This is a genomic window from Xanthomonas campestris pv. campestris str. ATCC 33913 (genome assembly GCF_000007145.1).
Taxonomy (GTDB): domain Bacteria; phylum Pseudomonadota; class Gammaproteobacteria; order Xanthomonadales; family Xanthomonadaceae; genus Xanthomonas; species Xanthomonas campestris.
In genome coordinates this window covers 2937397-3398769 of sequence record NC_003902.1, presented here as the reverse complement: position 1 = coordinate 3398769, position 461373 = coordinate 2937397, and the positions used below count along the sequence as shown (strand labels likewise).

The window sequence follows — 461373 nt, the reverse complement described above, 5'->3', positions numbered from 1 at the left end:
GGTATACGGCTTCTTTATCGCCACGCTGCTGCTGTTCTATGTGCTGTTCGACACCGGTGTGCCCGGGCGCGGAATGGCGTTCTTCCTGTGGACGGGGGTGTTCAACCTGTTCGCCGTGGCAGTGTTCTGGAGCTTCATGGCCGATGTCTTCAGCAATGCGGAGGCGCGCAGCTATTACGGCTATATCGGTGCGGCCGGCACCATCGGCGCGTTCCTGGGGCCGATCCTCACCCGCACCCTGGTGGAGCGGATCGGCATTGCGCACTTGATGCTGGTGTCGGCCGGCTTTCTGGGGATGTGCGTGGTATGCCTCTTGCGCCTGCGCCTGTGGGCGGTCGCACGCGAGCAGGAGCGCCAGGTGACCTCCGGCGAAGTGCCGATGGGCGGCGACGTGTTGGGCGGGCTGAAGCTGATCGTGCGCGAGCCGCTGCTGCGCTGGCTCGCGGTCATGGTGGTGTTTGGTGTGGGCGTTGGCACGCTGCTGTACAACGAGCAGGCCGCGCTGGTGCGGCGCCTGTATACCGATGCGGCAGCGAGCACCGCCTACTACGCCAACATCGATCTGGCGGTCAATGCGCTCACGCTGGTCCTGCAGTTGCTGGTCACGCGGGCCTTGTTGTCGCGCTTCGGCATTGCACCCGCGCTGCTGATTCCCGGCGCGGCGATCATCTTCGGATTCGCCGTGTTGTCTGCTTCACCGTTGCCCATGATGCTGGCGATCGTGCAGGTGATGACCCGCTCCAGCGAGTTTGCCCTGGCCAAGCCGGCGCGCGAGACGCTGTACACGCGCGTCGATCGCGAATGGCGCTACAAGGCCGGGGCCACGATCGACACCGTGGTCTACCGCGGCGGCGATCTGAGCGTTGTGTGGATCCACAAGGTGGTGTCGGCGTTCGGTTCCAGTGTGGTCTTCGGTGTGGGCGTGTTGATCGCATGCGGCATGACGGTGGGCGCCCTGGGCGTGCTGCATGAGGCACGCAAGCTCCCCGCCGAACGCGATGCGGCGGCAAGGCGCATCCGCGAGTAAGCCGCACGCCAGTCATCGCCGCTATGCTGGCGCCTACCTTGATCGAGCCAGTCCCTATGTCCATCGTTGCCATCGTTGCCGGCCTGTGTGTTGCGCTGCTGCACGTCTACATCCTGGTCCTGGAGATGGTGCTGTGGACGCGCCCACTGGGCCTGAAGACGTTCCGCAACACGCCGGAGAAGGCACAGGCCACCCGCGTGCTCGCGGCCAACCAAGGGCTCTACAACGGCTTCCTTGCCGCCGGCCTGTTCTGGGGCGCGCTGCAGGCCCGCACCGACGTGCTGGGCTTCTTCCTGGGCTGCGTGGTGGTGGCGGGCTGCTACGGCGCCTACAGCGTCAATCGCCGCATCTTCTTCGTGCAGGCGTTGCCGGCGCTGATTGCATTGGCACTGCTGTGGTTGCCGGGTTGAAGTCGCTATTGCTTTGGTAGCGGTGAGCGGCCGACGCGCTGCAACCGGCGTGCAGGGCACGTTAGGCGGGAGTTTGGCAGCGCATCGTCGGTTTGCTGGGCGCGTTCCAGCGTGTCTTCCGTTGGCGCTCGGGTAGGGCGCTGTGCTGCTGCCTGGCGACGCCAGCGCTAGAAGTGGAAAGAGATCACCTCCCGTTGCGCCGAACGAGATTGTGCAGGGTGCCAAGTGACCTCCGCAGCGATGCACAGCCAGGCCAATCAGCGCGGTAGCGCAGGTGCAATGACGATTGCTCTCTTGCGCGCGGCAAGCACTCGTTCGCCAGGCTCCAGAGACAACAGTGGCGAAGCACAATCCGCTCGCAGAGACGCTGTGCAACAAGCCTGCATCTCTCTGAGACAAAACGCGGCCGGACCCATCGGCGCAATCGCTCCACGCGATGCCTACAGCGTTTTGCACATTCGCCAGTGCGCATTTGCCACCTCAGAACAGCAACGGCCAGCCTGAGCCCGCCGTTGCAAAGACGCTGCGCGACGAGTCGCTCATCCCCTTCTCATCAACGCTGCCGGATCAGTCGGCGTGACCATCCACTCGCTGACAACGGCACGTTCGCCTGCGCTCACGGGTCAAGCGCCAGAAACAACAACGGCGAGCCTGAGCTCGCCGTTGTGCTTGTTCCTCGTTGCTGCCCTTACGCGGCTTCGCGCGGCTGCTGTGCCTGCGGCTTGTCGTAGAAGCTGGCCGCGCGCAGTTCGTGCGGATCGAAATCGTCCACGGTGATCGTGTCCATCATGATCTCGCGCAGCTCTTCCAGCAGCTTGCGCTCGTCCAGGGTGAGCACGCCCTCGGCCACGGCTTCGTCCAGCTGCGCCGGGAAATCCAACGCCTCGATACCCTTGGTCTTGAGCGCCTTCAGGAACTTGCGTTCCACCGGCTCGGCCATCACGGCCTTGGTCAGGTAGCTGGCGATACGGCCGCCCGGATTGTTGGCGCATGGTGTGAGGAAGACGCCCTGTGCCAAGCGATCGCGTGCTTCGTTAGGTGCCATCAGGATCGATGCCACACGATGGCCCAGGCGGTCGCCCGGTGCTTCGGCACGGCGGCCCAGCGGGAAGATCAGCACCCACATCAGCCAGCCCACCGGGCGGATCGGGAAGTTACGCAGTGCCGCCGACAGCGCGGTTTCGATCTTGTGCACGCTGTCGTGGAAGGCCCAGGCCAGCAGCGGCTGATCGGTCGCCGGTGCGCCTTCGTCGTGATACCGCTTGAGCATCGCGCTGGTCATGTAGATATGGCTCAGCACATCGCCCAGGCGACCGGACAGCGACTCCTTGAACTTCAACTTGCCGCCCAGCATCAGCATCGACACGTCGGCCATCAGGGCCAGGTTGGCCGAATAACGATCCAGCTTGCGGAAGAACCGACGCGTGTACGCATCGCCCGGCGCCGCACCGATGCGCGCACCGGTCAGGCCGAACCAGAACGAGCGCACGGCGTTGGAGATACCGAAGCGGATATGGCCGAACAGGCTCTGGTCGAACTCTTCCAGGCCGCGACGCGTATCCGGATCCTGCGCCGCCTTCATTTCCTTCATCACCCACGGATGGCACAGGATCGCGCCCTGGCCGAAGATCAGCAGGCTGCGGGTCATGATGTTGGCGCCTTCCACGGTCACACCGATCGGTGCGGCCTGCCAGGCGCGGCCGGCGAAGTTGCGCGGCCCCAGGATGATGCCCTTGCCGCCGATCACATCCATCATGTCGCTGACCACTTCGCGGCCCATGGTGGTGCAGTGGTACTTGGCAATCGCCGACGGCACCGACGGTACATCGCCACGATCAACCGCTGCGGCAGTGGCCTGCGCCAGTGCGCTGATCGCATACGCCTTGCCGCCGATACGCGCCAGCGCTTCTTCCACGCCCTCGAAACGGCCAACCGACAGGCCGAACTGCTTGCGGATGCGTGCGTACGCACCGGTCACCACCGCCGCGTACTTGCCGCCGCCACTGGCGGTGGAGGGCAGAGTGATCGAGCGGCCCACGGCGAGGCACTCGTTGAGCATGTTCCAGCCCTTGCCGACCATCTCCACGCCGCCGATCAACTGGCTCAGCGGAATGAACACTTCTTCGCCATGGATCGGGCCATTCTGGAATGGCGAATTCAACGGGAAGTGGCGACGGCCGATCTCCACCCCGGGGGTGTCGCGCGGCAGCAGCGCCAGGGTGATGCCGATGTCCTTCTTGTCACCGATCAGGCCGTCCGGATCATAGGCGCGGAACGCCAGACCGATCAGCGACGCCACCGGCGCCAGGGTGATGTAACGCTTGTCGAAGGTGAGCTTGACGCCGAGCACGTTGGCGCCGTTCCACTCGCCCTTGCAGACGATGCCGTAATCCGGAATCGACGTGGCATCGGAGCCTGCGAACGGGCCCGTCAGGCCGAAGCACGGCACCTCGGCACCCACCGCCAGACGCGGCAGGTAATAATCCTTCTGTTCCGGCGTGCCGTAATGCAGCAGCAGCTCACCCGGCCCGAGCGAGTTCGGCACACCGACGGTGGAACTGACCACGCTGGAGATCGACGACAGCTTCTGGATCACCTTGTGGTGCGCCAGCGCACTGAAACCCAAGCCGCCGTATTGCTTCGGAATGATCATGCCGAAGAACTTGTGCTTCTTGATGTAATCCCACAGCTCCGGCGGCAGGTCAGCGTGGACATGGGTGATTTCCCAGTCGTTGACCATCTTGCACAGCTCTTCCACCGGGCCATCCAGGAACGCCTGCTCTTCGGCGGTCAACTGCGGCTTGGGATAGTTGAGCAACTTCTGCCAGTCCGGATCACCGGTGAACAGCTCGCCCTCGAAACCGACCGAGCCGGTTTCCAGCGCAATGCGCTCGGTCTGCGAGAGCGGCGGCAGCACCTTGCGGAAGAACGCCATCAACGGCGTGGTCAGCAGTGGCTTGCGCAGGAACGGCAACAACACCGGCGCTGCAATCAGCACGACCAGCGCGGCTGCAACGATGGTGGCGGTGAGGTTGGCCCCCAACAGCCAGCACGCCACCAGCACGCAGGCGCTCAGCGCGACCCACGTGGCAAGGCGCATGCGGTGATAGGCAGCGATGCCCGCCGCCAGGATGACGAGGAGGAACGGTGCAACGATGCTCATGGTCTTGCTCCAGTGACATGCTCGGTAATGTTGGACGCGGTGCTGATGCCAACCGAGGGAAGTGCGTCCAGATAATGCAACACGGTGGCGGTAAACGTGGTGTTGTCGTCGCCGGCCAGCATGTGCGTGGCGTGCGGCAGTTGCACGTGCTGCGCATGCGGGGCGATCGACAGGAATTCAGTGATGGTTTGCGGCGTGACCAGATCGCTGCGTCCGCCGCTGATCAGCAGCATCGGGCACCGTACCTGTGCGGCAGCCTCCATCAGTGCCTGTTGCTGCGCCTGGCTATCCTGGCCCGCCAGTTCGCTGACCAGGCGCGGATCCCAATGCCAATGCCATTGCCCGTCGCTGCGCTGGCGCAGCAGCAACTGCAGTTGCGCCGCACTCTTGCGCGGGCGCTGCGGCAGATATGCGGCAATTGCATCGGCGGCCGCATCCAGCGACGCAAACCCCTGCGGATGCGCGGTCATGAAGCGCAGGATGCGCTCCACGCCGGTGGTATCCCAGCGTGGCGTGATGTCCACCAGCACAATCGCGCGAAACAAGCCCGGCCAACGCGCTTCGGCCAGCAGGCCGAACAGCCCGCCCATCGACGCAGCTACCAGCACCGGTGGCTCGGGCAACTCACCCGCCAGCACGATCAGGTCATCGGTAAATTGCGCCGCCGAATAGGGCAGGGACGCAGGATTGATACTGGAGTCGCCATGCCCACGCGCATCGAACGACAGCGCCTGATAGCCGGCCTCCGCCAGTGCCGTGGCCGTCGCTTCCCAGGCATGACGTGTCTGCCCGAACCCATGCGCCAGTAACACGGTGGGCGCATTGCCAGCGCCACGCCGCGAAACCGCCAACGACGCATCTCCCACACTGATGCGAGCAAGGGATGCAGTCTCGGCAAGGCTAGAGGGATGGCTGACCATACCTAATGGTATGGATCCCGCCCGGGGGATGTCAATACTCCCTGGTATGGACGGTTAAGCCGTTGAATTGCCGTGCTTTGCGTTATCGGCGGATGATGCATACTGCAACCGACCCGAGCGTATGGTTAAATCGTCACGATGAACGACATCACCGAATCCAGCCCTGCCACTCCCCGCGCCAGTTCCGGCCGCGGCAACCGCCTCAGCGCCGACGATTGGGCGCAGGCTGCGCTGGATCTGATTGCCGAACAAGGCGTGGGCGCCGTTGCGGTCGAACCGCTGGCGCGCCGTCTGGGCGTCACCAAGGGCAGCTTCTACTGGCACTTCCCCTCGCGCGACGCACTCTTGCAGGCTGCACTCGAGCGCTGGGAAATCTTCGAACAGAAAGAAGTGTTCGGCAGCCTGGAGGACGTGCCCGACCCAAGCGCTCGCCTGCGCGCGCTGTTCCAGCTGGTTGCGCACGAGGTCAAGCCGCATGTGATCTACAGCGAGTTGCTCAAGGCACTGGATCATCCCGCAGTACGCCCGGTCATCGACCGTGTCTCGCAGCGCCGCCTCGACTACCTGATCGCCTCGTTCCGCCAGGCCGGCCTCAGCCGCACCGATGCCCAACACCGCGCCCGCCTGGCCTACGCCGCTTACGTCGGCTTTCTACAACTCTCGCTGCAACTGCAGCAACCCAAGCAGGCCCGCGAAGATTTCGAAGCCTACGTCGAGCATGTGATTCAGACGTTGATTCCGGGGTGATTCAACGCATCTGGTGGCATCGATCAACGATACGAGCAGATAGAACTACGGCCCCAAATGGGGCCGTAGTTTTTCTTACCGAAGCTTCGAACTATCAGAAGCGCTGACGGTACTGCATGTACATGTAGCGGCCCGGGACGTCGTACTGCGGATCGAAGCGGTTTGCCGAAGTGCTGTAAGCGACGGGCGGACCCTTGTCGAAGGCATTGTTCAGACCAACCGAAACCGTGGCATTCCAGGGAGTGCTGTAACGAACCTGGATGTCGTGGTACGTCGTGGCACCGATGTGATTGCGCGGCTCAGCGCCATCAGCCGTGACGCGGTCAGGATCGGAGCAATATGCTTGCGCCAGTGCCGTCGACAACGGGCAAGCTTCTGCCATGCCGGACTTATAGCGCAGGCCCCAGTTGATGCCGAAGTCGCCAAGCGACCAGTCGACATACAGATTGGAGCGGATGCGCCAGTAAGGGTCCTGATTCAAATAGCGGCCCTGGAACTGCTCAAGCTCGGAATCCGCAGTTGCCTTGGTTTCCCAGCTGGACAGATAGGTCGAATCCCAGCTGATCGTGAACTGGCCGATCGCCGTTTCCGGCAGGCGGTAGTTCACGGCAAGATCCCAGCCTTCCACCTTGTAGGAAGCCAGATTCAGCAGCGGCATGTTGATGTTCGTAACGGTGTAAGCGCCATCCGCATAATTCGGATCACGCGTTACAAGCGCGCAGTACTCGGCCTGCTCACCTGCGCTGCCGCCGTAGCACTTGTCCAGGATGAACTGCGATTCCGGACGCGTGATGGCGTTTTCGATCTCGATCTGCCACCAATCCAGGCTGACATTCAGGCCCTGCGCAAAGCTCGGGCTGAAGACCATGCCCAGCGTACGGCTGGTCGACGTTTCTGGCTGCAACTGGTCGTTGGACGTCCAGGTGAAGGGCTCGAGTGTCTGCTTGGCGCCGTTGCCAGCACCGGGCTGCACAAAGTTCGCAGGAACGCCTGCTGCCGCACAATTCTGCGCCACGACCGGGTTGCTCAGCTGGCCGGACTGGCTCGAGCATGGATCGGCATAGGTTTCGAACGAATCGGAGTTGCCTGCGAACAGATTGTTGATGCTCGGAGCGCGGAAACCTTCGCTGTAGTTACCGCGGATCATCAAGTCCTGGATAGGCTTCCAACGGAAGCCGAACTTGTTGTTCACGGTATCGCCGAAGTTGCTGTAATCGGAATAGCGGGTCGCCAGGCTGAAGTCGAGCAACTGAGCGCCGGGCAGATCGGCCAGCACCGGAACCGACAGTTCGAGATAGAACTCGTCCAGGCTGTAGGAGCCCGCGGTAGGACGTGCGCCGTTACCTGTGCTCAAGCCCGCTGCGATGAATGCGTCGGGGTCGAACTGGCCGCTTTCCTTGCGGTATTCATAGCCTGCTGCAAAACCCAGGGGACCGGCCGGCAGAGTGAAGAGCTCGCCGCTGATGTTGGCGGTGTAACCCTTGGACTCGACCATGGACGAGTCATGCGCGGTGAAGCTCGTGTAGTCCAGTGCGTCCTGAGTGATCGAGCCACGCGGTCCAAGCGGATTGACGGGCACGCAGCCCGGAATCACGTCGCCGCCCGGGCCCGAAACGCAGACCGGAACACCATTGCGCAGTTCTGAAGGGCCATAAGCGTTGTTGAGGTTGGCGAGGTTGAACAGACCATAGGTCAGAACATTCTCGTCGGACTTGTCGTAGCGATAGCCCACGTCCCAATCGAAGCTGCGATCAGCAAATTCAAAGAAGCCTTCCAGGCCACCGTAGAAATGCCAGTTCTTGACGTTCTGATTGAACGAGCGGCCACCGGTTTCGATGAAGCGACGGTTGACGCTGGTCAGGTTCTGATCAAACGGGTTGTAGAGGCTATCTGCGCTGAGAGTCAGGCCAGTAACCGGCATTGCGGCCAGCAGCTGCTCGGACTTGCGCTCGTTGTACATCGCCTCGGTGCGGAACGTCACGTTGTCCGTGAAGTTGAAGCTACCCTGGGTGAACAGCGAGGTGCGCTCCTGCGGAGTCAGCAGGTAGTTGTCCGGTGCGGTGTTATAGCCGTGCACGTTAGCAACGTACGGCGTTTCAACACCATTGATGAGGATACGACGCGAACCATTGCGGACATACGAGCCGGGAAAACCCGTTCCGCTCTGGCCGCTGAAGAACGGGGGGCCGCCGGCGGAAATCTCGCGATCGCCAGCCATCACCGAATCTTCCTTCACGTAGGAAGCGCCAACCATCAAAGTCGCACGATCGGTGGTTGTGCCCAACGTAAAGTCGTACGCCTGACGCTGACCATCACCGTCGCTGTACTGGCCAACGTTGACGCCAGCTTCGGCGCCGTCGAAGTTCTTGCGGGTGATGATATTCACCACGCCGGCGATCGCATCCGAGCCGTAGATCGTCGAGGCGCCATCCTTCAGGATGTCGATGCGCTCGACCATGGCGGTCGGGATGGTGTTGAGGTCGACGCTGCCGTCCAGGCCGGTGGTCCAGCGACGTCCATTGACGAGCACCAGGGTGCGTGCGCTGCCAAGGTTACGAAGCGCGATGCCCGAGCTGCCGTCGCCACCATTGTTGAACGTACGGTTCAGAGCCGCGCCATTGGCCGCTACACGCTGCAAAACATCCGCGACAGAGGTGACACCCTGCTTGTCAATGTCCTGACGGGTCAGCGTCAGCACGGGCTGCGACGTTTCAATGTCTGCGCTCTTGATGCGCGAGCCGGTGACTTCGATCTTGTCGAGGTTGGTGGTACCGGCTTCCTGAGCGATGGCGGTACCAGTACCGCCGACGCCCACGACAAGCGCGAGGACAACTGCATCGCGCAGCTTGTTGGACTTGCAATTCATTAGCTCTCTCTCCAAGTGATCTTGGGTACTGCCAAGGGTTTGTTGGCCCGGCGGGGGATCCGAAGAAGCGGATCCAAAACGTCAGGGTGAACCGATGGTATATGCGTTGCGTCAGGAATTAAAGTCCCGTTAATGAAAAAGAAGAAAGACGTGAAATCGGGCGACGAACGGTCGGCCACAACGTAAAACGCCACCGGCTGGTGACCGGTGGCGTTGCTAAATTCTTTTTCTGAATCAGAGGCTTACAGGTCTTGCTCGTACCTGACGTACGGGATGGTCCCGTCGCTGTTGCTCTCGTTGTTCGGGGCAAACGGGTTCTTGCCGCGGGAAATGACGTTCTCCGCGCCGACCGTGAGCTGGCCGCTCCAGGGGGTGCGCCAGGTCAGGCCCAGGCCCAGGCCTTCCCACTTTTCCGGCTGGCCGGGGACGTCGACCACGCGCCCGATGACATTGGCGCTGAAGGCGCCGTAGCCGCCGCCGACGCTCAGGGTCTTGCTGTCCCATTGGTCGGCAATGGCCGGCGAGACGTCGGCCAGCGGCACCAGGCGGGCGCGGGCGTAGGTGCCACCAATGGACACGAAGCCTTCGCGGCCGATGTTCTTCTGGCCGAAGACGGTGAGATCGTTCTGCTCGACGCGGGTCAGTGGGGCCTTACCGGCACCGATCAGCCAGGAGGGCAGAGTGTCGCGGCCGGTCCCCGCGGTTACGCCAGCGCGTGCGCCGTTGCGGTTGAAGCCCAGCGTGGCGGACACGCGGCGCGAGGCGGCCGCGCTGTCTTCTTCGTCATCGCCGATACCTGCGAGCAGGCAATGGCTGGCAAGGCCGCTGATATTGGTGCCGCGGCTGCTGTTGCACAGCAGGCCGAGCGAATCGCCGGAGGTCAGGCCGAACGCAGCATCGAGCGAATTACGCCCGAAATGCCAGCGTGCGCCGGCCTTCTGCTCGCCGGTCGGTTCCAGGTAGAGGAAGGCTTCGACCTTGCCGCTGCCTTTGTTCCATACCGGCAAGATGGTGCTTTCACGGATCTGGGCTGCCGACTGCGCGTGCACGCCGCTGGCTGCCGCAAGGGCAACCAAGAGAGCGAGCGGAAGGCGCAGAAGATGTCGCATACCAGAGTTCAGACCCAGAGGCAGGTGTTAAGTTCCCGATAGCGGGCAGTGAGGATGCTAGGGTGTTTATGAATATTTAACAAGTCCTCGCTCTCCCCAGAACGTCGCTTGCCAGATGCTCTCTACTGCAACCGTTCCGGCGCATCCTGCGATGGCTGCGCCTCGCTGAAAAGTACGTCCAGCTCGGTCAACGGGAAGTGATACTCACGCCCGCAGAACTCGCACCGCACCTCGACTTCCCCAGTCGGCTCCGCCGCCGCGCGCGCTTCGTCTTCGCCCAGCGACTGCAGCATTGCGGCGACGCGCTCGCGTGAGCAGGAACAGCCGAAGCTTAGCGCCTTGTTGCCCACCAGTTCGGGCGCTTCTTCATGGAATAGACGATGCAGCAGGTCTTCGCCGGCGACCGAAAGCAGTTCCGGGGCGCCCAGGGTGTCGAACAGGGCGCCGACGCGGGTCCAGCCGTCGGTGTCGCCTTCGTCGCCGGGCAGCTTTTGCAGCAACAGGCCCGCAGCCTGGTCAGGCCCGGCGGCCAGCAGCAGGCGGGTGGGCAGCTGCTCGGACTGCAGGAAGTAGGTTTCGAACGCTTCGGCCAGATCCGGCGCCTGCATGCCCACCAGGCTCTGGTAGCGCTGCGGTTCGCGCGGGTCCAGGCCGGGGTTCTCGATGGTGATGGCCAGCAGGGCGTCGTCGCCGAGCTCGCGCAGATCGGTGGGCGCATCGGCACCGTCGGCGATCTGGACGATGCCGCGCAAGGTGCCGGCAGCGGTGCATTCGGCAAACAGCGTGCGTAGGCGGTCATTGCCGCGCAACTGCACCGACAGCCTGCCGTCTACCTTGGTGTGGCCGGTGAACAGCGCGGACGCGACTGCGGCTTCGCCAAGCAACTGGCGTGCAAATGGCGGGTAGTGGGCAGCGCCCTGGATGTCGCGCCAGGCCTGGGTCAGACGCACATGCACGCCACGCACGCCGGCGGCAGGCAACAGGAAACGGGAAAGCTGATCGTGATCGGTCATGGGAGCGTCGGACGTAAGGGACGCCAGTGCCGGATAATGCGGCAGGCATCGGGATGAAGGTCGTAGCGAACAATGGGGACGGACGGATTGGATGACAAGCAGGCCAGGCCACCGCGTCGGGCGCGGCGCTCGCTGCGCTGGGTGCTGGCGGCACCGTTGCTGTTCGCCGCAGCGAGCGTGCTGCAGGTGTTGGCGCTGCGCATCATCGACCCGCCCATCAGCACGGTGATGGTGGGCCGCTACCTGGAGGCCTGGGGCGAGGGCGAGGCGGGGTTCTCGCTGCACCATCAGTGGCGCGACCTCGACGAGATCGCGCCCAGCCTGCCGATTTCGGTGGTGGCCGCCGAAGACCAGCAGTTTCCGTCTCACCATGGGTTCGATCTACAGGCGATCGAGAAGGCACGCGATTACAACGCGCGCGGTGGCCGCGTGCGCGGCGCCAGCACCATCAGTCAGCAGGTCGCCAAGAACGTGTTCCTGTGGCAAGGCCGCAGTTGGGTGCGCAAGGGGCTGGAGGCCTGGTACACGCTGCTGATCGAGCTGTTCTGGCCCAAGCAGCGCATCCTGGAGATGTACGTGAACGTGGCCGAATTCGGCGACGGAATTTATGGCGCGCAAGCAGCTGCGCGGCAATTCTGGGGCAAGGATGCGTCGCGGCTGACGCCGACCGAATCGGCGCGTCTTGCAGCGGTACTGCCATCGCCGCGCCGCTATGACGCGCGCCGCCCCGGCGCCTATGTGCAGCGCCGCACTGCGTGGATCCAGCGCCAGGCCCGCCAGTTGGGTGGCCCCGGCTATCTGCAGGCGCCATGAGCGCGACCGCGATGCTGCCGGCCGATCAGAACGCTCCGCTCACTGCGGAACGCCTGACCGTGGTGATTGCCGCCTTCAACGAGGCGACCAGCATCCCGTTGCTGCACCCGCGCCTGCAGGGTGTCCTGGCTGGCCTGAGCGGCGTGCAGACGCACGTGCTGTATGTCGACGATGGCAGCACCGACGACACCTGGCAGGTGCTGCAGGCGCTCACCGATGCCGATGCGCAGGTCAGTGCAGTGCGGTTGTCGCGTAATTTCGGCAAGGAAGTGGCGATCTCGGCCGGTCTGGACCATGTGCTGCCGGGCGCGGTGGTGCTGCTGGACGCCGATGGCCAGGATCCGCCGGAGCTCATTCCCGAGTTCGTCGCGTTGTGGCGCGCCGGGTACGACAACATCTTTGGCACGCGGGTGTTTCGCGAAGGCGAGAGCTGGTTGAAGCGTGCGGCCGCGCATGCGTTCTACCGGGTGATCCGGCAATTGTCGCGAACGCCGATTCCTGCCGACACCGGTGATTTCCGGCTGCTCTCGCCTCGGGTGGTGCAGGCGCTGCAGCAATTGCGCGAACGCCATCGTTTCATGAAAGGCCTGTTTGGCTGGGTGGGATTTCGCCAGGTGGCGCTCCCGTACCGGCGCGCACCGCGCCTGTCGGGGCGCAGCAAGTTCACGGTGTGGCGGCTGTGGAATTTCGCGCTGGACGGCATCACCAGCTTCTCCACCGTGCCGCTGCGCGCGGCCACCTACCTGGGCATGCTGACGGCACTGGTGGCGTTCGGGTTCGGTGGATGGGTGATCGTCAAGGCGGCGCTGATGGGCGACCCGGTGCCCGGCTGGCCGACCATGATGTCGATCATCCTGTTCCTGGGCGGCATCCAGCTGATTGCGCTGGGCATGATCGGCGAGTACCTGGGGCGCCTGTACGACGAGGCCAAGCAACGGCCGCTGTATCTGATCGACACGTATCGCGGCGCGGCGGGAGTATTCTCGGGCGACCAGTCCAATCGCGGAGCAGGCCATGCAAACGGTACGGCAGCTGTTGGGGATGAAGCAGGTTGAGGTGTTTTCCGTCGCGGCCGACGCCGCGGTGATCGAGGCCATCCGTTTGATGGCCGACAAGAGCATCGGTGCGGTGTTGGTGATGGAGGGCGAGCGCCTGGTCGGCATCGTGTCCGAGCGGGATTACGCGCGCAAGGTGGTGTTGCGGGACCGTTCCTCGTCCAGCACCAGTGTGGCCGAGATCATGAGCCACGCGGTGGTGACGGTGTCGCCCGCAGACTCGGTCGAGCACTGCATGCAGCTGATGACCGATGGCCGTTTCCGGCATCTACCGGTGGTGGATAACGGCCGCGTGCAGGGCGTGATTTCCATCGGCGATCTGGTCAAGGCGGTGATCGAAGCGCAGCAACACGATATCGACCAGTTGCAGCGCTACATCGCCAGCTGAGGCGAGGCGTTACTGCGCGTACTTGCCGCCGCAATCGCTGTCCTTGCCGGGCCCGGGTTCGAAGGTCGCCAGCAGGGCAGCGGGCGGGGCGATGCTGCCCAGTGCAACCGCGATGGCGCCACGCACGCCCAGCGCCTTGAAATCCGGGCGGAACGACGGGTCCTTGAAGGTCCCGCCGATCCGCAGCGGCGAGCGCAGACTGAGGATGCTGCGATCTTTCGGGCGCGGGCGCAGCAGCAGATCCAGCTGCTCGTCCTTCAAACTGATACTTCCTTCGCCGATGATGATGGTGTCGGTGCTGTCGAAGGCCAGCGCGCGCGATTGCATCACGCCATCGCGCACACCGAAGTCGCCGAAGATGCAGCGCACCGGAATCTGCCGGTCGCGGGTGACAAGGTATTTCAGCGATTCGGCAATATCCAGGCCGGCCAGTTCCATGATCAGGTTGCCCACGTGACCGCGGCCCATGCCCACACCGATCGAGCCGTCGGCGGTACCGAGCATGGCGGCGATCGAGTTGCCACGTCCTTTCAGATCCAGATCGCCACCGATTGCGCCAGACGCCTGCTTGGCCAGGGTGGCATCGGGAAACAGCTTGTCCAGGCGGATACCGCGAATCGCGGCCTGCAGCTGGGTGGAAATCACCGGGTTGCGTGCGTCCATGCGGATGGTGGAGCGGATATCGCCGCCCGCCACGCCGAAATTGAGTGGATCCAGCTGCAGCAATCCATCCTTCAAGCGCAGCGATGCATCCATGTCGTCCAGCGGCCATGACGGTGTATTGATGCGCTGCGCGCGCCAGCGCACCTGCGCATCCATCGCCCGCAATTTGGACAGGTCATAGGGCGTGTCGGGCAGTACGCGGGTGTCGGCGGCCAATTGCGCTGCCCGCTTCTTTTGCTCGGCGTTAGCCGATTCGTTGGCGCCGGTCTTGGGCGGTGCACCGACAAACCCGGCGAGGTCGTCGAAATCCAGGCGTTTGGAGGCCAGATCGGCGCGCAGGAAGGGGCGCTTGTTGCGCAGATCCACTTCGGCGGTGCCTGAGAGATCGCTATCGCCGGCCTTGCCGGTGAAATCTTCGTAGCGCCAGATATCGCCGTTGCGGCGCAGGTGGCCATCCAGCGTGTACGGCGGGGTGGAGGGAATCGCCACGCCGGTTAGCGGATACAGGTCCTCCATGTCCTGGCCGCTCAATGCCATCTGCAGGTCGAACACCTGGAACTGAAACGGATTGGTCAGCGTGCCGCGCACGTGGGTGCGGGTGGCCCCGGCACTGCCGCGCAGGTCGATCCGGAACGGGTGCTCGGTCTGGCTCAGCTCCAGCGGCGAGGCGGTATTGCCTTTGAGCGTGAAGGGATACGCCTTCCAGCGACCCTTGCCGTCGATGCCGATCGGCGCGGCGCGCTGATCGCTGCGCGGTGGTGCCAGGCTGTTGATGGCGACGTCCACGTCAGACTTGTTGGCCGCATCGATGTACTGCAGCCGGCCGTCCTGCACCAGCAACCGGCCCAATCGCGGCAGGGTGCCATCGCCACCGCTGGTCTCGAACACCCAGTTGCCGGGGTGGGTATCGTCGCCGGCTTCCAGTACCACCTTGGTGTGCTCCAGCCGGATCTCCGGCAGGCGCACCTTGCCGCGCAGCAATGGCCAGAATTCGACATCGATTTCGGCTGAGCGCATCTGCGCCATGGGGCCGCGTTTGGACCATGCAGCATTGCCCAGGCTCAGCTGCTCACCGCGCACGGTGACGATGCGGCCCAGATCCACATCCAGATGGCCCAGGTGGAATTCGCGCCCCGTCTTGGCGCTGACTGCGCGCTCCACCGGGCCGCGCAACCAGTTCCAGTCGAACACCAGCACCAGGATCACGATCAGTGCCAGCACGATGCCGGTGCCGATCAACCAGCGGCGTCGGCGTGGTTGGCGGGAAGGGCGGGCGGCGATGGAAGCTGTCGGGGTAGTCACCCGACCCATGGTTGGCGAAGCCTCGTGCACGGCGCGCGAACGCGCCATCGGTCACACGATTTGCGCGGTCACCGCCACAAAGTGGCAAGCGCTGCCGGCGAGCACGAACAGATGCCAGATGGCGTGGAAATAGCGCTGCGTGTCGCGTTGGTAGAAGTAGGTGCCCAACGTATAGAAGAGCCCGCCGGCGAGCAGCCAGCATAGAGACCAGGTGTCGACCGCCGCCAGCAGCGGCTTGATCGCCACGATGATCAGCCAGCCCATTGCCAGGTAAAGGATGGTCGACAACAGCCGGAAGCGGCCGGTGAAAAACAGCTTGAAGATCACGCCCGCTGCGGCAATGGTCCAGATCGCAGCGAACAGGCTCCAGCCCCATGGCCCACGCAGGTTGATCAGCATAAACGGCGTGTAGGTGCCTGCAATGAGCAGATAGATCGCGCAGTGATCGAGCACCTGCAGGCGGGCCTTGGCACCCACGTGCGGGATGGCATGGAACAGCGTGGATGCGACATACAGCAGGATCAGCGTGGCACTGAAAACGATGGTGGTGGCCAGCTGCCAGCCATCGCCGTAGATCGCGGCCAGGGTGATCAGGACCGAGCCACCGGCCAGTGCGGCGATCGCGCCCAGGCCGTGGGTCACCGCACTGGCGATTTCATCGCGCAGGTCGGTGGAGGGGGGGGCATCTGCATTCATGCCCAAAAGGTACCGTAACCGCGCGCAAATCGCATCGCCAGCGGTGGCGCTGGCTTGTGGCGATTCAAGTGGCGGTCAATCGACCGCCGTGGCGTAGGCGTGTTCGCGCGTTGCGGAAAAGCGCACGTCCGGCGCGCGTTCCTGGGCCAGTTGCAGGTTGACCCGGGTGGGTGCGAGATACACCAGTTGCCCGGCCGCATCGATGCCCAGATTGCCGGCGTTCTTCTCGCGGAATTCTTCCAACTTCTTGGGGTTGTCGCAGTGCACCCAGCGTGCGGTGGTGACGCTCACCGGTTCGAAGATCGCATCCACGCCGTACTCGTCCTTGAGCCGGTAGGCCACCACGTCGAACTGCAGCACACCGACCGCGCCGAGGATCAAGTCGTTGCTCATCAGCGGGCGGAAGAACTGCGTGGCGCCTTCTTCGGACAATTGTGCCAGGCCCTTCTGCAACTGCTTGAGCTTGAGCGGGTCGCGCAGGCGTGCGCGGCGGAACAATTCCGGCGCGAAGTTGGGAATGCCGGTGAACGACAGCGATTCGCCTTCGGTGAAGGTATCGCCGATGGAGATGGTGCCGTGGTTGTGGATGCCGATCACATCGCCCGGCCACGCTTCGGCGGCGATCTCGCGATCGGAGGCCATGAAGGTCAGCGCGTTGGCCAGCTTCACGTCCTTGCCGCTGCGCACGTGCAATGCCTTCATGCCGGCGGTGAACTTGCCCGAGCACACGCGCATGAACGCCACGCGGTCGCGGTGCTGCGGGTCCATGTTGGCCTGGATCTTGAACACGAAGCCGCTCAACTTGGGCTCGACCGCTTCGACCCGGCGGCCGGTGGTATCGCGTGCCTGCGGCGGCGGTGCGTGCTCGACGAAGAAATCCAGCAACGGCTGCACGCCGAAGTTGTTGACGCCCGAGCCGAAGAACACCGGCGTCTGCTGCCCGGCGCGGTAGGCATCCAGGTCGAACGGATTGCTGGCGCCTTGCACCAGTTCCAGCTCCTCGCGCAGTTCGTCCAGCATCTGCGTGCCAATCTTTTCGGCAAGACCCGGTGCATCGAGCGAGGGAAAAATGGTGGAGTCCTGACGGGTGAAGTTGCGGCCCTGCTCGTACAGGTGCACCTCGCCGGTGATCAGATGCACCACACCCTTCAGGCGCTGGCCCATGCCGATCGGCCAGGTGACCGGGGCGCACTGGATGCCCAGCACCGTTTCCACTTCGTCCAGCAGGTCGATCGGGTTCTTGCCTTCGCGATCGAGCTTGTTGATGAAGGTCATGATGGGGGTGTCGCGCAGGCGGCAGACTTCCATCAACTTGATGGTGCGTTCTTCCACGCCCTTGGCCACGTCGATCACCATCAGCGCCGAGTCCACCGCGGTCAGCACGCGATAGGTGTCCTCGCCGAAGTCGGCGTGGCCGGGGGTGTCGAGCAGGTTGACGATCTTGTCCTCGTACGGGAACTGCATCACCGAGGAGGTCACCGAGATGCCGCGCTCTTTTTCCAGCGCCATCCAGTCCGAGGTGGCGTGGCGGGCAGCCTTGCGTCCCTTCACCGAGCCGGCCATCTGGATCGCGCCGCCGAACAGCAGCAGCTTTTCGGTCAGCGTGGTCTTGCCGGCGTCTGGATGGGAAATAATGGCGAAGGTGCGGCGGCGCGCGGCTTCGTTGGAGACTTCGGACATGAGGGGGCGCGCCCGGTCGGACGCCTGTGGAAACTGAGGAAGCCGGTGATTATAGCGGCTTCGGTGCGCCGGCCAGCGGTAGCCCAGGGCGCCTGGCTGGCGCTGGCGGCACGCGTCAGGGCGCGGGCGAGGGGAAGTGCAGCTCGCCTTGTGGGCCGCTCATCCGGAATGGCAGCGAGATCAGCCGCAGGCCGACATTGCGTTGCACCGCGAAATGCAGGTGCGGCGCGGTGCTGAAGCCGGTGCTGCCGGCGCTGCCGAGCCGCTCGCCGCTGCGCACGCGCTGGCCGGGGTGCACCAGCACGCCCGCCGGAGCCAGATGGGCGTAGATGGCCATGCTGCCGTCGGCGTGCAGCAGGCGCACCAGGTTGCCGCCGCCGGCGTCCGGCCCATGCGGGCCGGCCTCCTCGGCGCCTTGCTGGATTTCCATGACCACGCCGTCGCGGGCAGCCAGCACCGGGGTATTGGCGGGTAGGGCGAAGTCGATGGCATACCAGTTGGGATCGTCGCTGTGGCTGTACTGGCCGCCATAGCCCTGGTCCACCTGGATCGGCACGTCGCGGAACGGCAGCTGGTAGCGCGCTTCCTGCAGTTGCGCCTGCGGGTCGCCGGGCACCACCTCCAGCCGCAGGCCGAGCCCGTCCAGTGTCCTGCGCTGGCTGACCGGATACACGCGGGCCAGCAGGCGCCGTTCGCGCGCGCCCAGCGACTGCACCAACGGAAGCTGCGGCACGGCGCGGTAGTCGGCGCTGGGCGGTGCGCTCAGGCGCACTTCGGCCGGTCCGTCCAGCGGATTGACGGCCCAGGCCAGATACACCGGTGCCTGCCATTCGAGCTGCAGGGCCGGGCCCGGCGCGGCGGCGGTTTCGGCGCGTTGCGACGCACTTGCAGGTGGCGTTGCGCCCACTGCCGCTGCGCCGGGCCAATGCCAGCGCTGCTGCGCGGCGACCGGTGCCGCGGGGATGCACAACAGCAGGATGACGGCGGAAACGGCGGCACGAAGCATGGGCGAGCGACTGCAGTCGAGGTCGGGCGAGAGGGGCGCAAGTATGCGGTCCATCACGGCCAGGTGGTATCGGATGAAAATATATCTTTCCATCCGCATGAAGAGATTGACATCGCAAAAAGGCGGTGGCATCGTAGCCTCACCATCGAGACCGGCGGAGGGACAGGCCCTTTGATGCCGGGGCAGCCAGCGGAGCGCGCAAGCGCCCGCGTTTGGTGCCAAATCCTGCGGGGACCTCCGCGTCCGCCGAAAGATGGTTCGAATCGTGCCCTCTGCACGTCGAACGCGAGCTCCCGCGAAGCTCGATGGCCGATCCACCCCGGATATCGCCATGAGCCTCGTGACCACAGCATCGCCACTCACCACCGCTGACACCTACACGCCCGCCGCTGATAGCGACGCCCCGCCTGCCGTGCGCGGCGAGCTCGTCATCAATCTACCGATGCGCCACGCCGGCCAACGCGAGCTGCGCCTGCGCTACGAACTGGTTGGCGCGGAGCAGGCGCCGGTGGTGTTCGTGGCGGGCGGCATTTCAGCCCATCGCCATCTCGCTGCCAGCGCGGTATTTCCCGAGAAAGGTTGGGTAGAGGGGCTGGTCGGTGCCGGCCGCGCGCTGGATCCCGCGTCGCGCCGACTGTTGGCCTTCGATTTCCTCGGGGCCGACGGCAGCCTGGATGCGCCGATCGACACCGCCGACCAAGCCGATGCAATCGCCGCACTGCTGGATGCGCTGGGCATCGCGCGCCTGCACGGTTTTGTCGGTTATTCCTACGGCGCGCTGGTCGGCCTGCAATTCGCCAGCCGACATGCGGCGCGTCTGCACACGCTGGTTGCGGTGAGTGGTGCGCATCGCGCCCATCCGTATGCCGCCGCATGGCGTGCCCTGCAGCGGCGCGCGGTGGCGCTTGGCCAGTTGCAATGCGCCGAGCACCACGGGCTCGCCCTGGCACGCCAGTTCGCGATGCTGAGCTACCGCACCCCGGAAGAATTCAGCGAGCGCTTCGATGCGCCGCCGGAATTGATCAATGGCCGCGTGCGCGTGGCCGCCGAAGACTATCTGGATGCCGCTGGCGCCCAATACGTGGCGCGCACGCCGGTGAACGCCTATCTGCGCCTGTCCGAGTCCATCGACCTGCACCGCATCGACCCGGCCGCGGTCGCCGTGCCCACGGTGGTGGTTGCGGTGGAAGGCGACCGCCTGGTGCCGCTGGCCGATCTGGTCAGCCTGGTCGAAGGGCTGGGCCCGCGCGGCAGTTTACGCGTGCTGCGCTCGCCCTTCGGCCACGACGCCTTCCTCAAAGAAATCGATCGCATCGACGCGATCCTCACCACTGCCCTTCGCACGACCGGAGAAACCGCATGAGCTTTCGTGACCCTGCCGACGCGCCCTGTAGCGCTGCCACCGCCGCCGTCCGTGCCGGAATCGACCGGGACACCGCCTACGGCGCGGTGACGCCGCCGATCGTGCTGTCGTCGAACTTCTCCTTCGACGGCTTCGGCAACAAGCGCCAATACGACTACACCCGCAGCGGCAACCCCACCCGCGACCTGCTCGGCGAAGCTTTGGCCGAACTGGAAGGCGGCGCCGGCGGCGTGATCACCTCTACCGGCATGGGCGCGATCAACCTGGTGCTCAATGCCTTGCTGCAGCCCGGCGACACCCTGGTGGTGCCGCACGATGCCTACGGCGGCAGCTGGCGGTTGTTCAACGCGCTGGCCAAGAAGGGCCATTTCGCCCTGATCACCGCCGACCTCACCGACCCGCGCTCGCTGGCCGATGCATTGGCGCAGTCGCCCAAGCTGGTGCTGATCGAAACCCCGTCCAACCCGTTGCTGCGCATCACTGATCTGCGCTTTGTCATCGAGGCCGCGCACAAGGTGGGCGCGCTGACCGTGGTGGACAACACCTTCCTGTCTCCGGCGCTGCAAAAGCCGCTGGAATTTGGCGCCGATCTGGTGCTGCATTCGACCACCAAGTACGTCAACGGCCACAGCGATGTGGTGGGTGGCGCAGTGATCGCGCGCGATGCGGAGCTGCACCAGCAGCTGGTGTGGTGGGCCAACGCGCTGGGCCTGACCGGTTCGCCGTTTGACGCGTTTTTGACCTTGCGCGGGCTGCGCACGCTCGATGCCCGCCTGCGGGTGCACCAGGAAAACGCCGATGCGATCGCGGTGCTGCTGGACGAACACGCGGCAGTGAACCAGGTGTATTTCCCCGGGCTGGCATCGCATCCTGGCCATGCGCTGGCGGCGCGCCAGCAGAAGGGCTTCGGCGCGATGATCAGCTTCGAGCTCAATGGCGGTGAGGCGGCGGTGCGTGCGTTCGTCGACGGGCTGCGTTATTTCACCCTGGCCGAATCGCTGGGCGGCGTGGAGAGCCTGATCGCGCATCCGGCCTCGATGACGCACGCGGCGATGACCGCCGAAGCGCGCGCTGCGGCCGGTATTTCCGATGGCTTGTTGCGGCTGTCGGTGGGCATTGAATCCGCTGAGGATCTGCTGATCGATCTGCGCGCCGGCCTGGCGCGTGCGGAAGCCGCGGTGAGCGCGGTCGCGCGCAAACAGGTCGACGCGTGAGCACCGTGCTGCCTGTCTCGCGCCGTGCGCCGGTGGCTGCCGTGACGCCCACACCGCGGCTCGCCCTGTTGGGCACCGGCACGGTCGGGCGTGCCTTCGTGACGCGCTATACCGCCTTGCAGCAGCGTCAGTTGCGCCTGCCGCGCTTTGACTGGCTGGCCAACTCGCGCATTGCGCACGATTGTGGTGCCGGCGCGGAGCAGGCGCTGCAGCTGGCCAACGCAGCGCCGCGTGGCCGTGCGGAGCTGCAGCCGTGGGCAGAAACCACTGCGCTGCGCGCCGGCGATGTGCTGGTGGATGCCACCGCCAGCGACGTGGTGGCGGATTGGCACGTGGAATGGCTGACCCGCGGCGTGCATGTGGTGACCGCCAACAAGCTGGGCCAGGGCACGGCACTGTCGCGTGCGCAGGACCTGTATGCCGCGCGTCACGCCAGCGGCGCGTATTACGGCGACAGTGCCACCGTGGGTGCTGGGCTGCCCTTGCTCAGCAGCGTGCGTGCACTGGTGGCCGGCGGCGACCAGATTCATTCGATCGAAGGGGTGTTGTCGGGGTCGTTGGCATGGCTGTTTCATCGCTACGATGGCAGTACGCCGTTCTCGGCGTGCGTCCGCGAAGCGATGGCGGCCGGGTACACCGAGCCCGATCCGCGCATCGATCTCTCCGGTGAGGACGTGCGCCGCAAGTTGCTGATCCTGGCGCGTGCGGCCGGGCAACCGCTGGAAGCCGAGCAGGTGCATGTCGAATCGCTGGTGCCTGCCGCGCTGGCGTCCGTGGCGCCGGAGGCGGTGGACGCGCACCTGGAAACGCTCGATGCGCTGGTGCAGACGCGTTGGCAGCAGGCCCGCGCCGCCGGCCGCTGCTTGCGGTTCGTCGGCCGCGTGGACGGGCATGGGGCAAGCGTGGGCTTACGCGAATTGGCCCTGGACCACCCGCTGGCGGGCGGCGCGGGCACCGATAACCGTGTCGCCATCAGCAGCGATCGCTACCGCGACCAGCCGCTGTTGATTCAAGGGCCGGGCGCCGGTGCCGAAGTGACCGCGGCGGCGTTGCTGGACGATGTGTTGCGGATCGTTGCTGGCTGAGGTTGCGGTGCTTCGCACCCGACGCCTTGTTGGTGCTGTCGCGTGCGAAGGATGCTGCGGTTCGGCCCATGCGGTGTCGCCGCTGCGCTAACGGCTCCTGCGGTGCGTGCAAGCTGGGGCAGCGCGTGGGTGACCGCAGGCAGCCCCCGTGGAATGCTTCCGACAGAGCTAGATTTGCGCGCGAAACCACGTGTTCCCAATCGGTGTTAGGGGCGTGGCGATCGCGCCTGGAGCTGGCTGGCGGCGCGCATGTCAGAACCTGCGCGCTGCAACTCGCTAGCGGGAAATCGCCTTCAACAATTCGGCATTGAAACGCACCGGATCCTGCACCTGTGGCGAATGTCCCAGGTCGGCGAATTCGACCAACGTGGCATTAGGAATGGCCTCGGCGGCGCGTTTGCCCAGCTTGGTGTAATCGCCCACGCGCGCCTTCACCTCTGGCGGTGCGGTGTCTTTGCCGATGGCAGTGCGATCCTTAAGCCCGATAAACAGTGTGGTTGGCACGGCGAGCCTGGGCAGCTCGTAAACCACCGGCTGATTGAACACCATGTCGTAGGTCAGCGCCTGATTCCACGCCACGGCCTGTTTGCCGTTGCCCAGTGACATACCGGCCTGCATGCGCGCCCAGCGCTCGAATTCCGGCTTCCATTGGCCAGCGTAGTACACGTCCATCTGGTACTTCTTGATGCGCTCGAAGCTGATCTTCAGTTCGTTGTCGTACCAAGCATCCACGCTGCGCCACGGAATGCCTTCGGCCTTCCAGTCTTCCAGCCCGATCGGGTCGACCAGCGCGAGGTGCTCGGTCGCTTGCGGGTACATCAGTGCATAGCGGATCGCGAGCATGCCGCCCATCGAGTGCCCAACCACCACGGCGCGCTGGAGACCGAGCTTCTGCAGCAGGGCATGCGTGTTGTCGGCGAGCTGTGCGAACGAGAACTGATACGCGGCCGGTTTGCTGGATTTGCAAAAGCCCACCTGGTCCGGCGCGATCACGCGGTAGCCGGCCTTGCTCAGTGCGGCGATGGTTTGCTCCCAGGTGGCGGCGCAGAAGTTCTTGCCGTGCAGCAGCACGGCGGTGCGCCCGTTGGCTTTGCCCGTCGGCGCAACATCCAGGTACGCCATCTCCAGCGCCTGCTGTTGCGACGTAAACGCGTAGGTTTTCACTGGATAGGGGTAATCAAAGCCTTCCAGGCGGGGGCCGTAACTGGCCTCCTGGGCCATCAGCGGGCCACAGGCCAGCGCCAAGGCGAGAGAGCAGGCAAGGTGTCGCATCGCGATCTCCAGGTGAGCAATGCCGCAAGGCTACACAGCGCGCTGTGGTGAGCGCGTACAGCACGTGGCGGCCGCTACTGAGCGCCACTCAACGCTTGCGCTGTACAAAGGCGTCGCGCCTGTACTTGGATCGAACTGTCGAGCAACGGTTTGGTTGGCAGCTAGCGTCGCGCTGACGATCGCGCTTTGACGCGCGCTTGTCAGAACAGGCGAGTGGAGAAATAAAAGAAGCATCGCAGACGTGTGCGAGGGCAATAGGGTGCCACGCGCACCACGCGGGCGATTGCGATCAACGTATCCACGGCGCGCCGCGGTGCCGTACGGCCGCTGCTTGGAACAAGCGCAGCGTCCGCGCGCATTACGGTCACGTTGTCCAACCGGCCCACCGCTGCGTCCAGCAAAGGATGGCCGGTCTTGTGTCACGCACGCACCAAGAGCAGCTATCAAAGCGACTGCGCAGCCGCCAGGCGGGCGCGGCCGGTGCTCGGAATCGGCATGTACCCACCTACATTCCGGTTCCTCCGCGCCGTCCGCACCCACCTGACGACTGCTCGCTACGTTTTGTTAGCCGCTCTAAGCCACGCACCGACTCAGCATTCGATGACATTCACCGCCAGCCCGCCACGGCTGGTTTCCTTGTACTTGTCCTGCATGTCACGGCCGGTGTCGCGCATGGTCTTGATGACCTTGTCCAGTGACACCTTGTGCTTGCCGTCGCCACGCATGGCCATGCGGCTGGCGTTGATGGCTTTCACTGCCCCCATCGCGTTGCGTTCGATGCAGGGGATCTGCACCAGCCCGCCGATCGGGTCGCAGGTCAGGCCGAGGTTGTGCTCCATGCCGATTTCCGCTGCATTCTCGATCTGCCCGGGGTTGCCGCCGAGCGCGGCGACCAGGCCGCCGGCGGCCATCGAGCAGGCCACACCCACTTCGCCCTGGCAGCCCACTTCGGCACCGGAAATCGAGGCGTTTTCCTTGTACAGGATGCCGATTGCCGCTGCGGTGAGCAGGAAGTCGAAAATGCGTTGTTCCGAAGCGCCCGGGCAAAAACGATCGAAGTAATGCAGCACCGAGGGAATGATGCCGGCTGCACCGTTGGTGGGCGCGGTGACCACGCGGCCGCCTGCGGCATTTTCTTCGTTGACGGCGAGTGCGTAGAGGTTGACCCAATCCAGCGTGGTCAACGGGTCGCGCATCGCCGCTTCGGGCTTGGAGGAGAGCTCGCGGTACAGCGCGGGCGCACGGCGCGAGACGTTCAGGCCGCCGGGCAGGGTGCCTTCTTCGCGAATGCCACGTGCCACGCACGACTGCATGGCGTTCCACAGCTCCCGCAGGCCGGCGCGGATCTCGTCTTCGCTACGCCAGCTCTTTTCGTTCTCGAACATCAGTTGCGCAATGCTCAGGCCGCTGCGCGCGCACTGCGCCAGCAGCTCGTCGCCGCTGAGGAACGGGTAGGGCAACGGAGTCTCGTCGGCCACGATGCGGTCGTCGGCGGCGTCGTCCTGGTTGACCACGAAACCGCCGCCCACCGAATAGTAATCGCGCGTGGCAATCACCGCTTCGGTTGCATCGTAGGCGGTGAAGCGCATGCCGTTGGTGTGGTACGGCAGCTTCTGCCGCTTGTTCATCGGCAGGTCGCGCTTTTCGTCGAAGCTGATTTCATGCTGGCCCATCAGGTTGATGCGCTTGCTGCTGCGGATGCGCTCGAGCGTGGCGGGGATGACATCCGGGTCGATCAGGTTCGGGCGATGCCCTTCCAGCCCGAGCAGCACCGCCTTGTCGGTGCCATGGCCGCGCCCGGTCAATGCCAGCGAGCCGAAAACTTCGGCGCGCAGACGTGTCACCTCCTGCAAGCGGCCGGTATCGAGCAACCAGCGGTGGACGAAGCGCTCGGCGGCGCGCATCGGCCCCACGGTATGCGAGGAACTCGGACCGATACCGATCTTGAACAGGTCGAACGTACTGACAGCCATGCGTGCCGGGGAGGTGAGCAAGAAGCCCGCTATTCTAAGCGCTTGGCGATCGCAGCACGGCTGCAGCGCAGCATGAGACCCCCCGCATGGCCCTGACCCTTTACCAGCGCGACGACTGCCACCTCTGCGACCAGGCCGTGGAAGCGCTGGCCCAGGCGCGCGCAGGCGCGTTCTTCAGCGTGTTCATCGACGACGATGCGGCGCTAGAGTCCGCTTATGGTCTGCGTGTGCCGGTGTTGCGCGACCCGATGGGGCGTGAGCTGGACTGGCCATTCGATGCGCCACGTCTGCGCGCCTGGCTGGACGCTGCACCCCATGCATGAGACATAAAAAAACGGCGGACCCGACGAGGTAGTCCGCCGTTCAGTGGCCGCGTCCTGGTGCGGCCGGTGGCGCGTCACTTCGCCTTGAACACCACCTTGGTGCTGATTGCCGTTTCGTTGGGAATGGTCTTGGTATCGGTCCAGTCGCCGCCGCCCACGCCGAAGTCCAGGCGCTTGACGGTGGCCTTGCCGGCCAGCACCGGCTGCGCGCCGGGCGTCCAGGTGAAGGTCAGCGTGACCGGCTTGCTGACACCGCGCAGCTCCAGGGTGCCGTCGGCGGCGTACTGGTTACCGCCCAGCGCGCGGAATTTCTCGGCGTGGTAGCGCGCGGTGGCGAACTTGGCCACGTTGAAGAAGTCCGGCCCCTGCAGGGTGGAATCGCGGTCGCCGTTGCCGCTCTTGGCACCGGCCAGCGGGATGCGCACATCGAGCTTGGCGCCGGCCAGGTTGGCGGGATCGAAGCTCAGCGTGGTGTCGAAGCCCGGGAAGGTGCCGGTGAACACTTCGCCGTCGTACTTACTGGCGAACACCAGCGAGGAGCCGGGCGCCTGGACATAGTCGGCGGCCAGCACCGGGGCGGCGGCGAAGGTGGCGACCAGCGCGGACGCTACCAGCAGGGGGGAGGCAAACAGCCTGGAAGACATGCGACATCCTTTACGGTTTGGGGGAGAGCCAGCCACGCGGCAGCATGCGCGTCAGCGTGGCATCGCGTTGGAAGAGATGGTGGTAGAGCGCGGCGCCGGCGTGCGCCAGGACCACGGCAATCAACAGCCAGAAGCCCCATTCGTGCACGGTGTGGGACACCGCGCGCAGCTGCTCGTCCGGTGCGCTGAGCTTGGGCACGTTGAACAGGCCGAACCAGCGGAACGGGCGCAGCCCGCTGGTGGAGTCGTACAGCCACCCGGACAGCGGCATCGCAAAGATCATCGCGTACAGCAGCCAGTGGGTGAACCCGGCGATGCGTTCCTGCCAGCTTGGCGTGCCCGGCACCGGTGGCGGGGCGCCGGCATACAGCCGCCAGCCCAGGCGGGCGATGACCAGGGCCAGCACGGTCAGGCCCACGGATTTGTGCGCGGTGTAGACCCAGAAATACTTGGGCGTCTTGGGCAGCTCGCCCATGGTCAGGCCCACGATGCCCAGCACCAGGATCAGCAGCGCGATCAACCAGTGCAGGGTCTGGCTGACGCCGCCCCAGCGCTCGACATTCTTCAGGCTCATCGGCCGCTCTCCGTATCGGTGGTCGCTGGTGCGGGTTGCTCCGGCGCGGCGGGCTCGGTGGTCTTGCCGGCATCGTCGTCGCTGTCGGCGCGCCCTTCGCGGACGGCCTCGGCTTCGATGCGCAGCTCGACGGTGTCGCCGATCATCGACTTCCAGGCATCCACGCCGAACGCGGCGCGGCTGAGCGTGGCCGTGGCCGAGAAGCCGGCGGTGCGGCGGAATGGCGGTAACGGATGCCGCTTGAGCGCGTTGAGGGTGACGTCCAGCGTGACCGGCCGGGTGACCCCGTGCAGGGTGAGGTTGCCGGTGACCTTGGCGTGGGTCGCATCGCTGGCCTCGACCTTGGTGGAGACGAAATGCGCGTCAGGAAAGCGCTCGGCGTCGAGTAGGTTGCGTGCCAGGGTGGCCTCGTTCCATTTCGCATCGCCCAGGTCCGCGCGGCGCAGCGGCACGGTGACCTCGAGCGTTGCCGCCGCCCAGTCGTCCGGATCGAACACCAGGGTGCCGCTGCTGCCGGACACGGTGCCCAACGCCTTGGAAAACCCGGCATGTTCCACCGCGAACAGCACCCGGGTGTGGACCGGATCCAGCGCGTAGCGCACCGGCGCGGCGGTGGCGGCGAGGCTGGTCAGGACCAGGGCAGGGAAGGCCAGCAGGCGGGCGAGAGGCGTCATGGGCGGATTCTAGACACATCCCGGCAGCGCGCGCTTGGCTTGCGTTCGCAACGATCCGTTGCGAGCATGCGGACTGGACGTGGAAAGGATGCCCACATGCGTTTGCTGTTGTTCGTCGTGCTTGCTGTCCTGGCAGGGGTTCCTGCGTTGGCAGAGGTGCCGGCCATTCCGAGGTTCCGCATCGTGGGCCCGGCCGATGGGCTGCCGTCGACCATGATCACCGCCATTGCGCAGGATCGCGCCGGTTATTTGTGGATGACTACCGGCGACGGGTTGATCCGCTACGACGGCGCCGGGTTCAAGGTGTGGCGCAACGACCCAGCCGACCCACGCTCGCTCAGAAGCAATCTGCTGCAGGCGATCTACATCGACGCGCAGGATCGCATCTGGCTGGCGCTGGGCGGAGCCGGTGTGGCGATGTTGAGCGCCGATCGCGCCACCTTGACCGCTTACCTGCCTGAGAAGGTGCCGGAGTTGTCGTTCGGTGACGTCTACGCGATTGCAGGGCGCGGCGACGAAATCTGGTTCGGCATGTCCACCGGCAACGTGCTGCGCCTGGATGCAAAGGGGACGTTCACCTCGCTCGATCTGGCCAAGATGGACGACCCGCTGGCGCCCAGCGCGGTGTACGCGCTGGCGCTGGATGATCGCGACCGGATGTGGATCGGCACGCTCGGCGGCCTGGCGTATCACGATGGTCTGGCCGCGCACCGCGTACACCCGGATGGCGACGACAGCGGCATCAATGCGCTGCAGTGGGTGGGGCAACGGTTGTGGGCCGCCACCGACACCGGATTGCGTTACATGGATCCCTCCGGCGTCTGGCACACACCGTCGTGGGCGCCGATGTTTGCGGCGGGCAACCGAGTGTGGACCGTTGCAGACGCAGGCGATGGCGAGTTCTGGCTAGGGACCGAGCAAGGTCTCTGGCATACACGGCCCGGGCAGCCACCGGTCCCCGTCAACAATGGTGATTCCCCGTTGGTGTCCAACCGGCACGTCACTACCATCTGGCGCAGCCGGCATGGCGGCATCTGGGTGCCGCTGCATGGGCGTGGTCTGGCCTATCTGCGTGAAGACTGGCGTCGTACTGCGGCCTTCAAACAGGTCAACGATCAGGGCAAGGGGCTGTCCTGCAGTCTTGCGCCGGCTGCGCGATCCGGCGGGCTATGGCAGTTCGATGGCAACGGACGTCTGCTGCGCTACGACACATCATCCGGCGCCCTGATTCAGACCGGCATCCAGGCTGCGGATCTGGGCACGATGCAGATCACCACCGCGCTGGAAGACAGCCGCGGCAAGCTCTGGTTGGCCAGCGGTGAATATGGATTGTCGCGCCTGGACCTGCGCACCGGCGCGCTGGAGCACTTTAGCGACGAAGGCCCGGCCGAAGCGGCACTGTGGATCGGTGAACCGGGCGACGGCACGGTGTGGGCCGCTTACGAGCAAGTCATCCAGCAGCGCGATCTGGCCACCGGACGCCTGTTGGAGACGATCGATCAACAGCATCCGCATGGGCTGACGGAAGTGGTGTCGCCGCAGATCCGCAAGGGGCCGGATGGGCGGATGTGGTTGAGCGCCTTCGGCGGCATGTATGCGTGGCAGGCCGCAACGCGGCGCTTCGTCTCGGTGCCAGGGCTGAAGACGGACGAGACGCTTCAGGCCTTCGTGGTCGAAGATGCAACGCACCTGTGGCTGTATCGCGCAGGCAGTCTTGAGCGTTGGTCCAGTGATGGCGCAGTCTGGAAACGGGAGCGCCGCATCCGTTCTGCCGAGGGTTTTCCGGCGATGGACGCCTACGGACTGGAGCGCGACGGCGTCGGCCGGCTCTGGATGTCCGGGCCTCGCGGCCTGTGGCGCATCGATCCGCGCACGCCGCAGGCACGCATCCGCAGTTTCGGCGTGCGCGACGGATTGACCAGTCTGGAGTTCAGCCACCGCTGTCTGATGATGGCCCGCAACGGTGTGCTCGTCGGCGGAACGGCCGATGGCTACACGGTGCTGATCGACACGCAGGCGCCGGACGTGCCCTCGTTCACCCCGGCAATGCGCCTGGAAACGGTCAGCGTGCAGCTTGCCGATCGGCGCCGCATGCTGCCGATCAGGGGTGGTTTTTCGCTCTCGCCAGATGATCGCCAATTGCGCATCAACATGCGGCTACTGTCGTTCGTGGACCCTATGGCCAACCGGTATCGCACCCGCCTCAGTGGCTTCGACACCGGCTGGGTGGATCACGATGCCAGCGGGATGCGCGAATTCTCGTCCTTGCCACCTGGCGACTACGTGCTGGAAATGCAGGGGATCGACCCGCTGGGTAACGCCTCCAAGGTGCAGACGCTTGAATTCATCGTCAATCCCCCCTGGTGGCGCAGCCGTTTCGGCATCGCCGTGATGGTCTTGGTCGGCATGATGTTGGGTGTCTTGCTCGCCGCCGCTTATCGCCGGCGCGTGCGTATGCGTGCGCAATGGCAACTGGCGCAGCACAAGCGTGAGCTCGCCGAACAGGCCTCGCAGGCCAAGACGCGTTTTCTGGCGACGCTTGGGCATGAAGTGCGCACCCCCATGACCGGTGTGCTGGGCATGAGCGAGTTGTTGTTGCAAACGCCGTTGGATGGGCGTCAGCAAGGCTATGCCAGTGCGATCCAGTCGGCGGGCAAGCACTTGCTGCGGCTGGTCAACGATGCGCTGGATCTGGCGCGTATCGAGGCGGGCAAACTGGCGTTGGACGATCGCGATTTCGATCTGCGTCAGTTGATCCGGCAGGTGGTCGACCTGGTGCGGCCCAGTGCCGAACAGAAGCAGCTTGCGTTCGAGTGCCACCTGGATGAGAGCCTGCCGCGCGCGCTGCATGGCGATGCGAACCGGGTCCAGCAGATCCTGCTCAACCTGTTGTTCAACGCGGTCAAGTTCACCGAGCGCGGGCAGGTGCGTCTGCGCGTGTTGCCCCTGCAGGCGGGCGGCGGCGGTATCCGCGTGGAGGTCAGCGACACCGGGCCGGGCATGAGTGAAGAGCAGCGTGGGCGGCTGTTCCAGCGCTTCGAACAGGCCGAAGGAGGGCGCACGACCACGCGGCATGGCGGCAGCGGGCTGGGCTTGGCGATCTGTCGCGAGTTGGCAGCGGCGATGGGCGGGTCGGTGGGCGTCAGTAGCGCGTTGGGCCAGGGCGCTTGTTTCGTGGTGGAGCTGCCGCTGCGCTGGGTGAGCACGCCGGCGCCTTCGACCACCGCGGTGGCACGTGCGGTTCCGCCGGTGCACCAGGCGCCGCTGCAGTTGTTGCTGGTCGAAGACGACGTGACCGTGGCGCAGGTGATCGTTGGCCTGCTGCAGGGGCGCGGGCATCACGTCACGCACGTGTTGCATGGCCTGGCGGCGCTGGCCGAGGTGAGCGCGCGCAGCTTCGACGCGGGCCTGTGCGACCTGGACCTGCCGGGGCTCGATGGCGCGGCGCTGGTGGCGCAGCTGCGCGCACGCGGCGTGTGCTTCCCGATCGTGGCGGTGACCGCGCGCGCCGATGCCGATGCCGAGCCCCAGGCGTTGGCCGCCGGATGCAATGGGTTCTTGCGCAAACCGCTCACCGGCGACCTGCTGGCACAGGCCTTGGCCCAGGTCCTGGCCGACGATGCGATGGACAAGGCGCCGCCGGAGACGCCGGTCTGAGTCCTGAACGCCAGCGTGCGGGTACAGTGCGACTGGCGGATGGCATTGGGGAATGCAGGGACGATGGGGATCACAGTGCAGATGCGGAAACATGCCAGCTGGGTGCTGGCGGCGGTGCTGCTGCTGATGGGCGCCAGTGCGCTGGCGGCAGAGCAGATCGAAACACCACGCATGCGCCGGTTCGGTCCGGGCGATGGCTTGCCCTCGCGCATGGTGCTGGCTTTGGCACAGGACCGGCAGGGGTATGTCTGGGCCGCGACCAGCGATGGGCTGGCGCGCTATGACGGCATCGGCTTGCAGGTGTGGCAGCACGACCCACTGAGCGCGCGCTCGATCCCCGGCAACGAAGTGGAAACGCTGTTGGTCGATGACCGCGACAGGGTTTGGCTGGGCATCAATGGCTCGCCGCTGGCCATGTTCGATGCCGAGCGCGAGGGCTTTGTCAGCTTTCCCGCCGTCAGCAACGCCTGCGCCGGTCAGGTATGGGCGCTGGCACAGGCGCAGGGCGCACTCTGGATCGGAACCAGCAACGGTGGCCTGTGCCGGCGCGAAGAAGATGGCCGGCTCACGGTGTTCCGTGCCACGCCCGATGCGCCGGACGGGCTGCCCAGCGACACCATCATGAGCATGCTGACCGACGCACGCGGCCGGTTGTGGATCGGCACCGGCAGCGGGCTGGTGATGCGCGATGGCGAGCGTTTCGTGCGCATTGCACCCGAGCGCCTGAGTGCCACGGTCTTCAAGCTCAGCAAGGATCCGGATGGCACGTTGTGGGTGGGCAGCAGCAAGGGCCAGTACCGGGTCACGCCCGCTGGCGTGCTGGAGCCTGCGCCGTGGAAGGGCGCGGAGAACGTGCGCGCCGGGACCGTGGTGCACGACGTCCACGGGGGCTACTGGGTCGCTGCCGCCGATGGGTTCTTTCGCGTGGCCCCCGGAGAGACCGCGTTGCGGGTCATGGACGGTGACCGTGGCAGCGGGTTTCTCACCGCAGAAAGTGGCGTGCTTGATCTGCTGCAGGATCGCCAGGGCGGGCTGTGGCTGGGGCTGATTTCACAGGGCCTGGCGTATCTGCCGCCGGACTGGCAACGCTTTTCCACCATCTTGCAGACCCAGGGCAAACCGCTGGAAAGCCTGTACCTGGTCAATGCCGCTGCCGATGGCGACAGCTTTCTGGTGACAACCGGCGACGGGGTGTATCGGCTTGGTGCGCAGGGTGACGTGGTGCCGGTGGTGCACAGCGCGGCGCTGGGCGGGGACACCGTGCAATCGGTCTTGCCCAACGCCGACGGTAGCCTGTGGATTGCGCTGCGGGATGACGTCACCCACTACGTCCCTGCGACTGGCAAAAAGCGCCGGCTTGGGCTGCAAGTTGACCAGGACAAGAGCCAGCGACCGGAGTTGATGGCGCGCGGGATCGATGGCGAGTTCTGGCTGTCGATTGTGGGAGGTGGCGTGCAACGGCGTGCCGCAGACGGGCGCCTGCTGGCGGAGTTCCGCTTCGGGACCGATCTCAGCGAACCCGGCGGCATGGTGCAGCAGCTCACCATCCGGCCAGACGGCTCGGCCTGGGTAGCGGCTGGCGATGACCCGTGGGTCTGGCAGGGCGAGCGCTTCCGCCGGGTGATCGACGATGCCGAGCACGAGGTCTATGCACTGGCATTCGTGTCGCCACGCGAGTTCTGGACCGGGCGCCCCGGGGCGCTGGAGCGATATGGCTGGGATGGCCACAAGGCCACGCTGCTTGAGCGCGTGGGCCATGCGCAGGGGATGCCGGCCACCGAGATCCGTGGCCTGGCGCTAGGGGGCACTGACACGGTGTGGGCCACCACCTCGCGTGGCTTGTTCGCCTACCGACGCGGCCAACCGCAGGTGCGCATGTTCGGTCAACGCGACGGCCTGCCGGACAGCGAATTTTCGATGCGTCCGCCAGTGACCGGCCCCAGCGGGCAGGTGTTGGCGCTGACCACCAGCGGCATCGTGTTGTTCGATCCCACGCGGCCGTTCGCCCCGGTGCCGCAGGCGCAGTTGGTGATCCAGTCGGTACAGGTACGCCGCAACGATGCCGAACGCCCGCAGCAGGTGCCACACAAGCGGCCGATCGTGCTGCAGGCCCGTGACCGCGACCTGCGCATCAGCGCACGGCTGCTGTCGTTCGTGGATCCGGGACTTGCCCGTTATCGCTATCGCGTGGACGGCTACGACGAGCGTTGGGTGGAGCAGGGCGCAACCGGCGAGCGTGTCATCTCGCGGTTGCCGCCGGGCGACTACCAGGTGCAGGTACAGGCACGCGCAGGCACCGGCGACTGGGTCGCTGCGCCAGCGCTGACGCTGCAGGTGCAGCCACCGTGGTGGATGAGTCCGGCGGCGCAGATGGTCGCAGTGGCGGTGTGCCTGTTGTTGTTCGGCCTGGGTGTGTGGGCGTGGCGGCGGCGGGTGCGGCGTCAGCAGGAATGGGTGCTGGCGCGGCAGCGTCAGCAGCTTGCCGAGCAGGCATCGATTGCCAAGTCGAACTTCCTGGCAACGCTGGGGCATGAAGTGCGCACGCCCATGACCGGCGTGCTGGGCATGAGCGAGTTGCTGCTGGCCACGCCGCTGGACGCAAAACAGCGCGGCCATGTCGATGCGATCCGCAAGGCGGGTGCGCATCTGCTGCGGCTGGTCAACGACGCGCTCGATCTGGCGCGCATCGAGGCCGGCAAGCTGGAACTGGTGCAACAGCCGTTCGAACCGTCGCAGCTGACCCAGGAACTGGCCGATTTCATGCATCCCATCGTTGAGGCACGCGGCCTGCGCTTTCACTATCGAAATCAGCTGCCCGCCGCGCTGGTGGTGGTGGGCGATGCCACGCGCGTGCGCCAGATCCTGATCAACCTGCTGGGTAATGCGATCAAGTTCGCCGAGCGCGGCGAGGTGGGGCTCACCGTCAGCCAGCATGGCGACTGCCTGCGTTTCAAGGTGCGCGATTCCGGGCCGGGCATCGGGCCGGAGCAACAAAAACGCCTATTCCAGCGCTTCGAACAGGGCGAGGGCGCGCGCACCAATGCGCGCTATGGGGGCAGCGGATTGGGGCTGGCCATTTCGCAGGAACTCACCGTGGCGATGAAGGGCAAGATTCGCGTGCGCAGCCGGCTCGGGGTCGGCACCCAGTTCACCGTGGATCTGCCGTTGCCGATCGACCGCTCGCCCTTGCGTCCGGTCGCCGGCGAGGCGCGTATACCAGCCGGCGCACCGCTGCGCATCCTGCTGGTGGAAGACGACCCCACTGTTGCCGAGGTGATCAGCGGCCTGTTGGCCGGGCGCGGCCATCGGGTGGTGCATGCCGCACACGGTTTGGCGGCCTTGTCCGAAGCGGTCGACGGCGAGTTCGATGTGGCGCTGCTGGACCTGGATCTGCCCGGGCTGGATGGCTTTGCGCTGGCGGCGCAACTGCGTCGGCTCGGGCACGCATTCCCACTGCTGGCGGTGACCGCACGCGCCGATGGCGACGCACAAACCCAGGCACAGGCCGCCGGATTCGATGGGTTCCTGCGCAAGCCGGTCACTGCCGACATGCTGGTCGAGGCGATCGCCGCCGTGCAGGCTGTGGCACGCGAGCGTGACCGGGCAACGCCGCTGCTTGGGTGACTTGGCGACGTCGGTCAATGGCGATCTTCTACTGGCGAGCGGATGCGAAACCCGGCGCAGCGCTGTTCAACGCCGCGCCAAGCGGGCGTGCAGCGCTTCGATTCGCCCAGCAATGCATGGCGCCGATCGCGCCTGGCAGTAGTTGATCCTGAGTAGTGGTAGAGCTGCGACCCGCCCCGGCCTGATGTGATGCGCCCCGCGTCGGTAACTACATGCGCGCTGCTCGGCCGTGGGCTGCCACACGCTGCCGGCCTGATCCGGGCAAGCCGGTTGACGCTAACGCAACGCTATGCGTTTGCAACTACAGATGCCTCGCTGCTGGTGCTGCTCTGCAGATACTCCAAGCATGCAGCCGATGGCTCACCGAAGCAGTGCAGCGCGCAACCCGTCGCGGATTGCCAGCGTGAACGCTTGAGGTTGCTCGCGCTTGCCGGCGCAGCGCGTGGCAAGCACTATGCGGCGACTTGTCGTGAAACGTGTCCAGTGCGCCTTTTTCCGTCTGTTCTCCATTGGGTTGTCGCCTTGTTGCTGCTGGGCCTGTGCGTGACCGTGTCACCGGCACTGGCCACGCGTGCGCCGGTGATGCCGGTGCCCAATCAGGTCACGGTTGCAGACGGGTTGCCATCGGACGTCATTGGTGAACTGGCCGAAGACAAGCAGGGCTACCTATGGCTGGCCAGCGACGACGGGCTGGCCCGCTTCGATGGGCGTAATTACCGCATCTGGCGGATGGAAGAGGGGCTGACCGGTAACGCGATCTGGACCATCTGCGTCGATCAGGACAACCGGGTCTGGATGGGCTTTGAAAATGGCGGTGCCGGGTTTCTCGAAGCCAAGACACGCACTTTCAAGCCCCTGGAGAATGCGCAGTTCCCCGAATTGCGCCAGATCACGGTGTGGTCGCTGGCGCAGACCCCGAACGGCGACATCTGGCTCGGCACTGCAGCGAACGGGCTGTATCGCCGCCGCCCCGATGGCAGCATGCAGCAGTTCTTGAACGTGCCCGGCGACTCGGCCAGCCTGCCCGCCGACGCGGTGAACGCACTCCGCGTGGCGCCCAACGGGACGCTGTGGATTGCAACGCCGGGCGGGCTGGTGCGCTGGGACGGCAAGCAGTTCACGCGTGTGGCGCTGCCGGGAAGCAGTCAGACGGTGGGCCGGCTGCGTCTGGAGCGCGATGGCAATACGTTGTGGGTGACCGATGGAGCAGGCGAGCTGTTTCGCCTGGATGCCGAGGGGCGTTTCAGTCCCCATCCGTGGCAAAACATGCCCGCGAACCAGCGTGTCTACAACGTCTTGTTGCGCGATCGTCGTGGGCGCTATTGGCTCGATACCAACGCCGGCATGGCGCTGTCTGAGACCGGCACCGACGTGGTCCGCGTGCCGATCTACAGTTTCACTGCCCACAGTTTGGTAAATCGCAACTGGATCGACTCCTACGAAGATCGGGAAGGCGGGCTGTGGTTTGCCGCGCTGGAAGGTGGCCTGTGGCACCTGCTGCCGCATTGGGACACTTTTGCGGTGTTGGCGCATCGCCCCAAGGAGCCTCACTCGCTGGCCAATACGTCCGTTCTGGCGACTGTCGCCTCGGCCTCGGGCGGGGTGTGGCTGGTCGGCAGCAAAGGTGTGCTGGAACGGCTCGACCCTGCCACCGGCCGTTTGCAGACGCATCTGGAGCACATCGACCCGCTGCATCCGCCCGACTCGGTCTTCGAGGACACACGTGGGGTGGTCTGGATTGGCGTCGAAGGCACGCTGGTGCGCTACGACCCGCGGACCCGGCAGGTCAAACGGTTGCCCATCCGTGCAGATGTGGCACCTGATGCCGAGGGGGCCGCCGATCGCCCCCTGTGGATGGCAGAGGATGGGCAGGGGCAGCTGTGGGTGTCGGTGCTCGAATACGGCCTGCAGCTGCGCGATGCACAGGGCAGCCTGGTGCGGACCATCGTCAACGGCACGCATGGGCTGGAGCCGCTGACCATCTTGGACATCGGCACCGGCCCGGACGGCCAGGTCTGGCTGTCCAATAACGCCGGTCTGCGGCGCTGGGACCCGCGTGCGGATCGGTTTGTGCCGGTTCCCGGTGCGCCGTCCCAGGCCACCTATGTGTTTCGGTTCGCCGAAGGCGGCGTGGTCTGGCTGGGAGTGGTCGGCGAAATACGCCGGTATCTGTGGGACGGCACCCAGCTCAAGCTGCTGGACACCATTGGCAAGGACCAGGAATTCCCGATGGTGGCGCCCAACGGGTTGGTGGTCCATGCCGGTGGGGTGGCCTGGGTGTCGAGCCAGCGTGGGCTGATCCGGATCGACCCCGGCAGCAAATTGGTGCGCGTGTACGGTGTGCACGACGGGCTGCCTAATCCGCTGATGATCAACCGGACACTGGTGCAGGCCACTGGCGGGCAGATTGTCGGTGCGGCGCCGGATGGGGTGGTGGTGTTCGATCCCACCGCGATGCATCCCAATACCCGCAGGCCACCACTGCTCATCGAGCGCGTTGGCGTACGGCGTGGCGAGCGTGGTCTCGACATCACCGGGCAGGAGCCGCTCACCATTCTTGACGACGACCGCGACCTGCACATCGTTGCGCGCATGCCCACCTTTACGCATCCGGATTCGTCCAGTTACCGCTTCCGCCTCAGTGGCTACGACCCGGACTGGATCGATGTCGGCCCCAGCGGCGAGCGCCTGTTCTCGCGCCTGCCACCGGGCGACTACACGCTGGAAGTGCAGGGCCGCACTGCCGACGGCATCTGGTCGGCCAGCCAGACGCTGACCTTCCAGGTGCTGCCGCCGTGGTGGCGTAGTCCGTGGGGACTGGTGCTGCTCACCCTGCTGGCGTTGTGTGTCGTGGTGGCGGTGGTGCTGCTGTATCGGCGCCGCCTGCGCCGCCTCAACGCCTGGCAGCTGGCCGTGCACAAGCAGGAGCTGGCCGAGCAGGCGTCGCTGGCCAAGACACGCTTCCTGGCTACGCTCGGCCATGAGGTCCGCACGCCGATGACCGGTGTGCTGGGCATGAGCGAGCTGTTGCTGAAGACCCAGCTGGACCACAAGCAGCGCAGCTATACCGAATCGATCCGGCGCGCCGGCTCGCATCTGCTGCGGCTGGTCAACGATGCGCTGGATCTGGCGCGCATCGAGTCCGGTCGTCTGGAGCTGGATCTGCAGCCGTTCTCGGTGCGCCAGCTGGTGGCCGAAGTGGAAGCGCTGATGGCGCCGCTGGCGCAGGAGCGCGGGCTGCGTTTCAGCCTGGAAGTCGGCTTGCTTGGCGACATCACCGCCAGCGGTGACCCTACCCGTATTCGCCAGATCCTGCTCAACCTGCTCAGCAACGCGATCAAGTTCACCGAGCGCGGCGTGGTCGGGCTCAAGCTCAGCACGCTTGGTTCCTACCAGGGGCTGCGCTTCGAGGTGGCCGATACCGGGCCGGGCATCAATGCCGACCAGAAGGCGCGCCTGTTCCAGCGCTTCGAGCAGGGCGATGGCGCCAAGACCACCTCGCGCTACGGCGGCAGCGGCCTGGGCCTGGCCATCTGCCAGGAGTTGGCGATGGCGATGGGCGGGCATATCGAAGTGATCAGCCGCCTGGGCGCAGGTACGCGCTTTGTCGTCGACCTGCCGCTGCGCTGGGTTGCCTCCAATGCCGTGCTGGCCGGCGAGGTGGCACGCGACAGCGCAAACGTGGCGCCCTTGCGCATCCTGCTGGTGGAAGACGAACCCACCATCGCCGAGGTCATCGTGGGCCTGCTGCGCGCGCAAGGGCACTCGGTGGTGCACGCACCGCACGGGTTGGCCGCACTCACCGAGGCCGCGGATAACGCATTCGACCTGGCACTGCTGGATCTGGATCTGCCCGGGCTGGACGGGTTCGCACTGGCGCGGCAGTTGCGCGTCTTTGGCTATGACATGCCGCTGATCGCGGTGACCGCGCGCTCCGACGAAGCCGCCGAACCCACCGCGCAGCAGGCAGGCTTCGACAGTTTCCTGCGCAAGCCACTTACCGGCGACATGCTGGCCGATACGATTGCCGAGGCGTTACGGCGAGTGCGTCCGCGCGAGGAGTTGTAGCGCGGGCTTGGTGGGCAATGCAGAGATTGCCGTCGGCTCCGCAGGGCATGCCGTGCATGAGAAAAGCGGCAGCGACGTTCGCTTGTCCAAGTGCTGAAGCAGCATGCCTCCTGCATCCGTTGCCGGGGCGTCTCGGTTGGGAAGCATGCCTTCTGTGCATTAGGTGGTGAGGCGCTAGTGCACGTGTCCGCGATGCCGCGCGCATCAGAACGCGGCAGCGTGACTGATAGCCGGCGTCGTGATGACGGTATGGCAAACGCGCCGAAATTGTGGGCGCCCACTGCAGTCACATAACTGCCGTAACGCAGCACCGCACGCGCATGCCGCGACAGCAATCAACCGCCATCAGCGCGCCGCCACCCGCATCACCCAAGCCCGCTCACTCGGCAACTTCTTCCACTTGCTTGGGATGCGGCAGCGTTTCGGCCAGCTGCCAGAAGATCAGCGTCGACGACAAGGTGATCGCGCCGACGCACAGGAAGGTGGCGTGCAACGCCGCAGTAGCGCCGTGGCTGTCGCCAAGATGCGTGTTGAACGCCGCCAGCAAGCTGCCTGCCGCCGCCGCGCCAAACCCGGTGGCCAGCATCATCACCATCGACAACAGGCTGTTGCCGGGGCTGGCTTGGTCGCGATCCAGGTCGCGCAAGGTCACCGTGTTCATGACGGTAAATTGCAGCGAGTTCACTGCGCCGAAGCAGGCCAGCTGCAGCACCCGTAGCCATAGCGGCTGGCCCGCACTGATCAGCGCGAAGCTGGCCATCGCCAGGCCCACCAGCACGGTGTTGAGCATCAGGATGCGGCGGTAGCCGAAGCGGCCGACCAGCTTCACCGCAGCGCGCTTGGCGGCCATGCCGGCCAGTGCCACCGGCACCATCATCAGCCCGGCATTCATCGGGCTCATGCCCAGGCCCACCTGCAGCAGCAGCGGGATCAGGAACGGCATCGAGCCGCTGCCCACGCGCGCGAACAGATTGCCCAGAATGCCGATGCGGTAACTGGCCACCTTGAACAACGCCAAGGGGAACAGCGCCGCCGGTGCACTGGCCGCATGCAGCCAATAGCCGGCCAGTGCGGCCAGCCCGCCGATCGCCAGCAACATCACGAACGCATGCCGCAGGCCGAGCTCGGCAATGCCGTCCAACGCCAGCGAGAGCGCCACCATGCCGAACGCCAGCATCAGATAGCCGACCAGATCGAAGCGCTTGCGTGCGTCGCCGTAATGGTCCGGCATGATCTTCAGTGCGGCGATGAATCCGATCACGCCGATCGGCAGATTGATCAGAAACACCCAATGCCAGGAGGCGATCTCCACCAGCCAGCCGCCCAGCGTCGGCCCGATCAGCGGCCCGATCAGCGCCGGGATCGCGATGAAGCTCATCGCCCGCAGGAAGTCGGCGCGCGCCACGGTCTTGAGCACCGCCAGCCGGCCGACCGGCAGCAACATCGCACCGCCAATGCCTTGCACCACGCGTGCGGCCACCAGCTGCGGCAACTGCTGCGCGGCGGCGCACAGCAACGAGCCCAGCGTGAACACGATGATCGCGGCGAGGAAGGTCCGGCGCGTGCCGAAACGGTCGGCGATCCATCCCGAGGCCGGGATGAACATCGCCACCGCCAACGCATAGCTGAAGACCACCGACTGCATCTGCAGCGGGCTCTCGCGCAAGCTGCGCGCCATCGACGGCAGCGCCGTATTGACGATGGTCGCATCCAGCATCTGCATGAAGATGGCCAGCGACACCAGCCACAACAGCGGCTTGATGGTGGCATAGGCGCGCATGACGGGAACGGGCTGAGACATGGGGGCTCCGTCGAGAGGACGGGGCATTATCTCCGCCGCGCTGTGCAGGAACTCAGAAGGGTGTGCGCATTTGCGGGGCTTTATCGAGCGATGGGTTGGTTGTGCTCTCGACTGCGCCGCACCGGGGCCGGTGTTCGGTGTCTATCTCCCTGTCTGGTGGGCCCAGCGGTTGCGCAAGGCTGCATTGATCGTCGACTTGATTTGCCGCCGATCGCGCAGTGCCGTGCGGTAGCAAACTTTTTGGCGTCTGCGTCGTTGCCTTATGCGCTCAACGGTTGCGCAGGGCTTCATTGATCGGCGTCTTGGTTGTGCCGTCCATCGCGGCGGGCAGTCCAGGTGTTCGGCGTCTGCGCCTCAAGCTTGCGTGCTCAATGGTTATGCGGAGCGTGAGCAATCGATGAGTGGGTGGTGCTGTCGATCGCGTGGTGCCGCGCCGACGTTCGGCGTTTGCCAGTGTCTTGGTGTTCCCAACGGTCGTGCGGGGCTGCATCGATTGATGGCTTGGTTGTGCTGTTGAACGCTGCACCGAGGCCAAGCGTTCGGCGTTTACGCCGGTGCTCTTTGCGCCCAGCCGTGTCCACGATGGATCTGTTGCAAGCCGCGCACGCCTTTCTGCAGGCGCGACCGCACACTGGGATCACCCGTTTCGATCAAGGCTTGACCCCGGTACCCGCAGTGGCATTGTCGGGGCCCGATACCAACCAGTTGGCACGCCTGGCGGCCCTGGTAGCACACGCGTGCGGCTGGCGCTGGATTGCGGCTGGGATGGCAAACGCAGGGCGGCACGTTCGCCGCCAGCTTGGCGCATGTCAGAAGGCTTGCTTGAGCACCACGTCCACGAGGTCGATGGGTTAGCGCGTGCCTTGTCAGTCGCTGTCGCATCGCGCGGACAGCATCCCATCGCACGACATCGGTCGTCACCATGAGCCAGACCGACATCGTGCACGATCGACAGCAGTGGCTGTCGATCGCTTGCTACTTCACCGCTTGCTCAGCGTCTGCACCGCTTCCACCAGCACGCCAACGTGATCCGGATTCATGTCCGGCGACATGCCGTGGCCGAGGTTGAAGACGTGGCCTTCGCGCGAGCCGCCGTTGCCGTACGCGTAGCTGTCCAGGGTCTTGCCGACTTCGCTGCGGATTGCGTCGGGCGAGCCGTACAGCGTGGCCGGGTCCAGGTTGCCTTGCAGGGCGACACGGCCGCCGGCGCGTTCAGCGGCGTCGGCCAGCGAGATCGTCCAGTCCACGCCCACCGCTTCGGCACCGCTGGCGGCCAGCTCGGACACATAGGCGCCATTGCCCTTGCCGAACAGCACCAGCGGGGTGCGCTCTTCGCCGCTGCCGCGCTCCAGTTCCTGGGCGATGCGGGTGAGGTAGGGCAACGAGAATTCGCGGTACATCGCCGGCGACAACACGCCGCCCCAGGTATCGAACACCTGCAGCGCCTGCGCACCGGCCGCGCGCTGTGCGGACAGGTAGGCGATCACCGCATCGGTGACGGTGCTGAGCAGGTGGTGCAGCAGCTGCGGCGCGTTGAAGGCCATGGCCTTGATGCGCGCATATTCCTTGCTGCCGCCGCCTTCGATCATGTAGCAGGCCAGCGTCCACGGGCTGCCGGAGAAGCCGATCAGCGGTACCGCGCCATCCAGCTCGCGGCGGATCAAGCGCACCGCGTCCATCACGTAGCGCAGCTCGGTTTCCATGTCCGGCACGCCGAGGCGATGGATGGCGTCGGCGTCGCGCACCGGGTGGCGGAACTTGGGGCCTTCGCCTTCGACGAAATACAGCTCCAGCCCCATCGCATCGGGGATGGTCAGGATGTCGGAGAACAGGATCGCCGCATCCAGCGGAAAGCGTTCCAGCGGTTGCAGGGTGACTTCGCAGGCGATGTCCGGGTTCTTGGCCATGCCCAGGAAACTGCCGGCGCGCGCGCGGGTGGCGCGGTATTCCGGCAAATAGCGGCCTGCCTGGCGCATCAGCCAGACGGGGGTGCGGTCCACGGGCTGGCGGCGCAGGGCACGCAACAGACGGTCGTTCTTGAGCATGGAGGTGATTCCTCAGCGCGGCGCGTCGGCGCCGCCGGTGATGACATGGAAGCCGCGTTTGAGTTGGGTGTCGCGGGCCTTTTCGAAGGCCCGGTCCGCCTCGTCCTGCAGCAGGTATTGGTCGCGTCGCAGTTGCGTGCGCCCGCCAATCTGGCCGCTCTCGCGCAGCAGTTCCCAGCCACCGAACAGATCCGGTTGCAGGGTCAGCTGGACGTAGCGAAGCGGCTCGTTGCCGCCCGGATCGTGTTGCAGGAGGATGCGCATGGGCCAATTGTAGCCGGGCGCTGCTGAAGGCTGCGTTGGCTGGGTGCGGGGCGATTGCCGTGATCGCGAAGGCCTTGCGTGTGGGGGCGGCGGGCGGCTGGCAGGGGCGGCTGGCGGATGAGCGGCGGGTTGTCAGCTACAAGGGCAGAGGACGGCGCCGCGTAATGGCAGTGCCTTTGCGAGCGCGTGCAGTGAACGCGCAGCGTCTTGTTGAGTTGCCTGGCGGGCCGGGCAGGGCATGACCCATCAGATCGATGGTGCTCTGTAGGAAGCGCTTGCGCGCGAGGGGCGTTACCGGGAAGGCCCCATCGCGCGCAAGCCTCCTACAAAGACGGGATATCGGCGCTGCGATTGGTTGGCGGTGTGGACCAGGACTGTGGGAGGACCGCCAAGCCAGAGATGTGGCATGACCGATCAGGTCGAGGGTGGCCCGCAGGAGGCTTGCGCGCGAGGGCGTTATCGGGGAAGGCCCCCATCGCGCGCAAGCGCGCTCCTACGAGTTCCGGGTATCGGCGATGCGATTGCGTGGTGATGCCTGCAGATGTGTGGTGGTCTGCGTTGCAGTCGGCGAGCAGATTAGGTGCCTGGGCAACGTGGTCGATCAGGGCGATGGCTGCGCGTAGGAGCGCGCTTGCGCGCGATGGGCGTTACCGGGAACGGGAAGGCGTCGCGTGCGATGGGCGTCACCGGGAAGGCGTCTCGCGCGCAAGCGCGCTCCTACGAGGGCGGGCATGTCGACGCGGCCGCTTGCGGGCGTAACGCGGCACCCAGCATTCCGCGCCGGCCACACGTGACCACCGCAGCGGGCGCTCCACGCCAGCCGCACCGGGCCCGCGCCCGACCTCACCTGACCAGCGCCAAACCTCAGTCGGCTAGCGCAAACGTCAGCCGGCGAGCACAAACCTCAGTCGGCCAGAATCTCCAGCACCGCAGCTTCGTCCACGTCGGGGACGACTTCGGCCTTGCCGATCCCGCGCCACAGCACCAGGCGCAGGCGGCCGGCGATGTTTTTCTTGTCCAGCCGCATGCGGCCGAGCAGGGCTTCCGGTGCCAGGCCGGTCGGGATCTGGGTGGGCAGGCCGAATTCATGCAGCAGGGTGCGCAGTGCCTCGGTGTCCTGGGCGTCGGCCATGCCCAGTGCGGCCGAGAGCCGCGCTGCCAGCACCATGCCCACTGCCACCGCTTCGCCATGGTTGAGGTTGTCGTTACCCGGCGCGCCGTAGCCCTGTTCTGTCTCGATGGCGTGGCCGAAGGTGTGGCCCAGGTTGAGCAGGGCGCGCTCGCCTTTTTCCAGCGGGTCGCGCGCCACGATGTCGGCCTTGTGCTCGCAACTGCGTGCAATCGCCTGCGCCAGCGCGGCCGGGTCGCCGTCCAGCAGCGCGCGGCGTTCGGCATGCAGCCACTGGAAGAACAACGGGTCGCCGATGGCGCCGTACTTGATTACCTCCGCCAGGCCAGCGCGCAGCTCGCGCGTGGGCAGGGTGCGCAAGGTGTCGGTATCGGCAATCACCGCGCGTGGCGGGTGGAATGCCCCCACCAGGTTCTTGCCCTGCGGGATGTCCACCGCGGTCTTGCCACCGACCGAGGAATCCACCATCGCCAGCAGGCTGGTGGGCAGTTGCACGCAATCCACCCCGCGCATCCAGCAGGCGGCAGCAAAGCCGGCCAGATCGCCGACCACGCCACCGCCGAGCGCGAACACGCAGGCATCGCGGGTGGCGCCCAGTTCGGCCAGTGCGGTGATCGCCAGGGAGAAGTTGTCCAGGGTTTTGGAGGCTTCGCCGGCGGCGATGACCAGTTCGCCAAGCTGCAGGTCCGGCCGCGCCTGCAACAGTGCAGCGCGCACGCCGGCGGCATAGTGCGGCGCCACCTGGGTGTCGCTGAGCAGCAGCACGTGGCGGCCGCGTACGTGGCGGGCCAGGCGCGCGCCGTCGGCCAGCAGGCCCGGCGCAATGGAGATGGTGTACGGCTGCGCGCCGTCGACTTCGACGCTGCGCAAGGAGGGGGGAAGAGTCATGCAGGGGTACTCGACATGCGCCATTGCGCGGCCAGGCGCAGCACCAGCTGCGCGGTGGCCTCGGCGGGGGAAAGGTGATCGGTTTCCAGGGTGAGGTCGGCCACTTCCTGGTACAGCGGGGTGCGCAGCGCGGCCATGCCGTGCAGCACCTGTTCGCGGTCCGGGCGCTGCAGCAGCGGGCGATTGCGGTCGCGCGCCAGCCGGGTGAGCTGGGCCGGCACGCTCACATGCAGGTACACCACGAAGCCGCGCTCGCGGATGCGCTGGCGATTGCCCGCATCCAGGATCGCGCCGCCGCCGGTGGAGACCAGTTTGTTGCTCTGCGCGAGCAGGCCGTGCAGGGCCTCGGCTTCGTGCTGGCGAAAGCGCGCTTCGCCGTGCTGTTCGAAGATCGCGGGGATGCTGCTGCCGACCTGCTCGACGATGGCCTGGTCCACATCCACGAAATCCAGCCCGAAGCGCTCGGCCAGGCGGCGGCCGATGCAGCTTTTACCGGCGCCCATCGGGCCGATCATCACGAGATTGGGAGCGGGGTTCATGCGCCCGGATCGTAACATTGGCATTGCGGCCCAGGGCCGCGTGCGCCATGCGTGATCCTCCCGGCGGCGTGGGCTGTCGCTGCAGATCCTGCGCTGCCGGCCTTGGCCGCAGCCGCCACTGCGACACCAGGGCCATAGGCGCAGCGGCGGCGATGCGCCCACAATAGGCGTCTGTTTCGCTTCCCTTGCCTGCCATGACCGATCTGTACGCAGAAGCCCTCGCCACCTTCGCCACGCTGTATGCCGAGGCGCAGAACAGTGCCGAAATCGAGGCCAGCGCCATGACCGTGGCCACCGCCAACCTGGACGGCCGGCCAAGCGCGCGCACGGTGTTGCTGAAGGCGTTCGATGCACGCGGGTTCGTCTTCTACACGCATCTGGACAGCGCCAAGGGCCGCGACCTGCAGACCCACCCGCAGGCGGCGCTGCTGTTCCTGTGGCGCAGCCTGCGCGAGGCCGGCATCCAGGTGCGGATCGAAGGCGGCGTGCAACTGGTGAGCGCCGACGAATCGGACGCCTATTTTGCCTCGCGGCCGCGCATGAGCCAGATCGGTGCCTGGGCGTCGCTGCAATCGCAGACGCTGGGCTCGCGCGAGGAGTTCGAGGCGGCCATTGCCAAGGTCGAAGCCACCTTCGACGGCCGCGACGTGCCGCGCCCGGATGGCTGGGGCGGATTCCGCGTGGTGCCGCAGGCATTCGAGTTCTGGTACGGCGCCAAATTCCGCCTGCACGAGCGCTGGCGCTACGAGGCGGACGCGGCCAGCCACTGGAGCAAGCGGATGCTGTATCCGTAAGGCCACGGCCCTGCCGGGCCGCAGCGCCGGCCGTGCTTGATGGCAGCGAAGTGGCCCTGAATGCCCCCTGCCTGACGGCCGTTCTGCTGTTCACCAAGTCTCTGTAGTATGTCCGCCCATTGCTTGACCGTTGCGGCCTCACCGCCGCCGCACTCCGCCGCCGAATGACCAAAGGACAGGACATCCCATGACGCAGTACACCACTGTTGAACTGCACGGCCTGCTGGCCGAGCGCTACCGCGACCAGCCGATCGAGGTCGAACTGATCGACGGGCTGGAGCCGGCCATCAACCTCACCCTGGCCGATCACGGCGACATGCAGATCCAGGTGGCCGCGTCCGGTTCGCAGGTGTTCGTGTCCACGCTGCTGGCCAACGCCGACCAGGTCAGCGACCGCGCCGCGTTCAACGACGCGTGCCTGCGGCTTAACCCGCTCAATCCGCTCTCCAATCTCGGTCTGGTGCAGGTCGACGGCAAGGACGCCTACGTGGTGTTCGGCGAATTGTCGGCCTCCTCGACGCTCGACCAGATCGACGAGGAAATCCAGACCCTGGCGGCCAATACGCTGGATGCCGCCGAATCCCTCAAGCCGTTCTTTTCCTAAAGGCGTGTTGTCATGAGTATCTTTTCCAAGCTGATCACGCTGCTGCGTGGCACCGCACACGAAACCGGCCAGAAGGCCGTGGACGCCAACGCCCTGCGCATCCTGGACCAGGAAATGCGCGATGCCGGCGCCCAGCTCACGCGTTCGCGCGAAGAGCTCACCAAGCTGATGGCGCAGAGCAAGCTGGCGCAGCAGAAGATCGACGCGCGCGCCGGCAAGATGGCCGAGTACACGCGCTATATCGAAGGCGCGCTGGCCAAGAACGATGAAGCGCTGGCGCACGATGTGGCGGTCAAGCTGGCGGCGCTGGAAAGCGAGGACGCCGGCGACAAGGCCTCCAAGACCGCGCTGGATCAGTCGGTGGTGACGCTCAAGGCCACCATCCAGAAAACCGAAAACCAGCTGCGCGGCATGCGCCAGCAGATCGACACCGTCAAGGCCACCGATGCGGTGCAGAAAGCGCAGGCCGCGATTGCCGCGCGGCATTCCGGTGCGAGCAGCAAGATGGGGTCGGCACTGGAATCGCTGGAGCGCATCAAGGCGCGCCAGGCCGAAACCTCCGCACGCATCGAATCGGCTGAGGAGCTCGAATCGTCCACCGGCGATGGCGATCTGAATCGGCGTCTGGCCGCGGCCGGCCTGATGGAAGGCGAGTCCAACGCCGCTGCGGTGCTGGCGCGCTTCAAGAAGCCGGCCGCTCAGCTCGGGCACGACACCGCCAGCGGCACCGCGCCGTTGATCGGCCAGGTCCGCGACGTGCAGCAGGTTCCGCGCAGCGACAGCTGACCGCACCCCACGGCACAGGACGCGCCATGATCATCGTCGGACGGCTGTACCGGGTCTTGCGGCGCCACGTGCGCCGCGTGAGCTGGGGCATGGTGGCGCTGGCCCTGCTGGCGCACATGGGGTTGAGCTGGGTGCTGTTCGTCCTGGCCGGTGAGCACAAGCTCGTCGGCCTGGACGCGTTTCCGTATTACTACATGACCACTGCCACCACCATCGGCTACGGCGATCTGTCGCCGGGCTCGGTGGCCGGGCGCTATATCGCCGCGTTCGTGCTGATGCCGGGCGCGGTGGCGCTGTTCGCCACGGTGCTGGCCAAGACCAGCGCGGTGCTCATCACCTTCTGGAGGCGCCACCACATGGGCAAGATGGCCTACGCGCAGTTGAGCGGGCACACCATCCTGATCGGCTGGCAAGGCGCGGCCTCGGCACGCTTGCTGGAGTTGTTGTTGTCCGACACCGCCACCGACGACGAAGGCGTGGTGCTGGTGGCCGAGGGCGTGGCCGAAAACCCGATGCCCGACCACATGCGTTTCGTGGCTGCCGAGTCGTACACCCACACCGATGTCTACCTGCGTGCGGGCATCGCCGGTGCGGCGCGGGTGATCGTCAATCCGCCGTCCGACGACCAGACCCTGGCTGCGGTCTTCGCACTGATGGCGCATGCGCCGCGCGCGCACATCGTGGCGCATTTCGATTCGGCCAGCGCCGCGCGGCTGGTGGCCTGCCATTACCCGGCGATCGAATGCACGCGCCCGATGACTGCCGAGATCCTGGCCCGCGCCGCGCAGGACCCGGGCAGTGCCGCGATCACCGCCGAGCTGTTGTCGGTGGACGACGGCCCCACGCAGTTCAGCCTGGCCGTGCCGGCACAGCTGGAGGCGCTGGATTACAGCCTGCTGGCGGCTGATTTCAGCCAGCGCGGTGCCTTGTTGCTGGGCCTGCGCGCGCCCGATGGCGCGTTGCGGTTGAACCCGCCCGCACAGACCGCTGTACCGGCCGGTGCCATGCTGTATTACCTGGCCGAGCAGCGCGTGCCTGCGCAATCCATCGCGTGGCAGGCCCTGCGCGCTGCGGCCGTTTCCGCTTCCCCATCGCCACGAGGTGCATGACGATGAGTTTTTTCAGCAAGTTGTTCGGCCAATCCCAGCCGCCACCGCTGCCGACCACCGGCACTGGCGCGATCGGCCATGCGCTGCCGTTGGGGCTGCGCGTGGGTGGCCAGCTCGAGATCGACACCACGCTGTACCGCATGGCGCCCGAGGCGATGACCGCCGAATTGCCGGGCGGGCATCAGGGCATCCCGTGCTATGGCCACGTCAATCTGGGCGATGGCTATGCGCTGCACCGGTTCTATCTGGACGATGACGCGTTTCTGCAGGTCACCACCGTGGGTGGCGATCTGGAGGCGATGAAGGCCTTCGTGTATTGCGAGACGGTGAATCCGCCGAGCAAGCAGGCCTTCCAGGAATTCGTGATGCAGCATCCGCACCTGGGTGCGGCGCAGATCGAGTACGCCGGCAAGCGCTGGGACCGTGCCACCCAATCCACCGACGATGCCGCGCGCATTCCGCCGATTGCCTACGACGAGGTGCTGTACCGCTATCAGCCGCCGCGCCGCGATGGCGATCTGACCCACTACGCGATGCTCTACAGCCGGCCGGTGCCGGAGTTGCAGCGCGAAGAATTCCTGCTGGTCACCGGCGAGGATTCCGGCCCCAACGAATTCTGCGTCACCTACGCGGTCGGCATCGACGTCACCGTCGCCGATCTGGACATCACCTGAGCGCTCACCCGTCTTCCACCACCCTGGTCCTGTCATGAACCCGATCAATCTGCAGAGTTTCCTCGCGTTTCTTTCCTACTTCGGCACCGGCCTGGGCGTGTTGATCGTCGCGGTGGTGCTGGTGACCCTGGTCACCCCGCACAAGGATTTCACCCTGCTGCGCCAGGGCAACGTGGCGGCCGCCACCGCGCTGGCCGGCAACCTGATCGGCGTGGCGCTGCCGCTGCATTCGGCCATCACCCATTCGGTGAGCCTGGTGGATGCCTTGATCTGGGGCGTGGTGGCCTGCGGTATCCAGGTGGTGGCGTATCTGCTGGCCAACCTGGTGGCCGGGCGCATCTCGCGGCAAATCACCGACAACGTCGCCGCCGCCGGTATTTTTTCGGCCGGCGTGTCGATCGCGGTTGGCCTGATCAACGCCGCGGCGATCACGCCGTAACGGAGCGCAGGCATGAAGCGATCACGCAATCTCAAGCTCACCCTGATGGCCGCGCTGCCGGCCGCCTTCGTCACCGGTTGCGGCTCGGAGCCGGAAACCGGCGTGGTGTTGCAGTCGGCCTCGGACTGCTACCAGATCAAGCAGGAACAGGGCGACATCCAGCAGTGTCTGAAGGCGTATGACGAGGCCGTGGCCAAGCACCAGCAGGCCGCGCCGCGCTTCACTTCGCGCTACGAGTGCGATGCGCAATTTGGCAGCTGCACCGAAGTGCCTGGCCAGACCCAGGGGCAGCAGAGCTGGATCCCGCCGATGGGCGGCTTTCTGCTCGGCTACGCGCTGGGCAACATGAGCGGCGGCGGGTATCGCTATGGCGGCGCGATGCCGCTATACCGCGATTACCGCAGCGGCGGCTACTACAAGCCCAACGGCGATGTGGCCAGCAACCGCATCGGCACCGTGCGCGGCCGCGCCGGCAGCGTGGACATGCCAACCCGCGCCATCACCGTGTCGCGCTCGGGTTTTGGCTCCAGCGCCGCGGCGCGCAGCTCGTTCGGCAGTGGCGGGCGCAGCTCCGGGTTTGGCGGCTGACATGCAACGTATTGCCATCGCCGAGCGCCCGGATTGGCGCACCCAGGCCGAATCGCTCGGCTTCCAGTTCCACACCATCGACGGCGAACCGTATTGGGACGAAAGCGCGTACTACGCGTTTTCGTTGCGGCAGATCGAAGACGACATCGAGACGCCGACGCAGGAGCTGCACGACATGGCGATGCAGTTGGTCGACGAGGTGGTCGGCTCCGAAGCGTTGATGACGCAGCTGGCACTGCCGCCGTTCTACTGGGACTGGATCGCCACCTCCTGGAAGAACCGCGACCCGCATCTGTACGGCCGCATGGATCTGGCCTATGCCGGCAATGGCCCGGCCAAGTTGTACGAGCTCAATTACGACACACCGACCTCGTTGTACGAGGCGGCGTATTTCCAGTGGCTGTGGCTGGAACAGCAGATTGCCAGCGGCGCGCTGCCCAAGGGCACCGACCAGTACAACCTGATCCAGGACCTGCTGTGCGAAACCCTGGGTGCGCTGGCAGTGGATGGAGCGGTTGGCCCGCAGATGCATTTTTCTGCAGTGCGTGATTCGCTGGAAGACCGCGCCACCGTGCGCTACCTGCGCGATTGCGCGCACCAGGTGGGCATCAGCACCGAGGAAGTGGCGATCGAAGACATCGGCCTCAGCGCAGATGGCTGGTTCACCGATGAGCAGGACCGGGTGATCCACACGCTGTTCAAGCTGTACCCGCTGGAATTCATGATGGAAGAGCGATTCGGCCCGGCGTTGATCGCCAACCGCGTGCGTCTGATCGAACCGGCATGGAAGGCAGTGCTGAGCAACAAGGGCATCCTGCCGCTGTTGTGGGAGCGCCATCAGGGCCACCCCAATCTGCTCGCCGCGCGCTTTGCACAGGCCGGCGAGGCGCCTACTGCCGGGTGGGTGCGCAAGCCGTTGCTGTCGCGCGAGGGCGCCAACATCGCGCTGGTTACCGCGCAGGGCGAGATGGCGCACACCGATGGGCCGTACCTGGATGGCCTGGCCATTCTGCAGGCGCATCATCCGCTGCCGGTGTTCGACGGCCGGCATGCGCTGGTCGGCAGCTGGGTAGTGGCCGATCGCCCGGCGGGCCTGGGCATGCGCGATGACGACGGCCCGATCACCCGCGATACCTCGCGGTTCGTGCCGCACGTGATCGTGGATTGAGACGCTGCTATGCGTGCACCGCCACTGCGAGGTGGCGGTGTGCGCTGCATGCGCGGGTCCGGTTTCGAGCAGCTACATCAGTGGCATGCGTACTGACGCGCGGCGACGGCCGGCTCTCTGCTGAGTTGCTGCGCGCCAATCGCTTGGGCTCAATCTCGGCGTGCACTCCACGCGTTTGGAACCGGCAGTAGATGGTTGCTGTCGCCATGCGCATCCATCGCAGCGCGTGGCCCTGCATTCAGCACATCGCATCAAAACGCCTTGCACACACCGGCAACTGCACGCAAGCCGTGCCGCCCGCACTGCGTTGATCGGGTTTTCCACATCCCCTGTGGATGAAGACTGCACAAGGCTGTGGACAAGTGGGCACAGGCCCCGGCCCGTCACGCTGTCAAGATGGGTGGCGAAAAAAGACCACTCGGTTGCAGGTGTGTGTCCAGCGCTGTGATCGGCGCGAACCCGGCAGACTCGGCAAAGTGATCGTGCGGCTGTGGACTGGTTTCGGCGCGGGCGCGTATCTGAGACGCGGCGATGTCGCCGCCCACGACCACTGACGCGCCATCCACGCCGTCCAATTGCACCGGGCCAGCAGCCAGCCCACGCGCGCGCAGCACGCTGCGGAGTGGCTCTTGGGCCACGCGCTGGCAGCAACGCGACGCAGTGACGTTCGCCACCGCCACGCTCACACCCGGTGCGCCACCCAGAAACTGCTCAGCGCCAGCACCCACGCCAGCGCAAAGACGCTGGCATAGGCCAAGGGGGTGGCCGAGCCCAATAGCGCGGCAAACAAGGCGCCGGCCACCGCAAGGACGCCCGCCACCGCAATCGCCTCGCTGAGCTGCAAGGCCGAGCTGTTGGCACCTTGCTTGGCGGTCGGTGACAGCGACAAGGTCAGCACCGACAGGCTCGGATACAACAGGCCCATGCCCAACCCGGTCACGGCCCAGCCGGCGATGGCGGCCGGCACCGGCACGGCCGGCCAGATCGCACCCGCACTGATCACGATGCCCGCCGACATCAGCACCGCGCCGGTCTTGAGCAGCCGTGGCCGCGACCAGCCAGCGGTGCTGTGGCCCTGGTACCACGAACCGCTGAACCAGCCCAAGGCGCCCACGCTCAGCGCAATGCCGGCCAGCAGCGGCGACAGGCCGCGTTCGCGCGACAACAGCAGCGGCAGAAACGCTTCGAAGCCGAAGAACGCCGCCGCCGCGATCCCGCGCAACGCGATCACGCTGGGCAGGCCGCGTGCCAGCCGCAAGGTGCCGGCCGGCAGCAGCTGCCAGGCGCACACGCCGGTGACCGCCAATGCCGGCGCCATCGCCAGCACGGCGGGGCAGGCCGTGCAACTGGCCACCGACATACACGCCCAGCACACCCAGTGCCGCGCCAATCGCCCAGCCCAGCGCGTCCTTGCCGGGCAGCGCGGCCTGCGTGCTCCAGTCGCGTCCACGCAGCGCCGGCAGCAGCATCAGGCCGGCCGGGATCGCCAGCAGCGGCACCGACAGGAATACCCAGCGCCAGCCGGCGTGCTGCACGATCAGGCCACTGATGCCGGGCCCGATCAACGACGGCACCACCCAGCCGGCAGAGAACGCGGCAAACACGCGCGGGCGCAGGGCCTCCGGATACAGGCGGCCCACAATGACGTACAGCGCTACCGAGTAGGCGCCTGCACCCAGGCCCTGCAGCAGCCGTCCAGCGATCAGCAGCGGCATGTTCGGTGCCAGCCCGGCGATGACCAGGCCCAGTACGAAGCACAGCAACCCGGCGCCCAATGCGCCCGCCGGCCCGCGCCGGTCGCTCCAGCGCCCGGCCGCGGTCATGCCCACCACGCTGGTCGCCAAGGTGCCGCCGAAGGCCAGTGCGTACAGCGGCAGGCCATTCAATTCGCGCGCCACCGTGGGCATGGCCGCGGCCACTGCCAGCGATTCAAACGCGTTGAGCGCCACCAACGCCACCATGCCCAGCGTGGTGGCGCGGTACGGCGCGGCGAGAATGGAGGTGGCGCGCGCATCGGTGGGCGATGCAGTGGGCAGAGTGGTGTGGGTCGTCATTGAACATCCAAGAAAGCAAAGCGTGAAACGGCAGCGCGGGCAGGGCTTGCATCCCGCCATGGCCGCGCAGCATCCTGCCTCAACCAAGGTTGAGGTCAAGGCAATGCAGCGTGAGTTGTCCGTGGGGGATGTGGCCAAGCGCAGTGGCGTGGCGGTATCGGCGTTGCATTTCTACGAGCGCAAGGGGTTGATCCGTAGCCTGCGCACTGCCGGCAATCAGCGCCGGTATGCGCGTGATGTGCTGCGGCGGATCGCGGTGATCCGCGTGGCGCAGCGGCTCGGCGTCCCGTTGCAGCAGGTGCTGGATGCGTTCTCGGTGCTGCCGGACCAGCGCACACCCACGCGCGCGGAATGGGCGCGCATGTCGGCACGTTGGCGTGGCCAGCTGGACGCACGCATTGCCGAGCTGCAGGCGCTGCGCGACCAGCTCACCGACTGTATCGGCTGCGGCTGCCTGTCGCTGCGGCGCTGCCGCCTGAGCAACCCCGGCGACACTCTGGCCGAGAGCGGTGACGGCGCAGTGCGCCTGTCGGGCACTGTCGGCGGCTGAGCGCGCACCGGGACCAATGGCAGTGCCTGGATGAGGTGGGCCGCCGTAGGATGGTTGTCCCCCCTCGTCGCAGGACTTCGCATGTTCCCCACCGTGCGCCGCTCGCTGGCTGTTGCGCTTGCACTCGCGTGTCTTTCGTTCACTGCACTGGCGGCCCCGCCAGCGGCCGCTCCTGCAGCGGCCAGCCCGTTCGACCCGCTGGCGCTGTTCGCGCCCTTGCAGCTGCCCGATGCGCCCAACGCGTATCGCGGCGGCAGCGGTAAGCCGGGGCCGCTGTTCTGGCAGAACCGGGCCGACTACGACCTCAGCGCGTAGATCGACCCGGCCACCCACACCCTCACCGGGGAAGCGGCGATCCGCTACACCAACCACAGCCCGGACACGCTCGACGTGCTGTGGCTGCAGCTGGACCAGAACCGCTACCGTGCCGACGCGCGTGCTGCCGCCAGCCGGCCATCGCGCCGCTCCCAGACCACCGAGGGCATGCAGATCGCCAGCGTCGAGGTGGACAGCGGCGGGCGCCGACAGGCGGTACCGTTCTTGGTGGACGACACGCGCCTGCGCGTGGACCTGCCGCAGCCACTGGCCGGGCAGGGCAAGGCGCTCACCGTGCATATCCGCTACCGCTACCGCATTCCCGGCACCTGGGGTGGGCGCACGGCGGTGAGCAACAGCAAGCAGGGCGAGATCTACGAGATTGCGCAGTGGTACCCGCGCATGGCCGTGTACGACGACCTGCGTGGCTGGGACACGCAGCCGTATCTGGGCTCGGAGTTCTATCTGGAATACGGCAGCTTCGACTACGCGGTGACGGTGCCCGACGGATTTCTGGTGGCCGGCTCCGGCGCGCTGACCAATCCCGATGAGGTGCTCAGCCGTACCGAACAGCAACGCCTGGCCCAGGCACGCGGCAGCGATCGTACCGTGCTGATTCGCACGCCCGCCGAGGTAGCCGCGCGTGCTGCGGCGCCGGCAAGCACGCGCACGCGTACCTGGCGGTTCCACATGGACACCACCCGCGATGTGGCCTTCGCCGCGTCGCCGGCCTTCGTGTGGGATGCCGCGCGTATCAATCTGCCCGATGGCAAGCAGTCGCTGGCGATGTCGGTGTATCCGGTGGAAGGCGTGGGCGAGGCGAAATGGAACCGCTCCACCGAGTACGTCAAAGGTGCGATCGAGCATTTTTCGCAGTGGTACCCATACCCGTGGCCGGCCGCGATCAACCTGGGTGGCTACGGCGCGGGTATGGAGTATCCGGGCATCGTGTTCGACGGGTTCGACGATGGCGGCAAGGACCTGTTCTGGATCACCGCACACGAGATCGGCCACACCTGGTTCCCGATGATTGTCGGTTCCAACGAGCGCCGGCATGCCTTCATGGACGAAGGGTTCAACACCTTCATCGACGTCTACGCATCGGATGCCTTCAACAAGGGCGAATACGCCCCCAAGCGCGACTCGGAATATGCGCCCAAGGGCGGCAACCCGGTGGACGAAATCTTGCCGTTGCTGGCCGACGCCAACGCACCGACCTTGATGGACACCGCCGATGCCACCAGCGAGACCTACCGCCACCCCTTGACCTACTTCAAGGGTGCGCTGGGCCTGGTGTTGTTGCGCGAACAAATCCTGGGGCCTGCGCGCTTTGATCCGGCCTTTCGCAAATACATCGCCACCTGGGCGTTCAAGCATCCGACACCCTCGGATTTCTTTCGTTTGATGGAAAGCGAAAGCGGCGAGGACCTGAGCTGGTGGTGGCGGGGCTGGTACTTCAACAACTGGCAGCTGGACATGGGCATCAGCGAGGCGCACTACGTGGACCAGGACCCGGCGAAGGGCGTGCAGGTCACCCTGCGCAGCCGGCAGCGGCTGGTGATGCCGGTCACGCTGCGCGCGGACCTGGCAGACGGCAGCCATCTGGACCGGCGGGTACCGGTGGAAGCCTGGCTGCAGCAGACCGCACCCAAGCTCACGCTGGCGACTACGCAGAAAGTACTGCGCGTGCGCCTGGACCCAGACCATGCACTGCCGGATGCGGCACGTGCCGACAACACGCTGGAGCTTGCCCGCTAGGCGCCAGCACCGCCGCCGTCGCGCGCATTGCTGCGCGCTTTTTCCTGACGGCACGCACTGTTGAGCAAGGCCACAACGGCGCAATCGATTGCAGCGATTGCGCCGTTGTCGTGCGCGCCTTGCAGCAACGCCACCGTTTGCACGCAGCACTGCGCACGCGGGTTGCGGCCCGCACCGTCGCATCGTTCTTCGATAAGCGATCCACATCCGGCCGCGTTGGCAGGGCGCTTGCGCAAGTGTCGGCATGGTCACGCCTGCAACGGTTATGCGGCCTGTTTTCAGCGCGTTTTGGCGGTGTGTTTTCGAGGCGTGCTTGGTAACGCTTACAGCCACGCCGTTGTTGAAGCTGCGCTGCGGGCTCAAGCGCAGCGTTGTTTGCAGGCCCGGTCGGGTTGTTAAAGATTTGCTGCAACGCACGGTGACAAGCGCTGTTGCCGGTGATTAGGCTGCGCCGCGTGTTAGCGCTATCACGCCAGCGGCTGTTGCAGAGCAGGGCCACTGGCGCAGTCATCAGCTGGAACGGATCAGAGAGGAAGTCGCCGTCGTACGCGACGGGCAGGACACGACTGGCTCGGGGGATCCGTCGTTGAGTTGCACCGCAGGGGATCACAGAACTTGCTGCAGGCAGTTCGCCGGACATCCGCAGGGATGCCGGCAAAGACAGTGGCGGTGTCGCATGTCGCGCGCACGGCCGTGGGCAGTTGCACACCACCCGAGGACACATCGATGCGTCGTACGTTGAAGAGCTTCAAGTCGAAGGCCATGTTCACCTTCGTTGGCGGTTTGCTGGTCATCAATCCCGCCTTTGCGCAGGACACGACGCCGCAAGCACCGCCGCCACAGTCCAGCAGCGACGCTGCTACCACGCTCGACACCGTCAACGTCACCGGCATCCGCAGCAGCCTGGACCAGTCGATGGGCATCAAGCGCGACGCCGCCGGCGTGGTGGATGCGATCAGCGCTGAAGACATCGGCAAATTCCCGGATACCAATCTGGCCGAGTCGCTGCAACGCATCACCGGTATCTCGATCGAACGCCGCGATGGCGAGGGCGCGCAGGTCACCGCGCGTGGCTTCGGCCCGCAGTTCAATACGGTCACGCTCAACGGGCGCTTGATCCCGGGTGCGGACGCCTTCGGCGCACCGGGCCAAACGCCAATCGGCGGCGTAGACGTGGGCACGCGCGCGTTCAACTTCGCGCAGCTGGCCTCTGAAGCGATCACCGGCATCGAGGTCTACAAGACCAGCCGCGCCACGGCGCCCAGCGGCGGCATCGGCGCCACCATCAATATCCAGACCGACAAGCCGTTCAACCATTCCGGCGTGGTGGCCAATGCCGGCGCCAAGATGGTGTCTGACCGCTCGCAGCCATTCGGCGATTCGCTCACCCCCGAAGTGTCGGGCATCTTCAGCTACACCAACCCCGACAAGACCTTCGGTATCGGCCTGAGCGCCAGCTACCAGAAGCGCCATGGCGGCTCGGTGCAGGCCACCGAAAACACCTGGAATATCCAGCGCTGGACCGGCACCGATCCCGCGCTGCGTCCGGATGCGGTGGTGACCAACGCACCGGCGATCGGCCAGCTGTACGGCATGCCCAATGACCTCCGCTACGCGTTCGCCGACTTCCAGCGCGAGCGCATGAATGGCCAGGCGGTGATGCAGTTTGCGCCCACCGATAGCCTGACCTTGACCCTGGACTACACCTATTCGTCCAATGAAATCCGCGAGGAGCGTGGCGAGCAGGGCATCTGGCTGCAGCGCGCCAACAGCTTCACCGACCTGACCTTCGATACCGGCCAGGCCGTGGCCACGCCGGTGTATCTGCGCGATGTGCCCAGTGGTGCCAAGGACTTCGGCATGGAGCAGCAGCGCAACGAGCAGAAGTACACGCTCGGCTCGCTCGGCTTCAACGCGGACTGGCAGGTGAGCGACCGCTTCCAGCTGAGTTTCGATGCGCACAACTCCAAGACCAAGAGCCTGCCCAACGACCCGGTCACCGGCGGCAGCGCCACCTATTTCAGCCTTGCCGGCACCAACAACTGCGCCAGCGGCCCGCTGTGCGGCGGGCAGTGGGGCCAGGAGTTGTGGTTCAACAATTCGCTGCCGATCGGCGCACGCACCTGGTACCCCACCGCGGCCGATTCGCTGGCCGGCACCAATGGCGTGGTCAACCCGGACTTCACCGCGGGCAACCTGGGCTCGCAGGTGTTGCGCATCTACTACCAATCGCAGGTGAACGAGATCAAGGAAGGGCGTGTGGACGGCACGTTCGACTTCGACGACGGCCGCTTCCAGTTCGGCGTGAGCTCGGCCAATACCAAGATGAACCGGCTCACCAGCGACACCAACTCCACGCTCGGTGACTGGAGCGTGGCCAATGCCGGCAATGAGCCGGGCATGGTGGCGTTGCTGCAGCCGGTCAGCATCACCGGCATGTTCAAGGACTTCAATGCCAATGGCGCGGCGCCCAGCGCCTGGCGTGGCGATGCCGACCAACTCGCGTTGTGGGGTGGCAGCCAGTACGGCGCCACCACGCGCTACAACCCGCAATACAGCGCCGATAACCAGGTGGAAGAGAAGACCCGCGCGGCGTACGTGCAGCTGGAATTGCAGGGCGATATCGCCGGCATGACCACCAATACGCGGCTGGGCCTGCGCTACGAGCGCACCGATGTGGAATCGGTGTCGCAGGTGGCCACGCCAACCGGTTTGCTGTGGCAGTCCAACAACGACTTCCAGCTGGTCCGTTCGGCAGAGCTGCAGCCCTTCAGTGAAAAGACCAGCTACAACTACATCCTGCCCAATCTCGATTTCAGCATCGACATCACCGACCAGCTGAAGGGGCGTGCCTCGTTCGGCCAGACCATTGCGCGCGCACCCTACAACAACCTGATTGCCGGGCCCACGCCCAACACGCCCAACGGTTCGATCCTGATCAACCCCTCCAACCGTGCCGGTGGCGACTCGCAGAACCCGCAGCTCGATCCGCTGGAATCGGACAACCTCGACCTGGCGCTGGAGTGGTACTTCGCCGACGCCAGCTATGTGTCGGCCACGTTCTGGAACAAGCGCGTCAGCAACTTCATCGGCAACACGGTGTCGCGCGAATCGCTGTACGGGCTCACCGACCCTACCTCCGGGCCGGATGCGCAGGCGGCGTTGGCCTTCCTGCAAAGCGGTGCCTGCGCAGCCCAGGTGGGTGCGTCCGGCAATGACGTTGCCGCGGCGTGTTCGGCCAACGACACCTCGCTGTTCGCGGCCATGGCGTTGTTGCGCAACGCCGCAGCCACCGGCGGCCTGGGTGCCTACAACGGGAGCTCCGCGCAGAGCCTGGCGCTGGAGAACGCTTACGACATCACCGGCAACAGTAGCGACCCGCTGTATCAGTTCGATGTCTCGCGGCCGATCAACCAGAACAAGGCCAATATTCATGGCTGGGAACTGGGAGGGCAGTACTTCTTCGGCAGCAGCGGCTTCGGCATCTACGCCAACTACACCATCGTGGAAGGCGATGTCGGCTTCGACAACACCGTGATCGACCGCGACCAGTTCGCCTTGCTGGGCTTGAGCGACACCGCCAATGCCATGCTGATGTACGAAAAGTACGGCTTCAGCGCGCGTCTGGCATGGAACTGGCGCGACGAGTATCTGATCGCCGCCAACCAGGACAATTCCAACCGCAACCCGTACTACGTCGAGGCGTACCAGCAGTGGGACCTCAGTGTCAGCTACGCCTTCAGCAAGCAGCTGTCGATCGGCTTTGAAGCCATCAACCTGACGGGCGAGGACGTGCGCTGGCACGGGCGATCGGACAAGCAGATCATCCGCCTGATCGACCAGCAACCGCGCTATACGCTGGGCGTGCGCTACGCGTTCTAACCGCGGATGGGGCGCAGTTGCCGGTCTACGGCAGCTGCGCACTGCGCTTGCCGCACCGCTTGAGGCCGGTGCGTCAATGCGCCTCGCCTGGCGAGCGTGCTGCGCGTGCCGCACGCGGATGCGGTGCGTGCACGTCTGCAGCTGCATGGTGCTGTGCGGCTTGCCGGCGGCGCGCTTTTTCGCAATGCTCGCCTGCAGCAGACGCTTGATGCAGCGGCCGCTCCACCGCCGCCTTACAGCGGAGAGGGCCGGGCAGGCCACTTACCCGCCGGAGTTTCGATGACGCGATACGCAGTGCTCAACAATGTGGCGCATCACGATGTGCGCGTCATCCTGCAGTTCGGGGCGCAGTTTGGCGATGCGGTTGGCCTGGTGCCGGCCTTCGTCACCGAATTTGCCGAGTTGCAGCGCGAATACCCTCTGTTCTTTCGCAAGGATCCCGCCAGCGGCGCATACCAGGCTGTGGCGGTGCTGGGCTTTGCGCACGACGAGAACCTCTTCCTGCAGGACCAGCGCTGGAATGCCAGCTACCTGCCGGGAATCATTGCCAAAGGGCCATTTTTGATCGGCTTCCAGGAGCAGCGCATCGATGGCGCGCTGGTACAGGAGCCGGTGATCCATGTCGACCTGGAGCATCCGCGCCTGAGCCGCACGGACGGCGAGCCGGTGTTCTTGCCGCAGGGCGGTCATAGCCCGTATCTGCAGCACATCATCGATGTGTTGCGCGGCATCCGTGATGGCATGGATGCCGGGCAGCCGATGTGCGCGGCGTTCGATGCGCTCGGGTTGATCCAGCCGGTGCGGCTGGACATCACGCTGGACGCCAACCACGGCGCGCATCTGGACGGGCTGTATGCCATCGACCGCGAACGCCTGGCATCCCTCGACGCGCATGCACTGCATCAGCTGCATCAGGCCGGTTACCTGGAAGGTGCCTTCCTGATGCTGGCCTCGCAGCACAATCTGCGCCGCTTGATGGCTGAAAAACAGCGTCGTCTGCAGCAGGCCACTGCCACACCTGCCGCCGCGCACGCGTGAGCCCACGCAGATGACCACGCCGTTCGACGCCATGGCACCAATTGCCGAGCGCAGCGATTGCACGGCCGATGCGCTGCCGCTGGCCGCGCTCTGTGCCGCAGCGCAGCCGGTGGTGTTGCGCGGGGTGGCACGCGACTGGCAGCTGGTGCAGGCCGGCCAGCGTGGCGATGCCGAGGCAATGGCTGTGTTGCGCAGGTTCGACCGTGCGCAGCCGCTGCAATATTCGTATGGCGGCCCGGAGATTGCCGGGCGCCCGTTCTACACCGATGACGTCACCGACCTCAACTTCGAAGTGCGCCGTGGCAGCTTGGGCAGTGTGCTGGAGGCGATTGAAGCGCATCGCAACGATGCGCAGCCGCCCACCTATTACCTGGCCTCGCTGCCGGTCGATGACTACCTGCCCGGGCTGCGTGCGGGCAACGACCTGGACATGCGCGCCAGCGGCAGCAACGTGCAGCCGAGCATCTGGATCGGCAACCGCGTGGTCGCCTCGTGCCATTACGACGTGCCGAATAATCTCGCCTGCTGCGCGGTGGGGCAGCGGCGCTTCACGCTGTTTCCGCCAGAGCAGATTGCCAACCTGTATCCCGGGCCGTTGGAGCCGACGCCGGGCGGGCAGGTGGTGAGCATGGTGGACCTGGCCGCGCCCGATCTGCAGCGCTATCCGCGCTTTGCGCAGGCGTTGCCGCATGCGCGTACCGCCGTGTTGCAGCCGGGCAATGCGGTGTTCATTCCCAGCATGTGGTGGCACCACGTGATGGCGCTGCAGCCCTTCAACGTGCTGGTCAATTACTGGTGGGGCAGCATGCCCGCGCACGTGCCCGCACCGATGCCGGCGCTGTATCACGCGCTGTGGTCCATCCGCGACCGGCCCGCCGCGGAAAAAGCCGCCTGGCGCGCAGTGTTCGATTACTACGTATTCGGTCCAGCCGAGCAGGCTGGCGCACATCTGCCCGAGGCCGCGCGGCAGGTGCTGGGCACCATCGACCCGGCGCTCGCGCGGCAACTGCGCGCACTGCTGATCGCCCGGCTCAATCGCTGATCAGGTTCACTTTTCACCCTTCTTCGAGGAACGCGCAGTGACGCAGGCACGCATTCGCAAGGTTGTCATTGCCGGCGGTGGCACCGCCGGGTGGGTTGCCGCCGCCGCGCTGGCGCATCAGTTTCGCGGGCTGCTGGAGATCGTGCTGGTGGAATCCGAGCAGATCGGCACGATTGGCGTGGGCGAATCCACCGTGCCGCCGATCCGCGCGTTTCATCGCTTCCTGCAGATCGACGAGCAGGAATTCCTGCGTGCGGTAGCCGGCACCTTCAAGCTGGCCATCTCTTTTGAGGACTGGCAAGGCCAGGGTGATCGCTACATCCACCCGTTTGGCAGCACCGGGCAGGGCACGCTGGTGTGCGCCTTCCACCACTTCTGGCTGGAGGCGCAGCGGCGTGGCATGCACAGCGGCTTCGACGAGTACTGCCTGGAAGCGCAGGCCGCGCGTGCGGACCGCTTCGCGGTGCTGCAGCAGCCCGCGGTGAACTATGCCTACCATCTGGATGCCGGCCTGTATGCGCGCTTTCTGCGCACCCACGCGCAGCGCTATGGCGCCACCCGCATCGAGGGCAAGATCCAGCAGGTGCGCCAGCATGCCGATAGCGGCTTCGTCGAGGCGCTGGTGCTGGAAGACGGGCAAGTGGTCGAGGGCGACCTGTTCATCGATTGCACCGGTTTTCGCGGGCTGCTGATCGAGCAGACCCTGCACACCGGCTATGAAGACTGGAGCCATTGGCTGCCCTGCGACCGTGCAGTTGCGGTGCAGACCGAATCGGTGGAGCCGCCGGTGCCGTATACACGCGCGATTGCGCATGCGGCCGGCTGGCGCTGGCAGATTCCGCTGCAGCATCGCGTGGGCAACGGGCTGGTCTACGCACGGGCGCACCTCTCCGACGATGAAGCCAGCGCCATGCTGTTGGCAGCGGTGCAAGGCACGCCACGGCGCGACCCGATGCTGGTGCCGTTCGTCACCGGCCGCCGGCTGCAGACCTGGAACAAGAACGTGGTGGCGCTGGGCCTGGCGAGCGGTTTCGTGGAGCCACTGGAATCCACCAGCATCCATCTGGCGATCGTGGCGGTGATGCGCCTGATCACGCTGTTCCCCGCCGATGGCATCGCGCAACCGCAGGTGGACCTGTTCAACCGCATCAGCCGCGCCGAAGCCGAGCACGTGCGCGATTTCGTGATCCTGCATTACCACGCCACCCAGCGCGAGGAGGCGCTGTGGCGGCAATGCCGCGCGATGGAATTGCCGGAATCGCTGCAGCTGCGCCTGCGTGCATGGCGCGAGGGCGCCCATGCTTGGCAGGATGGCGACGAACTGTTCCGTGTCGATTCCTGGACGCATGTGCTGCTCGGCCAGCGCGTTGCGCCCGCGCAGCATCATCCGTTGACGCGCGCCTTGCCCGACCAGCATCTGCAGCAGTTGCTGGATGGCATCCGCCAGCCACTGCAGCACGTGGTGACACAGCTGCCGACCCAGCAGGCGTTTATCGACAGCTACTGCAAGGTGGATCAAAGCACCTGGGGCTGACGGACAGCAGGGTCGTTACGCTGTAAAGCCGTCACGCAGCGGAGCGGCCAGCCAGCGCCGCTGTCGCTGTTTCGGTTATTCGCTGAGGCAGCGTTGCAGGTCATCGCGTTCAGCGGCCAACCGCGCACCGATGGTGGCGCAGGTCTGGGCGTGGGCAGCGGCTGTCTGGCATGCGGCGTGGACGCTATCCAGGCGTGCGTCCATGACGCGGTCCTGCTCTTACACACACGCACTTGCCTCGGCATCCGGGTACAGGTGCGGCGGTACTTCAATCCATCCACGGCCATACCAGGGCGAGAAGCGGACAGACCGCCTCACCTGCGCCTGCGCCACGGTTGCCTGCAAGCGCGGGAAGGTGGTCAGCATCGATGCCGCCAGCAGGGCGGGCTCGGTGAGCCTGGGGACTTCGGTGAAGCCGGGGGCAGCAGCTGTAGGTGCACCCGCAGTTCCGTTGCGCTGGTGTCGGTACCGATAGGCCCCTCGCGCACCACGATGCCGGTCACGGCGTAATCGCCGCCGTGCGTGAATAACTGCGGTGCCGCGACATGCAGCGACGCACCGGGACGGGACGTGCCGGCACGACGCCCGCCGCACGCAGCTGATCAAGCGACTGCAACGGAACGCGCGCCTGCACAGCAAGGTCGCAGTCGCGTCTACTCGGGATGCTCAACGCAGGCGTTGCACAAACTCGCTCAGTGGCGCTGACCGATAGAAGGCCATGCACTGCGCAAAGATCCGGTTGTACGGCCCCAGCCGCTGCTCGTCCTTCATTGGCACCTCGGCGCGGTGGAAGTCGGCCGTCTGTTTTGCGACGAACTCGTGCAAGCGCGCAGTGGCCCCGGCCCGTGCGTTGTCGAGCGCGTAAGTGGTGGTCAGGAACGAGCGGTCGCGCAACTGGTCTTCGGCATATTTGCCTGCGCGTTGGTAATTGGCATCCAGGCACAGCTGCAGGGCATAGGCCTTGACGTCCTCGCTGTTGGCGGGCTTGGCTGCGGCCATGGCCGGCGCAGCGGTTGCGCCCAAGACCAGCACCAGCGTGGCAACGGCAGAGAAAGGGGAAGAGTGGCGCATACGCGTCCTTGGCTGAGCGGGGCCAACAGTGTGCATGATCGGCACACACACGTGGAGTGTGCAGGCCGTTGCACGCACGTGGCAGGCCATGCCGAAACACAAGACCACGTTAGCGCGCCGCGATGGTGCCGCCCGTGCGCGGCAGCCTCGTCTACGTGCTCGTGGCATCGGCTGGACGTGGGTTTAATCGGCCCGGATCAACACTACGCCTACGGTATTTCTGCCGTGTTCCACACAGTTGAGGAGTACACCAATGGCTGATCAAAACACCAGCAACCGTGGTTTCGCATCGATGGACGAAGACAAGCAACGCGAGATTGCGAGCAAGGGCGGCAAGGCCGCACACGCCAGCGGCAATGCACACGAGTTCGACTCCGAAGAAGCCAGGGAAGCCGGCCGCAAGGGCGGTGAGTCGGTGAGCCAGGACCGCGAGCACATGGCCGACATCGGCCGCAAGGGTGGCGAGAACAGCGGCGGCGGCAACCGCTGAGTCGGCACTGCTGGCAGCGGCACGGGTGCGCCTACCCCGTGCCGCCGATGGGTTAGGACGCGCTGTCTCGGCAGCGCAACCATGCGGAAAAGAAAGCGGGATGGTGTGGGGTGATGGCTGCTTCGCCAGCCGCCACAGGCCGCATGTACCTCTCAGTGACGAATCGCACCGCGCTTCAGCGCTGCACGATGACCGGTACCGCGTAACGCAGCATGCCAGGGCGATAGGTGCGCGTGCCTAGTGTGCGTAATGCCATGATTTCGCTGCACAGCGCAGTGCGTACTTCGCGCGCGGTCATGCCACTGATCTCCAGCGTGCTGATCAAGGCGGCAAAACCGTCCCAGAAGGCGCTTTCGTTTGCACGATGCAGCTCGCTCAAACGCCAGAGCTCGGCAAGCGCGTGCGCCAGGTCTCGACATCCTGTTGTGTCCGTCATGCCGGCTCTCGCCACGCAATGGAGCGCTGAGCCTAGCACCGCCGCGGATCGGCGCCGATACCGAAGGGTGCCTGCAGGCGTGCCATCACGCATTCAGATGCGAAGTGTGTGCACTGTGCTGCATGAGGTCGCTGCCCGCTGCCCGCTGCCCGCTTCACCGATGCGAAGAGACCGTCTTCTTTCGTCGCCGTTTACACGGCTCTACGCACTGCGCCAACACGGCCCACGCGATGGTGAAACCGGCTCATCACTGGAGTCGCCCATGGTCGACAACGACCTGCATCCCCAGCAGCACCGCGATGTCATCGTGATCGGTGGATCGGCTGGCGCCGGCGAGGCGTTGCGGCGCTTGTTGGGTGCGCTGCCAGCGCAGACGCCTGCCGCCATCCTGGTGGTGCTGCACATGTCGGCGCATGGTCACGGCATCATGCGCACGGTCAGTGCCGGTGCCAACGGCATTACCGTGGTCGAGGCCGCCGATGGCATGCGCATCGAACCGCACACGCTCTATGTCGCGGTGGCCGACCGTCACCTGATGGTGGCCGACGGGCGAATCGTGCTGGGCACCGGCCCGCGCGAAAACATGTCGCGGCCTTCGATCGATGCCTTGTTCCGCTCGGCAGCGGTGGCCTTCGGGCCCAGAACGGTGGGGGTGCTGCTATCGGGGATGCTCAACGATGGCACCGCAGGTCTTGACGCGATTCACGCCTGCGGCGGCACGGTACTGGTGCAGGATCCTGGCGAGGCGGTGGCCAGCGACATGCCGCTGAGTGCGCTGCAGCGCGTGCCTGCCGATGCCGTTCGCAGCAGCGCCGAGTTGGGCGGCCTGATTGCGGAACTGGCGCAGACAGCGGCAGGGCCGGCGCGGGTGATCACCGATGCCTTGCGTCTGGAAGTGGCGATCGCACGCGGTGCATTGACCACGACCGACGACACCGCGCGGATCGCCACGCCGGTTGCGATGAGTTGCCCGGCATGTGGCGGCGTGCTGTCGCAAATATCGGAGAGTTCTGTGCTGCGGTTCCGCTGCCAGGTCGGGCATGCCTACACAGGCGAGAGTCTGCTGTCGGCCACCGAAGGGTCGGTGGACGAGGCCCTGCGCATTGCCCTGCGCATCATCGACGAGCGGGCCACCTTGGTGGCGCGGATGGCCGATTCCAACACCCGTGCGCAACCGAATACCGCAGCGATGTACCGCCATCGCGCGGACGAATACCGCGGTTATGCGGACACCTTGCGCAAGGCGTTGCTGCGCAAATCGCCGCTCGCTGCGGCGGTGGAACCCTCAGAGTGAGCCCGCATTAGCGGTAACAGCTGGCTTCGCGTTGCACGACATGCCTAACAACCACTTATGCATCGCCTGGCAAGACACCGAGCCACGCAAAGGTGCACGCTTCAGATAAACGCGTACGCGACCACAAGGGTCGCGCACGCAGCACTGCTACACAGTCGCTTGACTCTCCATCAGGCCTTACGGGCCCAGGAAGCTGGAGATGGTGGAATACACATCCGAGAACCGCGAGTAATAATCCGGATCGCTCTGCGCGGTGCAGTACGAATACCCACCATACAGGCCGCCCCGCAGCTGGTAGGCGCCACCACTGGCGACGGTGAACAAGGCCGAGCCCGACGAGCCGCCCTCGGTTACACCATCGTTCCAGACCACGCGGTACAGCGGGGTCTTGCCGTCGATGGAGGTGTTCAGCCCGGTGACCGAGCCCAGCGAGTACTTCTTCACGTCGCCAGAGGGGTGATGGATGCCGATGATCGATGTGCCGGTGGCCCCGATGGCTGCGCTATTCCACGCCGCGTAGAACGCGCCGCTGGGCGGTGCGGTCTTGAGCTCCAGCAATGCGGTGTCACGCGTGGTGTTGGCATGGCGCAGGAACGCACCGCCGGTCAACGTGGTGGCCTGCGCACTGGCGGTATTGCCGTTGCAGCTGGCCGCATCGTAGAACCAATAGGTCTGCAGCGAATTGGCCACCGTCTGCGTGCTGATGCAGTGTGCGGCGGTCCAGAACAGATTGCGCTTGGGCGTGTTGGTGTTGTTGAGCAAGGTGCCCGTGCACAGGAACGAGCCCTGGCTGGTGGTGAACACCATGCGCGCCACGGCCTTGGACGCACTGGTGAAACCGGCGGTGGGGTTGGCGCGGCAAACGACGTCGTTCTGGCAGGAATCGCTCTCGCCAATGGCAATGGTCATCATGTCGCGCGGGCTGGCGGTGGGGCTGATGTCCAGGTGCGACAACTGCGGCACCGACAGGCTGAAGTTCTGCGGGTATTGCCCAGCCGGCAGCGACAGCTCGACCAGCAAGGTGTCGCCGTTGACCGTCGGCGACCAGCCGATGTCACTGCCACTGGTGCTGAAGCTGGTACCGGATTGCTCGAACACGCGGCCATCGTTGCCGGCAAAACGCAGCGTCACCTTGGACGGATCGCCCGGCGTTGCGCCGGCCCCCCCGCAGCACCAGCGAGGCGCGCAATGCAGCAGCCTGCGCGGAGCTGAGCGTCAGCGTTGCCACGCGGCCGCCATCGCTGGTCATCTGCCAATCCAGCTTGGACAGGTTGACCAGAGGTTGCGTCACCGCGCGCGAGAAACCGATCTGCAACGGCAGCCCGTGCTTGACCTGCGCAATGCGACGCTCGCGCACGCGTGCCAGTTCGCTGCTGCCGGGTGCCGCCAATTGCGCAACACGGGTTGGCAGCACGCCACCACGCAAACTGGCCGACTGCAGCTGTGCGGCACCCAACTTGGCGGCTTGCGGCGCCGTGGTCACCGGCGCGGCGTCCATTTCGGTCGGCGGCGCTGCCAGCGCCGTGCCGGAAAGTGCGGAGAACAACGCGAGATACAACGCATTCTTGCGATTCATGGATAGTCCTTCTCGTCAGGGAACGCTGGGCAACGGCGGGGGCCGTGGTCCGCGTGCGCCATCGATGGCGCGTCACGAGACTAGCGAAAGTTCAACGCTGAATATGTGCTTAAAATCTCTTTCATGAAGTGGCTTTCACGAAAATGTGCGATCTGGCGCGTTGTATCGATGGTTGCCGCTTCAAACGGCAGTCCTTACCGGTGCTCGGTTGAATGCTTGAGCGCAGCGCGGCACGCGAACGTATGCAATTGCGCGACGCAACATTGAGTGTCGCCATGCTGCGCGACGGCGTAGCGGCATCTGCAGGCGGTGGCGTGCGCAGCACTGAGCAGCACGCATGACATCATCTGTACGCATTGCGTGCGGCATCCGCATGGAGACGCATGGCGCAGTCCATGCGCTGCATTCAACGTCGAAGATGGCGCGGTAGCTTCGACGTGCGCTCACCGCACGTACGCATGCACGCGCACACGCGCAGGCACGCACGCAGCATTGGAATTTACAACGCGTCAGTAGCGCGGAATTCGGTCGAGCGCCCGCTGAACTTGAGGAAGGCCAGCACGGCCAGGCCGACCACCATCCAGGCGCTGCCGCCCAGCTGCGCATGCAGGTCGGCATTGATCAGCACATAGGCCAGGATCACGATGCCGATCACTGGCACCACTCCGTGCAGCACCTTGCGGCCATGCGCGCGAAAGTGCCAAAGCACCGCCACATGCAGCAGCACGAAGGCGGTAAGCGCACCCACATTGCATAGCGAGGACAGCAACGCGATCTGCCCGACGAACACTTCCCCCAGCACCATGCTCAGGGCCGCCACCAGCAGGATCGCCCGCTGCGGCACGCCAGTGCGCGGATGGATATAGCGGAGGAACGCGGGCAATTGGCGGTCGCGTGCCATTGCGAACAGTAGCCGCGAGGTGGCCGCCTGTGCCACCAACGAATTGGCAATCGCCGCACTGATGGCCACCGTCAGCGCAATCACAATCTGCATCCACGGCCCGGCAATCAGCCGCCCGATCTCGAAGAACGCATCGTTGGACGCTTGCGCGCTGGGGTAGCGCTGCAAGTGCGGCTGCAGCAACGCTGCCAGCCAGGTCTGCAGCACGAACAGGCCGGCCACCAGCACCAACGCCAACAGCGTCGCGCGTCCGACCACCCGGTTGCCGCCGCGGGCTTCCTCCGACAGCGTGGAGATCGCATCGAAGCCCAGGAACGACACCACCGCCACCGACAGTGCACTGAAAATCAACTGCGGCGAAAATGCCTGCGGGTTGTAGAACGGGCGCAGGGTCCACTGCGCACCGTTGACGCCGCGCTGGATGGCCAGTGTCGCCAGCACCACGAACAGCGCCAGCACGATGAGCTGCGCATACAGGAAGAAGCGGTTGGCACGCGCAGTGGTCTCGATGCCGCGCAGATTGACCACCGTGTTGAGCACCACGAAGAAGGCGATCCACGCGGGCTGCGGCACCTGGGGCAGCACGTTGTGCATGGCGTTGGCGCCGACCACGTAGATCAGGGTGGGTACCAGTAGATAGTCCAGCAGGATGGCCCAGCCGGCCAGAAATCCCATGCCGCCGCTCAAGCCGCGCCCCACATACGCATACACCGAACCGGCCACCGGAAACGCCTGCGACATCTGCTGGTAGCTCAGTGCGGTGAACAGCATTGCCACGAAGCCCACCAGATAGGTCAGCGGCACCATTCCCGCGCTGATGTCGAATACCCCGCCGAAGATCGAGAACGGCGCGGTCGGCACCATGAACACCAGGCCATAGATCAGCAGGTCCTTCAGGCTGAGCTGCCGCTTGAGTTCCTGGGCGTAGCCGAAGCGTTCCAGCGTGGCCGCGTCGCTGCGGCCTGGGGTGTCGGTCATGCAGATATCCGCTGAGGGGAGGGCCGGGCGGTGCCTGGCGGCGCTGGCGCGCGGCCAGTGCCGTGGGGCGGGTGTTGCCCGGCATTGTGAACATAAAGCGCCCGGCGAGCCCATCCATTGGTAAAAATGCTAGGTTTTCCATGCTGGATGTCATCCAGTGGCAGTCGCCGGCACCGAAGGACATGCACCATGTTTGACACATTGGCCAGCCTGGGCCGCGATCTCCAGGCCCGCGAGACGCTCAATGCCTGCCTGGACCGGGTGTTTCGCGATGTCTGCGCGCAGGGATTCCAGTCGCTGGTGTACGACTACGCGCCGGTGCCGCTGAGCATGGAGGGCGCGTTGATCACCCCGTCGGTGTTCCTGCAGCGCAATGCGCCCGACGACATGCACAACGTCTGGTGCGAACACGGCTATTACCAGAACGACCCGGTGCAGCAGCGCGCCACCCGCCGCACCACGCCGTTCGTGTGGTCGTACCGCACCGAAGGCCGCACCGAAGGCCGCACCGAGGGCGTGGAATACGTGGGCGACCAGCATCGGCAAGTCACCCGCTACCTGTGCGACAGCGATATGGGCACCGGTGTCACCGTGCCACTGCACCTGCCCGGCGGCGCGTTTGCGACCTTCAGCGCGGCAGTCAATGCCACCCAGGCCGAGGCCCCACGCCTGGCCGAAGCCCAGCTGCCGCCGTTCCTGCTGCTGGCGCATGCCTTTCAGGCACGCGCGCAGGAACTGCTCGATCCGCAGGAGCGCCGCTGCCACCACATCGCCTTGACCCGCCGCGAGCGCGAATGCCTGCAGTACTCGGCCAAGGGCATGACTGCCAAGAGCATTGCCGCCACGCTCAACCGCTCCACGGCCACCGTGAACCTGCATCTGAATTCGGCGGCCCGCAAACTGGGCGCACGCAATCGCGTGGAAGCGGTGGTACGCGGCATGCATTACCGGCTGCTGGAGTTGTAGGAAGGCTCAGTTGGTCGGGTTTGTCGGCCGCGTCGTTGGCGCGGGCGTGGTTGCTCATGTTCGGGGAGCGCTGGCAGACCGGTGTTCGCATGCCGGCCTCATGGCACCTCGCACGCACGACGGTGTCGCAATTCGCGCGTTTCGCAATTGCCAACCGGTGTCATCGCACTTAACGTGGACGCTGACGGCACGCGGTCTCCATCGTCAGATTGAACGAGTCGTGGTGTCCACGATTGGCGCAGGCAATCAGCGCAACTGGCCAAGCACGCATCAAGCTGTTTAGCCCAGGCACCAAGGGCGCGGGCATTCGCAGCGCGACGGCGTCCGAGGATCTGTTATGCCTCAAGATGCATGGCTAACCTGGCAAATTTGCCAGTTATCCCGACCCGCTGCGCTGGGTAGGCTCGCCGCTCTCATTGCCGTAAGTGGGCGCAGGTCATGCAGTGCACCGAGGGTTTCGTCGAATTTCGCGGCTATCGCACCTGGTACCGCATCACCGGCGACCTGCACAGCGATGCGTGCCCGCTGATCGTGCTGCATGGCGGCCCGGGCTGCACGCACGACTACGTCGACAGCTTTACCGATCTGGCCGGCAGCGGCCGCGCGGTCATTCACTACGACCAATTGGGCAACGGCCATTCCACCCATCTGCCCAATGCCGACCCCAGCTTCTGGACGGTGGGCCTGTTCCTGGATGAGCTGCAGGCGCTGATCAGCCATCTCGGACTGGCACAGTACGCGCTGCTGGGCCAGTCGTGGGGCGGCATGCTGGCCGCCGAACACGCGGTGCGCCGCCCTGCCGGACTGCGCGCACTGGTCATCGCCAACTCGCCCGCGTCGATGGGCTTGTGGCGGGCCGCCGCGCTGCGCCTGCGCGCGCGCCTGCCCGAGCCCGTACAGGCCGCCCTGGACGAACATGAAGCCGCCGGCACCCTGGATTCGCCCGCCTACCGCGCCGCCACGCAGGCGTTCTACGCACAGCACGTGTGCCGCGTGCTGCCGTGGCCTGCGGAGGTGGCGCTCACCTTTGCCGCGATCGATGCCGATCCCACCGTCTACCACGCGATGAACGGCCCCACCGAATTCCACGTGGTGGGCAGCCTGCGCAACTGGAGCATCATCGAACGCCTGCACCGCATCACCGCGCCGACGCTGGTGCTGTCCGGCAAATACGATGAAGCCACGCCGGAAACCGTGGAGCCTTACGCACGGTTGATTCCCGATGCGCGCTGGCATGTCTTCCCCAACTCCAGCCACATGCCGCATGTGGAAGAGCGCGAGGCCTGCATGCGCCTGGTCGGCAACTTCCTCGACGACCACAGCCCGTGGCCAGGCGGGCAACTGACGCGTCCCTCGGCGCTGGCCAATCGCGCCGTCTGAGCAGGGTGTAACCCGGCAGGGCTGCGGCTTGCTGGCCTTGGTAGATATGCCGAAGACCGCGCGGTTCCGCAGACGAGCGCGCTTGGACACTTAGAGCTGGCTAACAAAGTAGCGAGCAGTCGCCAGGTGGGTGCGTGCGGCGCGGAGGAACCGGCGTGTGTGGGGGTACATGCCGATTTCGAGCACCGGCCGCGGCCGCCTGGCGGCTGCGCAGTCTTTTTGATGGCCGCTCTTAGAACCTGTTCACGATCTTCTGAGTAATAGTGCCAAGAAGGCCAAATGGATGAACTGCAGGCTGGTGTTGAGTTTGCGCTCGCAGTTCTTCCATAGCCTTCGGTTCTTCTCCAGCCAAGCAAAACTACGCTCGACGATCCATCGCTTGGGCATGACCTTGAAGGTGTGCAGTTCGCTGCGCTTGGCAATCTGCACCGTGAGCTGCTCGCCTAAAATCTCTCGCACGCCGTCGGCAAACCGTACGCCGGTGTAACCGCTGTCGCACAGTAAGCTTTGTACATGCGTCAAATTTGACTGGCAGCGCTCCAACGCCTGCAGCGCACCTTTGCGGTCGGTCACCTCCGCCGTCGTCACCGCGATTGCATGGGGCAATCCCTGAGTATCAACAGCGATATGCCGCTTGATGCCCGACACCTTCTTGCCCGCGTCATATCCCTTTTGCCCTGCTGTGTCCGTGTTCTTTACGCTCTGCGCGTCCACGATCAAGAACCTGGTGCAGGCGTTGCGCTCCTGTCTGGCGCGGGCCACGCCAACCTGATTTTTTAAGTGCCTGCTCCAGCAGGCTCACTCCCTCATCGTTGCACTCGCTCCACTTGGCAAAGTACGAGTGCACGGTCCGCCACTTTGGAAAGTCGCTGGGTAGCGCTCGCCATTGGCAACCGGTTCGCAGCACGTACAACACTGCGCACCACACCTCATACACATCCACACGGCGTGGCTTGGTGCGCTTACGCGCTTGTTCCAGGATCGGCAGCACGTGTTCGAACTGCTCCCGGCTCATGTCACTCGGATAGGTCTTTTGGCGCATCCGCATAGTCTGCACTGATCAGGAAAGATCGTGAACAGGTTCTTAGTTAGACGTCATCGGGTGCCGAGCCGCACCAGCATCGCGCGGGCGTGGCAGCGTGTTCATGGCCACGCACAGGAGACGGGAGTGATGCGCAGCTCTGCCTTGGCTCCTACATGCACGTTGCGGCGTTGAGCCATGCGCGCCTTCGAGCCGTCTTGATCGCCGTCGCCTGTCCGGCCAGCCAAGCCCGCACCGTCGTGCCGAGCATGCGTACAGCATCGTGCTGCGGCCTTGTCTGGTAGTGCTGCGCACTACGTTGCGCTTCATCCCCATAACTGTACGCAGCATTCGCCGCCGCGCTCGATAGCACCATCCGATGCGCGCGAACGCGCCACTCGCGCACGCTCGGCAGTGCTCGCCTTCGCCTGGCCGACTCAGCCGATCATCGCGTGCGCAGCATTGACCCATGCGCCATCCGTAAGACTCTGGGCGATCGCGCTGCTGCTGCAGGCGCGCATCTGCAACCTGTATCGATGATCGGTTTGGAAGAGCTTGCAAACACGACGCGATGGATCTCCTAGCGGTGATGCACGCGCGCGCGTGATTGATGCGGCAGCCGCGCATTAGGCCTGAAATTCCAACCAAACTGAGCTGCTGATCATCGGCGCGCTGTGGCTGCGTGGTGATCAAGCGCGGCCGTGACGCGTCGCGTTGAGTGTCGTTCGCTTCGCTGCAACGCGGCGCGGCGCGCTGCATAGCGCAGTAGCGCATGCACAACGGCATGCCATCGCAGCATGCAGCAATCACACGCACAAGACATGTTGCAGCGCAGTGGCACGGTGTCCTGTCTCCGCTGTCCATTGCTGTCTCTTTTGCGTGTCTCTCTGCGCGAATGCCGCGGTCTGTCAAATTTCCACAACTGGATAATTGTTTTCTGTTTCAAGACGCGCGAAGAATGCACGCCCCCACGCACCGCGTTGCCGTCGTCATGCACTCGCTGACGCCCTGCAGCGTTTTCGAATTCCATTGGGAGAGGCTGCATGACTAGCAAAACGCTTCAGGGCGCACTCGCGCTTGCACTGTCCGCTTGCGCTGCGGGCGCGATCGCAGGTCCGGTCGGCTACGGTGCCGCCACCACCGGCGGCGGCAATAAGGTTCCGGTGAATGTGGCCACGTTCGAGGCGATGCAGTCGGCCATCGACAGCTACTCCGGCAGCGGCGGCCTGGTGCTGAACTACACCGGCAAGTTCGACTTCGGCACCATCAAGGATGTCTGCGCGCAGTGGAAGCTGCCCGCCAAGACCGTGCAGATCAAGAACAAGAGCGATGTCACCATCAAGGGTGCCAACGGCTCGGCTGCCAACTTCGGTATTCGCGTGGTGGGCAATGCGCACAACGTGATCATCCAGAACATGACCATCGGTCTGTTGCAGGGCGGCGAAGATGCCGATTCGATTTCGCTGGAAGGCAACTCCAGTGGCGAGCCGTCCAAGATCTGGGTCGACCACAACACGGTATTCGCCTCGCTCACCAAGTGCTCCGGCGCCGGTGATGCCTCCTTCGATGGCGGCATCGACATGAAGAAGGGCGTGCATCACGTCACCGTGTCCTACAACTACGTCTACAACTACCAGAAGGTGGCGTTGAACGGTTACAGCGACAGTGACACCAAGAACTCGGCCGCGCGTACCACCTACCACCACAACCGCTTCGAGAATGTGGAATCGCGCGTGCCGCTGCAGCGCCGTGGCTTGAGCCACATCTACAACAACTACTTCAACAACGTCACCACCTCCGGCATCAATGTACGCATGGGCGGCATTGCCAAGATCGAGTCCAATTACTTCGAGAACATCAAGAACCCGGTGACCTCGCGCGACAGCAGCGAGATCGGCTACTGGGACCTGATCAACAACTACGTCGGCAGCGGCATCACCTGGGGCACGCCCGATGGCAGCAAGCCCTACGCCAATGCCACCAACTGGATCAGCACCAAGGTGTTCCCCGAATCGCTGGGCTACATCTACACGGTCACGCCGGCTGCGCAGGTCAAGGCCAAGGTGATCGCCACCGCAGGGGCGGGCAAGAACCTGGCCGAGTGATGGCGTGGCGCTACCCTGTATGACTGAAACCCCGGCCTTGGTCGGGGTTTCTTTTTCAAGCGGTTCGCCAAGCGAAGTGCCCGTTGCACCCACCGGCATCGCTGGGCCTACGAGGCGCTAACCGAGGGCGATGCGGCGTGGGCGAGGGGGGCGAGGACGACGCGGTGCTCACCGCATGGCGTGCGGCCTGTTCCGTCGCCGCCTGCCAGGTGCGTGGTTCAGCATGTCATGCGTGCCCGTGGCGATGTCCGCACGGCTGCAGCAAGGAGCGCACGGGCAGCGCACGGCCTGCACGTGCGTGGCCGCCGTTGCACCGCGCACGCCGCTACAGGGCTCGCGGCCGGAGGCGGTGGCGGTGCCGCCGTCAAGAGGCGCGGCGGAGCCCGCGACGCGGTATCGTGTCGCGTTCCCGTCATCGTCGATCCTGTCCATGCCGCTTCCGACCGATCCTGTTGCTGAGACTGCTTCGTCCGCTGCGCCTGCGCTGCGTCATGCGCTCAAACCCCGGCAATTGATGATGATGGGCCTGGGCACGGCGATCGGCGCAGGCCTGTTTCTCGGCTCGGGGGTCGGCATCCACGCGGCCGGCCCGGCCGTGCTCGTGTCCTATCTGATCGCCGGCGCGCTGGTGATCATCGTGATGAACGCGCTCGGTGAAATGGCCGCGGCCAAGCCGGCCAGCGGCGCGTTTTCGGTCTACGCGGCCGATGCCATGGGGCCGACCGCCGGCGCAACCGTCGGCTGGTTATGGTGGCTGCAGATCGTGGTGGTGATCGCCGCCGAAGCAGTGGGCGCGGCAAGCCTGCTGGCCACGGTGTGGCCGGCCTTGCCGGTGCCGATGCTGGCGTCGGTGTTCATGGCCACCTTCACCGTGATCAACCTGCTGGGCGTGCGCAATTTCGGTGAGTTCGAATTCTGGTTCGCCATCCTCAAGGTGGTGGCGATCCTGATCTTCCTGATGATTGGCGGTGCGCTGCTGGCCGGGTTGCTGCCGGGCGTGGCGTCGCCGGGGCTCTCCAATTTCACCCAGCACGGCGGGTTCGCGCCCAAGGGCCTGGCCGGCATCGGCACCGCACTGCTGGTGGTGGTGTTCGCCTTCGGCGGTACCGAGATCGTGGCGGTGGCGGCAGCGGAAACCGCCGACCCCGGGCGCAGCCTGGCGCGCACCATCCGCACGGTGGCCTGGCGCATCCTGGTGTTCTATATCGGCTCGATCAGCGTCATCGTCGCGGTGGTGCCCTGGACCAGTGATGCACTGAGTTCGCCGTTTGCCGCTGTGCTGGAAGTCGCGCGCATTCCTGGTGCGGCAACCGGCATCACGCTGGTGGCGGTGGTGGCGCTGTTGTCGGCGCTCAATGCCAATCTCTATGGTGCCTCGCGCATGATCTTCTCGCTGGCCCAGCGCGGTGAAGCGCCCCGTTGGCTGGGCAACACCAGCCGCCAGCAGGTGCCGCTGGTGGCGGTGATCGCCAGCGTGTTGTTCGGCTTTGCCGCCGCGGTGCTGGAGTTGCTGTATCCCGGCAAGGTGCTGCCGATGCTGCTGAATATCGTCGGTGCCACCTGTTTGCTGGTGTGGACGATCTCGTTGCTGTCGCAGTTGATCCTGCGTGCACGCGCCGACCGCGCCGGCATCGCCTTGCCGTTCCGCATGCGTGGCTACCCGGTACTGACGCTACTGGCGTTGGCGATCCTGGCGGTGATCTTCGTGCTGCTGGCATTGTCGGCCGACACCCGCGCGCAGTTCCTGTCGATGGTGGGGCTCACCGCCGGCATCGCGCTGGTGAGCGAGCTGGCGCGGCGGATGCGCAAGCGCTAGACCGTATTGGCTGACAGGCGGCGCCTGCGTGCGCCGCTAGCAGCAGCGTGGCGAACGGCGCTCACGTGGCCGTGTGTGTTGGTTGGCAGTCAATGGCAGACGCGTGATACCTGCGCGATAGCGCGATGCCGCGCGTTCGCAGGCGCCCGGTACGGCGCTGCAACGCAGCCGGATGCCTTGATTCAACGCAATTGCGACGCGACACGTTGACGCAGTGCGACGCCGTGTCGCATCGGGAACGGGCGCACGCGTCCCTATCATGATCCTGTCGCACGAAGGATCTGCTCGCACACCACAGGGATTCCTCGGCGATCGATCCGCAGCCTGCGCGCTTGCGGTCATCCCCACTTTCCTGGAGCTTTCTCCATGGACGCCCTGCTGTTGTCACGGATCCAGTTCGGGTTCGTCATCGCGTTCCACGTGTTGTTTCCCGCGTTCACCATCGGCTTGTCCAGCCTGTTGGCATTTCTGGAATGGCGCTGGTTGCGCACCCGCCTGCCGGTCTGGCGCGAGCTGTATTTTTTCTGGCAGAAGATCTTCGCCGTGTCCTTCGGCATGGGCGTGGTCAGCGGCATCGTGATGGCGTTCCAGTTCGGTGCCAACTGGCCGGAACTGAGCCGCATTGCCGGCAGCGTGATCGGTCCGTTGCTCAGCTATGAAGTGCTCACCGCGTTCTTTCTGGAAGCCAGCTTCCTGGGCGTGATGATGTTCGGCTGGGGCCGGATTTCCGAGCGCCTGCATTTCTTCGCCACCTGCATGGTGGCGCTGGGCACGCTGTTTTCCACGTTCTGGATCCTGTCGTCCAACAGCTGGCTGCAGACGCCGGCCGGCTACGAGGTGGTCAACGGCATCGTGCATCCGGTGGACTGGCTGAAGATCATCTTCAACCCGTCGTTCCCGTACCGGTTGGCGCACATGGCGCTGGGTTCGTTCATCACCACCTGCTTCGTGGTGGGCGCGGTGGGTGCGTGGTATCTGCATCGTGGCGTGCACCGCGAGGCAGGCCTGCGCATGCTCAAGCTGGCGGTGGCGTTTGCGGCGATCACCGTGCCCCTGCAGATCTTTGTTGGCGACATGCATGGCTTGAACACGCTCGAGCACCAGCCGATGAAGATCGCCGCGGTGGAAGCGCACTGGCACGACGAAGCGCCGGGGGAGGGCTTCCCGCTGGTGGTGTTCGCGGTGCCCAACGCGGCGAAAGAGCGCAACGATTACGAGATCGCCATTCCGCGGCTGGGCAGTTTGATCCTCACCCATCGCCTGGACGGCCGCATCGCGCCGCTGACCACGGTGCCGGCCGCCGATCGCCCGCCCGTGCTGCCGGTGTTTTTTGCGTTCCGCATCATGGTGGGGCTGGGCAGCCTGATGCTGGTGGTGGCCTGGGTGTCGGCGTTTGCCTGGTGGCGCGGCAAGCTGGTGCAGTGGCGTTGGTTGCTGGCCACCTGGCGCTGGATGCTGCCGAGCGGCTTCATCGCGCTGGTGTCGGGCTGGTTCGTGACCGAGATGGGGCGGCAGCCGTACGTGGTGTATGGGTTGCTGCGCACCGCCGATGCGGTGGGCCCGCAGTCGACGTTGATGACCGCCATCTCGCTGGCGGTGTATGTGGCCGGCTACGCCTTCGTGTTCGGCTGGGGCATCTGGTACCTGGTCAAGATCGGCAAGCTCGGGCCCACCCCGCACGATGCGCCGCAACTGGATCACGGCGAACACACGCCCGCACGGCCGCTGTCGGCCGCCGACGAACCGATCGATGGAGCTGCCTGATGGACATGACGACCTTCCTGCCGGTGGCGTGGTTTGCGGTGATCGGTTTCGGCGTGTTGATGTACGTGGTGCTGGATGGCTTCGTGCTCGGCATCGGCATCCTGGCGCCGTTTCGCAAGGACGAAGCGCAGCTGGACCTGATGATGAACACTGCCGCGCCGATCTGGGACGGCAACGAAACCTGGCTGGTGCTGGGCGGGGCAGGGCTGCTCGCCGCGTTTCCCAAGGCGTATGCGGTGATTCTGTCGGCGCTGTATCTGCCGGTGCTGCTGATGGTGATGGCGCTGGTGTTTCGCGGGGTGGCGTTCGAATTCCGCTTCAAGGCGCATCGCTCGCGGCGGCTGTGGAGCAATGCGTTCGCCGCCGGTTCGATCCTGGCCACTTTTGCGCAGGGCGTGATCCTGGGTGCGTTGGTACAGGGCTTGCCGATCGAGAACGACCGGTACGTCGGCGGCATCTGGGGCTGGTTCAGCCCGTTCGCGATGCTCACCGGCGCGGCATTGGTGGCCGGCTATGCACTGCTCGGCAGCACCTGGCTGATCCTCAAGACCGACGGCCACGTGCAGCAACTGGCGCGCCAGCTATCTCGGCCACTCGCGTTGACGGTGCTGGTGTTCATCGGCCTGGTCAGTGCGTGGCTGCCCTCGCTGCAATCGCACGTGATGGAGCGCTGGTTCGAAGGCGCGCACTACCTGTGGCTGATGCCGATTCCGGTGCTGGTGGCGGTGGTGGGCCTGGCGTTGTGGCGCGCCACCGACGCCGGCCAGCCGGACACGCCGCCGTTCCTGCTGGCGATGGCCTTGTTCGTGCTCGGCTTCCTGGGGCTGGTGCTGGGCATGTGGCCCTACCTGGTGCCGCCGGTCTACACGATCTGGCAGGCCGCCGCGCCACCGTCTTCGCAGCTGTTCGCGCTGGTCGGCCTGGTGCTGCTGCTCCCGCTGATCCTGGGCTACACGGTGTGGTCGTACCGCGTGTTCCGCGGCAAGATCACCGCCGAGACTGGCTATCACCACTGAAGGCTGCGGGCGTGCGCAGCGTAGCGCGCCGTGTGCGCGTAGCGCGCTGCGAGCACGAACAGCGACGGCGCGGCTGCGAGCCTGCAAGGGCAGGGCGGTTGCGTGCAGCGCCGAGTCGCCACAACGGCCTTGCCGCTGTGGTGATCAGCGGGCCGCAGCGCGAACTGTTGTGCTACGACCGCAGATCCAGCGAGGGCAGCAAGGCCACGCAGAAGTGCCGGCCTCGCCGCTGCGCCATCATTCGCCAGGTTTAGGTCTTCCCAGCCAGCTAGCGCAGGCGCTGCTTGAACATCCATTCCCACATCGCCGGATCGGCGTAGGTGGCGTCCCAGGCGTTGTGGTTGCCGTTGGGGTATTCGCTGTAACGCACATTGGCGCCCACGCCCTTGGCGGCGCGGTACAACGCGCGGTCGTCGTGCGGCGGGACCGCCTCGTCCTTGGCGCCATGGAACATCCAGATCGGCACGTGCTTCAGGCGCGTGACCGCGGCGGTATACGGGTCGGCTTCCTGTGCCACCAGGCTCACGTACAAGGTGCGGCGCTCATCGCGCGGCGCCTTGAGCGCGCCGCAGATCGGCACGATGGCGGCAAAGCGCTGCGGCTGCATCAGGCCGATTTCCCAGGCGCCATAGCCGCCCATCGAAATGCCGGTGAGATAGGTGTGCTGCGGGTCGGCGGAAAACTCGGCACTGGTGGCATCCAGCGCGGCAATCGCCATGCGCGCATTGATCCCCAGCCATTCCTCGTCGTCCGGCACCTGCGGCAACACCACCAGCGCGGGAAAGTCGGCGGTGTGTTCGCTGAGGTAGGGGCCAACGCCCACCTCGGCCTGGTTACGGCCATTGTCGCCACGCTCGCCCGAGCCATGCAGGAACAGAACGATCGGCCGCGGCTGCGGCGACGTGCCCACCGGCACGAACACCTGGTACTGGTAGTGCCGGCCTTCAATCTCCAGCGAGCGCGTCACGAAGTGACCGCGGCGGGTGTCCTGGTGCCGGTCAACCAAGCTGGAACATCCGGGCAGCAGCAGCGCGAGCACCACCAGCAAAAGACAACAACGCATCACGCAGCACTCCCTGGCAAAGACAGGCCTGCAGTATCGCCGCCAACGCGTGTCGCGGCATGTCGCGTTGCGGCGAGGGCCCGGCGCGCGTCATTGGCTCAGCGCAGCAGGATCAAGGTGGCCAGGCCGAGGAAGCTCAAAAAGCCCATCACATCGGTCAGCGTGGTCAGGATCACGCCGCCCGCCAGCGCGGGGTCGAAGCCCAGCCGCTTCAGCGTCACCGGCACCAGCACGCCACCAAACGCGGCGGTGAGCATGTTCAAGGTCAATGCGGTGCCGATCACCAGCGACAGCATCGGTTGGCGGAACCACACCAGCACAATCACGCCCAGCCCGATGCCCAGCACCATGCCGTTGATAAGCGCCACGGTCAGTTCCTTCTTGAGCAAGGTCATCACGTTGGACGAGCCGATCTGCCCCAGCGCCAGGCCGCGCACCATCAGTGCCAGCACCTGGGTGCCGGCATTGCCGCCCATGCCGGCCACGATCGGCATCAACGCCGCCAGCGCGACCAGTTTTTCGATGGTGCCTTCGAACTGGCTGACCACGCTGGAGGCCAGGAACGCGGTGCACAGGTTGATGCCCAGCCAGATCAGGCGGCGGCGGAACGCGCGCCGCGCTGGGCTGAACATGTCCTCGTCCTCGTCCAGGCCGGCGGCGCTCAACGCCTGGTGCTCGGCCTGCTCGCGGATGATATCGACCACGTCATCGATGGTGATGCGGCCGAGCAGGATGTTGTTGTCGTCCACCACTGGGGCGGAGATCCAGTCATGGTCGGAGAAGCGGCGCGCCACTTCGTCCGACCCATCGCCGACATCGATCGCCGGCTGCTCGTCGTCGATCAGCCGATTGACCGGCGTGCTGTCTTCATGGGTGACCAGCGCCGCCAATGGCACCCGGCCCAGATACTGGTGGCGCCGGCTCACCACGTACAGGTGATCGGTGTGGTCGGGCAGCTCGCCGCGCAGGCGCAGGTAGCGCAGCACCACGTCCACGTTGACGTCGGCGCGCACCGTCACCACGTCCGGGTTCATCAGGCGCCCGGCGGTGTCTTCCGGATACGAAAGCACCTGTTCCAACCGCTCGCGGTTCTCGCGGTCCATCGACTTGAGCACTTCGTCGATGACGGTATCGGGCAGGTCCTCGACCAGGTTGGCCAGGTCGTCGATGTCCAGATCTTCGACCGCGGCGACGATTTCGTCCGGGTCCATGTCGGCGAGCAGGCTTTCGCGTACTTCATCGCCGACGTGCAGCAGCACCTCGCCATCGTCTTCCGGGTCGACCAGCCCCCACACCACCTCGCGCTTGCCCGGCGGCAGTGATTCCAGCAGGTTGCCGATCTCCGCCGGCGCCAACGTGTTGACCAACCGACGCACCGGCCCGAGACGCCCGCTGTCCAGCGCGTCGGACAGCAGGCGTAGCTGGCGCGCGGTCTTGTCGTGGCGGACGGCTTCGGCCATGCGCGGCTCCCTGGTGGAGTGAACGCGTCTCTTCAGAGGCCGCGGTGCTGGATCAGCAGGGCATTATCGCTTGCGCACGGTGACGAAACATACAGTGCAGGTGCAGCGGTGCCCGCGCGCTGCGGGCGCGGGTGTGGCGCAACTCAGTGCAGCAGGCCTTGCGCCACGCTTGCCAGCCATTTTTCGATGCTCTTGCGGTCGCGCGCGCGCAGCAGTTTTTCGCCGTGCACGCGCAACTGGCCCAGATGCAGGTCGCGCACCGCGCGGCGTACTTCCAGCAAGGTGGCCGGATGCAGGCTGAACTCGGTGAGGCCCAACGCCAGCAGCATCGCCACGAAGCGCGGGTCGCCGGCGATTTCGCCACACACGGCCACCGGCTTGTTGTGCGCCCGCCCGGTGGCGATGACCTGCGCAATCAATCGCAGCACCGCCGGATGCAACGGCGAATACAGCTCGCCTAGCGCTTCGTTGTTGCGGTCCACCGCCAGCAGGTATTGCACCAGGTCGTTGGTGCCGATCGACAAAAAGTCGATGTCGTCGATGAAGCAGTCCAGCGCCAATGCCGCCGCCGGCACCTCGATCATCGCGCCGAGCGGAATGTGCTCGGCGATCTCGTGGCCTTCGTCGCGCAGCTGCGCGGTGAGCTTTTTCAGCTGTTTGCGCACCAACAGGATTTCCTCGCGCCCGCTGACCATCGGCACCAGGATGCGCACCGGGCCGTAGCCGGACGCGCGCAGGATCGCGCGCAGCTGTGCCTGGGCCACCGCCGGCCGGGCAAGCGACAGGCGCACCCCGCGCAGGCCCAGCGCCGGGTTGTCCTCATCGCTCAGGGTGAGCCCGGTGCGGTCGGCCTTGTCCGCGCCCAGATCCAGCGTACGGATGGTCACCGGCCGGCCGCTCATGCCCAGCACGGTGTCGCGGTAAGTGTGGAACTGCTCGTCTTCGTCCGGCAGCTCGTTGCGCTGCAGGAACAGGAATTCGGTGCGGTACAGCCCCAGCCCGCTCGCGCCCAGCGCATGCGCCTTGGCCACGTCTTCCAGCGACTCGGCATTGGCCAGCAGGGTGATGTCGACGTTGTCGCGCGTGCGGGTCGGCTTGGAGCGCAACCGGCCCAGTTCGCGTTGTTCCTTGGCCAGCGTGCGCAGGCGCTCGCGGTAGTCGCGCAGATGCTCGGGCGTGGGGTCGACGATGACCTGGCCGGAGCCGGCATCGACGATCAGCACGTCGCCATCGTTGACCCGCTGCACCGCGTCGGCCACGCCGACCACCAAGGGCAGGTGCAGGCTGCGCGCCAGGATCGCGCTATGCGAGAGCGCACTGCCGGCAGTGGTGACGATGCCGACCACGCCTTGCGCCTGCAGCTGCGCCAGCTCCGACGGTGCCACGTTGTCGCACACCAGGATCTCGCCGGCCACGCCCTTGAGGTCCGGCGCGCGCTTGTGCAAAAACGCATGGATGCGCCCGATCACATGGTCCAGATCGTCCATGCGGCTGCGCAGGTAGGCATCTTCCATGCCGTCGAACACCGCCGCCAGACGATCGCGTTGCACGCGCAGCGCGTAGTCGGCGCTGTAGCGGTGCGTGCGAATCAGATCGTCTAGCCCCTGCAGCAGTTCCGGGTCGTCCAGTAACAGCGCGTGCAGTTCGAGGAATTCGCCCACTTCGCGGGCCAGCGCGCCATGCAGGCGGTCGCGCAGTTGCTGCATCTCGGTGCGTGCGGCGGCAATGGCCGCGTGCAGACGCTGCAGCTGCGTTTCGACCTGGTTGGCCGGCACGCGTTGCTCGGCCACCTCCAGTGTGTGGCTCTGGCGGACGCGGGCGCGCCCCAATGCGTTACCGCGCGAGGCGGCATGTCCGCGCAAGCGCAGACTCATGCGCGGCCTTGGCGCAGCCGCGCCGTGTCGGTCAGCACGGCACCGACGCAGCGCATGCTCAGCTGTCCTCGTCGAATCGGCGCTCGAACAGGTCCACCAACGCCTGCAGCGCCTCGGCCTCGTCTTCGCCATCCAGGCGCACCATTACGCTGGTGCCCTGGCCGGCAGCCAGTAGCATTACGCCCATGATGCTCTTGGCATTCACTTCGCGGCCCTTGGCCGCCAGCGTGGCGTTGGCGCGGAAGGACGACAGCGTCTGCACCAGCTTGGCGGTTGCCCGCGCATGCAGTCCCAGTCGATTGGAAACTATGAGTTCGCGTTCAAGCATCGTCGATGATCGCTCCGTTGCGGGTACCGGCCGCCGCGGTGGCGGGCAGCTCCTGCAAACCTTGTTCGGGGTAGTTCATCACCCGCAGCAGCATGGGCAGGCTGAGCGCAGACACACGGCGAACCGGGGTGCCCAGCTTGGCCAGCCGACTGGCGAGATTGCTGGGGCTGGCGCCGTACAGGTCGGTCATGACCAACACGCCGTCGCCGCTGTCGACCCGACGCATCGCTGCCGAGGCCTGGGGCAATAACGCGTCCAGGTCTGCATCGAGCGGAACCTCGAAGGATTCGGTCTTCAACGGCAAATGCCGCAACAGCCCCGTCGCCACGTCCAAGAACGCTGCGCCGATGCCGGGATGAGTAATGAGGAGAATGCCACAGGCCATGCCGAAACGTTAACAGGTCAGCATGACCACGCGATAGCGTTTGCCGGGCACCGATGTGTTGCGAAATGAATGGGCGTTTAGCCTGCTGCAGTTGGGCGTGGATTGCAGGCGATGCGCGCTCCGCTGACAGCGTGACGATGTGACGTCCGTTGCGTCTGCACCGGTATTGCGGCAAGCGAGCGCTGCAGTGGGTTGATCAGCGGCGATGCTCGTAGCCTGCGCTACTTGGCGATGCCTTTGCCGTGTTTCCAATTCGCCATGCGTGCCGACCCCTATCGCTTGGGTCAGCGCGGTCGACCGCGTGGAGATGGAGCAATGCAATAAATGCGTCGGGCGCACGCTCTGCTCCGCGACGCCCAATCACATCAAGCGCGCACAGTAGCCGCATCAGGCAAACGCAAGGCTCCCTCCAGCTGACCAGCCGCGGCGCAGACCGCAGCACAACGCTTCAACGATTCCCGATTCCCGATTCCCGATTCCCGAATCCCGATTCCCCAATCCCGAGATTCAATCCTGCTCGCGATGAAACGTCGCCACTTCCGGCCAGCCCTGTTCGCGCGCATGCCGGGCCATGCGTTCGGCCAGATACACCGAGCGGTGCTTGCCGCCGGTGCAGCCGAACGCGATGGTGACGTAGCTGCGGGTGTCGTTGCGCAGGCGCGGCAGCCAGGTATCGAGCAGGTCCACGATCTGCGCCGAATAGCGGATCACGTCCGGCTCCTTGTCCAGGTAATCGCGCACGCCGGCATCGCGGCCGGTGAGTGGGCGCAGCTCCGGGTCCCAGTGCGGGTTGGGCAGCACACGCGCATCGAACACGAAGTCGGCCTCGGCCGGCACGCCGCGCTTGTAGGCGAAGGATTCGAACAGCAGCGACAAGCGGTCGCTGTTGCCCAGCGCGAACTCGGTGACAACGCGTCGGCGCAGTTGGTGCACGTTGAGCGCGCTGGTATCGATGATGGCATCGGCCTGCGCACGCAGCGGCGCGGTCAATTCGCGCTCGCGGGTGATCGCTTCCGGCAACGCCAGGCCGAGCTGGCTGAGCGGATGGCGGCGGCGGGTATCGGCGTAACGCTTGAGCAGGGCTTCGTCGCTGGCTTCGAAAAACAGCAGGCGTGCCTCGATGCCGTATTCCTGCGCGGCCTGCCGCCACTGCGCCAGCTGGGTCAGGTCGCTGCGGCTGCGCACATCGATGCCCACTGCCAGGCGCTGGTCGCCGAGCGGGTTGCCCCGCAGCCGGCTGCGCACAAAGTCCGGCAGCAACTCGACCGGCAGATTGTCCGAACAGTAATAGTCGAGGTCTTCGAAGGTCTTCAGCGCCACCGACTTGCCGGAGCCGGACAACCCGCTGACGATCATCAAGGTGGACGCGGCAATGCTCATGGGGTGCGTCGCTCCAGCAGGTTGCTGTGGCGGGCGATGAACATCGCCGCCGGGTCGATGCCCTTGGTGCGCAGGATGTGCAGGCGGGTGGCCGCCTCGGTCAGCACGGCCAGGTTGCGGCCGGGCATCACCGGCAGGGTGATCAGCGGCACGTCCAGATCCAGCACGTGGCGGCTGCCGGAATCACCGGTCAGGCGCTCATAGCCGGAAGGCGTGGGCTCGGTCATCGGCCGGGTCAGGTGCACGATCAGGCGCAGGTACTTGTTCTTCTTCACCGCGGTGTCGCCGAACATGTCGCGCACGTTCAACACGCCCAGGCCGCGCACTTCCAGCAGATCCTGCAACAGCTCGGGGCAGGTGCCGTCGAGTACGTCCGGCGCGATCTGGGTGAATTCCGGTGCGTCGTCGGCCACCAGGCGGTGCCCGCGGCTGAGCAGTTCCAGCGCCAGTTCGCTCTTGCCCGAGCCGGCTTCGCCGGTGATCAATACGCCGATCGAATAGATCTCCATGAACACGCCATGCAGCGTGACCCGCGGCGCCAGCGTGCGCGCAAGGTGGTAGGACAGATGATTGAGCAGCTCATGGCCGCGCTTGGGCGAGATCCACAGCGGCGTATTGGATTCATCCGCCGCCGCGCGCAGATCTTCCGGGCAGGACTGGTTCTTGCTGATCGCCAGTGCCAGCGGCTGCACCTGGATGATCTTTTCGATCGTCTCCCAGCGTTGCCGCGCATCCAGCGAATCCAGCCAGGCCAGCTCCTCGGTACCGAGGATCTGCACCTTGTTCGGATAGATCACATTGAGATAGCCGGCCAGCGAGGGCCGGCGCGCATTATTGCTGCCGGCCTGGATCTCGCGGTGTTCCCCCTTTTGCCCCGCAACCCAGCGCAGTGCCAGCTTGTCGCGCTGCTGGTCGAACAGTTCACGTGCGGTGATGCTGGTATTCATGCGGCGCTCGCGTGTGGAGGCGGTACCTCAGTCAGCAGCGCCATCAGCGCTTGCGCATCGGGCGCGGCGCGCAGCTGCTGGCGAAAATGGCTGTCAGAAAAGCGCTCGGCCAGTTCCGACAACAGCATCAGGTGCTGATGCGTGTAGTGCGCCGGCACCGCCATCGCAAACACCAGGTCCACGGCTTCTTCGGCGCCGAACTCCACCGGCGTCTGCAGCCGCAGCAAGGCGCCACGTGGTTCGGTGAGGTTGGGGCAGCGCCCGTGCGGAATGGCAATGCCGTGGCCGATGGCGGTGCTGCCAAGGGCTTCGCGCTCGCACAGGTTGGCAAACAGTTCGTCGGTACCGGCCTGGCGGCAGGACAGCAGCTCGGCGGCGGTATGCAGGACGGTGTCGCGATCGGCGGCCGGCGACACCATGGTGCGCACGGCCGCCATCAGATCGGTTAAAGGCATGAGGGCATCAAGCGAGAAGCGTCATGCGGGATTGTCGCGCACCTCGCGGGCGTGGTGGTTACATTTCTTCTCTTTGTGCTTGAGCACCAGGCGGTCGAGCTTGTCGACCAACAGGTCGATGGCGGCGTACATGGTGGAACCGCTGGCATCGGCGTGCAGAGTGCGGCCGGGGAGGTTGACGGTGGCAACCACATGGTGGTCTGGCTTGCGGACGGCCAGCTGGGTTCGGACTTCACAGTGCTGGTCGAAGTGGCGCTGCAGGCGCTGCAGCTTGCTTGCCACGTAGTCCCGCAGGGCGGGGGTCACTTCAAGCTGGTGGCCATACGTCTCGATACGCATCGGATACCTCCATTGGTCGGTGGGCCAATGAACCTTTCCGGTGGTCCGGCGAACCCGGCACAGGCCGGCGTTGCGGTGGTTGCAACGTCAGGCGATGCGCACGCGTTCGTGGGAGGCGGAAATGTTCATGGCCTCACGATACTTCGCAACGGTTCGGCGCGCTACTGGTACGCCGGAAGTTTTCAACAGATCTGCCAACTTGGCGTCCGACAAGGGTTTGCGCGGGTTTTCCGCATCGATCAGGCGCCGGATCATCGCCTGGATCGCCGTGCTGGAGGCCTCGCCGCCGCTGTCGGTGTCGATGCCGGAGGCAAAGAACGAGCGCAGCGGGATGGTGCCGCGCGGCGTGCGTACGTACTTGCGGGCGATGGCACGCGAAATCGTCGATTCGTGCAGGCCCAACTCACCGGCGATCTCGCGCAGGGTCAGCGGGCGCAGCGCCTGCGCACCGAACTCCAGGAACCCGGCCTGGTGCTGCAGCAGGCAGCGCACCACCCGCAGCAGGGTTTCGCCGCGCGCCTCCAGGCTCTTGAGCAGCCAGCGCGCTTCCTGCAGTTGGCCACGCAGGTAGCCGGCGTCGGATTCGCCGCAGCTGCGGATCAGTTGCTCGTAGCCGCGGTGGATGGTCACCTTGGGTTGCGCGCGGCCGGCCAGGGCGGCGCGCCAGACGCCGCGCTGGCGCCAGATCACACAGTCCGGCACCACATAGGTGTCCTGCGACAGCGCGCTGATCTGCTTGCCCGGGCGCGGGTCCAGCGAGCGCACCAGCTGCACGGCCTGCTCGACATCGGCGGCAGAGCGCTTGAGTTCGTGGGCCAGGCCGGCAATGCCGCTGCGCGGCAGCCGCTCCAGCGGCCCGGCCACGATCTGCAGCGCCAGCTCGCGCGCAGGCGTCGCCGCATCGAGCACCTGCAGCTGCAGCGCCAGACATTCGCCCAGCGAGCGTGCGCCGATGCCCACCGGGTCGAAGCGCTGGATCTGGTGCAGCACGGTGAGCACTTCGGCCTCGTCCACGTTGCCGAGGTTGAGCGTCTCCAGAATCGCGCTGAGCGGCTCGCGCAGGTAGCCGTCTTCGTCCAGGGCATCGATCAGGATCGCGCCGATCTGGCGGTCCCTTGGCGACAGCGGTGACAGGTGCAACTGCCACAACAGGTGGTCGGCCAGGGTTTCGGACTCGGCCACGCGTTCGGCGGCGTCGCCGTTGTCGTCATCGTCGAAGCTGCCGCCACTGCCAGTGCCGGTCCATTGCAGCTCGTCCTGCGACCAGTCGTCGTCGCGCTCGGCAGGCGCCGGCTCGTCGCGTTGGCGTTCTTCGTTGGAGGCGGAGGGCGACGGTTCGACCGGCGCCTCGCTGGCCGCGTGCGCGGCTTCGTCGGCCCACTCCAGCAGTGGATTGGTCTCCACCGCTTCGGCGATTTCCACTTCCAGCTCGGTGGTGGACATCTGCAATAGTTTGATCGCCTGACGCAATTGCGGCGTCATGACCAACTGCTGTCCTAACGATGTCTGGAGCCGGGCTTTCATGCGGACACTAGCTGGATGACCTATGGCGCGGCGGCGCGCTCAAAGGCGGAAGGTGTCCCCCAGATAGACGCGCCGCACGTCGGGATTGTTGAGCAAAGCGTCCGGTGCCCCCTGCGCCAGCACGCCCCCCTCGGCGAGGATATACGCGCGGTCGCAGATTCCCAAGGTCTCGCGCACGTTGTGATCGGTGATCAACACGCCGATGCCGCGTTCCTTGAGGTGGATGACGATGCGCTGGATCTCGCCGACCGAAATCGGGTCCACGCCGGCGAACGGTTCATCGAGCAGCATCATGCGCGGTTTGGCGGCCAGCGCGCGGGCGATCTCGCAACGGCGCCGCTCGCCGCCGGACAGGCTGGCGCCCAGCTGGTCGGCCACGTGGGTGATCTGCAGCTCTTCCAGCAGCGAGGCCAGTTCTTTCTCCTGGCCTGGCCCGTCGAGGTCGTCGCGCAGTTCCAGCACCAGGCGGATGTTGTCGGCCACGCTGAGCTTGCGGAACACCGACGGCTCCTGCGGCAGGTAGCCCACACCGAGCTTGGCGCGCGCGTACATCGGCTCGGCGGTGAGGTCGCGGCCGTCCAGTTCGATACGCCCGGCATCGGCCTCGACCAGCCCGACGATCATATAGAAGCACGTGGTCTTGCCGGCACCGTTGGGGCCCAGCAGGCCGACCACTTCGCCGGCCTCCAGGGTCAGGCCGAACTCCTTGACCACTTCGCGCTGCTTGTATTTCTTGCGCAGACCGGTGGCGACCAGCATTACTTCTTCCCCTGCGGCTTGGCCGGTGCGGGCGCCGCGGCGGGCGCGGCAGTCTTGGGCTGGATGATGGTGCGCACGCGGCTGCCGTCGCCTCCGCTCTGCATGTTGCCGGTCTTGGTGTTGTAGACCATGCGCTGACCAGCGTTGGTGCCCTTGGGCGAATCCACCTTGTAATTGCCGGTGAGGATGATGATTTCGTCGGCGACCTTGTATTCGATGTTGTCGGCCTGGCCGTTCATCATCGCGCCGTCGTCCATCTCCTGCTTCAGCGTGGCCTGCTTGCCGTTGAGCACTACGCGGTCGGTCTGGCCGTTCTTCTGGAAGATGTCGGCGGTGTCGGCGTGGATTTCCAGCGTGCCCTGGGTGATCACCACCTTGCCGCTGAAACGGCACTTGCCGCTGTCATCGAGCATGTTGCAATCGTTGCTGTTGGAGTCGATCGTCATCGGCTGATTGCGATCGCTGGTCTTGGCCATCGCCAATGCGGGCAGCAGCAGTGCGGCAAACGCCAGTTTAGCGGGCAGCATTCGGTTCATAGCGGGTCTTGACCTGGGAAAGGAGCTTGTACTGGCGTGTCTTGAGATCGGCCTCGAAGCCGACCCCGCTTTGCATGATACCCGGCCGGCGCATGGTGACCGGCGCGGCGGTCTTGGCCAGGTTCTGCTGCGGAAACACGTCCAGGCTCTCGGTGCGGAAAGTGGTGGGCGGGGTGTTGCCGGTGGTGGGGCTGTCGCCGGACACATCACCGCGCAGGCGCATTTCATCGCCCTTGGGGCTGATCCAGCCGGTCTTGGAGCGCAGCGTCCACGGATTGTTGGCGTTGTCGGGCAGCAGGAACACCGGCGTGGTGATCTCCGAGGTCTGGTCGGCGCGGTTGCGGTGCATTTCCGGCGCGCGCAGCGTCATCGACTCCTTGCCGCTCTCCTTGTCCAGGGCAATCAACTCGAAGTCGCGCAGCACGTAGTCGGCCTTGGAATCGTCCACCGCCGCGGCAACCGGACGCGCGCGCTGCTGCCAGGCTGACCAGCCGCTGATGATCGCCGCCGCCAGCAGCACCGCGCCGAGCGTGGTGCGCCAGTTCCAGGTCATGCCGAGAACCTCGCGATGATGCTGTCGACCTGGCCCTGAGCGGCCAGCACCACGTCGCAGACTTCGCGCGCGGCGCCTTCGCCGCCACGTGCGCGGGTGTGCCACTGCACGCGTTCGGCAATCCACGGGTGCGCGTTGGCGGGCGCGACCGGCAAGCCGACCGCCAGCAACGCCGGCAGGTCGGGCAGGTCATCGCCCATGAACAACACCTGGTCCAGCGAGAGCCCGTGCTCCTGGCATAGCGCCAGCACTGCCAGGCGCTTGTTCTTGACCCCGATCTGCACATGCAGGCCCAGATCCTGGCCACGTTTTTCCGCCGACAAGCTGGCGCGTGCAGTGATCAGCGCCACGTGGATGCCGGCATGCTCCAGCTGCTTCAGGCCCTGGCCGTCGAGCACATTGAAGGCCTTGCTCTCGTTGCCGGCGTGGTCGTAGTACAGGCGGCCGTCGGTCAGGGTGCCGTCGACGTCGAAACACGCCAGGCGCACGCGGGCGGCACGGTCGATGAGGTCGGCAGGAAGGTCTTGCAGGGGGGAATAGGGCATCGGCACGAATCGGTGAGAACGGGGTCCGGCGGTTGAAAACTGAACCTGTTAAACCACCTTGGCGCGCAACAGGTCGTGAATGTTCAATGCGCCGACCGCGCGCTGCTGCGCATCGACCACGATCAGGCCATTGATCTTGTAGTCCTCCATCAGCCGCGCGGCCTCGGCGGCCAGCTGGTCGGCACCGATGGTCTTGGGGTTGCGGGTCATCACCTCGGCAATGCCGGCGCTGCGCACGTCGATGTCGCTGTCCAGCGCGCGGCGCAGATCGCCGTCGGTGAACAGGCCGATCAGCCGCTCTTGCGCGTCCACCACGGCGGTCATGCCCAGGCGCTTGCGGCTCATCTCCATCAGCGCCTCGCTCAGGCTGGCGTCCTCGCGCACGCGCGGCAGCTCGTCGCCGCCGTGCATCACATCGGTGATGTGCAGCAGCAGGCGGCGCCCCAGGCTACCGGCCGGATGCGAGCGGGCGAAGTCGTCGGCGGTGAAGCCGCGCGCGTCCAGCAGGGCCACCGCCAACGCATCGCCCATCGCCAATGAGGCGGTGGTGCTGGAGGTCGGCGCCAGGTGCAGGGGGCAGGCTTCGGCAGACACGCTGACATCCAGGTGCACGTCGGCGGCCTGCGCCAGGGTGGAGGCGGGGCGGCCGGTCATCGCGATGATCGGGTTGCCCTGGCGCTTGAGCACCGGCAGCAGCATGCGGACTTCGTCCGATTCGCCCGAATACGACAACGCCAGCACGATGTCGGCCTCGGTGATCATGCCCAGGTCGCCATGCCCGGCCTCGCCCGGGTGCACGAAGAACGCCGGGGTGCCGGTGGAGGCCAGGGTGGCGGCGATCTTGCGCGCGATATGCCCGGATTTGCCCATGCCGGTGGCGACCACCCGCCCGCGCGAGGCCAGCACCAGCCGGCAGGCGGCGGCAAACGGCGCACCGATGCGTGCGCCCAGCGCGGCCAGGGCCGCCTGCTCGATCTCGAGCACGCGCTGCCCGCTGGCGACCAGGCTGGCGTCGCTGACGGTGGCGGAGGGCAGGTGCGAGACGGCCATGCAGGGCTCGGGTGAAGAGTAGAATGTGCGCTCATTTTATGAGGAAACGCCCTTTGGACGCCGAAACCATCCGTAAACTCATCGAATCCGGCTTGCCTGAAGCCCGCGTCGACGTGCAGGGCGAGGATGGCGTGCATTTCGAGGCGACCGTGGTCAGCCCGGCCTTTGTGGGGAAAGCGCCGCTGGCCCGCCACCGCATGGTCTACGCCACCCTGGGCGAGCTGATGGGCGGGGCGATCCACGCGCTGCAGCTCAAGACGCTGACCCCCGACGAGGCCTGAGCCTTTGGTAGCACCTGGCTGACGGGCGCTCCTGCGCGTTGACCGCCAGCCTCCAGCGTGCGCCTGGCCGCCTCCTCATTCCCCTGACTTCATTTCGGATTCCCTGAGTTCCCATGGCAAAAATCGTAGTGACCGGCGGCCAAGCGCTGCACGGTGAGGTCCATATTTCCGGCGCCAAGAACGCGGTGCTGCCGATCCTGTGCGCGACCCTGCTGGCCGATGCGCCGGTGGAGATCAGCAACGTGCCGCACCTGCACGATGTGATCACCACGGTGAAGCTGCTCAGCGAGCTGGGCGCCGAGGTCACCATCGATGAAGGCACGCTGGCCAAGGGGCGCTCGATCCTGGTCGACCCGCGCTCGGTCACCCACCAGATCGCGCCGTACGAGCTGGTCAAGACCATGCGCGCCTCGATCCTGGTGCTGGGCCCGCTGCTGGCGCGCTACGGCACCGCCGAAGTGTCGCTACCCGGCGGTTGCGCGATCGGCTCGCGTCCGGTGGACCAGCACATCAAGGGCCTGCAGGCGCTGGGTGCGGACATCAGCGTGGAAAACGGCTACATCAAGGCCACCAGCAACGGCCGGCTCAAGGGCGGGCGTTACGTGTTCGACATGGTCAGCGTCACCGGCACCGAGAACGTGCTGATGGCCGCCGTGCTGGCCGAAGGCACCACCGTGCTGGAAAACGCGGCGATGGAGCCGGAAGTCACCGACCTGGCCGACTGCCTGATCGCGCTGGGTGCACAGATCGAAGGCGCCGGCACGCCGCGCATCACGGTGCAGGGCGTCGAGCGCCTGGGCGGCGGCCACCATGCGGTGCTGCCGGACCGCATCGAGACCGGTACCTTTTTGGTGGCCGCAGCGATGACCGGCGGCAGCGTCACCGTGCGTCGCGCGCGCCCGGACACCCTGGACGCGGTGCTGGACAAGCTCACCGAAGCCGGCGCGACGATCACCACCACCGCCGACAGCGTCACCCTGGACATGCACGGCAAGCGCCCGCGCGCGGTCAACCTGACCACTGCGCCGTACCCGGCGTTTCCCACCGACATGCAGGCGCAATTCATGGCGCTCAACTGCGTGGCCGACGGCGTAGGCGTGATCAACGAGACGATCTTCGAAAACCGCTTCATGCACGTCAACGAGCTGCTGCGCCTGGGTGCGGATATCCAGGTGGAAGGGCATACCGCGATCGTGCGCGGCGCCGAACGCCTCAGCGGCGCGCCGGTGATGGCCACCGACCTGCGTGCGTCAGCCTCGCTGATCCTGGCCGGCCTGGTCGCCGACGGCGACACCACCATCGATCGCATCTACCACCTGGACCGTGGCTACGAAAACATCGAGGAGAAGCTGGGGGCGCTGGGCGCGACCATCCGGCGCATCGCATGATCCTGCGCGGCCAATTCACCACCCGCCGCAAGGTGCTGCTGGGGGTGATCGTGCTGATCCTGGCGTGGCTGGTCTACGCCTGGTCGGTCGGCATGGCCATCACGCAGGGCGTCGAGTTCAAGGACATGGACTGGAACGGCGACGGCACGGCCAGCCGCGAGGAAATCGCGCAATCGTTCTACGCGGTGGCGGTCAAGAAGACCGTCGAAGGCAAGCGCCACTGCGACCTGTTTTATTGGCGCTCAACCGAAGCGCAGATTCGCGTGGATTGCCGCACGGTGTTCAATACCGGCGATGACAAGGCTGCGGCCAAGCCGTGAGGTGAGTGCGTGAGGACGTTGAGAGCCTTACGCGTCTTGCATGTGCCTCGATCTGCGAGGTGGGTCGTGCCAGGTGCGAGCCGCGGCGAGACACATGCAGACACAAAAAAGCCCGGCACGCTGCCGGGCTTTTTGATGGTCGATGCGCAGCGCAATGAACCCGCAGATGCACCATCTTCATTCGTAGGAGCGCGCTCGCGCGCGATGGGGCTTTATCGATAACGCCTCATCGCGCGCAAGCGCGCTCCTACGTCCGGCCGCACACCCGAGATCAGGCGACGGCCTGGCGAGTCGTCAGCGCAGCGCCTTGATGGTCAGATCCAGCGCGTCCTGGCCTTTTTCCTTCTGCAGCAAGCGCGCAGGTACCGGCAGGTCCTTGACCACCCATGCGATCAATTCCTTGTCGCCGTCCACACGCGACACCTTGGTGGCCTGTTCCTGCTTGCCGTTGACGGTGATGGTTTCCTTGCCCACCACCTTGTAACTCATCGGCTTGATGCGGCCTTCGTCCACCATGCGGTAGTTCAGCGGCTTGCCAGCGGCCAGGTCGCGGGTGATGGCCAGATTGATCAACAGCGCATCCATATCGCCCGGCTGCAGCTTGACCGGGCCGCGGCGGTCCGGCTTGATGTCGCCGCTCCAGGTGGCCTGGCTGGTCTTCCAGTCGTAGTTGGCGGTGACGTTGCGCCGCTTGACCATCATCGAAGAGGTGTCATTGCTGCTGACCGGGCGCAGCTGGCCATTGGCCTCTTCGAACACCGTGCTCTGGGTCAGGTTGGCCAGCTGGTTCTGGATGGTGAGCGTGTAGCGCCACTGGTTGGCGCCGGCCGCGGCCAGGGTCATGGTGCCGTTGGCCTGCATGCCCATGTAATTGGCCGAGTAATCGGCCTGGAACGGCTGCACGGCCAGCGCGGGCAGGCTGGCAACCGCCAGGGCCGCTGCGGCAATCAACGAACTGGTACGGGTGAACGTCTTCATGGGTCAGGCTCCTTGGTATTCGACCAGGCGCAGATCGACCTGATCCTCACCTTTGTCACGTTGCAGGATGCGGACCGGCGTAGGTACGCCGTTGGCAATCCAGAGGATGGTTTCGTTGTCGCCGCTGTTGACGCGGTATACGCGCAACGCGTCGTAGCTGAGGTCGCCCACCTGCACCACTTCGGTGGCATCGGCGGCGCGGTAATCGTATTGGCGCACCCGGCCGACATCGACGTAGCGGTAGCTCAGGCTGCGGCCGGGTTGTGCGTCGCGCATCAGCGACAGATTGAGCGACAGCGCGCTCTGGTCGCCGCGCTGCAGCGGAATCGGCTGCTGACGCTCTTTCTTCAGGTCGCCGTCCCACTGCGCAGTGCCGGCCTGCCAGTTGTAGACGCCGGTGACCTTCTTGCCGAAGAACATCGCCTTGCGCACGGTGCTCTGGGTCAGCGGCACGTAGGTGTCGCCATCGACACGGAACACGGTGCTCTGCTCCAGGTTCAGTCCCAGGATGCTGGCAAAGCCCTTGCGCCCGCGCACGGCCATGTCGATACGCCATTGGTTGCCGTCGCCGTGACTGACCTGCATGGTGGCGTCGCCGGCTTCCTTGCCGCGGTAGAACGCCTGGTAGGTCGCCACGAATGGCTCCAGCGCGGGCGGCGTCCAGCTACTGGCCGGCAAGGCCGGAGCGGCTGGTTGCGCGGGCACGGGCGCGGCGGCCGGGGCCTGTTGCGCACGGCCGATACCGGCCTGGCAAAGCAGGGCCGTGGTGAACAACGCGACAGCGAAGGGCAGGACTTTCATGCGCGGGAGCGAGGCACGGGGCCGCAAGGATGTCCGAGAGGGAATGAGGGGCGCGTGTCCGCGCTAAACGAGCGCGATGCCAGCGGACTCTAGTCGCAGTGGTGTAAACAGGCACTGACCGTCGATATGCACGCGCCCGTCGGGCGTGGTGACCCGGCCGCTGGCCAGTAACCGCAGCGTGGCCAGCAGCAGCGGGTGTTCGCGGTCCAGCACCCGCGCCGCCAGTGACTCGGCGGTGTCGTCCGGCAACACCGGCACATGGGCCTGGGCGATCACCGGGCCGGCATCCAGTTCCGGCACCACCAGATGCACGCTGGCACCGTGCTCGGCATCGCCGGCCTCCAGCGCCCGCGCATGCGTGTGCAAGCCGCGGTATTTGGGCAGCAGCGAGGGATGGATGTTGAGCATGCGGCCGGTGAAGCGGCGCACCAGAGGCTCGCCCAGGATGCGCATGTAGCCGGCGCAGATCACCCAATCCGGCTGCACTGCGGCGATGGCGTCGCCCAATGCACTGTCGAACGCCGCGCGGTCGGCGAACGCGCGTGGGCTGGCGCTCCAGCGTCGCGACGCATCCACTTTCTGCAAGGCCGGCGCCTGTTCCCGGTCGGAAAACACACCGGCCACCTCGGCCGCCAACTGCCCGGCGGCAATCGCATCGAGGATGGCCTGCAGATTACTGCCGCGCCCGGAGGCCAGGACTGCAAGGCGCAGGCTCATACAATCACGCCCATCGTTATATCGGAGACGCAGCTCAAGCGGCTGCCGCGTTGGTGACAAACAACGCCTTGACCTGCGGCCGCAGCAGAACCACCAGCGTAAACACGCCGACCACGGTGCCGAACGGCATGAACGAGCAGGAAATGCCGGCGACGATCAGGCAAAGCAGATGCCGTCTGCGCTGGGCGATGCAGCGACCCGCATACGCCATGAAGCCGGCCAATGTCAGGCCGCAGGCGATGAAGCCTGCCGCGAACACCACGAAGAACCAGCCGAACCAGCGGGGATCCATCTCTGGCGCGTCGGCATTGGTCGTGGTCATCGGCAGGTGGCCGGTGACGATCGCCAGCCCCATGAACAGGTGGATCAACGGGAATAACGAAAACAGCCCGGTGATGCCGGCCAGCACGTAATGGAAGATCGACAGCAACTTCAGCTGCTGCAGATCCTCGGCGGTGGCAGTTGTAGAGACGTAAACGGGCGCGGCTTCCATGCGGGTGCTCCTTGGGTCAACCAATCCGGACGCGTTCGTCGCCCTGTGCCGTCACCACCTGGCCAATGCGCCAATGCGCCAGCGACTGCGCGTCCAGCGCCTGTTCCAGCGCGGCGGCCTGCGCTGGTGCGGCGACCAGCACGAAGCCGATGCCGCAATTGAAGGTGCGCCACATTTCGGCATCGGCCACCGCGCCTTCGCGCTGCAGCCAGGCGAACACCGGCGGCAAGATCCATGCCGTGGCATCGATGTCCAGGCCCAGGCCGTCCGGGATCACCCGGATGATGTTCTCGGTCAGCCCGCCACCGGTGACATGCGCCATGGCGTGGATCGCCTCGCCGTGCGACTTGAGCAGCGCCAGGATCGGCTTGACGTACAGCGCGGTCGGCGCCATCAGCGCATCGATCAGCGCCACGCCGTCGTCCAGCACCAGATCGGCCGGCGAGCCGGCACGCTCGTAGATCTTGCGGATCAGCGAATACCCATTGGAATGCGGTCCGGAGGAGGCGATGCCGATCAGCACGTCACCCTCGCGCACCTGCGCGCCGTCCAGCAGCTGCGATTTTTCCACCGCGCCAACGGTGAAGCCGGCCAGGTCGTATTCGCCCGGCGGGTACATGTCGGGCATCTCCGCGGTTTCGCCACCAATCAGCGCGCAGCCGGAGAGCTCGCAGCCGCGCGCGATGCCGCCGACCACCGCCGCGGCGGTGTCGATATCCAGCTTGCCGGTGGCGAAGTAGTCCAGAAAGAACAGTGGTTCGGCGCCTTGCACCAGCACGTCGTTGACGCACATGCCGACCAGGTCGATGCCGATGGTGTCGTGGCGGCCGAGCTGCTGGGCGAGTTTGAGCTTGGTGCCCACCCCGTCGGTGCCGGAGACCAGCACCGGCTCCTTGTACTTGCCGGACAGGTCGAACAAGGCACCGAAGCCGCCCAGGCCGCCCATCACCTCCGGTCGAAAGCTGCGCTTGACCAGGGGTTTGATGCGTTCGACCAACGCATTGCCGGCATCGATGTCGACGCCCGCGTCACGGTAGGTCATGGGCGAGGGATTGGAAGGCGTTGGGCTGGTCACGGGTGGGGTGGCTCGGCGGTAAAGGCGGCGATTTTAACAGCCACGTTGGCGCTAGCGTCCCATTCGGGCAACAATTCACCCGGATACGCTTACGTCATGGAACCGTCGATGCGCCGCAGTCTCGCTTTCTTTCTCGCCCTCGTGGTCGCCATGCCCGTGTTGCCGGCCTACGCCCAGGCCGATCTGCGCACCGAAGGCGACGTCGCCAAGGCGCAGGGCGCCTACGATGCCGAAGTGCCGGTCAACAGCCAGAGCGAGTCCGATCGCCCCGGCGCGTTGGCGCGTGCTCTGGGGGCGGTGCTGGGCAAGGTGTCCGGCGACCGCAGTGTCATGAGCCGCCCCGGCGTGCCGCAGGCGCTGCGCAATGCGCCCAACTACGTCGATCACTACGACTACCGCCAGGATCAGGGCACCTCGCGCAGTGGCGCACCGACTTTCCGCACCGTGCTGGTGGCGCGTTTCCGGCAATCCGACGTCGACGGCCTGATTGCCGCGCTGGGCCTGCCGGTGTGGCCGCAGCCGCGCCCGAAACCCGTGCTGTGGCTGGCCATCGACGACGGCAGCGGCCCGCGCATGGTCGGCGTGGCGCAGGCCAACGCCGCGCGCAGCGTGCTCGACCGTGCGATCGAGCGCGGTTACCGGCTCGGTCTGCCCGGTGGCGCGGCCGCCGAACAGGCCCTGGCTGGCGCCATCTGGCGCAAGGACACCGCCGCCGTTGCGCGCGCGTCGGCCAAGTACAGCCCGCCGATGCAATTGATCGGCAAGCTCTACCGCACCGATAGCGGCTGGACCGCCGATTGGGTGTTCGTGGACAACGGCAACGTGCTCTCCAGCTGGACCAGCAGCGACGGCGATGCCCGCCGCGCGATGGCCGCCGGTGCCGACGGCGCCGCCGATGCATTGGTCAAGCGCTACGCCAAGCGGGTGGACTCGGGCGTGCCCGGGGTCTACCGCGTGGTGATCACCGGCATCAGCAGCGCCGACGACTATCTGCGCGTTTCCGCCGCGCTGCAGGGCGTGTCGGTGGTGCGTAGCATCCGCCCGGTGAGCGCAAATGGCGATCGCATGGAGCTAGACCTGGAACTGCTCACGGGCATTTCCGGGCTCAACCGTATGCTCGGCGACAACAGCCCGCTGATCTCGGTTTCCGTGCCGACCGAAGGCCCCATCATTCTCGAAAACGAGCACGCCGAGTACCGCCTCAAATGATCCTGACCCCCGAGGCGGAAATCGCCCAGTTCCTGCGCCGCCTCAAATGGGCGGCGGTGATCGTCGGCGTGCTGTGGGTGGTATCGCTGCTGTCGCCGATCCTCACCCCGTTCGTGCTGGCGCTGCTGCTGGCCTGGCTGGGCGACCCGCTGGTAGACCGCATCGAACGTGCCGGGCGCTCGCGCAACATGGCGGTCACCCTGGTCTTCATTCTCATGGTGCTGCTGGTGGTGCTGGCGCTGATGATCCTGGTGCCGATGATGGAGCGCCAGATCATGACCCTGATCGATGCGCTGCCGCAGATGCGCGACTGGGCGATCGGCACCGCCATTCCCTGGCTGCAGCGCCGCACCGGCGTGGAGTTGATGGGCTGGCTGGACCCGGAACGCCTGATCGAGTGGATCCGCAGCCACTGGGAGCAGGCGGGCGGCGTTGCCAAGACCTTCTTCGGCTATGTCTCACGCTCGGGCTTTGCAATGGTCACCTGGGTGATCAACCTGGCCTTGTTGCCCATCCTGGCGTTCTATTTCCTGCGCGACTGGGACCGCATGGTGGAGCGCGTGGCGGCGGTGATTCCGCGTGCCTACATCGGCACCGTGAGCCGGCTCGCGCTGGAGTCCAACGACGTGCTGGGCGGTTTCATTCGCGGCCAGTTCCTGGTGATGCTGGCGCTGGGCGCCATCTATGCCACCGGCCTGTCCATCATCGGGCTCAACTTGGGCTTGCTGATCGGCATCATCGCCGGCTTCATCAGCTTCATTCCGTACCTGGGCGCCACCACCGGCATCGTGCTCGCGTTGCTGGCAGCGATCGTGCAAGCGCAGGGGTTCGACCTGAAATTGCTGATCGGCGTGGGCGTGGTGTTCACCGTCGGCCAGTTGCTGGAAAGTTACGTGCTGACCCCGCGCATTGTCGGCGACAAGATCGGCCTGCACCCGGTGGCGGTGATCTTTGCGGTGATGGCCGGCGGCCAGCTGTTCGGCTTCCTCGGCATGCTGCTGGCGCTGCCGGTGGCGGCGGTGGCCAACGTGCTGTTGCGCTATGCGCATGAGCGCTACACCCAAAGCGATCTGTATGCCGGCGAGCGTGCCGGCATCGTGTTGCAATCCGGGCCCGAGCGCAGCGTGATCATCGACGCCAGCAAGGACGCGGATCGGTCGTGAGCGTGCCGCAATTGCCGTTGGCGTTGCGTGCGCCTTCCGACCAGCGACTGGACAGCTATATCGCCGCACCGGACGGTTTGATCGCGCAACTGCAGGCCTTCGCCGCCGGCCAGCTGAGCGACTGGCTGTATCTGGCCGGCCCAAGCGGCACCGGCAAGACCCATCTGGCCTTGTCGGTCTGCGCGGCGGCCGAGCAGGCCGGGCGCAGCTCGGCCTACCTGCCGTTGCAGGCGGCGGCTGGCCGCTTGCGCGATGCGCTCGAAGCGTTGGAAGGGCGCAGCCTGGTGGCGCTGGACGGCGTGGACAGCATTGCCGGCCAGTGCGAGGACGAAGTGGCGCTGTTCGATTTCCACAACCGTGCGCGCGCTGCCGGGATCACCTTGTTGTACACCGCCCGCCAGATGCCTGACGGCCTGGCGCTGGTATTGCCCGACCTGCGCTCACGCCTGTCGCAATGCGTCCGCATCAGTTTGCCGGTGCTGGACGACGTTGCACGCGCGGCGGTCTTACGCGACCGCGCGCAGCGGCGCGGGCTCGCGCTGGACGAGGCTGCGATCGATTGGCTGCTGACCCACAGCGAGCGTGAGCTGGCCGGGTTGGTGGCCTTGCTGGACCGGTTGGACCGTGAATCCCTGGCTGCGCAGCGGCGGGTGACGGTGCCGTTCCTGCGCCGCGTGCTCGGCGACCGCACGTCCTGACGACGGCGCTGCCGCGCTCAGTCGCGGCGCTGAGTCAGTTGTGCATCCAGCTCGGCCAGCCGCTGTGGTGTGCCTACATCGGTCCAGCGACCACGGTGGTGCACGCCATCGATCCGGCCAGCCGCCATTTGCGCGCGCAGGATCGGCGCCAACGGGAAGCGCGGCGGGGCCTCACCGGTGCTGGGAAGCGGCCCGATCACACGTTCCCACGCGTGCAGTAAGGCCGGGCGATACAGACCGATGCCGGCATAGGTGAGCGTCGGCATCGCCGTGCTGCTGATCTTGCCCTCGTGAGTCAACGCAAAATCCGCGCGTGCCGCATAGGCTGGCGCGTCGACCAGCACCAGCGTTGCCAGGCTGTCGGCTGCGATGTCGAGCGTGGCGAAGTCGATGTCGCTCCAGATGTCGCCATTGACCAGCAGGAAGGGCGCATCGCCCAGCAACGGCAGCGCGTGCAGCATGCCGCCGCCGGTTTCCAGCGGGGTGCTGCCTTCGTAGGAATAGGTCAGACGCAGCCCGAAGGCGCTGCCATCGCCCAGCACCTGCGGAAACTGCGCAGCCAGCCACGACGTATTGATGACCACCTCGTCCACGCCCAGTGCAGCCAACTTGCGCAGATGCCAGACGATCAACGGCGTGCCGCCCACCGACAACAGCGGCTTGGGCGTGTGTTCGGTCAACGGACGCATGCGCTCACCGAATCCGGCAGCAAAGATCAACGCCTTCATGCGGCGGTTCCATTGGCGTTGCCGTGTGCCATGCGTGCGGCCAGTGCGGGTTTGATCTGCTGGTCGAGCAAGTCGATCAAGGGTGCCAATTCGGCATGGCGCGGCAACACTTCGTCCAGGTAGGTGATGAAGCGCGGCACGTTGTCCAGGTACCAGTGCTTGCCATCGCGGTAACTCAATCGCGAAAAAATGCCGAGGTTTTTCAGATGCCGCTGCACGCCCATCCAGTCCGCATCGCGCAGGAACTGCGGCCACGCCGGCACCGGCAAGCCGGCCACCTGCGCACGTGCGTGGTATTGCGCCAGCCACGCGTCCACACGCGCTAGTGGCCAGCTCACCGAGGTGTCCTTGAACAGGCTGATCGGGTCGTAGGCGATCGGGCCGACCACGCAGTCCTGGAAGTCCAGCACCGCCGGGCCGTCAGCGACCGGCATCAGGTTGCGCGGCATGAAGTCGCGATGGGTGAACACGCGAGCTTGCGCCAGCGCGTTATCCATCAGACGGCGTTGCACCAGCTGCAATTGCTCTGCGTGCGCGCAGTCGAGCTGCAAGCCCAGGTGGCGGCCAAGAAACCATTCCTCGAACAGGCCGGCATCGCGTTGCAGCAGCGCTTCGCCAAACACGCCGCTGCCGTCGGGCGGCGGGATGTGCTGCAGCAACAGCAGTTGGCTGATCGCCGCCTCAAGCAGAGCATCAGCCGTGGAATCGGTGAGCGCCTGTGCCAGCGTCGGCACCCCCAGGTCTTCGAGCAACAGCAAGCCTGCGTCCAGGTCGCGCGCCAGCACCTGCGGCACGCGCACGCCGTGCTGCTCGAGCAGGTCGCGCATGCGCAGCCACGGCGCCACATTTTCCAGATCCGGCGGCGAATCCATCACGATGCGATCCGGCCCGGCGCCCTGGCTGCGCCAGTAACTGCGAAAACCGGCATCCACCGACGCACGCTGCAGCGTGGCCTGTGGATCGCCCAGCGCCTGCCGCGCCCACTGCAGGCGCTGGCTGTCACGCGAGGTATCGGAAGAAAGCGATGAAGTCATGGCAAAGCGCACAGTAAAACGGCGCGCAACGCACGCCGCAGAAGGAGGGATGTCTTAGCGCTTGCTGCCGCTGAACAGGCGCAGCAGGGCCAGGATGGCGATGGCGCCCAGCAACGCGCCCAGGAAGCCTGCCGGTTCGCCGGCGTGGTACCAGCCCATGTAGCGGCCGAACCAACTGGCCAGCAAGGCACCGGCGATGCCCAGCACGATGGTGAGCAGGCAGCCCAGCCGTTGCGTGCCCGGAGTAATGAAACGTGCCAGCAGACCGACCACGAAGCCGACCAGGATGATGTACAGCCAACTGTCGCTACCAAACAGGTTGTTCATTGCAGCACCAGCGGGAAGAAGAGCGGCAGACTAGCATTGCGCGTCACCGACGCCATGTGCAGATCGACGCGGGGTGGTTGCACGGAGCGCTTGCAGCCGTGCGGTCAAGACAGCCGGCCGGCCCGCAGTGCGCCAGGCCGGCCGATCGTCGCAGTGCGCTGCCTCAGCAGCAGCCATGTCCACCATGTCGGGTGCCGCTGTCCGCTGCCACCGGCGAGCCGCTGGTCTCGCCACGCAGGCAGGCGGCGTGGTGCTCGGTGATCACCTTGGAAACGCAGGCGGTGACGCGCTTGCCCATCGGGATGTGCAGGAATTCGTTCGGGCCATGCGCATTGGAATGCGGGCCGAGCACGCCGGTGATCATGAACTGCGCACCGGGGAATTTCTCGCCCAGCATGCCCATGAACGGGATCGAGCCGCCTTCGCCCATGTACATCGCCGGCTTGTCGAAGAAGGCGCGGCTGGCGTCGTCGATGGCTTTCTCCAGCCACGGCGCCATGCCCGGCGCGCTCCAGCCGGAGGAGGCCTTTTCCAGTTCCAGCGTGACCTGCGCGCCGTTCGGTGGGTCGCGCAGCAAGGCCTGCTTGAGCAGCTCGCCGCAGGCCTTGCCGTCAGCAGTGGGCGGCAGGCGCAGCGACAGCTTCACCGCGGTCTGCGGACGCAGCACGTTGCCGGCCGAGGCCAGCGGCGGCATGCCATCCACACCCGTGACCGACAAGGCCGGGCGCCAGGTCCGGTTCAACACCAGCTCGGTGAGGTCCTCGTGCATCGGCACCAGCCCGTCCACCATCGGAAACTTGTCGAAGATGGCCGTGTCCAGCGTTGCCGCCGCACTGCGGGCCTGTGCCAGTCGCTCGGCGGGCACGTCCACGTGCAGGCCATCGAGCAGGATGCGTCCGCTGGTTTCGTCCTCGATCCGCGACAGCAGCTGGCGCAGCAGGCGGAAGCTGGACGGCACCACGCCGGACGCGTCGCCCGAGTGCACGCCTTCCTCCAGCACCTTCACGGTCAGGTTGCCGCCGGTCAGGCCACGCAACGAAGTCGTGCACCACAGCTGCTCGTAGTTGCCGCAACCCGAATCCAGGCACACCACCAGCGACGGCTTGCCAATGCGCTCGGCCAGGTGGTCCACATAGGCGGGCAGGTCGTAGCTACCGGATTCCTCGCAGGCTTCGATCAGCACCACGCAGCGCGCATGCGGCAGGCCTTGTGCACGCAGCGCCATCACCGCAGCCAGCGAGCCGAAGATCGCGTAGCCATCGTCCGCGCCGCCGCGCCCATACAGTTTGTCGTCGCGCAGCACCGGCTCCCAGGGGCCGAGATCGGCATCCCAGCCGGTCATTTCCGGCTGCTTGTCCAGGTGGCCGTACAGCAGCACGGTGTCCTCGCCCGACTCCGACCCGGTGGCCGGGATCTCGATGAAGATCAACGGCGTGCGGCCTTCCAGGCGCACCACCTCGACCTGCATGCCGTCGATGGCCTGGGCGCGTGCCCAGGTTTCCATCAGGGTGACGGCCTGTTCCATATAGCCATGCGCGACCCAGTCGGCATCGAACATCGGCGACTTGTTGGGGATGCGGATGTAATCGACCAGTTGCGGGACGATCTCGCGATCCCACGTGTCGCTGGCGAATTGGTCGATCTTGGCGCTATCCATACGGGCTCCGAATGCGTGACGTAATGGCACATTCTACGCCGCAGCCAGGGGGTAGGGATTTCCCTACAAGGCACCGCGCAGTTCACCGGCTGTGTGAAAAGTTCGTTGGCGATAGGATTGCTGCATGTGGCGCGGGACACTGGCTCCGCCGGCAGGAATGCTGGCTAGGACCATCACCCAAGCCACAAGGAGCGTTGCAATGAAGTCATTTACCGTAGTCCTGAAGTCCCTGCTACTGGCGTTGTTGTTGTCCTCGAATGCGTATGCACTCGACAAGGTCGATATCAACACCGCGTCTGCTGAGGAATTGGACAAGGTGCTGATGAATGTCGGGCGATCAAAAGCCGAGGCAATCGTCGAGCACCGTCAGGCAAACGGTCCCTTCAAAAGTGCCGAGGAACTGGCACTGGTCAAGGGCATCGGACTCAAGACGGTCGAACGGAATCGAGACCTGATCGAAGTGGGCGCCACGATGGCTCCCGCCAAGAAGGCTGCCAAGGGGGCGGCGGTGAAACCGGTGGGACGGCGTTAAGGGGAAGGGATCCGAGATACGGTTCGACGCGAGGATGCGTGGCCGCAACCTAACTGGACAGGATGTCTGGGGGATGGCTGGAAGCCGACAAGGACGTGAAATCGCCCGGTGTTGCACTTGGATGTGCAGCCGGGCGTTTTTCGTTTGGGTGCTTCATAGCAGCCAGCTGCGCAGCCCGGGTTAGGTGGCTGTAGTGCCGGATCCGGTATGGGCGTGACGCTGATCTCTGGCTTGACGGTGGGCTGCGTGGTGTACGCGCGCGACCTTGCATACGTGTTCCGCACTGCCATGTGTTCTGCGGTACGCATCAGTACGCCGGAGACTGATGCTGATGTCTCGGCATCTTGATGATGGCACTTTCGGTATGGACGTACGCGATGGCAATTGCGCGCGTGCGCTCGTCTGGACATGGGCAAGTAGGCAGGCAAACACACTCATGCAGGCACACATGCACGCTTGCGGCACAATGCGCCGATGCAGCTGACAGACCTGAGCAGCCGGGTGATCCCGGCCACCGAGTACCGCCGTGAGCGGTGGCGCAACCAGTTGGGCTGGACCCGCGAGATCCTGCGGCTGGGAGAGCCCGACGATGCCTGGGCGCTGCGCCTGTCGATTGCCGAGATCGAGCAGGACGCGGCGTTCTCCGCGTTTCCCGGGATCGACCGCGAGCTGGTGTTGCTGCGTGGCAATGGCATGCAGCTGCAGTTTGGCGACGGGCGGCAGCACAGCTTGCTGCCGCCGTATCAGCGGCTGCGGTTCGCGGGCGAGGAGGCGGTCACCGCGGTGCTGGGCGACGGGCCGACGCAGGACTTCAACCTGATGTGGCGGCGCGCTGTGTTGCAGACCGAGCTGCTGCACCGCCCGCTGGTGGGCACGATGCTGTTCTTTGCCGACCCCGGCAGTGCCTGGGCGATCCATCTGCTTGCCGGGCAGGCAAGTTTTGGCCGCGATAGCGGGTTGCCGCCGTTGCTGGCCGGTGACACCGCGTGGTTGTCGGCGCGAACGCGCAGCCGCTTCGTGCTGGATGGCGGCGGCGAACTGCTGGCGATCCGGGTGAGTCCGGCTGGCTGAGGTGGTGGACTTTCAGATGCAGGTGCAGGTGCAGGTGCAGCTTCACGGGGCCGTTGCATGTGCAGATCCATGCAAGCCGCTGCACTGCGGCTAACAAGTGAAGCGCAACATATCCGTTCACAGCAGTGGAGTTTCGCTTGCAATAACGACCATCAGTACACGTCGCGACGATACCGCCCGCTGCTGAGTAGTGCGTGTTTGAGGTCGGTTCCCAGAATGCTGTCGAGGGTGGCATCGACCTCCGGGGCCATGCCGCGCAGGCTGCCGCAGACGTACACGCAGGCGCCTTGCGCCACCCATGCGCGCACGTCCGCCGCCGCGGCGGCCAAGGCGTGTTGAACGTAGCGATGCGGCTGGCTACTGTCGCGGGAATAGACGCGGTCCAGTCGTTCGATCCAGCCGTCGCGCTGCCAGTGTTCGAGTTCATCGCCATAGAGCGTGTCGTAGGCTGCGTTGCGTTCGCCGAACAACAGCCAGTTGCGGCGCGCACCGGCGGCGATGCGCGCGCGCAGGTGTGCACGCAAGCCGGCGATCCCGGTGCCATTGCCGATCAGCAGCATCGGTTGCGCGGCGGCGGGCGGGTGGAAGCCGGGATTGGTCCGCACGCGTAGCGCGATGCGCGCGCCGATTGGAGCCGCCCGGCAAAGCCAGCCGCTTCCCAGGCCGGGCGTGCCATCGGCATGCAGGTGTTGACGGATCAGCAGTTCGGCATGGCCTTCGTCGGGGAGCGAGGCCAGCGAGTAGTCGCGGTGTGGCAGCGCTGCCAGCGTGTGTACCCATGCATCCAGCGAAGTGATGTCGGGGCTGTCGTCAGGCAGGGTCGCGCCGCTGAGCCAGGCGTGCAACGAACGCCCCTGCACCTGTTGGGTGCCGTCCAGCAGATGCCGCTGCAGCCAGGTCTCCACCACTTGTGGCGAATGCTGCGGGCGGATTTCGGCAATGTCGCCCGCGCTCCACTGCGGCAAATGACCGCCGCACGGGATCAGGCGCAAGCGATACACCGCGGCGCCCGCGCTGCCCGGATTGATATGCACGCGCTGCTGCAGCTGCCAGTCGGCATAACTGGGCACACTCCAATCCGCTTGCGTCGCCAGTGCCGGTGCCAGTTCAGCCAGCCTTTGCTGCCACTGCTGCAGGGACTGCGGCTCGGCGTTGTCGACCTCGATGCGTGCGAACAAGGGGGTTGCACCTTGCGCCTGCAAGCGTGCATCCAGGCGCCGCCCAAATGCGCAGAACTGCGCGTAACGGCGGTCGCCCAGCGCCACGACCGCGTAACGCAGCGCGGCCAGATCGGTATCGCTGCCGGCGAGCCAGGTGCGCTCGGCTGCTTGTACGTGATCGGGTGCATCGCCTTCGCCGGTGGTGCTGACGATGCAGAGCAGGCGCGGCACGCGCGATAGTTGATTGGCATCCAACGCGTCCAGCGGCAATGCATGCGCACCGACGCCGGCCTGCTGCAGGGCAGTGGCGCTGCGTTCGGCCAATTCACGCGCGAACCCGGTCTGGCTCGCCCAGGCGATCAGCAGGTTGCTGTCATCGCCGCGCGCAGCCGCAACGCGTGGACGCCCGCGCAGCCACAGGCCGAAACAGACGATGGCGTAAGCCGCCAGGCTGAGGCCCGCCCATTGCCAACGGTGTGGGGCGGGGGCGCTCCACCACGGGCCCGCATGCAGGCTGCCCAACCAGGCGGCCAGTACCGCCAAGGCCAGCAGGATGACGCCGTTGCCAAGCCACACGCGTGGGGAGGCGAGGCTCATGCGGCAGCCAGATGCGTTTCAAACGCCGGGCTCATGGATTCCTGCAAATCCGCGCCGCGGCGCTGCAAAAAGCGCACCGCAAGCCCTGCGTTCGTCGCATAAGCCAGGCCCGCGTCAACACCGAGCACGGTCATTGCGGTTGCCCAGGCATCGGCATGCATCGCATCGTGCGCCAGCACGGTGACCGCGGCCGCTGCCTGCGCAACCGGCGCGCCCAGGCGTGGGTCGAAGGTATGCGCGTAACGTACGCCGCCGGCCTCGAAGCGGTGCCAGCGGTCGCCGGAGGTGGCCACGGCCAGTCCATCCAGTGCCAGCACGCGCGCGGGCAGTGCGGTGCCTGCGTCTTCGTCGGGCGCTGATTCCACCAGGACACGCCATGCGCTGCCATCGGGTTTGCGGCCGTATCCAAACAGCTCGCCGCCGACATCGATCAACGCGCTGGCGATGCCCGCCTGCGCCAACGCGCGCTGCACGCAGTCCACACCGAAGCCCTTGGCGATGCCCGACAAATCCAATGCAAGCGCGCCGGGTTGCAGTGCTCTGTCTGCGTCCAGTTGCAGGCGCTGCCAGCCACAGCGCTGCCGGGCCAGGGCGATCTGCTCGGCACTGGGCACCTTGCGCGGCCCACCGGCGGCACCGAAGCCCCACAGGTCTACCATCGGGCCGACGGTTGGATCGAACGCGCCATCGCTGGCACGCGCAATCTCCAGCGCCGTGGTCAGCACACGGTGGAACGCGTCCGGCAACCGCTGCCAGGTGCCGGCGGCGGCACGGTTGAAGCGGGTGATGTCCGAGTCTGCGTCCCAGGTGCTCATCTGCGCGACCACGCGATCGAGCGCACCCTGGATCACCGCATGCAACGGATGCAGATCGCGGCCGCGCGGCGCCACCATTTTCACGCTCCAGGTGGTGCCCATGCTGCGGCCGCCCAGCGTGGCAACGGTGTCATCTGCGGAAGAAACTGGGTGCATGTGTTGACCGGTCGAGCAGGCGCTGCCTTGAGGCAGCCATGGTGACGCGCGAACGTGCCGTTTGCATCACGCGGCGTGTCTTTGAAGCAGCAGAGGATGCGTCGGTTGGTGCAGCGTGCGCTGCGCACGTGGCAGACGGTACACGCCGATAGCATGTGCCGTCTCAACAGCGTCACTGCATTGGTTATCGGATCAATGCAGTGACGTGCATGCGGCGATTACTGCGGCAACACTTCCAACGTGGCGACATAGCCGAGACGGCGCTGCTTGGCCTGCGGCAGCGAAGTTTTGGTGTCTTCGGCGGTGGTTTCCAGCCAGTACATGCCCGGCTCCGGCCAGGTCACGCTGAAGCCGCCCTTGGCGTCGGTCTTGAGCTTGATCTCGTTCTGCGCATCGCGGTAGCGGGTACCGCCACGCACGATTTCGATCTCCAGGCCGGCCGCCGGTTTGCCATCCAGTTGCAGAGTGAACTGCGCGGCTTCACCAGCGACCAGGTCGTTGGGGTGAGTGACCGGAATCAGCTCGATGCCCTTGCCGCTGGGCTTGAACACGGTGGTGGTGGGCGCGCCGCGGGTCACGAAGGTTTCCACGCGATTGAGCGACTGGGAGACCTGCAGTTCCTGCGCGTTCTTCGGCACTTCGGTGGCGAAGCTGGTTTCGTTACCGCGCCAGCGCTTGGGCTTGCCGTCTTCCTTCCAGCTGGCGAACAGGCCGGCATTGGTGATGCTGAGCTTGTAGGTGCCGGGCTGGGTGAGCTGCAGGTCGAACACGCTGCGGTACTTGCCGGTGGCCGGATTCTCCGGCTTGAGCGCGCTGCCATCGGGCGCGGTGATGGTCAGGTTGTCCAGCCGCAGCGGCACGTGGTTGAAATAGAACAGGTCGTTGGACACCGCGGCATCGACGGTGATCCACGGCGCTTCGCCAGCGAGGACGGTCTGCGAAGGCAGCAACCAGGCCTTGTGCGCGAGGGCGGTGACCGGCAGTGCGGCGAGCAGGGCGATCAGGACGAGAGGACGTTTCATGGCAACTCCTTGCAGAAGATGAGGGCGGTGGTCGCGTATCTGGTCAGCGCACAGCTGCGCCGCGTGGATGCGTGGAAGATCGAATAACGCCGTGCGTGCGGGGGACTCGCATCGCACTCGGCGCGTGCGAGCGACCGCGCGCAGCGCACGATCAGGGCTTGCCGACCAGGCTGACCGTGCCCAGCTCGCTGCTGCCGCTGGCCTTGGCCGTCTGTGCAGCGGTGGCCGGCCAGGTGAAAGGCACTTTGACCAGCTCGCGGCCGCCCACTTCACGCGCGGCCTCCACCACCAGCGTGTATTGGCCGGCCGGCAGCGACTTCAGCGCACCCTTGGTATCGGTGAACGACAACGCGTGCGCGCCGGCGGGTCGGGTCGGGCCGGTAACGCCGTCGACCGGCACCTCCAGGGTGCGCCCGCTCTTGCGCCACCACTGGCGCAAGTCTGGCAGCCATTTGGTGCCATGGCCTTCGGCGGTGTCCTTGGACTGGTACCAGACTGCCAGGTTGGCAGCGGCCTTCTGGTCGGCGCCTTCGACCCAGATCGCCACGTACGGGCGGTGGTATTCGGCGACATTGAGCTTGGGGATCTCGACGTTGATATCGAGCGTGGCCGCATACGCCGGCATGGCGAGCAGGCCGCTCAGTGCGATGGTCAAGGTGGCGCGCATGGTCGTCTCCGGAGGCGATAGGGTCAGTGGATCAGCAACAGGGCAAGCAACAGCGGAATCAGCAAGCCTAGGCCAACCAGCGGCCAGGTCATGCGCCGCTGGCGCGCGTGCAGGTGCAGTAAAAACAGGCCGGTGATGCAAAACACCAGGCAGGCGATGGCGAACACGTCGATAAACCAGCCCCAGGCTGGCCCGGCGTTGCGGCCCTTGTGCAGATCGTTGAGGTAGGCGATCGCGCCGCGCCCGGTGCGCTCGTATTCCACCGCGCCGGTGCTGCGGTCCAGGCTCAGCCAGGCATCGCCACCGGGGCGCGGCAGTGCGAGATAGATTTCCTCCGGCGACCATTCGCCCTCGCGCGTGCCGACGCTGATGTCCAGTTCGCGGCCCAGCCACTGTGCGACGCGCGGCGGCAGTGGCGCATTGCCTTCCTGGCGCGTGCCCAGGGTCTGCAGCAGCGCAGTAGGCAGCGTGAGCGTGCGGTGCTCGGTCGAAGGAGTGGCTTCGATGCGCGCGGCGTGATTCAAGGTGAGGCCGGTGACGGTAAACAGCAGCATGCCGATCAGGCACACCGCCGAACTGATCCAGTGCCATTGATGCAGCATGCGCAGCCAGAAGCCGCGCCGTTGTTGCGCGGCGCCGAGCTGATCGGTGGAGGAGGCGGGCGCCATGTGGGTCAGGCCGCCGCCGTGGAGGTGGCGGGCGGCGCAGGCGACTGCCGCGCACGCACTTCGCTCAGCAATGCGCGCAGGCGGGGTTGTGGAGCGGCGGCCAGCAGCGGGGTGAGTTGGCGCAGGAACCCGGCATGCCCGCCAGCGATGGCGCGGCGCATCCAGACTTCGGCCTGATCGATGTCGCCGTCGTCGGCCAGCACCGTCGCAAAACCGGCTTGCCCGCGGAAATCGCCGGCCTCGGCGGAGCGGCGGTACCAGGCGCGGGCGGCGTGCGGATCTGCAGCGCCGGCCAGGCCTTGCTCCAGATAGCGCGCCACGAAATTCATCGACTTGGCGTGCCCGTGTTCGGCAGCGCGGCGATACAGCGCCAACGCCTGGGTGTGGTCCTGCGCGACGCCGCGGCCGGAGGCGTACAGGTGGGCCAGGTTGTACATGCCCCAGTCCAGGCCATGCGCGGCGGCGCGGCGAAACCACAGCGCCGCCAGCTCCAGATTGCAGGGCGTGCCGAAGCCCAGTTCGTGGCAGCGCCCGAGCTGGTTCATCGCTTCCGGGTGCCCTGCATTGGCGGCCACTTCGTACCACAGCATCGCCTGGATCGGATCGGCCGCGACGCCGCGGCCTTCTGCGTAGAGTTGTGCGAGCAGAAGCTGTGCGGCCACATCCTGGCGATCGGCCGCCTTGCGTAGCAACGCCACCGCCTGCGCGGGCTGCGTGCGCAGTGCGGCGATCACCTGCGCGGTGTCCAGCACCGGCTCAGACATCGGCCCATTGCCGCAGCAGGTTGTGATACACGCCGGTGAGCTGGATCAGCGACGGATGCCCGGGCGTGTCCTGGGTCAAACGACGGATCGACACGTCCAATTCGAACAGCAGGCGGCGCTGTGCATCGTTGCGCAGCATGCTTTGTATCCAGAAGAACGAGGCGACACGCGTGCCACGCGTCACCGGCATCACTTTATGCAGGCTGGTGCCGGGGTAGATCACCAGATGGCCGGCCGGCAATTTCACCGACTGCGTGCCGTAGGTGTCTTCGATCACCAGCTCGCCGCCGTCGTAGCTGTCCGGGTCGCTGAGGAACAGCGTGGCGGAGACGTCGGTGCGCACCGGATCGGCGCCGCCACGGCTGCGGTCGTAACGCACCGCATTGTCGACGTGGTAGCCGAACGACTGCCCGCCGCTGTAGCGATTGAACAGCGGTGGATAGATCCGGCGCGGCAACGCGGCGGAAAAAAACGTACTGCTGCGCGACAGCGCGTCGAGCACCAGCGCACTGGCCTCGCGCGCGATCGGGCTGTCTTCGGGCAACTGCGCGTTGTCCTTGGCCTGCGCGGACTGATGGCCGGCGGTGATGCGGCCATCGGCCCAGTCGGCCGCGTCCAAACGCTCACTCAGCTGGCTCAGCTGGGCGGGCGTCAGGACGTCGGGAATGGGCAACAACATGCAGTGGTCTCCACGCCGTCCGCGGACTGCGGACGGCGCGTTGATGAATCAGAAGCTGAAGGTCGCGTTCAATACCGCCGAGCGGCCATCACCCGGCAACGCCCAGCCGCTGCCGGCGGTGACGGTGCCCGCGGCGTTGACGGTGAGGTTGTTGCGGATGCTGGTGTAGTACTCCTTGTCGAACAGGTTGTTGACGTTCAACTGCAGGCTGAGCCAGTCGTTGACGCGCAGGCCGACCATCGCGCGGTGCACCCAGTACGCGTCGGTCTTGCGGTAGACCGCGGTCGAGGTGTTGTTCGGATAGAAGCTGCCCTGGTAATTGACGCCGTACCCGAACGTCCACTCGTTGAGCTGATACGTGGTCCAGAGATTGCCGGCGTTGCGCGGGGTCTGCACCAGTTCGCGTCCGGCAATCGGGTCGCCGGTGAGGCTGGCAGTGCGGTTGGAAACGCTCTGCAGCACTTCGCTGTCCAGGAAAGTGTAGTTGGCGAAGACCGACCAACGCTCGGTCAGGTAGCCGGCCGCGCCCAGCGCAATGCCATCCACGCGCGCCTTGCCGTCGAGCACCTGCTCGGGAATCAGCGGGTCGCCGCTGTTGACCTTGTAGTTCTCGCGCTCGTTGCGGAACACCGCCGCCGTCAGTGCCAGACGCTCGTTCAACACGTCCCACTTACCGCCGAGTTCGATATTGACCGCGCTTTCCGGCTCCACATTGCAGTTGGCGCCGACGGTGGCAGTGGCGATCGGCGTGCACGAGCCATTGACCGACGCCTTGGACGGGGTCTTGCTGTTGGCGTAGGACAGATACAGGCTGGCGTTGTCGACCGGCTTGAATACCAGGCCGGCGCGGTAGGAGAACAGATCCTCTTCGCTGCCTGCCGGGAACCCCGGAGTCACGCCGGTCACGCCGCCGGTGGCATTGACGGTGTAGGTGGTGCTGTCGCCTTCGTTGTGTTCGTAACGGCCGCCCAGGTTGAGCATCCATTGCTCGTTGAACTGCAGCGTGTCGAACAGGTACACCGCCTGATTGGTCAGGCTGCCCTTGCTGCGTCCGGTGCGGAAATAGTTCTGCGGGCCGGTCCAGATGTTGTACGGGTTGTCGAAGGTCTGCAGCGGGTAGGTGATGCCGGTGGTGGAGCCGTCGGCATTGCGGAAGATGCTGCCGCTATCGAGTTCGAAATCTTCCTTGCTGAAGGCCACGCCGGCGACCACGCGGTGCTCGATGGCGCCGGTGTGCAGGGTGGCGGTCAGGTCGGTCTGGCTGTGGGCGATGAAGTTTTCGGTCTCGCGCACCAGCCCGCGCGGGCCGCTGTTCGGGTTCCAGGTGGACGGCGGCTGGCCGACGCAGGCGCGGCCGGTGTAGGCGTTGGTGTTGTTGGGCAGGCACCAGGTGCCTTCCGGCGCGGTGGCCGTGGTGGTCTGGTCCACGCGCTGCACACGCGCCAGGCTGCGCAGTTTGACGTTGTCGTCGAAGTCCATTTCCAGCACGCCGGTCAGCATGTCCACGTCGATCTCCTGACGCGACACATTGCGATAGCCGTAATAGGTTTCGCGGTCCACGCCCGGCAGCGGGCCATCGTTGAACGGGCTGAGCGCGAACGGCACGCCGTACTGCGGCAGGTTGTTGTCGTGCTGGTGCAGGTAGCTCAGCGTGAAGCGCGTGTCCGAGCCCAGCCCGAACGCCACCGACGGCGCAAAGCCCCAGCGATGACGGAATTCCTCATCGCGGCCCGGCACGTCCTGGGTATGACCCATGGTGTTCAAGCGCACCGCGGTGCCGTTTTCGAAGTCGTAGTTGCTGTCGACGGTGAGGCGGCCGTAGCGGTCGCTGCCGCCGCCGATCAGCACGTTGGTGAAGTCGCCTTGGCCGGCGGTCTTGGTCACCAGGTTGATGTTGCCACCGACCGAGCCTGCGCCGGACATTGCCGAGTTGGCGCCGTTGATCAGCTCCACCGCTTCCAGGTTGAAGGTGTCGCTGCGGCTGTACTGCGCGCTGTCGCGCACGCCGTCGGTGGTGATGTCGCTGCTGGCGGTAAAGCCGCGCAGGTTGATGCTGTCGCCATACCCGCCGCCGCCTTCGCCTGCACCAAAGGTGATGCCGGGCAGGGTGCTGAGCACATCACGCAGCGACAGCAGGTTCTGCTGGTCCATGGTCTGCTTGGTGACCACGGTGATGGTCTGCGGGGTGTCGCGCAGCGCCTCGGTGTACTTGGGCGAGGACGGCTTCTGCGCACGCTCCTGCTGCACCCGGATCGCATCCAGATCCACTGCGCCCGGAGGTGCCGGCGCGTCGCCAGGCTGGGCGAAGGCAGGAGCGGACAGCGTCAGCAACACGGCCGAAGTGAGCGGGGAAATCCTGGGAGTCATGGGACGTCTCGAAAAGGGAAGCGATGCTTCGGCCTGGCGATGGCTCGGCGGATGCGGGAAGGGAATGCGCGCCTGTCAGCCCGATGCCGCCTGCTGCCAGGCCCGGCGTCCGTGCACGCGGCAGCGCTGCGCCGAACGGCACAGGGCGGACGAACACCAGGAAGAAAACGGCATGGACAGGGGCAGGCGCATGGGATCGCAGGAAGGCCAGTTGTTAAGAAGGCCTGAAGGGTTGCGATCTTAAATGCAAATCATTCTTCTTTGCAATCTTTGCCGATGGATGGCATACGGCTGAAAGATTGAGGCCTTGCGGTGCGCTGCCAGTGGCGGCTGGGCACTGCGCTCAGCGGTCGTCGCGGGTCCAGATACCGCCGTGTTCCTGCTTCACCGGGAACTTGGACACTGCGGAATAGGCCGGGGCGCACAGAGGACGCCCATCGCGGATATCGAAGCGCGCGCTGTGCAGCAGGCACTCGATGGTGCCGGCGGACGCGTCGAAGGTGCCGGGCGAGAGTTCGTAATCTTCGTGGCTGCAGCGGTCTTCCAGCGCGTACAGCGCGCCGTCGAGGTTGAACACCACGATCGGCGCATCGGTCACTTCATCCCACACGGTCTTCAGCTCGCCCGGCAGCAATTCGCCGCTGGCGCAGACAAAGGTCCAGTTGTCGCTCACAACGCGGCCTCGCCGAGCGGCTTCTCCAGCACTTCGAAGCGCAGGTCCTGGCGCAACGGCACGCCGAAGCGCTCGTCGCCATAGGGGAAAGGCTTGGACACGCCGGTACGGCGATACCCGCGGCGTTCGTAGAAGGCGATGAGTTCGTTGCGCACGTCGATCACGGTCATGCGCATCAGCGGCAGGGCCCACTCGGTGGCGGCGATGCGTTCGGCTTCGGCGAGCACTGTCTTGCCGATACCGCCGCCCTGCAGGGTGGGGCTGACCGAGAACATGCCGAAGTAACCGGCGCCGTCCTCGTCGGCAACATGCGCGCAGGCCACCAGGGCGCCGTCCTGTTCCACCAGCAGCACCAGGCTGCGGTCGCGCAGGATGTCCTGCCGCAACACCGCCGGGTCGATGCGCGCACCGTCCAGGATGTCGGCTTCGGTGGTCCAGCCGACGCGGCTGCTGTCGCCGCGATAGGCGGAGGTGACGAGCGCGACGATGGCATCGATATCGTCGACGGTGGCGGTGCGGAAGGTGGTGGTCTGCATGTGGAACAGTTTATCGGGAATCGGGAATCGGGAATCGGGAATCGGGAGTCGGGAGTCGGGAATCGGGAATCGGGAATCGGGAGTCGGGAATCGGGAATCGGGAATCGGGAAAAGCGTTGCGCCGCTCAATGAGCTACTCCCCCTCTGTCGACCAGCGACAGCATGTGGGAGACCCGCTTGTTCGATTCTCCATTCCCGATTCCCGCAGTCAATCAGCCCAAAAGCTGACGCACCTTCACCAACGCGGCAACAAAACGCTCGATCTCGTCATGCGTGTTGTAGAACGCCAGCGAGGCGCGGCAGGTGGCGGCCACGCCGTAGTACTGCAGCAGCGGGTGTGCGCAGTGCTGGCCGGAGCGGACGGCCACGCCTTCCAGGTCGAGCAGGGTGGCCAGATCGTGCGCATGTGCGCCTTCGATCAGGAACGACACCACCGCCGCCTTGTCCGGCGTGGTGCCGAAGATGCGCAGGCCGTCGATGCGCTGCAGCTCTTCGGTGAAGTGCGCGAGCAGCTCGGTCTCGCGCGCTTCCACGTGCGCCAGGCCGACTGCGTCCAGATAGTCAACCGCCGCGCCCAAGCCGATGAAGCCAGCGATATTCGGCGTGCCGGCTTCGAACTTGTGCGGGCCGTCGTTGAATACGGTGCCTTCGAAGCTCACTTCCTTGATCATCTCGCCGCCGCCCAAAAACGGCGGCATGGCCTGCAGATGTTCGCGGCGCGCCCACAATGCTCCGGTGCCGGTGGGGCCGCACATCTTGTGGCCGGTGATGGCGTAGAAATCGCAGCCGATGCCGGCCACGTCGACGCGGCGGTGCGGTGCGGCTTGCGAGCCGTCCACTACGGTGACGATGCCGCGCTTGCGTGCCTCACGGCAGATCTCGCGCACCGGGTTCACTGTGCCCAGCACGTTGGACACGTGGGTGATCGCCAGCAGCTTGACCTCGGGGGTCATCGCCTTACGCAGTGCATCCAGATCCAGCGCGCCCTCAGGCGTGATCTCGGCCACGCGGATGGTGGCGCCGGTGCGCTGGGCCACCAACTGCCACGGCACGATATTGGCGTGGTGCTCCATGCGCGATACCAGGATCACATCGCTCGGCCCCAGGCGCGGCAGCGCCCAGGAATAGGCCACCAGATTGATCGCGAAGGTGGTGCCGCTGCACAGCACCAGCTCGTCGGCGCGCACGTTGAGAAAACGCGCCAGCTTGCTGCGTGCGCCCTCGAACGCGTCGGTGGCTTCGGTGCCCAGTGCATGCACCGCGCGGCTGACATTGGCGTTCTGCCGGCGATAGAACTCGTCGGTGGCAGCGATCACCTGCAGCGGCTTCTGCCCGGTGTTGGCGTTGTCGAAATAGATCAGCGGCTTGCCGTGCACCTGCCGCATCAGCAGCGGGAAATCGGAGCGTACGCGCTCCCAGTCCGGTGCCGGAGTGGCGGCGACGGAGGCGTTCATGCCACGCCCGCCGAATTCAGGGCGCGGTCCAGCTGCACGGCCAGCAGATCGCGCAATGGCGACGGCAGTGCGCGCAACGGCTCATGGCAGAACGCGGCGCTGAGCAAGCGCTGCGCCTGCTGCTGCGGCAACCCGCGCGAGCGCAGGTAGAACAGCGCGTTGTCGTCGAGCTGACCCACGGTGGCACCGTGCGCGGCCTGCACTTCGTCCGCGTCGATCACCAGCACCGGCTGGGTGTCGATTTCGGCGTTGTCCGAGAGCAACAGGTTCTTGTTCGACAAACGTGCATCGGTGCCATCGGCGCCCTGGCGGATATGGATGCCGCCGTGGAACACCACGCGGCTGCGGTCGGCGCCGACGCCGCGCCAGACCAGCTCGCAGGCGGTGTCGCGGGCGATGTGCTCGATGCCCAGGCGGGTATCCACATGCCGGCGGCCATTGCCCAGCAGCACGCCATTGGCGGTGAGCCGTGCATTGTCGCCTTCCAGCCGCGCATTGAGTTCGTGCCGGGACAGGCCTGCGCCCAGCTCCAGGTCCACACGCTGGTACTGCGCATTGCGCGCCAGCACCGCATCGGTCCGCGCGAACGCGGTGGCGCGTGCGCTATCGGCCTGCACGCGTGCGTGCGAAAGCACGGCGTCCTGGGCCAGATGGACATGCATCACGCTGTTGTCCAGATGCGCTGCATCGCCTACGTGCAGGTGGTGCTCGACCACGCCGAGCGCGGCGTCGGCACGCAATTCGATCAGATGGCGGTGGTGCCAGGCCAGGTCGTGCTCGCCGCCCACGCTAACGAACACCAGCTGCAGCGGCAGCGCCACCTTGACGCCTGCGTCCACGCGCACCAGCGCGCCTTCATCGGCCAGCGCGGCATTCAGACGCGCGAAAATTTCATCGCTGCGCTCGAAGCGGCGGCCAAGCAGCTGCTGCGCCGATTCATCGCCAACTAGTGCGGACGACAGCGTCTGCACCTGCACGCCTGCCGGAAGTTCGGACAGATCGCTCAGCGCATCCGACGCACGGCCATTGACGAACACCAGGCGCGGGGTGGGGATCTCATCCAGCACCGCGGCATCGATCAGCGCCGGCACCAACGGTGCAGGCTGGAAGCTGCGGCGTTCCAGCTGGCGCAGCGAGGTGTATTTCCAGGCTTCGGCACGCGGGCCGGGCAGGCCGGTCTGCAAGGCCGCGTCGAGTTCGGCGCGCCGTGCAGCATTGCCGCTAAACCCGCTGGCAAGGGATTCCAACAAGGCACTCATCAGGCGGCGGCCTCCGGCACCACACGGTCCTTCAGGAAGTGGTAGCCGTGTTTTTCCAACTCCAGCGCCAGCTCCGGGCCGCCACTCTGCACGATGCGCCCATCGGACAGCACATGCACCACGTCCGGCTTGATGTAGTCGAGCAGGCGCTGGTAATGGGTGATCACCAGGAACGAACGCTCGGTCGAGCGCAGCGCATTGACGCCGTCGGCCACGCTCTTGAGTGCATCGATATCCAGGCCGGAGTCGGTTTCGTCCAGGATCGCCAACTTCGGCTCGAGTACGGCCAGCTGGAAGATCTCGTTGCGCTTCTTTTCGCCGCCGGAGAACCCTTCGTTGACGCCACGGTGCAGCAGCTCGTCCTTCAGATGCAGCACCGCCAGCTTCTGCCGCACCAGCTTGAGGAACTGCATGGAATCCAGCTCTTCTTCGCCACGCGCCTTGCGCTGCGCATTGAGCGCGGCACGCAGGAAGTAGGTGTTGTTTACGCCGGGGATTTCCACCGGGTACTGGAAGGCCAGGAACAGGCCGGCCGCAGCGCGTTCTTCCGGCTGCAGGTCGAGCAGGTCGGCGCCTTCGAACTGCACGCTGCCGGCAGTGACTGCGTAGCCATCGCGACCGGCGAGCACATTGCCCAGGGTCGATTTGCCGGCGCCGTTGGGCCCCATGATGGCGTGCACCTGGCCGGGCTGGATGTCCAGCGACAGGCCCTTGAGGATGTCTTTGCCGGCGATGCTGGCGTGGAGATTTTGAATGTTGAGCATGCTGATGGTCCGTCAGAATTCGTATGTAGCCCCTCTCCTGCCGGGAGAGGGGTTGGGGTGAGGGTTCGTGCGAAGCATCGTGCCGTTTGGGTGCACTTGGCTTCGCCCGTACCCTCATCCGGCGCTGCGCGCCACCTTCTCCCGAGGGGAGAAGGGGAAAGGTGTCAGCCGACGCTGCCTTCTAAGGAAACTTCGAGCAGCTTCTTGGCTTCCACCGCAAATTCCATCGGCAGTTCGCGGAACACCTGCTTGCAGAACCCATCCACGATCAACGACACCGCGTCTTCCTGGCTGATGCCGCGTGCGCGGCAGTAGAACAGCTGGTCGTCGCTGATCTTGGAGGTGGTGGCTTCGTGCTCGACTGTGGCGCCGGGATTCTTCACCTCGATATAGGGAAAGGTGTGGGCGCCGCACTGCTTGCCGATCAACAGCGAATCGCACTGGGTGTAGTTGCGCGCGCCATCGGCGTTGCGATCCACCTTGACCAGGCCACGGTAGGTGTTCTGGCCGCGGCCGGCGCTGATGCCCTTGCTGACGATCTTGCTCTTGGTGCGCTTGCCGATGTGGATCATCTTGGTGCCGGTATCGGCCTGCTGACGATGGTGGGTGAGGGCCACCGAGTGGAACTCGCCCACCGAATCGTCGCCCAGCAGCACGCACGACGGGTACTTCCAGGTGATCGCCGAGCCAGTTTCGACCTGGGTCCAGGTCACCTTGCTGCGGTCGCCACGGCATTCGGCACGCTTGGTGACGAAGTTGTAGATGCCGCCGCGGCCTTCCTCATCGCCCGGGTACCAGTTCTGCACGGTCGAATACTTGATCTCCGCATCTTCCAGCGTCACCAGTTCCACCACGGCCGCATGCAGCTGGTTTTCGTCGCGCATTGGCGCGGTGCAGCCTTCCAGGTACGACACGTAGGCCTTGTCTTCGCACACGATCAAGGTGCGCTCGAACTGGCCGGTGTGGCCGGCGTTGATGCGGAAGTAGGTGCTCAGTTCCATCGGGCAACGCACGCCCTTGGGAATGAACACGAAGCTGCCATCGGAAAATACGGCCGAGTTCAGCGCGGCAAAATAGTTGTCGCCCACCGGCACCACGCTGCCGAGGTACTGTTTGACGATCTCCGGATGCTCTTTGATCGCCTCGGACATCGAGCAGAAGATCACGCCCTTTTCGGCCAGTTCCTTGCGGAAGGTGGTGCCGACCGAGACCGAATCGAACACTGCATCCACCGCAACGCCGGCCAGCCGCGCGCGCTCGTGCAACGGCACGCCGAGCTTGTCGTAGGTGTCGAGCAGTTCCTTGGGCACATCATCCAGCGACGCGTACTTCGGACCCTTGGGCGCGGAGTAATAGCTCAACGCCTGGAAATCGATCGGCGCGATCTTCAACTTGGCCCACTCCGGCATCGGCATTTTCAGCCAGTGGCGGTAGGCCTCCAGGCGCCAGTCGGTCATCCATTGCGGCTCTTCTTTCTTGGCCGACAGTGCACGGATGATGTCTTCGTCCAGACCGGGCGGGAGCGAATCGGATTCGATCTCGGTGATGAAACCGGCGTCGTAACGTCGGCCCAACCGTTCGAGGATCTGCGCATTCTGCGGGGGGGCAAGTTCGGTGGCCATCGGCTGCCTACTGGGTCAGGTGGTCGCGACGCGCGCGGCGATGGAACGCCGACGGTTGTCGCCAGGGAGGGAGAGGGGGTGCAGCATCTGCGCCAGGGTCACGCGACGCAGGGCATCGCCCACTACATCGTTGATCAGGCGCCAGTTGGAGCGCACACCGCATTGGTGGGCGATCCCGCATTGACTGTGGTCCTGGCTGCATTCGGTGATGGCCAGCGGCCCTTCCATGGCTTCGACGATCTCCACCAGGGTGATCGCGCTGGCCGCACGTGCAAGCCGGTAGCCGCCGTGCACGCCGCGCAATCCTTCCACCAGGCCAGCCTGCGACAACGGCTTGAGGATCTTGCTGACGGTGGGCGCTTCCAGGCCGGCCTGTTCGGCCAGTTCGCTCGCGCTGAGCACCTGGTCGCTCCGTGCAGCCAGCACCGTCAAGACAACGGTGGCGTAATCGGTCAATTTGGTGACGCGCAACATGCGAGGACGGTGAATCCCTAAAGCGGACCGAAATTGTACTCTTTTGCTCCGCTCAGTCCAACCGCGCGGTTCAGCCGCCGGAAAGGCCAGCCCGTTGCGGTGGCCGGTGCGCTTGTGCTTGGCGCGTGGGCGCGCTGCGGTCACAATGAGCGGCCCCATCACCGGACCCTTTCATGTCGCGCAAAGTTGCCGCCCGCAAGTCACGTATCCATGGCAATGGCGTGTTCGCCGTCGCTGCGCTCAGCAAGGGCGAACGCATCATCCAGTACAAGGGGCGCCTGCGGACGCATGCCGAAGTGGATGCCGACGACACCGGCGATGTGGAAAGCGGGCACACCTTTCTGTTTACGCTGAGCGATGACTACGTGCTCGACGCCAACTACGAAGGCAACATCGCGCGCTGGATCAACCACAGCTGCAATCCCAATTGCGAAGCGGTGATCGAAGAGGCTGAAGGCGACGACCGCAGCAAGGACAAGGTCTTCATCGAAGCCAAGCGCGCAATCAAGCCGGGCCAGGAGTTGACCTATAACTACGGCATCACCCTGGGCGAGCGGCACACGCCGCGCTTGAAGAAGATCTGGGAATGCCGCTGCGGCTCGAAGAATTGCACCGGCACCATGTTGCAGCCCAAGCGCTGAGCAACGGCGCGCGGCGGTCGGCATGACGCGGCGCGCACATCGGTTCACGGATGCGCAACACGCGCATTCCTAGGGTGCAGGCTCCTTTGCAGATTGAGGAGTTCCTCATGACCCATTCGCTCTCCGGCAAGACCGTTGCCGTGCTCGCGACCAGTGGCTTCGAACAATCCGAGCTGCAGGAGCCCAAGCGCTTGCTGGAATCCTGGGGCGCCACCGTCGAGGTGATCGCGCCCGGCGACGATGCACAGATCCGTGGCTGGAACCACACCGACTGGGGCGACAGCGTGCCGGTGGACACGCCCCTCGCGCAGGCCAAACCCGACCGCTACGACGCGCTCGTGCTGCCAGGCGGTGTGATCAACCCGGACAACCTGCGCACCAACGCGCAGGCGATTGACTTCATCCGCAGCGTTGCGGCCAGCGGCAAGCCGGTGGCTGCAATCTGCCACGGGCCGTGGTTGCTGGTGGAAAGTGGGCTGGTGCGCGACCGCAAGGTGACGTCGTGGCCGTCGGTCAAGACCGATCTGAGCAACGCGGGCGGCCGCTGGGAGGATGCCGAGGTGGTAGTGGATGGCCAGCTGATCACCAGCCGCAAGCCGGACGATATTCCTGCATTCACCGATGCGGTTGCCAAGGCACTGGCTGCCTGAGGTCACGCAGCAGCTATAAAAGAGAGCCCGGTGCATCGCTGCGCCGGGCTCTTTTAATTTCACGTTGGCAGATGCGCGGTGCGCTCGCAGCGCCGATCGGTTACTTGCCTGGCATGGCGCCGGCCGGTACCAGCTGCTCGATATCCTGGTTGAAGTTCACCGCCAGCCGGCCGTTCTGGATCGCCACCGACTCCACCTGCACATTGCCCATCACGGCCGCAATGGCGGGATCGATCTTGTAGATCGGCTCCTTGCGTGCGTAGTCGGCCAACCACGCGTTGAGCAACTGGCGCGTGCTGCTGTCCAACTTGGCACCGGCGTTGGCGGGGCGGAAATCATCGACCGTTGGCTGGTCGAGATAAAACCCCTGCTTTGCCGTGTCGTAACGCAGCGCGCTGCTCAAGGTGACGTTGCCCACCGGCGCCGGCGCGCCGCCGGCCGTGGCCAATGCAAGGTCGAACGCCATCTTCAAGCGGTCGCCAGGTGGCAACGACAGTGCCGGGTTGCTGACCGTCATTTCGATCAGCCCACCCAGCGCATCGTGCGTCTGCGGGAAGCGCCCGCCCAGGTACTGCTGCACGTCGGCGGCCTGCACGCTGATCTGCCGCCCCTGGATTTGAGGCGCCGCCCACGCTGCGGACGGTGGCATCGCCAGGGCGAGGGCAAGCAGGGATCCGGCAACTAAACGCAGTTTCATCGGGCAACTCCGGCGGTGGATGGCATCACCTTAGCCAGCGCCGGTGAACCACGGGTTAGCGTGCTGCGGTGTGGCGGGATGAGTACGACACTGCGTGCCGCGGTGGTTGGGGTGCTCGCAGCGAATGCGCTTCGGTGTTGTGGGCGTCGACTGCGGATCTCGCGTATCGCCACTTCTGACTACGAATGTCCAGTTGCGTGGACGGCGGCTTTAACGCAGCACCGGCTGCAGGGTGGCCGAATAGATTTCCCAGGTGTCGCTGCCAACGCGTGGCTGCAGACGGTAAGCACCGACCAGCCGTTCGGTGCCGGTCGTGGTGCGCACGGCCAGCTGCACCGGCACTTCGATCAAGCGCGGCGGGTGCTGTTGGTCCAGCGCGATCGGCGGATCGTTGTTGATGCGCAGGCTGATGATCTGCCCGATGTTGCGCAGCACCGCATCGTCCGGCACGGGTGCGGGATGGCCGCCGGTCCACAGGGCATCCGCATCGGCACGTGCAGCACCGGGCAGTGCGCCCAGATAACGGTGCACGGTTGCGCTTGCTTGCGCGTAGTTCGCACTTGCAAGCGCCTGTTTGGGATCGGTGGCGGTCGATGCAGCGCCGGGACGCTCGCTGGCCACGGGCGATGCCGCAGTTGTGGCGACAGTCGCCGATGCAGGCGAGCCGTTGGCGGCCTGTGGTTCGGGCGTGCGCTGGCAGCTACAGCCGGCCAGCAGCAGTAGCGAAAAGACACTGATCAGTTGGCGCATCGCCGCTCCCCGTCACGATCGGCGCAGTGTAGCGGCAGTTGGCACCGCGCGGATCAGCGCCCGGCAGCGGGATGCACGCGTTGCAGGCGCTCCAGCAATAGCTGCAATTTCGGCCGTAGCGCGTCCAGGGCATTGCTGGGCCGCGCGCGTGGGCGCGCCGCCAGGTCCTCGAGCAATTGCGAACCGACGGTGAGCGCGGCGCACTCGTCACTGCTCAGGTCGCGGCGCAGGTGCAGCTCTTCGAACAGCCGCATCCAGTCCGCGCGCGAGCGCTGTTCGAACTCGATGGTGCAGCGGTCATGGCAGGGGCTGCCGTCGTTTTCGATGGGCGTGACCGTAATGCGATAGCGTTTGCGGGACATGGAAGGTCGCGTCACTGTGGGGCTGGCTCCACCATAGGCGCGCATGCGCAGGGTCTCGATAGGCCGGGCCATGACGCAGTGTTCCAGCGCGCTCAGGGTGCCTGCTGTGGCGCGGGTTGCCGGAGCAGTGGCAACGGATCGTACGCACCGTTGCGCCCATAGATCCCGTAATGAAGATGCGGCGGCGTACCACGCGCGTTGCCGGTGGTGCCGACCATGCCCAGTGCAGTGCCGGGCTCGACCACATCGCCGACTGCCAGTCCGGGTGCCCAGTCGTCCAGGTGCGCGTAGTAGTGCCGTTCCATCGCCGGCCCAAGCACCCACACCTGTTTGCCACCCAGCCCTGTGTCGCGAATGGAACTGACTACGCCACGGGTGGCAGCCACTACCGCTGTGCCGCGCGGCGCGAAGATATCGACACCGGCATGGCTGCGGTCGCGTCCGCGTGGGGCGCCGAAGGTGTCGGCAATCTGGCGACCACGCACACCGTCTACCGGGATGTGCAACTGCGTGGGTGCCGGCATTTGCGATAACTCCCAGCTGGTGCGCAGGCGTTCGGCCATCGGTGACAGCCAGGCCCAGCGCGCGGCAACACCCAGCGCGCACAGCATCACGATCGATACCAGCAGGTGGCGCACGCGTCTGGCTGGGCTGCGGGTGGGCGATGGCGCGGTCACGGGCACTCTTGGTTGCGAACTCACCGCCAGGGTAGGGCAGCGGCGATGAGTGCGATGTGGTGTGCCTGTCAGGAGGCGGAGAAGACGTGGCAAACGCGCAAAAAAAAGACGGCCCTAAGGCCGTCTCGATCAAACCGGATGCAGCGCGATTACAGCGCGGCGTCCTTCAGACGCTTCATCGCACGGACCTTCAGCTTGCAGGTCGCAGGCCTGGCAGCAAACACCTGCTCTTCCTTGGTGAACGGGTTGATGCCCTTGCGCTTCGGCTTGGCCGGCACGTTGACCGAGGTGATCTTCAGCATGCCCGGCAGGACGAACGAGCCGACGCCCTTCTTGCTCAGCGACGCGTGCGCGGTGGCTTCCAGCGACGCCAGCACGGCGCGGACGTCCTTCGGCGCCAGCTGGGTGGTTTCGGCGATGTGCGCGACCAGGCCGGTCTTGCTCAGGGCTTCCTTGATCGGCTTCGGCGCGGCGGTCTTGCTAGCGGCCTTGGCCGGCTTTGCGGTCTTGGAGGCGGCGACCTTTTTCACTGCCTTCTTGGGGGCAGCCTTCTTAGCGGCGGTTTTTGCCATGAGTTATGTGTTCCGTATTCGTTGGTGGTGTTTGGGTCTGCCGACCCAGTCGGCAACGCGAAATGTAGGGCAACTGCCGCGCGCCGCCAATAGGGAATCGATGAAACAACACGAAAAGACCGACCTGGCACGGGCATTCGTTCACTGGACGCCAAAAAACACGAGAAAAAAGCGCTGTGGGTTCGCTTGGCGTGGGATGCTACGCGCGGTCTGACGCACAGCAGCAGGTCAAGATGACGCGGCATGGATCGCGGATTGGCGCAATCTGGGCAGCTGCTGCGCAGGCGCATGTCGATCAATGCGTTCGCTTGGCAAGGCATGCCTCGACCCAGCCAGGGCGCCGTGGTCGAGCAAAGGGCGCATGCCAATGTGGCGAAGCATGGCGTGCGTGCTCCCTGCCAATCGATTGCAGGCGCCAAACGAAGCGCATTCGATGAAGCCGGGGCTCGCATCATTCCGCATTCGGACAGCGATGCGCCGAATAGCGCGTTTCCAGGCAAGCGAGCGATCCAGCCAGCCAGCGACGACGCATCGCTCCCGCGGATCAGTCGTTCGCTGCCGACAAACTGCGGCCGCGTTCGGTCGCCGCGGCAATCGCGGTGGCGGTCAACGCTTCGAAACCGCCGGCCTGGAATTCCTCGATCGCGGCCTGCGTGGTGCCGTTGGGGGAGGTCACGCGCCGGCGCAATACCTCCGGTGCTTCGCCGGATTCGGTCAGCATGCGTGCAGCGCCGAGCAGGGTATGCAGCACCAGCGTGCGGGCGGTCTCGGCGGGCAGGCCTTGCGCGCGCGCCGCGGCCTCCATCGCTTCGGCCAGCAGAAAGACATAGGCCGGGCCGCTGCCGGACACCGCGGTGACCGCATCCATCTGTGCCTCGTCGTCGAGCCAGACGGTGACGCCAGCGCTTTCCAGCAGCCGGGTTGCCTGTGTGCGCTGCGCCGCGCTGACGCGTGCATTGGCGTACAGGCCGGTCACGCCGGCGCCGAGCAGGGCCGGCGTGTTGGGCATGGCGCGCACCACGGCGGCCGTGCCGCCGCACCAGCGCTCCAGTTGCGTTGCGGTGATGCCCGCGGCGATCGACAGCAGCAGCGGATGCTGTTGCTGCGCGAGATCGGCCAGCTGCGTGCACACGGTGGACATGACCTGCGGCTTGACCGCCAGTACCCAGAGTGCGGCGCCCTCCACGGCGCTGCGCGCGTCGTCGAACACTTGCACGCCGAAGTCAGCGGACAGCGCCTGACGCAGTTCGGCGACCGGCTCGGCGACGCGGATGGCGCTGGCCGGCGCGCCCTGGCGCAGCAGCCCGGCGATCAGGCTGCGCGCCATGTTGCCGCCACCGACAAAGGCAACCACCGGAACATCGCCGTGTGCAGCCACAGCTGTGGAGGAGGAAGGCTGGGTCATTGCAGCACCATCAAGAAGGAGGAAGGAAACGGCCGACGTGTCAGGCGGCCGGTGGCGCGTTGCGCTGGCCAAATAGCGCCGTGCCCACGCGCACCATGGTGGCGCCGGCCGCAATGGCATCGGCGAAATCCGCGCTCATGCCCATCGACAAGGTATCTGCCTGCGGATACTGGCTGCGCAGTGTCGCGAACAAGGCCTGCATGCGCGCGAATGCCTGGTGCCGGCGCGTGACCTCGGGAAACGGCGCGGGAATCGCCATCAATCCGCGCAGCTGCAGTGGGGGGTGGGTGGCAATCTCCGCGGCCAGGACGTCGATCGCCTCCGGCGCGCAGCCGTGCTTGCTGTCCTCATCGTCGATATTGACCTGGATCAGCACATTCAAGGGCGCGCGGCCGTCCGGGCGATGCCGGGCGAGCAGTGCGATCAGCTTGGCGCGGTCCACGGTCTGCACCCAATCGAAACACTGGCTGGCCATGTCGGCCTTGTTGGATTGCAGGTGGCCGATCAGGTGCCACTCCAGCTGCAGCGCTTGAAGCTGCGCGATCTTGGTGGCCGCTTCCTGCACATAGTTCTCGCCGAAGGCCTGCTGGCCTTGCGCGGCTAACCCGGCCACGGCGTCGGCCGGCTGGGTCTTGGACACCGCCAGCAGGCGCGCGGGCGCGGCGTTGGGAGGGGCTGCCGCCTGGATGGCGGCCAGCATCTGGTGCAACGAGGAAGCGGGCACAGGTCAGCCAACGGGTAAGCAAGGCGGCCATAGTGCCGCGCCCGTGCCTTTCCTTCCAGTTGTGCCGGTGCGCGCCGGGCGCGGCGGATCTTCCTCGCGGCGAGGTGGGGTGGATAAAGGCGCGCTGCGGCAAACGATACCGCCGCCCCGGACATCGGAAACGCCGGCCATCGGCATTCATGCTGGCGGGCTGAACCGACGCACGGCGCGCTTCCAGGGCGCTGCCAGAACGCTATACTGCCGGCCGGGGAGTATCTTCCAATCGCAGCCTAGGGGAAAAGCAGCGCATGGATATCGCTGAACTATTGGCGTTTTCTGTCAAGAACAAGGCATCGGACTTGCACCTGTCTGCAGGCTTGCCGCCGATGATCCGTGTCGATGGCGATGTCCGCCGCATCAATATTCCGGCGTTGGACCATAAGCAGGTGCACGCGCTGGTCTACGACATCATGTCGGACAAGCAGCGCCGCGATTACGAGGAATTCCTCGAGGTCGACTTTTCGTTCGAGATTCCGTCGCTGGCGCGTTTCCGCGTCAATGCGTTCAATCAGAACCGTGGCGCCGGTGCGGTGTTCCGTACCATTCCCTCCGAAGTGCTGACCCTGGAAGACCTGGGCTGCCCGCCGATCTTTCGCCAGTTGATCGACCAGCCGCAGGGCCTGATCCTGGTGACCGGCCCGACCGGGTCGGGCAAGTCGACCACGCTTGCCGGCATGATCGACTACATCAACAAGAACGAATACGGCCACATCCTCACCGTCGAGGATCCGATCGAATTCGTGCACACCTCGCAGAAGTGCCTGATCAACCAGCGCGAAGTGCACCGCGACACGCACGGCTTCAACGAGGCGCTGCGTTCGGCCTTGCGTGAAGACCCGGACATCATCCTGGTCGGCGAGTTGCGCGATCTGGAAACCATCCGCCTGGCACTGACCGCCGCGGAAACCGGCCATCTGGTGTTCGGCACCCTGCACACCAGCTCGGCGGCCAAGACCATCGACCGCATCATCGACGTGTTCCCGGCCGGCGAAAAGCCGATGGTGCGCTCGATGCTGTCCGAATCGCTGCGTGCGGTGATTTCGCAGGCATTGCTCAAGAAAGTGGGCGGCGGGCGTACCGCAGCATGGGAAATCATGGTCGGCACCCCGGCCATCCGCAACCTGATCCGCGAGGACAAGGTGGCGCAGATGTATTCCTCGATCCAGACCGGCCAGCAATACGGCATGCAGACGCTTGACCAGCATCTGCAGGACCTGGTCAAGCGCAGCCTGATCACGCGCAACCAGGCGCGCGAGTACGCCAAGGACAAGCGGATATTCGAGTGACTCGGGAATAGGGAATCGGGAATGGGGAATTGCAAAAGCACGTTTCCCTGACCGGTCCCGGTTTCCAGCTTCTCCAATTCCCGATTCTCGATTCCCTATTCCCTGCTCCGAGGGAGCACGCCATGAGCACCATCGACTTCACCTCCTTCCTCAAGCTGATGGCGCACCAGAAGGCGTCGGATCTGTTCATCACCTCTGGCATGCCGCCGGCGATCAAGGTGCATGGCAAGATCAGCCCGATCACCCAGACGCCGCTGACCGCGCAGCAGAGTCGCGACCTGGTGTTGAACGTGATGACGCCCTCGCAGCGCGAGGAATTCGAAAAGACCCACGAGTGCAACTTCGCCATCGGCGTGTCCGGGGTGGGGCGGTTCCGTGTGAGCTGCTTCTATCAGCGCAACCAGGTGGGAATGGTGCTGCGTCGGATCGAGACGCGCATTCCCACCGTGGAGGAGCTGAGCCTGCCGCCGGTGATCAAGACACTGGCCATGACCAAGCGCGGCATCATCATCTTTGTCGGCGCTACCGGTACCGGCAAGTCGACCTCGCTGGCGGCGATGATCGGCTACCGCAACCAGAATTCCACCGGGCACATCATCACCATCGAAGACCCGATCGAATTCGTGCACAAGCACGAGGGCTGCATCATCACCCAGCGCGAAGTCGGCATTGATACCGATAGCTGGGAAAATGCGTTGAAAAACACCCTGCGCCAGGCGCCGGACGTGATCATGATCGGCGAAGTGCGGACCCGCGAAGGCATGGACCATGCCATCGCCTTCGCCGAAACCGGTCACCTGGTGCTGTGCACGCTGCATGCCAACAACGCCAACCAGGCGATGGACCGCATCATCAACTTCTTCCCGGAAGATCGCCGCAATCAGCTGCTGATGGACCTGTCGCTCAACCTCAAGGGTGTGGTGGCGCAGCAGTTGATCCCGACCCCGGATGGCCGCGGCCGCCGCGTGGCGATGGAGATCATGCTGGGCACGCCGCTGGTGCAGGACTACATCCGCGACGGCGAGATCCACAAGCTCAAGGAGATCATGAAGGAGTCCACCAACCTGGGCATGCGCACCTTCGATCAGAGCCTGTTCGAGCTGTACCAGGCGGGCGAGATCAGCTACGAAGACGCACTGCGCTACGCCGACTCGCAGAACGAGGTGCGCCTGCGCATCAAGCTCTCGCAAGGCGGCGATGCCAAGACGCTGTCGCAGGGGCTCGATGGCGTGGAGATTGCCGAGGTTCGGTAAGGCGCACGGCCACGCTTCATGACGCGGCGGCGTTGCGACCAACGCTGCGCGTACCAACGACGCGCTGCGGTCAGTCTGGGCGCGTCGTGCTTCGCAGCCAACGCTGGCGATTGAGTGCAGTGGGGCGCCAAGCCAGTGCAGCCATGCATCCACCAGTGATCGGTGGCTGACGTTTCAGATGTAACCAGGGTGGCCGATAGTGTCTAATATCCGCACCCCACCGCAGTTCCCAGACCCGTGAGCCTTCCCGATTCCGATCTCCGTCCGGAGCAAGAGCCGTTGCCCGACGACGGCGCCGTGTTCACCTCCGGCCCGCTGACGCCGCCGCCGGATTCGGCCGGTACCAGCGCCGATGACCACGCCTATCACCACTCGGTGGCCGAAGATGCGCAAGGCATGGTGCTGGCCACGTTGGTGGCCTCGCTGGGGCTGGCGATCTTTGCCAAGGGCGGCCTGATGATCGGTGGCATGGCCGGGGTGGCGTTCCTGCTGCACTACGCGCTGCACTGGAATTTCGGCCTGGTCTTCGTGCTGGTCAACCTGCCGTTCTATTGGTTGAGCGTGCGCCGCATGGGCTGGGAATTCACCCTGAAAACCTTCGCCGCGGTGGGCGCCTGCGGGGCCTTGACCGACCTGCTGCCGCGCTGGGCCGACTACGCGCACATGAGCACATTGTTTGCGGCAGTGGTGGGCGGTGCGCTGGCCGGGCTGGGCATTTTGTTCTTCATTCGCCACCGCGGCAGCCTCGGCGGCATCGGCATCCTGGCGGTGTATCTGCAGCGCGAGCGCGGCTGGAGCGCGGGCAAGGTGCAGATGAGTTTCGACGCGATGCTGATGCTGGTCGCGTTCTTCGTGCTGACGCCGGACAAGGTGCTGTATTCGGCCATTGGCGCGCTGATGCTGAGCCTGGTGCTGATGTTCAACCACCGGCCGCACCGCTATATGGGCGTGTGAGCGCGCAGCGGAGTTACACGACCTCCTCGCGCGCCGGGCAGTCGGTGGGCAGGTCCAAACGCTGCATCAGGCCGCGCGCATCGAACGGTGCATGCACCTTCATGTCGTTGTCGAAGTAGCAGTACACGTCGCGCCGTGCGCGCTTGCTGGCGCGCGGCCCGACACGCTGGGCGTCGGAGGGCTCACCGCCTGCAGCCCAGGCCGCAATCCGCTCGCCCCAGCGGTCCAGGGCGTGGTCGCTGTAGCCGCTGGCATAGAGTTGCGCGTCGCCATGCAGCCGCAGGTAGACGAAGTCAGCGGTGACATCTTCGAGATACGGAAATTTGCCAGCGGTATCGGCCACCACCACGCCCACCTTGTGCTTGCGCAGCAGCTTCATGCAGGACGGGTCGCAGAAGCTGGGGTGGCGCATCTCCAGCGCATGCCGTAGCGGGCGCTTGCGATCGATGCTCAGGGCCGTACGCCCATGCATCAAGGTGGTATCGCGTTTGCGCGCCAGGGCGAGTGCTGCCTCTGTATCGCGCGGCAGGCTGGAGAGAAATGCATCCAACACCGCGTCATCGAAGCGCAGGGTTGGCGGCAATTGCCACAGGATCGGCCCCAGCTTCTCGCCCAGCCGCAGCACGCCGGATGCAAAGAAGTTGGCCAGCGCCTGTTCGCAATCGCGCAGCCGCTTCATATGCGTGACAAAACGCGGGCCTTTGACCGCGAAGACGAAGTCGTCCGGCGTCTCGTCATGCCAGCTCTGGTAGCTCTCCGGGCGTTGCAGCGAATAAAACGAGCCATTGATTTCCACGCTGGGAAAACAGCGCCCGGCATAGGCCAACTCGCGCCGCTGGGCCAGGCCGGTCGGGTAGAACGTGCCGCGCCAGCGTGCATAACGCCAGCCCGAAATGCCGATGCGGATGCTCATGTGCCGACCATGCCGCGGCAGGTGTGCAGTGGTCGTGGATGCTGTGGCAAGGCCGCGTCATCTGGTGCGCCGGTGCGTGCGAGTGGATAAGCGGGGCGGCATTCTCGAAAGGATCGCGCCGCGCGAGGTGGGCGCAGCCGGTGCGTGGAGTGGGCATGGAGCGCGCACCCAGCACCCGACTGTGGTGCCATCACTGTCTGGCTGGCGGCTCGCTACGTGCGGTCAGTCTTGCGAGGCATCCACAGGCGCTGCCGTGATCAATGCAATGCCGCTGCGCGTGCGCTTTGACAGTAGCGGCAGGTTCGCAACCTGGTTGCCGGGCGCCTCGTAGAGCCACAGCACGCAGCACGCGGTATTGGCGCTTTGAAAGCTGCTGCGGAACGCCACCACGCTGGCGCTGTAGCACTCGCTGCCGTGGCGCACGCGAAGATTGGCGACAAAGTCGAACGTGTAATGCCCGGCGTCATGCCATGGCCATTGCGCCTCCAGCTCGGGGTCGCTGCTTTCGGCGGGACTCGGGCAGCGTGCCTCCGGATCAGGCGAACGCTGCCGGCCTTGTGCATCCAGGCGCAGGTGCTGCAACTGGGTGTCTACCGCGGCACGCATCGCCGGGTGTTGCGCCAGCCAGTCGTCCGCCTGCTGTTCCTCTAGCAAGCGCTCGGCAGCATCTTTTCGCGGCGGCGCCAGCGTGTGCTGGTAGCGATAGCGGATCTGCAGTGCCTTGGTTGGGTGGCGTTCGGCGGGCAGCGGCGACAACGGGCGCGAGAGAGTCAGCGTGTCCTGGAAATAGTCGCCGTCGCGGTAGGCCGCGTAGCTGCGTCCGTCGATGCGTAGCCAGTACAGCGCCTGGTCGCCGCCGCGGCCGTTGATGCTGAATCCAGCGTCCGCTTCTCTATCCGCTGGCGTACCTGTGGGCGTGGCGGTGGGGGCGCGGAAGCCATCGGTATGGCCTTGCAGCACCGTGATCTGCGTAAACAAACCAGTGCCGCCGACATAGGCCTCATCCAGCAGGTCGCGTTGGCCGTCCTCGTCCAGGTCGATCAGGGTGTAGTGGTGGCTGCGGTTCTCGGAGATATCGTCTGCTTCGCTGGTGGTGTGCGCGCCGTAGGCCTGCAGCGCGTGCCACTCGGCATCGGTGACGTCGGCCGGCTGCGTGGGCGGCACAGCCTCGGATGGGTCTTCCTCCGGATCCGGGCTTGCGATGTCGAAGCTTTGCCCGTGGGTATCGGCATAGCGCTTCATCACCGTGTCGATCGGCATGGGGTCGCTGGCCGGCACGGCGGCGCTGTCGCGGCGCAACTGGTCCAGCACCTGCGCCAGCGAAAGCGAAAGCGAAAGCCTAGGCACCTTGTGCGCGTCTGCCTGCGGCACTGCCGCGGCGAAGGCAATCAGCAGCCCGGCAATGCCCAGCAAGCGCCGCATGCGAAATGTGCGATGCGGTGTGGTCGCAGCGCTGAGTACAGGCGCCTCGCACGCGGCACGCAAGGTGTCGCTCACGCGCTATGCATCCACGGCGGCGACAGTGCCTGAATGTCCGCAAATACCGGGCAGTCGGCATGGTGCGCGCCGCGCAGGTAGCCCAGGCTCATCAGGAATTCGCCGGTGATTTCGCCGCCAGTGAAACGGAAGGTCTTCTTGAACACTTTCACCCAGGCCGGCTTGTCGAGGGGATGTTGTGCATCCAGCCAGTTGGCAAAGCTGCCGTGCGTTGCGCGCAGGCGCTGGATCACCTGCGCGTTGTGGATGGCGGCCAGCACCTTCAGGCGATTGCGAATGATGCCGGCATCCTGCATCAGCCTGGCAATCTCCGCCTCGCCGTACGCGGCCACGGTGTCCACGTCGAACCCGTCATAGGCACGCTGGAAGTTGCCTCGCTTGCGCAGGATGGTTTCCCAACTCAGGCCGGCCTGGTTGATCTCCAGCACAAGACGTTCGAACAGCTCGCGTTCGTCGCGCTGCGGGAAGCCGTACTCGTGGTCGTGGTAGTGGCCATGCACCGGGTGGCCTGGCGCGATGCTGCAATAACCGCTCATGGGGTCTCCGTTGTCTTGCGCGCATTGGCGGATGGGTTGATGCGCATCGGTTCACCGCCGGGAAACAGCAGGTCAGGCCAACGGCGTGGCTGCGTGGCGAGTTTGCCTTGGCGCACGGCCTCGCGCAGGGCTTCTTGCTGCTGGCTGCGCTGCGGGAAGCTGTTCACTGTGTCCACCCGGTACCAGCCTTGCGCATCGCGGGTGTGCAGCGTGCAGGTGATACCAAACTTCCCTGAAAGATCGCATAGCATGACCTCGTCCTGGCCGTCCTGATCCAGGTCGCGGCGGGTGATCACGCAGTCGGCATCGCGCTGCAGGCAGCTGTCGTTGTGCAAGCTGCCCTGCGCCAGGGTGCTCCACCAGCTTGGGTCCGGGCTGCTGCTGCCTGCGGCGAGCTGCAGGTGTGCCTGCAGCTCGGCCGCGTCGTGCATGCGCGAGCGTCGCAGTGCGTCATCCGACTGCGGTTCCTGCCAACGTTGCGTCCGCCCTAGCAGCAGAGTGAGCTGCCGGCTGCGCTTGGCATCGTTGGCAAAGACGGGGGTGTCCCGCAGCGCTTGCACCGCGTGATAACCACGGCGGCCGTTGGCAAACCGCAGGAATTCCAGATCGTCCTGCAGCAGATCCGGGTTTGCAGTGCCGCCGCGCTGTGCCAACTGCTGCAGCTGGCTGGCCACCACAATCCGATACGGATCCAGCACAGGCGTATTGACCAATAGCAGCAGGGCGATGACCACCCACGACAGCATCTTGTTGCTGCGCGCCAGCGGCGCCAGCCACTGCCCCGGGCGTGGCCGCAGCACTGCAATGGCATATCCCACTGCATAGGCGCTGGCCACCGCGGCCAGCACCACGCCCCAGAAGCGTTCGCCGGTCCAGCCGTACTGGGCAATGCGCACGCCCACCGCGTAAAGCGCCAGGCCTGCATAGAGCGGCAGTGTGAGCAGCCCGGCCTCGACAACGCGCCGCAACCAGCCCGGATACGCCGGCGGTGTCGCGCCATCCTGGTACACCGCATTGGTGAACAGCACCAGCCCGAACACCATGCACAGCAGGATCGTCGCCGCCGCACGGGTCTGCCACAGCGGCTGCAGGCCGGTCAGCGGCAGGGTGAGGATGAACAGCAGCGCGATACTGGCCAGCAAGGGCACCAGGCCGGTGCACAGGGCGAACACGATCTGCCGCATCACCTGCACCGCACGCTGGCGGGTGCGCCCGATCAGGATGCCCAGGCCAGCCATCGTGCCGGTGGCCAGGTAGATGAAGGCATCCTCGCGAAACAGCGTGCGGAAGAGATCGATCTTCACCAATGCGAACAACTCGGCCCATAACGTCAGCACGCCCCAGCACACGCCGACGAACACCAGTGCCAACGCAAGCGTGAGCGTGTTCTGCCAGGCGTGTTCGAACAGCGCGTGATAGCTGGCACGCCAGCTGCCATGGTGCTGACGGAACTGCAGCCAGGGCAGGGCGATCAACAGCGCGGCCGCCACGCTCAGGCCGAACGGGGTCAGCACCTTGTTGCTTTCCAGGCCGGGTGCCCCGGTTGCGCTCCACGCCGCCCAGCCGGCAAGTGCGGCGAACACGGCCGCCACCACGGCCAACTGCTGCCACAGGCGACGGTCGTGCAGGGTCTGCACGCTCAACAGCAGCATGCTGGGAACGGTGAGCACCAGGGTGTACCAGCACACGCGCCCACCCAGCGCAGCGAACGGCGCCACGCCGTGGTCTGCGCCCCATTCGGCCAGATACAGCAGGCCGCCTTGCAGCAGGGCCACCAGCACGATGAACGCGCGGGTCTGGCAGGGCAGGGGCAGATCGTCGGAGGCGGGGTGCAGCGCAGATGTGGGCAGCATCGGCAGTCCATGGCTGAGGCAAGCGCTCAGTATGGCAGCGCCCCAGCGCGGTTCGAAACGAACCGCTAGAATGGCCGCATGTCTGTTTTGCCCACGCCTCTGGCCAACCAACTGCTGATTGCGCTTCCGGCGCTGTCCGACCCTACCTTTTCGCGCAGTGTCGCGCTGATCTGTCAGCACGACGAGAACGGCGCCATGGGTGTGCTGGTCAACCGCCCGTCCGAGTACACCCTGGGCGAAGTGCTGTCGCAGATGGGGATCGACACCAGCGACGAGCGCCTGCGCGAGCAACCAGTGCTTAGCGGCGGGCCGGTGCACCCCGAACGTGGTTTCGTCATTCACGACGACGCGCGCGCATGGGATTCCAGCCTGGAAGTGGGCCAGGGCGTCTACCTGACCACCTCGCGCGACATCCTCGAGGCCATGGCCGCCGGCGACGGCCCGCGCAATGCGCTGGTGGCGCTGGGCTGCGCGGGCTGGGGCGCCGGGCAACTGGAATTCGAGCTCGGCGAAAACAGCTGGCTCACCGCGCCCTCGGACGCCAACGTGCTGTTCGATACCGCGCTGGAAGACCGCTGGCAGACCGCCGCCGGCCGCATCGGCGTGGATCTGTTCCGGCTCACGGATTACTCCGGGCATGCCTGAGGCGGGCGCGATCCGCCCCGACGCGACGGTGCTGGGTTTCGACGTGGGGTCGCGCCGGATCGGCGTGGCCGTGGGAACCGCGCTTGGCGCGGGTGCCCGCGCCGTGGCCGTGATCAACGTGCATGCCAACGGCCCCGATTGGGTGGCGCTGGATCGTGTGCACAAGGAATGGCGCCCCGCCGGCCTGGTGGTCGGCGACCCGCTCACCCTGGACGACAAGGACCAGCCCGCACGCAAGCGCGCGCACGCCTTCGCACGCGAACTGCGCGAGCGCTATGCGCTGCCGGTGGTGCTGATCGATGAGCGCTCGAGCTCGGTTGAGGCTGCGCAGCGCTTTGCGCGCGAGCGGGCCGATGGGCGCAAGCGCCGCCGCGATGCCGACACGCTGGACGCGATGGCCGCGGCGGTGATCGTCGAGCGCTGGTTGTCTGCGCCCGAGCAAGCCACTCTTCTTCCCTGATTCTCCCGACCTGCGATGACCACCATGCAACTCGATTCGGACGGACGCCTGCGCCACCTGCTCACCCTGGAAGGACTGCCGCGCGCCACCTTGCTGCAGCTGCTCGATCGCGCCGGCCAGATCCGCGATGCGGCGGTGGGGCGCGTGGGCAAGCGCAGCGTGCTCGCGGGCACCGCGGTGTGCACGCTGTTCTTCGAACCCTCCACGCGCACCCGCAGTTCGTTCCACCTGGCCGCGCAGCGGCTGGGCGCAGACGTGCTCAATTTCGACGCGTCCACCTCGTCCACCCGCAAGGGCGAAACCGCACGCGATACCTTGAAGAATCTCGAGGCGATGGGCGTGCGCGGCTTCGTGGTGCGTCATCCCGAAGACGGCGCGGTGGAGCGACTGGCCGAAGCTGCCGGCGAGGGTACCGCGCTGATCAATGCCGGCGATGGGCGCAGTGCGCATCCCACTCAGGGCCTGCTGGACATGCTCACCCTGCGTCAGGCCAAGGGCACGGATTTCTCCAAGCTCAAGGTGGTGATCGTCGGTGACGTGAAGCACTCGCGCGTGGCCCGCTCGGACCTGCACGCCTTGCGTACGCTGGGTGCCGGCGAGATCCGCGTGTGCGGCCCGGCCAGCCTGCTGCCCGACGACGACATGCTGGACGGCTGCGTGGTCGGCGAGGACTTCGATGCGATGCTGGAAGGCGCCGATGCGCTGATGATGCTGCGCCTGCAGCGCGAGCGCATGGAAGAAGGCCTGGTGCCATCGCTGGAGCAGTACCACGCCGACTACGGCCTGACCCGCGAGCGCCTGGCACGCGCGGGACGCGACGCGGCAGTGCTGCATCCGGGCCCGATCAATCGCGGCGTGGAGATCACCGACGAGGTGGCCGATGGCGCGCAGTCCTGCGTGCTGCGCCAGGTGGCCAACGGCGTGGCCGTGCGCATGGCGGTCCTGGAAACCCTGCTGGGCTGATGGCCTGCATACGCTGCTGCGATCGCGTAACAGCGCGATCGTAGTGAATGCAAAAAAACCGCTTTCTCACGGGCGTCGCGACAATCATCGCGACGCCCGTTTTGTTTCGTGCTTGGCTGCTTTCCCGCCAGGTAAGCACGCAGCATGGCCAAGCCCAGCATTCGAACTAACTCCATTCGTCTAGCGTGACAACACCCCCGCAACGCCGCACGCTCTTACGATTCCCGATTCCCGATTCCCGATTCCCGATTCCCGATTCCCGATTCCCGATTCCCAATTCCCAATTCCCAATTCCCAATTCCCAATTCCCAATTCCCAATTCCCGATTCCCAATTCCCAATTCCCAATTCCCAATTCCCAATTCCCAATTCCCAATTCCACCTCTCAACGCCATAACACCCGCTCGCCTAAGGTAACGGTCCCTTTCAATCGCAGGAGACCGCAATGGGCATTTCGCGTCACGCCACCGCACACTGGGAAGGCGACCTCAAGACCGGCAAGGGCCAGCTCAGCACTCCGCAGAGCGGGTTGATGGAGAACACCCGGTATGCCTTCAGCAGCCGCTTCGGCGACGAAAAGGGCACCAACCCCGAAGAGTTGATCGCTGCCGCGCATGCCGGCTGCTTCACCATGGCACTGTCCGCGCAGTTGACCGAAGCCGGCTTTCCGCCGACCTCGCTCGATACTCGCGCCGATGTCGATCTGTCGATGGAAGGTGGCCCACAGCTGTCGCAGATCCGGTTGAAGCTCAAGGCCATGGTGCCGGGCATCGATGAAGCCAAGTTCCGCGAGCTGGCCGACACCGCCAAGAAGAATTGCCCGGTGTCCAAGGCGCTGAGCGCTGTGCCGATCAGCCTGGAAACCGAGTTTTCCAGCTGACCGCGGCGCTGGCTGCGTACATCGGCGCAAGGCGTCGATGTACGCAGCTGGCGGCTTGCTGAATAGGGCTTTGAGCAGGCCGTTCGGTTCAGGGCGGTTTCACTGCAGCAAGCCGAGGATCGGCAGCGTGTCCTCCCTGTGAAGCTGCCGCAATGAAAACTCTTCTGCTTGGTGCGCTGGTGATGGGTCTGGCTGTTGCGGGCAACGCGACGGCGCAGCGGTACGACAACGGCTACCGCGACAATGGCCGCGGCGGCTACGAGGATGGGCGCTACGAATACGCCCGCGTGGTGCGCGTGGATCCGATCATCGTCTCGGACGCATACACAGAGCGCACCAGCGAGCGCTGCTACAACCGCACCTCCGACGGGTACTACACCAGCAACGACGGCTACTACCGCAATGACGGTGGTTATGGCGGGGCCAATCCTTCCAACCGTGGGGTTGCCAGCGTGATCGGCGGCATCGCCGGTGCGGTGCTGGGCAGCCAGGTCGGTGGCGGCAATGGGCGCCTGGTCGGCACCGCGGTCGGCACCATGGCCGGCGTTGCCGCGGGGCGCTCGATCTACGAAGCCAATCACCGCTCCTACCAGGGCAATGTCAGCGTCTGCGAGCCGGTGTCCTACCGCCGTGAGCGCGACCGTGTCGACGGCTATGACGTGACCTACGAATACGGCGGCCGGATGTACCACACCCGCAGCGACTACAACCCCGGTGACCGCATCCGCGTGCGCGTGGATGTGCGCCCCGACTGAGTGTCGATGGTGGGCGCTGCATCCGGAGTGCGGATGCAGCGGCGGGTGCATGGCACGTGCGGGTCGTGCAGATGTTTTGGAGTGGTGCCTAGAACAACATCAGGCGGTGTAGGAGCGCGCTTGCGCGCGATGAGGCATTCCCGGTAACGCCCTCGCGCGCGAGCGCGCTCCTACGATGTGGGCTCTTGGTCTTGGCAGTTCGAATAGACAAAACGCTGCGGGAGACCGCAGCGTTTTTTTATCTCGCGCCCGGTGCGCGTTGTACGCGAAGGCTTCAGCGTCAGAGTTGCCGCACTATCCGGCCCTGGTGTTTCTTACGTCCGACGTTCCAATGACCGATCACGGTCAGCTATCCCGTCTCTCGTGCCGGCGATGGGCAAGGGAAGTCCAATCACTCCCAATCCAGCGTGCCGCGAATCACCGTCTGCACCTGTCCACCCGACCAGACCTCGCCGTTGGCATCGATGCGCAGCTCCAGCAGCGCGTCGAAGCCGATTTCGCGGCCCTGGCTGACCACGTAGCGGCCGTCGGTGCCGGGCAAGGCATCCTTGCTATCCAGCCAGGCCGCAAGCACGGCGTTGGCGGCGCCGGAGGCCGCGTCTTCGAAGCGGCGGCCATTGCCGACGAAGGCGCGCACCGCCAGATCGTAGGCGCCGGTTGCCGCTGCACGCGCGTAGGCGAACACGCCCATGCTGCCGGTGGATTCGGCCAATGCCGCAATCGCGTTCCAATCCGGGTCCAGGCTGCGCAAGGCGGCCTCGCTGGCCAGTTCCACCACCCACCAGGTACGTCCGCCGTCCATCAGGGCCGGCGGCAAGGCGCCCAGCGGCCAACCGCGCAGGCTGTCGCTCAGGCGTGGGTCGTCGGACTGCAGCTGTTCGGTGACGCGCGCACGCGGCGTGCGGATGGCGATGCTGCGGTGGCCGGCGATCTGCTCCACGCGCAGCGGCAATTGCCCGGCGATGCCGTCCTGCACCAGCACGCCGTCGCGCGGCGTGGCCAGGCCGGCGTCGAGCACTGCATGCGCGGTGCCGACACTGGGGTGGCCGGCGAACGGCACCTCTTTTTGCGGCGAAAACATGCGCAGGCGATAACTGCTGGCGGCGTCGGGGGCCGGAAACACGAAGGTGGTTTCCGGCAACTTGGTCCAGCGCGCAATGGCCTGCATCGCGGCATCGTCTAGGCCTTCCGCGTCGAGCACCACCGCCAACGGGTTGCCGCTGCCGGGGCGGGCCGAGAACACATCCAGTTGCAGGAATCGACGCGTGGTCATGGGAGCGGGTCCGCGAGCAGGGCGCGGCAGCTTACCAAGCGATGCGGCCTTCGATCACTTGCTGCGTTGCGCCACCGATCCATACATCGCCGGCGGCGTCGACTTCCACCTCCACGCGGCCATCGCGGCCGACCTCGCGGCCCTGGCTGGCGACGTAGCGTCCCTGCCTGCCCGGCAGCCGATCCTCGGCCAGCAGGCGCGCGGCGATGCAGGCATTGGCGCTGCCGGTGACGGGGTCTTCGGGGATGCCGTCGCCCGGGCAGAATGCACGCACCACCAGATCTTCCGCATCGCTGGCCGCGGCGGCGTAGATGGCCAGCCCGACCGCCCCGCTGGCCGCGGTGAGTGCGGCGATGGCGGCCAGGTCGGGCACGGCCGTCCGCACCGCGGCCTCGTCGGCCAGCTCCAGCAACCACCAGCTGGGCCCGTTGTTCCACAGGGCAGGCGCCTGCGCGCTCATGGCGAACGCTCGGGTGACCTGCGCCAGCGCAGCGGCGTGGTGCGTGCCGGTGTCGCTGCACTGCGCGCGCGGCGCGCGCAGACGCACCAGCACCACGTCGTGACGGTCGAATACATCCACCGGCAGCACGCCGGCGGCGCATTGCTGGTACAGCCGGTTGTCCTGGCGGTATCCCACCAGGCCGTGCGTCCTGGCAACCCAGGCAGCGCCCACGCTGGGGTGCCCGGCAAACGGCAGCTCCGCGCGCGGGGTGAAAATGCGGATGTGGTAATCCGCGCCCGGCGCGCTGACCGGCAGGAAAAACACCGTCTCCGACAGGTTCAGCCAGGCGGCAATCTGCTGCATCTGTTGCGCTGACAGTGCGCCGGCATCGACGACGACGCCCAGTGGGTTGCCAGCGCCAGGGCGGTTGGAGAAAACATCCAGTTGCAGGTAGCGAAATGTGCGCATCAGGGCGGCCGTTACGGTGAAAGGACAGTGCGTGCAGACAGCGATGGCTGCAGCCGCGCGGGGTGCATGGGCGCGATGGTGCCTGGCAGCGCGGCTGTGACGCGAGGAGGGGTCATGGCTGGGATATTGGCAGTAGAATCGGAGGTTCCGCCCGGCGTACCGGGCAACTCCCCCCATCCTAAACGCCCACATCTAATGTCAGCTTCCCTTTCTACCGATCGTTGGATCGTCCTCAAGTTCGGCGGCACCTCGGTGTCGCGTCGTCATCGCTGGGACACGATTGGAAAACTGGCGAGCAAACGGGCGAACGAAACCGGCGGCCGCGTGCTGGTGGTGGTGTCTGCGTTGTCGGGCGTCACCAACGAGCTCACTGCCATCGCCGATGGTGCTGCCGACAGCGCGCAGCGCGTGGCGGCACTGGAACTGCGGCATCGCGAATTCCTTGCCGAGCTTGAGCTCGATGCCGACGCAGTGCTGGGCGCGCGGCTTGCCGCGTTGCACGCGTTGGTGGGCGATGCACGCGCTGCCAGCCGCACGCTCGACTGGCAGGCCGAGGTGCTGGGGCAAGGCGAATTGCTGTCTTCCACCATCGGTGCGGCCTATCTGCATGCCAATGGCCTGGACATGGGCTGGCTGGATGCGCGGGAGTGGTTGTCGGCGTTGCCGCCGCAGCCCAACCAGAGCGAGTGGTCCAAGCGCTTGTCGGTGTCGTGCCAGTGGCAATCCGATGCCGCATGGCGGGCGCGTTTCGATGCGCAGCCCACGCGGCTGCTGATCACGCAGGGCTTTATCTCGCGGCACGCCGATGGCGGCACCGCGATCCTGGGCCGTGGCGGCTCGGACACCTCGGCGGCGTATTTCGGTGCATTGCTCGGCGCCAGCCGGGTGGAAATCTGGACCGACGTGCCCGGCATGTTCAGCGCCAACCCGAAGGAAGTGCCGGATGCGCGTCTGCTGACCCGCCTGGACTATTACGAAGCGCAGGAAATCGCCACCACCGGCGCCAAGGTGCTGCATCCGCGCTCGATCAAGCCCTGCCGCGATTCCGGCGTGCCGATGGCGATCCTGGATACCGAACGCCCGGATCTGCCAGGCACCAGCATCGATGGCAGCGCCGAACCAGTACTCGGCGTCAAGGCGATCAGCCGCCGCAACGGCATCGTGCTGGTGTCGATGGAAGGCATCGGCATGTGGCAGCAGGTCGGCTTCCTGGCCGATGTGTTCACGCTGTTCAAGAAGCATGGCTTGTCGGTGGATCTGATCGGCTCGGCCGAAACCAACGTCACCGTCTCGCTGGACCCGTCCGAAAACCTGGTCAACACCGATGTGCTGGCGGCGTTGTCGGCAGACCTGTCGCAGATCTGCAAGGTCAAGATCATCGTGCCGTGCGCGGCGATCACGCTGGTCGGGCGCGGCATGCGCTCGCTGCTGCACAAGCTGTCCGACGTGTGGGCCACGTTCGGTCAGGAGCGCGTGCACATGATTTCGCAGTCGTCCAACGACTTGAACCTGACCTTCGTCATCGACGAATCCGATGCCGACGGCCTGTTGCCGATTTTGCATGCGGAATTGATCGATAGCGGCGCCATGCCGGTCAGCGAAGGTGAGGTGTTTGGCCCACGCTGGCGTGACATCATCGGTTCGGTGCGGCCGCGGCCCACGCCGTGGTGGCATGCCGAGCGCGCGCATCTGCTGACGCTGTCCAAGGCCGGCACGCCGCGTTACGTGTACCACCTGCCCACGGTGCGCGCGCGCGCGCAAGCGCTGGCGCAGATTGCCGCAGTGGATCAGCGCTATTACGCGATCAAGGCCAACTCGCATCCGGCCATCCTGATGGCGCTGGAACAGGCTGGATTCGGCCTGGAATGCGTCTCGCACGGCGAATTGCGCCGCGTGTTCGACACGTTGCCTGAGCTGTCGCCACGCCGCGTGTTGTTCACGCCGAGCTTCGCGCCGCGTAGCGAATACGAGGCCGCGTTTGCGCTGGGCGTAACCGTCACCGTGGACAACGTCGAAGCGCTCAAGCGCTGGCCGGAGTTGTTCCGCGGCCGCAACGTGTGGCTGCGCATCGACCTGGGCCACGGCGATGGCCACCACGAGAAGGTCAACACCGGTGGCAAGGCGTCCAAGTTCGGGCTGTCGTCCACGCGCGTGGATGAGTTCGTCGAGTTGGCACGCACGCTGGAAGTCACCATCACCGGCGTGCATGCGCATCTGGGCAGCGGCGTGGAGACCGGCGAACACTGGCGGATGATGTACGACGAACTGGCCGGCTTCGCGCGCCGCATCGGCACCGTGGAGACCATCGACATCGGCGGTGGGCTGCCGATTCCCTACAGCGCCGAAGACGAGCCGTTCGACCTGGAGCTGTGGGCCAAGGGCCTGGCCGAGGTCAAGGCCGTGCATCCGGGCTTCCGCCTGGCGATCGAGCCTGGCCGTTATCTGGTGGCCGAGGCCGGCGTGTTGCTGGCCCAGGCGACCCAGGTGATCGAAAAGGACGGCGTCCATCGCGTTGGCCTGGATGCCGGCATGAATAGCCTGATCCGCCCGGCGCTGTACGACGCCTGGCACGACATCGAAAACCTCAGCCAGCTCGGTGCGCCTGCCGATGGCAGCTTCGATGTGGTGGGGCCGATCTGCGAATCCTCCGATGTGTTCGGCAAGCGCCGCCGCCTGCCCGCGGCGACCGCACCGGGCAATGTGATGCTGATCGCTGATGCCGGCGCGTATGGGTATTCCATGGCCAGCACCTACAACCAGCGGGAGTTGCCGCGCGAAGAGGTGATCGATGCGGCCGCTGGCTGAGTTCATCGCGCTGAGCACGCTGGCCGGTGGTGTGTCGATGGTGGTGTCCACCGCCATCGACATGGCCGGCCAGGCGATGCCGTGGACCGATAGCCTAAAGTGGGCGCTGCCCGCGCTGGTCGCTGCCGGCGTAGGCGCATGGGGTGCGGCGCGCTGGCAGCGTTGGCGCCAGCGTCGCGCGCCGGCGCAGCATGCCGGCGGCATGGCGTTGCGCACGCTGGTGTTGAACGCACTCAGCTATCCGCCGCTGTTGTTGTTGTATCTGGTGATCGCGTTGGCAGTCACTGGCAGCGCAGAAGTCATTGGCTCGGAGGCACTGCTGCTGGTGTTCCTCATCGGTTGCCTGCCGCTGCTGTGGGCCGCTGTGCCGTTTTCCATCATCGAATATTTCCTGTGCCGGCGTTATCTGCGTCGCGCACGTGTGCCTGCAGGGTGTGTATGAGCGCTTTCGACAAACATCAGGTGTCCACGTTCCGCTTTGTCCGCTGCGCGCTGGATGCGCAGACCGGCGTGGCGACGCTGGTGTATGCCTTCGACCAGGGGCCGGAACTGGTGGAGACCGTGGCGGTGCCCGGTGCACCGTTCGTGCTGGACGCCACGCGTGCGGCGGCCGTGCAACAGGCCTTGCGCTTGCTGCACCTGATCGCCGGTGTCAGCTACTACAAGGCGGCGGTGCCGCCGACTATCCAGATCGAGGACTACGCCATCGATGCGGAGACCGCCGCACTGATGGAAAGCGTTTATTTGCACGGCCTGCGCGAATTCGCTTACCGCAATGGCTTGAACCTGCACGGCAAGATCCACTTCCCGGTGACCGCGCCGGCGGCCGACCAGGCACCGGCCGCAGGGCTGCGCGAGCATGCGCTGGTGGCCATCGGGGGCGGCAAGGATTCGCTGGTCAGTATTGAAGCATTGCGGCAGGCCGGGGTGGATCAGACCGTCAGCTGGATCGGCGGTTCGCAATTGATCCGCGCCTGCGCCGAGCGGACCGGGCTGCCGGTGCTCAATATCGGCCGCGTGCTGGCGCCGGAGTTGTTCGAGCTCAATCGTCAGGGTGCCTGGAACGGGCACATCCCGGTGACGGCGGTGAATTCGGCCATTTTGGTGTTATCGGCGCTGCTCACCGGCGTGGACCAGGTGGTGTTTTCCAACGAGCGTTCGGCCAGCTATGGCAGCGAGATTCCTGGCACCGGCGAGGTCAATCACCAGTGGTCTAAGGGCTGGGCGTTCGAGCAAGCCTTTGGGGAGTACGTGCAGCAGCATGTTGCCGCGGACCTGCGTTATTACTCGCTGCTGCGCCCACTTTCCGAACTTGCGGTGGCACGGCAATTCGCCAAGACCGATCACTACGACGCGCATTTTTCCAGCTGCAACCGCAATTTCCACATCATGGGCGAGCGGCCGGTGCATCGCTGGTGCGGGGTGTGCCCCAAATGCCATTTCGTGTTTCTGGCGTTGGCGCCGTTCATGCCCAAGACGCGCCTGGTCAAGATCTTCGGGCGCAACCTGCTCGACGATGCCGCCCAGGCCGGCGGCTACGATGCGTTGCTGGAATTCCAGGACCACAAGCCGTTCGAATGCGTGGGCGAGGGGCGCGAGTCGCGTGCCGCGATGGCGGTGCTGGCCACCCGTGCGGAATGGAAGGAAGACGCGCTGGTGAAGCGGTTTATCCGCGAGATCCAACCGCAGCTGGAGCAGGACGCACTGCAGCTGCAGCCCCTGATGACCATCGATGGCGAGCACCGCGTTCCTTCGGCGCTGTGGGAGCGCGTGCGTGCGAATTTCGCAGCTTGAGGGCAAGGCGGTTGCGTTGTGGGGATGGGCGCGCGAAGGGCGCGCCGCCTACCGCGCGCTGCGCCAACAGCTGCCTGCGCAGCCGCTGACGGTCTTTTGTAACGCCGAAGAGGCACGCGACGTTGCCGCATTGGCAGACCCCGCGTTGCAGGTGCAGACCGAAGCGAGCGCACAGGCGCTGGCCGCGTTCGAGGTCGTGATCAAGTCACCGGGCATCAGCCCGTACCGTGAGGAGGCACGCGCCGCCGCCGCGCAGGGCGCGCGCTTCATCGGCGGCACCGCGCTGTGGTTTGCCGAACACGCGCAGCCGGACGGCTACGTGCCGGGCGCGATCTGCGTGACCGGCACCAAGGGCAAGAGCACCACCACCGCGCTGCTGGCGCATCTGTTGCGCGCCGACGGCCATCGCACCGCGCTGGTCGGCAATATCGGCCAGCCGTTGCTGGAAGTGCTCTCCCCACAGCCGCCGCCTGCGTACTGGGCGATCGAGCTGTCCAGCTACCAGACCGGTGAGGTGGGGCGCAGTGGCGCACGTCCGGAGTTGGCGCTGGTGCTGAACCTGTTTCCCGAGCATCTGGACTGGCACGGCAGCGAAGCGGCGTATGTGCGCGACAAGCTGGCGCTGGTGACTGACGGCCGCCCGCGCATCGCGCTGCTCAATGCCGCAGACCCGCATCTGGCGCAGCTGCAGCTGCCTGAGAGCGAGGTGCGCTGGTTCAATCATCCCGACGGCTGGCACCTGCGTGGCGACGTGGTCTATCGCGGCCAACAACCGATCTTCGATACCGCCAACGTGCCGCTGCCGGGGGAACACAACCGGCGCAACCTGTGCGCCGTGCTGGCGGCAGTGGAGGCCCTGGGCCTGGATGCGGCGGCACTGGCGCCGGCGGCACTGACCTTTCGTCCGTTGCCCAACCGGCTGCAGTGGCTCGGCAGCGTGGACGGCATCGCATACGTCAACGATTCCATCAGCACCACACCGCATGCCTCGCTGGCGGCCTTGGCCTGCTTCGCGCAGCAGCGCGTGGCGTTGCTGGTGGGTGGGCACGACCGTGGGCTGGACTGGCAGGAATTCGCCGCGCACATGGCGCAGCAGGCGCCGCTGGAAATCGTCACCATGGGCGCCAACGGCCCGCGCATCCATGCGTTGCTGGCACCACTGGCGCAGAGCGCCGGCTTTGGCCTGCATGCCGCCGATGACCTGGCGCATGCGATGCAGCTGGCACGCAGCGCGCTCGGTGCACAGGGCGGGGTGCTGCTGCTGTCGCCCGGCGCGCCCAGCTTTGGCGTGTACAGCGATTACGTGGCGCGTGGCCGCCACTTTGCGCAGCTGGCGGGGTTCGATCCTGCGGCGATCAGTGCGATTCCCGGCCTGGGTGTGCAGTAGCTCCAAGCTGTCTTTCACGTTGCGCGTTTCGGGTTGCAAGCCTTCGGTCTGTTTTGTCGGAATGGATGGCGGGCCGGCTACGCGCTGCGCGCCGTCACCATGCAGGCACCACGCAAACGCCTAGACTCGCTGCACATCCCCGGGAGCATGTGCATGCAGACGCAATCGAAATGGAAACGCGCCGGTCTGGCCGGCCTGTTGGCGTTGATGGCCGGTCCAGCCATGGCGGCGATGCAAGCCAAGCCGCTGGAATGGACCATCGGCAAGGACAGCTTCAGCGGCGTGCTGGTGTATGACGATGCCGGCCCTGCCAAGCGCCCGGGCCTGGTGATGGTGCCCAACTGGCGCGGGGTCAACGACTCGGCGGTGACCAAGGCCAAGCAGCTGGCCGGCGACGACTACGTAGTGCTGGTGGCGGACGTCTACGGCAAGGGCATCCGGCCCAAGAACGACACCGAAGCCGGCGCGCAGGCCAAGACGCTGCGCGATGACCGGCCCACGCTGCAAGCGCGTGCCCTCAAGGCGGTGGATGTGCTCAAGGCGCAGGCCGGCAGCGCACCGCTGGATGCAGCACGCATCGGTGCGGTGGGTTTCTGTTTTGGCGGCACCACGGTGCTGGAATTGGTGCGCGCGGGCGCGCAGCTGGCCGGCGTGGTCAGCCTGCACGGCGGTATTTCCACACCTGCGCCGGCGGCCGCCAACTCCGCGAAGACGCCGGTGCTGGTGCTCAACGGCGCCGATGACAAGAGCGTGACCCAGGCCGACATCGCCGCGTTCGAAACCGAAATGAACGGCGCCGGCGCAGACTGGCAGTTCGTGAATTTCAGCGGCGCGGTGCATTGCTTCGCCGAAGCCGATGCCAACAGCCCGCCGGGCTGCCTGTACAACGCGCGTGCGGCCAAGCGTGCGTTCGGCATGCTGCACGGGTTCTTCGACGAACGTTTCGGTAAGTGAGGGTGGCGCTGGCGTGCGGCATGTCCTGCGCGCCAGCGTTTCCACTTGATCGGATGCAGCGGCCGTGTTTCAGCGCGTCACTGTCGGAACGCAGTGGCGCGTGTCGTTTGGATGAGCGTTGTCAGCTGTTGTGGCCTGCAGGACGGCCCTGCAGGGCGGTGCCGGACTGACAACCACAAGCGCTTTGCGGGACACTTCGCTCGGTGGCGGCGCCGGACACTCGCCCAGCGCCGCGTGTTGCGATCAGTGCGTCCGTTCCACCGCATAACGCGCCAGGCCGCGTAATGCGGCCACTGCCGGGCTCGGCGGCAAGCCGTCCAGGGCCTGTTCGGCGGCGGCGGCATATTCGGCAGCGCGCTGGCGGCTGTAATCGAGCCCGCCGGTTGCGCGGATGGCCGTCAACACCTCCGGCATCGCCTCGGCATCGCCCTGTTCGACGATCTGCCGCAGGCGCTGCTGGGTGGCGGCATCGGAATGCGCAATGGCGTGGATCAGCGGCAGGGTGGCCTTGCCCTCGGCCAGGTCGTCGCCCAGGTTCTTGCCCAGGTCGGTGGCATCTGCGGCGTAGTCGAGCACGTCGTCGGCGATCTGGAACGCAAAGCCCAGCTGCATGCCGTAGTCGTACAGGCACTGCTGCACCTGCGCATCCGCGCCCGAGGCCAGTGCGCCCAGGCGCGTGCCGGCGGCAAACAGCACCGCGGTCTTGCGCTCGATCACGCGCAGGTACGCGGCTTCATCGGTGTCGGGGTTGTGTACATGCAAGAGCTGCAGCACTTCGCCTTCGGCGATGCGGTTGGTGGTGTCGGCCAGGATCTGCATTACTTCCATGCGGTCCAGTTCGACCATCAGTTGGAAGCTGCGCGAATACAGGAAATCGCCCACCAGCACGCTGGGCGCGTTGCCCCATAGCGCATTGGCGGTGCTGCGGCCGCGGCGCAGGTCTGATTCGTCCACCACGTCGTCATGCAGCAGCGTGGAGGTATGGATGAACTCGATGATCGCCGCGAGCTGGTGGTGCTCCGGCCCGGAGCCGCCCGCGGCGTGGCCGGCCAGCATCACCAGCATCGGGCGCAGGCGTTTGCCGCCGGCGGAGATGATGTGATCGGCAATCTGGTTGATCAGCACGACGTCCGACGCCAGACGGCGGCGGATCAAGGCATCGACCGCCGCCATGTCGGGCGCGGCGAGGGACTGGATCTGGGGCAGGCCCAGTACGGTGGGGAGGTCTTGGGCGATGGTCATGCGCAGGCAAATCGAGATGTCGGCCGATTATAGGTGCCCGGGCCAGATCCGTCCCGCCGCGCCTGTTCCAGCCCTTGCGCGGTGGCCCCGGAACCAGCTGTGGCGGGCATTTCGCGGCTGCCGGTGCGCAGGATCCCGACCCCGCCACGCGCGGTTGTCCGGCCTGCCGACAAGGGAATGCGTCAGGTGCGGTGGTGGGCAGGTGCGGTAACATTGGCCCAAGAACAGACATTCATCGCCTCGCGCCCCACGGCGCCGGCGCACCATCTCGGAAGCACCTATGGCCCGCGGCATCAACAAAGTCATCCTCGTCGGCAACCTCGGCAACGATCCCGACACCAAGTACACCCAGGCCGGCATGGCGATCACCCGCGTGAGCCTGGCCACCACCAGCATGCGCAAGGACCGCGAAGGCAATAACCAGGAACGCACCGAGTGGCACCGCGTGGTGTTTTTTGGAAAATTGGGCGAGATCGCCGGTGAGTACCTGCGCAAGGGCTCGCAGGTGTATGTCGAAGGCGAGCTGCGCTACGACAAGTACACCGGCCAGGACGGCGTAGAGAAGTACAGCACCGACATCGTCGCCAACGAGATGCAGATGCTCGGCGGCCGCGGTGAAGGCGGCGGTGGCGGCGGCATGGGCGGCGATCGCCCGCAGCGCACGCAGGCCCCGCGCCAGCAGCAGGGTGGCGGCGGTGGTGGTGGCGGTCAGGACTACGCACCGCGCCGTCAGCAGCCGGCCCAGCAGCAGTCGGCGCCGCCGATGGACGATTTTGCGGACGACGATATCCCGTTCTAAGACACGACTTAGACCGCAGTGGTCAGATTTGTACTCCCAATCCCATGACTCGTCGGGGGGATTTCGTTTTCCAAAATGAAATTTTTCGAATCGAGCCCGGGCCCTGTGTGTCTGCTTTGGCAAGGGAAGCTAGGTGTTTGTTAAGCTTCAGACGCCGCCTGTTTCTCTGAGAGGTATCCAGGGGCTTGGCAGTGGCTGCGGGAACGGAATTTAGCGAACGCAATATCTGCACGAAACTCATCACGCCCGCACTCAATACTGCAGGCTGGGACGTGCAGACGCAGATCCGTGAGGAGGTCAGCTTCACCAACGGCCATACCCCGGATGACGACTGGATCGTCAAAGAGGTGCGCGAACACTGGCACGCCAGCAAACAGCGCTTTACGCCCAACGAGCTGCAAACGAGGCTGGGTTGGACGTGCCAGAACGATGTGGTCCCGCTCGGCCACCCACCTCGCACGATGCGACAAACCACAATGGAGCTGTGACCCATGGCCTTCAGCACGGACGACACTTTGTGGCGTGAGTTTCTTCAGGTGTGGCCGCTGGAGCGGTTACGCGAGATGACTCTGGCCGAGTACACCACGGCGGGAGACAAAGACTGTTTTGTCTACTGGCTGGAGTTCCGGCTGGTTGATTACGGCAGTATCGCCGGGGGGTCCGCTTTCAAATTTGCAATCTTTTCCCGCAAGGAAACGGGGGCGCGTGAGGGCGATACGTCCTTGGCTTACGACGACCGCTACGGCTGGTACCGCCGATTCGGCACATCTCCCGAAGAGGCATTTCAGACCATTCGTGGACATGTGGTGGCCGTTGCTGAGGCTGCTCGTGACGGTCGACTGGACGAAATCGACAACAGCCCGCTTGGCGCTGCCTACCGCTGGAAGATCGCCTTTCACTATCAGCCGCTGCGAAACCCGAGTACTCCTTGCGTCTACGTGCGTAAGCCTCTTTTGCACTTTCTCGGCCTATCGGCTGCGGACACTACAACACCTCAAAGTGAGCTTTACCAAGCCCTCGCAAGACTGCGTCAGGCGGATGAGAGTATCTTCGTGTTCAGTGAACGGCTATGGAAAGACTGGGTCGCCGACACACCGTTTGTCGTCAAGCTGAGCGAGGGTGCAATCAAGCACGGCTATCTCCCGGTCAATCTCATCTCCGCCCCCTTTCCGGAGACCATGTACGGCGGCAAGACACCGAATGAAGCAGCCGACGTGGCGCATTTCCGCACCGATACAGGTCTGGAGTTCGACACCGACCTACGCGTCTCTAGCCCCGGTAGCGCTCGTCTGCGTCACAGACTGGGCGGTTATTTCGAAGACATTGGTGCAGCGGCCGGGGACCTCATCACTTTGACTCAGGATGGCGATGGGACCTACCTTTTGTCCTCAAAGTTAGCGGTCCATGCGATCGGTCCGACTGCGTCTGCGGCAACAATCACCGCACGGGCATCAGTGAAGGAGGCTGCCGCCGTGCGCCCCCCTTTAAACCAGATCCTTTTCGGACCGCCGGGGACAGGAAAGACCTACGAGGCTATCGAGAAGGCTTTGGAGATTCTCGACCCTTCCTTTCTCTTGCAGTTGGGCGATGACGAGAGCAACGAGCGCCGGAGGGCGCTCAAACGGCGCTATGACGAACTCGCGAAGGAAGGCCTTGTGCAGTTCGTAACGTTCCACCAGAGCTTCAGCTACGAAAACTTCGTTGAGGGCTTGAGCGCCAGCTCCGATCCGGATACCAAGCAGGTCCGCTATGAGGTGGAAGACGGTGTCTTCAAGGAGCTTTGCGAGTCTGCGCGCACCCGACTGGTCCGCAGGAGCGATGACGCCCCACTGGAACTCTCGGGCCGGCGCATCTGGAAGCTTTCGCTGGGCGACTCGATCACTGAGGGACACATCTTCGAGGAGTGCATGGAGAAAGGTCTTGCCCTGATGGGCTTTGGCAACAACGCAGACTTTTCGCAGTGCCAGTCCCGCGAAGATATCCAGAAGATGTTTGCTGCCTCGGGTGAACCCCTCTCGCTTGGCGCCTATCCAATCACAGCGATCAAGACGTTTGTCTGCCAGATGAAGTTGGGTGATCTCATTGTCGTCAGTGAAGGCAACTTGAAATTCCGCGCCATTGGCGAGATTACCGGCGACTATCAGTTGCTGCCACGGGATAGTGACACCTATTCACAAGCGAGGCCTGTTCGCTGGTTGCGCGGCTACAAGCCAGCGTTACCGTACGGCGCGCTGATGGAAAATCGGTTCAGCCAGATGACCGTGTACGAACTTCGAGCGGGATCGATTGACCACGACAAGTTTCGGGAGCTCCTGAAATCCGAATGCATCGCGACCGGTGCTGACAGACCACACGTGTTGATCATCGATGAGATTAATCGAGGTAACGTCTCGCGAATCTTCGGCGAGTTGATTACGCTGATTGAGCCATCTAAGCGCTCAGGTGCTGCCGAGGCACTGGAGGTATTGCTGCCCTACTCGAAAGATCCATTCAGCGTGCCGGACAACGTGTATCTGATCGGGACCATGAACACGGCAGACCGTTCATTGGCCGGCCTCGACATCGCACTTCGTCGACGCTTCGACTTTGTGGAGATGGCACCCAGGCCGGACAAGCTTACCGGGGTCAAAGTTGCCGAAATCGACATTTCGGCTGTACTTGAGACGATGAATCGGCGTATCGAGGTCTTGCTCGATCGCGAGCACCGGCTTGGGCATGCCTATTTTATGTCGCTTGAAAACAGCAACGACCTTTCGAGGTTGTCGAATATCTTTCGGCAGCAAATCATCCCGCTGCTTCAGGAATACTTCTTCGAGGACTGGCAGCGCATTGCGTGGATACTTAACGATCATCGCAAAGACGAGCGATTCCGTTTCATCGTACCCGCCCCTTATTCGGTGGACTCGTTGTTCGGCGATACCGGTCAGGTAGCACAGGATTCCAAGGCATGGCGAATGAACGAAGAAGCCTTTCACAAGCCGCAGAGCTATCTAGGCATCGTCGGTGACGGCAAGGTCTGAGCCGGTGCGTAAGCTAGTTGTCGTGAGGGAGTACGCGCGGTTAACCACGTCCGCCGTTACCGATGAATCTCTCGACGTTGCCCGCGTACCGGAATCAGCGTTCGACTGGCTGTGCCAGGAAAGTGCTCGACTGCGGAAGTCGGGTGTCGCTCTGGTGCAGGTGGATGATCGCCGCTGCTTGCGGCTGGACAGCTATGTCGGGGTGATCGAAACACCCTGCGGCACGCGCATCGAGATCTTGCCGAAGACAACGGAGCACGGCGACAACAGGGACGTGGCGCGCCGCCTTCTGCGCACCATGCTGGCTCGCTGCCTGGACGTGCCTGCCCGTGAGACGTTGCCGACCGAAATCCAGACCTTCGATGCACCATTAACCGAATGGGTGATGCGCCAATTCCTGCAGGTGTTGGACAGCCTGGCAAAGCGCGGTCTGCGCTTTGACTACCGCCGAGTGCAAGAGGAACAGCGCTTTCTGCGAGGCCGGCTTGACGTGCCGCGCCAACTCCGTCAGCCGCCGGGACGCGATCACTTCTTCCAGGTCGAGCACGATGTGTTTGATGCGGACCGCCCCGAAAATCGACTGTTGTGCTCTGCGCTGGATCGTGTCTGCCGGCTTACCCGTGATGCCGGTAATTGGCGTCTGGCCCACGAGCTGGCGGCTCTGCTCGCACCAGTGCCACGCAGCCGCAACGTCAATGACGACTTCCGTCGTTGGCGCTGTGACCGTTTGCTGGCGCATTACCAGCCAGCACGTCCTTGGTGCGCCCTGATTCTCGGCGAACAGACCCCGTTATCGTTATCGGGCGAGTGGCATGGCACCAGCTTGCTTTTCCCGATGGAAAAGATATTCGAGCGCTATGTGGAAGCCTGTCTACGAACGACGCTTCCAACGAGTGCAACACTCAAGACGCAGGCATCCAGTCAGTACCTGTGCGGTCATGACACTCAGCAATGGTTCCAGCTCAAGCCCGACTTCCTCATCAAACGGGGTGAGCAGACCTGGGTGCTGGACACCAAGTGGAAGCTGCTCGACCAGTCCTTGGGTGGCAGTAATGACAAATATAAGCTCAGCCAATCTGACTTCTATCAGCTATTCGCTTATGGTCATCGTTATCTGCCCGCCGCGGGAGAGATGCTGCTGATCTACCCATCAACGGTCCGATTTAATCGCCCATTGCCTGCGTTCGCATACTCCTCTCTGCTGCAGCTAATGGTGGTCCCATTTGATCTTGAGCGAGGTTGCATCGCGGTCGGGCAAGATGAGGCTTGGTGTCTGCCTTGGGACCGCCCGTCAATGTGAAGCCTCACCGCGATGATCGAGCGCCTGTGTAGCTTGACTATCATGCAAAAAAATGGACGCTGAAGATCAGTCCGGTAGATGTTTATGCGGCTGTGCTTGGAAGTGGGCTAGAGCCCGTAATTGCGTTGCCTGGGCGAAGTGAGCATGTCCGCCAAGCGCTTTCCCGCGTCAGCGTTCGATTGCTCGGCGCGGCGTGCAGCACCGCGAAAGCGGTACAAGTTCAAGCTGGCTTCGCTTAGCCGGCCGTTAAACGATTGCCGCCCACGTCACTGCGATGCAGCTTTGCAGTCATTCTGCCGCGCAGCGTCCAGTCCGTGGTGGTCGCGGTGTCGGCCGCGCTCACCGCATAGCACCGACTGCAGAAACGCGATGACCTCCAGCTGCCGAGTTCATGGATGGGGTCATCATGGAATGAGCAGCTAGCTTCATGCGTGGGCACGAGCAGGCAGGCCAGCTAAAGGATGGCGGTGCCGGAGCAAGGCGGTGGCGCGGGACTGGGGCTGTTCCTCACCCGGCGCATCTGCGAACGCTTCGGTTGGCGTCTGCATCTGGAATCCTCTGCGGCGCAGGGCACGCTTGCGGTGATCGACTTCCAGCCGTAGTCGCCGCGATTTACCAGCGCTGACAGCGAAGGGCCGTCACAGCGATCTCTCTGGCGATTTCAAACAGCCCTGGCCAACATCACGCCACCTGCAGCGCAAACGACGACCACCTAAACAACATGGCGGCTCAGGCAGACGTCCGATCCCGGCCGCCCTGTTTGGCCCGATACAACGCTCCGTCCGCGTCGCGCACGATCGCATCGGGTGTCAGCGGTGTTTCGCCCGGCTCAAAGGTGGCAGCGCCAACGCTGACCGTCACATGTGCACTGGTCGGGCTGGTCAGATGCATCAACCCCAGCTCCGCCACCGCCGTGCGAATGGCATCGGCCAGGCGCAGCGCGCCGGCAACGTCGGTGTGCGGCAGGATCATGCCGAATTCCTCGCCGCCGTAGCGCGCGGCGATGTCGTCGCTGCGCCGTGCACAGCCGGCAATCGCGCCTGCGATCAGGCGCAGGCAGGCATCGCCGTTGACGTGTCCGTAGGTGTCGTTGTAGAGCTTGAAGTGGTCGACATCGATCATCAGCACCGACAGCGGCGCCTGCGTGTGTACGGCATCCTGCAAGGCCTCAGACAGGCGGTGGTCGAAGGCGCGCCGGTTGGCGATACCGGTCAAGGCATCCACCCAGACCTCGGAGCTGAGCCGCGCTTCATTGCGATGCATGCGGCGCAGCTGCAGGTCCAGCCAGATGCCCACGGCCAGCAGCAGTACGAAGCCGAGCACGGCAATGATGATGCGTTGGCGTGCGGATGCGCGCCAATTGGCCAGCGCATCGTCCACTGCCACGCCGGTGAGCACGGTGAGTGGGTAGGGCCGGGCCGGCACAAAACTGGAAATGCGTTGCACGCCATCCAGGGGCAAGCGGTAGGTGAGCGTGCCGCGGCGCTCGTTGCGCATGGTCACGTACAGCGACGTGCCCGCGATCGAGCTGGCGGTCTGGTCGTCGCGCTCCGGCCGCCGCACGATCACCACGCCATCATCGTTGAACAGGCCGATGGTGCCGTGATCCCCAACCTGGAAGCGGCTGTAGTAGTCCTGGAAATACTTCAGCCGCAGCGTCACCAGCGCCACGCCATCGAACTCGCCGCTCGGCGTCGTGAGGCGGCGGCTCAATGTGATCACCCAGTGCCCGTCCGAGCGGCTCTGCACCGGTGGCCCGACGAACACCAGTGCGTCGCGGTGGTCGCGGTGGTACTTGAAATACGCGCGGTCGGCATTGTTGTGTGTGCGCGGCAGGCTGCCCAGCGACGAGTTCACCCAGTGGCCATCGGCGGCGTAGATGAAAATGCCATGCAGGCGCTCCGAGCGGCGGGCCTCACTGACCAGAAACGCATGCATCGCCGCATGTTCGTTTGCCGAGCCGCGGTCCTGCTGCAGGCGTGCAACCAGCCCCGACAACACCGCATCGGCGATGGTCATGGTGTCGCTGGCGTGCTGCGCCAGCGAGTCGGCCAGGTTCAACGACTGCGTCTGCGCGGCCCGCAAGGCGCTGTCGCGCTCCTCATGAATCGACCAGTATTCGGAACCGAGCAGAAGTATCCAGGATGCGGTCAACACGAAATGCAGCGCGATGCGCTGTGCACGTTGCCGCCACTGCTTGCTTGTCGACACCACTGTGTTTCCTTGTCCAGGACGCAGAGCCGATGCAACCGCCATGCCAGCGTACGTGGTGGCGCCCGATGCCAGCCAGGCGCGCCGCGCGTGCAATCCGGATTTGTGACTGACCGCTCAGCCCATCGCGGCCGCAGTTTCTGATGTCGCGGTATAGCCCGCTTGCCTGTTGGCGTTGGCGTTGGCGATGCACTGCGTCACGCAGGTCCGCTGCAATTGTTCACGGCGTGGCAAGTGCACACAGCAGACGCGACCGCATGCGCGTAACGGCGCGCGTGGTATCCCGGGCGGCCCATCAGTATGAGGAGACCACGATGCGTGGCATTCGTTTGCAGCAACCAGCAGGCCTGGCGTCACTGAGCTCCGTCGCGTTGCCCGATCCCGGCCAGCCCGCGGCAGGCCAGATCCGCGTGCGGCTGCATGCCAGTTCGCTGAATTTCCATGACCTGGGCATTGTCAGCGGACAGATGCCAACCGCCGATGGCCGCATCCCGATGTCCGACGGTGCTGGCGTGGTAGAGGCGGTGGGCGAGGCCGTCAGCGATTTCGCCGTGGGCGACCACGTGGTGTCTACGTTCTTCCCGCAGTGGCTGGATGGCGAGCCGTTGCATGCCGGCTTTGCCACCACGCCTGGCGACGGCGTAGACGGCTATGCACGCTCGGCCGTGGTCGCGGCTGCGCAGGCTTTCACGCATGCGCCGCGCGGCTATAGCCATGCCGAAGCTGCCACCTTGACCACCGCCGGCGTCACGGCGTGGCGCGCCCTGGTGGTCAATGGCCGGATCAAGGCCGGCGACACCGTGCTGGTGCTTGGCACCGGCGGCGTGTCGATCTTCGCGCTGCAGTTCGCCAAGGCGATGGGCGCCATGGTGATCGTCACCTCGTCGTCGGACCAGAAGCTGGAGACGGCGCGTACGCTCGGTGCCGACCACTGCATCAATTATCGCCAGCACACCGAATGGGCGGCGCAGGTGCTGGAGATCACCAACGGGCGCGGTGTGGACCACGTGGTGGAAGTCGGCGGCCCGGGCACGCTGGCGCAGTCCATCAAGGCTGCGCGCGTGGGCGGGCACATCGCCTTGATCGGTGTGCTCACCGGCGCCGCGGGCCCGGTGCCCACCGCCGAGATGATGGGACGCCAGCAACGGCTGCAAGGCTTGGTGGTGGGTAGCCGCCGGCATCAGCAGGAGTTGGTGCGGGCACTGGACGGTTTGCCGTTGCGGCCGGTGATCGATCGTTCGTTTGCGCTGGAGGACATCGCCGAGGCGTTTGCGTTGCAACACGCCGGTGGTCACCTGGGCAAGATCGTGCTGGAATTCTGAGCCTGGCGCGGCGCGCGCGGGCAGGGTCCAACACCTGCCTGCGGCGCGTCATGCGATAGCGCTGCTGATGTGCGGCGTGGCGGCAGAGGGTGTCAGCGATCTCGACAGAGGTGGCGGCACGCACAGCGCATCACTGAGTGAAGGGGCCGTCTAATTCGGGCGTGGCAGTGATGAGTGTGTTTCATAGACGCATGCGGCTACAGCAGCTAATGCCGGCAGAACCGCGCCTTAGAATCGGGACAACCTACTGCATTGCCGCCATCGCGCACAGCCGCGCTCACGCGCTTGTGACCGGCAGCGCTGCACATTATTTAAGAACTGTATAAGCCAGCATTGTTGGAGATGCCAGCCATGAGAGATATCAAGATGACCCGACGCGAGGTGTTGATCGCTGGCACGGCGTCTGCCGCCAGCGTCGCTGCCAGTCAGTCCATGGCTGCAGGCGCCGCCAACGCGCTGTCGCAGCGCCAGGCCGCCGAACCCGCCAACGCATCCAGCGAGGTGGCCTTTGAAGTCAACGGCAAGCCGGTGACGCTGACGCTGGACAACCGCACCACCTTGCTGGATGCGCTGCGCGAGCATCTGCATCTGACCGGCACCAAGAAGGGCTGCGACCACGGCCAATGCGGTGCCTGCACCGTCATCGTCGACGGGCAGCGCATGAATTCCTGCCTGTCGCTGGCGGTGATGCATCAGGGCGCCAAGGTCACCACCATCGAAGGGCTCGGTACGCCCGACAAGCTGCATCCAATGCAGGCGGCCTTCGTCAAACATGATGGCTACCAGTGCGGCTATTGCACACCGGGGCAGATCTGCTCGGCGGTGGCGGTGCTGGATGAGGTCAAGCGCGGCATCCCCAGCCATGTCACCGACGATCTCACTGCCAAGACGCGGCTCACCACGGTGGAGTTGCAGGAGCGCATGAGCGGCAACATCTGCCGCTGCGGTGCGTACTCCAACATCGTCGAGGCGATCACCGAAGTTGCCGGAGACCGCGCATGAAGGCTTTCAGTTACGAGCGCGCCACCTCCCCGGCAGATGCCGCAGCCAAGGCCGCGCGTCAGCCCGGCGCCAAGTTCATCGCCGGCGGCACCAACCTGCTGGATCTGATGAAGCTGCAGATCGAAACCCCCTCGCATCTGATCGATGTCAACGGCCTCACGCTGGATACCATCGACGCGACGCCCGAGGGCGGCCTGCGTATCGGCGCGCTGGTACGCAATACCGATCTGGCCGCGGATGCACGTGTGCGCCGCGATTACGCAGTGCTCTCACGCGCATTGCTGGCCGGCGCGTCCGGGCAACTGCGCAACCGCGCCACCACTGCGGGCAATTTGCTGCAGCGCACGCGCTGCCCGTATTTCTATGACACCAACCAGCCGTGCAACAAGCGGCTGCCGGGCAGTGGCTGTGCGGCAATCGGCGGCTTCAACCGCCAGCTGGCGGTGATCGGCGCCAGCGAAGATTGCATCGCCACCCATCCCAGCGATATGGCGGTGGCCATGCGCGCGCTGGATGCGGTGGTGGAAACCGTGCGCCCGGATGGGCAGACCCGCGCCATCCCGATCGCCGAGTTCTATCGCGCACCGGGCAAGACGCCGCATATCGAAACCGTGCTGGAGCGTGGCGAACTGATCACGGCCGTGACCCTGCCCAAGCCGGTGGAAGGCGCGCACGTCTACCGCAAGGTGCGCGACCGTGCGTCCTACGCCTTCGCATTGATCTCGGTGGCGGCGATCGTGCCGCGCAGTGGCAATGCGCAGGTGGCGATTGGCGGCGTGGCGCACAAGCCATGGCGGAACGAGGTCGCCGAAGCACAGACCCGCCAAGGCGGGCGTGCCATCACGGCCATCCTGCTGGAGGGCGCACAGCCCACCGAACACAACGCATTCAAGGTGCCGCTGGTGGAACGCACCTTGAGCGCCATCCTGGCGGACACGAGGGCCTGACATGAAATTCGACACTCCCGCCGGTACCAATCCCATCGACCAGGGCAAGATCGTCGGCAAGCCGGTCGACCGCATCGACGGCCCGCTCAAGACCACCGGCATGGCGCCGTACGCGTATGAGCATCATGATCTGCCCGGCAAGGCGGCCTATGGCCACGTGGTCGGCGCCGGCATTGCCAAGGGCACGATTCGCAGTATTGATTTGAGCGCTGCGCGCAATGCGCCCGGCGTGCTCGGCATCGTCACCGCGCAAAACGCCGGCAAGCTGCAAAAGGGCAAGCTCAATACGGCCAAGTTGTTGGGTGGCCCGGAGATTCAGCACTATCACCAGGCAATTGCGGTGGTGGTGGCGGAGACATTTGAGCAGGCACGCGCGGCCGGACAGTTGATCAAGGTGGACTACGGCCGCCACGTGGGCGAATACGATCTGGCACGCGCACGTCCCAAGGCCGAGGTCACCAAGGAAGGCGGTGCACCGAACAGCACTGTCGGCGATTTTGCCGGTGCGTTTGCGGCCGCACCGGTGCAGCTGGATGCCGAATACACCACGCCCGATCATTCCCACGCGATGATGGAGCCGCATGCCTCCATCGCCATGTGGGAAGGCGACAAGCTCAATGTCTGGACCTCCAACCAGATGATCAACTGGGGTGCCGGCGATCTGGCACGCACGCTCGGTCTTCCGCCGGAAAACGTGCGCCTGATGTCGCCGTATATCGGGGGTGGGTTCGGCGGCAAGTTGTTCCTGCGTGCCGACGCCGTGCTTGCTGCACTGGCCGCGCGCCAGGTGAAGCGGCCGGTGAAGGTGATGCTGTCGCGGCCGTTGATTGCCAACAACACCACCCATCGCCCGGCGACCGTGCAGCGCATCCGCATCGGCGCGCAGCGCGACGGGAAGATCACTGCCATTGCGCATGAGAGCTGGTCGGGCGATCTGCCTGGCGGTGCACCGGAAATTGCTGCCTCACAGACGCAGTTGTTGTATGCCGGTGCCAATCGCCTGATCACCACACGCCTGGCCGTGCTGGACCTTCCCGAAGGCAACGCCATGCGCGCGCCTGGCGAGGCACCGGGATTGATGGCGCTGGAAGTGGCCATGGACGAAATGGCCGAGAAGCTGGCCATGGACCCGGTGAAGTTCCGCGTCGTCAACGACACCCAGGTGGATCCCGAAAACCCGCAGCGGCCGTTTTCGCAGCGGCAGCTGGTCAAGTGCCTGGAAGACGGGGCAAAACAATTTGGCTGGTCCAAGCGCAAGGCCAAACCCGGCAGCACCCGTGATGGGCGCTGGCTGGTGGGCATGGGCGTGGCGTCGGCATTCCGCAACGCGATCGCCACCACCTCCGGTGCACGCATGCGCCTGGAGCAGGGCGGCCGCGTGGTGGTGGAAACCGACATGACCGATATCGGTACCGGCTCTTACACCATCATTGCGCAGACGGCCGCCGAGATGCTCGGCGTGCCGCTGGACTGGGTAGACGTGCGCCTGGGCGATTCGAGCTTTCCTGTCTCGGCCGGTTCCGGCGGGCAGTGGGGCGCCAACAGTTCCACCGCCGGCGTGTATGCGGCGGCGGTGAAACTGCGCGAGGCCATCGCCACGCAACTGGGCCTGGATCCAAGCAAGGCCGAATTTGCCGACGGGCACGTGCGTGCCGGCGGCAAGCGCATCGCCTTGGGTGATGCCGCTGCCCAGGGGCCGCTGGTGGTCGAGGACAAGATCGAGTTTGGCGACCTGGCCAAGAAGCAGCAGTTGTCCACCTTCGGCGCGCATTTTGTCGAGGTCGGCGTGGACGTGGTGACCGCCGAAGTGCGCATCCGGCGCATGCTGGCCGTGTGTGCGGCCGGGCGCATCCTCAACCCCAAGACCGCACGCAGCCAGGTGATTGGCGCGATGACCATGGGTGCCGGCTCGGCGTTGATGGAAGAGTTGGTGGTCGACAAGCGGTTGGGCTTTTTCGTCAACCACGACCTGGCCGGCTATGAAGTGCCGGTGCATGCGGACATCCCGCATCAGGACGTGGTGTTCCTGGAAGAAACCGACCCGATGTCCTCGCCGATGAAGGCCAAGGGCGTGGGCGAGCTGGGCATCTGCGGGGTCGCCGCGGCAATCGCCAATGCGGTCTACAACGCCACCGGCGTGCGCGTACGCGACTACCCGGTGACGCTGGACAAGCTGCTGCCACACCTGCCTGAGCCGCTGCGCGCGTGAATGCAGTGGCGGCTCCTGTCAGCCACGGTATGCCGGCTGCCACCGCGTGGCCGGCCTGGCCGGAGTACGCCCTGCACGATGATCTGTTGCCGACGTTGTCCGCCTGGCACCGCGCCGGCCAGCGCGTGGCGCTGGCCACGCTGGTGGAGGTGCGCGGCTCCTCGCCGCGCCCGCTCGGCAGCCAGATGGCGATCAGCAGCAGCGGACAGGTGGCCGGGTATGTGTCGGGCGGTTGCGTTGAAGCGGCGGTCGCGCATGAAGCCCTGGCGGTCCTGCAGGATGGCTGCCCGCGCTTGCTCGATTACGGCGAAGGCAGCGAGGTGCTCGATATACAGCTGAGCTGCGGTGGGCGCATCGGCGTGCTGGTGTGTGCGGTGCAGGATCTGGGCGGGTATCTCGCGCGTTGGCGCAATGCGCGCCAGCACCGTCGCGCGTTTCATGTTGCGCTGGATCGCATGCACGGCACGCTGCGTTACCTGGCTACACCGAGTGATGCCACTCCCGGCGAATTCGTGATCTCGCGGCCGCCGCCGCTGCGGCTGGTGCTGGTGGGTGCGGATCCGTCGGTACTGGCGCTGGTCGCGCTGGCGACGCAGGCCGGGATCGAAGTGCGCGTACTGCGCCCGCATGGCCCGGTCGAACCGCCATCGGGGCTGGCCCCAGAGCACTACGATCGCCGTGGTCTTGCGCAGGCGTTGGCAGAGGTGGAACTGGACGCACACTGCGCGTTGTACAGCCTTGCCCACGACGGCGACATCGATTTGCAGGTTGCCCATCACGGCCTGTCGTCTCAGGTGGCCTGCATCGGCATCCTGGGTAGTCGCAATAAACGGCAGGCACGATTGCAGGCCCTGCGCGCGCTCGGTCATGACGATGCCGCACTGGAACGCGTGCGCCTGCCGGCCGGCATCCGCCTGGGGCCGTCGTCGCCGCATGGCATCGCGCTTGGCATCATCGCCGAAGCCACGCAAGCAGTGGCCGATCTCCAGGCTGCAGCGCTTTAGGATCTTTCGTTTTTTTCGAGCCCTGGGCGCATTGCGCGTAGGGCGGCATGCGCAAGCCTGGGTTGCTGCCAGCGTGATCGCCGGGCGTTGCCTCGGCATCATCCCCGAAACGCTGTTCTTGGTGGTCGTTCTCTAGGTCGCAGTACGTCAGGACTTATCGATTCGCTTCGTGCCGACATCGCTCACCGAGCGTGACGCGCAACGTCGTAGTGCACTGCAGGTCGCGCTAGTCGCTATGGTGCGCGTGTCCCGGCTTGACGATAGCGCCATCGCGAAGAGTTCTCTCCAGCAGTCGTAATGTTGTGCGTAAAGCAGCGAAAAACTTGGTGGCCATGTCTGCACATCTGCTACACGCGGCTATGCGGCGCGATCAATCACTACGCAGATGAGACTTCTCTCGCCGTCGTGCGATTGCGCATAAAGATCCAGCGAGCGCCGTGGTCGCGCATCCACACCGCCGCTGCGCGCGGCTTTGCTGTGTGGTCACCCACTGCGCACATGTTTGGCCCTACGCTGCAGGCATCCTTACACGCAAGACAACCCGCTCATGATCGCTTTGCTTCCAGCGCACGCCGCGCCATCACGCACCGCCGCGCACGCGCGCCACACCGTGGTGGCAGCGCGATCATGTGTGCAGCATTGCAGTGCGCCGGCTGATACGTCAGTGCTTGCTGCATGGCGTGCGGAGCGCAGCGCGTGACCAGCGACCATGCCGCGTTGGTGTTGGCGGCAGGCGCGGCGCGGCGGCTCGGTCGCTCCAAGCAATTGCTGACGCGCGATGGCGAACCCCTCGTGCGGCGCGCAGCCCGCATTGCATTGCAGACCGCGCCGCGGCGCTGTGTGGTGGTGGTGGGGGCCGATGCCGATTTGGTGATGGAGGCCTTGCGCGGCCTGGATGTGGAAATCGTGCGGCATGCCGGCTGGGCCGACGGCATGGGCACCAGTCTTGCCGCGTTGCACGCGCACGTACACGAAGACACCACGCTGCGCCGCAGCCTGATCCTCGGCTGCGACCAGCCCGCGCTGGACACGCCGCATCTGCGCAGCTTGCTGGAAGAAGCCGATCTGGCCGCATCGGGTTGCGCCACCAGCGGCTATGCAGGCGTGCGCGGGATTCCGGTGGTAGTCACGCACGCGGTGTGGAACGAAGTGCCGCTGTTGGCCGACACCGGCCTGCGCGCGCTGTTCGCCAGCCTGGATGCGCAGACGCTGTGCTGCGTCACCGCACCGGCACTCGCCCTGGACGTGGACACCCCGGCCGACCTGCTTGCTGCGCAAGCGCGTGGCTGGATCGATGCAGATTGAGCCGCGCGTGCTGTTGGTATAGATAGGCCGGTTAGCAAGTGTCCGCGGCACGTCGCGAAGTGCTGCATCGCCAATGCGTGCAGTGTCGATGCCTTGCTATGCCGCACGGATGTGCGTTATCTCAACCTACGCGAGGTGACGTACACACTGCACCAGCACGCGACGGCAGCGGGGCACGCGGCGAGCATCTCAACAACGCGTTGCGCTGAAAAACACACTGCGCGTAAGCGGCTGTAATTGCGGTGCGCGGTGGTTCAAGTGCATCGCCGAGTGCATCGCTATGAGACGCCTAGTCGCACCGCTGCATCGCCCAGCTCACGGCGCGGCACCGATCGCATGCGTGACGCGGGCATGACCAGTCGCGCGGTTGGTGCAAAGCAGCCAAACCAACACAGGCGGTGCAGCCATGCACCATCTACCAGACACTTCACGATCTAGCGGCAACGCGCAGTTTGTGACCATCGCCGCGTGCCGTCGCGCTCTGCTCCAAAGCGCCCACACCAACGCAAAAGGTGCCGCCCTGCACCTTCTGCGAGTCAGTTCAATGTGCGGTCGAAGCGCTCAGATCCAGAGCACCACGGCTTCGCGAATCACCAGGACATAGCCAACGACCATGGCGGTCTTGACCGGGAATTGGAACTTCCTCAGCAGATACATGCAAACCCTCCCCAGAGGCACTTATCTGTATCGGAATGTAGCGCTGCGCGTGACGTGTGTCACGTAAGAATTTTCCTACCGGCGAGCCAGTGTCCGCCTGACGGCGCCAGCCATAGCCACAGGCACATGCTGGCTATGCCGGACGCGGGGCCTTGGGCCACTCTCCCGCGGCCCCTTGAGTAAGGGCGCGCCGGCACACCCGCCAGACACCGATTCCCATGCAGGCACCGCCGCTCCAGGCCGGTTGTCTCGCTTCGCTGCATCACCGGCCGGAGGGCCAGATGGACGACTCCCGTTACGTCGTACGTATCCATTCGGAAAAGAACGGCTGGTGGGTCACGCGCCCGCAGTGGTCGCCACTGCGCTACCTGAGAGAGCAGGGCGCCCTGGCACAGGCCGAACTGATGGCGAAACTGCACTGCCTGACCACCGGCGAGCCGAGCGGCGTGGTGCTCAATACCGGCGACGGCGATCGTTTGGTCCGGCGTTACGGCTGAGCTTGCGACCTCGCGGACAGGAGCTGGCGGCGTCTTCCAGCGGCAAGCGCAACCAACTTGTCCTGAGATCAGCCGTCGGTGGAGAAGTCCCCGCAGGTGCCCGGTTGCCTGACAGACCGGTGCGCACATGTCCGAGGCGTGCGCACAGGAAAACCCGATCCATCCCCGCGCTTTGCGCAGGCACGCCGGTCGGCTAGATTCGGGTGATCGGCCACGCTTGGACGATCCGCCACTGCGCGGCCATCTGCCAGGATCTCCACCGCTCGTGACCCCACCCCCTGTTGCACTGATCCAGAACGACATTGTCGTGTTCGGTCTGATCGCCGCCACCCTCGGCGCCGTGTTCTGGACATCCGCCCGCGAACGCGGCCCCTGGCAGCGGTTCTACGCAGTGGTGCCGGCCTTGTTGCTCTGCTATCTGCTGCCGGGCATCTACAACACGGTAGGGCTGATCGATGGCGCCAACACGTGGCTGTACAACCCGATCGCCCGCGACGTGCTGCTGCCGGCCGCCCTGATCCTGCTGACCCTGAGCATCGACCTGCGCGCCATCCTGCGCCTGGGCCCCAAGCTGGTGGCGATGTATCTGGGCGCATCGCTGAGCATCATGCTGGGCGCGGTGGTCGCGTTCTGGGTGATGCGCTGGCTGCACCCGGCCACCGTGGCCGGCGATACCTGGGCTGGCATGGCGGCGTTGGCCGGCAGCTGGATCGGCGGTGGCGCCAACATGCTGGCGATGCGCGAGGTATTCGCGGTGAATGCCAGCACGTTCGGGCAATTTGCCGTGGTCGATGTTGGCGTGGGTTATGTGTGGATGGCGGTGCTGATCTTCCTGGCCGGGCGCGCCCGCAGCATCGATGCGCGCAGCGGCGCCGATACCCGCGCACTGGATGCCTTGCAGGAGCGCATGGCGCGCTTCCAGGCCGAGCACGCGCGCATTCCCAGCCTGTCGGACCTGATGGTAATTGTGGCCGTGGCGTTCGGCGGGGTGGGCCTGGCGCATGCGCTCGCCAACCCCTTGGCCGGCTGGTGCAAGGTGAACCTGAGCTGGGCGCGCCAGTTCAGTCTGGACACGCCGTTCGTGTGGGTCGTGGTGCTGGCGACCAGCCTGGGCCTGCTACTCAGCTTCACCCGCGCACGCACTTTGGAAGGCGCGGGCGCCTCGAAGATCGGGACCTTGCTGCTGTATTTCCTGATCGCCTGCATCGGCATGCAAATGGACCTGCTGGCCTTGCTCGATCGCCCGTGGCTGTTCCTGCTCGGGCTGAGCTGGATTGCCGTGCACATCGTGCTGTTGTTGGGCCTGGGCCGCCTGCTGCGGGTACCGTTCTTCTATTTCGCGATCGGCTCGCAATCCAACATCGGCGGGCCGGCTTCCGCGCCGGTGGTCGCTGCGGCCTTCCATCCCGCGTTGGCGCCCGTGGGTGTGCTGCTGGGCACCATGGGCTATGCCACCGGCACCTACCTGGCGTATCTGGTCGGCATTACCTTGCGGGCGATGGCCGGGGCAGGTTAACGCTGCCTTGCCGGCGTCATGGAGCGATTGCCTGCAACAGCTCCATGAGCTCTGCGGTGGGCTTGGTTGACCGCAGTAAACAGATGGTCACTTGCTGGACCTTCCCGCACCGCACGCGTCCACCTGACGAGGATTGCATGCGGCACGGTTTGCCAAGCAGCTTATTGCTGGATCACCCGGCGCTGCTCGTCCTGCTGCTGGGCCTGCGGATGCGCGTGCTGCTGGTTGTGCTGCTGCAGCTGGCCGACATTGGTCTGCGCCGGTTCGTTGGCCGCGGCCGCCGTCTGCACATGGCTGCGCAGATGGGTGGGGTCGTCCATGCGGCCCTGCACCGCGATCAGGCTATCGCCATCGCGGTTGGGCACCAGATGATCGATCCGCTGCAGGCCGTCGTTGCCTGCCCGCGCAGCCACGCTGGCGGCAGTGTTGAGAAACGCGGTGTCGTCGCGCAGCCCCAGCCGCTCGCGCTGGCCATCCAGTTGCACCACGGCATCGTTGAACAGCTGGCTGCCCGGCTGCAGCGACGCGCCGCGTGCCTGGTCGGGCGATTGCATGTCCTGCGCCTTGATCACCGAGTCCACCCCGTGCAGGTCCAGGCGGTGCTTGAGCATCATGCCGGGTACCAGCCGCTGCCCGAACGACAGCGGGTCCGGCTCCGGCAATTCGATCTGGTGGCCAGCCGCATTGGGCATCGTCCACTTCAGCGGAATGCTGTCTTCCTGCAGATGGGTGAGGATTTCGTTCTTGACGTGGTAGCCGCGAATCAACTCCTCGCTGGCGTACTGCTTGGCTGCCGATGCATCCAGGCCCTCGCGTTCGAGGGTACGGTCGTTGACGCCGGCCGCGTTGTACGTCACCGCGGGAATGTCGTTGACCATGGCCGATGCCGATGCCAGACCACCGCCCAACGAATGGCCGGAGATCACCACCTGGTCGCCGAAGGCGTGTTTGGCCTGGCTGCCGAGCTGGATTGCCGATGCATATTGCGCATCGTCGAAGCCCAGGCCCTGGCCGATGTTGTGCTTCCAGTCCTTGCCTTCGTCGGTTCCGCAAAAACCGAGTACCACCTGGCCTTGATCGTTGCGATAGAACGCGGCATCGAAGCCGCTTTTTGCGTCGTGCAGCAGTGCCGGATCGATGCCGGCCTGCTGCAGCGCACTGTCGTCCATGCGCGACCAGCCGTTGGCCAGCGGCGCAAAGGTTTCGGCACCGCCTTCGCGGCGTTGATTGGCAGTGGCATAGAGATCTTGCAGCAGCTCCGGAAATTGCCGGTCCTGCGGCTGCGGTTGTTGTCCGCGCATCGACTCTGCGAACGGAGTGGATGCGGCGGTGGAGGATGTGGATTCTGACGGGGACATGCGCGGTTCCTTGCGTGCGTCGTGCGGAAAGCGCGCTTAGCGGCTGCTTTCCACGGGAATGTTGTGAGCGCTCAACCATGCGCGCACATCCGATCTGACCTGTTGTCCGGTGGCATTGAGCAGACGGTCCGGCGTGGTGAAGAAATACGCCTGGAAGGTCTTCTGCTGTGCATTGCGCACCGTGGGGTTCACACCGGCCTTGAGCAATTGCAACACTGTCGGGCTGGAGGCGCCGCTCTGCGCGGCCAGATGCAGCAGGCTGTTACCGGTATGGTCGACGCGCTGCACGTCGGCGCCTGCGTCGAGCAACAGGCCGATCTGCGCATCGCGCTTGCTCTGCACCGCGCGGAACAGCGGCGTCCAGCCGGCACGCGCGCTGACCACGTCGATCGGTGCCTTGTGCTGCAGCAGAATCTTCAAGTATTGCGGGTCCTGCGCCATGGCGGCCATGTGCACGACCGTTTCCTGGTCCATGCCCGGCAACGCCGGGTCCGCGCCTGCATCGAGCAGCGCGTCCAGGGCGCGGGGTTGTTCGTTCCAGATCGCCCATTCCAGCAAGGTCACGTTCTGATCGCCATGTGCGGCCAGATCGACGGTGGGGGCGAGCGTTTTGATCCGTGCGATGTCGCCGTGCGCGATGGCGTTGGCGATGTCGGTCAGACCGGGGTCGCGGAAAGCGACGGCATGGTCCTGCAGCGTAGCTGACATGGTGGTTTGCTCCTTGGCACCGGGCGAGGCGGTGCATGAGACCGCGAAGAACGAGGTCGCAAGAACGAGCAGGGTGGGGAATCGCGTCTGCATCGAAATCTCCTTCTCCTGATCGCATTCCTGATGACGCTGCGGCACGTCCCGCCACAGCGGGGCCGATCCTACCAGCTGTAAAAATCGCAAGCGGTAAGATTTCGTGACATAGGCGCGTAACCGGGCGTCTGGCTGGGTCTGCTTGGCGACTGACCTTGCCGACGGGCGCGCGGGCGTCTTCGTCCCCTGTGCGGGCGCTGCGCCACAGCCGACGGTCACGACCGGGTCGGCATAATGGCGCTTTGCAAGCAGATGGGTGCAATGGCGTACGAGCTACTGATCAGTGACTGCGATGGGGTTCTTGTCGACAGCGAAATCCTGGCCGACCGGGTAATGCGTGAGGCGCTGGCAGCGTTCGTGCCGGCCGAGCCGTTGGAACATCTGCTGGAAACCACGTTCGGGCAGACCACGCGCGAGGTATTGCGGCGGGTGGAAGAACACTTTGCGCTGCAGTTGCCGGAAACCTTGCTGGCGCAGATCCAGGCGCGCAGCGAAGCCTTGATCGCCGCCGAGGTGCAGCCGATTGCGGGCGTGCGACAGGCGCTGGAGCAGATCCCGCTGCCGCTGGCGGTGGCCTCCAATAGCCGCCGCCACAACGTGATTGCATCGGTGGAGCGGGCCGGGCTCACGGCGCGTGCGGCAGGGCGGATCTTCAGCGCCGACATGGTGGAGCGGCCCAAGCCCGCACCGGATGTTTACCTGCTGGCCGCGCGCACGGCCGGTGTAGCACCGGAGCGTTGCCTGGTCATCGAAGACAGCCCCACCGGTGCGACCGCCGCGCTGGCGGCCGGCATGCAGGTGCTGGGCTTTACCGGTGCCAGCCATATTCCGCAAGGGCACGGCGACACCCTGCGACGGATCGGCGTGCTGGAGGTGTTCGACGATATGCGCGATTTGCACGCATTGTTCGAGCGGCTCGCGCAAACGCGCGCTGGTTGAGGGTGTCGCGTCGTTGCTTCGTTTGGCTGCAGTCAGTGCTTGGATCAAAAGTCTGGTCGGTCGCGCGTGCGGTGCCCTCACCGCTTGCGGGACACGCCGCAAGTACCTCCCTGTAGGCTCGGTGGCGGCATCCATGCCGCCACACGGTCCCGCAAGCGGCGAGGGCACCGCACCAGAACGTTCGTAGGTCGCTTTGTTGAAAGCCTGCCTGTTAGTCGTCGCGTTGCGACGCTGATCGGACGCGCCGTCAGTCGCCGTCATCCAAAAAACGCGCTTATTGCGCTGCGTGCAACCATGCACACCGACACGCCTGACTGGTCCTTGCCCGCTCACCGTCGCGGGACCTTACGCGGCATGGATGCCGCGTAAGAGCTTACAAGGACGTACTTGCAGCGTGTCCCGCGATGGTGAGCGGGCAAGGGCCCTGCAGCCAAGCCACAGATCAGCCTGTCCAGCTTGCGACGTGTCCCGCGACGGTGAGCGAGCAGGCTGTGCAGCCAAGCCGCAGATCAGCCGCTCTACCTTGCAGCGTGTCCCGCGACGGTGAGCGGGCAAGGGGGCCTCCACCCAAGCCGCAGATCAACCGCTCTGCAGCCAATCTGCCGCACCGTCCAATCGCATAAAGAAAACCGCATTTCGCGTCCACATCAACGCAACAGGGCGCGATTCGCATCGCGCCCTGTTGCGTGTGCATCTATCGATCACGATTACCGATCAACAGCAGCGGAACCCGCCCTTGCCGCCGTAACGCGCTTCCTGGCGTTCGCGGAAAAACGCCGGGTAGTCCATGACCGGTTTGTCCGGATGTTTCTCCAGCATGTGGCGCACGTAGTTGTCGTAGTCCGGGATGCCGCAGCACAGGCGTGCGGTCTGCACCAGGCGGCGCCAGATGCGGCGATGGGCCTGGTATTGGCTGGCAAGAACGAGTTGAGTGCCCATTACAGATCCGCCATCTGGTGTGGCTGCAGTGCCACGTACGGGGTTTCGCGATCGCTGCGCTGCGGGCTGCGGCGGGCGACCACGATCGTTTTGACTGCGTAGATCAGGATCGAGCCCACCACGAACAGGAACAGCACCGTCAGCCCGGTGTTGACGTAGGCGTTGGTGACGATCTGCTGCATCTGCGGCACGGTCTTGGCCGGTGCGGTGATGGTGTTGCTGGCGATGGCGGCCTGGAACTTGTGCGCCTGCGCCAGGAAACCCTGCGCCGGGTTGCTGTCGAAGATCTTGATCAGCCCGGCGTAGGTGGTGCACAACAGCAGCCACAGCGCCGGCACGATGGTGACCCAGGCGTAGCGGTCACGCTTCATCTTGAACAGCACCACTGTGCCCAGCATCAACGCGATGCCGGCCAGCATCTGGTTGGAGATGCCGAACAACGGCCACAGCGTCTGGATACCGCCGAACGGATCGATCACGCCGGTGTAGAGCAGGTAGCCCCACAGCGCCACGCAACCGGCGGTGGCGATGATGTTGGCGGTCCACGATTCGGTCTTCTTCAGTGCCGGGATGAAGTTGCCCAGCAGGTCCTGCAGCATGAAGCGGCCGGCACGCGTGCCCGCGTCCACTGCGGTGAGGATGAACAACGCTTCGAACAGGATCGCGAAGTGGTACCAGAACGCCATCGTGTTCTCGCCCGGCAGCACGTGGTGCAGGATCTGCGCGATGCCTACCGCCAGCGTGGGTGCACCACCGGCGCGCGCCAGGATGCTGTGCTCGCCGATGTCGCGCGCGGTGGCTTCCAGCACTTCCGGGGTGATTGCAAAGCCCCATTCGCTGACCTTGGCAGCCACTGCGACGGTATCGCTGCCGACCAACGAGGCCGGGCTATTCATGGCGAAATAGATGCCGGGTTCGATGATCGACGCGGCCACCAGCGCCATGATCGCCACGAACGATTCCATCAACATGCCGCCGTAGCCGATGTAGCGCATGTGCGCTTCGTTGGCGAGCAGCTTGGGCGTGGTGCCGGAGGCGATCAACGCATGGAAGCCGGACACCGCACCGCAGGCGATGGTGATGAACAGGAACGGGAAGATGCCGCCCTTCCACACCGGGCCATCGCCGCTGGCAGCGAACTGGGTGAGCGCCGGCATCTTGAGGTCGGGCATCACGATCAGGATGCCGATCGCCAGGCCCAGGATGGTGCCGATCTTGAGGAAGGTGGACAGATAGTCGCGCGGTGCCAGCAGCAGCCATACCGGCAGCACCGAGGCGATGAAGCCGTAGCCGATCAACATCCAGGTGATCTGCTTGGCGGTGAAGGTGAAGGCAGGGCCCCAGGTCGGGTCGGCGGCCACCTGGCCACCTAGCCAGATCGCACCCAGTAGCAGGATCAATCCCACCACCGAAATCTCGCCGATCTTGCCGGGGCGGATGTAGCGCATGTACACGCCCATCATGATCGCGATGGGCATCGTCGCGATCACCGTGAACATGCCCCACGGGCTCTCGGCCAAGGCCTTGACCACCACCATCGCCAGCACCGCCAGGATGATGATCATGATCAGGAAGGCGCCGAACAGCGCGATGGTGCCGGGCACCTGGCCCATCTCTTCGCGCACCAGGTCGCCGAGCGAGCGGCCGTTGCGGCGCGTGGACAGGAACAGCACCATGAAGTCCTGCACCGCGCCGGCCAGCACCACGCCAACCACCAGCCACAGCAGGCCGGGCAGGTAGCCCATCTGCGCGGCGAGCACCGGGCCGACCAACGGCCCGGCGCCGGCGATCGCGGCGAAGTGGTGCCCGAACAGCACGTGCTTGTTGGTGGGCACGTAGTCCAGACCGTCGTTATTGGTCACCGCCGGGGTGGCGCGGGTGGGGTCGAGCTGCATCACCTTGTCGGCGATGAACAGGCCATAGAAGCGGTAGGCGATCAGATAGATCGACACCGCCGCCACCACGATCCACAACGCGTTGATGTGTTCGCCGCGCCGCAGCGCCACGGTGCCCAAGCAGAACGCGGCCAGCAGCGCCAGCGCGCCCCAGGCCAGCTTCGAGATACCTTTCATGCATGCCCCTCAGGAACGATCCCGCTAAGGGTCCTCCCGCCGGCTGTCCGCGGTCAATGGTGCCGCCCGGGGATCGGGTAAGCCTTTGGTCGTATGGTGTCTGGCATTGCAGTGCGGCATTGCGCCTGCGCGCCGCGGCGTTTTGGAACGGTCGGTTGCACGTGTCGCGATTGGGCGCCATGCCAGCGGCCTCCATCATGCAAGGCATCCACTTGCGCACAGGGAGCGTTCGATGAGCGACACCACCACCTCCACGGCGGCACACGTGCTGCGGACCATTCGCGGCATGCCCACCTCCGACGGTGCCGGGGTCAAGCTGACCCGCGTGATCGGCACACCGCAGCTGCCGGCACTGGACCCGTTCCTGATGCTGGATGAGTTCGGCACCGAACAGGCCGAAGACTACATCGCCGGCTTTCCGAGCCATCCGCACCGCGGCTTCGAGACCGTCACGTACATGCTCGACGGACGCATGCGGCACAAGGACAACCACGGCAACGAAGGCCTGCTGACCCCAGGCAGCGTGCAGTGGATGACCGCCGGGCGCGGCCTGATCCATTCGGAAATGCCCGAGCAGGAATCCGGGCGCATGCGTGGTTTCCAGCTGTGGGTGAATCTGCCTGCGCGCGACAAGATGAGCGACCCCAAGTATCAGGAATACGCGCCGGACAAGATCCCGGTCGCGTATCCGGCTGCGGGCGTCACGGTCAAGGTGATTGCCGGCGCGGTGGGCGATGTGCACGGGCCGATCGTGCAGCCGGCCACCGAGCCGGTGTACCTGGATATCGCACTGGCGCCGGACACGTCCTGGGACTATCTGCTGCCCGCCGGCCACAACGCGTTCGCGTACGCCTTCGAAGGCGCGGCCACGGTCGGCGAGGGCGAGGGCGCACGCCCGTTGCCGGCGCAGGAGCTGGCGGTGCTGGGCGGTGGCGAGCGGCTGCGGCTGCAGGCCGGTGCTGCCGGCGCGCGCTTGATCCTGGTCGCCGGCCGGCCGATCAACGAGCCGGTGATGCGGCATGGCCCGTTCGTGATGAACACCAAGCAGGAATTGATGCAGGCGTTCGTCGATTTCCAGGAGGGGCGGTTTTGAACCGGGGCGGGTTGCCGCGTGGGAGAAGCGCACATGAGTGATCGCGCCGTCAGTGTCGTCACCGGCGCGGTGCCCTATACGGTCACCGTCCACGATGGCCAGCACCGCTGGATCGGCGACACCCAGCCGGCCAACGGTGGCCAGGATGCGGGGCCGGATCCAGAGGCGCAGGTGCTGGGCGCATTGGGTGCCTGCACCGCCATCACCGTGTCGATGGTGGCCGCGCGCAAGCAATGGCCATTGGCCGCGGTGCACGTGCACCTGCATTACACCCAGCGCGGCGCCGCGGGCACATCGATCACGCGCGCGATCGTGCTGGACGGCGCACTGGACGATGACCAGCGTGCACGTCTGCTGGAGGTGGCGGAGAAGTGCCCGATCCATCGCCTGCTCACCGGCGAGGTGCGCATTGCCACCGAACTGCAGCCGCACGCGCTGGTGGATGCTGCCGGCGGTTCGACGCGCTAATGCGCATTCAGCGCGCGCTGGCGGATGCCGGCGCGCAGCTGCATTAGCGCATTAAGAGCGGAAACGTAGCGAGCAGTCGTCAGGTGGGTGCGGACGGCGCGGAGGAACCGGAGTGTACGTAGGTACATGCCGATTCCGAGCACCGGCCGCGCCCGCCTGGCGGCTGCGCAGTCGTTTTGATGGCTGCTCCAAGTCGTAGTGCGAAGCGATGTGGCTGACCGGCCGCCGCCGGTCTTGCCATCTGCGGGCGTTGTTTAGCGCTGCAGTGCCAGGCTGGCCGGCTGCAGGTCCATGTTCTGCACCAGCGACTGCATCGAGGCCAGTTCTTCGGTGCTGGCGCCGTCGATCCACAGCTGTGCATAGCGCTTCTTGCCCAGCTCCACCACGGTGACGCGGCGTGATTCCATGCCCGGGACCTCGCGGCCGCCCAGATCGAGCTTGTACCAGTAGAACTCCTCTTCCTGGATCTGGCCTTTTTCCGCGCGGCGGTCGCGTGCCAGCGCCATGGCCGGGTCGCGGGTGGTCAGCATCACGCCCACGACCTGGCGGCCATCGGCGGTGGTGGCTTTACAGACCAGGTAATCGGCGCCGGCGAGCTGGGTCCATTGCAGGCCGGAGGCCGGCGGCAATGGCGGGCAGACGGGCGCGGACTGGGCGTGGGCGGTGACGGCGGCCAACAGCAATGACAGGCCGACTAGGCAGGATGCGGACTTCATTCAAGTGTTCCCCGGCGATGGATGACAATGCGGGGCGCTGTCGTCTTTCGTGCCGCTGCACCGTCTCAAGCTCCCCGCTTGAGCGTGCCGTCCACGCAACGCGCTCCGACTACGCGGGTATCACTACCACAGTTTTGTGGGCGTGCTCAAGATGGGTCGCAGTTGCGTCTGGCATCGCTTGTGTGGCGTGGCACTCCCCTTCCGAGACCTGGCACGGTTGTGTCCGCCAGTGCGAATCCGCGCATGGTTTCAGGGGTAATTGACGGGTTTGGGCGCCGGCGTTTCCGGTAGCGGAATGAACTCCTGATCGTCGCCGGGGATGGTGCCGAAGCGGCCGGCCTGCCAATCGTCCTTGGCCTGTTCGATGCGCTCTTGTGAGCTGGAGACGAAGTTCCACCACAGGTGGCGCGGGCCATCCAGCGGCTCGCCGCCGAGCAGCATCGCCTTGAGGGGGGTCTTGGCGCGCAGCCTGCCGCGCGTGCCGGCGGAGGGCACAATCAGATGCCGCGCCGGCACGTCGGCGCCATCCAGTTGCGCCTCGCCCTCCAGGATGTAGAGCGCGCGCTCGGCGTGGCTGGTATCCAGATCGATCTCGGCATCGGCGTCCAGATCCAGCGCCACGTTGAGCGTGCCGCTGAACACCCGCACCGGCGATTCCTCGCCGTAGGCGCGGCCGGCGATCACCCGCAGCCACACGCCGTTGCGGCGCTGCTGCGGCAGGCTGGTGGCGGCGTGGTGATGGAAAGCGGGCGCGGTTTCTTCGGCCGAGCGCGGCAACGCGATCCAGGTCTGCATGCCGTGCAGGGCGTGCTCGCGTGCGCGTTCGGGGCCCGGCGTGCGTTCGGAATGGGCGATGCCGCGGCCGGCGGTCATCCAGTTGACGTCACCGGGGCGGATCACCTGATCCGAGCCGAGCGTGTCGCGGTGGCCGATCTCGCCCGACCACAGGAAGGTGACGGTGGCCAGGCCGATATGCGGATGCGGACGGACATCGATGCCGTGATCGGGCTCCAGCACTGCCGGGCCCATGTGGTCGACGAACACGAACGGGCCGACGCTGCGCGCCTGCAGGGTCGGCACGGCGCGGCGCACCTGCAAGCCGCCAATATCGTGGACACGGGGAGCGATCAGCGTGGTCATGGCGGCGGCTCGTGCAGTGGGCAGAGCGGCAGCTTGCCATGCAGGCGGCGGCGTGGGCGCGCTGCAACGCAAGATGGAATGTTCTGTGCGTGCGGCACGTGATGGGGTGAGTGGTGGTGGCTGGTGGTGTGCTGCTGCGGCAGGTGGCCAGGTTGGTGAATGCCGCGCATTCAAGTACCAAAGCTACGAGCACCTGCACGTCGATCTGGTCGGCGTTGTCCAAGCCGCAAGACAACGGCGGCTGCGAGCTGCGAGCTGCGCGCGAGAAGCTTGAAGTCAGAATCCACACGCCAGAACTGACAAGCCACATCCAACGAACCATGCATCGATGCCCGCAATTGCACGCTTGCCCCGCAGCACGCGAGCTACAGCAACGTCGGCTGCGTCTGCAGCTCGATTTCGCCACGCCGTGAAGCCAGCCGGTCGGCCAGCCGCGTCGGTTCGGGCAGGCGGTAGGCGCGCAGCGTGCGCAGGGTCCAGTCGAGTGCGCCTTGCATCGACACGCGATGACCGGGCGAGACGATCAACGGATTGCAGCGCGGCTTGCTGCGCAGTGCCCAGCCGATCTGCGCACCGGCCAGCAGGATGGGGCTGTGGTCGCCGCGTTCCCCACCGGGCTCGATGAAGGTTCCGGCCAGGCGTTGCTTGGCCACGCCGATGCTGGGCAGGCCAGTGACCACGCCAAAGTGCGCGGCGATGCCGAACCTGCGCGGATGCGCGATGCCCTGGCCATCGATGAACACCAGGTCCGGCGTGCGCGCCAGCAGCGCAAGCGCGCGCAGCAATGCGGGCAGCTCGCGAAAACTCAGCAGGCCGGGCACATACGGCATCGAGGTCGGCACGCGGGCGACGTGGGTTTCCAGCGGCAGCAGCGTCTGCGCATCCAGCAGCACGGCCGCCGCGCGCGTGGTCTGGCCATCGTCTTCGAAGCCCACATCGAAGCCGGCCAGCAGCGCAGGCGCGGCGGAAACCTCATCGCGCAGCGCCACGCGCTGGGCCAGTTGCTGCTGCAACTGTCGCGCCTGAGCGACGCTGCCGTCCCAACCGGCGAACACGGGGTCGATGGATGTCTGCATGGCCGCAGCATCGCGCGCACGCCGTGGCGATGCCGTGCACGCCAGGCAGGCATCGGCTGCCGCTACAATCAGCGGTTGATCGGCCCCCAATCGGAGAACCGTAGTGACCCGCAAACTCGTACTGCTGCGCCATGGCCAGAGCCAATGGAACCTGGACAACCGTTTCACCGGCTGGGTGGACGTGGATCTCACCGAGCAGGGCCGCCAGGAAGCCGCCGCGGCCGGCAAGCTGATGAAGGACGAAGGGCTGCAGTTCGATGTGGCGTACACCTCGGTGCTCAAGCGCGCCATCCACACGCTGCAGGGCGCGCTGAAGGAGCTCGACCAGGACTGGCTGCCGGTGCACAAGAGCTGGCGCCTCAATGAGCGTCACTACGGTGGCCTGCAGGGCCTGGACAAGGCCGAAACCGCGGCCAAGCACGGCGAAGAGCAGGTCAAGATCTGGCGCCGTTCCTACGACATCCCGCCGCCGGCCATGGACGTCACCGATCCGGGCCATCCCGGGCATGACCGCCGCTATGCCACGCTGGACCGCAATGCATTGCCGGGCACCGAGTCGCTGGCGACCACGCTGGTGCGCGTGTTGCCGTACTGGCACGACGCGATCGCCCCGCAGTTGAAGGCCGGCCAGACCGTGCTGGTCACCGCGCACGGCAACTCGTTGCGCGCGCTGTACAAGTACCTCAACGACATCTCCAACGCGCAGATCCTGGAGCTCAACATTCCCACCGGCATCCCGCTGTTGTTCGAGCTGGACGACAACCTGCAGGTGCAAAGCTACCGCTACCTGGGCGACCCGGAAGCGGCCAAGCGCGCCGCCGAAGCCGTGGCCAACCAGGGCAAGGCCAAGTAAGCCGCGCAGCGGGCGTGCACGCAGCACGCCCGCTGCCGGATTGGCCGGTGCTGCCGCCATGCATGAGGCGTGGCGGCGTTGGCCGTGATGCAGCGGCGTGCCTGTTGGTGCGCGCTGCCAATGGTGCTTCTTTCATTGCGAGACATGATGTCCGGCAAACGTAAAACGCAGCAGATGAGCGCCCTGTACTGCCGCAGTTATCTCGCGACCTTCGGTGTGCTGATGGCAGGAGTCAGCGGCGCGTTTGCCGCGCTGGCAGGCGGCAGTGTCTCTGCAGAAGCCACCTGGCTGGCCTTGCTGGTGTGCCTGGCCGGTGTGCTGCTGGTGGCCTTTGGCCTGTTTGGTCCGTCGCGGCAGATGGAGTCCTGGGCGGAGGCAACGTCCAGTCACGATGCGGCGCTGGTGTTGATGGTTCTCGCCTTCCCGGTGTACCTGCTATTGAAGCCGTTCTACAAACACTCCTAGCGCGCAGTGGCGCGTTGGAGTGCGATGCCGCAGCGGCTGGATGCGCGCGGTGGCGGACGTTAGGGCGTTCGCCTGTTGTGTGACTTTTGGGGGATCAGCGCAGTGCGCCGATTACCTACTCTTTTCGGCCGCGCGCACGCTGCGGCCCCTGTCCTGGAGAATTCAATGATCCTCAGCAAGTTTGCCCCGCTGTCCCTGGCGGTGGCCATCGCCGTGACGCTGTCCGCGTGCGGCGCCTCCGACGACACCAGCAAGCCGGCCGCCGCCGCATCTGCAGCGCCGACGCGCGTGGATGTGTCCAAGCTGGATGCGCCGATCGTGGCCTTCGGCAGCGGCGATCTGGATCCGGCCATTGCCGCATGCCAGGACCTCAACGGGTTCGTCAACGCCAAGTGGCTCAAGGCCAACCCGGTGCCGTCCGACCGCACCAGCTGGGGCAGTTTCGAAGTGCTGGCCGAGCGCTCGTTGACCATCCAGCACGCGCTGGTGGAACAACTGGCGCGCGGTAATCTGTCCGCAGGTTCGGTGGATGCCAAGATCGCCGACCTGTGGCGGACCGGCTCGGACGAGGCGGCCATCGACAAGGCCGGCATCACCCCGCTGCAGCCGCAGCTAAAAGCGATTGATGCGCTTAGCGATGCGCCAGCGATTGCCGCCTGGTTGCGCGACAGCTATGCCAAGGGCCAGGGCTTTTTGTTCTCGTTCGGCGCCAATGCCGACTACAAGAATTCCGAGCAGATGATTGCGTATGCCGGGCAGGGCGGTCTGGGCCTGCCGGAGAAGGGCTATTACACCGATCCGGCCCAGGCAAAGATCCGCGAACAGTACGTGGCTTATATCGCCCGCGTGCTGGAGCTGTCCGGCATTCCGGCAGCACAGGCGGCCGAACAGGCCAAGGCGGTGATGGCGTTCGAGACGCAGCTGGCCAACGCCTCGCTCTCGCGCATCGAGCTGCGTGACCCGGCCAAGCGCTACAACCCGGTCGATGTGGCGGGCGCCAATGCGATCACGCCGCACTTCGATTGGCAGGCATTCTTCAGTGCACTGAAGGTGCCGGCCGGCACCTTCTCGCTGAGCCAGCCGGAGTATTTCCGCGCGCTGGACGAGATGCTCGTCAACACGCCGGTGGATACCTGGAAGGCATATCTGCGCTTCCACAGCATCGATGAGGCAGCGCCGTACCTGGCCAAGCCGTTCGAGCAGGCCAACTTCGATTTCTATGCCAAGACGTTGCGCGGGCAGCAGGACATGCTGCCGCGCTGGAAGCGCACCTTGAACGCGGTCAACGAGGCCATGGGCGAGGCACTGGGCCAGCTCTACGTGCAATCGGCATTCCCGGCCGAGTCAAAAGCGCAGATGCAGCAGCTGGTGCAGAACCTCTCCAACGCGCTGAAGGTGCGGCTGGAGAAGCTGGACTGGATGAGCGCGGAGACCAAGCAGCGTGCACTGGAAAAGTGGGCCAGCTTCACGCCCAAGATCGGCTATCCGGACCAGTGGCGTGATTGGAGCGGGCTGGAAACGCGGGGCGACGGGTTCCTGGCCAATATGCAGGCCGCGCAGGCGTTCAATTACCGCTACATGCTCGACAAGATCGGCAAGCCGGTGGACAAGCGCGAGTGGCATATGACGCCGCAGACGGTCAACGCGTACTACAACGCCACCCGCAACGAGATCGTGTTCCCGGCGGCGATTCTGCAGCCGCCGTTCTTCGATCCCAAGGCCGACCCGGCGCTCAATTACGGCGGCATCGGTGCGGTGATCGGGCACGAGATGATGCATGGCTACGACGACTCCGGCAGCCAGTTCGATGCCAAGGGCAACTTCGACACGTGGTGGACCGACGCCGACCGCAAGCTGTTCACCCAGCGCACCGATCAGCTGGTGGCGCAGTTCGATGGCTACGAGGCGATTCCCGGCGTGCACGTCAAAGGCAAGCTGACCCTGGGCGAAAACATCGGCGACCTGGGCGGCCTCACCGTGGCCTACGACGCGCTGCAGATGGCGTTGCAGGAACAGCCGGCCGCCAACAAGGAGATCGACGGCCATAGCCAGGACAAGCGCTTCTTCATGAACTGGGCCACGGTGTGGCGCCGCAACTTCACCGATGGCGAGCTGCGCGTGCGCCTCAACACCGATCCGCATGCGCCGGCCAACTTCCGCGCCAACGGCGCGCCGTCCAACATGCCGGCGTTCGCACAGGCGTTCCAGTGCAAGCCGGGCGATGCGATGGTGCGCGGCGACAAGGACCGCGTGGCGATCTGGTAAGCGTGATGGACCAGCGTGCAGGCGGCGACGGTCGCCTGCACGCGTTGCGCGCGGCATGCGCGCAAGGATGAGCCCGCTGCGATGCGCTGCGTCTGCACACCAGCCTGCTCGCAGAGCCTCTAGGGATGGTCTGATCAACGGCGTCGGAGGATGAGCCCAACTACATCGGCTAGGCTGACGGCGCTCAGATCCTCGATTTTTTTGCCGTTTCCGGCGCGTTTGCAGGGTGTTGCCTGCGTTACAGGCGCACGCTCCCCATAGCAGGCAATAACTGCTTTCGCTTCATCCACAGGTTTGACAGCGCAAACAGCGTCAGCACCTGCGCGGTGTTCTTCGCCAGGCCGCGATAGCGGACCTTGGTGTAACCGAACTGGCGCTTGATCACCCGGAACGGATGCTCCACCTTCGCGCGCACGCTGGCCTTGAAGTGTTCCCAACGCTGTTCCCGAGCACGCTCCCGCTTGTTGCCGATGGCTTGAAGCACCGAACGCTTGGCAGCAATGAAAAATGCAGCCTCGCAGTCCTGCAGTTCTTCGCGCTTATCCGCACCGGTGTAGCCGCTGTCGCCAAACACGCTGTCTTCTTTGCCATGCAGCAACGTGTGCGTCACCGTGACGTCGGCGACGTTGGCGGCCGTGCAATGGACGTGGTGCACCAACCCGGAAAACTCATCCACGCCGATGTGCGCCTTCATCCCGAAATACCACTGATTGCCCTTCTTGGTCTGATGCATCTCGGGGTCGCGCGCATGGTCGGCGTTCTTGGTCGAACTGGGCGCCGCGATCAGCGTCGCATCGACGATCGTGCCCGACCGCAGGCTCTGGCCCTTGCGCGCCAGATGCGCGTTGACAGCTTCCAGCATCCGCGCGGCAAGGCCATGGGTCTCCAGCAGGCGGCGAAAGTTGAGAATCGTGGTCTCGTCCGGAACGTTGTCCAAGCCACCGAGCTGGGCAAACCGCCGCAAGGTCGGGATCTCGTGCAGTGCTTCTTCCATCGCCGGATCGCTCAACGCATACCACTGCTGCAGCAAATGAATCCGCAACATCCTCGCCAGTGCGTACGGCTGCCGACCTGGCCGGCCCGACACGGGATAGTGCGGCGCGACCAGCCCGAGCAATTGCTGCCACGGGACGACCTGCTCCATCTCGGCCAGGAAGATCTCCCGGCGCGTCTGCTTGCGCTTGCCCAGGCCCTCAGCGTCACCGAACGTCAGTTGCATGGATCACCCCTCAACATCAGGCGGGTAGTGTCGCGTTGATACGCCCAGGGTTCCGTAGACACTCAAGACCCTCGTTGCGCGTAGCGCCGTTCAAACTCTACAGGTGACAGGTCGCCAGTTGAACCGTGGCGGCGGTTGGGGTTGTAGAACATCTCGATGTAGTCGAATACCTCGGCGCGAGCGGCGTCCTTGGTGGGATAGGTCAGCCGCCTGATCCGCTCGCGTTTGAGCAGGCCGAAGAAGCTCTCCACGGGTGCGTTGTCGTGGCAGTTGCCACGCCGACTCATGCTGCACACCAAGCCATGGGACGCCAGGAAACTGCGCCAGTCATCGCTGGTGTAGACAGACCCTTGGTCCGAATGAACCAAGCAACCAGCGTTGGGTTTGCGCCGCCACACCGCAGACAACACCGCCTGCACGACCAACTCGGTGTCGGCCCGATCGCGCATCGCCCAGCCGACGACCTGCCTGGAAAACAGATCGATCACAACAGCCAAATACATCCAGCCTTCATGCGTGCGGATGAAGGTGAAATCGCTCGCCCAGGCCGTGTCCGGCTCCGTCACGTCGAACTGTCGGTCAAGCAGGTTGGCCGCCGCCTTGCACTGCATTCCTCCATGGAAGCGCGGTTTGCGACCATAGCCCACCTGGGCACGCAGTCCCTCGGTGCGCATCAGCCGATGCACCCGATGACGACTACAACGCTCACCCAGATCGCGCAGATCCGTGGTGATCTTGCGATGCCCATAGACACTGCCGCTGGCCAGCCAGTGGTGCTTGATTAGTCCAAGCAAGCGATCATCTTCCTTGGCGCGCTCACTGTTGGGCGAGCACAACCAGGCGTAATAACCCGACCGGTTGACCCGCAATACCCGGCACATTGCACACACCCTGAATTCCCCGCAGTGGGCTTGCATGAAGGCGTACTTTGCCTTTACCCCTTGGCAAAGTACGCGGCGGCCTTTTTTAGGATGTCGCGCTCCTCGGTCACTCGACGCAACTCTGCCTTCAGCCGCCGAACCTCGGCGCTCTGGTCCACCTCGGCGCGATGCACCACGCCAGACTTGCCGAACGTGCGCAGCCAGGCGTACAGGCTGTGCGTCGTGACACCCAGCCGCTCGGCGACTTCTGCCACCTTGAACCCACGATCAGTCACTTGCCGGACCGCCTCGATCTTGAACTCATCCGTATATCGCTTGCTGCTCATAGACACCTCCGAATCGACCATTTTCCATGGCCTTGAGATGTCTAGGAAACCCTGGGCGTATCATGCGTTGTTCAGAGGTTCCCTAGACTGCCGCGCACTTCAACGCGGAACCGGCAGTGACCAAACGCAAGATCTTCAAGTGGGCGGGCATCGGCGTGCTGGTGCTGGCGCTGGGCAGCGTGCTGTCGCTGTATGGCTACGGCCGCTTTGCCGATCGCGAGCGCGGCCCTGCCAGCCATGCCTTGCCGGTGGCGGCGCAGGCAACGCCAATCGACCAGGTCGTCGCTCCGTTGCAGCAGGCGCATGCCGGCAAGACCGGCATGGTGATCCTGTCCGACAACATCGATGCGTTTGCGGTGCGCGCGTTGACCGCGCGTGCGGCCGGCCGCAGCCTGGATCTGCAGTACTACATCTGGCATGCCGACTTCACCGGCAACCTGTTGCACAACGAATTGCTGCGTGCGGCCGACCGTGGCGTGCGCGTGCGCCTGTTGCTGGACGACATGAACATCCATGGCAGCGACTCGGTGCTGGCCGCGTTGGACAGCCATCCGCTGATCGAGATCCGCCTGTTCAACCCCACCCGTGCACGCGAGGGCACGCTGATGCGCGGCGTGGAAATGGTGCTGCGCATGTTCAGCATCAACCGACGCATGCACAACAAGGCGTGGATTGCCGATGGCCGCATCGCGGTGGTGGGTGGGCGCAATGTGGGCGACGAATATTTCGACGCCGCGCGCGACACCAACTTCATGGACATGGACGCGGCCTTGATCGGCCCGACGGTGCGTCAGTCCGAACAGGTGTTCGATGCCTACTGGAACAGCCCCAATGCATTGCCGCTGGCGGCGCTGGTCACCGCCAAGCCGCAGGCGCTGGAGCAACTGCGCGGCAGCCTGGACGCCGGGATGGCGTCGGTGGGCGCGCACCCGTACGTGGAGCGCCTGCGCCAATCGCCAAGCGTGCATGCCTTGATGCAGGGCAATCGCCCGGTGCATTGGGTGCAGCAGGCGCGCATCGTGGCCGACCCGCCGGAGAAGGCCGAAGGTGCGCCACCGCAACCGGACTGGATGACGCCGATCCTGATCGGCGAGATGGCCAACGCACGCCGCGAACTGAAATTGATCTCACCTTATTTCGTGCCCGGCGACGACGGCATGCGCTGGATCGGTGGCCTGCGCAAGCGCGATGTACGCGTCAGCGTATTGACCAATTCACTGGCCGCCAACGATGTCGTGGCCGTGCACAGCGGCTATGCGGACTACCGCATTCCGCTGCTGCAACAAGGCGTGCGCCTGCACGAGCTCAAGCCGATGGGGCGCCCGGATGGCAGCCTGTTCGGTTCCAGTGGTGCGAGCCTGCATACCAAGGCCTTCGTGGTGGACGACAGCGCCGGTTTCATCGGTTCGTTCAACCTGGACCCGCGGGCGATGAATCTCAACACCGAGATGGGCCTGCTATTCGAAGACCGCACCGTGACCGCGGAGCTGGAGCGGCTATACAACCACAAGGTGAGCGCGCCGGTGAGCTACCGGGTGACGTTGGAGCAGGGCGGATTGCGCTGGCACGACGATGCCGCGCAGCCACCGGCGGTGTGGACGCGCGAACCGGCCGCCAGTGTGTGGCGTCGCGGCGCGGCCAAGGTGTTGGGCTGGTTGCCGCTGGATTCGCAGTTGTAACTACGGGGAGAAACAGCTGGCGTAGCAGTGGGGGCAGGACTGCGTGCACTTTGCTGCGTGCCTGTTGGGCATTTACGACGTCGTACTGTCTTGCGCGTGGCGATCGCAATGACGTGCGTACGTTGACGGACGACCTGCCGGTACTGATTGCGCCTCTCGCTGGCTACGCGCAGGCGTGACGCGATGTGCCGTAAAGCCGGCACAGTGATGTCGCGATCGAAGAGCCGACTAAGACGTTGCACGAAGCACTTGGCGCAACCGCCAGCTTTCACCGCTGCCTGTCTCAGGCCGATGCATCGCTATTGCAGTTGGGTCACGATCTCGCGCGCCATCGCGCCAAGCGGCAGGATGCGGTCTGCACCGCCGCGTTTGATCGCTTCCTTGGGCATGCCGAACACGATGCTGGTGTGTTCGTCCTGCGCGATTGTGCGTGCACCGGCCTGGCGCATTTCCAGCAGCCCGGCCGCACCGTCGTCGCCCATGCCGGTCATGATGATGCCCAGCGCATTGCTGCCGGCCGCGCGCGCAGCCGAGCGGAACAGCACATCGACCGACGGGCGATGTCGGTTCACCGGCGGGCCTTCCAGTACTTCGACAAAATATTGCGCGCCACTGCGGCGCAGCAGCAGATGCTTGCCGCCGGGTGCGATTAGCGCACGTCCCGGCATCACGCGGTCGTTGTTGGCGGCTTCTTTCACTGCGATCTGGCACAAGCCGTTGAGGCGTGCAGCAAACGCGGCGGTGAACTTCTCCGGCATGTGCTGCACGATCACGATACCCGGGCACACGCGCGGCAAGGCGGTGAGCACTTCTTCCAGCGCCTGGGTGCCGCCGGTGGAGGTGCCGATGGCCACGATCCGCTCGGTGGTCTGCGCCAACGCACGGCCGGTTTGCGCAGGCAGGATCACATCGGCGGTGTGCTTGACCTCGGCCTCCAGCGGCGCGGCAGTGACGCGTGCGGCCAGGCGTTTGACGTTGGCGCGCGCGGCGCTGCGCACGGTGGCCACCAGCTCGTCGGCCGAGTCGGTGAGGAACTGCTTGAGTCCCAGCCGCGGTTTGGTGACCACGGCCACTGCGCCGGCGGCCAGTGCATCCATGGTGACGCGCGCGCCTTTTTCGGTGAGCGTGGAGCAGATCACCACCGGGGTGGGGCGCTCGCTCATGATCTTGCGCAGGAAGGTGATGCCATCCATGCGCGGCATTTCCACATCCAGCACGATCACGTCCGGCCACTGCTGGCGCATTTTTTCGATGGCCAGCAACGGGTCGGCGGCGGTGGCGATGACCTCGATGCCGGGCGCTTCGTTGAGCACGCCCACCAGCACCTGGCGTACCACCGCCGAATCATCGACCACCATTGCCTTGATGGTCTGGGACTGCGGGATGGGGCGGTTGAACGCTGTGGACACGGTGGATCCCTGGCTCAGGCTTTACGGAAGATCGACGGTGCCACCTGGATGAGATCGATGTCGAGCTCGCTCAGGCTTTCCGAATGGCCGATGCAGAAGTGCCCGCCCGGTTTGAGGTTGGCCAGCACGCGCAGGATCACTTCGCGCTTGGTCTGGCCATTGAAATAAATCATCACGTTGCGCAGGAAGATCACATCGAAGCTGCCCAGCATCGGCAAGGCGGCGTTGAGATTGGCATGCACGAACTTGACCCGGTCACGCAGGCGGCGCTCCACCAGCAAGGTGCCGGCGTACTCGCCCTGGCCGCGCAGGCAGTAGCGCTTGAGATACGCCTGTGGAATGCCGTCGATGCGCTGCAGGGCGTAGTGGCCGGTGCGGGCCTTGGCCACCACGCGGCTGCTGATGTCGGTGCCGACCACCTCGAACGCACGGCCTTGCAGCGCGTCGTCGAGCACCATCGCCATGCTGTAGGCCTCTTCGCCGGTGGAACTGGCCGCGCTCCAGCAGCGCAGCGGCAGCCCACCACGGTGGTCGTCAGCCAGGCGGCGCAGCAGGTCGAAGTGCTTGGGCTCGCGGAAGAAATAGGTTTCGTTGGTGGTCAGCAGGTCGATCGCGGTCTGGATCTCGTCGCGATCCTGCCGGCTTTCCAGCAATTGCAGGTATTGGGTGTAGTTGTCGAACTGATGCTCGCGCAGGCGCTTGCCCAGCCGTCCGCACAACATGGCCTTCTTGCCGGAAGAAATGCTGATGCCGGCGGCTTCGAAAATGAAGCGCTGAAAGCGCCCGAATTCCTGTTCGGTGATCGCGGTCGACGTGCTCATGGGCTCAGACAAGGTCGGCATCAGTGGGAAGCTCGCTGCTGCAGAGACGGGCGATGCGGCTGGCGTGTTCGCGCCACCACTCCGACAACATCGGGCCCGGCATCGGGGAGGCCATCAGGTAGCCCTGGGCCAGGTCGCAGCCGAGTTCGCGGAGCAGGCGCCAGTCCTCCGGGGTTTCCACGCCCTCGGCCACGGCAGTGAGTTCCAGCCGGTGGGCCAGCTCCAGCGTGGATTCCAGCACGGTGCGCTGGCTGCGGCTGCGGTGCGCGGCATGCACGAAGCTGCGGTCGAGTTTGAGCTCGGTAAACGGGATGCTGGCCAGCCGCTGCAACGAGGAAAAGCCGGTGCCGTAATCGTCGATGGACAGGCCGAACCCATGCAGGCGCAGCCGCGCCAGCATGCTCAGCGCATTGGCCGGCTCCACGATGGCGCTTTCGGTGAGTTCCAGCACCAGGTCGGCCGGTGCCAGGCCGTTGTCGGCCAGCTTGGCGCACAGGTGTTCGAGAAAATCCTGCTCGCCCAGCAGATTGGGCGACAGGTTCAAGGCCAGCGTGAGTTGCAGGCCTTCGGCGCGCCAGTCGACCAGTTGCGCAACCGCCTTGTCGATCACCTGCTGGGTGAGTGCGTGGATCAAACCTTCGCGCTCGGCCAAGGGAATGAAGCGGTCCGGGCCGATCATGTCGCCTTGCGGGCGGCGCCAGCGCGCCAGGGCCTCAACGCCGCGCAGGCGGCCGTCGCGCAGGTCCAGCTTGGGCTGATAAGCCACGCGGATTTCGCCGCGCCGCATGGCGCGATCCAGCCGCGAGGCCGCCGCGCCGCCACTGGAGAGCAGCGGCGAGAGCGGCGTGGACAGCGCGGTGGTGGTCTCGGCGAGCGGTTCGGGAATGCAGTCCAGCGTGGTGGCCAGGTCCTGCAGGCGCAGCGGTTTTTCCAGGCCGGCGAGCACGCGCACACCGGCGCTGCGGCTGAGTTGCATCACCGCATCGATCAGCGCGCCGCCGCGCTGCGAGACCACCACCACCGGCACGCTGTGCTGGCCGCGTGCCAGCGCATCGAGCAGCTGCACGCCGTCCATTCCCGGCATTTCCAGGTCGATCAACAGCAGCGATGGTGCGCTGGCGCGGCTCAGCCAGTCGAGCGCGGCATGGCCGTCGCCGGCACCTTCCACCACGCTGGCGCCCAATTGGCGGCACAGCGCCATGGCGTGTTCGCGCTGGACCACGCTGTCGTCGACCACCAGGACCGGGCCGGCCAGTGCGCAGTTGCAGGAAAGGAGTGGAGAGTGCATGAGAGTCCTGGCGTGCACGGAAAGAGTCAGGCCGCCAGCGCGGCGTCGGGCAGCTGCGCCGGCGCGTCGTTGGCCAGCACGGCGTCGGCATCCAGCAGGATCACGAAGCGCTCGTCGCGCTTGGCCATGCCGTGGATGAAATCGCGATGGATGCCGGCGCCGAAGCTGGGCGCATCGGCAATGTCGGCGGGCGCGATCTCCACCACTTCGCTGACCGCGTCCACCAGCAAGCCCAACACCTGCTGCTCACCGGCGCGTGCGATCTCCACGATCACGATGCAGCTGCGTTTGGTGATGGCGCTCGCACTGCGGCCAAAGCGCAGCTGTACGTCCATCACCGGCACCACCGCACCACGCAGGTTGATCACTCCACGCAGCGCCGGCGGCATCATCGGCACTTCGGTTGGAATTCGGTATTCAATGATTTCCTTGATGCCCAGGATGCCCAGGCCGAACATCTCACCGCCCAGCAGGAAGGTGAGGTATTGCTGGGGTGCGGGCATGGCGGGCGCGCCACCGGTCTCTACGCTGCGCTGTTGCATCGTCGATTCCTCAGAAGCTGGCGAACTGGGATTCGTCGATCACATCGGCGGCGACCGCCGCGCTGATCGGACGCACGTTGGCACGGCGCAGCGGCAGGCTGGCGGCAGGCGCAACCCGACGTTGCACCGGCTTGGCCGCCGGCACATTGCCACGCCCACCGTTGCCCAGCCGGAAGAAGCCCATCAACTGCTGCAACTGCTCGGCCTGCGCGCTCATCTCTTCCGAGGTGGCGGCCAGTTCTTCGGCATTGGCCGCGGCGGATTGGGTGGTCTGGTTCAACTGGCCCACCGCGGTGTTGATCTGGCTGACGCCGGCGGTCTGTTCTTCGGACGCTGCGGCAATCTCCTGCACCAGATCGGAGGTGCGGCGGATCGAAGGCACCATCTCGCCCAGCACGCGGCCGGCGCTTTCGGCCAGTTCCACGCTGGACCCAGCCACTTCGCCGATTTCCTGCGCGGCGATCTGGCTGCGCTCGGCCAGCTTGCGTACCTCTGCGGCCACCACCGCAAAGCCCTTGCCGTGTTCGCCGGCGCGTGCGGCTTCGATCGCGGCATTGAGCGCCAGCAGATTGGTCTGGTAGGCGATGTCGTCGATGATGCCGATCTTCTTGGCGATGTCCTTCATCGCCACCACCGTGGCGCGCACGGTGTCGCCACCGTCGGCCGCCTCGCTGGCAGCCTTGGCGGCCATGCTGTCGGTGACGCGGGCGTTTTCGGTGTTCTGTGCAATGGAAGCAGTCATCTGCTCAAGCGAGGCGCTGGTTTCTTCCACGCCGGCCGCCTGTTCGCTGGCGGCCTGGGCCAGTGCCTGCGCGGTGGCACTGACTTGTTCCGATGCGCTGGCTAGGTTCTCGGCGTTGCGGTTGACCTCATCGACGATCTCGGTGAGGCGGCTCATGGTGGTGTTGACGTAGCGCTGCATGTCGGCAAACGCGCCTTCATAGCGGCCTTCCACGGTGTGCGTGAGGTCGCCCTCGGCCATCGCGCCCATTACCTGGATCACCTCGGAGATGCTGCGCAGGTTGCCGCGTGCACGCTCTACGGTGTCGTTGATGAAGGCCTTCTTGCCGGGCAGCTGCGCCAGCGGCGCGTCGAAGTTGCCGCGGCCGAACTCTGCCACCACGCCCATTGCCAGCTTCTTGACCGCGATATGCGCACCCACCATTTCGTTGATGCCGGTGGCCATGCTGCGGAAGTCACCGTCGAAGCGCGCGGTATCGATCACCACATCGATGTCGCCGGCTTCGTGTTCGGCCGACATGTGGTTGATCTCGCGGATCAAGCCGGTGAGGTTGCCGCGCACCTGATCGATGGTCTCGTTGATGAAGCGCTTCTTGCCCGGCAGCTGCGGCAGTTGTGCGGTGAAGTTGCCGCGGCCGAACTCGGCCACGCAGGCGATGGCCTGCTTCTTGACCGCGATATGTCCTGCCACCATCGCATTGATGCCTTCGGCCATGCGACGGAAATCGCCGGTGAAGCGCTGCGTGTCGATCACGACGTCGATATCGCCGGCATCGTGTTCGACTGCCATGCGGTTGACTTCGGCGACCAGGCCGGTGAGGTTGCCGCGGATCTGGTCCACGACCTCGTTGATGAAGGCCTTCTTGCCGGGCAGGCGTTCCAGCTCGGCGGAAAAATTGCCGCGGGCGAATTCGGCCACGCAGGCCATGGCCTGCTTCTTTACCGCGATATGGCTGGCGACCATGCGGTTGATGCCGTCGCCCATGGCGCGGAAGTCACCATCAAACCGTGCCACATCGATGCGCGCATCGATCTCGCCGGCGTCGTGTTCGTGCGAGACACGGTTGATTTCGTCGTTGACGTGGCGGATGCCGCTCTGCACCTTGCGCAGGCCGCGCAGCACTTCACAGGCCTGCTCGTCGCGCACCTGCGGCAGGGCGACATCGAAGTTGCCGCGGGCGAAGGCGTCCAGCGTGGTGGTGGCGATCTCCAGCGAGCCGGTAGCGGTGCGGATCGACCAGGCCAGCAGCACACCGCTGGCGAGTGCGGCCAGCACGCTCGCCGCCAGCAGTGCAGCATGCGACAGCGTGAGTGCGAAGCCGGCAACCACCACCACAACCGGCAGGGCAATGGCGAAAGCGGCGGTGAACCACAGTTGGGTGGCGATCGGGAGACGGTGCGACATGGTGGCAGCTTCCTGGAGTCAGGGAACGACGTAGAACGGCGGCGTGGGAAGACGAGCGACGGTTTGAACGGTCAGGCGGCCAGCGCGTCCTGGCCCGGATGCAATTGCTGGATCAGACTGGGCACATCGAGAATCAGCGCGACCTCGCCGCTGCCGAGAATGCTCGAACCACTGATGCCCTTGACCTGCGCAAACACCTTGGACAATGGCTTGATCACGGTCTGCCATTCGCCCAACAAGGTGTCCACGACCAACCCGAACCGCTGCGCGCCCTGGCGAATGACCACGATGCTTTCGCGGGCCGGCCGCTTGCCGCCCAGCGCGAACAATTCGCGCAGGCGTACGTACGGCAGCACGCTGCCGCGCAGGTCGATGTAGTCGCTGGTGTAGTCGGGCGTGAATTCCACGCACTCTTCCACCACATCCAGCGGCACCACGAACACCGACTTGCCAATGCCCACCTGGAAGCCGTTGATGATCGCCAGCGTCAGCGGCAGCCGCACCGAAATGGTGGTGCCCACGCCGGCGGTGCTGTCGATGTCCACGCAGCCGCGCAGCGCGGTGATGTTGCGCTTGACCACATCCATGCCCACACCGCGGCCGGACAGGTTGGTGACTTTCTCGGCAGTGGAAAACCCGGGCTCGAAGATCATCGCGAACACTTCGCGATCACTGAGCTGGCGGCCGGGTTCGACCAGGCCGCGCTCCAGCGCCTTGGCCAGGATCTTGTCGCGATTCAGGCCGCCACCGTCATCGGTGATCTGGATGACGATGCTGCCGGAGTCGTGGAAGGCATTCAGGCCGACGGTGCCACGCGCCGGCTTGCCGTTGGCCACGCGCACGTCTGCCGGCTCGATGCCGTGGTCCATCGCATTGCGTACCAGGTGGGTGAGCGGGTCGCCGATCTTTTCCACCACCGACTTGTCCAGTTCAGTGTCTTCGCCGGCGACGACCAGCGCGATGTCCTTGCCCAGCTCGCGCGCCACATCGTGCACCACGCGCTGGAAGCGGCTGAAAGTGCCGCCGATCTTGACCATGCGCAGTTGCAGTGCACTTTCGCGTACCTCTTCAACCAGGCCCGCCAGGATCGAGGTGGATTCGAGCAGCTGCGCATCACCGGTGCGCTGTGCATTGGTGCCGGTGCTGGCCACCGCGATGATCAACTCGCCCACCAGGTCGATCATGCGATCGAGCTTGTCGGCGTCCACGCGGATGGAGCGCGCTTCATTGGAACGCGGCGCAGTCTCGGCAGTCGTTGCAGCGGCGCGCGGTGGCGGTACCGCGGCAATGGCCGGTGCCGGTGCGTGCACCGGTTCCGCAGTGACGATGGCGGTCGCGGCGCTGAGCGTGGTGTCCAGTGGCGCCGGCACCGCGACGATCTCCAGGTCGCAGTCTTCGCGCACGAATTCGAACACGTCTTCAATCGCCGCGCGGTCTGCATCGCTGCGCAGCAGGATCTGGAATCCAAGGTAGTTGGCTTCCGGGTCGAGCTCCTCGAACACCGGCAATTTGCTGTAGTCGGTGCTGATCGACTCGACGGAACCGAGCCCGCGCAGGTTGCGGATCAGCTTCAACGGCGAGTTGCCAAAACGCAGCGCATCGGCAAACAGGGTCAGGTTGACGCGCCAGTAACCGCTTTGTTTTTCCGGCGTGCTGCGCTGCGCGTCGCTGACAGTTGCGCCGCAAACGCTGCCTTGCAGGTAGGTTTGCAATTGCGCCAGCAGGGGCTCGGCTTCGGCGGCCAATGCAGCGGGATCGGCATGGCTGGGGTCGGCGGCGGTCTCCACCAATGCATGGATGTGGTCGCAGCACACCAGCAGCAAGGCGATCAGTTCCGACTGCAGCGCCACCGATTCTTCGCGCACCAGATCCAGCACGCTTTCCACCAAATGGGTGAAGCCCACCAGCTGCGGCAGATCGAACAGACCGCCGGAGCCCTTGATGGTGTGCGCCGCACGGAAGATCGCGTTCACCGCATCCGGCGAGGACTCGCCACGCTCGGCCTGTAACAGGTGACGTTCCATGTCTTCGAGCAGATCCCGGCTCTCGGCCAGGAAGGTCTGCATCAGCTGGTTCATGTCCATGCGCGTCACCTGTCCGTGTTAATGAATTCGTTCGCCCAGACCGGTGGCGGCGTGCGGGTACAGCGCTTCCAGCAGGCCCAGCAGTTCGATCACATCGACCACGGCGCGGCTTGAGTCGGTCAACACAAACGGGCGTCCGTCAGCCTGCACCGCCTGCTTGGTGGCGAGCAGCAGCTGCAGGCCAGTGGTGTCGATCTCGCTGACCGCAGCCAGGTCCAGACGCACGCCACCCGGATGCGCCAGCGCCGGCTGCAGCAATGGCTTGAGCTCGGCAGCGCGACGGATGGTCATCTCGCCTTCGAGGGCAAGCGTGAGCGGGGCGGGTAGATCCAACGAAAAGATGTCCATTGCGGCCTCGTGAAGCGATGACACGTGCGTGGCATGACGCGGAGAAGTTCTCACCTCGACATCGGCTTCACGCGCTACCAAGTAAGCCCAAGTCGTGTCGGTCTATGCAGGTATCGGCGCGTGACAGAAATATTTAGGCCGAATTCAGCCAAGCGGCCGATTTGCGATGCGCATCACTGCGTGGGCGTTAACCGCTCAGGTTTGCGATGACGTGATTCGTGCTGCTTGTCGGCTGAGTCTGCTTTTAAGCGAGCGCTGCGACGGCATGGTGTTTTGGTTGCCATCAAAGGCGCATGCAGTTTCAAGGCATGCGTGATTGCTGTGCATGCGAAAAGCCTGCCTGTTGAGCACGCTAGTGATGGCTGACATGGATGTCTGACACAAGGTTCCGCGGCGAGCAGCACTCATTGCCCATGTCTGCGTCTGTATAGAGTGCGGCCAACGCGCAGCGCGGTTTTGCGAAACGCAGCTTGCTCGGTTGCGCTGCTCTGCTGCAGGCGATTGCCGCTGCACGCTTTCATGATCGCGCAGTACAGATGCACCGCGATCAGGCGCTGGGTTCAATCGTGGTTTGTGCCTGCGATGCTGGCGGGCAGTGCCTTGCACTGGGCATTCAATGCGCCAAAACAGGCCAAGGTAGATCGCTGATTACCGTCGGCGCGTTGCACAGTGCGTGCGCGGCCTTCAACACCACAGCTGCAGCGTGCCCGTGCAGTGCGCCCCAGCAGGGCGCATTGCACGGTGCAACCCCTCAGCGCGGTGCCAGGGCCGTCAACAGCCCACGTGCCGCCTTGAAGCGGTCGGCAGCCTCGGGCAACGGCAGCTTGATGCGCAGTTTGTCCGGGCCGTCCATGGTGTAGATCTTCGGCTGCTTCTGGATCATCTGGATCACGGTCATCGGGTCGATCGACGGCTTTGCCTCGAACACCAGCCGGCCGCCATTCTCGCCAAGATCCAGCTTGCGCACGCCCAAGGCATTGGCCTGCAACTTGAGCTCGGCGATCGCGAACAGGTGCTTGACCGGGTCCGGCAGCAGGCCGAAGCGGTCGATCATTTCCACCTGCAACTCGCGCAAGGCATCGCTGTCGCGGGCACTGGAAATGCGCTTGTACAGCGTCAGGCGCGTGTGTACATCCGGCAGGTAGTCCTCGGGAATCAGCGAGGCCACGTGCAGTTCCACCTCGGCGCCGCGCACTTCTTCGCCGGCATCCAGGTCGGGCAGCTTGCCCTGGCGGATGCTGCGCACCGCGCGTTCCAGCAGTTCGGTGTACAGGCTGAAACCCACCTCGGCCATCTGCCCGCTCTGGTCCTCGCCCAGCAGCTCGCCGGCACCACGAATCTCCAGATCGTGCGTGGCCAGGGTGAAGCCGGCGCCCAGTTCGTCCATGGAGGCAATCGCTTCCAGGCGCTTTTCTGCATCGGAGGTCATCGAGCGGCGGTCCGGCACCACCAGATATGCGTAGGCGCGGTGATGCGAGCGACCGACGCGGCCACGCAACTGATGCAACTGTGCCAAGCCAAAGCGATCGGCACGATTGATGATGATGGTGTTGGCGTTGGGAATGTCGATGCCCGATTCGATGATCGTGGTCGACAGCAGCACGTTGAAGCGCTGCTTCTGGAAATCCAGCATCACCCGTTCCAGCTCGCGCTCGGGCATCTGCCCATGCGCGATGCCGATGCGCGCTTCCGGCACCAGCTCGGAGAGGTCGCGCTGCATGCGCACGATGCTTTCCACATCGTTGTGCAGGAAATACAGCTGGCCACCGCGACTGAGTTCGCGCTGGAACGCCTCGCGCAGCAGGGTGTTGTCCCAGGCGGTGATGAAGGTCTGCACCGCGAGCCGGTTCGGCGGCGGCGTAGCGATGATGGACAGATCGCGCAGCCCGGCCATGGCCATGTTGAGCGTGCGCGGGATCGGCGTGGCGGTGAGCGTGAGTAGATGCACGTTGGCGCGCATCGCCTTGAGCGCTTCTTTCTGACGCACGCCGAAGCGCTGTTCTTCGTCGACCACGACCAGGCCGAGATCCTTGAACTTCACGTCCGGCTGCAGCAGTCGGTGCGTGCCGATGATCACGTCGATATCGCCGCTGGCCACTTTTTCCAGCTCGGCCTTGATCTCCTTGGTGCTCTTGAAGCGCGACAGCACTTCCACCTTCATCGGGTAGTCGGCGAAGCGGTCGCGGAAGTTGCGGTAATGCTGTTCGGCCAGCAGCGTGGTCGGCACCAGCACGGCGACCTGCTTGCCGGCACTGGCCGCGGCGAACGCGGCGCGCACCGCGACCTCGGTCTTGCCGAAGCCGACATCGCCGCAGACCACGCGGTCCATCGGCTGGCTGCTGCCCAGATCGCGCAAGGTGGCATCGATCGCGGCCAACTGGTCGGTGGTTTCCTCGAACGGAAAGCCCGCCGCGAATGGTTCGTACATCGCGCGGTCCACCTGCAGGGCCAGGCCTGCGCGCGCGCGGCGGCGCGCCTGGATTTCCAGCAATTCGGCGGCGACATCGCGCACTTTTTCGGCGGCCTTGCGCTTGGCCTTGGTCCACTGCTCGCCACCCAGCGAATGCAGCGGCGCTGTGTCGGCCGAGGCACCGGAATAGCGGCTGATCAAGTGCAGCTGCGCCACCGGCACATACAGCCGGTCGCCCTTGGCGTATTCGATTTCCAGAAACTCGCCAGGCATGCCGCCGGCGTCGAGCACGATGAGGCCGCGGTAGCGGCCCACGCCGTGGTCTTCATGCACGATCGGCGCGCCTTCGGAGAGCTCGCCCAGGTCGCGGATGATCGCTTCCGGCTCGCGGCCCACGCGGCGCGTGCGGCGCGGTTGGTTGGCCCGCTCCGGGAACAACTGGCGCTCGGTCAGCACCGCAATCTGCGGCGTGTCCAATGCAAAGCCGTCTTCCAGCGGCGCCACGGTGATGCCGAAGCGCAGTTTGGTCGCGGCCAGGAACGCGGGCAGGTCGGCCACGACGTCCGGCTTCAACTGCGCGGCGGCCAGTACTTCCATCAAGGCTTCACGGCGGCCGGCCGAATCGGCGGCTACCAGCACCCGGCCCGGGTAGTGGCCCAGGAACGAGGCCAGGGCCTGCCCGGCGGGCGCATCCTTGGCGGCGACCGGTAGCGGCGGCAACGGCTGGTCGCCCAGCGGCGCGGCCTCGTCGATACGCGGATGGTCGGCCGGCCACACTTCGATGCGCGCCAGCTTGTTGAGCCGCTCGCGCAAGGCATCCGGTGACTGGTACAGCTCATCGGGCGGCAGCAGCGGGCGTTCCACATCGTGGCGGCGCTGCTCGTAGCGGTTTTGCGCCTGCAGCCAGAAGGCATCGGCGGCATTGGAGACGCCGGTGGCGATCAGCGGCAGCACGCGCGTGTCCAGATAATCGAACAGCGTGGCGGTCTTGCTGAAGAACATCGGCAGGTAATACTCGACGCCCGACGGTGCGATGCCGGACTTCAGATCCTGATACAGCGCGCTGCGCCGCGTATCCACGTCGAAGCGTTCGCGCAGGCAGGCGAGCACACGCTCCACGCTGGCATCGTCCATCGGCACTTCGCGGCCGGGCAGCATCTTGACCGCGTCCACCTTGTCCAGCGAGCGCTGCGATTCCGGGTCGAAGGCGCGGATGGAATCGATATCCTCGTCCAGCAGCTCGATGCGCAACGGGGTGTCGGCGCCCATCGGAAATACATCCAGCAGGCCGCCGCGCACCGCGAAATCGCCCGGGTCCATCACCTGCGGCACGTTGCGGTAGCCGGCGCTTTCCAGGCAGCGTTTTTCCGCGTCCAGATCCAGGCGCTGGCCAACCGTGAGATCGAAGCTGCCACCGACGATGTAGCTCAGCGGCGCGAGCTGCTGCAGCAAGGTCTGCACCGGCACGGTCACCACGCCACGGGTCAAACCGGGCAAGCGATGCAGGGCCGCCAGGCGCTGGCTGATGATCTCCGGGTGCGGGCTGAACTGGTCGTAGGGCAGGGTTTCCCAATCGGGAAACGGCACCACCGGCAGCGCGGACGCGTCACCCAGCAGGGCGTGCAGATCGGCTTCGATCTGATGCGCGCTCTGGTTGTCGCGGGCAATCACCAGCACCGGGCCGGCATGCGCTTCGGCAGCGCGTGCAATCGACCAGGCCAGGGCCGTCGGAGACGACGGAGCGCGCCAGTAGGCGCGGAGCTGGCCGGACTTGGGCAGCGGCGGAGAAGGGAAGGTAGGCGACGGCATCAGCCGGCGATTTTATCAGAGCGCCGCCGGGGGCCGGTCCATCTGGCGTGAAAGCTGCCGGCCTGGCCTGCTTAGCCTGCCGGGCTTCGGCGTCGTGCGATGGGTATGGCTGGCAAGGGCCTTGCAGCGACGTTTCAGATTTAGGCGGGCTGCGACTGGGCTATCCGCATTCTCTAGTGCGCTTCAAGGTATGCGGGATTGCTCGTCTTGGCAGTCAACAGCCTAGTTGGTCGAGGGCGCGGTGCCCTCACCGCTTGCGGGACACGCCGTGAATCCGTCCATGGAAGCTCAGTGGCGGCATCCATGCCGCCACATGGTCCCGCAAGCGGCGAGGACACCGCGCCTGACGGTGTACAGGCAGCTTTTTGGGGATGCCAGGCGAAGAGCAGCTATCAAAACGACTGCGCATCCGCCAGGCGGGCGCGGCCGGTGCTCGGAATCGGCATCTACCCACGTACATTCCGGTTCCTCCACGCCGGCCGCACCCACCTGACGGCCGCTCGCTACGTTTTGTTAGCCCCGCTAAGTCACCTGTTATCGGGGCTTGTGGCGGCGCCTTTGCGAAACCTTGGGCGGCGCTCAGGCCGGCGGGGGGAACTCACGTGCTGTCCCGCAATACAGGGCATGCCATGCGAACACCCAGCACGCACAGCAACCGCTTCAAAACGAATCCCAACTCCCGAATCCCCAATCCCCGCCCCTCAAGCATCCAACTCCAGCACCATGCGCACCAGTTCCGGGGAATCCGGGTGGGGCTGCGGTTTGAAGCCCAGCGATTCGGCCAGCTGCAGCATCGGCAGGTTGCTTTGCAGCACGTCGCCGTACAGGCAATCGAGGTATTTGCGGCGCGCCCACTTCACCAGTTTGCGCATCAGTTGGCGGCCCAGGCCCTGGCCGGCCACAAAGCTGCTGACCAGGATGGTGTATTCGGCCTGGCGGGTGCCTGGCACCAGCGCGGCACGTGCGACGGCGCCCACCAGCGCTTCGCCGGGCGGCAACTGCTCGGCCGCCACCAACACGATCTCGCTCTTGGGGTTGGGGTGGGTGAGGCGTTGCACCATTTCGGGGGTGATTTCGGCCGAGGAGCGCACGAAACGGGCGCGGATCTCTTCCGGGCCCAACAGGCTGAAGGCTCCCTGCAGCGGCGGGCCGTCCTCGGGACGGATCGGGCGAAGCAGAAGCGTGCGGCCATTGGGCAGACTGAAATTTTCATGCCAGGGAGGCATGCGATTGCGGATGGCCATGACCGGGTGTTCCTTGAAGATCGGAAGATTCTGGCACCAGCCCAGCGCACAACCGTGAATGATTCCGGTGCGCCGCTGGGGGCCGTATGCGGGGGTGGCAGTGCTTCCCACGGCACTCTACCGAGCGATGCCGTGAGCCAGTCGTGACGCCGGGCGCCAACGCGGCCTAGCCCTCCTGGCGCAGCCACTCCAGCCGGGTCGAGGCACCGGCTTCGCCAAGGTGCGCCTTGAGCGCGGGCAGCGCCGGGGCCAGCACCTGGTCGAACTGCCAGGGTGCATTGACGATCAACAGGCCGCTGCCGGTCAGGCGCAGCGGTGAATCGTCCGGATGCACCTGCAGTTCGGCCATCAGCACCGACTTGGCCGGCAGCGCAGCGGCCTTGCGCATGAAGGGCTGCAGGCTGCGGCGCAGCTTGATCGGGTACCACACCATGCAGATCGCCTGCGGCCAACGCGCCAGCGCTTCGCGCACGCTGGCGATCACCTGCGGGTATTCGGCACCCTGTGATTCATAGGGCGGGTCGATCAGGACCAGGCCGCGGCCGATCTTGACCTCGCCGGCCCGCGGCGGCAGGAAGGCGCGGATCGCCGCATAGCCATCGCCCGCATGCACACGCACGCGGCTGTCGTTGGCGAACAGGGTCTTCAGCGCCTGGGCTTCGTCGGGCTGCAGTTCGCAGAACGCCATGCGGTCCTGCGCGCGCAGCGCCTGCGCCGCCAGCAACGGCGAGCCGGGGTAGTGATTGATCTGGATGCCGGCAGTGGGCCGGGCCGCTTTCTGGCCGGGCACGGCGGGGCGTGCGACGGCGGCGTTGTCGGCCTGCACCGCGCGCAGGTAGCGCTCCACCACCTCCGGCAGCGTGGCTTCGGCCATCAACCGCATGACGCCGGCATCGGCTTCGTTGGTCTTGCGGCTCTCTTCGCCACCGAGCTGGTAGCGGCCACGGCCTGCGTGGGTGTCCAGCACGAAGAACGGGGTGTCCTTGCGCTTGAGGGTGTCGATCAGCGCCAGCAAGGCGATGTGCTTGAGCACGTCGGCGTGGTTGCCGGCATGGAAGGCGTGGCGATAGTTCATCGCGGCAGTGTAGAGGGTGCGCGGTGGTTTGCGCTGTGCCAGGTGCGGTGGCGGTTTACGCCGGGTGGGGCGCAGCAAGGCGGCCGGGCACCGGGCTGCGCGCGTCTGCGACGCGCCGGCGCCGCAAGGTGCAGCCAGCGTGGTGTGGTCGATGATGGCCCGCGGCGGCCGTGCACGGTTGCCCGCGTGCTATTGGCCGCGCCGGCATGCGGCTATGCTGCGCGCCATGTCCGAGACCCCCGCCCGTGTCCTTGTCGTCGAGGACGAAACCGCCATTGCCGACACCGTGCTGTACGCCCTGCGCAGCGAGGGCTACGTGCCCGAGCACTGCCTGCTGGGGCGCGAGGCGCTGGAGCGGCTGCGCAACGATCCCGCCGACCTGGTGGTGCTGGACGTGGGCCTGCCGGATATCAATGGCTTCGAGGTCTGCCGCACGCTGCGCGGTTTCAGCGAGGTACCGGTGATCTTCCTGACCGCACGCAACGACGAGATCGACCGCGTGCTGGGCCTGGAACTCGGTGCCGACGACTACATGGCCAAGCCGTTTTCGCCACGCGAGCTGGTGGCGCGGGTGCGCGCACGGCTGCGCCGGCGCAGCGTGGCCGTGGCCCAGGCCGAACCGGGCTGGCAGCCGCACGGCGCGTTCGCGATCGATCGCGACGGCAGCCGCATCCGCTACGGCGAGACGCTGTTGCCGCTGACGCGCTACGAATATGCGCTGCTGGCCGCGCTGCTGCAGCGGCCCGGCGCCATCCTCAGCCGCAGCCAGCTGATGGACCGCGGCTGGGATGCCAGTGCCGACAGCGCCGACCGCACCGTGGATACCCATATCAAGACGCTGCGCGCCAAGCTGCGCCAGGCCGGCGTGCCGGCCGACCCGATCCGCACCCACCGTGGCCTTGGCTACGCGCTGGAGGTCTGAGGATGGATGCCGTGTTTCAGCCGCCGGCGGTTGGGGTGGTCGAGCGTGCCGGTTTGCATGGTCGGCGTGGGCTGACTGAAGTGGACGGCCTGGCGGGTGGGCGCGATGTGTTCGCGCTGGCTTGCGTCGGCCATCATCAGGCGCGTGCGGAGGAGATCGACGTTGCGTGCCCCCGCAGTGCCGCAATTGCGCGATCCCTATGCACGCCCACCTTGCGTTCGTCGCTCCTGGCACAGACGCAAACGGCGCTGGCCGCATCCATGCCAAATGCGCCGGCTGCTGACGGCTACTTGACCACGCGGTGGTCGACCAACGACCACACACCTGCGTGCGCGGCCAACGGGATTCGGTGCTGACATGCGGCTCGGCCTCAAGCTGTTTCTCGGGTTTTTTCTGATCGTCGGGCTGGCCGCCTTCTTCGTGATGCGGGTGTTCGTCAACGAGGTCAAGCCGGGCGTGCGCCAGGCGATGGAATCCACGTTGGTGGACGCGGCCAACGTGCTGGCCGAGATGGCCAGCCCCGAGCTTGCGGCCGGGCAGATCGCCACCGGCCGCTTTGCGCGCCACCTGGCACAGGCCCAGCAGCGCGACCCCAAGGCCTGGGTGTGGCGCTTCCGCAAGAACAACGTGGATTACCGCGTCACCGTGACCGATGCGCGTGGTGTGGTGGTGTTCGATTCGCTGGGCCGCGACGTCGGCCGCGACAACTCGCGCTGGAACGATGTCTACCGCACCTTGCGCGGCGAATACGGCGCGCGCTCCAGTCCGGAGCTGGATGGCACCCCCGGCGCCACGGTGATGCATGTGGCCGCACCGATCTATGCGCCTGACGCACCGGGCACACTGATCGGCGTGCTCACGCTGGCGCAGCCCAATCGCAGCATCGACCCCTTCATCGAAGCCAGCCAGCGCAACATCCTGCAACGTGGCGCCTGGTTGATCGGCATTTCCGCATTGATCGGCATCGGCATGACCTGGTGGCTGATGCGCGGCATCGGCCGGTTGAATCGCTATGCGCAGGCGGTGAGCGCGGGCATCCCGGTGCCGCCGCCCAAGCCGCGCGGCGATGAAATCGGCGACCTGGGCCAGGCGCTGGAAACCATGCGCCGCAAGCTGGAGGGCAAGGCCTACGTCGAGCACTACGTGCAATCGCTGACGCACGAGATGAAAAGCCCGCTGGCGGCCATTCGTGGCGCCTCGGAGCTGTTGACCGAGCCATTGCCGGAGTGCGACCGCCAGCATTTTGTGGCCAGCATCCGCGCCCAGGAGCAGCGCCTGACCGAAACCATCGACAAGCTGCTCGCCCTGGCCGAGGTTGAACAACACGGCTGGCTGCAGACCCGTGTGCGTGTGGCCGTGCCTGGCGTGTTGCAGGCTGCGGTGGACGCGGTATTGCTGCGCGCCGCTGGCGCCGGCGTGCTGGTGGAGCTCGATGCGGCAAGCATGGCCGCCAGCGACCAGGCCGTGCTCGGCGATGCCTTCCTGCTGCGGCAGGCCGTGATCAACCTGCTGGAAAACGCCATCGCCTTCTCGCCGGACGGCGGCACCGTGCAGCTGCGCACGCAGCTGGAGGACGGGCAGGTGCAGCTGTTGGTCGAAGACCGCGGCAGTGGCGTGCCCGATTACGCGATCGAACGCGTGTTCGAGCGGTTCTATTCGCTGGCGCGCCCGCAGACCGGGCAACGCAGTTCCGGCCTGGGCTTGCCGTTCGTGCGTGAGGTGGCCCGCCTGCACGGCGGCGACGTGCGCCTGCGCAATCGCGACGGCGGCGGTGCGATCGCCACCTTGCGATTGCCCATCGCGTAAATCCCGCTGCAGGCCAGGTGCGACCTGCTGGCAACTTGCGGCGGCTGGCTGCCGCGTGGATGCGGCAGGTGCCGGAGCACATGCCGCATCCGTGTCAGCGACGCCTTATCGCGCGCAATCGTCGTGGTCAGTGCACTACGTCAGCGCCGATCACGTCCTTTGCCACGACCGACCAGGACAGCTTGCCAAAGCCCTTGTTGCCCCACTCGGTTCCCTAGCTGTTTTCAACGATCAAGCCTTCGCTGTCGTACCCCAGTGCGATCACCGCGTGGCCGCCCAGAATCGGCGTCTTGATGTCGTAGTCGACCTGATTCGATGGGGTGAGGTCTTCGAAGCCTTGCCGGACATAGAAGCCGATGGCCACCGGCGTGGACGCGGCCAGCGCAAGCTTGATCTGTTCGACCAATGCCCGCCCGCCATTCCCGTCGCCGGCATACAGCACGGTGTACTTGCGGTACGGCGTGGGGTGCTTGGCGGCGTTGGCGCGGTCGGCAGCGGTGGGCGGGTTCTTCCAGTTGTAATCGCCCCATGAATAATGCTGCGCGGTGTCGATGCCCTGGGCCAAAGCCACGTCCAGTGGGGCTTCCAGGGTGGAGCCGCCATCGACGCCACCGTTGACCTGGCTATAGAGATACATCGGCGCAAAGCGGGTCTGCGCCTGTTTGGCGGCATTGGCATACCAGCCGGTGAGGGTGTGGGCGGTTGCCCACGAGGCACAGGACCCCACCTGACCCTGGTCGCCTGGCGTGATCGCCCAGGCGGTCAGGTCCACTGTGGCGGGGAGCGGTTTGGCGGCACTTGCGGTGCCGAACAGCGGGGTCACCGGCTGCATCAACGCCGACGGTTTCAAACCCATTCCATGCATTGCCGCCTGTGCGGCAGCGGAGGACAGGCTCAGGGCAGCGAGCAGGCAGAGCGTCAGCGAACGTTGCGTGTTCATGAAGGCAGACTCCAGGCAAGAGGGATGCAGTCGGGCGCACGGTTGACCCACGGTCGGCCAAGCGGGCAGGCGTGTAGAACGGCGCCACGACGGCGCGCGGAAGATGGAAGAAAGACGGCGAAGAACGACGGAGCGGAAAGCCGTGTTCAAAACATGACCGAAAACGAAACGATGGTCCTGTCGTACGCAACTGCCTGCGCATCGTTGCGCTTGGCGCCGAAGTGCGTGGCAGTGATGCGAAGTGCCGTCGATGAAACAGAAGCTCTTGCTGGGCCTGCGTTGCACTTTTCCAGAGTGAACCCTGTATTTCCACAGCACGTCACAGTGGCACTCGTTGGCCGTGCGGGCCACCCACTTCACCTTCGCTTCAAATTCGCCTCAAACCCTGGACACCGAGGGCGCTCACCCTGACCACCTCCCAGACTGAGGATGGTCGATGAAATCCCTGAAACTGCTGTTGCGCTTCGCCACCGTTGGTGGGTTGATCCTGCTGTTGCTGATCCCGTTGTTGTTGATCCGCGGCGCGGTGCAGGACCGCGCGCGCTACCGCGACGAGGCGGTGGAGCGGGTGTCCAAAAGCAAGGCCGGCGAGCAGCAATTCATCGCGCCGGTGCGTGTGCTGCCCTACACCGAGCAGGTGCAGGTGAACGAGCCGGACGAGCAGGGCAACCAGCGCAAGGTGTGGCGCGCGCAGGAGGGGGCGCTGCTGCAGACGCCGCGCACGCTCAAGATCAGCGGCGAGATGGTGCCTTCGGTGCGCGAGGTGGGGATCTACCGCGTGCAGGTGTATTCGTGGAAGGCAACGCTGCACGCCGAATACGACCCGTTCGAGTACGCCGCCGCGCCTACCCGCGTGTATGGCCAACCGTATCTGACGGTGGGCATTTCCGATGTGCGTGGGCTGGTGGGTACGCCCAGCCTGCGCGTGGATGGCCGGGCGCTGACGCTGGAAGGCGGTGCAGGCACGCTGGCCGGGCGGACCTCGGGCATCCATGCCGCGCTCAAGCCGGTGAGCGATGCAACTGCCGGGACGCTGCAGGACGGCAATGTGGTGGACATGCAGTTCGTGCTGGATGGCACGCGCCGGCTGGCGATCGCGCCGATCGGCGACACCAACGACATCGCGCTGCGCTCGGGCTGGCAGCACCCGTCCTTCGGCGGGCAGTTCCTGCCGAATGCGCCGAGCATCGGGCCGAAGGGCTTCGATGCCACCTGGTCGTTGTCGGCGCTGGCCACCGGCGCACAGACGCAGCTGCAGTCGGATGCGAGCGCGCTGGACATGCTGGAAGTGCGGCTGGTCGACCCGGTGGACGTGTATACCCAGGCCGATCGCGCCAGCAAGTACGGCATCCTGTTCGTGGTGCTGACCTTCGTGGCGTTTGTGTTGTTCGAGCTGATCAAGCGGTTGCCGATCCACCCGGTGCAATACCTGCTGGTGGGCCTGGCGCTGGCGATTTTCTTCCTGCTGCTGCTCAGCCTGTCCGAGCGCATCGCCTTCTGGCAGGCGTACCTGGTCTCGGCGGTGGCGTGTATCGGGCTGCAGTGCGTGTACCTGTCTGGTGTGTTGCGCAGCTGGGCGCGGGCCGGCGGGTTTTCGGTGATGCTCACCGCGCTGTACGGGGTGCTTTACAGCCTTCTGATCTCCGAAGACAACGCGTTGCTGATGGGATCGTTGCTGCTGTTCGGCATCCTGGCCTGCATCATGTGGGTAACCCGCAAGCTCGATTGGTACGAGCTTGGCAACAGCCTGCGCTGAGGTCGGCATGCTGATGCGCTCTCAGCTACACCGGCGGGCGCAGCGGTTGCTGCCCGCCGGGATCGAAACGGTGGCGCTGCTATCCGCAGCGCCACCCCACCAGTGGGAATGCTCACCGCTGTCCGCCTTGCCGCTGCCTGCAGCGGGGCGGCGCGGATGGATCGGCATGGCGCTGCACGCCCGCACCGCCGAGGATGTGCGCCGCGATGGCGCCAACGCACTACAGCAGCTGCAGTGCGCTGCGCCACGGCCGCCACTGCGCCAGTACCTGCCATGGCAGCGGCTGAGCAACGGCAGCTACTGGGCCCGCAGTAGCGATGCATTACTCGGCGCGCTGTTGGCGGTGGAAGATGCGGCCGTTTGGTTGCTGTGGCAGCAGCCCGCCGCTGCGGCCTGCACACAGAGCTGGCTGCGATGAGCGGCGCGGTTTGCAGGCGAGTTGTCTGTTACGCGCGGCTGCAGCAGGCAGCGCACTGTGTCGCCCGCTTACAGTGCAGCGGCACATGCGTCACAGGACGCCTGCGGTGATCTGGGCGGCCGTAGTGATCTTTGTGGTTGCGGTGCTGACGCTGGCGTTGGTGGCCAGCGCCAGCTGGCGGGTGTTCGGTGGGTGCGTCGCCTGTGTCTGCCTGCTCTTGCCGGTGTTGTTGTTCGGCACCTTGATGCTGCAGCCCGGCGCCGGGCAGGATGCGTTCGCGTTGGCAGTGGCGGTGGAAGCTGCGATTTGCCTGCAGTTGGCAGCGGACGCCGCGTGCCTCCTGGCAGCGCCCCTGGGACTGTTGGGCCGGCGCATGCTGGCGTGGCAGGCCGCGCGTGGAGCCGGCACGGCCGGCTGAGCGCACGCGCTGCAGCCATGGCTAGAATGCACCCATGCCTACTCCTACCATCACGGCACTGCGCGGCAACGCCATCACGCCGTTTCTGGACGACCTGGCGCGGCTGCGCAGTGTGGTCTTCGGCGCCTGGCCGTATCTCTACGACGGCGACCCCGCCTACGAGCGCGACTACCTGGCCGCCTATGCGGCCTCGCCAGACAGCGTGTTCGTGCTGGCGCGCGATGGCGATGCGGTGATCGGCGCCTCCACCGGCCTACCTTTGCTGGACGATAGCGCGGCCTTCCATGCGCCGTTCCGCGCGGCAGGCATCGACGCGGCCAGCGTGTTCTATTTCGGCGAATCGGTGCTGCTGCCGGACTATCGTGGGCAGGGCATCGGGCACGCCTTTTTCGACCAGCGTGAAGCGCACGCGCGTGCGCTTGGGCGGTTTGCCCTGACCGCGTTCTGCTCGGTCCAGCGCGACCCGCACGACACGCGCCGCCCGGCCGATTACCGGCCCAACGATGCGTTCTGGCGCAAGCGCGGCTATGCGCCGCAGCCCGGCATGCAGGTGCGGCTGGAGTGGGCGGAGTTGCAACACGGGGAGATCGACCACAGTTTGGAGGTGTGGACGCGCGCGCTGCAGGCGTAAGGCTGCTGCGCCACCTCCGCATCACCCACCCCACGTACGCATCGCAGGACGCTCACCCGATGAAGATTGCCGTTGCCAAATACCCGATCGGCAAGCCGGCCGATTTCGCTGCCTTCGCTGCAGGCCAGACAGCGTTGGTGGGCGAGGCCGCGGCAGCCGGTGCACGCGTGCTGGTGCTGCCGGAATATCTGTCGCTGGAGCTGGGCGCCACGTTCGGTACGCAGATTTCGGCCGGTTTGCCGGAGTCGCTGGCAGCGATCCAGGCGCTGCGCCCGCAGTGGATGGCGTTGTTCGCCGGGCTGGCCCGACAGCATGCGGTGCATTTGATCGCCGGCAGTTTCCTGTTGGAGGTTGGCAGCGGCCGTTACCGCAACCGCAGCGATTGGTTCACCCCCGACGGCACGCATGGCTGGCAGGACAAGTTGCAGCTCACCGGGTTCGAAAAGGCCACCGGCGTGATCGACCCAGGCGATGCGCTGAAGGTGTTCGAGCTGGATGGCGTGCGTGCGGCGATCGCCATCTGCTACGACAGCGAATTCCCGTTGCCGGTGCGCGCGCAGTACGAGGCCGGTGCGCGTTTGCTGATCGTGCCCAGCTGCACCGACACTGCCGCCGGTGCGATGCGCGTGCGCGTGGGTTGCCTGGCGCGTGCGCTGGAAAACCGCGTGTTCGTTGCGCAGTCGGTCACCGCCGGTGAGGCGCCGTGGAGCCCGGCGCTGGACGTCAATACCGGCGAGGCTGCGGTGTTCGCGCCGATGGATGTGGGCTTTCCGGCCGATGGCGTGCTGGCGCAGACCCAGGGCGCGCAGGTGTGGGCGTATGCGGAGCTGGATTTTGACGCGTTCGCGGGCAGCCGTGCGCAGGCCCAGGTGGCCAATGACCGCGATTGGCCCGGTCAATTGGCTGCTCACGTGACGCGTGCGAAGCTGGTTGGGTTCGATTGATCCAAGACGACCGATAGCCCCCGGGCGCTGCCGGCCGGTGGATGCGTAGCGCTTCCCATGCGCGCCGCGCCACCGGCCACGCGCCCGTGGGAGTCAGCCGCCTGGCAACTCCCGCCCGCCACCGACCAGGTCACCCATGTCCAAGAAAACCTTGATCCCGCATAGCGTCCGCCTGGAATTTGCGCCTGGCGCGCTGGTGCACAGCAATCTTTCCGGCGCTGCCTTCACCGACGATTGGCTGTGGGTGGCCGGCGATGAAGCCTGTGCGGTGGACCGCCTGCGCACGCTCGCCCCGCTGCAGCGCGAGACGCTGCGCTTTGGCGAAGGCCAGAGCTTTCCGCTGGCGGAGTTGCTGGATCTGCCCGGCGAAGCAGCCGAGGAAGCCGACCTGGAAGGCCTGGCACTTTCCGACGGCTTTTTGTGGGTGATCGGCTCGCATGGGCTCAAGCGCAAGAACGCCAAGCCTGGCCGCGACGATGCCGAAAATGCCAAGCGGCTGACCAAGCTCAAGCTCGATGCCAACCGCCGCCTGCTGGCCTGCCTGCCGATCGAGCGCGCTGCCGATGGCACGCCCACGCTGGTGCGCGAAGCCGCCGACGGCCGCCGCGCGCTGCGGCTCAAGGGCGACGCCAAGCACAACCAGCTCACCGCGCTGCTGGAAGACGACCCGCATTTCGGGCCGTTTTTGAAGATTCCCGGCAAGGACAACGGCTTCGACATCGAAGGCATCGTGGTGGACGGCCAGCGCCTGCTACTGGGCCTGCGTGGCCCGGTGTTGCGTGGGTGGTCGGCGCTGCTGGAGATCCAGGTGGAAGCGCATGGCGATCATCTGCGCCTTGCCCCGCTGGATGAAGAGGGCACGCTGCTGCGCAAGCACTTCCTGCAACTGGGCGGGCTGGGCGTGCGTGACCTGCACTATTCCGGTGACGACCTGTATCTGCTGGCCGGGCCCACCATGGTGCTCAATGGCGAGATCCGCCTGTTCAAGTGGCCGGATGCGCGCAGCGTGCTGGCCGCCAACCAGGCGCCGGTGCGCTTCCAGCGCGAGCTGCTCACGTCGGTGGTGCTGCCGCACGGCGAAGACAGCGACCGCGCCGAAGCCATCTGCAACCTGCCGCGCCAGTTGGCCGGCAACACGCCAAGCTGGCTGGTGCTCTACGACGCCCCCGGCGCCAAGCGCAGCGGCGGCGATTGCGTGGTTTACGGCGACCTGTTGCGCAACACCTGAGCGGGCGGGCCGGGCAGGGCACGGCTGCGCAAGGTAAAATCGGGCCACTCCCGTTCCGCCGAGCGCTCCATGACCTGCCGCACCCGTTTTGCCCCCAGCCCCACCGGTTACCTGCACATCGGCGGCGCACGCACCGCCCTGTACTGCTGGCTGGAGGCACGTCACCGCGGCGGGCAGTTCGTGCTGCGCATCGAAGACACCGACCGTGAGCGCAGCACCCAGGTCGCCATCGACGCCATCCTGGAAGCCATGGAGTGGCTGGGCCTGGGCTACGACGAAGGCCCGATCTACCAGACCCAGCGCATCGCCCGTTACCAGGAGGTGGCCGAGCAGCTGCTGGCGCAGGGCAAGGCCTATTACGCCTACGAGACCCGTGAGGAGCTCGACGCGATGCGCGAGGCCGCGATGGCCAAGCAGGAAAAGCCGCGCTACAACGGCGCCGCGCGCGAGCAGCAGCTGCCGTATCGCGACGACCCGAACCGGGTGATCCGCTTCAAGAACCCGCTCGCGGGCACGGTGGTGTTCGACGACCTGATCAAGGGCCGCATCGAGATCGCCAACAGCGAGCTCGACGACATGGTGATCTTCCGCCCGGATGGCTACCCCACCTACAACTTCGCGGTGGTGGTGGACGACTGGGACATGGGCATCACCGAGGTGATCCGCGGCGACGACCACATCAACAACACCCCGCGCCAGATCAACATCTACGAAGCGCTGGGCGCACCGGTACCCAAGTTCGCGCACATGCCGATGATCCTGGACGAGCAGGGCGCCAAGCTCTCCAAGCGCACTGGCGCGGCCGATGTCATGCAGTACAAGGACGCCGGCTACCTGCCGCATGCGCTGATCAATTACCTGGCCCGCCTAGGTTGGTCGCATGGCGACCAGGAGCTGTTCAGCCAGCAGGAGTTGCTGGACCTGTTCGACGTCAAGGACGTCAATTCCAAGGCCGCGCGCCTGGACATGGCCAAGCTCGGCTGGGTGAATCAGCATTACTTGAAGACCGACGACCCGGCCAGCATCGCGCCGCAGCTGGAATACCAGCTCCGCAAGCTGGGCATTGATGTGGCCGCCGGCCCGGCCGCTGCCGATGTGGTGGTGGCGCTGCGCGAGCGCGTGCAGACGCTCAAGGAAATGGCCGAAAAAGCCGTGGTCTGGTACCAGCCGCTGGAAACCTACGACGAAGCCGCGGTGATCAAGCACCTGAAACTGGGCGCGGAAGTGCCGCTGGGCAAGGCGCGCGAGATGCTCGCTGCGCTGAACGAGTGGAGCGTGGAGAACGTATCGGCGGCGCTGCATGCCGCTGCCGCGGCGCTGGAACTGGGCATGGGCAAGGTGGCCCAGCCGCTGCGGGTGGCCATCACCGGCACCCAGGTCAGCCCGGACATTTCGCAGACGGTGTACCTGGCCGGGCGCGAGGGTGCCTTGAAACGCATCGATGCGGCACTCATCAAGATTGGAGCGGCCTGACGCCGGAGCCTGTATGACCAAGCACACGCACACCCAAACGCACGACCAGGAACACGCCTGCACGGCCCCGCACCACCACGTGGACGATGCCAACAGCTTCGTACGTGCGGTAGAGCGCGCTTGCAGCGAACGCGGCCTGCGGCTGACGCCGATCCGCGCCAACGTACTGCGGCTGATCGCCGATGCCGGCAAACCGGTCAAGGCCTACGAGCTGCTGGACTGGGTGCGCGAAGGCAAGGGTGTGGGCGCCGACGCCCCGCCAACGGTGTACCGCGCGCTGGATTTTTTGATGGCCAATGGCTTCGTGCACAAGCTCGAATCGGTCAATGCCTTCGTCGCCTGCCATCACCCCAACAGCGCCCAGCACTCGGTGCCGTTCCTGATCTGCGACCGCTGCCATAGCGCGGTGGAGCTGGAAGACCGCGATGTGGTCTCGCAACTGGAAGCCCGCGCCAAGGCGCTGGGCTTCCAACCGCAGGCACAGACACTGGAAGTGCACGGCCTGTGTGCCAAGTGCGCGGCTGCGGGTTGATTGGTGTGAATCGCGCCGCTGCTCCCGTCTCCTAGCACGCAAGCGGTTCGGGTCAATCGCCCCGCGCAAGACGCTAAACAATCGCGATTCACCGTAGGAGCGGCCTCGGCCGCGATGGACTTTCCCGACTGACGTCGGCGGTTGTGCATCGCAAATGCAACACGGCGGCTTGATTGCGTGAATCGAGCCGCTGCTAGTGGCTCCAGTTGCCCGCGCAAGACGCTAAACAATCGCGATTCACCGTAGGAGCGGCCTAGGCCGCGATGGGGCGTTCCCGATGTTATTTCGGCGCTCGTACGTATAGCGCGCACTCACTCGCACATACGTCATGCGCCGCCACTCAGTGTCCGCAGGGACTGCGAGCTCCTCGTAGGAGCGGCCTTGGCCGCGACAAGGCTTGCCACGTAGCGCGCCAATGTCACAGCGCACAGCCGTTCGTTCCCGAACGACCGCTTCCGGTAGTGCGTCAGCAATGCAGCGAAGCTCTGCCAGCAGCACACATGGCATTGCATTGAGCGACGCGTGCGGCTCCGCCTCTTTCAGCTAATGCGACACACTGCCAACACGCGCGGTTTGCTCGAAATTGTTTGCGCTGTTTGCGCGCACGCTGCGTCGTTCGCGCGCGCATGACGCACCTAAGAGTGCGCACCTCTAACTCGGAACCGACCCGTCGTTGATGCGCTCGATCAAGTGACGCCGCCCAGCGCACTTCAGTGGTCGGGCGTTCCAACACCTGCGAAGCCGCTCATCACCGCAGCACGTCAGTCACCACACCACCTCCCCGCATCCGCAACCACATTCAAGCCGCCGCTGGCTTACACGCATACCCAACCAGAAACAGTTCCACCGCGCGCCGGGTAGCGTCGCGCAGATACTCCGGCGATGGGTTCTTGAGTGCGCCGAACAGGCAGGGCATCAGGGTTTCGGCTTCGACTAGGGCGGCGAACTGTTGGGCGGCAAGCATAGTGTCGTCGCAACGGAGCTGGCCGCAGTCCACCTGTGTCTGCAGGTATTCGGCGAAGCGCTTCAGGCCTTCTTCTTGACCTGCGCTGAAAAACAGCGCGCCGACGTCTGATCTGCCGGATACCCCGATGATGGTCTGCCAACTGGTGATATTGGGCGGTGCGCACAGGAAGGTGAGGACGTCCTCTCCGAAGCGCTGCAGGGCGTCGGCAATGGGGCCGCTGCTCCGCGAAAGTGCATCCAGTAGCGGATCGAAATAGCGGTCGGACATGTCCTTGGCCACCGCCACAAACAGCTCTTCCTTCGAGCCGAAATAGCCGTACAGCGTGCGCTTTGAGCCGCCGACACGGGCAGCGATCTGCGACATCGACGCGCCTTCGAAGCCCAGCTCGAGGAAGACCTCGCTGGCCGCCTGAACGATGGTGTCGCGCTTTTCTTCGGTTCTGACCCGCATCGCGGTGCTCCTAGGGGCTCTTAAGTATACCAACTGGGCAGAAATGCTTGACGCCCACGGATGAGCTTATTAGGATACCGAACCGTACCGTTTAGATTTATCCATCGCGGTTTTCCCGGAGACCTTCCCCGTGCGTCCTGTCCCCTCGCTTCGCCTGCCGCTCCTCGCCGTTGCCGCCTCCGTCCTGATCAGCGCCTGCGGTAGCCCGCCGGGCGGGCCGCCCCCGCAGCAGGGCACGCCGGTGGTCGGCGTCATCACCGTCCGGCCCCAGCCGGTCACCCTGACCACCCAGTTGCCCGGCCGCACCGTGCCGTACCTGATCGCCGAAGTACGGCCCCAGGTGGGCGGCATCGTGCAGACGCGGCAGTTCACCGAGGGCGGCGACGTGAAGGCAGGGCAGACCCTGTACCAGATCGACCCGGCCACCTACCGCGCCAGCTACGCCAGCGCCCAGGCCACCCTGGCCAAGGCGCAGGCCAACCTGCGCACCGCACGGCTCAAGGCCGACCGCTACAAGGAACTGGTGCAGATCAAGGCGATCAGCCAGCAGGAGGGCGACGACACCGCCGCCACGCTCGGCCAGGCCGAAGCGGATGTGGCGGCCGGCAAGGCCAGCGTGGAGACCGCGCGCATCAATCTGGCGTTCGCCCGCATGGATGCGCCGATCTCCGGCCGGATCGGCCGCTCCAGCGTGACGCCCGGCGCGCTGGTCACCGCCAACCAGGCCACGGCATTGACCACCATCCAGCAACTGGATCCGATCTACGTGGACGTGACCCAGCCCAGCGCCGCCGTGCTGCGGCTGAAGAAGGCGATGGCCCGTGGCGATCTGGCGCGTGCCGGCGACGGTGCCGCGCAGGTGAGCCTGGTGCTGGAAGACGGCAGCACCTATCCGCTGCAGGGCCGGCTGGCGTTCTCCGATGTGACCGTGGACCAGAACACCGGCTCGATCAGCCTGCGTGCGGTGTTCCCCAACCCGGATGCCGATCTGCTGCCGGGCATGTACGTGCGCGCGGTGCTGCAGGAAGGCGTCAAGGCGCAGGGTGTGCTGGTGCCGCAACAGGCGGTGACGCGCAATGGCGCCGGCAAGCCGACCGCCTTCGTAGTCGGTGCCGACAATAAATTGCAGCTGCGCGTGCTGGAGACCGACCGTGCGGTGGGTGACCAGTGGCTGGTGCGCAGTGGCCTGAAGACCGGTGACCAACTGGTGGTGGATGGCCTGTCGCGCGCCCGCGACGGTGTCCAGGTCAAGACCGTGCCGTGGCAACCGACGTCGGCGTCCGTTGCCGGCAGCCCCTCCGCCCCAGCCGCACCGCGTGCGGCCAACTAAGGCGGACTCCAGCTCATGGCACGCTTCTTCATCGACCGCCCGATCTTCGCCTGGGTGCTGGCCATCATCGTGATGCTGGCCGGCATCCTGTCCATCGCCACCTTGCCGATCGCGCAATACCCCAGCATCGCGCCGCCCGCCGTGGCGATCACCGCCAACTATCCCGGCGCGTCTGCGCAGACCCTGGAAGACACCGTCACCCAGGTCATCGAGCAGAAGATGAAGGGCCTGGACAACCTCAGCTACATGGCCTCCACCAGCGAATCCAGCGGTGCGGTGACCATTACGCTGACCTTCGAAAACGGCACCGACCCGGACACCGCGCAGGTGCAGGTGCAGAACAAGTTGTCGCTGGCCACCGCGTTGTTGCCGCAAGAAGTGCAGCAGCAGGGCGTCACGGTCACCAAGTCGGCCACCAACTTCCTCAACGTGCTGGCCTTCACCTCCGAAGACGGCAGCATGAGCGATTCGGATCTGTCCGATTACGTTGCCGCCAACGTGCAGGAAACCATCAGCCGCGTGCAGGGTGTGGGCGACACCACGTTGTTCGGCTCGCAGTATTCGATGCGCATCTGGCTGGATCCGGACAAGCTCAACAACTTCAACCTCACCCCCGTGGATGTACGCGCCGCGATCCAGGCGCAAAACGCGCAGGTGTCGGCCGGCCAGCTTGGTGCGTTGCCGGCGGTGGCCAACCAGCAGCTCAATGCCACCATCACCGCGCAGACGCGGCTCAAGACAGCCGAAGAGTTCGAGAACATTTTGCTGCGTACCCGCACCGATGGTTCGCAGGTGCGTCTGCGCGATGTGGCGCGCATCGAGCTGGGCAGCGAGAGCTACAACACGGTGGGCCGCTACAACGGCAAGCCGGCCGCGGGGCTGGCGATCAAGCTGGCCACCGGGGCGAACGCGCTGGATACCGTGCGCGCCATCGACAAGAGCCTGGAAGAGCAGGAGAAGTTCTTCCCGCCCGGCATGAAGGTGCAAAAGCCCTACGACACCACACCGTTCGTGCGCATCTCCATCGAGCAGGTGGTGCATACGCTGGTCGAAGCGGTGGTGCTGGTGTTTTTGGTGATGTACCTGTTCTTGCAGAATTTCCGCGCCACGCTGATTCCCACCATCGCCGTGCCGGTGGTATTGCTGGGCACCTTTGGCGTGCTGGCGGTGTTCGGCTTCACCATCAATACGCTGACCATGTTCGCGATGGTGCTGGCGATCGGCTTGCTGGTGGATGACGCCATCGTGGTGGTGGAAAACGTCGAGCGGGTGATGGCCGAAGAGCAGCTCTCGCCCAAGGAGGCCACGCGCAAATCGATGGACCAGATCACCGGCGCACTGGTGGGCGTGGCCTTGGTGCTGGCCGCGGTGTTCGTGCCGATGGCGTTTTTTGGCGGTTCCACCGGTGTGATCTACCGGCAGTTCTCGATCACGATTGTCTCTGCGATGACGTTGTCGGTGCTGGTGGCAATGGTGCTGACGCCGGCGCTGTGCGCCACCTTGCTCAAGCCCGGTCATGGCATGGCCACCACCGGGTTCTTCGGCTGGTTCAACCGGGTGTTCGACCGCAGTAATGGCCGCTACCAGGGCGTGGTGCGGCACATGCTCGGCAAGGGCTGGCGCTACATGATTGCGTATGTGGTGATCGTGGCGCTGGTGGTGGTGGGCTTCATGAAAACGCCGGTGGGCTTCTTGCCGGACGAAGACCAGGGCACCTTGTTCGTGCTGGTGCAGTTGCCGCCCGGTGCCACCGACGCGCGCACCGGTGCGGTGCTCAAGCAGGTGGAACATCACTTCCTGGTCGACCAGAAGGACTCGGTGGCCGGCATCTTTGCGGTTTCCGGTTTCAGCTTTGCCGGTACCGGGCAGAACGTGGGCTTTGCCTTCGTCAAGCTGCGGCCATGGGACGAGCGCACCGGCAAGGGCCAGAGCGTGACCGATGTGGCGGCCAAGGCGGGCGCGTTCTTCGCCACCTTGCGCGATGCGCAGGTGTTTGCGGTGGCGCCGCCGGCCGTGTCGGAATTGGGCAACGCCACCGGCTTCGATCTGATGCTTCAGGACCGCGCCAACCTGGGGCATGCCGCGCTGATGCAGGCACGCAACCAGTTGCTGGCCGAGCTTTCGCAGGACAAGCGGCTGGTGGCGGTGCGTCCCAACGGGCAGGAAGACACGCCGGAGTTCAAGCTGGAGATCGACCCGCACAAGGCCGAAGCGATGGGGGTGTCGATTGCCGACATCAACAACACTTTCTCCAGCGCGTGGGGCAGTACCTATGTCAACGACTTCATCGACAAGGGCCGCGTCAAGAAAGTGATGCTGCAGGCCGATGCGCCGTACCGCATGAACCCGCAGGACATCGACCGCTGGTTCGTGCGTAACAGCGCCGGCACGATGGTGCCGTTCAACGCCTTCGCCACCGCACGCTGGACCCAGGGCTCGCCACGTCTGGAGCGCTACAACAGCCTGCCGTCGGTGGAGATTCTGGGCATGGCGCTGCCAGGTGCGGCGTCCAGCGGCCAGGCGATGCAGATCGTGGAGGCGGCAGCGGCCAAGTTGCCGGCCGGCATTGGCTTCGAGTGGACCGGGTTGTCGCGGCAGGAAAAAGCCTCGACCGGGCAGACCGGGTTGTTGTACGGGTTGTCGATCCTGATCGTGTTCCTGTGTCTGGCCGCGTTGTATGAGAGCTGGTCGATTCCGTTCTCGGTGATTCTGGTGGTGCCGTTGGGCGTGTTCGGCACGCTGGTGGCCGCCGTGCTGACCTGGAAAATGAACGATGTGTACTTCCAGGTGGGCCTGCTCACCACCATTGGCCTTGCCTCGAAGAACGCGATCCTGATCGTGGAGTTCGCCAAGGAATTGCACGAAGGCGGCAAGAGCCTGGTGGCGGCGGCGCTGGAAGCGGCGCGTATGCGCTTGCGGCCGATTCTGATGACATCGCTGGCCTTCATCCTGGGTGTGGTGCCGCTGGTGCTGACCAGTGGCGCGGGCGCCGGCGCGCAGCACGCGCTGGGCACTGCGGTGATCGGCGGCATGATCTCCGGCACGGTGCTGGCCATCTTCTTCGTGCCGTTGTTCTTCGTACTGGTGCGTGGGCTGTTCGAACGCCGCGCGCAGCCTGATGCCTCCGTTCCGCAACATGCAGGGCACTGACATGACACCGATCCGAATGACGCTTGCCGCACTCGCGGTGACCAGCGTGTTGTCTGGCTGCACGCTGATGCCGCGTTATGCGCGGCCCGACGCACCGGTGCCGGCGCAGTTTGCCGGTGCCACCGCGGCGGCGACCGTTGCCAGCGAAGCGGCAGCGAGCGCAGAAACTCCCGTCATCGCCGATATCGGCTGGCGGGAGGTGTTCACCGACCCGGCGCTGCAACAGGTGATCCAGCTGGCGCTGGACAATAACCGCGACCTGCGTGTGGCCGCGCTCAATATCGAAGTGGCACGCGCGCAATACCGGGTGGAGCGTGCAGCGCTGGTGCCCGGCGTGGATGCCACCGGCACTGCCAACAACGCGCGTACCCCGAGCGAACTGGCGGTGCCCGGGCAGCCGCCGGTGTTCCGCACCTACAGCGCCAATGTGGGCGTGAGCGCGTACGAGCTGGATTTGTTCGGGCGCGTGCGCAGCCTCAAGGAACAGGCGCTGCAGCAATTTCTCTCCACTGCCGAAGCCCGCCGTAGCACGCACATCAGTCTGGTCGCCGATGTGGCCACCGCGTATCTCACCCTGGCCGCTGACCAGGAGCTGCTGCAGCTAGCGCAATCCACGCTGACCAGCCAAAGCGACAGCTACCGCTTGCAGCAGCGCAGTTTCGAGCTGGGCGTGGCCTCGCAGCTCACCTTGCGGCAGGCACAGACCACCGTGGAAAGCGCGCGTGTGGATGTGGAGCGTTACACCGCGCAGGTGGCGCAGGACCGCAACGCGTTGGTGCTGCTGGTCGGCACCCAGTTGCCGGAGAGTCTGTTGCCACGCGCGTTGCCCGATGGCGCAAGCGTGGAAGGCAATGTGCTGGCCGCCGTGCCGGCGGGCGTGCCGTCGCAGCTGTTGCAGCGTCGCCCGGACATCCTGGAGGCCGAGCGCAACCTGCGCGCGGCCAATGCCAACATCGGCGCGGCGCGCGCGGCGTTCTTTCCCAGCATCAGCTTGACCGCCACGCTGGGCTCGTCCAGCAGCAGTCTGTCCGGGCTGTTCGAGTCGGGCACGCGGGCCTGGAGTTTCGTGCCGCAGCTGACCTTGCCACTGTTCAATGCCGGGCGTAACCGCGCCAATCTGGACATGGCCAAGGCCAACCGCGACATTGAAGTGGCCCGCTACGAAAAGTCGATCCAGACTGCGTTCCGCGAGGTGTCCGATGCGCTCGCGCAGCGCGACACCCTGGGCCGCCAGCTGCAGGCACAGCAGGCCCTGGTGGATGCCACCGCAGACAGTTACCGGTTGTCGCAGGCGCGCTTCGAACGCGGGATCGACAGCTATCTGCAGGCGCTGGATGCGCAGCGCTCGCTGTATGGCGCGCAGCAGACCTTGATCACCACGCAGTTGTCGCGCATCACCAACCTGGTGACGTTCTACAAGGCGATGGGCGGCGGCTGGCTGCAGGCCGATGGGCCGGACGTGGCCGCCGCCGACACGGCGTCGCCCCGTGGCTGATACGGCCCCGGCGCAAGGCCCGGCCTTGCCGGCGCCGGGCCGGCGCGTGCCGCATGCCAAGCGTGGCGCGACCCTGGCCGCCGCGCAGCAGTTGTTTACACAGCAGGGCTTCGAGCGCACCAGCATGGACCGCATCGCCGAAGACGCGGGCGTGTCCAAGGCGACGGTGTATGCGTACTTCGCGTCCAAGGAGGTGCTGTTCCGCACCACGTTGGAAGCGATGGCGCATGCGGCGTCCAATCGCTGGGATGGTCTGCTGACGTTGCCCGGGCCGGTGGCGCAACGCTTGGCGGCGGTTGCCAGTGTGCTGCTGCAGGTCTGGACCAATGCGGCGCGGCAGGATGCCGCCTACGGACTGGTGCGGCCGCCGTCGCTGCCCAGCCAGATCCGCGAAGAAATGTGGACGCTGTGCTTCGAACGCTACGACAGCACGATGCGTGCGCTGCTGGCACGCGAAGTGGCGCAGGGCGCCTTGGTCATCGACAACCTGCCCGACGCCTCGGTGCAGTTCTTCGGGCTGATCACGGCAGTGCCGACCGAGGTGCCAGCGCCTGGCATGCCACCGGATGCAGCCCCAGCGCAGCGCTACATCGATGGCGCGGTGGCAGCGTTCTTGCGCGCGTATCGCCCGGTGCCAGCGGCGCCCGCAGCGACCGGCAGGCGAACGCCGCGCGCGCCGGCATCGCGCGCGGAGAGTGACGACGCACATTCATGAGCATGCGCGCCGTGCGCTGCACTCCGCGCGGTATGCCGGCTGACGTGTGCGCTTGGTGCCGTCCAATCCGCGTGTGCGCTGGCGAGCAACGCGGTGCCGCCGCAGGGCATGAGCGAACGCCACGCGGGCCGGCATTGATGATGCGCACTCATCACCGTGTGCGCGCCGCGCACTGCAATCCACCCGGCCTTGGCGGCTAACGTGTGCGCTCGGCGCTGCCACCTCACGTGGGACGCCATCGATCGACGCGGCGCTGCCGCAGGAGCACACGATGCATACACGCACACTAGGGCGCAGCGGGCTGCGGGTCTCCGCACTTGGCCTGGGCTGCATGGGGTTGAGCTACGGCTACGGGCCGGCCACCGAGCGCAAACAGGCGGTGGCACTGCTGCACGCCGCGGTGGAGCAGGGCGTGACCTTGTTCGACACCGCAGAGGCGTACGGGCCGATCGCCAATGAGGAATTGCTGGGTGAGGCGCTTGCGCCGTACGGCGCGCAGGTGGTGGTTGCCACCAAGTTCGGCTTTCGCGATGGACATGCCGATGCCGGTCTGGACAGCCGGCCCGCGCGTATCCGCGCAGTGGCCGAGGCCAGCCTGCTGCGGTTGAAGCGCGAGCGTATCGATCTGTTCTATCAGCACCGCGTGGATCCCGCGGTGCCGATCGAGGAAGTGGCCGGCACGGTCAAGGATTTGATCGCCGAAGGCAAGGTGGGCCATTTCGGCCTGTCCGAAGCCAGCGCGGACACCATCCGCCGCGCGCATGCGGTGCAACCGGTGGCCGCGGTGCAAAGCGAATACTCGCTGTGGTGGCGCGAACCGGAAGCCAGCGTGCTGCCCACGCTGGAAGAACTGGGGATTGGCTTCGTGCCGTTCAGTCCGCTCGGCAAGGCATTTCTGACAGGCGCGATCCAGCCCGACACGCAATTCGACCAGAGCGACTTCCGTAACAGCGTGCCGCGCTTTGCCGCGGAGGCGCGCCGTGCCAATCAGGCGCTGGTGCAACGCCTGCAAGCCATCGCGGACGACAAGGGCGCGACGCCGGCACAGGTGGCGCTGGCCTGGCTATTGTCGCGCAAGCCCTGGATCGTGCCGATTCCTGGCACCACCAAGCGTCATCGCCTGGACGAAAACATCGGCGGTGCTGCGCTCGTCTTGAGCAGCGACGAGCTGGCACGTATTCAACAGGCACTCGATGCGGTGGAGATTGTCGGTGAGCGCTACAGCCCGGAGCGGCAGAAGCTGGTGGGGAAGTGAGCACGGCGGTGTAACCGCAGTGACGGTATCTGCAAGAGATGTGTCGTAGGAGCGCGCTCGCGCGCGATGGGGCGTTACCGATAACGCTTCATCGCGCGCAAGCGCGCTCCTACCAAGCTTGGTGAAGTCAGGGACGGTGCTGTCTCGTTTCCACATGGGGAACACAGCAGGTCACTGCCGCGAACAGTTGTAGTCGATGGACGGACACATGCTTCCCAACGCAACGCGACATAGCGGCAGTACTGCAGGTCCCGTAGGAGCGCGCTTGCGCGCGATGTGGCGTTACCGATAAAACTCCATCGCGCGCAAGCGCGCTCCTACGATGGGCTACCGCACCAGGTCATGCCGCAGCGCGTCGATCACCACCTTGAGCGCGGCGGAAGACTGGCGCCGGCTCGGGTAATAGGCGTAATAGCCATCGAACGGGTCGCACCAGTCGTCCAGCACGCGGCGCAGGCGGCCGGCGGCGATGTGGTCCAGCACCATGGTTTCCGGCAGGAAGGCCAGGCCCGCGCCGGCCAGTGCCGCGCGCAACATGGCGCTGCTGCCGTTGAAGGTCCATTGCCCGTCCACGCGCACTTTCTGCTCGCGTCCGTCTTTTTCGAAATCCCACGGCAGCAGGCCGCCATGCGTGGGCAGGCGCAAGCCGATGCAGTTGTGCTGCGCCAGCTCGGCCGGCACTGCGGGAATGGTGTGATGCACGAAGTAGCTGGGCGCCGCCACCACCGCCATGCGCTGGCGTGGGCTGATCGGCACCGCGATCATGTCCTTGGCCACCTGGTCGCCGAGCCGGACGCCGATGTCGTAGCGCTCGGCCACGATGTCGGCCAGGCCGTAATCGACGGTGATTTCCACCTTGAGGTCGGGGTAGTCGGGCAGCACCTTCGACAACGCAGGCCACAGATACGCATCGGCGGCGTGGCCGGCGGTGGTGATGCGGATGGTGCCGGCAGGCTTGTCGCGAAACGCAGTCAGTGCCGACAACTCCTGGTCGATCTCCTCAAGCCGTGGCGCCACCGTGTCAAACAAACGCATGCCCGCCTCGGTCATCGAGACGCTGCGCGTGGTGCGGGTGAGCAGGCGAATCCCCAGCCGGGTTTCCAGCGCACGCACGGTATGGCTCAGCGCCGATTGCGAGACTCCCAGCTGCGCTGCGGCGCGCGTGAAGCTGCCTTCGCGTGCCACGGTGACAAACACCTGCAGGTCATTGAGGTTTTCCCGAGCCATGCTTGCCGACACCACACATCAAACATGAAATCCATGCCGCTGCATCATGCGCGATGGCGCCTCCCGGCTTCAATCAAGATGCATTGATGCGCTGTGTTTCTAGGAGCATGCGGCCCCAGGTGGGCAGTTGCGCCGCACCTGCGCGCTACAGTGGCTGCACTTTGTAGCGAGGAGCACGTCAATGAGCCTGTTTGCCACCGCCATGTCCTTGTCGATGATGGCCGCCGCCGGTCCCGGTGCCGACGAGCACGCGCCGATCAAGGTCACCAAAGCCGGCAGCGCTGCCTCTGCCGCCGGCCCGGCCAGCTATTTCACCGGCACCGTGCGCATCGATGCGCCATTCCAGAGCGATGCGCCCGCACGCGTGGGCGGTGCCACGGTGACCTTCGAGCCGGGCGCGCGCACTGCCTGGCATACCCATCCGCTGGGCCAGACGCTCATCGTCACCGCCGGTGCCGGGCGCGTGCAGGAGTGGGGCAAGCCTGCGCAGGAGATCCGCCCCGGCGACATCGTGTGGATTCCGCCGGGCGTCAAGCACTGGCATGGCGCCAACGCGACGGTGGCGATGAGCCATATCGCCATCGCCGAGGCGGTGGATGGCTCGCCGGTGACCTGGCTGGAGCAGGTCAGCGACGCGCAGTATCAGGGCAACTGAGCAGGTGTGCTGGCGGCTGGTGTGGGCGCACGCAGGTGGCATCCGCACGCACCAGAGTGCCGCGTAACGCTGCGTTGTTCAGTGGCAGATCGCTGCGCGCGCGCTCAGCTGGCAGCCGCACACACCAGAGTGTTGCGTCACGCCGTGTTGGTGAGTGATCACTGCGCGCGTGCACCACGCCCACCGGCCGCTGTCGAGGCGGCCCACGCCGTCACGCCACTTCGATCGCGTCCTGCCGGCTGGCACGCAATTGTTGTGCATCGCGTGCGGGCGGCGTGCCGAGGATGCGGGCGTAGTCGCGACTGAACTGCGATGCGCTTTCGTAGCCGACACGGAAACCGGCGTCGGCGGCACTGAGTGCCTCGGCCACCATCAGCCGGCGTGCTTCCTGCACGCGTAGGTGCGAGCGAAATTCCAGCGGCGTCATCGAGGTGACTGCCTTGAAATGGGTGTGGAAGGTGGAGCGGCTCATTGCCGACAGATCTGCGATCTGCTCGATGCTGAAACGCTCCGCGTAGTGCGCACGCAGCCAGGCAATGGCCCTGGAAATCTGGTTGAGGCGGCTGTCGGCAATGGCCATCTGGCGCACGATGGCATTGCCCGGTTCGGCCATCAGCCGGTACAGCAATTCGCGCAGTACCAGCGGCGCCAGCGCGTCGATGTCGCGCGGCTGGTCGAGCAGGCGCGCCAGCCGCAAGGCGGCGTCGTGCAACTCCGGCGTGCTGCGATTGAGCAACAGTCCGGACGCTGGCGTGTCGCCAGCCTGCTCGGCCAGGGCCGGGTAACGGATCGCAAGGTCGCTGAGCACGGCCACGTCCAGATCCAGGCAAAAACACAGATACGGCTGGGCCGGGCTCGCTTCGATCACCGAGCCGATGATCGGCAGGTCCACAGAGGCCACCAGATACATCGCCGGATGGTAGTGATACGCGGTGGTACCGAGCATGGCCTGCTTGTGCCCCTGCGCGACCAGGCACAGGGTGGGCGTGTACACCGTGGGGATGGAGTAGGTGGGCGCGGAGCAGCGCATCAGCCGCAGCCCGGGCACGGCCGTGCTGAAGGTGCCATCGGTCGGCGCATGACGTTGCAGCACGTCGATCAGATGGGCGATGGAAGAGGCCATGTGGAACGCTCGTGCGGGGTGTGTGCGGCCGCGCCGCGGTGGCGCGATCGTACAAGAGCGGGTGTTAGGCGCGCAGCAGCGGCGGGTATTGCTACCCTGCGTAGTGCGGTCTGCCGGACCTGGCAACCGCAGCCAAGCGGCAGTGCACGCGGCGTACAGCACTGATCGCGCGCTCACACGCAGCCCGTATCATGCGGCGCATCCCTGGTGCCCGTCCCCTCATGGCCGCAAAGCGTTCACTCCCCGCAGATCCCGCAACCCCTGCCGACTGGAAAGCGATCGAGCTGGCGGCAACGGCCGAGCTCGCACGGCGCACCCAACTGGCGCACCAGCAGATCCTTGGCCTGTTGCACACGCATGGGCATTTGCTCAGCGAGGTGCAGCGGCGCGGGTTGCGCAAGCGCCTGTACCGCACGAGTACGCTTAAGTGAACTGGATCGTCGGCAAACGCGTGTTCCCCTGAAGGACGAACACGGAGATCGCAGCGGGCGACGCATGATCGGGCCGGTTAACTCCTCCGTCAGTCGTGCCCGGTACATCACCGCCACCGTGTGAATCGTTCCACACGGTGGCGGCGGCTAGCACTAGCGCAGGCGTGGGACTGCCTGGATCACCTGAAGGACAACGTCGTCAACGCCGCCGCCGCGCCTTACGGTTGGTAGCGCTGCGAGTGCTTCCGGGACCGAACGATAGCCGATCACGCCCGTGCCATCCTGTGATGCTGCCAAGACAGCACCATTGGTTTGCCGCGCCAAGCGAACGATGGCATCGGCATCGCCGGCATACACCTGCAGGCGTGGTGACGCCACCACTGGCTGGCCGTTGCGCTGATTGATTGCCACCATCAACGACGGCTCCTCCACGTCGCCGACGGGCGTGGTACGCGGTGAGCGCGGTGAGTTGCCGCTGGAGATGACATACGGGCCAATGTGCTGCAGCGTTACGCCGGCAGCGGCAGTGGTGCTACGGCGCATTGCAGGCACATCTGCGCGGGGCGGCGGCGTTGTATTGCGTAGCACTCTGGCGTTGGGTACCAACCTGAAGTTGGTATCGCCGATGGTGAAGCCTTGCCCGGTTGCGGCACGCTGCAATGCGAGCCGGTCGGTGTCTTGCGCAGAGGCCGGCATGCTGGCAAGCGCGCAAAGGATGAGGGTCGTACCGAGAGCGAGGTTCATGTCAATGTCCCCGGATGCGCAGTTTGAAGCCCGTCAGTTGGGCGGGAACGTCCGAGCCGGTCATGTCGGTGACTTCCAGCGTCCAGGTGCCGGCAACGTTTTCGTCTAGGAAGGCATTGCTGGTCGAAAGCGGTATCTCAAAGCCGGCCCCCTGCGTGATCGTATCCAAGGCCTGGAAGGGAGTGAGCACGTAGCTGCGGGTGCCACTCGGCGAGATCAGCACTACCCGGAGATTGCTCGGTGTCTTGTGGGTGGTCTGCATCGACCACTGCACGGTGTCGATCTTGAGCGTGTCCCCGAGCCGCAACCGCAAGGTTGCCGCGGCATTTGGTCCGCCAATCGTCGATGTGCCTGCGCGTGCCGCTTTCCAGCCCAGATCGCGCTGGGGCGGAAGCGGCTGGAACCCATAGGCGCGATAGACCGCTTCGGCAGCGTCCACCAGGCCGAAACCGTACCAGTTGCTAAATGCATGGCCGGCCGCATTGGTGATCCAGCCCGGCTCGATCACGCTGCCTTGGTAGCGGATCACCTGCTGCGCAGGATCGATCTGGCGCGCGCTTGTTGCCAGGATGTACTTAAGGTCGCGCGCGGTGAGCGACGGATTGGCCTGCACGATCAGCGCAACCACCCCAGCAACCGTGGGTGCCGCTGCGGAGGTGCCGTTCATTGCCGCGGAGTAGTTGCAAGAGGCGTCGATCGGTGAGCTGCTTGAAGCCAATGCATTGATCGGCGGCTGGCCGGCGATGTCCCTGTTGTCACCGACGGCGCAGCCAGTCAGGTCGGTGGTGACGATGGCGGGATCGAACAACGCGGGCCGCGGCCGGTCGCCAAAGTAGCGGCGTTGCAGCCCGAACTCCCCGCCGAAGCCGGTGACCCATAGCGCCGCGCCGGCTGAAGAGTAGGACGAGCGCAGGCCGCGTGCATTGACTGCGCCCGTCGCGATGATCAGGGGTTGGTTACTCAACGGATCGGTAGCCGGCGTGGAGCAAGTGACTCCCAAGGTGCGGGCCAGCACAGGGCATCGCTCCACCCAGTTCCCCTGGTCGTCGAGAACCGTAAAACTATCGAACGTGTTCCCTGCTGCCTGGACATACAGACCCCCCTTGCCGTTTCTTGCTCGACGCATCAAGCGGTCAAGCGAGCGCTCTGCTGCTGGAGAGATTGTCGGGTAGTACGTCAGATCTGAGCCAAAGCTGTTATTGAATACATCCACATCCCGGGATTGCACCGAATCGCCCCAGGAGGCGCGTAGATTGGTATCGAAGTCGGTCGGGCTTTCTTCTGAGGAAAGGATGTTGAAACCTTTCAGGCGCGCATCGGGCGCAACGCCGCGACCACCAAGCCCGTTCCAGCCCACTGCCGCCATGATCCCGCCAACCATCGTGCCGTGGGAAGCGCCGTTGCGTGGCGTTGGATCATTCGATCCATCGACAAAGTTCTTGGAACCGCCGGGCACCACGTTGGCAACAAGATCCGGGTGGCGTAGTTCGAGTGCGTCGTCCACGACGGCGACGGTTACGCCTTGTCCACGCAGCCCCAACGTATGCAGCGGGCCCACATTCAGATCCGTTCCGGCGCGTGGCCGAGTGTCGGCAATGACCTCTTGCCCATCGTTGAGCAAATGCCATTGATAGCGGAAAAGCGGGTCACTTTCTTCTGGTGGCCTGGGTTGGGCGCGTGATGTTGCCGGGGTTTGCGCCAACACCCGGTGCCGAGGATGCCGCGCTACACAGCGCCAGCACGAGCGCGGAGAACAGCAATTGCCGTTGCGGAAAAGAAGTCATCAACAGAGTCCCATTTGGGTGCGAGCGGGAGATTTGCCGTAATCGACGGCGTAGCGCATGCAGGCGCTCGCAATGGCGCGCATGCGTCGTGCGTACACGGCCGCTATGGTCGTGTGTGATGCATCAAGGGCGTCGTGCGTCGTGCGCCGAGCGGGGAGTACTCGGGCGGTTAATGCGGGCTATCAGCGCAGATGTTGTGTGCGATATCGCAGTGGAACGGCGGCAGCGGACCACGCAATATCGCGGGGCCGGCGTGGCACGTACGGGTACATCAGGAGCGAAGGCATATCCATCTTCATCGAGTCCGGTCGGTATCTATCCATGCGCCCGGGTCATGCAACGACGCAGGCGATCCTGTGCAGCCGGCGAGCATTGGGAATGCTCGGCTCGGCGCGGTCGCGTGATCTGCAAGCGACTGGGCACAGATGTAACTGCAGCGATGCAGCACGACAAATCGCAGAACGCGGCGCCGGCTGTGATGCAGCAGCGATTTTTGCAGTGACATGTAGTTCTATGCGCAACTGCTGCGGATAACGGCACAGCATGTGCTTGCGATTGGGATTTTTTTGACGTGATCGATCCAAACAATCAATCGCAACGCGAAGTTATTCAGCGGCCGACGTAGGCTGAAGCGTGCTCTGAACCCAGGATACTGATGGCACGCTGCGGTGGCGTCACTCACCACCTCTTGCAGCACTAGGCAGTTCCCAGGGTGGCGTCTCGCCGAAGTGTTCGAGCAGAAAGTCCACAAACGCACGCACGCGGGGCGGCTGCAATTGCCGCGCCGGCATGACCGCGCTGATCTGCGAGGTGGGCGGCGGGTAGTCGGGCATCACTTCGACCAGGCGGCCGGCGCGCAGGTCCTCGGCAATGTGCCAGTACGAATGCACTGCGATGCCTTGCCCGGCGATCACCGCATCGCGCATCAGTTCGCCAAAATTGCTTTCGAAACGGCTCTGCATGCGCACCCGTACCTGTCCACCTTCCGGCGTTTGCAGGGTCCAGACATCCTGGCGCCCATCGCGGCCCATCAGCAGCACGCCGGCATGCTGGGCCAGCTCTTCGGGCGTGCGTGGCGTGCCGTGGCGCTGCAGGTAGGCGGGCGAGGCGCTGAGGGTGCGGCGGTTGGGAGCGATCCGCCTGGCCACCAACCCGGAATCTTCGAGCGGGCCGATCCGGATTGCCAGGTCGAAGCCTTGCTTGACCAGGTCGACCAGATCGTCGCTGAGATGCGCGCTGATGCGCAGGCGCGGATGCCGCGCCTGGAATTCAGGCAGCAGTGGCGAAATGTACTGCTGCCCGAACGAGGCCGACAGCGTGACCCGCAAGGTGCCGCCCACATCCTGTGCGCTCTCGCGCAGGTCGTCGGCCAGGGCGTCCAGGTCGTCCACCAGCACGCGGCCGCGTGCGGCCAGTTGCTGGCCCTCCGCGGTGGGATGCATGCGGCGGGTGGTTCGGTGCAGCAGGCGCACGCCAAGGTCGCGTTCCAGTCGCTTCAGGCGCTGGCTGGCCACCGCCACCGAGAGGTCCAGGCTGTGCGCGGCCGCGGTGATCGAGCCCAGGTCGAGCACGCGCAGGAACAGGGCGATGTCGCCAAGACGGTCCATGCATTATCAACTTTGCATTGAAAGTGAATCAGCATAACAGGGGTTTTTGCAGAGGATCACCCGGCGCAGGCTGTGCGCTGTTTCTTCGGGTTCCTGCCATGTCTGCTCCTGCTACGTCCCGCCTGCCGCCCGCACTGTTGGCCCTGACCATCGGTGCGTTCGGCATCGGCACCACCGAATTCGTGATCATGGGGTTGCTGCAGCAAGTGGCTGCCGACCTGGGCGTGTCGCTGACCGCGGCGGGCCTGTTGATCAGCGGCTACGCGCTGGGCGTGTTCGTGGGCGCGCCGGTACTCACGTTGGCCAGTGCCCGCTGGCCGCGCAAGGCCGTGCTGGTGGCGCTGATGCTGGTGTTCACGCTGGGCAATATTGCCTGTGCGCTGGCGCCGGACTACACCAGCCTGATGATCGCGCGGGTGCTGACCTCGCTGGCGCACGGCACCTTCTTCGGTGTTGGCGCGGTGGTGGCGACCTCGTTGGTCGCGCCCGAACGCCGCGCCTCGGCCATCTCGTTGATGTTCGCCGGCCTGACCGTGGCGACCCTGCTCGGCGTGCCGGCCGGTGCGTGGCTGGGCCTGCAGCTGGGCTGGCGCGCCACCTTCTGGGCGGTGGCGGTGATCGGCGTGCTGGCCACCGCTGCGGTGGCGCTGTGGGTGCCTGCCGCGGCTGGGGCCGCGCCGCCGGTGCCGTGGCGCCAGGAGGTGCGCGTGCTTGCGCGCGGCCAGGTGTTGCTGGCCCTGGCGATGACGGTGATGGGCTATGCCGGCGTGTTCGCGGTGTTCACCTATATCCAGCCGCTGCTGGTGCAGGTGACCGGCTTTGCGCAGGCGGCGGTGTCGCCGGTGCTGCTGGTGTTTGGCGTGGGCATGATCGTGGGCAACTTGCTGGGCGGGCGCCTGGCCGATCGCCGGCCGACCGCGACCTTGTTGGGCACGTTGGCTGCGCTGGTGGTGGTGCTGGGCGCCATGGGCCTGGTGCTGCACAGCAAGCCGGCCATGATCGCCTTTGTCGGCCTGCTCGGCGTGGCGGCGTTTGCCACGGTGGCGCCGCTGCAATTGCGCGTGCTCGAGCATGCCCACGGCGCCGGGCAGAACCTGGCCTCCAGCTTGAATATCGCCGCCTTCAATCTGGGCAATGCGCTCGGCGCCTGGCTGGGCGGGGTGGTGATCGCCTCCGGTGCCGGCCTGGTCGCCACGCCGTGGGTGGCGGCGGTACTCACAGCGCTCGGCTTGGGCATTGCGCTATGGAGCGTGCAGCTGCAGCGCCGCCAGGCCGCGCTGCCGGCCGGCTGCGTGCAAGGGCGCTGAAACATCCATCACCGCAGGTGCTGCATGGAAACGCGTTTTCTCGGTCGTTCCGGTTGCAAGGTGCCTGTGCTGGGATTCGGCGCCGGGACGTTTGGCGGTAAAGGCCCGCTGTTTTCGGCGTGGGGCGATACCGGTGTGGCGCAGGCGCAGCGCATGATCGGCCTGTGCCTGGAGGCGGGTGTGAATCTGTTCGACACCGCCGACGTGTATTCGGATGGTGCCTCCGAGGAGATCCTCGGCCAGGCCCTGCAGGGCGCCGCGAGCAGGTGATCCTGTCGACCAAGACCGGCCTGCGCCTGGGCGATGGGCCCAACGATGCCGGTGCCTCGCGCTTCCGCCTGCTGCGTGCGGTGGATGCCTCGCTGCGTCGCCTGCGTACCGACTACACCGTTCGCGCGCGCAGCGTCGCCGCAGGCATCGATCACATTTCCGTCCTGGTCGCGTCCGCGCAAATTGAGAAAGCTGTTGCCAGCCGATTTGACATAAATCGCACCGCGCCCACTGCGGGTGGACTGCATCAATGCATCCCACGATTGCTGGTCTTGCAGCGGGAAGTCCCGATAGAACGGGCCGATATTGCCCCAGGAAAAGTTGAACACGTCCAGGGGCCTTGACTGGGGCCCGTCTCCCCAGGCGTAACGAATGCCCGCGTCTGTCACCGAAGATGCTTCGCCAAACGCAAACCCCGCAGGCGAGGCCTCGGTGCAATACCGCGCCCGCCGCGCCCGTTCCAACCAACCGCGGCGACGATACCTGCGACTTACGTGCCGTGATCGTAGCCCGGCCCTGAGGGCGTGGGATCAGTCGAGCCATCCATGAAATTGTACGAGCCGTTCGGGATGGCATTCGCCGCCAGGTCTTCATGGCTGATCTCCAGACCGCTATCCACCACGCCGATGCGCACGTGTTTGCCGCGGATACCTGGCGCGTGGAGGATGTCCACATCCATGTCCACGCCTGCAACCGGGTGGCTGTCGCCGATGACCGCCTGGCCCTGGATCAACACGTGCCACTGGTAACGCAGTAGTGGATCGCCTGCCACGCCGCTGGCCGTGTTACCAGGTGGGGCTGCGTGTGCTGCAAAAGCTGCCAAAGCGATCAGCGTTGTACTCATTGATATTGCAAGATGTCGTCTACCAAATAAGGTCATTGCAATGATCTCCAACTGGAAGCGGAATGGCCTTGACAGGTGGTGTTAGCCGTGGGCGCGCGTGCTACACACGGCCGCTGACATCGCGCGTCGCACCTGTCAGGCAGGCCAGATCGAACAGCGCAGCCTGTGCACCCGAAAGTGCTGGCCGCCGGCATCAGCCGGCAGCCAGCCTGCGCTCACATCGGTTGCATGATCGATTGCGCCACCACGAGCGAGAGCTGCGCGCCGCCACTGTTGGCCTGCAGGCGAGCCAGCGCCTGTTCCGCCTTTTCTACCGAGGAATAGGCGATTACCGCGCTGTTATCCACGGTCGATGTATAGACGATGGTGCCCCCGGAGGTGCGCGCCAGCGAGGTGGCGTGAGCTGGTGTGGTGCCGGCGAGTTTCAGCTGTGGCCTCACCAGCACCACGCGCCCATTGCGCTCGTTCACTGCTGCGGCGAGCGGCCGCTCCGTGCCGGAGGCTGATCGCGACCCGCTGCGCGCAGCGCCGGCCGGCGTGTCCAGGACCACCGCATAAGGGCCGATCCGCGCGGCCACCGTTCCAGTGGGCCGCGCCGCAATGGGGGTAGCACGATTTCTCGCAGCCGGCGATGCCGCGCCATCTGCAAACTCGGCCGGTAGCGGGTCAAGCACCACCGTTCCCGGCAGCATGCGGTAGGTGTCCGGACCGGAGGTAAAACGTTCGCCGGTTGCCGCGGCACCGAGCGCCTGCGCGTCCATGAACTGCGCGGCCTGCGTGATGCCGCACGCACCGAAGGAAACGAGGAGTGCAGAAAGAACAAGCGTGGTCTTCATGTCAGTGCCCCAGGATACGAAGTTTGAAGTTCTGTAACGCCGCCGTGCTGGTCGGCTCGCTCATGTCGGTGATCTCCAGCGTCCACACGCCTTGCGCTCTTTCATCCAGAAACGCATTGCTGGACGTGAGGTCGATGTAGAAGCCGGTCTGTGCGTAGGCATCGGCATCCAGCAGCGAGAACGGCGTCATCACGTAGCTTCGCGTGCCGCTCGGCGACTCCAGCACCACGCGTAGATTGGCCGGCGTGCGGTGGGTGGTGGCCAACGACAGTTGCACCGCTTCCACCTTCATTGCCTGGGTGATGCGGATGCGTTGCTTGGCCGGTCGCGCCGGTCCACCGATCTGGCTTGCAGCCGCGGTGGAGGCAACCCATTGCGTATCACGCACCGGCGGCAGCGGCTTGAAGTAGGTCGCTTCTTAGACGGCTGCGGCGCCGTCGGCCAGGCCGAAGCCATACCAGTTGCTGAAATGATGCCCGGCGGCGTTGGTGATCCAGCCAGGGTCGATCACGCTGCCCTGGTAGACCGATGCGGGCTGCCAGGGATCGATCTGGCGCGCGGTCTTGGCCAGGATGTATTTGACATCGCGCGCGGTCAGGCTGGGGTTGGCACCGAGAATGAGCGCTGCAACACCGGAGACGGTTGGCGCCGCCGCAGATGTGCCGTTCATCAGCGCGCTGTAGTTGCAGGATGCGTCGATCCTTGACGTGCTGCCGGTCAGTGCATTTTCCACGGTGGTGCCATCCACGTTGTCACCCGCGCTGCAACCGCTGAGATCGGTGGTGACGATCGCCGGATCGTAGGCGAAGGGCGCGGTTTCAGGAGCGAAAACCTGGGCCGCATTGGGATAGAACTTGCGCTGGTAGCCGAACTCACCGCCCAGACCGGAGATCCACAACGCCGAACCGGATGACGAGTACGAGGCCCGCTTGCCGGTGGCGTCCAGGCTGGCGACGACGACGGTGGCGGGCATATTGCTGAGTGGGTCCACGTTGGTGAGCAGGCAACCGACATTCAACGTGCGTGACAGGTCGCTGCAGAGATTGACGATCCTGCCCTCGGCATCGCGGACGCGAACACGCCTGAAGCTGTTGCCGGCCGACTTGATGTAGATGCCGCCCAGCCCGCCGCGTGTCGAGCGCATCAGCGCTTCCCAGGACTGACCCTCTTCCAATGAAACGTCGGGGTAGAAGTCCGGCGCCGAGCCCCAGCTGTTGTTGAAGACATCGAGGGTGCGCGCCTCCGGCCCATCACCCCAGGAATAGCGGACCTCGGCATAACTTCCGGCAGAATCGCTGCCTAGAAAATCGAATCCGGCCAGCAAGGCCTCGGGTGCAACGCCGCGACCGCCACGGCCATTCCAGCCAACCGCAGCGATGATGCCCGCCACCGAAGTGCCGTGACCAAAGCCCGGGTCACTGGGCGTGGGATCGTGCGAGCCATTGCCGAAATTGTGCGACCCATTCGGGATGATGTTGCCAGCGAGATCTTCGTGGCCGATCTCCAGGCCGTTATCCACCACGGCCACACGCACGCCGCGGCCGCGAATGCCCAGTGCATGCAGGAGATCTACATCCATGTCGACGCCGGGCACGGGACGGCTGTCGCCAATCACCGGCTGCCCCTGGTTGGAGAGATGCCATTGGTAGCGATACAGCGGGTCGCCTGCGGCGCTGGCACGCGCAGTGCTTGCCGGCTGTGCGGCGCTGGCCAGCATGGGGGGAGTTCCGATCACCAAGGCGCCGATCAACAGCGCGAGGTATCGCCTGCGATGTAGTTGCATTCCGTTTGACTCCAGTGGAGGGGTGACACAGTCGAAGTGGCACAGACACCCGTCCGACCGATCAAAAATCGGCCGGCTCACACTCCATCGCGCAGGTAGGGCCGTCAGGCCTGCTGCTGTGGAACCTGTGTCTATGGCATGGGGTTGCGGTGCTTACCGCATGCGGCAGCAGCCGCGCCTATGCGGCGCGGGGGCGTGCTGACTGCACGCCGGGCATTCGGTGGGGTTTGTTGGAATAGGGCGAAGGCAGGAAGGCAGCAGCAGGCATCATGTCCATGTGTCCCGAAAGAGCCGGAAAAACGCATCCGCGTGTTTGACGATGGATGCGGCTGGTCCTCGATCGGCTCCCCTGTGCGCAGTTGCGCAGCCGACGCTGGCGATGCGAAGGCACCGGCAGCACCTTGATTAAAAGTGGGTCAGACTTTGGCTGCAAGCGGCGGGCATGCTGCATTGCGCGTGACCGGCCACGCACTTTATGTCAGTCACGTCGGGTTGCGTCGCCAATGCGAAGTTTGCAGGCGTTAAATCGCCCTGTTGTGCGCTGCTTTGTGCGGTTGCGATAAGTACAAGCAATGGCGATGCGCGGTTCTACTTCGCATTTCGAGCGTGGTGTGCTGGTGTGGCAAGTGGCGGTGTGGGATTGGCGCGGCGACGACACAACTCACCAGCAGGCAAAACACAGGCGTGCCCAGCGCCTGTGTTTTGCAAGCCACTTGTAGAGGCGTCGTATGCGCCTGCGCACTCATCGCGCGACAGCTTTGGGCTGGCGCGCGTAACGCGACCGTCGGTTGCCTACCAGCGATACGCCACCGACATCTGGTACTGGCGCCCGGCAATCGGGCGGCCCATGAACACGCCGCCGGTCGCAGCGCCCGGCACACGCACATTGCCTTCGGTCAAGCCCAGGGTGTCGGTCACATTGCTGCCGCTGGCCGTGACCTCCCAGTGGTCGCCCACGTGCAGGTTGGCGCCGATGTCCACCATGTCGTAGGACGGCAGGCGCTGGCTATTGGCCAGGTCTGCGAAGCGATCACCGATGTAGGAATAGGTGGCGAACACCTTGAGGTCGCCGAACGGCAGCATCCAGTAATAGCTGGGCGTCACGCGGAACTGGCGCTTGGGCTGACGCATCACCTGGTTGCCGGTAAATTCGCGGTAGTTGCGGTATTTCGCATCCAGCCACACGCCGGTGCCCGCCAGCTCGAAGCCGCCGAACGGGCGGATGGCGCCTTCCACTTCCAGGCCGCGTGCGCGCGAGTCGCCCACCGCGGTGAAATTCTCGCCATTGGCCAGAAACGCCTGGAACGGTGAATTCTTGAACGTGTTGTAGAACGCGGTGAGATACAGGTCGTAATTGCTGGCGCCGGACTTCAGTCCGAGCTCGTACTGGTCCACGTCCTGCACGCGGGTCTGGCCATCGCGCAGATTGTCGAAGCCGGGAAACTTGACCCCGGAGTTGGCGCGCGCGAACAGGCTGTTGTTGTCGTTGAGTCTGAAGTTCAGGCCGGCCGTCCACGAGAAGGCTTCATCGTCCTGGTCGATGCGGCGGGTGCTGGCCAACGCCAGCGAGGTGGCATTGTCGTACACAGTGGCCGGGTTGCCATCCAGGTCCACCGTGGCGGTGTCGTGCACATCGCCGGTGACGCTCTGGCGCTCGTAGCGTGCACCCAGGTCCAGGCGCAGGCGCTCGCTGAGTTCCCATTCGTCGGCGACAAAGGCGGCGATGTTCTCGCCGTCGTAGTTGGCGCGCAGATTGAGAAACGCGGTGCTGGTAAATCCTTGACGCGTGGCCTGGCGCCCGTCTGCCAGATCCGCATCGATGCGGCGCGCGTTGTTTTGCGCGGTGAGCAACATGGTGTTGCCCAGGTACCAGGTGTCTGCGGAGGAATACTTGGCGTAGTACGCGCCCACGGTGAGCGTGTTGCCGGCGAACAACTCGCGGCTCAGGCGCAGATCGTTGGTGAAGGAGTTCAAACGTTTGTCCACCGACCACCAGCCGGCTTCCAGCACTTGCTGGTTGGGGTCGACCGCGCCGCCGCCGTTGGTGAATCTGCCACTGCCGGTGGTGCCGTAGCCGGCAATGAAGTCGCCCAGCCGCTGCGGTGCATCGCCGGTGAACAGGGCATAGGTGGGCGCGGTGCCCGCCATCACGTTGAAGCGATCAGCAACAGTCCAGCCGCCCACATCCCAGTTCAATTCGCCACCGAATACATCGATGTTGACGCCGCGCCCGTCGCCCAGGTCGCGCTGGATGGTTTCGCCGTTCGGGCCGACCAGCAGATCCACATTGCGGAAGTCGCGGCCGAGCAGGGTGCCGGTCTGCGCGTTCAAACCGGGGAAGCTGGACAGATCGTTACCGTTGTTGCGCGAGAGCAGCGGAATCGCGGTGTAGAAGGCGTTGTTATCATCGGTGTGGCGAGCATAGAACGACAACTCGCCGCTGTCCCAGCGCTTGCTCAAGGTGGCACTGAACTGGCCACCCTTGTCGGCGGAAAACTGTGGGTCGCGCACGCCATCGGTTTCACGGAAGAAACCGCCGATGCTGTAGTACCAGCCGTTGCCCATCGGCCCGCTGTTGAACACATCGATGCGACGCAGCGCATTGTTGCCGCCGGTCAGGCGCACGCTGCCTTCGGGTTCGTCCTGGCCTTTTTTCTGAATGAAATTGACGGTGAGGCCGGGCTGGCCGTTGGAGAAGATGGGGCTGGAGCCGCCGCGCAGCACCTCCATCCGCTCGACCGTGTCATCAACACGAAAGAGCGTGGAGTTTTCCAGGAACGACAAGGTCGGCGGCGGGAACAGGGGCGAGCCGTCCAGCTGCATGGTCACGAACGGCGCGTCGCCTTCGGAGGGCATGCCGCGCACGAAGATGTTCGCACCGGTGCCGCCACCGCTGGGCTCGGCCCACACGCCCGGCACGATCTTCAACAGATCCGCCGTGCTTTGCGGCACCGCTTGCTGAATCTGTTCGGGGCTGGCGGTGGTGATCGAAAAACTCGCATCGCGCTTGGCCAGGCCCTTGAAGCGGGCCGTGCCGCTGACAATCACCGCGTCCAGCGTGGTGGCGTCTTGCTTGCCTGCATCCGGGGATGCAGTTTGCGCGTGTGCGAGCGGTGCAAGCAGGGCGCCGATCGCAAGCGACAGTGCGTAGCGGGGCATGGATGAGGTCATGGGTGCTCTCCTGGGTGGCAGCAAAGAGGCAGGCAATGCGGCGGGGCCGGCATGCCGCCTGAAAGGTGACCAGCCGCACATGACGGAACTGGCGCCTGCAACATGCCAACGCATGCTGCGTTGCTGTTCTAACGGAGTCGCCGGCAAAAGCTGTTGTGCGCCGCGTCAAGCGTGTCGATGCGCGCAAATACCGCCTGCAGCCACGCCGAAGATCAACGCAGCGTGTGCAATGCATTCACACGTGTTTTGCAAGCGCGTGCTTAGCGTGAGGCGTGCGGCATTGCTGTCGCACAGGCGCGCACTTGTTGCGCGACCTGCCACCCCCGGCACCCCCGGCAGCTGACGCGCCAACACGGCGCTGTCTGCCGCAAACAAGGGCACCTGATGCAACACGGCAGTCACTGCACCGTGGTCTACGACGGCAAGACGCTGCACGGCCAGGCGGATATTCCGCTGATCGAGTTTCTGAGCGGGCACGGCATCGACCTGTCCCACATCTGTTATCACCCCGCGCTCGGCGCACCGCAGACCTGCGATGTGTGTTGGGTCGAAGTGGGCGGCGAATTGGTGCGTGGCTGCACGCTGCGCAGCCACGATGGGCTGGAAGTGTCCAGTACGGTGGAGCGCGCGCATGCCGCGCGGCACGAAGGCATGGACCGCGTGCTGGCCAAGCACGAGCTCTACTGCACGCTATGCGAGCACAACACCGGCGATTGCACGCTGCACAACACGTTCGCCGACATGAAGATGCCGATCCAGCGTTACGCCTTCCAGCGCAAGCCGTACGAAAAGGATCACAGTAATCCGTTCTACACCTACGATCCGGACCAATGCATCCTGTGCGGCCGTTGCGTAGAGGCCTGCCAGAAGGTCGAGGTCAACGAGACCTTGTCCATCGATTTTTCGATGGAGCACCCGCGCGTGCTGTGGGACGGCGGCAAGCCCATCAACGCGTCCAGCTGCGTCAGTTGCGGCCACTGCGTGACGGTGTGCCCGTGTAATGCGTTGCTGGAAAAGACCATGCAGCCGGATGCCGGACCGCTCACCGCATTGCCGCAAGAGTTGAAGCGGCCGATGATCGATATGGTCAAGACGCTGGAAAACACCATCGGCGCACCGCCGATCACCGGTGTGTCGGTGCTGGACATGCACTGGCGGCAGCCGGAGATCAAACGCACCAAGACGGTATGCACCTATTGCGGGGTGGGGTGCTCGTTCGAGATGTGGACGCGCGACCGCCACCTGCTCAAGGTGCAACCGGTGGTAGACGCACCCGCCAACGGCATTTCCACCTGCGTCAAAGGCAAGTTTGCGTGGGATTTCGTCAACGACCCCAAGCGGCTCACCACGCCGTTGATCCGCGAGCACGGCCGCTTCCGCGAGGCAAGTTGGGACGAGGCCTTGGCACTGGTGGCGCGCCGGTTGCTGGAGATCCGCGACCTCCACGGCGCGCAGAGCATCGGCTTCATCGGCTCCAGCAAGGCCAGCAATGAAGAGGCCTACCTCACCCAGAAGATCGCGCGCCTGATCATCGGTACCAACAGCGTCGACAACTCCTCGCGCTATTGCCAGAACCCGGCCACCGAGGGTTTGTTCCGCACCGTCGGCTACGGCGGCGACGCCGGCACCATCGCCGATCTGCAGCAGGCCGAACTGGTGGTCATCGTCGGCAGCAACCTGGCCGAGAACCACCCGGTGATCGCCTCCAAGCTCAAGGCGGCGCGCAAGCTGCACGGGCAGAAGCTCATCGTGGTAGACCCGCGCAAGCACGAGATGGCCGAGCGCGCGGACCTGTTCCTGCGCCCCGTGCCCAGCACCGATATCGTGTGGGCGTCGGCGCTGTCGCGCTACATGTTCGACAACGGCTACGCGGATACGCAGTTCCTTGCACAGCGCGTCAATCAGGTGGACGAATACCGCCAGTCGCTGGAGCCGTTCACGCTGGACTACGCGGCGCAGATCACCGGCCTGAGCCGCGAACAGTTGGTGGAAGCGGGCGAGATGATTGGCCGCGCGCGCTCGGTCTGCATCGTCTGGGCCATGGGCATCACCCAGCACACGCACGGCGCCGATACCAGCACCGCGCTCTCCAACCTGTTGTTGGTCACCGGCAATTACGGCCGCCCCGGCACCGGCGGCTACCCGATGCGCGGCCACAACAATGTGCAAGGCGCCAGCGACTTCGGCTGCCTGAAGAACATGTACCCCGGCTACGAAAGCGTCTCTGACCCGGCCGTGCGCAACAAGTGGGCACAGGCCTGGCACGTACCGGCCGAGCAGTTGTCGCTGGAGGTGGGCTCGGACAACTTCATGATGGTGCAGCAGGCCGACAAGGGCGAGATCCGCGCCATGTACGTGATCGGCGAGGAAACCGCGTTTTCCGATGCCGATGCGCGCAATGTGCACCGTGGCTTCTCCAAGCTGGACTTCATGGTGGTGCAGGACCTGTTCTTCAGCCGTACCGCCGAATTTGCGGATGTGGTGTTGCCGGCGTGCCCCAGCGTCGAGAAGGACGGCACCTTCGTCAACACCGAACGCCGTATCCAACGCTTCCACCAGGTGTTTCCACCGCTCGGCCAGAGCCGGCCGGATTGGCAGATCCTCACTGAACTCGCCGCGCGCATGGGCCACGATTGGGGCTATACCCACCCCAGCCAGATCATGGACGAGGTGGCCCGCATCGCTACGCTTTTCAAAGGCGTGAGCTACCAGCGGCTGGAAGGCTGGCGCTCTCTGCTCTGGCCGATGCAGGACGATGGCCGCGATACGCCGCTGCTCTACACCGAGCGCTTCCACACCGACGACGGCAAGGCACGCCTGCATCCGCTGCAATGGAAGCGCCCGGGTGAGGAGGCCGATGCGCAGTTCGATCTGATGCTGGACAACGGCCGCATGCTCGAACAGTTCCAGGGCATGAATCAGACCGGCCGCGGGCCGCGGCTGTGGTCGCTGGCACCGAACTGGTTTGTCGAAGTCAGCCCGCAGCTGGCGGCCGAGCGCGGCCTGCAGGAAGGCGATTGGGTCAAGCTCAGTTCGCGGCGTGGTTCGCTGGAGGTACCGGTGGTGATCACTGATCGCGTTGCCGGCAACACGCTGTTCCTGCCCATCCACCAGGGCAAGCCCGGCATCAATCTGCTCACCGGCGAGCATCACGACCCCGACGTCAACACACCGGCTTACAAAGAGTTGGCAGTGCGCATGGAGCCGCTGGGCCGCACCGGCAAACCGCCGCTGCCTGCGCATAACTTTCGCCACGGGCATCGCACGCCCAACGATGGCGTGCCGGTACAGCAGAAATGGGCACGCGAAGACTATGTTGCGCCGCCGGCCCGCGCACCGCACCCGGAGAGATTCTGATGGCCGAACCCCTGGACTACGACGTCAAACCCCCACCGATCGGGCCCACCGCGCGCGAAGAACTCGACCGCCTGCTCGAGACCCTGCACCAGCGCGGGATACTGCGCCTGGCCAACGACCTGGTCGGCGCGCAGGACAAACTGGCCAAGGTGCTGGTTGATGGCATCAACCAGCCTGGGCCGCTCAATGTCCTGCAGAACGTCTCGATCCTGGCGATGGCGGTGTCGCGCATTCCGCCCAGCCAGTTCTACAAGGTGGTGTTTGCCGGCAAGGACGCGCTGGACCAGATCGCGCGCAGCCGTGCGCAGACCGCAGCCCAGGGCGAGGCGCCCGGCCTGCGCGGTGCGTATCGGCTGCTGCAGGACGAGGCGGTGTGGAATGCGATCACGCCAGTGCTCGATGGCCTGAAAGCCTTCGCCGCCGGCCTGGACAAGCAGGTCGACAAGCCGATCTCCGCCTTCAGCGGCAAGCCCAGCGAGAGCTGAGCCAGGCACGCCATGCAGGCTTCCGAACACGCCTTGCTGCTGGTGCGCGGCCAGTTCGCCTTCACCATCGGCATGCACATCGTGCTGGCCGCCTTCACCATGGGGTTGGCGAACTTCCTGGTGGTGCTGGAAGCGCTGTGGCTGCGCACGCGGCGGCGCGTGTACATGGACGTGTACAACTACTGGTTGAAGCTCTTTTCGCTCACCACTGCCGCTGGCGTGGTGACCGGTATCCCGATGGAGTTCGTGTTCGGCTTGCACTGGGGGCGCCTGTCCGGCGCGGCCGGTGCAGTGATCGGCCCGTTGATGTTCTTCGAAGTGCTGGTGGCGTTTTTCCTGGAGGCCGGGTTCTTGGGCATCATGTTGTTCGGCATGAAGAAGGTCGGCCACCGTGTGCATTTCTTTGCCACCTGCATGGTGGCACTGGGCTCGTTGGTGAGCGCGTTCTGGATCCTGTCCGCCAACTCGTGGTTGCACACGCCGGCCGGATTCGCACGTGCTGCCGATGGCAACTTCCTGCCAGTGGACTGGCTGCGCATCATCTTCAACCCATCGTTTCCCTGGCGCATGCTGCATATGAGCCTGGCCGCGTTGCTGGCCACTGCAGCGATCATCGCAGCGGTGGGCGCATGGCATGTGTTGCGCGATACCCGCAATCCGGGCGCGCGGCTGATGTTTTCGATGGGCCTGTGGGTGATCGCCATTGTCGCGCCCCTGCAGTTGCTGGCCGGCGACCTGCATGGGCGCAATACGCTGGAACATCAACCGCAAAAACTTGCCGCGATCGAAGGCAGTTGGCAGCGGCCGCCGGCAGGCGAGGGCGAACCGCTGCGGCTGTTCGCCATTCCCGATATGCAGGCGCAGCGCAATCGCCATGAGCTGGCCATACCGCGCCTGGGCTCGCTGTACTTGCGCCACAACTGGACCGGCACCATTGCCGGTCTGCGTGAATTTCCCCGCAGCGATCTGCCACCGGTGCCCATTGTGTTCTTCGCCTTCCGGGCCATGGTCGGGCTGGGCCTGTTGCTGATTGCGGTGGGCATGCTCAGTCTGGTGCTGCGCGCGCGCGGGCGCCTTTACGAGGCGCGCTGGTTGCAACGGGTGGTGGTGGTCATGGCGCCATCGGGCATGCTCGCCATGCTGTGCGGCTGGGTGGTGACCGAGGTCGGCCGGCAACCGTTCACCGTGTATGGGCTACTGCGCACCGCGCACAGCACCTCGCCACTGTCGCTGCCGATGGTTGCCAGCTCCAGCGTGGCGATCCTGGTGCTGTACCCGCTGGTCTTCGGGCTCGGCCTGTTCCTGTTGCTGCGCGTGCTGCGTCGGCTGCCGCATGCGCGCGAGCGCGGGCCATCGCCGGGCCTGGCCGATCAGACCGGCAACTGATGCATTTCGTGGAGCGTGTTTGTGCATCTCTCCGTTGAACTCATGCAACACCTGTCCGCCGCCGCGCTGGCCTTCACCGTGGTCACCTATGTGGTGCTGGATGGCACCGACCTGGGGGTGGGCATGTTGTTCGCGGCCAATCGCAGCGATGCGGATCGGCACCTGATGGCCTATTCGATCCTGCCGGTGTGGGACGGCAACGAAACCTGGCTGGTGCTGGGCGGCGGCAGCCTATTGGCGATGTTTCCCAGCGCATACGCCATTTTTCTCAATGCGACCTATGTGCCGCTGGTTGTCATGCTGCTGGCGCTGATCTGTCGCGGGGTCGCACTCGAATACCGTGACCAGCTCGGCACTGATCGCCGTCGCCGCGTGCTGGATGTGGTGTTCATGGTGGCATCGCTGTTGGCCACCTTTTGCCAGGGCGTGGTGGCGGGCACGTATCTGGCCGGCGTTGCGCACCGTGCCGGGCAATACGCCGGCAACGGCCGGGAATGGCTGCAGCCGTTCCCGCTGTTCTGCGGCGTCGCGTTGGTGGTGGGCTACCTGCTGCTGGGGGCGTGTTGGCTGGTGTGGCGCAGCGAGGGGCAGCTGCAACAGCGTGCACGGCACCAGGCGCGTGTGCTGGGCATCGTATTGGGCGCGCTGCTCACGCTGGGCGTGGTCTGGCTTGCACGGCTGACGCCGATCTACGCGCAGCGGCTGGGCGATGCGCACATCAGCGTGCCGCTGGGTACATCGGTGCTCGGCCTGATGGTGGCGATGTATCTGCTGATGCGCAGCCGCCACGCATTCCTGCCCTTGTTTGCGGTGCTGGGCGTGGTCGTGGCCACATACGCCGGTGTGCTGGCCATCGTGTATCCGATGGTGCTGCCGCCAGACATCACCCTCGCACAGGCGGCATCGCCCCCGGCAAGCCAGGGCGTGATGCTGTTGGCGTTCGCGGTGCTGGTGCCGTGCACGCTGGCCTACAGCAGCTATGGCTTTTACGTGTTCCGCGGCAAGGTCAAGCCACGCGGGCATGCGGCGGAGTGAGGCGTGCCTGGAGCAATCAGCGATGTAAGCCATCGCTTCGATAGGCGTCGCATCCGGCGTCTTGCCCAGACGGCGCCAGCCACCGCTTTGCCACTGCCACCGCCCGCCTTACGCCACCGCAACGTGGCGCACGGGCACTGCTTCACGAATCGGCAGGTTCACCAACGCCGCTGCAACGGCCAGCACGATGTCGCCGTACCACATCCACAGGTAGTTGCCGGAGTGTTCCAGCGCCAGGCCGCCCAGCCACGCGCCGAAGAAGCCGCCGAGCTGGTGCGACAGCAGCATCAGTCCGAACAAGGTGCCCAGATAGCGCGGGCCAAACAGCTTGCCGATCAAGCCGGCCGTGGGCGGCACCGTGGCCAGCCAGGTAAATCCCAATCCCGCGGCGAACAGATAGAACGTCAGTGGTGTAGGCGGCGCAATCAGGTACAGGCCGATCATCACCGCGCGGCTGGCATACATCGCGGTGAGCAACCACTTCATGCGGACGCGCTCGCCCAGCTTGCCGATCGTGAGGCTGCCGGCCACGTTGAACAGGCCGATCAACGCGATCGACACCGCCGACACGCTGGCCGGCAAACCACACAGCGCCACCTCGCCAGGGAGGTGCGTGACCAGGAAGGCGATGTGCACGCCGCAGGTGAAAAAGCCCAGATGCAAGCACCAATAACTGCGATCGCGCAGCGCCAGCTGCAACTGCGCACGCAAGCTGATCTCCCCCGCAACTGCGCCCGTGTGCGCACCGGTTGCAGATGGCACGCGCCGCAGCGGCCAGGCCAGCGGCAGGGTCAGCAGCGACACCAGTGCCAGCCCGGTCATCGCCTTCGCCCAGCCGGCCGCGCCGATCGTGAGCTGGACCAGCGGTGCGAACACGAACTGGCCAAGCGAGCCGCCCGCGTTGATCAGGCCGGCCGCGAACGAGCGCCGTTCCGGCGCGATGCGGTGCGCGGTGGCGCCGATCAGGACCGAAAAACTGCCCGCGCCGGCACCGGCCGCCGCCAGCACGCCGAGCGACACGATCAAGCCCCATTCGCTGGTCCACCACGGCGCCAGGCCCAATCCCGCTGCCAGCAGCACGCCGCCGAACATCAGCACCGGGAGCGGCCCGCGCTGATCGGCGATCGCACCGAACACCGGTTGCACCGCGCCCCAGACCAGTTGCCCGATCGCCAGCGCAAAACTGATCGATGCGATCCCGATGCCGGTCTGGCGATGGATCGGCTCCACGAACAATCCGGTGGTCTGGCGCGCGCCCATGGTCAGCATCAGCATCGCCGAGGCGGTGACCAGCAAACCCCAGTGCGCACGCGTGCGTGGTGCCGCAGACGTGCTCATGCGTGTGCCTCCAACACGGCATCCAGACGTGCCAGTGTTGCATGCAACTGCGCGGTGGGGGCTGCGCCGAACAGCGTCTCCAGCTGCACCTGCGCCGCGTGCCAATGCGGGCGTGCGCGCACCAGCAATCCACGGCCGCTGCGGCTCAGGCGCACCCATTTTTGCCGGGCATCCTCGCCGCGCTGGGTCGTGATCCAGCCGGCCGCCAGCAGCGGTTTGAGGTTGCGGGTGAGGGTGGTGCGGTCCATGCCCAGCGTGCTGGCCAACGTACCCAGCGACTGGGCCACCTCCAGCCGGCGCAGGATCGAATACTCATTGAGGCTTAGCCCGACCGGCGCCAGCGCGTGGTCATACAACTGCGAGACCCGGCGCGCCGCGCGGCGCAGATGGAAGCAGGTGCAGCGGGAGAGGCTGAGCATGCGGTGTCTCCACGAGGTTGCCGCATTCTGGGTGCATATGCACCTAGTCGCAACTGGCGTGCCTGAGGAGGATCGTTTGCGCGCCACCTGGCTCCGGCGCGTGTGAACCGCCGCCTGCGTCATGTGATGATCAATCGCAGCATCTGCCCAGGAATGTCACGCTGCTGCAGAGCACTGTTCTGCAAGCTGTCGGCAGAGCGTTGCATCGGTCTTTGCGCCCGCAGTCTGGCGAGCGACGTAGTGCGCTCGGCCGGTGCGCCACCGCTACCAATTGGAATGGCGCAACACGAATGCACTCTTCAAAAAAGAAGAGGCCGCCCGAAGGCGGCCTCGCTTGTGACGGCGGGAGAGAGAGCGCCGTCAGAAGAACAGGCGCACGCCGAAGGAGGCGTTGCGGCCGGGCAACATCACGTCGTCCTTGAGGAAGGAGGTGTGCACGCGCGCATCCTGGTTGGTGAGGTTGTTGCCATCCAGGAACACTTCCCACGCGTTGGCGCCGCGATCCATGTGGTAGGCCAGATGCGCGTCCACCATGGTGTAGCCGTCGGTAGCGGTTTCGTTCACCGCCACCTTGTCCTGCTTCATGGTGCGGATCGCGCCCAGCGACGCGCGCCATGCATCGGCGTTCCAGCGCATTTCCGCGCCCACGCGGCCCGGTGCGATGCGCGGCAGGTTGCCGCCATCCTTCAGCCGCGCCTGCACCGTGTCGCCGAACACGCGCAGGTCCCATGCGCCGGTGTCGTTGTTGGCCAGGTGGAAGGTGGCTTCGCCTTCAAAGCCGTGGAAGATGGCGTCGGCCTGCGTCCACTGGCGGATCGGCAGGAAGTCGTTGTCTTCTTCGTTGAACCACTGGCCGCCGGTATCGACGATATAGACGAAGTCGTTGTAGCGGTTGTAGTACGCCGCGATCTTGGCATCCACCCAGTCGTTCTGGAAATTCAGACCCAGCTCGGCCTGGTTGGCCTTTTCGGTCTTGAGATTGGCGTCGCCGATTTCGAAGGCCAGCGTGGCGATGTGCGGCCCGTTGGCAAACAGTTCTTCCTCGGCCGGCGCGCGTTCGGCATGGTCGAGGTTGGCGGTGAGGCGCCACTGCTCGTTGAAGCGGAAGCCGGCGCTGGCCGAGAAGCTGGTCGGGGTGAAGTCGCGGTCCACGCCGATGTCGGTGCTGTACTTCACCTTGTCCACGCGCGCGCCCACTTCGGCGGTCACGCGGTCCCAGCTGTTGCGGGCCACGCCGAACAGGCCGAGCGAACGGGTATCGGTCTTGGGCACGAAGGATTCTTCGCCCACCGCCTGGAAGGTGGTGTCGCTGCCCTGCAGGCCGAACGCAGTCTGCCAGCCGCCGCCGAAGGTGAAGGACGCTTCCACACGGCCTTCGTTGGCGCGCTTGGTGAACACGGTGCCGACTTCGGCGCCTTCGAATTCGGTGTGCGCGTAGTCGGTATGGCCGAAGCTGTAACGCAATGCGCTGCCATCGCCCCACGGATCGGTCAGCCCGCCCTTGAGGTCGTAGCGGTCCTGCTGCAGTTTCAGCGAAACGCCGCGCTCGCCGATCGACAGATCGCCCGGCTCGCCCGGATTGCCATAGTTGTCGCGGAACCGCGAGGCAGACAGGCCGACAAAGCCCCAGTCGCCCGCCAGCGAGGCACCGATCGAGCCCACCTTGGAGTCCAGGAACGAATTGGCCTGGCGCCCTTGCGGGGTGTCGTAGTCGTTCTGGTTGCGGTACACGCCGTCGGCGTGGATCGACAGCCCGCTGCCGTTACCGGCATCGACGCGGAACATGTCGGTGTTGCCATCCTTGTCGCCGCCGTCGAAGCGCACTTCGGCGCGCCCGCTGAAGCCATCCACCGGCGTCTCGGCAATGCGGCCGTCGACCACGTTGACCACGCCGCCGATCGCGCCGGAGCCGTACAGCAGGGTGGAGGGCCCCTTGAGCACTTCGATCTGGTTGGCCAGGAACGGCTCGATCGCCGGCGAGTGGTCCTGGCTGACGGTGGAGACGTCCTGCGTGGAGAGGCCGTCGCGCAGCACCGCCACGCGCGGGCCGTCCAGGCCGCGGATGATCGGCCGGCCCACGCCGGGGCCGAAGTTGGAACTCTGCACGCCAGGCAGGCTGGCCACCGTCTCGCCCAGGCTGGAGGCGCGCACTTCGTCCAGGCGCTCGCCTGCCAGCACCTCGACCGGGCGGCTCAGCTCGCCGGCGGCATCGCGCAGCGGGCTGGCGGTGACCACCACCTTGTCCAGGTCCTTGATATGGCGGCCGCTGGACGGCGTCGCGTCATGCCGGGTATCGGAACTGGGCGGGGTCTGCGGGTCGGCAGGCACCGGGGTGTCGTCGGCCATGGCCAGAGCGGGGATCAGCACACTGGCCAGGGCCAGCGTGAGGGTGGAGCGGCGGAGCGGGGAGGAAAGGCTGGGGGACATGGCTGACCGGACTCTATGGTTGTTACTTTGTATCAATGGAATGGCGCAGCTTGCCTGCTGCGCCGACGGCACACACCGCACCTGCGTGATGGACTGGTGCGGGGCTGGAACGAGGAAGATGTTATATTATTCCACGTCGCCGCGAGCCCCTGCTGAAAGTCATGCCCCTGCCAACGCTTCGCCACCTGCTCGATCGCTTCGGTGCTACCGGCTCATTGCTGTGTGCAGTGCACTGCGCAGTGCTGCCGCTGGTGCTGGCCCTGGCGCCATCGCTCGGCTTGTCGTTCTGGCTCGGCGACGGGGTGGAGCTGGCCATCGTGGTGTTCGTGACCCTGCTCGGGCTGTTCAGCCTGGTGCTGGGATACCGCCGCCACAAGGCGCTGCACGCCCTGGCGCTGCTGCTGCCGGGCCTGGGGTTGTTGTGGCTGGGCCTGTTGTACGACCCGTTGCACCACTCGGTGGTACCGCACGCGGTAGTGATGACCCTGGGCGGCGCGCTGGTGGGAATTGCGCACCTGGTCAACCTGCGTCTGAACCACGGTCATGGCCACGTCCACGACGCAAGCTGCGCGCACTGAGAGCGACGTGATAGGCTTGCCGGCCTTGCGCGAGGGCGCCGCCGGCGTAAACCTCGCCAGACCCCGTGCCAGCGCGGGGATTTGTATTCACATTCAGGAGTCGACGAAATGGGTAAGGGTGACCGCAAGACCGCCAAGGGCAAGCGCTACAATTCCAGCTACGGCAATTCGCGTTCGCACGCGGTGAGCAAGGTTGTCGTGGGTGCAGCTGCCCCGGTTGCCAAGAAGGGCGTAGTCAAGGCGCCGGCCAAGAAGGCCGTGGCCAAGAAGAGCGTTGCCAAGGCCGGCTGATCCCAGCCCGCTTCGCAACCAGAAACGCGGCGCTTGCGCCGCGTTTTTTTATGCCTGTTGTTTGGGTGCGCGCAGCAGCAGAGCGGCTGCCACCGATGCGCAACTGTCGTCTTCTGCGGCAGTGCCAGTGGGTCGATGCGCCATAGCCTGCCAGGCTGCGGCGCACCGTCAGCAGTCAGTGCGCGCTTGGCGGCGGCGGTGTTGGGGGCGTAGGCGTGGACGGCGGCGCGGGCGTGCCTGCAGCCGGCACCAGCAACTGTTCGGCCAGGCCGCGATAGATCGGCGTCTTGCAGACCAGCCCGGAGACCGCGCGTGCGAGCAGCACCGTGGCCAGGATCGGCAGCAGCATCTGGCTGGTGTCGGTGAGTTCCAGCGAGATTACCGCCGAGGTCAGCGGGGCCTGGGTCACGCCGGTGAGATACGCGCACATGCCCAGCAGCACGAAGGTGCGCGGGTCCACGCTGGGCATCAACACCGACAGGTTGTGCCCCAGCCCGGCGCCCACCGCCAACGCCGGCGAAAACAACCCGCCCGGGATGCCGGCCACGTACGACACCAGATTGGCCACCAGCTTCATCAGCCCGAACTCATGGCCGACCACCGCGTGCCCTTGCACCAGGCTGCGCGCCTGCTCGTAGCCGGTGCCGAACGCACCTTGCCCGAACACCAGCGCCAGACCCACCAGCGCAACCCCGCACAGCGCGGCCAGCAGCACCGGGTGCCGTTGCCGCAGTGCCGCCAGCCAGCGCGGCCGGCCGGACACACTGGCCAGCACCATGCGTGCGAACAGGCCACCGAGCAGCCCGGCCACGCTGCCGCATAACAGGATCGCCAGCCACGCCTTGCCCAGCGGCAAGGCCACGGCCACCTTGCCGAAATAGGTGTAGTTGCCGAGCAGGCCCAGCGACACCACGCCGCCCACGATCACCGCAGTGAGCAAGGTGCCGGAGAAACGGTGCTCGAAGCGCCCGCTCAATTCCTCGATCGCAAACACCACCCCGGCCAGTGGCGTGTTGAACGCGGCGGCGATGCCGGCGGCGCCGCCGGCCAGCAGGAAGTGCGACAGCTCACGTGGCTCGCGGAAGCCGAACCAGCGCCCGAACACATGCATCAGGCTGGCGCCCACATGCACCGTGGGGCCTTCGCGGCCCACTGACGCACCACCCAGCAGCGACAAGGTGGTGAGCGCCAGTTTGCCCACCGACACGCGCAGCGACAGATTGGTTTCGCGAAAGGCCGGGTCCGGGTGTTCCAGCGCGGCGATCACCTGCGGGATGCCGCTGCCGCGGGTGGGCCGCAACGCGCCGGAGGTAAGCCAGGCCAGCAGCGCGAAGATGCCCGGGGTGAGCAGCAGCGCCCACCAGATGGAGTGGGCAGTGATGCGCTGGAACAGGTGGAAAGCCGCGTCGCTGGCTTTGGCGAACACGATGGCCACCAGCGCGACCGCAATGGCGCCGCCCCACAGAGCGACACGACGACGCCAGCCTTCGCTGGACAACAGCGGCCGCAGCCGCCGGGGGGAAGGATCGGGAGCAGACATCGCCCTATTGTCGCACCGCTGCGGCGCGCGCGGGCCGCCGCGGGCTCAGGGCGTGCCGGGCGGTGGCGTGCGCAGCGCCGGCAGCAGGCGCTGCGGGTTGCCGTCATTGGGCGCGGCCGGAATGCCGAGCAGGCGGGTCATCAGCGGGTAGACGTCGACATTGTCGAAGCCTGGCAGCTGCTTGCCGCGCGCGATGTCCGGGCCCTGCGCCAGGAACACCGCACGCATCGACGGCAGCGCCGGGTCGAACCCGTGCGAGCCGCGCATGCCCTCCCGCGGGCGCTTGGCCAGCTTGGCCGGGAACAGCGCGTCCCAGCCTTCGTGCATCTGGCACACGATCGGGGCGATGCGCGGATGGCTGCCGTAGTGCCAGCGCGCCGGCAATTCGCCCTTGCGCCAGCAGTCGTACTGCGCGTGCGCACCGAGCAACTGCGCTTCCGCGCGTGCCGTTTGACCAGGCAGCGGCTCGAAACCGATCACCTGGCCGTCGGTGGTGGCCGTGGCGACGGTGGGCGGCGTCATGGCTTCCACGCTGAGCGCGTGCCCGGGGGGTACCTCGGCCATGCCATGGTCGGAGACCACGATGATGTTGGTGCGCGCGCGGGTGCCGTCGCGCTGCATGCCGGCCAGCAGGCGGCCGATCGCCGCATCCACGGCGCGCACGCTGTTGGCGTATTCCTGCGACTCCGGTCCGTGATCGTGGCCAGCTTCGTCCACGTGTTCGAAATACAGCGTCACCAGCGTGTTGTGCTGTGTGCCCGAGGAGGCGAGCCAGCCGCGCACGGTGTCCACGCGCGCTTCCAGGCTGACGCCTTCTTCGTAATGCCGCCACTGCGTGGGGCGCACGCCCTGGATCGCCGCCTCGCTGCCCGGCCACGACCAGGTGGCCGCATGCAGGCCGGCGTTTTCCGCGCCCACCCACAGCGGCTCGCCGCCCCACCAACGTGCATCGCTCACCGCGTCCTGCTTGCTCAGCCAGAAGCCGCCCAGGGCCGGGTCGCGCATGCTGTTGTGCACGATGCCGTGGTGATCCGGGCGCAGGCCGGTGACCAGCGTGTAATGGTTGGGGAAGGTGAGCGAGGGATACGAGGGCGTCATCCACTGCGCCCGCACGCCGTCGCGTGCGAGTTCCGACAGGGCCGGGGTGATGCCGCGGTCGAGCATGTCCGCGCGCAGGCCATCGATGGAGATCAGCAGCAGGGTATGCGGGGCGGCCGCTATGGCGGCTTGCGCGGCAGTGGCCGGCGGTGCGGGGCGTGGAGCGGTGCAGGCAGTGAGCACTGCAACGGCGGCGGCGAGCAGAAGACGTCGGTCGATCATCGCGTCAGTTTACGTGGCCGCGGTGACGTGTCGAAGTCATCGGTGCACTGGCGTTGTCGAAGATGCTGCGCGCTTGGTGGCCGACTCGGGCGGTAGCCGCGCAAGCGTGATCCGCGAGCCTGCGCTGTGCACCAAAAATTGCGGACAACACGGGGGCGCGGCGTGCGGCCGCCGAATCGTTGCCAGCACTGCAACGGACCATCGTTGCCAGCGCCGCTGGCTTCGGCACGCAGGGTTTCACGCTCCTGCAGGCCACTTACCTGTTGGCATTGTCCATGCGGCTGGTCACCGGCGCGGTGCGCGCGACGGCATTGGCGGCGGTGCTCCGCGGCGCATGCCAAGGCCTGATGAGGCGATCTACGTTGCGCTCGTGTGTGGCAATGCGCGCGCGCAGATGCGACCACATGCACACCCACGGCGTACGCGAACGGCGGCGGCACTCGCCCAGCTCAGCGGGCAAACAGATCTTCGCCAACCACGGCTGCAACCCGGCGCGCCGACGCCTGCGGCGACCAGCCTTCCAGCTGCAGCAAGGCCTGTTTGGTCGGCAGCCCGCCACCGAATCCGGTCAGTGCGCCACTGGCACCGATGACGCGGTGACAGGGCAGCACGATCGGCAGCGGATTGCGGCCGTTTGCGGCGCCCACCGCACGGCTGGCAGCCGGCCGGCCCACTGCCTGCGCCAGTTGCGCGTAACTCCAGGTTTCACCGAACGGAATGCGGGCCAGCGTCTGCCAGACCTGCAACTGGAATGGCGTGCCGGCCGGGGCCAGTGGCAGGTCGAAGCTGCGCCGCCCGCCATACAGATAATCCAGCAGCTGCTCGCGTGCAGCCTGCACCAGCGGCGCGTCGGGACCGTGCTGCCAGAGTGCGCGCCCGGGGGCATCGTGGCGATTCTGCGCGAACAGGATGTGGCGCACGCCGGTGGTGTCGGCCGCCACGGTCAGCGCACCAATCGGCGAGGGGAAGGTGTCGTAGTGCAGCGTGCTCATGAGCGGGTGTCCTTTCGGTCGACGGCAAGATGCCACAGGTGCAGCACGGCGTAGGCGCGCCAGGGCCGCCATGCCTGCGAGCGCGCTTCGGTAGCACGTTCGCTCAGGCGCTCGGGGGCACCGAGCACCTGTTGCAGGATCAGATCTCCTGCCGGAAACGCATCGGGATGCGACAACGCGCGCATGGCGATGTAGTGCGCGGTCCACGGCCCGATGCCGGGCAGCGCGGTGCAGGCGGCGACAAAGTCGGGCAGGCGCTGGCCCGCGCCGAAATGCAGCCGGCCTTGGGCGCAGGCCGATGCCAGTGCGCGCAACGTGGCTGCGCGTGCGCGTGGCAGCCCAAGCTGTTCCAGCGGCGCGTCGGCCATCTGTGCGGGCGTGGGGAAACTGCGGTCCAGGCCGGGCGGCATGTCGGGGAGATGGCCGCCATGCCGGTCCACCAACCGCGCCGCCAGGGTGGCCGCGCCGGCCACGCTGATCTGCTGCCCCAACACGGCGCGCACCGCGACTTCGAACCCGTCCCAGCCACCGGGCACCCGCAAGCCCGGGCGGCGGGTGATGGCCTGTTCCAGCAGCGGGTCCTGCGCGAGCGTGGCATGCACGGCGTGCAGGTCTGCATCCAGGTCGAAGATCCGGCGCACGCGTCGCACGATCTGCGGAATCTGGCGCGGGTCGGTGGCGCCGATCCGCAGCAGCAGTTCGTCGCGCGTTGGTGCAGCGCTGACATGGATCAACGTGGCCTGGCCAGGCGCGCCGATCACGCGCCGGTATCCATCGGCATCCACTTGCTCGATGCCGGGAATGGCACGGCGCTGCAGGAACGTGAGCATCGCCGGCAAATCCAATGGCGGGCGGTAGCCCAGCCGCAGACACAGGTCGCCGCCGGGCACGTCGCTGCGTTGCTTGCGCAACGCCGACGGCGGCATGCCACAGCCTTGCAGAAAGGCCGCGTTGAAACGCCGCAGGCTATTGAAGCCGGCGGCCAGTGCCACTTCGGTGACCGGCAGGGCGGTTTCGGTGAGTAGCTGCTTGGCCAGCAGCAGCCGGCGCGTGCCGTGCACCTGGATCGGGGTGGCGCCGAGCTGCTGCACGAACTGCCGTTGCAGTTGCCGCGCACTCATGCCCACCGCGTCGGCCAGCGTCTGCACCGGCTGCTCCTGCAGCGCGCCTTCGGCAATCATCGCCAGCGCACGCTGCACGCTCTCTTCGCCCAGGTGCTGCTGCGCCTGCGGTGACAGCTCCGGCCGGCAGCGCAGGCACGGGCGATAACCGGCCGCGGTGGCCGCCGCAGCGGTGGGGTAGTAGCTGATATTGGACGGTTTGGGCGGCGGCGCGGGGCACACCGGCCGGCAGTAGATGCCGGTACTGCGCACCGCGGTGAAAAACAGCCCATCAAAGCGCGCATCGCGCGCCAGTCGCGCGCAGTCGCAATGGGTCCGGTCGGGCATGGCGGTGTGCATGGGCGCCAGTCTATGCGCTGCCTGGGCCTGCGGCTGGCCGTTTTCGGACATGGTTGCAGAAGGGCCGCCGTGTTCATGGCAGGGTTCAACTGCTGGCCGCATTCAGCCATAGACTTGGCCTGACTTTCCGCCACGCGTTGCCTGCTCGCCGATGCTTAAATCGCTTTGCCTGTCCCTGTTGTGCGCGCTTGCGCTGGTCGCCTGTGATCGCAACGGCGCGACCTCCGCCGATGCCGATGTGGGGCAGCAGAGCAGTGGCGCGCAGGCGGCCGACGGCGACCACATGGTGTCGGTGGATACGCCCGAGCCGGTGGCGCCGCCACCGCGGCCGCGCGCGCAACCCGGCGAGGCCGGCTGGCCGCCTGCTGCGCTGGAGCTGGGGCAGGCCTGGATCAGCTGCGCCACCGATTACAGCCGCGAGGCCGGCGATGGCACGCTGCTGGCGGCGCTGGACCGCGCCAGCGTGGAAGCGGCCCTGGCGCCCTGCCGCGAGACCGGCCTGCTGCGGGTGCGCTACGCGGGCAAGATCAATGCCGGCTTTGCAGACATGGTGTGGCGCCTGGCCACGGTGGCCGAGCAACTGCGCCTGCCGCACCGCATCCTGGATCTGGATTCCAGCGGTGGCCAGGTCGAGGCGGCGATCCGCGCCGGCGATGTGATCGGCGAATCCAACTGGACCATCTGGGTGCGCGAAGGCTCCATCTGCCACAGCGCCTGCGTGTTCGTGCTGGCGGCCGGCGACAACCGGCTGGTGGCCGGCAAGGTCGGCATCCACCGGATGATGCGAATCAGCTCCAAGGCCACCTCACGCGCCGAACTCAATCGTGAATTGCGCGAGGTGTACGGCAACGTCAAGGATTATCTGGAGCGTAACGGCGTGGCGGTGGCGGTGGCCGACCTGATGATGACCGTGCCCAATCGCAGCCTGCGGCTGCTGACGATGGAGGAGCTGCGCGAGTACGGCCTCGATGGCACCAATGCCGTGCAGGATGATCTGGAACGCATCCGGCAGATGCGCAAGTGCGGCGATGCGTTCGTGCGGCGCAAGGATGCATTTCTGATGGCGTTCGACCAGAAGTGCAAAGGCGAGGGCGCCGAGCTGGATGCGGTCAACGCCTGCGGCCTGGCGCTGAAGCAGCGCTTCGGCTTCCCCGATGCCGCCTGCCCCGAAGAAAGCCCGCTGGCCGAAACCGACGCGGCCGCGCTGCCGGCAGCCACGCCGCCGGCGGACGCGGCACCGGCACCGGCCAATGCAGCGCCCGCCAGCGCGCGCGATGCCACGCCAGAGGCCGCACCCTCGCAGGAGGCGGCCTCCGATCCTCGGCAGGCGCCGGCCGCCGGTCAGGCCGAAGGCTGAGCTTCACGCGTACCGCACTGCCAGCTGCCTATCGTCGCCGCATGTGATCGGAGCCGGGGGGCAACATGCTTGGGAAATCCAAAGGAATTGCGCTGGCCTACCTGCCCTCCGGGCTGCTGGTGTTGGCCGGCTTCGGCATTGCCGAGCTGTTGCGCGTCATCGCCGCCGCCAACCGCGTGCAGTGGCCGGCCACGCTGGCAGTGTGGTTGAGCCTGGTGGCGATCAGTGCCGCAGTGGCCCGCGCGTTATGGATCAGCTGGCGGCTGTGGCGCCCACGCACGGTGGCTGCGGTGCCCCCCGGCGACGTCTGACGGCAACACCCCGCCGGCGCTTGCCTTGTGCGTGCTCCGGCCTAGACTGCTCCCGCCGCACGCACTGTGACGGCGCCCTCATTCCCCGACGTTCCGTACAAGGTCCTTGCACATGCTTCGTTCCTGTCTGCTCGCCGCGCTGGCCGTGGCGCCTTCCGTGGTCTTCGCACAACAGCCGGCCCCGACTGCACGCCCGGCCGCAGCGCCCTCTGCCATCGCGCCCACTGCACGCCCGGCCGCGGCACCCGCTGCGACCGCGCCCAACGCCGCACAGCAGGCGCAGCTGACCAAGCAGAACACCGAAATGACCCAGGCCGCGCTGCGGGTGGCGCAGATGGTGGACGGCACCCAGGTCGGGCCGTTGTGGGACGGCGCTTCCAGCGTGGCCAAGAAGGCGGTGACGCGCGAGCAGTTCGTCGGCCAGATCGGCAGCCAGCGCACCCAGCTCGGGCCGGTGGTCGGGCGCGGGCAGGGCGCGGTGACGCGGGTGAAGTACGGCCCGGGGGCCCAGGTGCCAGAAGGTCTGTACATCAACGTCAGTTTCCCGACCCGGTTTGCCAAGGCGCCGCAGCCGGTACGCGAGCTGGTGTCGTTCCGCCTGGACGAAGACAAGACCTGGCGATTGGCCGGGTACAGCCTGCGGGCGTCGGCCAAGTGATCGTGGCCTTTGAGCGGAGCAACGCATGCAACTGAGCATCGAACTGCAGATGCTGGGCTGGGCCATGGTGCTCGGCCTGGTGCAGCTGCTGGCGGCATCGACCAGCATGACCGCCCAGCGCGGCACCAAGTGGAACGCCAGCGCCCGCGATGGCGAGACCAAGCCGCTGACCGGCGTGGCCGCACGGCTGGATCGTGCGTTCCGCAATTTTCTGGAGACGTTCGCGATCTTTGCCGCGGCAGTGCTGGCGGTCACCGTGGCCGGCCGCACCAATGCCGAAACCGCGCTGGGCGTGCAGCTGTATCTGTGGGCACGGGTGGCCTACGTGCCGGTGTATGCGCTGGGCATTCCCTACCTGCGCAGCGCGATCTGGGTGGTGTCGTTCTGGGGCATCGTCAAGCTGGTGCGCGCGCTGCTGGGCTGGTAAGGCGTGATCGCCGTGCCGCGTCCTGCGGCACGGTGCGCGGGTTGATCCTGATCAAGCCAGCGCGATACGGCCGCTCGTAGACTGTGCACCTCGCAATGCGCGGAGTGCAGCATGCAGACGGTGGATATCGCGGTGATCGGTGCCGGGCCGGTTGGCCTGGCGTTTGCACGGACGCTGGCCGGCAGCGGGTTATCGGTCACGTTGATCGACCAGCAATCGCGCGAACACCTTGCCGATCCGGCCTTCGATGGACGCGAGATCGCGCTGACGTATGCATCGCGCGCGCTGCTGGAAACGTGTGGCCTCTGGCAGCACGTGTCGCCCGATGCGATCTCGCCACTGCGCGATGCGCGGGTAATGGACGGCCATTCACCGTTTGCGCTGACTTTCGCATCCGCCGCGCGGCACGCCGGCGACCTGGGCTGGCTGGTACCCAATCATCTGATCCGCCGCGCCGCGTGGCAGGCCGTGCAGGCGCAGCCGGGGCTGGAGATCCGCTGCGGCCATCGCGTGCGCGCGCTACAGCACACGCCCACGCGTGTGTGTGTGGAACTCGCCGATGGGGCGCGGCTGTCGGCGCGGCTGCTGGTTGCAGCCGACAGCCGGTTTTCCAGCACGCGGCGGTTGCTTGGCATCGGCGCGCAGCTGCGCGATTTCGGCAAGACCATGTTGGTGTGCCGCGTGCGCCATGCAGTGCCGCACCACCATGCAGCCTGGGAGTGGTTTGGCTATGGCAAGACGCTGGCCTTGCTGCCGCTGAAGGGCAACCGCGCTGGCGCCGTGCTGACCTTGCCGCCACGCCAGGTCGAGGCTTTGCTGGCGATGGACGCGCGCGCGTTCGGCGCGGCGGTGACGGACGCCTTCGAACACCGGCTCGGCCCGATGCAGCAGGACGGCAGCCGCCATGCGTATCCGTTGATCGCAACCTATGCACAACAGTTTGCCGGCGAGCGTGCGGCGTTGATCGGCGATGCGGCGGTGGGCATGCACCCGGTCACCGCGCACGGCTTCAACTTCGGGTTGCAAAGCCAGGCGCGTCTGGCCGAGCGCGTGCTGGCCGCGGCCGCGCGCGGTGGCGATATCGGCGCCGCAGCGGTCGTGCAGGGATATGCGCGCGCGCATCGTCTGGCGACGCGCCCGCTGTATGAAGCAACCAATGCACTGGCCGCGCTGTACACCGACGATCGTGCACCGGCCCGCTTGCTGCGACGTGGCGCCTTGCGTGCGGCCAATGCGGTGGCGCCGTTCAAGCAGGCGATTGCAGCGCATCTGACCCAGCGGAGCGTTTGAGGCGATGAAGTGGCAGCGGCAAGCAACGCGTGCAGCGTTGCGCTGTCATCGTCCTGCGTCACCTTGCAACGGCGTCCGATGCGTGGTGTTGCAGGACGGCATCCGCTGCGTCGGGAATGCCGGCGCGGCAATTGCGCGGACTGCGATCAGGCCGGCTTACATCAGCCGCACTGCAGTCAGGCGGGTGCGTTCACGCGTGCAGGGATCGCATTGATCGCGGTTGGCGCATCGCCACTGCGCAGTGCCGCTTCCAGCAGTGGGATGACCCAGGCGTAGCTGGCCTTGGTCACGTCCGCACGCCAATCGCCGCGTCAGCCTTCCAGCGGATGCAAGGCACGCATGCTGCCCCCGCCACGCTCCGCGTGACCACCACGAAGCGACTGTTCGAACCAGAGCGGTGTGGCCGAATCGGCCGCAATCGAAACACTGCAGACATCGCGCTCCGGGTCGTCGGCCGAGCGCGCGATGGTGCGCCAGCTCACCTGCCCACTGTCATTCCGCCGGGTCCGCCTCTGGATCCATCGCCAGCACCCGGATCTCCACGTCATCCAACTGCACCAGTTGGCCCGGCCGGATCTTGGCGGTCTTGCGCAGCTCCTGCACACCATCGACGCTGACCGCGCCACTGGCGACGATCGCCTTGCCCTGGCCACCGCTGTCGGCGATGCCGGCCAGCTTGAGTAGCTGGTTGAGCTCGATGTACTCGCCGTCCAGGTCGAATTCCAGAAATTGCATGGTGTGCTCGGTGACAGGGAGGGGGGCGATTATCCGCCTGGAGCGGCTGGCAACACCACTGCGCAATGACGTGGGTGTACTGGCGAGGCGTTCTGTGCGTGAGGTTGCTTGATCACCCAACGGCTGCAGGTCGCGGCGCGGTGGGCGCTGCATAGTGCGTGGTGCAGGTCGCCCGTCGCCCGCTAGTCGCGCTGGAAGCGTGCGATCTCTTCCAGCATGCGTTCGGCGCGAATGACGCCGGTACCGGCGTGCGCGCGGTCAATGCGTTCCAGCCAGGGATGTTGTGCGCGTTGTAGCCGCCGAAAGCCGAGCCAGGTGCCGATGCCGCCGGCCACGCCGACCAGCAGGTTGAGCACCAGCCAATCGGTCGGCAGGGTTTGGCCGGTGAGGGCGCGCCAGAGCGCGTCGGCCACGGCAATCCACAGCACCCAAAACGCCACGCCCAGCCACGGCGCCACGCGCGTGCGCCAGCGTCGCAACCTGGCGAGCGCGTGTTGCGTGCGCAGCAGCGGCCCTGCGACATTGAACTGTGTCAGCAGCTGCAGCTGCACCATCGCGGAGATCGCCAATGCCATGCACCAGGCCTGCAGCAGCACGCCGCCAATGACCGCCACGGGCTGATCCGTGTGGGGAATCCAGCTGCGTGCGCTCACAATGGCCAGTGCCAGCGCGCACAGCAATTGCGCGGTCTGCGCGACCCAGAGCGGGCGCAGGCTGCTGCGCACCGTCTCTTCATGCACAACACCAAGCAGTTGCCCGGTCTGTGCAGCCTGCTGATCCAGGCGCTGTTCCAGCGTCTGCCAGGCATGTTTCATGTCATCCAGTTCCATGGGGTTGCTCCGGTTGCACAAGGGGAAAGGTCACAGTTCGGCGCGGATGCGCGCTTTCAGGCGGCTGAGCTTCGTGGCCACGTTGGTTTCGCTGATGCCCAGCACATCGGCGATCTCGCGGTAGCTGTGGTCGTCCAGGTAGAGCAGCATCAACGCGCGCTCCAGCCGTGGCAGCTGCGCGATGAAGGTGTAGAGCGCGGTGAGCTGGTGTTCGCGCGCCGGGTCGCGGGCATGCGGGTCGGCAATGCTGTCGACCAGCGTGCCCACATCGAGCACCTCGCTAGGGGCATGCCGGCGGCTGCGCAAGTCGCTGATCGCCACGTTCAACGCGATGCGGTACATCCAGGTGGAAAAACGGCGGTGCGGGTCGTAGCTGGGGAAGGCCCGCCACAGGTGCGTGGCGATGTCCTGGGCCAGATCGGCGCGGTCATCCGGATCCCGGCAATAGCTCGCCGCGACCTTGAGCACGATGCCTCGGTGCTGCTGCATCAGAGCACTGAAGCGGGCGTGCAGGTCTGTTTGTTGGGGCATGGGAACGGCGGCGTGGGTGGGCGAGGAGGGCATGTCTGGATGATTCGCCGGGAGGGTGAAAATCCTCACAACCTGAACAAACTGTCACGAACCTTCGACAGCAGGGGTCTTCTGGGCGCACACTATGTTGCTTTGCGCCTGCCGGCTCCGTGCGGCGCCTCCGGAGTTACCCATGACCCAAGAATCTTCCGCGCCGCTGCTGTTTGCAGACCTCGGCCTCTCAGATGCTGTGATGAAGGCGGTTGCCGCCGTCGGCTACGAGACCCCTTCGCCGATCCAGGCCGCCACCATCCCGGCGCTGCTGGCCGGTCGCGACGTGCTCGGCCAGGCCCAGACCGGTACCGGCAAGACCGCCGCGTTCGCGCTGCCGGTGCTGTCCAATGCCGACCTGAACCAGGTCAAGCCGCAGGCGCTGGTGCTGGCGCCGACGCGCGAGCTGGCCATCCAGGTGGCCGAAGCCTTCCAGAAATATGCCGAAGCCATCCCCGGTTTCCGCGTGCTGCCGGTGTACGGCGGCCAGCCGTATGCCCAGCAGCTCAGCGCGCTCAAGCGCGGCGTGCACGTGGTGGTGGGCACCCCGGGCCGGGTGATCGATCACCTGGACCGCGGCACCCTGGACCTGTCGCAGCTGAAGACGCTGGTGCTGGACGAAGCCGACGAAATGCTGCGCATGGGCTTCATCGACGACGTCGAAGCGGTGCTGAAGAAGCTGCCGGAAAAGCGCCAGGTGGCGTTGTTCTCCGCGACCATGCCGCCGGCGATCCGCCGCATTGCGCAGACCTATCTGAAGGACCCTGCCGAAGTCACCATCGCGGCCAAGACCACCACCTCGGCCAATATCCGCCAGCGCTACTGGTGGGTGAGCGGCCTGCACAAGCTGGACGCGCTGACCCGCATCCTGGAAGTCGAGCCGTTCGACGGCATGATCATCTTCGCGCGCACCAAGGCCGCTACCGAAGAGCTGGCGCAAAAGCTGCAGGCGCGCGGTCTGGCCGCGGCCGCCATCAATGGCGACATGCAGCAGGCCGCCCGTGAAAAGACCATTGCCCAGCTCAAGGACGGCAAGCTCGACATCCTGGTCGCCACCGACGTGGCCGCGCGCGGCCTGGACGTGGAACGCGTCAGCCACGTGCTGAACTACGACATTCCGTACGACACCGAAAGCTACGTGCACCGCATCGGCCGCACCGGCCGTGCCGGCCGCAACGGCGACGCGATCCTGTTCGTCACCCCGCGCGAGAAGGGCATGCTGCGCGCGATCGAGCGCGCCACCCGTCAGCCGATCGAAGAGATGCAGCTGCCGAGCGTGGACGCGGTCAACGACACCCGCGTGGCGCGTTTCATGACCCGCATCACCGAGACCCTGGCCGGCGGTCAGATCGAGATGTATCGCGATCTGCTGCAGCGCTACGAGAGCGAGAACAACGTGCCGGCGATCGACATCGCTGCGGCAATGGCCAAGTTGCTGCAGGGGAACGCCCCGTTCCTGCTGACTCCGCCGGTGCGTGGCGCGCGCGAAGACTTCGCACCGCGTGAGCGCAACGACCGCGCCGACCGTGGCGAGCGCCCGCGCTTCGAGCCCAAGTTCGAGCGTGGCCCGCGTGCGCCCGACGGCGAGCGTGGTGCACGTCCGCCGCGTCCGGACCGCCCGGCCTATGGTGAAGACGCCGGCGCCGAGCGTCCGCGCCGCGAGCCGAGCGCGCCGCGCGGCGAGCCGGAGTTCGGCATGGAGAGCTACCGCATCGAAGTGGGCCACACCCATGGCGTGAAGCCGGCCAACATCGTCGGCGCCATCGCCAACGAAGCCGGCCTGGAAAGCCGCTACATCGGCCGCATCGACATCCAGGACGATTACTCGATCCTGGATCTGCCGGCCGACATGCCGCGCGAACTGCTGACCCACCTGAAGAAGGTCTGGGTGTCGGGCCAGCAGCTCAACATGCGCAAGCTGGAAGAGGGCGAGGCGGCCGCTGCGGCGGCGTCCAAGCCCAAGTTCCCGCGTGGCCCCAGGCCGGCGGGCCGGCCCAACCGGCCGATGGACCGCGCTGGCGCGCCGCACCGCAAGGGTCCGCCCAAGCCGCGTGGCCCGCGTAGCGAGTAAGCGCGCCTGAGCATGCCTGTGCGCAGCGTCCGCCAAGCGGGCGCTGCCATACAGACTCTGCCATTGCTGCCGTTACTGCCTTCAGGCGCCCACTGGGCGCCTGAGACGCATTGGGCAGCGGTGGACGGTGATGGCGAAAGCGCAGGCGGCACGAGGCACAGGTGGCGGCGGGACCATGCAGACGGTGCGTGGCTGGCTCACGCTGCCGTTGGCGCTGTTGATCGTGCTGACCGGCTGCATGGCGGTGCTGTCGGCACTGGTGATCGAGGTCCAGGCCGGTGCCACCAGCTGGATCATTGGCGAGAGCCACTGGTCCAAGGCCCAGCAGGAATCGGTTTACTGGCTGGAGCGCTACCTCGGCAGCGCCGATCCGGCGGATCTGCAGGCGGCCTGTCGCGCACTGGAAGTGCCGTTGGGCGATCGCGCGGCGCGGTTGGCGGTGGATGCCTCGCCAATCGACTGGGCCGAGGTCTATGCCGGTCTGGCGGCCGGCCGCAATGCCCGTGAAGACATGCCTCAGATGGTGCGCCTGTACCGGTATGGGCAGCGCCTGCCGTACCTGGGCAGCGCAATTGCGCTGTGGAAGCACACCGATGGCGACATCCTGCATCTGAGCCTGCTGGCCGACCGGGCGGCCTCCGCCCAGGCCACCGGCACGCCGGACGCGCGCGCACTGCAGTCCTTGCGTGCCGAACTGCATCTGCTGGATGGCCGCATGCGGCGCGATGCCGCCCAGTTCCTGACCTTGCTGACCCGCTGCGCGCGCATGCTGCACGATGTGATGGTGACCTGCAGCCTGGCCACCTTGCTGCTGGTGCTGAGCACCTGCGTGCTGGCGATCCGGCGCACCCGCGACTACCTGATGTCGCACGAAGGCCGCTTCCGCACCGCGTTTCAGCATGCCGCGCTGGGCATGGTGAAGTTCGACCTGAGCGGGCGCGTGCTCGATGCCAATGCCTCCCTGGCGAACATCCTGCAGTACCCGCCAGAGGCCTTGCAGGCCTGCACGCTGGCCGAGGTGATGCACCCCGACGACATCGTGCTGGACAGCCGCGGGCTGATCGACTGGCCGCGGCTGATGCAGGCTGGCGAGCTACGCTTTCTGCGCTCCGATGGCGGGGTGCTGTGGGGGCGCTGGAGTGCCTCGCTGGTGGAGCCGGGGCCGCAGGAGCCAAGCCTGGTGCTGGCGGTGATCGAGGATGTCTCGCAGGCGCACGAACTGGCCGACGAAGTGGCCTATCACGCGCGCCATGATGCGCTCACCGGGTTGATCAATCGCCGCGAGATCGAGCGCAGGCTGCAACGCCTGATCGACCCGCCGCAGTCACCGCAGCTGTGCCACGCGCTGTGCTTCGTGGACCTGGATCACTTCAAACTGGTCAACGACACTTTCGGGCATGCGGTGGGCGACAAGTTCCTGTGCCACTTCGCCGACGTGATCACCATGCAGCTGCGCCCCGGCGACTGGCTGGGGCGGCTGGGCGGCGACGAGTTCGCGATCCTGCTGGCCAACACCGACCTGGCGCATGCGCACACGCTGCTGGAGCGGATGCATGGCGTGCTTGGGCAGCCGTGGAGCCACCAGGGCGGCCGGCCGCTGACCCCCAGCTGCAGTTTCGGCGTGGTGGAGATCCGCCAGGGGGCCGACGACGTCAACCTGCTGATGACCGCGGCCGACCTGGCCTGCCATGCGGCCAAGGAAGAGGGCCGCAACCGCATCCGCAGTTTCGGCGAGACCGATCTGGCGATGGCGCGGCGGCGCCACGACGGCGGCTGGATCAGCGCGGTGCAGCAGGCGATCGCCGAGGACCGGCTGCTGCTGTACGCGCAGAAGATCCAGGTGCTCAGCGACCCGGGGCGTGTGCAATACGAAGTGCTGGTGCGCATGCGCACGCGCGACGGGCGCGTGCTCAGCCCTGGCGAATTCCTGCCGGCGGTGGAACGTTACGGCCTGGGCCGCATGGTGGATGCGCACGTGCTGGAAACCCTTTGTGCGCAGCTCTCTGCCAATCCGGCGCATGTGGCGAGCCTGGACCTGTGCCATGTAAACCTGTCCGCGCAGTCGATCGCGCAACGCGACTTCCTGGATTTTGTGTGCGCCTTGTTCGAGCGCTACCCGGCGCTGGTGGCCAAGCTGTGCCTGGAAATCACCGAAACCGCAGTGATCGGCGATCTGGAGCACGCGCAGCGGTTCGTGCAGAGCGTGCGTGCGCGCGGCTGCCATGTGGCGCTGGATGATTTTGGCAGCGGCCTGGCTTCGTTCGGTTATCTCAAGCAATTTACGGTGGATGTGCTCAAGATCGACTGCGGCTTCGTGCGCAATTACGCGCATGACGCCGTGGACCGCGCCACCGTGCATTCGATCGCGCAGGTAGGGCTGGCGCTGGGGATCGAGGTGGTGGCCGAGGGCGTGGAATCGGAGGCCGACATCGCCGGCCTGCGCGAGGCCGGGGTCGGCCAGGTGCAAGGGTTTAGCCTGCACAGGCCATGCCCGCTGGACGACCTGCTGCATGTGTCGCTACCCAGCCTGGCTGCCTCCTGAGCGGCCCTGACGCACGCAATGGCCCGCGCGGCGCCGCAATCGCCGATAATCCGCCGATGACGACCCGACTCAACAAACATATCGCCGAAACCGGCTTTTGCTCCCGCCGCGAGGCGGACCGCCTGATCGGCGAACGCCGCGTCACCGTCAATGGCGTGATCGCCGGCACCGGCGCGGTGGTCGGCGAAGACGACACCGTGCTGGTGGACGGCCAGCCCCTGCGCGTGCGCGAGGCCAAAAAGCCTGGTACGCGCCGCCACGTGTACATCGCACTCAACAAGCCAGTGGGCATCACCAGCACCACCGAGAGTTCGGTGAAGGGCAACATCGTGGAATTCGTGGGCCACGAGCAGCGCATCTTCCCGATCGGCCGGCTGGACAAGGACTCCGAAGGGCTGATCCTGATGACCAGCAACGGCAACATCGTCAACGAGATCCTGCGCGCGGAAAATCGGCACCAGAAGGAATACCTGGTGGCGGTCAACAAGCCGGTCACCGACGAATTCCTGCGCGGCATGGCCCGCGGCGTGCGCCTGCATGACGAAACCACCTTGCCGTGCCGTACCGCGCGCATCGCCAAGTTCGGTTTCCGCATCGTGCTGGAGCAGGGCTTGAACCGGCAGATCCGCCTGATGGCCGCGGCGTTCGGCTTCCGCGTGACCCAGCTGCGCCGCGTGCGCATCGACAACATCAAGCTGGCCGCGCTCAAGCCCGGCCAGTGGCGCAATCTCACCGACCAGGAATTGCAGGGGTTATTGCCGCAGCGTACTGATTGGTGAGTGTGGCTTGGCAGTGTGTTGGGGCGGTCGTTGCTTGGCGCAGTTTGATCGTCCCTCGGACGCTTCCCGATGCATCATCTGGAATGCTCATCGTAGGAGCGCGCTTGCGCGCGATGGGGCGTTACCGGTAAAGCCCTCGCGCGCAAGCGCGCTCCTACAACGGCCGGGTGCTTGTGACGCATTAGGACGCTGGTGCGCAGCGCGTGCTGAGCCTGTCGTGCGAATTGGTACTGCGATGACTTGGCGGCGCAGACACTCAGAAGGATTGGTGCCCGTAGGAGCGCGCTTGCGCGCGATGGGGCGTTCCCGGTCAAGCCCCTCGCGCGCAAGCGCGCTCCTACGAAAAACATGGCCGTTCGGCGTGGCCGATCAATCGACGATGTTCTTCGCCTCGGCGGTGCCGAGCAATTCGGGATGCACCACCTTGCGGCGCCGCTCCAGCACCGGATGCAGGAAGACCGCGCCCAGGATGATCGCCACGCCGAGGTAAAACAGCGGCGTCAGTTCGCGTTGTTCGCCCAGCAACACGATCGCCAGCACGATCGCGTAGACCGGCTCCAGGTTGGTCACCAGCTGCACCGAGTAGGCGCTGAGGTGCCGCAGCGCGACCAGCGCCAGGGCAAATGGCAGCAGCGTGCAGGCCAGGGCGAGGCCGAGCAGCAACACGCCATCGTGCAGGCTGGGCAGCACCAGCAGGTCGCCATGCAGGGCTGGCAGCACCAATGGCAAGGCAGGCGCCAGCACCGTCAGGGCCAGCGTGCCAGCGCCCAGTTCCAGGGCGGTGACGGTGAGCGGGTCGGCGTGCGCCACCATGCGTTTGTTGAGCGAGCCGAACAAGCCGACGAACACCGCCGAGACCGCGCCGACCACCACGCCCGCACGCATGCCATCGGGCACGCCACCGACCACCAGCGCCACGCCCGGCAACACCGCCAGCCCGAACAGCAGCTCGCGCGGCCGGAACGGGCGCTGCGCCACCCAGGGTTCGATCACCGCAGTGAACACCGGCGCCAATGCGATACAGGTCGCCGCCACCGAAGCGTTCGCCAGCTTGATAGCGCCATAAAAGGTGAGCCAGTGCAGCGCCACCAGCACGCCGATGCCGCAATAGCCCAGCATCACCGGCGCCGACATCGCACGTAGCCCGCGCCACACGCGCGGCAGCAGCAACAACGCCACCACCACGATCAGCATCCGCCACCACACCAACGGCAGCGCCTGCAGCGTGATCAGCTTGCCGAGGATCGCGGTGATGCCCCAGAGCAGCACGCAGAAATGGATTTGCAGTTGCGCCTTGCGCAGGTCGGTCATGGGCATGCGCCATTGTCGCCGAAACCGCTGGGCTGGCCTACGTGTTGTTGGCTCCAAAGCGGTGCGCGCAGAACTACGGAAGCGGGCGTCGGGTTGTCTCCACAGGCGGCGCAGGCTGAGTCAAGGCCAAGCCTGTAGCGGCATGTGTCTTCGGCCCCAAGGCGTTGTGCGCGGTACTGCAGAAGCGTCATCGGGTTTCTCTGGAGCTATCGCAGGTGTAGCCACCACCACAGCGGTGCGCGCCAGCCACTGGCACACCGAACGCAACCGTCGCGCCTGACCTGCGCGGTCGCGCCTCACGCCCCGCTAGCGGTCCATTGCCTGAAGAGGGATCATCATCGCTTCCGGCTTTAGTTGCTCAGGCGAGCTGATGAAAGACCAGCGCATTTCGCGCACAGTGGCCGTTGCCGTTGCCGCGCGTGTAGCGGCCGGCCGCTGGCACAACGACCGCACTCGTAATGCCTGAGCTGCGCCGCAGCGCCTCGCGCGCCGCTAGCGGTCCATTACCTGCAGAAGGACCATCATCGCCTTCGGGTTGCGTTGCTCAGGCGGACTGATGAAAGACCAGAGCATCTCGCGCACAGTGGCCGTTGCCGTTGCCGCGCGTGTAGCGGCCGGCCGCTGGCACAACGACCGCACCCGTAATGCCTGAGCTGCGCCGCAGCGCGTTGCGCGCCGCTAGCGTCCCAGCGCCTGCAGCAGCGCCATCGCCGCAGCCGGGTTGCGCTCCTTGGCTGCGCTGATGAAGAACACGAACACCTCGCGCGCAGTGGCCGGCGCCGGTGCATCGCCGACATGCGGAAGATCGGCCGGGTCTTCGCCGCGTCGCCAGGCCTGGATGCGCTCGGCCCACTGCGCCAGCGCAGGTGCCGGATAACCGGTGTGCAGGCGTGCCTGGCTGCGCATCAGCCGTGCATACACAAAATCCGTGGAGAGATCGGCAAACGAGGGGTGTTCGTCAGAATCAGTGAACACCGTGGCCACGCCATGTTGGCGCACCCGCGCGATGAGCGCGGAATCCACGGCGGCGTGGTCACGGATCTCCAGCACGTGCCGTAGCACGCGGCTGCCAGCGCGCTTGGGCAACAGCGACAGGAACCCCTCCAGGTCATCGGGCTGCAGGCGATGGCCTTGTTCGAATTGCCACACCAGCGGCCCGAGTGTGTCGCCCAGCTCGGCAATGCCACCGATGAAGTCCTCCACCTGCGCGCCGGTGCCAGCCAGCGTGCGTGATTGGGTGATACGCCTCGGCGCCTTGGCCGAGAACACAAAGCCCGGTGGCACCTCGTCGCGCCACTTCGCGTAGGTCGCCGGTTTCTGCGCACCGTAGTACGTGCCGTTGATTTCGATCGCGGTGACATGGCGGCTGGCGTATTCCAGCTCCCGGCGCTGCACCAGGCCCTCGGGATAGAACATGCCGGCGCGCCACGGTGCGTACACCCAACCGCCAATGCCGACATGGATGCCTTCCAGGGCAGGGGGCGCTGCAGCGAACAGATCGGTCATGGCGGGCTCCGCAGTGGCGAGGGGGGGGCATGCCGCGATGTGCCGGAACTGCGATCGCTGCAAGTGACCGATGATACCGCCGCCGCCGCGAGACGCTGGCGACAGCGGATACCTTGCGTCGTGCAACCAGCGCCCGAGGATGCTCTGTCGCTGGCAGCCGGCTACCATCGGGCTCCCCTTGCCGGAGCGTTGTCATGACCTGGACCACCCCCGATCTTTGCGACCGCTTTCCCGAGGTGGCGGTCGCCGAACCGCTGTTTCGGCACTTTGGTGGGCGCACCACCTTTTCCGGGCCGATCGCCACGGTGCGCTGTGTCGAGGACAACTCGCGCATACGCGAGCTGGCCTCCACGCCTGGCGACGGGCGCGTGCTGGTGGTCGATGGGCAGGGCTCCTTGCGGCAGGCTTTGTTCGGTGACCAGATCGGCGCACAGGCGGTGGCCAATGGCTGGGCCGGCGTGCTGATCCACGGGTGCGTGCGCGACGTGGAGATCCTGGCCGGCTTGCCGTTGGGGGTGCTGGCGTTGGCGGCGTGCCCACGCCGCACCGAGCGCCGCGACCTGGGCGATGTGGACGTGCCGGTGAATTTTGCCGGCGTGGCGTTCGTCCCCGGGCACTGGCTGTATGCCGATGCGAACGGTGTCGTGGTGGCCGCGACGCCGTTGTCGTTGGAAATCGCCGGCGTGGAGCATTGATCGATGAGCACAGAGCAGCACAGCAAGCCGATGACCTGGATGATGGTGGGAGCGATGGCGATGGCTGGCATGACAGTGAGTGGTGTCACCTTGGCCGCTGAGACGGCTGCATTGCCGGCCGGCATGCAGCAGTTCGATGCGCAGATGGAGCGGGTGCGCAAGCAGTTCGATGTGCCCGGCATTGCCGTGGCCATCGTCAAGGATGGCCAGATCGTGCTGGAGCGCGGCTATGGTGTGCGCGAGCTGGGCAAGCCGGCGCCGGTGCAGGCCAACACGCTGTTCGCCATTGCTTCCAACACCAAGGCCTTCACCGCCGCATCGCTGTCGATCCTGGCCGATGAGGGCAAGCTCTCGCTGGACGACAGGGTCATCGAGCACCTGCCGTGGTTCCGCATGTCCGACCCGTATGTCACCAACGAAATGCGCGTGCGCGACCTGCTCGCGCACCGCAGCGGTTTGAGCCTGGGCGCAGGCGATCTGCTGTACTGGCCCACCACCAGTTACACCACCGAAGAAGTGGTGCAGCGCTTGGCCAAGGTGCCGCTCAAGGGCGGCTTCCGCGACCGCTACGCCTACGACAACATCCTGTACGCGGTCGCCCAGAAAGTGATCGAGCAGGTATCCGGGCAGAGCTATGCCGCGTTCCTGCAACAGCGCATTTTCACGCCGGTGGGCATGGCCGGCACACGCTTCAATGCCGACCACCTGCAACCCGGCGATACGGCCGCCGTGGGGCATGCCAAGTACGACTTCAGCAAGCTGCGCACGGTAGCGCCGCTGACCTGGTCCAACAATTCTGGCGCCGGTGGTGTGTATTCCAGTGCGCACGACATGGCGTTGTGGATGAACGTGCAACTGGCCGGCGGCACGCTGGCCGATGGCATCCCCTTGTTCAGTGCCAAGCGGCAGCGCGAGATGTGGTCGATGATCACGCCGATCAATGTGCCGGAGCCGGCGGTGCCCGAACTGGCCGCGGCGCGCCCCAACTTTGCCGGCTACGGCGAAGGTTGGAGCCTGAGCGATTACCGCGGCCATCGGCTGGTGTGGCACACCGGCGGTTGGCCCGGCATGGTGTCGCGGCTGACCCTGGTGCCGGAGCAAAAACTCGGCGTGGTGGTGCTGACCAATCAGGAAGTGGGCGCGGCATTCAACGCGGTGACGCTGCAGGTGCTGGATGCGTTCTTGCAGCTGCCCGCCACCGACTGGACCGCCGCCTACGCCAAGGCCGTGGAAAAGGCAGATGCCGAAGCCGATACCAGCTGGAAACACCATGAGCAGGCGCGTGCCAAGCGCTCGGCGCCGTCGTTACCGCTGAGTGGGTACGCCGCGACCTATCGCGACCCCTGTACGGCGAGGTGGTGATCCGCCAGGAGGGCAAGCGGCTGCGCCTGCAGTTCGCCAAGACCGCGCAACTGGTGGGCACGCTGAAGCACTGGCAGCACGACAGCTTCATCGTGCGCTGGGACGACCGCTCCTTGAATGCCGATGCGTTCGTCAACTTCGCGCTGACCCCCGACGGCAAGGTGCGTGAGATGCGCATGGAGGCCGTATCGCCATTGACCGACTTCAGTTTCGATTTCCAGGATCTGGTGTTGACGCCGGTGGCAGCGGCGGTGGCAGCGCAGGAGTGAACTGGCGCGCACCGGTGGCCCTGCAGGGGCCGCCGGGCCGCGGCGCAAGCAGACACGCGGCCGCCTGATTTCGGCCGAACTCAATCTGCGTCGCGTGGCTGACCAGCCGCCATGGAGCACGGCCTCTGAACGGTCGGTGGCGGCCCATCGGCTGCCCTCGCAATGCGGTCCCGCAGTCGCGCCCGCCTGTCGCGTAACGAACGCAACTGCTTGCAGGTCACCTGTGCGCGTAGCCCGTCGGCGCTATCGCCCACCGGCCTGGCTCGCTATGATCCGCGCAACTCTCAGGGACGCCGTCCACGCATGACCACTCCGCAGATGTCGGTGTATTTCTTTTTGCAGGCCGCCGCGATCCTGCTGGCGTGCCGTGTGGTCGGTCTGCTGGCCAAGCGCATAGGTCAACCGCAGGTGGTGGGCGAGATGATTGCCGGCGTGATGCTGGGGCCGTCGCTGTTCGGACTGGTGCTGCCGGATCTGCAGACGGCGCTGTTTCCCAAGCAAACCATGGACGTGCTGTACGTATTCGCGCAGTTCGGCGTGGGCCTGTACATGTTCCTGGTCGGCACCGACTTTCGTGGCGACCACTTCAAGGCGCGCTATCGCAGTGCCATGAGCGTGTCGTTGGCCGGCATCGCAGTGCCGTTTGCGTTGGCGTTTGCGCTGTGCCCGTGGTTGATCAACGTGCAGGGCCTGTTCTCCGAAAAGGCCAAGCTGATGGAGGCTTCGCTGTTCCTGGGTGCGGCCATCGCCATCACTGCCTTCCCGATGCTGGCGCGCATCATCCACGAGCGCGGCCTCACCAACAGCCCGTTGGGCACGCTGGCGCTCACCGCCGGCGCGTTCGACGATGCGGCGGCGTGGTGCATCCTGGCCGTGGTGCTGGCGAGCTTCGGTGGCAGCTGGGGTAGCGCGTATCTGGCCATCGGCGGCGGCGTGGCCTACGCGTTGTTCATGCTTTTTGTCGGGCGCCACCTTCTGCGCCGGTTGTCTGATTACGTGGTGCCCGATCAGCCGCTCGGCAACGGCGTGTTGGCGGTCATCCTGATGCTGTTCTGCCTCAGCGCCTGGGCGATGGATGCGATCGGTATCCATGCGGTGTTCGGCGGCTTCCTGCTCGGTGCCTGCCTGCCGAAGGGGGCGTTGACCGAAAAGCTGCGCGCGATGATGCAGCCGTTCGTGGTGGTGTTGCTGCTGCCGCTGTTCTTCACTTACTCGGGGCTCAAGACCCAGCTCAGCGTGCTGATGCAGCCGCAGATCATGCTGGCTGGCGTGGCGATCCTGGCGGCCTCGTTCATCGGCAAGGGCGTGGCCTGCTGGGCGGCGGCGCGTGCCACCGGCGAGAACAACCGCGACGCGATGGCGATCGGTTCGCTGATGAACGCGCGTGGCCTGATGGAGCTGATCATCATCAACATCGGCCTGCAGGCCGGGGTGATCGAACAAGGCCTGTTCTCGGTGCTGGTGCTGATGGCGATTTTGTCCACCTTGATGGCCACGCCGCTATTCAACTGGATCATGCGCTGCCACGCCCACGTGAGCGACGCGGTGCCGAGCCTGCAGGGCCGCTGAGCCGGCAGCTGGTGCATGCCGCGTAGCGTGCACCGGCACAGCAGATTGCAATCATGAAGCTGCTTGATGGCGGCGTTGTGCGCGGCCGCCGCCTTGCGTGGCCCGCAATATCGGCGTTGAAGGAGCGTCTGCGCGGCTTTCATCGCGAACGCATTGCGCGGGATCTGGCTGCCCTAAAAAGACGCTGAAGTCGGCAATCACGACGGCCGTGATCACACGCCTGCGCATGCCGTCGCCGCAGTGCACCGCACGTCGCCACTGCGGCTTGACGCCCGATCGGCTAGCCTGACGCCCCGATAGACCCGAAGTGCGCCCCATGTTCCGCTGGTTCGAATCCCTGATCGACACCTTTCCGCCCATCGAGCGAGAGATGCCGCCACGCAGCGTGTGGCGCTTTTACCTGCATTACCTGCGGCCGTTGTGGCCAATTCTGTTAGCGACCTTGATCGCCGGACTACTGCTGGCGCTGGTGGAAGTGGCGATGTTCGACTTCCTCGGCCGCATCGTCGACATGCTGGCCGAGCAGCCGGGGCCGGAGTTCTTCCGTCGCCATGCTGGCGAGCTGGTGTGGATGGCGGCGATCACGCTGGTGGCGCGGCCGTTCTTCACCGGGCTGCATAACCTGCTGGTCAATCAGGCCATCGTGCCGGGCCTGAGCAACCGCTCGCGCTGGCTGATGCACAACTACGTGGTGCGCCAGAGTCTGGCGTTCTTCCACAACGATTTTGCCGGGCGTATCGCCAACCGCGTGATGCAGACCGGCACCTCGCTGCGCGAATCGGCGGTGCAGATGGTCGATGCACTCTGGTACATCGTGGTCTATACCGGCAGCGCACTGTGGTTGTTCGCGCAGGCCGACCCATGGTTGATGGTGCCGCTGCTGTGTTGGCTGGTGGTGTATGTGGGGCTGATGGCGTTCTTCGTGCCGCGCATGAAGGCGCGTGCGTGGGTGGCATCGGACGCGCGCTCCAAGGCCACCGGGCGCATCGTGGATGGCTACACCAATATCGCCACGCTCAAGCTGTTTTCGCATGCGCGCAGCGAAGAGGCCTACGTGCGCGACGCGATCGACGAGCTGGCGGTCAAGCATCGCCTGCAGACACGCGTGACCACCGCAATGGACACCGCCATCGCCATCGCCAACGGCTTCCTGATCGTGGGCACCTGCGGGCTGGCGTTGTGGCTGTGGAGCCGCGGCCAGATCAGCGTGGGCGCCATTACGCTGGCCACCGGGCTGGTGATCCGCATCCACAACATGTCCGGCTGGATCATGTGGACGGTGAACGGCATTTTCGAAGACATCGGCAGCGTGCAGGACGGCATGCAGACCATTGCCCAGCCACTGACGGTGCAGGACCAGCCCACCGCGCTGCCGCTGCAGGTGACACGCGGCGCCGTGCATTTCGACCAGATCCACTTCCATTACGGCAAGCGCGGCGGGGTGATTGCCGGGCTGGATCTGCAGGTACGCGCCGGGGAAAAGATCGGTCTGGTGGGGCCCTCCGGCGCGGGCAAGTCGACGTTGGTCAATGTGCTGCTGCGCCTGTACGACCTGGAGCAGGGGCGCATCCTGATCGATGGCCAGGACATCGCCCAGGTCACGCAGGAAAGCCTGCGCGGGCAGATTGGTCTGGTCACGCAGGACACCTCGCTGCTGCACCGTTCCATTCGCGACAATCTGCTGTACGGCCGCCCGCAGGCCACCGAGGCGCAACTGCTGGACGCAGTGCACAAGGCGCGTGCAGATGGCTTTATCGACACGCTGGTGGATGGCGAAGGCCGCCGCGGTTTTGATGCACATGTGGGCGAACGCGGGGTCAAGTTGTCGGGTGGCCAGCGCCAGCGCATCGCCATCGCACGCGTGCTGCTGAAAGACGCGCCGATCCTGATCCTGGACGAGGCCACCTCTGCGCTGGATTCGGAAGTGGAAGCGGCCATCCAGGACAGCCTGGATGCGTTGATGAGTGACAAGACCGTCATTGCGATTGCGCACCGGCTTTCGACCATCGCGCGCATGGATCGCCTGGTGGTGATGGATGGTGGGCGCATCGTCGAGACAGGCACGCATGCGGAACTGATCGCGCACGGCGGCCTTTACGCCCGGCTATGGGCGCGGCAGACCGGTGGGTTTGTTGCGGCGGATGCGTGACGGAAAAGCGACGCGTGAGGACACGCAATTGGCTTCGTGTGGCTTGAAAACTTGCCAACGGAAATTAGCGAGCATCCAAGCCCCTCTCCCCTCGGGAGAGGGGTTGGGGTAAGGGTAGGGGGCGTAGCCACTGGCTAGTTGGACTACACGAGGCTTCGCCCGTACCCTCATCCGCCCCTACGGGGCACCTTCTCCCGAGGGGAGAAGGGACGCCGGCAGCTTTTCATCAAGCCCCTCTCCCGTCGGGAGAGGGGTTGGGGTGAGGGTACGGGGCGTAGCCACTCGCTAGTTGGACCACACGAGGCTTCGCCCGCACGCTCATCCGCCCCTGCGGGGCACCTTCTCCCGGTGGGAGAAGGGATGCAGGCAGCTCTTCATCAAGCCCCTCTCCCCTCGGGAGAGGGGTTGGGGTGAGGGTACGGCGCGTAGCCACTCGCTAGTTGGACTACACGAAGCTTCGCCCGCACCCTCATTCGCCCCTGCGGGGCATCTTCTCCCGAAGGGGAGAAGGGATGCAGGCAGCTCTTCATCAAGCCCCTCTCCCCTCGGGAGAGGGGTTGGGGTGAGGGTACGGGGCGTAGCCACTCGCTAGTTGGACTACACGAGGCTTCGCCCGCACCCTCATCCGCCCCTGCGGGGCACCTTCTCCCGAGGGGAGAGGGACGCGGTCACTGAATCGGCTGATCCAGCATCAACTCGCGTGCAAAGCGCACCGGCGGCGCGCCGTAGGACAGGATCTTGTCGTGGTAGGCCTTCAGATTGAAGGTGCTGCCCAGCTTGTCCTGCACCGCCTTGCGCGTATCCAGATGCTCCTGCACGCCCACGAAGTAGGTCGGCAACTGGGCCGACGACAGCTGCGCACGCACCCACTTGCCCGACGCTTCGCTTTCCTGCTGGAAGGTGTCGTGGGTCATCAGGTGCATCGCCTTGTCGCGATCCCAGCCGTCCACGTGTACGCCCTGGTCGAGGATCGCGTTGGCGATCGTGCGCAGATAGAACTTGAGCTGCACCAGGTGGAATAACGGGTCGTTATCCAGGTAGCCCTGTTCCTGCATCATGCGTTCGGTGTAGACCGCCCAGCCTTCGGCAAACATGCCCGAGCGCAGCACCGCGCGCAGCGTGGAGGGGAACTTGCCGGAGTGCCAGCCTTCCAGGTAATGGCCCGGGGTGCCTTCGTGGATGCTGAGCAGGTGGATCATGCGGCTGTTGTATTCGCGCAGGAACGAATCGACCTGCTTGGCATTCCAGTCGTCGGGGATCGGCGACACCGCATAGAACGTCTTGAGGTTCTTGTCGAGCGGGCCGGGCGAATCGCAGTAGGCCACCGCCACGCCGCGCTGGAATTCCGGCATCAGGATGATGTCCACCGGCGAATCGGGCAGGGTCATCAGATCTTTCTGGCGCACGAATTCGGTGGATTGCGCGAGCGCTGCCTTGGCATCGTCCACCACCTTGTCGCGTGCCGGCTTGTCGGCGTAGGCCAGCTCCAGCGCCGCCTCGATCGCGGCCTGCTGCTGGGCATCGCTGGGCGCATCCGGCAGGGCCGGCGCGCCGGGCTTGTCCTTGAGCACGGTGCGCGCAATGCCATACATCTCCGAGCGCACGCGCGTGAGCTCGGACTCGGCACGCTGCTTGATCTCCGCACGCGACAGCGACGACAACAGCGCGAACTTCAGCTTCTGGTCGTACTTGTCCGCGCCCACGCGGAAGTCGCCCTTGGCATTGGGCACCAGCACCGTGTCCAGCCAGGTTTGCTGCTCGGTCACCGCTTTCTTCAGGTTGTCGATGGCGGCCTGCGCACGCGCGGCATCGGGCGGGGACAGCTGGCCGATGTTGGGCGCGATGAAGGTGTCGACGATGCTGAGGATGCCCTTGTTCTGCTTGGCTACCGTCTCGGCATGGATCTTGGGCACGCGCGCCGGATCCAGGTTCTCGCGCGCTTGCGCGAGCAGGCTGGGGATCTTTTCCATGCGCTGGGTAGCCGAGTCCAGGCGCTCGGGCAGCGGTGCGAATTCACGCGCCATCAGGCTGTAAAGCGCGCTGCCTGCCAGGCCGTTGTAGACCTGCGGGTCCCAGGCCCAGCTCTGCAACACCTCGGTGTTCCAGATTTCCGATTGCAGCTGGTTGCGCAGGATCGCTGCGTCCACCTGGTTTTCGCGCGAGAGCTTGCTGACGTCCAGCGCATCGAGCTCGGTCAGCAGCTGCTTGCCGGCGTCCAGGCTGCGCTGGCGGCCGGCGGTGCTCAGATCATCGAGCTGGCTGTCGAAGCGGTGGTCGCCGACCTGGGTGGCATTGACCGGCGACAGTTGCATCCAGGTGTCCAGCGCGTGCTTGGAGAGCGCGGCAAAGCGCGCATCCGGGCTCTGCGCATCCTGTGCAGTGACGGCGGCGGTGCCGGCACGCGGCGGTTCGGGCTGCTGGCAGGCGCTGAGACCGGCGAGCAGGGCGAGGACGAGCAGGCGTTGACGCATTCGTGAGTCCTGGGTGGTAGCAATCGCCCAGCATAGGCATCCAGGCTGCCGGCCGCATCCGCCATTGGTTTACCCTGGCCACCTTCCAAGGAGGTGGACCATGCACGACACCGGCAGTTTTGATTGCGGACGCATCGCGTTCGATCTGCACACCGAAACCCCCATCCGTGGCGTGGACGGCTGCAATTGCTCGCCGTGCCATGCGGCCGAAGGAGCCAGCCGATGAGCGCCGCGCTGCGCACGGTGCTGCTGGCGTTGTTGTCCTGTGGCCTTGTGGCAGGCTGCGCGAAACAGCAGCGCGAGCTTGCCGGCGGAGCCGCTGCGCCGGCGGCGCCGCCGTCCGGCCAGGGCAATTTGCTGGCGTATGAGCACGAAGTGCGGATCGACTTGGCCGCCGACCAGATCGGCCCACGCATCACCGCAGTGCGCACCGCCTGCCAGTCGGCGCAGTACGGCGATTGCGCGTTGCTGGCGGTGTCGCAGGAAGGCGGGCGCGCGCCCAGTGGCAGCATTCGCGTGCGCGTGGCGCCGGACGGCGTGGACCCGTTGGTGCAGCTGGCTGGCCAGCAAGGCGATGTGGCCGCGCGCACCACGCATGCCGAAGACCTGGCGCAGCAGATCGCCGACACCGGCCTGGCGCAAGCGCGCCTGCAAAACGAACATGCCCGGCTGCTGCAGCTGCAACAGCGGCATGATCTGGCGGTGACGGATCTGTTGGCCTTGTCCAAGCGGCTGGCCGAGATCGAAGCCGAAGCGCAGCAGACCCAGCAACAGGCTGCGCAACAGCAGCGCCGCGTGCGCACGCAGTTGCTGACCATCGAGTTCCGCGGGACAAGCGGCGAACAGGGCCGCGGCGAGATTGCCGAAGCGGCTGCCGAGTTCGGTCAGGTGTTTGCGTCCAGCGTAGCCTTCGTCATCCGTGCGGTGGCGGCACTGGTGCCGGTCGTGGTGGTGCTGGCCATTGTCGGCTGGTTGCTGCGGCTGGCGTGGCGCTGGCGGGCGCGGCGCCGCCGGGTGGTGTGACGCGTCAGGCAGGCCGACGCACAGCGCTGGCCTGCCCAGATGCGGCAGTGCGATGCGGGCTTAGAGCAGCTATCAAAACGACTGCGCAGCCGCCAGGCGGGCGCGGCCGGTGCTCGGAATCGGCATGTACCCACGTACACTCCGGTTTCTCCGCGCCGTCCGCACCCACCTGACGGCTGCTCGCTACGTTTTGTTAGCCGCTCTTAGCCCTCGTCGACCTCGAATTCAATGAAGACATCCAGCTGCAGCGCCAGTTCCTGCACGGCGTCGCGCACCTTTTGCGCGGTGGATTCGTTGCCGGCTTCCACTTCGAATTCGTGCGTGCCCGGACCTTCGTCGTCGGACAGACCTGCCGAACTGGAGTCGTCATCGTCCAGGTGCGGCATCAGATCGTCGACTTCCTCGACGTGCTCGATGCCTTCGATGCTCTGCAACAGATTGCCAATGGCGCGGGCATCGTCGTCGGTGCCGGTGATACGCATGCGAAGAGTCGGCATGGGCGTTGGTCCTGAGTGGTGGGAACGCAAAGCCTAGGTAGCGGCAGGCAAAGGCAAGGTGATGGCCTGCCGCCTCCGCGTCGTGCGTTTCATGCCGGCTGCGGGCGCCAGCTTGCCTGCGCGTGCTGCGCCGTCTCCAGCACCTGCCGTGCGGCGCTGCCGAGCATGGCCGGCATGATGTAGTGACGATGGGTGCGGTGGATCGCCGCCATGTACAGGTGCCCGAACAGGTTGCGGCAATGCACCTGCGTAGCCATGGTCACCGCGAGCGTGTGTTCACCGGTACGGCGCACGCTGATCGCCGAGCGGAAACGCACGTGTTTGTCGTCCGCGCCCAGCAGCACCTGCACCTGCCGGCCATCGGCATCGCTGCGGTGGGCCAGCACCGGGAAACGGCCGGCGAACCGCTGCGCTGCATGCGGGTCCAGTAACGATGACACCGGGCAACCCAGCGGCGAGGTGCGCAGCCCCAGCGGTCTGACCATCAGGTTGCGCAGCCGCATCAATCCGCTCACCCCGCTCGGTGGCTGGTCGATGAAGGCCTGCAGCAGGTCGCACATCAGCTCCGGCAGCCTGTCGCTGCGCAACTGGCGCGTATCCAGTTGCACCTGATGGCTGTCCTGGTAGTGCATCGGCGCGCTGAAGTGCGCGTGCAGCAGCGCATCGTCGGCCACGGTGGGCAGTGCGCGCACACGCGGTGCCGGCGCACTGGTGGCCACGAAGCCGCCACGTTGCGTCAGCGCCAGGGCCTGGCGCAGGCGACCGGCCCAGCGCCGCGCACGGGCGCACGCACGCTGCTGCCAGCTCTGTGGTCTGACGTTGAAGGACAGCGCGGTGGTCGGCACCTCGCTGGCACGGAACTGGTCCGATTCCAGCAATGCGGTGACCGCCTCCGGCAGCAGCTCGGTGAGGCTGGCGATGGTGGCCTGGCCACTGCTGACCAACGCCTGCTGTGCGCTGTCCAGCGCGCCCGCGGCTTCATCGGGATGGCAGGACAGGGCGAACAACGCCGAATGGCTCGCGCTGCCGCGCGCCGGCGCGAACTGATGCCAGGTGCCACCGCCAAAGCGCACCGTGAACAGGCTGTCGCCGGGCAGGTCCACATGGCGCAGCGCGTGCAGGAAGGCCTGCGGATCCTGCGCAATCTGCTGCGCCGAAGCGGTGGAGAACCGCAACTGCGCGCCGCCGCTGCCGGTCACCGCAGTGAACACGCGGTTGCCGGCATGGCAGTGGAACGGGTGCCCCTGCGGGCCGACCGAAAACGAGAACAGCGAGGCCGGGTCGCCCAGCTGGAAGTCCGGTGCCGACAGCTGCGCCGATGGCTCGTCCAGTGCGGCGTGATGGGCCGGGTGCTGCTGTTGCCGCAGGCCGGCCTGCGCGATCAGACCGTCGCCGGCGCCTGGATCCAGCTGGGCGATCAGGATCACTTCCACCGGCCGCCCGCCGCTGCAGGAGGGCAGCAACACGCGGGGGAAGCTCGCTTCGGCAACAACCTGTTGTGGGTACATGGCAATCCTTGCAGTCATGACGAAGAGCGGAATTCAGCGCGGTTTCTTGGCCAGCTTGCGCGATTCGCGTTGCAACGGACCGGCCTTGGGGCAGACCTCGAAGGCGAAACCGCTGAGCGTGTTGACCATGTTGTGCGGGGTCAGCCGGTACACCACGAACTGGCCGCGCCGTTCGCTGCTGACCAGGCCAGCCGCCGACAACACCGACAGATGCCGCGAAATGGCGGGCGCACTCATCGCAAAGCGCTCGCCGATCTGGCCAGCGGTCAGTTCCTGCGCCGACAGATAGGCCAGGATCTCGCGACGTGGCCGCGATGCCAGGGCTTCGAAAATGCGATCGATCGACATGATGGCTTAGCTAATTAACGAATTAGCTAATTAACTAATTAACTCGCTTGGTGTGCGAGGTGTCAAGCGATTTTTACTGGCGGGTCGAGCTGGGAGCGTCGCCCGTCCCTGTTTGGAGAGGCGGAAGTGCGGTGCAAGGCCGTGTTGGCGTGCACGTCTACTGTTGCTTTCGCAGCCGCCTGACGCGCCACTGGGCGGCAGACTGATTGGATCGCTTGCACAACGGGAGACATCGCGGCGCAGTTGCAGATGGCGATGCACTACCTGCGGCGAAGGCTCACTCGGTTGCCGGCGCACGGCGCGATCGCCGCCGTCTGTCCGGCGCGTGCGCGGTCTCGCCGGTGGGCAATGCCAGCAGTTCGGCGGGCAGTGCCGGCATCGGCGTGCGCTCGTCCAGTGCTTCGCGTTTGAGCCAGTCGATGAACACGGTGGCCGCCGGGCTGGGCGCGCGATGGCTGGGGTGCACGATGTAGTAGGCGTAGCGCGCCTTCAAGGTCGGGCCGGGCAGGCGTACCAGCTCATAGCGCTGCAGATACGGTTGGGCAATGTGCTTGCGTGCCAGCACCGCGCCCAGTCCGTACACGGCCGCGCGCATCGCATCGGTGCTGTCGTTGAAGGTGTGCATCGGCGGCAGCGTGGTGCCGCGCACCTGCGCCGCGCGGAACCAGTCGCGCCAGCCCTGCGGCGACATGTCCGACAACAGCGGCAGTTGCGCAATCTGCGCCGGCGTCTGCAACGCGGCCACTTCGGGCAACGAGGGCGAGGCCACCGGGAACAGTTCGTCGTCCATCAGGTGGTGCGAGGTCAACCCCGGCCAGGCGCCTTGGCCGTAGCGGATGCCCACTTCCGGCCCGCCTTCCTCGAAGCGCGAGAATGCCGGGTCCGATTGCAGGTCCAGGCGGATATGCGGGTGCAGGCGGCAGAACCGCGGCAGGCGCGGCAACAACCAGCAATACGACAGCGAGCGCAGCGTGGTCACGCGCAGCGGGATGGCGTCTTCGCGCGGGTGCAGATTGCCCGCCACCGCGGCGATCTCGGCCAGCGCCGCGCTGGCGGCATCGGCCAGCTGGCGTCCTTCGGCGGTGAGCATTACGCCGCGCGGCAGCCGCTGAAACAAGGTTGCACCGAGCAGTGCCTCGAGCTTGCGCACGTGATGGCTCACCGCGCTGGCGGTGAGGTGCAGTTCTTCCGCCGCATGGGCGAAGTTCTGGTGGCGCGCGGCTGCGGCGAAGACGCCGAGTGCAGGCAGCAAGGTAGGACGCAGATGCATGATGCATGAGTGAGATTTGTGGCTCGCCCCGATACTACGCGCTTGTCGCGCCTGCGATGTGCGCGGATGCTTTGTCGCTCCCCATCTCGATCCCGCGCCATGACCGCTCGCCTGCCCGATGTTCTTTCACGCGTGTGCACCGCCGCATCGCAGGCCAGGAGGGTGCGCGCATGAGTGCACAGCCGTCACTGCAACCGGCGCTTGGCGTGCGCGATTGGCGCACGCCGCTGGAACTGGTGTTCCTGGGAATCGTATGGGGCTGCTCGTTCCTGTTCATGCGTGTGGCCGCGCCGCATTTCGGCGCCGCGGCATTGGTGGAAATTCGTCTCGCGCTGGGTGCCACAGTGTTGTTGCCGTTTTTGTGGGTGGCGCGCAGCCGCTTCCCGCTACACCGTTGGCCGATGCTGGCCGCCATCGGCGTGCTCAACTCGGCATTGCCGTTCCTGCTGTTCGCCTGGGGCGCGCAGCATGCGCCCGCGGCGGTGGGCGCCATCTGCAACGCGATGACGGTGTTGTTCACTGCCCTGATCGCGTTCGTGTTCTTTGGCGAACGCATCGGCACGCGCCGCGCGGTGGCACTGTTGATCGGCTTTATCGGCGTGCTGGTACTGGCCACCGGCAAGTCCGCCGGGCTCAGCGTGGGGCCGGCCGCGTTGGCCGGCGCCACCGCGTCGCTGCTGTATGGCATCGGCTACAACCTGGTGAAACGCCACATGGGCGATCTGCCGCCGGCAGCGTCGGCAGCCTCCACATTGGGGTGCAGTGCGCTGCTGCTGGCGCCGGTGGCGTGGTGGCAGTGGCCGAGCGCGCCGGTGCCGGCCAGCGCATGGGCCTGCGCCGGTGCATTGGGCGTGGTGTGCACCGGGCTGGCCTTCCTGATGTATTACCGCCTGATCCAGCGCATCGGCCCCGCGCGCGCCTCCACCGTCACCTATCTGGTGCCGGTGTTCGGCGCGCTGCTGGCCTGGGCACTATTGGGCGAGGCACTGACCTGGACCATGCTGCTGGCCGCGGTATTGATCCTGGGCAGCGTGGCCTTCAGCCAACGCGCACGCTAAGCATCGGCAGTGTTCGAGAATTCGCAGCAATCCGCTCCTGCGATTCCCCATTCCCGATTCCCCATTCACGCCGCAGGCGGCGTCCGCACCGGCAACGGCACATTGCACAGATCGATGTGCCCGGCCGGTCGCTTGTAGAAATCGTCCTTGCGGTTGCGGCGTGCTTCGGCCACGTCGCGGAAGGTCTGGCTGTCGGTGCGCAGCAATTGCAGCGGCGTGCGCTCGGGCAACGGCACCTCGCTGGCGAGCCGGATCGCGCGCAGCGTGGTGCGCTGTGCGGCGTCTTCGTAAAAGCCCATTGGATCAGGTCCGCGCGGAATCACGCTCAACAATTCCATGCCCTTGACCACGCGGCCGACCACGGTGATGTTGCGGTCCAGCTGACGAGGCGATTGACCGGTGACCACGTAGAGCTCGGCGCCGATGCTGCTGTCTTCATCGTTATTGCGGCCCGCGCCCAGGGTGCCGTAGCAATGCGCCAGCCAGGTCTTGCCGCTGGCCGGATCGCGGCCCACCGGGAAACCCTCGACAAAGCCGACCTGCGGTGCCCAGCCGTCGCTGTCGGGCAGGCGCTGGAAATCCAGGCCCTGCGAGGCGCGTTCGAATTCGGCCGGCAGATGCGTTTTCGCCGATCCCAGCGATTTGGCCTTGGCCGGCGTCTCGCCGTCGGGGTCGCCGAACTGCACCACAAAATTGTCCTGCGAGCGATAGACGCTCAGCCCGTCCCAGAAGCGCTCATGCGCCAGGGTGCGGATGTTGCCCACATGCGCCGGCGCGAACTGCGGAGCCAATTCGATGATCACCCGGCCGCTGTCCAGTTCCAGATACAGCGTGCGCTCGGGGTCCAGGACGCGCCATGCGGAGGCGGGCGAGGCGTCGAGCAATTGCTGCGGGCTTCGGTAGGCAGCGCTGGCAGCGGTGGGCACCAACAGGGCGAGCAGGCAGGCAGAAGCGAGGGTGCGCAGAAGCATGAAGGCAGCCAGCGGGGAGGTGACTGATTCTTGCCGACGCGGCGCGCCAACGCAAAGGGCGGTGCGCTACCCATGCCATACGCCAGCAGCACAACGCCGGCACGAAGGCCGGCGTTGTGGCGATGCAAATGCAGCAGCGGCACGATAAATCAGCTGTCTGGACACAACCGGCTCAGCGCGCCGCCGATGCAAGGTTGGAGCGGCTAACAAAAACGGCGTTGTTGTTGCTAGCTGCGCTTAGTGGTTACGCACGTGCGGGCTGGTGTGGTGCTGTGCCGGCGCATGGTTGTTGCGGAACAGCGGGATCAGCTGCCACAGCGCAGACAGGCCGACCAGTGTGTACACCACGCGCGACAGGGCCGCGTTTTGTCCGCCAAACAGCGCGGCGACCAGATCGAATTGGAACAGGCCGACCAGGCCCCAGTTCAATCCGCCGACGATAAGAAGCACCAGGGTGATGACATTGATCGCTTTCATGGGAGGCAGTCCGTGTGTGGGTTTGGAGTGCCTAGATTCACCATCGCAGCGCAAATGCATCGTGAGCGTTTCAACGCTTCTTTTTGCATTGCAAAGACGCATCACTCACGTGGTGAGGACGGCAATCGACCTCGTCTACGGCCTGCTGTGACGCGTATTTCTTGCGCTCGTCAGCGCTGCGGTTTGCGCTTGATGTAGAGCTGCTTACGCACGCGTGCAACCACATCACCGCTGAGGTCGTGCACGTCGGTGTCGAACCAGTGCAGGTATTTTTCGCCGCTCTCGGTGGCGCTGCGCAAGGTGTCGAGGATGGCGTTGTCGAGCACGAAGTCCGCGGTCACCGTGCCACGGCCGGGCTTGATGAAGTCGATGCTGCCGGCCTTGTCCCAGACGTAGTAATCGCGTCCCAGGTTCTGCATTACCAGCAGCATCCAGAACGGGTCGGTCATGGCGAACAGGCTGCCGCCGAAATGCGTGCCCACGTAGTTGCGGTTCCATGGCCGCTGGCGCAGCTCGACCCGCGTGTAGCGGTAATCGGCCGACAACACGGTGACGTGGATGCCCGCGAACAGGAACGGCGGCCACAGGTTGAGGCCGAATTTGAACAAGGGTGCGCGCATGCTCGACGTCAGCTCTCCAGGCCAGCGCCGAGAATAACATTCGTATGCGTATGGAGTAATGCCGAAGGCACGTCGCGCTGCAGATGCGTCCGCGCCGGCCGGCATCTGCAGCGCGCAGGGATCAGAACAACAGCGCCGACATCTTGCGGCGGTAGCGGCCCACCAGGTCTTCGTCCTCGATCACGCGGAACGCGTCGATCAGGCTGCGGCGCGGCAGGTTGTCCTCGAAACCGCGGTTCTGGCGCAGCATTTCCAGAAACTGCTCCAGCGCCGCTTCGTCGTCGCCGTCGAGCAGGTGACGGACCCCGAGCAGATGGCGCGCGTGCAGGTCGCTGCCATCGGCGGCCACCGTAGTCTGCAGAGCGGCGGCGTCGGGCGCATCCTTGAGCACGTTCGCAAAGCCCAGTCGCGCCTTGGCGCGCACGGCGCGGTCGTCGGTGGCCAGGTTGGCGGGCAGGGCGTCGATCAACTGCTCGGCCTCGAGCGTGTCGCCGGTCTTGAGCAGCGCCAGCGCCAGGTCCAGCTTGAGTTCGTCCTTGTCCGGCTCGGCGGCGATTGCCTCGCGTAGCGCGGCGACCTGCGCCTGCGGGTCCAGCGGTGCCAGCGGAACCTCTTCGGCCACCTGCGGCTCGGCCGGCAGCACGCCGTGCTGGGTCAGGAACTCGCGGATCTGGCCTTCCGGCATGGCGCCCGGGAAGCCGTCCACCAGTTCGCCACCCTTGACCAGGAACACGGTGGGAACCGAACGGATCTGGAAGGCCGCAGCGATCTGCTGCTCCTTGTCCACGTCGACCTTGGCCAGCTCGAAGGCGCCGTTGTAGTCGGCTGCCAGCTTTTCAAGGATCGGGGTCAGTGATTTGCACGGCCCGCACCAGGTGGCCCAGAAGTCCACCAGCACCGGTGTCGTCAACGATTTCTGCAGGACCTCGGTCTCGAAGGTGTCGGTGGTGACATCGAATACATGCGCTTTGTCGGACATGGGTTTCCAGGAGAATGACGGCAACAGTGGACCGTAATGGTGGCAAACCCGGCCCAGACAAGGCCAGCATTGCCGCCGCCAGGGGTTCACGCCGCGCCCGCCGCGCACGACAATGCCGTGCTCTGGCGCGTTGCGCGCCGCGACGTGGAGCAAGGCAATGGCGATCATCGAGGGTTTGCAGCGGTATCTGGGCTTGATCGCCGCCACTGCCTTTGTGCTGGCAGTGGCCGGCTTCGGGGCCGCGCTTCCCGGTTACCTGCAGGGCAGCCACCCGGTGGCATTGCTGGGCGCGGCCGGGGTGCCGCATGCGCTGGGCTTCAATCTGCTGGCGTTCGTGCTGGTGGGCGGGCTGGGCATGGCCACCGGCATCAGCCTGCTCGCCCGCATGCCGCCCAAGGCCGGCTGGAGCCTGCGCGTGGGTGGGCAGTTGATCGTGCTGGCGGGCTTGGCCTTCATCGGCATGGGCCTGTTGCCGCTGGATCCCACCGACCTGGACGGGCGCGCCAGCCAGTCGCATGCCACCGCGTGGCTGCTGTGGGCGGTGGCTTTCGTCCCCGGCATGCTGTTGATTGCCGCGCAGTTGCTCAACCAGCCCGGCATGCGCGCGCTGGCGTGGCTGAGCCTGGCCGCCGGCCTGCTGGTGGCGGTGCTGTCTTTCGGCCCGCCCGGGTTGCTGCGCCAGGCAGTGGCCCAGCGCGTGGCGTTCCTGGCTTGGGTGGGCTGGCTTGCGGTGGCGGGCTGGTCCTGGCCGGCGCTGTTGCGGCCGGGTAGCCGCCCGGTCTGAGCCAGCGGTTTGGAGCACCTGCTGCACTGCGGTACCCTGTACCGCTTTGCACCGCCCGAGCATCCGCTCCCAATGTCCACCGTCGAACCGAACGCCTACGACCCCCAGCAGGTCGAAACCTCCGCCCAGCAGTTCTGGGATGCCACCCGCGCCTTCCAGGTCGACGAGAACTCGGACAAACCGAAGTTCTATTGCCTGTCGATGCTGCCGTACCCCTCCGGTGCGCTGCACATGGGGCATGTGCGCAACTACACCATCTCCGACGTGGTCAGCCGCTACAAGCGCATGACCGGGCACAACGTGCTGCAGCCGATGGGATGGGATGCGTTCGGCCTGCCGGCCGAAAACGCCGCGATCAAGAACAAGACCGCGCCGGCCAAGTGGACCTACGCCAACATCGAACACATGCGCGCGCAGCTGAAATCGCTGGGCTATGCGATCGACTGGTCGCGCGAGTTCGCCACCTGCACGCCGGACTATTACGTGCACGAGCAGCGCATGTTCACCCGGCTGATGCGCAAGGGCCTGGCCTATCGCCGCAACGCGGTGGTGAATTGGGACCCGATCGACCAGACCGTGTTGGCCAACGAGCAGGTGATCGATGGCCGCGGCTGGCGTTCTGGCGCGCTGGTGGAAAAGCGCGAGATTCCGCAGTGGTTCCTGCGCATCACCGATTACGCGCAGGAATTGCTCGACGGCCTGGATCAGCTGGATGGCTGGCCGGATTCGGTCAAGACCATGCAGCGCAACTGGATTGGCCGCTCGGAAGGGCTGGAAATCCAGTTCGACGTGCGCGACACCACCGGTGCCGCGTTGGATCCGCTGCGCGTGTTCACCACCCGCCCGGACACCTTGATGGGCGTGACCTTTGTGTCCATCGCCGCCGAACACCCGCTGGCGCAGCACGCGGCCAAGTCCAATCCGGAACTGGCCAGCATGCTGGAGACGCTCAAGCACGGCGGCGTGTCCGAAGCCGAACTGGAAACCCAGGAAAAGCGCGGCATGGCCACCGGCCTGACCGCGGTGCATCCGATCAGCGGCGAGGAAGTGCCGGTGTGGGTGGCCAACTTCGTGCTGATGGGCTACGGCACCGGCGCGGTGATGGCGGTGCCGGGTCACGACCAGCGAGATTTCGAGTTCGCCAACAAGTACGGTCTGCCGATCGTGCAGGTCGTCAAACTGCGCGAGCCGCGCAACGATGACGAACAGGCCTGGGATGCCACGCAGTGGCGCGACTGGTACACCGACAAGAGCCGCGAGCTGGAGTTGATCAACTCTGCCGAGTTCGATGGCCTGGATTACCACGGCGCTTTCGAAGCGCTGGCCGAGCGCTTCGAGCGCAAGGGCCAGGGCCAGCGCCGCATCAATTACCGCCTGCGCGATTGGGGCGTGAGCCGCCAGCGCTATTGGGGCTGCCCGATTCCGGTGATCTATTGCGCCAAGTGCGGCGCGGTGCCGGTGCCGGAAGACCAACTGCCGGTGGTGCTGCCGGAAAACGTGGAATTTGCCGGCACCGGTTCGCCGATCAAGACCGACCCGACCTGGCGCCAGACCACCTGCCCGGAGTGCGGCGGCCCGGCCGAGCGCGAAACCGACACCTTCGACACCTTTATGGAGTCGAGCTGGTACGTGGCGCGCTACACCAGCCCGAACGCACGCGACATGGTCGACCGCCGCGCCAACTACTGGATGCCGGCCGACCTGTACGTGGGCGGCATCGAGCACGCGATCCTGCACCTGATGTATTTCCGCTTCTATCACAAGCTCATGCGTGACGCGCGGCTGGTGGATAGCGACGAGCCGGTGACCAACCTGCTCACCCAGGGCATGGTCATCGCCGAGACGTTCTATCGCGACGCTGACAACGGCGGCAAGGACTGGATCAACCCGGCCGATGTGGAAATCCAGCGCGACGAGCGTGGGCGCGTGGTCGGCGCCAGCCTGATCGCCGATGGCCAGCCGGTTCACATCGGTGGCACCGAGAAGATGTCCAAGTCCAAGAACAATGGCGTGGACCCGCAGGCCATGGTGGCCAAGTACGGCGCCGACACCGTGCGCCTGTTCTCGATGTTCGCCGCACCGCCCGAGCAGTCGCTGGAATGGAACGAGGCCGGTGTCGACGGCATGGCGCGCTTCATGCGCCGGCTGTGGGTGCAGGTGCACAAGCATGTGGGCGAGGGCGCTGCTGCATTGGATGTCGCCAGCCTGAGTGCCGAGCAGAAGGCGATTCGCCGCAAGACCCACGAAACCATCGGCAAGGTGGACGACGACTACGGCCGCCGCCACAGCTTCAACACCGCCATCGCCGCGGTGATGGAGTTGTCCAACGCGCTGGCCAAGTTCGACGACGCCAGTGCGCAGGGGCGCGCCGTGCGCCAGGAAGCGCTGGAAGCGATGGTGCTGCTGCTCAACCCGATCACCCCGCACGCCAGCCATGCGCTGTGGCAGGTGCTGGGCCGTGGCGAAACGCTGCTGGAAAACGTGCCGTTCCCGCAGGTCGATGCGGCGGGCGCTGGTGCGTGATGCGCTGACGCTGGCGATCCAGGTCAACGGCAAGTTGCGTGGCACCATCGAGGTGGCCGCCGACGCAGCGCGCGAGCAGATCGAAGCACTGGCGCTGGCCGAGCCGAACGCAGCCAAGTTCCTGGACGGCCTGAGCGTGCGCAAGATCATCATCGTGCCCGGCAAGATCGTGAATATCGTGGCGGGCTGAGGGCTGCGCAGTGCCGGGTTGCCAGGCCCGATCCGGCCGATTTGTCGGATCGGCGCCTGGCGACGGTAGCTCAGGTTTTACCTGTGTTGCTGGCGATGCATTGCGTTGGTCAGTTGCAATGCGCCGTTGCGGGTGTTGCCGCGTTCCCGTGAGGAACTCCACTGGTATGTGGTGACGCGCGCGGGGATTGCTCAGGCGGTTCATGGCAATCATCGCACTGGCGCGTGGCGACGTTTGTCAGATCTAGTGCCGTGTTCCCGGTGATTCAGTTCACTGGCGCGCGGCGACGCGTTTTTCATTTCCGGGCGCCGCAATGTAGTGCGGCGCCCTCTCAAGCCCCGTTCACGCCGTCTCGGGCAGGCTAGCCGCCTGTTGCCGCCGCCGGGGCGCTCCTCCAGACTGTGCCCATGATCCGATTTCCTACTGCCTTCGCCGCCTCCCTCGTGCTTGTCTCGAGCCTCACCGCCTGCGGCTTCCACCTGCGCAATTCGTTGGCGCTGCCGCCGGATACGCCCGCGGTCAAGGTGCAGTCGGCGTTGCAATACAGCGAGCTGGCCAAACTGCTGCGCCGTGGCCTGAAGGCCGCCGGCGCCACCCTGGCCGACGAAGACGCCAAGAGCGGCTTTGCGCAGGTGCAGGTGTTGTCCGAGCGCTGGGGCGATCTGCCGATCGCCATCGACAGCCAGGGCCGTGCGCAGGAGTTCAGCCTGCGCTATGCGGCGATCTTCACGGTGACCACCGCCAACGGCGCAATCCTGGTGCCGCAGCAGGTGATCGAGCTGTCGCGTGATTACGTGTCGCCGCCGGTGGACGCCACCGGTACCGCGACCGAGCGCGAGATCCTGGCCGACGAGCTGCGCAAGGACATGTCCGCCTCGATCCTGCGCCGCATCGACAGCGTGGTGCGCGCCCGCGTGGAGCGCGGCGAATCGCTGGAAAGCACGCCTACCGCGCCGCTGCAGCCCAGCACCACGCCGCCGGTGCAGCCGTCCGGCACGCCGGAGTCGAGCGTGCCGGCCTCGCTGCCGCCCGCACCGCAGCCGTCGAACAACAACTAAGCGCTCGCGCGCTTTTCGTCCATGGAACTTCGCCCAGAGCAGCTGGCCGGCCAGTCCAGCCAGCCGTTGCAGCCGGTCTATCTGATTGCCGGCCCGGAAACCTTGCGTGTGCTGGAGGCCGCCGACGCGGTGCGCGCCCGCGCGCGCGCCGAAGGCATCAGTGAACGCGAAGTGTTCGACGCCGACGGGCGTGAGTTCGACTGGAACCAGCTGGACGCCAGCTTCAATGCGCCCAGCCTGTTCAGCCCGCGCCGCCTGGTCGAGGTACGCATGCCCAGCGGCAAGCCGGGCAAGGACGGCGCCGAGGTCATCACCCGGTTCTGCGCCAACCCGCCGCCGGACGTGGTGCTACTGATCACCGCCAACGACTGGAGCAAGGCGCACCAAGGCAAATGGGCCGATGCGGTCGGGCGGATCGGCACCATCGCCGTGGCCTGGCCGATCAAACCGCATGAGTTATCGGACTGGATTGAGCGCCGCCTACGTGCGCAGGGCTTGCGCGCCGATGCGGCCGCGGTGCAGCGGCTGAGCGAGCGGGTGGAAGGCAACCTGCTGGCCGCTGCGCAGGAGATCGACAAGCTCGCGTTGCTGGCCGATGGCAAGGTGCTGGATCTGGAGGCGATGGAATCGCTGGTGGCCGATGCCGCCCGTTACGACGTCTTCCGCCTGGCCGAAACCACTTTTTCCGGGCAGCCGGCCGCGGTGGTGCGCATGCTCGCCGGCCTGCGCGCCGAAGGCGAGGCAGTCGCGGCGCTGATGCCCATCCTGATCAAGGAATTGCTGCGCACCGCTTCCCTGGCCAAGGTGCAGGCCGGCGGCGGCAACCTGGGCGCCGAAATGAAGGCCCAGGGCATCTGGGAATCCCGCCAGGCACCGTTCAAGCGCGCCTTGCAACGGCATCCCGAGCCGCGCCGATGGGAGCGCTTCGTCGCCGAGGCCGGGCTGGTCGATCGCATGGCCAAGGGGCGCGCCGAGGGTGACCCCTGGGTGGCGCTGGAACGCCTGCTGGTCGCTGTCGCCGAAGCCCGCGCGGTGAGATTGCTGGCGTGACAGCGGGGCAGGCCGGAACTGCTGAGCGGGGCGCCGGCGCCGCAGAGCGAGAGCCTCCAACCGCAGCGCAAGGCGCACGGCCGGTACCTCCCACCGGCGTCGCTCCAACGTCACCAGCCACCAACGCGCAGGCCGCCGCGTCAGACTCGCTTCTTTCCGAATCCCAAATCCACAATCCCGAATCCCGGTCCCATACCGACTCCCGATTCCCGATTCCCGATTCCCGCCCCAAGCTCCACCTCTACTACGGCGGCACCTTCGACCCGATCCATCGCGGCCACCTGGCCATTGCCTGCGCCGCACGCGATGCGCTCGGCGCGCAGGTGCATCTGGTGCCGGCCGCAGACCCGCCACATCGCCCCGCGCCCGGTGCCACCGCCGCGCAGCGCACCCGCATGCTGGAACTGGCCCTGGCCGATCTCCCCGGGCTGCTGCTGGATACCCGCGAGGTGCGCCGCGCCGCGCAGGGCGGGGCGCCGTCCTACACGGTGGACACCCTGCACGAGGTGCGTGCCCAGCTTGGGCCCGCCAAGCCCATCGCCTGGCTGCTGGGTGCCGATGCCTTCGTTGGCCTGCCCGGCTGGCATGAGTGGACCGAACTCTTCGGGCTGGCGCATCTGGTGATCGCTGCGCGCCCCGGCACGGCGCTGGACTTGGCCGATGCGCCGGTGCTGGCGCAGGCGGTGCAGGGCCGGTGGGCCACCGACGCGCGCGACCTGCTCACCGCGCCGGCCGGTCGGCTATGGCGGCTGCCGCATCCGTTGCGCGGCGAATCGGCCAGCGCGGTGCGCAGCCGCATTGCCGCCGGTGGTCAATGGCAGGAGCTGGTGCCGCAGGTGGTTGCCGCATTGATCGCCGAAGAAGGCCTGTATGGCTGCGTTCCGCCGGCTAGCTGAACACGCAGGCGGCCGGACTTGCCTATAATTCACCCAAATCTATCGAGTTGCCTGCTTTGACCAGCCAAGCCCAAGTCATCAAGACCTCCATTACGAACCCGCCGCCGTCCGTGCCGGCCCTGTTGGCCACCGTGCGTGAGGCCGTCGAGGAGCTGAAAGCCAAGGACGTGGTCGAGATCGACGTGCGCGGCAAGTCCAGCGTCTGCGATTACATGGTGGTGGCATCGGGCACCTCGACCCGCCACGTGAAGTCAATTGCCGAAGAAGTGGTGAAGTTCGCCAAGCGTCTGGACGTGATGCCGCTGGGCGTGGAAGGCGAGCGTGAAGCCGAGTGGGTGCTGGTGGACCTGGGCGATGTGGTGGTGCATGTGATGCTGCCGCGCGTGCGCGAGTTCTATGCGCTGGAGCGCTTGTGGACTGTTGGCGACCAGCGTCCGTCCGATCTGGAAGAGGCAGCGGACGACGAGCAGGCTTAAGTCTGCGCAGCTGCGTCACCCCAACGAACGGCGCCCTCGGGCGCCGTTCGTGTTTGCGCGTGGTCGGGCGGCTTACAGCGGCCCGCGCTCCCACGGGCCGGTGATGGCCAGCGTGATCCCCGGGGTCTGGATGTTGACGAACAACGTCTGCGCCAGCGGATCCCAGCAGGCGCCGCAGAACTCGGTGTCGCGGTAGTCGCCCTCGGCAATGGTCTTGCCGGCATCGGCGATCTGCTGCGAGGTCAGCTGCACGTTGTTCTTGGCTAGATAGAACGACTCACCATTGCGGGTCAGGCCCAGCAGACGCGCACCCGGGCCGTATTCGTCCGGGCTCTCGCCGCCGTCTTCGCACAGCACCACGCCACCGCGCGCGCTGACGGTGACGTTGTCCGGGTTATGCGCCGCCAGCTGGTTGCCACTGACGAACAGCGCGCTGAGCCGCTGGGTAAACAGGTCCAGCACCCACACCGCGCCATTGCCATAGCCGCGGCGGCCCTGCGCATCCACGCCGGTGCTGGTGTCGACGATGAACAGCTTGCCGTAGCTGTACCAGATGCCTTCGCCGCGGCTCATGCGCAGCGCGCCATCGGCCCAGGCCTGCGCGAACGGTCCGCTCAGGGTGTCATTGGCGCCGATGTCGGCAAAGCCCGCCGGTGCGGCGATGCTGTCCAGATCCGGCTCTTCGATGTCGACCCATTCCAGCTGGAACTGCTGGCCGATGCTGGCCACGGTGAGGTCGGCGTTGCGCTTGCCACGCACGCGCGCGGCCTGCAGCCGACCGCCGTTCTCCAGCGAGCCGTTGCGGCCGCGGCGGTCGTTGGGAATGAAGCGGTACAACCCGGCCTTGTTGCGGTCGTCTTCGGTGAGATAGACGATGCCGGTGCGCGGGTCGATCGCCACCGCCTCATGGCTGAAGCGGCCCAGCCCGACCAGCGGCCGGCCGGTGGTGCGGTGGCTGTCCGGGTCCACTTCGAACACGTAGCCGTGCTTGCGCCCGGTGCTGGAGACCGCATTGGTCTTGATCTCTTCGCAGCTCAGCCAGGTGCCCCAGGGCGTCGGACCGCCGGCGCAATTGACCAGGGTGCCGCCCAGGCTCGGTTCCAGGCTGCCCCAGCCGCGCCGCCCATAGCTCAGCGTGGTGGTGCCGCCGCCGGCCTGCGCGGTGCCGCTGACGATGCCGGTGTCGTACATCGCCGGCGCACGGAACTGGCTGGCGGCGCCACGCTCATGGTTGCGGATCAGCACGTATTCCAGGCCGCGCAGGCCATCGGTGCCGGGGCGCCAGCCGGGCCGACGCAGGCTGACCACGGCCATGCCGTCATGCCGGTCGGGGCAGGGTTGGCCATCGTCCATGCGGTCGCCGCTCCAACCGAACGAGCGGTAGCTGAAGCCGCGCGGCAGCTGCAGCAAGGGCAGGCCGGTGCTCTGGTCGGCGACCGGCGCGAGCGGGCCGTAGCGGCTGGGTACCGGCGCCAGGCGCATGGAGGGCGTGGTGGCAGCCTGGGCCTGGCGCGACTGCAATGCGCTCAGGCTGCCAAGGGCACCGGCGGCCATCACGGCGGCGCTGCCTTTGAGGACCTGGCGACGGGCGGGATCGAAAACATGCATCGAACGACTCCTGCGGGCTGGGTGGTCGGGCGACACTAATTGCCGCCTGTAACCACGCCATGACACACAACGGCAAATCGCCACGGACTGCCCAGGCTGTGACGCGGATATCATGTACGGATGAAATGCCGACTCATCGCCACCGGCGAGCGCGCACCGGCCTGGGTGGCGCAGGGCTTTGCCGAATATCAGAAACGTCTCTCGCACTGGATGCCGCTGGAGCTGGTCGAGATCGAACCCGGCCTGCGCGGCAAGGGCCGCGACGCGCAACGCGCCATCGACGACGAAGGGCGCCGCGTGCTGGCGGCGCTTCCCAAGAATGCGCATGTGGTCGCGCTCGATGTGCCCGGGCGCCCGCTCAGTTCCGAACAGCTGGCCCAGCGCATGGAACATTGGCGCGGGCAGGGCCGCGATCTGGCCTTTTTGATCGGCGGGCCCGAGGGCCATGCCGCCGACGTGGTGAAGAGCGCCAACGAGAGCTGGTCGATCGGCCCGCTGACGTTGCCACACATGCTGGTGCGCCTGATCGTCGCCGAGCAGCTCTATCGCGCGGCCGCAATGCTGGCCAATCATCCTTACCATCGCGCGTAGCGCCGTCATGGCACGTGCTGTGCAGCTGGCCTGATCAGCGCAACCGAGCGCAGATTGTGCAGCGTCCAGCTTGATGCACTCGGCAGTTGCGGCCTGCTTGTACACGCGTCGTCGCTATTTCAAGCAGGCAGGGCGTCCTCACCATCGCGCGTCATGGCGAGCGCCGTGCAGCTAACTTCATCAAGTGCCTGGTCGCCGATTGCGCTGTGTCCAGAGGGAGGCGTTCGGGAGTCGCGTCCAGCGTGTACCCCCGCGTCGTTGCCATTTTGATCGTGCCGGCGGGGATTACGCCTGGTCACTAGCCGGCCCCGTGTTGGTCGCTTCAAGCCTGTTGATGTGGCAGGTCATCGCCGGCCTTCCCTGGATGACGCAAAAGGCCACCGACACGGCAGCGTCCGTGGTTACGCTTGCTGCCGAGCACGCATGCCTGCTCGGCAGGAGGGGCGGCAGGTGGGGATTGGCAGCAGTGCGGCGGCTGCAGTTGCAGGCCGCCGCGTCGGTCAACGCTTCAATTCAACGAAAAGCTCACCGGCACCAACCCGTAGGCCTGCACCGCCTGGCCGTTCTGCATTGCCGGCTGGAAGCGCCAACTGCGCAGTACCTGGCTACGCGCGGCCAGATCGAGCGCGCGGTGACCGCTACTGGTCTGTACGCTCACTTCGGCCGGGCGGCCGTCGGTACCGACCAGCACGCGCAGCATCACCGTGCCCTGTTGCCCGGCGCGCAGTGCCGCCACCGGATAGCTCGGTGCGGGCGCGCTGAGATAGTGCAGCTGCCCGGCGTCCACCGGCCCGCTTGAAGGGGGGGCGGCCGGGGCGCTGATGGTCGGCGCCGTATCCGACACTGCCTCCAACGCCACGTGCGCGGTGTCGACCACCGCTGTCTGCGTCACCGATGGCTGCTTCACCACCGGGTCGGCAATGACGGGCGTGTGCGTGCTGGGCGCCTTGAACGTCACCTCGACCGGAAACACGAGCGGCGGCGGGGGCGGCGTCGCCGGCACGGTGATCGGCATCAGCCAGCGCTCCTTCGGCGTGGGCGGTTGCATGACCTGGTGGTGCGACAACGGGATCAACAACAAGCCACCGGCCAGCAGATGCAGCGCCACGGCCGTGCTCATCGCCAGGACGCGCGAGGTGTCGATGCCAAGGGGACGGGAAGAAACCTGCGATTGCGTGCGAACCATCATCCACCTCCAAAACGGAACTGCGGAAAGGACCAGCGCGGCCCGGACGCACTACACCATCCGGTAGCGTAGGTTTACCGCAGCGCGCACGGCTGCACAAGCGACGCGTGGTGGCGACTGCAAGCAGCTCGGTCGATCGTGGGTGGAATGGTGCGTGGGCAATCGGCGCCATGCCTGAGTGCGCTAAAGCGCTCAAGCTGCCTCCGTGCGGTTGATGCTGAAGAACGGCCTTCAAATCACAATTAAAAATGCAGCACTTGGCAGCTCCAATGGCCCATGCGTTCAACGGCGAACGCCGCCAAGCTACGACGCTGGCGGACCAACAGGCAAAAAAAACTGCCCATGACGGGCAGTTTTTCAAGTGCGCTATTGCGGCGCTAGCGCATCAGCGCCCCAGTTCGAACGTCACATCCAGGGTGATCGACAGGGTGCTTTCGCCCGGAGCCACCTGGGTGTCCATCTCGGCCTTGGCCGAGCGCATCGAAGCGGCCATCATCATCGGAGGCACCACGCCACCGCCATTGCGGCCTTCGGAGATGCTGACGATGCGGCGCACCTTGAGCCCCAGTGACTTGGCGTAGGTTTCGGCGCGGGCCCGCGCCTTCTTGAGCGCGGCCACGCGGGCTTCGTCATACACCGGCTCGGGCTGGTCGATCGAGAAGCTGGGGCCGTTGATGTCGTTGGCGCCTTGCGCAACCAGGGCGTCGAGTACCTTGCCCAGCTTGGCGATGTCGCGCACCTTCAGGCTGACGGTGTTGCTGGCCTGGTAGCCGATGATCTTCGGCGCTTCGTTTTCTTTGTAGCTGTACTGCGGATTGAGATTGATGCCGCTGGTCTGCACGTCCTTGTCGGCGATGCCGGCGGCCTTGACCGCGGTCATGACCTTACTCATCTGCTCTGCGTTCTGGCGCATCGCGGCGTTGCCATCCACCGCCTGGGTCACCACACCGGCCGACACCGTGGCGATGTCCGGTACGCGCTTGGCTTCTGCTTCGGCCGACACATTGAGCAAGGTGCCATCGTTGGGAATGGTGTAGCTCGGAGCGGTCTGGGCGTGGGCGGTCATGGCGGTTCCGGCAGCGATGGACAGGGCCAGCAACAACGGCTTGAGGGTGGTACGCATGGAGTCTCCTTGTCTGTGCGCGCAGCGTGTTGTGGGACCGATGAATATGCTGTGAGTCGATCGTGCGCGGCGATGGCGCGACAGGCAAGCGTGCAGGGACGGCCAACAGGTATGCTGGGTGGATGCTCTATCTTGCCTCCCGATCGCCGCGCCGACACGAACTCCTGCAACGCCTCGACGTGCCGTTCCAGACCCTGGAACTGGACGTGCCCGAAGTGCGCGCGCCGGGTGAATCGCCCGAGCACTATGTGCACCGCGTGGCCTTGGACAAGGCGCGCGCGGGGCTGGCACTGGTACAGGCCGACGATGCCCAGGCCATCGTGCTCGGCTCCGATACCGAAGTGGTGCTGGGCGAGCGCGTGTTCGGCAAGCCGGTCGATGTCGATGATGCGATCGCCATGCTCACAGTGCTGGCGGGGCGCACCCACCAGGTGCTCACCGCGGTGGTGCTGGTCGGAGCACAGCGGCCACCGCTGCAGGCGCTGGTGGTGTCGGAGGTCACCTTCGATGCGCTCGACGCGACCCGGATCGCCGCTTATGCGGCGTCTGGCGAGCCCATGGGCAAGGCCGGCGCGTACGCGATCCAGGGGCGTGCGGAGCGCTTCATTACCCATTTGTCTGGCAGCTATTCCGGCGTGATGGGATTGCCGCTGTTCCAGACCTCGCAATTGCTCACAGCCTTCGGAGCGCATTAGATGTCGGAAGAGATCCTGGTCAACGTCACCCCCCGCGAAACCCGCGTGGCCGTGATCGAGAACGGCATGTTGCAAGAGCTGCATATCGAACGTGGTTGGCGCCGCGGGGTGGTGGGCAATATCTACAAGGGCAAGGTGCAGCGGGTGATGCCCGGCATGCAGGCTGCGTTCGTGGAAGTGGGCCTGGAGCGCGCCGCGTTCCTGCATGCCAACGACGTGGTGCGGCCGGCCCCGGCGCCAGCGAGCGTGGTGGATACCGAAGAAACCCCGATCCCGCCGCCGCCGGCCGCCTCGGTGCCGATCGTGGAGCTGTTGCGCGACGGCCAGGACATCGTGGTGCAGGTGGTCAAGGACCCGATCGGCACCAAGGGCGCGCGGCTGACCACGCAGATCAGCATTCCCTCGCGGTATCTGGTGCTGTTGCCGCAGTCCAAGGTGGTGGGTGTCTCGGCGCGAATCGAAGACGAGGCCGAGCGCCTGCGCCTGAAGACCATCGTCAGCGAGGTCTCGGCCCAGCATGGCGGCTTCGGCTACATCATCCGCACCAATGCCGAGGGCCAGCCGGCCGAAGCCCTGGCCGAAGACATCGCCTATCTGTCGCGGGTGTGGAACGTGGTCGAGCGGCGCGGCCGCGAGGCGTCGGCGTGCAGCATCATTTACGAAGACCTGAGCCTGCCCCTGCGTGCGGTGCGCGACCTGATCCGCAAGGACGTGGAGAAGGTCAAGGTCGACTCCAACGAGACGTTCGTGCAGCTGCAGGCCTTCGTGGCCAAGTACATGCCGGTGCTGGCCGAGCGGCTGGAGCTGTACACCGGCGACCGCCCGATCTTCGATCTGTATGGCGTGGAAGACGAAATCGGCCGCGCGCTGGACAAGCAGGTGCCGCTCAAGTCCGGCGGCTACCTGGTCATCGACCAGACTGAAGCGATGACCACCATCGACGTCAACACCGGTTCGTTCGTCGGCCAGCGCAATCTGGAAGAAACCGTCTTCCGCACCAATCTGGAGGCGGCGCAGGCGGTGGCCCGGCAGCTGCGGCTGCGTAACCTGGGCGGCATCATCATCATCGATTTCATCGACATGGATGATCCCGAGCATCGGCGCCAGGTGTTGCGCACGCTGGAAAAGGCATTGGCCCGCGACCACGCCAAGACCACCGTGTACGAGTTCTCGCCGCTGGGCCTGGTGGAGATGACCCGCAAGCGCACCGTGGAAAGCCTGGAGCGGCAGTTGTCGGAAACCTGCGGCCAGTGCGGCGGGCGCGGCACCATCAAGACCGCCGAAACGGTGACCTACGAAATCTTCCGCGAGATCACCCGCGCGGTGCGGCAGTTCGATGCCGCGCGGCTGCTGGTGATCGCCTCGTCCAAGGTGGTGGCGCGCATCACCGACGAAGAATCCGCGGCGGTGGCCGAACTGGAGGAATTCCTCGGCAAGAGCATCCGCTTCCAGTCCGACGACCAATACCTGCAGGAGCAGTTCGACGTGGTGCTGCTGTGAGGCAGGGAATGGAGAGTCGGGAATCGGGAATGGGGGAAGAGCGAAAGGCTCTCTGCGGGATACTGTTAACGGCCTTAGAATGGGGGAGTGCGCGAACGGATGATCGTGCGTACGGGGCGCTGCGTGCTCTTACGACTCCCGACTCCCGACTCCCGATTCCCCGCCGTTAATGCCGACCCCGCTGCGCCGCCGTCTCCGCCTGTTTCGCCGTTATGCGATCACCGCCAGTGCGCTCGCGCTGGTGGCGCTCGCCGTGCTGGTGGGCGCGGCCAGCCAGGCGCTGCCGCTGGCAGAGCAGCATCCGCAACAGATTGCCGCGTGGCTGAGCGAGCGTGCCGGCCAGCCGATCCGCTTCGACCGCCTGCAGACCGAATGGACCCGCCGCGGCCCGTTGTTGCGTCTGGATGGGCTGCGCATCGGCCCCAACGGTGACGTGCGTGTGGGCCAGGCCGAAGTGGTGCTGGCGATGTACGCCGGCCTGTTGCCGGGCCATGCGCTGACCGAGGTGCGCCTGCGCGGGCTCGCTTTGACCCTGCAGCGTGGCGATGACGGGGTGTGGTCGGTGCAGGGGCTGCCCAGTGGCCGGCACGCCGATCCCCTGGACGCCTTGCGCCGGTTGGGCGAAATCCAGGTGTCGGAGGCGCGGCTGCATATCGATGCGCCGTCGATCGGGCTGGACACCACGCTGCCACGGATCGATCTGCGGCTGCGCGTGCAGGGCGCGACCCTGCGTGTCGGCAGCCGCAGCTGGATCGACCTGGCACGCGCGCCGCTGACCTCGGTGCTGGAGTTCGACCGCGACAGTGGCGATGGCAGCGCGTACGCGCAGGCCGCGCCGGCGGACCTGGCCGCGTGGGCGTCGCTGCTGCAGGCCGGCGGCGTGCGGGTGGATGGCGGCAGCGGACGGCTGCAGGCCTGGGCGCAGCTGCGTGCCCGCCGCGTGTCAGCGGTCACCGTGGTGGCCGACCTCACCCAGGTGCAATTGTCGGGAGCGCCGTTGGCTGGCGAATCGGCGCGCCGCACGCTCAAGTGGGAACGCCTGCAGGCGCGTGCGCGCTGGCAGACCGTGGCGGGTGGCTGGCGGCTGGATGCACCACAGCTGCGCCTGGGCAGCGCGAACACGCTGCAGCATCTCGACGGCCTGAGCATCGCCGCCGGGCGCCGTTATGCGGTGGTGGGCGACGCGCTGGATGTGTCCGGGCTGATCGCCGCCGCTGCGCTGAGCGACCAGCTGTCGCCGGGCCTGCGCCGCTGGCTGGCGTTGTCCAGGCCGCAGTTGCGCGTGAGCAAGCTGCAGCTGGCGGGCGAGCAGGGCGGCGCGGTGCGCGCGCAGGGGCAGGTCGAGGAACTGGCATTCCAGCCGGTCGGGAAATCGCCGGGCATCAGCGGCCTGCGCGGGCACTTCGACGGCGATGCGCAGGCGATCGCGCTGCAAACCGCGCCCGACGCCACGCTGCGCTTCGACTGGCCCACCGGCTTTGGTGTGGTGCACGAGGTGCAACTGGCCGGTAGCATCGTTGGCTGGCGCGACGGCGACGGCTGGCAGGTCGCCACGCCGGCGCTGCGGGTGCAGGCCAAGGACTACGGCGCCAACCTGCGCGGCGGGATGTGGTTTCAGAACGATGGCACCCGGCCACGCATCTCCCTGGCGGCGCAGCTGGATGACGCCGCACTGCCGGTGGCGCGCAAGTTCTGGATCCGTTCGAAGATGAGCAAGGCCGCCATCGACTGGCTCGACATGGCGGTAGCCGGGGGCGTGATTACCGGCGGCACCGGCCTGGTCAGCGGCGACCTGGACGACTGGCCGTTCGACAACAACGATGGCCGCTTCGAAGCCTTCGGGCAGATTCGCGATGGCGAAATCCGCTTCCAGCCGGACTGGCCGGCGATGACCCAGGTGCAGGCCGACCTGCGCTTCATCGGCAATGGTTTCTCGCTGCAAGGCAGCGGCGCGCTGGCCGGCACGCCGGTGGCGCAGTTCGGGGCCGGTATCCCCAATTTCGCCACCTCCGAGCTCTATGTGCGCGCCTCCACTCAGGCTGACACTGCGCAGTTGCTGGGCATGTTGCGCAGCAGCCCGCTGGAGCGCCGCTATGGCGACACCTTGCGCAACCTCACCACCTCCGGCCCGGCCGCGGTCACCTTCGATCTGCTGCGCCCGTTACGCACCAAGGGCGTGGGCGGGCATCTGCAGGGCACCGTTGCGCTGCAGGGCGCCAAGCTGGCCGACGCGCGCTGGAACCTGGCCTTCGATCAGGTCAGCGGGCAGGCCGAGTACCGCGACAGCGGCTTCGGCGCCGAGCATCTGAGCGTGCAGCATCAGGGCCGCACCGGCGAGCTGGCGTTGCGTGCCGGCGGCTTTGTGCAGGACCCGGCGCAGGCGTTCGAGGCGCGCTTCGGGGCCACGCTGGATGCGAAGGAGCTGTTCGACCGCGCGCCGCAGATGGAATGGCTGCGTCCGTATGTGCATGGCAGCGCGCCATGGCAGGTGGGCGTGGATGTGCCGCTGGCGCGTCCGGGGCAGCCCGATGTGCCTGCACAGCTCACGTTGCGCTCGCAGTTGGTCGGCACCACGCTGGATCTGCCCGCACCGCTGGACAAGCCGGCCACGCAGCCGCTGGACACGCGGGTCAAGGTGGCGTTGCCGGTGGGCAATGGCGATATCGACGTGGCGTTCGGCCAGCTGGTGGCGGTCAAGGCCAGCAGCCAGGGCACCCAGACCGGCGTGCGCGTGGTGATGGGCACCGACACCGTGACCGAGCGGCCGCCGGCCAATGGCCTGGTGGTCAATGGCCGCACCGCCTCGCTGGATGCCATCGACTGGATCAGCCTGGCACGCGGCAGTGCCGAGCCCGACACGCCGCCGCTACCCGGCCAACCGGCGCAGCCAAGCGAAAAGCTGCCGCTGCTGCAGGTGGATGTGCAGGCCGACAAACTGTTGATGATTGGCGGCGTCTTTCCGCAGACCCGCCTGCGCCTGCGCCCCACTCGCGATGCGGTGGCGGTGACATTGGATGGGCCGTCGCTGGCCGGCCAGCTCACCGTGCCCAATGCCGATGGCGCCGCAGTGCAGGGCAAGCTCAGCACGGTGCGCTGGCAGCCGGTGGCCGCTGCGCCGGAACCGGCCGCGCCCGAACCCGGCGACCCGCTCGCCGGCGCATTGCCGGAGCCGGCGCGGCGCGCGGTGGCCGAGTTCGACCCGGTGTCGATCCCGCCGCTATCGCTGGATATCGACGACCTGCGCGTGGGCAAGATGACCCTGGGCGCGGCCACCTTGCGCAGCAGCCGGCTCACCGACGGCATGCAGGTGGACCAGCTGCAACTGCGCTCGGACGACCAGAACATCGGCCTGACCGGCGCCTGGCGCGGCAAGGGCGAGGCCGCCAGCACGCGGCTGTCTGCGCGCGTGGACAGCCGCAACCTGGGCAATCTGCTGCAGAACCTCACCCTGGGCGGGCAGCTGCGCGGCGGCGAAGGCCAGCTGGAACTCAACGCCGGCTGGCAGGGCTCGCCGACCGGGTTTGCGCTCGGCTCGCTCGAGGGCAATCTCACCGTGGACGCCCGCAACGGCCAGTTGCTGGAAGTGGACCCCGGCGCCGGCCGCGTGCTTGGCCTGCTCAGCGTGGCGCAGTTGCCGCGCCGGTTGATGTTCGACTTCCGCGACTTCTTCTCCAAGGGCCTGGCGTTCAACAAGCTCGCTGGCGAAGTGCGCTTTGGCGATGGCTTTGCGCGCACCGATGCGATCCGGATCGAAGGCCCGGCTGCCGACATCGCCATCCGCGGGCAGACCGACCTGCGTGCGCAGACCTTCGACCAGACCGTGGACGTGAACCCCAAGGCCGGCAATCTGCTCACGGTGGTGGGCGCGGTGGCCGGTGGCCCGGTGGGTGCGGCGGTCGGCGCGGCCGCCAATGCGGTGCTCGGCAAACCGCTGGGCGCGATTGGCGCCAAGACCTATCACGTCACCGGGCCGTGGAAAGAGCCGCAGGTGGACGTGGTGGACCGCGATGCGCGCGAGCGTGCGCCCGCCAGGCCGGCGCCGGACAAGGCGCCGCGCTAGGCAGTCAGTCGATCACTCGCCGGCTGGGTCAAGCGACGCGCCGGTACGCGTGAATAGCGGCAGGCGCAGCCGCGTGCGGTGCCCGGCCACCGGCGTCTGCGCAGGCGCAGTCACGCCACGAAAGTAGCCGCGCTGCCATTTCTCGCGCGCCGCCGCCGATTGCGCGTCCGGCAAGGCTTCCAGGAAACGGCTGCGGCTGTCGGTCCAGTCGGCATGCTGCTGCGCCAGCGCCGGCGTTTCGGACAACGGCTGCCACTGCGGCTGCACCTGTTCGATCAACTGCCGCTGTAGCGGGAACAGATGGCAAAACGGCTCACCCGCCTCGAAGCGCACCCGCCCCGGCCGGGTAAAACGCCAGTTCATGGTGAAGGTGTACGGGCTCCAGTCGGTTTCCACGATGCCGCTCAGCGCACCGATGCCGTCCTTGGGACAGTTCAACGGCCCGGTGACGAACAGGTCCACGCCCGCGTCGGTCCGAAACAGGCAGGGCACGTGGAAGGTCAGCATGCCGTAGCCAAAATGGCTGATCGCCGGCGCGGCGTTGCCGGCATCGGCGGTGATGACCACCGCGCCCAGCCCATCGCCGCCATCCCAGACCGCCTCGAAGCCGGCCTGGCACAGCAGCTCCCAGCCATGCGCATTGGCGATGGCCAGCGGCAGGCAACGGTAGGCGTAGCGTTGGTCGGTGGCATCCATCCAGGCGCGTTCGTGCGGTGCGGGGCGAATATCCAGCGTGTGTCCGTCCAGAACGTGGGCAGTGAGCTTCATGCGTGCGCGGTGGCTGGCAGCGGGCTGGCGATGATAGCCGCGTGCCACGTTCAGCCGCGCGACTTGTCTCCCCGGCGCGAGACCCCCATCCTGACCACATGACCGACACCGCCCTGACTCTGGCCGAATCCCGGCTGCTGCTTCCTTCCGGCCTGGATACCGGCCACCTCGACCGCACCTTCGGCGCCCTGCTGGGCCCCGGCATCGACTTCGGCGACCTGTACTTCCAGCATTCGCGACGCGAGAGCTGGAGTGTGGAAGACGGCATCGTCAAGGACGGTGCGCATTCCATCGAACAAGGCGTGGGCGTGCGCGCCATCTCCGGCGAAAAAACCGGATTTGCCTATTCCGACGACATCCAGCGCGAAGCCTTGCTGGAAGCGGCCCAGTCGGCGCGCGCGATCTCACGCGACGGCGGCGCGCAATCCACCCGCACGCTGGTGCGCGGCAACGGCCGTGCGCTGTATCCGGCCACCGACCCGATCGACGACATGGACAGCGCCACCAAGGTGGACCTGCTGCGCCGCATCGACCAGTACCTGCGCGCTGCGGACGCGCGCGTCAAGCAGGTGATGGTGAATTTGTCCGGCGGCGTGGACACGGTACTGATCGCGCGCAGTGACGGTGTGCTGGCCGCCGACGTGCGCCCGCTGGTGCGCTTGAACGTGCAGGTGATCGTCGAACACGGCGGCCGCCGCGAGTCCGGCTATTCCGGTGGCGGTGGCCGTTACGGCTATGCCGAGCTGTTCGCCGATGGCCGCCCGGAAGGTTTTGCGCGTGAAGCATTGCGCCAGGCGCTGGTCAACCTGGATGCGATTCCCGCGCCGGCCGGCGTGATGCCGGTGGTGCTGGGGCCGGGCTGGCCGGGCGTGCTGCTGCACGAAGCGGTGGGCCATGGGCTGGAAGGCGACTTCAATCGCAAGGGCACCAGCGTCTACGCCGGCCGCATTGGCGAGCGCGTGGCCTCCAAGGGCGTGACCATCGTCGATGACGGCACCCTGGATGGACGCCGCGGCTCGCTCAATATCGATGACGAAGGCACGCCCAGCCAGTGCACCACGCTGATCGAAGACGGCGTGCTGGTCGGCTACATGCAGGACACCCACAACGCGCGCCTGATGGGCGTGGCGCCCACCGGCAATGGCCGCCGCGAATCCTTCGCGCACCTGACCATGCCGCGCATGACCAATACCTACATGCGTGCCGGCGAGCACGACCCGCAAGAGATGATCCGCTCGGTCAAGAAGGGCATCTATGCGGTCAACTTCGGTGGCGGCCAGGTCGACATCACCAGCGGCAAGTACGTGTTCTCCGCAACCGAGGCCTACCTGATCGAAGACGGCAAGGTCACCGCGCCCGTGAAGGGCGCCACCCTGATCGGCAACGGCCCGGAAACCATGCAGAAGGTGCGCATGATCGGCAACGATCTGGCCCTGGACGAAGGCGTGGGCGTCTGCGGCAAGGACGGGCAGAGCGTGCCGGTCGGCGTGGGTCAGCCGTCGCTGCTGATCGACGGCATCACCGTGGGCGGAACGCGGGCCTGAGATGCCGGGAATCGGGAATCGGGAGTGGGGAATCGCAACGGCAGGGGCGCAGAGCGGTGCGTTGGGCGGTTGCGGTTTGCCGGTTCAGCAGAGGGGAATCGGGAATCGGGAATGGGGAATTGCAACGGCAGGAATCGCCGTTGCGGGGCTCGGTGGATCGGGCGGAGCCTTATTCGTCGTTTTCCGACGCCGACTCTTCGTCTTCCAATCCCGCATCCCCACTCTCCAATCCGGGCTTCTGAGACAGATCACGCAGCACCTGGAACAGCTCGCGGTAGGCGCGCGGCGGCTTGTTCTTGGCCCGCTCGTGGATCGCGTTGCGCACCAGTTGACGCAGTTGCTGGCGGTCGGCAGCCGGGTAGGCTTCCAGCAATTCGGCCAGCGCGACGTCGCCTTCGGCGAGCAGGCGCTCGCGCCAGCGTTCGACGCGGTGAATCGCCGCCACTTCGCGGCGCGCGGTATCGCTGTTGGCATCCAGCGCATCGCGGATCGCATCCAGGGTTTCGTCGTCCTCGCGGCGCATGTGCTTGGCCAGAAACGCCAGCTGGCGCTTGTGCGCGATATGCGAGGTGATGCGCTTGCTCTCTTCGATGTGCGGGATCAACGACTCGGGCACCGGCAACTTGGCCAGCTGCGCCGGGGTGAGCGCCACCAGCTTTTCGCCCAGGTCGAAAATTTCCAAGGCCTCGCGCCGTTGCTGGCTGCGGCTGGCGCCACGAAATTCACCGGTATCTTCATCGCGTCCGCGCATGCCACTACATCCCAAAACGTGTTTAGTTAAATTTCCGGCCATGAACGGCCGGACTCCGGCGGAAGACTCCGCACCAAATTCAGACACTGCGGCCATGGATGGCCGAGCGTTCTGCGGAAGGATCCGCATCCAAATTCAGACAGTCCGGCCACGATGGCCGGGCTTTCGCGGACGGATTCGCATCCAAAGGATAAAGCATTGAACGCACTCTCCTCCGAAACCCGTGTGACCGACGACAGCCTGCAGCGCCTGGAGGCACTCACCGACATCTCTCAGCGGCTGCTCGAGCGCGCCCGCGCCGCCGGCGCGACCCAGGCCGAAGTGAGCTGCAGCGAAGAACGTGGTCTGGACGTGAACGTGCGGCTCGGCGAGGTGGAAACGGTCGAGTCCACGCGCGATCGCGGCATTGCGGTCACGGTGTACTTCGGCAAGCGCAAGGGCAGTGCGAGCACCGCCGACCTGCAGGAATCCAGCCTGGAGGCCACCGTTGCGCAGGCCTGCGCCATTGCCCGCTATACCGAAGATGACCCCGCCGCCGGCCTGGCCGATGCGGAGCTGATGGCGCGCGACTTCCCCGAGCTGGACAGCTGGCACCCGTGGGCGCTGGATGCCGACACCGCCGTGGACCTGGCGCTGGCCTGCGAAAACGCCGGCCGGCAGGCCGATGCGCGGATCAGTAACTCCGATGGCGCCTCGGCCAGTACCGGGCTCAGCCTGTCGGTGTATGCCAACTCGCACGGATTCATCGGGCGCGAGCGTGGCACCCATCATTCGATCAGCTGCGCGCTGATTGCCGGGCAGGGCGATGGCATGCAGCGCGATGGTTGGTACAGCAGTGCGCTGGCGCGCGAAGACCTGGAAGCGCCGGACGCGATCGGCCGGCATGCCGCCGCGCGCACCGTGGCACGGTTGCAGCCGCGCTCGCTGCCGACCGGCCAGTTGCCAGTGCTGTTCGCGCCGGAAGTGGCACGCTCGCTCGTTGGGCATCTGCTCGGTGCAGTGTCCGGCGGTGCGTTGTACCGCCGCGCCAGCTTCCTGCTTGATAGCGTCGGCACCCAGCTGTTTCCCGACTGGTTCGGTATCGAGGAATTGCCGCACTTGCGTCGCGGCCTGCGCTCGGCCGCGTTCGACGGGGAAGGCGTGGCCACGCGTCGCTCGGCTCTGGTCGACGGCGGCGTGCTGCAGCGTTATGTGCTGGGCAGCTATTCGGCGCGCAAGCTCGGGCTGCAGACCACCGCCAATGCCGGCGGGGTGCACAACCTGCAGGTGACCGCCAATGCCGGCGACCTGGCATCGATGGTCGCCGGCATGTCGCGCGGGCTGCTGGTCACCGAGCTGATGGGCAACGGCGTCAACGCGGTGACCGGCGACTATTCGCGCGGTGCCGGCGGGTTCTGGGTCGAGAACGGCGAGATCGCCTATCCGGTCGACGGGCTGACCATTGCCGGCAACCTGCGCGACATGTTTGCCGGGATCGAAGCGGTGGGCAGCGATGTCGACCCGCGCTCGCACGTCAAGATCGGCTCGGTGCTGATCAATCGCATGACCGTGGCCGGCGACAGCTGAGTCACCCGCCCAGTAACTGCGCCCGCCAGCGTCCCGGCGCTGGCGGACCCATGGCTTCCCGCACTGGTGGCGCGCGGATTGGTTGCTATAGTCCGCCGCACACCACAACCATGCATGGGGAGACATGATGAGCGAGTTCGACACACACGCCGCGCCACCACCGCCGCCGATCAGCACCGGCACGCCCTCGGAAGAGCGCACGTTGGCACTGGCCGCGCACCTGCTGGGCATCCTGACGTCCTTCATCGGCGCGCTGGTGATCTGGCTGATCAGCAAGGACGCCGGCCCGTCCAAGCCGTTTGCCACCGACCAGGCCAAGGAAGCGCTGAACTTCCAGATCACCGTGATCATCGCCTACGTGGCTGCGGTGATCCTGACCATCGTGTCGTTCGGCATCCTGTTCTTCGTGCCGACGCTGGTGTGGGTCGCCAACCTGGTGCTCTGCATCCTGGCGGCGGTCAAGGCCAACAGCGGCGAGAGCTACCGCTATCCGTTCACGCTGCGCCTGATCAAGTAATTCTTGATTACGCGTAAAACAAAGGCCCGGCAGTCATGCCGGGCCTTTGGCGTTTTTAGAAAGTCACGCAATCAGTTCTGCGCCGGGGTGTTCTCGGCAAAGTACTCGTGGCTGTCGGCATTGGTGATCGCCTGGGCCGGGTTGCTGATCGCCAGGCTGCGTGCGCCGGACTGACCATACACGCGGTCCTGGGTGCCGGCCACCACGGTGAAGTGGCTGGTCTCGTGCACCAGCGTGCCGGCCTTGGAGTCGGTGCCGGTTGTCGACGCGCTCCAGAACGCGTTGCAGACATGGATCTCGTACGGCTGGTTCGGATAGACGTAAGCGAAGGCGTCCGCCAGATCCGCTTCGCAGCTGCAGTTGATCGTCAGCTGGCCATTGTTCTGGTCCAGCGCGTTGTCGATGTTGACGAAGTTGGAGCTGACCCGGCTGTAGCGCGCGGCGTTGTAGGTGCCGAACCAGGTGGTGTAGCGCGCCCCGGTGCTGCCGCCGTTGAGGTAGGTACGCGCGTTCTGCGAGTAATTACGCGCGGCAGCGACGCCACTGGCGGCCTGGTTGGTGCGGGTGGTGCTGCAGTTGAGATAGTTGATGCCGTTGACCACGGCGGTCGGGCCGATTGCGAGCTGGCGCTATACACCACGTCGCGCGCCATCCAGCCAAACAGTGAGCGGGGTGCTGGTGGCCACTGCCGGCAGGCCGTTTGCGGCCTTCATCGGGCTGCCATCGGACAGCGAGGCGTACTGCAGCGACGAGCGCACCTGGATGGTGTAGTTGCCGCTGGTGGACAGGTCATAGGCGCCGGCCAGATCCACCTCGCCCTGGACGCTCTGGCCCGGCTGCAGGATGGTGAAGTCGGCTGCCTTGGGCAGGCCGCGCTTGACCAGGCGCCCGGTGTAGTCCACCGGCTTGCCGTCGCGGCTCACCTCCAGGATGCCGTTGTCCAGCGACTTCAGCGGCAGCTGATAGGTCGGAACGCGGGCAACCTGGCTACCGTTGTTGGTGACGGTGACCGCGATCTTGCCTTGATGTCGCCCGGCCTGGTCGGCCACTGGCGCCAGTTCGATGGTCAACGGAACCGGTCCGCGCACGGACTGTGCCTGCGCCGAACCGAGCACGCCGACGACGGCCAGCGTGCCTGCTGCAAACGATGCAAGAAAAACATTCTTCACCAGTGACTCTCCTTGGTCGGGGGATGCCCGCAAGCGCGGGCAGGCCAAACCTAGGCAGAGCGAGCGAACGCGACAAGCCGTTCAATTAGCGATATTTCTGGATGTGGCGCATGGGTTATGCATCCGGATACATCACTGGTGTAGATAATTCAGCGATAAAGCCTGCTGGCGGTCACGGAATTGTGGTGCCTGTGTGTCGCCGGCTGACACAAACGCTGGCGACCAATGTGCCGTTTTGTGACCAGGCGCGCCTGTTGCCTGAATGGACCCGCGTGATCGACCGTGCGGTGGCGCACGGAATGCGCAAACGTGTCGCGTAACGCGAACACCGGGAAGGTGATGCCCGCGCCAGCGCTGTGATTGCGTTGGGGTCTAGCAGGGGCGGTGATGTGCGGAGCGATGCGTCGGATGTCGCCGCGCCAGACACCCACGCACCATCACACGCGCTTGGCAGCCGCGCATGAGGCCTGGTTAGCCGTGCCTAGTGGGCGCGGTCGACCGCGAAGCGGCCGAGGCTGGCCAAGGTGGCGCCGGATTCGCCGTAGGGCAGCAACAGCGCATGCATATGGCTGGCCAGTTCCGCCAGCTTGGTTTTGGCGCCGTCCATGCCCAGCAAGGCGGGGTAGGTGGACTTGGACTGCGCCGCATCCTTGCCGGCAGTCTTGCCGAGCTGGGCGGAGCTTGATTCCACATCCAGGATGTCGTCACGCACCTGGAACGCGAGCCCCAGCGCGTCGGCAAACGCATCCAGGCGCTGCTGGTCGGCAATACCCGCGCCGCCTGTCAGCACGCCCATGCGCACCGCGGCGCGGATCAGCGCACCGGTCTTGAGTGCATGCATGCGCTGCAGTGCCTCCAGCGCCTGCACCTGCCCGGTGGCGTCGATATCCAGCGCCTGCCCGCCACACATGCCGGCCGCACCGGCGGCAGATGCCAGGCTCTGCAACCAGCCCACCCGCAGTGCCGCATCTGCCGGTGCCTCGGCCAGCAGTTCGAATGCGCGTGCCTGCAAGGCATCGCCGGCCAGGATCGCAGTGGCTTCGTCGAAGGCGATGTGCACCGTAGGGTGGCCGCGACGCAGCGCGTCATCGTCCATCGCGGGTAGGTCATCGTGCACCAGCGAATACGCGTGGATCAGTTCCACCGCCACCGCCGGCGCATCCAGGCTGCCTTCTTCGGCGCCGAACAAGGCACCGCTTGCATAGACCAACAGCGGACGCATGCGCTTGCCGCCACCGAGCACGGCGTGGCGCATGGCCGCGTGCAGACGCTGCGGGGCGAGGGCGGGGCTGGGAAGGCAGGCGTCCAGCTGCCGTTCGGTGCGAGCAACCCAGCGCTCAAACAACGCCGCGCTCACTCAGCCGCCATCCAGCGACGGCGGCTCGAATGCTTCTGCCTGTTCGGGGCGTGCGGGGTCGGTCACCAGACGCACGCGCAATTCCGCCTGTTCCAGCGCCTGCTGGCAATCGCGGTACAGCCCGATGCCGCGCTCGTAGGCGGTGAGCGACTGCTCCAGGCTCATCTCGCCCACTTCCATCTTCTGCACCAGTTGCTCGAGTTCTTCCAGCGACTGTTCGAAGCGGGCGACGGGGGAGGATTCGTTCAAAGACTTCTTGGCCATCGACAAAGTGTGCGGCGCGCGCGCAGGCGGGTCAATTCGCGGGTGCAGCGCTGCGCCACTGCAGGCGCGCGGCGTGCGCACGCAACCACTGGTCCAGCTTGGCAGACACGATCTGATCACCGGCGGCCAGCAACGTCTTGCCGGCCCACAACAAGGGCAGGCGCGTGCGTTCCCACGGCGGCAGGTCTGATTGCTGCAGCAGATGTTTGAGCTGATGCGAATGGGTCCGGCCCGGCAGCACGATGCGCTCGCCCCCCTGGCGCGCGCGCACTTGCAGTGGCTGCTCGAAGCGCAAGCCCGGCGTGCCGCGCAGTTGCAGTTGCGCGCCGTCGGGCAATAACAGTGTGCTGTCGCCGTTCCACTCGGCCTGCCACTGCGCTGGCCACGTCGCGCGCGCACTGAGCAGGTACAGCTGCTGACGCCAGCGGCGAATTTCTGTCTGTTGCCAGGCAAAGCAGGTCTGCCGATCCGGCTGCGTGGTGGCGATCTCGCGTTCGAGTGCGTGCACGCCCTGCGCCGGCAGCGGCGGCGCGTGCGCAGCGGCCACCCAGGCGCGCAACAGGCGTGCGCGGCGCGCGGGGGAATGGCTGCGCAATGGCTGCAGCTCCAGGGCGCCGGCGCTGTTGCAGACGGTGGGCAGCAGGTTGACGTCGTCGTCGTGCAGCAGGGTGCTGGCATCGCCGCACAGCTGCGCGCTGCGGGCCAGTGCATCGGCCGCCAGCGGCCAGCGCTGCTGCAGCGCCGGCAGAACCTGCGTGCGCAGGAAATTGCGCTCGTGCTGCGGATCGGTATTGCTGGGGTCGTCGATCCAGCGCACTGCATGCGCCTGCGCATAGGCCGCCAGGTCGGCGCGTGCGTGGCCGAGCAACGGGCGCCACAGCGTGCCCGGGCCGAACGGGCGCTGCGGACGCATCGCCGCCAGTCCGTCAGGGCCGGAAGCGCGCAGCGCGCGCAGCAGGAAGGTTTCGGCCTGGTCGTCACGGTGATGCGCCAATGCCAGCCACTCACCCGCGGCCAGGGTCGCTGCAAAGGCCGCATGCCGCGCAGCGCGCGCAGCCGCTTCCAGCCCGCTGCCGCTGTCGCGTGCCACCTGTACGCGCACGACCTGCAGGGCAATCCCCAGGTCCGCGCACTGCTGTTGGCAGTGCAGCGCCCAGGCGTCAGCATCCGCATGCAGGCCATGGTGGACATGCACGGCGCGCAGGCCGGCCTCGCGGTAGCCGTCGGTGGCGGCCAGGGCGTGCAGCAACACGGCCGAATCCATGCCACCGCTGTAGGCGACCAGCACCGGTGCCGGTGGGGTGGCGGGGATCAACCCGGCTGCCTGCATCACGTCCACGTCAGGCCACGCCCGTCATGACGCCGACCGCTGCCAGCCGCGCACCGCACCGGTCGTGCGCGGTGCGCTCGGCCATCAGCGCTGGGTCGCGCGCTCGAAGGTGGTGGGTGCGGGCAGGTTCACCGGCACACCCGCGCTGTCGCAGGTGCCGGCCTTGCACAGGCGCGCACGTAGACGCGGGGTGGCCTGGACGATGACGTGGTAGATCACGTTCTCTTCCAGCGTGCCGCGGAACGCCGCGCTGCCCGGGCCGGTGGCCCAGATGCCGACGTCTTCGCCGCCGTGGCTTTCAGACTTGGTCGGTACCAGCGATTCCTGCATGTAGCTGGGCGCCTCGGTATCCACGTGGGTCAGGTCGGGGCGGCCGCTTGCCGGCTCGCTGCTGCTGGGCTCGTGCGGATACTTTTTCGGCCCGGCCGGCTGTGCGTTGGTCGCGCCGGTATGGCCGGGGCCATTGGCGTAGCTGAGGGTGGTGTAGGGCTGGCCGGCCAGATCGGTGGCCAGCTGGGTGCGGTCGCCTTCTTCGCCGCCGGTGCCGCGCACCTTGCCCAGGATCGGGTTGCCACGCACCGGGTAGCCGACAAAGTTGAGCGTGTGCGAATGGTCGGCGGTGACGATGATCAGCGTGTCCGGCGGCGCTGTCTGCACGGCGGTGCGCACTGCATCCGACAGCGAGACGGTCTCGTCCAGCGCGCGGTAGGCATTGCCCGCGTGGTTGGCGTGATCGATACGGCCGCCTTCGACCATCAGCACGAAGCCGTTCGGGTCGCGCGACAGCGACTGGATCGCGGTGCGGGTCATCTCGGTCAGGCTGGGCTCGCCTTGCGGCGTGCGGTTGCGGTCATGGTCGAACTGCATGTGATCGGGCTCGAACAGGCCCAGCAACGCGGGTGCGCCGGCGGCGGCCTGCAATTGCTGTTCGTTCCACACGTAGGCGCCTTGCGGGTGGGACTGCTTCCACTCGGCCACCAGGTCGCGCCCGTCCAGGCGCAGGCCGACCTTGTCGTCGTACTCGGGGTCGCGCTCCTGCACGGTCTGGAACTGGCTGCGGCCGCCGCCGAGCACCACCTGCGGGCCACGCCCGAAGCGTGCGGTGGAGAGCAATTGCTGGGCGATGTCCTGGCAGCCGGCGATGCGGGCGGCCTCGGGCAGGTCGGTGTCGTTCTCCCAGTTGCGGTCCGGCGAATGCGCGTAGGTCGCCGCCGGCGTGGCGTGGGTCAGACGGGTGGTGGTGACCACACCGGTGGCCATGCCGGCGCTGTCGGCCAGTTGCAGCCAGCTCAGCAGGCCCTTGCCCAGGCTGTCGGCACAGTCGCTGCGGTTGCCGCTGCTGACCCCGATCGCGCCCATGTGCGACTTCACCCCGGTGGTGATCGCGGTCATGGTGCCGGCCGAATCCGGGGTCTGCGAATCGGTGTTGTAGGTCTTGCTGAAGGCGGTGGCGGGGAATTGCTCCCACGACAGCAAATTCTCTTCGCCCGGGCCGCCCTTGCGCTGACCGTCCAGGATGCGTGCGGCGGCCACCGTGGTCAGGCTCATGCCATCGCCCAGGAACAGGACCACGTTGCGTGCCTTGCCGGCCATCGCGCCGTTGCCGGCCGCACGTGCGGCGCCGGAGCGGTACCACCATTGCGGAGTTTCGCCGGCCGGATGCGTTACCGGTGGCACGTCCACCTTGACCGAGGCGGGCGCCGCGGTGGTGGATCCGGCAGTGGAAGCGCAGGCGGCCACGCATAGCGTGGTCAGGGCGGCGAGGGCAGGCAGGCGGTAACGCATCGGCATCGAACTCGTGACTGAATCAATGCCCATTATGCCGGGATGCATCCGTCGCACTGATGACACGCCGCTGTTCCAGTCGTGGCCTCGCGGGCAGGGCGGCCCTGCGATAAGGTGCATGCACTCCCCCCGGATGATTTCACGCATGACATTGGTCTCGGCCTGGTTGCGCATTCCGTTCTGGCAACGCGTGGTGGCCGGCTTCGTGCTGGGCGCGATCGCGGGCGCAGCCATGGGCCCGGCCGCCGAGGTGTGGTTTGGGCCGCTGGGCGATCTGTACGTCACCCTGATCAAGATGATCGCGGTGCCGCTGGTGTTCTTTGCGGTGATCAACGCGATCTCGTCCTTGCACGGGCAAAAATCCGTTGCGGCCTTGGGCGGGCGCACCTTCCTGTGGTTCGTCATCACCGCCGCACTGGCAGTGGGCGTGGGCCTGGCGGTGGGCACGATCATGCAGCCCGGCGCCGGCCATTTCAGCCTGAGTGTGGACTCGGCGTGGAAGCCGCGCGATGTGCCCAGCCCGATCAAGGTGCTGCTGGATGTGGTGCCTTCCAACCCGTTCTACGCGCTGACAGGCATCGGCACCAAGACCAATGCCGCCGGTGAAACCGTGCTGGCCGCCGGGCGTGGCTCGATCCTGCCGGTGATCTTCTTTGCCGCGCTGCTCGGCTTTGCGATGGTCAAGCTGGGTGACCGCGTGGCCGAGGCACGCAAGCTCACCGGGCAGATGAGCGACATCATGATTCAGGTCACCCGCTTCGTGCTGGAGATGACCCCGCTGGGCACCTTCGGCCTGATTGCCGGTTTGGTGGGCAGCTACGGCTTTGCGAAGCTGCTGCCGTTCGGCAATTTCGTGCTGGCGCTGTATGTGGCCTGCGCGCTTCACATCGTGGTGGTCTACAGCAGCCTGTTGCTGCTGCACGGGCTGAACCCGTGGAAGTTCTTCCGCGGTGCGGCGCCTGGCATGCAAGTGGCGTTCGTGAGCTCGTCAAGCTTCGCCGCGATGCCAGTGGCGATGCGCTCGATCACCCACAACCTCGGCGTGAACAAGGACTACGCCGCCTTCGCCGTGCCGCTGGGCGCGAGCATCAAGATGGACGGCTGTGGCGCGATCTTCCCGGCGTTGTGCGCCGTGTTCATCGCGCAATACACCGGCGTGCCGTTGACCGCCAACCAGTATTTCGTGGTGCTGATCGCCTCGGTGCTGGGCAGCTTCGGTACCGCTGGCGTGCCGGGCACCGCGGTGGTGATGGCCACGGTGGTGCTTAGCGCCGCCAACCTGCCGCTGGAAGTGATCGGCTATCTGTACGCCATCGACCGGATCCTCGACATGATGCGCACCATGACCAACGTCACCGGGCAGATGCTGGTGCCGGTGCTGGTGGCCAAGGAGACCGGTCTGCTGGACAAGACGATCTACGAGTCTGCGTCCACCAATGTGGGGCTTGAGGATCCGCCCACCGATCGCGCCGCGCCGCTGCGCTGAGCCGGTGATGGAAGACGGGTTTCCCACCGTGCGCGGGCAATTGCAGGCGCTTGCGCCGTTGCATGTCATCGACGGTGTGCTGGTGCAGGACGGCCTGCCCGACGATCCGTTCGAGCAGCAGTACCTGCAGATCCGGCGCAAGGAAGGCCGGCTGTACACCGACGCGCAGGTGCGCAGCCTGCCGCGCCCCGGTGGCGCGCTGGGCAATACGCTTGAATGGCAGGTGCGCGCGCTGTCCAGCAGCCTGCTGGTGCAGCATCTACAAGCGCACACCGGGCATGGCGCCATTCTCGAACTGGGCTGCGGCAATGGCTGGTTGTCGCATCTGCTTGCGCAGTCCCTGCAGCGCGAGGTCTGCGGTGTCGACGTCAACCGCACCGAATTGACCCAGGCCGCGCGCGTCTTCGGCCATGACGCGCGGCTGACATTCGTCGCTGCCGACATCCACACGCTGGTGCTGCCGCGCGATGTATTCGATGTGATCGTGTTGCCCGCCTGTGTGCAGTATTTCAGCGATCCCGCCGCGCTCGTCAGCCGCCTGCTCGGTTGTCTGCGCGAAGGTGGCGAGCTGCACATCCTCGACAGCCCCCTGTACGCCACGCCGCAACGCGGCCGGGAAAGCGCCGCACGCAGCTTGCGTTACTTCACCGACCTGGGATGCCCGGCACTGGCTGCGCACTATCATCAGCACACCTACGCCAGCTTCGACGGCTTCACCGTGCAGTGGTTGTTCGACCCCCGGCGCGCGGGCACGCGGCTGGGGCGCCTGTTCAAACGGCGGCAGCCGCATTTTCCGTGGTTGTGTCTGCGCAAGCAGGACAACTGACGGTCAGGCAATCGATCGGGGTCAGTGGGCTCGCAGGGCCTCCATCAGCGTGGTGGCCCCCGGGGCCTGGTGCTGGGCAACCGCGCCCACCACGATGAAGAAGACGAGCACGCCCAGCAGCGGCCAGATCGTGTGGCGGACGCACAGCCACCACCAGCCCTGGGCCTGGATGCCGCGCATCCGCCGGTACAGCCCGCCGGCCAATGCCGCGTCCACCAGGAGTTCGGCCATCAGCACCGGTGCCGACCACACCACCCAGACAGCAGCCACCAAGGCGGCTACGGACGCAGCCAGTAGCGCCACGATTGCCAGGACAGGCAATCCCGCATCGCCATCGATGAGGTCCGGAAGTACATCGCCCTCCGAAAGCCCCGAGCTGACTCGTGCGCCCCCTGTGCCGGAACGGCCCGCACCACTGGAGCCGCCACCGCTGGTCCAGCCGGGCGTTGTTGGTGTGCTACCGCCGTCAAGGTCGATGCTGTGATCCAGCAGCTCCTCGTACGCGTCATCCATGTCGTTGCGCCAACGCACCCAGGCCCACATCAGTAGCAAGAACAGGCCATAGGCGGCGAGTGTGGCCAGCGGATAGCGCACCACCATCGCGTCGATGCCGCCATTGCGCAGCAGGTGCGAGCTCAGTAGCCCGCCACTGGCGGTGATCATCACGATGGCGCTCATCTGCAGCCGTGGCCAGCCGTCGCGTTCCAGGCGCTGGCGTGTCTGCAGGAGGTCGTGGATGTGCCGTTCTGGCATCGCGGTGCGTCCTGCAGCAGGCACGCCTGTGCCGGAATGCGGAGCGTAAGGAGTTTCGCGTGTGCGTGCATGTGCAGGCGCCTATCGATCCTGCGTGGTGGCGAGAACGGGAAAGGCATCCGCGGCGCGCATTCGTCGTTGCAAGTGGTCTTTGTCCAGCCTCCTGCTGGAGGAATGACGGATTCGCTCGCAATGCGCTGGCCTGCTGGTACGTAGAGAAGCAGCTTGCGGTCGATACGACTCCGGAATCCAGGCGGGGACGCGGCGCATTGAACGCCACACGATGCCCGCCTGCGCGCACGCACATGGCACACTTCAAGCTCATCCTTTGGCGAGAGACCCCGGTGATTGGCCAACAACGTGATCTGACATTTCGTTTCCTGGCCGAGCCCAGCGACGTCAACTTCGGCGGCAAGGTGCACGGCGGCGTGGTCATGAAGTGGATCGACCAGGTGGGTTTTGCAGCCGCCAGTGGCTGGAGCGGGCATTACTGCGTCACCGTGGCGGTGGGCGGCATCCGCTTCGTGGCGCCGGTGCGCATTGGCGATCTGGTCGCGGTGTCGGCCAAGCTGGTCTACACCGGCCGCAGCAGCATGCATTTCGCCATCGACGTACGCGCGCGCAGCCCGATGGGCGGCGACTCGCGTTTGTGCACCCACTGCATCATCGTGTTCGTGGCGATGGATCCAGACGGCGTCAGCCCGGTGGAAGTGCCGTCATGGCGGCCGTCCACACCGGAAGACCAACGCCTGGCCGAATACGCGCTCAAGGTGATGGAGCTGAGCAAGGGCATCGAAGACACGATGGCGCATTACCAGGCTGATAGCGGACGCTGACCAGCGGTGGTTATGCGGCCTCGCGTCACCTCTCTGATATTTCTGCGCTGCGCATGAGTGGCGCGTGCACTCATCTCTCGCTGCGCCGGGGAGGGGCAAGCGCCCCCCGCGGAGGGTGATATAGAGCCGCTCTTCTGCTGACGATTGGTCAGCCCATGAAGGGTAAACGCATGACCATCACGGCCCCGCCCTCCGGGCTGTTGTGACCAGCGATCGTGCCCTTGTGCTCCTCGACGATGCGCTGAACGATGGCCAGGCCCAAGCCCGTTCCCTTCCGTCGCCTTGTGAAAAACGGGTCGAAGATGCGCGGCAGGTCGTCAGGCGCGAAGCCGCTGCCCGCGTCCTGCACGCGACACTCGACCGATGCGCGCCCATTCTCATCGAGCGTTCGGGCGGTGATAACGACGCGGCTACCGGCCGGCGCATGCTGCACGGCGTTTTCGATCAAATTGACGAATACCTGCAGCATCCGCCCGTGATTGAGCAGCAGCACGCCGTCATAGGAGTCAGCCTGATTGTCGATCACAACGTTCCCGGCGTCGGCAATTGGGGCGCAGATGCGCGTCGCTTCGGCGATGACGTTGCCCAGCCGCCCGGAGCTGAATTCCTCTGTTGGAGGCCTGCCGTACTCAAGGAGATCGGTCATCAGCTTGTTGAGCCTGCGGACCTCGCGGCGCAGCACTTCCTGATGCCTCCCGCCACTTCGGCCTGTGTTGAAAGTCGCCTCCATTGCATCCAGGGTCGATGAGATGCCGAACAGTGGGTTGCGCACCTCATGGGCGACGCCTGCCATCAAGGCACCGACCGCCGCCATCGCCTCGCTGCGTCGCAGTTCGGCCTGCAGCTTTCCGCGTTCGCGCTCGGAGCGCTCGCGTTCCGCAATTTCCTGCCGCAAGTCGGTGACCGTCAACTTCAGTTTCTGCTCGCTTTCCTCCAACAGTGCCTTGGAGACCGTGCTCTCTTGTAGCCGCGTCACCATCAGGTTGAACTGCCGTGCGAGGTCATCGAACTCGTCTTTACCTCGTTCGACGATACGGTAGTGAAGGTCGCCCGCGCCGATGGCTTTGGTTCCCGATGCCAGCTTTCGTAACGGTCTGACGATCGACAGAATCAGCAGCGCGCCAACCAGTAGCGCGACGATCAGATACAGCGGGATTGCATAGCCCAGCATGTTCAGTACCCGTACCGCGATGCGGTCTGCCTCTTTCTGTGGCGCGGTCAACCCCTTCGCCGCAAGCGGCTCTATCTCTTCATCGGAGACATCGTCCATGTGGTTTTGTAATCGAACAAAGTCGCTGGCAAGCGCGGTCATGGCATCTTCGCCGGTCAGCAGTGCGTCCACTCCGCGCTTGACCTGCACGTGCAAGGCTTCCACCTCACCGGCCAGGCGACGCTCCCGTGCCTGCAACGGCAGCTGGCGATACCCTGCAATTGCCCGATCGAGCTTGGCGGCTCTCTCCAGTAACTGGCGCGTCGTCAGTGCTGTTGGCCGACGCTCATAGGCGGACAGCCAGAAGCCCAGCTTTGCCGCCTCTGCTTCCACGTTGGCAAGTGCGGCAAGGGTTCGGCGTCGCATCGGTTCGGGCGTGGGGGCCACGTGCAGGATCTGCTGGTTGACGAGGGCATCGATGTCTCCCAGTAGCCCGTTGACCTTCTCGAACGTGACATCAAGACCGTCGCGTTTATCCATCAAGGTGGCGCCGATCCGTGTAAGATTGTCGAAGTCCCTTGCCAGGTGACGACCCAATTCGATTTCCCGCCTGGTGCTACTCAACTGCATGTAGTTCGCGTGGTACTGGGAAAAGTCTGCGCTGTCGTTAGAGGTTTCTGCGCGCACATCCGGCAACGGCTGTGCGACGTACTGCAGTACGCCGAAGGCATATTCGCCAACATTTTTTTCCATCTCGAGCGCTGCAATGCTGAAAGGCGCATCGACCTGCTCCAGCCTTGTCAGATGGCCCACGACATCAGCCAGGCCGCGGTACACGTATAGCATCGACATCACGCCGAAAAGAACGATGACCGTGATGCCCGCATAGATTCTTGCCTTGACCATGTGGCGCTCCTGCTCCCGTCGGGTGGCATTGCCGTGCTGATGCGCCATAGGACAGCGTGAGCCGGATCAGTCAGGATCACCCGGCGCTGCCGCAATCCCATGCAACTTGATCTTCTGGTAAAGCGTGCTGCGTGGAACGCCGAGCCGCAGCGAGGCCTGCTCGACCTTGCCGCCCACGTCGTGCAGGACGCGCTTGATGTGTTGCCGTTCAATCTGTTGCAAGGTGAGATTGAGATCGCCTGCGTGTGCATCCTGTGCCGATGTCGACTCAAAGCGAAGGTCGCGCCGGGTGATGGTGTTGTCATTGCAGAGCAATGCTGCGCGCTCAAGCACATTACGGAGCTAACGGATATTGCCGGGCCACGCATACTCGCGCAGCGCCAGCGCGGCGTCATCGGTCAACTGCGGCGTACGGCTGGGGTCGGCCAACGAGCGTGCGAGGAGCGTGCGTGCAAGCGGCACGATATCTTCCTTGCGATCACGCAACGCAGGCATCGTCAATGGAATGCTGCTGATGCGGAAGTACAGATCACTCCGAAATGTGCCTTCTTTCACCTTGCTGGCAAGATCATGATGCGTGGCTGCAATCAGCCGGATGTCGACTTCGCGTTCCCGTACTGCGCCCAGACGACGGAAGCGCTTTTCCTCCAGCACCTTGAGCAGTTTGGGTTGGACGCGGGGGTCGACATCACCGATCTCATCGAGGAAGACTGTGCCGCCATCGGCGATCTCGAGCATTCCCTGCTTGCTCGCGGTCGCACCTGTAAATGCGCCTTTCTCGTGGCCGAATAGTTCCGTCTCCAGAAAATCGGGCGACAGGCCCGCGCAATTGAGATCAACGAAGGCCTCGTCTGCGCGCATGCCATGATGGTGCAGCCATTTGGCGAGCAGGCTCTTGCCCGTGCCGGTTTCGCCCAGGATGAGGATCGGGCTGTCGGTGTGCATTACTTTGCTCGCCTGCTCAGCCAGGTCCCGGATTGCAGGGCTGCCGCCAGACAGTGGGTTGACCCGCTCCCGCCTGTCACGGGTCGCTACCACCTGCTGCTGTCGCTGCAGCCGTCGTGTGGCCAGCAGGCGCTTGAGGATCACATGCAGCGCAGGCATTTCGATGGGCTTGGTCAAGAACTGCTCTGCGCCCTCCTTGACGGCTTGCACTGCCAGGTCGATCGACCCATACGCCGTCAAGACAATCATCGGCACATCTGCATCGATTTGCCGAAAGTCACGGAGCAGGTCGATGGCGCTGCCGTCATGCAGACGGTAATCAATGACCGCAACATCCGGTGGCGAAGCTTGAAAGAGTTCGCGCGCGCGTTGGCAACTGTCAGCATCTACAACGCCATAGCCCCGCGACTCCAGGAAGTCTCGCATGCCAAAACGAATGCTGTCTTCGTCATCGACAATGAGTATTCGGGTTCTTGCCAAGGTTGCCTCCACGGTGGGCTGTGCGGTACGGGCTTAAAACGCCAGCTGCGCACGCATCAACAGAATCTGCGGGCTGTCTGCCTTGCCCCGACGTTCGCTGTGCACGTCGATGTAGTTGAGCATGATACGCAGGTGCTTGCTGGCGTAGTAGTTCACGCCCAGGGTGAGATTGTCTTCTTCGCCGCCCCGTACGTTCGCGTTGTCCAGATCCAGATGGCTATACCGCGCGGTCACTTCCCAGGCACCGCCCGGCCGTTGGACGGGGACACCTTTGAATCTGCCGCTGCTGTACTGACGCGACTCGCATGTGAGCACCCAACTCCCCATCACATACCAGCCTTCCAGCGTTGCATCCGTGCCGATGCCTTCGCGTTTGATCGCGGTCTGCATCCACTCTGCCTGTAAGGAGAGTGGGCCGGATTTCGCCGCAGCTTCCAGCCCGAGCCTGCCCACGTGGGTGACGTCGGCCAACTTGCCCGTATTCAAGAATCTGACGTCCAGTGCACGAGATTCCGGACGCGCGGTGAACTTGACCTCACCGGTAGGGCGCTCGACCACCGCAGCGATACCAAGATGCAGTACGGTGTTGCCGCCGCCTGCATAAATCGGTGTGACGGTCGCGCGCGCAGCAAGGCCGCGTCCACGTTCGCGACCATCGAACGAGGAGCCGAACCCCATCACAGACACCGAGTAGTGATCGCGGTTTCTGCTCACTTCCGCGCCGAGCCGCCGGGACGGCGCGAACGCGTCGGTCGACAAGGCGCGCTCAATGAAGCTGATGGCATTCGAACTGTTCAATTCCTCCAGCCCGAACGGCACCTTGGTTTGGCCAACGTTGAGATCGGCTTGCTTCCAGCCGTCGTAGTGCAACGCGATGTCGGTGAAGCCTTCCTTGAAGTCGCCGTCCTTGACGGTGCCGGTGTTTGTCAGCGCATAGACATTGGCGAAGTCGTACGCCAGTTCAAACGACCAGTCACTGGTGAGCTTGCCGTCCATATCCAGGCGAGCGCGCCGCAGCAGCATGCCATTGTCCAGCTGCCTGACATCGGCGTTGTACCGCGCATAGTCCAGGTGCAGTCGCCCGCCAACCGTGACCTCCACTGCCGCAGCCTCCGACATGGCGCCCAGGCAGGCCATGAGTGCGACCAGTAGAGTGGTTTTCATGGGTGCACGAGCTCCGTACGATCCATGCTCATGGCCGTGTGAGCAGCACAAAGGTCGTGCCGTGAGTGACCAGTCCGCCGTTGTCGCTTGCGAGCAGAACATGCCGCGCATCCAGCAACGTCATGCCCTCAATATTGTCCGGCCCGACCGGCAGCACGATAATCGTCTGGCTCGCACATTGTTGGTCTCTCGTGCAGTTGGAAAGGTCCACGCGGCGCACGCTCGCCGACAGCGCGTCCTTCGCTCCTTGTCGGCTTCGCTCAAGAACAAGCAGCGAGCCATCGGGCAGGACGTCCATTCCCTTAAGCCGGCTGTCTGGCGCTTGGCGCACGAAGGACCAATGCCCGCCAATTGCGTAAAGTGCGTGTTGATCCTGCGGTTGCTGCAACAGTGGAGACTCGGGCGCAGTGATCAGGCCATGCGCTGGATGGATAGCCAACGATTCCAGGCCGCGTCCCTTTTTGCGATAGTTGTTGAGGTCGTCGGCTGGTGGTGGCACGGGCAGATTGCCCAGCACCGTGCCATCTGGACTGAAGCGGACAATCTTGGGCAGAGTGCCTTCCAGCGACGCAATGAGCTCTGTATCGCCAGGGATGCCGTTTGTGGCATTCACCAGCGTCAATCCCTCTGCGTTGAATGCCTCGGGCGTGCCACCTGCAAGGTGCGGGTCCGCCAGGGGCGCAGCGCGAATTGGCTGGATGTCGGCGATCGCATCGCCATCGAGCGTGAGACGGAAGTGAAACACGTAGCCCGTGTCGGAGACCGCGTACAGCAGCTCTTCGTCGGCATCCCAGGCCAGGCCGGAAAGCTCGGTCAGATGAATGTCGCCAACCATCGCTGTGGGAGGAAATGTGAAACGGGTGGATGCGGCTTGCATCGGGCCGGGTTGCGGATGTACTCGCTCAGCATGACCGGTCGCCACATCTGCGTCCTGATTGCACGCAGTCAAAAAGGCCCCGGCGGCCAGGATGATGGCCAGCAGTGTTTTAGGATGCATGCGCAAAACCTTTCGAAGAGTAGAGGCTTGTTGGGCAGGCACTTGCCTGGCGGGCGGCTGTGCGGTCATGTCGGCGGTGTATCGCGCGTTGGCACCGCGTCAAGCTTGCGCAGTGCCGGTAGCAGCTTGTTGTACTTGGAGACCTTGCGCAGCGCAGCCAGGCTGACGCAGTACTTGGAGGCACTGTTGGTGGGGTGCTGGTGCAGGGCGCGGAGAATCTTGTCGGCAATGCCATTGGCGTTGCCCGATTTGGTTTCGACGATCACCAATTCTTCGCCAACGCGGTAGGTTCCGGTCCCGTCCATGAACACCATGCTGCGGTCGATGGTCATCCGTTCGCCGCCTTCCTTGGCAACCAGCGTCATCCTGCGATAGCGCATCGATACGATCGGCTCGAGCGTTTGTGTGAGCTCGCGCGCGTAGAGGTCGCGGTAGGCTGCACGAATCCGTGCCTCTGTCTGTGGATCAAGGCGGCCGTACTGGTCTGGCGCGCAGGCAATCCGCTGCTTTTCAGTCTGTCCGCGTTTTCCTTTCAGTTTGATTTCCGCAAAGCACAGCTGTGCGTCGACATAGTTACGCATCCGGATCTTGCAGCGCTGGCGCCTGCCACGGTGGTGATCGAAGTAGCTGGTGTGGGCGGGGTCGTCGAAGTAGCAGGTGTCGTAGCGGAAGTCGCGCTTGCCATCGATCTCCAGCATGTCGAATTGCCTTGCCAGCTCCGGCCAGGCAGGCGCGAGGCGATGCTGATGCACGACATATTTGTTATCGCGTCGCACCAGCATCGACGCAGTTTCGTTGAGCCGTGCCAGACCAATGGCGCGAAAGTCGCCGCCCTGGCTGACATCAGGGAGGGCCGTGTCGCCGCCGTCGCCTTGTGGGTTGTACTGTATGGCGTTCGCCTGGGTGATCACCGGTATGGGTGATGCGAACCGGTATGAAAGTGCGGCGCTGTTGATGTGCCTGTGCATGGTGGCCTCCTCAACGTTTGCGATAAAAGACGCGCATGCTGACCGTGTCATTGAGGTAATCAATGGCGCGGACTTCATAGGTCACCACCTCAACGCCAAGGCGCTCGGCAATGTTGGCGTTCATCACCTTGGGGTCGGAAAGTGCGTGAGCGTGGATCTGATCGAACGTGATCTTGATGTTCTCGACCGAATGCACGATCCGCGGGTGGTCGAAGACATAGGCGCCCAGCAAGACCAGCACCACCGTTGCAGCAATGAGCGGAAGCGTGGTGCCTTGCACGGAGCAGATCACCGCGACCGCCACACTGCCGAAGAAGTAGGTGATCTCGATCTTGGTGATCGGCTCGGATCGCAATGTAAACAAAGCGAGAATCGCGAACAGCCCGAAGCCTGCAGCGACACTGAATTCGACGCTCGACAAGATGGTGAGGACGGCGAAGACAAAGATGTTGAAGAGCGCCGCGGCGGTGACGAGTTCTTTGTCCTGATGGCGCCGGTAATACATGCCGAAGATCAGCACGAGCACGGCTGCGATGTCGATACAGAATCGCGCGAGTAATTCAAACAGTGGTGTGTGTATGAAAGTGGATAGCAAGGCCCTGCTCCGATAGAGGCGAAATGCCGCGTTCGGAGTGACCTACGCAGAACCCGTGCCAAGCGTGCTGTACAGGTCAGGCGATGGCCTGAGAGACAATAAAATCAGGGGGATGCGGTGGTGTGGCCGCTCTTCTCATGTGCGCCGCCGACTACTTTCGTCGCGACTAATTCCAGAGACTGGTCCAGAATCTGGATTCCATACAGCGTGGACACCTCAGTGCTGTCTGGGTCCGTTGTCGGGTGCGGGCGCAGGCCTAGCCGGTACGGATGCAGAGCGTCTTACACCACGGCCGCAGTACATCGCTTGGGCCAACATCGTGGCCTATGCACCCTGGCGGGTAATCGCCACGGCATTGCTTGGTCGGGTGCGTGGCTGCCTTACCCGTGCGGCTGCGTTCTTGGAAGCAGCAAGCCTGCAGCCCAGGGCGGTGCGGGGCATCACGAGTGCACTGTATCGACCCTGGCCGGAGTCCCTTGCAGGTGTCGAGGAGCCAGCGCTTCTCGCGCCAAGGCCTTCGGTATGCGCTCAGACAACGCAGATGCGTGAACGAGGGCTTTGCCGATGGGTCAGGCTGTTGCTTTGTAGGCATGCGCTGCGCGGATGACTTGGCCGTGTCCAATCATCCCGCGCACAAGCGCAGCCCAGCTAGCGTTACGTCGCTGACCAACTTCCCTGGGCCTTCCAAGTCGAGCCCTGGGTCGTGCGCAAACGTCGGCGGGGCGAAAAAAAACCGCGGCAAGGCCGCGGCTTTCCGTGTTTATGCAGCCGGTCGGGCAATCAGAGCACGCGACGCGCCTGGATGAACTTTTCGCTCCAGTAGCCGCTGGCCAGCGAATCCACGCGCACGTCCTTGCCGCGGCTCGGCGCGTGCAGGAACTTGCCGTCGCCGACCACTAGGCCGACATGATCGATGCGGCCGCGGCGGCCGAAGAACACCAGGTCGCCGGCCTTGAGCGCGTGCGGGTCCTTGATCAGTTCGGCGGTTTCATCGCGGGCGATATCACGGGAGACGCGCGGCAGTTCGATGCCCAGCGCAGTCTTGAACACGTAACCGACCAGGCCGCTGCAATCGAAGCCTTCGGTGGACTCGCCACCCCAGACGTACGGCGTGCCCAGCAGGGCCATTGCGCGCTGCAGGATCACCTGGACCTTGCTGTCGGCCACGGCGTTCTGTGCCGCGTTGGCGGCGCTCTGCGAGACGTCGTAGTTGGCGAGCAGGCGGCTGAGGTCGCCAGCGAACATCGCCGAGCGGTCCATCAGGGGAATGGCGTCGTTGGCAGCCAGGTGCGGAAGCAGGGCGGCCAGCGTTGCAGTGGCAGCGGCGCGGCTGCGGGTGGCGGCTTTCTCAGCGGCGACGGCGCTTTCAGATGCGGTCGCAGGCGGAACGGAAGAGGGGATTGGGGCGGTCTGTGCCAGGGCGGGAAGTGCTGCGAGCCAGAGCGCGGTGGCGCACAACAGGCGGAGCGGTTTCCGGGGCGGATGCGGTGCGGCGCCAGGGTTGAGCTGTTCGTCGTTCGTCACGCGGGAATCACAATTCTGCTGTCGATGCGGGATGATGCCTTGGTGAAAGGTTCGTTACGTTCAAAAAACGTTAACTTTCCGTTTTATGACTTGTGACTCACGTCACATTTCAATGTAAAACCCGCTTTGAACCTGAATAATGGTCACGCCAGTAAGCCCCGTCGAGGAAATCCAAGCGGACGGTACCGCCGCTGCTTGGGGCGTGCACGAAGCGGCCTTCACCGACGTAAATGCCGACGTGGCTCACGCTTCCACTGGAGCCAAAAAAGACCAGATCGCCAGTTGACAATTTTTCCGCTGGAATTTTTGGCCCCTGCACGGCGGCCAGGTCACGCGAGGTCCTGGGCAATGAGAGCGCCAGCACGTCTTTGTAGACATAGGTGACAAGCCCGCTGCAGTCGAAGCCGCTCTCCGGCGTGTTGCCGCCATACCGGTACGGCGTGCCGACCAGGCCCAGGGCGCGCATGAGGATGTTGTTGGCGGCAGCGGGGTTGGCCGGCGGTACCTGAGGCCAGACGCGTGCGGTGGCAGGTGCTGGCGCCGGGCGGCGTACGGGTGCCTGCGAGCAGGCGGCCAGCAGCGACAGACCCAGCATCAGGCAGGCCGCGGCGGTGCGGGGACGAACGGCAGCAACTGGCGTGATAGGCATCGAGCCGGGATAATGGGCGGTTACGAAGGTCGCCATGATGGCGGCGCACTCGACGGCCTACAAGCCGTCCTCAACCGTCTGCCACCGGGCAGCCCCATTCAGAGCCAGGCATGAAGATCGAAAAAGACAGCGTCGTCCGCTTCCATTACACCGTTTCCGAGCTCGGCCAGGAGCCGATCGAGAGCTCCAAGGAGCGCGACCCGTTGGCGATCCTGATCGGCCACGGCAACATCATCCCGGGCCTGGAAGCGGCCATGATGGACAAGGAAGCCGGCGAGAGCTTCGGCGTCGACGTCAAGGCGACCGAGGCTTACGGCGAATACCGCGAAGGCCTGAGCCAGCGCGTGCCCAAGAAGCACTTCGGCGCCACCAAGCTGGTGCCGGGCACGCAGGTGGTGCTGCAGACCAACTTCGGCCCGCGTGCGGTGACGGTGCAGAAGGTCGGCATGAGCGTGGTCGATGTGGATCTCAACCACCCGATGGCCGGCAAGGACCTGCACTTCGACGTGGAAATCATCGAAGTGCGCGAAGCCACCCAGGAAGAGCGTGACCACGGCCATGTGCACGGCGACGGTGGTCACCACCACTGAGTCACCGCTGTGCATCCTGACGGCCCGCCTCTTCGGCGGGCCGTTTGCATTGTGCGACCTGCTGTGTCGCCTGCCGTTACCCGGGTTTCGATGACCGAGCGTTCTGTATTGTTGCCAATTGCCGCGACCGAGCGGATTGCGGTGCTGGATGTGCTGCGCGGTTTCGCGCTGCTGGGCATCTTGCTGATGAACATCGAAGGCTTCGTCGGCCCGCTGGACCTGGCGGTGACTGGCGTCGATCCGCACTGGCATGGCCTGGGCCGCGTGGTCGATGCGCTGACCTATGTATTCGTGCAGGGCAAGTTCTACACCTTGTTCTCGCTGTTGTTCGGCATGGGCTTTGCGGTGATGGCGCAACGCGCCCAACACGCGCAGCGCCCGTTCCTGGGCATGTATCTGCGCCGCAGTGCCGGCCTGCTGGTGATCGGTCTTGCCCATGCGGTGCTGCTGTGGTCGGGCGATGTGCTGGTGACCTATGCGCTGCTGGCGCTGCTGTTGCTGGCCACCCGCTCCGTGCCCACGGCCACGCTGCCGTGGTTTGCGGTGTTCGTGTACCTGTGTGCGCCGGGGTTGATCCTGCTCTATGGCGCGGTGGGTGCGCTGGCCCAGGCGGATCCCGCCGCCGCGGCCGAGTGGAACGCGGCGATGCGCGAGGTGGCGCAGCAGGCGGTGGCCAATGTGCAGGCGCAGCGCAGTGCGCTGGGCAGCGGCACCTATGTGCAGGCCACCGTGCAGCGTTGGCACGATCTGCGCGAGGCCTTGATCGCGCTGACCATCAACGGCCCGGCCATGCTCGGGATGTTCCTGCTGGGTGGCTGGTTTGTGCGCAGCGGGGCGATTGCCGCGCCCGAGCGCTTTGTGCGTCTGTTCGGTTGGCTGCGTTACGGCGTGTTGCCACTGGGTCTGGCGTTGATGCTGGTGAGCTACCGGCTGGAGCCGTGGATGGACCCGGCCCGGCTGGATCCGCGGCTGTCGTTGGCGTTCGCGCTGGCACTGCTGGGCGGGGCGATGATGTGCCTGGGCTATGCGGCCTGGGTGATGCGTTTTGCAGCGCAGCTGCGCTGGCTGGCACCGGCCGGGCGCATGGCCTTGAGCAACTATCTGCTGCAGTCGCTGCTGTGTACGAGCATCTTCTACGGCTATGGCCTGGGCTATTTCGAACAGTTGCCACGTGCCTGGCAACCGCCATTTGCGCTGCTGGTCTTTGCAGTGCAGGTGGCACTGAGCCACTTGTGGTTGCGCTGGTTCCGCTTCGGTCCGGTGGAGTGGCTGTGGCGCTGCGTGACCTACCTGCAGGTGCCGCCACTGCGGCGTCATGCTGGCGCTGCGGGCTGACGCATGAGCAACGCACGCGTGGATGTGGTGGTCATCGGCGCCGGTGCAATCGGGCTGGCCACCGCGCGTGCGTTGGTCGGTGCCGGCCGGCAGGTGCAGGTGCTTGATGCCGGCGCAATCGGCGGGGCAACCTCGTATGGCAACTGCGGCACCATCACGCCCAGCCATGCGCCGCCGCTGGCAGCGCCGGGCATGCTTGGCCAGGCGCTGAAATGGATGTTCACGCCGGATGCGCCGCTGTACATCCCGCCGCGGCTGGATCCCACGCTGTGGCGTTGGTTATGGCGCTTTGCACGGCGCTGCAACCAGCGCGATTGGCGGGCCAGCGTGCAGGCGCGCGCTGCGCTGCTACACGATGCACGCCTGCGGCTTGCCCACTGGATCGAACGCGACGGGCTGGACTGCGAATTCCGCAGCGATGGCTTGGACTATGTATTCGGCGATGTGCGCAGGTTCGAACATTACCGTGCCGAATGCGCAGCGTTGGCGCAGTGGGGTATCCAGGCACACGCTATCGATGGCGAAGACTATGTGCGGGACGACCCCGCCTTTCGCCAGGGTATTGCCGGCGCGATCCACTTCCCCGGCGATGCGCATTTGCGCCCCGAACGCTACACCGCCGAGCTGGCGCGTGTGCTGCGCGCACGTGGCGGCGTGATCCAGGAACACTGCCGTGTGCACGCCGTGCGTCCGGATGCGCAGGGCGTGTGCCTGCACACCGCGCGCGGACAACTGCATGCGCGCGAAGTGGTGATCGCCACCGGGCCGTGGTCGCCGCAACTTGCTGCACAGCTGGGGCTACGGCTGCCGGTGCAGGCCGGCAAGGGCTATTCGATCACCTATAGCGCGCCGGCGCAGATGCCAAAACGCCCGGTGGTGCTGAAGGACCGTTGGGTGTTCGTCGTGCCATGGCGCGACCGCCTGCGCATCGGCAGCACCATGGAATTCTCCGGCCACAACAGCCAGCTCAACGCGACACGCCTGGCAGCGCTAGAGCGCGCGGCAGCGCAATTCCTGCACGCGCCGAAAGGCCCTGTCGAAATCGAACGCTGGTATGGATGGCGCCCGATGACCTGGGACGATGTGCCGGTGTTGGGCGCGGTGCCGCGCAGTCCTCACGTCTGGCTCGCGGCCGGCCATGGCATGCTCGGCATCAGCATGAGTACTGCAAGTGGACAACTGATGGCCGACCTGATCACCGGGCGCGTACCCGCGCTGGACCCGCATCCCTACCGCGCAGAGCGTTTCGCATGAGCGCACGTTACGACTACGACGTGGTGGTGCTGGGCGGTGGCTCCGGTGGTCTTGCCGCAGCGTTCCGCGCAGCCAAGCATGGCGCGCGTGTTGCGATCATGGAGCCGGGCGAGCTCGGCGGAACCTGCGTCAATCTCGGCTGCGTGCCGAAGAAGGCGATGTGGTTGGCGGCCGATCTGGCGAGCAAGATCGAACTGGCTGGTGCACTCGGGTTTGATGTGGTGCGCCCGACCTTGACCTGGCAGGAATTGGTCACCCACCGGCAGGGCTACATCGGCAATATCCACGCCAGTTACCGGCGCCGCCTCGACGATGATGGTGTGGTGCTGATCCCGCAGCGTGGCGTGTTGCAGGACCGGCATACCTTGATGGGCGCCGACGGCGTGCCCGTCACTGCCGAGCACATCGTCATCGCCACGGGCGCGCATCCATTGCGCCCGCACGTGGAGGGCGCCGAGCATGGTCATGTGTCCGACGACTTCTTCAACCTCTGCCATGCGCCGGACCATGTGGCCATCGTTGGAGGCGGCTACATCGCGGTGGAGATTGCGGGGCTGTTGCAGGCGCTTGGCAGCCGCGTGCATCTGTTCGTGCAGGGCGAGCGGTTGCTGGAACGCTTCGACGCCGAACTCACGTTGCAGCTGGCCGATAACCTGCGCCATCTCGGCGTGCGCCTGCACTTCGGTTTCCGCACCACCGGTGTGCAGCGCGATGACACGGGCAAGCTACGCATGCGTGGCCACAGTGCGCATCCGGGCGAGTTGGGCAACGATGTCTTTGACCAGGTTTTCTTTGCGATTGGCCGCCGTGCCAACACCGCCGGGCTGGGCCTGGAAGCGCTCGGCGTGGAACTCGGCAAGAAGGGCGAAATCGTCGTGGACGACGGCCAGACCACCAACGTGCCCAACATTCATGCGGTAGGCGATGTGGACGGCAAGGTTGGGCTGACGCCGGTGGCGATCGCGGCGGGGCGCAAGTTGATGGATCGCCTGTTCGGTGGTCAGCCGGATGCGCGCATGGATTACGACAACGTGCCCAGCGTGGTGTTTTCGCACCCGCCGCTGGGTGCGGTGGGCCTCACCGAAGAGCAGGCGCGTGAGCGCTACGACGGTGCGGTGCGCGTGTACCGCAGCAACTTCCGCCCGATGTTGCACGCATTGGCCGATGCGCCGCAGCGCAGCGTGTTCAAGCTGGTGTGCGTGGGCGAGGAAGAGCGCGTGGTCGGCGTGCACCTGCTCGGCGAAAGCGCCGACGAGATGCTGCAGGGCTTTGCGGTGGCGGTCAAAATGGGCGCCACCAAGCGCGACTTCGACGAGACCGTGGCGATCCATCCCACCTCATCCGAAGAAATTGTGTTGATGCATTGAGCACTGCATGTTGGCCGCATGCGTTTGCGGTGGCCGCGTGGCAATCAGCGCAGAGGTCAGTCCCGGCACGTTGTTGCTCTGGCAAAGCTGCAGGTCTCTCAGCAGCCCAGCAAGGCGTTGTTGTCCGATGGTGTGTGGTGCCCGACCACACGAGCGCGCAGCTGGCCTGACGCGCATTGCCTCCGAATGGCATCATCCGCGCATGCCGTCACCTCGCCCCTCCAAGACTCGTGTCGCCGGCTCGCATGCCGGTGACGCATCCGCCACGCGCGCTGCCGAGCAGGTTCGGCTGCGGATTCTGGACGTGATCCGCGCCATTCCCGCGGGCGAGGTTGCAGGCTACGGGGAAGTGGCGATGCGTGCGGGCCTGCCAGGGCGTGCGCGCCTGGTGGCGAAGTTGTTGAGCAGCAATCAGGATGCAGCGTTGCCCTGGCATCGGGTGCTGCGCAGCGACGGGCGCATCGCGCTGCCGGAGGGCTCTGCCGGCTACCAAGCGCAATGCCAGCGACTGCGTGCCGAAGGCGTGCCAGTGGAGCGGGGCAGGGTACGGCGTGCCACTGCAGCGCAACGGCTGGATGCGGCCGTGTGGGGTCCTTCATAAGCCTGCCGTTATGATGAGCGGCAGTCCCGAAGGATGCCGCCATGCTGCCCCAACTGCCGCCCGTCACCAAAGCCCTGCTGATCGCCAATCTCGGCATGTTCATCCTGCAATGGGCGCTGGGTGACCTGGGTGCCGGCCTGCTGCCGTCCGATGCAGCGCTGTCGCCGCTGATGTTGTGGCCGCTCTCCAATGGCTTCGATGCGTTCTCGCCGGGTGCCAGCTTCATGCCGTGGCAGCTGCTGACCTATGCGTTTCTGCATGGCGGGTTCAACCATCTGTTCTTCAACATGCTGGCGCTTTTCATGTTCGGCGCGCCGCTGGAACAGACCTGGGGCCAGAAGCGATTCCTGACGTATTACCTGGTGTGCGTGGCCGGCGCCGGCGTGTGCCAGCTGCTGATGGCCTGGTTCACCCAGAGCGGGGCACCGGTGCTGGGCGCGTCTGGCGGGGTGTTCGGCTTGTTGCTCGCCTACGGCATGCTGTTCCCGAACCAGCGGGTGATGCTGCTGTTTCCACCGATCCCGATGAAGGCACGGACCTTCGTGATCGTGTTCGGTGCGATCGAGCTGCTGCTTGGCGCCACCGGTTGGCAGCCCGGCGTTGCCCACTTTGCGCACCTGGGCGGCATGCTGTTCGGGTGGCTGTTGATCCGCCACTGGCGCGGCCAGCCGCCGTTTGGTGGCAAGCGCGGCAAGGGGCGCAAGCCGCCGCTGCGTGTGGTGCGCTGAATCAAGCGACGCAATGCGCTGTGAACCTGTAGGCGCGGCCTTGGCCGCGACGGGGTTTGTCGGTAACGCTCCATCGCGGCCAAGGCCGCTCCTACAAAGCGTGCTTGGCGGTGGTGAGCAACGCGACGGTTCAAAATCCAGACAAAAAAGAGCGCGGATTCCGCGCTCTTTTTTATTACTGCCGATGACGCAGGGCGCTAACTCAGCGCCAGATCTTCAACTGGTCTGCATCCACACGCTGCATCGGCTGGCCCGGCTTGCAGCTGAAGGTGGCACCGAACTCCGGCAGGTTGGACAGCGGGCCGTTGGTGCGCCACTGGCCAGGTGCACGGATGTCAGCACTGGCACGCTGCACCGCTTCGTTCGGTGACAGCTGCTGCGCCCACAGGCCGGCCCAGGCGGTGAAGAAGGCCTGCTTGTCGGCCTGGGTTGCCGCCGGCTGCGCCTTGCTGAAGGCCTGCCACGCCAACTCCACGCCGGCCAGATCGGCCAGGTTTTCTTCGGCGGTCTGTGCGCCATTGACCTTGGCATTGGGCACGCCCGGGTAGGCGTAGGCACCGTACTGGTTGGCTACCTTGCCAGTCAGCAGCGTCCAGCTGCTCTTTTCGGCGGGCGTCCACCAGCTGCGCAGTTCGCCCTTGGCATCGACCAGCGCACCCTTGGCATCGATGGCACGCGTCATTTCATGCGCCACCAGCGCGCCGTAGGCACCGTATTGTGCAGCCGGCGTGGCGCCGGTGCTCAAGACCGGCGGCTGCAGCACCGCAGCGGTGATGATCAGGCGGTTCTGTGCGATGTCGTAGGCCAGCGCCGGCTGCTGCGGCAGCACGTCCCAACGGCGGTCGGCGTTGCCCTTGCCGATGCGCTTCATTTCTTCGCGGTGACGCCAGGTGGAGGCGATCAGCATGTTGGCGCCGAAGCTGCCACGGCCCATCGGCTGCACGGTGTAGTCGAGGTCGCGGCGCGGTGCGCCCACTTCGATCTTCATGGCGCTCAGCTTGGCCTTGGCTTCGGCGATGACCTCGCCATTGCCCCAGCCGGTGCGCTCCAGCGCGGCCAGCTGCGCATCGCGGATCTGGTCGGCGATGGCTTCGGCCTGGCGGCGGGTGTCGCTGCTGAGGTAACGGCTCACGTACTCGCGGCCGAGCATCGGGCCGGCGGCCACGTTGATGGCATCGAGCACCTGCTGCCAGCGCTGCGGCGGCAAGGCGTCGCCACGCAGCAAGCGGCCGCGGAACTGGTATTCGGCGTCATGGAAGCTCTTGGACAGGTACGGCGCCATGGCATCGCCCACGCGCCAGCGCAGGTAGGCCTTCCACTGCTCGGGCTTGATGCTGACGATCATGCTGTCGAGCTGCTTGAACATCGCCGGGTCGGCCATCGACACCAGGTCGTCCTTGACACCCTGGGCCTCGAGGAAGTCGCCCAGGCGCAGGTTCTTGTACTGCTTGGTCAGCTCCTTGGTGGCGATCGGCGCGTAGTTGTTGAACGGGTTGTTGATGCCCTGCACGGACTGCGCGCTGCGCGCCAGTGCGGTTTCGATCTGTAACACCGAGGCCGCATCGGCATCGAGCTTGTCGGCCGGGGTGCCGGTCAGCGCCAGGATCTGCTTGACGTAGGCGCGGTAGCGGCCCATCAGCGCCTGGGTGTCGGCGTCGGTGCGGGTGTAGAACGCCGGATCCGGCATGCCCATGCCGCCCTGCATGAAGTAACCGATGTGGCGGTCGAGCGCCTTCAGGTCCACGTCCGGGCCGAAGTTGAAGCCGACCGGGATACCGACCTGGTGCAGCGCGGCGATCGAAGCGGGCACATCCTTGGCCTTCTTGATCGCATCGATGCGCGACAGCAACGGGGCGATCGGATTGGAACCGTCCTTTTCCACGGCGGCCTCATCCAGGCCGCTGGCCCAGAAGTCGCCGAGCAACTTCTGCACGTTTCCTTGCGGGCTGTTCATCGCCGCATCCAGCAGCTCGCGCTGCTGCTGCAGGGCGCGGTCGGACAGCTGGCCCAGCGCGGTGACCGCGCCAGCCTGCGGCACCGGGTTGCTCTTGAGCCAACCGGCATTGGCGTAATCGTAGAAATCGGTGCAGGCGGCCGGCACAGCCGGGGCCTTGGGGGCTGCCTTCTTCTTGCGAGCGGCGTCGGCGTCAGGGGCGGACAACAGCGTGATCAGGCTGAAGCCAAGAGCGAGGGCAAGCGGACGAATGGTGGGCATCGAGACGAAGGGTGGCCAGATTGAAGTCGGCGGAGTTTAGCAAGGCTGCGCCTCGCGCAGGCAGGCCGCAGCGGCCGTTCGTCCGTGCGAGCGCTCGCTGGCATGAACGCGACAGGCCCGCGGGTGCGGGCCTGTGCGTGGTGCGTTGGCACTGGAAGCGATTGCAGGCGGCGCCTGCAACGAATTACCAGATCACCACGCGGTCTTTCTCCGGGCGCACCATTGCATCGCCCGGCTTGCAGGCGAAGGCGGTGGCGAACTGCGGCATGTTCGATGGTGATGCGATGGCGCGTAGCTTGGCTGGCGCGTGCGGGTCCGACGCCAGATAGACCAGCTGTTGTTGATCACGGACGCGTTGACGCCAGCTGCGGGCGAAGGCAAGGAAAAAGCGCTGGTCGGGGCTGTAGCCGTCGATGGCCTTGGCCCGTTCCGGATGCTGCTGCAAGGCGGTCTGCAACGCGTCATAGGCAACGTTGGTGCCGCCCAGGTCGGCGATGTTCTCGCCCAGCGTGAGTTTGCCGTTGACGTGCAGGGTCGGATGGCTGGGCAGGGGCGCATACGCATCGAACTGTTTGACCAACTGGTTGCTGCGTTGGTCGAACTTGCGCCGATCGTCTGCCGTCCACCAGTTGACGTTGTTGCCTGCACCATCGAACTGGCTGCCCTGATCGTCGAACCCGTGGGTGGCCTCGTGACCGATCACCGCGCCGATACCGCCGTAGTTCAACGCATCGTCGGCAGTGGCATCGAAATACGGAGGCTGCAGGATCGCTGCAGGAAAGTTGATCGAATTGGTCATCGGGTCGTAATACGCGTTGACCGTCTGCGGCGTCATCGACCAACGGCCGCGATCGGTGGGTTTGCCGATCTGCGCAATGTCGTAGCGATAATTGAACGTGTCAGCCGCCTGCAGGTTGCCGTAATAGTCGCCGGGTGTGATCTGCAACCCCGACCAGTCACGCCAGGTGTCCGGATAGCCGATCTTGGGCAGGAAGGTCTGCCACTTGGCCAAGGCTTTGGCCTTGGTCTCGGCACTCATCCAGTCGACCTGTTCGATACGTGTCTTGAGCGCCGCGCGAACGTTGTCGACCAGTTCGCTGGCGCGTTGCTTGGCATCTGGCGTGAACACCTTGGCCACATAGAGCTGCCCAACGCCTTCGCCCATTGCGCCGTTGACCGAACGCAGCACGCGCTTCCAGCGCGGCAGCTGCTCTGGCTGCCCGGACAGCGTCTTGCCATAGAACGCAAAGCGATTATCGGCAAATGCCTTGCTCAAGCGCGTGGATGCGTCATCGATCGCATGGAAGCGTAGGTAGGCCTGCCACTGCGCAATGGGCGCGCTAGCCAATGCCTGATCGAACGCGGCAAAAAACCGTGGCTGCGCGAGCGAGAAGCCGCTGCCGACCGGTACGCCTTGGGTGGCGAAAAAATCCTCCCACGGAAAGTGCGGAGTGAGCTTGTCCGCCTCGGCGAGGGTGACCAGGCGGTATTGGTTCTTTGGTTCACGCGCGTCCACGGGGGCCAGCGATGCGGCAGCCAGGCGCGTTTCGAGCGCAAGCACGTCGTTTGCCTGTGTCTTGGCCAGCGCGGCAGGGGTGCCGGTGAGTTCGAACGATTTGGCGATGTAGGCAAGGTAGGCTGCGCGGATCGGCGCGTGCTCCGCACCGGTGTAGTAGTCCTTGGTTGGCAGGCCAAGGCCACCTTCCTGTGTAAACGCAATCTGCTGGTCGGCATTGTGGAAATCTGCACCGGCACCGAACGCAAAGACCTGTGCGTCGCCTTCGCCATGCCGGCTGATGATGTAGGCAGCGACATCCTTGCCGGAGTGCAATGCGGCGATCTTATCCAGCTGCGGCTGGATCGGCTTGGCACCGGCGGCTTCGATTGCGGCCTCGTCCATGCCGGACGCATACAGCGCGCCGATCTTTTGTTCCAGCGATGGGGCCTGTGTACCGGCCTGTCTCGCCGCGGCTTCAAGCAGCTCGCGTTGGATCAGCAGGCTTTTCTCGGTCAGGAGTTCGTCGATGCCCCAACTGGTGTGGTCGGCCGGAATCGGATTGGCCTTGGCCCAGGCGCCGTTAACGAACTCGTCCAGGTTTTGGCACGCGCTGGCTGCAGGGCCCAGCTCGCTGATATCGAATGCGGGTGTGTTTGCTGCCGTGGTGGGCGGCGCGGCAGGCGCCGCAATGGCGGCTGATGCAGGGGCGCTCTCTGCATCGGAGGTGCGCTTGCAGCCGGGCAGGGCCACCAGCAGGGCCAGGGCAAGGGTGGAGGTCTTGAGCAAGGGCATGTCTGGCATCGGCGAGGAGATGGATGCCGAGCATAAGCGGACTCGGCCTTGCGAACGCCGGGATTGAGGTTTGTTGAGCTTGGTCGGGCGATAGCGGTTCACGAAGCGCATCCAGTGACTGGATGCTGCGATGGCAATCCATGCCAGTGCTCCACAAGCAGTTGTCTTGAGCGTGCCTGGTAAAGCACTCCCGAGAGCGTTGCAGCGAGATTGGTTGCCGAAGTGACGTGCCGACTTTCAATTGAGGCATTTGCACTGCCAGCGCGGAATAACGAGGTTGCACGCCCGCCAACGGCGCCACAGCACGCACAAAAAAAAGCGGCGACCCGAAGATCGCCGCTTTCTCTTAACACGGTTGCACGATTACCAGATCACAACCTGCTGATCGCCTTGACGCACCATCGCATCGCCCGCCTTGCACGAGAATGCGGCGGCAAATGCCGGCATGTTCGACGGCGCGCCGATGGCGCGGAAGTTGGCCGGCGCGTGCGGGTCGGTCTTCAGGCGCACCACCAATTCTTCCGGGGTGAAGTTGCGACGCCACACCGTCGCCCAGTTGAGGAAGAAGCGCTGGTCGCGGGTGATGCCGTCGCTCTTGGGGTCGTCCTTGCCGGCGGTGGCGGTCTTCATCGCGTCATAGGCGGTGTTGAGGCCGCCCAGGTCGGCGATGTTCTCGCCCAGGGTCAGGTCGCCCTTGACCTTGTCGCCTGCCGGCGTGCGGTAGCTGTCGAACTGTGCCACCAGCTTGCCGGTGCGTGCCTTGAACGCGTCCAGATCCTTCTGCGTCCACCAACCCGGATCGGCGATGAAGTTGCCATCGGCACCGAAGCGGCTGCCCTGGTCGTCGTAGCCGTGGGTCATCTCATGCCCGATCACCGCACCGATGCCGCCGTAGTTCATTTCCTCCGGCGCATTCGGGTCGAAGAACGGCGGCTGCAGGATGGCGGCCGGGAACACGATCTCGTTCTGCAGCGGGTTGTAGTAGGCGTTGACGGTCTGCGGGCTCATGCCCCATTCGGTCTTGTCCACCGGCTTGCCGATCTTGGACAGGTTCCACTTGTAGTTGAACTCGGATGCCGCCATCACGTTGCCCAGGTAGCTGTCACGGCTGGTGCTCAGGCCGTTCCATTCACGCCACTTTTCCGGGTAGCCGATCTTGGGCGTGAAGCTTTCCCACTTGGCGATCGCCTTGGTCTTGGTCTCCGGGCTCATCCAGTCGAGCTTTTCGATGCGCGCCTTCAGTGCGGTGCGCAGGTTGGTCACCAGGGTTTCCATCTTGGCCTTGGAATCGCCCGGGAAGGCGACCTTGACGTACATCTGGCCCAGCGTTTCGCCGGCCTGGCTGTTGATGGTGGCCAGCACGCGCTTCCAGCGCGGCTTGATTTCCTTCTGGCCGCGCATGGTCTTGTTGTAGAACGCGAAGCTCTCATCCACGAACGGCTGGCTCAGGTACGGCGAGGCACGGTCGACGGTGTGGAAGCGCAGGTAGGCGCGCCAGATGGCCGGGTCGGTGTCGGCGATCATCTTGCTCACTTCCTGATGGAAGGCCGGGATTGCCAGCGAGAACATCTCCGGCGTGGCCACGCCCTGCGACTTGAAGAACTCGGTCCACGACCAGTTCGGGGTCAGCTTGTCGGCATCGGCCGGCGAGATCGGGTTATAGGCCAGCGAGGCATCGCGCGACATCTGCGTGCTGGTCTTGGAGACCTTGGCCAGGCGGGTTTCGAACGCGACGACCTGCTTGGCCTGCGCGGTGGCATCGGCGGCGGCAACGCCAGACAGTTCCAGCACCTTGGCCACGTGCGCCTGGTAGGCGTCCAGCTTGGCCTTGTTGCCGGCGCTGGTGTAGTACTCCGGGTCCGGCAGACCCAGGCCGCCCTGCATCGCATAGGCGATGTTCTGGCTGGACTTCTTGAAGTCCGCTTCCGCGCCGAAGCTGAAGAGCTCGTTGTTGCCCTTCGCCGCGCTGCTGCGCAGGTAGTCGACCAGCTTGGCCTGGTCGCTGATGGCGTCGATGGCGGCCAGGTCCGGCTTCAGCGGCTCGATGCCCTGGGCGTTGATCTTGGCTTCGTCCATGCCGGTGGACCACAGGTCGCCGACGATCTTTTCGACGCCGGTGGCACCGGTGTCTGCAGCGGCCTGTTCGGCCAGCTGCTGCTGGATCGCGTTGGAGCGCTCGTCGAGCATTTCGAACGCGCCCCAGCTGGTGCGGTCGCCCGGCACCGGGTTGGCGGCCAAGAACTTGGCATTGGCGTAGGCGTTCAGATCGGTACAGGCATTGCCGTTGGGATCCAGATCGGCAGCAGTGAACTGATTCACCGCCGGCAGCTTGCTTTGGTCCAGGGTCAGCGTCTTGGGTGCGGCGGCCGCGCTGGCAGCGGCATCAGGCGCGGTGGCCGGTGCGGCGTCTTCGGGCTTCTTGCAGCCGCTCAGCGCGGCGGCGACGGCCAGGGACAGCGTCAATAGATGAGGGGTACGAATCACAAGGGCTCCAGGAGCAACAGTCAATTGGGAAGCCCCGTCACAGCGGAGCCGTGGCGGCACTCTACCTTTCTGTATGACAGCACGCATGGTGTCGAAGGTCATGGGTGGGGCACGCAGGTCAACGTGGCCTCTCGTTCTAGCAGGCTTCGGACAAAAAAACGGCCCCTCGCGGGGCCGTGGAGAGCATTACAGCCGTTACTTCTTACGCCAGCTTCCGGGGCTTGGAGCAGCTATCAAAACGACTGCGCAGCCGCCAGGCGGGCGCGGCCGGTGCTCGGAATCTCGTGTACCCCCGTACATTCCGGTTCCTCCGCGCCGTCCACACCCACCTGACGACTGCTCGCTCTGTTTTGTTAGCCGCTCTTAGAAGTCATACGAAGCAGACAGGCGAACAAAGCGCGGCGGGTTGAAGTAGGTCCCCATGCCATAGGTGTTGGACACGGTGAAACGGTCGTCTCCATACACTGCCTCGGCACGCGTTGCATCGCGGTCGTTGATGACGTTGAACACCTGCAGGCCGATGGCCAGCTTATGATCGGCAAACGCAGGACGGTAGGTAACGCCCAGGTCGAGATTGGTCAGCCAAGGCGTCCGGCCAGCGTCACCCGGCCGCGAGGGAGTACCAGCGCAATAGTGATATGCCGACTCGTAGCCGATCGGATCCTGCTCGCCCTGGCCGAAATAGCCCAGGCATGACTTTGGGGTTCCCGACAGGACACGAAGGGTTGCCGATGCCATCCACTCGGGAGTGAACTGATAAGCGCCAAACGCCTTGAACTGGTGACGGCGATCATTGGCCAGGTTGCCACCTGCGTAATACATCAGTTCTGCCGAATCCCAATCCTGCGTCTTGGACACGTCTGCCTGGCCGAGATCGGATTTCACCTGGCCTTCGGTATTGCCGTAAAGATGCGACCACGTGTAGTCAACCCGAGCAAACCACTTTTCGTCAAACGGATGCTCCAGGAATAGGTCGACTGACACGTAGTTGCGCTTTGCACCACTCGTAAAGCCCCAGTCTTCCTGGGACATGCGTACCTGCGTGCGGCCAGATCCATCAACATTTGCCAGATTGTAGGTGTTGGTCTCGCCCGGGTTGAACATGACACAACCCGGAATCGCAACGCTCGACGCACTGACGCCGCTGGCCTCCAGCTTGTCGGCCATCCGGCCGGTATCACAGACGTCATCGATTGCAGTTTGCAACTTGCGGTACGTCACCTTGGCACCGGAATTCCAGCTTTGGCCCAAAGTCTTTTCGAAGCCTACTAGGAACTCGTCCTGGTACTGCGACTTCAGATCGCTCGGCGCGAAGGAGTTGGGATCTGGTGTCTGACCGTACTCGCCGTTTGACGACACCGGGCCCGGTCCGAGGGCCGTCAGGCCGGTCGGCTCGCCGTTTGCGTCCAGTCCCGAATATGCGAAGTATTCATCGGTATAGGTGGAGGCCGATGCGCCGCGAACCGCGACACTGTTAGGCAGCGCCAGATAGTAGCGGCCCGCATTTGCGTACAGCTTCAGCGACGAGTCGCCAAAGACGTCCCAGCTGACGCCCAGACGTGGGGCCCATTGGTCTCCGCTATCTACATACGGCTGACCTGCGCTGTTGAAGTTGGTGAACTTGTCGTTGCGGATACCGAGCAGCACCAGCCAGTTATCGCTGACTTGCCAGCGGTCTTCCAGGTAATAAGCCTTTTGCTCGACAGCCATGCTGGTGGTTGTGGTGAAGATGCGGCGCTGCGCATAGTAGCCGTCGCCACCCGATGGACCAACCCCGAGACTTGGACGAATGTCGACGGTCGGATCGGACTGACGTGCAAACAGCCACTGGTAGCCCGGGCCGGTCGTGCGGACACCTTCGTTGGAGGCGTTGAAGTACATGTTGTCCACGCCTGCAGTCAAATCGTGATCACCGATCCGATACTCCAGTTCAAGTCGCAAGCTGCGGGTCTTGTTCTGTGGGAGATTGGCCTTGGTCCGATTGCTCGCCTGATCATTCGTGATCGGTGTGCCACCCGTCAGTGCGGGGTTCTGGTTGGTTACGTTCTGAAGATAGGGAAGCGCGGAAACGTACGGATTGCTCTGCAAGTTGTCCTGACGGCTACGCCCCCAAGTGGCATTCAACGTAAGGTCGTCCGTCAGATAGCCGGTGTACTTGAAGATGTCGTAGCGATCTTTGATCTTGTACGTATCGGCAAATGTGCCACTACGCCCGCCGCCTGACAGGGTGTCGTAATCGAAGTCCGTGTAATAACCGGCGCGGCGGTCCGTACTCTCGATACGGGTGTATTCAAGGATATTGCTGTCGTTGATATTCCAGTCAATCTTGCCGTAGAACTTCGGCGCGCTGTACGCGTAGTTGTTACGTCCCAGAACGCTGGCCGCACTGGAGTTCGTCGACACACCTTCGGTTTTGTCGGATTCACCGGCAACGAACACAAACAATTTGTCTTCGATCAACGGGCCACCAGCGTATGCGCTGTAGACGGTACGCGTTGCGCCATCGTCCTTGCGGCTGCGATACAGCGTGCCCGGCTGATCGGGATTGGTGTATTCAAACCGGTCTGGCAAGGTGTTGTTGGGAAAGCGTACATTTTCAGGCGAACTCGCCAACGACTTTGGCTCCCAAACTGCCTGGGCACCGAAGTGCCATTCGTTGGTGCCGCGCTTGCCGACTTGGTTAATGACGCCACCGGTGGAACGACCATAACGGGCGCTGTAGCCGCCGGTGTAGGTCTCCTGCTGATCAATCGCACCGTACGGCAGGCTCACGCCGCCAAGATTGCTGAGCGGATTACTGACATTGAATCCGTTGATGTAGTAGGCATTTTCGGTGACGCCTGCGCCGCCAAACGACACAACCGAACGCGAGCCGTTGTCAAATGCACCGCTGCCTGCCACGGCACCCGGTGCCAGCAATGCGATTGCCTCAGCGCTGCGCCCCAGGGGGAGAATTGCAAGCTGTTGTGAGGTAATGACCGAGCGCGAACTGGTCGAGCTGACATCGATCTTCGGCGCATTGGCGGCGGTCACCGTGATTGCGCCGAGCGTCGTGGCGTCGGCAGTACTTGAGCTGCCGGCATCCGCAAACGACACTTCGGTGCCGGAACCGACGCGCAACTGCACGTTTTTGCGGGTATCGACGACCTGATCGCCGCGCTTCAGGGTAACGGTATAGGCACCGACAGGCAGCGAGCCGAGGTTGTAACGGCCATTCGCATCGACGGTGATGGTGCGGCTGAGGCCTGTATCGCTTTGCACAACGATGGTGCTGCCGGCTTCGCTGGGCGCGCTGCCGTAGATGCTGCCGGTGGTGCTCTGCGCATACACCGCGCCGTTGGCTAGGCACGCACCGAGCACGACAGCGAGAGCGGTGCGCTTGAGGACCTGGCGACGAAATTGATTGCTCATTCCTGACCTTTGAACTGGGGAATCGGGAGAAGTGGCGGTCACCGAAGAGTCAGATGGCCTTAACCCGAACGTAATGAATCTGTGCCCGCCGTTGCAATAGCAATCAACGGTTCATTAATGAAATGACGGACATCCGCGTTGAAAGTGCGGAAGTCAGCACAATTTGTTGCCAGTTCGCACAATGCATGACGATTGGCCTCTGTGAATTCATCTTCGTAATTTCTTCAGATAACAGCCGATTAATGTGAAATCCATCAGCTATTAGTTTCAGTAAAAACCAATAAGCACCGCAGTAGGTTTCGAAAGAAACTAAAAAGGCCCCGACAAGCGGGGCCTTCCGGTGCTGCGGCTGATGCCAGCACTTAGAACTTCACAGTCGTCCCCAGGTAGAAGAACCGGCCCACGTTGTCGTACAGCGCGGAAGTAAAGTCCGAACCGAAGTAGTTACGCGGCGGGTCCTTGTCGAAGGCGTTGTCGATGCCGAGATACACATCGATCTTCGAGCCGGGGAACTGATAACCGAACTGGAAGTTGTGGTAGGTGTACGAGCCGTTCTTGATCGGGCTGGCCGAGCCCGGGTTGCTGTTGTAGCTCTCCGGGGTCACGCGCAGGTTGCCGTCCACATAGTTCATGTCCCACGAGGCGCGCCATTCGTTCCAGTTGTATTTGGTCTGGAACTGCGCACGCCAGCGCGGGTCGGTCACGTAGGTCACGTACTCGTCGTACTCTTCCGGGAAATCCTGGAACACCCACTCGCGTGACTGGATCAGCCGCGTGCCGACCAGGCGCAACACGGTGTTGCCTTCGCCCAGCTGGAAGCGGTAATCCATTTCCAGATCCACGCCGACACGCCGCGAGCGCGCCAGGTTTTCGTTGAGCGCCTGCCACCCGATGATGCTGTGTTCGGGATAGATCCGGCCTTGCGGGTCGGTGAAGCCACCCAGCGGTGCGCGCTGCACGAAGCCGCAGAAGCTGTTGTTGATGCCGCCCGGGTTGTCCACGCAACGCGTGGAATTGGTTTCGGCCGTCACCGAGCCAATTGCGTCCTGCAGGTCGATGCGCCAGTAGTCAACCGACATGCCGAAACCTTCGAAGAACTCCGGCTGCCACACCAAGCCGTACGACAGGCTGCGCGCGCGTTCCGGCTTCAGTTCCGGATTGCCGCCGCTCACGCCGGGGCGGTTGGCGGTGTAGGTATCGATCCAGCCCACCGGAACGCCCAAGGCACTGCAATTGGCCTGGCGTAGCGCCACATCGCCGGCGGTGCCGGGGCGGTTGCTGTTGCTGGAGAGGTAATTGCAGGGGTCGTTGATGGTGGCGAAGTTTTCGCTCTGCGAGTCGTACAGCTCACCGATGCTGGGCGCGCGCACCGCCTGGGCCAGCGTGCCGCGCAGACGCAGCGACGGGATGATGGTCCAGTCCAGGCCGATGTTCCAGGTCTTGGTCGAGCCGATGCTGCTGTAGTCCGAATAGCGGCCGGCCAGATCCAGTGCGAGCCGATCCACACCGGGCAAACCCGCCAGCAGCGGAATGGTGCTCTCCACGAACACTTCCCGCACGGTGTACTCGCCGCCGCTGTTCGGGATGGCATTGAGGAAGGTCACGCCCGATGCGGCCAGCGGATCGGTGATTTCTTCGCTCTGTTCCTTGCGGTATTCCACGCCACCGGCGATGCCGATGTCACCGGCCGGCAGCGACAGCAGGTTGCTGTTGGCCACCGAGGCGCTGAAGACCGTCTGCTGGATCTTGGCCTGCGAGCGGGCGGTGGTGTTGAACCACGCTGCTGCTTCCGGGCTCACCGCGCCGTTGCCGAACACGCTGAAGGGCACGCAGCCTTCGCGGGCCAGCGCCGAATACACGCGATTGGTATTGGGGTTGATGGCATTCGGATCGAGCGTGGTACGGCACACGATATTGCCGCTGGCGTCACGTGCCGCATCAATGCCGGCCTGCCAGCGCTCGTTGATGCGGTTGTTGAGGTTCTGGCGGTCAACCGTGGTCTTGCCGTAGTTGGCCGACACGTCGTAGGTCCAGTTGTCGGTGAAGTTGCCTTCGGCGCCGAGCACTGCACGGTAGGTCTTGCGTTCGATGTTTTCGCCGCGCCGACCGGCATCGACGTTGAAGCGATTCATCAGGATCTGCGTGGCACCGCGTGAATCCATCAGCGCACCGAGTTCGGGACTGACATACGGGTTCTGCCGACGCACGCGTAGCGAGCTGTCGAAGGCGGGCTGGCCGAAGAATTCCGAATCGGTCTCGCTGTACTTGCCTTCGAAGAACAGGCGATGATTCTCGCTGAGCTCGAAGTTGACCATCGTGTTGACGCTCTTGCGATCGAAGCCGGGCTGCAAATCGGCCACGGCGTTGAGGTCGGCAAAGTCGCAATCCACGCACGAGGTGTTGCTCACCACGGTGCCGTCATAACGATTGCGGCGGAACGTGCCGTCTTCATTGAACAGGTAGCGGTTGCCGTAGCTGGCCGGGTTGCGGAAATCGAAGGTGCCCAGGTTGAAGGTGCCGCCATAGCTGGTGGAATGGTTACCACCGGGGCCGCTGAGCACGTTCTGCGGATTGCGTTCGCTTGGCGGACGGGTCGGGTCGTAGGCGGGGTTGGGCACCGTCACCAGGTACTCGCGGCCGATGGCGCGGTTGCCGCGGCCAAAGCGGTCCTGCTTGCTGTATTCGCCGGAAACGGCGATGTTGCCGCGCCCACCGGCAAAGTCGGTGCCTGCCGAGAAACTGGCGAAGGAGCGGTTGTAGTTGCCTTCGTCGGCCAGGCCGGTTTGCGCGCGGGTTTCGAAGCCGGTGAACGATTTCTTGAGGATGAAGTTCACCACGCCCGCCACCGCGTCAGCGCCGTACACCGCCGAGGCGCCGCCGGTGATGACTTCCACGCGCTCGACCCATTCCACCGGGATGGTGTTGACGTCGACCGCGGTAGAGCCCGGGCTGGAACCCACATGGCGACGGCCGTTGACCAGCACCAGCGTGCGATCCACGCCCATGCCGCGCAGGTCGAGCAGGCCCAGGCCCGCGGTGCCGATGAAGCGGGTGGAGTTGCCCAGCGTGTAGCTCGGCGCCAACGCCGGCATGCGCGCCATCAGGTCGCTGATGGTGGTGGCACCGGTGGCGCGGATTTCTTCGGCGGTGATCGCGGTGACCGGCGAGGGAGTGACAAAGCCGGTACGCGCGATGCGCGAGCCGGTGACGGTCACCTTGTCCAGATCGGTGGTGTCCGGGGCAACGCCATTTTCGGACTGCGCAAGCGCGTGGCCTGCGGGGGCGACCAGCACGGCGAGCAACGCCGCGCTCAAGCGGTGACGACGGGTACGGTGCAGAGAACGACTCGACATGCCTTGCGGATCCTCGCTGGGTTGATGCGACAGCCGTGCTCGCTGAGCGCCGGCTGAACTGATTTTCGAACGTGACAATTCCTTAATCGTGTGTCCACCTTTGTGAAATATGTCGCGCGTTGACACGGTTGAGGCAGCTGGCTCAGCAGGGCAAGGCACCACAATCGCTCAAGCAACAGCGGCTGCGCCGGTACACTTGGCGGTCCATGGCGGATCGCGCCGGCCGTTGTTGCCGCTGGGCGTCGTCGACTTCAGTTGGGTAAGGCAATGAGCAGAAAAATCACACGCGCAGCGCCAGCTGCGCAGCCGGGACGCCGCGCATGAGTACCGAGCGCAGGATCGCCGCGCACGCGGTGCAGGGCGCCCTCGCGCCGCACGCGCGCATCCGCAACGTGATTGCGGTGGGCTCGGGTAAGGGCGGGGTGGGCAAGTCCACTACCGCGGTCAATCTGGCGCTAGCGCTGCAGCAGCATGGCGCGCGGGTTGGTGTGCTCGACGCGGACATCTACGGGCCGAGCGTGCCGGCGATGCTGGGGTTGAGCGGCAAGCCCGACAGCCCGGACAACAAGTCGATCGAGCCATTGCGCGCGTTCGGCATCGAGGCGATGTCGATCGGGCTGCTGGTCGATCAGGACACACCGATGATCTGGCGCGGCCCGATGGCCACCTCGGCGTTGACCCAGCTGTTCAACGACACGCTGTGGGACGACCTGGATTACCTGCTGATCGATCTGCCGCCAGGCACCGGCGACATCCAGCTCACCTTGTCGCAGAAGATCCCGGTGGCCGGTGCGGTGATCGTCACCACGCCGCAGGACATCGCCACGCTGGATGCGCGCAAGGCCTTGAAGATGTTCGAAAAGGTCGAAGTGCCGGTGCTGGGCATCGTCGAGAACATGGCGGTGCACACCTGCTCCAACTGCGGGCATCGCGAACATCTGTTCGGCGAAGGCGGCGGCGAGCGCATGGCCGCGCAGTACGGCGTGCCGCTGCTGGGGTCGCTGCCGCTGGATATCGGCATCCGCGAGCAGGGCGATGCGGGCCAGCCGATTGTGATCGCCGCGCCGGAATCGGCAGCCGCGCAGGCCTATCTGGCGGCGGCTGCGCGGCTGTCGGAGGAGCTGGCCAAGCGCCCGCGCGCCAGCATCCCGATTTCTGCCTCGCTGCTCTGATGCGTCGGCCGGCCTCCGGTGCCGGCCGCTGGTAGAATTCGCCGTCTTCGCGCGGGCCGCTCGGCCCGCCGCCTTCCGTCTTCAAGGAACACCGCATGAGCATCAAGAGCGACCGCTGGATCAAGCGCATGGCCGAGCAGCACGCCATGATCGAGCCGTTCGAACCCGGCCAGATCAAGCACGACGCCGCCGGCCAGCGCATCGTCAGCTTCGGCACCTCCAGCTACGGCTATGACGTGCGCTGCTCGCGCGAGTTCAAGATCTTCACCAACATCAACTCGACGATCGTCGACCCGAAGCATTTCGACCCGGGCAGCTTCGTCGATATCGAGTCGGACGTCTGCATCATTCCGCCGAACAGCTTTGCGCTGGCACGCACGGTCGAATACTTCCGCATTCCGCGCGACACGCTGGTGGTGTGCCTGGGCAAGAGCACCTACGCGCGCTGCGGCATCATCGTCAACGTGACGCCGCTGGAGCCGGAATGGGAAGGCCGCGTCACGTTGGAATTCAGCAACACCACGCCGCTGCCGGCGCGCATCTACGCCAACGAAGGCGTGGCGCAAATGCTGTTTTTCCAGTCCGATGAGGTGTGCGAAACCTCGTACAAGGACCGAGGCGGCAAGTACCAGGGCCAGACCGGCGTGACCCTGCCGCGCACGTGATGCAGTGATGCGGCCGTGACCCTGCCTCAGCAGGTCACGGCCGTGCGCTGCCGGTAGCGCAGCAGTTGGCGCACGCCAGCGGCGATCAGAAACGCTGGCCACCAGGTCGACACCAGGTTGCCAAGATCGAAACGGGCCAGCCCGAGGTTATCCAGCAGGAATAAGCTGCCCAGCGTGATCAGAAACAGTGCAGGAATCAGGCGGTAGCGCATGGCGATGTCCTCGGTAGGTGTGAGGCCATGCTGCGCGCGATGCGCGCGCCGATCAGGTGCCGGAAGTCAACAATTGCGGATGACAAAGGTCATGTCGAAGACCGCAAGGTCATGACTGCATTGGTAACCATGTCGCCTTCGGTTGATCGCTGGCAATCAGGTCGTCGACGTCTTCAGGGGTGCGGAACCCCTGTTTTTTCTACGGTGCAGTCGAATGCACATGAGGCTTCGCGCGTACCCTCACCGCCCCTTCGGGGCACCTTCTCCCGATGGAAGAAGGGATCTTGGCGCTCTGATTACGCACGGGGCTGATTGACTGCTCACCCCATTCCCAATTCCCGGCTACTTGCCCCGCCCGAACAACATCCCCACGCCGCAAGCGACCAGCGCGGCAGGCCACCAGGTGGCGATCAGCTTGCCCAGGCTGAGATTGGTCCAGCCCAGGTTATTGGCCAGGAACAGCAGGCCGACGAGGATCAGGATCAGCGCGGCAACGACATTGGATTTCATGCGGAAGGCTGGTTGAAAGACGGGCGCCTATCGTAGCCGTTGCGCCCATGCCGCGACACGCTCCTGCAGTGCGTCGGGCGCAAACCGGTGCGCGCTGCCGCTGCCCCACACCGGCCCGGGCCAGGCCGCATCGCCGGGATGGCGGCCGACCAGGTGCACATGCAGCTGGCGCACGATGTTGCCCAGCGCGCCGATATTGAGCTTGCTCACCTGCGGCTCGACTCGCAGCAGCTGCGAGAGCTGGTTGATCTCGGCCAGCAACAGACGCTGCTGGCCGCCATCCAGGTCGATCCACTCGCTGACCTCGGCCACCCGCGGCACCAGCACCAGCCACGGGAAGCGGGTGTCGTCCATCAGCCGCACCTGCGACAGCGGGCCGTCGGCGACGAAGACGCTGTCGGCGGCCAGCCGCGCATCCAGTTCAAAGGCGCCCGTGGCGGGCGCATTCGAGACGGGTCCGCTCATCCCAGGTGGGCGTCGAAGAAGCCCAGGGTGCGCTCCAGCGCCCGCTCGGCGCTGTCGGCGTCGTAGTGGTTCGGGTCGATGCTGCGGTTGAAGGCGTGCCCGGTCGGGTAGACGAAGGTCTCCATCTGCGGCAGCTTTTCGCGGTGCGCCTGGATCGCTTCGGGCGGAATGCTGCTGTCCTGCTCCCCGAAGTGGAACATCACCGGCGCCTTGGGCGTTTCGTCCAGCAGCTGCGTATTGCGGCCGCCGTAATAGCTCACCGAGGGCAGCCCCAGGCGGATCGCCGACAGCAGCGCCACCGAGCCGCCCCAGCAATAGCCCACGGTGCCGACCTTGCCGGCTCGGCTGAGCAGGGTAGCGGCGGATTTGACCACCTCCACCGCGCGCTCCAGGCCGACTGCATTGGCCAGTGCCAGGCCGCGCTGCAGGCTTTGCTGGTCGTAGGGCAACTGCACGTCCTTCTCTTCCAGGTCGAAGAAGGCCGGTGCCAGGACTTCGTAGCCGCGCGCGGCATAGTCGTCGGCCACCGCGCGGATATGTTCGTTGACGCCGAAGATCTCCTGAATCACCACCAGGCCGCCGCGCGGGCTGGTGGTCGGAGTGGCGTGCCAGGCGGCGACCTGGCCGTCGGGGGTGTCGAGCGTGGTCCAGTGACCCATGGAAAATCCTGCTGCAATACGGGGAGCGCGCATTATCAGCCGAATCGGCGACGCGAAAGGTGAGGAAGATGTTGCCACCAGGCGGCCGCAGGCCAGCGCGGTTCAGGACGCCGGCCCGGTGCCTGCGCTGATGTAATTGATCCAACGGAAGCCGTGGTCCGCGTTGGAACAGCCGCGGGCCGCACTTGCCGCAGTTCTGAGCATTGAGGCGTGTAGGTCTACTGGTGAACCTGGTTCATAACCGTGGCAATACCCTCCAGCGTTTCCAAGACAACCTTCTCCGGACTGACGCGCTTTCCCCCAAGAAATGACGCTGGCAGGCGGCTTGCTTCACCAACGGGCGGGGCAGGCGGCAAACCGTGCCGTTGCAGCGCCCAATCCATCGCAAGACGCGCTGTCCGGCCATTTGCGTCATCGAAAGGATGCAGACTGACCAAGCGCTGGTGAAGCTGTGCGGCAAACTCGATATGTCCCAACGCGTCACGCGCATGCGCTTGCTGTTCACTATGTTCGAGCCATCCGGAAAACTTCGCCATTTCGTCTTTCAGGGTCTCGGGCGGAGGGTACCGACACTCCGTCCATGTATTGCTAGGGGCAGCTTGTATGCCGACCTTGCGCAGTTGGCCGCCAATTGGGTCATTATCATCATCCCCCTCGGGGAGCAGCAGTTGGTTTAGTTTGAAAATCCGATCAAGTGTGATCGGTGCCCCTTCCTCTGCCCAACTGCTGACCTTCTCTGTGGCAGTCTTCCACGCGGTGGAGGCTTTGTGATCTTGACTGGAAAGTGTGGTCGATGCACCCTCACGCATTTGATCAACCCGTGCTCGCGCTTGCGGCGATAGATGATGCGATAGCGCGGCCCACCGGTCGCGCAGCGCTGAAGCTTGGTAGGACAACCTCTGTCTGGTCTCTGGATCGAACGTCGGCGCCTTGAATATTCGGTGCATCAATCCCAATCGCGTCTGTGTGCTGTGCACAGCTACATCGTCCAGGTTCATATGCGGCGACAGCTCACTCAGTTCAATATTGGCTGCAACATCCAGCTTTTTCAGCTGCGTCAAGTTGGCAAGGCTTGCAGGCAATTTATTGATCTTGCAACCGGGCACCACAATCGTAGTCAGGCTGCTGCATTGGCCAATCGAATCTGGAAGGGTTCTCAGTTCATTGAACGCGAGAGAAATCTCACTTAGATTCTTGAGTGCACCGATTTTCGATGGCAGTGCCGCAATGGAGCAACCGTCAGCGTTGATCCGCTCAAGGTGTTTGCAAAGGCTCAAGTCTTCTGGCAGACGCGTGAGGTTCACGTTGTCCGCCACGTCGAGGTCTCGTAGGTGCGCAAGGCGGTGCAGTCCAGGCGGCAGCTGCGACAGGTTGAGGTCCCTGAGTGTCAGCTGCGTTCCAGCTTGTCCCGCATCTAAGCAGCGCATAATCCGCTCCATGGCTTCGCGGCGCTGTTCGCGATGATCGCCCACTACTGGGGGCGCAGCACAACAACCCAGTTTGGCAAGTAGTGAGGGTTTAGTCTCAACGCGCTCGCACCAGGCTGCCAACTCAGCGTGCAGACGAAAACTTTCGTCGCTGGGCGAGGAGGAGCACTGCTGAAGGCCGTGCTTACTGCTGCTTGATTGGGAGCGCGCTCCAAGCCTGGCAGGCCGCGTTTCCTGAAGGCTTCTTAGCTCCTGAATCTCCGGCGAATGTGCTGAGGACGATCGCGGAGACGGAACGGTTTGCGGGCTATCTTCGGGTGTGTGCGTTGGATGATCTGCCGTTAGAGCGCCATACTGCTGGATGAAGGTGCTCATATCCCACAAATTAAGATTTTTATCCATCGATGAAGAACTAGTTTTTATGTTTAATCAAACGTAATCGAAAACAAAATCGAGCATCAAACAGAATTGCGAAGATTCGGCTTTCAAAGTGAACTGGGGGGTATGTCGCGATAAGGCCGCCGAGGATAATGACGCCATGTTGCCGCTACGCGTCCAGCTGGATAACTCGACCATGGGCAGGTGATCAAGCGACTGCGCTTCCCGCTGTAGGTGATGCGGAGTCTTCTTGTTCCTTGTGCGTTTTTATTCTCGCGGGATGCTATGGATGCATAGGGGCAGTGAAAGACGCGAGCGTCGCCGCGGCATTTTCACGCGCTTTCGCGCACAAGCAGGCCTTCGAAGAACGCGCCGATCGGCTGGTTGGCCCCGCACCTGGATCTCAATCAAGCACCACAGGCCGTCGCCAGGCGCGAAGCTCGCTTGCGTCGGCTTGTGGTGTCCGTAGAGGGCGTGCGGGAAATCTGACGCGCGGTGGCCGGCCATCTCGCGCACCAGCATGCAGCCATGTCGCCGTGCCTCGGATTCCACGAAATCGAAAAACGCCGACAGAGCGCTGCCCGGACGCCGCTATAATTGGCCTTGCCCAGGCCCCAGGCCGCTCCGTTTCCCAGGCTCCTGCTTCCATGTCCCAGCTGAACCCCAAAGTCGGCTTCGTCAGCCTTGGCTGCCCGAAGGCGCTCGTCGATTCCGAACGCATCCTCACCCAGCTACGCGTGGAGGGCTACGACATCGTGCCCAGTTACGACGCCGCCGACGTGGTGGTGGTCAATACCTGTGGCTTCATCGATTCGGCGGTGACCGAGTCGCTGGATGCGATCGGCGAGGCGATGAACGCCAACGGCAAGGTGATCGTCACCGGCTGCCTGGGCAAGCGCCCGGAGCAGATCCGCGAGGCCTACCCGCAGGTGCTGGCGGTCTCCGGCCCGCAGGACTACCAGAGCGTGATGGAGGCGGTGCACGCTGCGCTGCCGCCGCGCCACGATCCGTTCGTGGATCTGGTGCCGGACTACGGCATCAAGCTGACGCCGCGCCACTACGCATACCTGAAGATTTCCGAAGGCTGCAATCACCGCTGCAGTTTCTGCATCATTCCTTCCATGCGCGGCGACCTGGCCTCGCGCCCGGTCGACGAGGTGCTGCGTGAGGCCGAGCGGCTGGTGCGCGGCGGCGTCAAGGAGCTGCTGGTGGTCTCGCAGGACACCTCGGCCTACGGCGTGGACCTGAAGTATGCCGAGCGCCCGTGGCGCGACCGCATGTACCAGACCCGCATGAAGGCGCTGTGCGAAGGCTTGTCGGAACTGGGCGTGTGGACGCGCCTGCATTACGTGTACCCGTACCCGCACGTGGACGATGTGATTCCGCTGATGGCCGAAGGCAAGCTGCTGCCGTACCTGGACATCCCGTTCCAGCACGCCAGCCCGCGCATCCTCAAGCTGATGAAGCGGCCGGGCGCAGTGGAAAAGACCCTGGAGCGCGTGCAGCGCTGGAAGGCGATGTGCCCGGAGATCACGGTGCGCTCGACCTTCATCGTCGGCTTCCCCGGCGAGACCGATGCCGAGTTCGAAGCGCTGCTGGAGTTTCTGGATCAGGCGCAGTTGGATCGCGTCGGGGCGTTTGCGTATTCGCCGGTGGAGGGCGCTAGCGCCAACGCATTGCCGGACCCGGTGCCGGAAGAACTGAAGCAGGAGCGTCTGGCGCGCTTCATGGCCAGGCAGGCGGAGATTTCCGCGGCGCGGCTGGAAGCCAAGATCGGCAGCGTGCAGCAATGCCTGGTCGACCTGATCGAAGACGATATCGCGGTGGCCCGTTCGCGTGCAGACGCGCCGGAGATCGACGGCCTGGTGCATATCCAGAACGGCGGCGAGCTCAAGTTGAAGGTGGGCGACCTGGTCGATGTGGAAATCACCGACAGCGACGAGCACGACCTGTTCGGTGATGCGCTGCCGTCTGATCCTGCGGCGCAGCCGCCCCGCGCATTGAACCTGCAGATGGTCTAGCCGCAGCGGCGTGCCAGCGAGCGGCCAGCGCCGCTGGCCGCTTGGTGTGTGCAATGACACTGGTGTGCGCCGAACTATCCAGCACATCAGCGTGCAATCGGTACACCCCGCCTCGTAGGAGCGTGCTCGCGCGCGACAAGGCTTCCGCAGCGCAGCTGGACTGTCCAAGGTGCGCTGCACTGCCACCGTACACGGCCAGCCGCGTAGGAGCGCGCCAGCGCGCGATGAGGCGTTACCCCAGAACCACACGCCTCCAACCGCGCGCATCGGCACCAGCAGGCAAGGATCCAAACCACCCGGATTGCCTCACGCACGCCCACACCACCTAAGTTGCCGCGTACTCCACCACCACCACCACAAAGGTGTGCTTGCCCGACGGGAGTTGTGCCTCGAACTCATCGTCCACGCGCTTTTTCAGCAGTGCGCGCGCCAATGGCGAATCGATGCTGATCCAGCCGCGCCCGGCGTCGGTCTCATCCGGCCCCACGATGCGGTAACGCAGCAGCTCGCCGCTGTCGGCATCCTCCAGCTCAACCTGCGCACCAAAGAACACCGCCTGCGGATCCGTCGGCGCGGTATCCACTACGCGCAGCGCTTCCAGCCGCTTGCTGAGGTAACGCACGCGGCGATCGATCTCGCCCAGCTGTTTCTTGCGATAGGTGTACTCGGCGTTTTCCGAGCGGTCGCCCTCGGCTGCGGCCGCCGCGAGCGCGCGCACCACCTCGGGCCGACGCAGGCGCCACAGCTCGTCCAGTTCGGCCTTGAGCCGCGCATGGCCTTCCGGCGTGATCAACGCAGTGCTTTTTTCGGCAGGGGGACGCCAGCGGCTCATGGGCGACCAACAGGGCAGGATGGGGGCGCGATGCTAGCGCGCATGGCGCGCTTGCGCATCCGCATCCGCCCGGCGAAGCTTTGCGCCTTGGGACACGGACGCCTGCCATGCTGATCATGCCGCTGCATAAACCCTGGTCGCGCCAGAACATTCCCTGGGTCACGCTGCTGCTGGTGCTGCTCAATGTCGTGATCCATGTGGGGTACCAGCGCAAGGACGACGGCCTCATCGCCAATGCGGTGCGCTATTACGTGGAGTCCGGCCTGGGCGCGCTGGAGGGCAAGGCGCACGCGCGCTACCTGGCACAGAGCGATGCGAAGGTGCGTGCGGCGCGCCAGGCGCAATGGGACAAGGTGCCAGCGCGGCAACGGGTGGCCTACCTGGCGCAGCTGACCATGAACGATGTGGCGTTTACCGATGCCCTGCGCAGCGGACGCCTGTTCGACGACGATGCGCAACGACGCGACTGGTACGCGTTGCGTGCGCCCTACGATGCGCGGCTGTCCAAGGTGTTCACCTTGCGCCACATCCAGCGCAGTTCGGAATGGTCGCCGCAGCGCATGCTGTCGGCCACCTTCCTGCACGGCGACCTGGACCATCTGCTGGGCAACATGGTGTTCCTGCTGGCGCTGGGCACGTTGCTGGAAGGGGCGATCGGCAGTGGCTGGTTCCTGCTGCTATACCTGCTCGGCGGGTTTGGGGCGAGCGCGGTGAGCCTGTGGTGGCGGTGGGGTCAGCCCGGTGGCGGGCTGGGCGCCTCTGGCGCAATCGCGGCGCTGATGGGCGCGTTCTGCGTGGTCTGGGGCCGCCGGCGGGTGCGCTTTTTCTACTGGTTTTTCGTGGTGTTCAACTATGTGCGGGGTCCGGCGATTCTGCTGCTGCCGCTGTGGTTGGGCTGGGAGCTCTACAACCTGCTCTGGCGCGATAATCAAGGCATTGGCTTCGATGCGCATGCCGGTGGGCTGGTGAGTGGCGCGCTGCTCGGTGTGCTGCTGGTGCTGGTGCGGCAGACCCGCCCGGCTTTCATGGAGGACGACGCGGTGGCGCAGGCGGACGACCGCTGGGAGCGTGCACAGCGGCATCTGGGGCGCATGGAAAATGCCGAGGCCGAGCGCCTGCTGGCAGAGCTGGCAAGCGAGCAGCCACGCAGCGCGGAGATTGCCTTGGCGCGCTATCGGGTGGCCCGTAACGCGGGCCGTCGCAAGGAACTTCAGCAGCACGCGGACACGCTGCTGCGGCTGCACGCGCACAGCGCCGAACAGACGCGCCTGCAGCTGGCGGTGGCGGCCGAATTAGCCAAGGACCACCTCGACTGCGATCCATCGGCACGGATGGCGTTGATCGGCAATTGCCTGCGCACCGGCCTGCTGGCCGACGCGGAACGGCTGTTGAAAGACAGTGCGCTGAGCACTCCGCGCGCGGAGCTTGCCCAGCAGTGGTTCGTGCTGGCGCTGCGGCATGGCGAGTTGCAGGCGGGTGAGCAGCGCACGCGCGTGCTGCGTCAGTTACTGGAGCAATTCCCCGAGCAGGGCCAGGCCAATAAGGCGCGGTTCCTGCTGGACAATGGGTGAGAGCGGCTGCGGAAAAGGCCACGCAGCCGCCACTTACGCCGGTTGAATCGCGACCGCTTTCAATGCCGCTGCCAGCTTGGCGTGCTGGGCTTCATCGTCGCAGTGGTCCAGCGCGTTCTGCAGCACCATGCGCGCGTCGTCGTCGCGCCCGAAACGCTCGGCCAACAGCAAGCCGGCGTCCAGCGACCAGGCCGGCAGCATGCGCTCGCGCGGCCACGCGCCGATCGCGGCCAACAGGCCATCGGTCGCCAGCTGGTATTGCCCGGCCATCTTCGCGCGCTCGGCCAGCAGCGTCGCCTGCTCGGGCAATAGCGGCGCAAAGGCGGGGTCGGTGTCCAATGCTTCGCGTTGCAGGGCCAGTGCGCGTCGCTCGTGTTTTTCCTGCAGCAGGCGATTGATGTACTGGCGGGTGTGGTCGCGCAGTTCGTCGTTGCGGTGGTGCTGGCGCAGCAGGCGCTGATACAGCTCATGCACCGCCAGGCTCACCGCACGCGAGCGCGCCGCGCAAGGCCTGAAATGCTTCGTCCGAATGCCCATCGCGCACGAACTGCTCTGCTTCGTCGAGCAGGCGTTGGTCGGGGTCTTCGCGCTGCAGGGCAATGCCGCGGCTGGGCTCGTAGCCGAGTTCCTCGTGGTACTGGTAGACCAGATAGCCCATCAGATGGAAGCTGGCGAACAGGCTCCAGATCGAGGCCACCACGATGGTCAGCTCGCGCACCACCGGCGGCAGGTACTTCAATGCCACGAAGATCGCCGCCGTGCCGCTGCCCTGGATGACGTAGAGCAAGCCATAGGCGGCCAGGTACGGCCAGCCGATGCGTAGCGCCATGTCGATAGAGACCGCCGGATTGAGTGCGCGGCGCAGGCTGCCGTCGATGGCCAGGGCGATCATCATGCCGGGCAGCAACAGCTGGACGGCCAGGTACGCAACGGTCAAGCCAGGTTTGCCGGCGATCACGCCGGCGGCGACGATCACGATACCCAGTGCAAAGGCCAGCAGGATCAGCCGCAGTACGGCGCTGTCGAAGCTGTTGTAGCCCAGCCGCGGCGCATCGTGCTCGCCGTTGGCGCTGTGCCGCAGGATGTCGAAGGCGTAGGTATAGGTGGCCATGCCGAGCACGCCCAGCACAACAAGCTTCAGGATGCCCGGCAAGACCAGCAGCGCGCTGCACAAGGTCAAGGCGATGAGCGCATATAGCGCAGAGCCACGCAGCGGATAGGTGGCGATGGCCGGAATACGGGTCCAGAACGGTGCGGGCGCAGCCTGCGCCGCCACCTTGCGTGCGCGAAAACGGTCTTCCATGACGCTCCCCAAGCGTGTGGTGTGGCGCGATTGTGCGGCGGCGCGTGCCGGCGCGCAATTGGATGTTCCGGTTGTTCGGTAGTGGAAGAGCTCGGTAGCTGAGTTGGAGAGGGACAGGGCAGTGTGGGGAGTGCGCGGTAGAGAGCGGGGAGGGCGGTCCCATGTTGATTGGCTAGTCGTGCGTGCGCTTCGTGTCGAGCTGTTGTCACTGTTGGGCGTGCGCGATATCAGCATGACCATGGGTGTCGAATGCGCATGACGGTGACCCATGGGAGTGCGATGTTTCGTCCAGTGGAGGCGTGCACCGATTGTTGCGGGATGCAGCGCGGCGATCAGCGTGAGTACCGGGTCGTTGGCGTGCGACTGCGTCAGGCGCATCTAGGTCATGCGTCAACACGCTCATCGGCATCACGTCGCGAAACAGGGCAGCCCTCATGCAGCAAGGCGCATCCCTTGCCTTGCGCCGGGTAAACTGCGCAGTCCGCGCAATCCCCGGCCAGACGGCGGGGCACGGTGTTGCGCTGTTGATCGGTCATGTCACAAGGAGTGTCGTCTTGCTTCCAACCGCCACCGGCAACCCGCAGGTTCGTGTTCGGTCCATCGATGTGCTCTCGGACAACTGGTATGTGCTACGTAAGGTCACCTTCGATTTCCAGCGCAAGGATGGCCGCTGGCAGACCTTGTCGCGCGAGGCCTACGATCGCGGAAATGGCGCCACCATTCTGCTGTACAGCCGCGCCAGGCAAACGGTGATGCTCACCCGCCAGTTCCGGCTGCCGACCCTGCTCAACGGCAACCCCGACGGCATGCTGATCGAAGCCTGCGCCGGCCTGCTGGATCAGGACGATCCCGAGGCCTGTATCCGCAAGGAAACCGAAGAGGAAACCGGCTACCGCATCGAGAACGTGCGTAAGGTCTTCGAGGCCTTCATGAGCCCGGGCTCGGTGACCGAACGTCTGTATTTCTTCGTCGGTGAATATGTCGACGGCGACAAGGTGAGCGCCGGCGGCGGTGTCGAAGAAGACGGCGAAGAGATCGAGGTGCTGGAACTGTCGCTCGACGCTGCGCTGGCGATGATTGCTACCGGCGGAATTGCCGATGCCAAGACCATCATGTTGCTGCAGTACGCCAAGTTGCATGGTGTGCTTGATTAAGGTATCGCCTGCCTCAGGCACGCCATTAAGAGCAGCTATCAAAACGACTGCGCAACCGCCAGGCGGGCGCGGCCGGTGCTCGGAATCCTCATGTACCGACGTACACTCCGGTTCCTCCGCGCCGTCCGCACCCACCTGACGGCTGCTCGCTACGTTTTGTTAGCCGCTCTAAGTGCCGCTAGCAAAACGACTGTGTGGCCGCCAGGCAGGGCCGGTTCCCGGAATGCTTATGTCCGCCCGTGCACCTAGGGCTCTCCGTGCCGTCCGCACTCACCGGGCGGTTGCTTGCTACGTTTTTAGCCGATCTAAGCCGGCATCGCGTGCTGAGCTTTTAAAGCCGGGTCCGTGTTAGCGGACGCGTTTCAAAACCTTGTCGCGATGTTCCGGCCAGTCGCCGCTGTGGCAGTTGTGCCCATCCTGGGCCAAGGAGTAGCTGGGTTTCTGGTCGCTCGCAGTAGGTTCTGTGTTGATCCGAAAGCCGTACAGATTTGGATTGAGCGAAAGATCGGACGCATCGTCGCGGGAGAGCATCAGGCACTCGCTGCCGACGATGTCGAGCCACCAGGGACCGCGTTCGGTGACAACGCTATTGCTGCGTTGGCTTTCGCGGGCGATGCACGTCGTCTTGAGCGTATAGCGACGACTACTTTTGTCTCCCTGTGCCGCTTCAAGCCAGAGTTCCGCGCGAACGGCCTGGCACGGCGCAATGTCTGGATGCAGCTTGCCAACATAGTGCCCCGCAAGCAGGTGTTGCCTGCTCGGTGGCCACGCAGTGTGTGGATCTGCTTGCTGTGTTTGTGGCGCAGAGAACGCCGCGCCCGCGCTGGAAAGCCAGAGAAACGTCGTGATAAGCGCTGCAGATCCATGCATCTTGTGGCTCCTTGTCGTGCGAATGCGGTGTGGCGCGTGCGCTTGCGCGCGGTGCGCTGCGGTTAAGGCCTCATCGCGCGCGAGCGCGCTCCTACCGGGCGCATCCCGTGCGGCGCTGCACTCAACGCTTCCCACCAAAAATACTGCCGAAAATACCGCGCACGATCTGTTGCCCGATCTTGTTGCCCACGGTGCGCGAGGTCTGCTTGGCCATGGCCTCGAGCATGCCCTGGCGGCGCTTGGTGCCGAACACCGCGTCCTTGATCGCCTGGCCGAAGCCGCTGTCCTGCGCGTCGTCCTCTTCGCGGGTGCGCGCCGGCGGTGCGTTGGTCTGCTCGGCCACCTGTTCGACTCGCCGCGCCAACAGCTCGGCGGCCGATTCGCGATTGATCGCGGTGTCGTAGCGCGTGCCCACCGGGCTGGCGGCACGCACCTGCGCCCGCTCGTTGTCGGCTAAAGCGCCCATGCGGCAGCGCGGCGGCGCAATCAGGGTCTGCTGCACCGGTGCCGGCACGCCCTTGCCTTGCAGTGGAGACACCAGTGCCTCGCCGGTGCCAAGGCTGGAAATGGCGGTGGCCACGTCGAGCTTCGGGTTGGCGACAAACGTCTGTGCGGCGGTCTTGACCGCCTTCTGGTCGCGCGGCGTGTATGCACGCAACGCATGCTGCACGCGGTTGCCGAGCTGGCCGAGGATGTTGTCGGGGATATCGTCGGGGAACTGCGAGCAGAAATACACGCCCACGCCCTTGGAGCGGATCAGGCGCACCACCTGTTCGATGCGCTGCACCAGCGCAGGCGGCGCATCGTCGAACAGCAAGTGCGCCTCGTCGAACACGAACACCAGCTTGGGCTGCTCCAGGTCGCCCACTTCCGGCAGGCGCTCGAACAGTTCCGACAGCAGCCAGAGCAGGAAGGTGGAATACAGCCGCGGCTTGAGCACCAGCTGGTTGGCGGCCAGGATGCCGATCACCCCGCGGCCATCCGGTGCCACCCGCATCAGGTCGGCAAATTCCAGCGCCGGCTCGCCGAAGAACTGTTCGCCACCATCCTGCGACAGCCGCAGCAAGGCGCGCTGGATCGCCGCCACCGACTGCGCCGACACCAGGCCATAGCTGGTGGAGAGCTCCTTGCGTTCTTCCACCACCAACGCCAGCAGGGCGCGCAGGTCGTCCAGGTCCAGCAACAGCAGGCCGCGGTCGTCGGCCAGCTTGAACACGATGTCCAGCACGCCGGACTGGGTGTCATTGAGCTCCAGGATGCGCGCCAGCAAGGTAGGGCCCATTTCGCTCACGGTCGTGCGCACCGGGTGGCCGAGCTGCCCGTACAGGTCCCAGAACACCACCGGGTTGGCGGCCGGCGCGTAATCGCCGATGCCGATCTCCGTTGCGCGCTGCAGCACGCGAGGCGCGCCATCGCCGGCCACCGCCAGGCCGCCCACGTCGCCTTTGACGTCGGCCAGGAACACCGGCACGCCCAGGCGCGAGAAGCCTTCGGCCAGGGTCATCAAGGTGACGGTCTTGCCGGTGCCGGTAGCCCCGGCCACCAGACCGTGCCGGTTGCCGAAGCGGCCCTCCAGAACCACCGGAATACCGTCGGTAATGCCTTTGCCGAGCAGGAACGAGGCCATTGCGCAGATCCGGTAGGAAAGGCCGGATTCTAGCCGTCAAACCTGGCCGGCACAGGGTATTTGCCCATTCGCCAATGGCATCTGCCGGCGGCAGGCCCGGTGCGGGCGCCGGGCTGCCGCTTTGCGCTGGATGCGGTAGCCAACCTAACGGCGCACTGACCCTGCCGGGCCCGCCGCCTTGCCCCGGTGTCACCCCGGCGGCTACCCTGCCTGCCTTTCCGCTGTACTGCCGACGATGCCGCTCGCTCATTTTGGTTTGCGCCCATGGCCCGTGTTGGCCGTGCTGGCGTTGTTGTCCCTCGCTCCTACCGCCCATGCCTTGTCCAAGCGCGATACCGAAAAGGTCGCCGCGCTGGATGCACGCATGGCCGCCGCCGAGAAGCGCTACCGCGACGCCCTGGTGTTGGTGAACAACTCCGACCCCAAGGGCACCGCCGAAGGCGACGCCGCACTGGAGGACATGGAAGACGTCATCGACGCCTGCATCAAGCAGCGTGGCTGCCTGGTGGCCAATCAGCTGTCGACCTACAAGCGCCTGCTCAAGGCGCGCGCGGATGCGGAAGCGCCGGCGTCCGACGAGCCGGAAGACGACGACACCCTGCTGCAGGCCGACCCGGACCACATCGGCCCGCTGGCGACCGACGTCCCCGCTGCGGCCCGCACGGCCAGTCTGCTCAACGACCAGCAGCACGACTTCGACAAGATGGTGCAGTACAACCCGGCGGTGCAGGCCGGCATCCGTCGCTGGCTGACCGACATGCGTCCATCGCTGCTGACCAGCTATGAGAACTACGCCAACCTGCGGGCGGTGATGTGGCCGGAATGGCAGAAACGCGCGCTGCCGGAGGCGCTGCTGTTCGGCATCATGGCCAAGGAATCCAACGGCAAGGTGCACGCCAGTTCGCGTGCGGGCGCCGCAGGGCTGATGCAGTTCATGCCGGCCACCGGGCGCCGCTTCGGACTGGGCCCGGACGGTACCGGTTTCGATACCCGCTTCGATGCGCGCAGTGCTGCCGAGGCCAGCGCCGCCTATCTCAACGAGCGCATGGTGGGGCTCAACCGCAGCATTGAACTCGCCTTGGCGGCGTACAACGGTGGCGAAGGGCGCGCGGCACGCGTCTTTGCCCAGTCCGGTGGCCGCGGGTTCTGGGAGCAGGACGTCTACAACCAGTTCCCGGCTGAAACCAAGGACTACGTGCCGATGGTGATCGCCGCGGCCTGGATCTTCCTGCACCCGCGCCAGTACGGTGTGGACTTTCCCAAGCTCAATGCACAGTCGGCCACCATCAAGTTGGCCAAGTCGACCACCATTTACGAACTCACCATCTGCCTGGGCAGCATGGGCACGCGCGACGGCTACATGCGCGCGCTGCGCAATCTCAACCCGCGCTACGAACCCGATGGTTGGATCCCGGCCGGGACCACCATCAACGCCACCAGCCGCATCGCCAGCCTGTACACCCGTTATTGCGTGAGCGGCCCGCGCGCCGACCTGGCCCGCGCGCTGATCACCGCCGACCTCAATAGCGCGATCGTGCGCACCAGCGCGCCGGAGTACGTGCCCAGCGTGGCGGTGGGCGATGTCAGCCCGATGGCCGGCGTGCCGACCACGGTGGCCACCGGCCAGCCGGCAGTCGCCAAGCCCAAGGCCAAGCAGGTGCGCAGCTACACCATTGCCAAGGGCGACACCCTGGGCCGGGTCGCGCAGAAGTACCAGTGCGAGATCAAGGAGCTGGCCAAGGCCAACGGCCTGAAGGCGCCGTCGTACGCGCTCAAGCCGGGGCAACCGATCAAGCTGGCTGGTTGCGATCGCTGAGAGCTACAGCTTCCCGACGGGACTCATGGCGTAGGCGTCGGCCAGCACGCGGTCGGCCGCGTGCTGCCGCGGATACCGGCCGGGACGCAGTCACTGCGTGGCGGGAGCGGGCGCTGCTGGAGCGGCATCCGCATTCTTGTCCGACGCGGGCGCGGCGTCCTGCCAGAAGGTCTGTGCCTTCGCCCACCAGCGTGTCCAGCGTGCACGCCAGCCCTGCCGTAGTGCGTCGGGGCCCAGTTTGCTGGTCTGCTGCTCGGCAAAACGCATCAGATCCCTGGTGGCAGGCGCCGCGTTCTGTTCGATCGCCTGCCACATGAAGCGGGTGAGGATGCGGGCGATCGCCCAGCTCGAGTCCAGGTCGCCACTCTCCGCTTCGATGCGGGTGATCAATGCCTGCAGTTCGGCGCGCACGTCCGGCGGCACCTTCGGGTTTTCGCTCAGGCGTTTGAGCCGGCGCAGGCCTTCCAGCAACCGGTGCTCGGCAAAATCCTGGCCCACGCGCGCCAGCTCGCCCAGCCAGGGTGCACGCACCGCCAGGCCGATCGCATCCGCATGCAGCACCGCCGCATCCCAGCGCTTGTCCTGGATGGCCGCATAAGCCATCACCACGTGCAGCATGAGCAAGGTGGTGAGGGTGTCGTCGGGATTGGCGTCGTGTTTCCACAGGCTGTCGCTGGAGCGCTGCGCAAGCTGCGGCCAGTGCTTGCGTTCGAACGCCACCGAGCGCAGTGCCGTGGCGATCAGCGCGCCCTGCGACCCGCAATCGCGCTCCAGCAGGTCCGCTTCGGCGATCGCGGGCAGCAGTTTGTTGGCGGACAGTGCGGTGTAGGACAGCATCGCGTGGAGCATGCAGATGTCGTCGGCAGTCAGTGGTTCCGGCGGCGTGTCCAGCAGGCTGCCGCCGCGCTGGTAGGCGGCAAAGGCGACCGGCAACCCATGCTCACTGAACTGCCGGTAGCCCCGGTATTGCAGGCCCGAACGCAGCGCATCCAGCTGCTGTTGCTCGCTCTGCTGGCCACAGCCGGCCAGCACCGTGGCGAGGGCGACGGCCAGCGGCCATCGCAACATCCGTGTGGTCATGCAGGGTCCTAGGTGGGAAGTGTCCGGTGCGCCATGGCAGCGTACTGCGTTGGCGTAGCCGGTGCCGCACTTGTCTGTCAGTGGAGCGGCGTGTGCGCGTTTGGCCAGGTTCTAAAGCGTAGCCAAACGAAGCGCCGAAACGCCTGACGCGTTGCGTCTTGCTCAACCACGCAGCAGTCTGCGGCACGTGCGCGTGTCAGAGCGCGGCGACGTCTGACGAAAGCACGATGACCGTAGCGTCGCGCGAGTGAAGTGTTTAAACGCCTGTCGCGCCGCTGCGCGTCAGGCCACCTGGCGTCGTGCCAGCGCCTGTCCCAGCCGCACCGACGATTCCGCAGCCAGCCCGCCTTCAAGCGCGGCAACGCCCGGCGGCAGCAAGACGATGACCGTCGATCCATAATTGAAGCGCGCCATCTCCGCAAAGCGCTCCAGCGTGATCCCCTTGCCGCGGTAATCCTTGCGCGTGATGCGGTCGCCGTAGCGCGGGATCTCCACACCGCTCCAGACGGTTTCCACGCCGGACACCAGCAGCGCGCCCACCATCACCGAGGCCATCGGGCCGAAGTCGGTATCGAAGTGGCACACCAGGCGTTCGTTGCGGGCGAACAGCCGCGGCACGTTGCGCACTGCATCGGGGCCAACACTGAAAAGCCGGCCAGGCACATGCACGGTTTCGCGCAAGGTGCCGCTCCACGGCATGTGCACGCGGTGATAGTCCTTGGGCGACAGATACACCGTGGCGAACAGGCCATTGTGGAAGGGCACGGCGGCGGACTCATCGCCGAGCAGTTCCGCAGCCGTGAACGATTGGCCCTTGGCCTGGAAGATGCGCCCGTTCTCGATCGGCCCGAGCTGGCTGATGCGCCCGTCCGCCGGCATCAACAGCGCCTGCGGGTCGGCGTCGGGCACGCGCGCGCCGGGCTTCAGCGCACGGGTGAAAAACGCATTGAAGGTGGGGTAGACGCGCGGATCCGGCTCCTGGGCTTCGCTCAGATCCACGCCAAACTTGCGCGTGACCGTGTCGATCAGCCACTGCTTGGTCGCTGGCGACTTGGAATACGCCAGGGCGCGCGCCAGCGAGGACAGCAGCCGATGCGGCAGCACGTAGGTCAGGGAAGTGACAAGACTCACGGAGCGGTTACCTTGGTCAGCTGTTGGAGGTCGGCGGCAATCGCCTTCGGGTCGAGCGGCGGACGGATCAGGCCAGCGAGCCGGCCCTGCGGATCGAGCACGGCGATGCCGGCCGAGTGATCCATGCTGTAGTCGTTGGGGTTCTGCGCGAAATTCTTGCCCGGCACTTTCTGGAACACGAACCCCAGCGCGGTGGCGAAGCGCTCCAGCGACGGTTCATCGGCCGTGGCCGCCAGCGTGTCCTTGTGGAAGGCGTGCGCGTATTCGCCCAGGCGTGCGGGCGGGTCGCGCTGCGGGTCCACCGACACGAACAACACGCGCGGGCGCAGGCTCTCGGGAACACTCTCCCACTGCCGCTGGGCCACCGCCAGATCGGTCAGTGTGGTGGGGCAGACATCCGGGCAGAAGGTGAAGCCCAGGAACACTAGGGTCCAATGACCGTTCAATTCGCCGGGCACCAGCTGGGTGCCATCTGACTGGCGCAGGCTGAACTGCGGCAGCGGGCGCGGCTGTGGGTAGAAGGTGATGGTCTGGGTGGGCGGCCAGGGCGAGCGCGGGGTGCCGCCAAGGAACTTCTGGCCCAGCAACAGGCCTAGCCCGGCGGCCAGCGCCACCAGCAGCACGATGCCGGTATTGCGATTGAACATGGCGGTTTCCAGTGCAACGGACGCTCATGATACCGATCCGACCTCTATAATCGGGGGCCGAACACTTCTTAGTTGTTGCCATGACTGCCGCCGCGGCCGACGAACTGCACACCATCATCGACCTGATCCGCTACGGCACCAGCCGTTTCAACGAGGCCGGTCTCACCTTCGGCCACAGCTACGACAACGCGCTGGACGAAGCCACGCAGCTGGTCCTGCACAGCCTGCACCTGCCGCACGATCTGGGCCCGGCCTATGGCCAGGCACGCCTGCTGCGCGCAGAAAAAGAGCGCGTGCTGGCACTGTTCCAGCGCCGCGTCGACGAGCGCGTGCCGGCGGCATATCTCACCGGCGAGGCCTGGTTTGCCGGGCTGAGTTTCAAGAGCGATGCGCGCGCACTGGTGCCGCGTTCGCCGATCGCCGAGCTGATCGAAGCGGGCTTCGAGCCCTGGCTGGGCGGCCGCGAAGTGACCCGCGCGCTGGACCTGTGCACCGGCTCCGGCTGCATCGCCATCGCGATGGGCCACTACAACCCGCATTGGGACGTGGACGGCGTGGACATCAGCGATGACGCGCTGGCGCTGGCCGCCGAGAACAAGGCGCGCCTGCATGCCGACAACGTCAGCCTGCTCAAATCCGATCTGTTCACCGGTCTGGCCGGGCGGCAGTACGACCTGATCGTGACCAATCCGCCGTATGTCACCAACGACGAAACCGACGCGCTGCCGCAGGAATATTCCTACGAGCCGGAACTCGGCCTGCGTGCGGGCGACGATGGCCTGGATCTGGTGCTGAAGATCCTGCGCGATGCGCCGCAGCACCTCAGCGAAGACGGCCTGCTGATCTGTGAAGTGGGCGAGTCCGAGCAGCACCTGATCAAGCTGCTGCCGGAAGTGGATTTCGCCTGGGTCGAGTTCAAGGTCGGCCAGATGGGCATCTTCGCGGTCGAATGCCGCGAGTTGATCGCACACAGCGCGCGCATCACCGAGCTGGCCAGTGCGCGCTGAGGCACGCACGCACCGGCCACATCTGAGCGACATCGTGCTGCTGGTGCCGGTGTCCGTGCTCGGCATGTGCATTCCGTTCGGATTGCTCGATGTGGTGTTTCGGTTGTTCGACCCGATGTACGGCGGCCCGGCACTTCAGCGCTGGGCCAGTGCCGCTGCAGAAATCACCTTCGGGTCCATGGCATTTTTCGGACTCGTCTGTGCCTGGGTCGTGACCACCAGTTCGGATGCCACATTACGTGCGCATCGGCGCCGCAGCTGGATTGTGGCCTTTGGCCTGCTGGTCGGGATGGGCGTGGCGGTGCATTTGCTGGCCAACTGGTTGCTCAGCGGCCACGCCCGGCTGGGCGTGTTCCTGCTCGTGGCAAGTGGTGTGCTGGCAGTGGCGCCGATGCTGGTCGCCGCACGTCACCTGCCGCGCATGCTGCACGCGCTGCAGCCTGCAGAGATGTTGAAAGGATGCCGTCATGGGCAGTAACAGTTTTGGCCGCTTGTTCACGGTCACCACTTTCGGCGAATCGCATGGGCCGGCGATCGGCTGCGTCATCGACGGTTGCCCTCCCGGCCTGGAGATCGCGCCGGAAGAGTTCACCCACGACCTGCAGCGGCGTGCCACCGGCAAGAGCCGGCATACCTCCGCGCGCCGCGAGGCCGACGAGATCGAAATCCTGTCCGGCGTCTACGAGGGCCGCACAACCGGCACGCCGATCGGGCTGCTGATCCGCAACACCGATCAGCGCAGCAAGGACTACACCAACATCGCCCAGCAGTTCCGCCCCGGGCATGCTGATTACACCTATTGGCAGAAGTACGGCATCCGCGACCCGCGTGGTGGCGGGCGCTCGTCCGCGCGCGAAACTACCATGCGCGTGGCCGCCGGCGTGATCGCCAAAAAGTGGCTCAAGCAGCGCTACGGCGTGCTGGTGCGCGGTTTCCTGTCGCAGTTGGGCGAGATCCGCCCGAGCGGGTTTGATTGGGATGCGGTGGAAGACAACCCGTTCTTCTGGCCGCATGCGGCGCAGGTGCCGGAGCTGGAAACCTATATGGATGCGCTGCGCAAGTCCGGTGACTCGGTCGGTGCGCGCGTGGACGTGGTGGCCGGTGGCGTGCCGCCGGGATGGGGCGAGCCGATCTACGGCAAGCTTGATTCCGAACTGGCCGCGGCGCTGATGAGCATCAATGCGGTCAAGGGTGTGGAGATTGGCGATGGCTTCGCCAGTGCCGCGCAGAAGGGCACCGAACACCGCGATCTGATCACCCCGGAAGGCTTCCTCAGCAATCACGCCGGCGGCATTCTCGGCGGCATTTCCACCGGGCAGGCGGTCACCGCCTCGATGGTGCTCAAGCCGACCTCCAGCCTGCGGCTGCCCGGCGCCACCGTGGATGCCGACGGCGCCGTGGTGGATGTCATCACCACCGGGCGCCATGACCCGTGCGTGGGCATCCGTGCCACGCCGATCGCCGAGGCCATGATGGCGCTGGTATTGATGGACCAGGCCTTGCGCCATCGCGCCCAATGCGGCGACGTGGGCGAGGTGTCGCCGCTGATTCCCGGTCAGGCCGATGTCTGACACCGCGCGCCCCAAGGTCTGGGTCAGCCAGCCGTTGTTCGACGATGTGGTCGAACAGCTGGGCGCGCATTTCGAACTGGTCACCACCGCGCAGGTCACGGCGTATTCGTCCGCCGACCTCGCCGCGCGGCTCGCGCCGCTGGATGGCGCGCTGGTCACGCTCAACGAGCGCATCGGTGCAGCGGAAATCGCCGCAGCACCGCAGCTGCGTGCCATCGCCAATGTCGGGGTGGGTTACAACAACCTCGACATCGATGCGCTGAGCGCGGCGGGCATCCTGGCCAGCAACACGCCGGATGTGTTGAGCGAAACCACCGCCGACCTGGGGTTTGCCCTGCTGATGGCCACCGCACGCCGCGTCACCGAGGCCGAACGCTGGCTACGTGACGGGCAGTGGGGGCAGTGGTCGTTCAAGACCATGCTCGGCGCCGATATCCATGGCAGCACGCTGGGCATCCTGGGCATGGGCCGGATCGGGCAGGGCATCGCCCGGCGTGGCGCGCATGGCTTCGGCATGCGCGTGCTCTATCACAACCGCAGCCAGCTGCCGGCCGAGACCGAACAGGCGGTGGGTGCGCAGTATGTCGGCCTCGACACCTTGCTGGCGCAGTCCGATCACCTGGTACTGGTGCTGCCCTACACCCAGGCCTCGCACCACATCATCGATGCCGCCGCGCTGGCGAAGATGCGGCCCACCGCCACGCTGGTGAACATCGCGCGCGGCGGGATCGTCGATGAGATCGCGCTGGCCGATGCGTTGGCCAATGGCCGCCTCGCCGGTGCCGGTCTCGATGTCTACGAGGGCGAGCCCCGGGTGCGCCCGGAACTGCTGGCGCAGCACAACGTGGTGCTCACCCCGCATATCGGCAGTGCCAGCCTGGCCACGCGCCGCGCCATGGTGCAGCTGGCGGTGGACAACCTGATCGCTGCGCTGGGCGTGGGTGCCAACGCTGGGCATCCGCCGAGCGCACTCAACGCCGATGCGGTGGCGGCTGCCAAACGCGGTGGCGCGACCGTGGGCGCGACCAAAACCGCTGCGACCAAACGATAGGGAACCTCCGCGGCCAGCTTTGGAGGTTCCCCGAACCCAGCCCGCAGTGCTCCCTTTCTTTCCCCTTTCGATAAAGACATTCTCATGAGCAACGAAACCCGTCGTTTCAACGTCGCCGTCGTGGGCGCCACCGGCGCTGTCGGCGAAACCATGTTGAGCATCCTGGCCGAACGTCAGTTCCCGGTCGCCACTTTGTATGCACTGGCATCGGCGCGCTCGGCGGGCGGGCAGGTCGAGTTCAACGGCGGCAAGGTCGACGTGCTGGACCTGGCCGACTTCGACCCCACCGGCGTGGACATCGCGCTGTTTTCCGCAGGCGGCAGTGTCTCCAAGGAATACGGCCCCAAGTTCGCCGCGGCCGGTGCGGTGGTAATCGATAATTCCTCGGCGTTCCGCTACGACGACGATGTGCCGCTGGTGGTGTCCGAGGTCAATCCCGAAGCGCTGAAGCAGCGCCCGCGCGGGATCATTGCCAACCCCAATTGCTCGACCATGCAGATGCTGGTGGCGCTGGGCCCGATCCACCGCAAGTACGGCATCGAGCGCATCAACGTGGCGACCTATCAGTCGGTGTCCGGCGGCGGCCGTTCGGCGATGGAGGAACTGGGCAAGCAGACTAGCGAATTGCTGAGCTTCCAGCAGATCGACCCGCAGCGCTTCCCGGTGCAGATCGCTTTCAACCTGATTCCGCACATCGACGATTTCCAGGACAACGGCTACACCAAGGAAGAGATGAAGCTGGTCTGGGAGACCCGCAAGATCCTCGGTGACGAAAACATCCAGGTGAATCCCACCGCGGTGCGCGTGCCGGTGTTCTACGGGCATTCGGAAGCGGTGGCCATCGAGACCCGCGAAAAGATCACCGTGGCCGAAGCCCGCGCATTGCTGGCAGCCTCGCCGGGTGTGGAAGTGGTGGACGAGCACAAGGCCGGCGGCTACCCGACCCCGGTGACGCATGCCTCCGGCCAGGACGCGGTATTCGTTGGCCGCATCCGCGAGGATCTCTCGCACCCGCGCGGCCTGAATCTGTGGATCGTCTCCGACAATATCCGCAAGGGCGCCGCACTCAATGCCGTGCAGCTGGCCGAATTGGTCGCACAGGAAGGCTGAGCCTGCAGCGCCGTAGGAGCGCGCTCGCGCGCGATGAGGCTTTCCCAGTAACGCCCCATCGCGCACAAGTGCGCTCCTACGTTCATTCGTGTTGATGCTGGGTGTGGGCCTCGCCGTGACGCCTACGCCGGCGCCGTGCGCAGCAAGGCCTGAGCGCTCAGCGTGGTAGGAGCGCGCTCGCGCGCGATGAGGCTTTCCCAGTAACGCCCCATCGCGCACAAGTGCGCTCCTACGTTCATTCGTGTGGATGCCGGACGCGAGCCCGCCGTGACGCCTACGCCGGCGTCGTGCGCAGCAAGGCCTGAGTGCTCAGCGTCGTAGGAGCGCGCTCGCGCGCGATGCGGCTTGCCCGGTAATGCCCCATCGCGCACAAGTGCGCTCCTACATTCATGAGATTCGCTTTGATGCCGACATGTGATCCGCAGTGACGCCGGCCAAGGCGCCGTGCACAGCAAGGCCTGAGCGCTCAGCGTCGTAGGAGCGCGCTTGCGCGCGATGAGGCTTGCCCGGTAACGCCCCATCGCGCACAAGTGCGCTCCTACCTTGTTTCGTGCCTCCTGACGTCGACCAACGCCTTGGTCGCGACGATCCTTGGATAACTAAACAATGCAGCGGGCTAGCGACGCAGCCGTTGCCACCCGCGTGCGAATTCGCATCTCCTCTCGCCATCGCGTTCATGGCCACACCGGTGCTCCTGCACGCATGGCGCGTTGCGGCATTACGCCGGCGCACGCACTCTGCATGATGAAGCCGACTCTTTCGCTCATTCAGCGGCTATATTGATGCGCATGAAACATAGGGGCCGGGGCGCGATGCGCCCGATACAAGGGGTGGGCGTGCTGCTGCTGGCGTTATGCAGTGGTGCGGCCATGGCGTTGGGGTTGGGCGATATCCGGGTGTTGTCCAAACCCGGGCAGCCGTTGGTGGCCGAGATCCCGATCATCTCCAACGAGCCTGGCGAACTGGACAACGCGCGCGTGGCGCTGGCATCGCCAACCATTTTTGCGCGGGTCGGCCTGGAGCGGCCGCAAGGCTTGGTCAGCAACCTGCAGTTCCAGTTTGCGCAGGACGCCCGCGGCCGCGCGGTGATTCGCGTGACCAGCACGCAGGCGGTCGATCAGCCGGCCATCAACTTCCTGATCGAAGTGGAGTGGGACCAGGGCCGCCTGGTGCGCGAGTATTCGGCGCTGGTCGATGCGCCCAATACCGCAGCGGCGATTGCCGAGCCAGGCATCGAGGCGCCGCAAGCCGGTGCCAGCAACACCATTGCGCGCGAACCGGCCGCGGCTTCCGGCGCGCGACCAAGTCGCCAGGACAGCGCAGTGGAAAGGCCGGCCGCACGGCCTGCTGCCGCTGCGCCGGCGCCATCGGCCAGCGCAGCGGGCGACCAGCTGCCGGCCGTGCGCCCGGGCCAGACCTTGTCGGAGATCGCTGCCGGGGTGGCGCGTTCCAGCGGGCATTCGCTGGACCAGACCATGCTGGCGTTGTTGCGCACCAATCCCGATGCCTTCATCAACGGCAACATCAACCGGCTCAAGCAGGGCGCGGTGTTGCGCACGCCGCAGCAGGACGCGCTGGCCGAAGTGGGCGCCGCCGAGGCCGCGGCGCTGGTGCGCGAACAGGCCACGCAGTGGCGGCAGGCGCGTGCGCCCATGCCGCAACCGGCCGAGGCGGGCACCACTCCGGCCGCCAGCCCCGCGCCGGCGGCCGCTGCCGCTGCAGGCGCCGCCGGTGGCGCGCGGCTTGAGATCGCCCCCGCGGTGGCGACGGATACCAACAAGGCCGGCACCACGTCCGGCACCAGTGGCGAAGGCGAGGGCGAGATGGCGGCCAACGAACAGTTGCAACAGGCCAAGGAAGACATCGCCACCCGCGATGCCGAGCTGCAGGAGCTGCGCACCCGCGTGGCCGACCTGGAAAAGCTCAAGCAGCAGCAACAGGCGTTGATCGCCATGAAGGACACCGACCTGGCCGCCGCCCAGCGGCGCCTGGCCGAGACCCCGGCCACGCCCGCGCAGGGCGGCGGATTCCCGCTGTGGTTGATCGGCGGGCTGGTGTTGATCGTGGCCGCGGTGGTGGCCTGGCTGGCCGCGCGCCGCCGCAAGCCATCGCCGTTGCCGCCGTTGCCGCGCCGCAATTTCGATTTCATTCCGCCCGGCACTGCAGCTGCTGCGGCCCAGCCGGATGCGGACGCCGCCGCCACCGTGCCCAGCGAGCGCGACGTGGTGCAGGAGACCGAGTTCGAGCAAATTGATCTGCACGAAGACGAACGCGCCGGTGGCACGCAGCCGCCGCTGTCGGACGTGCTGCGGCGCGAACCGCAGCTGGCCGAGCCGGTGCCGCACGCAGCTGCCCCGGTGGTGTCCAGTGACGATTGGCGCGCCTTGCGCGCGACGCCTGCCGCGCCGTCCGTCGATCTGGCCGACGCCAGACCTGCCCCGGCAGCTGAGCCAGCACCCGAACCCGTACCAGCGCCAATGACTGCCGCACACGCACCGCCTTCACCAGCCACGCAGCAGGACAGCTTGAACTTCGACCCAGCCCCGCCGGCGCCGGTGCCGGTTGACGACGCGCCGCATGCCGAGACGTTCAGTGCTGCTGCGCCGCGCGAATTCGCCTCGGCCGGCCGCGACCGTCTCGAGCTGGCGGTGGCCTACATGGACTTGGGCGACAAGGACACTGCACGCGGGCTGTTGCTGGAAGTCGCCGCCACCGGCGATGCGGCGACCCGTGCCGAAGCGGCCGACCTGCTCGACCGTCTGGCATGAGCCCGGCCATGGACACGCTTGGCGCACGCGAACGCCGCATCGATTACATCGAGTTCGCCTCCGCCGACCTGGAGGCCAGCCGCGCGTTCTTTGCGCAGGTGTTCGGCTGGCAGTTCCAGGCCTATGGCCCGGACTATCTGGCCTTCAACGATGGCCGGCTGGATGGCGGCTTCTATCGCGCAGCCGCGGCGCCGCCCGCCGACACCGGCCCATTGGTGGTGCTGTATGCCGATGACCTGGCCCCGGTGCTGGAGCAGTTTGCCGCCGCCGGTGGGCAGATCGTCAAGCCGGTTTTCGGCTTTCCCGGTGGCAGCCGGTTTCATTTTCGCGAGCCCGGCGGCACCACGCTGGCCGTGTGGTCCGAGCGCAGCGTCTAGTCGGCTGCGCATGACCGGTACCCCAAGAGGCAGACACTGATGCGTTACGCGCTGGGCGTGGAATATGACGGCAGCGAGTTCCAGGGCTGGCAGCAACTGGGCGAGCACGGCGGGCCAAGTGTGCAGGCAACCCTGCAGGCGGCATTGTCGTCGGTGGCCGATGCGCCGATCCAGGTGGTCTGTGCCGGCCGCACCGATGCCGGCGTGCATGGCGAATGCCAGGTGGTGCATTTCGACAGCGATGCCCGCCGCGAACCGCGCGGCTGGATGCTGGGCACCACCGCGCGGCTGCCGCCCTCGGTGGCGGTGCGCTGGTGCGTGCCGGCAGCCGAGGACTTCCATGCGCGGTTTTCCGCGCGGGCGCGGCGCTACCGCTATCGCCTGCTCAACCGGCAGATCCGCCCGGCGCTGTACCGGCAGACCCTGAGCTGGGAGCGCCGGCCGCTGGATGCGCAGGCCATGCACACCGCCGCGCAGGCATTGCTGGGCGAGAACGACTTCGGCGCATTTCGCAGCGTGCAATGCCAGGCCCTGCATGCGCGGCGCAATCTGCAGGCCATCACCGTGCAGCGGCTGGGCGAGGTGGTGGAGGTGCAGGTGCAGGCCAATGCATTCCTTCATCACATGGTGCGGAATATTGTTGGCTCGCTGATTTTGGTCGGGACCGGTGAACAGCCGATCGACTGGATCGCGACATTGCTCGCCGGACGCGACCGCACTGTGGCCGGCCCGACGGCACCGCCGCAAGGCCTGGTGTTCATCGGGCCGCTGTATCCCGCAGAGTGGCATCTGCCCGCCGAGGTGACCCAATGAATCGATCGCTGTACCGCACCCGCATCAAGTTCTGTGGCATGACCCGCGCCGGCGACATCCGGCTCGCCGGCGAGCTGGGTGTGGACGCGGTGGGTTTCATCTTCGCCCATGGCAGCCCGCGCCGCGTGGCCCCGGCCGAGGCGCGCGCCATGCGCCAGGCCACCGCGCCGATGGTCGATGTGGTGGCGTTGTTCCGCAACAACTCCAAGGAAGAAGTGCGCGAAGTGGTGCGCACCGTGCGTCCCACCTTGCTGCAGTTCCATGGCGAAGAAGACGACGCCTTCTGCCGCAGCTTCAATCTGCCGTATCTCAAGGCGGTGCCGATGGGCGCTTCCGGCGTGAATGGCGAAGACGCCAACGCGCGGACCCTGCAGCTCGCCTATCCCAATACGGCCGGCTTCCTGTTCGACAGCCATGCGCCGGGCGAGGGCGGCGGGACCGGCAAGACCTTCGACTGGTCGCGCCTGCCCACCGGCCTGCATCGCCCGTTCCTGCTGGCTGGCGGCATCACCGCCGACAACGTCTTCGACGCGATCGTGGCGACCCTGCCGTGGGGCGTGGACGTGTCCAGCGGCGTGGAGCTTGCGCCGGGCATCAAGGACGGCCACAAGATGCGCAAGTTCGTCGAAGAAGTGCGCCGCGCCGACTGTCACGAGATGTCGTAACGGTGGTCTCTTGAGCGCGCTGCAGTGTGCTGCGGTATGAGCCCATGGTTGTGCCGCGCTGATGCCGACGTTCGCCAGATCAGATGCAGGCGTTGGCGAAGTGACCTGCACAGGCGCGTCGCGCAATAAACCCGGAGCGTCATCAGACGCTTCGGGCAGCTGAGAACTCTTCAAGGCTCCGGTTTCCGGGGCTTTTTTCATGCGTGGTAGCGCGAAGACGCCGCTGCTCGATGTAGCGCCTCGCCTCTGATCAGGGCTGATCCGCCGCAAGCTCGCCGCGCAACCAGCCGGCAAGCTGTGCGATCCGCGGATCGGGATTGCGCCGCGCCGCGCACAGGCCCCAGCGGCCCCGGGTCGGGGTAAAGCCCCACGGCGCCACCAGCCGCCCGGCCGCCAGGTCGGCGGCGACCAGCGATTGCGGCGCGATCGCCACGCCCAGTCCGGCCGCAGCGGCTTCCAGCAGATACATCAGATGCTCGAACTCAGTGCCGAAGCGCAAGCTGTCGGCCGGGATGCCATGCGCCTGCGCCCAGTCCGGCCAGGCTTGCGGGCGTGAACGGGTATGCAGCAGCGGGTGCGCCAGCAGTGCGTGCGGCGGCTGCCCGGCCAGCTGGGTCGCCAGCGGGCTTTGCGGGCTGAGCACCGGCCCGATCCACTCCACGCCCAGCTCGTGCACCTGCCAGTCGCCCGGCCAGGGCGGGGTGTCGAGCAGCAGCGCGGCGTCCAGGCCGTCCAGGTCCGGCCCGGGCGGTTGCTCGTTTGCCGACAGATGCACGCGCAGATCGGGCAGATCGCGCTGCAGCCGGCCCAGCCGCGGAATCACCCAGCGCGCCAGCAGGCTGCCGGAGCAGCCCAGCACCAACGGCGCCTCGTTGCGCGGGCTGGCCAGGTCCGCCCAGGTGTCGGCGATCAGCGCAAAGCCCTCGCTGGTGGCATCGCGCAGGCGCGTGCCGGCGGCGGTCAGCACCAGCCCGCGGCCCTGGCGGGTAAACAGGGCGGTGCCCAATAGCTGTTCCAGAGAACGCACATGCCGGCTGATGGCACCGTGGGTCACGTGCAGGGCGTCGGCGGCGCGGCTGACACTTTGCAGGCGCGCCGCGGCCTCAAAGGCGCGCAAGGCAGCAAGCGGGGGCAGGGAGGTGGGCATATGTGAGTACAGGTCACAGGTTGCGGCGATCTTATCGATTTATCCGCTACGTCGCCTGCGTTAGAGTGCGTCTTTCCCGTATTTCCGCAGTGTTGCGGAGGAATAGCTCCCATGTCGGCCCAGCCCATCAGTGACTTTCATGCGTACCCGGATGCCGCCGGCCATTTCGGCAAGTTTGGCGGGCGCTTCGTCGCGGAAACCTTGATCGCGCCCCTGCAGGAACTGTCTGCCGCCTACGATCTGGCGCGCCAGGATCCGGCCTTCATTGCCGAGTACGACAAGGATCTCAAACATTACGTCGGCCGCCCCAGCCCGATCTACCACGCCGAGCGGCTGAGCCGCGAAGTGGGCGGGGCGCAGATCCTGCTCAAGCGCGAAGACCTGAACCACACCGGCGCGCACAAGATCAACAACACCATCGGCCAGGCGCTGCTGGCCAGCCGCATGGGCAAGACCCGCATCATTGCCGAGACCGGCGCCGGCCAGCATGGCGTGGCCAGTGCCACCGTCGCGGCGCGGCTGGGCCTGGAATGCGTGGTCTACATGGGCGCGACCGACATCGAACGGCAGAAGATCAACGTCTACCGCATGCAGTTGCTCGGTGCGAAGGTCATCCCAGTCACCTCGGGCTCGGCCACGCTCAAGGACGCGCTGAATGAAGCGATGCGCGACTGGGTCAGCAACGTGCAGGACACCTTCTACATCATCGGCACCGTCGCCGGCCCGGATCCGTATCCGCGCATGGTGCGCGATTTCAACGCCATCGTCGGCCGCGAAGCGCGTGCGCAGATGCTGGAAGACTACGGCCGCCTGCCGGATGCGATCAGCGCCTGCGTGGGCGGCGGCAGCAACGCCATCGGTTTGTTCCATGCGTTCTTGAACGACCCCGGCGTCAAGATCTACGGCGCCGAAGCGGCGGGTGATGGCATTGCCAGCGGCCGCCATGCGGCATCGATCGCCGCCGGGCGCCCCGGCGTGCTGCACGGCAATCGCACGTATGTGATCTGCGATGACGACGGCCAGATCATCGAGACCCATTCGGTCTCGGCGGGCCTGGACTACCCAGGCGTGGGGCCGGAGCATGCCTTCCTCTCCGACAGCGGCCGTGCCGTGTACCAGGGCATCACCGACGACGAAGCGCTGGCCGCGTTCCACTTGCTGGCGCATACCGAAGGCATCCTGGCCGCGCTGGAATCCAGCCATGCGGTCGCGCAGTCGATCAAGCTTGCGCGCGAAATGCCCAAGGACGCGCTGGTGCTGTGCAACCTGTCCGGCCGTGGCGACAAGGACGTGCACACCATCGCCGCACGCGAAGGCATGGTGCTGTGATCGCAGCGCACGCGCGCAACCTCGGCGGTGGCATGGCGCTGCTGTGCCTGTCTGCACTGGCGGCGGCCGCGGCATCGGCGCTCGCGCTGGATCGCAGCGGCGCGGTGCGGGTTGGCGAGCGCTTCGCCGAGCTGGCGCCGCGGGCCGCCTGGAAGCCGATGAATGCCGGCCCGATCGGACAGTGCGACTACGTGGAAGCAGGGCTGCTGCCCGCGGGCGTGGCGATGATGGTCGAGGACGGGCGCGTTGTCCGCTTCGACGTCACCGATGCCGGGGTCGTGGGCCCCTTCGGCGTTCGCATCGGCGACAGCGAGGCCAGCGTGCGTGCACGCCTGCCGGCCGGCTATGGCGTCGAGCCGCATCACTATGGCGGTGACGACGGCAAGGATCTTTATCTGACATGGCATGACCCCGCGCGTGGGCTCGCCGTTCGCTACGAAACTGGAGAAGGCAGCGTGACATCGATGTACTGGGGAAGCTGGGACGCCGTGCAACTGGTGGAGGGATGCGCATGAGCCGCGCGCCCGACCGTATCGCTGCGTGCTTCGACGCGCTGCGTCACTCCGGCCGCAAGGCGCTGATTCCCTTCATCACCGCCGGCGACCCCTCATTGGAAGCCACCGTGCCGGTGATGCATGCCCTGGTGCGCGCTGGTGCGAACATCATCGAGCTCGGCGTGCCGTTCTCCGACCCGATGGCCGACGGCCCCACCATCCAGCGCAGCTCCGAGCGCGCGCTGGGCCGCGGTGCCGGGCTGGCCTATGTGATCGAAGCCGTGCAGGAATTCCGGCGCGAGGACGCCACCACCCCGGTGGTACTGATGGGCTACCTCAACCCGATCGAAATCCACGGCACGCGGCGCTTTGCCGAAACCGCGGTGGCCGCCGGCATCGATGGCGTGCTGCTGGTCGACCTGCCGCCCGAGGAGGCCGACGAGACCCGCGCCATCTTCACCGAGGTCGGTCTGGCGCTGATCGCCTTGGCGTCGCCCACCACCGGCGAGGCCCGGCTGGACATGCTGTGCAGCACTGCGCAGGGCTATTTGTATTACGTCAGCTTCTCTGGCGTGACTGGCGCGGCCGACCGGCTGGACACGCACGCGGCCAGCGACCGCCTGCGCCAGCTGCGCGCCCGTGCCGGCGCACCCGTGGTGGCCGGCTTCGGCATCAAGGACGCCGCCAGTGCTGCCGCGATGGCGGTGGATGCGGACGGCGTGGTCGTCGGCAGCGCGCTGGTGGCGGCCCTGGCCGATGCGTCGGATGTGCGCAGCGCGCGTAAGCGGGCCGAAGACTTCCTGCAGCCGCTGCGGCAGGCGCTGGACGCCGGCTGAGGCACCGCTGCCGGTTGCATGCAGGTGCCCAACGGCGGCGATCATGCCGGCAACACGTTCCCGCATGATCGCCTGGCGGCTTGGCCCAAGCCTCTCGGCGCCAACCCGCGCGGCCGCCCACTGCACCGCCATGGGGCGCTGGGATAGACTGTCGCCCCTCTGCGGCCTGCACGGCCGCCTTGCATGGATTGTCATACACGCATGAGCTGGCTCAGCAAATTGATGCCCTCCGGCATCCGCACCGAGAACACCCCCGCCAAGAAGCGCAGCGTCCCCGAGGGCCTGTGGGAGAAGTGCAGCAACTGCGGCAGCGCGCTGTACGGCCCGGAGCTTGAGGAGAACCTGGAGGTGTGTCCGAAGTGTGACCACCACATGGCGATCCGCGCCCGCGCCCGTCTGGCCGCGCTGTTCGACCTGGACAGCCCGACCACCGAAATCGCGGCCCAGCTGGGCCCGGTGGACGTGCTCAAGTTCAAGGATCAGAAGAAGTACGGCGAGCGCATCAAGGCCAGCCAGAAGAGCAGTGGCGAATACGACGCCCTGATCGCCATGCGCGGCATGCTCAAGGGCAACCCGCTGGTGGCCGCCGCGTTCGATTTCGCCTTCATGGGCGGCTCGATGGGCTCGGTGGTCGGCGAGCGCTTTGCGCGTGCGGCCGAAGTGGCGCTGGAAGTGGGCTGCCCGTTCGTGTGTTTCTCCGCAAGTGGCGGCGCGCGCATGCAGGAAGGTCTGTTCTCGCTGATGCAGATGGCCAAGACCTCCGCGGCGCTGGGTCGCCTGCGCGAAGCCGGCCTGCCGTATATCTCGGTGCTGACCCATCCCACCACCGGTGGCGTGTCGGCCTCGTTCGCGATGCTGGGCGATATCAACATCGCCGAACCGCATGCGCTGATCGGTTTTGCCGGCCCGCGCGTGATCGAGCAGACCGTGCGCGAGACGCTGCCCGAAGGTTTCCAGCGCTCGGAATTCCTGCTCGATCATGGCGCCATTGATCAGATCTGCGACCGCCGCGACATGCGCGACCGCATTGCCGAGCTGACCACCATGATGATGCGTCAGCCGCATCCGCAGGACGCAGACGCCGCATGAGCAGTCGTAAGTATTTCGGCACCGACGGCATCCGCGGTCGGGTCGGGCAGGGCGTGATCTCTGCCGATTTCGTGCTGCGCCTGGGCAATGCGCTTGGGCGTGTGCTTACCGCTGGGCGCAGCAAGCGCCCGTTGGTGCTGATCGGCAAGGACACCCGCATTTCCGGCTACATGTTCGAAGCAGCGCTGGAAGCCGGCCTGGTGGCCGCCGGTGCCGACGTGCAGCTGATCGGGCCGATGCCGACTCCGGCCATTGCGTTTTTGACCAGCACCTTGCGCGCGGATGCTGGTGTGGTGATCAGCGCATCGCACAACCCGCATTACGACAACGGCATCAAGTTCTTTTCCGCCGAAGGCGAGAAGCTCGATGACGCCACCGAAGCGGCCATCGAAGCGGCCCTGGATGCGCCATTCCACACCGTGGAATCCGAGCGCCTGGGCAAGGCGATCCGTACCCGCGATGCGATCGGCCGCTACATCGAATTCTGCAAGGCCAGCGTCCCGCGTGGCTTCACCCTGCACGGGTTGAAGATGGTGCTCGATTGCGCGCACGGCGCCACGTACCACATCGCGCCGATGTTGTTTCGCGAGCTCGGCGCCGAGGTGGTGGTGATCGGTGCGGCGCCGGACGGGCTCAATATCAACGATGGTGTCGGCTCCACGCATATCGACAATCTCGCCGCCAAGGTGCGCGAGACCGGTGCGCAGCTGGGCATCGCTTTCGATGGCGACGGCGACCGCGTGCTGATGGCCGACGACCAGGGCAACCCGGTCGATGGCGACGATCTGCTGTACGTGCTCGCGCGCTCGTGGCAGGCCAGCGGCCGGCTCACCGGCACGGTGGTCGGCACCTTGATGACCAATTACGGGCTGGAGAAAGCATTGGCGGCGTTGCAGATCCCGTTCCAGCGCGCCAAGGTCGGCGACCGCTATGTGCATCAGGCCCTGGTCGAGGGCGGCGGTACCCTGGGCGGCGAAACCTCCGGCCACCTGCTGTGTCTGGACCGGGCCACCACCGGTGATGGCATCGTCAGCGCCCTGCAGGTGCTCGAAGCGCTGGGGCGCGACGGGCACAGCCTGCGTGAGGCGCTGAGCAGCCTGAGCAAGGTCCCGCAGCAGACCGTCAATGTGCGTCTGGGCGGCGGTGCAGCCAAGGCGATTGTGGAAGCCGCCAGCGTGCAGCAGGCGCTGCAGCAAGCGCAGGCGGCGGTGCAGGGGCGTGGCCGCGCCTTCCTGCGCCCGTCCGGCACCGAGCCGGTGGTACGCGTGACTGTGGAGGCCGACGAAGCGGGGTTGATGCAGGACACGCTCGATCGCCTCGCCGGAGCGGTGCGTGACGCGGCGTGAGTCGTTGATCATCGGCGTCTGCGTGGTCTTCGCCAAGGCCGCGACGTTTTATGTGCTGTATCGCCTGCTGTCCTGAGCGGCAGGTCTTCTTTCATTCTTGAGCAAGACATCCGTATGAGCGCGCGCATCCCCACCCTGGACATCACCCGTTTCGACAGCGACCGCGAGGCCTTTGTCGCCGAGCTCGGTGCCGCTTATCGGCAATGGGGCTTTGCCGGTATCCGCAATCACGGCATTGCGCAGTCCGACATCGACGCCGCCTACGAGGTGTTCAAGGCATTTTTCGCGCTGCCCGACGAGGTCAAGCGCAGCTACCACGTGCCCGGCAGTGGCGGCGCGCGCGGCTATACCGCGTTCGGTGTGGAAACCGCCAAGGACTCCAAGCATTTCGATTTGAAAGAGTTCTGGCACATCGGCCGCGAGATCCCGGACGATTCGCCGTACCGCGCGGTGATGGCGCCCAATCTGTGGCCGACCGAAGTGCCGGGCTTCCGCGAACGTGGCTACCACCTGTATCAGCAGTTGGATCAGCTGGGCTCGCGCGTGTTGTCGGCGCTGGCGCTGCACATCGGCCTGCCGCAGGACTACTTCGCCGACAAGACCGATCACGGCAATTCGATCCTGCGCCCGATCCATTACCCGCCGATCACCAGCGACGACATCCCGAATGTACGCGCCGGTGCGCACGGCGACATCAATTTCATCACCTTGCTGGTGGGCGCCAGTGCCGCCGGCCTGGAAGTGCGTTCCAACGAAGGCGAGTGGGTGCCGTTCACTGCGGACGCCGACACCATCGTGGTCAATATCGGCGACATGCTGCAGCGCCTGACTAACCATGTGTACCCGTCCACCATCCACCGCGTGGTCAATCCGCCGGGAGAGGAAGCGCGCAAGCCGCGCTATTCGGTGCCGTTCTTCCTGCACCCGAACCCGGATTTCCTGATCGACGTGTTGCCGTCCTGCATCAGCGCCGACAACCCCAGCCGCTATCCCGAGCCGATCACCGCACACGGGTTTCTGGAAGAGCGCCTGCGCGAGATCAAGCTCAAGTAAGCCGAACGGACCCAAGCGCAGCCTATGGCCGCGCTCGCAACATGGCGGATGACGCTCGCCACAGTTTGCTTGATGAACGTTCGCTCGCGTCCGGTTAAAGCTTGCGTTCACCTCTGCCGATATCCCAGTCTGGCCGCTAGCGCGACGTCGGATTTGCCTGGCGCCCGCTGCAGGACTGCGATGAGGTGCGGGCGCATGTGGACGCGAAAAGTAATCAACATTGTTGGAACATCGGCACTGGTGCTGACCGGGTGCCTTGCGGGTGTGGCCTTGGCAACACCGGTGACGGTGACTGTCCAGGACGCCGGCGGCGTGCTGGTTGATGCAGTGGTGAGCCTGGAAACCGCACGTCCGGTGCCGGCGACCGGCACCTCGAAAACGGTGTCGATGGATCAGCTGAATTCGCAGTTCGTTCCCGCGGTGCTCGCGGTACGCACGGGTAGCCTGGTGCGCTTCCCAAACAATGATCAAATCCGGCATCAGGTGTATTCGTTTTCGCCTGCCAAGAAGTTCGAGTTGCCGCTGTTCCAGGGCAGCACGGCTGCGCCGGTACGCTTCGATCAGGCCGGGCTGGTGACGGTGGGCTGCAACATCCATGACTGGATGCTGGGGTATATCGTGGTGCTGGACACCCCGTATTTCGGCAAGAGCGGCAGCGATGGCCGTGTCCAGATCGATGCGCCCGCGGGCAGCTACACCCTGCGCGTCTGGCATCCGCGCATCAAGGGCGCTGCGCTGTCCGAGCCACTGGTGCTGAGCCGCGATGCGCTGCAGCGCCGTGTCACCGTGCAGACCACCGGCACAGCGCCAGCGGTCGCGCCGCCGGATGATCGCGTGCGCGCGCTGCAGGACAAGTTCCGTCGCGCCGCCGACCCGAAAAAGCCGTCTCCATGAAGGCGATGCGACTGCATACGCGCATCGCGGCGCTGCTGGTGCTGGTGGTGCTCGGCACCCAGGCGCTGACCTTCATTGCCGTGCAGGTGGCCACCGAGCGCAGCGTCAAGGCGCAACTCGGCGAAGAGCTGCTGATTGGCGAGCGGGTCTGGCAACGCATCAACCAGCGCCGCGATGAACAACTGCTGCAATCGGCCTCGGTGCTGGCGGACGATTTCGGCTTCCGTGCAGCCGTTGCCAGCGGCGATGTGCCAACGATGCAGTCGGCGTTGCGCAACCACGCCGCGCGCATGGATGCGCAGACGGCGGTGCTGCTGTCGCCTGAAGGCGATTTTCTGACCGGGCTGGCGGATCTGCCGCAGGCCGAGCAGCTGCGTGCCGTGCAGGCCTTGCTGCAACAGGCCCAGCACGACGGGCGTGCCGTCGGTGTGGTGGCCTTGGATCAACACATCGTGCGCCTGGCAGTCGTGCAGGTACTGGCGCCGAGCCGGGTGGGCTGGATTGCGATCGGTAATGAATCCGGCGACAGCCTTGCGCAGGATTTCCGCAGCACCACGGGTCTGGATGCCACCTTCTTCATCGACGGTGCGCCGCCGCGCGTACTGGCGTCCACGCTGCAACCAGCCGAACGCACGGAATTCGCGCAGCAATTGCGCACCGCCGAACACGCGCAGGGCGCTGCAATCCCGCTGACCCTGGGGGACTCGCGTTACCTGGTGAAGTTGCAGTCCATCCAGGGCGATACCCGCGTGCGGGTTGCCTTGCAGGCGTCGTTGGACCGCGCGGTGGCGCCGTACCGCACACTCAAGTTACGGATTTTGCTGCTGGCTGGCCTGGCCACCGCCGCCGCACTGGGCGTGTCGATTTTTCTCGCGCGCAGCGTCAGTAAGCCGGTGGCGCTGCTGGTGCAGGCAGCACGCCGCATCCAGCGCGGTGATTACCACACCACCGTGCAATTGCCGCCCGGGCGCGAATTGGCGGAGCTGGCCGACAGCTTCGGGCGCATGCAGCAGCAGATCGCCACGCGCGAGCAGCACATCCTGCACCAGGCACGCCACGACGCACTCACTGGCTTGCCCAACCGCATCTGGCTGCTGGAGCAGCTGCAGCAGGTGGTGGATCAGACCGTGGCCTCGGGCGGCACCGCAGCGGTGTTGATCCTGGACCTGGAGCGCTTCAAGGAACTCAACGACAGCCTGGGCCACGACTTCGCAGATCAGGTCTTGGTCGAAGCCGGGCGCAGGCTTGCCGACGTGGTGCAGGCGCCCAACATCGTCGGGCGCCTTGGCAGCGACGAATTCATGGTGGTGGTGGCGCATGCCGACCCGGCCACCGTGCAGGAGGAAGCCCAACGCCTGCTGCTGCAATTGCGCAGCCCGCTGGCGCTGCCGCAGGCGCGCATCCAGCTCGAAGCCAGCATCGGCATTGCGTTGATTCCCGAACATGGCGCCGACCCGGACACGCTGCTGCGTCGCGCCGATATCGCGCGCGGCCAGGTCGGCGACACCGCCAGTGGCGCCAGCGTGTACCGGCTTGGCCAGGACGAGCAGCATCTGCGCCGGCTGCGTCTCACCGGCGATCTGCGCCAGGCCATCGGTGGCAACGAGCTGACCTTGCGTTTCCAGCCCAAGATCAGCCTGCGTACCGATCAGGTGGAGCAGGTCGAGGTGCTCGTGCGCTGGCATCACCCGGTGCTGGGGCCGATCGGCCCGGACGAATTCATTCCGTTGGCCGAGCATTCCGGCGTCATCCATCCGCTCACCCGCTTCGTGCTGGACGAGGCCTTGCACTGCCAGTCGCAATGGCGAGCGCAAGGATTGGAACTGGGCATGGCGATCAATCTGTCGGCCCTGGATCTGTCCGACCCCGGCCTGCCGGACTTCGTGCGCGGCTGCCTGCAGCGTCATGCGGTGCCGGCCACCTCGGTCACGCTGGAACTGACCGAAAGCGCATTGATGCGCGATGTCGAATTTGCGCTGCACATGTTGCATCAACTCCGCAATGTGGGCGTACGGCTGTCGGTCGACGACTTCGGCACCGGCTATTCCTCGCTGGCCCAGCTCAAGCGCATGCCGGTGAACGAATTGAAGATCGACAAGAGCTTTGTCATGCAGCTTGCCGAAGGCACCGACGATGCCTTCATCGTGCGCAGCACGATCGATCTGGGGCACAACCTCGGCCTGAGCGTGATTGCCGAGGGCGTGGAAAACGACACTGCGCTGGCGCTGCTGCGCGGCTACGGCTGCGACATGGTGCAGGGCTATCTGTATTCGCCGCCACTGGAAGAAAAGCCGCTGCTGGCATGGTGCATGCGCCAGCTCGGTCGCTCGCCCGTGGCGCAGGCGGGAGGTCAACGATGAAGCGCGTTCCACGTACGACAGCGGCCGCAATGCTGCTTGCCGCAACGGCGCTGAACCCACTGCTGTGCATGGCGGGCGAGGGCCGGTTGCTGGCCACCGGCGGCGTCTCGATGCTCGAAGGCAGCAGTGGCGGCGGCATCGTGCCCTGGGCCACGTTGTCGGGGTACGGCACGCGCGATGAACTCGGCACCGTGGCGTTCGCCACCCACGTCGATAGCGGCGATTACCGTCTGGATGTGCAGGGCGCGGCATTGACGGTGGGCAATCGGCTCGAGCTTTCGGTGGCGCGCCAGCGTCTGGACCTGGGCACCTTGCAGGACCGGTTGGGATTGCCGTGGAATGCGCTCGGCCAGGATGTGTTTGGCGCGAAAGTGCGACTGCATGGCGATCTGGTCTACGGGCGCGCGCCGCAGCTGAGTCTGGGCGTGCAGTACAAGCGCCTGCGCGACGGCACCTTGCCGCTGGCGATCGGTGCACGCGACGACCACGGCACCGATGTCTATCTCAGCGCCGCGCGGCTATTGCTGCAAGGCGCTGGCGGCTACCAGTTGCTGCTCAACGGCACCGTGCGCGCTACTCGCGCCAATCAAACCGGGTTGCTGGGCTTCGGCGGCGACCGTCGCAACAGTTATCGGCTGGTCGGTGAGGTCAGCGCTGGCGTGGTGCTGAGCCCGTCGTGGGTGGTGGGCCTGGAGTATCGCGACAAGCCGAACAATCTGGGTTTCGCCCGCGAGCAAGCCTGGGCCGACGGCTTCGTCGCCTGGTTCCCGACCAAGCATGTGTCGCTGACCGCCGCCTGGGCCGATCTCGGCGAAGTTGCCACCTTGAAGCGTCAGCGCGGACCGTATCTTTCCCTGCAGGTGGCGTTGTGATGACCCGATGGCTGCGCTATTCGCTGCTGTGCGTGCTGACGTTGAGCGCCTGTGCCACCACGCAACCGCGACAGACGCTGTACGAAGAATTGGGCGGTCAGCCCGGCATCGAGGCCCTGGTGGAAACCATGCTCTCGCGCATCGCCGACGACCCGCGCATCGTCGAGCACTTTGCACGCGTCAATATCGTCATGCTCAACGAGCGGCTGGTGCAGAAGTTCTGCCATGTCGCCGATGGCCCGTGCCCGGACACTGCCAAGTCCATGGCACAGGCGCACCAGCATATGGCCATCCGCGAGGACGACTTCAATGCCCTGGTCGAAGATCTCAACTGGGCAATGGATCAGCGCAACATTCCGCGCCGAACCCAGAATCGCCTGCTCGCACGGTTGGCCGCGATGCATGGCGAGATCGTCAATCACTGAGGATGGATAGGCACTCGAGTGGTTGACTGATGCATAAGTTTGCACGCGATCATAGTGGCCAGATCGTTGCCTGCTTCATATATTCGATGGGGTGGGGATGTAAGACTCGGGTCGGGAGTGGATTGGGCTGTCTGCCGACTTTGCGGCAAACGTGAAGATCGCTGCTGTCAAGATTGCTGTGCACGCTAGCTGCATTGCGATGGCTTCCTTTTTTATTCCACCAAACGCAAGGGCACAGTAGGAAAGGCAATGAATTGGCAAGAAGAAGCGAGTTTCAATGGCGCCGGGAATGATGGCTATGCAAGGCGCCAGGAGCACGAGCGTGTAAAGAAGTCTGCGATTTACCGGCTCACTAGAGGCCTGAAAGAAGATTGCTCGGCCAAGTTGGGTCAGCCCAAATAAGACGATGCTAAGTAAAATCAGCGACTGAATATTTTTTTCTGACGTAGGGTTCCGAGTGTAGACCTCTCCATCCCTCACATCGAGAGCTAACGCAATGTGACGGAGATATATATTTATAAATGTAATTGGATGCTGGGTCATCAGGCCAGCTATTTTTACGACTGATTGATTGTTCTCAAAGCCTCCATTTTGTTGGAGGATGAGTGCGCCATTGTTGTTTGCATAGAATACGGGTATGGCTTTTTTGGTCTGGGGGTCAATATGTGTTTCATATTTGTCAACGATCATTCCCCATGCCAGCTGCCGCGCAAATAGGGATGCGCCGCGGACATCCGTCACTACGAGTGGGGTGCGCGTTGAGTGGTGGCTGTAATTAATTGCCATTTGGGGGGCTGCGCCTACTAGTGCGCCTAGTAGAAAGCATGTCGATGCAAAAAATCTTTGCTTAAGGCTTTTTGAGAAAAAAATCGCAGCAATGACCATGAGTGTAAAGAAGGAAAATAAATAGATGGTTCGTGTGTTGTAGGCTAAATAGGCAAGTAGCCCTGCTACGATCAAAAGACTGAAGGACTGTGATTTGATGGCCTTGATGCAAGCATATAAGGCTAGCGCCATTATCCCAAAAGAAGGTGCGTCGCTGAGCGGGTAAGATATCAATCCGGGAAATGCAAAGGCCATCAGGAGTGCAGGGATGAGTCTGGTGAATGCCGACGGTTTGGCGTCAAATATGACCTGATAAAGGTTCGGAAGGAGGATCGAAAACAAGTAGCCGTATCCTATCGATTGCCCGAGCTTGAGTAATAACAATCCAGCCTGCTCTGAATGGTCAAAAGCGAATCTAAATGGTGTCAGTAGAAGTGGGTAGGAATATCCGCGAATCGTCTTGGGGAAGGTCCCTTCAGTAATTGCTGAGCTCAAGGCCCAGTAGGCTCCGGCATCTCCGGTAAATGCCTTGGCATCGATGGCAAGCTGGATTGCAAAGAAAGCCGATGATGCAATGAAGAGCGCAATGAGCTCCGCTTGATGGCGCATTATGAATCTTGTCGTCATTGATTTTCCCCTGTCCATCGCGTTGTTTGCCATGTTCCCGGTCGCGAGCGACGCGAGATGTGGCCTGTCAGTTGCAGTGTCGCTTACTTATGCATCGCTTGCGTTCTCCAAAGGACGCACCCGGTGCGAGCCACGTGCCATCAGCCGCAGCAGCAGCGCATGCGGCAACAGGCGCAGCGCAACGTTCACCAGGCGATAGCGCCACCCTGGTATCGCCAGCACCTGCCCGCGTTCCAGCGCGGCGATGCCGTACGCAGCCACGGCATCGGCCTGCAGCCACGCCCAGCCGGGCAGGGTGGACATCGCCGCGCGGGTGCCGGTGACATCGTGGAATTCCGACCAGGCAAAGCCCGGGCAGAGCGCGCACACCTTCACCGCGCAATCGGCGTTCTCCAGCGCCAGCGACTCGCTGAAGCGCAGCATGAAACTCTTGGCGGCCGCATACAGCGTCTGGCCATCGGCGCTGGGCGTCAGTGCGGCGAACGAGGCCACATTGAGGATCCGGCCCTGGCCACTGGCGCGGATCATCGGCAACAGCCGCCAGGTCAGTTCGCACACCGCCGTCACCATCACCTGCAGAAACCGCGCATGCGTCTGCCAGTCGTTCTGCAGATACCGCCCTGGCATGCCGTAGCCGGCATTGTTGACCAGGGTGCCCACGGTCCAGCCCTGGCGCTGGATTTCGGCGACCAGCCGGGCAGGGGCGGCGGGGTCGCCCAGATCCTCCGGCAGGATTTCCACCCGCACCTGCGCGCCCAATTCCGCGGCCAGCGCCTCCAGCCGGTCCACTCGCCGCGCCGTCAGGATTAGTGGCATCCCGCGCGCTGCGTAGGCACGGGCAATCTCGCGACCGATCCCGCTGGAAGCGCCGGTGATCAGGGCGAAGACAGGCGAAACGGACATGGCAGGTTCCTGGTTAGGGCGAAATGGGACACGCATCGGACACAAGTCTGCCGGGTACCGACAGGGCATGGGCTATTCTCACGCCTGTCTTCAACTCAGGAACCTGCACCTGATGCGTCGAAAGATCGTTGCTGGAAATTGGAAGCTGCATGGCACGCGTGCCTTCGCCACCGAACTGGTGGCGCAGGTGGCCGCGCACATGCCCCTGGCGGGTGTCGATGTCGTCATCCTGCCGCCCTTGCCGTATCTCGGTGATCTGATCGAGGACTTCGAGGCCCACCACCTGGCATTCGGTGCACAGGACGTCAGTAGCAACGAGAAGGGCGCCTACACCGGTGAAGTGTCCGCCTCGATGCTGGTGGATGTCGGTGCCGAATACGGCCTGGTCGGGCATTCGGAGCGCCGTCAGTATCACCAGGAAAGTAGCGAGCTGGTCGCGCGCAAGTTTGCCGCCGCAATGCATGCCGGGTTGATCCCGGTGCTGTGCGTTGGCGAATCGCTGGAACAGCGCGAGGCAGGTCAGACTGAGGCAATCCTACGTGCCCAGTTGGAGCCGGTCCTGAGCCTGGTCGGCAGTGCCGGATTCGCCCGCGCCGTGGTGGCCTACGAGCCGATCTGGGCCATCGGGACCGGGCGCACCGCCACGCCGGACCAGGCCCAGGCCGTGCACGCCTTCATTCGTGGCGAAGTCGCGAAGGCGGATGCTAGAATTGCCGATTCACTGCCCATCCTGTACGGGGGGAGTGTCAAGCCCGACAACGCCAGCGAGCTGTTTTCCCAGCCCGACGTCGACGGTGGGCTGGTCGGCGGCGCATCACTGGTTGCCGAAGACTTCCTGGCCATTGCGCGTGCGGCGGCCGCTTGTTAACCCATTAAGTTTTGTCCGGGGACGGATTTCGAAATGCTGATGTTGATCCTCAATGTGGTCTACGTGCTGGTCGCGCTGGCGATGATTGCGCTGATCCTGATGCAGCGTGGCGCCGGTGCGGCGGCGGGCTCGGGCTTCGGCGCGGGCGCGTCGGGCACGGTGTTTGGCTCGCAGGGTGCGTCGAACTTCCTGTCCAAGTCGACCAAGTGGCTGGCGGTGGTGTTCTTCAGCATCAGCCTGTTCATGGCCTGGTACGCCACCCATGGCGCCCGTCCCACCGACCAGAACCTGGGCGTGATGTCGCAGTCGGCCACGCCGGCTCCGGCCGCCGCGGGTGAGTTGACCCAGCCGTTGCCGCAGGCGCCTGCCGCTGGCGCAGTGCCCACCGCTCCCTCGCAGCCGTTGCCTGCTGCGGCCGAGCCGGCCACTGCACCTGCCGCAACACCTGTGCAGTCCGCACCGACGCAGCCGGCGCCTGCCGCACGCGAAGAAAAGACGCCGGAACCAGCACAAAAAGACTGAAGGCGGTTACAATACGCTGCGCACTGGGATGCCCAGCGGCGCAACGTATGCCCAGGTGGCGGAATTGGTAGACGCACTACCTTGAGGTGGTAGCGACTTAGGTCGTAGGGGTTCGAGTCCCCTCTTGGGCACCATTGTTTGGCTGCAGTTCCTGCGCATCGCGGCAATGCCGGCGCGGGGTCTGCCTATACCCCATGCCGGCACGCGGCGCGTGCGGGCAGAGGCAAGAGAGAATCGCTGTGCTGGCCGAATATTTGCCGAGTCTGCTGTTTCTGGTTGTCGCCACTGGCATCGGCATCGTGCTGATGTTGATTGGTCGGTTCCTCGCTCCGCGCAGCCCGGACGCGCGCAAGCTTTCGCCATACGAGTGTGGCTTCGAGGCATTCGAAGACGCGCGCATGAAGTTCGATGTGCGCTACTACCTCATCGCGATCCAGTTCATCGTGTTCGATCTGGAAATCATCTTCATCGTGCCGTGGACACAGGTGTTCATGGAGATCGGCGCACGCTCGCTGGTCACCATGGGCCTGTTCGTCGGCATGTTGTTCCTCGGTTTTATCTACGTGTGGAAGAAGGGAGCGCTGGAATGGGAGTGATTCAGACCCTGGATCGTCTGATGACCAACCCGATGCCGGAAGGCCGGGTCGAAGACATCCTGCGCCCGGAAGGCGAAAACCCGTTGCTCGAAAAGGGCTACGTGACCACCAGCGTCGATGCGCTGTTGAACTGGGCGCGTACAGGTTCGATGTGGCCGATGACCTTTGGTCTGGCCTGCTGTGCAGTCGAGATGATGCACGCCGGTGCAGCGCGCCTGGACCTGGACCGCTACGGCGTGGTGTTCCGCCCGTCGCCGCGCCAGTCCGACGTGATGATCGTCGCCGGCACTCTGGTCAACAAGATGGCGCCGGCATTGCGCAAGGTCTACGACCAGATGCCCGACCCGAAGTGGGTCATCTCGATGGGCAGCTGCGCCAACGGCGGCGGCTACTATCACTATTCGTATTCGGTGGTGCGCGGTTGCGATCGCATCGTGCCGGTGGACATCTATGTCCCGGGCTGCCCGCCGACCGCCGAGGCGCTGGTCTACGGCATCTTGCAGCTGCAGAAGAAAATCTGGCGCACCCAGACGATCGCACGCTGACACCCGTCTTCTCCTACCGAGAGCAGCCAAGCCCCCATGGCAGAGCAAGCATCTTCCTTCACTGACCGACTAGCGGCGCGTTTCGCCGGTGCGCAGATCTCCGTGGTCCAGCCGCGCGGCGAAGTGACGCTGGAAGTCGCTGCGGCACAGTGGCACGCCACCTGTCTTGCCTTGCGCGACGAGCTCGGTTTCGAGCAGCTCAGCGACCTGTGCGGCGTCGATTACCTGGGCTACGGCAGCGACGAGTGGGACACCGCCGACGTGTCGTCCCAGGGTTTCAGCCGTGGTGTCGAGGGCAAGGCGCTGGGTCGCTTTGCCTGGGGTGAATTCCCCAGCCAAGAAAGTTCCAACGGTGCCCAACCGCAGCAGCTGCCGACGCAGCGCTTCGCGGTGGTGGCCCAGCTGATTTCCTACCAGCACAACCAGCGTTTGCGCGTGCGGTGCTATGCACCCGACGAGCAGGTGCCGGTGGTGGCGTCGTTGACCGACATCTGGCCGGGTGTGAACTGGTTCGAGCGCGAGGCGTTCGACCTGTTCGGCATCGTGTTCGATGGCCATCCGGACCTGCGCCGCATCCTGACCGACTACGGATTTGTCGGCCATCCGTTCCGCAAGGACTTCCCGCTGATCGGCAACGTCGAAGTGCGTTACGACGACGAGCGCAAGCGCGTGGTGTACGAGCCGGTGACCTCGGTGGAGCCGCGTGTCGGCGTGCCGCGCGTGATCCGCGACGACGCGCGTTATGAGACTGCCGCTGGTGAAGTGGGCAAGTCGGAGACTGCCAAGTGAGTGAGTACCGCCAGGCAACCGATGCCTTCGCGAGCAATCCTGTGGAAAGCAAGCAGGAAATCCGCAATTACACGATGAACTTCGGCCCGCAGCATCCTGCGGCGCACGGCGTATTGCGCCTGATCCTGGAAATGGACGGCGAAACCGTGGTGCGTGCCGACCCGCATATCGGCCTGCTGCACCGTGGCACCGAGAAGCTGGCCGAGTCCAAGCCGTTCAACCAGTCGGTTCCGTACATGGACCGCCTGGATTACGTGTCGATGATGTGCAACGAGCACGCCTACGTGCGCGCGATCGAATCCCTGATGGGGATCGAAGCGCCGGAGCGCGCGCAGTACATCCGCACGATGTTCGACGAGATCACCCGCATCAAGAACCACCTGATGTGGGTGGGTTCCAATGCGCTCGACCTCGGCGCGATGGCGGTGATGCTCTACGCCTTCCGCGAGCGCGAAGAATTGATGGACGTCTACGAGGCGGTCAGTGGCGCGCGCATGCACGCCGCCTATTACCGTCCGGGCGGCGTCTACCGCGATCTGCCTGACCGCATGCCCAAGTACAAGGAATCGCGTTGGCATAAGGGCGGGGCGCTGACCAAGCTCAACGCCGCGCGCGAAGGCTCGATGCTGGATTTCCTCGAGAACTTCACCGACACGTTCCCGTCCCGTGTGGACGAATACGAAACGTTGCTGACCGAGAATCGCATCTGGAAGCAGCGCACCGTGGACGTGGGCATCATCAGCCCGGATCTGGCGCGCGCCTGGGGCATGACCGGTCCGATGCTGCGTGGTTCGGGCATCGAATGGGATCTGCGCAAGAAGCAGCCGTACGCCAAGTACGACGCGGTGGACTTCGACGTGCCGGTCGGCACCAACGGCGACTGCTACGACCGTTACCTGGTGCGCGTGGCCGAGATGCGCGAGTCCAACCGCATCATCAAGCAGTGCGTGAAGTGGCTGAAGGCCAATCCAGGCCCGGTCATGGTCACCAATTTCAAGGTCGCTCCGCCAAGCCGCGAAGGCATGAAGGACGACATGGAAGCGCTGATCCATCACTTCAAGCTGTTCAGCGAAGGCTACTGCGTTCCCGCCGGCGAGACTTATTGCGCCGTTGAAGCGCCCAAGGGCGAGTTCGGCTGCTACCTGATGTCCGATGGCGCCAACAAGCCGTTCCGCGTGCATCTGCGCGCACCGGGCTTTGCGCATCTGTCCTCGATGGACGCGGTGGTGCGCGGGTATTTGCTGGCCGACGTCGTGGCGATGATCGGTACTTACGATTTGGTTTTCGGTGAGGTTGACCGATGAAGGCGACGGGTAATTTCGAAGCGGCGCGCGACGTCGATCCGCAGGTAGTGCTGAGCGACAAGACGCGCGCGCACATCGATCATTGGCTGAGCAAGTTCCCGCCCGACCGCAAGCGTTCGGCCGTGTTGCAGGGTCTGCATGCCGCGCAGGAACAGAACCAGGGTTGGTTGACCGACGAGCTGATCGTGGGCGTGGCCAAGTATCTGGAGCTGCCGCCGGTGTGGGCCTACGAAGTGGCCAGCTTCTACTCGATGTTCGAAACCGAGAAGGTCGGCCGCCACAACGTGGCGTTCTGCACCAACATCAGCTGCTGGCTCAACGGCGCTGAAGATCTGCTGGCGCACGCCGAAAAGAAGCTGGGCTGCAAGTTGGGTCAGTCGACCGCCGATGGGCGCGTCTACCTCAAGCGCGAAGAAGAATGCCTGGCGGCCTGCTCTGCAGCGCCGATGATGGTCATCAACGGCCATTACCACGAGCACCTGACGAAAGAAAAGGTCGACGCGCTACTGGACGGGCTGGAGTAAGGAATGGCACATCATCACGCACCCTCAGGCCCGGTCGGTCCGGCGCCGCTGCCGCATCAGGTCGTCTACACGACCCTGCACTACGACACCCCGTGGTCGTACGAAAGCTATCTGAAGACCGGTGGCTACGCCGCGCTGCGCAAGATCCTCGAAGAGAAGATCCCGCCGGGCGACGTCATCGAAATGGTGAAGGCTTCCAACCTGCGCGGCCGCGGTGGCGCGGGCTTCCCGACTGGTCTGAAGTGGTCCTTCATGCCCAAGGGCACCATGCAGAAGTACATCCTGTGCAATTCGGACGAATCCGAGCCGGGGACCTGCAAGGACCGCGACATCCTGCGTTACAACCCGCACTCGGTGGTGGAGGGCATGGCAATCGCCTGCTACGCCACTGGCTCGACCGTGGGCTACAACTATCTGCGTGGTGAGTTCCATCACGAGCCGTTCGAAAATTTCGAGCTGGCACTGGCCGATGCCTATGCCAACGGCTGGCTGGGCAAGAACATTCTCGGCAGCGGCGTGGATATCGATATCTATGGTGCGCTGGGCGCTGGCGCTTACATCTGCGGCGAAGAAACCGCGCTGATGGAATCGCTGGAAGGCAAGAAGGGCCAGCCGCGCTACAAGCCGCCGTTCCCGGCGAACTTCGGCCTGTACGGCAAGCCCACCACCATCAACAACACCGAGACCTACGCGTCGGTGCCAGCGATCATTCGCAATGGCCCGGAGTGGTTCCTGGGGTTGAGCAAGACCAAGAACGGCGGCCCGAAGATCTTCTCGGTGTCCGGCTGCGTGCAGAAGGGCGGCAATTTCGAAGTGCCGCTCGGCACCACCTTCGACGAACTGCTGGAAATGGCCGGTGGCCTGCGTCCGGGCCGCAAGCTCAAGGGCGTGGTGCCCGGCGGCGTGTCGATGCCGGTGCTGAAGGCCGACCAGGTCGCTGGCCTGCAGATGGATTACGACACCCTGCGCGCGCTTGGCACCGGTCTGGGTTCCGGCGCCATCGTGGTGCTGGATGACAGCGTGTGCTGCGTGCGGTTTGCCTGCCGCATCTCGCAGTTCTTCCACAAGGAATCCTGCGGCCAGTGCACCCCGTGCCGCGAAGGCACCGGCTGGATGCATCGCGTGCTGGAGCGCATCGTCGCCGGCAAGGCCACGATGGAAGACCTCCACCAGCTGCGCACCGTGGCCGGCCAGATCGAAGGTCACACCATCTGCGCGTTCGGCGAAGCGGCGGCATGGCCGATCCAGGGCTTCCTGCGCCAGTTCTGGGACGAATTCGAGTACTACATCGTCAACGGTCGTTCGATCGTCGACACGCATGTCGGAGTGGCCGCATGAGCGCCCAACCAGTGAACCCGAACGTGCCACCGGACCATGTCACCGTCGAGATCGACGGGCAGTCGCTGGTGGTGCCGAAGGGCTCGATGATCATCCAGGCCGCCGACAAGGCCGGCATCCCGATCCCGCGCTTCTGTTACCACGAGAAGCTGCCGATTGCGGCCAACTGCCGCATGTGCCTGGTCGATGTTGAAAAGTCGCCCAAGCCGTCGCCTGCCTGCGCCACGCCGGTGATGGACGGCATGAAGGTCACCACGCGCAGCGAAAAAGCGCTGAAGTACCAGCGCAGCGTGATGGAATTCCTGCTGATCAACCACCCGCTGGACTGCCCGATCTGCGATCAGGGCGGCGAGTGCGAATTGCAGGACGTCTCGCTTGGCTACGGCCGTTCGGTGAGCCGCTTCAATGAGCGCAAGCGCGTGGTGCCGGACGAAGACATCGGCCCGCTGGTGGCGACCGAGATGACCCGCTGCATCCAGTGCACGCGCTGCGTGCGCTTCACCGCCGATATCGCCGGAACCTACGAGCTGGGCGGTATGTATCGCGGTGAGAACCTGCAGATCGGCACCTACGACGGCAAGCCGCTGACCACTGAAATTTCCGGCAACGTCATCGACGTTTGCCCGGTGGGCGCGCTGACCAACAAGGTGTTCCAGTTCCGTGCGCGTCCGTGGGAACTGATGGCACGTGAATCGCTCGGTTATCACGATGCGATGGGCTCCAACCTGTTCCTGCACGTGCGTCGCGGCGAAGTGCTGCGCACCGTGCCGCGCGAGAACGAAGCCGTCAACGAGTGCTGGCTGTCCGATCGCGACCGTTATTCGCATCAGGGCCTGTACGCCGAAGACCGTGCGGTGAAGCCGCTCAAGAAGGTCAACGGTGAATGGACCGAAGTGAGCTGGGCCGAAGGCCTGGCCGCTGCGACGCAGATCCTGCGCGATAACGCCGGTGATCAGCTCGGCGTGCTGGTGCACCCGGCCACCTCGAACGAAGAAGGCGCCTTGCTGGCGCGTCTGGCCGAGGGCCTGGGCAGCGGCAACCTGGATCACCGCCTGCTCAACCGCGATTTCTCCGACGCCGCTGTTGCCGAAGCCTTTGCCACGCCGCTGGCCGAGATCGAACAGGCCGATGTCGTGGTGCTGTTCGGCACCAACGTGCGCCATGAGCTGCCGCTGCTGCATGCCCGCCTGCGCAAGGCGAGCATCCAGAACCGCACCCAGATCCATTCGGTCAACCCGGTCGATTTCGATTTCGCCTTCACCCAGGCCAGCCGGACGGTGGTCTCGCCGACTCAGCTGGCTGGCGCGCTGGACGACGCCACGCTGCGTGATGCGGTCAAGGGCGCAAGCCGCGCCGTGATCGTGGTCGGCGCATTGGCAGAAAATCATCCGCAGGCGGCGACGCTGCGTGCAGCGGCACGTGCCTTTGCAGCGGCAACCGGTGCGTCGCTGTGCCGGATCCCGCAGGGCGCCAACGCGGTCGGCCTGGTCTCGCAGGGCGTGTTGCCGACTGCGCGGACAGTCGCCGGCATGTTTGCCGAGCCGCGTCAGGCGTATGTGGTGTACGGCATCGAACCCGGTCTGGATTTTGCCGATGCGGCCGCTGCGCGCAGCGCGCTGGCCGGCGCGAAAGTCGTGGCTTTCAGCCAGTTCGCCTGTGCATCCACACGCGACGTGGCCGATGTGATTTTGCCGATCGGCGCACTGCCGGAAATCGATGCGTCGCTGACCAATCTCGATGGCCGCGTGCAGACCGCACGTGCTGCGGGTCGGTTGCCGGTCGAGGCGCGTGAGGGCTGGCGCGTGCTGCGCGCACTGGGTGGTGAGCTGGGTCTGGCTGGGTTCGAGTTCATCGACCTGGTCGGTCTGCGCGCCGGCATGCAGCAGCGCAGCGTGACTGCAGCGACGTCGGCGCAGCCGGCTACTGCGAGCGAAGGTCTGGAAGTTGCAGCAACCGCTGCGATCTACCGCACCGATGCGGTGGTACGCCGCGCCGCCGCACTGCAGTCGCACCCGCTCAACATCGCCCCGTGTGTGGCGATGCACCCGGAGCAGGCCGCGCAGCTGCAGGTCGCTGCCGGGCAAGTCGTCAAGGTTGGCACCGACGCGGGCAGGGCGACCTTGCCGGTGGTGCTGGACAAGCGCGTCGCACCGGGCACGGTGTGGATCGAATCCGGCCATGGCGCAACCGCGCCGTTGGGTGCCGGTCGGGTAACGGTGGTGGCTGCATGAACGAGTTGCTGTTGAACGTGGTCGACCCCCTGCACCAGTGGTTCCTCGGACTGGGCGATGGCGGCGTGTTGCTGTGGACCGTGCTGAAGATCCTGCTGATCGCCGTGCCGGTGATTGTGACGGTGGCCTTCTACGTGGTCTGGGAGCGCAAGCTGATCGGCTGGATGCATGTGCGCCACGGGCCAATGTACGTGGGCATGGGCATCTTCCAGGCCTTCGCCGACGTCTTCAAATTGCTGTTCAAGGAAATCCTGCAGCCCAGCAGCTCGCACAAGGCGATGTTCATCATCGCGCCATTGCTCACCCTGGCGCCGGCGTTTGCGGCCTGGTCGGTGGTGCCGTTCGATGCGAAGCTGGTGTTGTCCAATGCCAACGTGGGTCTGCTGTACCTGCTGGCGATGACCTCGCTGGGCGTCTACGGCATCATCCTGGCCGGCTGGGCGTCCAACTCCAAGTACGCGTTCCTGGGTGCGATGCGCTCAGCCGCGCAGGTGGTCAGCTACGAAATTGCGATGGGCTTTGCACTGGTCGGCGTGATGATCGCCTCGGGCAGCGTCAACCTCAGCCAGATCGTGTTTGCGCAGGCGGGTAGCTCCGGCTTCTTCGACTGGTTCCTGATTCCGCTGTTCCCGTTGTTCATCGTGTACTGGGTCTCCGGCGTCGCCGAGACCAACCGCGCGCCGTTCGACGTAGTGGAAGGTGAATCGGAAATCGTCGCCGGCCACATGGTGGAGTACTCGGGCGGCGCGTTTGCGCTGTTCTTCCTGGCCGAATACGCCAACATGATCCTGGTCAGCTTCCTGATCTCGATCTTCTTCCTCGGTGGCTGGCTGAGCCCGATCCAGGGCTGGGTCACGGCGGATATCTCGCCGTGGGTCAATTGGCTGTGGACCGGTGGCTGGCCGTGGCTGCTGATGAAGGTGTTCTTCTTTGCGAGTGCCTACATCTGGTTCCGCGCAAGCTTCCCGCGTTACCGCTATGACCAGATCATGCGTCTGGGCTGGAAGGTGTTCATTCCGCTCACGATCGTGTGGATCGCGGTGACGGCATTGATGGTGTTTTACGGCGTGATCCAGAAGGGCGTGTAATTGATGAACAAGATCACCCATTACTTCAAGAGCCTGCTGCTGCTCGAACTGCTCGGAGGGCTGTGGCTGACGTTGAAATACACGTTCAAGCCCAAGTACACCGTGCTGTATCCGATGGAGAAGTTCCCGCAGTCGCCGCGCTTCCGTGGGTTGCACGCGCTGCGTCGCTACCCCAATGGCGAAGAGCGCTGCATTGCCTGCAAGCTGTGCGAAGCGGTTTGCCCGGCACTGGCGATCACCATCGACTCGGCCAAGCGCGAGGACGGCACCCGTCGCACCACGCGCTACGACATCGACCTGTTCAAGTGCATCTTCTGCGGCTTCTGCGAAGAAAGCTGCCCGGTGGACTCGATCGTCGAAACGCACATCCTCGAGTACCACTTCGAGAAGCGTGGCGAGAATATTGTCAACAAGCCGCAGCTGCTGGCGATCGGAGACCGGCTTGAAGCCGAGATCGCCGAGCGTCGCGCTGCCGATGCCGCCTTCCGTTGAGGTCATGATGGACTGGGTCACTATTGCTTTCTACGCCTTCTCCGCCGTCGCGGTCGTCTCCGCCGGTGCGGTGATCAGCGTGCGCAACCCGGTGTATGCCGTGTTGTGCCTGATCCTCACCTTCTTCTCGATGGCCTGCATCTGGCTGCTGGTGGGCGCCGAGTTCCTGGGCGTAACCCTGGTGCTGGTCTACGTCGGCGCGGTGATGGTGCTGTTCCTGTTCGTGGTGATGATGCTGGACATCGACACTAGCCGGTTGCGCGAAGGCTGGGTCAAGTACATGCCGGTCGGCGTCATTGTGGCGGTTGCCATGCTGGCCCAGATGGTCACGCTGATCGGGGTCAAGGCACGCTTGGCCACCCCGTTCCCGGTCGATAACGCTGCCGCGCAAGCCACCGATACGTCCAACCTGACCTGGCTGGCAAAGAGCCTGTACACCGAGTTCTTGCTGCCGTTCGAGTTCGCTGCGGTGATCCTGACCGTTGCCGTGGTGGCGGCGGTGATGCTGACCTTGCGCAAGCGCACCGGCATCAAGATGCAGAATGCAAGCGAGCAGTCGCGGGTGCGGTCCACCGACCGTCTGCGCATGGTCAAAATGGCGGTTGAAAAGCCGGTACAGGTTGCGCCGACCCTGGATGCGACCGACGGACAGGAGGCGAAGTCTTGATTACCTTGGGCCACCTGCTGGGCTTGGGCGCGGTGCTGTTCTGCATCTCGCTGGCCGGCATCTTCCTCAATCGCAAGAACGTCATCGTGCTGTTGATGTCGATCGAGCTGATGCTGTTGTCGGTCAACGTCAACTTCATCGCTTTCTCGCGCGAGCTCGGCGATACCGCAGGTCAGTTGTTCGTGTTCTTCATCCTGACCGTTGCCGCCGCGGAGGCCGCCATCGGCCTTGCGATCCTGGTGACACTGTTCCGTACGCGCCGCACGATCAATGTGGCCGAAGTCGATACGTTGAAGGGCTGACCTGTAGATGGAAATCACTCTCTCCAAGAGTCTGCTGATCGCAGTGGTGCTTGCACCGCTGGTCGGCAGCATCGTCGCCGGCCTCTTCGGTCGCCAGGTAGGGCGCAAGGGCGCGCAATACGTCACCATCCTCGGTGTGGCGGTCAGCTGCGTGTTGTCCTGCCTGACGCTGTACCAACTGGTGGAGCTGGGCGCCAGCCCGTTCAACCAGAACCTGTACACCTTCTTCGACGTCGGTAACTACTCGGCGCATGTCGGCTTCATGGTCGACCGCCTGACCGCGATGATGATGGTGGTGGTGACCTTCGTGTCACTGCTGGTGCACATCTACACCATCGGCTACATGGAAGAAGACCCGGGTTACCAGCGCTTCTTCAGCTACATCTCGTTGTTCACCTTCTCCATGCTGACGCTGGTGATGAGCAACAACTTCCTGCAGCTGTTCTTCGGCTGGGAAGCGGTGGGCCTGGTGTCCTACCTGTTGATCGGCTTCTGGTTCAAGCGCCCGACCGCTGTGTTCGCCAACATGAAGGCGTTCCTGGTCAACCGCGTGGGCGACTTCGGTTTCATCCTGGGCATTGCCGGGGTGCTGCTGTGGTTCGGCTCGCTCGACTACTCCACCGTGTTTGCCAACGCGACCACCATGGCTGGTGCCAAGGTGCAGCTGTTCGCCGGCCACGAGTGGAGCGTGATGACGCTGATCTGCATCTGCCTGTTCATTGGTGCGATGGGCAAGTCGGCGCAGGTGCCGCTGCATGTGTGGCTGCCGGACTCGATGGAAGGCCCGACCCCGATTTCGGCACTGATCCATGCCGCGACGATGGTGACCGCGGGCATCTTCATGGTGGCGCGCATGTCGCCGCTGTTCGAGCTGTCCGAAACCGCGCTGAACTTCATCCTGTTCATCGGTGCGACCACGGCCTTCTTCACCGGCCTGATCGGCATCGTGCAGAACGACATCAAGCGCGTGGTGGCGTATTCCACGCTGTCGCAGCTGGGCTACATGACCGTCGCGCTGGGCGTCTCTGCCTATTCGGCCGCCGTGTTCCACCTGATGACGCATGCCTTCTTCAAGGCGCTGCTGTTCCTTGCGGCCGGCTCGGTCATCATCGGCATGCACCACGAGCAGGACATGCGCAAGATGGGCGGGCTGCGCAAGTACATGAAGGTGACCTACTGGACCAGCGTGATCGGTACCCTGGCGCTGGTCGGTACGCCGTTCTTCTCGGGTTTCTACTCGAAGGACACCATCATCGAAGCGGCCGCGCACCACGCGCATGAGTCGCACAGCTGGATCGCCACCTACGGCTACTGGGCAGTGCTCGGCGGCGTGCTGGTCACCAGCTTCTACAGCTTCCGCCTGCTGTTCCTGACCTTCCACGGCAAGGAACGCTTCCGCGATGCGCATGCACATGACGTGCACGCCCATCACGACAGCGCCCATACCGATGCCGAGGCGCAGGTGCATACGCACGACAGCCACGGTCATGATGCACACGATGCGCATGGGCACGACGATCATGGTCATGGTCATGGTCACCACGGTGCCCACGAGCCGCACGAGCCGCACGAGTCCAAGTGGGTGGTCACGCTGCCGCTCATCTTGCTGGCGATTCCGTCGGTGGCGATCGGCTTCTTCACCATCGGCCCGATGCTGTTCGGTACCGACTGGCAAGGCCACCACGCGGCGCATGCGATGAAGGGGCAGGCCGTGTCGTTCTTCACCGGCATCGTCGACTTCTACGACCCGGCGCGCGACACCGTCGGCGCATTGGCCGAAGAATTCCATGGTCCGGTGGCGTTCGCGCTGCACGGCATGATGGCGGCACCGTTCTTCCTGACGGTCGCCGGCCTGCTGCTGGCCGCGCTGTTCTATCTCTGGAAGCCAGAGCTGGCCACCAAGTCACGCAAGGCGTTTGCGCCGATCGTGTGGCTGCTGGAAAACAAGTACGGCTTTGACAAGCTGTGGATCAATGGCTTCGCCGGTGGTGGCGTGGTCCTTGGAAAGGCTTCCCGCGCAATCGACACCCACGTGGTGGATGGCGTGGCGGTCAATGGTTCTGCCCGACTGATCGACCTGGCTGCACATCTGCTGCGTCGCACGCAATCCGGTTTCCTCTATCACTACGCCTTCGCAATGATCATCGGTTTGATCGCCTTGTTGGCGGTACTGATGCATTTCTGGCGTTGACCTGTACGGAATAAGAAAACGTGTCGAACTGGCCTTTACTGTCTCTTCTGATCTGGCTGCCGATTATCGGTGGCGCCCTGATCCTCGCATTGCGCAACGCCGAGACCGCCCGCTGGGCGTCTCTTGCGGTGGCCGTGGCGACCTTCGTGCTGAGTCTGCCGCTGCTCGGGTATGACACGGCGAACGATGCCATGCAGTTCATCGAGCAACATGCCTGGATCCCGGCCTACAACATCGGCTACAACCTGGGCGTGGACGGCATTGCGGTCGCGTTGATCGTGTTGACCACGCTGGTGACCGTGCTTGCGTTGATCGGCGCCTGGCGCTCGATCGACAAGCGCGTCAACCAGTACGTTGCGGCCTTCCTGATCCTCGAAGGCGTCACGGTCGGCATCTTTGCGGCCACCGACGCGATGCTGTTCTACGTGTTCTTCGAAGCCATGCTGATCCCGATGTTCCTGATCATCGGTGTCTGGGGCGGCCCGCGTCGCATCTACGCGGCCATGAAGTTCTTCCTGTACACCTTCCTCGGCTCGGTGCTGATGCTGGTGGGCCTGATCTACCTGTACCTGAAGGGTGGCAGCTTCCAGCTCGCCGACCTGTACGCGCTGCAGCTGACCGCCAAGGAACAGACCTGGATCTTCTTCGCGTTCATGATCGCTTTCGCGGTCAAGGTGCCGATGTTCCCGGTGCACACCTGGCTGCCGGATGCGCACGTTGAGGCACCGACCGCCGGCTCGGTGATCCTTGCGGCGATCGCGCTGAAGATCGGCGGCTACGGCTTCCTGCGCTTCAACCTGCCGATCCTGCCTGACGCCAGCAACCAATGGGCCTGGCTGGTGATCGCGCTGTCGCTGATCGCGGTGATTTACGTCGGCCTGGTGGCGCTGGTGCAGGACGACATGAAGAAGCTGGTGGCGTATTCGTCCATCGCGCACATGGGCTTCGTCACCCTCGGCACCTTCATCGCGTTCACCCTGGTGCGCGAGTACGGCAGCACCGATGCGGCCCGTCTTGGCCTGCAGGGCGCGATGGTGCAAATGATTTCGCACGGCTTCGTATCCGGCGCGATGTTCTCCTGCATCGGCGTGCTGTACGACCGCATGCATACCCGCCGCATTGCCGATTACGGCGGCGTGGTGAATGTCATGCCGTGGTTTGCCACCTTTGCCATGTTGTTCTTCATGGCGAACGCCGGCCTGCCGGGCACGAGCGGTTTCGTTGGCGAATTCATGGTCATCCTGGCCAGCTTCCAGAAGCATCCGTTGGTGGCCTTTGCTGCGGCAACCACGCTGGTGATCACCGCGGCCTACACGCTGTGGCTCTACAAGCGCGTGTTCTTCGGCGAAGTGGCCAATGCGCATGTGGCGGAGCTGAAGGACATCAACGGTCGCGAGGCCTTCGTGTTGGGCGTGTTTGCTGCCGGTGTACTGGCGCTTGGCCTGTATCCGAAGCCGCTGACCGACCTGATGGAACCGTCGATCGCCAAGCTGGCGACCCAGATTGCAACGACCAAGCTCTAACCGCTTGCCGTCCGTATTGATTTTCAGGATTTGATGATGACCACGCCAACGCTCGCGCCGTTGACCACCGCTGACCTGGCTCCGCTCGCACCGGAGCTGGTGCTGATCGGCGGTGCCTTCGCACTGTTGATGATCGATCTGTTCGTGAGCCAGCGGCACAAGGTCTGGACCCACCTGTTCTCTGTCGCAGTCCTGGCCGTGGTGCTGGTGATGCTGGCAACCGGCACGGGCGGGCAGGGCGAAGCCTTCCACGGCATGTTCGTGCGCGACACCGCCGCCGATGTCATGAAGACGGTGATCGTGCTGGTCAGTGGCCTGAGCCTGGTTTACGGCTGGAGCTATCTGCGCGAGCGCAATCTGTACCAGGGCGAGATTCCGGTGCTGGTGCTGTTTGCGACTGCCGGCATGATGCTGCTCACCTCCGCCGGCAGCCTGCTGATGGTCTACCTTGGCCTGGAGTTGCTGGCGCTGTGCTCGTATGCGCTGGTGGCGTCCAACCGGGACAACGGCCTGGCGACCGAAGCGGCGATGAAGTACTTCGTGCTGGGTTCGCTGGCCTCCGGTCTGCTGTTGTACGGCATGTCGCTGGTGTATGGCGCCACGGGGACGCTGAGCCTGGCCGGCATCCACGACGCAATCGAAGGCTCGGGCGAGCGCACGCTGTTGCTGACCGGTACGATCTTCATGATCGCCGGTGTGGCCTTCAAACTGGGTGCCGCGCCGTTCCATATGTGGCTGCCCGACGTCTATCAGGGTGCGCCAGCGCCGATCGCGCTGTTCATCAGCTCCGCGCCCAAGCTGGCCGCCTTCGGCATGGCGTATCGCCTGCTCGAAATGGGCATGGGCCCGCTGTCGCCGCAGTGGCATCTGCTGATCGGTGGCCTGTCAGCTTTGTCGCTGGTGATCGGTAACCTGATGGCCATCGCGCAGAGCAACCTCAAGCGCATGCTGGCGTACTCAACGGTCTCGCATATCGGCTTCCTGCTGATGGGCGTGGCAGGTGGCGGCGAGGAGGGCTATGCCGCCGCGATGTTCTACGCGGTGAGCTACACCATCATGTCCACGGCGTCGTTCGGCGCGATCATTGCGCTGTCGCGCAGCGGCTTCGAAGCTGAGCACATCGACGACTTCAAGGGCCTGAACGCACGCAACCCGTGGATGGCTGGCCTGGTGCTCTGCATCATGGCGTCGTTGGCCGGCATTCCGCCGTTCCTCGGTTTCTGGACCAAGCTGGCCGTGCTCGGCGCGGCGGTGAAGGGCGACATGTTGTGGCTCGCGATGGTCGGCGTGCTGTGCGCGGTGATCGGTGCGTATTACTACCTGCGCGTCATCAAGGTCATGTACTTCGACGAACCGGTTGGCGAGCCGCTGCCTGCCAACAAGGATCGCGTGCTGGGGACGGTGCTGGGTGTCAATGCGCTCGCGTTGCTCGCACTGGGCCTGGCCTGGAACCCGATCATGGTGTGGTGCCAGCGCGCGTTTGCGGGCCTGGCCTGATCGCATAGCTAGTGCCCGCTGTGTGCAGGCACGTGTCCTGACTAAACTGGCAGGGCACTGAAATAAAGTCGTGATCGCTGTTTCGTTTTTGTGTCATCGCGGTTATCATGTGCCGCGACGTTGAGAGCCTCCAAGGTCTTCAACAGATGAAAAACTAGGGCTTGCAATTTTCTCCCAAGTTCTTCATAATTCCGCTTCTGCTGCGGGGTGGAGCAGTCTGGCAGCTCGTCGGGCTCATAACCCGAAGGTCGCAGGTTCAAATCCTGCCCCCGCTACCAAGTTTTGATATGTTGCCTTCGGGCAACTCATCAGCTTCTTGGATCGTAAGGACGCATGTTCCCGTCCTTGCGCCGACCCTGAGAGGTCGGGCTTTTTTCACGCAAGGGGCCCATCGGGCCCCTTGTTTTTTCCGGAACCGGAAAGTTTGCTGCCGGTTGCCGGGGGTTCTACTGGCAATCATCTGATCAGGGCAGTCTGTGAGCGAAAAAGCGACCGAAATCGCCAATCTGCTGGGTCCAACGGTTGAGTCCTTGGGTCTGGAACTGCTGGGTGTCGAATATCTTCCGGCCCCGGGTGGCGCAACGTTGCGCCTGTATATCGATGTGCCGCTCGCCGAGCAGCCCGATCGCATCATCAACGTCGATGACTGCGAGCGCGTGAGCCGCGAAGTGTCTGCCCAGTTGGACGTCGAAGATCCAATCAGCGGCAATTACACCCTGGAAGTCTCCTCGCCAGGTGTGGATCGTCCCTTGTTCACGCTGGATCAGTTCGCCCGCCATGTCGGCGAGTCCGCCAAGATCGTGTTGAAGCTGGCGCAGGATGGCCGGCGCCGCTTTCAGGGCCAGATCGTCCGCATCGACACTGAAGCTGCTGCAGTCGTGTTCTCGGTCGATGGCAAGGACGTGCAGATCGGCTTCGACAATATCGACAAGGCGCGCATCCTGCCGGACTGGGTCGCACTGGGCCTGGCACCGCAGAAACCGAATAAGCCCGGCCCGAAAAAACCCGGGCACGACAAGAAGAAACCATCCAACGAGCCGGCGGCTGGCAAGCCGCGCGCGGAGTGACTAAATGAGCAAGGAACTTTTGCTGGTAGTGGATGCGGTCGCCAACGAAAAAGGCGTGCCGCGTGAGGTGATCTTCGACGCGATCGAGGCCGCTTTGGCTTCCGCGGCGAAGAAGCGCTATCCCGACCAGGACGTGCTGACGCGCGTGACCATCGATCACAAGGATGGCAATTACGAAACCTTCCGCCGTTGGGAAGTGGTGGCCGACGATGTGGTGATGGAGTCGCCCGACCGCCAGGTGCGCCTGATGGATGCCATCGAGGAAGCCGACGGCGTCGATGTCGGTGACTACGTCGAAGAGCAAATCGAAAACCCGGACTTCGGCCGCATCGCCGCGCAGGCCGCCAAGCAGGTCATCGTGCAGCGTGTGCGCGAAGCCGAGCGGCAGCAGGTGGTCGATGCGTGGAAGGATCGCGTGGGTGAGTTGATCACCGGCGTGGTCAAGCGTGCCGAGCGCGGCAACATCTTTGTGGACCTGGGCGGTAATGCCGAAGCCTTCATTCCGAAGGACAAGGGCATTCCGCGCGATGTGCTGCGCCCGGGCGACCGTGTGCGCGGTTATCTGGCCGAAGTGCGCTCAGAGCCGCGTGGCCCGCAGCTGTTCATCAGCCGCGCCGCACCGGAATTCATGATCGAGCTGTTCAAGCTGGAAGTGCCGGAAGTGGGCCAGGGCCTGGTCGAGATCAAGGCCTGCGCACGTGATCCGGGTGACCGCGCCAAGATCGCGGTGATTGCGCACGACACCCGCACCGACCCGATCGGTGCGTGCATCGGCATGCGCGGTTCGCGCGTGCAGGCGGTATCTAACGAGCTCAATGGCGAGCGCGTGGACATCGTGTTGTGGAACGAGAACCCGGCCAACTTCGTGATCAACGCGATGGCGCCTGCCGAAGTGCAGTCGATCATCGTCGATGAAGACAAGCATTCGATGGACCTGGCCGTGGCGGAAGACCGCCTGGCACAGGCGATCGGCAAGGGCGGCCAGAACGTGCGTCTGGCCAGCCGCCTGACCGGTTGGCAGCTCAACGTGATGACCGCCGACCAGGTGGCCGCCAAGTCCGAGGCTGAACAGGCATCGGCGCGCCAGCTGTTCATGGATCGCCTGGAAGTGGACGAGGAAATTTCCGCGATCCTGGTGTCCGAAGGCTTCAACACGGTCGAAGAAATTGCCTACGTGCCGGTTGGCGAGCTGCTGGCGGTGGAGGGTTTCGACGAAGACATCGTCGAAGAACTGCGCGCCCGTGCCCGCGACGCGCTGCTCAATGCCGCGCTGGCCGAGGAAGAAGGACTGGAAGGGACTCAGCCCACCGAGGACCTGCTGGCGTTGGAGGGGATGGACGAGGAAACGGCCTTTGCTCTGGCCGAGCACGGCGTGCGCACCAGCGAGGACTTGTCCGACCTGGCAGCGGACGAGATCGTCGACTTCGGCATCGAGGGCATGACCCAGGAGCGCGCCGCGGCGCTGATCCTGGCGGCCCGCGCCGAGGAGATCGCCCGTTTGGAGCGCGGCGAATGAGCCGGCAATGAACCGCGCCCTGACCCCATCAGGGCTTAGAATCAGCGTTTCCCTTGCTCTGGGCGAGGGGGCGCCAACCAGATCATAGGATCCGAATGTCGCAGCAAACCACCATCCGCAAGCTTGCCGAACTGGTCAATACGCCGGTCGATAAACTGCTGGTTCAACTGGCCGAGGCCGGAATGAAGTTCAGCGGTCCCGACCAGGTCGTGACCAGCACCGAGAAGATGAAACTGCTTGGCTTCCTGCGTCGCACGCATGGCAAGGCCGACACGCCCGCCGAAGCGGCGAGCGAAGCAGCCAAGAAGATCACGCTCAATCGGCGCAAGCTGCAGGAAGTCACGGTCAACGCCGGCCGCACCAAGACCACGGTCAACGTGGAAGTGCGGCAGAAGCGTACGTACGTGAAGTCCGAGAACGAAGGCAGCGGCCGCGCCGCGCCGATGACGCCGGACGAAGAGCGCGCCGACATCCTGGCCAAGCTCGCCGCCTCGCGTCAGCGCAACCTGGACGAGCAGCAGCGTCTGGCCGAGAGCGATCGTGCCCGCGATGAAGCCATTCAGCGCAAGCGCGACGAAGAGCAGGCAGCAAAAGACCGTGTAGAAGCCGAGCGCAAGGCTGCCGAGGAAGCCGCTGCGGCTGCCAGTGCGCCGGCCCCGGTTGCAGCTGCACCTGCGCCGTCGTCGGCGCCTGCCGCGCGTGCACCGTCTTCGCCGTCGTCGGCACCGCGTCCGGCCCGTCCGGCTGGCGCCTCGCCCGCCTCGCGTCCGGCGACGCCGGCACGTCCGGACGATCGCAACAATGCCGCCAAGCACAAGACGCGCGGTTCGCACGTCATGGTCGCTGGCGTCGAAGACGACGATGCGACCAAGCGCTTTGCCGGTCAGCTGCATCTGTCTGCGGCCGATCGTGCGCGCCGTTCCAACGTGCGTGGCAAGCCGACCGGCCGTCCGGGTTCGTCCTCGTCGCGTCGCAACGATGGTGGTCGCGGTAGCAATCAGAGCAACAGTGGCCCGCACGGGTTCGAGCGTCCCACCGCACCGGTGGTACGTGAAGTGGCGATCGGCGAGACCATCACCGTGGCCGATCTGGCGCAGAAGCTCGCGCTCAAGGGCGGCGACGTGGTCAAGGCGCTGTTCAAGATGGGCGTCATGGCGACCATCACCCAGAGCATCGATCACGACACCGCGGCGCTGGTGACCGAAGAACTCGGCCACAAGGCGGTGCGTGCGGACAATGCCGACTTCGAAGATGCGCTGCTGGCGCATGCCGAAGACGCCCAGGGCGAGACCACCTCGCGTCCGCCGGTGGTCACCATCATGGGTCACGTCGATCACGGCAAGACCTCGCTGCTGGATTACATCCGTCGGACCAAGATCGCCTCTGGCGAAGCCGGCGGCATCACCCAGCACATCGGTGCGTACCACGTCGAAACCGGCCGTGGCGTCATCAGCTTCCTGGATACGCCCGGCCATGCCGCGTTTACCTCGATGCGTGCGCGCGGCGCCAAGATCACCGACATCGTGGTGCTGGTCGTTGCAGCCGATGACGGCGTGATGCCGCAGACCAAGGAAGCGGTGGCGCATGCCAAGGCGGCAGGCGTTCCATTGATCGTGGCAGTCAACAAGATCGACAAGGCCGGCGCGGATCCGCTGCGGGTCAAGAACGAGTTGCTGGCTGAAAACGTGGTGGCCGAAGACTTCGGTGGCGATACTCAGTTCATCGAAGTGTCGGCCAAGGTCGGTACCGGTGTGGACACGCTGCTGGATGCAATTTCGCTGCAGGCAGAAGTGCTGGAACTCAAGGCAGTGGCCGATGGCCGCGCCAGCGGTACCGTGATCGAATCGTCGCTGGACAAGGGCCGCGGCCCGGTCGCGACGGTGCTGGTGCAGCAGGGTGCGCTGAAGCGTGGCGACTACCTGGTGTGCGGTATTCAATACGGCCGCGTGCGTGCGTTGTTCGACGAAACCGGCCACCAGCCGGCCTCTGCGGGCCCGTCGATTCCGGTGCAGGTGCTCGGCTTGTCCGGCGTGCCGGAAGCCGGCGACGACTTCGTGGTCGTCGACGACGAGCGTCTGGCCAAGGACGTGGCGCAGCAGCGCGAAACCAAGCGCCGCGAATCGCGTCTGGTCGCCTCGGCCACCAACCGCATGGAAGACATCCTGGCCCAGATGGGCAAGGGCGAAGGCCAGCAGGTGTTGAACCTGGTGATCAAGGCCGACGTACAGGGTTCTGTGGAAGCGCTCAAGCAGTCGCTGGTGGCGTTGTCCAATGACGACATCCGCATCAACGTGATCCACTCCGGCGTGGGCGGCATCACCGAGTCGGATGCGAATTCGGCAGCGGCCTCCAAGGCCACGATCATCGGCTTCAACGTGCGTGCGGATGCATCGGCACGCAAGATCGTCGAGTCCAACGGTATCGATCTGCGGTACTTCTCGATCATCTATGACGTGATCGACCAGGTGAAGCAGGTGGCGTCCGGTCTGCTCGGCGTGGAAATCCGCGAAGAGATCATCGGTATCGCGCAGGTCCGCGATGTGTTCCGCAGCTCGAAGTTCGGCGCGGTTGCAGGCTGCATGATCATCGAAGGTGTGGTGAAGCGCAGCAAGCCGATCCGCGTGCTCCGCGACAGCGTCGTGGTGTTCGAGGGCGAGCTGGAATCGCTGCGTCGCTTCAAGGAAAACGTCGACGAAGTGCGCAACGGCACCGAGTGCGGTATTGGCGTGAAGGCCTACAACGACGTCAAGGCGGGCGACCAGATCGAGTGCTTCGAGCGCATCGAAGTGGCGCGTACGCTGTAACACCATCGCCGGGGCCGCGCGGCCCCGACGCTGCATGACGCGGGCGGCCTGGCCGCCCACGTCTTTTTTTGGCTCCGGTGCCGTTCGGCCCGATGCATCAACCAGGTCCATGACCATGCCAACCAAATCATTCCACCGTACCGACCGCGTTTCGGCGCAGGTACGCCGCGACCTCGGCACCATCGTGCACGCCGCGGTGCGCGATCACGGCCTGCCGTCGGTCAGCGTGTCCGATGTCGAAATCAGCCGCGATCTGGCGCACGCCAAGGTGTTCGTCACCGCGCTGCAGCAGGAGCGTTCCGCCGAGGCGGTGAAGGGGCTCAAGGAAATCGCCGGGCAGTTGCGCACGCAGCTGGCACGCGCGATGAAGTTGCGCCACGTGCCCGAGTTGCACTTCCACTATGACGATTCGGTGGACCGCGGCGAGCGCATCGATAACCTGTTGCGCGATCTGGACGATATCGGCCCCGAGGCCGCGCCCGATGCGCAGGATGCCGAGCCGCGCTGAGCGACGGCAGCACGTGGCCGCCGCTCCGCGCGGCCTTGACCATGCGGGCCGCATCGCGCCCGAGCGAGCGTTGATCCCGTGAGACCCCGCATCACCTTCCGTCCGCTGCATGGCATTTTGTTGCTCGACAAGCCGGCCGGACTCAGCTCGAACAATGCACTGCAGGCCGCCCGCCGGCTGCTGCGTGCCGAGAAGGGCGGCCACACCGGCAGCCTGGATCCGCTGGCCACCGGCCTGCTGCCGTTGTGCTTTGGCGAGGCCACCAAGATTGCCGGCCTGTTGCTGGGCTCGGCCAAGGCCTACGACGCCGAGATCGTGCTGGGCGTCACCACCGATACCGACGATGCCGATGGGCAGCCGCTGCGTGAGCGCTCGGTACCTGCGCTCAGCGAGGCTGCATTGCAGGCGGCGCTGGCGCCGTTCATCGGCCGCATCCAGCAGCAGGCGCCGATCTATTCGGCGCTCAAGCAGGGCGGCGAGCCGCTGTACGCCAAGGCGCGCCGTGGCGAGGTCATCGAGGCGCCGGTGCGCGAGGTCGAGGTGCATGCCATCACGTTGACCAGCTATGCGTCGCCGCGGTTGCGGTTGCGCGTGACCTGCGGCTCCGGCACCTATATCCGTAGCCTGGCGCGCGACCTTGGCGAGGTGCTGGGCTGTGGCGCGCACATCGCCGCGCTGCGCCGCGTGTGGGTGGAGCCGTTCCGCACGCCAGAGATGATCACCCTGGAAGCGCTCACCGCGCTGGTCGAATCCGGCGCCGATGCGGCGCAATTGCTGCTGCCAGTGGCCGCCGGGCTGAGCGATTTTGCGCAGATCACGCTCGACGCCACCTTGGCGGCGCGCTTTCGCATGGGGCAGCGGTTGCGCGATCCGGCATTCCCGGAAGGGCAGGTTGCGGTGTTCGATGCGGACGGCAGCCCAGCCGGGCTGGGCCTTGTCGACGCGGACGGACGGCTGTCGCCGCAGCGCCTATTCAACGGTCTGAACGCCGCTGCAGCTTGTTAAGGTTTAGTCAACTTGTTCCCGGGGCCGCGCGACGTTACAATTTTGCGGCCCCGATCGGGGCACCCTCAGCGCCAAGCGCGCACATTCCTAGCAAACGGCGAGTCCGACGGTGCGTCATGCACGTTCCTGTCGACCACGCATCTATCGAGAACACATCATGTCCGTCGACACCCAGAAAGTTATTGAAGACAACAAGCGCAGCGCCCAGGACACCGGTTCGCCGGAAGTGCAGGTCGCTCTGCTGACCGCGCGCATCGAGCTGCTGACTGGTCACTTCAAGACCCACAAGAAGGATCACCACAGCCGTCGCGGTCTGCTGCAGATGGTCAACCGTCGCCGCAGCCTGCTCGACTACCTGAAGAAGAAGGACGGCGAGCGCTACAAGTCGCTGATCGAGAAGCTCGGCCTGCGCCGCTAATCGAGTCCTACCGCCGCGGCGCAGCGATGCGCCGCGGTTTCGTTTTGGTCGTTCGCAATTTGTAATCCGTAAAGCGTCACATGCGTCATGGGCCGGAGCCTCCCGGCCGCCCGTTCTCGGCATGGGTCGACGACGGTCCAACGAAGACAGTTACACCTAAGGAAAAAACCTCCGTGGCAAAAATCACCAAAACCTTCCAGTACGGCAAGCACACCGTCACCCTGGAGACGGGCGAAGTCGCTCGCCAGGCGAGCGGTGCCGTCATCGTCAAGATGGACGACACCGTACTGCTGGTCACCGCCGTCGCCGCCAAGACCGCGCGCGAAGGGCAGGACTTCTTCCCCCTGACGGTTGACTATCAGGAGAAGTTCTATGCCGGCGGCCGCATCCCGGGCGGCTTCTTCAAGCGCGAAGGACGTGCGACCGAGAAGGAAACGTTGATCTCGCGCCTGATCGATCGTCCGATCCGTCCGCTGTTCCCGGAGGACTACAAGAACGAAGTGCAGATCATCGCCACGGTGATGTCGATGAACCCGGACATCGACGGCGATATCGCCGCGCTGATCGGTGCGTCGGCTGCGCTGTCGTTGGCCGGTACCCCCTTCAACGGCCCGATCGGCGCCGCCAAGGTGGGCTACAAGAACGGCGAATACATTCTCAACCCGACCATCACCGAGCTGAAGGATTCGCAGCTTGAGCTGGTTGTGGCCGGTACGGCGAACGCCGTGCTGATGGTGGAGTCGGAAGCGGCGCTGCTGTCGGAAGAAGTGATGCTGGGCGCGGTCACCTTTGGTCATCGCGAGATGCAGAAGGTCATCAACATCATCAACGAACTGACCGTCGAAGCCGGCACCAAGCCCAGCACCTGGGTGGCCCCGGCCAAGAACACCGCGCTGATCAGCGCGTTGAAGGAAGCGGTTGGCACCCAGCTGGCGGGTGCCTTCCAGGTGCGCGACAAGCTGCAGCGTCGCGACGCCATTTCGGCGATCAAGAAGGACGTGCTCGAGTCGCTGGCAGGCCGCGTGGCTTCCGAAGGCTGGAGCTCGGCCGAGCTGTCGAAGGAATTCGGCGAGCTGGAATACCACACCATGCGTGACTCGGTGCTGGAGACCAAGGTGCGTATCGACGGCCGTGCACTGGACACCGTGCGCCCGATCTCGGTACAGGCCGGCGTGCTGCCGCGGACCCATGGCTCGGCGCTGTTCACCCGCGGCGAGACGCAGGCGATCGTGGTCACCACGCTGGGCACCGCCCGCGACGGCCAGGTGATCGACGCGGTCGCTGGCGAGTACAAGGAAAACTTCCTGTTCCATTACAACTTCCCTCCGTATTCGGTGGGCGAGTGCGGCCGCTTTGGCGCGCCGAAGCGTCGCGAGATCGGCCACGGCCGTCTGGCCAAGCGCGGCGTGTTGGCCGTGATGCCGAGCCTGGAAGAATTCCCGTACACCATCCGCGTTGTCTCGGAAATCACCGAGTCCAACGGTTCCTCGTCGATGGCTTCGGTGTGCGGCTCCTCGCTCGCACTGATGGACGCCGGCGTGCCGGTCAAGGCACCGGTGGCGGGTATCGCCATGGGCCTGGTGAAGGAAGACGACCGCTTCGTGGTGCTGTCCGACATCCTGGGGGACGAAGATCACCTGGGCGACATGGACTTCAAGGTGGCCGGTACTGCTGAAGGCGTGTCCGCGCTGCAGATGGACATCAAGATCGAAGGCATTACCGAAGAGATCATGAAGCAGGCACTGCAGCAGGCCAAGGCTGGCCGTCTGCACATCCTGGGCGAGATGTCCAAGGCGCTGACCACCCCGCGTCAGGAGCTGAGCGACTACGCGCCGCGCCTGCTGACCATCAAGATCCACCCGGACAAGATCCGCGAAGTGATCGGCAAGGGTGGCTCGACCATCCAGGCGATCACCAAGGAAACCGGGACGCAGATCGATATCCAGGACGACGGCACGATCATCATTGCTTCGGTCAACGCGATTGCCGCGCAAGCTGCGAAGTCGCGCATCGAGCAGATCACCTCGGACGTGGAGCCGGGCCGCATCTACGAAGGCAAGGTCGCCAAGATCATGGACTTCGGTGCGTTCGTGACCATCCTGCCGGGCAAGGATGGCCTGGTACACGTGTCGCAGATTTCCAGCGAGCGCGTGGAGAAGGTCGGCGACAAGTTGAAGGAAGGCGATCTGGTCCGCGTCAAGGTGCTGGAAGTGGACAAGCAGGGCCGCATCCGTCTGTCGATCAAGGCAGTGGAAGAAGGCGAAGGCGTGCCTGCATCGGCTGAGTAATCGCCGCTGCATGTGCGTTAGAAAAAGCGGGCTTCGGCCCGCTTTTTTGTTGGGCGAAGTACGGTGCAGTACAGCGTTTGTTTAGGGTGTTGTTGTGCACGCATAAGGGAGTGCGTACATGTGCGCATGCGGCAAAGCCCAGCGCATATCGCTTTGGTTGGATCTGTTCGAATGGACGGAATCGTTTCTCCGAAACCCGGCTGACCAATGCCGCGGCTTTTCCCGCCGGGAGACGTGCCCAATGGAACGGATTGCGGTACGTGGAAGGCAGCGGGATCGCTGCGCTCATCCCTTTAACCCCAATCACTTTCCGGTGGTAGAGGGGGGGGGCGACTCGCATCGGTTCGATCAGCGAGCGGGCGGTTCTATCCGCGAGAAGCTGCTTCTGGCTCTCGTTGGGAGAACGTGCTCCGCGCGCACATGAGGGCGCAAAGGAATCAAGGGGCAGGGCGCCGCGGCTAAAGAAAGCGACAGCCAGCTGCTGGGAGGTCACCAGCTGGTGGGAGGTCAGTGCAGCACAGCTGACACTCGAAGGGCAGCGCTTCGCGTACGAGGCTTTGCTCGTACCCTCGCGCTTGAGCGAGGGGGGAGAGGCGGCTCAACTTTTTAGTTCGATGCCGAATCGGATCCAGAACCGGATCTGTATCGCTAACGCGACAAGCCAAAGTGCCGCCTGTCTATGTCAGATAGCACGGCACAACGCGGACCCTTCGGCCTTACCTCACTCCGTCTGCGGCTGTGCAGAAGCAGGCTGGCCTTCCGGGCGCGGCGGCACCACGCGCGGGAAGCCTGGCGGCATTGGCTGAGTTGCCGGTGGCGCGGTAGGCGCGGGTAATGGTTCGGTCGGCGGCGGTGCGGTCACTGCTGCGTCTGGGCGCAGCTTCAACAGCGCGGCCCAGTCGCGGCGGTTGAAGTCGCACAACTCCTCGTGTGCCGGTGTGCACTCGCGCGCCGCGCCCAGGCTGTCCTCGTTTTCGCTCTGGCCCTGGCTGGCGTCGGTCTGCGGCGTGGGCAGTACCACGCGGCCGGCGCGATCCAGCGGCATCTTGCGCATCATCACGGTGTTGAAGACGTTGCCGCCGATCAGGTAGAGCGTGCGATCGCCCCCGACATTGGCCGCCACCACCACGTCGCAATGCGACTTCCATGGCATCGGTGCGCTGCCGCCCAGTGCGGCCCGCAGGCCGGCATAGCCGAGCGAGACATCGCGCCCGCGCAACAGGCACAGCATGTCGCCAGGTGCGGGTTTTTCCACGGCCGGGTCGGTGAACTGGTATGGGCCGGTGGCCCCGTCGTGATAGGCGCTGCGGATGTAGTCCAGGTGACGCGCGGAGCGGCGGAAGCCACTGACGCCGGCTTGCGTCATCACCCACGAAATGAAGGCGGCCGACCAAGGGTTGTCGACCAGGAATGCGCGGCAATCACTGGCGGTGTAGCGGCTGCCGTCGAGGGCGGCACAGCTGGACGCGCCCGCGCTGCCCCCCATCGAGGCGAGCGTGCCGCTATCGCGCCAGTAGCCGGCGACACGTTGCCAGGCAATCATGCCGTCGTCGGCGAGCGAGGCGGACTCCGCCTCGGTCACGCCCAGGCTGGCGAGCTTGCCTTTGCTGTCGATAAAAGGGCGCTGCCACAGTCGGTGCTCGTTGCAGGCGCTGCGCACGATGGCGATGGCGGCCGGGCTGGTGCCGAAGCGTGGTGGGATATCGCACACTTCCGCTGCGGCGGCCGTGCCGCCCCAGCCTGCCAGCAGCAGGCAGATCCATGGCCAAGGTTTTGCAGTCATTACCGATTCCGCATAGAACACTGCGCGCAGGCTGACAGAGCTGCCTGCGGACAGGCGTGAAATCAGTAAGGCGCCGGCCCCAGCTTGAGCGACAGATCCACCGCCTGCACATGCTTGGTCAGGCCGCCGATGGAAATGCAATCCACGCCGTCCTGCGCAATGGCGCGAATGCCGGCCAGATCCACACTGCCGGAGACTTCCAGCGGGATGCGTTGCGCTGGCGGCAACGCGGCCACGATCTGCACGGCGGCGCGCCGCATTGCCGGGTCGAAATCATCGATGAGGATGCGTGTGCACCCCACCTGCAGCGCCTCGCGCAGCTGCTCCAGCGTTTCCACCTCCACCACCAGCGGCAACTGTGGTTGCTGCACGCGTGCAGCGTGCACGGCGGCGCTCAGCGAGCCCGCCGCACGGATGTGGTTTTCCTTCAGCATCACGGTGTCGAACAGGCCGATGCGGTGGTTGTCGCCGCCGCCGCAGCGCACCGCGTATTTCTGTGCGGCGCGCAGGCCGGGCAGGGTCTTGCGGGTGTCCAGGATGCGTGCACCGGTGCCGGCCACCGCTGCGACGTAGGCCGCGGTGGTGGTTGCCGTGGCAGAAAGTGTCTGCAGGAAGTTGAGCGAGGTGCGTTCGGCGCTGACCAGGCTGCGGCTGCGACCGTGCAGGGTGGCCAGCACGGTGCCGGCGCCGACGCGGTCGCCTTCCTGGATACGCCATGCGATCTGCACCTGCGGATCCAGCGCGCGGTGCGTGGCGTCGAACCACGGCCGCCCGGCGATCACCGCGTCCTGCTTGCACAGTAGATAGGCCGTGTCCGGCGCGTCGGGCAGCAGTGCGGCGGTGACATCGCCGCTGCCGATGTCTTCGGCCAGTGCGCGCGCCACGTCTGCCTCCACCAGCGCATCGGCTGGCGCGACAGGTGCGGTGGTGGTCATGGCCGAACTCACTTCTCGGGGAAGTCGGCGATCTGGCTGGGGTTGATGGCTTCTTCGGCCAGCAGCACCGGGATGCCATCGTCGACGCGGAAGATCTGTTTGCGGTCGCGGGTGATCAGGGCCTCGCGCAGCGGTTGGTCCTGCACGGCGCCGTCGACGCGTTGCAAGGTGCCGGCGGCGATGGCGCGGTTGAGTGCTTCCAGGCCCTTGCCATCGAGCAGCGAGAGCGGCTGGCGGGTGTCGGGGGAGCACAGCAGGTCGAGCAGTTTGCGATCCATCGAAGTCTTGTCTTGCGTGGAAGATGGCTAGAATACGTCTTTACAGCAGGGCAGGGCCATGACCTCCAACCACTCCGCGCCGCTGGTCGGCATCGTGATGGGTTCCCGTTCGGACTGGGACACCATGCAACACGCAGCTCAGAAGCTCGATGCACTGGGCGTGCCGTACGAGGTCAAGGTGGTCTCGGCCCACCGCACACCGGATGTGTTGTTCACCTACGCCGAACAGGCAGGCGAGCGCGGCCTGCGCGCGATCATCGCCGGCGCTGGCGGTGCCGCGCATCTGCCCGGCATGCTGGCGGCCAAGACCGCAGTGCCCGTGCTGGGCGTGCCGGTGCAGTCCAAGGCGCTCAACGGCATGGATTCGCTGCTGTCGATCGTGCAGATGCCAGCCGGTATTCCGGTGGCCACCTTCGCGATCGGCAATGCGGGCGCTGCCAATGCGGCCCTGTTTGCAGCAGCGATGCTGTCGCCGGAGCAGCCGCAGATCGGTCAGGCATTGGCGCAGTTCCGCGCCAAGCAGACCGACGATGTGATGGCCAGCGACGATCCCCGCCAATGACTACGGTCGGCATCCTGGGCGGCGGCCAATTGGCGCGCATGCTGGTGTTGGCCGGTGCGCCGCTGGGGCTGCGGTTTGCCGTGTTCGATCCGGCAGCCGACGCCTGCGCAGGGCAGGTGGCGCCGTTGCAGGTGGGCGCATTCGACGACGCAGCCGCACTAGCTGGCTTCGCCGCGCAGGTGGACGTGCTCACCTTCGATTTCGAGAACGTACCGGCCGCCAGCGCGCAGCAGTTGGCGACGCAGGTGCCGGTGTTCCCCAACCCTGCCGCACTGGCTATCGCGCAAGACCGGCTCAGCGAAAAAACCTTGTTCCGCGAACTGGGTATCCCGGTGCCCGAATTTGCCGCCATCGATGACCGTGCCGGCCTGGATGCCGCACTGGCGCGCATTGGGGCGCCATGCGTGCTCAAGACGCGACGCTTCGGCTACGACGGCAAGGGGCAGTTCCGGATCAAGACGCTTGCCGACGCCGATGCTGCGTGGGATGCCTTGGGTGCGCAGGCGGCCACGGCTGGCCTGATCGTGGAAGCCTTCGTGCCGTTCGAGCGCGAAGTCAGCGTGGTCGCTGTGCGTGGCCGCGATGGCGGGTTTCGTGCCTGGCCATTGACCGAAAACTGGCATGTGGATGGCGTGCTCTCGGCCAGCCTGGCGCCTGCCAGCGTGGACGCCGGGTTGCAAGAGGCGGCTGAAGCGCATGCGCGTGCGCTTGCCGAACGCCTGGACTATGTCGGCGTGTTTGCATTGGAGCTGTTCGTGCGCGAAGGCACCCTGCTGGCCAACGAAATGGCCCCGCGCGTGCACAATTCCGGGCACTGGACGATCGAAGGCGCAGAAACTTCGCAGTTCGAAAACCACGTGCGGGCCGTGCTGGGCTTGCCGCTCGGCAGCACTGCCATGCGTGGCCATGCCTGCATGCTGAACTGGCTGGGCGCCATGCCCGATGCAGCGGCCTTCCTGGCAGTGCCTGGTGGGCATTGGCACGATTACGGCAAGCAGGCGCGTGATGGGCGCAAGGTGGGGCATTCGACGGTGCGCGCGGATACGCCGGCGCTATTGGCGCAACTGCTTGGCGACGTTGGTCAGGCCTTGCAGCGCGATGCGCAGACGGCGCCGGTTGTGGCGCGGTTGGCGCCTTAGCGTGCGCGTGGCGCTGCAAGCGGGGCAGTGCCGCTAAGTGCTGAGTGAGTGTTTTAACTGCGTGCTGCGTCCTTGAAGCGTGAATGCAAATTCAAGGGCGCGCTGTGCATCACACCAGAGCTAACGCGGTGGCATCGCCTGGCGCGTTGGTGCCCCAGGCTGGTTGAGCGAGCAGCACCCAACGTAAGTGATGCCACTTCGACGCTGCATTTCTCAGCATGCGCCATCGCGCATCAGCGCAGACGGCTGGCCACAAAGTCCCAATTGATCAGTTTCCAGAACGCATCCAGGTACTGCGCGCGGTCCTGCTGATGATCCAGGTAGTAGGCGTGTTCCCACAGATCGCAGGCGAGCAGCGCGGTGTCCGGGCCGGTCAGCGGCGTGGAGGCATTCGGAGTAGCCACCACGGCCAATCTGCCATCCGGGCGCTGCACCAGCCACACCCAACCCGAACCCACCGTGCCGAACGCGATGCGGTTGAATTCCTGCTTGAAGTGCACGAAGTCGCCGAACGATGCCGCGATGCTGTCGGCCAGCCGGCCCAGGGGTTCGCCGCCGCCGCGCGGGCGCAGGCACTGCCAATAGAAATTATGGTTCCACACTTGCGCGGCAAGCTGGAACAACGTGCCCTGCGCCTGCGCGATGATCTCTTCCAGCATCAGCTCGGCAAACTCGCTGCCTTCGATGCGCGCATTGAGCCGTTCGACCTCGCTGCGATGGCACACGCCATGGTGGGCGTCCACTGTCGCAGCCGACAGATGTGGCTCCAGGGCGGCGCGGGAGTAGGGCAGAGCAAGGTGTTCGATCGGCATGGTGTTCGGGGCAGCGAAGGGAGTCCGGCGAGAGGGCGCGTTGAAGGCTTACAATGCGCGCCTTTGCGGAAGTCTATCCGACCCGGCGGTCGGGCCTGCCGCTCCCAGTCAGGAGAGTTCAATGCCGGTGATGGAACGGATCCAGGCCGAAGTCGAGCAGCACCCGATCGTGCTGTTCATGAAAGGCACCCCGCAATTCCCGATGTGCGGTTTTTCCAGCCGCGCCGTGCAGGCTCTGGTGGCCGCAGGCGCCGACCAGCTGCGCACCGTCAACGTGCTCGAAGAACCTGAAATCCGCGCCAATCTGCCGCGGTATTCGAACTGGCCGACCTTCCCGCAGCTCTTCATCCACGGTGAGCTGATCGGTGGCTGCGACATCACCATGGAGCTGTTCGAAGCAGGCGAGCTCAAGCGCATCGTCAGTGAGGCCTACCAGCCGTGAGCAGCACGCAGGCAGCCGCTGCAGCGGCGCTGGCCGGGCGGGTCGTGCTGGTCACCGGCGCCGCCGGCGGGTTGGGCGCTGCGGCCGCGCAGGCCTGCGCACAGGCAGGTGCCACCGTGGTGTTGCTGGGCCGCAAGCTGCGCCCGCTCGAGCGTGTCTATGACGCGCTGGCCGGGCAGGGCGCAGCACCATTGCTGTACCCGCTGGATCTGGCCGGCGCGACGCCGGACGACTATGCCGCGCTCGCACAGCGTCTGCAGTCCGAGTTGGGTGGACTCAGCGGCGTGCTGCATTGCGCCGCCGAGTTCGCCGGGCTCACGCCGGCTGAACTGGCCGCGCCTGCGGAGTTCGCACGCAGCATCCACGTCAACCTGACCGCACGCGCCTGGCTCACTCAGGCCTGTCTGCCGCTGCTGCGCCAGCAACAGGATGCGGCGCTGGTGTTCGTCGTGGATGATCCCGCGCGCGTCGGCCAGGCCTACTGGGGCGCGTACGGCGCTGCCCAGCATGCGCAACGTGGTCTGATTGCCAGCCTGCATCATGAAACGGCCGCCGGCTCGGTCCGCGTCAGCGGGCTGCAGCCAGGGCCGATGCGCACCGCCTTGCGCGCACGTGCATTTACGCATCAGGAAGACAGCGACGCGCTGGATCCCGCGCGCTACGCCGCTGCCTGCGTTACCTTGTTGTGCATGGCGGGCGCCTCGCACCGCGGTGCGATCTGGAGCCCCCCCGCATGACCATCCTATCGGCAGCGCTGCTGCTGTTCCTGATCCTCGACCCGCTCGGCAACATCCCGGTGTTTCTCAGCGTGCTCAAGCCGCTGCCGCCGAAGCGCCAGCGCTTCGTGCTCGCGCGCGAGTTGCTGATCGCCCTGTTCGTCCTGATGGCGTTTCTATGGGGCGGCAAGTACGCACTGGAGTTGATGCATCTGCGGCAGGAATCGGTGGCGATCGCCGGCGGCATCGTGCTGTTCCTGATCGGCATTCGCATGATCTTCCCGCGCCCCGAAGGCCTGATGGGCGAGATTCCCGACGGCGAGCCCTTCATCGTGCCGCTCGCAATCCCGCTGGTGGCCGGCCCGTCCGGCATGGCCGCAGTGATGCTGATGGGCAGCAACGAACCCACCCGGTTATGGGATTGGAGCCTGGCGCTGATGATTGCCTGGATCGGTGCATCCACGATCCTGGCCTCGGCCCCGCTGTTGTACAAACTGCTCGGTCATCGCGCGTTGACCGCAATCGAGCGCCTGATGGGCATGTTGCTGGTGGCCATTTCGGTGCAGATGTTCCTGGATGGCCTGGGCACGTATTTCAAGCTTCCGGTGTCGATCTGATGTTTCGCCGCCGGCTGCTGGTGTTGATCTGGCTTTCGGTGGCCTAGCTGGCTTGACCCTGGCGTAGCTGCGGCCGGGGAGGGGCGGCCCCACGCAATGGCTTGTTGGCATGGCGTTCGATCCCATTGCCAAGTTGGAGACGCCAATCCCACATACCGTGGGACTTTGCGCACCTTGGCGTTTCCGCCTTCACATGCGAAGTTCATGTTGCAGTGCGCGAAGTTTGTCACGCCGCCGTCACAATCAGGCCTTAGCGTGTTAATCTGTTGTTAACCGTTGCGGCAGCAACCAGCCGCGCGGCAAGGGACCCCAGATCATCGGCAGCCCACCCCCGGGAACGGTTGGGCTGACTGCGCCTTTTTGTCACTGCCCAACCTGTATCGAGGCTACCGAAATGACCCACCCCCGTTGTCTCCGCATGTCCAAGCTCACGCTTGGTCTCGTTGCTGCACTCGCCGCCGCCCCCGTGTTCGCACAGAGCACCTCCGCCGGCGTCGCTGGCCTGGTCACCAGCAGCGGCGGTCAGCCGGTGCCGAATGCCGAAGTCACGATCACCCACGTCGAATCGGGCACCGTCAGCCGCGCCACCACCGATGCCAGCGGACGCTACAACGCGCGCGGCCTGCGTGTGGGCGGCCCGTACACCATCACCATCACCAAGTCGGGTGAGGGCACCAAGACCGAAGAAGGCGTTTTCCTGAACTTGAATCAGGTCAACAGCGTGGATGCGGCTCTGGGTGGCGACGTGACCACGCTCGGCGCGGTGCAGGCCATTGGTGGCGATTACGGCTCCGCGCTGTTCAGTGCCAATAAGATGGGTACCGGCACCAACGTGACCCGCGAGCAGATCGAATCGCTGCCGTCGATTAACCGCAACTTGCAGGACTACGTGCGCCTGGATCCCCGCGTGGCGCAGACCGACAAGGCGCGTAACGAAATCTCGGTGGGCGGCCAGAACCCACGCTTCAACCTGATCCGCGTTGATGGCATCAGCACCAACGATGCGTTCGGCCTAGAGTCCAATGGTTTGCCGACACCACGTCAGCCGTTCTCGATGGACGTCATCGACGAAATTTCGGTCGATGTCGCCAACTACGATGTGACCATTACCGGCGCAACCGGTGGTGTGATCAATGCGGTCACCAAGTCCGGTACCAATGAATTTCACGGTTCGGTATACGGCACCTATCGCGAGAACGATTGGTCGGGCAAGAACCAGAATGATATCCGCCCGCAGCTGTTCGATGACGAGACCACCTATGGTTTGACCCTTGGTGGCCCGATCATTAAGGACAAGCTGTTCTTCTTCGCCAACTACGAAAAGTACAAGGGCAAGGGCGTGTTTACCGGAGCCTCTGGCTACGGTCCGATCGGCTCGGGTGAGAGCAATATCGTTGGAATCACCCAGGCGCAAGTTGATCAAGTCATCGACATTTCGCGCAACGTTTATGGTTTCGATCCGGGAACGCTCACACTGCCTGCGCTGGACTCCGATTCCGAGGAGAAGGGCTTCAAGCTTGACTGGAACATCTCTGACAAGCATCGCGCTTCGTTCCGCTACGGTGAGAGCGAGCAGAGCACCGCCAACCTAAACGGTTTTGGTAATCAGGCGCTATCACTGAATTCTTTCCATTACGTCCGCGATTTCAGCCTCAAGACCTATACAGCCCAGTTGTTCAGTGATTGGACCGATACCTTCTCGACTGAAGCCAAGGTGTCGTACCGCGATTACTCGGCGGTGCGTACAGCTGCTTCGCAACTGCCGGCGATTGGTGTGCGTTTTGGCAATAACACCGTGAATCTTGGTACCGAACAGAGCACTCAGGCGAACGAGTTGCGGACGGAAACCTGGAACGCTTTCTTCGCGGGTACATTGTTCCTTGACGATCACACCGTCAAGTTTGGTTTCGACTACGAAGACAACGACATCTTCAATCTGTTCGGTCAGCGCGTATTCGGTTCGTATACGTTTGATTCGGTCGCCGATTATGCTGCAAACCGTGCATCGAATTACCGCTACTCACGCTCCAATAGCGGCAATATCGATGATATCGCTGCGCAGTGGGGGATGCGTAACGTCGGCGTATTCATTCAGGATACCTGGGCTGTCAGCAATAATCTCACGCTGACTTTTGGTCTTCGTTACGATGAGCCAATGGTCAAGCAGAGTCCGGCTTTTAACGCCGCTGCATCCGCTGCCTTTGGCCGCCGGAACGATCAAACCATCGACGGCAACGGGCTGTTTGAACCCCGGTTCGGCTTCAACTATACCTTTGATAGTGACCGCCCAACACAGCTGCGCGGCGGTGTAGGCCTATTTCAGGGGGCAGCAGCGACGGTGTGGCTGTCGAATCCATACTCTAATACGGGGCTGGCGTTTACCGATTTCAACTTCCCTAGCCAAGCTGCTGTTAGCTCGGGTGGCATTCTCTTCAATCCTGATGTCAACGCTCAACCCACCGGAAATGGATCGGTTGGCGGTTCGACGCAATCGGTTGATTTTGTGGACAGCAAACTGGGGCAGCCTTCGATCTGGAAGGCCAATCTGGCGTTCGATACCGAATTGCCTTGGTATGGCATTGTTGCGTCGGCCGAAGCTGTGGTCACCAAGGTCAATGAGGCGATTTACTATCAGCAGTTGAATCTTGGCGGCGTCACGCGCGCCGGACAGGATGGCCGCGATTTGTTCTGGAACGCTGCGGGACTGGATAGCCGGTGTTGGAATGCTGCGGGAACCAATGTTAACGGCCGAGCTGCTCCAGATGCTTGCGTCCGAACGTCAGTTGCTACGCGTCCATCCTTGGTGGATGCACGGTCGGGTCGTAATGCTGGGTACAACGACGCCTTCATTGCGCGCTCCACCGATAAGGGCGGTAGTGAAAGTTTCACCGTAGGCTTGAACAAGCCGTTCAATGGCGGAGATTGGTCGTGGGGGCTGTGGTATACCTACACCGATGCGGATGAGGTCAGTGGCCTGACGAGCTCTGTTTCAGGCTCGAACTATGCTAATAACGCCGTGTTCCAGGCCAACGAAAACGTTGCTTCGACCGCAGCGTATGAAATCAAGAACAGCATCCTGGGTACCTTGAACTGGAAGCATGCGTTCTTCGGCGACTACGAGACCAAGCTTGGCTTGATTTACCAGGGCCGCAATGGTCGTCCGTACAGCTATGCCTTCGACAACGATGCCAATGGCGATGGTCGCCTGAACGACTTGCTGTACATCCCGGCAGGTCGCGGCGATGTGTTATTCGGTTCTGCTGGAGAAGAGCAGGCATTCTGGAACTACATTGAAGGCAATGAGTATCTGGCTGCCCGTCGTGGCCAGGTTGCCGAACGTAATGGCGCACGTAATTCCTGGATCAACCAGTTCGATCTGCATATCGAGCAGGAGATTCCCGGCTTCTTCAAGGGCAACAAGGCTTCTGTGTGGCTCGACGTCATGAATGTCGGCAACCTGCTCAACAAGAAATGGGGCCAGGTCGAGGAGTATGGCTTCCCGGGTATGCGTGGTGTCGTGGAATACGGCGGCATTGATGCAGCCAGTGGCAAGTACGTGTATCGATTCAACACGCCGGATCAGGCCACGGTGTATGACGATCGCGGCATCTCCCGCTGGGCCCTGCAGCTGGGCTTCCGCTACCAGTTCTAATCTGGCCAGCGCGTTGCATGTTGCAAAAACGGCCGGGTTCTCCCGGCCGTTTTCTTTTGGGCGGGTGAGTACGCTAAAGTCCTGCGCAGACGACAGGAGCAAGCTATGGAACTCAGCAGTACGGCAGCACGGGCGCTGCCGGTGGTGGATGCGCGGATCTATCCGCGTGGTGGCCTGGACGTGCTGTCCAAGGCAGAAGTGGCACGGTTGCGTGATGCATCCAGTGGCGGCATGCATGAGCTGTTGCGCCGGTGTGCGCTGGCGGTGCTGACCAGTGGTAGTGCATCCGACGACCCGCGTGCCGCGCGTGACCTGTACCCGGATTTCGACATCCAGGTGAATCAGCAGGATCGCGGCATCCGTATCGATCTGATCAACGCGCCGGCCATGGCCTTTGTGGATGGCGAGATCATCCGCGGCGTGGCCGAGCTGTTGTTCGCCGTGGTGCGCGACCTGGCCTACATGGCCATCGAGCTCGAAGCGCAACGTGCGGACCTGGACACCAGCGAAGGCATCACCAATGCCGTGTTCGGCCAGCTGCGCAACGCGCGCATCCTGCAGCCGTCCGACCCGAATCTGGTCGTGTGCTGGGGTGGTCACTCCATCTCGCGCGACGAATACCTCTACACCAAACAGGTGGGCTACGAGCTCGGCCTGCGCGGTCTTGACATCTGCACCGGCTGCGGCCCAGGAGCAATGAAGGGCCCGATGAAGGGCGCCACCATTGCGCACGCCAAACAGCGCAAGCACCACACGCGCTATATCGGCGTCACCGAGCCGGGCATCATCGCCGCCGAATCACCGAATCCGATCGTGAATCACCTGGTGATCATGCCGGACATCGAAAAGCGCCTGGAGGCGTTTGTTCGCATTGGTCACGGCATCCTCGTCTTCCCGGGTGGCGTCGGTACCGCCGAGGAAATCCTGTACCTGCTCGGCATCCTGCTGCGCGAGGAGAACGCCGGCCTGCCGTTCCCGCTGATCCTGACCGGGCCGACCATCGCCGCGCCGTACTTCGCCCAGATCGACCGGTTTATCCGCCTGAGCCTTGGTGAGTCGGTCGCATCACGCTACGAGATCATCGTCGGTGACCCCGTCGCGGTGGCGCGCCGCATGGCCGAAGGCATTCACGAAGTGCGCGCGCACCGCAAGGACCAGAAAGACTCGTACTACTTCAACTGGTCGGTGCACATCCCGCTTGAGTACCAGCAGCCGTTCGTGCCCAGCCACGAAGCCATGGCTGCGTTGGACCTGCACCACGGCCGCCCGGCGCCAGAACTTGCGGCCGACCTGCGCCGCGCCTTCTCCGGCATCGTCGCCGGCAACGTCAAGGAAGACGGCATGCGCCGCATCGAGGAGTTCGGCCCGTTCGAGATCCACGGCGACCCCGACATCATGCAGGCCCTGGACGAGCTGCTACGTGGCTTCGTCGAACAGCGCCGGATGAAGATCTCGGGGGATTACCGGCCTTGTTATCGGGTGGTGACCTGATTTTCTAGCTGACGGGACTAACGTTCGTCGGTCAAGAGAGCCGCTTGTCGGTCGGGCGCTTGTCTTTACCGCTCTGGCCACTCATGCTCCTCAGTATTGACGCTGGGGAGCGTATTGATGTTTTTCTGCCGTGCTCGCGGGTTCACGCTGGTTGAGTTGATGACCACGGTTGCGGTCGTTGCGATCGTGGCCGCTATCGGATACCCGAGTTTTCAAGGCGTCATTCGGTCGAATCGCGCTGTTACTGCAAATAATGAAGTGGTCGGGTTGCTTAACCTCGCCAGGAGCGAAGCACTGCGTTCTGGCCAAAGTGGGGCGATCTGTGGAAGCAGTAACGGCACTGCCTGTGATGGGAGCTGGGGCGGAGGGATCCTTGCATGGAGCGATGTCAATACAAATGGTGCATTGGATGGCGGAGAACCGGTCCTGCGCTACTGGCTTGGCAATCCAAAGCTCGTTGTTCAAGGCCCGAGTAGCGGTCTAGTGGCCTTTGACGGCCGGGGACGCCGAATTTCTGCTGCCGACCAGCAAATCACTGTGCGCCCGGATCAATGTGGCGGCCAGCAATTGATGCGAACGCTGCTCATCAATGCAGCTGGGCAAGTCAGAAGTAGAAAGGATAACTGTCAATGAGACAGCACGGCATTAGGCGGGAAGCATCTGGGTTTACATTGATTGAAGTATTGATAGCGATCATTGTTCTCGCGTTCGGGCTGCTTGGCTTTGCACTGCTACAAACGATGAGCGTGCGCTTCGTGCAAAGCGCCAACTATCGAACACAGGCGACCAATCTCGCCTATGACCTTATCGATCAAATGCGCTCAAATCGGTACCAGGCTAGCCAGTACACCGCGGCCAGCTTCGCCGCGGGTTCGGTGACCGCAAGAGGAGCCTGTAGTCGGCCGACCGGCGAGACGGTGTCCATCACCCAACATGTCACTCGCTGGAAATGTCAGGTTGCCAAGGCATTGGGAGAATCTTCATCGGCAAATGTTGTGGTCGCCAATGGACAGGTCACTGTGTCCATCTCTTGGGGTGATCAGAAGTGGGACGCAACTGATCCGGATACATCGACGACATTCGCATTGCAGACAGAGATCTGAATCATGACCGCACGTACCAGGGCGGCGGGTTTGTCGCTTATTGAAATGATGATTGCGCTGGTCATTGGCCTTGTGCTGCTGCTTGGGGTGATCCAGGTATTTTCCGCGTCGAGGACAGCATTTCAGCTGTCTGAAGGAGCGTCCAGAGCCCAAGAAAATGCTCGGTTTGCCCTGGATTTCCTGGCGCGTGATATCCGTATGGCGGGTCATTTCGGTTGCGTCAACGACCAGGCGCATTTTGTGAAAGGCCAGGGGGATCCCCGCGTCAACTTGTCTACGACAACCGGAAGTGGCAGCCCACTGGATTTTTCTGTATCGATTCAAGGGTATGAAGCTACAGGTACATCGCCAGGAGCGCAGCTGCGGCTCGGCGGAACGTTGTCCCCCGCCGCCGGTGTGCCTTCGCAGATTCAAGGGCTCAATCCTGCTCCGTTGCCAGGCAGCGATATTCTTGTACTACGTTTTCTTTCCCCTGAAGGTGTGCCAGTTACTGGGCTGGTACGTACAGGCAGCAACTCCATTGCCAGCTTTGATGCAGGGCGATTGTCACGTTTAACCAGCGGAGGCGTTGGAACCCCCACCTTATTCGGCATCGCCGACTGCTCGCATGCAGACGTGTTTACCGGGACATCTGCTGCGAGTTCTGTAACGACGAGCGTAGATCTGTCGCGCTATACCGCACAGCCGACGGGGCAAACAATGCTCTATCGTGCTGAATCACTGGTGTACTACGTCGGCACCGGAGCCTCCGGTGAGCCTGCACTGCGTCGAGCACGCGCGGCAAGCGATGGCACGTACGCTCAGAACGAGGAGCTCGTCGAGGGAATTGAAAGTCTGCAGTTGCTATATGGCCTGGATTCCACAGCCATTATCTCAAGTGCCACTCCGCCAGTGGGAAATATAACGTCTCAATTGACAGCATCAGCGGTGGGAGCCAGTGCAGATGCGGCCGGCGCCAACCAGTGGCGACGGGTTGGGGCGGTCCAGGTAGGAATTCTGGCACGCAGTCCCAATACGGCGAACGCAGTTGCCACGGCTAATGACGATCCCGTGGGTGTACTGGGAGTCAGCATGCAGCCGCCATCTGCACCTGACGGCCGCTACCGAGCCAGTTATGAACTATCCATCGCACTTCGCAATCGCTTGTTTGGCAACTAATCATGAATCCTCAGCGCACACTCGTGAATAAAGTATCTTTGTCCTCGCGTAGTCGGCAGAGGGGCGCTGTTCTGTATGTCGCCCTGATCATGTTGATTCTGCTTGCGTTGTTAGGTATTTCTGCAATGCAGGTGGCAGGGATGCAGGAAAAGATGGCATCCAACTACCGTGCCGTTAACCGTGCTTTCCAGCAAGCGGAGGGTGTCGTACGTAACGGCGAGGCGTCAGTTGAGGCGATTTCCAACCGCACCGCGCTACCAACTGGCAGTACGGTGACCTCTGCCAGCATAAAACGCGGATGCGATGATGGTTTTGACCCGGTGCTGTGGGCCCGCGAGCAGACCTCGATCGAGGCCACAAATGTACGTCAGATAGACCAGTGTATCGAGGGCGAGGCGAGCATTGGGATGGGGCCGCCGATGGATTCTGCGTCGCCGATCTTTCAAATCACAGGCGTTTCCGTGGACGATGAGACAAACGCCTCGTCGAGGTCCGCCATTGATACCGTCTTCAAGCTTTAAAGGCCTACAGTCATGCCATCGCGCAAAGTAAAGCTTATTGCTGCCTCCACTATGGTCAGCCTGCTTGGGCTGGGCTTGGTCTATATGCTGGTTGCTGCGCAAGGCCAGGGAATCCTGGCGCAGGAGCCGCTTAATAACCAGTTGTCTATCCCGCCAGCATTCATTATGGCGGTAGACGACTCTGGTTCTATGACCTTTCAAACGCAGTTTCCCGGAGCTGACGGACAAGGGTGCTGGAGCACTGCCCGAGAAAGCTTTTTTTCGTCGGCTGGAGCCCTTAATACTAGCGGTCTTTGCGGTTACAATCATGTGATGGTTGGTCCTAGAATCGATACTAGTCGGCTTGGCGTGCCACCTATTGATCTCTATGGATTTGCAAGGTCGGCTGCCTACAACCCGACTTACTACAATCCTCGTGTAGTATATGATCCATGGATTAAGGAAGACGGGAAGGAGTCCTGGGGGGATGCAAGCACGACTGCTACACCAATCGACCCTCGACCAACATATACCGCAACTGTAAATCTTACGCAAAATTTGATTTGGGGCGATCGTTCCGATTCGTCTAGAATGCAAAATGGGATGGTGATTCCAGTGGGCACCCGCTATAGGGTCTATAGCGGAAATAATTTGGGCGGAACTCAAACCGCGAATGGATCTGAATGGACTGCTGGTCCAGCAGATGTGCTGATTTCTACAGTTCGCTCGGTATTTTTCACTCCCTACACGTCTAATAATGATCCGTTTCCGGTTCTTCCGGGCTCGGTCAACGCATACAACAGTGTGGACACTCCTCGAATCAGAGTAGCTAATGCTTGCGGGCAAGGTTGCGATTTGTGGAAGTACACAATTAATGCAAGCTCCACTGACGCCTTGCGGAATTTTGCTAATTGGTTCTCTTTTTATGGGAATCGTAATAAAGCAATCGTCGCGGGTCTGACGCGCTCTTTGGTCAATGTGAGGCAGGATCTGCGCGTTGGCTATTTTCGTATCAATCAGCACGCTAGCTTCGATTCAGTAAGCGATGCGTTACCAATGCGGACCATGGGTAACGATACTCAAAGAAAGGCTCTTTATGCTGAGATGATTGCGCTTACGGCTAGTGGGGGTACGCCTAACCGTGAGGCCGTGAATGCTGCAGGGATACAGTTTCAGAGAACCGATACTGGATCTCCCATTCAATTCGCGTGTCAAAAAAATGCGGTAATGCTTTTTACTGATGGTTACAATAATAACCCTGGCGGTTCTGCAGGTGCAACCAATGCGCAAGGTGACGGCGGAATGGGCCCCCCTTTTAGCGATACCTATGACAATACGATGGGGGATATTGCAGCTAAGTATTATAACGATGTTGCTGGGAGATCTCCGCTGCGACCGGATTTGCCTGCGGGTTTAGTTCCCGTGCCGAGTGCCTGTGCTGCGGCACCCAGTGTGCGACTCGACTGCCAAAAAAATCTCCACATCAATTTTTATGGAGTTACGCTTGGCGCACGTGGAAACCTCTTTAATCCGGACATAGTGCAGGACGCGTACACGGATGCTGCCATTTATCGGAACTGGCCTGCACGGTCAGATAACGATCCTGCGACTGTTGACGATATTTGGCATGCTGCTATTAATACCCGTGGGGATTACATTAATGCTAGAACGCCAGCGGACGTCACCGCTGCGATCGATCGCGTCATTACATCTGTGACGGCGGGAGAGTCGCCATCTGGTACCGCTGCGCAGACTGGGGCGCGAATCGGGAACGGATCATTTGCTGTGGCGCCAGCCTATCAAATCGGGACAGATGGCACGGACTGGTACAGTCGTCTAATCGGGAGTCGCGTCTCACTTGATCCGCAATCCCGGCTACCCATAACGACACCAGTATGGGAGGCCAGCGCCCGTCTTGCCGCAATGACCCCGGCATCTCGGAATATTATTGTGAACGAGGCAGGGGTTGCTGCCGCGTTCAATGACACAAGTATTTCGTTGGCTGACTTGTGTTCAAAGCCGGCCGGGCTTTATCCTTCAATGTCGAAGTGTTCTGAGGCCGGTCTAACCTCCATCGGTGCGACTGCGCGGACGGCTATCGCTTATTTGAGAGGAGATCCTGCTAATGAGTCGCCCCTGAAAAACCCCCAATCACCCAACGCCCGCAAGGCCTTGATGTCTGCAGTGGCGTGCCAGAACTACCAGTTTTCGCTACGCTGAAGGCTGGTTTCTGGCAATTTCCACTCATGCATACACGCCGTCCTGCTGCCGAGCACATGCCTGCCGAGGAGTTGTTTCGTTCGCGCCTGGAGAACCAGATCGATCTGCGGCATCCGCTGGCGCAGCTGAGCCAACGGATGCCGTGGACGGCGTTGGAGCAAGCACTTTCATCGCGCTTGCCGGCCACCCAGGCTGGTGGCGGTCGGCCGGCATTGCCGGTGCGGCTGATCGCCGGTTTGCTCTACCTCAAACACGCCTACGACCTGTCCGATGAGGCGGTGTGCGAGCGTTGGCTGGAAAATCCGTATTGGCAGTTTTTCACTGGCGAGGTCGTGTTCCAGACGCGCTTGCCGTGCGATGCCAGCTCGCTGACGCGCTGGCGTCAGCGGCTTGACGAAGCGGGGATGGAAGAGTTGCTGGCACACACCATCAACGCTGCACATGCCATGCAGGCGGTGGACGCACGCGAGTTGTCGCGGGTGATCGTGGACACCACGGTGCAGGAAAAGGCGATTGCCTATCCGACCGATAGTCGGTTGCTGGAGGTGGCACGCAAGAAACTGGTGCTGCTGGCCAAGCGTTACGGCATCGGGTTGCGGCAGAGCTACGCACGGCAAGGTCCGGCCCTGAGCCGCAAGGCGGGCCGCTATGCGCATGCACGCCAGTTCAAGCGCATGCAGCGCGTGCTGCGACGTCAACGCACGGTCTTGGGGCGGGTGTTGCGCGATATCGCGCGCAAGCTGGACCAGGTGGAACCCGGCGTGCGCGAGCGCATCGCGGTCTGGCTGGAACGTGCGCAACGGCTGTACACGCAGCGTCCGAAGGACAAACAAAAACTGTACGCATTGCATGCCCCGGAAGTGGAATGCATCGGTAAGGGCAAGGCGCGTCAAGCGTACGAATTCGGCGTCAAGGTCGGCATTGCGGTCACCGCCTGCAAGGGATTGGTCGTGGGTGCGCGTAGCTTCCCGGGCAACCCGTACGACGGCGACACCTTGGCCGAGCAGCTGGAGCAGACACGCGGGTTGCTGCAGGATCTGAGCGTAGAACCGACGGTGGCGATCGTGGACCTGGGCTATCGCGGGCGCGAGGTCGATGGCGTGCAGGTGCTCCATCGTGGCAAGGCCAAGACGCTGACGCGACGGCAATGGCGCTGGATCAAACGACGGCAGGCGGTGGAACCGGTGATCGGACATCTGAAAGACGACTGCAGGTTGCGTCGCTGCAGGCTGAAAGGTGCACAAGGCGATGCGCTGCACGTACTCGGCTGCGCCGCCGGCTACAACCTGCGCTGGCTGCTGCGCTGGATCGCGTTTTTGCGTGCCTGGATGCGGGCGATGGGATGGCCATCCTTTAGCGCCGTGCCGCTGTCGCCGATGACACTTGGTGCTTGAAGGGGGTTTTTCAGGGGCGACTAATGAGGTCAGAAATAGTGGTGGTTTCCGTGATCGCACTTCTCGCTTGGGTGATATAATTAATTCAGCTCCGGTTATCAGTGCGCCCATGGATGATTATGGCTATCGGGCTTTGCCAGATGCGTTGGGAACGACCTATGGCTCTTATCTTAGCGCAAAGTCTGCGTCGGGACGATATACAGTTTATGTCGGTGCGAATGACGGCATGCTTCATGCTTTTGATGCGGGTATGACGGCAGATGGCTCGATGGATGCAAGCGGAGGGCTTGAACGTTTTGCTTATATTCCTGCGACTGCTTTAGGGCATATGGGTAATCTCCTTTTGCCCTCGGACCCCACCAACAGAACCACTGAGTACGAGCACCGTTATTACGTGGATGGTCCCGTCGTCGTGGGTGACGCTAATTATGCTGGCAGTTGGAAGACGGTTGTGGTCGGTGCCGCGGGGGCAGGTGGGCGTAGTATATTCGCATTGGATGTGACCAATCCTTCGAATTTCTCAACTTCCAGTAAGCTGTGGGAAATAAGTGATCTTGACTCCAGTCTTTCGACTGCCATCAGGAACAATATCGGTCATGTGCTCGGAAAGCCGGTCATCGTCCCGGTCAAGAATGCTGCAGGAGCTGTTACGTGGAAAGCGATTTTCGGTAATGGCTACAATAGCCGAAATGGTAAGGCAGTCTTGTTTGTTGTGGATATTAAGACAGGTGCGCCTGCCGTTACGATGATCGAAGCGACAGAGACCGGTAGTACGATTGCTGGTAGCAACGGGCTAGGGAATATAGTTGTTGTGGATCGGTGGGGTGGGGCATCGCAGACTGACGGGGTGCGGGATGGCTATGCGGACACAGTTTATGGCGCCGACCAGAAGGGTGCTATCTGGAAATTCGATCTCCGCAGTTCGGCAGCATCAGTCACCGTGCCATTTTTTACCACCAGAACATCCGTTGAGAGCGGACAGACCTATCGGCAACCTATTACAGGAGGGCTTGTGGCTACTGCCGGAGACGCAGGCGGTGTGATGCTTTTCTTTGGTACCGGAAGTTTTTCTTTTGAAAGTGACCCAAAGGACGAAGCAATTCAATCGCTTTACGGTGTAAATGACACCGTCAGAGGTGCGCCGCTGACCACGGCAACGCGGGCGAATTTGCGAGGAAGTACGGTTGTTCAGGATGGTGATCGGACATTGAGCCGGGCCGCAGCTCCGGCTAACTCACAAGGCTGGTATGTGGATTTGCCAGCGAAGGAGCGGATGGTTGGTAGCCCCTCGATTGCGTCCGGAATTGTGTTTATTCCAACCTATACGCCTGCGGTGGTGAGTTCAGGTTGCAAACCAGATGGTGCAAACTGGTTGTTCGGCTTGGATACGCGGACTGGGGATGGTGCTTTGATGGACGCACGTAAAGGATCTCCTACAGGCGCCAGCTTTGCCTCGAGAACTGCTGCGACGCCGCTGACCACGAGCGGTAATGCGCCAGTCAAGGATGTTGGAGTCTCCGCGATTCCTCGGTTGTCTCCGGCTGAGAGTGGTAGTGCGCCTGGCGGGCAGGCTTGCTGGATGGTCGTCACTGCCGCCGGGTCTGGCCCGCTCTATATCCCTTACCCATGCGGCAGGCAGTCCTGGAGGCAGGTCCAATGACAACGTTCTTGCAAGCAGTTAGGGGGCGTGTGGCGCCAGTGCGGAAATCGGGACGAGCCGTTTCCGGGTTCACATTGATTGAGTTGATGATCGTCGTAGCGGTAATAGCGATCTTGTCTGCCATTGCGTATCCGAGCTACGCCGAGTATGTCCGTAAGTCCCGGCGGGCGCAGGCTAAGGCCGATCTCGTCGAGTATGCGCAGTTAGCGGTAAGGTTCTACACCGTACGAAATACCTACGTTAATTTTTCGCTGCCAACGCAAGTTTCGCCTCGGGAGGAAGGAACAGCCGCGTATCGGCTCGCTCTTCAAACCACCCAGTCGACCTTCTCGATCTCTGCGACCGCACAGGGCAACCAAGTGCAAGACAAGTGCGGCGACCTTGGCATTGATCAAGCCTCAAGGAAGTCCAATTCCAAGGGCACCAAGTCCGACTGTTGGTGATGTAAAGACTGGCGGATTAGGGGTTGCATCTTCAGGGTAGCCTGTCTAGAATACGCCTCCCCGCCCGAATAGCTCAGCCGGTTAGAGCACTTGACTGTTAATCAGGGGGTCGTTGGTTCGAGTCCAACTTCGGGCGCCAAGATGTTCAAGAAGGCCGCGACTAGTCGCGGCCTTCTTGTTTTATGTCTGCGCAGGTGCCGGACAGCTCTGCATCACTGGGTAGCGAACGGATCGTGCTCTGCCAGAGTTGTTGATCACGATGTCGGCCACTCGCTCTGACTGGATGCAGAGGCTGATCGTGGCGTTGCTGCCGCCGCTGCGACCATCAGGCATGAAGCGGATCAGCGGCCTTCCTGCTGTGCTCGTGACACTCAAGCTCTGCGTCGTCGCGTGTTGTTCAACTCTCAAGACGGACAGTGCGCTGCTTGGTTGGCCTGCGTTGGCGGGATCCGCAAAAAGGATCCACCCTGCGGACCAGTTGCTGTCTGTTCGGCACATGGTTCCATCTGAGGAGGGGCAAACGCTGATCGCAGTCCGGCGCATGATCGCCATACTTCTGGCCAATGCCAGATGTGCCGTGAGTAGGTGGACGCGGGTCTGCAACCGCTGCCGCTCGATCAGGCTGCTGAAGCTCGGCAGCGCAATTGCGGCAAGCAGGCCGAGCACTGCCATCACGATGAGTAGCTCGGTTGCCGTGTACCCTTTTGCGGGTGACTGAGGTCCTGTCTGCATCGCGCCTCTCCGTTGGCTGGAGTAGCAGTCTCTGCGGTGATTGCGTGGTGCAGCAGGGGGCTTTGGCCTGGCGTGCTGTCAGGTTTCTACCTTCAAAGACCTCCGTTGTTTCGTACTGTCCTCCCCCGAGAGTTGCTCCATGACCGACCGCTTTGAGCTTGTATCCCCGTATTCCCCAGCCGGCGACCAACCTGCGGCCATCGACAAGTTGGTGGCCAACTTCGAGGCGGGGCTGGCCAAGCAGACGCTGCTGGGGGTGACGGGTTCGGGTAAGACCTACACCATCGCCAACGTCGTGCAGCAGGTGCAGAAGCCGACGCTAGTGATGGCGCCGAACAAGACGTTGGCGGCGCAGCTGTACGGCGAGTTCAAGTCGTTTTTCCCGAACAACGCGGTGGAGTACTTCGTCAGCTATTACGACTATTACCAGCCTGAAGCATACGTGCCGTCGTCGGACACCTTCATCGAGAAGGACAGCTCGATCAACGAGCACATCGAGCAGATGCGTCTGTCGGCGACCAAGACGCTGCTGTCGCGGCGCGACTCGCTGGTGGTGGCCACGGTTTCGGCGATCTACGGCCTCGGCGCGCCAGAAGACTATCTGTCGCTGCGCCTGATTCTCTCGATCGGCGAGCACATCGATCAGCGCCAGCTGATCCGCCATCTCACCGATCTGCAGTACACGCGCAACGAGTTCGAGCTCACGCGCGGCGCGTTCCGTGTGCGCGGCGAGGTGCTTGACGTTTTTCCCGCCGAGTCGGATACCGAGGCGTTGCGCATCGAACTGTTCGATGGCGACATCGAGCAACTGACGCTGTTCGATCCGCTGACCGGCGAGACGCTGCGCAAGCTGCAGCGTTACACCGTGTATCCCAAGACCCATTACGCCACCACGCGCGAGCGCACCTTGAGCGCGGTCGACACCATCAAAGAAGAGTTGAAGGAGCGCTTGGAGCAGTTGTATTCGCAGAACAAGCTGGTGGAGGCGCAGCGCCTGGCGCAACGCACCCAGTTCGATCTGGAGATGATGGCCGAGGTGGGCTTCTGTAACGGCATCGAGAACTACTCGCGGCACTTGACCGGCAAGGCGCCTGGCGAGCCGCCGCCGACCTTGTTCGACTACTTGCCGCCGGATGCGCTGCTGGTGATCGACGAGTCGCACGTGACCATTCCGCAGATCGGCGCAATGTACAAGGGCGACCGCTCGCGCAAGGAAACGCTGGTGGAATTCGGCTTCCGCCTGCCGTCGGCGCTGGACAATCGCCCGTTGCGCTTTGAGGAATGGGAAGCGCGTTCGCCGCGTAGCATCTATGTGTCGGCAACACCGGGGCCGTACGAGCTGCGCGAATCTGCTGGCGAGATCACCGAGCTGGTGGTGCGGCCTACCGGCTTGATCGACCCGGTGGTCGAGATCCGCCCGGTAGGCACACAGGTCGACGATCTGATGTCCGAGGTGCACGAGCGCATCAAGCTGGGCGACCGCGTGCTGGTCACCACTTTGACCAAGCGTATGGCCGAAAACCTCACCGAATACCTCGGTGAGCACGGCATCCGCGTGCGCTATCTGCACTCGGACATCGACACCGTAGAGCGCGTAGAGATCATCCGCGACCTGCGCCTTGGCAAGTTCGACGTACTGGTCGGCATCAATCTATTGCGCGAAGGCCTGGACATGCCGGAGGTGTCGCTGGTTGCGATCCTGGACGCAGACAAGGAAGGCTTCCTGCGCTCCACCGGCTCGCTGATCCAGACCATCGGGCGCGCGGCGCGCAACCTGCGCGGCAAGGCGATCCTCTATGCCGACAAGATGACGCGTTCGATGCAGGCGGCCATCGACGAGACTGACCGCCGGCGCGAGAAGCAGGTTGAGTACAACCTTGAGCACGGCATCACCCCGAAGTCGGTCGCGCGGCCGATCTCCGACATCATGGAAGGCGCGCGCGAAGACGCGGCCGAGAAGAAGGCTGGCAAGGGGCGCTCGAAGTCGCGCCAGGTGGCCGAGGAGCCCGCCGACTATCGCGCGATGGGGCCTGCCGAAATTGCCGGCAAGCTCAAGGCACTCGAGCAGAAGATGTACCAGCACGCCAAGGATCTGGAATTCGAAGCGGCGGCGCAGATCCGCGACCAGATCCTGAAGCTCAAGGCGGCCAGCCTCGCGTGAGGTGCCAGCACCGCGATCGCGCACAGGGAGGGCTTGTGGCAGCCAAATCCCTGCGCTAGAATGCGCGCCCTGCACAGCGCAATGCTGACGCAGGAAACGGGCGGTTAGCTCAGCGGTAGAGCACTACCTTGACATGGTAGGGGTCACAGGTTCGAACCCTGTACCGCCCACCACTACAAGTCCAGACGGCACAGCGACTTGAGTGGTTCAACACCGGCAGCGATGGCTGCCACTGACACCAAAGTGACCCCCTGGGAACGAGTAAAGTTCTGCATGTCTGCGGGTGCTTTTATTCTGGTGACAAGCCGTCCTCTCTGGCTTTGGGCCCAGCCCAGCGCGAAAGGCGGTGTTTCATCCAACGCCTCGCGCTGGCTGGTCAAGAATGGGCTAGGGCCTGCCTCAGGCCGCTAAAAAATGCGGGAAAAGCGTACTTCGTGGTATTGCGGCCGTGATCGCTTGGCACCCGCTGTGTCATGGCGAGCCCGGCCGGGCATGCGCAGCGTTGAAATCGCTTTCTCAGACGCACGTCTTGCTTTAGCATCGCCTACCGCGCTGACGGAAAGGAAGACTGGCGATGGACGAGTACCAGCACACCGTGCTGACCAGAGGGGGCTATCGCGTTGTGGCCATCACGCGTGAAGAGGTCTATGCCGCTGACAGCGTCGTGGCTTACGCAGTTGTCACGGACGCGGGCACGCGCTTGACGCCCGACCTCTCGCTGGATCAGGCCAAAGTCTGGATCGACTCACTGGTCGAAAGCGAAGGCGGTGGGCGCAAGTCCGACACGCTGGATCACAAGTCAACTATTCGTCGCTAAACGCTGACAGAAGCAAGCCAGGGAGAAGGGCGCGTGTCCAAGCTCAAAATCGCCGCAATCGCCACCGTGGTGACGATGCTCATCGGGTATTGCCTGTCGGGCTACCTGACGTTGCTGCTATTGCGGCTGGATACCAAGCTGTACGCGTGGGACACCTACTATCGCTACGTCAGCGCCATGGGTCTTCCGGAGGTTGCGCCGTACGTGACCAAGATCAAGTTGGCTGGGGCGTTCGGTTTCGGCCTGCCGGGGATCGTCTGGGCAATCGGCATGGTGCTGCTGGTCAAGCCCAAGCAGAAGGCGCTGCATGGCGACGCGCGCTTTGCGGGCGCTGCCGACCTCTCCAAGCATGGGCTGTTCAAACCAAGCCCGAATGGCATCGTAGTCGGCAAGTTCAATGGCAAGTTGGTCCGGCTCAGTGGCCAGCAGTTCGTCATCCTCGCCGCGCCGACGCGCTCCGGTAAGGGCGTGGGCGTGGTCATTCCGAATCTGCTCGAGTACCAGGAATCGGTGGTGGTTCTGGACATCAAGCAGGAAAACTTCGATCTGACCAGCGGCTGGCGTGCCAGCCAGGGGCACGAGGTTTTTCTCTTCAATCCGTTTGCGGAAGATCGCCGCACGCACCGCTGGAACCCGCTCACCTACGTGTCGGCCGATCCGGCCTTCCGCGTCTCGGATCTGATGAGCATCGCCGCGATGCTGTACCCGGACGGTTCCGACGATCAGAAATTCTGGGTCAGCCAGGCGCGCAACGCGTTCATGGCGTTCTCTCTTTATCTGTTCGAAAACTGGGACGAGGAGCTGTCACTGGGCTTCCCGGGCGGGGCAGGGGCGCCTACGTTGGGCGGAATCTACCGTCTCTCGTCGGGTGACGGCACCGACCTCAAGAAATATCTGAAGTCGCTGTCCGAACGCAGGTTCCTCAGCAGCAACGCCAAGTCGGCGTTTGCCAACATGCTGTCACAGGCGGATGAGACCTTCGCCTCCATCATGGGCACCCTGAAAGAGCCGCTCAACGCCTGGATCAATCCCGTTCTGGACGCTGCTACCAGCGCCGACGATTTCCTGCTGACGGATCTGCGCAAGAAGAAGATGACCATCTACATCGGCATCCAGCCCAACAAGCTGGCCGAGAGCCGCCTGATCATCAATCTGCTTTTCAGCCAGATCATCAACCTCAACACCCGCGAACTACCCAAGGCCAACCCTGAGCTCAAATACCAGTGCCTGTTGCTGATGGACGAGTTCACCTCGATCGGCAAGGTGGACATCATCTCCACTGCCGTGGCCTACATGGCCGGCTACAACATCCGTCTGCTGCCCATCATCCAGAGCATGGCGCAGCTGGACGCCACCTACGGCAAGGACCTCTCGCGCACCATCATCACCAACCACGCCCTGCAGATCCTCTACGCCCCGCGTGAGCAGCAGGACGCGAATGACTACTCCGAGATGCTGGGGTACACCACCATCAAGAAGAAGAACGTCACCAGAGGGCGTGAGACGACGCATAGCGTTTCCGAGGAGCGCCGGGCGCTGATGTTGCCGCAGGAGCTCAAGGCCATGGGCAACGAGAAGGAAGTCTTCCTATACGAAGGAATCCCGCACCCGGTGAAGTGCGACAAGATCCGCTACTACGAAGACCGGTACTTCACTGTCCGGCTGTTGCCTAAGGTGGGCGTGGCGACCTTGACCATCAAATTTTGACTTGCACCACCTAACTCTTACAACGCATGGCAGGGAATGCTTGACTCATGTGCCTGTTAAGGGCAAAGTTATGTTTCGCTACAAGTCGTAAAAGTGCAGTGGGGAAGGTGTCGGACGACACCAAAGGAGTGACTATGGATGGTTCAGTGGTGGGTCCAGATTCTCAATTAGTTATATCTAGCCTTGCCGCCATGCAGCGATTGAGCGCGGGGAGTGGCTATATCTTCTCTTGTCAAAAATTGCCTTCGTCGCCTGATGGTGCACGGAGGCCTTGTGCTGCCTGGGCTACGCCCGAATTTCATGAGTTGGAGAGGTTTGAGTGAATCCGATGTTTGTGTCCAAGCTGTCGTTGGTCCTCGTAGCAGTTGCCGTGCTGGGCGCATGCGCAACCAAGCCTGCTCCTGATTTCGGCGGGCGCTGGAGGCATGTCAATCATTTTGACGAGGCTCCCACCGAAATTCCGCTCTATACCTCGTACACCTATCAGGCAACGCCGATGGACGGCACCTTGAAAACAATGCTTGAGCGGTGGGCTGCAGATTCCAATATGCAGCTGTCATACAACTTGCCTTCAGACTACACCCTAATTGCGCCGGTTTCAAACATCAGCACCACCAGCGTCCAGCAGGCAGCTACTGAGCTGAGCGCGATCTATGCAGCTCAGGGTGTCTCGGTATCGGTATCTGCAAACAAGTTGTTGGTTCAGCCCGTCCCCGTATCTACAGGAGCAAAGCTCTGAGGAGCTCCGCTTGATGCACTTGCGCACCTCGCAGAGTGATGAAGTAACTCAAGCCCCAAAGGTGCCCGCGCTTGCCGCGGCAATAGTTTCAGGCCTGACAAGGCCTCACGGTGACGGATCTAGACATGTTGCGTAAGAAGGTCAGTGAAAAGGATGGGTCCGCCCAGGTTGGCGCGGCCGTCCAGAAGGCGGTCAATTACGAGGTGAGCATCGCTGATCTCGCGCGGCGCAGTGAAAGGCGCGCATGGTTAGTTGCGACCGTTTCCATGTTAATCACCGTCATAACAGCTGGTGGTTACTACTACATGTTGCCGCTGAAAGAGAAAGTGCCGTACCTTGTGATGGCTGATGCTTATTCTGGTACCAGTACTATCGCCAAGCTCGAAGCGAATTACGGCGGCCGCACCATCAGCACCAGTGAGGCATTGGCGCGCAGCAACATCGCGCGTTTCATCCTGGCGCGTGAATCATTCGATGTGTCCACCATTGGTGATCGCGATTGGAACACCGTTGCAGCGATGGCAGCGACAAATGTACTTGCCGAGTATCGCACGCTGCATGCCGGCAATAATCCACTGAGACCTTTCAATACATATGGAAGGTCGCGCGCAATCCGGATCAATATTCTCAGTATCACCCTGGTTGGTGGCAAGGGTAAAGCATACACGGGTGCGACCGTACGCTTTCAGCGCAATGTCTATGACAAGACATCTACTGTGACAACTTTGTTAGATAATAAAATTGCGACGATGGGGTTCGCCTACCAAGACAATCTGCAGATGAGCGATAGCCTTAGAGTGGAAAATCCTTTAGGTTTCCGTGTGACTGATTATCGGGTCGATAGCGACTATTCGGCCTTGCCTGCAGCGCCGGCCTCAATCAGCACGCAGGCGCAGGCTGCACCACAGGCTTCCGTATATCAGCAGCAGATGACTCCAGGCATGGCTGAACAAAACGTAGCAGGCGCTGCGGGGCAGGCCGGCTCCCCCATGCAGCAGGTTATGCCTACGGGCCCAGGGAGCGCGCCGATGCAACAGCAGCAGCCTGGATATCCTGGACAGGCGCAACCTCAGTCAGCCAGCCAACCTCAAGCTCAGCCCACGATTCAACCTCAAGGGATGCCGAACAATGTCAATGGAGCAAGCGGTCGATGAATCCCTTTAACCCTTACAGGGCAGCATTGGTCGCAGCATTGCCGCTCGTGCTATGTGCATTTCCGGTCGCCTCTCAAGTCGTGCAAGAGTATGAGTACACGCCTGATCGCATTTACCAAGTGCGTACTGGTCTGGGTATTACAACCCAGATCGAACTTAGTCCAAATGAGAAGATTCTCGATTACAGCACTGGTTTTACTGGTGGCTGGGAGTTGACGCGCCGTGAAAATGTATTTTATTTGAAGCCCAAGAATGTAGATGTCGATACGAATATGATGATTCGTACGGCTACGCATTCTTATATTCTCGAACTCAAGGTTGTGGCGACCGATTGGCAGCGCCTAGAGCAGGCTAAGCAGGCCGGCGTGCAATACAAGGTTGTATTCAGTTATCCAAAAGATACCAGCTTTAACAATGGTGAGGATGCCGCTGCCGCAAAGAATGGTCCGCTGTTGAACGCGAAGATTCTCAAAGATCGTCTTTACTACTACGATTATGATTACGCCACGCGGACCAAGAAGTCCTGGCTGGTTCCAAGTCGTGTCTATGATGATGGTAAATTCACTTATATAAATATGGATTTAACGCGATTCCCTACGGGTAACTTTCCAGCGGTGTTTGCTCGGGAGAAGGAGCATAGCGAGGATTTTCTCGTAAATACGACTGTTGAGGGTAATACCTTGATCGTGCATGGAACCTATCCTTTTCTGGTGGTTCGTCATGGCGATAACGTCGTTGGTCTGCGAAGGAACAAGCAAAAGTGAACTCAAACATTCCAAACAGCCCCGAAGAACGCTCCCGGGACAATCGATCGGACGGGCCAGCGACAAACGAGCACGATGAGCGTAACAATCCATATTTCGCACGCCAGCAGGCGGCTGCTGAGCCGGATCTGGATGCGAATGAGCCTGTGCTGCGTTCTAGCGATATGAAGCGGTTGAACCGGAAGGCGCTGGTGTTCCTCGCGTTGCTTGCCGGGCTACTGCTTTTGGCTATTTTCTGGTTGGCAAATCGGAGTTCTGAAGACTCTGCACCGGTCAAGCCTCGCACCGAAACGGTTGTCGCACCGGCGCTGCCACAGAGCATGACCGCGCCTGTCGAGATGGCTCCGGTGCCTTTAGCTCAGCAGCCGAGTTTGCCTCCTTTGCCGCCCATGCCTACCGATGAAAGCGAGATCGTAGCTTCCGCTCCTCAGCAGCCTCGGGGTCCGACCTTATTGGAGCGACGCATTCTGGCCGAGCAGTCCGCTACTGCTGGCAGCTCTGATGGTCCCGGTCTGCCGGGCGAACCTAGTGCTCAGCCTAGGGGCCAAGAACAGGAACAGGTGACGTTGGCCAAGCCGATTAGCAATCCTGATGGGTTGCTCGTACGTGGCACTTATATCCGTTGTATTCTGGAGACGCGGATCATTTCGGATTTCGGTGGCTATACGTCCTGCATCGTTACCGAGCCTGTATACTCGATCAATGGGCACAACCTGTTGTTACCCAAGGGCTCAAAAATGTTGGGTCAATACGGCGCGGGTGAGCCAACGACCCAGCGTCTGCAGGTTGTTTGGGACCGGGTGACCACGCCCACTGGCCTTGATGTCACTCTAATGGGTCCAGGTATCGACACGCTGGGCAGCGCTGGTCATCCTGGCGACTACAACGCCCACTGGGGCAACAAGATCGCCTCGGCATTGTTTATTAGCCTTTTAAGCGATGCTTTCAAATACGCCGCTGCAGAATACGGTCCAGAGACGACTACTATTGGCGTTGGCTCCGGGATCGTTACGCAGAGGCCATTCGAGAGCAACACTGCAGAGAGCATGCAGCAGCTTGCACAGCAGGCCATGGAAAAGTCAGGTCGTCGCCCGGCAACGCTGACGATCAATCAGGGAACAGTCCTGAACGTTTACGTTGCAAAGGATGTCGATTTCTCAGCGGTGCTGCCTAAGTGAGCGCGACCACGGCCATGACGATCGACGATTCGCCGACAGCGCGGATCTCGAATGATTTCCTGGATTATCAGTACTCCGTACTGGGAATCCTGGATTATCTGAATTCTCCCGAAGTCACGGAAATTTGTATCAATCGTCCTGGCGAGTTGTATTTGGAAACGATCAACGGCTGGCAGCGCATGGAGGTACCGTCGCTGACCTTTGATCGCGCCCGACAGTTCTGCACGGCAGTCGTCAACGAGAGCAATACTGGTCAGCGCATTACCGATGCCGATCCGGTGGTCTCATTAACGTTTCCCACTGGCCAACGCGCACAGTTCGTAATTCCGCCCGCGTGCGATGCGGGGAAGGTCTCGATCACGATTCGCTTGCCGTCCAAACATACCAAGACGCTCGAGCAGTACACCAGCGACGGGTTCTTCGACGAGGTGCTTGAGCAAGCTGCGGATGTCAGCGAACAAGACCGCGAACTGCTTGAGTTGCGTCGTAGCAAGCAGTACTCCGAATTCTTCAAGAAGTCGGTACTTTACAAGAAGAATGTAGTGGTGGCCGGTGCGACTGGTAGTGGCAAGACTACTTTCATGAAGGCTCTTGTCAACCACATTCCGAACGAAGAACGCCTGGTTACCATCGAGGACGCCCGCGAGCTATTCATCAGCCAGCCGAATTCGGTGCATCTGTTGTACTCGAAAGGGGGGCAGAGTGCGAGTAATGTGACCGCTAAGAGTTGCATGGAGGCCTGCCTGCGCATGAAGCCTGATCGGATCATCCTTGCTGAGTTGCGTGGTGACGAATCGTTCTATTTCATCCGCAATTGTGCATCCGGCCATCCTGGTTCAATCACCAGCTGCCACGCAGGCAGCGTGGAACAGACCTGGGACCAGCTCGCGCTCATGGTGAAGGCCTCCAATGAAGGTTCCGGGCTGGAGTTCGAGGTTATCAAGCGGCTGCTGCGCATGACCATCGATATCGTGGTTCACATCAAGGCGCATGCTGGGCGCCGCTTTATTACTGGGATCGACTTCGATCCGGCAAGAACACTGCGTGGCGGCTGATCGGCCGCCAATGATTGACGTCGATCCAGTTTCGAGGAAACCGTTATGTTGCCTGGCATGGAATTGATGGGATGTACTGGACTTGCCGTACCCGGCGAGGTCATGCAGCATGTCGTGCGCGTTGAGTCTTCCCGCAATCCGTACGCCATTGGTGTCGTTGGCGGCCGTCTGGCACGCGAACCGCGTGGTTTGGAAGAAGCGGTGGCCACAGCGAAGATGCTTGAGCAGAAGGGCTACAACTTTTCCTTAGGCCTTGGTCAAGTCAATCGCTACAACCTGCAGAAATATGGGCTAACCAGCTATGAGATGGCATTTGCCAAGTGCCCTAACCTCGTGGCGGCATCGAAAATTTTAGCCGAATGTCACTCGCGATCCGGCGCCAACTGGGGTAAATCGTTTAGTTGCTATTATTCAGGCAATTTCGAAACCGGCTTCAAGCATGGTTATGTCCAGAAGATCTATGCCTCTATTCGTCAGTCGGTGGCATCTTCGGGGAGTGAGCCTATCGCGGTGCTTCCAAGTCGCCCAATCAAGGTCCGTGTCGAAAATCCCTTGCATCAAACAGCTGCCGAGCTTGCCGACGCCATTGTGGCACGTCGAATTCGGGATCTCTCAAGTTCCGGGCGCACAGGAAATTCACAGCAGGGCTATATGCTTGCACCTCCTCCGCTTGAGCAACTGCCGCTTCCGCAAGTATCCCCGGCACGTTCAGCAGAAGACGAGTTTTATGTCGTCAAGGCGACTGGGCAGGGACGGGGGGTTGCAATGCCTGCCGGTATGCAGCAGGGGCCAACCGGGAGGGATCAGACGCCCGCTAGCGCGGTGCCAGCGCGACCGGTGCCCGCAACGCAGGAGACCGACACAGCATTTGTTTTTTAATCAGGATGGAAAACCTGCCAAGGACTGGCTGCTAGACCCCCCCTGTTCCCAAGGAGTTTGACATGAAGTTCGAAATCGATAAAAAGTTGGCGGCTGATGCCAAGATGATCGGAGCCCAGGCCCTTAAGGCGTTGGTGTTCACCTCGTTGCTGCTCGCCGCTGGCGGGGCCGTGGCAACGGAAACTGGTCTCGGCGATACTGGTGAAAAGATGTGTGGCTTTCTTAACAATGTCAACGGCCTGCTGAATATGGGCTCGGCGCTTGTTGTTACGATCGCGGTAGTGATTGCCGGATATCAAATTGCATTTGCGCACAAGCGTATCTCAGAAGTGTCTCCTATCCTGATCGGTGGTGTTCTGATTGGTGCGGCCGCTCAGATTGCCAACATGGTAATCGGTGGCGACGGCACTCAGGATTGCAGTACTTCCAGCATGATGCTGCTTCAGTCCGCCCAATACTATGCATAAAGATGTGCTTTTCCGTGGGTGCACACGCCCGGCGATGTTTTTGGGAGTGCCTTACATCCCATTTTTCATCGGTGCGGGCGGTGGGCTCCTATTGGGGATGTATTTTAATCTTTGGTATCTCTTGACGATTCCTGTCATCATCTTCGTCATGCAGCAAGTGGCTAAGCGGGACGAGATGATCTTCAGGCTGCTTGGGCTGCGCTGGCTATTTCGTATGCGTGTACGGAATATCCAGCGCTATTCAGGAATGTGGGTATTCAGTCCCAACGAATATCGAAAGCACCCCGCTGGAAAACGTCAATGAGCTAATAGAGCTGCTAACCAACCCCACGCCGGCAAATGCGTGGGGTTGGCACTTTGCAAGATCAAGAATATATCGATGTGATGCTTCCCTCTTAACTTGGTAAGACCATGTTCAGCCCAGATAGTCCCATTAGTGAGTTCGTCTCCATTTCGACACATGTCGCTCCGTCCGTTCTAAAAACCACCGGTGGCGACTACTTGTTGATCTGGCATCTTGCGGGCCTGCCTTTCGTTGGACGTGACGAGTTTGAGTTGGAGCAGCGGCACAATACCTTCAATCGTCTTGTGCAAACCCTGCGTGCGCCCGATTTTGCCAATGTTGCCTTCTGGGTCCATGATGTCCGACGTCGTCGTAAGATCGGCAACTCTGGCCGTTTCAAACAGTCGTTCAACCAGGCTTTGTCCGACGAGTACTACGCGGCATTGTCCTCGCAGAAGATCATGCAGAACGAATTGTACTTCAGCATGATCTATCGGCCTGTGGTCACGGGCAAGCGTTTGGTGGAGAAATCCGGCGATCCGGACAAGATCCGAGTCGAAGAAGAGCAAGCTATCGCCAAGGTGATCGAGCTGGCCACCAATGTAGAGGCTGTCCTAAAGGACTACTCGCCATATCGACTGGGTATGTACGAAGCGAAGAATGGCGTCGTTTTTTCCGAAACGCTGGAGTTCCTAGGCTATCTGCTGAATCGAATCGATGAACCGGTTCCTGTCTTGCAGGCTCCTGTGGCAGCATACTTACCCGTCAGCAAGCACATGTTCGCTAACAAAACCGGTGACTTTGTCATTCGCACTCCGGATGGCATCAACCACTTTGGTGCGATTCTTAATGTAAAGGAATATGCCGACGGGACATATCCAGGCATCCTCAATGGTCTGAAGTATCTTGACTTCGAGTATGTGGTCACACATTCCTTCAGCCCCGTGGGTCGTCATGACGCATTGAAGGTGCTGGAGCGTACTAAGGGCATGATGATTTCATCGGGCGACAAGTCTTCTAGCCAGATTCGCGATCTTGACTTGGCGATGGATGATGTGGCATCGGGCAATTTTGTGCTTGGCGAATATCACTTCACCGTCGCGGTATATTCCGACAGTCAGGAGAAACTTGCCCGGCAAATTGCAACCACGCGTGCCGAGCTATCCAACGCTGGTTTTGTATCGTCCAAGGAAGACTTGGCGATCGCGTCATCGTTTTATTCTCAGTTGCCCGGCAACTGGCGGTTCCGCACGCGCATAGCCAATCTGAGTTCGCTCAACTTCCTCGGGCTGTCGCCGCTGCATAATTTCGCTCAAGGCAAGCAGCACAACAATCCTTGGGGCGATGCTGTAACCACTTTGCAGACTACCAATGGCCAGCCGTATTACTTTAATTTCCATGCAACTCACCCAGCCGAGAATTCCCTGGGCGAAAAAGCTATCGGAAACACGATGGTCATCGGCAAGTCGGGTACTGGTAAGACGGCGCTAATCAATTTCCTGTTGAGCCAGGTGCAGAAGTTCGACCCGGTTCCGACGATCTTCTTTTTCGACAAAGATCGTGGCGCGGAGATCTTCGTGCGTGCTTGTGGCGGTAACTATCTTGCGCTGGAAAATGGTTCGCCAACTGGTTTCAATCCGTTCCAGTGTGAGAGTAACGAGGTCAACACGCAGTTTCTGGCCGAACTGATTAAAGTGCTGGGCGGCAAAACAGAGTACAGCTCGCGTGAAGAAGAAGACATCTACCGCGCGGTCGGAGGCATGCTGGATACTCCGATGCACTTGCGCAGCATGAGTAACTTCCGCAAGAGCCTGCCCAACATGGGCGACGATGGCCTGTATGCACGCCTGCGTCGTTGGACTGCCGGAAATTCGCTGGGCTGGGTTTTTGACAACCCGGTGGACACCATCGATTTAACGCGTGCTTCCATCATTGGTTTCGATTACACAGATGTAATCGATAATGTTGAAGTGCGTGTTCCGGTAATCAACTACTTGCTACACCGACTCGAGGCGCTTATCGATGGCCGCCCTCTGATTTATGTGATGGATGAGTTCTGGAAGATCTTAGACGGAGAAGGCGGGTTGAAGGAATTCGCCAAGAACAAACAGAAAACTATTCGTAAGCAAAACGGCCTGGGGATCTTTGCCACACAAAGTCCGGAAGATGCCCTGGCTAGCGACATCGCAGCGGCCCTGATCGAGCAGACCGCCACGATGGTGTTGTTACCGAATCCCAATGCTAGCCGCGACGACTACATCGATGGGCTCAAGCTCACCGATGCTGAGTACCAAGTTGTAGTATCTCTGGACGAGCGCTCACGGTGCTTTCTTGTCAAGCAGGGGCACGCTTCTGCGGTCTGCCAGCTTAATCTGCGCGGCATGGACGATGCGTTGTCGGTCATTTCGTCTTCTACCGATAATATCGAGATTATGCATCAGATTTTATCGCGCAAGGCCGGGAAGTTGGGCGTTAGCGTTGGCCAGCTGACCCCGGAGCAATGGTTGGAGGACTTCTATGCAAACCGTAGGGGCTCGGGCAAACGCAAGTCTGTCAAGGACAAGGAAGTAGAGGATGTGTAATTCTTACACCTACAAAATTCGCCCAGCTATATGTTCAACTGTGTAGCCCGAGGCAAGAATCGCCTTGATAGCCAAGGTCAGACATGTTTCTCGAGTGTTAACAGAATTAGGGAAGGTCTGAACAACGAGGTTCAAGAGTGCCGGATTTATTGGTTGTAGTCGGCCAGCAAGTGTTCGGTCTGTTTGCGAATTTCACTCAGCGTGCTGAAGATGTGCATGTTCAGCACGCCGCGCGGGTAGCTGCCGTTGAAGCGTTCGATAAAACCGTTTTGCATCGGGCGTCCCTGCACGATGAAGTCCAGCAAGATGCCTTTGCGCTCGGCTCACTCGGCCAAGGCCAACGCGACAAATTCCGGTCCGTTGTCCAAACGGAGCTTGTTCGGATAGCCGCGCCAGACCGCGATGCATCGAACGTGCGGATGACGCGGGCGGCCGTAAGATTCGATTTCACTTCGATCGCCAACGCTTCCCGACTGAAGTCGTCGATGACATTGAAGGTGCGGAAGCGCCGACATCAAGACGTCTGCGCGGCGTCCCCCCGCTCTGAGTAGCGGCCGGGTTTAGGGTCGGGACTGATGTGACCCGCACCCGATTCCAGAGCCATTAGCTAGTAGAGATTTCGGCCTGATTTGGCGCCTGGGAATTCGCTTGGGACCCGTATTTTCGGGCTAGTTCTTCAGGAGTTTTCCATGCCAGTGCACTGTGGGACCGCTCCTGGTTATAGAAGCGTCGCCATTGTTCGATCTTGCTTTGTGCGTCGGCCAGTGACAAGAACCAACGCGTGTTGAGGCACTCCTGCCGCAGGTGTCCGTTGAAGCTTTCCACCAAGGCGTTATCGGTTGGTTTGCCGCGCCGGAGAAGTCCGGCTCCACCCTGTTTTTTATGCCCACCGATCCATGAACCTTGCCGGAAAACTCACTCCCGTTGTCCACTTTGATCGCCGTAGGTTTGCCTCGCTGAGCCACCAGTCGCGTCATCGCATCGGCGACGTCGTCGCCTTTCAGCGACTGGTCAACGACGATGTCCGGCCACTCATGCGTGAAGTGATCCACCACCGTCATTGACCGGAAACGGCGATTATCAAAACAGTGCGTCACTGACGAAGTCCATGCCCCATAATGCATTCGCTGCGGTGGCGACCTTTATCGGTTGACGTCGCCGTGCGCTGCGACTGCGTCGGCGCCTGCAAATGTCTTAAAGACAGTCCCTCATTCTCGTAAATAAGGTCGAACTATTCATGCAGCAATGTTTGCCTATGAATACGTATGCACGGACACGCTCAACCTCAGTTGCCCAGCTACGCTAACGCTCTTGGCTGGGCGCTCTTTCTTGCGCCCCCATTGGCCCGGGAGGGGCGTATATGTCGCAGACACCATGGTGGCGCGGGGCCGTCATTTATCAGATTTATCCGCGTAGTTTTCTGGATTCCAATGGCGATGGCGTAGGCGATCTGCCGGGCATCATTGCCAAGCTCGACTACATCGCCGGGCTGGGAGTAGATGCGATCTGGATTTCGCCTTTTTTCAAGTCGCCGATGGCCGATTTCGGCTATGACATCGCAGACTATCGCGCGGTGGACCCGTTGTTCGGGTCGTTGGTCGATTTCGATCGCTTGCTCGAAAAGGCACATGGCCTTGGGTTGAAAGTGATGATCGATCAGGTACTGAGCCATTCCTCGATCGCGCATGTGTGGTTTCAGGAGAGCCGACAGGACCGGAGCAACCCGAAGGCTGATTGGTACGTGTGGGCCGATCCGCGCGAGGATGGAACGCCGCCGAACAACTGGCTGTCGTTGTTTGGTGGGGTCGCATGGCAGTGGGAGCCGCGGCGTGAGCAGTACTACCTGCACAACTTTCTGGTGGACCAGCCCGATCTCAATTTCCACAACGCCGAGGTGCAGCAGGCAACGCTCGATAACGTGCGGTTCTGGCTCGATCGCGGTGTGGATGGGTTCCGTCTGGATGCGATCAACTTCTGCTTTCACGACGCGCAACTGCGCGATAACCCGGCCAAGCCGGCAGACAAGCGGGTGGGGCGCGGCTTCAGCGCGGACAATCCTTACGCCTACCAGTATCATTACTTCAACAACACGCAGCCGGAAAATCTAGCGTTCCTCGAGCGCCTGCGCGGGCTGCTGGATCTTTATCCGAATGCAGTGAGCCTTGGCGAGATCTCGTCGGAAGATTCGCTGGCCACCACCGCCGAATACACCGCCCAGGGCCGCTTGCATATGGGCTACAGCTTCGAGCTGCTGGTGCAGGATTACAGCGCTGCCTACATCCGCGACACCGTAAGCCGGCTCGAGGCCACCATGTTGGAGGGCTGGCCATGCTGGGCCATTTCCAATCACGACGTAGTGCGCGCGGTAACGCGCTGGGGTGGGGCGCATGCGACGCCGGCGTTCGCGCGGATGGTGGTGGCGCTGCTGTGTTCGCTGCGTGGATCGATCTGCCTATATCAGGGCGAAGAGCTCGGGCTCAGTGAGGCAGAGGTGGCGTTCGAGGACCTGCAGGATCCGTATGGAATAACTTTCTGGCCGACCTTCAAGGGCCGGGATGGCTGCCGTACGCCGATGCCATGGACCGACGCGCCATCTGCCGGATTCACCAGCGGCAAGCCTTGGCTGCCGTTAGCTGCGTCGCATCGTGCCGCTGCTGTGAGCGTGCAACAGGATGATGCGCATTCCGTGTTGAGTGCAGTACGGGATTTTCTAGCTTGGCGCAAAGAGATGCCGGCGCTGCGTGAGGGATCCATCGCTTTCTACGACACGGCCGAACCGGTGCTGATGTTCCGCCGCGAACACGCCGGCCAGGTTGTGCTGTTGGCATTCAATCTGTCCGCCGATCCTGCCGACCTGGCTTTGCCTGCAGGCGAGTGGGAGCAGGTCGATGTACCTGGTGTCGAGCTTGGGGCGATGGATGGCGGACACCTAAGGCTGGCCGGGCATGCGGTCGTTGCTGCTGTCGGTCGTGGCTGAGTAAGCGCAGCTGAAACCTCTCGGCTTGGAGCAGCTATCAAAGCTACTGCGCAGCCGCCAGGCGGGCGCGGCCGGTGCTCGGAATCGGCATGCACCCACGTACATTCCGGTTCCTCCGCGCCGTCCGCACCCACCTGACGACTGCTCGCTACGTTTTGTTAGCCGCTCTTAGGCTTGAGAGGGTTTTGTAAGCGGGGCGACATTCTTTGCGATGCCGCTCTGTTTTCGTTGCACGCCGATCGTCTTGCGCGCTATTAGGGAACCTCTGAACAACGCACCACAGATACGCGACACTACCCGCCTGATGTTGAGGGGTGATCCATGCAACTGACGTTCGGTGACGCTGAGGGCCTGGGCAAGCGCAAGCAGACGCGCCGGGAGATCTTCCTGGCCGAGATGGAGCAGGTCGTCCCGTGGCAGCAATTGCTCGGGCTGGTCGCGCCGCACTATCCCGTGTCGGGCCGGCCAGGTCGGCAGCCGTACGCACTGGCGACGATGTTGCGGATTCATCTGCTGCAGCAGTGGTATGCGTTGAGCGATCCGGCGATGGAAGAAGCGCTGCACGAGATCCCGACCTTGCGGCGGTTTGCCCAGCTCGGTGGCTTGGACAACGTTCCGGACGAGACCACGATTCTCAACTTTCGCCGCCTGCTGGAGACCCATGGCCTTGCCGCGCGGATGCTGGAAGCGGTCAACGCGCATCTGGCGCGCAAGGGCCAGAGCCTGCGGTCGGGCACGATCGTCGATGCGACGCTGATCGCGGCGCCCAGTTCGACCAAGAATACCGACCATGCGCGCGACCCTGAGATGCGTCAGACCAAGAAGGGCAATCAGTGGTATTTCGGGATGAAGGCGCACATCGGCGTGGATGAATTTTCCGGGTTGGTGCACCACGTCCATTGCACAGCCGCCAACGTCGCCGATGTCACGGTGACGCACGCATTGCTGCATGGCAAAGAAGACAGCGTGTTTGGCGACAGCGGCTACACCGGTGCGGATAAGCGCGAAGAACTGCAGGACTGCGAGGCTGCATTTTTCATTGCTGCCAAGCGTTCGGTGCTTCAAGCCATCGGCAACAAGCGGGAGCGTGCTCGGGAACAGCGCTGGGAACACTTCAAGGCCAGCGTGCGCGCGAAGGTGGAGCATCCGTTCCGGGTGATCAAGCGCCAGTTCGGTTACACCAAGGTCCGCTATCGCGGCCTGGCGAAGAACACCGCGCAGGTGCTGACGCTGTTTGCGCTGTCAAACCTGTGGATGAAGCGAAAGCAGTTATTGCCTGCTATGGGGAGCGTGCGCCTGTAACGCAGGCAACACCCTGCAAACGCGCCGGAAACGGCAAAAAAATCGAGGATCTGAGCGCCGTCAGCCTGGCCGATGTAGTTGGGCTCATCCTCCGACGCCGTTGATCAGACCATCCTTAGGTCGTTCGATGATCGCTGCCGTGGCATTTCTATCTCATTTTTTAGTGGCAGGCGTCATCAGGAATGGATAGGTTTCTGAAGCGGCTTCCGATCCGTCAGCTGGCTTTGCTAGCACGCGGTGTTATGGCCGGCGGCGACTCGCTACGGTTCTTCCTTAAAAACACCTTGCTGCCTTTGTAAGCGTGGTGCCAAGCGCACGTGTGCGGCGCACGGTATGAAGCCGGTCTTATGCCGGGTGACTTTCGGTGTGTGGATTGTGCAGGTGTGTCTGCGCTGCAAGTTGGCTTGCACGATTTCATGACGTTGATTTCGTTGCGAAGACTTTCAAAGAAAGACTCGCCGGTTTGATCTCCACGGGTCTTTTTTTATGCGGGGCCGAAATAGAAATATCGTTCGGCGTGACACATTTGATTGTCCGGTCGTTGCTTGTTTCGTCAAAAGCAATGTCAATCGTGTAGCGCTACTTTGCGATCTGTGCCGAAGTGGCTGTCCCGTACCCACACCCCAACCCCTCTCCCAGGGGAGAGGGGCTTGTATTGCTGCGGCTTGTGATCGCTGCAGCTTGCACTGTGTCGTTCGTCTTCCAATGTGGCCGGCGGATCTGGGCTGCGATACTCAGCCCAGATCGCGCTGGCGCTTCAGGCGCTTGGTCCCACGCACGTGATGCCAGCCACTCAGAACTTGTAGTTCACACCCAGCACGAAGGTGCGGCCCCATTCGATGTATTCCAGCGGGCGGTCCTTGGTTTCTGCGTAGGTGCGGTACGGCGAGTTGCTGAGGTTGCTGGCCTGCAGTAGCAGGGTCAGGCCGGCCAGGCTGCTGGTGTCGGCAAAGTTGTAGCTGATCTGCGCGTCGGTGATGTTCTCGCCGACCACGTAGCGCAGTGTGCGGTTGCCGTTGAAGTTGCCGATCTCGCCGATGAAGTCCGAACGCCGGCGTTGGCTTACGCGTGCCTCGAAGCCCTTGTGCTCGTAATAGGCGGTGAGGTTGTACACCCGCTTGGAGAGGCCGGGCAGGCTGATGGCGCCGTCGCCCACGCTGGAGGCGCTTTCCGGGTCGCGGATCTGCACGTCGCTGTCGTTGAAGGTGGCGCTGGCCTGGATGCCGAAGCCTTCCAGCGGGGCGAACACCAGGTCCAGCGGCAGCGAGGCGGTGAGCTCCAGGCCGCGCAGGGTGCCGCCCTTGCCGTTGAACGGGGCGCTGAAGGTGCCGGTGGTCAGTACCGGTGCAGAGCCGGGCGGTGGCACGTAGCCGGCCACCAGTGCGGAGAAGTCGTAGTTGTCGCGGCTCTGGGTGTAGATGTAGCTCTTGAGGTCCTTGTAGAAGAAGGCGGCCGCTATATAAGCGCGATCGGCGAAGTACCTCTCGTAGGAGATATCCAGGGCGTTGGCGCGCCACGGGTCGAGCATGGGGTTACCGCCGCTGGCGCCGGGCCGGCCGGTGGAGGTGTCGACACCGAATTCCAGTGACGCACGCAGTTGGTCCACGCGCGGGCGGGCGACCTGCTTGGCCAATGCGAAGCGCAAGGTCTGCTCATACGGGAACTGGAACGCCAGGTTCAGG

General features: G+C 64.9%; 384 protein-coding genes, 4 tRNA genes, 8 other RNA genes, 16 pseudogenes and 1 riboswitch (2 of these 413 cut by a window edge). Of the genes and pseudogenes, 230 read left to right on the top strand and 182 right to left on the bottom strand.

Annotated elements, in window-relative coordinates; all coding sequences use genetic code 11:
- Together XCC_RS14880 and XCC_RS14875 are read left to right on the top strand one after the other, a co-directional pair.
- On the top strand, nucleotides 1–1027 hold the 3' portion of the coding sequence (locus XCC_RS14880) for an NTP/NDP exchange transporter (RefSeq protein WP_011037997.1). It extends 338 nt beyond the left edge of the window; 1027 of the gene's 1365 nt are visible here — the last part of the coding sequence; the start codon falls outside the window, past its left edge; the stop codon is at nucleotides 1025–1027.
- A 56-nt stretch (nucleotides 1028–1083) separates the two neighbouring features.
- The gene (locus tag XCC_RS14875) at nucleotides 1084–1437 is read left to right on the top strand and encodes a DUF1304 domain-containing protein (RefSeq protein WP_011037996.1); all 354 of its coding nucleotides are present in this window, start codon (nucleotides 1084–1086) and stop codon (nucleotides 1435–1437) included.
- 688 nt (nucleotides 1438–2125) lie between these two features.
- On the opposite strand, the gene XCC_RS14870 is transcribed toward XCC_RS14875, so the two are convergent.
- On the bottom strand, nucleotides 2126–4600 hold the full coding sequence (locus XCC_RS14870) for an acyl-CoA dehydrogenase (RefSeq protein WP_011037995.1): 2475 nt from the start codon (nucleotides 4598–4600) through the stop codon (nucleotides 2126–2128).
- Nucleotides 4597–5520 carry an alpha/beta fold hydrolase gene (locus XCC_RS14865; protein WP_029628891.1) on the bottom strand — a complete coding sequence of 308 codons (924 nt, stop codon included), beginning with the start codon at nucleotides 5518–5520 and terminating at the stop codon, nucleotides 4597–4599. Before XCC_RS14865 ends, XCC_RS14870 begins: the two co-directional genes overlap by 4 nt.
- A 138-nt stretch (nucleotides 5521–5658) precedes the next feature.
- Between XCC_RS14865 and XCC_RS14860 the strand changes: the two genes are divergently transcribed.
- Nucleotides 5659–6267 carry a TetR/AcrR family transcriptional regulator gene (locus XCC_RS14860; RefSeq protein WP_011037993.1) on the top strand — a complete coding sequence of 203 codons (609 nt, stop codon included), beginning with the start codon at nucleotides 5659–5661 and terminating at the stop codon, nucleotides 6265–6267.
- 94 nt (nucleotides 6268–6361) lie between these two features.
- On the opposite strand, the gene XCC_RS14855 is transcribed toward XCC_RS14860, so the two are convergent.
- The 3 genes from XCC_RS14855 to XCC_RS14845 form a co-directional block, all read right to left on the bottom strand.
- Nucleotides 6362–9133, bottom strand: a complete 2772-nt coding sequence (locus XCC_RS14855; protein WP_019237424.1) for a TonB-dependent receptor — start codon at nucleotides 9131–9133, stop codon at nucleotides 6362–6364.
- Nucleotides 9134–9375: 242 nt separating this feature from the next.
- Nucleotides 9376–10209: a hypothetical protein gene (locus XCC_RS14850; RefSeq protein WP_016944143.1), complete on the bottom strand. Its 834-nt coding sequence runs from the start codon at nucleotides 10207–10209 to the stop codon at nucleotides 9376–9378.
- Between the two features lie 155 nt (nucleotides 10210–10364).
- Nucleotides 10365–11255, bottom strand: coding sequence for an Hsp33 family molecular chaperone HslO (locus tag XCC_RS14845; RefSeq protein ID WP_011037990.1), 891 nt, complete (start codon nucleotides 11253–11255; stop codon nucleotides 10365–10367).
- Nucleotides 11256–11327: 72 nt separating this feature from the next.
- Between XCC_RS14845 and mtgA the strand changes: the two genes are divergently transcribed.
- Genes mtgA through XCC_RS14830 form a run of 3 tightly spaced genes read left to right on the top strand, consistent with a single transcriptional unit; the run spans nucleotide 11328 to nucleotide 13511 of the window.
- Nucleotides 11328–12068 carry a monofunctional biosynthetic peptidoglycan transglycosylase gene (mtgA, locus tag XCC_RS14840; protein WP_011037989.1) on the top strand — a complete coding sequence of 247 codons (741 nt, stop codon included), beginning with the start codon at nucleotides 11328–11330 and terminating at the stop codon, nucleotides 12066–12068.
- A gap of 11 nt (nucleotides 12069–12079) precedes the next feature.
- The gene (locus tag XCC_RS14835; RefSeq protein WP_011037988.1) at nucleotides 12080–13123 is read left to right on the top strand and encodes a glycosyltransferase family 2 protein; all 1044 of its coding nucleotides are present in this window, start codon (nucleotides 12080–12082) and stop codon (nucleotides 13121–13123) included.
- Nucleotides 13083–13511: a CBS domain-containing protein gene (locus XCC_RS14830; protein ID WP_011037987.1), complete on the top strand. Its 429-nt coding sequence runs from the start codon at nucleotides 13083–13085 to the stop codon at nucleotides 13509–13511. The genes XCC_RS14835 and XCC_RS14830 overlap by 41 nt, the downstream gene beginning before the upstream one ends.
- A gap of 9 nt (nucleotides 13512–13520) precedes the next feature.
- Here the strand turns inward: XCC_RS14830 and XCC_RS14825 are convergent, their stop codons facing one another.
- The 4 genes from XCC_RS14825 to XCC_RS14810 form a co-directional block, all read right to left on the bottom strand.
- Nucleotides 13521–15485 (bottom strand): AsmA family protein, encoded by a 1965-nt coding sequence (locus XCC_RS14825; protein WP_043877883.1) that lies wholly within the window; start codon nucleotides 15483–15485, stop codon nucleotides 13521–13523.
- Between the two features lie 42 nt (nucleotides 15486–15527).
- Nucleotides 15528–16172: a PAQR family membrane homeostasis protein TrhA gene (trhA, locus tag XCC_RS14820; RefSeq protein WP_011037985.1), complete on the bottom strand. Its 645-nt coding sequence runs from the start codon at nucleotides 16170–16172 to the stop codon at nucleotides 15528–15530.
- 75 nt (nucleotides 16173–16247) lie between these two features.
- Nucleotides 16248–17852: a peptide chain release factor 3 gene (locus XCC_RS14815; protein ID WP_011037984.1), complete on the bottom strand. Its 1605-nt coding sequence runs from the start codon at nucleotides 17850–17852 to the stop codon at nucleotides 16248–16250.
- A 115-nt stretch (nucleotides 17853–17967) separates the two neighbouring features.
- On the bottom strand, nucleotides 17968–18858 hold the full coding sequence (locus tag XCC_RS14810; RefSeq protein ID WP_011037983.1) for a M23 family metallopeptidase: 891 nt from the start codon (nucleotides 18856–18858) through the stop codon (nucleotides 17968–17970).
- A 139-nt stretch (nucleotides 18859–18997) separates the two neighbouring features.
- Nucleotides 18998–19118, top strand: a riboswitch (SAM riboswitch).
- Nucleotides 19119–19189: 71 nt separating this feature from the next.
- Between XCC_RS14810 and metX the strand changes: the two genes are divergently transcribed.
- Genes metX through XCC_RS14795 form a run of 3 tightly spaced genes read left to right on the top strand, consistent with a single transcriptional unit; the run spans nucleotide 19190 to nucleotide 22520 of the window.
- Nucleotides 19190–20221, top strand: a complete 1032-nt coding sequence (gene metX, locus XCC_RS14805) for a homoserine O-succinyltransferase MetX (RefSeq protein WP_011037982.1) — start codon at nucleotides 19190–19192, stop codon at nucleotides 20219–20221.
- A complete protein-coding gene (locus XCC_RS14800) occupies nucleotides 20218–21435 on the top strand; it encodes an O-succinylhomoserine (thiol)-lyase (protein ID WP_011037981.1) in 1218 nt (405 codons plus the stop codon). The genes metX and XCC_RS14800 overlap by 4 nt, the downstream gene beginning before the upstream one ends.
- The gene (locus tag XCC_RS14795; RefSeq protein ID WP_043877730.1) at nucleotides 21432–22520 is read left to right on the top strand and encodes a homoserine dehydrogenase; all 1089 of its coding nucleotides are present in this window, start codon (nucleotides 21432–21434) and stop codon (nucleotides 22518–22520) included. The genes XCC_RS14800 and XCC_RS14795 overlap by 4 nt, the downstream gene beginning before the upstream one ends.
- A 276-nt stretch (nucleotides 22521–22796) precedes the next feature.
- On the opposite strand, the gene XCC_RS14790 is transcribed toward XCC_RS14795, so the two are convergent.
- Nucleotides 22797–23792, bottom strand: a complete 996-nt coding sequence (locus XCC_RS14790; protein ID WP_011037979.1) for an alpha/beta fold hydrolase — start codon at nucleotides 23790–23792, stop codon at nucleotides 22797–22799.
- A gap of 495 nt (nucleotides 23793–24287) precedes the next feature.
- Here XCC_RS14790 and XCC_RS14785 point away from each other — a divergent pair.
- Nucleotides 24288–24362: non-coding RNA, sX9 sRNA (locus XCC_RS14785), on the top strand.
- Nucleotides 24363–24382: 20 nt separating this feature from the next.
- On the opposite strand, the gene XCC_RS14780 is transcribed toward XCC_RS14785, so the two are convergent.
- Nucleotides 24383–25765 (bottom strand): L-serine ammonia-lyase, encoded by a 1383-nt coding sequence (locus XCC_RS14780; protein ID WP_011037978.1) that lies wholly within the window; start codon nucleotides 25763–25765, stop codon nucleotides 24383–24385.
- Nucleotides 25766–25851: 86 nt separating this feature from the next.
- Between XCC_RS14780 and XCC_RS14775 the strand changes: the two genes are divergently transcribed.
- Nucleotides 25852–26088: a glutaredoxin family protein gene (locus tag XCC_RS14775; protein ID WP_011037977.1), complete on the top strand. Its 237-nt coding sequence runs from the start codon at nucleotides 25852–25854 to the stop codon at nucleotides 26086–26088.
- Nucleotides 26089–26162: 74 nt separating this feature from the next.
- Here XCC_RS14775 and XCC_RS14770 read toward each other — a convergent pair whose 3' ends face one another.
- Genes XCC_RS14770 through XCC_RS14760 form a run of 3 tightly spaced genes read right to left on the bottom strand, consistent with a single transcriptional unit; the run spans nucleotide 26163 to nucleotide 27980 of the window.
- A complete protein-coding gene (locus XCC_RS14770) occupies nucleotides 26163–26732 on the bottom strand; it encodes a YceI family protein (RefSeq protein WP_011037976.1) in 570 nt (189 codons plus the stop codon).
- Nucleotides 26733–26742: 10 nt separating this feature from the next.
- A complete protein-coding gene (locus XCC_RS14765; RefSeq protein WP_011037975.1) occupies nucleotides 26743–27306 on the bottom strand; it encodes a cytochrome b in 564 nt (187 codons plus the stop codon).
- Nucleotides 27303–27980 (bottom strand): YceI family protein, encoded by a 678-nt coding sequence (locus tag XCC_RS14760; protein ID WP_011037974.1) that lies wholly within the window; start codon nucleotides 27978–27980, stop codon nucleotides 27303–27305. Before XCC_RS14760 ends, XCC_RS14765 begins: the two co-directional genes overlap by 4 nt.
- Before the next feature lie 96 nt (nucleotides 27981–28076).
- Between XCC_RS14760 and XCC_RS14755 the strand changes: the two genes are divergently transcribed.
- The 3 genes from XCC_RS14755 to XCC_RS14745 all read left to right on the top strand — a co-directional run bounded on the left by XCC_RS14755 (nucleotide 28077) and on the right by XCC_RS14745 (nucleotide 39329).
- Nucleotides 28077–31637, top strand: a complete 3561-nt coding sequence (locus XCC_RS14755) for a hybrid sensor histidine kinase/response regulator (RefSeq protein ID WP_011037973.1) — start codon at nucleotides 28077–28079, stop codon at nucleotides 31635–31637.
- Between the two features lie 81 nt (nucleotides 31638–31718).
- Entirely contained in the window at nucleotides 31719–35261 is a 3543-nt protein-coding gene (locus XCC_RS14750; protein ID WP_012437750.1) for a sensor histidine kinase, read from the top strand.
- 522 nt (nucleotides 35262–35783) lie between these two features.
- Nucleotides 35784–39329, top strand: coding sequence for a hybrid sensor histidine kinase/response regulator (locus XCC_RS14745; RefSeq protein ID WP_019237427.1), 3546 nt, complete (start codon nucleotides 35784–35786; stop codon nucleotides 39327–39329).
- A gap of 379 nt (nucleotides 39330–39708) precedes the next feature.
- Here the strand turns inward: XCC_RS14745 and mdtD are convergent, their stop codons facing one another.
- Entirely contained in the window at nucleotides 39709–41130 is a 1422-nt protein-coding gene (gene mdtD, locus XCC_RS14740) for a multidrug transporter subunit MdtD (protein ID WP_011037970.1), read from the bottom strand.
- Between the two features lie 624 nt (nucleotides 41131–41754).
- Here mdtD and XCC_RS22810 point away from each other — a divergent pair.
- A pseudogene (locus XCC_RS22810) lies at nucleotides 41755–41900 on the top strand (peptidase M28 family protein); the annotation flags it as partial.
- Nucleotides 41901–42110: 210 nt separating this feature from the next.
- Here XCC_RS22810 and hemE read toward each other — a convergent pair.
- The 4 genes from hemE to XCC_RS14715 form a co-directional block, all read right to left on the bottom strand.
- Nucleotides 42111–43175: a uroporphyrinogen decarboxylase gene (hemE, locus tag XCC_RS14730; RefSeq protein WP_011037969.1), complete on the bottom strand. Its 1065-nt coding sequence runs from the start codon at nucleotides 43173–43175 to the stop codon at nucleotides 42111–42113.
- Between the two features lie 12 nt (nucleotides 43176–43187).
- Nucleotides 43188–43439, bottom strand: a complete 252-nt coding sequence (locus XCC_RS14725; protein WP_011037968.1) for a WGR domain-containing protein — start codon at nucleotides 43437–43439, stop codon at nucleotides 43188–43190.
- A gap of 904 nt (nucleotides 43440–44343) precedes the next feature.
- Nucleotides 44344–45456: a 3-dehydroquinate synthase gene (gene aroB, locus XCC_RS14720; RefSeq protein WP_011037967.1), complete on the bottom strand. Its 1113-nt coding sequence runs from the start codon at nucleotides 45454–45456 to the stop codon at nucleotides 44344–44346.
- Complete coding sequence (locus XCC_RS14715; RefSeq protein ID WP_011037966.1) at nucleotides 45453–45995, bottom strand: shikimate kinase; 543 nt, start codon at nucleotides 45993–45995, stop codon at nucleotides 45453–45455. Before XCC_RS14715 ends, aroB begins: the two co-directional genes overlap by 4 nt.
- A 194-nt stretch (nucleotides 45996–46189) precedes the next feature.
- Here XCC_RS14715 and pdxH point away from each other — a divergent pair, with 194 nt between their 5' ends.
- The 8 genes from pdxH to XCC_RS14675 all read left to right on the top strand — a co-directional run bounded on the left by pdxH (nucleotide 46190) and on the right by XCC_RS14675 (nucleotide 52157).
- The gene (gene pdxH, locus XCC_RS14710) at nucleotides 46190–46789 is read left to right on the top strand and encodes a pyridoxamine 5'-phosphate oxidase (RefSeq protein WP_011037965.1); all 600 of its coding nucleotides are present in this window, start codon (nucleotides 46190–46192) and stop codon (nucleotides 46787–46789) included.
- Nucleotides 46790–46976: 187 nt separating this feature from the next.
- Complete coding sequence (locus tag XCC_RS14705; protein ID WP_014508507.1) at nucleotides 46977–47393, top strand: YjfI family protein; 417 nt, start codon at nucleotides 46977–46979, stop codon at nucleotides 47391–47393.
- A 12-nt stretch (nucleotides 47394–47405) separates the two neighbouring features.
- A complete protein-coding gene (locus XCC_RS14700; protein WP_011037963.1) occupies nucleotides 47406–48179 on the top strand; it encodes a PspA/IM30 family protein in 774 nt (257 codons plus the stop codon).
- A gap of 26 nt (nucleotides 48180–48205) precedes the next feature.
- Nucleotides 48206–49288: a potassium channel protein gene (locus tag XCC_RS14695; protein ID WP_011037962.1), complete on the top strand. Its 1083-nt coding sequence runs from the start codon at nucleotides 48206–48208 to the stop codon at nucleotides 49286–49288.
- A complete protein-coding gene (locus XCC_RS14690) occupies nucleotides 49285–49962 on the top strand; it encodes a YjfK family protein (protein ID WP_019237428.1) in 678 nt (225 codons plus the stop codon). The genes XCC_RS14695 and XCC_RS14690 overlap by 4 nt, the downstream gene beginning before the upstream one ends.
- 34 nt (nucleotides 49963–49996) lie before the next feature.
- A complete protein-coding gene (locus XCC_RS14685) occupies nucleotides 49997–50401 on the top strand; it encodes a DUF350 domain-containing protein (protein WP_011037960.1) in 405 nt (134 codons plus the stop codon).
- Between the two features lie 12 nt (nucleotides 50402–50413).
- Nucleotides 50414–50989, top strand: coding sequence for a DUF1190 domain-containing protein (locus tag XCC_RS14680; RefSeq protein WP_011037959.1), 576 nt, complete (start codon nucleotides 50414–50416; stop codon nucleotides 50987–50989).
- Nucleotide 50990: 1 nt separating this feature from the next.
- Nucleotides 50991–52157 carry a glutathionylspermidine synthase family protein gene (locus XCC_RS14675; protein WP_011037958.1) on the top strand — a complete coding sequence of 389 codons (1167 nt, stop codon included), beginning with the start codon at nucleotides 50991–50993 and terminating at the stop codon, nucleotides 52155–52157.
- A gap of 682 nt (nucleotides 52158–52839) precedes the next feature.
- On the opposite strand, the pseudogene XCC_RS14670 reads toward XCC_RS14675, so the two are convergent.
- A pseudogene (locus tag XCC_RS14670) lies at nucleotides 52840–54211 on the bottom strand (MFS transporter).
- Between the two features lie 103 nt (nucleotides 54212–54314).
- Here XCC_RS14670 and soxR point away from each other — a divergent pair.
- The 6 genes and pseudogenes from soxR to XCC_RS14630 all read left to right on the top strand — a co-directional run bounded on the left by soxR (nucleotide 54315) and on the right by XCC_RS14630 (nucleotide 64330).
- Nucleotides 54315–54761: a redox-sensitive transcriptional activator SoxR gene (soxR, locus tag XCC_RS14665; protein ID WP_011037956.1), complete on the top strand. Its 447-nt coding sequence runs from the start codon at nucleotides 54315–54317 to the stop codon at nucleotides 54759–54761.
- 81 nt (nucleotides 54762–54842) lie between these two features.
- Nucleotides 54843–56834 (top strand): annotated as a pseudogene (locus XCC_RS14655) (M1 family metallopeptidase).
- Nucleotides 56835–57560: 726 nt separating this feature from the next.
- Nucleotides 57561–60716 (top strand): TonB-dependent receptor, encoded by a 3156-nt coding sequence (locus tag XCC_RS14645; protein ID WP_043877732.1) that lies wholly within the window; start codon nucleotides 57561–57563, stop codon nucleotides 60714–60716.
- Nucleotides 60717–60995: 279 nt separating this feature from the next.
- Nucleotides 60996–61754: a SapC family protein gene (locus XCC_RS14640; RefSeq protein WP_019237432.1), complete on the top strand. Its 759-nt coding sequence runs from the start codon at nucleotides 60996–60998 to the stop codon at nucleotides 61752–61754.
- Nucleotides 61755–61764: 10 nt separating this feature from the next.
- Nucleotides 61765–62796, top strand: coding sequence for a cupin-like domain-containing protein (locus XCC_RS14635; protein WP_011037951.1), 1032 nt, complete (start codon nucleotides 61765–61767; stop codon nucleotides 62794–62796).
- A gap of 37 nt (nucleotides 62797–62833) precedes the next feature.
- Entirely contained in the window at nucleotides 62834–64330 is a 1497-nt protein-coding gene (locus XCC_RS14630; RefSeq protein WP_011037950.1) for a tryptophan halogenase family protein, read from the top strand.
- 666 nt (nucleotides 64331–64996) lie between these two features.
- Here XCC_RS14630 and XCC_RS22250 read toward each other — a convergent pair.
- Nucleotides 64997–65329: a hypothetical protein gene (locus XCC_RS22250; RefSeq protein ID WP_225042213.1), complete on the bottom strand. Its 333-nt coding sequence runs from the start codon at nucleotides 65327–65329 to the stop codon at nucleotides 64997–64999.
- A 325-nt stretch (nucleotides 65330–65654) separates the two neighbouring features.
- Here XCC_RS22250 and XCC_RS14620 point away from each other — a divergent pair.
- Nucleotides 65655–65864, top strand: a pseudogene (locus XCC_RS14620) (KGG domain-containing protein); the annotation flags it as partial.
- A 202-nt stretch (nucleotides 65865–66066) separates the two neighbouring features.
- Here XCC_RS14620 and XCC_RS14615 read toward each other — a convergent pair.
- A complete protein-coding gene (locus XCC_RS14615) occupies nucleotides 66067–66270 on the bottom strand; it encodes a hypothetical protein (RefSeq protein ID WP_016944124.1) in 204 nt (67 codons plus the stop codon).
- Between the two features lie 319 nt (nucleotides 66271–66589).
- Here XCC_RS14615 and XCC_RS14610 point away from each other — a divergent pair, with 319 nt between their 5' ends.
- Nucleotides 66590–67621: a chemotaxis protein CheB gene (locus XCC_RS14610; RefSeq protein ID WP_011037947.1), complete on the top strand. Its 1032-nt coding sequence runs from the start codon at nucleotides 66590–66592 to the stop codon at nucleotides 67619–67621.
- 177 nt (nucleotides 67622–67798) lie between these two features.
- Here XCC_RS14610 and XCC_RS14605 read toward each other — a convergent pair.
- Both XCC_RS14605 and XCC_RS14600 read right to left on the bottom strand, forming a co-directional pair.
- A pseudogene (locus XCC_RS14605) lies at nucleotides 67799–69197 on the bottom strand (trypsin-like serine peptidase).
- A gap of 499 nt (nucleotides 69198–69696) precedes the next feature.
- Nucleotides 69697–71076 carry an APC family permease gene (locus tag XCC_RS14600; RefSeq protein WP_011037944.1) on the bottom strand — a complete coding sequence of 460 codons (1380 nt, stop codon included), beginning with the start codon at nucleotides 71074–71076 and terminating at the stop codon, nucleotides 69697–69699.
- Nucleotides 71077–71265: 189 nt separating this feature from the next.
- On the opposite strand from XCC_RS14600, the gene XCC_RS14595 reads away from it, so the two are divergent.
- Both XCC_RS14595 and XCC_RS14590 read left to right on the top strand, forming a co-directional pair.
- The gene (locus tag XCC_RS14595; RefSeq protein ID WP_011037943.1) at nucleotides 71266–72042 is read left to right on the top strand and encodes a LuxR family transcriptional regulator; all 777 of its coding nucleotides are present in this window, start codon (nucleotides 71266–71268) and stop codon (nucleotides 72040–72042) included.
- Between the two features lie 438 nt (nucleotides 72043–72480).
- Nucleotides 72481–73422, top strand: coding sequence for a proline iminopeptidase-family hydrolase (locus XCC_RS14590; RefSeq protein WP_011037942.1), 942 nt, complete (start codon nucleotides 72481–72483; stop codon nucleotides 73420–73422).
- Between the two features lie 98 nt (nucleotides 73423–73520).
- Here the strand turns inward: XCC_RS14590 and XCC_RS14585 are convergent.
- Together XCC_RS14585 and XCC_RS14580 are read right to left on the bottom strand one after the other, a co-directional pair.
- Nucleotides 73521–73593, bottom strand: a non-coding RNA gene (locus tag XCC_RS14585) — sX9 sRNA.
- Nucleotides 73594–73665: 72 nt separating this feature from the next.
- Nucleotides 73666–74464 (bottom strand): IS5 family transposase gene (locus XCC_RS14580; protein ID WP_139115361.1). Its coding sequence is split into 2 segments (ribosomal slippage): nucleotides 73666–74194 and nucleotides 74193–74464, totalling 801 coding nucleotides; the frame shifts between segments, so codons are not numbered across the junction.
- Between the two features lie 1022 nt (nucleotides 74465–75486).
- Between XCC_RS14580 and XCC_RS14575 the strand changes: the two genes are divergently transcribed.
- The 4 genes from XCC_RS14575 (at nucleotide 75487) to cydB (XCC_RS14560) (ending at nucleotide 81144) form a co-directional block, all read left to right on the top strand.
- Nucleotides 75487–76548 carry a pectate lyase family protein gene (locus XCC_RS14575; RefSeq protein ID WP_011037941.1) on the top strand — a complete coding sequence of 354 codons (1062 nt, stop codon included), beginning with the start codon at nucleotides 75487–75489 and terminating at the stop codon, nucleotides 76546–76548.
- A 430-nt stretch (nucleotides 76549–76978) separates the two neighbouring features.
- The gene (locus XCC_RS14570) at nucleotides 76979–78364 is read left to right on the top strand and encodes an amino acid permease (RefSeq protein WP_011037940.1); all 1386 of its coding nucleotides are present in this window, start codon (nucleotides 76979–76981) and stop codon (nucleotides 78362–78364) included.
- A 366-nt stretch (nucleotides 78365–78730) separates the two neighbouring features.
- Nucleotides 78731–80128, top strand: a complete 1398-nt coding sequence (locus XCC_RS14565) for a cytochrome ubiquinol oxidase subunit I (protein WP_011037939.1) — start codon at nucleotides 78731–78733, stop codon at nucleotides 80126–80128.
- A complete protein-coding gene (cydB, locus tag XCC_RS14560) occupies nucleotides 80128–81144 on the top strand; it encodes a cytochrome d ubiquinol oxidase subunit II (protein WP_011037938.1) in 1017 nt (338 codons plus the stop codon). Before XCC_RS14565 ends, cydB (XCC_RS14560) begins: the two co-directional genes overlap by 1 nt.
- A gap of 268 nt (nucleotides 81145–81412) precedes the next feature.
- On the opposite strand, the gene XCC_RS14555 is transcribed toward cydB (XCC_RS14560), so the two are convergent.
- From XCC_RS14555 to XCC_RS14485, 15 genes are all read right to left on the bottom strand, one after another.
- Nucleotides 81413–82207, bottom strand: a complete 795-nt coding sequence (locus XCC_RS14555; protein WP_011037937.1) for a prolyl oligopeptidase family serine peptidase — start codon at nucleotides 82205–82207, stop codon at nucleotides 81413–81415.
- A gap of 98 nt (nucleotides 82208–82305) precedes the next feature.
- Complete coding sequence (gene mgtE / locus XCC_RS14550) at nucleotides 82306–83667, bottom strand: magnesium transporter (RefSeq protein WP_011037936.1); 1362 nt, start codon at nucleotides 83665–83667, stop codon at nucleotides 82306–82308.
- A gap of 143 nt (nucleotides 83668–83810) precedes the next feature.
- The gene (ptsP, locus tag XCC_RS14545) at nucleotides 83811–85541 is read right to left on the bottom strand and encodes a phosphoenolpyruvate--protein phosphotransferase (protein WP_011037935.1); all 1731 of its coding nucleotides are present in this window, start codon (nucleotides 85539–85541) and stop codon (nucleotides 83811–83813) included.
- Between the two features lie 58 nt (nucleotides 85542–85599).
- Complete coding sequence (locus XCC_RS14540) at nucleotides 85600–85869, bottom strand: HPr family phosphocarrier protein (protein ID WP_011037934.1); 270 nt, start codon at nucleotides 85867–85869, stop codon at nucleotides 85600–85602.
- Nucleotides 85862–86254, bottom strand: a complete 393-nt coding sequence (locus tag XCC_RS14535) for a PTS sugar transporter subunit IIA (protein ID WP_011037933.1) — start codon at nucleotides 86252–86254, stop codon at nucleotides 85862–85864. The genes XCC_RS14540 and XCC_RS14535 overlap by 8 nt, the downstream gene beginning before the upstream one ends.
- A 507-nt stretch (nucleotides 86255–86761) precedes the next feature.
- Nucleotides 86762–87634 (bottom strand): RNase adapter RapZ, encoded by an 873-nt coding sequence (rapZ, locus tag XCC_RS14530; RefSeq protein ID WP_014508477.1) that lies wholly within the window; start codon nucleotides 87632–87634, stop codon nucleotides 86762–86764.
- Complete coding sequence (gene hprK / locus XCC_RS14525) at nucleotides 87631–88581, bottom strand: HPr(Ser) kinase/phosphatase (protein ID WP_005993219.1); 951 nt, start codon at nucleotides 88579–88581, stop codon at nucleotides 87631–87633. The genes rapZ and hprK overlap by 4 nt, the downstream gene beginning before the upstream one ends.
- Complete coding sequence (locus tag XCC_RS14520) at nucleotides 88578–89036, bottom strand: PTS sugar transporter subunit IIA (protein ID WP_011037931.1); 459 nt, start codon at nucleotides 89034–89036, stop codon at nucleotides 88578–88580. The genes hprK and XCC_RS14520 overlap by 4 nt, the downstream gene beginning before the upstream one ends.
- A 21-nt stretch (nucleotides 89037–89057) precedes the next feature.
- Nucleotides 89058–89375 carry a ribosome hibernation-promoting factor, HPF/YfiA family gene (gene hpf / locus XCC_RS14515; protein ID WP_011037930.1) on the bottom strand — a complete coding sequence of 106 codons (318 nt, stop codon included), beginning with the start codon at nucleotides 89373–89375 and terminating at the stop codon, nucleotides 89058–89060.
- 87 nt (nucleotides 89376–89462) lie between these two features.
- Complete coding sequence (locus XCC_RS14510) at nucleotides 89463–90857, bottom strand: RNA polymerase factor sigma-54 (protein ID WP_016944115.1); 1395 nt, start codon at nucleotides 90855–90857, stop codon at nucleotides 89463–89465.
- 81 nt (nucleotides 90858–90938) lie between these two features.
- Entirely contained in the window at nucleotides 90939–91658 is a 720-nt protein-coding gene (gene lptB / locus XCC_RS14505; RefSeq protein ID WP_011037928.1) for an LPS export ABC transporter ATP-binding protein, read from the bottom strand.
- Nucleotides 91658–92194, bottom strand: coding sequence for a lipopolysaccharide transport periplasmic protein LptA (gene lptA, locus XCC_RS14500; protein ID WP_011037927.1), 537 nt, complete (start codon nucleotides 92192–92194; stop codon nucleotides 91658–91660). The genes lptB and lptA overlap by 1 nt, the downstream gene beginning before the upstream one ends.
- A complete protein-coding gene (gene lptC, locus XCC_RS14495; RefSeq protein WP_011037926.1) occupies nucleotides 92172–92747 on the bottom strand; it encodes an LPS export ABC transporter periplasmic protein LptC in 576 nt (191 codons plus the stop codon). Before lptC ends, lptA begins: the two co-directional genes overlap by 23 nt.
- Nucleotides 92744–93292 (bottom strand): KdsC family phosphatase, encoded by a 549-nt coding sequence (locus XCC_RS14490; protein ID WP_011037925.1) that lies wholly within the window; start codon nucleotides 93290–93292, stop codon nucleotides 92744–92746. The genes lptC and XCC_RS14490 overlap by 4 nt, the downstream gene beginning before the upstream one ends.
- Before the next feature lie 48 nt (nucleotides 93293–93340).
- On the bottom strand, nucleotides 93341–94342 hold the full coding sequence (locus XCC_RS14485; RefSeq protein WP_011037924.1) for a KpsF/GutQ family sugar-phosphate isomerase: 1002 nt from the start codon (nucleotides 94340–94342) through the stop codon (nucleotides 93341–93343).
- A gap of 53 nt (nucleotides 94343–94395) precedes the next feature.
- Here XCC_RS14485 and XCC_RS14480 point away from each other — a divergent pair, with 53 nt between their 5' ends.
- From XCC_RS14480 to XCC_RS14470, 3 genes are all read left to right on the top strand, one after another.
- Nucleotides 94396–94623 (top strand): BolA family protein, encoded by a 228-nt coding sequence (locus XCC_RS14480; RefSeq protein ID WP_011037923.1) that lies wholly within the window; start codon nucleotides 94396–94398, stop codon nucleotides 94621–94623.
- Nucleotides 94624–94736: 113 nt separating this feature from the next.
- Nucleotides 94737–96011 carry a UDP-N-acetylglucosamine 1-carboxyvinyltransferase gene (murA, locus tag XCC_RS14475; protein WP_011037922.1) on the top strand — a complete coding sequence of 425 codons (1275 nt, stop codon included), beginning with the start codon at nucleotides 94737–94739 and terminating at the stop codon, nucleotides 96009–96011.
- Nucleotides 96008–96331, top strand: coding sequence for a hypothetical protein (locus XCC_RS14470; RefSeq protein WP_011037921.1), 324 nt, complete (start codon nucleotides 96008–96010; stop codon nucleotides 96329–96331). Before murA ends, XCC_RS14470 begins: the two co-directional genes overlap by 4 nt.
- Before the next feature lie 294 nt (nucleotides 96332–96625).
- On the opposite strand, the gene XCC_RS14465 is transcribed toward XCC_RS14470, so the two are convergent.
- From XCC_RS14465 to purM, 5 genes are all read right to left on the bottom strand, one after another.
- Nucleotides 96626–97309: a DUF3108 domain-containing protein gene (locus tag XCC_RS14465; RefSeq protein ID WP_011037920.1), complete on the bottom strand. Its 684-nt coding sequence runs from the start codon at nucleotides 97307–97309 to the stop codon at nucleotides 96626–96628.
- Between the two features lie 3 nt (nucleotides 97310–97312).
- Complete coding sequence (locus XCC_RS14460) at nucleotides 97313–98110, bottom strand: DUF3108 domain-containing protein (RefSeq protein WP_011037919.1); 798 nt, start codon at nucleotides 98108–98110, stop codon at nucleotides 97313–97315.
- A gap of 63 nt (nucleotides 98111–98173) precedes the next feature.
- Complete coding sequence (purN, locus tag XCC_RS14455) at nucleotides 98174–98827, bottom strand: phosphoribosylglycinamide formyltransferase (RefSeq protein ID WP_011037918.1); 654 nt, start codon at nucleotides 98825–98827, stop codon at nucleotides 98174–98176.
- Between the two features lie 34 nt (nucleotides 98828–98861).
- Entirely contained in the window at nucleotides 98862–99320 is a 459-nt protein-coding gene (locus XCC_RS14450) for a hypothetical protein (RefSeq protein WP_011037917.1), read from the bottom strand.
- A gap of 16 nt (nucleotides 99321–99336) precedes the next feature.
- Nucleotides 99337–100362 (bottom strand): phosphoribosylformylglycinamidine cyclo-ligase, encoded by a 1026-nt coding sequence (purM, locus tag XCC_RS14445; protein ID WP_029628894.1) that lies wholly within the window; start codon nucleotides 100360–100362, stop codon nucleotides 99337–99339.
- Between the two features lie 129 nt (nucleotides 100363–100491).
- Between purM and XCC_RS14440 the strand changes: the two genes are divergently transcribed.
- The 3 genes from XCC_RS14440 to hda are packed head-to-tail and all read left to right on the top strand — an operon-like array spanning nucleotide 100492 to nucleotide 103465.
- Nucleotides 100492–101604: a DUF2066 domain-containing protein gene (locus XCC_RS14440; protein WP_019237444.1), complete on the top strand. Its 1113-nt coding sequence runs from the start codon at nucleotides 100492–100494 to the stop codon at nucleotides 101602–101604.
- Nucleotides 101601–102767: an AI-2E family transporter gene (locus XCC_RS14435; RefSeq protein ID WP_011037914.1), complete on the top strand. Its 1167-nt coding sequence runs from the start codon at nucleotides 101601–101603 to the stop codon at nucleotides 102765–102767. The genes XCC_RS14440 and XCC_RS14435 overlap by 4 nt, the downstream gene beginning before the upstream one ends.
- Complete coding sequence (gene hda, locus XCC_RS14430) at nucleotides 102764–103465, top strand: DnaA regulatory inactivator Hda (protein ID WP_011037913.1); 702 nt, start codon at nucleotides 102764–102766, stop codon at nucleotides 103463–103465. Before XCC_RS14435 ends, hda begins: the two co-directional genes overlap by 4 nt.
- Before the next feature lie 17 nt (nucleotides 103466–103482).
- Here the strand turns inward: hda and murU are convergent, their stop codons facing one another.
- From murU to XCC_RS14410, 4 genes are all read right to left on the bottom strand, one after another.
- Nucleotides 103483–104193: an N-acetylmuramate alpha-1-phosphate uridylyltransferase MurU gene (gene murU / locus XCC_RS14425; RefSeq protein WP_011037912.1), complete on the bottom strand. Its 711-nt coding sequence runs from the start codon at nucleotides 104191–104193 to the stop codon at nucleotides 103483–103485.
- Nucleotides 104190–105227 (bottom strand): aminoglycoside phosphotransferase family protein, encoded by a 1038-nt coding sequence (locus XCC_RS14420; protein WP_011037911.1) that lies wholly within the window; start codon nucleotides 105225–105227, stop codon nucleotides 104190–104192. The genes murU and XCC_RS14420 overlap by 4 nt, the downstream gene beginning before the upstream one ends.
- Before the next feature lie 54 nt (nucleotides 105228–105281).
- Nucleotides 105282–105554: a GlsB/YeaQ/YmgE family stress response membrane protein gene (locus XCC_RS14415; protein WP_011037910.1), complete on the bottom strand. Its 273-nt coding sequence runs from the start codon at nucleotides 105552–105554 to the stop codon at nucleotides 105282–105284.
- A gap of 163 nt (nucleotides 105555–105717) precedes the next feature.
- On the bottom strand, nucleotides 105718–107211 hold the full coding sequence (locus tag XCC_RS14410; protein ID WP_011037909.1) for a M20 family metallopeptidase: 1494 nt from the start codon (nucleotides 107209–107211) through the stop codon (nucleotides 105718–105720).
- A 157-nt stretch (nucleotides 107212–107368) separates the two neighbouring features.
- On the opposite strand from XCC_RS14410, the gene XCC_RS14405 reads away from it, so the two are divergent.
- Both XCC_RS14405 and XCC_RS14400 read left to right on the top strand, forming a co-directional pair.
- On the top strand, nucleotides 107369–107743 hold the full coding sequence (locus XCC_RS14405; protein ID WP_008572623.1) for a ComEA family DNA-binding protein: 375 nt from the start codon (nucleotides 107369–107371) through the stop codon (nucleotides 107741–107743).
- A gap of 474 nt (nucleotides 107744–108217) precedes the next feature.
- Nucleotides 108218–108814 carry a HutD/Ves family protein gene (locus XCC_RS14400; protein WP_029216841.1) on the top strand — a complete coding sequence of 199 codons (597 nt, stop codon included), beginning with the start codon at nucleotides 108218–108220 and terminating at the stop codon, nucleotides 108812–108814.
- 152 nt (nucleotides 108815–108966) lie between these two features.
- Here the strand turns inward: XCC_RS14400 and XCC_RS14395 are convergent, their stop codons facing one another.
- The 15 genes from XCC_RS14395 to XCC_RS14325 all read right to left on the bottom strand — a co-directional run bounded on the left by XCC_RS14395 (nucleotide 108967) and on the right by XCC_RS14325 (nucleotide 124491).
- The gene (locus XCC_RS14395) at nucleotides 108967–110571 is read right to left on the bottom strand and encodes a sulfite reductase subunit alpha (RefSeq protein WP_011037907.1); all 1605 of its coding nucleotides are present in this window, start codon (nucleotides 110569–110571) and stop codon (nucleotides 108967–108969) included.
- Nucleotides 110568–111542, bottom strand: coding sequence for an FAD:protein FMN transferase (locus XCC_RS14390; protein ID WP_043877733.1), 975 nt, complete (start codon nucleotides 111540–111542; stop codon nucleotides 110568–110570). Before XCC_RS14390 ends, XCC_RS14395 begins: the two co-directional genes overlap by 4 nt.
- Before the next feature lie 218 nt (nucleotides 111543–111760).
- Nucleotides 111761–112564 (bottom strand): DUF4198 domain-containing protein, encoded by an 804-nt coding sequence (locus XCC_RS14385; protein ID WP_011037905.1) that lies wholly within the window; start codon nucleotides 112562–112564, stop codon nucleotides 111761–111763.
- Between the two features lie 151 nt (nucleotides 112565–112715).
- Nucleotides 112716–113231: a DUF2271 domain-containing protein gene (locus XCC_RS14380; protein WP_011037904.1), complete on the bottom strand. Its 516-nt coding sequence runs from the start codon at nucleotides 113229–113231 to the stop codon at nucleotides 112716–112718.
- A gap of 23 nt (nucleotides 113232–113254) precedes the next feature.
- Nucleotides 113255–113899, bottom strand: a complete 645-nt coding sequence (locus XCC_RS14375; RefSeq protein ID WP_011037903.1) for a PepSY-associated TM helix domain-containing protein — start codon at nucleotides 113897–113899, stop codon at nucleotides 113255–113257.
- 5 nt (nucleotides 113900–113904) lie between these two features.
- Nucleotides 113905–114663, bottom strand: coding sequence for a tetratricopeptide repeat protein (locus tag XCC_RS14370; RefSeq protein ID WP_011037902.1), 759 nt, complete (start codon nucleotides 114661–114663; stop codon nucleotides 113905–113907).
- Nucleotides 114656–115342, bottom strand: a complete 687-nt coding sequence (locus XCC_RS14365; protein ID WP_011037901.1) for a Fe2+-dependent dioxygenase — start codon at nucleotides 115340–115342, stop codon at nucleotides 114656–114658. The genes XCC_RS14370 and XCC_RS14365 overlap by 8 nt, the downstream gene beginning before the upstream one ends.
- Before the next feature lie 48 nt (nucleotides 115343–115390).
- Entirely contained in the window at nucleotides 115391–117709 is a 2319-nt protein-coding gene (locus tag XCC_RS14360; protein WP_011037900.1) for a TonB-dependent receptor, read from the bottom strand.
- A gap of 343 nt (nucleotides 117710–118052) precedes the next feature.
- Nucleotides 118053–118382: a non-heme iron oxygenase ferredoxin subunit gene (locus XCC_RS14355; RefSeq protein WP_011037899.1), complete on the bottom strand. Its 330-nt coding sequence runs from the start codon at nucleotides 118380–118382 to the stop codon at nucleotides 118053–118055.
- The gene (locus XCC_RS14350; RefSeq protein WP_011037898.1) at nucleotides 118379–118918 is read right to left on the bottom strand and encodes a GNAT family N-acetyltransferase; all 540 of its coding nucleotides are present in this window, start codon (nucleotides 118916–118918) and stop codon (nucleotides 118379–118381) included. Before XCC_RS14350 ends, XCC_RS14355 begins: the two co-directional genes overlap by 4 nt.
- Before the next feature lie 212 nt (nucleotides 118919–119130).
- Complete coding sequence (locus tag XCC_RS14345) at nucleotides 119131–120372, bottom strand: cysteine desulfurase (protein ID WP_011037897.1); 1242 nt, start codon at nucleotides 120370–120372, stop codon at nucleotides 119131–119133.
- Nucleotides 120369–121631 (bottom strand): Fe-S cluster assembly protein SufD, encoded by a 1263-nt coding sequence (gene sufD / locus XCC_RS14340; protein ID WP_011037896.1) that lies wholly within the window; start codon nucleotides 121629–121631, stop codon nucleotides 120369–120371. Before sufD ends, XCC_RS14345 begins: the two co-directional genes overlap by 4 nt.
- On the bottom strand, nucleotides 121631–122395 hold the full coding sequence (sufC, locus tag XCC_RS14335) for a Fe-S cluster assembly ATPase SufC (RefSeq protein ID WP_011037895.1): 765 nt from the start codon (nucleotides 122393–122395) through the stop codon (nucleotides 121631–121633). Before sufC ends, sufD begins: the two co-directional genes overlap by 1 nt.
- Nucleotides 122396–122559: 164 nt before the next feature.
- A complete protein-coding gene (sufB, locus tag XCC_RS14330; protein WP_011037894.1) occupies nucleotides 122560–124017 on the bottom strand; it encodes a Fe-S cluster assembly protein SufB in 1458 nt (485 codons plus the stop codon).
- 15 nt (nucleotides 124018–124032) lie between these two features.
- Nucleotides 124033–124491 carry an SUF system Fe-S cluster assembly regulator gene (locus tag XCC_RS14325; RefSeq protein WP_011037893.1) on the bottom strand — a complete coding sequence of 153 codons (459 nt, stop codon included), beginning with the start codon at nucleotides 124489–124491 and terminating at the stop codon, nucleotides 124033–124035.
- A 173-nt stretch (nucleotides 124492–124664) separates the two neighbouring features.
- Between XCC_RS14325 and XCC_RS14320 the strand changes: the two genes are divergently transcribed.
- Both XCC_RS14320 and XCC_RS14315 read left to right on the top strand, forming a co-directional pair.
- Nucleotides 124665–125132: an SET domain-containing protein gene (locus XCC_RS14320; RefSeq protein WP_016944109.1), complete on the top strand. Its 468-nt coding sequence runs from the start codon at nucleotides 124665–124667 to the stop codon at nucleotides 125130–125132.
- 107 nt (nucleotides 125133–125239) lie between these two features.
- On the top strand, nucleotides 125240–125782 hold the full coding sequence (locus XCC_RS14315) for a type 1 glutamine amidotransferase domain-containing protein (protein ID WP_011037891.1): 543 nt from the start codon (nucleotides 125240–125242) through the stop codon (nucleotides 125780–125782).
- A 100-nt stretch (nucleotides 125783–125882) separates the two neighbouring features.
- Here XCC_RS14315 and XCC_RS14310 read toward each other — a convergent pair whose 3' ends face one another.
- The 7 genes from XCC_RS14310 to XCC_RS14280 all read right to left on the bottom strand — a co-directional run bounded on the left by XCC_RS14310 (nucleotide 125883) and on the right by XCC_RS14280 (nucleotide 130969).
- On the bottom strand, nucleotides 125883–126479 hold the full coding sequence (locus XCC_RS14310; protein ID WP_011037890.1) for a DUF1439 domain-containing protein: 597 nt from the start codon (nucleotides 126477–126479) through the stop codon (nucleotides 125883–125885).
- Between the two features lie 210 nt (nucleotides 126480–126689).
- Complete coding sequence (locus XCC_RS14305; RefSeq protein WP_011037889.1) at nucleotides 126690–127229, bottom strand: hypothetical protein; 540 nt, start codon at nucleotides 127227–127229, stop codon at nucleotides 126690–126692.
- Nucleotides 127230–127282: 53 nt separating this feature from the next.
- Nucleotides 127283–127591 (bottom strand): DUF3861 domain-containing protein, encoded by a 309-nt coding sequence (locus tag XCC_RS14300; protein ID WP_016944107.1) that lies wholly within the window; start codon nucleotides 127589–127591, stop codon nucleotides 127283–127285.
- Between the two features lie 92 nt (nucleotides 127592–127683).
- The gene (locus XCC_RS14295) at nucleotides 127684–128274 is read right to left on the bottom strand and encodes a M23 family metallopeptidase (protein ID WP_011037887.1); all 591 of its coding nucleotides are present in this window, start codon (nucleotides 128272–128274) and stop codon (nucleotides 127684–127686) included.
- Between the two features lie 143 nt (nucleotides 128275–128417).
- Nucleotides 128418–128840 carry an HU family DNA-binding protein gene (locus tag XCC_RS14290; RefSeq protein ID WP_011037886.1) on the bottom strand — a complete coding sequence of 141 codons (423 nt, stop codon included), beginning with the start codon at nucleotides 128838–128840 and terminating at the stop codon, nucleotides 128418–128420.
- 544 nt (nucleotides 128841–129384) lie between these two features.
- Nucleotides 129385–130245, bottom strand: a complete 861-nt coding sequence (gene proC / locus XCC_RS14285; RefSeq protein ID WP_016944106.1) for a pyrroline-5-carboxylate reductase — start codon at nucleotides 130243–130245, stop codon at nucleotides 129385–129387.
- Between the two features lie 40 nt (nucleotides 130246–130285).
- Nucleotides 130286–130969: a YggS family pyridoxal phosphate-dependent enzyme gene (locus XCC_RS14280; protein ID WP_011037884.1), complete on the bottom strand. Its 684-nt coding sequence runs from the start codon at nucleotides 130967–130969 to the stop codon at nucleotides 130286–130288.
- A gap of 287 nt (nucleotides 130970–131256) precedes the next feature.
- Here XCC_RS14280 and XCC_RS14275 point away from each other — a divergent pair, with 287 nt between their 5' ends.
- The 3 genes from XCC_RS14275 (at nucleotide 131257) to XCC_RS14265 (ending at nucleotide 134501) form a co-directional block, all read left to right on the top strand.
- Entirely contained in the window at nucleotides 131257–132294 is a 1038-nt protein-coding gene (locus XCC_RS14275) for a type IV pilus twitching motility protein PilT (RefSeq protein ID WP_003489919.1), read from the top strand.
- Nucleotides 132295–132416: 122 nt separating this feature from the next.
- Entirely contained in the window at nucleotides 132417–133547 is a 1131-nt protein-coding gene (locus XCC_RS14270; RefSeq protein WP_005990431.1) for a PilT/PilU family type 4a pilus ATPase, read from the top strand.
- A 279-nt stretch (nucleotides 133548–133826) separates the two neighbouring features.
- The gene (locus XCC_RS14265; protein ID WP_014508435.1) at nucleotides 133827–134501 is read left to right on the top strand and encodes a YitT family protein; all 675 of its coding nucleotides are present in this window, start codon (nucleotides 133827–133829) and stop codon (nucleotides 134499–134501) included.
- Between the two features lie 13 nt (nucleotides 134502–134514).
- Here the strand turns inward: XCC_RS14265 and XCC_RS14260 are convergent, their stop codons facing one another.
- The 4 genes from XCC_RS14260 to XCC_RS14245 form a co-directional block, all read right to left on the bottom strand.
- Nucleotides 134515–135414 carry a DUF72 domain-containing protein gene (locus tag XCC_RS14260; RefSeq protein WP_011037882.1) on the bottom strand — a complete coding sequence of 300 codons (900 nt, stop codon included), beginning with the start codon at nucleotides 135412–135414 and terminating at the stop codon, nucleotides 134515–134517.
- 222 nt (nucleotides 135415–135636) lie between these two features.
- The gene (locus XCC_RS14255) at nucleotides 135637–136911 is read right to left on the bottom strand and encodes a hypothetical protein (protein ID WP_011037881.1); all 1275 of its coding nucleotides are present in this window, start codon (nucleotides 136909–136911) and stop codon (nucleotides 135637–135639) included.
- On the bottom strand, nucleotides 136908–137447 hold the full coding sequence (locus XCC_RS14250) for a DNA-3-methyladenine glycosylase I (protein ID WP_011037880.1): 540 nt from the start codon (nucleotides 137445–137447) through the stop codon (nucleotides 136908–136910). The genes XCC_RS14255 and XCC_RS14250 overlap by 4 nt, the downstream gene beginning before the upstream one ends.
- On the bottom strand, nucleotides 137444–139300 hold the full coding sequence (locus XCC_RS14245) for a DUF4153 domain-containing protein (protein WP_011037879.1): 1857 nt from the start codon (nucleotides 139298–139300) through the stop codon (nucleotides 137444–137446). Before XCC_RS14245 ends, XCC_RS14250 begins: the two co-directional genes overlap by 4 nt.
- A 78-nt stretch (nucleotides 139301–139378) precedes the next feature.
- Between XCC_RS14245 and XCC_RS14240 the strand changes: the two genes are divergently transcribed.
- From XCC_RS14240 to XCC_RS14220, 5 genes are all read left to right on the top strand, one after another.
- Nucleotides 139379–139945: a YqgE/AlgH family protein gene (locus tag XCC_RS14240; RefSeq protein ID WP_011037878.1), complete on the top strand. Its 567-nt coding sequence runs from the start codon at nucleotides 139379–139381 to the stop codon at nucleotides 139943–139945.
- Nucleotides 139938–140405 (top strand): Holliday junction resolvase RuvX, encoded by a 468-nt coding sequence (ruvX, locus tag XCC_RS14235; RefSeq protein WP_011037877.1) that lies wholly within the window; start codon nucleotides 139938–139940, stop codon nucleotides 140403–140405. The genes XCC_RS14240 and ruvX overlap by 8 nt, the downstream gene beginning before the upstream one ends.
- A 15-nt stretch (nucleotides 140406–140420) precedes the next feature.
- The gene (locus tag XCC_RS14230; protein WP_011037876.1) at nucleotides 140421–141368 is read left to right on the top strand and encodes an aspartate carbamoyltransferase catalytic subunit; all 948 of its coding nucleotides are present in this window, start codon (nucleotides 140421–140423) and stop codon (nucleotides 141366–141368) included.
- Nucleotides 141369–141812: 444 nt separating this feature from the next.
- Nucleotides 141813–142247, top strand: coding sequence for an OsmC family protein (locus XCC_RS14225; RefSeq protein WP_011037875.1), 435 nt, complete (start codon nucleotides 141813–141815; stop codon nucleotides 142245–142247).
- 152 nt (nucleotides 142248–142399) lie between these two features.
- The gene (locus XCC_RS14220) at nucleotides 142400–143002 is read left to right on the top strand and encodes a glycine zipper 2TM domain-containing protein (protein WP_040940945.1); all 603 of its coding nucleotides are present in this window, start codon (nucleotides 142400–142402) and stop codon (nucleotides 143000–143002) included.
- Nucleotides 143003–143393: 391 nt separating this feature from the next.
- Here the strand turns inward: XCC_RS14220 and XCC_RS14215 are convergent, their stop codons facing one another.
- The gene (locus XCC_RS14215) at nucleotides 143394–144275 is read right to left on the bottom strand and encodes a PhzF family phenazine biosynthesis protein (RefSeq protein WP_011037873.1); all 882 of its coding nucleotides are present in this window, start codon (nucleotides 144273–144275) and stop codon (nucleotides 143394–143396) included.
- 31 nt (nucleotides 144276–144306) lie between these two features.
- On the bottom strand, nucleotides 144307–145185 hold the full coding sequence (locus XCC_RS14210) for a PhzF family phenazine biosynthesis protein (protein ID WP_011037872.1): 879 nt from the start codon (nucleotides 145183–145185) through the stop codon (nucleotides 144307–144309).
- Nucleotides 145186–145380: 195 nt separating this feature from the next.
- Here XCC_RS14210 and XCC_RS14205 point away from each other — a divergent pair, with 195 nt between their 5' ends.
- From XCC_RS14205 to XCC_RS14185, 5 genes are all read left to right on the top strand, one after another.
- A complete protein-coding gene (locus tag XCC_RS14205; RefSeq protein WP_011037871.1) occupies nucleotides 145381–147990 on the top strand; it encodes a bifunctional aspartate kinase/diaminopimelate decarboxylase in 2610 nt (869 codons plus the stop codon).
- Complete coding sequence (locus XCC_RS14200; protein WP_011037870.1) at nucleotides 147974–148432, top strand: hypothetical protein; 459 nt, start codon at nucleotides 147974–147976, stop codon at nucleotides 148430–148432. The genes XCC_RS14205 and XCC_RS14200 overlap by 17 nt, the downstream gene beginning before the upstream one ends.
- Nucleotides 148429–149784, top strand: a complete 1356-nt coding sequence (gene murL, locus XCC_RS14195) for a UDP-N-acetyl-alpha-D-muramoyl-L-alanyl-L-glutamate epimerase (RefSeq protein ID WP_011037869.1) — start codon at nucleotides 148429–148431, stop codon at nucleotides 149782–149784. Before XCC_RS14200 ends, murL begins: the two co-directional genes overlap by 4 nt.
- Nucleotides 149765–151171, top strand: coding sequence for a UDP-N-acetylmuramoyl-L-alanine--D-glutamate ligase (gene murD / locus XCC_RS14190; RefSeq protein ID WP_011037868.1), 1407 nt, complete (start codon nucleotides 149765–149767; stop codon nucleotides 151169–151171). The genes murL and murD overlap by 20 nt, the downstream gene beginning before the upstream one ends.
- 153 nt (nucleotides 151172–151324) lie before the next feature.
- Nucleotides 151325–152125 (top strand): dienelactone hydrolase family protein, encoded by an 801-nt coding sequence (locus tag XCC_RS14185; protein ID WP_043877734.1) that lies wholly within the window; start codon nucleotides 151325–151327, stop codon nucleotides 152123–152125.
- A gap of 243 nt (nucleotides 152126–152368) precedes the next feature.
- On the opposite strand, the gene XCC_RS14180 is transcribed toward XCC_RS14185, so the two are convergent.
- The gene (locus XCC_RS14180; protein ID WP_011037866.1) at nucleotides 152369–153367 is read right to left on the bottom strand and encodes a polyprenyl synthetase family protein; all 999 of its coding nucleotides are present in this window, start codon (nucleotides 153365–153367) and stop codon (nucleotides 152369–152371) included.
- A 280-nt stretch (nucleotides 153368–153647) separates the two neighbouring features.
- Here XCC_RS14180 and XCC_RS14175 point away from each other — a divergent pair, with 280 nt between their 5' ends.
- The 5 genes from XCC_RS14175 (at nucleotide 153648) to XCC_RS22565 (ending at nucleotide 159088) form a co-directional block, all read left to right on the top strand.
- Entirely contained in the window at nucleotides 153648–154166 is a 519-nt protein-coding gene (locus XCC_RS14175; protein WP_011037865.1) for a single-stranded DNA-binding protein, read from the top strand.
- A 185-nt stretch (nucleotides 154167–154351) separates the two neighbouring features.
- Nucleotides 154352–154654 (top strand): hypothetical protein, encoded by a 303-nt coding sequence (locus XCC_RS14170; protein WP_225443885.1) that lies wholly within the window; start codon nucleotides 154352–154354, stop codon nucleotides 154652–154654.
- A gap of 3 nt (nucleotides 154655–154657) precedes the next feature.
- Complete coding sequence (locus XCC_RS14165; protein WP_011037863.1) at nucleotides 154658–157186, top strand: AAA family ATPase; 2529 nt, start codon at nucleotides 154658–154660, stop codon at nucleotides 157184–157186.
- A 4-nt stretch (nucleotides 157187–157190) separates the two neighbouring features.
- Complete coding sequence (locus XCC_RS14160; protein WP_170873815.1) at nucleotides 157191–158486, top strand: McrC family protein; 1296 nt, start codon at nucleotides 157191–157193, stop codon at nucleotides 158484–158486.
- A 467-nt stretch (nucleotides 158487–158953) separates the two neighbouring features.
- Nucleotides 158954–159088, top strand: coding sequence for a hypothetical protein (locus XCC_RS22565; RefSeq protein WP_256267714.1), 135 nt, complete (start codon nucleotides 158954–158956; stop codon nucleotides 159086–159088).
- Between the two features lie 127 nt (nucleotides 159089–159215).
- Here XCC_RS22565 and XCC_RS14150 read toward each other — a convergent pair whose 3' ends face one another.
- Nucleotides 159216–160700 (bottom strand): GGDEF domain-containing protein, encoded by a 1485-nt coding sequence (locus XCC_RS14150; protein WP_011037861.1) that lies wholly within the window; start codon nucleotides 160698–160700, stop codon nucleotides 159216–159218.
- Between the two features lie 311 nt (nucleotides 160701–161011).
- On the opposite strand from XCC_RS14150, the gene XCC_RS14145 reads away from it, so the two are divergent.
- From XCC_RS14145 to XCC_RS14110, 8 genes are all read left to right on the top strand, one after another.
- On the top strand, nucleotides 161012–162019 hold the full coding sequence (locus tag XCC_RS14145; RefSeq protein ID WP_011037860.1) for a zinc-dependent alcohol dehydrogenase family protein: 1008 nt from the start codon (nucleotides 161012–161014) through the stop codon (nucleotides 162017–162019).
- Between the two features lie 351 nt (nucleotides 162020–162370).
- Nucleotides 162371–163021, top strand: coding sequence for an aldehyde dehydrogenase iron-sulfur subunit PaoA (paoA, locus tag XCC_RS14140; protein WP_029216838.1), 651 nt, complete (start codon nucleotides 162371–162373; stop codon nucleotides 163019–163021).
- Nucleotides 163018–163968: an FAD binding domain-containing protein gene (locus XCC_RS14135; protein ID WP_011037858.1), complete on the top strand. Its 951-nt coding sequence runs from the start codon at nucleotides 163018–163020 to the stop codon at nucleotides 163966–163968. Before paoA ends, XCC_RS14135 begins: the two co-directional genes overlap by 4 nt.
- Before the next feature lies 1 nt (nucleotide 163969).
- Nucleotides 163970–166177, top strand: coding sequence for an aldehyde oxidoreductase molybdenum-binding subunit PaoC (gene paoC / locus XCC_RS14130; RefSeq protein WP_011037857.1), 2208 nt, complete (start codon nucleotides 163970–163972; stop codon nucleotides 166175–166177).
- Nucleotides 166174–167181 (top strand): XdhC family protein, encoded by a 1008-nt coding sequence (locus XCC_RS14125; protein ID WP_019237466.1) that lies wholly within the window; start codon nucleotides 166174–166176, stop codon nucleotides 167179–167181. Before paoC ends, XCC_RS14125 begins: the two co-directional genes overlap by 4 nt.
- Before the next feature lie 696 nt (nucleotides 167182–167877).
- Nucleotides 167878–168486 (top strand): nucleotidyltransferase family protein, encoded by a 609-nt coding sequence (locus tag XCC_RS14120; protein ID WP_029628898.1) that lies wholly within the window; start codon nucleotides 167878–167880, stop codon nucleotides 168484–168486.
- 938 nt (nucleotides 168487–169424) lie between these two features.
- Nucleotides 169425–169640, top strand: coding sequence for a hypothetical protein (locus tag XCC_RS14115; RefSeq protein ID WP_011037854.1), 216 nt, complete (start codon nucleotides 169425–169427; stop codon nucleotides 169638–169640).
- A gap of 265 nt (nucleotides 169641–169905) precedes the next feature.
- Nucleotides 169906–171156, top strand: a complete 1251-nt coding sequence (locus XCC_RS14110; RefSeq protein ID WP_011037853.1) for a DUF819 domain-containing protein — start codon at nucleotides 169906–169908, stop codon at nucleotides 171154–171156.
- Between the two features lie 161 nt (nucleotides 171157–171317).
- Here the strand turns inward: XCC_RS14110 and XCC_RS14105 are convergent, their stop codons facing one another.
- Both XCC_RS14105 and XCC_RS14100 read right to left on the bottom strand, forming a co-directional pair.
- Nucleotides 171318–172514, bottom strand: a complete 1197-nt coding sequence (locus XCC_RS14105) for an XVIPCD domain-containing protein (RefSeq protein WP_011037852.1) — start codon at nucleotides 172512–172514, stop codon at nucleotides 171318–171320.
- A gap of 36 nt (nucleotides 172515–172550) precedes the next feature.
- Nucleotides 172551–173360, bottom strand: coding sequence for an ankyrin repeat domain-containing protein (locus tag XCC_RS14100; protein ID WP_016944098.1), 810 nt, complete (start codon nucleotides 173358–173360; stop codon nucleotides 172551–172553).
- Nucleotides 173361–173549: 189 nt separating this feature from the next.
- On the opposite strand from XCC_RS14100, the gene XCC_RS14095 reads away from it, so the two are divergent.
- Nucleotides 173550–174254 carry an HAD family hydrolase gene (locus tag XCC_RS14095; RefSeq protein WP_019237468.1) on the top strand — a complete coding sequence of 235 codons (705 nt, stop codon included), beginning with the start codon at nucleotides 173550–173552 and terminating at the stop codon, nucleotides 174252–174254.
- A gap of 714 nt (nucleotides 174255–174968) precedes the next feature.
- Here XCC_RS14095 and XCC_RS14090 read toward each other — a convergent pair.
- A complete protein-coding gene (locus XCC_RS14090) occupies nucleotides 174969–175193 on the bottom strand; it encodes a YbdD/YjiX family protein (RefSeq protein ID WP_011037849.1) in 225 nt (74 codons plus the stop codon).
- Nucleotides 175193–177265, bottom strand: coding sequence for a carbon starvation CstA family protein (locus XCC_RS14085; RefSeq protein ID WP_011037848.1), 2073 nt, complete (start codon nucleotides 177263–177265; stop codon nucleotides 175193–175195). Before XCC_RS14085 ends, XCC_RS14090 begins: the two co-directional genes overlap by 1 nt.
- Before the next feature lie 232 nt (nucleotides 177266–177497).
- Between XCC_RS14085 and XCC_RS14080 the strand changes: the two genes are divergently transcribed.
- Both XCC_RS14080 and XCC_RS14075 read left to right on the top strand, forming a co-directional pair.
- A complete protein-coding gene (locus XCC_RS14080) occupies nucleotides 177498–178358 on the top strand; it encodes a pirin family protein (RefSeq protein ID WP_011037847.1) in 861 nt (286 codons plus the stop codon).
- Nucleotides 178359–178391: 33 nt separating this feature from the next.
- Nucleotides 178392–178826: an OsmC family protein gene (locus XCC_RS14075; protein ID WP_011037846.1), complete on the top strand. Its 435-nt coding sequence runs from the start codon at nucleotides 178392–178394 to the stop codon at nucleotides 178824–178826.
- A 56-nt stretch (nucleotides 178827–178882) separates the two neighbouring features.
- Here XCC_RS14075 and XCC_RS14070 read toward each other — a convergent pair.
- From XCC_RS14070 to nfi, 4 genes are all read right to left on the bottom strand, one after another.
- A non-coding RNA gene (locus XCC_RS14070) (sX9 sRNA) lies at nucleotides 178883–178954 on the bottom strand.
- A gap of 126 nt (nucleotides 178955–179080) precedes the next feature.
- The gene (locus tag XCC_RS14065; RefSeq protein ID WP_011037845.1) at nucleotides 179081–179542 is read right to left on the bottom strand and encodes a hypothetical protein; all 462 of its coding nucleotides are present in this window, start codon (nucleotides 179540–179542) and stop codon (nucleotides 179081–179083) included.
- Between the two features lie 249 nt (nucleotides 179543–179791).
- Nucleotides 179792–180682: a pirin family protein gene (locus tag XCC_RS14060; RefSeq protein WP_011037844.1), complete on the bottom strand. Its 891-nt coding sequence runs from the start codon at nucleotides 180680–180682 to the stop codon at nucleotides 179792–179794.
- A gap of 365 nt (nucleotides 180683–181047) precedes the next feature.
- Entirely contained in the window at nucleotides 181048–181758 is a 711-nt protein-coding gene (gene nfi / locus XCC_RS14055; RefSeq protein ID WP_011037843.1) for a deoxyribonuclease V, read from the bottom strand.
- Between the two features lie 103 nt (nucleotides 181759–181861).
- Between nfi and gpmA the strand changes: the two genes are divergently transcribed.
- From gpmA to XCC_RS14040, 3 genes are all read left to right on the top strand, one after another.
- Nucleotides 181862–182611 (top strand): 2,3-diphosphoglycerate-dependent phosphoglycerate mutase, encoded by a 750-nt coding sequence (gene gpmA / locus XCC_RS14050; RefSeq protein ID WP_011037842.1) that lies wholly within the window; start codon nucleotides 181862–181864, stop codon nucleotides 182609–182611.
- 147 nt (nucleotides 182612–182758) lie between these two features.
- Nucleotides 182759–183076, top strand: a complete 318-nt coding sequence (locus XCC_RS14045; RefSeq protein ID WP_029628900.1) for a hypothetical protein — start codon at nucleotides 182759–182761, stop codon at nucleotides 183074–183076.
- 165 nt (nucleotides 183077–183241) lie between these two features.
- Nucleotides 183242–185341, top strand: coding sequence for a M13 family metallopeptidase (locus tag XCC_RS14040; RefSeq protein WP_011037840.1), 2100 nt, complete (start codon nucleotides 183242–183244; stop codon nucleotides 185339–185341).
- 238 nt (nucleotides 185342–185579) lie between these two features.
- On the opposite strand, the gene XCC_RS14035 is transcribed toward XCC_RS14040, so the two are convergent.
- Complete coding sequence (locus tag XCC_RS14035; protein WP_011037839.1) at nucleotides 185580–186560, bottom strand: IS5 family transposase; 981 nt, start codon at nucleotides 186558–186560, stop codon at nucleotides 185580–185582.
- 62 nt (nucleotides 186561–186622) lie between these two features.
- A protein-coding gene (locus XCC_RS14030; protein WP_087942080.1) for an IS3 family transposase occupies nucleotides 186623–187767 on the bottom strand; the annotation gives its coding sequence in 2 pieces (ribosomal slippage) (nucleotides 186623–187530 and nucleotides 187530–187767; 1146 coding nt in all).
- A gap of 116 nt (nucleotides 187768–187883) precedes the next feature.
- On the opposite strand from XCC_RS14030, the gene XCC_RS14025 reads away from it, so the two are divergent.
- The gene (locus XCC_RS14025; RefSeq protein ID WP_011037836.1) at nucleotides 187884–189446 is read left to right on the top strand and encodes a phospholipase D family protein; all 1563 of its coding nucleotides are present in this window, start codon (nucleotides 187884–187886) and stop codon (nucleotides 189444–189446) included.
- Nucleotides 189447–189745: 299 nt separating this feature from the next.
- Here the strand turns inward: XCC_RS14025 and XCC_RS14020 are convergent, their stop codons facing one another.
- The 8 genes from XCC_RS14020 to mfd form a co-directional block, all read right to left on the bottom strand.
- The gene (locus XCC_RS14020; RefSeq protein WP_012437834.1) at nucleotides 189746–190873 is read right to left on the bottom strand and encodes a protein-glutamate methylesterase/protein-glutamine glutaminase; all 1128 of its coding nucleotides are present in this window, start codon (nucleotides 190871–190873) and stop codon (nucleotides 189746–189748) included.
- The gene (locus XCC_RS14015) at nucleotides 190870–191676 is read right to left on the bottom strand and encodes a CheR family methyltransferase (protein WP_016944093.1); all 807 of its coding nucleotides are present in this window, start codon (nucleotides 191674–191676) and stop codon (nucleotides 190870–190872) included. Before XCC_RS14015 ends, XCC_RS14020 begins: the two co-directional genes overlap by 4 nt.
- A gap of 4 nt (nucleotides 191677–191680) precedes the next feature.
- The gene (locus XCC_RS14010) at nucleotides 191681–192964 is read right to left on the bottom strand and encodes an EAL domain-containing response regulator (RefSeq protein ID WP_011037833.1); all 1284 of its coding nucleotides are present in this window, start codon (nucleotides 192962–192964) and stop codon (nucleotides 191681–191683) included.
- A gap of 26 nt (nucleotides 192965–192990) precedes the next feature.
- On the bottom strand, nucleotides 192991–193506 hold the full coding sequence (locus XCC_RS14005; protein ID WP_011037832.1) for a chemotaxis protein CheW: 516 nt from the start codon (nucleotides 193504–193506) through the stop codon (nucleotides 192991–192993).
- Nucleotides 193507–193516: 10 nt separating this feature from the next.
- The gene (locus tag XCC_RS14000) at nucleotides 193517–195652 is read right to left on the bottom strand and encodes a methyl-accepting chemotaxis protein (RefSeq protein WP_019237476.1); all 2136 of its coding nucleotides are present in this window, start codon (nucleotides 195650–195652) and stop codon (nucleotides 193517–193519) included.
- Nucleotides 195653–195723: 71 nt separating this feature from the next.
- Nucleotides 195724–197736, bottom strand: a complete 2013-nt coding sequence (locus XCC_RS13995) for a chemotaxis protein CheA (RefSeq protein ID WP_016944092.1) — start codon at nucleotides 197734–197736, stop codon at nucleotides 195724–195726.
- A gap of 18 nt (nucleotides 197737–197754) precedes the next feature.
- Nucleotides 197755–198084 (bottom strand): STAS domain-containing protein, encoded by a 330-nt coding sequence (locus XCC_RS13990; protein WP_011037829.1) that lies wholly within the window; start codon nucleotides 198082–198084, stop codon nucleotides 197755–197757.
- Between the two features lie 751 nt (nucleotides 198085–198835).
- Nucleotides 198836–202303 carry a transcription-repair coupling factor gene (gene mfd, locus XCC_RS13985; protein WP_011037828.1) on the bottom strand — a complete coding sequence of 1156 codons (3468 nt, stop codon included), beginning with the start codon at nucleotides 202301–202303 and terminating at the stop codon, nucleotides 198836–198838.
- Between the two features lie 444 nt (nucleotides 202304–202747).
- On the opposite strand from mfd, the gene XCC_RS13980 reads away from it, so the two are divergent.
- Nucleotides 202748–202822: non-coding RNA, sX9 sRNA (locus tag XCC_RS13980), on the top strand.
- A 182-nt stretch (nucleotides 202823–203004) separates the two neighbouring features.
- Here the strand turns inward: XCC_RS13980 and XCC_RS13975 are convergent.
- Entirely contained in the window at nucleotides 203005–203547 is a 543-nt protein-coding gene (locus tag XCC_RS13975; protein ID WP_011037827.1) for a GNAT family N-acetyltransferase, read from the bottom strand.
- 166 nt (nucleotides 203548–203713) lie between these two features.
- Nucleotides 203714–204622, bottom strand: a complete 909-nt coding sequence (locus XCC_RS13970; protein WP_011037826.1) for a 23S rRNA (adenine(2030)-N(6))-methyltransferase RlmJ — start codon at nucleotides 204620–204622, stop codon at nucleotides 203714–203716.
- 214 nt (nucleotides 204623–204836) lie between these two features.
- Between XCC_RS13970 and creB the strand changes: the two genes are divergently transcribed.
- Both creB and creC read left to right on the top strand, forming a co-directional pair.
- Complete coding sequence (gene creB, locus XCC_RS13965; protein ID WP_014508377.1) at nucleotides 204837–205544, top strand: two-component system response regulator CreB; 708 nt, start codon at nucleotides 204837–204839, stop codon at nucleotides 205542–205544.
- 357 nt (nucleotides 205545–205901) lie between these two features.
- Nucleotides 205902–207350, top strand: coding sequence for a two-component system sensor histidine kinase CreC (gene creC, locus XCC_RS13960; RefSeq protein ID WP_011037824.1), 1449 nt, complete (start codon nucleotides 205902–205904; stop codon nucleotides 207348–207350).
- A gap of 127 nt (nucleotides 207351–207477) precedes the next feature.
- Here creC and XCC_RS13955 read toward each other — a convergent pair.
- A pseudogene (locus XCC_RS13955) lies at nucleotides 207478–208290 on the bottom strand (C1 family peptidase).
- A gap of 436 nt (nucleotides 208291–208726) precedes the next feature.
- Here XCC_RS13955 and creD point away from each other — a divergent pair.
- The 8 genes from creD to XCC_RS13915 all read left to right on the top strand — a co-directional run bounded on the left by creD (nucleotide 208727) and on the right by XCC_RS13915 (nucleotide 215690).
- Entirely contained in the window at nucleotides 208727–210046 is a 1320-nt protein-coding gene (gene creD, locus XCC_RS13950; protein ID WP_011037822.1) for a cell envelope integrity protein CreD, read from the top strand.
- A 7-nt stretch (nucleotides 210047–210053) separates the two neighbouring features.
- A complete protein-coding gene (locus XCC_RS13945) occupies nucleotides 210054–210464 on the top strand; it encodes a hypothetical protein (protein WP_029628902.1) in 411 nt (136 codons plus the stop codon).
- An 85-nt stretch (nucleotides 210465–210549) separates the two neighbouring features.
- Nucleotides 210550–210882: a hypothetical protein gene (locus tag XCC_RS13940; RefSeq protein ID WP_194734404.1), complete on the top strand. Its 333-nt coding sequence runs from the start codon at nucleotides 210550–210552 to the stop codon at nucleotides 210880–210882.
- Between the two features lie 34 nt (nucleotides 210883–210916).
- Nucleotides 210917–211513 (top strand): GNAT family N-acetyltransferase, encoded by a 597-nt coding sequence (locus XCC_RS13935; protein ID WP_011037819.1) that lies wholly within the window; start codon nucleotides 210917–210919, stop codon nucleotides 211511–211513.
- 59 nt (nucleotides 211514–211572) lie between these two features.
- Nucleotides 211573–212457 carry a carbon-nitrogen hydrolase family protein gene (locus tag XCC_RS13930; RefSeq protein WP_011037818.1) on the top strand — a complete coding sequence of 295 codons (885 nt, stop codon included), beginning with the start codon at nucleotides 211573–211575 and terminating at the stop codon, nucleotides 212455–212457.
- A gap of 136 nt (nucleotides 212458–212593) precedes the next feature.
- Nucleotides 212594–213685, top strand: a complete 1092-nt coding sequence (locus XCC_RS13925; RefSeq protein ID WP_011037817.1) for a DUF3616 domain-containing protein — start codon at nucleotides 212594–212596, stop codon at nucleotides 213683–213685.
- Nucleotides 213686–213754: 69 nt separating this feature from the next.
- Nucleotides 213755–215158, top strand: a complete 1404-nt coding sequence (gene gltX, locus XCC_RS13920; protein ID WP_011037816.1) for a glutamate--tRNA ligase — start codon at nucleotides 213755–213757, stop codon at nucleotides 215156–215158.
- A 13-nt stretch (nucleotides 215159–215171) separates the two neighbouring features.
- Nucleotides 215172–215690: a transcriptional repressor gene (locus tag XCC_RS13915; protein WP_011037815.1), complete on the top strand. Its 519-nt coding sequence runs from the start codon at nucleotides 215172–215174 to the stop codon at nucleotides 215688–215690.
- A gap of 799 nt (nucleotides 215691–216489) precedes the next feature.
- On the opposite strand, the gene XCC_RS13910 is transcribed toward XCC_RS13915, so the two are convergent.
- Entirely contained in the window at nucleotides 216490–217107 is a 618-nt protein-coding gene (locus tag XCC_RS13910) for a TetR/AcrR family transcriptional regulator (RefSeq protein WP_011037814.1), read from the bottom strand.
- A gap of 130 nt (nucleotides 217108–217237) precedes the next feature.
- Between XCC_RS13910 and XCC_RS13905 the strand changes: the two genes are divergently transcribed.
- The 5 genes from XCC_RS13905 (at nucleotide 217238) to XCC_RS13885 (ending at nucleotide 225052) form a co-directional block, all read left to right on the top strand.
- Nucleotides 217238–218437 carry an efflux RND transporter periplasmic adaptor subunit gene (locus tag XCC_RS13905; protein ID WP_011037813.1) on the top strand — a complete coding sequence of 400 codons (1200 nt, stop codon included), beginning with the start codon at nucleotides 217238–217240 and terminating at the stop codon, nucleotides 218435–218437.
- A gap of 15 nt (nucleotides 218438–218452) precedes the next feature.
- Nucleotides 218453–221587, top strand: coding sequence for an efflux RND transporter permease subunit (locus XCC_RS13900; RefSeq protein WP_011037812.1), 3135 nt, complete (start codon nucleotides 218453–218455; stop codon nucleotides 221585–221587).
- 1 nt (nucleotide 221588) lies between these two features.
- Nucleotides 221589–223082, top strand: coding sequence for an efflux transporter outer membrane subunit (locus tag XCC_RS13895; RefSeq protein ID WP_011037811.1), 1494 nt, complete (start codon nucleotides 221589–221591; stop codon nucleotides 223080–223082).
- 25 nt (nucleotides 223083–223107) lie between these two features.
- Complete coding sequence (locus XCC_RS13890; protein ID WP_011037810.1) at nucleotides 223108–223797, top strand: TetR/AcrR family transcriptional regulator; 690 nt, start codon at nucleotides 223108–223110, stop codon at nucleotides 223795–223797.
- 271 nt (nucleotides 223798–224068) lie between these two features.
- Nucleotides 224069–225052: an aldo/keto reductase gene (locus tag XCC_RS13885; protein WP_011037809.1), complete on the top strand. Its 984-nt coding sequence runs from the start codon at nucleotides 224069–224071 to the stop codon at nucleotides 225050–225052.
- Between the two features lie 327 nt (nucleotides 225053–225379).
- Here the strand turns inward: XCC_RS13885 and XCC_RS13880 are convergent, their stop codons facing one another.
- Nucleotides 225380–226279, bottom strand: a complete 900-nt coding sequence (locus tag XCC_RS13880) for a LysR family transcriptional regulator (protein WP_029628906.1) — start codon at nucleotides 226277–226279, stop codon at nucleotides 225380–225382.
- 181 nt (nucleotides 226280–226460) lie between these two features.
- Between XCC_RS13880 and XCC_RS13875 the strand changes: the two genes are divergently transcribed.
- Nucleotides 226461–226934, top strand: coding sequence for a (R)-mandelonitrile lyase (locus XCC_RS13875; RefSeq protein ID WP_040940974.1), 474 nt, complete (start codon nucleotides 226461–226463; stop codon nucleotides 226932–226934).
- 211 nt (nucleotides 226935–227145) lie between these two features.
- Here the strand turns inward: XCC_RS13875 and XCC_RS13870 are convergent, their stop codons facing one another.
- The gene (locus XCC_RS13870) at nucleotides 227146–228057 is read right to left on the bottom strand and encodes an AraC family transcriptional regulator (RefSeq protein ID WP_011037806.1); all 912 of its coding nucleotides are present in this window, start codon (nucleotides 228055–228057) and stop codon (nucleotides 227146–227148) included.
- A gap of 221 nt (nucleotides 228058–228278) precedes the next feature.
- On the opposite strand from XCC_RS13870, the gene XCC_RS13865 reads away from it, so the two are divergent.
- Nucleotides 228279–228488 (top strand): hypothetical protein, encoded by a 210-nt coding sequence (locus XCC_RS13865; RefSeq protein ID WP_014508361.1) that lies wholly within the window; start codon nucleotides 228279–228281, stop codon nucleotides 228486–228488.
- Nucleotides 228489–228641: 153 nt separating this feature from the next.
- Here the strand turns inward: XCC_RS13865 and XCC_RS22435 are convergent, their stop codons facing one another.
- The 3 genes from XCC_RS22435 to XCC_RS13850 all read right to left on the bottom strand — a co-directional run bounded on the left by XCC_RS22435 (nucleotide 228642) and on the right by XCC_RS13850 (nucleotide 232623).
- Nucleotides 228642–228905, bottom strand: a complete 264-nt coding sequence (locus XCC_RS22435) for a hypothetical protein (RefSeq protein WP_230428490.1) — start codon at nucleotides 228903–228905, stop codon at nucleotides 228642–228644.
- A 328-nt stretch (nucleotides 228906–229233) separates the two neighbouring features.
- Nucleotides 229234–230937 (bottom strand): S8 family peptidase, encoded by a 1704-nt coding sequence (locus XCC_RS13855; RefSeq protein WP_011037804.1) that lies wholly within the window; start codon nucleotides 230935–230937, stop codon nucleotides 229234–229236.
- A 753-nt stretch (nucleotides 230938–231690) separates the two neighbouring features.
- Nucleotides 231691–232623: a LysR family transcriptional regulator gene (locus XCC_RS13850; protein WP_011037803.1), complete on the bottom strand. Its 933-nt coding sequence runs from the start codon at nucleotides 232621–232623 to the stop codon at nucleotides 231691–231693.
- A gap of 98 nt (nucleotides 232624–232721) precedes the next feature.
- On the opposite strand from XCC_RS13850, the gene XCC_RS13845 reads away from it, so the two are divergent.
- Both XCC_RS13845 and XCC_RS13840 read left to right on the top strand, forming a co-directional pair.
- The gene (locus XCC_RS13845) at nucleotides 232722–233930 is read left to right on the top strand and encodes an MFS transporter (protein WP_011037802.1); all 1209 of its coding nucleotides are present in this window, start codon (nucleotides 232722–232724) and stop codon (nucleotides 233928–233930) included.
- Between the two features lie 24 nt (nucleotides 233931–233954).
- Nucleotides 233955–234316, top strand: a pseudogene (locus XCC_RS13840) (aldo/keto reductase); the annotation flags it as partial.
- Here XCC_RS13840 and XCC_RS22685 read toward each other — a convergent pair.
- The 4 genes and pseudogenes from XCC_RS22685 to XCC_RS13820 all read right to left on the bottom strand — a co-directional run.
- Nucleotides 234209–235080, bottom strand: a pseudogene (locus tag XCC_RS22685) (S8 family serine peptidase); the annotation flags it as partial. The pseudogenes XCC_RS13840 and XCC_RS22685 sit on opposite strands and share 108 nt — an antisense overlap.
- Nucleotides 235081–235259: 179 nt before the next feature.
- Entirely contained in the window at nucleotides 235260–235880 is a 621-nt protein-coding gene (locus XCC_RS13830; RefSeq protein ID WP_011037798.1) for a hypothetical protein, read from the bottom strand.
- Nucleotide 235881: 1 nt separating this feature from the next.
- Nucleotides 235882–237630, bottom strand: a pseudogene (locus tag XCC_RS13825) (S8 family peptidase).
- Nucleotides 237631–238455: 825 nt separating this feature from the next.
- Nucleotides 238456–240834 carry a TonB-dependent receptor gene (locus XCC_RS13820; RefSeq protein ID WP_011037795.1) on the bottom strand — a complete coding sequence of 793 codons (2379 nt, stop codon included), beginning with the start codon at nucleotides 240832–240834 and terminating at the stop codon, nucleotides 238456–238458.
- 384 nt (nucleotides 240835–241218) lie between these two features.
- Here XCC_RS13820 and fdhF point away from each other — a divergent pair, with 384 nt between their 5' ends.
- The 4 genes from fdhF to cydB (XCC_RS13800) are packed head-to-tail and all read left to right on the top strand — an operon-like array spanning nucleotide 241219 to nucleotide 247097.
- A complete protein-coding gene (gene fdhF / locus XCC_RS13815; RefSeq protein ID WP_011037794.1) occupies nucleotides 241219–244191 on the top strand; it encodes a formate dehydrogenase subunit alpha in 2973 nt (990 codons plus the stop codon).
- A complete protein-coding gene (locus XCC_RS13810; protein WP_011037793.1) occupies nucleotides 244191–244676 on the top strand; it encodes a DUF1641 domain-containing protein in 486 nt (161 codons plus the stop codon). The genes fdhF and XCC_RS13810 overlap by 1 nt, the downstream gene beginning before the upstream one ends.
- Nucleotides 244677–244688: 12 nt before the next feature.
- Nucleotides 244689–246062 (top strand): cytochrome ubiquinol oxidase subunit I, encoded by a 1374-nt coding sequence (locus tag XCC_RS13805; protein WP_011037792.1) that lies wholly within the window; start codon nucleotides 244689–244691, stop codon nucleotides 246060–246062.
- 42 nt (nucleotides 246063–246104) lie between these two features.
- Nucleotides 246105–247097 (top strand): cytochrome d ubiquinol oxidase subunit II, encoded by a 993-nt coding sequence (gene cydB, locus XCC_RS13800; protein WP_016944081.1) that lies wholly within the window; start codon nucleotides 246105–246107, stop codon nucleotides 247095–247097.
- 108 nt (nucleotides 247098–247205) lie between these two features.
- Here cydB (XCC_RS13800) and XCC_RS13795 read toward each other — a convergent pair whose 3' ends face one another.
- From XCC_RS13795 to XCC_RS13785, 3 genes are all read right to left on the bottom strand, one after another.
- Nucleotides 247206–248435, bottom strand: a complete 1230-nt coding sequence (locus tag XCC_RS13795) for an MFS transporter (protein WP_011037790.1) — start codon at nucleotides 248433–248435, stop codon at nucleotides 247206–247208.
- Nucleotides 248432–248854: a MarR family winged helix-turn-helix transcriptional regulator gene (locus XCC_RS13790; RefSeq protein ID WP_011037789.1), complete on the bottom strand. Its 423-nt coding sequence runs from the start codon at nucleotides 248852–248854 to the stop codon at nucleotides 248432–248434. The genes XCC_RS13795 and XCC_RS13790 overlap by 4 nt, the downstream gene beginning before the upstream one ends.
- A gap of 360 nt (nucleotides 248855–249214) precedes the next feature.
- Nucleotides 249215–251281, bottom strand: a complete 2067-nt coding sequence (locus XCC_RS13785) for a TonB-dependent receptor (RefSeq protein WP_011037788.1) — start codon at nucleotides 251279–251281, stop codon at nucleotides 249215–249217.
- A gap of 161 nt (nucleotides 251282–251442) precedes the next feature.
- On the opposite strand from XCC_RS13785, the gene XCC_RS13780 reads away from it, so the two are divergent.
- Together XCC_RS13780 and XCC_RS13775 are read left to right on the top strand one after the other, a co-directional pair.
- Nucleotides 251443–251859, top strand: coding sequence for a MerC domain-containing protein (locus tag XCC_RS13780; RefSeq protein ID WP_011037787.1), 417 nt, complete (start codon nucleotides 251443–251445; stop codon nucleotides 251857–251859).
- 108 nt (nucleotides 251860–251967) lie between these two features.
- Nucleotides 251968–252150 (top strand): 30S ribosomal protein THX, encoded by a 183-nt coding sequence (locus tag XCC_RS13775; RefSeq protein WP_011037786.1) that lies wholly within the window; start codon nucleotides 251968–251970, stop codon nucleotides 252148–252150.
- 175 nt (nucleotides 252151–252325) lie between these two features.
- Here XCC_RS13775 and XCC_RS13770 read toward each other — a convergent pair whose 3' ends face one another.
- From XCC_RS13770 to XCC_RS13755, 4 genes are all read right to left on the bottom strand, one after another.
- Nucleotides 252326–253690 (bottom strand): chloride channel protein, encoded by a 1365-nt coding sequence (locus XCC_RS13770; RefSeq protein ID WP_011037785.1) that lies wholly within the window; start codon nucleotides 253688–253690, stop codon nucleotides 252326–252328.
- Nucleotides 253691–253735: 45 nt separating this feature from the next.
- Nucleotides 253736–255010, bottom strand: coding sequence for an ectonucleotide pyrophosphatase/phosphodiesterase (locus XCC_RS13765; protein WP_011037784.1), 1275 nt, complete (start codon nucleotides 255008–255010; stop codon nucleotides 253736–253738).
- Nucleotides 255011–255459: 449 nt separating this feature from the next.
- Nucleotides 255460–256002 (bottom strand): methylated-DNA--[protein]-cysteine S-methyltransferase, encoded by a 543-nt coding sequence (locus XCC_RS13760; RefSeq protein ID WP_011037783.1) that lies wholly within the window; start codon nucleotides 256000–256002, stop codon nucleotides 255460–255462.
- Nucleotides 255999–257462: an AlkA N-terminal domain-containing protein gene (locus tag XCC_RS13755; protein WP_011037782.1), complete on the bottom strand. Its 1464-nt coding sequence runs from the start codon at nucleotides 257460–257462 to the stop codon at nucleotides 255999–256001. The genes XCC_RS13760 and XCC_RS13755 overlap by 4 nt, the downstream gene beginning before the upstream one ends.
- A 151-nt stretch (nucleotides 257463–257613) precedes the next feature.
- Between XCC_RS13755 and XCC_RS13750 the strand changes: the two genes are divergently transcribed.
- The 5 genes from XCC_RS13750 (at nucleotide 257614) to ubiM (ending at nucleotide 261505) form a co-directional block, all read left to right on the top strand.
- Nucleotides 257614–258819: a hypothetical protein gene (locus tag XCC_RS13750; RefSeq protein WP_011037781.1), complete on the top strand. Its 1206-nt coding sequence runs from the start codon at nucleotides 257614–257616 to the stop codon at nucleotides 258817–258819.
- A 65-nt stretch (nucleotides 258820–258884) separates the two neighbouring features.
- The gene (locus XCC_RS13745) at nucleotides 258885–259130 is read left to right on the top strand and encodes a hypothetical protein (protein WP_011037780.1); all 246 of its coding nucleotides are present in this window, start codon (nucleotides 258885–258887) and stop codon (nucleotides 259128–259130) included.
- Nucleotides 259131–259242: 112 nt separating this feature from the next.
- Nucleotides 259243–259788, top strand: coding sequence for a DUF4019 domain-containing protein (locus XCC_RS13740; RefSeq protein ID WP_011037779.1), 546 nt, complete (start codon nucleotides 259243–259245; stop codon nucleotides 259786–259788).
- A gap of 25 nt (nucleotides 259789–259813) precedes the next feature.
- Nucleotides 259814–260215 carry an MAPEG family protein gene (locus XCC_RS13735; protein ID WP_011037778.1) on the top strand — a complete coding sequence of 134 codons (402 nt, stop codon included), beginning with the start codon at nucleotides 259814–259816 and terminating at the stop codon, nucleotides 260213–260215.
- A gap of 111 nt (nucleotides 260216–260326) precedes the next feature.
- Nucleotides 260327–261505 (top strand): 5-demethoxyubiquinol-8 5-hydroxylase UbiM, encoded by a 1179-nt coding sequence (ubiM, locus tag XCC_RS13730; RefSeq protein ID WP_011037777.1) that lies wholly within the window; start codon nucleotides 260327–260329, stop codon nucleotides 261503–261505.
- A gap of 176 nt (nucleotides 261506–261681) precedes the next feature.
- Here the strand turns inward: ubiM and XCC_RS22245 are convergent.
- The 4 genes and pseudogenes from XCC_RS22245 to XCC_RS13710 all read right to left on the bottom strand — a co-directional run bounded on the left by XCC_RS22245 (nucleotide 261682) and on the right by XCC_RS13710 (nucleotide 263601).
- Nucleotides 261682–261987: pseudogene (locus tag XCC_RS22245) on the bottom strand (hypothetical protein).
- A gap of 10 nt (nucleotides 261988–261997) precedes the next feature.
- Nucleotides 261998–262240 carry an RNA-binding S4 domain-containing protein gene (locus XCC_RS13720; RefSeq protein ID WP_011037775.1) on the bottom strand — a complete coding sequence of 81 codons (243 nt, stop codon included), beginning with the start codon at nucleotides 262238–262240 and terminating at the stop codon, nucleotides 261998–262000.
- A 182-nt stretch (nucleotides 262241–262422) separates the two neighbouring features.
- Complete coding sequence (locus XCC_RS13715; RefSeq protein WP_011037774.1) at nucleotides 262423–263070, bottom strand: hypothetical protein; 648 nt, start codon at nucleotides 263068–263070, stop codon at nucleotides 262423–262425.
- A 30-nt stretch (nucleotides 263071–263100) separates the two neighbouring features.
- Nucleotides 263101–263601: an RNA polymerase sigma factor gene (locus XCC_RS13710; RefSeq protein ID WP_011037773.1), complete on the bottom strand. Its 501-nt coding sequence runs from the start codon at nucleotides 263599–263601 to the stop codon at nucleotides 263101–263103.
- Nucleotides 263602–263773: 172 nt separating this feature from the next.
- Between XCC_RS13710 and XCC_RS13705 the strand changes: the two genes are divergently transcribed.
- The 3 genes from XCC_RS13705 (at nucleotide 263774) to XCC_RS13695 (ending at nucleotide 269023) form a co-directional block, all read left to right on the top strand.
- Nucleotides 263774–265702, top strand: a complete 1929-nt coding sequence (locus XCC_RS13705) for a DEAD/DEAH box helicase (RefSeq protein ID WP_011037772.1) — start codon at nucleotides 263774–263776, stop codon at nucleotides 265700–265702.
- Nucleotides 265703–265832: 130 nt separating this feature from the next.
- Complete coding sequence (locus XCC_RS13700; RefSeq protein WP_029628911.1) at nucleotides 265833–268244, top strand: putative bifunctional diguanylate cyclase/phosphodiesterase; 2412 nt, start codon at nucleotides 265833–265835, stop codon at nucleotides 268242–268244.
- 56 nt (nucleotides 268245–268300) lie between these two features.
- Nucleotides 268301–269023 (top strand): pseudouridine synthase, encoded by a 723-nt coding sequence (locus tag XCC_RS13695; RefSeq protein WP_011037770.1) that lies wholly within the window; start codon nucleotides 268301–268303, stop codon nucleotides 269021–269023.
- 369 nt (nucleotides 269024–269392) lie between these two features.
- Here XCC_RS13695 and XCC_RS13690 read toward each other — a convergent pair whose 3' ends face one another.
- Both XCC_RS13690 and XCC_RS13685 read right to left on the bottom strand, forming a co-directional pair.
- The gene (locus XCC_RS13690; RefSeq protein WP_011037769.1) at nucleotides 269393–270340 is read right to left on the bottom strand and encodes a DMT family transporter; all 948 of its coding nucleotides are present in this window, start codon (nucleotides 270338–270340) and stop codon (nucleotides 269393–269395) included.
- A gap of 672 nt (nucleotides 270341–271012) precedes the next feature.
- Nucleotides 271013–271840: a DUF72 domain-containing protein gene (locus XCC_RS13685; RefSeq protein ID WP_011037768.1), complete on the bottom strand. Its 828-nt coding sequence runs from the start codon at nucleotides 271838–271840 to the stop codon at nucleotides 271013–271015.
- Between the two features lie 194 nt (nucleotides 271841–272034).
- Between XCC_RS13685 and rraA the strand changes: the two genes are divergently transcribed.
- The 5 genes and pseudogenes from rraA to XCC_RS13665 all read left to right on the top strand — a co-directional run bounded on the left by rraA (nucleotide 272035) and on the right by XCC_RS13665 (nucleotide 277884).
- Nucleotides 272035–272535 carry a ribonuclease E activity regulator RraA gene (gene rraA, locus XCC_RS13680; RefSeq protein WP_011037767.1) on the top strand — a complete coding sequence of 167 codons (501 nt, stop codon included), beginning with the start codon at nucleotides 272035–272037 and terminating at the stop codon, nucleotides 272533–272535.
- 60 nt (nucleotides 272536–272595) lie between these two features.
- Nucleotides 272596–274166: pseudogene (locus XCC_RS13675) on the top strand (serine hydrolase).
- A gap of 303 nt (nucleotides 274167–274469) precedes the next feature.
- Complete coding sequence (locus tag XCC_RS13670) at nucleotides 274470–275735, top strand: cation:proton antiporter (RefSeq protein WP_011037764.1); 1266 nt, start codon at nucleotides 274470–274472, stop codon at nucleotides 275733–275735.
- Between the two features lie 53 nt (nucleotides 275736–275788).
- A complete protein-coding gene (locus tag XCC_RS22560; RefSeq protein ID WP_256364321.1) occupies nucleotides 275789–275923 on the top strand; it encodes a hypothetical protein in 135 nt (44 codons plus the stop codon).
- Between the two features lie 128 nt (nucleotides 275924–276051).
- Nucleotides 276052–277884, top strand: coding sequence for an ABC transporter ATP-binding protein (locus XCC_RS13665; RefSeq protein WP_011037763.1), 1833 nt, complete (start codon nucleotides 276052–276054; stop codon nucleotides 277882–277884).
- A gap of 668 nt (nucleotides 277885–278552) precedes the next feature.
- Here XCC_RS13665 and XCC_RS13660 read toward each other — a convergent pair.
- Nucleotides 278553–280355, bottom strand: coding sequence for a DUF885 domain-containing protein (locus XCC_RS13660; protein ID WP_011037762.1), 1803 nt, complete (start codon nucleotides 280353–280355; stop codon nucleotides 278553–278555).
- A gap of 100 nt (nucleotides 280356–280455) precedes the next feature.
- On the opposite strand from XCC_RS13660, the gene XCC_RS22240 reads away from it, so the two are divergent.
- From XCC_RS22240 to XCC_RS13650, 3 genes are all read left to right on the top strand, one after another.
- Nucleotides 280456–280581 carry a hypothetical protein gene (locus tag XCC_RS22240; protein ID WP_016944354.1) on the top strand — a complete coding sequence of 42 codons (126 nt, stop codon included), beginning with the start codon at nucleotides 280456–280458 and terminating at the stop codon, nucleotides 280579–280581.
- Nucleotides 280578–281378: a DUF4349 domain-containing protein gene (locus XCC_RS13655; RefSeq protein ID WP_011037761.1), complete on the top strand. Its 801-nt coding sequence runs from the start codon at nucleotides 280578–280580 to the stop codon at nucleotides 281376–281378. The genes XCC_RS22240 and XCC_RS13655 overlap by 4 nt, the downstream gene beginning before the upstream one ends.
- A gap of 124 nt (nucleotides 281379–281502) precedes the next feature.
- Nucleotides 281503–281577, top strand: a non-coding RNA gene (locus tag XCC_RS13650) — sX9 sRNA.
- 4 nt (nucleotides 281578–281581) lie between these two features.
- Here the strand turns inward: XCC_RS13650 and XCC_RS13645 are convergent.
- The 4 genes from XCC_RS13645 to XCC_RS13630 form a co-directional block, all read right to left on the bottom strand.
- Complete coding sequence (locus tag XCC_RS13645; RefSeq protein ID WP_014508313.1) at nucleotides 281582–281875, bottom strand: hypothetical protein; 294 nt, start codon at nucleotides 281873–281875, stop codon at nucleotides 281582–281584.
- Nucleotides 281876–281964: 89 nt separating this feature from the next.
- Nucleotides 281965–283299 (bottom strand): DUF2867 domain-containing protein, encoded by a 1335-nt coding sequence (locus XCC_RS13640; RefSeq protein ID WP_227971921.1) that lies wholly within the window; start codon nucleotides 283297–283299, stop codon nucleotides 281965–281967.
- A gap of 117 nt (nucleotides 283300–283416) precedes the next feature.
- Entirely contained in the window at nucleotides 283417–283731 is a 315-nt protein-coding gene (locus XCC_RS13635) for a metalloregulator ArsR/SmtB family transcription factor (RefSeq protein ID WP_011037758.1), read from the bottom strand.
- Between the two features lie 277 nt (nucleotides 283732–284008).
- Nucleotides 284009–285001 carry a LysR substrate-binding domain-containing protein gene (locus tag XCC_RS13630; protein WP_011037757.1) on the bottom strand — a complete coding sequence of 331 codons (993 nt, stop codon included), beginning with the start codon at nucleotides 284999–285001 and terminating at the stop codon, nucleotides 284009–284011.
- Between the two features lie 170 nt (nucleotides 285002–285171).
- Between XCC_RS13630 and XCC_RS13625 the strand changes: the two genes are divergently transcribed.
- A complete protein-coding gene (locus XCC_RS13625; protein ID WP_011037756.1) occupies nucleotides 285172–286059 on the top strand; it encodes a DMT family transporter in 888 nt (295 codons plus the stop codon).
- A gap of 65 nt (nucleotides 286060–286124) precedes the next feature.
- Here XCC_RS13625 and XCC_RS13620 read toward each other — a convergent pair whose 3' ends face one another.
- From XCC_RS13620 to trxA, 4 genes are all read right to left on the bottom strand, one after another.
- A complete protein-coding gene (locus XCC_RS13620) occupies nucleotides 286125–287030 on the bottom strand; it encodes a peptidylprolyl isomerase (protein ID WP_011037755.1) in 906 nt (301 codons plus the stop codon).
- A 237-nt stretch (nucleotides 287031–287267) separates the two neighbouring features.
- Nucleotides 287268–287507, bottom strand: coding sequence for a DUF378 domain-containing protein (locus XCC_RS13615; protein ID WP_011037754.1), 240 nt, complete (start codon nucleotides 287505–287507; stop codon nucleotides 287268–287270).
- 170 nt (nucleotides 287508–287677) lie between these two features.
- Nucleotides 287678–288127, bottom strand: coding sequence for a DUF4442 domain-containing protein (locus XCC_RS13610; protein ID WP_011037753.1), 450 nt, complete (start codon nucleotides 288125–288127; stop codon nucleotides 287678–287680).
- A gap of 121 nt (nucleotides 288128–288248) precedes the next feature.
- The gene (trxA, locus tag XCC_RS13605; protein ID WP_011037752.1) at nucleotides 288249–289106 is read right to left on the bottom strand and encodes a thioredoxin; all 858 of its coding nucleotides are present in this window, start codon (nucleotides 289104–289106) and stop codon (nucleotides 288249–288251) included.
- Nucleotides 289107–289263: 157 nt separating this feature from the next.
- On the opposite strand from trxA, the gene XCC_RS13600 reads away from it, so the two are divergent.
- The 6 genes and pseudogenes from XCC_RS13600 to rsfS all read left to right on the top strand — a co-directional run bounded on the left by XCC_RS13600 (nucleotide 289264) and on the right by rsfS (nucleotide 296083).
- A complete protein-coding gene (locus XCC_RS13600) occupies nucleotides 289264–289890 on the top strand; it encodes a DUF998 domain-containing protein (protein WP_011037751.1) in 627 nt (208 codons plus the stop codon).
- A gap of 72 nt (nucleotides 289891–289962) precedes the next feature.
- A pseudogene (gene leuS / locus XCC_RS13595) lies at nucleotides 289963–292603 on the top strand (leucine--tRNA ligase).
- A gap of 407 nt (nucleotides 292604–293010) precedes the next feature.
- Nucleotides 293011–293661, top strand: a complete 651-nt coding sequence (gene lptE, locus XCC_RS13590; RefSeq protein ID WP_011037748.1) for an LPS assembly lipoprotein LptE — start codon at nucleotides 293011–293013, stop codon at nucleotides 293659–293661.
- Between the two features lie 21 nt (nucleotides 293662–293682).
- Nucleotides 293683–294711: a DNA polymerase III subunit delta gene (holA, locus tag XCC_RS13585; protein ID WP_011037747.1), complete on the top strand. Its 1029-nt coding sequence runs from the start codon at nucleotides 293683–293685 to the stop codon at nucleotides 294709–294711.
- On the top strand, nucleotides 294708–295607 hold the full coding sequence (gene nadD / locus XCC_RS13580; protein ID WP_011037746.1) for a nicotinate-nucleotide adenylyltransferase: 900 nt from the start codon (nucleotides 294708–294710) through the stop codon (nucleotides 295605–295607). The genes holA and nadD overlap by 4 nt, the downstream gene beginning before the upstream one ends.
- Nucleotides 295608–295663: 56 nt before the next feature.
- Nucleotides 295664–296083 carry a ribosome silencing factor gene (gene rsfS, locus XCC_RS13575; protein ID WP_011037745.1) on the top strand — a complete coding sequence of 140 codons (420 nt, stop codon included), beginning with the start codon at nucleotides 295664–295666 and terminating at the stop codon, nucleotides 296081–296083.
- A gap of 72 nt (nucleotides 296084–296155) precedes the next feature.
- Here rsfS and XCC_RS13570 read toward each other — a convergent pair whose 3' ends face one another.
- Nucleotides 296156–297691, bottom strand: a complete 1536-nt coding sequence (locus tag XCC_RS13570) for an alkaline phosphatase PhoX (RefSeq protein WP_011037744.1) — start codon at nucleotides 297689–297691, stop codon at nucleotides 296156–296158.
- Nucleotides 297692–297811: 120 nt separating this feature from the next.
- Here XCC_RS13570 and rlmH point away from each other — a divergent pair, with 120 nt between their 5' ends.
- Nucleotides 297812–298282 carry a 23S rRNA (pseudouridine(1915)-N(3))-methyltransferase RlmH gene (gene rlmH / locus XCC_RS13565; protein WP_011037743.1) on the top strand — a complete coding sequence of 157 codons (471 nt, stop codon included), beginning with the start codon at nucleotides 297812–297814 and terminating at the stop codon, nucleotides 298280–298282.
- A gap of 508 nt (nucleotides 298283–298790) precedes the next feature.
- Here the strand turns inward: rlmH and XCC_RS13560 are convergent.
- Nucleotides 298791–299471: an energy transducer TonB gene (locus tag XCC_RS13560; protein WP_011037742.1), complete on the bottom strand. Its 681-nt coding sequence runs from the start codon at nucleotides 299469–299471 to the stop codon at nucleotides 298791–298793.
- Nucleotides 299472–299853: 382 nt separating this feature from the next.
- A complete protein-coding gene (locus XCC_RS13555) occupies nucleotides 299854–300591 on the bottom strand; it encodes an SIMPL domain-containing protein (protein ID WP_011037741.1) in 738 nt (245 codons plus the stop codon).
- Between the two features lie 122 nt (nucleotides 300592–300713).
- Here XCC_RS13555 and XCC_RS13550 point away from each other — a divergent pair, with 122 nt between their 5' ends.
- From XCC_RS13550 to XCC_RS13540, 3 genes are all read left to right on the top strand, one after another.
- Nucleotides 300714–301286 carry a Maf-like protein gene (locus XCC_RS13550; RefSeq protein ID WP_011037740.1) on the top strand — a complete coding sequence of 191 codons (573 nt, stop codon included), beginning with the start codon at nucleotides 300714–300716 and terminating at the stop codon, nucleotides 301284–301286.
- Nucleotides 301287–302786, top strand: a complete 1500-nt coding sequence (gene rng, locus XCC_RS13545; protein WP_011037739.1) for a ribonuclease G — start codon at nucleotides 301287–301289, stop codon at nucleotides 302784–302786.
- A 169-nt stretch (nucleotides 302787–302955) separates the two neighbouring features.
- Entirely contained in the window at nucleotides 302956–306846 is a 3891-nt protein-coding gene (locus tag XCC_RS13540; RefSeq protein ID WP_011037738.1) for a YhdP family protein, read from the top strand.
- Between the two features lie 12 nt (nucleotides 306847–306858).
- On the opposite strand, the gene XCC_RS13535 is transcribed toward XCC_RS13540, so the two are convergent.
- Nucleotides 306859–307614, bottom strand: coding sequence for a DUF6065 family protein (locus XCC_RS13535; protein WP_011037737.1), 756 nt, complete (start codon nucleotides 307612–307614; stop codon nucleotides 306859–306861).
- Between the two features lie 98 nt (nucleotides 307615–307712).
- Here XCC_RS13535 and tldD point away from each other — a divergent pair, with 98 nt between their 5' ends.
- The gene (tldD, locus tag XCC_RS13530) at nucleotides 307713–309158 is read left to right on the top strand and encodes a metalloprotease TldD (RefSeq protein WP_011037736.1); all 1446 of its coding nucleotides are present in this window, start codon (nucleotides 307713–307715) and stop codon (nucleotides 309156–309158) included.
- A 169-nt stretch (nucleotides 309159–309327) separates the two neighbouring features.
- Here the strand turns inward: tldD and yjgA are convergent, their stop codons facing one another.
- Nucleotides 309328–309909, bottom strand: coding sequence for a ribosome biogenesis factor YjgA (gene yjgA, locus XCC_RS13525; RefSeq protein ID WP_011037735.1), 582 nt, complete (start codon nucleotides 309907–309909; stop codon nucleotides 309328–309330).
- A 198-nt stretch (nucleotides 309910–310107) separates the two neighbouring features.
- On the opposite strand from yjgA, the gene pmbA reads away from it, so the two are divergent.
- Both pmbA and XCC_RS13515 read left to right on the top strand, forming a co-directional pair.
- Complete coding sequence (pmbA, locus tag XCC_RS13520) at nucleotides 310108–311475, top strand: metalloprotease PmbA (RefSeq protein ID WP_011037734.1); 1368 nt, start codon at nucleotides 310108–310110, stop codon at nucleotides 311473–311475.
- Nucleotides 311476–311602: 127 nt separating this feature from the next.
- A complete protein-coding gene (locus XCC_RS13515; RefSeq protein WP_011037733.1) occupies nucleotides 311603–311992 on the top strand; it encodes a DUF4870 domain-containing protein in 390 nt (129 codons plus the stop codon).
- 71 nt (nucleotides 311993–312063) lie between these two features.
- On the opposite strand, the pseudogene XCC_RS13510 reads toward XCC_RS13515, so the two are convergent.
- Nucleotides 312064–313161, bottom strand: a pseudogene (locus XCC_RS13510) (M35 family metallo-endopeptidase).
- 110 nt (nucleotides 313162–313271) lie between these two features.
- Here XCC_RS13510 and XCC_RS13505 point away from each other — a divergent pair.
- Nucleotides 313272–313481 (top strand): hypothetical protein, encoded by a 210-nt coding sequence (locus XCC_RS13505; protein ID WP_129588937.1) that lies wholly within the window; start codon nucleotides 313272–313274, stop codon nucleotides 313479–313481.
- A 161-nt stretch (nucleotides 313482–313642) separates the two neighbouring features.
- On the opposite strand, the gene XCC_RS13500 is transcribed toward XCC_RS13505, so the two are convergent.
- The 4 genes from XCC_RS13500 to XCC_RS13485 form a co-directional block, all read right to left on the bottom strand.
- Complete coding sequence (locus XCC_RS13500) at nucleotides 313643–314518, bottom strand: polyprenyl synthetase family protein (protein ID WP_011037730.1); 876 nt, start codon at nucleotides 314516–314518, stop codon at nucleotides 313643–313645.
- Complete coding sequence (locus XCC_RS13495) at nucleotides 314519–314782, bottom strand: exodeoxyribonuclease VII small subunit (protein ID WP_011037729.1); 264 nt, start codon at nucleotides 314780–314782, stop codon at nucleotides 314519–314521.
- 31 nt (nucleotides 314783–314813) lie between these two features.
- Nucleotides 314814–316112 carry a tRNA lysidine(34) synthetase TilS gene (gene tilS, locus XCC_RS13490; protein ID WP_043877886.1) on the bottom strand — a complete coding sequence of 433 codons (1299 nt, stop codon included), beginning with the start codon at nucleotides 316110–316112 and terminating at the stop codon, nucleotides 314814–314816.
- Between the two features lie 84 nt (nucleotides 316113–316196).
- Complete coding sequence (locus tag XCC_RS13485) at nucleotides 316197–317903, bottom strand: alkaline phosphatase (protein ID WP_011037727.1); 1707 nt, start codon at nucleotides 317901–317903, stop codon at nucleotides 316197–316199.
- Between the two features lie 139 nt (nucleotides 317904–318042).
- Between XCC_RS13485 and XCC_RS13480 the strand changes: the two genes are divergently transcribed.
- Both XCC_RS13480 and XCC_RS13475 read left to right on the top strand, forming a co-directional pair.
- Entirely contained in the window at nucleotides 318043–319383 is a 1341-nt protein-coding gene (locus tag XCC_RS13480; protein ID WP_011037726.1) for a dicarboxylate/amino acid:cation symporter, read from the top strand.
- 7 nt (nucleotides 319384–319390) lie between these two features.
- Nucleotides 319391–320209 carry a class I SAM-dependent methyltransferase gene (locus tag XCC_RS13475; protein ID WP_012437913.1) on the top strand — a complete coding sequence of 273 codons (819 nt, stop codon included), beginning with the start codon at nucleotides 319391–319393 and terminating at the stop codon, nucleotides 320207–320209.
- 21 nt (nucleotides 320210–320230) lie between these two features.
- On the opposite strand, the gene XCC_RS13470 is transcribed toward XCC_RS13475, so the two are convergent.
- Nucleotides 320231–320986: a hypothetical protein gene (locus XCC_RS13470; RefSeq protein ID WP_011037724.1), complete on the bottom strand. Its 756-nt coding sequence runs from the start codon at nucleotides 320984–320986 to the stop codon at nucleotides 320231–320233.
- A 320-nt stretch (nucleotides 320987–321306) separates the two neighbouring features.
- On the opposite strand from XCC_RS13470, the gene XCC_RS13465 reads away from it, so the two are divergent.
- The gene (locus XCC_RS13465) at nucleotides 321307–321798 is read left to right on the top strand and encodes an acyl-CoA thioesterase (protein WP_011037723.1); all 492 of its coding nucleotides are present in this window, start codon (nucleotides 321307–321309) and stop codon (nucleotides 321796–321798) included.
- Between the two features lie 148 nt (nucleotides 321799–321946).
- Here the strand turns inward: XCC_RS13465 and XCC_RS13460 are convergent, their stop codons facing one another.
- The 9 genes from XCC_RS13460 to XCC_RS13420 form a co-directional block, all read right to left on the bottom strand.
- Entirely contained in the window at nucleotides 321947–323854 is a 1908-nt protein-coding gene (locus XCC_RS13460; protein ID WP_228422488.1) for a sensor histidine kinase, read from the bottom strand.
- Between the two features lie 66 nt (nucleotides 323855–323920).
- A complete protein-coding gene (locus XCC_RS22235) occupies nucleotides 323921–324076 on the bottom strand; it encodes a helix-turn-helix domain-containing protein (protein WP_180959565.1) in 156 nt (51 codons plus the stop codon).
- A gap of 120 nt (nucleotides 324077–324196) precedes the next feature.
- Complete coding sequence (locus XCC_RS13450) at nucleotides 324197–325279, bottom strand: sigma-54-dependent transcriptional regulator (RefSeq protein ID WP_228442143.1); 1083 nt, start codon at nucleotides 325277–325279, stop codon at nucleotides 324197–324199.
- A 33-nt stretch (nucleotides 325280–325312) separates the two neighbouring features.
- Nucleotides 325313–326416: an OprO/OprP family phosphate-selective porin gene (locus tag XCC_RS13445; protein WP_230309671.1), complete on the bottom strand. Its 1104-nt coding sequence runs from the start codon at nucleotides 326414–326416 to the stop codon at nucleotides 325313–325315.
- Nucleotides 326417–326471: 55 nt separating this feature from the next.
- A complete protein-coding gene (locus XCC_RS13440) occupies nucleotides 326472–327440 on the bottom strand; it encodes an esterase-like activity of phytase family protein (protein ID WP_223645829.1) in 969 nt (322 codons plus the stop codon).
- A 65-nt stretch (nucleotides 327441–327505) separates the two neighbouring features.
- Entirely contained in the window at nucleotides 327506–328408 is a 903-nt protein-coding gene (locus tag XCC_RS13435) for a polyphosphate polymerase domain-containing protein (RefSeq protein ID WP_194734358.1), read from the bottom strand.
- 10 nt (nucleotides 328409–328418) lie between these two features.
- Nucleotides 328419–328934: a DUF4956 domain-containing protein gene (locus XCC_RS13430; protein WP_011037716.1), complete on the bottom strand. Its 516-nt coding sequence runs from the start codon at nucleotides 328932–328934 to the stop codon at nucleotides 328419–328421.
- 849 nt (nucleotides 328935–329783) lie between these two features.
- On the bottom strand, nucleotides 329784–330527 hold the full coding sequence (locus tag XCC_RS13425; RefSeq protein WP_011037714.1) for a C40 family peptidase: 744 nt from the start codon (nucleotides 330525–330527) through the stop codon (nucleotides 329784–329786).
- 109 nt (nucleotides 330528–330636) lie between these two features.
- Nucleotides 330637–331212 carry a C40 family peptidase gene (locus XCC_RS13420; protein ID WP_011037713.1) on the bottom strand — a complete coding sequence of 192 codons (576 nt, stop codon included), beginning with the start codon at nucleotides 331210–331212 and terminating at the stop codon, nucleotides 330637–330639.
- Nucleotides 331213–331286: 74 nt separating this feature from the next.
- Between XCC_RS13420 and XCC_RS13415 the strand changes: the two genes are divergently transcribed.
- From XCC_RS13415 to XCC_RS13390, 6 genes are all read left to right on the top strand, one after another.
- Entirely contained in the window at nucleotides 331287–331766 is a 480-nt protein-coding gene (locus XCC_RS13415; RefSeq protein ID WP_011037712.1) for an FKBP-type peptidyl-prolyl cis-trans isomerase, read from the top strand.
- A 90-nt stretch (nucleotides 331767–331856) separates the two neighbouring features.
- Nucleotides 331857–333101 (top strand): DUF418 domain-containing protein, encoded by a 1245-nt coding sequence (locus XCC_RS13410; protein ID WP_011037711.1) that lies wholly within the window; start codon nucleotides 331857–331859, stop codon nucleotides 333099–333101.
- Nucleotides 333102–333104: 3 nt separating this feature from the next.
- On the top strand, nucleotides 333105–334355 hold the full coding sequence (locus XCC_RS13405; RefSeq protein ID WP_011037710.1) for an NAD(P)/FAD-dependent oxidoreductase: 1251 nt from the start codon (nucleotides 333105–333107) through the stop codon (nucleotides 334353–334355).
- Entirely contained in the window at nucleotides 334352–335722 is a 1371-nt protein-coding gene (gene gorA, locus XCC_RS13400; protein WP_011037709.1) for a glutathione-disulfide reductase, read from the top strand. The genes XCC_RS13405 and gorA overlap by 4 nt, the downstream gene beginning before the upstream one ends.
- A 202-nt stretch (nucleotides 335723–335924) precedes the next feature.
- Nucleotides 335925–336323 carry an MGMT family protein gene (locus XCC_RS13395; protein WP_011037708.1) on the top strand — a complete coding sequence of 133 codons (399 nt, stop codon included), beginning with the start codon at nucleotides 335925–335927 and terminating at the stop codon, nucleotides 336321–336323.
- 44 nt (nucleotides 336324–336367) lie between these two features.
- Entirely contained in the window at nucleotides 336368–337051 is a 684-nt protein-coding gene (locus XCC_RS13390) for a rhomboid family intramembrane serine protease (protein ID WP_029216918.1), read from the top strand.
- A 202-nt stretch (nucleotides 337052–337253) separates the two neighbouring features.
- On the opposite strand, the gene XCC_RS13385 is transcribed toward XCC_RS13390, so the two are convergent.
- From XCC_RS13385 to XCC_RS13375, 3 genes are all read right to left on the bottom strand, one after another.
- Nucleotides 337254–339266 carry a M13 family metallopeptidase gene (locus XCC_RS13385; protein ID WP_011037706.1) on the bottom strand — a complete coding sequence of 671 codons (2013 nt, stop codon included), beginning with the start codon at nucleotides 339264–339266 and terminating at the stop codon, nucleotides 337254–337256.
- A gap of 184 nt (nucleotides 339267–339450) precedes the next feature.
- A complete protein-coding gene (locus tag XCC_RS13380) occupies nucleotides 339451–341556 on the bottom strand; it encodes a M13 family metallopeptidase (protein WP_011037705.1) in 2106 nt (701 codons plus the stop codon).
- A 363-nt stretch (nucleotides 341557–341919) separates the two neighbouring features.
- A complete protein-coding gene (locus XCC_RS13375) occupies nucleotides 341920–344019 on the bottom strand; it encodes a M13 family metallopeptidase (protein WP_029628918.1) in 2100 nt (699 codons plus the stop codon).
- 305 nt (nucleotides 344020–344324) lie between these two features.
- On the opposite strand from XCC_RS13375, the gene XCC_RS13370 reads away from it, so the two are divergent.
- Nucleotides 344325–344399, top strand: a non-coding RNA gene (locus XCC_RS13370) — sX9 sRNA.
- Nucleotides 344400–344403: 4 nt separating this feature from the next.
- Here XCC_RS13370 and XCC_RS13365 read toward each other — a convergent pair.
- Nucleotides 344404–347451, bottom strand: coding sequence for a TonB-dependent receptor (locus XCC_RS13365; RefSeq protein WP_011037703.1), 3048 nt, complete (start codon nucleotides 347449–347451; stop codon nucleotides 344404–344406).
- A 362-nt stretch (nucleotides 347452–347813) separates the two neighbouring features.
- Entirely contained in the window at nucleotides 347814–350804 is a 2991-nt protein-coding gene (locus XCC_RS13360) for a TonB-dependent receptor plug domain-containing protein (protein ID WP_011037702.1), read from the bottom strand.
- A 320-nt stretch (nucleotides 350805–351124) separates the two neighbouring features.
- Here XCC_RS13360 and apbC point away from each other — a divergent pair, with 320 nt between their 5' ends.
- Complete coding sequence (gene apbC, locus XCC_RS13355; protein ID WP_011037701.1) at nucleotides 351125–351976, top strand: iron-sulfur cluster carrier protein ApbC; 852 nt, start codon at nucleotides 351125–351127, stop codon at nucleotides 351974–351976.
- Between the two features lie 95 nt (nucleotides 351977–352071).
- A complete protein-coding gene (dcd, locus tag XCC_RS13350) occupies nucleotides 352072–352641 on the top strand; it encodes a dCTP deaminase (RefSeq protein ID WP_011037700.1) in 570 nt (189 codons plus the stop codon).
- A 26-nt stretch (nucleotides 352642–352667) separates the two neighbouring features.
- Here the strand turns inward: dcd and XCC_RS13345 are convergent, their stop codons facing one another.
- From XCC_RS13345 to xopAC, 5 genes are all read right to left on the bottom strand, one after another.
- The gene (locus XCC_RS13345; protein ID WP_011037699.1) at nucleotides 352668–352853 is read right to left on the bottom strand and encodes a LiaI-LiaF-like domain-containing protein; all 186 of its coding nucleotides are present in this window, start codon (nucleotides 352851–352853) and stop codon (nucleotides 352668–352670) included.
- 342 nt (nucleotides 352854–353195) lie between these two features.
- Nucleotides 353196–353363: a LiaI-LiaF-like domain-containing protein gene (locus tag XCC_RS22125; protein ID WP_011037698.1), complete on the bottom strand. Its 168-nt coding sequence runs from the start codon at nucleotides 353361–353363 to the stop codon at nucleotides 353196–353198.
- A 27-nt stretch (nucleotides 353364–353390) separates the two neighbouring features.
- Nucleotides 353391–353828 carry an HIT family protein gene (locus tag XCC_RS13340; protein WP_011037697.1) on the bottom strand — a complete coding sequence of 146 codons (438 nt, stop codon included), beginning with the start codon at nucleotides 353826–353828 and terminating at the stop codon, nucleotides 353391–353393.
- Nucleotides 353825–354487 carry a dienelactone hydrolase family protein gene (locus XCC_RS13335; protein WP_011037696.1) on the bottom strand — a complete coding sequence of 221 codons (663 nt, stop codon included), beginning with the start codon at nucleotides 354485–354487 and terminating at the stop codon, nucleotides 353825–353827. Before XCC_RS13335 ends, XCC_RS13340 begins: the two co-directional genes overlap by 4 nt.
- Before the next feature lie 218 nt (nucleotides 354488–354705).
- The gene (xopAC, locus tag XCC_RS13330) at nucleotides 354706–356316 is read right to left on the bottom strand and encodes a uridine 5'-monophosphate transferase XopAC (protein ID WP_011037695.1); all 1611 of its coding nucleotides are present in this window, start codon (nucleotides 356314–356316) and stop codon (nucleotides 354706–354708) included.
- Between the two features lie 623 nt (nucleotides 356317–356939).
- Between xopAC and rimO the strand changes: the two genes are divergently transcribed.
- Nucleotides 356940–358313 carry a 30S ribosomal protein S12 methylthiotransferase RimO gene (gene rimO, locus XCC_RS13325; RefSeq protein ID WP_011037694.1) on the top strand — a complete coding sequence of 458 codons (1374 nt, stop codon included), beginning with the start codon at nucleotides 356940–356942 and terminating at the stop codon, nucleotides 358311–358313.
- A 325-nt stretch (nucleotides 358314–358638) separates the two neighbouring features.
- Here rimO and greB read toward each other — a convergent pair whose 3' ends face one another.
- Nucleotides 358639–359145, bottom strand: coding sequence for a transcription elongation factor GreB (greB, locus tag XCC_RS13320; RefSeq protein ID WP_011037693.1), 507 nt, complete (start codon nucleotides 359143–359145; stop codon nucleotides 358639–358641).
- 107 nt (nucleotides 359146–359252) lie between these two features.
- On the opposite strand from greB, the gene XCC_RS13315 reads away from it, so the two are divergent.
- Nucleotides 359253–360716, top strand: coding sequence for a rhomboid family intramembrane serine protease (locus tag XCC_RS13315; protein ID WP_019237515.1), 1464 nt, complete (start codon nucleotides 359253–359255; stop codon nucleotides 360714–360716).
- 33 nt (nucleotides 360717–360749) lie between these two features.
- Here XCC_RS13315 and XCC_RS13310 read toward each other — a convergent pair.
- A pseudogene (locus XCC_RS13310) lies at nucleotides 360750–362019 on the bottom strand (hypothetical protein).
- Between the two features lie 554 nt (nucleotides 362020–362573).
- Here XCC_RS13310 and nudK point away from each other — a divergent pair.
- Both nudK and XCC_RS13300 read left to right on the top strand, forming a co-directional pair.
- Nucleotides 362574–363173 carry a GDP-mannose pyrophosphatase NudK gene (gene nudK / locus XCC_RS13305; RefSeq protein WP_011037689.1) on the top strand — a complete coding sequence of 200 codons (600 nt, stop codon included), beginning with the start codon at nucleotides 362574–362576 and terminating at the stop codon, nucleotides 363171–363173.
- Between the two features lie 90 nt (nucleotides 363174–363263).
- Nucleotides 363264–363338, top strand: a non-coding RNA gene (locus XCC_RS13300) — sX9 sRNA.
- A gap of 183 nt (nucleotides 363339–363521) precedes the next feature.
- Here XCC_RS13300 and XCC_RS13295 read toward each other — a convergent pair.
- Nucleotides 363522–364043: a hypothetical protein gene (locus tag XCC_RS13295; protein ID WP_012437940.1), complete on the bottom strand. Its 522-nt coding sequence runs from the start codon at nucleotides 364041–364043 to the stop codon at nucleotides 363522–363524.
- Nucleotides 364044–364164: 121 nt separating this feature from the next.
- The gene (locus tag XCC_RS13290; RefSeq protein WP_011037688.1) at nucleotides 364165–365670 is read right to left on the bottom strand and encodes a helicase HerA-like domain-containing protein; all 1506 of its coding nucleotides are present in this window, start codon (nucleotides 365668–365670) and stop codon (nucleotides 364165–364167) included.
- 235 nt (nucleotides 365671–365905) lie between these two features.
- Between XCC_RS13290 and XCC_RS13285 the strand changes: the two genes are divergently transcribed.
- Nucleotides 365906–367486, top strand: coding sequence for a transglycosylase SLT domain-containing protein (locus tag XCC_RS13285; protein ID WP_029628919.1), 1581 nt, complete (start codon nucleotides 365906–365908; stop codon nucleotides 367484–367486).
- Nucleotides 367487–367576: 90 nt separating this feature from the next.
- On the opposite strand, the gene XCC_RS13280 is transcribed toward XCC_RS13285, so the two are convergent.
- The 3 genes from XCC_RS13280 to XCC_RS13270 form a co-directional block, all read right to left on the bottom strand.
- A complete protein-coding gene (locus XCC_RS13280; protein WP_011037686.1) occupies nucleotides 367577–368566 on the bottom strand; it encodes a hypothetical protein in 990 nt (329 codons plus the stop codon).
- 282 nt (nucleotides 368567–368848) lie between these two features.
- The gene (asd, locus tag XCC_RS13275; RefSeq protein WP_011037685.1) at nucleotides 368849–369697 is read right to left on the bottom strand and encodes an archaetidylserine decarboxylase; all 849 of its coding nucleotides are present in this window, start codon (nucleotides 369695–369697) and stop codon (nucleotides 368849–368851) included.
- Nucleotides 369694–370344: an SCO family protein gene (locus tag XCC_RS13270; RefSeq protein ID WP_011037684.1), complete on the bottom strand. Its 651-nt coding sequence runs from the start codon at nucleotides 370342–370344 to the stop codon at nucleotides 369694–369696. Before XCC_RS13270 ends, asd begins: the two co-directional genes overlap by 4 nt.
- Nucleotides 370345–370424: 80 nt before the next feature.
- Here XCC_RS13270 and prmB point away from each other — a divergent pair, with 80 nt between their 5' ends.
- The 9 genes from prmB to XCC_RS13225 all read left to right on the top strand — a co-directional run bounded on the left by prmB (nucleotide 370425) and on the right by XCC_RS13225 (nucleotide 379706).
- Nucleotides 370425–371351 (top strand): 50S ribosomal protein L3 N(5)-glutamine methyltransferase, encoded by a 927-nt coding sequence (prmB, locus tag XCC_RS13265; RefSeq protein WP_011037683.1) that lies wholly within the window; start codon nucleotides 370425–370427, stop codon nucleotides 371349–371351.
- The gene (locus XCC_RS13260; RefSeq protein WP_019237518.1) at nucleotides 371341–371829 is read left to right on the top strand and encodes a hypothetical protein; all 489 of its coding nucleotides are present in this window, start codon (nucleotides 371341–371343) and stop codon (nucleotides 371827–371829) included. The genes prmB and XCC_RS13260 overlap by 11 nt, the downstream gene beginning before the upstream one ends.
- The gene (gene aroC, locus XCC_RS13255; protein WP_011037681.1) at nucleotides 371819–372922 is read left to right on the top strand and encodes a chorismate synthase; all 1104 of its coding nucleotides are present in this window, start codon (nucleotides 371819–371821) and stop codon (nucleotides 372920–372922) included. Before XCC_RS13260 ends, aroC begins: the two co-directional genes overlap by 11 nt.
- The gene (locus XCC_RS13250) at nucleotides 372915–373973 is read left to right on the top strand and encodes a 2-hydroxyacid dehydrogenase (RefSeq protein WP_011037680.1); all 1059 of its coding nucleotides are present in this window, start codon (nucleotides 372915–372917) and stop codon (nucleotides 373971–373973) included. The genes aroC and XCC_RS13250 overlap by 8 nt, the downstream gene beginning before the upstream one ends.
- An 84-nt stretch (nucleotides 373974–374057) precedes the next feature.
- A complete protein-coding gene (locus XCC_RS13245; RefSeq protein WP_011037679.1) occupies nucleotides 374058–375083 on the top strand; it encodes an aspartate-semialdehyde dehydrogenase in 1026 nt (341 codons plus the stop codon).
- Nucleotides 375084–375871: 788 nt separating this feature from the next.
- Nucleotides 375872–377851, top strand: a complete 1980-nt coding sequence (locus tag XCC_RS13240; protein WP_172642095.1) for a FimV/HubP family polar landmark protein — start codon at nucleotides 375872–375874, stop codon at nucleotides 377849–377851.
- Nucleotides 377848–378228 carry a VOC family protein gene (locus XCC_RS13235; protein ID WP_011037677.1) on the top strand — a complete coding sequence of 127 codons (381 nt, stop codon included), beginning with the start codon at nucleotides 377848–377850 and terminating at the stop codon, nucleotides 378226–378228. Before XCC_RS13240 ends, XCC_RS13235 begins: the two co-directional genes overlap by 4 nt.
- Before the next feature lie 39 nt (nucleotides 378229–378267).
- Entirely contained in the window at nucleotides 378268–379041 is a 774-nt protein-coding gene (truA, locus tag XCC_RS13230; protein WP_011037676.1) for a tRNA pseudouridine(38-40) synthase TruA, read from the top strand.
- The gene (locus XCC_RS13225; RefSeq protein ID WP_011037675.1) at nucleotides 379038–379706 is read left to right on the top strand and encodes a phosphoribosylanthranilate isomerase; all 669 of its coding nucleotides are present in this window, start codon (nucleotides 379038–379040) and stop codon (nucleotides 379704–379706) included. Before truA ends, XCC_RS13225 begins: the two co-directional genes overlap by 4 nt.
- Nucleotides 379707–379956: 250 nt before the next feature.
- Here XCC_RS13225 and XCC_RS13220 read toward each other — a convergent pair whose 3' ends face one another.
- Nucleotides 379957–380853 (bottom strand): LysR family transcriptional regulator, encoded by an 897-nt coding sequence (locus XCC_RS13220; RefSeq protein ID WP_011037674.1) that lies wholly within the window; start codon nucleotides 380851–380853, stop codon nucleotides 379957–379959.
- Nucleotides 380854–380964: 111 nt separating this feature from the next.
- Here XCC_RS13220 and trpB point away from each other — a divergent pair, with 111 nt between their 5' ends.
- The 10 genes from trpB to XCC_RS13170 all read left to right on the top strand — a co-directional run bounded on the left by trpB (nucleotide 380965) and on the right by XCC_RS13170 (nucleotide 391551).
- A complete protein-coding gene (gene trpB / locus XCC_RS13215; protein ID WP_011037673.1) occupies nucleotides 380965–382182 on the top strand; it encodes a tryptophan synthase subunit beta in 1218 nt (405 codons plus the stop codon).
- Complete coding sequence (locus XCC_RS13210) at nucleotides 382179–382697, top strand: hypothetical protein (protein ID WP_012437952.1); 519 nt, start codon at nucleotides 382179–382181, stop codon at nucleotides 382695–382697. The genes trpB and XCC_RS13210 overlap by 4 nt, the downstream gene beginning before the upstream one ends.
- Nucleotides 382694–383512, top strand: a complete 819-nt coding sequence (gene trpA, locus XCC_RS13205; RefSeq protein ID WP_011037671.1) for a tryptophan synthase subunit alpha — start codon at nucleotides 382694–382696, stop codon at nucleotides 383510–383512. The genes XCC_RS13210 and trpA overlap by 4 nt, the downstream gene beginning before the upstream one ends.
- Before the next feature lie 201 nt (nucleotides 383513–383713).
- A complete protein-coding gene (gene accD, locus XCC_RS13200; RefSeq protein ID WP_011037670.1) occupies nucleotides 383714–384601 on the top strand; it encodes an acetyl-CoA carboxylase, carboxyltransferase subunit beta in 888 nt (295 codons plus the stop codon).
- Nucleotides 384598–385947 carry a phosphoglucosamine mutase gene (glmM, locus tag XCC_RS13195; RefSeq protein ID WP_011037669.1) on the top strand — a complete coding sequence of 450 codons (1350 nt, stop codon included), beginning with the start codon at nucleotides 384598–384600 and terminating at the stop codon, nucleotides 385945–385947. Before accD ends, glmM begins: the two co-directional genes overlap by 4 nt.
- A 114-nt stretch (nucleotides 385948–386061) precedes the next feature.
- A complete protein-coding gene (locus XCC_RS13190) occupies nucleotides 386062–387000 on the top strand; it encodes an isopenicillin N synthase family dioxygenase (RefSeq protein WP_011037668.1) in 939 nt (312 codons plus the stop codon).
- Nucleotides 387001–387264: 264 nt separating this feature from the next.
- Entirely contained in the window at nucleotides 387265–387894 is a 630-nt protein-coding gene (locus XCC_RS13185) for a methylamine utilization protein (protein WP_019237522.1), read from the top strand.
- On the top strand, nucleotides 387891–390254 hold the full coding sequence (locus tag XCC_RS13180; RefSeq protein WP_011037666.1) for a putative bifunctional diguanylate cyclase/phosphodiesterase: 2364 nt from the start codon (nucleotides 387891–387893) through the stop codon (nucleotides 390252–390254). The genes XCC_RS13185 and XCC_RS13180 overlap by 4 nt, the downstream gene beginning before the upstream one ends.
- 29 nt (nucleotides 390255–390283) lie before the next feature.
- Nucleotides 390284–391126, top strand: coding sequence for a DUF3034 family protein (locus XCC_RS13175; protein WP_029628922.1), 843 nt, complete (start codon nucleotides 390284–390286; stop codon nucleotides 391124–391126).
- The gene (locus XCC_RS13170; protein WP_019237524.1) at nucleotides 391126–391551 is read left to right on the top strand and encodes a group I truncated hemoglobin; all 426 of its coding nucleotides are present in this window, start codon (nucleotides 391126–391128) and stop codon (nucleotides 391549–391551) included. The genes XCC_RS13175 and XCC_RS13170 overlap by 1 nt, the downstream gene beginning before the upstream one ends.
- Nucleotides 391552–391626: 75 nt before the next feature.
- On the opposite strand, the gene XCC_RS13165 is transcribed toward XCC_RS13170, so the two are convergent.
- Both XCC_RS13165 and XCC_RS13160 read right to left on the bottom strand, forming a co-directional pair.
- Entirely contained in the window at nucleotides 391627–393036 is a 1410-nt protein-coding gene (locus XCC_RS13165) for a hypothetical protein (protein ID WP_011037663.1), read from the bottom strand.
- A gap of 54 nt (nucleotides 393037–393090) precedes the next feature.
- Nucleotides 393091–393906 carry an SDR family NAD(P)-dependent oxidoreductase gene (locus tag XCC_RS13160; protein ID WP_011037662.1) on the bottom strand — a complete coding sequence of 272 codons (816 nt, stop codon included), beginning with the start codon at nucleotides 393904–393906 and terminating at the stop codon, nucleotides 393091–393093.
- Nucleotides 393907–394018: 112 nt separating this feature from the next.
- On the opposite strand from XCC_RS13160, the gene tpiA reads away from it, so the two are divergent.
- From tpiA to pnp, 25 genes are all read left to right on the top strand, one after another.
- Nucleotides 394019–394774 (top strand): triose-phosphate isomerase, encoded by a 756-nt coding sequence (tpiA, locus tag XCC_RS13155; RefSeq protein WP_011037661.1) that lies wholly within the window; start codon nucleotides 394019–394021, stop codon nucleotides 394772–394774.
- A gap of 33 nt (nucleotides 394775–394807) precedes the next feature.
- Nucleotides 394808–395296, top strand: a complete 489-nt coding sequence (gene secG / locus XCC_RS13150) for a preprotein translocase subunit SecG (protein ID WP_011037660.1) — start codon at nucleotides 394808–394810, stop codon at nucleotides 395294–395296.
- Between the two features lie 49 nt (nucleotides 395297–395345).
- Nucleotides 395346–395430: transfer RNA gene (locus XCC_RS13145), tRNA-Leu, on the top strand.
- Between the two features lie 105 nt (nucleotides 395431–395535).
- Complete coding sequence (locus XCC_RS13140; RefSeq protein WP_011037659.1) at nucleotides 395536–395892, top strand: NADH-quinone oxidoreductase subunit A; 357 nt, start codon at nucleotides 395536–395538, stop codon at nucleotides 395890–395892.
- The gene (locus XCC_RS13135) at nucleotides 395883–396437 is read left to right on the top strand and encodes a NuoB/complex I 20 kDa subunit family protein (protein WP_016944318.1); all 555 of its coding nucleotides are present in this window, start codon (nucleotides 395883–395885) and stop codon (nucleotides 396435–396437) included. The genes XCC_RS13140 and XCC_RS13135 overlap by 10 nt, the downstream gene beginning before the upstream one ends.
- Before the next feature lie 36 nt (nucleotides 396438–396473).
- Nucleotides 396474–397226, top strand: a complete 753-nt coding sequence (locus XCC_RS13130) for an NADH-quinone oxidoreductase subunit C (RefSeq protein WP_011037657.1) — start codon at nucleotides 396474–396476, stop codon at nucleotides 397224–397226.
- Nucleotides 397223–398530 carry an NADH-quinone oxidoreductase subunit D gene (locus XCC_RS13125; RefSeq protein WP_011037656.1) on the top strand — a complete coding sequence of 436 codons (1308 nt, stop codon included), beginning with the start codon at nucleotides 397223–397225 and terminating at the stop codon, nucleotides 398528–398530. Before XCC_RS13130 ends, XCC_RS13125 begins: the two co-directional genes overlap by 4 nt.
- Nucleotides 398527–399054 (top strand): NADH-quinone oxidoreductase subunit NuoE, encoded by a 528-nt coding sequence (gene nuoE / locus XCC_RS13120; protein ID WP_011037655.1) that lies wholly within the window; start codon nucleotides 398527–398529, stop codon nucleotides 399052–399054. Before XCC_RS13125 ends, nuoE begins: the two co-directional genes overlap by 4 nt.
- A gap of 3 nt (nucleotides 399055–399057) precedes the next feature.
- Entirely contained in the window at nucleotides 399058–400392 is a 1335-nt protein-coding gene (gene nuoF, locus XCC_RS13115) for an NADH-quinone oxidoreductase subunit NuoF (RefSeq protein WP_011037654.1), read from the top strand.
- The gene (gene nuoG, locus XCC_RS13110; RefSeq protein WP_011037653.1) at nucleotides 400389–402623 is read left to right on the top strand and encodes an NADH-quinone oxidoreductase subunit NuoG; all 2235 of its coding nucleotides are present in this window, start codon (nucleotides 400389–400391) and stop codon (nucleotides 402621–402623) included. The genes nuoF and nuoG overlap by 4 nt, the downstream gene beginning before the upstream one ends.
- Nucleotides 402620–403711 carry an NADH-quinone oxidoreductase subunit NuoH gene (nuoH, locus tag XCC_RS13105; protein WP_011037652.1) on the top strand — a complete coding sequence of 364 codons (1092 nt, stop codon included), beginning with the start codon at nucleotides 402620–402622 and terminating at the stop codon, nucleotides 403709–403711. The genes nuoG and nuoH overlap by 4 nt, the downstream gene beginning before the upstream one ends.
- A gap of 3 nt (nucleotides 403712–403714) precedes the next feature.
- Complete coding sequence (gene nuoI / locus XCC_RS13100; protein ID WP_014508211.1) at nucleotides 403715–404203, top strand: NADH-quinone oxidoreductase subunit NuoI; 489 nt, start codon at nucleotides 403715–403717, stop codon at nucleotides 404201–404203.
- Between the two features lie 4 nt (nucleotides 404204–404207).
- Nucleotides 404208–404870, top strand: a complete 663-nt coding sequence (locus XCC_RS13095; protein ID WP_019237526.1) for an NADH-quinone oxidoreductase subunit J — start codon at nucleotides 404208–404210, stop codon at nucleotides 404868–404870.
- Entirely contained in the window at nucleotides 404867–405172 is a 306-nt protein-coding gene (nuoK, locus tag XCC_RS13090) for an NADH-quinone oxidoreductase subunit NuoK (RefSeq protein WP_005914274.1), read from the top strand. The genes XCC_RS13095 and nuoK overlap by 4 nt, the downstream gene beginning before the upstream one ends.
- A gap of 7 nt (nucleotides 405173–405179) precedes the next feature.
- Nucleotides 405180–407363, top strand: coding sequence for an NADH-quinone oxidoreductase subunit L (gene nuoL, locus XCC_RS13085; RefSeq protein ID WP_011037649.1), 2184 nt, complete (start codon nucleotides 405180–405182; stop codon nucleotides 407361–407363).
- A gap of 20 nt (nucleotides 407364–407383) precedes the next feature.
- Nucleotides 407384–408886, top strand: a complete 1503-nt coding sequence (locus XCC_RS13080) for an NADH-quinone oxidoreductase subunit M (protein WP_011037648.1) — start codon at nucleotides 407384–407386, stop codon at nucleotides 408884–408886.
- Nucleotides 408887–408922: 36 nt separating this feature from the next.
- Nucleotides 408923–410383 (top strand): NADH-quinone oxidoreductase subunit NuoN, encoded by a 1461-nt coding sequence (gene nuoN, locus XCC_RS13075; protein ID WP_011037647.1) that lies wholly within the window; start codon nucleotides 408923–408925, stop codon nucleotides 410381–410383.
- Nucleotides 410384–410584: 201 nt separating this feature from the next.
- Nucleotides 410585–410661 (top strand) — tRNA-Met (locus XCC_RS13070).
- A gap of 198 nt (nucleotides 410662–410859) precedes the next feature.
- Nucleotides 410860–411450 carry a ribosome maturation factor RimP gene (rimP, locus tag XCC_RS13065; RefSeq protein ID WP_011037646.1) on the top strand — a complete coding sequence of 197 codons (591 nt, stop codon included), beginning with the start codon at nucleotides 410860–410862 and terminating at the stop codon, nucleotides 411448–411450.
- 4 nt (nucleotides 411451–411454) lie between these two features.
- Entirely contained in the window at nucleotides 411455–412966 is a 1512-nt protein-coding gene (gene nusA, locus XCC_RS13060; protein WP_011037645.1) for a transcription termination factor NusA, read from the top strand.
- A gap of 95 nt (nucleotides 412967–413061) precedes the next feature.
- On the top strand, nucleotides 413062–415770 hold the full coding sequence (infB, locus tag XCC_RS13055; protein ID WP_019237528.1) for a translation initiation factor IF-2: 2709 nt from the start codon (nucleotides 413062–413064) through the stop codon (nucleotides 415768–415770).
- Between the two features lie 115 nt (nucleotides 415771–415885).
- Nucleotides 415886–416278 carry a 30S ribosome-binding factor RbfA gene (rbfA, locus tag XCC_RS13050; protein WP_029216910.1) on the top strand — a complete coding sequence of 131 codons (393 nt, stop codon included), beginning with the start codon at nucleotides 415886–415888 and terminating at the stop codon, nucleotides 416276–416278.
- A gap of 78 nt (nucleotides 416279–416356) precedes the next feature.
- Nucleotides 416357–417283, top strand: a complete 927-nt coding sequence (truB, locus tag XCC_RS13045; RefSeq protein WP_011037642.1) for a tRNA pseudouridine(55) synthase TruB — start codon at nucleotides 416357–416359, stop codon at nucleotides 417281–417283.
- A gap of 157 nt (nucleotides 417284–417440) precedes the next feature.
- A complete protein-coding gene (rpsO, locus tag XCC_RS13040) occupies nucleotides 417441–417701 on the top strand; it encodes a 30S ribosomal protein S15 (RefSeq protein WP_011037641.1) in 261 nt (86 codons plus the stop codon).
- A 173-nt stretch (nucleotides 417702–417874) separates the two neighbouring features.
- Nucleotides 417875–419989 (top strand): polyribonucleotide nucleotidyltransferase, encoded by a 2115-nt coding sequence (pnp, locus tag XCC_RS13035; RefSeq protein ID WP_011037640.1) that lies wholly within the window; start codon nucleotides 417875–417877, stop codon nucleotides 419987–419989.
- 721 nt (nucleotides 419990–420710) lie between these two features.
- Here the strand turns inward: pnp and XCC_RS13030 are convergent.
- The 3 genes from XCC_RS13030 to XCC_RS13020 form a co-directional block, all read right to left on the bottom strand.
- Nucleotides 420711–421772: a DUF2272 domain-containing protein gene (locus XCC_RS13030; RefSeq protein ID WP_019237529.1), complete on the bottom strand. Its 1062-nt coding sequence runs from the start codon at nucleotides 421770–421772 to the stop codon at nucleotides 420711–420713.
- 62 nt (nucleotides 421773–421834) lie between these two features.
- Nucleotides 421835–422707: a carboxylating nicotinate-nucleotide diphosphorylase gene (nadC, locus tag XCC_RS13025; RefSeq protein ID WP_011037638.1), complete on the bottom strand. Its 873-nt coding sequence runs from the start codon at nucleotides 422705–422707 to the stop codon at nucleotides 421835–421837.
- Nucleotides 422708–422715: 8 nt separating this feature from the next.
- Nucleotides 422716–422985, bottom strand: a complete 270-nt coding sequence (locus tag XCC_RS13020; RefSeq protein ID WP_011037637.1) for a Trm112 family protein — start codon at nucleotides 422983–422985, stop codon at nucleotides 422716–422718.
- A 58-nt stretch (nucleotides 422986–423043) separates the two neighbouring features.
- Here XCC_RS13020 and purE point away from each other — a divergent pair, with 58 nt between their 5' ends.
- Entirely contained in the window at nucleotides 423044–423547 is a 504-nt protein-coding gene (purE, locus tag XCC_RS13015; protein WP_011037636.1) for a 5-(carboxyamino)imidazole ribonucleotide mutase, read from the top strand.
- Nucleotides 423544–424686 (top strand): 5-(carboxyamino)imidazole ribonucleotide synthase, encoded by a 1143-nt coding sequence (locus tag XCC_RS13010; protein WP_011037635.1) that lies wholly within the window; start codon nucleotides 423544–423546, stop codon nucleotides 424684–424686. The genes purE and XCC_RS13010 overlap by 4 nt, the downstream gene beginning before the upstream one ends.
- Nucleotides 424687–424919: 233 nt before the next feature.
- Here XCC_RS13010 and XCC_RS13005 read toward each other — a convergent pair whose 3' ends face one another.
- Nucleotides 424920–425498, bottom strand: coding sequence for a superoxide dismutase (locus tag XCC_RS13005; RefSeq protein WP_011037634.1), 579 nt, complete (start codon nucleotides 425496–425498; stop codon nucleotides 424920–424922).
- Between the two features lie 121 nt (nucleotides 425499–425619).
- Between XCC_RS13005 and grxD the strand changes: the two genes are divergently transcribed.
- The 14 genes from grxD to XCC_RS12935 all read left to right on the top strand — a co-directional run bounded on the left by grxD (nucleotide 425620) and on the right by XCC_RS12935 (nucleotide 441033).
- Nucleotides 425620–425940 carry a Grx4 family monothiol glutaredoxin gene (gene grxD, locus XCC_RS13000; RefSeq protein WP_011037633.1) on the top strand — a complete coding sequence of 107 codons (321 nt, stop codon included), beginning with the start codon at nucleotides 425620–425622 and terminating at the stop codon, nucleotides 425938–425940.
- Nucleotides 425937–426677, top strand: coding sequence for an SDR family NAD(P)-dependent oxidoreductase (locus XCC_RS12995; protein ID WP_011037632.1), 741 nt, complete (start codon nucleotides 425937–425939; stop codon nucleotides 426675–426677). The genes grxD and XCC_RS12995 overlap by 4 nt, the downstream gene beginning before the upstream one ends.
- Nucleotides 426674–427273: a YhgN family NAAT transporter gene (locus XCC_RS12990; protein WP_006450537.1), complete on the top strand. Its 600-nt coding sequence runs from the start codon at nucleotides 426674–426676 to the stop codon at nucleotides 427271–427273. Before XCC_RS12995 ends, XCC_RS12990 begins: the two co-directional genes overlap by 4 nt.
- Nucleotides 427274–427667: 394 nt before the next feature.
- Nucleotides 427668–430925: a TonB-dependent receptor gene (locus tag XCC_RS12985; protein WP_011037631.1), complete on the top strand. Its 3258-nt coding sequence runs from the start codon at nucleotides 427668–427670 to the stop codon at nucleotides 430923–430925.
- A 105-nt stretch (nucleotides 430926–431030) separates the two neighbouring features.
- Nucleotides 431031–432416 (top strand): nucleotide 5'-monophosphate nucleosidase PpnN, encoded by a 1386-nt coding sequence (gene ppnN, locus XCC_RS12980; protein WP_012437978.1) that lies wholly within the window; start codon nucleotides 431031–431033, stop codon nucleotides 432414–432416.
- Between the two features lie 117 nt (nucleotides 432417–432533).
- Nucleotides 432534–433049 carry a GspH/FimT family pseudopilin gene (locus tag XCC_RS12975; RefSeq protein WP_011037629.1) on the top strand — a complete coding sequence of 172 codons (516 nt, stop codon included), beginning with the start codon at nucleotides 432534–432536 and terminating at the stop codon, nucleotides 433047–433049.
- Nucleotides 433046–433519, top strand: coding sequence for a type IV pilus modification protein PilV (pilV, locus tag XCC_RS12970; protein ID WP_011037628.1), 474 nt, complete (start codon nucleotides 433046–433048; stop codon nucleotides 433517–433519). Before XCC_RS12975 ends, pilV begins: the two co-directional genes overlap by 4 nt.
- 3 nt (nucleotides 433520–433522) lie before the next feature.
- On the top strand, nucleotides 433523–434677 hold the full coding sequence (locus XCC_RS12965; RefSeq protein ID WP_011037627.1) for a PilW family protein: 1155 nt from the start codon (nucleotides 433523–433525) through the stop codon (nucleotides 434675–434677).
- 2 nt (nucleotides 434678–434679) lie between these two features.
- A complete protein-coding gene (locus XCC_RS12960) occupies nucleotides 434680–435198 on the top strand; it encodes a pilus assembly PilX family protein (protein WP_011037626.1) in 519 nt (172 codons plus the stop codon).
- A 12-nt stretch (nucleotides 435199–435210) separates the two neighbouring features.
- A complete protein-coding gene (locus XCC_RS12955) occupies nucleotides 435211–437397 on the top strand; it encodes a hypothetical protein (protein ID WP_228442141.1) in 2187 nt (728 codons plus the stop codon).
- Nucleotides 437398–437423: 26 nt separating this feature from the next.
- Complete coding sequence (locus XCC_RS12950) at nucleotides 437424–438791, top strand: IS5-like element IS1478 family transposase (protein WP_011035783.1); 1368 nt, start codon at nucleotides 437424–437426, stop codon at nucleotides 438789–438791.
- A 109-nt stretch (nucleotides 438792–438900) separates the two neighbouring features.
- On the top strand, nucleotides 438901–440451 hold the full coding sequence (locus tag XCC_RS12945) for a pilus assembly protein (protein WP_011037624.1): 1551 nt from the start codon (nucleotides 438901–438903) through the stop codon (nucleotides 440449–440451).
- 86 nt (nucleotides 440452–440537) lie between these two features.
- Nucleotides 440538–440894: a type IV pilin protein gene (locus XCC_RS12940; protein WP_230309684.1), complete on the top strand. Its 357-nt coding sequence runs from the start codon at nucleotides 440538–440540 to the stop codon at nucleotides 440892–440894.
- A 62-nt stretch (nucleotides 440895–440956) separates the two neighbouring features.
- A tRNA-Asn gene (locus tag XCC_RS12935) sits at nucleotides 440957–441033 on the top strand.
- Between the two features lie 41 nt (nucleotides 441034–441074).
- Here the strand turns inward: XCC_RS12935 and XCC_RS12930 are convergent.
- Complete coding sequence (locus XCC_RS12930) at nucleotides 441075–441626, bottom strand: GspH/FimT family pseudopilin (RefSeq protein ID WP_011037622.1); 552 nt, start codon at nucleotides 441624–441626, stop codon at nucleotides 441075–441077.
- Between the two features lie 139 nt (nucleotides 441627–441765).
- Here XCC_RS12930 and uvrB point away from each other — a divergent pair, with 139 nt between their 5' ends.
- The 13 genes from uvrB to XCC_RS12865 all read left to right on the top strand — a co-directional run bounded on the left by uvrB (nucleotide 441766) and on the right by XCC_RS12865 (nucleotide 455412).
- Nucleotides 441766–443787 carry an excinuclease ABC subunit UvrB gene (gene uvrB, locus XCC_RS12925; protein ID WP_011037621.1) on the top strand — a complete coding sequence of 674 codons (2022 nt, stop codon included), beginning with the start codon at nucleotides 441766–441768 and terminating at the stop codon, nucleotides 443785–443787.
- A gap of 98 nt (nucleotides 443788–443885) precedes the next feature.
- Nucleotides 443886–443960, top strand: a tRNA-Val gene (locus XCC_RS12920).
- 401 nt (nucleotides 443961–444361) lie between these two features.
- Nucleotides 444362–444604 (top strand): hypothetical protein, encoded by a 243-nt coding sequence (locus XCC_RS12915; RefSeq protein WP_011269633.1) that lies wholly within the window; start codon nucleotides 444362–444364, stop codon nucleotides 444602–444604.
- Between the two features lie 33 nt (nucleotides 444605–444637).
- Nucleotides 444638–446311: a type IV secretory system conjugative DNA transfer family protein gene (locus tag XCC_RS12910; protein WP_011037620.1), complete on the top strand. Its 1674-nt coding sequence runs from the start codon at nucleotides 444638–444640 to the stop codon at nucleotides 446309–446311.
- Between the two features lie 328 nt (nucleotides 446312–446639).
- Nucleotides 446640–447050 carry a TcpQ domain-containing protein gene (locus XCC_RS12905; protein ID WP_019237537.1) on the top strand — a complete coding sequence of 137 codons (411 nt, stop codon included), beginning with the start codon at nucleotides 446640–446642 and terminating at the stop codon, nucleotides 447048–447050.
- A 125-nt stretch (nucleotides 447051–447175) separates the two neighbouring features.
- Nucleotides 447176–448204 carry a virB8 family protein gene (locus tag XCC_RS12900; protein WP_019237536.1) on the top strand — a complete coding sequence of 343 codons (1029 nt, stop codon included), beginning with the start codon at nucleotides 447176–447178 and terminating at the stop codon, nucleotides 448202–448204.
- Nucleotides 448201–448968 (top strand): TrbG/VirB9 family P-type conjugative transfer protein, encoded by a 768-nt coding sequence (locus tag XCC_RS12895; RefSeq protein WP_011037617.1) that lies wholly within the window; start codon nucleotides 448201–448203, stop codon nucleotides 448966–448968. The genes XCC_RS12900 and XCC_RS12895 overlap by 4 nt, the downstream gene beginning before the upstream one ends.
- Nucleotides 448965–450146 carry a TrbI/VirB10 family protein gene (locus XCC_RS12890; RefSeq protein ID WP_011037616.1) on the top strand — a complete coding sequence of 394 codons (1182 nt, stop codon included), beginning with the start codon at nucleotides 448965–448967 and terminating at the stop codon, nucleotides 450144–450146. Before XCC_RS12895 ends, XCC_RS12890 begins: the two co-directional genes overlap by 4 nt.
- A gap of 14 nt (nucleotides 450147–450160) precedes the next feature.
- On the top strand, nucleotides 450161–451201 hold the full coding sequence (virB11, locus tag XCC_RS12885) for a P-type DNA transfer ATPase VirB11 (RefSeq protein ID WP_029628928.1): 1041 nt from the start codon (nucleotides 450161–450163) through the stop codon (nucleotides 451199–451201).
- Between the two features lie 57 nt (nucleotides 451202–451258).
- On the top strand, nucleotides 451259–452080 hold the full coding sequence (locus tag XCC_RS12880) for a lytic transglycosylase domain-containing protein (protein ID WP_043877889.1): 822 nt from the start codon (nucleotides 451259–451261) through the stop codon (nucleotides 452078–452080).
- A gap of 62 nt (nucleotides 452081–452142) precedes the next feature.
- Nucleotides 452143–452547, top strand: a complete 405-nt coding sequence (locus XCC_RS12875; protein WP_011037613.1) for a TrbC/VirB2 family protein — start codon at nucleotides 452143–452145, stop codon at nucleotides 452545–452547.
- Complete coding sequence (locus XCC_RS12870; RefSeq protein WP_011037612.1) at nucleotides 452540–452851, top strand: type IV secretion system protein VirB3; 312 nt, start codon at nucleotides 452540–452542, stop codon at nucleotides 452849–452851. The genes XCC_RS12875 and XCC_RS12870 overlap by 8 nt, the downstream gene beginning before the upstream one ends.
- A 107-nt stretch (nucleotides 452852–452958) precedes the next feature.
- Nucleotides 452959–455412, top strand: a complete 2454-nt coding sequence (locus XCC_RS12865; protein ID WP_011037611.1) for a VirB4 family type IV secretion/conjugal transfer ATPase — start codon at nucleotides 452959–452961, stop codon at nucleotides 455410–455412.
- Between the two features lie 149 nt (nucleotides 455413–455561).
- On the opposite strand, the pseudogene XCC_RS12860 reads toward XCC_RS12865, so the two are convergent.
- The 3 genes and pseudogenes from XCC_RS12860 to XCC_RS22680 all read right to left on the bottom strand — a co-directional run.
- Nucleotides 455562–455923 (bottom strand): annotated as a pseudogene (locus tag XCC_RS12860) (integrase core domain-containing protein); the annotation flags it as partial.
- A 92-nt stretch (nucleotides 455924–456015) separates the two neighbouring features.
- Entirely contained in the window at nucleotides 456016–456237 is a 222-nt protein-coding gene (locus XCC_RS12855; RefSeq protein ID WP_158014643.1) for an integrase core domain-containing protein, read from the bottom strand.
- An 80-nt stretch (nucleotides 456238–456317) separates the two neighbouring features.
- Nucleotides 456318–456473: pseudogene (locus XCC_RS22680) on the bottom strand (IS3 family transposase); the annotation flags it as partial.
- A 299-nt stretch (nucleotides 456474–456772) separates the two neighbouring features.
- Between XCC_RS22680 and XCC_RS12850 the strand changes: the two are divergent.
- The 3 genes from XCC_RS12850 (at nucleotide 456773) to XCC_RS12840 (ending at nucleotide 459691) form a co-directional block, all read left to right on the top strand.
- Nucleotides 456773–458389 carry an alpha-amylase family glycosyl hydrolase gene (locus XCC_RS12850; RefSeq protein WP_011037608.1) on the top strand — a complete coding sequence of 539 codons (1617 nt, stop codon included), beginning with the start codon at nucleotides 456773–456775 and terminating at the stop codon, nucleotides 458387–458389.
- A gap of 89 nt (nucleotides 458390–458478) precedes the next feature.
- Nucleotides 458479–458553, top strand: a non-coding RNA gene (locus XCC_RS12845) — sX9 sRNA.
- Between the two features lie 157 nt (nucleotides 458554–458710).
- Nucleotides 458711–459691 carry an IS5-like element IS1646 family transposase gene (locus tag XCC_RS12840; protein WP_011037607.1) on the top strand — a complete coding sequence of 327 codons (981 nt, stop codon included), beginning with the start codon at nucleotides 458711–458713 and terminating at the stop codon, nucleotides 459689–459691.
- Nucleotides 459692–460484: 793 nt separating this feature from the next.
- On the opposite strand, the gene XCC_RS12835 is transcribed toward XCC_RS12840, so the two are convergent.
- A protein-coding gene (locus tag XCC_RS12835; protein WP_012438010.1) for a TonB-dependent receptor crosses the window boundary here: on the bottom strand, nucleotides 460485–461373 show its 3' end. Its footprint extends 1874 nt past the window's final position; only the last 889 of its 2763 coding nucleotides appear in the window; its start codon lies off the right edge, out of view; the stop codon is at nucleotides 460485–460487.

Coding starts and splice junctions, on each gene's coding strand:
- XCC_RS12875 (WP_011037613.1), top strand. CDS start 452,143: ATGAAGTTCGAAATCGATAAAAAGTTGGCGGCTGATGCCAAGATGATC.
- XCC_RS14305 (WP_011037889.1), bottom strand. CDS start 127,229: ATGCGCCAACTGATCAGTGTCTTTTCGCTACTGCTGCTGGCCGGCTGT.
- proC (WP_016944106.1), bottom strand. CDS start 130,245: ATGACCCAGCCTTCCTCCTCCACAGCTGTGGCTGCACACGGCGATGTT.
- XCC_RS13750 (WP_011037781.1), top strand. CDS start 257,614: ATGCTTAAATCGCTTTGCCTGTCCCTGTTGTGCGCGCTTGCGCTGGTC.
- XCC_RS22250 (WP_225042213.1), bottom strand. CDS start 65,329: ATGGCCGCAGCCAAGCCCGCCAACAGCGAGGACGTCAAGGCCTATGCC.
- XCC_RS14575 (WP_011037941.1), top strand. CDS start 75,487: ATGACTAGCAAAACGCTTCAGGGCGCACTCGCGCTTGCACTGTCCGCT.
- XCC_RS13245 (WP_011037679.1), top strand. CDS start 374,058: ATGAGCAACGAAACCCGTCGTTTCAACGTCGCCGTCGTGGGCGCCACC.
- XCC_RS14540 (WP_011037934.1), bottom strand. CDS start 85,869: ATGCTTGAACGCGAACTCATAGTTTCCAATCGACTGGGACTGCATGCG.
- XCC_RS14675 (WP_011037958.1), top strand. CDS start 50,991: ATGCAACGTATTGCCATCGCCGAGCGCCCGGATTGGCGCACCCAGGCC.
- XCC_RS12985 (WP_011037631.1), top strand. CDS start 427,668: ATGACCCACCCCCGTTGTCTCCGCATGTCCAAGCTCACGCTTGGTCTC.
- sufC (WP_011037895.1), bottom strand. CDS start 122,395: ATGCTCAACATTCAAAATCTCCACGCCAGCATCGCCGGCAAAGACATC.
- XCC_RS12975 (WP_011037629.1), top strand. CDS start 432,534: ATGTTTTTCTGCCGTGCTCGCGGGTTCACGCTGGTTGAGTTGATGACC.
- XCC_RS14225 (WP_011037875.1), top strand. CDS start 141,813: ATGGGCATTTCGCGTCACGCCACCGCACACTGGGAAGGCGACCTCAAG.
- XCC_RS14310 (WP_011037890.1), bottom strand. CDS start 126,479: ATGAAACTGCGTTTAGTTGCCGGATCCCTGCTTGCCCTCGCCCTGGCG.
- XCC_RS14105 (WP_011037852.1), bottom strand. CDS start 172,514: ATGTCCCCGTCAGAATCCACATCCTCCACCGCCGCATCCACTCCGTTC.
- XCC_RS14175 (WP_011037865.1), top strand. CDS start 153,648: ATGGCCCGCGGCATCAACAAAGTCATCCTCGTCGGCAACCTCGGCAAC.
- XCC_RS12895 (WP_011037617.1), top strand. CDS start 448,201: ATGAATCCCTTTAACCCTTACAGGGCAGCATTGGTCGCAGCATTGCCG.
- XCC_RS13285 (WP_029628919.1), top strand. CDS start 365,906: ATGCCGCTCGCTCATTTTGGTTTGCGCCCATGGCCCGTGTTGGCCGTG.
- XCC_RS14870 (WP_011037995.1), bottom strand. CDS start 4,600: ATGAGCATCGTTGCACCGTTCCTCCTCGTCATCCTGGCGGCGGGCATC.
- XCC_RS13240 (WP_172642095.1), top strand. CDS start 375,872: ATGAAACATAGGGGCCGGGGCGCGATGCGCCCGATACAAGGGGTGGGC.
- XCC_RS13970 (WP_011037826.1), bottom strand. CDS start 204,622: ATGAACTATCGCCACGCCTTCCATGCCGGCAACCACGCCGACGTGCTC.
- trhA (WP_011037985.1), bottom strand. CDS start 16,172: ATGAATGCAGATGCCCCCCCCTCCACCGACCTGCGCGATGAAATCGCC.
- XCC_RS14010 (WP_011037833.1), bottom strand. CDS start 192,964: ATGCACTCTCCACTCCTTTCCTGCAACTGCGCACTGGCCGGCCCGGTC.
- XCC_RS14460 (WP_011037919.1), bottom strand. CDS start 98,110: ATGAAAGTCCTGCCCTTCGCTGTCGCGTTGTTCACCACGGCCCTGCTT.
- XCC_RS13660 (WP_011037762.1), bottom strand. CDS start 280,355: ATGCGTCAACGCCTGCTCGTCCTCGCCCTGCTCGCCGGTCTCAGCGCC.
- XCC_RS13665 (WP_011037763.1), top strand. CDS start 276,052: ATGTTCCGCTGGTTCGAATCCCTGATCGACACCTTTCCGCCCATCGAG.
- trpB (WP_011037673.1), top strand. CDS start 380,965: ATGTCGGCCCAGCCCATCAGTGACTTTCATGCGTACCCGGATGCCGCC.
- holA (WP_011037747.1), top strand. CDS start 293,683: ATGGAACTTCGCCCAGAGCAGCTGGCCGGCCAGTCCAGCCAGCCGTTG.
- XCC_RS14685 (WP_011037960.1), top strand. CDS start 49,997: ATGAACCCGATCAATCTGCAGAGTTTCCTCGCGTTTCTTTCCTACTTC.
- XCC_RS14390 (WP_043877733.1), bottom strand. CDS start 111,542: ATGCACCCAGTTTCTTCCGCAGATGACACCGTTGCCACGCTGGGCGGC.
- XCC_RS14800 (WP_011037981.1), top strand. CDS start 20,218: ATGAGCTTTCGTGACCCTGCCGACGCGCCCTGTAGCGCTGCCACCGCC.
- tpiA (WP_011037661.1), top strand. CDS start 394,019: ATGCGTCGAAAGATCGTTGCTGGAAATTGGAAGCTGCATGGCACGCGT.
- XCC_RS13765 (WP_011037784.1), bottom strand. CDS start 255,010: ATGATCGACCGACGTCTTCTGCTCGCCGCCGCCGTTGCAGTGCTCACT.
- XCC_RS14090 (WP_011037849.1), bottom strand. CDS start 175,193: ATGGGCACTCAACTCGTTCTTGCCAGCCAATACCAGGCCCATCGCCGC.
- XCC_RS14385 (WP_011037905.1), bottom strand. CDS start 112,564: ATGAAACGTCCTCTCGTCCTGATCGCCCTGCTCGCCGCACTGCCGGTC.
- paoC (WP_011037857.1), top strand. CDS start 163,970: ATGAAATTCGACACTCCCGCCGGTACCAATCCCATCGACCAGGGCAAG.
- yjgA (WP_011037735.1), bottom strand. CDS start 309,909: ATGCGCGGACGCGATGAAGATACCGGTGAATTTCGTGGCGCCAGCCGC.
- secG (WP_011037660.1), top strand. CDS start 394,808: ATGCTGATGTTGATCCTCAATGTGGTCTACGTGCTGGTCGCGCTGGCG.
- XCC_RS13635 (WP_011037758.1), bottom strand. CDS start 283,731: ATGTCGATCGATCGCATTTTCGAAGCCCTGGCATCGCGGCCACGTCGC.
- XCC_RS13615 (WP_011037754.1), bottom strand. CDS start 287,507: ATGAAAGCGATCAATGTCATCACCCTGGTGCTTCTTATCGTCGGCGGA.
- lptE (WP_011037748.1), top strand. CDS start 293,011: ATGATCCGATTTCCTACTGCCTTCGCCGCCTCCCTCGTGCTTGTCTCG.
- XCC_RS14370 (WP_011037902.1), bottom strand. CDS start 114,663: ATGTCTGAGCCGGTGCTGGACACCGCGCAGGTGATCGCCGCACTGCGC.
- XCC_RS14510 (WP_016944115.1), bottom strand. CDS start 90,857: ATGACGCCGCAATTGCGTCAGGCGATCAAACTATTGCAGATGTCCACC.
- XCC_RS13030 (WP_019237529.1), bottom strand. CDS start 421,772: ATGACTGCAAAACCTTGGCCATGGATCTGCCTGCTGCTGGCAGGCTGG.
- XCC_RS13755 (WP_011037782.1), bottom strand. CDS start 257,462: ATGCACACCGCCATGCCCGACCGGACCCATTGCGACTGCGCGCGACTG.
- uvrB (WP_011037621.1), top strand. CDS start 441,766: ATGACCGACCGCTTTGAGCTTGTATCCCCGTATTCCCCAGCCGGCGAC.
- XCC_RS13505 (WP_129588937.1), top strand. CDS start 313,272: ATGGGTTATGCATCCGGATACATCACTGGTGTAGATAATTCAGCGATA.
- XCC_RS14250 (WP_011037880.1), bottom strand. CDS start 137,447: ATGAGCGGTTATTGCAGCATCGCGCCAGGCCACCCGGTGCATGGCCAC.
- XCC_RS13895 (WP_011037811.1), top strand. CDS start 221,589: ATGACACCGATCCGAATGACGCTTGCCGCACTCGCGGTGACCAGCGTG.
- XCC_RS14345 (WP_011037897.1), bottom strand. CDS start 120,372: ATGAACGCCTCCGTCGCCGCCACTCCGGCACCGGACTGGGAGCGCGTA.
- XCC_RS14290 (WP_011037886.1), bottom strand. CDS start 128,840: ATGGCAAAAACCGCCGCTAAGAAGGCTGCCCCCAAGAAGGCAGTGAAA.
- nuoE (WP_011037655.1), top strand. CDS start 398,527: ATGAAGGCGACGGGTAATTTCGAAGCGGCGCGCGACGTCGATCCGCAG.
- XCC_RS13410 (WP_011037711.1), top strand. CDS start 331,857: ATGACCGAGCGTTCTGTATTGTTGCCAATTGCCGCGACCGAGCGGATT.
- XCC_RS13695 (WP_011037770.1), top strand. CDS start 268,301: ATGACGACCCGACTCAACAAACATATCGCCGAAACCGGCTTTTGCTCC.
- XCC_RS13900 (WP_011037812.1), top strand. CDS start 218,453: ATGGCACGCTTCTTCATCGACCGCCCGATCTTCGCCTGGGTGCTGGCC.
- XCC_RS13975 (WP_011037827.1), bottom strand. CDS start 203,547: ATGGCCATCCGCAATCGCATGCCTCCCTGGCATGAAAATTTCAGTCTG.
- XCC_RS14750 (WP_012437750.1), top strand. CDS start 31,719: ATGCGGAAACATGCCAGCTGGGTGCTGGCGGCGGTGCTGCTGCTGATG.
- sufB (WP_011037894.1), bottom strand. CDS start 124,017: ATGGCCACCGAACTTGCCCCCCCGCAGAATGCGCAGATCCTCGAACGG.
- XCC_RS14095 (WP_019237468.1), top strand. CDS start 173,550: ATGGCGCTTTGCAAGCAGATGGGTGCAATGGCGTACGAGCTACTGATC.
- XCC_RS14115 (WP_011037854.1), top strand. CDS start 169,425: ATGGACGACTCCCGTTACGTCGTACGTATCCATTCGGAAAAGAACGGC.
- XCC_RS14645 (WP_043877732.1), top strand. CDS start 57,561: ATGCGTCGTACGTTGAAGAGCTTCAAGTCGAAGGCCATGTTCACCTTC.
- XCC_RS14790 (WP_011037979.1), bottom strand. CDS start 23,792: ATGCGACACCTTGCCTGCTCTCTCGCCTTGGCGCTGGCCTGTGGCCCG.
- mgtE (WP_011037936.1), bottom strand. CDS start 83,667: ATGGCCGAAGCCGTCCGCCACGACAAGACCGCGCGCCAGCTACGCCTG.
- XCC_RS13655 (WP_011037761.1), top strand. CDS start 280,578: ATGAGCGCCGCGCTGCGCACGGTGCTGCTGGCGTTGTTGTCCTGTGGC.
- XCC_RS14080 (WP_011037847.1), top strand. CDS start 177,498: ATGAGCGACACCACCACCTCCACGGCGGCACACGTGCTGCGGACCATT.
- XCC_RS14380 (WP_011037904.1), bottom strand. CDS start 113,231: ATGCGCGCCACCTTGACCATCGCACTGAGCGGCCTGCTCGCCATGCCG.
- XCC_RS13870 (WP_011037806.1), bottom strand. CDS start 228,057: ATGGCCTCTTCCATCGCCCATCTGATCGACGTGCTGCAACGTCATGCG.
- ptsP (WP_011037935.1), bottom strand. CDS start 85,541: ATGAGTCTGCGCTTGCGCGGACATGCCGCCTCGCGCGGTAACGCATTG.
- XCC_RS13515 (WP_011037733.1), top strand. CDS start 311,603: ATGAGCGAGTTCGACACACACGCCGCGCCACCACCGCCGCCGATCAGC.
- XCC_RS14245 (WP_011037879.1), bottom strand. CDS start 139,300: ATGCTGCCCACATCTGCGCTGCACCCCGCCTCCGACGATCTGCCCCTG.
- ppnN (WP_012437978.1), top strand. CDS start 431,031: ATGGAACTCAGCAGTACGGCAGCACGGGCGCTGCCGGTGGTGGATGCG.
- XCC_RS13290 (WP_011037688.1), bottom strand. CDS start 365,670: ATGGCCTCGTTCCTGCTCGGCAAAGGCATTACCGACGGTATTCCGGTG.
- accD (WP_011037670.1), top strand. CDS start 383,714: ATGAGCTGGCTCAGCAAATTGATGCCCTCCGGCATCCGCACCGAGAAC.
- XCC_RS14420 (WP_011037911.1), bottom strand. CDS start 105,227: ATGACTTCATCGCTTTCTTCCGATACCTCGCGTGACAGCCAGCGCCTG.
- XCC_RS13715 (WP_011037774.1), bottom strand. CDS start 263,070: ATGGAACTGGATGACATGAAACATGCCTGGCAGACGCTGGAACAGCGC.
- XCC_RS13945 (WP_029628902.1), top strand. CDS start 210,054: ATGCTGATGCGCTCTCAGCTACACCGGCGGGCGCAGCGGTTGCTGCCC.
- XCC_RS12865 (WP_011037611.1), top strand. CDS start 452,959: ATGTTCAGCCCAGATAGTCCCATTAGTGAGTTCGTCTCCATTTCGACA.
- XCC_RS14565 (WP_011037939.1), top strand. CDS start 78,731: ATGGACGCCCTGCTGTTGTCACGGATCCAGTTCGGGTTCGTCATCGCG.
- trxA (WP_011037752.1), bottom strand. CDS start 289,106: ATGTCCGACAAAGCGCATGTATTCGATGTCACCACCGACACCTTCGAG.
- XCC_RS14715 (WP_011037966.1), bottom strand. CDS start 45,995: ATGAACCCCGCTCCCAATCTCGTGATGATCGGCCCGATGGGCGCCGGT.
- xopAC (WP_011037695.1), bottom strand. CDS start 356,316: ATGGATAAAAATCTTAATTTGTGGGATATGAGCACCTTCATCCAGCAG.
- ruvX (WP_011037877.1), top strand. CDS start 139,938: ATGCCTGAGGCGGGCGCGATCCGCCCCGACGCGACGGTGCTGGGTTTC.
- XCC_RS13495 (WP_011037729.1), bottom strand. CDS start 314,782: ATGGCCAAGAAGTCTTTGAACGAATCCTCCCCCGTCGCCCGCTTCGAA.
- XCC_RS13365 (WP_011037703.1), bottom strand. CDS start 347,451: ATGAGCAATCAATTTCGTCGCCAGGTCCTCAAGCGCACCGCTCTCGCT.
- XCC_RS13555 (WP_011037741.1), bottom strand. CDS start 300,591: ATGCGTACCACCCTCAAGCCGTTGTTGCTGGCCCTGTCCATCGCTGCC.
- XCC_RS13880 (WP_029628906.1), bottom strand. CDS start 226,279: ATGGCTCGGGAAAACCTCAATGACCTGCAGGTGTTTGTCACCGTGGCA.
- XCC_RS14270 (WP_005990431.1), top strand. CDS start 132,417: ATGAGCACCATCGACTTCACCTCCTTCCTCAAGCTGATGGCGCACCAG.
- XCC_RS13435 (WP_194734358.1), bottom strand. CDS start 328,408: ATGCACAGGCACATCAACAGCGCCGCACTTTCATACCGGTTCGCATCA.
- aroC (WP_011037681.1), top strand. CDS start 371,819: ATGGGCAGTAACAGTTTTGGCCGCTTGTTCACGGTCACCACTTTCGGC.
- dcd (WP_011037700.1), top strand. CDS start 352,072: ATGAGCATCAAGAGCGACCGCTGGATCAAGCGCATGGCCGAGCAGCAC.
- XCC_RS13910 (WP_011037814.1), bottom strand. CDS start 217,107: ATGCGGGTCAGAACCGAAGAAAAGCGCGACACCATCGTTCAGGCGGCC.
- XCC_RS13130 (WP_011037657.1), top strand. CDS start 396,474: ATGGCAGAGCAAGCATCTTCCTTCACTGACCGACTAGCGGCGCGTTTC.
- XCC_RS14570 (WP_011037940.1), top strand. CDS start 76,979: ATGCCGCTTCCGACCGATCCTGTTGCTGAGACTGCTTCGTCCGCTGCG.
- grxD (WP_011037633.1), top strand. CDS start 425,620: ATGCCGGTGATGGAACGGATCCAGGCCGAAGTCGAGCAGCACCCGATC.
- XCC_RS14520 (WP_011037931.1), bottom strand. CDS start 89,036: ATGCCTTTAACCGATCTGATGGCGGCCGTGCGCACCATGGTGTCGCCG.
- XCC_RS14865 (WP_029628891.1), bottom strand. CDS start 5,520: ATGGTCAGCCATCCCTCTAGCCTTGCCGAGACTGCATCCCTTGCTCGC.
- rimO (WP_011037694.1), top strand. CDS start 356,940: ATGTCCCAGCTGAACCCCAAAGTCGGCTTCGTCAGCCTTGGCTGCCCG.
- pilV (WP_011037628.1), top strand. CDS start 433,046: ATGAGACAGCACGGCATTAGGCGGGAAGCATCTGGGTTTACATTGATT.
- XCC_RS13740 (WP_011037779.1), top strand. CDS start 259,243: ATGCTTCGTTCCTGTCTGCTCGCCGCGCTGGCCGTGGCGCCTTCCGTG.
- XCC_RS14825 (WP_043877883.1), bottom strand. CDS start 15,485: ATGGGTCGGGTGACTACCCCGACAGCTTCCATCGCCGCCCGCCCTTCC.
- XCC_RS14325 (WP_011037893.1), bottom strand. CDS start 124,491: ATGTTGCGCGTCACCAAATTGACCGATTACGCCACCGTTGTCTTGACG.
- XCC_RS13705 (WP_011037772.1), top strand. CDS start 263,774: ATGACCCAAGAATCTTCCGCGCCGCTGCTGTTTGCAGACCTCGGCCTC.
- XCC_RS14405 (WP_008572623.1), top strand. CDS start 107,369: ATGCTGGCTAGGACCATCACCCAAGCCACAAGGAGCGTTGCAATGAAG.
- XCC_RS14760 (WP_011037974.1), bottom strand. CDS start 27,980: ATGACGCCTCTCGCCCGCCTGCTGGCCTTCCCTGCCCTGGTCCTGACC.
- XCC_RS12950 (WP_011035783.1), top strand. CDS start 437,424: ATGCATACACGCCGTCCTGCTGCCGAGCACATGCCTGCCGAGGAGTTG.
- soxR (WP_011037956.1), top strand. CDS start 54,315: ATGCAGCGTGAGTTGTCCGTGGGGGATGTGGCCAAGCGCAGTGGCGTG.
- XCC_RS14230 (WP_011037876.1), top strand. CDS start 140,421: ATGACCACCATGCAACTCGATTCGGACGGACGCCTGCGCCACCTGCTC.
- XCC_RS14210 (WP_011037872.1), bottom strand. CDS start 145,185: ATGCGCACATTTCGCTACCTGCAACTGGATGTTTTCTCCAACCGCCCT.
- nuoH (WP_011037652.1), top strand. CDS start 402,620: ATGAACGAGTTGCTGTTGAACGTGGTCGACCCCCTGCACCAGTGGTTC.
- XCC_RS12850 (WP_011037608.1), top strand. CDS start 456,773: ATGTCGCAGACACCATGGTGGCGCGGGGCCGTCATTTATCAGATTTAT.
- XCC_RS13280 (WP_011037686.1), bottom strand. CDS start 368,566: ATGACCACACGGATGTTGCGATGGCCGCTGGCCGTCGCCCTCGCCACG.
- XCC_RS14185 (WP_043877734.1), top strand. CDS start 151,325: ATGCAGACGCAATCGAAATGGAAACGCGCCGGTCTGGCCGGCCTGTTG.
- rng (WP_011037739.1), top strand. CDS start 301,287: ATGTCGGAAGAGATCCTGGTCAACGTCACCCCCCGCGAAACCCGCGTG.
- lptA (WP_011037927.1), bottom strand. CDS start 92,194: ATGAACCGAATGCTGCCCGCTAAACTGGCGTTTGCCGCACTGCTGCTG.
- XCC_RS13180 (WP_011037666.1), top strand. CDS start 387,891: ATGAAGGCGATGCGACTGCATACGCGCATCGCGGCGCTGCTGGTGCTG.
- gltX (WP_011037816.1), top strand. CDS start 213,755: ATGACCTGCCGCACCCGTTTTGCCCCCAGCCCCACCGGTTACCTGCAC.
- XCC_RS14060 (WP_011037844.1), bottom strand. CDS start 180,682: ATGACCACGCTGATCGCTCCCCGTGTCCACGATATTGGCGGCTTGCAG.
- XCC_RS13445 (WP_230309671.1), bottom strand. CDS start 326,416: ATGGCCTGCCTGGGCGCCATGTCGGAGGCTGCGGCAGTGGAGGTCACG.
- fdhF (WP_011037794.1), top strand. CDS start 241,219: ATGCAACACGGCAGTCACTGCACCGTGGTCTACGACGGCAAGACGCTG.
- XCC_RS13405 (WP_011037710.1), top strand. CDS start 333,105: ATGAGCAACGCACGCGTGGATGTGGTGGTCATCGGCGCCGGTGCAATC.
- XCC_RS14705 (WP_014508507.1), top strand. CDS start 46,977: ATGACGCAGTACACCACTGTTGAACTGCACGGCCTGCTGGCCGAGCGC.
- XCC_RS13420 (WP_011037713.1), bottom strand. CDS start 331,212: ATGGCGACCTTCGTAACCGCCCATTATCCCGGCTCGATGCCTATCACG.
- XCC_RS14415 (WP_011037910.1), bottom strand. CDS start 105,554: ATGAACAACCTGTTTGGTAGCGACAGTTGGCTGTACATCATCCTGGTC.
- XCC_RS14375 (WP_011037903.1), bottom strand. CDS start 113,899: ATGGCGCCCGCCTCCTCCACCGATCAGCTCGGCGCCGCGCAACAACGG.
- XCC_RS14075 (WP_011037846.1), top strand. CDS start 178,392: ATGAGTGATCGCGCCGTCAGTGTCGTCACCGGCGCGGTGCCCTATACG.
- XCC_RS14695 (WP_011037962.1), top strand. CDS start 48,206: ATGATCATCGTCGGACGGCTGTACCGGGTCTTGCGGCGCCACGTGCGC.
- XCC_RS13295 (WP_012437940.1), bottom strand. CDS start 364,043: ATGCATGGATCTGCAGCGCTTATCACGACGTTTCTCTGGCTTTCCAGC.
- XCC_RS13560 (WP_011037742.1), bottom strand. CDS start 299,471: ATGATGGTTCGCACGCAATCGCAGGTTTCTTCCCGTCCCCTTGGCATC.
- mtgA (WP_011037989.1), top strand. CDS start 11,328: ATGGGGACGGACGGATTGGATGACAAGCAGGCCAGGCCACCGCGTCGG.
- XCC_RS14600 (WP_011037944.1), bottom strand. CDS start 71,076: ATGACCGACACCCCAGGCCGCAGCGACGCGGCCACGCTGGAACGCTTC.
- nuoF (WP_011037654.1), top strand. CDS start 399,058: ATGGCACATCATCACGCACCCTCAGGCCCGGTCGGTCCGGCGCCGCTG.
- murA (WP_011037922.1), top strand. CDS start 94,737: ATGGCAAAAATCGTAGTGACCGGCGGCCAAGCGCTGCACGGTGAGGTC.
- XCC_RS13735 (WP_011037778.1), top strand. CDS start 259,814: ATGCAACTGAGCATCGAACTGCAGATGCTGGGCTGGGCCATGGTGCTC.
- nuoI (WP_014508211.1), top strand. CDS start 403,715: ATGAACAAGATCACCCATTACTTCAAGAGCCTGCTGCTGCTCGAACTG.
- XCC_RS13645 (WP_014508313.1), bottom strand. CDS start 281,875: ATGCCGACTCTTCGCATGCGTATCACCGGCACCGACGACGATGCCCGC.
- XCC_RS13020 (WP_011037637.1), bottom strand. CDS start 422,985: ATGGATCGCAAACTGCTCGACCTGCTGTGCTCCCCCGACACCCGCCAG.
- nuoL (WP_011037649.1), top strand. CDS start 405,180: ATGGAAATCACTCTCTCCAAGAGTCTGCTGATCGCAGTGGTGCTTGCA.
- XCC_RS13010 (WP_011037635.1), top strand. CDS start 423,544: ATGACTACGGTCGGCATCCTGGGCGGCGGCCAATTGGCGCGCATGCTG.
- XCC_RS14490 (WP_011037925.1), bottom strand. CDS start 93,292: ATGCCCTATTCCCCCCTGCAAGACCTTCCTGCCGACCTCATCGACCGT.
- XCC_RS13810 (WP_011037793.1), top strand. CDS start 244,191: ATGGCCGAACCCCTGGACTACGACGTCAAACCCCCACCGATCGGGCCC.
- XCC_RS13570 (WP_011037744.1), bottom strand. CDS start 297,691: ATGCATGTTTTCGATCCCGCCCGTCGCCAGGTCCTCAAAGGCAGCGCC.
- glmM (WP_011037669.1), top strand. CDS start 384,598: ATGAGCAGTCGTAAGTATTTCGGCACCGACGGCATCCGCGGTCGGGTC.
- XCC_RS14065 (WP_011037845.1), bottom strand. CDS start 179,542: ATGAAGTCCGCATCCTGCCTAGTCGGCCTGTCATTGCTGTTGGCCGCC.
- XCC_RS14830 (WP_011037987.1), top strand. CDS start 13,083: ATGCAAACGGTACGGCAGCTGTTGGGGATGAAGCAGGTTGAGGTGTTT.
- XCC_RS13940 (WP_194734404.1), top strand. CDS start 210,550: ATGCGTCACAGGACGCCTGCGGTGATCTGGGCGGCCGTAGTGATCTTT.
- XCC_RS13415 (WP_011037712.1), top strand. CDS start 331,287: ATGAAGATCGAAAAAGACAGCGTCGTCCGCTTCCATTACACCGTTTCC.
- XCC_RS12960 (WP_011037626.1), top strand. CDS start 434,680: ATGAATCCTCAGCGCACACTCGTGAATAAAGTATCTTTGTCCTCGCGT.
- XCC_RS13790 (WP_011037789.1), bottom strand. CDS start 248,854: ATGCTCAGCCTCTCCCGCTGCACCTGCTTCCATCTGCGCCGCGCGGCG.
- XCC_RS13220 (WP_011037674.1), bottom strand. CDS start 380,853: ATGCCCACCTCCCTGCCCCCGCTTGCTGCCTTGCGCGCCTTTGAGGCC.
- rlmH (WP_011037743.1), top strand. CDS start 297,812: ATGAAATGCCGACTCATCGCCACCGGCGAGCGCGCACCGGCCTGGGTG.
- XCC_RS14775 (WP_011037977.1), top strand. CDS start 25,852: ATGGCCCTGACCCTTTACCAGCGCGACGACTGCCACCTCTGCGACCAG.
- sufD (WP_011037896.1), bottom strand. CDS start 121,631: ATGAGTGCCTTGTTGGAATCCCTTGCCAGCGGGTTTAGCGGCAATGCT.
- XCC_RS14780 (WP_011037978.1), bottom strand. CDS start 25,765: ATGGCTGTCAGTACGTTCGACCTGTTCAAGATCGGTATCGGTCCGAGT.
- XCC_RS13760 (WP_011037783.1), bottom strand. CDS start 256,002: ATGAGCACGCTGCACTACGACACCTTCCCCTCGCCGATTGGTGCGCTG.
- XCC_RS14555 (WP_011037937.1), bottom strand. CDS start 82,207: ATGCGTTGTTGTCTTTTGCTGGTGGTGCTCGCGCTGCTGCTGCCCGGA.
- XCC_RS14860 (WP_011037993.1), top strand. CDS start 5,659: ATGAACGACATCACCGAATCCAGCCCTGCCACTCCCCGCGCCAGTTCC.
- XCC_RS14815 (WP_011037984.1), bottom strand. CDS start 17,852: ATGTCCGAAGTCTCCAACGAAGCCGCGCGCCGCCGCACCTTCGCCATT.
- XCC_RS13175 (WP_029628922.1), top strand. CDS start 390,284: ATGCTGCTTGCCGCAACGGCGCTGAACCCACTGCTGTGCATGGCGGGC.
- XCC_RS14400 (WP_029216841.1), top strand. CDS start 108,218: ATGCAGCTGACAGACCTGAGCAGCCGGGTGATCCCGGCCACCGAGTAC.
- truA (WP_011037676.1), top strand. CDS start 378,268: ATGCGTTACGCGCTGGGCGTGGAATATGACGGCAGCGAGTTCCAGGGC.
- XCC_RS14535 (WP_011037933.1), bottom strand. CDS start 86,254: ATGGCCTGTGGCATTCTCCTCATTACTCATCCCGGCATCGGCGCAGCG.
- creB (WP_014508377.1), top strand. CDS start 204,837: ATGCTGCGCGCCATGTCCGAGACCCCCGCCCGTGTCCTTGTCGTCGAG.
- tilS (WP_043877886.1), bottom strand. CDS start 316,112: ATGCAGGCAGCCGGGTTGATCCCCGCCACCCCACCGGCACCGGTGCTG.
- nadC (WP_011037638.1), bottom strand. CDS start 422,707: ATGACCACCACCGCACCTGTCGCGCCAGCCGATGCGCTGGTGGAGGCA.
- XCC_RS22240 (WP_016944354.1), top strand. CDS start 280,456: ATGCACGACACCGGCAGTTTTGATTGCGGACGCATCGCGTTCGATCTG.
- purM (WP_029628894.1), bottom strand. CDS start 100,362: ATGACCTACCGTGACGCGGGCGTCGACATCGATGCCGGCAATGCGTTG.
- purE (WP_011037636.1), top strand. CDS start 423,044: ATGACCTCCAACCACTCCGCGCCGCTGGTCGGCATCGTGATGGGTTCC.
- XCC_RS14315 (WP_011037891.1), top strand. CDS start 125,240: ATGACCCATTCGCTCTCCGGCAAGACCGTTGCCGTGCTCGCGACCAGT.
- XCC_RS14835 (WP_011037988.1), top strand. CDS start 12,080: ATGCTGCCGGCCGATCAGAACGCTCCGCTCACTGCGGAACGCCTGACC.
- XCC_RS13550 (WP_011037740.1), top strand. CDS start 300,714: ATGCTCTATCTTGCCTCCCGATCGCCGCGCCGACACGAACTCCTGCAA.
- XCC_RS14000 (WP_019237476.1), bottom strand. CDS start 195,652: ATGTCGCACCGTCTCCCGATCGCCACCCAACTGTGGTTCACCGCCGCT.
- XCC_RS14755 (WP_011037973.1), top strand. CDS start 28,077: ATGCGTTTGCTGTTGTTCGTCGTGCTTGCTGTCCTGGCAGGGGTTCCT.
- XCC_RS14590 (WP_011037942.1), top strand. CDS start 72,481: ATGCAGTGCACCGAGGGTTTCGTCGAATTTCGCGGCTATCGCACCTGG.
- XCC_RS13995 (WP_016944092.1), bottom strand. CDS start 197,736: ATGGACATGAACCAGCTGATGCAGACCTTCCTGGCCGAGAGCCGGGAT.
- apbC (WP_011037701.1), top strand. CDS start 351,125: ATGAGTACCGAGCGCAGGATCGCCGCGCACGCGGTGCAGGGCGCCCTC.
- XCC_RS14165 (WP_011037863.1), top strand. CDS start 154,658: ATGGCCTTCAGCACGGACGACACTTTGTGGCGTGAGTTTCTTCAGGTG.
- XCC_RS13395 (WP_011037708.1), top strand. CDS start 335,925: ATGCCGTCACCTCGCCCCTCCAAGACTCGTGTCGCCGGCTCGCATGCC.
- lptC (WP_011037926.1), bottom strand. CDS start 92,747: ATGACCTGGAACTGGCGCACCACGCTCGGCGCGGTGCTGCTGGCGGCG.
- nuoN (WP_011037647.1), top strand. CDS start 408,923: ATGACCACGCCAACGCTCGCGCCGTTGACCACCGCTGACCTGGCTCCG.
- XCC_RS14690 (WP_019237428.1), top strand. CDS start 49,285: ATGACGATGAGTTTTTTCAGCAAGTTGTTCGGCCAATCCCAGCCGCCA.
- pdxH (WP_011037965.1), top strand. CDS start 46,190: ATGACCGATCTGTACGCAGAAGCCCTCGCCACCTTCGCCACGCTGTAT.
- XCC_RS14360 (WP_011037900.1), bottom strand. CDS start 117,709: ATGACTCCCAGGATTTCCCCGCTCACTTCGGCCGTGTTGCTGACGCTG.
- XCC_RS12915 (WP_011269633.1), top strand. CDS start 444,362: ATGGACGAGTACCAGCACACCGTGCTGACCAGAGGGGGCTATCGCGTT.
- XCC_RS13345 (WP_011037699.1), bottom strand. CDS start 352,853: ATGCGCTACCGCCTGATTCCTGCACTGTTTCTGATCACGCTGGGCAGC.
- XCC_RS14205 (WP_011037871.1), top strand. CDS start 145,381: ATGTCAGCTTCCCTTTCTACCGATCGTTGGATCGTCCTCAAGTTCGGC.
- XCC_RS14260 (WP_011037882.1), bottom strand. CDS start 135,414: ATGAGCATCCGCATCGGCATTTCGGGCTGGCGTTATGCACGCTGGCGC.
- greB (WP_011037693.1), bottom strand. CDS start 359,145: ATGAGCCGCTGGCGTCCCCCTGCCGAAAAAAGCACTGCGTTGATCACG.
- XCC_RS12870 (WP_011037612.1), top strand. CDS start 452,540: ATGCATAAAGATGTGCTTTTCCGTGGGTGCACACGCCCGGCGATGTTT.
- trpA (WP_011037671.1), top strand. CDS start 382,694: ATGAGCCGCGCGCCCGACCGTATCGCTGCGTGCTTCGACGCGCTGCGT.
- XCC_RS13630 (WP_011037757.1), bottom strand. CDS start 285,001: ATGCATCTGCGTCCTACCTTGCTGCCTGCACTCGGCGTCTTCGCCGCA.
- tldD (WP_011037736.1), top strand. CDS start 307,713: ATGACCGACACCGCCCTGACTCTGGCCGAATCCCGGCTGCTGCTTCCT.
- creD (WP_011037822.1), top strand. CDS start 208,727: ATGAAATCCCTGAAACTGCTGTTGCGCTTCGCCACCGTTGGTGGGTTG.
- XCC_RS14365 (WP_011037901.1), bottom strand. CDS start 115,342: ATGTTGTTGCCCATTCCCGACGTCCTGACGCCCGCCCAGCTGAGCCAG.
- XCC_RS14700 (WP_011037963.1), top strand. CDS start 47,406: ATGAGTATCTTTTCCAAGCTGATCACGCTGCTGCGTGGCACCGCACAC.
- XCC_RS13745 (WP_011037780.1), top strand. CDS start 258,885: ATGCTTGGGAAATCCAAAGGAATTGCGCTGGCCTACCTGCCCTCCGGG.
- XCC_RS13625 (WP_011037756.1), top strand. CDS start 285,172: ATGAGTGCACAGCCGTCACTGCAACCGGCGCTTGGCGTGCGCGATTGG.
- nuoG (WP_011037653.1), top strand. CDS start 400,389: ATGAGCGCCCAACCAGTGAACCCGAACGTGCCACCGGACCATGTCACC.
- XCC_RS14465 (WP_011037920.1), bottom strand. CDS start 97,309: ATGAAGACGTTCACCCGTACCAGTTCGTTGATTGCCGCAGCGGCCCTG.
- XCC_RS14200 (WP_011037870.1), top strand. CDS start 147,974: ATGCGGCCGCTGGCTGAGTTCATCGCGCTGAGCACGCTGGCCGGTGGT.
- XCC_RS13480 (WP_011037726.1), top strand. CDS start 318,043: ATGACATTGGTCTCGGCCTGGTTGCGCATTCCGTTCTGGCAACGCGTG.
- XCC_RS13700 (WP_029628911.1), top strand. CDS start 265,833: ATGGCGAAAGCGCAGGCGGCACGAGGCACAGGTGGCGGCGGGACCATG.
- XCC_RS14240 (WP_011037878.1), top strand. CDS start 139,379: ATGTCTGTTTTGCCCACGCCTCTGGCCAACCAACTGCTGATTGCGCTT.
- XCC_RS13475 (WP_012437913.1), top strand. CDS start 319,391: ATGGAAGACGGGTTTCCCACCGTGCGCGGGCAATTGCAGGCGCTTGCG.
- XCC_RS14635 (WP_011037951.1), top strand. CDS start 61,765: ATGACCACGCCGTTCGACGCCATGGCACCAATTGCCGAGCGCAGCGAT.
- XCC_RS14350 (WP_011037898.1), bottom strand. CDS start 118,918: ATGCAGACCACCACCTTCCGCACCGCCACCGTCGACGATATCGATGCC.
- ubiM (WP_011037777.1), top strand. CDS start 260,327: ATGCAGACGGTGGATATCGCGGTGATCGGTGCCGGGCCGGTTGGCCTG.
- XCC_RS14320 (WP_016944109.1), top strand. CDS start 124,665: ATGTCGCGCAAAGTTGCCGCCCGCAAGTCACGTATCCATGGCAATGGC.
- XCC_RS14450 (WP_011037917.1), bottom strand. CDS start 99,320: ATGGAAGCCGCGCCCGTTTACGTCTCTACAACTGCCACCGCCGAGGAT.
- XCC_RS13620 (WP_011037755.1), bottom strand. CDS start 287,030: ATGCTTCTGCGCACCCTCGCTTCTGCCTGCCTGCTCGCCCTGTTGGTG.
- XCC_RS14765 (WP_011037975.1), bottom strand. CDS start 27,306: ATGAGCCTGAAGAATGTCGAGCGCTGGGGCGGCGTCAGCCAGACCCTG.
- XCC_RS14610 (WP_011037947.1), top strand. CDS start 66,590: ATGGTCGACAACGACCTGCATCCCCAGCAGCACCGCGATGTCATCGTG.
- XCC_RS12945 (WP_011037624.1), top strand. CDS start 438,901: ATGGATGATTATGGCTATCGGGCTTTGCCAGATGCGTTGGGAACGACC.
- virB11 (WP_029628928.1), top strand. CDS start 450,161: ATGACGATCGACGATTCGCCGACAGCGCGGATCTCGAATGATTTCCTG.
- XCC_RS13540 (WP_011037738.1), top strand. CDS start 302,956: ATGCCGACCCCGCTGCGCCGCCGTCTCCGCCTGTTTCGCCGTTATGCG.
- metX (WP_011037982.1), top strand. CDS start 19,190: ATGAGCCTCGTGACCACAGCATCGCCACTCACCACCGCTGACACCTAC.
- XCC_RS13710 (WP_011037773.1), bottom strand. CDS start 263,601: ATGCCCCAACAAACAGACCTGCACGCCCGCTTCAGTGCTCTGATGCAG.
- XCC_RS14145 (WP_011037860.1), top strand. CDS start 161,012: ATGCGTGGCATTCGTTTGCAGCAACCAGCAGGCCTGGCGTCACTGAGC.
- XCC_RS14395 (WP_011037907.1), bottom strand. CDS start 110,571: ATGAGCCTCGCCTCCCCACGCGTGTGGCTTGGCAACGGCGTCATCCTG.
- XCC_RS14300 (WP_016944107.1), bottom strand. CDS start 127,591: ATGTCCCGCAAACGCTATCGCATTACGGTCACGCCCATCGAAAACGAC.
- XCC_RS13780 (WP_011037787.1), top strand. CDS start 251,443: ATGCCCCTGCCAACGCTTCGCCACCTGCTCGATCGCTTCGGTGCTACC.
- XCC_RS13485 (WP_011037727.1), bottom strand. CDS start 317,903: ATGCCGATGCGTTACCGCCTGCCTGCCCTCGCCGCCCTGACCACGCTA.
- hpf (WP_011037930.1), bottom strand. CDS start 89,375: ATGCGTATCGAGACGTATGGCCACCAGCTTGAAGTGACCCCCGCCCTG.
- XCC_RS14595 (WP_011037943.1), top strand. CDS start 71,266: ATGTTTGACACATTGGCCAGCCTGGGCCGCGATCTCCAGGCCCGCGAG.
- XCC_RS14220 (WP_040940945.1), top strand. CDS start 142,400: ATGAAAACTCTTCTGCTTGGTGCGCTGGTGATGGGTCTGGCTGTTGCG.
- XCC_RS14275 (WP_003489919.1), top strand. CDS start 131,257: ATGGATATCGCTGAACTATTGGCGTTTTCTGTCAAGAACAAGGCATCG.
- XCC_RS14035 (WP_011037839.1), bottom strand. CDS start 186,560: ATGCAACTGACGTTCGGTGACGCTGAGGGCCTGGGCAAGCGCAAGCAG.
- XCC_RS12880 (WP_043877889.1), top strand. CDS start 451,259: ATGGAATTGATGGGATGTACTGGACTTGCCGTACCCGGCGAGGTCATG.
- XCC_RS13190 (WP_011037668.1), top strand. CDS start 386,062: ATGAGCGCGCGCATCCCCACCCTGGACATCACCCGTTTCGACAGCGAC.
- infB (WP_019237528.1), top strand. CDS start 413,062: ATGTCGCAGCAAACCACCATCCGCAAGCTTGCCGAACTGGTCAATACG.
- XCC_RS13385 (WP_011037706.1), bottom strand. CDS start 339,266: ATGCCCACCATTCGTCCGCTTGCCCTCGCTCTTGGCTTCAGCCTGATC.
- XCC_RS14770 (WP_011037976.1), bottom strand. CDS start 26,732: ATGTCTTCCAGGCTGTTTGCCTCCCCCCTGCTGGTAGCGTCCGCGCTG.
- rraA (WP_011037767.1), top strand. CDS start 272,035: ATGACCTGGACCACCCCCGATCTTTGCGACCGCTTTCCCGAGGTGGCG.
- XCC_RS13225 (WP_011037675.1), top strand. CDS start 379,038: ATGAATCGATCGCTGTACCGCACCCGCATCAAGTTCTGTGGCATGACC.
- XCC_RS14845 (WP_011037990.1), bottom strand. CDS start 11,255: ATGACCGATCACGATCAGCTTTCCCGTTTCCTGTTGCCTGCCGCCGGC.
- XCC_RS13165 (WP_011037663.1), bottom strand. CDS start 393,036: ATGGCAAACAACGCGATGGACAGGGGAAAATCAATGACGACAAGATTC.
- XCC_RS13845 (WP_011037802.1), top strand. CDS start 232,722: ATGTCTGCTCCTGCTACGTCCCGCCTGCCGCCCGCACTGTTGGCCCTG.
- creC (WP_011037824.1), top strand. CDS start 205,902: ATGCGGCTCGGCCTCAAGCTGTTTCTCGGGTTTTTTCTGATCGTCGGG.
- paoA (WP_029216838.1), top strand. CDS start 162,371: ATGAGAGATATCAAGATGACCCGACGCGAGGTGTTGATCGCTGGCACG.
- XCC_RS13885 (WP_011037809.1), top strand. CDS start 224,069: ATGCATACACGCACACTAGGGCGCAGCGGGCTGCGGGTCTCCGCACTT.
- cydB (WP_011037938.1), top strand. CDS start 80,128: ATGGACATGACGACCTTCCTGCCGGTGGCGTGGTTTGCGGTGATCGGT.
- nusA (WP_011037645.1), top strand. CDS start 411,455: ATGAGCAAGGAACTTTTGCTGGTAGTGGATGCGGTCGCCAACGAAAAA.
- rapZ (WP_014508477.1), bottom strand. CDS start 87,634: ATGAGCATTGCCGCGTCCACCTTGATGATCGTCAGCGGGTTGTCCGGC.
- XCC_RS13820 (WP_011037795.1), bottom strand. CDS start 240,834: ATGACCTCATCCATGCCCCGCTACGCACTGTCGCTTGCGATCGGCGCC.
- XCC_RS14005 (WP_011037832.1), bottom strand. CDS start 193,506: ATGCAACAGCGCAGCGTAGAGACCGGTGGCGCGCCCGCCATGCCCGCA.
- XCC_RS14855 (WP_019237424.1), bottom strand. CDS start 9,133: ATGAATTGCAAGTCCAACAAGCTGCGCGATGCAGTTGTCCTCGCGCTT.
- XCC_RS13850 (WP_011037803.1), bottom strand. CDS start 232,623: ATGGACCGTCTTGGCGACATCGCCCTGTTCCTGCGCGTGCTCGACCTG.
- XCC_RS13380 (WP_011037705.1), bottom strand. CDS start 341,556: ATGCCCTTGCTCAAGACCTCCACCCTTGCCCTGGCCCTGCTGGTGGCC.
- XCC_RS13340 (WP_011037697.1), bottom strand. CDS start 353,828: ATGAGCGGACCCGTCTCGAATGCGCCCGCCACGGGCGCCTTTGAACTG.
- XCC_RS14640 (WP_019237432.1), top strand. CDS start 60,996: ATGACGCGATACGCAGTGCTCAACAATGTGGCGCATCACGATGTGCGC.
- cydB (WP_016944081.1), top strand. CDS start 246,105: ATGCAACACCTGTCCGCCGCCGCGCTGGCCTTCACCGTGGTCACCTAT.
- XCC_RS14485 (WP_011037924.1), bottom strand. CDS start 94,342: ATGGCCGTCTCGCACCTGCCCTCCGCCACCGTCAGCGACGCCAGCCTG.
- lptB (WP_011037928.1), bottom strand. CDS start 91,658: ATGCTGGTCGCCACCGGTCTGCGCAAGAAATACAAGCAGCGCGAAGTG.
- XCC_RS13610 (WP_011037753.1), bottom strand. CDS start 288,127: ATGCGCGCACCCTTGTTCAAATTCGGCCTCAACCTGTGGCCGCCGTTC.
- XCC_RS13775 (WP_011037786.1), top strand. CDS start 251,968: ATGGGTAAGGGTGACCGCAAGACCGCCAAGGGCAAGCGCTACAATTCC.
- XCC_RS22560 (WP_256364321.1), top strand. CDS start 275,789: ATGAAGCTGCTTGATGGCGGCGTTGTGCGCGGCCGCCGCCTTGCGTGG.
- XCC_RS13170 (WP_019237524.1), top strand. CDS start 391,126: ATGACCCGATGGCTGCGCTATTCGCTGCTGTGCGTGCTGACGTTGAGC.
- murL (WP_011037869.1), top strand. CDS start 148,429: ATGAGCGCTTTCGACAAACATCAGGTGTCCACGTTCCGCTTTGTCCGC.
- XCC_RS13095 (WP_019237526.1), top strand. CDS start 404,208: ATGATGGACTGGGTCACTATTGCTTTCTACGCCTTCTCCGCCGTCGCG.
- XCC_RS13005 (WP_011037634.1), bottom strand. CDS start 425,498: ATGCCGATCGAACACCTTGCTCTGCCCTACTCCCGCGCCGCCCTGGAG.
- XCC_RS14180 (WP_011037866.1), bottom strand. CDS start 153,367: ATGACCATCGCCCAAGACCTCCCCACCGTACTGGGCCTGCCCCAGATC.
- mdtD (WP_011037970.1), bottom strand. CDS start 41,130: ATGTCTCAGCCCGTTCCCGTCATGCGCGCCTATGCCACCATCAAGCCG.
- XCC_RS13690 (WP_011037769.1), bottom strand. CDS start 270,340: ATGCCCATGACCGACCTGCGCAAGGCGCAACTGCAAATCCATTTCTGC.
- XCC_RS13535 (WP_011037737.1), bottom strand. CDS start 307,614: ATGAAGCTCACTGCCCACGTTCTGGACGGACACACGCTGGATATTCGC.
- XCC_RS12990 (WP_006450537.1), top strand. CDS start 426,674: ATGACCATCCTATCGGCAGCGCTGCTGCTGTTCCTGATCCTCGACCCG.
- XCC_RS14435 (WP_011037914.1), top strand. CDS start 101,601: ATGATCCTGACCCCCGAGGCGGAAATCGCCCAGTTCCTGCGCCGCCTC.
- XCC_RS13685 (WP_011037768.1), bottom strand. CDS start 271,840: ATGACCGATCTGTTCGCTGCAGCGCCCCCTGCCCTGGAAGGCATCCAT.
- XCC_RS13315 (WP_019237515.1), top strand. CDS start 359,253: ATGCTGATCATGCCGCTGCATAAACCCTGGTCGCGCCAGAACATTCCC.
- rpsO (WP_011037641.1), top strand. CDS start 417,441: ATGTCCGTCGACACCCAGAAAGTTATTGAAGACAACAAGCGCAGCGCC.
- XCC_RS13270 (WP_011037684.1), bottom strand. CDS start 370,344: ATGTTCAATCGCAATACCGGCATCGTGCTGCTGGTGGCGCTGGCCGCC.
- XCC_RS13990 (WP_011037829.1), bottom strand. CDS start 198,084: ATGGACATCTTTTCGTTGGATCTACCCGCCCCGCTCACGCTTGCCCTC.
- XCC_RS13720 (WP_011037775.1), bottom strand. CDS start 262,240: ATGCAATTTCTGGAATTCGACCTGGACGGCGAGTACATCGAGCTCAAC.
- XCC_RS13770 (WP_011037785.1), bottom strand. CDS start 253,690: ATGTCTGCTCCCGATCCTTCCCCCCGGCGGCTGCGGCCGCTGTTGTCC.
- XCC_RS13865 (WP_014508361.1), top strand. CDS start 228,279: ATGGCCGCAAAGCGTTCACTCCCCGCAGATCCCGCAACCCCTGCCGAC.
- XCC_RS14470 (WP_011037921.1), top strand. CDS start 96,008: ATGATCCTGCGCGGCCAATTCACCACCCGCCGCAAGGTGCTGCTGGGG.
- XCC_RS14045 (WP_029628900.1), top strand. CDS start 182,759: ATGTCCGGCAAACGTAAAACGCAGCAGATGAGCGCCCTGTACTGCCGC.
- rbfA (WP_029216910.1), top strand. CDS start 415,886: ATGCCAACCAAATCATTCCACCGTACCGACCGCGTTTCGGCGCAGGTA.
- XCC_RS13915 (WP_011037815.1), top strand. CDS start 215,172: ATGACCAAGCACACGCACACCCAAACGCACGACCAGGAACACGCCTGC.
- XCC_RS14015 (WP_016944093.1), bottom strand. CDS start 191,676: ATGAGCACGTCGACCGCGATCACCGAACAGGAATTCGGGCGCTTTCAG.
- XCC_RS14085 (WP_011037848.1), bottom strand. CDS start 177,265: ATGAAAGGTATCTCGAAGCTGGCCTGGGGCGCGCTGGCGCTGCTGGCC.
- nfi (WP_011037843.1), bottom strand. CDS start 181,758: ATGCAGACATCCATCGACCCCGTGTTCGCCGGTTGGGACGGCAGCGTC.
- mfd (WP_011037828.1), bottom strand. CDS start 202,303: ATGCCGTCGCCTACCTTCCCTTCTCCGCCGCTGCCCAAGTCCGGCCAG.
- hprK (WP_005993219.1), bottom strand. CDS start 88,581: ATGAATACCAGCATCACCGCACGTGAACTGTTCGACCAGCAGCGCGAC.
- XCC_RS14810 (WP_011037983.1), bottom strand. CDS start 18,858: ATGCTTCGTGCCGCCGTTTCCGCCGTCATCCTGCTGTTGTGCATCCCC.
- XCC_RS14135 (WP_011037858.1), top strand. CDS start 163,018: ATGAAGGCTTTCAGTTACGAGCGCGCCACCTCCCCGGCAGATGCCGCA.
- XCC_RS14040 (WP_011037840.1), top strand. CDS start 183,242: ATGATCCTCAGCAAGTTTGCCCCGCTGTCCCTGGCGGTGGCCATCGCC.
- XCC_RS12965 (WP_011037627.1), top strand. CDS start 433,523: ATGACCGCACGTACCAGGGCGGCGGGTTTGTCGCTTATTGAAATGATG.
- XCC_RS13795 (WP_011037790.1), bottom strand. CDS start 248,435: ATGAGCACGTCTGCGGCACCACGCACGCGTGCGCACTGGGGTTTGCTG.
- XCC_RS12900 (WP_019237536.1), top strand. CDS start 447,176: ATGTTGCGTAAGAAGGTCAGTGAAAAGGATGGGTCCGCCCAGGTTGGC.
- XCC_RS14875 (WP_011037996.1), top strand. CDS start 1,084: ATGTCCATCGTTGCCATCGTTGCCGGCCTGTGTGTTGCGCTGCTGCAC.
- XCC_RS13805 (WP_011037792.1), top strand. CDS start 244,689: ATGCAGGCTTCCGAACACGCCTTGCTGCTGGTGCGCGGCCAGTTCGCC.
- XCC_RS13785 (WP_011037788.1), bottom strand. CDS start 251,281: ATGTCCCCCAGCCTTTCCTCCCCGCTCCGCCGCTCCACCCTCACGCTG.
- XCC_RS14440 (WP_019237444.1), top strand. CDS start 100,492: ATGGAACCGTCGATGCGCCGCAGTCTCGCTTTCTTTCTCGCCCTCGTG.
- XCC_RS22125 (WP_011037698.1), bottom strand. CDS start 353,363: ATGAAATCCAATGTCGTTGCCGCGCTGATCCTGATCCTCGTCGGCCTG.
- XCC_RS12840 (WP_011037607.1), top strand. CDS start 458,711: ATGCAACTGACGTTCGGTGACGCTGAGGGCCTGGGCAAGCGCAAGCAG.
- XCC_RS13235 (WP_011037677.1), top strand. CDS start 377,848: ATGAGCCCGGCCATGGACACGCTTGGCGCACGCGAACGCCGCATCGAT.
- XCC_RS12955 (WP_228442141.1), top strand. CDS start 435,211: ATGCCATCGCGCAAAGTAAAGCTTATTGCTGCCTCCACTATGGTCAGC.
- XCC_RS13670 (WP_011037764.1), top strand. CDS start 274,470: ATGACCACTCCGCAGATGTCGGTGTATTTCTTTTTGCAGGCCGCCGCG.
- XCC_RS13250 (WP_011037680.1), top strand. CDS start 372,915: ATGTCTGACACCGCGCGCCCCAAGGTCTGGGTCAGCCAGCCGTTGTTC.
- XCC_RS13135 (WP_016944318.1), top strand. CDS start 395,883: ATGGGAGTGATTCAGACCCTGGATCGTCTGATGACCAACCCGATGCCG.
- XCC_RS13930 (WP_011037818.1), top strand. CDS start 211,573: ATGAAGATTGCCGTTGCCAAATACCCGATCGGCAAGCCGGCCGATTTC.
- XCC_RS13335 (WP_011037696.1), bottom strand. CDS start 354,487: ATGGGTCACTGGACCACGCTCGACACCCCCGACGGCCAGGTCGCCGCC.
- XCC_RS13160 (WP_011037662.1), bottom strand. CDS start 393,906: ATGTCCGTTTCGCCTGTCTTCGCCCTGATCACCGGCGCTTCCAGCGGG.
- XCC_RS12905 (WP_019237537.1), top strand. CDS start 446,640: ATGTTTGTGTCCAAGCTGTCGTTGGTCCTCGTAGCAGTTGCCGTGCTG.
- XCC_RS14410 (WP_011037909.1), bottom strand. CDS start 107,211: ATGGATAGCGCCAAGATCGACCAATTCGCCAGCGACACGTGGGATCGC.
- XCC_RS13600 (WP_011037751.1), top strand. CDS start 289,264: ATGGCGATCATCGAGGGTTTGCAGCGGTATCTGGGCTTGATCGCCGCC.
- XCC_RS13440 (WP_223645829.1), bottom strand. CDS start 327,440: ATGCATCCTAAAACACTGCTGGCCATCATCCTGGCCGCCGGGGCCTTT.
- purN (WP_011037918.1), bottom strand. CDS start 98,827: ATGAGCCTGCGCCTTGCAGTCCTGGCCTCCGGGCGCGGCAGTAATCTG.
- XCC_RS14680 (WP_011037959.1), top strand. CDS start 50,414: ATGAAGCGATCACGCAATCTCAAGCTCACCCTGATGGCCGCGCTGCCG.
- XCC_RS13935 (WP_011037819.1), top strand. CDS start 210,917: ATGCCTACTCCTACCATCACGGCACTGCGCGGCAACGCCATCACGCCG.
- murU (WP_011037912.1), bottom strand. CDS start 104,193: ATGAAGGCGTTGATCTTTGCTGCCGGATTCGGTGAGCGCATGCGTCCG.
- aroB (WP_011037967.1), bottom strand. CDS start 45,456: ATGACTCTTCCCCCCTCCTTGCGCAGCGTCGAAGTCGACGGCGCGCAG.
- XCC_RS14725 (WP_011037968.1), bottom strand. CDS start 43,439: ATGCGCATCCTCCTGCAACACGATCCGGGCGGCAACGAGCCGCTTCGC.
- hemE (WP_011037969.1), bottom strand. CDS start 43,175: ATGCTCAAGAACGACCGTCTGTTGCGTGCCCTGCGCCGCCAGCCCGTG.
- XCC_RS14215 (WP_011037873.1), bottom strand. CDS start 144,275: ATGACCACGCGTCGATTCCTGCAACTGGATGTGTTCTCGGCCCGCCCC.
- XCC_RS13460 (WP_228422488.1), bottom strand. CDS start 323,854: ATGGTCAAGGCAAGAATCTATGCGGGCATCACGGTCATCGTTCTTTTC.
- gorA (WP_011037709.1), top strand. CDS start 334,352: ATGAGCGCACGTTACGACTACGACGTGGTGGTGCTGGGCGGTGGCTCC.
- XCC_RS13875 (WP_040940974.1), top strand. CDS start 226,461: ATGAGCCTGTTTGCCACCGCCATGTCCTTGTCGATGATGGCCGCCGCC.
- XCC_RS13360 (WP_011037702.1), bottom strand. CDS start 350,804: ATGTCGAGTCGTTCTCTGCACCGTACCCGTCGTCACCGCTTGAGCGCG.
- XCC_RS13925 (WP_011037817.1), top strand. CDS start 212,594: ATGTCCAAGAAAACCTTGATCCCGCATAGCGTCCGCCTGGAATTTGCG.
- XCC_RS12930 (WP_011037622.1), bottom strand. CDS start 441,626: ATGCAGACAGGACCTCAGTCACCCGCAAAAGGGTACACGGCAACCGAG.
- XCC_RS12940 (WP_230309684.1), top strand. CDS start 440,538: ATGATCGTCGTAGCGGTAATAGCGATCTTGTCTGCCATTGCGTATCCG.
- XCC_RS13830 (WP_011037798.1), bottom strand. CDS start 235,880: ATGAAGACCACGCTTGTTCTTTCTGCACTCCTCGTTTCCTTCGGTGCG.
- prmB (WP_011037683.1), top strand. CDS start 370,425: ATGACTGCCGCCGCGGCCGACGAACTGCACACCATCATCGACCTGATC.